Origin of the sequence: Microbacterium sp. UNCCL10, assembly GCF_000746195.1 — a bacterium.
GTDB classification, from domain to species: Bacteria; Actinomycetota; Actinomycetes; order Actinomycetales; family Microbacteriaceae; genus Microbacterium; species Microbacterium saccharophilum.
On the sequence record NZ_JQKT01000007.1, the window covers coordinates 55297 to 506421 of the forward strand.

At 70.6% G+C, this 451125-nt stretch carries 433 protein-coding genes, 11 tRNA genes, 3 rRNA genes, 1 other RNA gene, 2 pseudogenes and 1 other annotated feature (2 of these 451 cut by a window edge); of the genes and pseudogenes, 273 read left to right on the forward strand and 177 right to left on the reverse strand.

Annotated features, from left to right (window positions below):
• Positions 1–238, forward strand: the 3' portion of a protein-coding gene (locus tag BR85_RS00430) for a Dabb family protein (protein WP_028496983.1). It extends 62 nt beyond the left edge of the window; only the last 238 of its 300 coding nucleotides appear in the window; its start codon lies off the left edge, out of view; it ends in the stop codon at positions 236–238.
• Between the two features lie 22 nt (positions 239–260).
• Here BR85_RS00430 and BR85_RS00435 read toward each other — a convergent pair whose 3' ends face one another.
• Both BR85_RS00435 and aspS read right to left on the reverse strand, forming a co-directional pair.
• Positions 261–1706, reverse strand: coding sequence for an HNH endonuclease signature motif containing protein (locus BR85_RS00435; protein WP_051526376.1), 1446 nt, complete (start codon positions 1704–1706; stop codon positions 261–263).
• A 157-nt stretch (positions 1707–1863) separates the two neighbouring features.
• The gene (gene aspS / locus BR85_RS00440; RefSeq protein ID WP_028496982.1) at positions 1864–3204 is read right to left on the reverse strand and encodes an aspartate--tRNA(Asn) ligase; all 1341 of its coding nucleotides are present in this window, start codon (positions 3202–3204) and stop codon (positions 1864–1866) included.
• 102 nt (positions 3205–3306) lie between these two features.
• Here aspS and BR85_RS00445 point away from each other — a divergent pair, with 102 nt between their 5' ends.
• From BR85_RS00445 to ccsB, 5 genes are read left to right on the forward strand one after another with little or no spacing between them, the layout of a single operon-like run.
• Positions 3307–3936 (forward strand): histidine phosphatase family protein, encoded by a 630-nt coding sequence (locus BR85_RS00445; RefSeq protein WP_028496981.1) that lies wholly within the window; start codon positions 3307–3309, stop codon positions 3934–3936.
• Positions 3933–4529, forward strand: coding sequence for a TlpA family protein disulfide reductase (locus tag BR85_RS00450; protein ID WP_028496980.1), 597 nt, complete (start codon positions 3933–3935; stop codon positions 4527–4529). Before BR85_RS00445 ends, BR85_RS00450 begins: the two co-directional genes overlap by 4 nt.
• Positions 4526–5338 carry a cytochrome c biogenesis CcdA family protein gene (locus BR85_RS00455; RefSeq protein WP_028496979.1) on the forward strand — a complete coding sequence of 271 codons (813 nt, stop codon included), beginning with the start codon at positions 4526–4528 and terminating at the stop codon, positions 5336–5338. The genes BR85_RS00450 and BR85_RS00455 overlap by 4 nt, the downstream gene beginning before the upstream one ends.
• Positions 5319–7058: a cytochrome c biogenesis protein ResB gene (resB, locus tag BR85_RS00460; protein WP_028496978.1), complete on the forward strand. Its 1740-nt coding sequence runs from the start codon at positions 5319–5321 to the stop codon at positions 7056–7058. Before BR85_RS00455 ends, resB begins: the two co-directional genes overlap by 20 nt.
• A 10-nt stretch (positions 7059–7068) precedes the next feature.
• Positions 7069–8103: a c-type cytochrome biogenesis protein CcsB gene (gene ccsB / locus BR85_RS00465; protein ID WP_028496977.1), complete on the forward strand. Its 1035-nt coding sequence runs from the start codon at positions 7069–7071 to the stop codon at positions 8101–8103.
• A 473-nt stretch (positions 8104–8576) separates the two neighbouring features.
• Here the strand turns inward: ccsB and BR85_RS00470 are convergent, their stop codons facing one another.
• Positions 8577–10676 carry a YhgE/Pip family protein gene (locus tag BR85_RS00470; protein ID WP_028496976.1) on the reverse strand — a complete coding sequence of 700 codons (2100 nt, stop codon included), beginning with the start codon at positions 10674–10676 and terminating at the stop codon, positions 8577–8579.
• Complete coding sequence (locus BR85_RS00475) at positions 10673–13477, reverse strand: MMPL family transporter (protein ID WP_028496975.1); 2805 nt, start codon at positions 13475–13477, stop codon at positions 10673–10675. Before BR85_RS00475 ends, BR85_RS00470 begins: the two co-directional genes overlap by 4 nt.
• Positions 13478–13613: 136 nt before the next feature.
• On the opposite strand from BR85_RS00475, the gene BR85_RS00480 reads away from it, so the two are divergent.
• On the forward strand, positions 13614–14249 hold the full coding sequence (locus BR85_RS00480; protein WP_028496974.1) for a TetR/AcrR family transcriptional regulator: 636 nt from the start codon (positions 13614–13616) through the stop codon (positions 14247–14249).
• Here BR85_RS00480 and BR85_RS00485 read toward each other — a convergent pair.
• Entirely contained in the window at positions 14246–15241 is a 996-nt protein-coding gene (locus BR85_RS00485; protein WP_028496973.1) for an o-succinylbenzoate synthase, read from the reverse strand. The genes BR85_RS00480 and BR85_RS00485 overlap by 4 nt on opposite strands.
• Positions 15242–15284: 43 nt before the next feature.
• Here BR85_RS00485 and BR85_RS00490 point away from each other — a divergent pair, with 43 nt between their 5' ends.
• The 5 genes from BR85_RS00490 to metH all read left to right on the forward strand — a co-directional run bounded on the left by BR85_RS00490 (position 15285) and on the right by metH (position 21524).
• A complete protein-coding gene (locus tag BR85_RS00490) occupies positions 15285–15614 on the forward strand; it encodes a hypothetical protein (protein ID WP_028496972.1) in 330 nt (109 codons plus the stop codon).
• A complete protein-coding gene (locus BR85_RS00495) occupies positions 15611–16513 on the forward strand; it encodes a hypothetical protein (protein WP_028496971.1) in 903 nt (300 codons plus the stop codon). The genes BR85_RS00490 and BR85_RS00495 overlap by 4 nt, the downstream gene beginning before the upstream one ends.
• An 89-nt stretch (positions 16514–16602) precedes the next feature.
• Complete coding sequence (locus tag BR85_RS00500) at positions 16603–16938, forward strand: PadR family transcriptional regulator (protein ID WP_028496970.1); 336 nt, start codon at positions 16603–16605, stop codon at positions 16936–16938.
• Positions 16938–17885, forward strand: a complete 948-nt coding sequence (locus tag BR85_RS00505) for a permease prefix domain 1-containing protein (RefSeq protein WP_028496969.1) — start codon at positions 16938–16940, stop codon at positions 17883–17885. Before BR85_RS00500 ends, BR85_RS00505 begins: the two co-directional genes overlap by 1 nt.
• A gap of 9 nt (positions 17886–17894) precedes the next feature.
• Positions 17895–21524, forward strand: coding sequence for a methionine synthase (gene metH / locus BR85_RS00510; RefSeq protein ID WP_028496968.1), 3630 nt, complete (start codon positions 17895–17897; stop codon positions 21522–21524).
• A 48-nt stretch (positions 21525–21572) separates the two neighbouring features.
• Here metH and BR85_RS00515 read toward each other — a convergent pair whose 3' ends face one another.
• Genes BR85_RS00515 through BR85_RS00530 form a run of 4 tightly spaced genes read right to left on the reverse strand, consistent with a single transcriptional unit; the run spans position 21573 to position 25960 of the window.
• Entirely contained in the window at positions 21573–22016 is a 444-nt protein-coding gene (locus BR85_RS00515) for a GNAT family N-acetyltransferase (RefSeq protein WP_051526375.1), read from the reverse strand.
• A gap of 48 nt (positions 22017–22064) precedes the next feature.
• A complete protein-coding gene (locus BR85_RS00520) occupies positions 22065–22460 on the reverse strand; it encodes a hypothetical protein (RefSeq protein ID WP_028496967.1) in 396 nt (131 codons plus the stop codon).
• A gap of 42 nt (positions 22461–22502) precedes the next feature.
• Positions 22503–25442: an ATP-binding cassette domain-containing protein gene (locus BR85_RS00525; protein WP_036273032.1), complete on the reverse strand. Its 2940-nt coding sequence runs from the start codon at positions 25440–25442 to the stop codon at positions 22503–22505.
• Entirely contained in the window at positions 25439–25960 is a 522-nt protein-coding gene (locus tag BR85_RS00530; RefSeq protein WP_028496966.1) for a hypothetical protein, read from the reverse strand. Before BR85_RS00530 ends, BR85_RS00525 begins: the two co-directional genes overlap by 4 nt.
• 102 nt (positions 25961–26062) lie before the next feature.
• Between BR85_RS00530 and BR85_RS00535 the strand changes: the two genes are divergently transcribed.
• Complete coding sequence (locus BR85_RS00535; RefSeq protein WP_424960584.1) at positions 26063–26929, forward strand: 1,4-dihydroxy-2-naphthoyl-CoA synthase; 867 nt, start codon at positions 26063–26065, stop codon at positions 26927–26929.
• Positions 26929–28080, forward strand: coding sequence for an AMP-binding protein (locus BR85_RS00540; protein WP_028496964.1), 1152 nt, complete (start codon positions 26929–26931; stop codon positions 28078–28080). Before BR85_RS00535 ends, BR85_RS00540 begins: the two co-directional genes overlap by 1 nt.
• Positions 28081–28089: 9 nt before the next feature.
• On the opposite strand, the gene BR85_RS00545 is transcribed toward BR85_RS00540, so the two are convergent.
• Positions 28090–28476, reverse strand: coding sequence for a VOC family protein (locus BR85_RS00545; protein WP_036273031.1), 387 nt, complete (start codon positions 28474–28476; stop codon positions 28090–28092).
• 56 nt (positions 28477–28532) lie between these two features.
• Between BR85_RS00545 and BR85_RS00550 the strand changes: the two genes are divergently transcribed.
• Entirely contained in the window at positions 28533–29513 is a 981-nt protein-coding gene (locus BR85_RS00550; RefSeq protein WP_028496962.1) for a 1,4-dihydroxy-2-naphthoate polyprenyltransferase, read from the forward strand.
• 34 nt (positions 29514–29547) lie between these two features.
• Here the strand turns inward: BR85_RS00550 and BR85_RS00555 are convergent, their stop codons facing one another.
• Positions 29548–29802 carry a DUF4229 domain-containing protein gene (locus tag BR85_RS00555; RefSeq protein WP_028496961.1) on the reverse strand — a complete coding sequence of 85 codons (255 nt, stop codon included), beginning with the start codon at positions 29800–29802 and terminating at the stop codon, positions 29548–29550.
• Between the two features lie 65 nt (positions 29803–29867).
• On the opposite strand from BR85_RS00555, the gene BR85_RS00560 reads away from it, so the two are divergent.
• Genes BR85_RS00560 through BR85_RS00570 form a run of 3 tightly spaced genes read left to right on the forward strand, consistent with a single transcriptional unit; the run spans position 29868 to position 33000 of the window.
• Positions 29868–30296: a PLD nuclease N-terminal domain-containing protein gene (locus BR85_RS00560; RefSeq protein ID WP_028496960.1), complete on the forward strand. Its 429-nt coding sequence runs from the start codon at positions 29868–29870 to the stop codon at positions 30294–30296.
• A gap of 1 nt (position 30297) precedes the next feature.
• Positions 30298–32112 carry a 2-succinyl-5-enolpyruvyl-6-hydroxy-3-cyclohexene-1-carboxylic-acid synthase gene (menD, locus tag BR85_RS00565; RefSeq protein WP_028496959.1) on the forward strand — a complete coding sequence of 605 codons (1815 nt, stop codon included), beginning with the start codon at positions 30298–30300 and terminating at the stop codon, positions 32110–32112.
• Between the two features lie 24 nt (positions 32113–32136).
• Positions 32137–33000: a polyphosphate kinase 2 family protein gene (locus tag BR85_RS00570; RefSeq protein WP_028496958.1), complete on the forward strand. Its 864-nt coding sequence runs from the start codon at positions 32137–32139 to the stop codon at positions 32998–33000.
• A gap of 16 nt (positions 33001–33016) precedes the next feature.
• Here the strand turns inward: BR85_RS00570 and BR85_RS00575 are convergent, their stop codons facing one another.
• A complete protein-coding gene (locus BR85_RS00575; RefSeq protein WP_028496957.1) occupies positions 33017–33778 on the reverse strand; it encodes a class I SAM-dependent methyltransferase in 762 nt (253 codons plus the stop codon).
• Between the two features lie 19 nt (positions 33779–33797).
• Positions 33798–35066 carry an isochorismate synthase gene (locus BR85_RS00580; protein ID WP_036273028.1) on the reverse strand — a complete coding sequence of 423 codons (1269 nt, stop codon included), beginning with the start codon at positions 35064–35066 and terminating at the stop codon, positions 33798–33800.
• A 61-nt stretch (positions 35067–35127) separates the two neighbouring features.
• On the opposite strand from BR85_RS00580, the gene BR85_RS00585 reads away from it, so the two are divergent.
• The 7 genes from BR85_RS00585 to BR85_RS00615 all read left to right on the forward strand — a co-directional run bounded on the left by BR85_RS00585 (position 35128) and on the right by BR85_RS00615 (position 41379).
• Entirely contained in the window at positions 35128–35670 is a 543-nt protein-coding gene (locus BR85_RS00585; RefSeq protein WP_028496955.1) for a DUF402 domain-containing protein, read from the forward strand.
• Positions 35663–36382, forward strand: coding sequence for a class I SAM-dependent methyltransferase (locus BR85_RS00590; RefSeq protein ID WP_028496954.1), 720 nt, complete (start codon positions 35663–35665; stop codon positions 36380–36382). The genes BR85_RS00585 and BR85_RS00590 overlap by 8 nt, the downstream gene beginning before the upstream one ends.
• 118 nt (positions 36383–36500) lie before the next feature.
• On the forward strand, positions 36501–37511 hold the full coding sequence (locus tag BR85_RS00595; protein ID WP_092896883.1) for a polyprenyl synthetase family protein: 1011 nt from the start codon (positions 36501–36503) through the stop codon (positions 37509–37511).
• Between the two features lie 39 nt (positions 37512–37550).
• Entirely contained in the window at positions 37551–38924 is a 1374-nt protein-coding gene (locus tag BR85_RS00600) for an FAD-dependent oxidoreductase (RefSeq protein WP_028496952.1), read from the forward strand.
• A 181-nt stretch (positions 38925–39105) separates the two neighbouring features.
• The gene (locus BR85_RS00605; protein ID WP_028496951.1) at positions 39106–39933 is read left to right on the forward strand and encodes a DUF559 domain-containing protein; all 828 of its coding nucleotides are present in this window, start codon (positions 39106–39108) and stop codon (positions 39931–39933) included.
• A 140-nt stretch (positions 39934–40073) separates the two neighbouring features.
• Entirely contained in the window at positions 40074–41042 is a 969-nt protein-coding gene (locus BR85_RS00610; RefSeq protein WP_028496950.1) for an alpha/beta hydrolase, read from the forward strand.
• A gap of 46 nt (positions 41043–41088) precedes the next feature.
• Positions 41089–41379 (forward strand): hypothetical protein, encoded by a 291-nt coding sequence (locus BR85_RS00615; protein WP_155947982.1) that lies wholly within the window; start codon positions 41089–41091, stop codon positions 41377–41379.
• 7 nt (positions 41380–41386) lie between these two features.
• Here the strand turns inward: BR85_RS00615 and BR85_RS00620 are convergent, their stop codons facing one another.
• Positions 41387–41875, reverse strand: a complete 489-nt coding sequence (locus BR85_RS00620) for a YajQ family cyclic di-GMP-binding protein (RefSeq protein ID WP_028496948.1) — start codon at positions 41873–41875, stop codon at positions 41387–41389.
• 78 nt (positions 41876–41953) lie between these two features.
• On the opposite strand from BR85_RS00620, the gene BR85_RS00625 reads away from it, so the two are divergent.
• From BR85_RS00625 to BR85_RS00645, 5 genes are all read left to right on the forward strand, one after another.
• Positions 41954–42454, forward strand: coding sequence for an FBP domain-containing protein (locus BR85_RS00625; RefSeq protein ID WP_028496947.1), 501 nt, complete (start codon positions 41954–41956; stop codon positions 42452–42454).
• Positions 42455–42527: 73 nt separating this feature from the next.
• Positions 42528–42612, forward strand: a tRNA-Tyr gene (locus tag BR85_RS00630).
• 123 nt (positions 42613–42735) lie between these two features.
• Positions 42736–43659, forward strand: a complete 924-nt coding sequence (locus BR85_RS00635; protein ID WP_028496946.1) for a VOC family protein — start codon at positions 42736–42738, stop codon at positions 43657–43659.
• On the forward strand, positions 43659–44288 hold the full coding sequence (locus tag BR85_RS00640; protein WP_036273026.1) for an alpha/beta hydrolase: 630 nt from the start codon (positions 43659–43661) through the stop codon (positions 44286–44288). Before BR85_RS00635 ends, BR85_RS00640 begins: the two co-directional genes overlap by 1 nt.
• Entirely contained in the window at positions 44285–45319 is a 1035-nt protein-coding gene (locus BR85_RS00645; protein WP_028496945.1) for an LLM class flavin-dependent oxidoreductase, read from the forward strand. Before BR85_RS00640 ends, BR85_RS00645 begins: the two co-directional genes overlap by 4 nt.
• Position 45320: 1 nt before the next feature.
• Here the strand turns inward: BR85_RS00645 and BR85_RS00650 are convergent, their stop codons facing one another.
• On the reverse strand, positions 45321–45824 hold the full coding sequence (locus BR85_RS00650; protein ID WP_051526381.1) for a MarR family winged helix-turn-helix transcriptional regulator: 504 nt from the start codon (positions 45822–45824) through the stop codon (positions 45321–45323).
• A gap of 96 nt (positions 45825–45920) precedes the next feature.
• On the opposite strand from BR85_RS00650, the gene BR85_RS00655 reads away from it, so the two are divergent.
• The gene (locus BR85_RS00655; RefSeq protein WP_028496944.1) at positions 45921–46544 is read left to right on the forward strand and encodes an NADPH-dependent F420 reductase; all 624 of its coding nucleotides are present in this window, start codon (positions 45921–45923) and stop codon (positions 46542–46544) included.
• Positions 46545–46852: 308 nt separating this feature from the next.
• Entirely contained in the window at positions 46853–47797 is a 945-nt protein-coding gene (locus tag BR85_RS00660) for a hypothetical protein (protein ID WP_051526380.1), read from the forward strand.
• A 3-nt stretch (positions 47798–47800) separates the two neighbouring features.
• Here BR85_RS00660 and BR85_RS00665 read toward each other — a convergent pair whose 3' ends face one another.
• Positions 47801–49360 carry a phytoene desaturase family protein gene (locus tag BR85_RS00665; protein WP_028496942.1) on the reverse strand — a complete coding sequence of 520 codons (1560 nt, stop codon included), beginning with the start codon at positions 49358–49360 and terminating at the stop codon, positions 47801–47803.
• A gap of 32 nt (positions 49361–49392) precedes the next feature.
• Here BR85_RS00665 and BR85_RS00670 point away from each other — a divergent pair, with 32 nt between their 5' ends.
• The 4 genes from BR85_RS00670 (at position 49393) to BR85_RS00685 (ending at position 51845) form a co-directional block, all read left to right on the forward strand.
• Positions 49393–50184 (forward strand): inositol monophosphatase family protein, encoded by a 792-nt coding sequence (locus BR85_RS00670; RefSeq protein ID WP_028496941.1) that lies wholly within the window; start codon positions 49393–49395, stop codon positions 50182–50184.
• Between the two features lie 217 nt (positions 50185–50401).
• Complete coding sequence (locus BR85_RS00675) at positions 50402–51613, forward strand: M23 family metallopeptidase (protein ID WP_081782804.1); 1212 nt, start codon at positions 50402–50404, stop codon at positions 51611–51613.
• Between the two features lie 63 nt (positions 51614–51676).
• Positions 51677–51748, forward strand: a tRNA-Thr gene (locus tag BR85_RS00680).
• A gap of 23 nt (positions 51749–51771) precedes the next feature.
• Positions 51772–51845, forward strand: a tRNA-Met gene (locus BR85_RS00685).
• A gap of 64 nt (positions 51846–51909) precedes the next feature.
• Here the strand turns inward: BR85_RS00685 and BR85_RS00690 are convergent.
• The gene (locus BR85_RS00690) at positions 51910–52401 is read right to left on the reverse strand and encodes a DUF2231 domain-containing protein (RefSeq protein ID WP_028496939.1); all 492 of its coding nucleotides are present in this window, start codon (positions 52399–52401) and stop codon (positions 51910–51912) included.
• Between the two features lie 95 nt (positions 52402–52496).
• On the opposite strand from BR85_RS00690, the gene BR85_RS00695 reads away from it, so the two are divergent.
• From BR85_RS00695 to BR85_RS00705, 3 genes are all read left to right on the forward strand, one after another.
• Positions 52497–53003 (forward strand): sigma-70 family RNA polymerase sigma factor, encoded by a 507-nt coding sequence (locus BR85_RS00695; protein WP_028496938.1) that lies wholly within the window; start codon positions 52497–52499, stop codon positions 53001–53003.
• The gene (locus BR85_RS00700) at positions 53000–53680 is read left to right on the forward strand and encodes an anti-sigma factor family protein (RefSeq protein ID WP_028496937.1); all 681 of its coding nucleotides are present in this window, start codon (positions 53000–53002) and stop codon (positions 53678–53680) included. The genes BR85_RS00695 and BR85_RS00700 overlap by 4 nt, the downstream gene beginning before the upstream one ends.
• Before the next feature lie 66 nt (positions 53681–53746).
• The gene (locus tag BR85_RS00705) at positions 53747–54256 is read left to right on the forward strand and encodes a COG4315 family predicted lipoprotein (protein WP_028496936.1); all 510 of its coding nucleotides are present in this window, start codon (positions 53747–53749) and stop codon (positions 54254–54256) included.
• A 33-nt stretch (positions 54257–54289) separates the two neighbouring features.
• Here the strand turns inward: BR85_RS00705 and BR85_RS00710 are convergent, their stop codons facing one another.
• The 6 genes from BR85_RS00710 to BR85_RS00735 form a co-directional block, all read right to left on the reverse strand.
• Positions 54290–55702: an MBL fold metallo-hydrolase RNA specificity domain-containing protein gene (locus tag BR85_RS00710; RefSeq protein ID WP_051526373.1), complete on the reverse strand. Its 1413-nt coding sequence runs from the start codon at positions 55700–55702 to the stop codon at positions 54290–54292.
• A 75-nt stretch (positions 55703–55777) separates the two neighbouring features.
• Positions 55778–56668 carry an aldo/keto reductase gene (locus BR85_RS00715; RefSeq protein ID WP_028496934.1) on the reverse strand — a complete coding sequence of 297 codons (891 nt, stop codon included), beginning with the start codon at positions 56666–56668 and terminating at the stop codon, positions 55778–55780.
• Between the two features lie 91 nt (positions 56669–56759).
• Complete coding sequence (locus BR85_RS00720; protein WP_028496933.1) at positions 56760–58514, reverse strand: glycoside hydrolase family 35 protein; 1755 nt, start codon at positions 58512–58514, stop codon at positions 56760–56762.
• Between the two features lie 82 nt (positions 58515–58596).
• A complete protein-coding gene (locus BR85_RS00725; protein ID WP_028496932.1) occupies positions 58597–59943 on the reverse strand; it encodes an ABC transporter substrate-binding protein in 1347 nt (448 codons plus the stop codon).
• A gap of 75 nt (positions 59944–60018) precedes the next feature.
• Positions 60019–60942, reverse strand: coding sequence for a carbohydrate ABC transporter permease (locus BR85_RS00730; protein ID WP_081782803.1), 924 nt, complete (start codon positions 60940–60942; stop codon positions 60019–60021).
• A gap of 1 nt (position 60943) precedes the next feature.
• Complete coding sequence (locus BR85_RS00735) at positions 60944–61867, reverse strand: carbohydrate ABC transporter permease (protein WP_028496930.1); 924 nt, start codon at positions 61865–61867, stop codon at positions 60944–60946.
• 115 nt (positions 61868–61982) lie between these two features.
• On the opposite strand from BR85_RS00735, the gene BR85_RS00740 reads away from it, so the two are divergent.
• Positions 61983–63026: a LacI family DNA-binding transcriptional regulator gene (locus BR85_RS00740; RefSeq protein WP_231478720.1), complete on the forward strand. Its 1044-nt coding sequence runs from the start codon at positions 61983–61985 to the stop codon at positions 63024–63026.
• A 9-nt stretch (positions 63027–63035) separates the two neighbouring features.
• On the opposite strand, the gene BR85_RS00745 is transcribed toward BR85_RS00740, so the two are convergent.
• On the reverse strand, positions 63036–63368 hold the full coding sequence (locus BR85_RS00745) for a hypothetical protein (RefSeq protein ID WP_028496928.1): 333 nt from the start codon (positions 63366–63368) through the stop codon (positions 63036–63038).
• 151 nt (positions 63369–63519) lie between these two features.
• Here BR85_RS00745 and BR85_RS00750 point away from each other — a divergent pair, with 151 nt between their 5' ends.
• Both BR85_RS00750 and BR85_RS00755 read left to right on the forward strand, forming a co-directional pair.
• The gene (locus BR85_RS00750; RefSeq protein ID WP_028496927.1) at positions 63520–64074 is read left to right on the forward strand and encodes a MarR family winged helix-turn-helix transcriptional regulator; all 555 of its coding nucleotides are present in this window, start codon (positions 63520–63522) and stop codon (positions 64072–64074) included.
• 43 nt (positions 64075–64117) lie between these two features.
• The gene (locus BR85_RS00755) at positions 64118–64465 is read left to right on the forward strand and encodes a hypothetical protein (RefSeq protein WP_028496926.1); all 348 of its coding nucleotides are present in this window, start codon (positions 64118–64120) and stop codon (positions 64463–64465) included.
• Positions 64466–64468: 3 nt separating this feature from the next.
• Here the strand turns inward: BR85_RS00755 and BR85_RS00760 are convergent, their stop codons facing one another.
• Both BR85_RS00760 and BR85_RS00765 read right to left on the reverse strand, forming a co-directional pair.
• Positions 64469–66130 carry an alpha-amylase family protein gene (locus BR85_RS00760; RefSeq protein ID WP_028496925.1) on the reverse strand — a complete coding sequence of 554 codons (1662 nt, stop codon included), beginning with the start codon at positions 66128–66130 and terminating at the stop codon, positions 64469–64471.
• Entirely contained in the window at positions 66127–67089 is a 963-nt protein-coding gene (locus BR85_RS00765) for a TIGR03885 family FMN-dependent LLM class oxidoreductase (RefSeq protein ID WP_028496924.1), read from the reverse strand. The genes BR85_RS00760 and BR85_RS00765 overlap by 4 nt, the downstream gene beginning before the upstream one ends.
• A 97-nt stretch (positions 67090–67186) precedes the next feature.
• Between BR85_RS00765 and argH the strand changes: the two genes are divergently transcribed.
• From argH to BR85_RS00790, 5 genes are all read left to right on the forward strand, one after another.
• Positions 67187–68617, forward strand: a complete 1431-nt coding sequence (argH, locus tag BR85_RS00770; RefSeq protein ID WP_028496923.1) for an argininosuccinate lyase — start codon at positions 67187–67189, stop codon at positions 68615–68617.
• A 72-nt stretch (positions 68618–68689) separates the two neighbouring features.
• Entirely contained in the window at positions 68690–69337 is a 648-nt protein-coding gene (locus BR85_RS00775) for a SatD family protein (protein ID WP_028496922.1), read from the forward strand.
• Entirely contained in the window at positions 69334–70029 is a 696-nt protein-coding gene (locus tag BR85_RS00780) for a hypothetical protein (protein ID WP_028496921.1), read from the forward strand. The genes BR85_RS00775 and BR85_RS00780 overlap by 4 nt, the downstream gene beginning before the upstream one ends.
• 66 nt (positions 70030–70095) lie before the next feature.
• Positions 70096–71403, forward strand: coding sequence for a tyrosine--tRNA ligase (gene tyrS, locus BR85_RS00785; RefSeq protein ID WP_028496920.1), 1308 nt, complete (start codon positions 70096–70098; stop codon positions 71401–71403).
• Positions 71404–71411: 8 nt separating this feature from the next.
• Positions 71412–72215, forward strand: coding sequence for a DUF4184 family protein (locus tag BR85_RS00790; protein ID WP_028496919.1), 804 nt, complete (start codon positions 71412–71414; stop codon positions 72213–72215).
• Positions 72216–72218: 3 nt separating this feature from the next.
• On the opposite strand, the gene BR85_RS00795 is transcribed toward BR85_RS00790, so the two are convergent.
• The gene (locus BR85_RS00795) at positions 72219–73496 is read right to left on the reverse strand and encodes a CoA transferase (RefSeq protein WP_051526371.1); all 1278 of its coding nucleotides are present in this window, start codon (positions 73494–73496) and stop codon (positions 72219–72221) included.
• A 727-nt stretch (positions 73497–74223) separates the two neighbouring features.
• Here BR85_RS00795 and BR85_RS00800 point away from each other — a divergent pair.
• The 7 genes from BR85_RS00800 (at position 74224) to BR85_RS00825 (ending at position 83176) form a co-directional block, all read left to right on the forward strand.
• A 16S ribosomal RNA gene (locus BR85_RS00800) occupies positions 74224–75745 on the forward strand.
• A 411-nt stretch (positions 75746–76156) separates the two neighbouring features.
• A 23S ribosomal RNA gene (locus BR85_RS00805) occupies positions 76157–79260 on the forward strand.
• A 101-nt stretch (positions 79261–79361) separates the two neighbouring features.
• Positions 79362–79478 (forward strand): 5S ribosomal RNA (rrf, locus tag BR85_RS00810).
• Together the 16S, 23S and 5S rRNA genes form the textbook arrangement of a ribosomal RNA operon.
• A 72-nt stretch (positions 79479–79550) precedes the next feature.
• Entirely contained in the window at positions 79551–81152 is a 1602-nt protein-coding gene (locus BR85_RS15585) for a primosomal protein (RefSeq protein WP_231565521.1), read from the forward strand.
• The gene (locus BR85_RS00820) at positions 81152–82183 is read left to right on the forward strand and encodes an HAD-IIA family hydrolase (protein WP_028496917.1); all 1032 of its coding nucleotides are present in this window, start codon (positions 81152–81154) and stop codon (positions 82181–82183) included. Before BR85_RS15585 ends, BR85_RS00820 begins: the two co-directional genes overlap by 1 nt.
• Positions 82184–82208: 25 nt before the next feature.
• Positions 82209–82373, forward strand: a complete 165-nt coding sequence (locus BR85_RS15340) for a hypothetical protein (RefSeq protein ID WP_155947981.1) — start codon at positions 82209–82211, stop codon at positions 82371–82373.
• Positions 82370–83176, forward strand: a complete 807-nt coding sequence (locus BR85_RS00825; protein WP_028496916.1) for a TlyA family RNA methyltransferase — start codon at positions 82370–82372, stop codon at positions 83174–83176. Before BR85_RS15340 ends, BR85_RS00825 begins: the two co-directional genes overlap by 4 nt.
• A gap of 15 nt (positions 83177–83191) precedes the next feature.
• On the opposite strand, the gene BR85_RS00830 is transcribed toward BR85_RS00825, so the two are convergent.
• Positions 83192–83773, reverse strand: coding sequence for a dihydrofolate reductase family protein (locus tag BR85_RS00830; protein WP_028496915.1), 582 nt, complete (start codon positions 83771–83773; stop codon positions 83192–83194).
• A 109-nt stretch (positions 83774–83882) separates the two neighbouring features.
• Positions 83883–85202 carry an ISL3 family transposase gene (locus BR85_RS00835; RefSeq protein ID WP_424960579.1) on the reverse strand — a complete coding sequence of 440 codons (1320 nt, stop codon included), beginning with the start codon at positions 85200–85202 and terminating at the stop codon, positions 83883–83885.
• Positions 85203–85361: 159 nt separating this feature from the next.
• Between BR85_RS00835 and BR85_RS00840 the strand changes: the two genes are divergently transcribed.
• Together BR85_RS00840 and BR85_RS00845 are read left to right on the forward strand one after the other, a co-directional pair.
• Positions 85362–86129, forward strand: coding sequence for a Mu transposase domain-containing protein (locus tag BR85_RS00840; protein WP_197018629.1), 768 nt, complete (start codon positions 85362–85364; stop codon positions 86127–86129).
• Positions 86126–86872, forward strand: coding sequence for an ATP-binding protein (locus BR85_RS00845; protein WP_028496913.1), 747 nt, complete (start codon positions 86126–86128; stop codon positions 86870–86872). Before BR85_RS00840 ends, BR85_RS00845 begins: the two co-directional genes overlap by 4 nt.
• A gap of 68 nt (positions 86873–86940) precedes the next feature.
• Here the strand turns inward: BR85_RS00845 and BR85_RS00850 are convergent, their stop codons facing one another.
• Together BR85_RS00850 and BR85_RS00855 are read right to left on the reverse strand one after the other, a co-directional pair.
• Entirely contained in the window at positions 86941–87666 is a 726-nt protein-coding gene (locus BR85_RS00850; protein ID WP_051526370.1) for an IS3 family transposase, read from the reverse strand.
• Positions 87574–87702 (reverse strand) — a sequence feature (AL1L pseudoknot). (Overlaps the previous gene by 93 nt.)
• A complete protein-coding gene (locus BR85_RS00855; RefSeq protein ID WP_028496912.1) occupies positions 87660–87986 on the reverse strand; it encodes a transposase in 327 nt (108 codons plus the stop codon). (Overlaps the previous feature by 43 nt.) The genes BR85_RS00850 and BR85_RS00855 overlap by 7 nt, the downstream gene beginning before the upstream one ends.
• Positions 87987–88120: 134 nt before the next feature.
• Between BR85_RS00855 and BR85_RS00860 the strand changes: the two genes are divergently transcribed.
• On the forward strand, positions 88121–88468 hold the full coding sequence (locus BR85_RS00860) for a hypothetical protein (RefSeq protein ID WP_028496911.1): 348 nt from the start codon (positions 88121–88123) through the stop codon (positions 88466–88468).
• Positions 88469–88718: 250 nt separating this feature from the next.
• Here the strand turns inward: BR85_RS00860 and BR85_RS00865 are convergent, their stop codons facing one another.
• Entirely contained in the window at positions 88719–89807 is a 1089-nt protein-coding gene (locus BR85_RS00865; protein WP_028496910.1) for a M20 family metallopeptidase, read from the reverse strand.
• Positions 89808–89962: 155 nt separating this feature from the next.
• Between BR85_RS00865 and BR85_RS00870 the strand changes: the two genes are divergently transcribed.
• The 5 genes from BR85_RS00870 (at position 89963) to BR85_RS00890 (ending at position 94741) form a co-directional block, all read left to right on the forward strand.
• Positions 89963–90661: a GntR family transcriptional regulator gene (locus BR85_RS00870; protein WP_028496909.1), complete on the forward strand. Its 699-nt coding sequence runs from the start codon at positions 89963–89965 to the stop codon at positions 90659–90661.
• 21 nt (positions 90662–90682) lie between these two features.
• On the forward strand, positions 90683–91459 hold the full coding sequence (locus BR85_RS00875) for an ABC transporter ATP-binding protein (RefSeq protein ID WP_028496908.1): 777 nt from the start codon (positions 90683–90685) through the stop codon (positions 91457–91459).
• Positions 91460–91464: 5 nt separating this feature from the next.
• Positions 91465–92301: an ABC transporter permease gene (locus tag BR85_RS00880; protein ID WP_155947978.1), complete on the forward strand. Its 837-nt coding sequence runs from the start codon at positions 91465–91467 to the stop codon at positions 92299–92301.
• A gap of 39 nt (positions 92302–92340) precedes the next feature.
• Positions 92341–93354 carry an ABC transporter substrate-binding protein gene (locus tag BR85_RS00885; RefSeq protein ID WP_028496907.1) on the forward strand — a complete coding sequence of 338 codons (1014 nt, stop codon included), beginning with the start codon at positions 92341–92343 and terminating at the stop codon, positions 93352–93354.
• A 76-nt stretch (positions 93355–93430) separates the two neighbouring features.
• Positions 93431–94741 (forward strand): amidase, encoded by a 1311-nt coding sequence (locus BR85_RS00890; protein WP_028496906.1) that lies wholly within the window; start codon positions 93431–93433, stop codon positions 94739–94741.
• Between the two features lie 337 nt (positions 94742–95078).
• Here the strand turns inward: BR85_RS00890 and BR85_RS15855 are convergent.
• Positions 95079–95549, reverse strand: a pseudogene (locus BR85_RS15855) (SDR family NAD(P)-dependent oxidoreductase); the annotation flags it as partial.
• Between BR85_RS15855 and BR85_RS00895 the strand changes: the two are divergent.
• Positions 95527–95727: pseudogene (locus BR85_RS00895) on the forward strand (transposase); the annotation flags it as partial. The pseudogenes BR85_RS15855 and BR85_RS00895 sit on opposite strands and share 23 nt — an antisense overlap.
• Positions 95728–95796: 69 nt before the next feature.
• Here the strand turns inward: BR85_RS00895 and BR85_RS15085 are convergent.
• Positions 95797–95967, reverse strand: coding sequence for a CsbD family protein (locus tag BR85_RS15085; protein WP_028494814.1), 171 nt, complete (start codon positions 95965–95967; stop codon positions 95797–95799).
• Between the two features lie 232 nt (positions 95968–96199).
• Between BR85_RS15085 and BR85_RS00900 the strand changes: the two genes are divergently transcribed.
• The 11 genes from BR85_RS00900 to BR85_RS00950 all read left to right on the forward strand — a co-directional run bounded on the left by BR85_RS00900 (position 96200) and on the right by BR85_RS00950 (position 104840).
• Entirely contained in the window at positions 96200–96757 is a 558-nt protein-coding gene (locus tag BR85_RS00900) for a PadR family transcriptional regulator (protein ID WP_231478540.1), read from the forward strand.
• Between the two features lie 29 nt (positions 96758–96786).
• Positions 96787–98478 carry an ABC1 kinase family protein gene (locus BR85_RS00905; protein ID WP_028494816.1) on the forward strand — a complete coding sequence of 564 codons (1692 nt, stop codon included), beginning with the start codon at positions 96787–96789 and terminating at the stop codon, positions 98476–98478.
• Between the two features lie 97 nt (positions 98479–98575).
• Complete coding sequence (locus tag BR85_RS00910) at positions 98576–99151, forward strand: NADPH-dependent FMN reductase (protein ID WP_051526096.1); 576 nt, start codon at positions 98576–98578, stop codon at positions 99149–99151.
• Between the two features lie 11 nt (positions 99152–99162).
• The gene (locus tag BR85_RS00915) at positions 99163–99702 is read left to right on the forward strand and encodes a YaeQ family protein (protein WP_028494818.1); all 540 of its coding nucleotides are present in this window, start codon (positions 99163–99165) and stop codon (positions 99700–99702) included.
• Between the two features lie 127 nt (positions 99703–99829).
• The gene (locus BR85_RS00920) at positions 99830–101101 is read left to right on the forward strand and encodes a serine/threonine-protein kinase (protein WP_269319963.1); all 1272 of its coding nucleotides are present in this window, start codon (positions 99830–99832) and stop codon (positions 101099–101101) included.
• Complete coding sequence (locus tag BR85_RS14795) at positions 101098–101589, forward strand: hypothetical protein (protein ID WP_051526097.1); 492 nt, start codon at positions 101098–101100, stop codon at positions 101587–101589. Before BR85_RS00920 ends, BR85_RS14795 begins: the two co-directional genes overlap by 4 nt.
• Before the next feature lie 116 nt (positions 101590–101705).
• Positions 101706–101927 carry a hypothetical protein gene (locus BR85_RS00930; protein ID WP_028494819.1) on the forward strand — a complete coding sequence of 74 codons (222 nt, stop codon included), beginning with the start codon at positions 101706–101708 and terminating at the stop codon, positions 101925–101927.
• Between the two features lie 84 nt (positions 101928–102011).
• A complete protein-coding gene (locus BR85_RS00935) occupies positions 102012–102803 on the forward strand; it encodes a sulfite exporter TauE/SafE family protein (protein ID WP_036272088.1) in 792 nt (263 codons plus the stop codon).
• A 44-nt stretch (positions 102804–102847) separates the two neighbouring features.
• A complete protein-coding gene (locus tag BR85_RS00940) occupies positions 102848–103294 on the forward strand; it encodes a MaoC family dehydratase N-terminal domain-containing protein (RefSeq protein WP_036272094.1) in 447 nt (148 codons plus the stop codon).
• The gene (locus tag BR85_RS00945; protein ID WP_028494822.1) at positions 103291–103698 is read left to right on the forward strand and encodes a MaoC/PaaZ C-terminal domain-containing protein; all 408 of its coding nucleotides are present in this window, start codon (positions 103291–103293) and stop codon (positions 103696–103698) included. The genes BR85_RS00940 and BR85_RS00945 overlap by 4 nt, the downstream gene beginning before the upstream one ends.
• Before the next feature lie 5 nt (positions 103699–103703).
• A complete protein-coding gene (locus BR85_RS00950) occupies positions 103704–104840 on the forward strand; it encodes a UDP-N-acetylmuramate dehydrogenase (protein ID WP_028494823.1) in 1137 nt (378 codons plus the stop codon).
• 15 nt (positions 104841–104855) lie between these two features.
• On the opposite strand, the gene BR85_RS00955 is transcribed toward BR85_RS00950, so the two are convergent.
• Entirely contained in the window at positions 104856–106055 is a 1200-nt protein-coding gene (locus BR85_RS00955; protein ID WP_028494824.1) for a pyridoxal phosphate-dependent aminotransferase, read from the reverse strand.
• A 76-nt stretch (positions 106056–106131) separates the two neighbouring features.
• Complete coding sequence (locus tag BR85_RS00960; RefSeq protein ID WP_051526098.1) at positions 106132–107166, reverse strand: class I SAM-dependent methyltransferase; 1035 nt, start codon at positions 107164–107166, stop codon at positions 106132–106134.
• A gap of 25 nt (positions 107167–107191) precedes the next feature.
• Here BR85_RS00960 and BR85_RS15590 point away from each other — a divergent pair, with 25 nt between their 5' ends.
• Both BR85_RS15590 and BR85_RS15595 read left to right on the forward strand, forming a co-directional pair.
• Positions 107192–108052 (forward strand): AAA family ATPase, encoded by an 861-nt coding sequence (locus BR85_RS15590; protein WP_028494825.1) that lies wholly within the window; start codon positions 107192–107194, stop codon positions 108050–108052.
• 1532 nt (positions 108053–109584) lie between these two features.
• Positions 109585–109917, forward strand: a complete 333-nt coding sequence (locus BR85_RS15595) for a helix-turn-helix domain-containing protein (protein ID WP_231478595.1) — start codon at positions 109585–109587, stop codon at positions 109915–109917.
• A 20-nt stretch (positions 109918–109937) separates the two neighbouring features.
• Here the strand turns inward: BR85_RS15595 and BR85_RS00970 are convergent, their stop codons facing one another.
• The 3 genes from BR85_RS00970 to aceA all read right to left on the reverse strand — a co-directional run bounded on the left by BR85_RS00970 (position 109938) and on the right by aceA (position 113451).
• Entirely contained in the window at positions 109938–110273 is a 336-nt protein-coding gene (locus BR85_RS00970) for a YciI family protein (RefSeq protein WP_028494827.1), read from the reverse strand.
• Between the two features lie 150 nt (positions 110274–110423).
• Complete coding sequence (gene aceB / locus BR85_RS00975) at positions 110424–112073, reverse strand: malate synthase A (RefSeq protein WP_028494828.1); 1650 nt, start codon at positions 112071–112073, stop codon at positions 110424–110426.
• A gap of 61 nt (positions 112074–112134) precedes the next feature.
• Positions 112135–113451, reverse strand: a complete 1317-nt coding sequence (gene aceA, locus BR85_RS00980) for an isocitrate lyase (RefSeq protein WP_028494829.1) — start codon at positions 113449–113451, stop codon at positions 112135–112137.
• Between the two features lie 137 nt (positions 113452–113588).
• Here aceA and BR85_RS00985 point away from each other — a divergent pair, with 137 nt between their 5' ends.
• Entirely contained in the window at positions 113589–115055 is a 1467-nt protein-coding gene (locus BR85_RS00985; protein ID WP_028494830.1) for a helix-turn-helix transcriptional regulator, read from the forward strand.
• Positions 115056–115062: 7 nt separating this feature from the next.
• On the opposite strand, the gene BR85_RS00990 is transcribed toward BR85_RS00985, so the two are convergent.
• Entirely contained in the window at positions 115063–116625 is a 1563-nt protein-coding gene (locus tag BR85_RS00990) for a PucR family transcriptional regulator (RefSeq protein WP_051526099.1), read from the reverse strand.
• Positions 116626–116717: 92 nt separating this feature from the next.
• On the opposite strand from BR85_RS00990, the gene gabT reads away from it, so the two are divergent.
• The 15 genes from gabT (at position 116718) to BR85_RS01065 (ending at position 130556) form a co-directional block, all read left to right on the forward strand.
• A complete protein-coding gene (gabT, locus tag BR85_RS00995; RefSeq protein ID WP_028494831.1) occupies positions 116718–118067 on the forward strand; it encodes a 4-aminobutyrate--2-oxoglutarate transaminase in 1350 nt (449 codons plus the stop codon).
• Positions 118068–118095: 28 nt separating this feature from the next.
• On the forward strand, positions 118096–119454 hold the full coding sequence (locus BR85_RS01000; protein ID WP_028494832.1) for a flavin monoamine oxidase family protein: 1359 nt from the start codon (positions 118096–118098) through the stop codon (positions 119452–119454).
• Positions 119451–120338 carry a universal stress protein gene (locus tag BR85_RS01005; RefSeq protein ID WP_028494833.1) on the forward strand — a complete coding sequence of 296 codons (888 nt, stop codon included), beginning with the start codon at positions 119451–119453 and terminating at the stop codon, positions 120336–120338. The genes BR85_RS01000 and BR85_RS01005 overlap by 4 nt, the downstream gene beginning before the upstream one ends.
• Entirely contained in the window at positions 120335–121885 is a 1551-nt protein-coding gene (locus BR85_RS01010) for an APC family permease (protein WP_028494834.1), read from the forward strand. Before BR85_RS01005 ends, BR85_RS01010 begins: the two co-directional genes overlap by 4 nt.
• A gap of 7 nt (positions 121886–121892) precedes the next feature.
• Entirely contained in the window at positions 121893–123347 is a 1455-nt protein-coding gene (locus BR85_RS01015) for an NAD-dependent succinate-semialdehyde dehydrogenase (protein WP_028494835.1), read from the forward strand.
• Between the two features lie 19 nt (positions 123348–123366).
• Positions 123367–124731: an NAD-dependent succinate-semialdehyde dehydrogenase gene (locus BR85_RS01020; RefSeq protein WP_028494836.1), complete on the forward strand. Its 1365-nt coding sequence runs from the start codon at positions 123367–123369 to the stop codon at positions 124729–124731.
• A gap of 77 nt (positions 124732–124808) precedes the next feature.
• Positions 124809–125246 (forward strand): pyridoxamine 5'-phosphate oxidase family protein, encoded by a 438-nt coding sequence (locus tag BR85_RS01025; protein ID WP_028494837.1) that lies wholly within the window; start codon positions 124809–124811, stop codon positions 125244–125246.
• Positions 125247–125381: 135 nt separating this feature from the next.
• Positions 125382–125454 (forward strand) — tRNA-Trp (locus tag BR85_RS01030).
• A 48-nt stretch (positions 125455–125502) separates the two neighbouring features.
• Positions 125503–125766 (forward strand): preprotein translocase subunit SecE, encoded by a 264-nt coding sequence (secE, locus tag BR85_RS01035; RefSeq protein WP_028494838.1) that lies wholly within the window; start codon positions 125503–125505, stop codon positions 125764–125766.
• Positions 125767–125829: 63 nt separating this feature from the next.
• Complete coding sequence (nusG, locus tag BR85_RS01040) at positions 125830–126885, forward strand: transcription termination/antitermination protein NusG (protein WP_028494839.1); 1056 nt, start codon at positions 125830–125832, stop codon at positions 126883–126885.
• Positions 126886–126966: 81 nt separating this feature from the next.
• Complete coding sequence (gene rplK, locus BR85_RS01045) at positions 126967–127398, forward strand: 50S ribosomal protein L11 (protein WP_028494840.1); 432 nt, start codon at positions 126967–126969, stop codon at positions 127396–127398.
• Between the two features lie 13 nt (positions 127399–127411).
• Positions 127412–128101: a 50S ribosomal protein L1 gene (gene rplA / locus BR85_RS01050; protein WP_028494841.1), complete on the forward strand. Its 690-nt coding sequence runs from the start codon at positions 127412–127414 to the stop codon at positions 128099–128101.
• 159 nt (positions 128102–128260) lie between these two features.
• Positions 128261–129055, forward strand: coding sequence for an amino acid ABC transporter substrate-binding protein (locus BR85_RS01055; protein WP_028494842.1), 795 nt, complete (start codon positions 128261–128263; stop codon positions 129053–129055).
• Between the two features lie 30 nt (positions 129056–129085).
• A complete protein-coding gene (locus tag BR85_RS01060; RefSeq protein WP_051526100.1) occupies positions 129086–129784 on the forward strand; it encodes an amino acid ABC transporter permease in 699 nt (232 codons plus the stop codon).
• On the forward strand, positions 129771–130556 hold the full coding sequence (locus tag BR85_RS01065; protein ID WP_028494844.1) for an amino acid ABC transporter ATP-binding protein: 786 nt from the start codon (positions 129771–129773) through the stop codon (positions 130554–130556). The genes BR85_RS01060 and BR85_RS01065 overlap by 14 nt, the downstream gene beginning before the upstream one ends.
• Before the next feature lie 124 nt (positions 130557–130680).
• On the opposite strand, the gene BR85_RS01070 is transcribed toward BR85_RS01065, so the two are convergent.
• Positions 130681–130956, reverse strand: a complete 276-nt coding sequence (locus BR85_RS01070; RefSeq protein WP_028494845.1) for an acylphosphatase — start codon at positions 130954–130956, stop codon at positions 130681–130683.
• Between the two features lie 45 nt (positions 130957–131001).
• Between BR85_RS01070 and BR85_RS01075 the strand changes: the two genes are divergently transcribed.
• The gene (locus tag BR85_RS01075) at positions 131002–131457 is read left to right on the forward strand and encodes an iron chaperone (RefSeq protein WP_231478541.1); all 456 of its coding nucleotides are present in this window, start codon (positions 131002–131004) and stop codon (positions 131455–131457) included.
• Here BR85_RS01075 and BR85_RS01080 read toward each other — a convergent pair.
• Positions 131355–131996: a LysE/ArgO family amino acid transporter gene (locus BR85_RS01080; protein WP_028494846.1), complete on the reverse strand. Its 642-nt coding sequence runs from the start codon at positions 131994–131996 to the stop codon at positions 131355–131357. The two genes, BR85_RS01075 and BR85_RS01080, sit on opposite strands and share 103 nt — an antisense overlap.
• A 75-nt stretch (positions 131997–132071) precedes the next feature.
• On the opposite strand from BR85_RS01080, the gene BR85_RS01085 reads away from it, so the two are divergent.
• On the forward strand, positions 132072–132956 hold the full coding sequence (locus BR85_RS01085; RefSeq protein WP_028494847.1) for a LysR family transcriptional regulator ArgP: 885 nt from the start codon (positions 132072–132074) through the stop codon (positions 132954–132956).
• A 62-nt stretch (positions 132957–133018) separates the two neighbouring features.
• Here the strand turns inward: BR85_RS01085 and BR85_RS01090 are convergent, their stop codons facing one another.
• The 4 genes from BR85_RS01090 to BR85_RS01105 form a co-directional block, all read right to left on the reverse strand.
• A complete protein-coding gene (locus BR85_RS01090; protein WP_028494848.1) occupies positions 133019–134050 on the reverse strand; it encodes an NADP-dependent oxidoreductase in 1032 nt (343 codons plus the stop codon).
• 125 nt (positions 134051–134175) lie between these two features.
• Positions 134176–134637, reverse strand: coding sequence for a MarR family winged helix-turn-helix transcriptional regulator (locus tag BR85_RS01095; protein WP_028494849.1), 462 nt, complete (start codon positions 134635–134637; stop codon positions 134176–134178).
• A complete protein-coding gene (locus BR85_RS01100) occupies positions 134630–136318 on the reverse strand; it encodes an MDR family MFS transporter (RefSeq protein WP_036272101.1) in 1689 nt (562 codons plus the stop codon). Before BR85_RS01100 ends, BR85_RS01095 begins: the two co-directional genes overlap by 8 nt.
• Before the next feature lie 147 nt (positions 136319–136465).
• Positions 136466–137140, reverse strand: coding sequence for a YqaJ viral recombinase family protein (locus tag BR85_RS01105; RefSeq protein ID WP_028494851.1), 675 nt, complete (start codon positions 137138–137140; stop codon positions 136466–136468).
• A gap of 310 nt (positions 137141–137450) precedes the next feature.
• Here BR85_RS01105 and rplJ point away from each other — a divergent pair, with 310 nt between their 5' ends.
• Together rplJ and rplL are read left to right on the forward strand one after the other, a co-directional pair.
• Complete coding sequence (gene rplJ / locus BR85_RS01110) at positions 137451–137939, forward strand: 50S ribosomal protein L10 (protein WP_028494852.1); 489 nt, start codon at positions 137451–137453, stop codon at positions 137937–137939.
• Between the two features lie 47 nt (positions 137940–137986).
• Positions 137987–138367: a 50S ribosomal protein L7/L12 gene (gene rplL, locus BR85_RS01115; RefSeq protein ID WP_028494853.1), complete on the forward strand. Its 381-nt coding sequence runs from the start codon at positions 137987–137989 to the stop codon at positions 138365–138367.
• 63 nt (positions 138368–138430) lie between these two features.
• Here the strand turns inward: rplL and BR85_RS01120 are convergent, their stop codons facing one another.
• Positions 138431–139468 carry a LacI family DNA-binding transcriptional regulator gene (locus BR85_RS01120; protein WP_028494854.1) on the reverse strand — a complete coding sequence of 346 codons (1038 nt, stop codon included), beginning with the start codon at positions 139466–139468 and terminating at the stop codon, positions 138431–138433.
• Between the two features lie 282 nt (positions 139469–139750).
• Here BR85_RS01120 and BR85_RS01125 point away from each other — a divergent pair, with 282 nt between their 5' ends.
• The 3 genes from BR85_RS01125 to BR85_RS01135 all read left to right on the forward strand — a co-directional run bounded on the left by BR85_RS01125 (position 139751) and on the right by BR85_RS01135 (position 143499).
• The gene (locus BR85_RS01125; RefSeq protein WP_424960585.1) at positions 139751–141058 is read left to right on the forward strand and encodes an ABC transporter substrate-binding protein; all 1308 of its coding nucleotides are present in this window, start codon (positions 139751–139753) and stop codon (positions 141056–141058) included.
• Between the two features lie 117 nt (positions 141059–141175).
• Entirely contained in the window at positions 141176–142531 is a 1356-nt protein-coding gene (locus tag BR85_RS01130; protein ID WP_081782628.1) for a carbohydrate ABC transporter permease, read from the forward strand.
• Positions 142528–143499, forward strand: coding sequence for a carbohydrate ABC transporter permease (locus BR85_RS01135; protein ID WP_028494857.1), 972 nt, complete (start codon positions 142528–142530; stop codon positions 143497–143499). The genes BR85_RS01130 and BR85_RS01135 overlap by 4 nt, the downstream gene beginning before the upstream one ends.
• 97 nt (positions 143500–143596) lie before the next feature.
• On the opposite strand, the gene BR85_RS01140 is transcribed toward BR85_RS01135, so the two are convergent.
• Both BR85_RS01140 and BR85_RS01145 read right to left on the reverse strand, forming a co-directional pair.
• Positions 143597–144289 carry a DUF305 domain-containing protein gene (locus tag BR85_RS01140; protein ID WP_051526102.1) on the reverse strand — a complete coding sequence of 231 codons (693 nt, stop codon included), beginning with the start codon at positions 144287–144289 and terminating at the stop codon, positions 143597–143599.
• Positions 144286–144990, reverse strand: coding sequence for a DUF3105 domain-containing protein (locus tag BR85_RS01145; RefSeq protein ID WP_028494859.1), 705 nt, complete (start codon positions 144988–144990; stop codon positions 144286–144288). Before BR85_RS01145 ends, BR85_RS01140 begins: the two co-directional genes overlap by 4 nt.
• A gap of 213 nt (positions 144991–145203) precedes the next feature.
• Here BR85_RS01145 and BR85_RS01150 point away from each other — a divergent pair, with 213 nt between their 5' ends.
• The 7 genes from BR85_RS01150 (at position 145204) to BR85_RS01180 (ending at position 153983) form a co-directional block, all read left to right on the forward strand.
• Positions 145204–146535 (forward strand): multidrug effflux MFS transporter, encoded by a 1332-nt coding sequence (locus tag BR85_RS01150; protein WP_174799875.1) that lies wholly within the window; start codon positions 145204–145206, stop codon positions 146533–146535.
• Between the two features lie 21 nt (positions 146536–146556).
• Complete coding sequence (locus tag BR85_RS01155; protein ID WP_051526103.1) at positions 146557–147246, forward strand: phosphatase PAP2 family protein; 690 nt, start codon at positions 146557–146559, stop codon at positions 147244–147246.
• A gap of 5 nt (positions 147247–147251) precedes the next feature.
• On the forward strand, positions 147252–149123 hold the full coding sequence (locus BR85_RS01160; protein ID WP_028494861.1) for a helicase HerA-like domain-containing protein: 1872 nt from the start codon (positions 147252–147254) through the stop codon (positions 149121–149123).
• 22 nt (positions 149124–149145) lie between these two features.
• Positions 149146–151452, forward strand: coding sequence for an FdhF/YdeP family oxidoreductase (locus tag BR85_RS01165; RefSeq protein ID WP_028494862.1), 2307 nt, complete (start codon positions 149146–149148; stop codon positions 151450–151452).
• Between the two features lie 68 nt (positions 151453–151520).
• Positions 151521–153074 (forward strand): SDR family oxidoreductase, encoded by a 1554-nt coding sequence (locus tag BR85_RS01170; protein WP_028494863.1) that lies wholly within the window; start codon positions 151521–151523, stop codon positions 153072–153074.
• Between the two features lie 4 nt (positions 153075–153078).
• Positions 153079–153558, forward strand: a complete 480-nt coding sequence (locus BR85_RS01175) for a MogA/MoaB family molybdenum cofactor biosynthesis protein (protein ID WP_028494864.1) — start codon at positions 153079–153081, stop codon at positions 153556–153558.
• Positions 153555–153983: a molybdenum cofactor biosynthesis protein MoaE gene (locus BR85_RS01180; protein WP_028494865.1), complete on the forward strand. Its 429-nt coding sequence runs from the start codon at positions 153555–153557 to the stop codon at positions 153981–153983. Before BR85_RS01175 ends, BR85_RS01180 begins: the two co-directional genes overlap by 4 nt.
• Before the next feature lie 32 nt (positions 153984–154015).
• On the opposite strand, the gene BR85_RS01185 is transcribed toward BR85_RS01180, so the two are convergent.
• The 6 genes from BR85_RS01185 to BR85_RS01210 are packed head-to-tail and all read right to left on the reverse strand — an operon-like array spanning position 154016 to position 157943.
• On the reverse strand, positions 154016–154249 hold the full coding sequence (locus BR85_RS01185; protein WP_028494866.1) for a MoaD/ThiS family protein: 234 nt from the start codon (positions 154247–154249) through the stop codon (positions 154016–154018).
• The gene (locus tag BR85_RS01190; RefSeq protein ID WP_028494867.1) at positions 154246–154512 is read right to left on the reverse strand and encodes a DUF6457 domain-containing protein; all 267 of its coding nucleotides are present in this window, start codon (positions 154510–154512) and stop codon (positions 154246–154248) included. The genes BR85_RS01185 and BR85_RS01190 overlap by 4 nt, the downstream gene beginning before the upstream one ends.
• Positions 154509–155111: a molybdenum cofactor guanylyltransferase gene (mobA, locus tag BR85_RS01195; protein WP_036272102.1), complete on the reverse strand. Its 603-nt coding sequence runs from the start codon at positions 155109–155111 to the stop codon at positions 154509–154511. The genes BR85_RS01190 and mobA overlap by 4 nt, the downstream gene beginning before the upstream one ends.
• Positions 155108–155575 (reverse strand): cyclic pyranopterin monophosphate synthase MoaC, encoded by a 468-nt coding sequence (moaC, locus tag BR85_RS01200; protein ID WP_028494868.1) that lies wholly within the window; start codon positions 155573–155575, stop codon positions 155108–155110. Before moaC ends, mobA begins: the two co-directional genes overlap by 4 nt.
• Before the next feature lie 29 nt (positions 155576–155604).
• Positions 155605–156846: a molybdopterin molybdotransferase MoeA gene (locus tag BR85_RS01205; RefSeq protein WP_028494869.1), complete on the reverse strand. Its 1242-nt coding sequence runs from the start codon at positions 156844–156846 to the stop codon at positions 155605–155607.
• Positions 156843–157943 (reverse strand): ThiF family adenylyltransferase, encoded by a 1101-nt coding sequence (locus BR85_RS01210; protein WP_028494870.1) that lies wholly within the window; start codon positions 157941–157943, stop codon positions 156843–156845. The genes BR85_RS01205 and BR85_RS01210 overlap by 4 nt, the downstream gene beginning before the upstream one ends.
• A gap of 97 nt (positions 157944–158040) precedes the next feature.
• Here BR85_RS01210 and BR85_RS01215 point away from each other — a divergent pair, with 97 nt between their 5' ends.
• The 5 genes from BR85_RS01215 to BR85_RS01235 all read left to right on the forward strand — a co-directional run bounded on the left by BR85_RS01215 (position 158041) and on the right by BR85_RS01235 (position 161829).
• Entirely contained in the window at positions 158041–158433 is a 393-nt protein-coding gene (locus BR85_RS01215; RefSeq protein ID WP_028494871.1) for a TOBE domain-containing protein, read from the forward strand.
• Between the two features lies 1 nt (position 158434).
• Complete coding sequence (modA, locus tag BR85_RS01220) at positions 158435–159190, forward strand: molybdate ABC transporter substrate-binding protein (RefSeq protein ID WP_028494872.1); 756 nt, start codon at positions 158435–158437, stop codon at positions 159188–159190.
• Positions 159187–159990: an ABC transporter permease gene (locus BR85_RS01225; protein ID WP_036272104.1), complete on the forward strand. Its 804-nt coding sequence runs from the start codon at positions 159187–159189 to the stop codon at positions 159988–159990. Before modA ends, BR85_RS01225 begins: the two co-directional genes overlap by 4 nt.
• On the forward strand, positions 159987–161060 hold the full coding sequence (locus tag BR85_RS01230; RefSeq protein ID WP_231478542.1) for a sulfate/molybdate ABC transporter ATP-binding protein: 1074 nt from the start codon (positions 159987–159989) through the stop codon (positions 161058–161060). The genes BR85_RS01225 and BR85_RS01230 overlap by 4 nt, the downstream gene beginning before the upstream one ends.
• A 169-nt stretch (positions 161061–161229) precedes the next feature.
• Positions 161230–161829 carry a GNAT family N-acetyltransferase gene (locus BR85_RS01235; protein ID WP_028494875.1) on the forward strand — a complete coding sequence of 200 codons (600 nt, stop codon included), beginning with the start codon at positions 161230–161232 and terminating at the stop codon, positions 161827–161829.
• Here BR85_RS01235 and cydC read toward each other — a convergent pair.
• The 4 genes from cydC to BR85_RS01255 are packed head-to-tail and all read right to left on the reverse strand — an operon-like array spanning position 161826 to position 167673.
• Entirely contained in the window at positions 161826–163487 is a 1662-nt protein-coding gene (gene cydC, locus BR85_RS01240; RefSeq protein ID WP_028494876.1) for a thiol reductant ABC exporter subunit CydC, read from the reverse strand. The two genes, BR85_RS01235 and cydC, sit on opposite strands and share 4 nt — an antisense overlap.
• Positions 163484–165145 (reverse strand): thiol reductant ABC exporter subunit CydD, encoded by a 1662-nt coding sequence (gene cydD / locus BR85_RS01245; protein ID WP_028494877.1) that lies wholly within the window; start codon positions 165143–165145, stop codon positions 163484–163486. Before cydD ends, cydC begins: the two co-directional genes overlap by 4 nt.
• Positions 165146–165186: 41 nt before the next feature.
• Positions 165187–166218: a cytochrome d ubiquinol oxidase subunit II gene (gene cydB, locus BR85_RS01250; RefSeq protein ID WP_028494878.1), complete on the reverse strand. Its 1032-nt coding sequence runs from the start codon at positions 166216–166218 to the stop codon at positions 165187–165189.
• Positions 166219–166227: 9 nt separating this feature from the next.
• On the reverse strand, positions 166228–167673 hold the full coding sequence (locus BR85_RS01255) for a cytochrome ubiquinol oxidase subunit I (RefSeq protein ID WP_028494879.1): 1446 nt from the start codon (positions 167671–167673) through the stop codon (positions 166228–166230).
• 130 nt (positions 167674–167803) lie between these two features.
• On the opposite strand from BR85_RS01255, the gene moaA reads away from it, so the two are divergent.
• Positions 167804–168871, forward strand: a complete 1068-nt coding sequence (moaA, locus tag BR85_RS01260) for a GTP 3',8-cyclase MoaA (protein WP_028494880.1) — start codon at positions 167804–167806, stop codon at positions 168869–168871.
• Position 168872: 1 nt separating this feature from the next.
• Positions 168873–169709, forward strand: a complete 837-nt coding sequence (gene fdhD / locus BR85_RS01265) for a formate dehydrogenase accessory sulfurtransferase FdhD (RefSeq protein WP_028494881.1) — start codon at positions 168873–168875, stop codon at positions 169707–169709.
• A gap of 9 nt (positions 169710–169718) precedes the next feature.
• Here fdhD and BR85_RS01270 read toward each other — a convergent pair whose 3' ends face one another.
• Complete coding sequence (locus BR85_RS01270; protein WP_028494882.1) at positions 169719–170345, reverse strand: ArsR family transcriptional regulator; 627 nt, start codon at positions 170343–170345, stop codon at positions 169719–169721.
• Positions 170346–170408: 63 nt separating this feature from the next.
• Positions 170409–171437, reverse strand: coding sequence for an LLM class flavin-dependent oxidoreductase (locus tag BR85_RS01275; RefSeq protein ID WP_028494883.1), 1029 nt, complete (start codon positions 171435–171437; stop codon positions 170409–170411).
• Between the two features lie 91 nt (positions 171438–171528).
• On the opposite strand from BR85_RS01275, the gene BR85_RS01280 reads away from it, so the two are divergent.
• Positions 171529–172482 carry an aldo/keto reductase gene (locus BR85_RS01280; protein WP_028494884.1) on the forward strand — a complete coding sequence of 318 codons (954 nt, stop codon included), beginning with the start codon at positions 171529–171531 and terminating at the stop codon, positions 172480–172482.
• Between the two features lie 9 nt (positions 172483–172491).
• Here the strand turns inward: BR85_RS01280 and BR85_RS14800 are convergent, their stop codons facing one another.
• Entirely contained in the window at positions 172492–173160 is a 669-nt protein-coding gene (locus BR85_RS14800; protein WP_051526104.1) for a TetR family transcriptional regulator, read from the reverse strand.
• Between the two features lie 110 nt (positions 173161–173270).
• Here BR85_RS14800 and BR85_RS01290 point away from each other — a divergent pair, with 110 nt between their 5' ends.
• The 9 genes from BR85_RS01290 (at position 173271) to BR85_RS01330 (ending at position 180310) form a co-directional block, all read left to right on the forward strand.
• Positions 173271–174278 carry an SDR family NAD(P)-dependent oxidoreductase gene (locus BR85_RS01290; RefSeq protein WP_028494885.1) on the forward strand — a complete coding sequence of 336 codons (1008 nt, stop codon included), beginning with the start codon at positions 173271–173273 and terminating at the stop codon, positions 174276–174278.
• A gap of 96 nt (positions 174279–174374) precedes the next feature.
• A complete protein-coding gene (locus BR85_RS01295; RefSeq protein ID WP_028494886.1) occupies positions 174375–175019 on the forward strand; it encodes an NAD(P)H-binding protein in 645 nt (214 codons plus the stop codon).
• 50 nt (positions 175020–175069) lie between these two features.
• Positions 175070–175828: a sulfurtransferase gene (locus BR85_RS01300; RefSeq protein WP_028494887.1), complete on the forward strand. Its 759-nt coding sequence runs from the start codon at positions 175070–175072 to the stop codon at positions 175826–175828.
• Entirely contained in the window at positions 175825–176217 is a 393-nt protein-coding gene (locus tag BR85_RS01305) for a DUF3054 domain-containing protein (protein ID WP_028494888.1), read from the forward strand. The genes BR85_RS01300 and BR85_RS01305 overlap by 4 nt, the downstream gene beginning before the upstream one ends.
• Before the next feature lie 9 nt (positions 176218–176226).
• Positions 176227–176727, forward strand: coding sequence for a GNAT family N-acetyltransferase (locus tag BR85_RS01310; RefSeq protein ID WP_028494889.1), 501 nt, complete (start codon positions 176227–176229; stop codon positions 176725–176727).
• Between the two features lie 25 nt (positions 176728–176752).
• A complete protein-coding gene (locus BR85_RS01315; RefSeq protein WP_081782630.1) occupies positions 176753–178624 on the forward strand; it encodes a glycoside hydrolase family 15 protein in 1872 nt (623 codons plus the stop codon).
• Between the two features lie 28 nt (positions 178625–178652).
• Positions 178653–179549, forward strand: coding sequence for an SDR family oxidoreductase (locus tag BR85_RS01320; RefSeq protein WP_028494891.1), 897 nt, complete (start codon positions 178653–178655; stop codon positions 179547–179549).
• 48 nt (positions 179550–179597) lie between these two features.
• Positions 179598–180050, forward strand: coding sequence for an SRPBCC family protein (locus BR85_RS01325; protein WP_028494892.1), 453 nt, complete (start codon positions 179598–179600; stop codon positions 180048–180050).
• 8 nt (positions 180051–180058) lie between these two features.
• Positions 180059–180310 (forward strand): hypothetical protein, encoded by a 252-nt coding sequence (locus BR85_RS01330; protein ID WP_051526105.1) that lies wholly within the window; start codon positions 180059–180061, stop codon positions 180308–180310.
• Positions 180311–180332: 22 nt separating this feature from the next.
• Here the strand turns inward: BR85_RS01330 and BR85_RS01335 are convergent, their stop codons facing one another.
• Positions 180333–180908, reverse strand: coding sequence for a CueP family metal-binding protein (locus BR85_RS01335; RefSeq protein WP_028494893.1), 576 nt, complete (start codon positions 180906–180908; stop codon positions 180333–180335).
• A gap of 126 nt (positions 180909–181034) precedes the next feature.
• On the opposite strand from BR85_RS01335, the gene BR85_RS01340 reads away from it, so the two are divergent.
• On the forward strand, positions 181035–182111 hold the full coding sequence (locus BR85_RS01340) for a DNA glycosylase AlkZ-like family protein (protein ID WP_028494894.1): 1077 nt from the start codon (positions 181035–181037) through the stop codon (positions 182109–182111).
• Here BR85_RS01340 and BR85_RS01345 read toward each other — a convergent pair.
• On the reverse strand, positions 182108–182452 hold the full coding sequence (locus tag BR85_RS01345) for an HNH endonuclease (protein ID WP_028494895.1): 345 nt from the start codon (positions 182450–182452) through the stop codon (positions 182108–182110). The genes BR85_RS01340 and BR85_RS01345 overlap by 4 nt on opposite strands.
• Positions 182453–182549: 97 nt before the next feature.
• Between BR85_RS01345 and BR85_RS01350 the strand changes: the two genes are divergently transcribed.
• Together BR85_RS01350 and BR85_RS01355 are read left to right on the forward strand one after the other, a co-directional pair.
• Entirely contained in the window at positions 182550–183824 is a 1275-nt protein-coding gene (locus tag BR85_RS01350; RefSeq protein ID WP_028494896.1) for a M18 family aminopeptidase, read from the forward strand.
• A 51-nt stretch (positions 183825–183875) separates the two neighbouring features.
• Positions 183876–184457 (forward strand): NYN domain-containing protein, encoded by a 582-nt coding sequence (locus BR85_RS01355; RefSeq protein WP_036272111.1) that lies wholly within the window; start codon positions 183876–183878, stop codon positions 184455–184457.
• Between the two features lie 21 nt (positions 184458–184478).
• Here BR85_RS01355 and BR85_RS01360 read toward each other — a convergent pair whose 3' ends face one another.
• The gene (locus BR85_RS01360; RefSeq protein WP_028494898.1) at positions 184479–184685 is read right to left on the reverse strand and encodes a helix-turn-helix domain-containing protein; all 207 of its coding nucleotides are present in this window, start codon (positions 184683–184685) and stop codon (positions 184479–184481) included.
• On the reverse strand, positions 184685–185167 hold the full coding sequence (locus BR85_RS01365; RefSeq protein ID WP_028494899.1) for a DUF2975 domain-containing protein: 483 nt from the start codon (positions 185165–185167) through the stop codon (positions 184685–184687). Before BR85_RS01365 ends, BR85_RS01360 begins: the two co-directional genes overlap by 1 nt.
• 140 nt (positions 185168–185307) lie before the next feature.
• On the opposite strand from BR85_RS01365, the gene BR85_RS01370 reads away from it, so the two are divergent.
• Genes BR85_RS01370 through BR85_RS01380 form a run of 3 tightly spaced genes read left to right on the forward strand, consistent with a single transcriptional unit; the run spans position 185308 to position 188540 of the window.
• Positions 185308–185832, forward strand: a complete 525-nt coding sequence (locus BR85_RS01370) for a DUF4395 domain-containing protein (protein ID WP_028494900.1) — start codon at positions 185308–185310, stop codon at positions 185830–185832.
• Positions 185833–185892: 60 nt separating this feature from the next.
• Positions 185893–186846 carry a hypothetical protein gene (locus BR85_RS01375; RefSeq protein ID WP_028494901.1) on the forward strand — a complete coding sequence of 318 codons (954 nt, stop codon included), beginning with the start codon at positions 185893–185895 and terminating at the stop codon, positions 186844–186846.
• Positions 186843–188540 carry a glycoside hydrolase family 13 protein gene (locus tag BR85_RS01380; protein ID WP_028494902.1) on the forward strand — a complete coding sequence of 566 codons (1698 nt, stop codon included), beginning with the start codon at positions 186843–186845 and terminating at the stop codon, positions 188538–188540. Before BR85_RS01375 ends, BR85_RS01380 begins: the two co-directional genes overlap by 4 nt.
• A 26-nt stretch (positions 188541–188566) precedes the next feature.
• Here the strand turns inward: BR85_RS01380 and BR85_RS01385 are convergent, their stop codons facing one another.
• A complete protein-coding gene (locus BR85_RS01385; protein ID WP_028494903.1) occupies positions 188567–189694 on the reverse strand; it encodes a helix-turn-helix transcriptional regulator in 1128 nt (375 codons plus the stop codon).
• A gap of 141 nt (positions 189695–189835) precedes the next feature.
• Between BR85_RS01385 and BR85_RS01390 the strand changes: the two genes are divergently transcribed.
• Positions 189836–191209, forward strand: a complete 1374-nt coding sequence (locus tag BR85_RS01390; protein ID WP_028494904.1) for an FAD-binding oxidoreductase — start codon at positions 189836–189838, stop codon at positions 191207–191209.
• Positions 191210–191358: 149 nt separating this feature from the next.
• Entirely contained in the window at positions 191359–191862 is a 504-nt protein-coding gene (locus BR85_RS01395) for a bifunctional nuclease family protein (RefSeq protein WP_028494905.1), read from the forward strand.
• Positions 191863–191874: 12 nt separating this feature from the next.
• On the opposite strand, the gene BR85_RS01400 is transcribed toward BR85_RS01395, so the two are convergent.
• Entirely contained in the window at positions 191875–192669 is a 795-nt protein-coding gene (locus BR85_RS01400) for a hypothetical protein (protein WP_028494906.1), read from the reverse strand.
• Positions 192670–192770: 101 nt separating this feature from the next.
• Here BR85_RS01400 and BR85_RS01405 point away from each other — a divergent pair, with 101 nt between their 5' ends.
• The gene (locus BR85_RS01405; RefSeq protein ID WP_028494907.1) at positions 192771–193265 is read left to right on the forward strand and encodes a metallophosphoesterase family protein; all 495 of its coding nucleotides are present in this window, start codon (positions 192771–192773) and stop codon (positions 193263–193265) included.
• 2 nt (positions 193266–193267) lie between these two features.
• Here BR85_RS01405 and ligD read toward each other — a convergent pair whose 3' ends face one another.
• The 4 genes from ligD to BR85_RS01425 all read right to left on the reverse strand — a co-directional run bounded on the left by ligD (position 193268) and on the right by BR85_RS01425 (position 196841).
• Complete coding sequence (ligD, locus tag BR85_RS01410) at positions 193268–194503, reverse strand: non-homologous end-joining DNA ligase (RefSeq protein ID WP_028494908.1); 1236 nt, start codon at positions 194501–194503, stop codon at positions 193268–193270.
• 150 nt (positions 194504–194653) lie between these two features.
• A complete protein-coding gene (locus BR85_RS01415; RefSeq protein WP_028494909.1) occupies positions 194654–195217 on the reverse strand; it encodes a DUF2238 domain-containing protein in 564 nt (187 codons plus the stop codon).
• A complete protein-coding gene (locus BR85_RS01420) occupies positions 195214–196047 on the reverse strand; it encodes an endonuclease/exonuclease/phosphatase family protein (protein ID WP_028494910.1) in 834 nt (277 codons plus the stop codon). The genes BR85_RS01415 and BR85_RS01420 overlap by 4 nt, the downstream gene beginning before the upstream one ends.
• The gene (locus BR85_RS01425; protein ID WP_028494911.1) at positions 196044–196841 is read right to left on the reverse strand and encodes a glycosyltransferase family 2 protein; all 798 of its coding nucleotides are present in this window, start codon (positions 196839–196841) and stop codon (positions 196044–196046) included. Before BR85_RS01425 ends, BR85_RS01420 begins: the two co-directional genes overlap by 4 nt.
• A gap of 97 nt (positions 196842–196938) precedes the next feature.
• Here BR85_RS01425 and BR85_RS01430 point away from each other — a divergent pair, with 97 nt between their 5' ends.
• On the forward strand, positions 196939–197718 hold the full coding sequence (locus BR85_RS01430; protein WP_028494912.1) for an isocitrate lyase/PEP mutase family protein: 780 nt from the start codon (positions 196939–196941) through the stop codon (positions 197716–197718).
• 30 nt (positions 197719–197748) lie between these two features.
• Here BR85_RS01430 and BR85_RS01435 read toward each other — a convergent pair whose 3' ends face one another.
• Positions 197749–198357, reverse strand: a complete 609-nt coding sequence (locus BR85_RS01435) for an LON peptidase substrate-binding domain-containing protein (RefSeq protein WP_028494913.1) — start codon at positions 198355–198357, stop codon at positions 197749–197751.
• A 63-nt stretch (positions 198358–198420) separates the two neighbouring features.
• Here BR85_RS01435 and BR85_RS01440 point away from each other — a divergent pair, with 63 nt between their 5' ends.
• The 5 genes from BR85_RS01440 to BR85_RS01460 all read left to right on the forward strand — a co-directional run bounded on the left by BR85_RS01440 (position 198421) and on the right by BR85_RS01460 (position 203080).
• Positions 198421–198918, forward strand: coding sequence for a DUF427 domain-containing protein (locus BR85_RS01440; RefSeq protein WP_028494914.1), 498 nt, complete (start codon positions 198421–198423; stop codon positions 198916–198918).
• Positions 198919–199075: 157 nt separating this feature from the next.
• Positions 199076–200359: an MFS transporter gene (locus tag BR85_RS01445; protein ID WP_028494915.1), complete on the forward strand. Its 1284-nt coding sequence runs from the start codon at positions 199076–199078 to the stop codon at positions 200357–200359.
• Positions 200360–200366: 7 nt separating this feature from the next.
• On the forward strand, positions 200367–200765 hold the full coding sequence (locus BR85_RS01450) for a hypothetical protein (RefSeq protein WP_028494916.1): 399 nt from the start codon (positions 200367–200369) through the stop codon (positions 200763–200765).
• Positions 200766–200846: 81 nt separating this feature from the next.
• Positions 200847–202262 carry an MFS transporter gene (locus BR85_RS01455; RefSeq protein ID WP_081782634.1) on the forward strand — a complete coding sequence of 472 codons (1416 nt, stop codon included), beginning with the start codon at positions 200847–200849 and terminating at the stop codon, positions 202260–202262.
• Positions 202263–202372: 110 nt separating this feature from the next.
• On the forward strand, positions 202373–203080 hold the full coding sequence (locus BR85_RS01460) for an NUDIX hydrolase (protein WP_028494917.1): 708 nt from the start codon (positions 202373–202375) through the stop codon (positions 203078–203080).
• Here BR85_RS01460 and BR85_RS01465 read toward each other — a convergent pair.
• Positions 203070–204092: a serine hydrolase domain-containing protein gene (locus BR85_RS01465; RefSeq protein WP_036272112.1), complete on the reverse strand. Its 1023-nt coding sequence runs from the start codon at positions 204090–204092 to the stop codon at positions 203070–203072. The two genes, BR85_RS01460 and BR85_RS01465, sit on opposite strands and share 11 nt — an antisense overlap.
• A gap of 19 nt (positions 204093–204111) precedes the next feature.
• Positions 204112–204456 (reverse strand): DUF2834 domain-containing protein, encoded by a 345-nt coding sequence (locus BR85_RS01470; RefSeq protein ID WP_036272114.1) that lies wholly within the window; start codon positions 204454–204456, stop codon positions 204112–204114.
• A gap of 83 nt (positions 204457–204539) precedes the next feature.
• Between BR85_RS01470 and BR85_RS01475 the strand changes: the two genes are divergently transcribed.
• Positions 204540–206267: a cation:proton antiporter gene (locus BR85_RS01475; RefSeq protein WP_028494920.1), complete on the forward strand. Its 1728-nt coding sequence runs from the start codon at positions 204540–204542 to the stop codon at positions 206265–206267.
• 55 nt (positions 206268–206322) lie between these two features.
• Here the strand turns inward: BR85_RS01475 and BR85_RS01480 are convergent, their stop codons facing one another.
• Positions 206323–207357 (reverse strand): lactonase family protein, encoded by a 1035-nt coding sequence (locus BR85_RS01480; protein WP_028494921.1) that lies wholly within the window; start codon positions 207355–207357, stop codon positions 206323–206325.
• A gap of 144 nt (positions 207358–207501) precedes the next feature.
• Between BR85_RS01480 and BR85_RS01485 the strand changes: the two genes are divergently transcribed.
• The 3 genes from BR85_RS01485 (at position 207502) to BR85_RS01495 (ending at position 210865) form a co-directional block, all read left to right on the forward strand.
• Complete coding sequence (locus BR85_RS01485) at positions 207502–208953, forward strand: HNH endonuclease signature motif containing protein (protein WP_028494922.1); 1452 nt, start codon at positions 207502–207504, stop codon at positions 208951–208953.
• Between the two features lie 113 nt (positions 208954–209066).
• A tRNA-Ser gene (locus BR85_RS01490) sits at positions 209067–209158 on the forward strand.
• 231 nt (positions 209159–209389) lie between these two features.
• Positions 209390–210865, forward strand: coding sequence for a dicarboxylate/amino acid:cation symporter (locus BR85_RS01495; RefSeq protein WP_051526107.1), 1476 nt, complete (start codon positions 209390–209392; stop codon positions 210863–210865).
• 488 nt (positions 210866–211353) lie between these two features.
• Here BR85_RS01495 and BR85_RS01500 read toward each other — a convergent pair whose 3' ends face one another.
• The 3 genes from BR85_RS01500 to BR85_RS01510 are packed head-to-tail and all read right to left on the reverse strand — an operon-like array spanning position 211354 to position 215868.
• Positions 211354–213621, reverse strand: a complete 2268-nt coding sequence (locus tag BR85_RS01500) for a transglutaminase TgpA family protein (RefSeq protein WP_028494923.1) — start codon at positions 213619–213621, stop codon at positions 211354–211356.
• Positions 213608–214852 (reverse strand): DUF58 domain-containing protein, encoded by a 1245-nt coding sequence (locus tag BR85_RS01505; protein WP_231478543.1) that lies wholly within the window; start codon positions 214850–214852, stop codon positions 213608–213610. The genes BR85_RS01500 and BR85_RS01505 overlap by 14 nt, the downstream gene beginning before the upstream one ends.
• 8 nt (positions 214853–214860) lie before the next feature.
• Complete coding sequence (locus BR85_RS01510; RefSeq protein ID WP_051526217.1) at positions 214861–215868, reverse strand: AAA family ATPase; 1008 nt, start codon at positions 215866–215868, stop codon at positions 214861–214863.
• Positions 215869–215995: 127 nt separating this feature from the next.
• On the opposite strand from BR85_RS01510, the gene ffs reads away from it, so the two are divergent.
• The 5 genes from ffs (at position 215996) to BR85_RS01530 (ending at position 222879) form a co-directional block, all read left to right on the forward strand.
• Positions 215996–216092: signal recognition particle sRNA small type (gene ffs, locus BR85_RS15090), an RNA gene on the forward strand.
• Positions 216093–216144: 52 nt separating this feature from the next.
• Positions 216145–218268 carry a phosphate acetyltransferase gene (gene pta / locus BR85_RS01515; RefSeq protein ID WP_028494926.1) on the forward strand — a complete coding sequence of 708 codons (2124 nt, stop codon included), beginning with the start codon at positions 216145–216147 and terminating at the stop codon, positions 218266–218268.
• A complete protein-coding gene (locus BR85_RS01520) occupies positions 218265–219482 on the forward strand; it encodes an acetate/propionate family kinase (RefSeq protein WP_028494927.1) in 1218 nt (405 codons plus the stop codon). Before pta ends, BR85_RS01520 begins: the two co-directional genes overlap by 4 nt.
• Positions 219483–219568: 86 nt before the next feature.
• Positions 219569–220300: an HAD family hydrolase gene (locus BR85_RS01525; RefSeq protein ID WP_028494928.1), complete on the forward strand. Its 732-nt coding sequence runs from the start codon at positions 219569–219571 to the stop codon at positions 220298–220300.
• Between the two features lie 44 nt (positions 220301–220344).
• Positions 220345–222879 carry a glycoside hydrolase family 65 protein gene (locus BR85_RS01530; RefSeq protein ID WP_036272116.1) on the forward strand — a complete coding sequence of 845 codons (2535 nt, stop codon included), beginning with the start codon at positions 220345–220347 and terminating at the stop codon, positions 222877–222879.
• Positions 222880–222898: 19 nt separating this feature from the next.
• Here the strand turns inward: BR85_RS01530 and BR85_RS01535 are convergent, their stop codons facing one another.
• Positions 222899–223978 carry an NAD(P)-binding domain-containing protein gene (locus BR85_RS01535; protein WP_028494929.1) on the reverse strand — a complete coding sequence of 360 codons (1080 nt, stop codon included), beginning with the start codon at positions 223976–223978 and terminating at the stop codon, positions 222899–222901.
• An 89-nt stretch (positions 223979–224067) separates the two neighbouring features.
• Here BR85_RS01535 and BR85_RS01540 point away from each other — a divergent pair, with 89 nt between their 5' ends.
• Genes BR85_RS01540 through BR85_RS01550 form a run of 3 tightly spaced genes read left to right on the forward strand, consistent with a single transcriptional unit; the run spans position 224068 to position 227766 of the window.
• A complete protein-coding gene (locus tag BR85_RS01540; protein WP_028494930.1) occupies positions 224068–226236 on the forward strand; it encodes a DNA polymerase III subunit gamma and tau in 2169 nt (722 codons plus the stop codon).
• Positions 226237–226238: 2 nt separating this feature from the next.
• On the forward strand, positions 226239–226832 hold the full coding sequence (recR, locus tag BR85_RS01545) for a recombination mediator RecR (protein WP_028494931.1): 594 nt from the start codon (positions 226239–226241) through the stop codon (positions 226830–226832).
• A 13-nt stretch (positions 226833–226845) separates the two neighbouring features.
• A complete protein-coding gene (locus BR85_RS01550; RefSeq protein WP_036272118.1) occupies positions 226846–227766 on the forward strand; it encodes a DMT family transporter in 921 nt (306 codons plus the stop codon).
• A gap of 32 nt (positions 227767–227798) precedes the next feature.
• Here BR85_RS01550 and BR85_RS01555 read toward each other — a convergent pair whose 3' ends face one another.
• Positions 227799–228206 carry a hypothetical protein gene (locus tag BR85_RS01555; protein WP_028494932.1) on the reverse strand — a complete coding sequence of 136 codons (408 nt, stop codon included), beginning with the start codon at positions 228204–228206 and terminating at the stop codon, positions 227799–227801.
• Between the two features lie 138 nt (positions 228207–228344).
• Between BR85_RS01555 and BR85_RS01560 the strand changes: the two genes are divergently transcribed.
• From BR85_RS01560 to BR85_RS01595, 8 genes are all read left to right on the forward strand, one after another.
• Positions 228345–229631, forward strand: a complete 1287-nt coding sequence (locus BR85_RS01560) for an aspartate kinase (protein ID WP_028494933.1) — start codon at positions 228345–228347, stop codon at positions 229629–229631.
• Positions 229632–229911: 280 nt separating this feature from the next.
• Positions 229912–230982: an aspartate-semialdehyde dehydrogenase gene (locus tag BR85_RS01565; RefSeq protein ID WP_028494934.1), complete on the forward strand. Its 1071-nt coding sequence runs from the start codon at positions 229912–229914 to the stop codon at positions 230980–230982.
• 122 nt (positions 230983–231104) lie between these two features.
• The gene (locus tag BR85_RS01570; protein ID WP_036272120.1) at positions 231105–232580 is read left to right on the forward strand and encodes a malate:quinone oxidoreductase; all 1476 of its coding nucleotides are present in this window, start codon (positions 231105–231107) and stop codon (positions 232578–232580) included.
• Positions 232581–232603: 23 nt separating this feature from the next.
• Positions 232604–234520, forward strand: coding sequence for a DUF2207 family protein (locus tag BR85_RS01575; RefSeq protein WP_081782636.1), 1917 nt, complete (start codon positions 232604–232606; stop codon positions 234518–234520).
• A 5-nt stretch (positions 234521–234525) separates the two neighbouring features.
• Positions 234526–234951: a pyrimidine dimer DNA glycosylase/endonuclease V gene (locus tag BR85_RS01580; protein ID WP_028494936.1), complete on the forward strand. Its 426-nt coding sequence runs from the start codon at positions 234526–234528 to the stop codon at positions 234949–234951.
• A 19-nt stretch (positions 234952–234970) separates the two neighbouring features.
• Entirely contained in the window at positions 234971–235624 is a 654-nt protein-coding gene (locus BR85_RS01585; RefSeq protein ID WP_028494937.1) for a thymidine kinase, read from the forward strand.
• Between the two features lie 71 nt (positions 235625–235695).
• The gene (locus BR85_RS01590) at positions 235696–236406 is read left to right on the forward strand and encodes a FadR/GntR family transcriptional regulator (RefSeq protein WP_036272121.1); all 711 of its coding nucleotides are present in this window, start codon (positions 235696–235698) and stop codon (positions 236404–236406) included.
• A gap of 20 nt (positions 236407–236426) precedes the next feature.
• On the forward strand, positions 236427–237707 hold the full coding sequence (locus BR85_RS01595) for an alpha-hydroxy acid oxidase (protein WP_028496165.1): 1281 nt from the start codon (positions 236427–236429) through the stop codon (positions 237705–237707).
• A 3-nt stretch (positions 237708–237710) separates the two neighbouring features.
• Here the strand turns inward: BR85_RS01595 and BR85_RS01600 are convergent, their stop codons facing one another.
• From BR85_RS01600 to BR85_RS01615, 4 genes are all read right to left on the reverse strand, one after another.
• Complete coding sequence (locus BR85_RS01600; RefSeq protein WP_028494938.1) at positions 237711–238475, reverse strand: HAD-IIB family hydrolase; 765 nt, start codon at positions 238473–238475, stop codon at positions 237711–237713.
• Between the two features lie 87 nt (positions 238476–238562).
• A tRNA-Pro gene (locus BR85_RS01605) sits at positions 238563–238636 on the reverse strand.
• Between the two features lie 48 nt (positions 238637–238684).
• A complete protein-coding gene (locus BR85_RS01610) occupies positions 238685–239536 on the reverse strand; it encodes a metallophosphoesterase (protein WP_231478598.1) in 852 nt (283 codons plus the stop codon).
• Between the two features lie 104 nt (positions 239537–239640).
• Positions 239641–242220, reverse strand: coding sequence for a transglycosylase domain-containing protein (locus tag BR85_RS01615; protein ID WP_028494939.1), 2580 nt, complete (start codon positions 242218–242220; stop codon positions 239641–239643).
• 76 nt (positions 242221–242296) lie between these two features.
• On the opposite strand from BR85_RS01615, the gene BR85_RS01620 reads away from it, so the two are divergent.
• A complete protein-coding gene (locus BR85_RS01620) occupies positions 242297–242515 on the forward strand; it encodes a Sp36 family protein (RefSeq protein ID WP_028494940.1) in 219 nt (72 codons plus the stop codon).
• Complete coding sequence (locus BR85_RS01625; RefSeq protein ID WP_028494941.1) at positions 242515–242982, forward strand: RidA family protein; 468 nt, start codon at positions 242515–242517, stop codon at positions 242980–242982. Before BR85_RS01620 ends, BR85_RS01625 begins: the two co-directional genes overlap by 1 nt.
• 55 nt (positions 242983–243037) lie before the next feature.
• On the opposite strand, the gene BR85_RS15505 is transcribed toward BR85_RS01625, so the two are convergent.
• Positions 243038–244846 carry a hypothetical protein gene (locus BR85_RS15505; RefSeq protein ID WP_197018574.1) on the reverse strand — a complete coding sequence of 603 codons (1809 nt, stop codon included), beginning with the start codon at positions 244844–244846 and terminating at the stop codon, positions 243038–243040.
• A gap of 200 nt (positions 244847–245046) precedes the next feature.
• On the opposite strand from BR85_RS15505, the gene BR85_RS01635 reads away from it, so the two are divergent.
• The gene (locus BR85_RS01635; protein ID WP_051526110.1) at positions 245047–245664 is read left to right on the forward strand and encodes a TetR/AcrR family transcriptional regulator; all 618 of its coding nucleotides are present in this window, start codon (positions 245047–245049) and stop codon (positions 245662–245664) included.
• A gap of 15 nt (positions 245665–245679) precedes the next feature.
• Here the strand turns inward: BR85_RS01635 and acs are convergent, their stop codons facing one another.
• A complete protein-coding gene (gene acs, locus BR85_RS01640) occupies positions 245680–247650 on the reverse strand; it encodes an acetate--CoA ligase (RefSeq protein ID WP_028494942.1) in 1971 nt (656 codons plus the stop codon).
• 424 nt (positions 247651–248074) lie between these two features.
• Here acs and BR85_RS01645 point away from each other — a divergent pair, with 424 nt between their 5' ends.
• The 9 genes from BR85_RS01645 to BR85_RS01685 all read left to right on the forward strand — a co-directional run bounded on the left by BR85_RS01645 (position 248075) and on the right by BR85_RS01685 (position 257634).
• Positions 248075–249127 (forward strand): TadA family conjugal transfer-associated ATPase, encoded by a 1053-nt coding sequence (locus tag BR85_RS01645; RefSeq protein WP_081782637.1) that lies wholly within the window; start codon positions 248075–248077, stop codon positions 249125–249127.
• A complete protein-coding gene (locus tag BR85_RS01650; protein WP_028494943.1) occupies positions 249124–250026 on the forward strand; it encodes a type II secretion system F family protein in 903 nt (300 codons plus the stop codon). The genes BR85_RS01645 and BR85_RS01650 overlap by 4 nt, the downstream gene beginning before the upstream one ends.
• 178 nt (positions 250027–250204) lie before the next feature.
• A complete protein-coding gene (locus BR85_RS01655; RefSeq protein WP_028494944.1) occupies positions 250205–250402 on the forward strand; it encodes a DUF4244 domain-containing protein in 198 nt (65 codons plus the stop codon).
• Entirely contained in the window at positions 250399–250731 is a 333-nt protein-coding gene (locus BR85_RS01660; RefSeq protein ID WP_028494945.1) for a TadE family type IV pilus minor pilin, read from the forward strand. The genes BR85_RS01655 and BR85_RS01660 overlap by 4 nt, the downstream gene beginning before the upstream one ends.
• Before the next feature lie 24 nt (positions 250732–250755).
• Positions 250756–251073, forward strand: a complete 318-nt coding sequence (locus BR85_RS01665; RefSeq protein WP_028494946.1) for an Rv3654c family TadE-like protein — start codon at positions 250756–250758, stop codon at positions 251071–251073.
• A gap of 121 nt (positions 251074–251194) precedes the next feature.
• On the forward strand, positions 251195–253858 hold the full coding sequence (gene topA, locus BR85_RS01670) for a type I DNA topoisomerase (protein WP_028494947.1): 2664 nt from the start codon (positions 251195–251197) through the stop codon (positions 253856–253858).
• Complete coding sequence (gene tmk, locus BR85_RS01675) at positions 253855–254475, forward strand: dTMP kinase (protein WP_028494948.1); 621 nt, start codon at positions 253855–253857, stop codon at positions 254473–254475. Before topA ends, tmk begins: the two co-directional genes overlap by 4 nt.
• A gap of 451 nt (positions 254476–254926) precedes the next feature.
• The gene (locus BR85_RS01680; RefSeq protein ID WP_028494949.1) at positions 254927–256084 is read left to right on the forward strand and encodes a DNA polymerase III subunit delta'; all 1158 of its coding nucleotides are present in this window, start codon (positions 254927–254929) and stop codon (positions 256082–256084) included.
• Positions 256081–257634, forward strand: coding sequence for an alpha/beta hydrolase (locus tag BR85_RS01685; protein WP_028494950.1), 1554 nt, complete (start codon positions 256081–256083; stop codon positions 257632–257634). The genes BR85_RS01680 and BR85_RS01685 overlap by 4 nt, the downstream gene beginning before the upstream one ends.
• 34 nt (positions 257635–257668) lie before the next feature.
• On the opposite strand, the gene BR85_RS01690 is transcribed toward BR85_RS01685, so the two are convergent.
• The 3 genes from BR85_RS01690 to BR85_RS01700 all read right to left on the reverse strand — a co-directional run bounded on the left by BR85_RS01690 (position 257669) and on the right by BR85_RS01700 (position 260351).
• Positions 257669–258328: an ABC transporter permease subunit gene (locus tag BR85_RS01690; RefSeq protein ID WP_197018575.1), complete on the reverse strand. Its 660-nt coding sequence runs from the start codon at positions 258326–258328 to the stop codon at positions 257669–257671.
• Positions 258321–259361, reverse strand: a complete 1041-nt coding sequence (locus BR85_RS01695) for a methionine ABC transporter ATP-binding protein (protein WP_028494952.1) — start codon at positions 259359–259361, stop codon at positions 258321–258323. Before BR85_RS01695 ends, BR85_RS01690 begins: the two co-directional genes overlap by 8 nt.
• An 87-nt stretch (positions 259362–259448) precedes the next feature.
• A complete protein-coding gene (locus BR85_RS01700; protein WP_028494953.1) occupies positions 259449–260351 on the reverse strand; it encodes a MetQ/NlpA family ABC transporter substrate-binding protein in 903 nt (300 codons plus the stop codon).
• A gap of 225 nt (positions 260352–260576) precedes the next feature.
• Between BR85_RS01700 and BR85_RS01705 the strand changes: the two genes are divergently transcribed.
• Positions 260577–260649 (forward strand) — tRNA-Thr (locus BR85_RS01705).
• Positions 260650–260653: 4 nt separating this feature from the next.
• Complete coding sequence (locus BR85_RS01710) at positions 260654–261049, forward strand: hypothetical protein (protein ID WP_028494954.1); 396 nt, start codon at positions 260654–260656, stop codon at positions 261047–261049.
• A gap of 29 nt (positions 261050–261078) precedes the next feature.
• On the opposite strand, the gene BR85_RS01715 is transcribed toward BR85_RS01710, so the two are convergent.
• Positions 261079–261984 (reverse strand): EamA family transporter, encoded by a 906-nt coding sequence (locus BR85_RS01715; RefSeq protein ID WP_028494955.1) that lies wholly within the window; start codon positions 261982–261984, stop codon positions 261079–261081.
• A 59-nt stretch (positions 261985–262043) separates the two neighbouring features.
• Between BR85_RS01715 and BR85_RS01720 the strand changes: the two genes are divergently transcribed.
• The 5 genes from BR85_RS01720 (at position 262044) to BR85_RS01740 (ending at position 266843) form a co-directional block, all read left to right on the forward strand.
• Positions 262044–264290: an MMPL family transporter gene (locus tag BR85_RS01720; RefSeq protein WP_028494956.1), complete on the forward strand. Its 2247-nt coding sequence runs from the start codon at positions 262044–262046 to the stop codon at positions 264288–264290.
• Positions 264287–264865, forward strand: a complete 579-nt coding sequence (locus BR85_RS01725; protein WP_028494957.1) for an isochorismatase family protein — start codon at positions 264287–264289, stop codon at positions 264863–264865. Before BR85_RS01720 ends, BR85_RS01725 begins: the two co-directional genes overlap by 4 nt.
• On the forward strand, positions 264862–265590 hold the full coding sequence (locus BR85_RS01730; RefSeq protein ID WP_028494958.1) for a DUF2510 domain-containing protein: 729 nt from the start codon (positions 264862–264864) through the stop codon (positions 265588–265590). The genes BR85_RS01725 and BR85_RS01730 overlap by 4 nt, the downstream gene beginning before the upstream one ends.
• A 97-nt stretch (positions 265591–265687) precedes the next feature.
• On the forward strand, positions 265688–266263 hold the full coding sequence (locus BR85_RS01735) for a cation efflux transmembrane domain-containing protein (protein ID WP_197018576.1): 576 nt from the start codon (positions 265688–265690) through the stop codon (positions 266261–266263).
• Between the two features lie 160 nt (positions 266264–266423).
• Positions 266424–266843, forward strand: coding sequence for a CarD family transcriptional regulator (locus BR85_RS01740; protein WP_051526111.1), 420 nt, complete (start codon positions 266424–266426; stop codon positions 266841–266843).
• An 8-nt stretch (positions 266844–266851) separates the two neighbouring features.
• Here the strand turns inward: BR85_RS01740 and BR85_RS01745 are convergent, their stop codons facing one another.
• Positions 266852–267673, reverse strand: coding sequence for a TetR/AcrR family transcriptional regulator (locus BR85_RS01745; protein WP_051526112.1), 822 nt, complete (start codon positions 267671–267673; stop codon positions 266852–266854).
• Positions 267674–267788: 115 nt separating this feature from the next.
• Here BR85_RS01745 and BR85_RS01750 point away from each other — a divergent pair, with 115 nt between their 5' ends.
• Genes BR85_RS01750 through BR85_RS01770 form a run of 5 tightly spaced genes read left to right on the forward strand, consistent with a single transcriptional unit; the run spans position 267789 to position 272618 of the window.
• Positions 267789–269075: an extracellular solute-binding protein gene (locus BR85_RS01750; protein ID WP_028494960.1), complete on the forward strand. Its 1287-nt coding sequence runs from the start codon at positions 267789–267791 to the stop codon at positions 269073–269075.
• 5 nt (positions 269076–269080) lie between these two features.
• Positions 269081–270007, forward strand: a complete 927-nt coding sequence (locus BR85_RS01755) for a carbohydrate ABC transporter permease (RefSeq protein WP_028494961.1) — start codon at positions 269081–269083, stop codon at positions 270005–270007.
• 1 nt (position 270008) lies between these two features.
• Positions 270009–270899: a carbohydrate ABC transporter permease gene (locus BR85_RS01760; RefSeq protein ID WP_028494962.1), complete on the forward strand. Its 891-nt coding sequence runs from the start codon at positions 270009–270011 to the stop codon at positions 270897–270899.
• A 20-nt stretch (positions 270900–270919) separates the two neighbouring features.
• Complete coding sequence (locus BR85_RS01765; protein ID WP_028494963.1) at positions 270920–272092, forward strand: glycoside hydrolase family 1 protein; 1173 nt, start codon at positions 270920–270922, stop codon at positions 272090–272092.
• A gap of 19 nt (positions 272093–272111) precedes the next feature.
• Entirely contained in the window at positions 272112–272618 is a 507-nt protein-coding gene (locus tag BR85_RS01770) for a 2'-5' RNA ligase family protein (RefSeq protein ID WP_036272125.1), read from the forward strand.
• A 74-nt stretch (positions 272619–272692) separates the two neighbouring features.
• On the opposite strand, the gene BR85_RS01775 is transcribed toward BR85_RS01770, so the two are convergent.
• The 9 genes from BR85_RS01775 to BR85_RS01815 form a co-directional block, all read right to left on the reverse strand.
• A complete protein-coding gene (locus BR85_RS01775) occupies positions 272693–272899 on the reverse strand; it encodes a dodecin family protein (RefSeq protein ID WP_036272127.1) in 207 nt (68 codons plus the stop codon).
• 95 nt (positions 272900–272994) lie between these two features.
• Positions 272995–273462, reverse strand: coding sequence for a gluconate 2-dehydrogenase subunit 3 family protein (locus BR85_RS01780; protein WP_028494966.1), 468 nt, complete (start codon positions 273460–273462; stop codon positions 272995–272997).
• A gap of 68 nt (positions 273463–273530) precedes the next feature.
• Positions 273531–274991 (reverse strand): protein adenylyltransferase SelO, encoded by a 1461-nt coding sequence (locus BR85_RS01785; RefSeq protein ID WP_028494967.1) that lies wholly within the window; start codon positions 274989–274991, stop codon positions 273531–273533.
• 63 nt (positions 274992–275054) lie between these two features.
• The gene (locus tag BR85_RS01790; RefSeq protein ID WP_231478544.1) at positions 275055–275555 is read right to left on the reverse strand and encodes a GrpB family protein; all 501 of its coding nucleotides are present in this window, start codon (positions 275553–275555) and stop codon (positions 275055–275057) included.
• Positions 275552–275839, reverse strand: a complete 288-nt coding sequence (locus BR85_RS01795) for a hypothetical protein (protein ID WP_028494969.1) — start codon at positions 275837–275839, stop codon at positions 275552–275554. Before BR85_RS01795 ends, BR85_RS01790 begins: the two co-directional genes overlap by 4 nt.
• 57 nt (positions 275840–275896) lie before the next feature.
• Complete coding sequence (locus tag BR85_RS01800; protein ID WP_028494970.1) at positions 275897–276280, reverse strand: DUF5655 domain-containing protein; 384 nt, start codon at positions 276278–276280, stop codon at positions 275897–275899.
• A 51-nt stretch (positions 276281–276331) separates the two neighbouring features.
• Positions 276332–276853, reverse strand: coding sequence for a DUF1697 domain-containing protein (locus BR85_RS01805; RefSeq protein WP_028494971.1), 522 nt, complete (start codon positions 276851–276853; stop codon positions 276332–276334).
• Between the two features lie 80 nt (positions 276854–276933).
• Positions 276934–277006 (reverse strand) — tRNA-Lys (locus tag BR85_RS01810).
• A gap of 71 nt (positions 277007–277077) precedes the next feature.
• A complete protein-coding gene (locus BR85_RS01815) occupies positions 277078–277740 on the reverse strand; it encodes a fasciclin domain-containing protein (protein WP_028494972.1) in 663 nt (220 codons plus the stop codon).
• A 137-nt stretch (positions 277741–277877) separates the two neighbouring features.
• Between BR85_RS01815 and BR85_RS01820 the strand changes: the two genes are divergently transcribed.
• The 5 genes from BR85_RS01820 to BR85_RS01840 all read left to right on the forward strand — a co-directional run bounded on the left by BR85_RS01820 (position 277878) and on the right by BR85_RS01840 (position 282789).
• Positions 277878–279599, forward strand: a complete 1722-nt coding sequence (locus BR85_RS01820; RefSeq protein WP_028494973.1) for a cytochrome c biogenesis protein DipZ — start codon at positions 277878–277880, stop codon at positions 279597–279599.
• 33 nt (positions 279600–279632) lie between these two features.
• A complete protein-coding gene (gene sigK / locus BR85_RS01825) occupies positions 279633–280232 on the forward strand; it encodes an ECF RNA polymerase sigma factor SigK (RefSeq protein ID WP_028494974.1) in 600 nt (199 codons plus the stop codon).
• A complete protein-coding gene (locus tag BR85_RS01830) occupies positions 280229–281053 on the forward strand; it encodes an anti-sigma factor (RefSeq protein WP_028494975.1) in 825 nt (274 codons plus the stop codon). Before sigK ends, BR85_RS01830 begins: the two co-directional genes overlap by 4 nt.
• Positions 281054–281091: 38 nt before the next feature.
• Positions 281092–281730: a hypothetical protein gene (locus tag BR85_RS01835; RefSeq protein WP_028494976.1), complete on the forward strand. Its 639-nt coding sequence runs from the start codon at positions 281092–281094 to the stop codon at positions 281728–281730.
• A gap of 174 nt (positions 281731–281904) precedes the next feature.
• Positions 281905–282789, forward strand: coding sequence for an aminodeoxychorismate lyase (locus BR85_RS01840; protein WP_028494977.1), 885 nt, complete (start codon positions 281905–281907; stop codon positions 282787–282789).
• 156 nt (positions 282790–282945) lie between these two features.
• On the opposite strand, the gene BR85_RS01845 is transcribed toward BR85_RS01840, so the two are convergent.
• From BR85_RS01845 to BR85_RS01880, 8 genes are all read right to left on the reverse strand, one after another.
• Positions 282946–283773 (reverse strand): type IV toxin-antitoxin system AbiEi family antitoxin domain-containing protein, encoded by an 828-nt coding sequence (locus BR85_RS01845; protein ID WP_028494978.1) that lies wholly within the window; start codon positions 283771–283773, stop codon positions 282946–282948.
• Positions 283774–284009: 236 nt separating this feature from the next.
• Positions 284010–284789, reverse strand: a complete 780-nt coding sequence (pstB, locus tag BR85_RS01850; protein WP_028494979.1) for a phosphate ABC transporter ATP-binding protein PstB — start codon at positions 284787–284789, stop codon at positions 284010–284012.
• Between the two features lie 23 nt (positions 284790–284812).
• Positions 284813–285913 carry a phosphate ABC transporter permease PstA gene (pstA, locus tag BR85_RS01855; RefSeq protein ID WP_028494980.1) on the reverse strand — a complete coding sequence of 367 codons (1101 nt, stop codon included), beginning with the start codon at positions 285911–285913 and terminating at the stop codon, positions 284813–284815.
• A gap of 1 nt (position 285914) precedes the next feature.
• The gene (gene pstC / locus BR85_RS01860; RefSeq protein WP_028494981.1) at positions 285915–286865 is read right to left on the reverse strand and encodes a phosphate ABC transporter permease subunit PstC; all 951 of its coding nucleotides are present in this window, start codon (positions 286863–286865) and stop codon (positions 285915–285917) included.
• A 59-nt stretch (positions 286866–286924) separates the two neighbouring features.
• Positions 286925–288028, reverse strand: a complete 1104-nt coding sequence (locus tag BR85_RS01865) for a phosphate ABC transporter substrate-binding protein PstS (RefSeq protein WP_028494982.1) — start codon at positions 288026–288028, stop codon at positions 286925–286927.
• A gap of 141 nt (positions 288029–288169) precedes the next feature.
• Positions 288170–289108: an NUDIX hydrolase gene (locus tag BR85_RS01870; RefSeq protein WP_028494983.1), complete on the reverse strand. Its 939-nt coding sequence runs from the start codon at positions 289106–289108 to the stop codon at positions 288170–288172.
• Complete coding sequence (locus BR85_RS01875) at positions 289105–291270, reverse strand: RNA degradosome polyphosphate kinase (RefSeq protein WP_028494984.1); 2166 nt, start codon at positions 291268–291270, stop codon at positions 289105–289107. The genes BR85_RS01870 and BR85_RS01875 overlap by 4 nt, the downstream gene beginning before the upstream one ends.
• Positions 291271–291325: 55 nt before the next feature.
• Positions 291326–292024, reverse strand: coding sequence for a winged helix-turn-helix domain-containing protein (locus BR85_RS01880; protein ID WP_028494985.1), 699 nt, complete (start codon positions 292022–292024; stop codon positions 291326–291328).
• A 119-nt stretch (positions 292025–292143) separates the two neighbouring features.
• Between BR85_RS01880 and BR85_RS01885 the strand changes: the two genes are divergently transcribed.
• The 4 genes from BR85_RS01885 to BR85_RS01905 all read left to right on the forward strand — a co-directional run bounded on the left by BR85_RS01885 (position 292144) and on the right by BR85_RS01905 (position 295379).
• Entirely contained in the window at positions 292144–292434 is a 291-nt protein-coding gene (locus tag BR85_RS01885; RefSeq protein ID WP_028494986.1) for a hypothetical protein, read from the forward strand.
• A gap of 154 nt (positions 292435–292588) precedes the next feature.
• Positions 292589–293194: a heme-binding beta-barrel domain-containing protein gene (locus tag BR85_RS01895; protein ID WP_028494988.1), complete on the forward strand. Its 606-nt coding sequence runs from the start codon at positions 292589–292591 to the stop codon at positions 293192–293194.
• Positions 293194–294273 (forward strand): CAF17-like 4Fe-4S cluster assembly/insertion protein YgfZ, encoded by a 1080-nt coding sequence (gene ygfZ / locus BR85_RS01900; protein ID WP_028494989.1) that lies wholly within the window; start codon positions 293194–293196, stop codon positions 294271–294273. Before BR85_RS01895 ends, ygfZ begins: the two co-directional genes overlap by 1 nt.
• Positions 294274–294275: 2 nt before the next feature.
• A complete protein-coding gene (locus BR85_RS01905; RefSeq protein ID WP_231478545.1) occupies positions 294276–295379 on the forward strand; it encodes an FUSC family protein in 1104 nt (367 codons plus the stop codon).
• Positions 295380–295397: 18 nt separating this feature from the next.
• Here the strand turns inward: BR85_RS01905 and BR85_RS01910 are convergent, their stop codons facing one another.
• A complete protein-coding gene (locus tag BR85_RS01910) occupies positions 295398–296249 on the reverse strand; it encodes a class I SAM-dependent methyltransferase (protein WP_028494991.1) in 852 nt (283 codons plus the stop codon).
• Between the two features lie 40 nt (positions 296250–296289).
• Here BR85_RS01910 and BR85_RS01915 point away from each other — a divergent pair, with 40 nt between their 5' ends.
• A complete protein-coding gene (locus tag BR85_RS01915; RefSeq protein ID WP_028494992.1) occupies positions 296290–297039 on the forward strand; it encodes a phosphoglyceromutase in 750 nt (249 codons plus the stop codon).
• 112 nt (positions 297040–297151) lie between these two features.
• Here BR85_RS01915 and phoU read toward each other — a convergent pair whose 3' ends face one another.
• Positions 297152–297844, reverse strand: a complete 693-nt coding sequence (gene phoU / locus BR85_RS01920; RefSeq protein ID WP_028494993.1) for a phosphate signaling complex protein PhoU — start codon at positions 297842–297844, stop codon at positions 297152–297154.
• 191 nt (positions 297845–298035) lie between these two features.
• Between phoU and BR85_RS01925 the strand changes: the two genes are divergently transcribed.
• Positions 298036–299247 (forward strand): sensor histidine kinase, encoded by a 1212-nt coding sequence (locus BR85_RS01925; RefSeq protein WP_036272130.1) that lies wholly within the window; start codon positions 298036–298038, stop codon positions 299245–299247.
• Positions 299244–299927 (forward strand): response regulator transcription factor, encoded by a 684-nt coding sequence (locus BR85_RS01930; protein ID WP_036272132.1) that lies wholly within the window; start codon positions 299244–299246, stop codon positions 299925–299927. Before BR85_RS01925 ends, BR85_RS01930 begins: the two co-directional genes overlap by 4 nt.
• 19 nt (positions 299928–299946) lie before the next feature.
• Here BR85_RS01930 and BR85_RS01935 read toward each other — a convergent pair whose 3' ends face one another.
• A complete protein-coding gene (locus BR85_RS01935; protein ID WP_231478546.1) occupies positions 299947–300441 on the reverse strand; it encodes a DNA modification methylase in 495 nt (164 codons plus the stop codon).
• 117 nt (positions 300442–300558) lie between these two features.
• Between BR85_RS01935 and BR85_RS01940 the strand changes: the two genes are divergently transcribed.
• Together BR85_RS01940 and ispD are read left to right on the forward strand one after the other, a co-directional pair.
• Positions 300559–301041, forward strand: a complete 483-nt coding sequence (locus tag BR85_RS01940) for a CarD family transcriptional regulator (RefSeq protein WP_028494997.1) — start codon at positions 300559–300561, stop codon at positions 301039–301041.
• A gap of 40 nt (positions 301042–301081) precedes the next feature.
• A complete protein-coding gene (gene ispD / locus BR85_RS01945; RefSeq protein ID WP_028494998.1) occupies positions 301082–302290 on the forward strand; it encodes a 2-C-methyl-D-erythritol 4-phosphate cytidylyltransferase in 1209 nt (402 codons plus the stop codon).
• On the opposite strand, the gene BR85_RS01950 is transcribed toward ispD, so the two are convergent.
• Together BR85_RS01950 and BR85_RS01955 are read right to left on the reverse strand one after the other, a co-directional pair.
• Positions 302287–302766 carry a GNAT family N-acetyltransferase gene (locus BR85_RS01950; protein WP_028494999.1) on the reverse strand — a complete coding sequence of 160 codons (480 nt, stop codon included), beginning with the start codon at positions 302764–302766 and terminating at the stop codon, positions 302287–302289. The genes ispD and BR85_RS01950 overlap by 4 nt on opposite strands.
• Before the next feature lie 7 nt (positions 302767–302773).
• Entirely contained in the window at positions 302774–303706 is a 933-nt protein-coding gene (locus tag BR85_RS01955) for a DMT family transporter (protein WP_028495000.1), read from the reverse strand.
• A gap of 39 nt (positions 303707–303745) precedes the next feature.
• Between BR85_RS01955 and cysS the strand changes: the two genes are divergently transcribed.
• The 3 genes from cysS (at position 303746) to BR85_RS01970 (ending at position 306842) form a co-directional block, all read left to right on the forward strand.
• Positions 303746–305149, forward strand: a complete 1404-nt coding sequence (cysS, locus tag BR85_RS01960) for a cysteine--tRNA ligase (RefSeq protein ID WP_028495001.1) — start codon at positions 303746–303748, stop codon at positions 305147–305149.
• Positions 305142–306134: a 23S rRNA (guanosine(2251)-2'-O)-methyltransferase RlmB gene (rlmB, locus tag BR85_RS01965; RefSeq protein ID WP_028495002.1), complete on the forward strand. Its 993-nt coding sequence runs from the start codon at positions 305142–305144 to the stop codon at positions 306132–306134. Before cysS ends, rlmB begins: the two co-directional genes overlap by 8 nt.
• A gap of 69 nt (positions 306135–306203) precedes the next feature.
• Positions 306204–306842, forward strand: a complete 639-nt coding sequence (locus BR85_RS01970) for an NAD(P)-dependent oxidoreductase (RefSeq protein WP_028495003.1) — start codon at positions 306204–306206, stop codon at positions 306840–306842.
• A gap of 21 nt (positions 306843–306863) precedes the next feature.
• On the opposite strand, the gene BR85_RS01975 is transcribed toward BR85_RS01970, so the two are convergent.
• Positions 306864–308177 carry a DUF4032 domain-containing protein gene (locus tag BR85_RS01975; RefSeq protein WP_028495004.1) on the reverse strand — a complete coding sequence of 438 codons (1314 nt, stop codon included), beginning with the start codon at positions 308175–308177 and terminating at the stop codon, positions 306864–306866.
• A 79-nt stretch (positions 308178–308256) separates the two neighbouring features.
• Positions 308257–309360 (reverse strand): ABC transporter ATP-binding protein, encoded by a 1104-nt coding sequence (locus BR85_RS01980; protein WP_028495005.1) that lies wholly within the window; start codon positions 309358–309360, stop codon positions 308257–308259.
• 223 nt (positions 309361–309583) lie between these two features.
• Here BR85_RS01980 and BR85_RS01985 point away from each other — a divergent pair, with 223 nt between their 5' ends.
• The 4 genes from BR85_RS01985 to BR85_RS02000 all read left to right on the forward strand — a co-directional run bounded on the left by BR85_RS01985 (position 309584) and on the right by BR85_RS02000 (position 312578).
• Positions 309584–310525: a DsbA family protein gene (locus BR85_RS01985; RefSeq protein ID WP_028495006.1), complete on the forward strand. Its 942-nt coding sequence runs from the start codon at positions 309584–309586 to the stop codon at positions 310523–310525.
• Positions 310526–310558: 33 nt separating this feature from the next.
• A tRNA-Thr gene (locus BR85_RS01990) sits at positions 310559–310631 on the forward strand.
• Between the two features lie 90 nt (positions 310632–310721).
• Positions 310722–311645 (forward strand): S1C family serine protease, encoded by a 924-nt coding sequence (locus BR85_RS01995; RefSeq protein WP_028495007.1) that lies wholly within the window; start codon positions 310722–310724, stop codon positions 311643–311645.
• A gap of 81 nt (positions 311646–311726) precedes the next feature.
• Entirely contained in the window at positions 311727–312578 is an 852-nt protein-coding gene (locus BR85_RS02000; RefSeq protein WP_028495008.1) for a hypothetical protein, read from the forward strand.
• Positions 312579–312581: 3 nt separating this feature from the next.
• On the opposite strand, the gene BR85_RS02005 is transcribed toward BR85_RS02000, so the two are convergent.
• Positions 312582–313106, reverse strand: a complete 525-nt coding sequence (locus BR85_RS02005; protein ID WP_028495009.1) for a TetR/AcrR family transcriptional regulator — start codon at positions 313104–313106, stop codon at positions 312582–312584.
• 74 nt (positions 313107–313180) lie between these two features.
• Between BR85_RS02005 and BR85_RS02010 the strand changes: the two genes are divergently transcribed.
• Positions 313181–313900: an MBL fold metallo-hydrolase gene (locus tag BR85_RS02010; RefSeq protein ID WP_028495010.1), complete on the forward strand. Its 720-nt coding sequence runs from the start codon at positions 313181–313183 to the stop codon at positions 313898–313900.
• 2 nt (positions 313901–313902) lie between these two features.
• On the opposite strand, the gene BR85_RS02015 is transcribed toward BR85_RS02010, so the two are convergent.
• The gene (locus BR85_RS02015; RefSeq protein ID WP_028495011.1) at positions 313903–314907 is read right to left on the reverse strand and encodes an NAD-dependent epimerase/dehydratase family protein; all 1005 of its coding nucleotides are present in this window, start codon (positions 314905–314907) and stop codon (positions 313903–313905) included.
• A gap of 55 nt (positions 314908–314962) precedes the next feature.
• On the opposite strand from BR85_RS02015, the gene BR85_RS02020 reads away from it, so the two are divergent.
• Positions 314963–315955, forward strand: a complete 993-nt coding sequence (locus BR85_RS02020) for a DMT family transporter (protein ID WP_051526113.1) — start codon at positions 314963–314965, stop codon at positions 315953–315955.
• On the opposite strand, the gene BR85_RS02025 is transcribed toward BR85_RS02020, so the two are convergent.
• Both BR85_RS02025 and msrB read right to left on the reverse strand, forming a co-directional pair.
• Positions 315946–316566: a nitroreductase family protein gene (locus BR85_RS02025; protein ID WP_231478547.1), complete on the reverse strand. Its 621-nt coding sequence runs from the start codon at positions 316564–316566 to the stop codon at positions 315946–315948. The two genes, BR85_RS02020 and BR85_RS02025, sit on opposite strands and share 10 nt — an antisense overlap.
• Positions 316563–316964 carry a peptide-methionine (R)-S-oxide reductase MsrB gene (gene msrB / locus BR85_RS02030; protein ID WP_028495013.1) on the reverse strand — a complete coding sequence of 134 codons (402 nt, stop codon included), beginning with the start codon at positions 316962–316964 and terminating at the stop codon, positions 316563–316565. The genes BR85_RS02025 and msrB overlap by 4 nt, the downstream gene beginning before the upstream one ends.
• Before the next feature lie 66 nt (positions 316965–317030).
• On the opposite strand from msrB, the gene BR85_RS02035 reads away from it, so the two are divergent.
• The 6 genes from BR85_RS02035 to groL all read left to right on the forward strand — a co-directional run bounded on the left by BR85_RS02035 (position 317031) and on the right by groL (position 322265).
• The gene (locus tag BR85_RS02035; protein ID WP_028495014.1) at positions 317031–318005 is read left to right on the forward strand and encodes a DUF2332 domain-containing protein; all 975 of its coding nucleotides are present in this window, start codon (positions 317031–317033) and stop codon (positions 318003–318005) included.
• Between the two features lie 270 nt (positions 318006–318275).
• On the forward strand, positions 318276–318536 hold the full coding sequence (locus BR85_RS02040) for a DUF3263 domain-containing protein (RefSeq protein WP_028495015.1): 261 nt from the start codon (positions 318276–318278) through the stop codon (positions 318534–318536).
• 9 nt (positions 318537–318545) lie between these two features.
• The gene (locus BR85_RS02045) at positions 318546–319121 is read left to right on the forward strand and encodes a LytR C-terminal domain-containing protein (protein WP_028495016.1); all 576 of its coding nucleotides are present in this window, start codon (positions 318546–318548) and stop codon (positions 319119–319121) included.
• 134 nt (positions 319122–319255) lie between these two features.
• Positions 319256–319456, forward strand: coding sequence for a cold-shock protein (locus tag BR85_RS02050; RefSeq protein ID WP_028495017.1), 201 nt, complete (start codon positions 319256–319258; stop codon positions 319454–319456).
• 35 nt (positions 319457–319491) lie between these two features.
• Positions 319492–320535 carry a DUF3048 domain-containing protein gene (locus tag BR85_RS02055; protein WP_051526114.1) on the forward strand — a complete coding sequence of 348 codons (1044 nt, stop codon included), beginning with the start codon at positions 319492–319494 and terminating at the stop codon, positions 320533–320535.
• 110 nt (positions 320536–320645) lie between these two features.
• Positions 320646–322265, forward strand: coding sequence for a chaperonin GroEL (gene groL / locus BR85_RS02060; RefSeq protein ID WP_028495019.1), 1620 nt, complete (start codon positions 320646–320648; stop codon positions 322263–322265).
• A 93-nt stretch (positions 322266–322358) separates the two neighbouring features.
• Here the strand turns inward: groL and BR85_RS02065 are convergent, their stop codons facing one another.
• The 4 genes from BR85_RS02065 to BR85_RS02080 form a co-directional block, all read right to left on the reverse strand.
• Positions 322359–322646 (reverse strand): WXG100 family type VII secretion target, encoded by a 288-nt coding sequence (locus tag BR85_RS02065; RefSeq protein ID WP_028495020.1) that lies wholly within the window; start codon positions 322644–322646, stop codon positions 322359–322361.
• A gap of 122 nt (positions 322647–322768) precedes the next feature.
• Complete coding sequence (locus BR85_RS02070) at positions 322769–324391, reverse strand: sensor histidine kinase (protein WP_051526222.1); 1623 nt, start codon at positions 324389–324391, stop codon at positions 322769–322771.
• Between the two features lie 145 nt (positions 324392–324536).
• Positions 324537–325229, reverse strand: coding sequence for a response regulator transcription factor (locus BR85_RS02075; protein WP_028495022.1), 693 nt, complete (start codon positions 325227–325229; stop codon positions 324537–324539).
• A gap of 57 nt (positions 325230–325286) precedes the next feature.
• Positions 325287–325838, reverse strand: coding sequence for a TetR/AcrR family transcriptional regulator (locus tag BR85_RS02080; protein ID WP_028495023.1), 552 nt, complete (start codon positions 325836–325838; stop codon positions 325287–325289).
• A 73-nt stretch (positions 325839–325911) separates the two neighbouring features.
• On the opposite strand from BR85_RS02080, the gene BR85_RS02085 reads away from it, so the two are divergent.
• Together BR85_RS02085 and BR85_RS02090 are read left to right on the forward strand one after the other, a co-directional pair.
• Positions 325912–326826, forward strand: coding sequence for an alpha/beta fold hydrolase (locus BR85_RS02085; protein ID WP_051526115.1), 915 nt, complete (start codon positions 325912–325914; stop codon positions 326824–326826).
• 43 nt (positions 326827–326869) lie between these two features.
• Positions 326870–327904: a CPBP family intramembrane glutamic endopeptidase gene (locus BR85_RS02090; RefSeq protein ID WP_051526116.1), complete on the forward strand. Its 1035-nt coding sequence runs from the start codon at positions 326870–326872 to the stop codon at positions 327902–327904.
• A 212-nt stretch (positions 327905–328116) separates the two neighbouring features.
• Here the strand turns inward: BR85_RS02090 and BR85_RS02095 are convergent, their stop codons facing one another.
• From BR85_RS02095 to BR85_RS02105, 3 genes are read right to left on the reverse strand one after another with little or no spacing between them, the layout of a single operon-like run.
• Positions 328117–329760, reverse strand: coding sequence for a DNA repair helicase XPB (locus BR85_RS02095; RefSeq protein ID WP_028495025.1), 1644 nt, complete (start codon positions 329758–329760; stop codon positions 328117–328119).
• 50 nt (positions 329761–329810) lie between these two features.
• Positions 329811–331520, reverse strand: coding sequence for a helicase-associated domain-containing protein (locus BR85_RS02100; protein WP_028495026.1), 1710 nt, complete (start codon positions 331518–331520; stop codon positions 329811–329813).
• Between the two features lies 1 nt (position 331521).
• Positions 331522–331788, reverse strand: coding sequence for a hypothetical protein (locus BR85_RS02105; RefSeq protein WP_028495027.1), 267 nt, complete (start codon positions 331786–331788; stop codon positions 331522–331524).
• A gap of 102 nt (positions 331789–331890) precedes the next feature.
• On the opposite strand from BR85_RS02105, the gene BR85_RS02110 reads away from it, so the two are divergent.
• From BR85_RS02110 to BR85_RS02120, 3 genes are all read left to right on the forward strand, one after another.
• The gene (locus BR85_RS02110) at positions 331891–332274 is read left to right on the forward strand and encodes a cold-shock protein (RefSeq protein ID WP_028495028.1); all 384 of its coding nucleotides are present in this window, start codon (positions 331891–331893) and stop codon (positions 332272–332274) included.
• Positions 332258–332824: a DUF3027 domain-containing protein gene (locus BR85_RS02115; RefSeq protein WP_028495029.1), complete on the forward strand. Its 567-nt coding sequence runs from the start codon at positions 332258–332260 to the stop codon at positions 332822–332824. The genes BR85_RS02110 and BR85_RS02115 overlap by 17 nt, the downstream gene beginning before the upstream one ends.
• A gap of 68 nt (positions 332825–332892) precedes the next feature.
• A complete protein-coding gene (locus BR85_RS02120) occupies positions 332893–333480 on the forward strand; it encodes a dihydrofolate reductase family protein (RefSeq protein WP_028495030.1) in 588 nt (195 codons plus the stop codon).
• Between the two features lie 206 nt (positions 333481–333686).
• Here BR85_RS02120 and serC read toward each other — a convergent pair whose 3' ends face one another.
• Complete coding sequence (gene serC, locus BR85_RS02125; RefSeq protein ID WP_028495031.1) at positions 333687–334805, reverse strand: phosphoserine transaminase; 1119 nt, start codon at positions 334803–334805, stop codon at positions 333687–333689.
• Positions 334806–334903: 98 nt separating this feature from the next.
• Here serC and BR85_RS02130 point away from each other — a divergent pair, with 98 nt between their 5' ends.
• The 7 genes from BR85_RS02130 to poxB all read left to right on the forward strand — a co-directional run bounded on the left by BR85_RS02130 (position 334904) and on the right by poxB (position 345169).
• Positions 334904–335626, forward strand: a complete 723-nt coding sequence (locus BR85_RS02130) for an iron-dependent transcriptional repressor DtxR (RefSeq protein WP_028495032.1) — start codon at positions 334904–334906, stop codon at positions 335624–335626.
• 302 nt (positions 335627–335928) lie between these two features.
• The gene (locus BR85_RS02135) at positions 335929–336777 is read left to right on the forward strand and encodes a M23 family metallopeptidase (RefSeq protein ID WP_231478548.1); all 849 of its coding nucleotides are present in this window, start codon (positions 335929–335931) and stop codon (positions 336775–336777) included.
• Positions 336778–337082: 305 nt separating this feature from the next.
• The gene (locus BR85_RS02140) at positions 337083–337580 is read left to right on the forward strand and encodes an HNH endonuclease (RefSeq protein WP_028495034.1); all 498 of its coding nucleotides are present in this window, start codon (positions 337083–337085) and stop codon (positions 337578–337580) included.
• 118 nt (positions 337581–337698) lie between these two features.
• Positions 337699–338415 (forward strand): hypothetical protein, encoded by a 717-nt coding sequence (locus BR85_RS02145; protein ID WP_051526223.1) that lies wholly within the window; start codon positions 337699–337701, stop codon positions 338413–338415.
• Position 338416: 1 nt separating this feature from the next.
• Positions 338417–339946, forward strand: a complete 1530-nt coding sequence (locus BR85_RS02150; RefSeq protein WP_028495036.1) for a DNA polymerase Y family protein — start codon at positions 338417–338419, stop codon at positions 339944–339946.
• Complete coding sequence (locus BR85_RS02155) at positions 339946–343362, forward strand: error-prone DNA polymerase (RefSeq protein ID WP_028495037.1); 3417 nt, start codon at positions 339946–339948, stop codon at positions 343360–343362. Before BR85_RS02150 ends, BR85_RS02155 begins: the two co-directional genes overlap by 1 nt.
• 76 nt (positions 343363–343438) lie before the next feature.
• The gene (poxB, locus tag BR85_RS02160) at positions 343439–345169 is read left to right on the forward strand and encodes a ubiquinone-dependent pyruvate dehydrogenase (RefSeq protein ID WP_028495038.1); all 1731 of its coding nucleotides are present in this window, start codon (positions 343439–343441) and stop codon (positions 345167–345169) included.
• Positions 345170–345245: 76 nt separating this feature from the next.
• Here the strand turns inward: poxB and BR85_RS14810 are convergent, their stop codons facing one another.
• From BR85_RS14810 to BR85_RS02180, 4 genes are all read right to left on the reverse strand, one after another.
• Positions 345246–346619, reverse strand: coding sequence for an HNH endonuclease signature motif containing protein (locus BR85_RS14810; RefSeq protein WP_051526117.1), 1374 nt, complete (start codon positions 346617–346619; stop codon positions 345246–345248).
• A 68-nt stretch (positions 346620–346687) separates the two neighbouring features.
• A complete protein-coding gene (locus tag BR85_RS02170; RefSeq protein WP_036272136.1) occupies positions 346688–347491 on the reverse strand; it encodes an endo alpha-1,4 polygalactosaminidase in 804 nt (267 codons plus the stop codon).
• A gap of 37 nt (positions 347492–347528) precedes the next feature.
• Positions 347529–349052 (reverse strand): ATP-dependent DNA ligase, encoded by a 1524-nt coding sequence (locus BR85_RS02175; protein WP_028495040.1) that lies wholly within the window; start codon positions 349050–349052, stop codon positions 347529–347531.
• A 38-nt stretch (positions 349053–349090) separates the two neighbouring features.
• Positions 349091–350230 (reverse strand): AI-2E family transporter, encoded by a 1140-nt coding sequence (locus BR85_RS02180; protein WP_231478549.1) that lies wholly within the window; start codon positions 350228–350230, stop codon positions 349091–349093.
• Between the two features lie 94 nt (positions 350231–350324).
• On the opposite strand from BR85_RS02180, the gene BR85_RS02185 reads away from it, so the two are divergent.
• Positions 350325–350396, forward strand: a tRNA-Arg gene (locus tag BR85_RS02185).
• Positions 350397–350615: 219 nt separating this feature from the next.
• On the opposite strand, the gene BR85_RS02190 is transcribed toward BR85_RS02185, so the two are convergent.
• Positions 350616–351746, reverse strand: coding sequence for a site-specific integrase (locus BR85_RS02190; protein ID WP_036272139.1), 1131 nt, complete (start codon positions 351744–351746; stop codon positions 350616–350618).
• Positions 351747–352116: 370 nt separating this feature from the next.
• Here BR85_RS02190 and BR85_RS02195 point away from each other — a divergent pair, with 370 nt between their 5' ends.
• The gene (locus BR85_RS02195; protein WP_036272140.1) at positions 352117–353208 is read left to right on the forward strand and encodes an SRA domain-containing endonuclease; all 1092 of its coding nucleotides are present in this window, start codon (positions 352117–352119) and stop codon (positions 353206–353208) included.
• A 3-nt stretch (positions 353209–353211) separates the two neighbouring features.
• Here BR85_RS02195 and BR85_RS02200 read toward each other — a convergent pair whose 3' ends face one another.
• Positions 353212–353604 (reverse strand): (deoxy)nucleoside triphosphate pyrophosphohydrolase, encoded by a 393-nt coding sequence (locus BR85_RS02200; RefSeq protein ID WP_331280836.1) that lies wholly within the window; start codon positions 353602–353604, stop codon positions 353212–353214.
• Between the two features lie 189 nt (positions 353605–353793).
• Entirely contained in the window at positions 353794–355551 is a 1758-nt protein-coding gene (locus BR85_RS02205; RefSeq protein ID WP_331280837.1) for a GmrSD restriction endonuclease domain-containing protein, read from the reverse strand.
• Between the two features lie 87 nt (positions 355552–355638).
• Between BR85_RS02205 and BR85_RS15095 the strand changes: the two genes are divergently transcribed.
• The 10 genes from BR85_RS15095 to BR85_RS02250 all read left to right on the forward strand — a co-directional run bounded on the left by BR85_RS15095 (position 355639) and on the right by BR85_RS02250 (position 373292).
• Complete coding sequence (locus BR85_RS15095) at positions 355639–355827, forward strand: helix-turn-helix domain-containing protein (protein ID WP_028495044.1); 189 nt, start codon at positions 355639–355641, stop codon at positions 355825–355827.
• 3 nt (positions 355828–355830) lie between these two features.
• Positions 355831–359085, forward strand: a complete 3255-nt coding sequence (locus BR85_RS02210) for a helicase-related protein (protein ID WP_028495045.1) — start codon at positions 355831–355833, stop codon at positions 359083–359085.
• Positions 359082–359747: a DUF4391 domain-containing protein gene (locus BR85_RS02215; RefSeq protein WP_028495046.1), complete on the forward strand. Its 666-nt coding sequence runs from the start codon at positions 359082–359084 to the stop codon at positions 359745–359747. The genes BR85_RS02210 and BR85_RS02215 overlap by 4 nt, the downstream gene beginning before the upstream one ends.
• Positions 359748–359764: 17 nt before the next feature.
• Complete coding sequence (locus BR85_RS02220; RefSeq protein ID WP_231478551.1) at positions 359765–361723, forward strand: site-specific DNA-methyltransferase; 1959 nt, start codon at positions 359765–359767, stop codon at positions 361721–361723.
• A 75-nt stretch (positions 361724–361798) separates the two neighbouring features.
• On the forward strand, positions 361799–363721 hold the full coding sequence (locus BR85_RS02225) for a site-specific DNA-methyltransferase (RefSeq protein ID WP_197018578.1): 1923 nt from the start codon (positions 361799–361801) through the stop codon (positions 363719–363721).
• A gap of 105 nt (positions 363722–363826) precedes the next feature.
• Complete coding sequence (locus BR85_RS15355) at positions 363827–364795, forward strand: hypothetical protein (RefSeq protein WP_155947945.1); 969 nt, start codon at positions 363827–363829, stop codon at positions 364793–364795.
• A gap of 16 nt (positions 364796–364811) precedes the next feature.
• The gene (locus BR85_RS02235; RefSeq protein WP_028495050.1) at positions 364812–367883 is read left to right on the forward strand and encodes a type III restriction-modification system endonuclease; all 3072 of its coding nucleotides are present in this window, start codon (positions 364812–364814) and stop codon (positions 367881–367883) included.
• A 242-nt stretch (positions 367884–368125) separates the two neighbouring features.
• Entirely contained in the window at positions 368126–370867 is a 2742-nt protein-coding gene (locus BR85_RS02240) for an AAA family ATPase (RefSeq protein WP_028495051.1), read from the forward strand.
• 1104 nt (positions 370868–371971) lie between these two features.
• Positions 371972–372745: an ImmA/IrrE family metallo-endopeptidase gene (locus tag BR85_RS02245; RefSeq protein WP_156106814.1), complete on the forward strand. Its 774-nt coding sequence runs from the start codon at positions 371972–371974 to the stop codon at positions 372743–372745.
• 256 nt (positions 372746–373001) lie between these two features.
• Complete coding sequence (locus BR85_RS02250; protein WP_155947947.1) at positions 373002–373292, forward strand: hypothetical protein; 291 nt, start codon at positions 373002–373004, stop codon at positions 373290–373292.
• 127 nt (positions 373293–373419) lie between these two features.
• On the opposite strand, the gene BR85_RS15100 is transcribed toward BR85_RS02250, so the two are convergent.
• Positions 373420–374184, reverse strand: a complete 765-nt coding sequence (locus BR85_RS15100; protein ID WP_081782641.1) for a DUF4145 domain-containing protein — start codon at positions 374182–374184, stop codon at positions 373420–373422.
• 399 nt (positions 374185–374583) lie between these two features.
• Here BR85_RS15100 and BR85_RS02255 point away from each other — a divergent pair, with 399 nt between their 5' ends.
• Complete coding sequence (locus BR85_RS02255; RefSeq protein ID WP_166657790.1) at positions 374584–375660, forward strand: SIR2 family protein; 1077 nt, start codon at positions 374584–374586, stop codon at positions 375658–375660.
• Positions 375653–377560: an ATP-binding protein gene (locus tag BR85_RS02260; protein ID WP_028495055.1), complete on the forward strand. Its 1908-nt coding sequence runs from the start codon at positions 375653–375655 to the stop codon at positions 377558–377560. The genes BR85_RS02255 and BR85_RS02260 overlap by 8 nt, the downstream gene beginning before the upstream one ends.
• A gap of 94 nt (positions 377561–377654) precedes the next feature.
• Here BR85_RS02260 and BR85_RS02265 read toward each other — a convergent pair whose 3' ends face one another.
• Positions 377655–377834, reverse strand: coding sequence for a MerR family transcriptional regulator (locus BR85_RS02265; protein ID WP_036272143.1), 180 nt, complete (start codon positions 377832–377834; stop codon positions 377655–377657).
• A gap of 115 nt (positions 377835–377949) precedes the next feature.
• On the opposite strand from BR85_RS02265, the gene BR85_RS02270 reads away from it, so the two are divergent.
• Entirely contained in the window at positions 377950–378561 is a 612-nt protein-coding gene (locus BR85_RS02270) for a helix-turn-helix domain-containing protein (protein ID WP_028495056.1), read from the forward strand.
• Between the two features lie 474 nt (positions 378562–379035).
• Positions 379036–379356 carry a hypothetical protein gene (locus BR85_RS02275; protein WP_028495057.1) on the forward strand — a complete coding sequence of 107 codons (321 nt, stop codon included), beginning with the start codon at positions 379036–379038 and terminating at the stop codon, positions 379354–379356.
• Between the two features lie 89 nt (positions 379357–379445).
• On the opposite strand, the gene BR85_RS02280 is transcribed toward BR85_RS02275, so the two are convergent.
• Complete coding sequence (locus tag BR85_RS02280) at positions 379446–380429, reverse strand: helix-turn-helix transcriptional regulator (RefSeq protein WP_028495058.1); 984 nt, start codon at positions 380427–380429, stop codon at positions 379446–379448.
• 98 nt (positions 380430–380527) lie between these two features.
• Between BR85_RS02280 and BR85_RS02285 the strand changes: the two genes are divergently transcribed.
• The 3 genes from BR85_RS02285 to arr all read left to right on the forward strand — a co-directional run bounded on the left by BR85_RS02285 (position 380528) and on the right by arr (position 381989).
• A complete protein-coding gene (locus tag BR85_RS02285; protein ID WP_028495059.1) occupies positions 380528–380992 on the forward strand; it encodes a VOC family protein in 465 nt (154 codons plus the stop codon).
• 149 nt (positions 380993–381141) lie between these two features.
• Entirely contained in the window at positions 381142–381582 is a 441-nt protein-coding gene (locus tag BR85_RS02290) for a DUF1801 domain-containing protein (protein ID WP_051526118.1), read from the forward strand.
• A complete protein-coding gene (gene arr / locus BR85_RS02295) occupies positions 381579–381989 on the forward strand; it encodes an NAD(+)--rifampin ADP-ribosyltransferase (protein ID WP_028495060.1) in 411 nt (136 codons plus the stop codon). The genes BR85_RS02290 and arr overlap by 4 nt, the downstream gene beginning before the upstream one ends.
• An 85-nt stretch (positions 381990–382074) precedes the next feature.
• On the opposite strand, the gene BR85_RS15750 is transcribed toward arr, so the two are convergent.
• The 7 genes from BR85_RS15750 to BR85_RS02325 all read right to left on the reverse strand — a co-directional run bounded on the left by BR85_RS15750 (position 382075) and on the right by BR85_RS02325 (position 385351).
• On the reverse strand, positions 382075–382200 hold the full coding sequence (locus BR85_RS15750) for a hypothetical protein (protein WP_261798691.1): 126 nt from the start codon (positions 382198–382200) through the stop codon (positions 382075–382077).
• A 95-nt stretch (positions 382201–382295) separates the two neighbouring features.
• Entirely contained in the window at positions 382296–382586 is a 291-nt protein-coding gene (locus BR85_RS02300; protein ID WP_028495061.1) for a hypothetical protein, read from the reverse strand.
• 127 nt (positions 382587–382713) lie between these two features.
• Positions 382714–382980 (reverse strand): hypothetical protein, encoded by a 267-nt coding sequence (locus BR85_RS02305; RefSeq protein ID WP_051526119.1) that lies wholly within the window; start codon positions 382978–382980, stop codon positions 382714–382716.
• Positions 382977–383174 (reverse strand): hypothetical protein, encoded by a 198-nt coding sequence (locus BR85_RS02310; RefSeq protein ID WP_028495062.1) that lies wholly within the window; start codon positions 383172–383174, stop codon positions 382977–382979. The genes BR85_RS02305 and BR85_RS02310 overlap by 4 nt, the downstream gene beginning before the upstream one ends.
• Positions 383175–383284: 110 nt before the next feature.
• Positions 383285–383968 (reverse strand): DsbA family protein, encoded by a 684-nt coding sequence (locus BR85_RS02315; RefSeq protein ID WP_028495063.1) that lies wholly within the window; start codon positions 383966–383968, stop codon positions 383285–383287.
• Positions 383969–384077: 109 nt separating this feature from the next.
• Positions 384078–384446: a histone-like nucleoid-structuring protein Lsr2 gene (locus BR85_RS02320; protein WP_028495064.1), complete on the reverse strand. Its 369-nt coding sequence runs from the start codon at positions 384444–384446 to the stop codon at positions 384078–384080.
• Between the two features lie 44 nt (positions 384447–384490).
• Positions 384491–385351: a response regulator transcription factor gene (locus BR85_RS02325; RefSeq protein WP_028495065.1), complete on the reverse strand. Its 861-nt coding sequence runs from the start codon at positions 385349–385351 to the stop codon at positions 384491–384493.
• Between the two features lie 131 nt (positions 385352–385482).
• On the opposite strand from BR85_RS02325, the gene BR85_RS02330 reads away from it, so the two are divergent.
• Together BR85_RS02330 and BR85_RS02335 are read left to right on the forward strand one after the other, a co-directional pair.
• On the forward strand, positions 385483–385830 hold the full coding sequence (locus tag BR85_RS02330) for a DUF485 domain-containing protein (protein ID WP_028495066.1): 348 nt from the start codon (positions 385483–385485) through the stop codon (positions 385828–385830).
• Positions 385827–387449 (forward strand): solute symporter family protein, encoded by a 1623-nt coding sequence (locus BR85_RS02335; protein WP_028495067.1) that lies wholly within the window; start codon positions 385827–385829, stop codon positions 387447–387449. The genes BR85_RS02330 and BR85_RS02335 overlap by 4 nt, the downstream gene beginning before the upstream one ends.
• Before the next feature lie 69 nt (positions 387450–387518).
• Here BR85_RS02335 and BR85_RS02340 read toward each other — a convergent pair whose 3' ends face one another.
• Positions 387519–388055: a methylated-DNA--[protein]-cysteine S-methyltransferase gene (locus BR85_RS02340; RefSeq protein ID WP_028495068.1), complete on the reverse strand. Its 537-nt coding sequence runs from the start codon at positions 388053–388055 to the stop codon at positions 387519–387521.
• 186 nt (positions 388056–388241) lie between these two features.
• Here BR85_RS02340 and BR85_RS02345 point away from each other — a divergent pair, with 186 nt between their 5' ends.
• Both BR85_RS02345 and BR85_RS02350 read left to right on the forward strand, forming a co-directional pair.
• Positions 388242–391961: an ATP-binding protein gene (locus BR85_RS02345; protein ID WP_036272147.1), complete on the forward strand. Its 3720-nt coding sequence runs from the start codon at positions 388242–388244 to the stop codon at positions 391959–391961.
• A complete protein-coding gene (locus BR85_RS02350; protein WP_028495070.1) occupies positions 391948–392151 on the forward strand; it encodes a hypothetical protein in 204 nt (67 codons plus the stop codon). The genes BR85_RS02345 and BR85_RS02350 overlap by 14 nt, the downstream gene beginning before the upstream one ends.
• A gap of 7 nt (positions 392152–392158) precedes the next feature.
• Here BR85_RS02350 and mscL read toward each other — a convergent pair whose 3' ends face one another.
• The 3 genes from mscL to BR85_RS02365 are packed head-to-tail and all read right to left on the reverse strand — an operon-like array spanning position 392159 to position 393533.
• A complete protein-coding gene (mscL, locus tag BR85_RS02355; protein ID WP_028495071.1) occupies positions 392159–392614 on the reverse strand; it encodes a large conductance mechanosensitive channel protein MscL in 456 nt (151 codons plus the stop codon).
• A 34-nt stretch (positions 392615–392648) separates the two neighbouring features.
• Positions 392649–392930 (reverse strand): FmdB family zinc ribbon protein, encoded by a 282-nt coding sequence (locus tag BR85_RS15105; protein WP_036272149.1) that lies wholly within the window; start codon positions 392928–392930, stop codon positions 392649–392651.
• 15 nt (positions 392931–392945) lie between these two features.
• A complete protein-coding gene (locus tag BR85_RS02365; RefSeq protein WP_028495072.1) occupies positions 392946–393533 on the reverse strand; it encodes a 5-formyltetrahydrofolate cyclo-ligase in 588 nt (195 codons plus the stop codon).
• A gap of 83 nt (positions 393534–393616) precedes the next feature.
• Between BR85_RS02365 and galU the strand changes: the two genes are divergently transcribed.
• The 9 genes from galU to BR85_RS02410 all read left to right on the forward strand — a co-directional run bounded on the left by galU (position 393617) and on the right by BR85_RS02410 (position 402801).
• Complete coding sequence (galU, locus tag BR85_RS02370; protein WP_028495073.1) at positions 393617–394495, forward strand: UTP--glucose-1-phosphate uridylyltransferase GalU; 879 nt, start codon at positions 393617–393619, stop codon at positions 394493–394495.
• A 25-nt stretch (positions 394496–394520) separates the two neighbouring features.
• Complete coding sequence (locus BR85_RS02375; protein ID WP_028495074.1) at positions 394521–395150, forward strand: GNAT family N-acetyltransferase; 630 nt, start codon at positions 394521–394523, stop codon at positions 395148–395150.
• A 110-nt stretch (positions 395151–395260) separates the two neighbouring features.
• Positions 395261–396274 (forward strand): hypothetical protein, encoded by a 1014-nt coding sequence (locus BR85_RS02380; protein ID WP_028495075.1) that lies wholly within the window; start codon positions 395261–395263, stop codon positions 396272–396274.
• Between the two features lie 66 nt (positions 396275–396340).
• A tRNA-Ala gene (locus BR85_RS02385) sits at positions 396341–396413 on the forward strand.
• A gap of 426 nt (positions 396414–396839) precedes the next feature.
• Positions 396840–399392 carry a nitrite reductase large subunit NirB gene (gene nirB / locus BR85_RS02390; RefSeq protein ID WP_028495076.1) on the forward strand — a complete coding sequence of 851 codons (2553 nt, stop codon included), beginning with the start codon at positions 396840–396842 and terminating at the stop codon, positions 399390–399392.
• The gene (nirD, locus tag BR85_RS02395; RefSeq protein ID WP_036272152.1) at positions 399389–399745 is read left to right on the forward strand and encodes a nitrite reductase small subunit NirD; all 357 of its coding nucleotides are present in this window, start codon (positions 399389–399391) and stop codon (positions 399743–399745) included. Before nirB ends, nirD begins: the two co-directional genes overlap by 4 nt.
• Position 399746: 1 nt before the next feature.
• Complete coding sequence (gene cobA / locus BR85_RS02400; protein WP_028495077.1) at positions 399747–400982, forward strand: uroporphyrinogen-III C-methyltransferase; 1236 nt, start codon at positions 399747–399749, stop codon at positions 400980–400982.
• The gene (locus tag BR85_RS02405; RefSeq protein ID WP_028495078.1) at positions 400979–402109 is read left to right on the forward strand and encodes a uroporphyrinogen-III synthase; all 1131 of its coding nucleotides are present in this window, start codon (positions 400979–400981) and stop codon (positions 402107–402109) included. Before cobA ends, BR85_RS02405 begins: the two co-directional genes overlap by 4 nt.
• Positions 402106–402801: a sirohydrochlorin chelatase gene (locus BR85_RS02410; protein ID WP_028495079.1), complete on the forward strand. Its 696-nt coding sequence runs from the start codon at positions 402106–402108 to the stop codon at positions 402799–402801. Before BR85_RS02405 ends, BR85_RS02410 begins: the two co-directional genes overlap by 4 nt.
• 277 nt (positions 402802–403078) lie before the next feature.
• Here BR85_RS02410 and BR85_RS02415 read toward each other — a convergent pair whose 3' ends face one another.
• Together BR85_RS02415 and BR85_RS02420 are read right to left on the reverse strand one after the other, a co-directional pair.
• A complete protein-coding gene (locus BR85_RS02415; protein ID WP_028495080.1) occupies positions 403079–403945 on the reverse strand; it encodes a formate/nitrite transporter family protein in 867 nt (288 codons plus the stop codon).
• Positions 403946–404294: 349 nt separating this feature from the next.
• Positions 404295–405371 (reverse strand): Glu/Leu/Phe/Val dehydrogenase family protein, encoded by a 1077-nt coding sequence (locus tag BR85_RS02420; protein WP_028495081.1) that lies wholly within the window; start codon positions 405369–405371, stop codon positions 404295–404297.
• A 160-nt stretch (positions 405372–405531) separates the two neighbouring features.
• Between BR85_RS02420 and BR85_RS02425 the strand changes: the two genes are divergently transcribed.
• Entirely contained in the window at positions 405532–406011 is a 480-nt protein-coding gene (locus BR85_RS02425; RefSeq protein WP_028495082.1) for a YbaK/EbsC family protein, read from the forward strand.
• 6 nt (positions 406012–406017) lie between these two features.
• On the opposite strand, the gene BR85_RS02430 is transcribed toward BR85_RS02425, so the two are convergent.
• The 7 genes from BR85_RS02430 to BR85_RS02460 all read right to left on the reverse strand — a co-directional run bounded on the left by BR85_RS02430 (position 406018) and on the right by BR85_RS02460 (position 415202).
• Positions 406018–406365: a UBP-type zinc finger domain-containing protein gene (locus tag BR85_RS02430; protein WP_028495083.1), complete on the reverse strand. Its 348-nt coding sequence runs from the start codon at positions 406363–406365 to the stop codon at positions 406018–406020.
• 26 nt (positions 406366–406391) lie between these two features.
• The gene (locus BR85_RS02435; protein ID WP_028495084.1) at positions 406392–408023 is read right to left on the reverse strand and encodes an FAD-dependent oxidoreductase; all 1632 of its coding nucleotides are present in this window, start codon (positions 408021–408023) and stop codon (positions 406392–406394) included.
• Between the two features lie 10 nt (positions 408024–408033).
• Positions 408034–409824: a Na+/H+ antiporter NhaA gene (nhaA, locus tag BR85_RS02440; protein ID WP_424960586.1), complete on the reverse strand. Its 1791-nt coding sequence runs from the start codon at positions 409822–409824 to the stop codon at positions 408034–408036.
• A 188-nt stretch (positions 409825–410012) separates the two neighbouring features.
• Entirely contained in the window at positions 410013–411914 is a 1902-nt protein-coding gene (locus BR85_RS02445; RefSeq protein WP_028495086.1) for a glycogen debranching N-terminal domain-containing protein, read from the reverse strand.
• Positions 411911–412702 carry a carbohydrate ABC transporter permease gene (locus BR85_RS02450; protein WP_231478601.1) on the reverse strand — a complete coding sequence of 264 codons (792 nt, stop codon included), beginning with the start codon at positions 412700–412702 and terminating at the stop codon, positions 411911–411913. Before BR85_RS02450 ends, BR85_RS02445 begins: the two co-directional genes overlap by 4 nt.
• Before the next feature lie 116 nt (positions 412703–412818).
• Positions 412819–413934: a carbohydrate ABC transporter permease gene (locus BR85_RS02455; RefSeq protein ID WP_036272154.1), complete on the reverse strand. Its 1116-nt coding sequence runs from the start codon at positions 413932–413934 to the stop codon at positions 412819–412821.
• Positions 413935–413939: 5 nt separating this feature from the next.
• Positions 413940–415202, reverse strand: a complete 1263-nt coding sequence (locus BR85_RS02460; RefSeq protein WP_028495088.1) for a sugar ABC transporter substrate-binding protein — start codon at positions 415200–415202, stop codon at positions 413940–413942.
• Positions 415203–415370: 168 nt separating this feature from the next.
• On the opposite strand from BR85_RS02460, the gene BR85_RS02465 reads away from it, so the two are divergent.
• Positions 415371–416396 carry a LacI family DNA-binding transcriptional regulator gene (locus BR85_RS02465; RefSeq protein ID WP_028495089.1) on the forward strand — a complete coding sequence of 342 codons (1026 nt, stop codon included), beginning with the start codon at positions 415371–415373 and terminating at the stop codon, positions 416394–416396.
• Between the two features lie 225 nt (positions 416397–416621).
• Here the strand turns inward: BR85_RS02465 and BR85_RS02470 are convergent, their stop codons facing one another.
• On the reverse strand, positions 416622–417365 hold the full coding sequence (locus BR85_RS02470) for an IclR family transcriptional regulator (RefSeq protein WP_028495090.1): 744 nt from the start codon (positions 417363–417365) through the stop codon (positions 416622–416624).
• Positions 417366–417519: 154 nt separating this feature from the next.
• Between BR85_RS02470 and hutH the strand changes: the two genes are divergently transcribed.
• The 3 genes from hutH to hutI are packed head-to-tail and all read left to right on the forward strand — an operon-like array spanning position 417520 to position 421972.
• Complete coding sequence (gene hutH / locus BR85_RS02475) at positions 417520–419106, forward strand: histidine ammonia-lyase (RefSeq protein ID WP_028495091.1); 1587 nt, start codon at positions 417520–417522, stop codon at positions 419104–419106.
• A gap of 17 nt (positions 419107–419123) precedes the next feature.
• Positions 419124–420782, forward strand: coding sequence for a urocanate hydratase (hutU, locus tag BR85_RS02480; RefSeq protein WP_028495092.1), 1659 nt, complete (start codon positions 419124–419126; stop codon positions 420780–420782).
• Positions 420779–421972: an imidazolonepropionase gene (hutI, locus tag BR85_RS02485; protein ID WP_028495093.1), complete on the forward strand. Its 1194-nt coding sequence runs from the start codon at positions 420779–420781 to the stop codon at positions 421970–421972. Before hutU ends, hutI begins: the two co-directional genes overlap by 4 nt.
• 26 nt (positions 421973–421998) lie before the next feature.
• Here the strand turns inward: hutI and BR85_RS02490 are convergent, their stop codons facing one another.
• Genes BR85_RS02490 through BR85_RS02505 form a run of 4 tightly spaced genes read right to left on the reverse strand, consistent with a single transcriptional unit; the run spans position 421999 to position 425031 of the window.
• Complete coding sequence (locus tag BR85_RS02490; protein WP_028495094.1) at positions 421999–422469, reverse strand: SixA phosphatase family protein; 471 nt, start codon at positions 422467–422469, stop codon at positions 421999–422001.
• The gene (locus BR85_RS02495) at positions 422466–423383 is read right to left on the reverse strand and encodes an arginase family protein (RefSeq protein WP_051526120.1); all 918 of its coding nucleotides are present in this window, start codon (positions 423381–423383) and stop codon (positions 422466–422468) included. Before BR85_RS02495 ends, BR85_RS02490 begins: the two co-directional genes overlap by 4 nt.
• Positions 423380–423727: a hypothetical protein gene (locus BR85_RS02500; protein ID WP_028495096.1), complete on the reverse strand. Its 348-nt coding sequence runs from the start codon at positions 423725–423727 to the stop codon at positions 423380–423382. Before BR85_RS02500 ends, BR85_RS02495 begins: the two co-directional genes overlap by 4 nt.
• Before the next feature lie 32 nt (positions 423728–423759).
• On the reverse strand, positions 423760–425031 hold the full coding sequence (locus BR85_RS02505; RefSeq protein ID WP_028495097.1) for a DUF445 domain-containing protein: 1272 nt from the start codon (positions 425029–425031) through the stop codon (positions 423760–423762).
• A 34-nt stretch (positions 425032–425065) separates the two neighbouring features.
• Between BR85_RS02505 and BR85_RS02510 the strand changes: the two genes are divergently transcribed.
• The gene (locus BR85_RS02510; protein WP_028495098.1) at positions 425066–425338 is read left to right on the forward strand and encodes a metal-sensitive transcriptional regulator; all 273 of its coding nucleotides are present in this window, start codon (positions 425066–425068) and stop codon (positions 425336–425338) included.
• Between the two features lies 1 nt (position 425339).
• Here the strand turns inward: BR85_RS02510 and BR85_RS02515 are convergent, their stop codons facing one another.
• Positions 425340–426518, reverse strand: a complete 1179-nt coding sequence (locus tag BR85_RS02515; RefSeq protein ID WP_028495099.1) for an acyl-CoA dehydrogenase family protein — start codon at positions 426516–426518, stop codon at positions 425340–425342.
• A 54-nt stretch (positions 426519–426572) separates the two neighbouring features.
• Between BR85_RS02515 and BR85_RS02520 the strand changes: the two genes are divergently transcribed.
• The gene (locus tag BR85_RS02520; protein WP_028495100.1) at positions 426573–426977 is read left to right on the forward strand and encodes a hypothetical protein; all 405 of its coding nucleotides are present in this window, start codon (positions 426573–426575) and stop codon (positions 426975–426977) included.
• A 21-nt stretch (positions 426978–426998) separates the two neighbouring features.
• On the opposite strand, the gene BR85_RS02525 is transcribed toward BR85_RS02520, so the two are convergent.
• The gene (locus tag BR85_RS02525; RefSeq protein ID WP_028495101.1) at positions 426999–428204 is read right to left on the reverse strand and encodes an MFS transporter; all 1206 of its coding nucleotides are present in this window, start codon (positions 428202–428204) and stop codon (positions 426999–427001) included.
• A gap of 347 nt (positions 428205–428551) precedes the next feature.
• Here BR85_RS02525 and nrdH point away from each other — a divergent pair, with 347 nt between their 5' ends.
• From nrdH to BR85_RS02565, 8 genes are all read left to right on the forward strand, one after another.
• A complete protein-coding gene (gene nrdH / locus BR85_RS02530) occupies positions 428552–428785 on the forward strand; it encodes a glutaredoxin-like protein NrdH (RefSeq protein WP_028495102.1) in 234 nt (77 codons plus the stop codon).
• A 4-nt stretch (positions 428786–428789) separates the two neighbouring features.
• Complete coding sequence (nrdI, locus tag BR85_RS02535) at positions 428790–429227, forward strand: class Ib ribonucleoside-diphosphate reductase assembly flavoprotein NrdI (RefSeq protein ID WP_028495103.1); 438 nt, start codon at positions 428790–428792, stop codon at positions 429225–429227.
• Entirely contained in the window at positions 429209–431365 is a 2157-nt protein-coding gene (nrdE, locus tag BR85_RS02540) for a class 1b ribonucleoside-diphosphate reductase subunit alpha (RefSeq protein WP_036272157.1), read from the forward strand. The genes nrdI and nrdE overlap by 19 nt, the downstream gene beginning before the upstream one ends.
• A gap of 19 nt (positions 431366–431384) precedes the next feature.
• A complete protein-coding gene (gene nrdF, locus BR85_RS02545; protein ID WP_028495105.1) occupies positions 431385–432362 on the forward strand; it encodes a class 1b ribonucleoside-diphosphate reductase subunit beta in 978 nt (325 codons plus the stop codon).
• Positions 432363–432509: 147 nt separating this feature from the next.
• Positions 432510–432920: a MarR family winged helix-turn-helix transcriptional regulator gene (locus tag BR85_RS02550; RefSeq protein ID WP_028495106.1), complete on the forward strand. Its 411-nt coding sequence runs from the start codon at positions 432510–432512 to the stop codon at positions 432918–432920.
• Between the two features lie 21 nt (positions 432921–432941).
• Positions 432942–433409: a DUF3817 domain-containing protein gene (locus BR85_RS02555; protein WP_028495107.1), complete on the forward strand. Its 468-nt coding sequence runs from the start codon at positions 432942–432944 to the stop codon at positions 433407–433409.
• A 69-nt stretch (positions 433410–433478) separates the two neighbouring features.
• The gene (locus BR85_RS02560; protein ID WP_197018579.1) at positions 433479–434492 is read left to right on the forward strand and encodes a patatin-like phospholipase family protein; all 1014 of its coding nucleotides are present in this window, start codon (positions 433479–433481) and stop codon (positions 434490–434492) included.
• Positions 434493–434605: 113 nt separating this feature from the next.
• Complete coding sequence (locus BR85_RS02565; protein WP_051526121.1) at positions 434606–435025, forward strand: DoxX family protein; 420 nt, start codon at positions 434606–434608, stop codon at positions 435023–435025.
• Here the strand turns inward: BR85_RS02565 and BR85_RS02570 are convergent.
• Both BR85_RS02570 and BR85_RS02575 read right to left on the reverse strand, forming a co-directional pair.
• Entirely contained in the window at positions 435003–436121 is a 1119-nt protein-coding gene (locus BR85_RS02570) for a class I SAM-dependent methyltransferase (RefSeq protein ID WP_028495109.1), read from the reverse strand. The genes BR85_RS02565 and BR85_RS02570 overlap by 23 nt on opposite strands.
• Positions 436118–437389, reverse strand: coding sequence for a DUF4921 family protein (locus tag BR85_RS02575; protein WP_424960587.1), 1272 nt, complete (start codon positions 437387–437389; stop codon positions 436118–436120). Before BR85_RS02575 ends, BR85_RS02570 begins: the two co-directional genes overlap by 4 nt.
• A gap of 62 nt (positions 437390–437451) precedes the next feature.
• On the opposite strand from BR85_RS02575, the gene BR85_RS02580 reads away from it, so the two are divergent.
• A complete protein-coding gene (locus BR85_RS02580) occupies positions 437452–438138 on the forward strand; it encodes an NAD-dependent deacylase (RefSeq protein WP_174799831.1) in 687 nt (228 codons plus the stop codon).
• A gap of 36 nt (positions 438139–438174) precedes the next feature.
• Positions 438175–438561 (forward strand): DoxX family protein, encoded by a 387-nt coding sequence (locus BR85_RS02585; protein WP_028495112.1) that lies wholly within the window; start codon positions 438175–438177, stop codon positions 438559–438561.
• Here BR85_RS02585 and BR85_RS02590 read toward each other — a convergent pair.
• The 10 genes from BR85_RS02590 to BR85_RS02635 all read right to left on the reverse strand — a co-directional run bounded on the left by BR85_RS02590 (position 438558) and on the right by BR85_RS02635 (position 449735).
• A complete protein-coding gene (locus BR85_RS02590; RefSeq protein WP_231478552.1) occupies positions 438558–439832 on the reverse strand; it encodes a sugar ABC transporter permease in 1275 nt (424 codons plus the stop codon). The genes BR85_RS02585 and BR85_RS02590 overlap by 4 nt on opposite strands.
• Complete coding sequence (locus BR85_RS02595) at positions 439829–440617, reverse strand: ATP-binding cassette domain-containing protein (RefSeq protein WP_028495114.1); 789 nt, start codon at positions 440615–440617, stop codon at positions 439829–439831. Before BR85_RS02595 ends, BR85_RS02590 begins: the two co-directional genes overlap by 4 nt.
• Before the next feature lie 95 nt (positions 440618–440712).
• Positions 440713–441801 (reverse strand): sugar ABC transporter substrate-binding protein, encoded by a 1089-nt coding sequence (locus tag BR85_RS02600; protein ID WP_028495115.1) that lies wholly within the window; start codon positions 441799–441801, stop codon positions 440713–440715.
• 154 nt (positions 441802–441955) lie between these two features.
• Positions 441956–443164: a sugar ABC transporter permease gene (locus tag BR85_RS02605; protein WP_028495116.1), complete on the reverse strand. Its 1209-nt coding sequence runs from the start codon at positions 443162–443164 to the stop codon at positions 441956–441958.
• Positions 443161–443985, reverse strand: coding sequence for an ATP-binding cassette domain-containing protein (locus BR85_RS02610; RefSeq protein WP_081782698.1), 825 nt, complete (start codon positions 443983–443985; stop codon positions 443161–443163). Before BR85_RS02610 ends, BR85_RS02605 begins: the two co-directional genes overlap by 4 nt.
• 64 nt (positions 443986–444049) lie before the next feature.
• Positions 444050–445096 (reverse strand): sugar ABC transporter substrate-binding protein, encoded by a 1047-nt coding sequence (locus BR85_RS02615; protein ID WP_028495117.1) that lies wholly within the window; start codon positions 445094–445096, stop codon positions 444050–444052.
• Entirely contained in the window at positions 445093–446280 is a 1188-nt protein-coding gene (locus BR85_RS02620) for an ROK family transcriptional regulator (protein WP_028495118.1), read from the reverse strand. The genes BR85_RS02615 and BR85_RS02620 overlap by 4 nt, the downstream gene beginning before the upstream one ends.
• Before the next feature lie 44 nt (positions 446281–446324).
• Complete coding sequence (locus BR85_RS02625; protein ID WP_028495119.1) at positions 446325–447713, reverse strand: MFS transporter; 1389 nt, start codon at positions 447711–447713, stop codon at positions 446325–446327.
• Positions 447714–447844: 131 nt separating this feature from the next.
• On the reverse strand, positions 447845–448723 hold the full coding sequence (locus BR85_RS02630; protein ID WP_028495120.1) for an NYN domain-containing protein: 879 nt from the start codon (positions 448721–448723) through the stop codon (positions 447845–447847).
• Between the two features lie 28 nt (positions 448724–448751).
• Positions 448752–449735: a Gfo/Idh/MocA family protein gene (locus BR85_RS02635; protein ID WP_028495121.1), complete on the reverse strand. Its 984-nt coding sequence runs from the start codon at positions 449733–449735 to the stop codon at positions 448752–448754.
• Positions 449736–449802: 67 nt separating this feature from the next.
• On the opposite strand from BR85_RS02635, the gene BR85_RS02640 reads away from it, so the two are divergent.
• On the forward strand, positions 449803–451125 hold the 5' portion of the coding sequence (locus tag BR85_RS02640) for a M20/M25/M40 family metallo-hydrolase (protein WP_028495122.1). It continues 30 nt past the right edge of the window; the window shows 1323 of its 1353 coding nt (coding positions 1–1323); the start codon lies at positions 449803–449805; the stop codon falls past the right edge of the window.

A 451125-nucleotide genomic window follows, 5' to 3' on the forward strand; every position in this document is an offset into this window, starting at 1 on the left:
GGCCGCCGAGGCCGCCCGGCAGCTGAATGCACTCTTGCGTGTCGTGCCGACGCTGCGAGCGATGAGCGCGGGTGCGAACATGCTCGCGCCGGACGCGAACTGGGATCTTGTGCTGGTCGCCGATTTCGACGACGAAGCGGGCCTGGACGCCTACCAGGTGCACCCGGCACACAAGGACGTCACCGCGTACATCGGCAGCATCCGCGCCGAGCGCGTCGCCGTCGACTTCACCATCTGACGCCGGCGGGCCTCGGCGGGACTCAGAAGGGCGGGGGATCGCCCGGGTCGCGCGGGATGTTCCACGGCTGCCGCAGCGGGACGAAATGCACGACCGGCGGGGCGTCGTTGCGATAGCGGCGACCGGTGGGGGAGATGAACTCCAGTGCGCCGCCGCCGAGCTGTCGGATCTGCCAGGGCGACGCATGTTTGAGGACGTGATGCGCGCGGCAGAACAGGGTCAGGTTGGCGAGGGTGGTCTGGCCGCCGTCCGCGTGAGCGATGGTGTGGTCCGCATCGCAACGGCCTGCCGAGCGACGGCATCCTGGCCATCGGCACTGCTCGTCACGCGCCTCGAGGTAGCGGCGGATCTGGGAACTCGGCCGGTAGCGGTCCACTGCGAGCGGCTCGCCGGTGTGCGGGTGGGTGAGGACTCGGTCCCAGCCCGGAGCCTGGGCGGCGAGCCGTCGCGCGGTCGCCGCGTCGATCGGACCGTGCCCGGCCAGCAGCGCCGGCTCGCCGCCGATGCCCGCCAGGGTCAGCACGGGAATCGTCACCTGGACGGTGCCGCGGATGGCGCCGAGCGCATCGGGGTCGCCGTGTCCCGTCGGCGAGGCGCACAGCAGCAGGTCGCAGAGGACGTCCGCACGACGCTGATCCATCGAGCGGCCATCGCAGAGCTTCGCTTCCGTCGCGTCTGCCGAGGCGGACGTGGCCGCGTCAGCGATCCCGGCGTGCTCGGCCGCTTCCTCGTCGACGTCCTCATCGCCGTCTTCGTCGAGTGCATCTGCCATGTGAGTGAGCCGATCGAACACCGCGTGGGCGATTGTGGTGGGCAGATCCGCCAACATGCGGGACAGTCCGGCCTCCAGGTCGAAGACCCGCACCCGACGCCGTTCGTGCGCCTGGCGCTGGCGCGTCTCGGCCAGCTCGGGCTGCAGCCGGGCGGCGACGACCTCCGCGTGGTGCCGAAGCGCCGGTGCCGTCGCCTGCTCGGCGATCGCCAGCACGATGGTCTCGTAGTGCGCCCGCACATCGTCGTCGGTCAACGCCGAGCCCGCGTCGATGATCGCGGAGGCATGCCGCTCGTCGATGCGACCGCTGCGGAGCGCCGCGAGGGTCGCGGGGAAGGTGGAGACGAGGGCGGCGCCATCGCCCAGCCACCGCTGCACGGTCTGCTCGGAGACGCGCAACGCCGTGCTCAGCTCCGCCGTGACCTCGCGCAGCGGGATCGCGTCACCGATGGGCTCTCCGCGCCCCACGCCGGCTGCGCGGCGCTGGGCGACGCGCTGCTCGACCAGCCGCAGCGCCGCGGCACAGAGCTCGGCGCGCTCGGCGTGCAGGAGCGCCATGGCTGCACGGTTGCGCTCGGCCTGCGCCACGACGTCGCTGAGCTCGGCCCAGTGCGGCTCGATAGGGCAGGGCGGCTCGATGGACTCGTGCGGATGGACGTGCCCGTGCGGGTCGATGGGTTCGGGTGATGCGGCCATGCTGCTCCTGACGTCGATGCGTCAGGAGGCTTCGTCCTGCTCTACCCAGACCGTCGGCATGAAGGCGCCTGCGGCTACGCCCATTATCGCTCGGGGCTCCGACATCCGAAGGGGACCGAGGCTCGCCGGTCGGGACGGTGCGAGACTCCCGAGCGCCTTACGGCGCGAGACGCGTCGGACCGCGGAAGAGGTAGGTGACCTCGCGGATCGACGACTCGCCGAGCAGCAGCATCAGCACGCGCGCGAGGCCCATGCCGAACCCGCCGTGCGGCGGGGCGCCGTACCGGAAGAAGTCGAAGTAGAAGTCGAGGTGCTCGGGCTCGAGACCCTTCTCGCGCGCCTGCTCGATGAGCACGTCCACGCGGTGCTCGCGCTGCGCGCCCGTCGTGATCTCGACGCCCTTGAAGAGCAGGTCGTAGCTCTTCGTGAGCCCGGTCTCCTCATCGCGCATGTGGTAGAACGCGCGGATATCCGGGTGGTAGTCGGTGATGAAGACGAACTGGTGGCCGTAGGTCTCCTCGACATGCGCGGAGATCTGGCGCTCGCCCTCGGGGTCGAGGTCGCCATCGGTGCGCGGGATGTCGTAGCCGCGGGCCTTCACGATCTCGCGGGCCTCGGCCAGCGGGATGCGCGGGAATGGGATCGCGGGGACCTGCACCTCGAGACCGAACAGCTCCTCGATCTCGGCGCCGTGCTTGTCCTTGACCGCCTGGATCGCCGCCTGCAGAAGCTCCTCCTGCATGACCGCGACGTCCTCGTGCGACTCGATCCAGCTGATCTCCGCGTCGATCGAGGTGAACTCGGTCGCGTGCCGGCTCGTGAAGGACGGGTCGGCGCGGAAGGCGGGGGCGATCTCGAAGATCTTGCCGAAGCCGGCGACCTGAGCCATCTGCTTGAAGAACTGCGGCGACTGCGCGAGGTATGCGGTCTGGTCGCCGAAGTACTCCAGGGAGAACAGCTCCGCGTTGGACTCCGAGGCCGTCGCCATGAGCTTGGGGGAGTGCACCTCGATGTAGTCGCGCTCCACCCAGTAGCTGCGCATCGCGTGCTCGAGGGTCGTCTGCACGCGGAAGATGAGGTTGTTGCGGCGCTGACGCAGGTCGAGGAAGCGCCAGTCCATGCGCTTGTCCTGCCCGCTGTCGGCGGCGATGGGCGTCTCCGGCAGGGCGGCGGAGGCGACGTCGAGCGTGGCGATCTTGATCTCCACACCGCCGAGCTTCACGCGCTCGTCGTGCTTGAGCTCACCCGTGACGGTGAGGAACGTCCCGGTGCTGAGCTCGGAGATGAGCGACGTGAGCGCGAGCGCAGCAGCATCCTGATCGGCGATCTCGGGGTTCGCGCGCGTTGCCGGGTTCACCAGCTGCACGGCACCCGTCTCATCGCGGAGGATGACGAATTGCACCTTCTTCTGGTCGCGGACGGTCTCCACCCATCCCGACACCGAGACCGGGCCGTCGGGGAGGCTGTTCAGCTGCTGGACGAGAACGCGTTCACTCACGATCGTCCAGTCTACGTGGGCGGGGCCGGGCGGCAGACGGGCCGCCTCCCGTGCCCCGGGCACTCAGCCCGCCCATAGAGCCCGCCCACGTAGACTTGCCGGGTGCCAGCTGCCCGCCTCCATCTCGTGCGCCACGGGGAGGTCTACAACCCCGACCGCGTGCTCTACGGGCGACTCCCGGAGTTCCGGCTGAGCGTGGCGGGCCACCGCATGGCGCGGGCCGCGGCGGAGCACGTGCACGCCATGAAGCGGCCCCTGGGCGCGCTCGTCGCCTCGCCGCTGGAGCGCACCCGCGAGTCCGCGCAGCCGTTCTCCGAGCTCTTCGGGGCCGAACCCTTCATCGACGAGCGGGTCATCGAGCCGACCAACGTCTTCGAGGGCACCGTCATGCGCCGCGCCCTTCGCAACCCCCTCAACTGGCGCCACCTGCTGCGGCCGTCGCTGCCGAGCTGGGGCGAGCCGTACGCGCAGGTCGTCGGACGGATGGACGCCGCGATGCGCGACGCGTGGAGCCGGACGGCATCCGGCGACGTCGTCGTCGTCTCCCACCAGCTGCCGATCTGGGTCACGCACCTCGCCGTGGCCGGCGAGCCGCTCCGCCACGACCCGCGCCGCCGCCGCTGCGCCCTGTCCAGCGTGACGAGCTTCGAGCTCGACGGTGACCGGTGGCGCGAGGTCGGCTACGCCGAACCGGCCGCCACCGACGACGCCGTGGACGTGGGGGCGGTATGAGACGCCTCGCCGCCGCCGTGGTGGCCCTCGCCCTCACGGCATCCCTCGCCGCCTGCACGAGCCCCAACGACCGACTGACCGACCTGTACGAATCCGGCAGTAACCAGGGATTCATCTCCGGTGACGGGTCGTTCGAGGAGATCCCGCTCGCCGAGCGCGGCGAGCCCGTCGTCTTCGACGGGGAGGCCGTGGACGGTTCGACGGTCTCCAGCGCCGACTACCTCGGCGAGGTCCTCGTCCTCAACTTCTGGTACGCCGGGTGCGGGCCGTGCCGCGCCGAGGCGCCGCTCCTGGAGGAGGTGTACGGCGCCGTCTCCGGCGACGGCGCGGAGTTCCTCGGCATCAACATCTACGACGGGCCCGAGCAGGCGACGAGCTTCGAGAACACGTACGGCATCACCTACCCGTCGCTCCTCGCCCGCGGCGACGCCGATCTGAAGCTCGCGCTGCAGTCGGTCGCCCCGATCCAGGCGGCGCCGACGACGCTCGTGCTCGACAAGCAGGGCCGCGTCGCGGCGCGCTTCATCGGCCAGCTCGCGAGCGCCTCCATCCTGAAGACCCTCGTCGCCGACGCCGTCGCGGAGGAGCTGTGAACCCGGGCGCGATCGTCTTCGACGGAGCGCTGTGGCTCGCGATCCCGATCGCCGCGCTCGCCGGTCTCGTCTCCTTCCTCTCGCCGTGCGTCCTGCCCCTCGTGCCCGGTTACCTCGGGTTCCTCGGCGGCGCCGTCGCCCCGCGCGGCGAGCGTCACGCCGGCGTCTCGACCGCGGAGCCTCCCGCGGGGAATGTGCGCGTGGCGCAGAAGGCGGCGACGGATGCCGGCGGCCGCGGCCGCCTGCTGTTCGGCGTGCTGCTCTTCATCGCCGGCTTCACCGTGGTCTTCGTGGCGATGGGCGTCTTCGCCGGTTCCCTCGGCCGGCTCTTCGTCGAATACCAGGATGCGATCACCCGGGTCCTCGGGGTCGTCGTCATCGGCCTGGGCCTCGTCTTCCTCGGCGTGTTCGGCTTCGCGCAGCGGACCTTCCGGCCGCAGCTCAAGCAGGGACTCGGCCTCGTCGGTGCGCCGCTCCTCGGGGTCGCGATGGGCGTCGGCTGGGCCCCCTGCATCGGTCCCACCTACGCCGCCATCCTCTCCATCGCCTACTCGCAGGCAGACCCCGGCCGCGCCGCGGTGCTGGCCTTCGCGTACTCGCTGGGACTCGGCATCCCGTTCGTGCTCATCGCCGTCGGCTTCGGCTGGGCGGCGCGGTCGCTGGCCTTCCTGCGCCGGCACATCCGTGTCGTCAACATCGCCGGCGGCGTGCTGCTCGTCATCCTGGGCGTGCTCATGGTGACGGGCCTGTGGACCGCGATCATGTCCCGGCTCGCGGGGGTGATCGGCAGTGTCCAGCTCCCGCTCTGACGTCAGCGATCCGCTCCGCCCGGCCGATCACGCCGACACGCCCGCTCCGGACACCTCGATCGCGCAGCCGCGCCTCGGGTTCGTCGGGTGGATCCGCTGGGGCTGGCGACAGCTCACGAGCATGCGCACGGCGCTCGTCCTGCTGCTCCTGCTCGCGATCGCGGCGATCCCGGGCTCGATCGTGCCGCAGCGCAGCGCCGACCCCAACGGCGTCACGCAGTGGCGCACCGACAACCCCGACCTCTTCCCGGTGCTCGACACGCTGCAGCTGTTCGACGTGTACACGTCCGCGTGGTTCTCGGCCATCTACATCCTGCTGTTCATCTCGCTCATCGGCTGCGTCATCCCGCGGACCAAGCACCACTGGGCGGCGCTGAAGGCGCGACCGCCGCGGACGCCGGCGCGGCTGTCGCGCCTCGACGACCACGCCGAGGCGCGCGTCGAGCTGACCGGCGGGGCGGATGCCGGTGCCGCGGCGGCGCAGGCGATCGACGCCGCCGAGGCGCAGCTGAAGAAGGCCGGCTACCGGGTCGAGCGGTACGACGCCGGCGGGGTGGCGTCCGTCTCCGCGGAGCGCGGCTACCTGCGCGAGACCGGGAACCTCGTCTTCCACGGCGCGCTCGTCGGCGTGCTGCTGGCCGTCGGCATCGGCGGCGGCCTCACCTACACGGGGCAGACGGTCATCACCGAGGACGACAGCTTCGTGAACTCGCTGGGGCTCGGGTACACGTCCTTCAACCCGGGCCGGTTCGTCGACACCGATGTCCTGCCGCCGTACACGCTCACCCTTGACCGTTTCGACGTCCGCTACACCCCCCTCGGCGAGGCCGGGCAGGGGCAGGCCGGCGACTTCGCCGCCCACCTGACCGTGCGGGAGCCGGAGGGTGAGGCGCGGGACGGCGTCGTGCGCGTCAACCACCCGCTCGAGGTCGCCGGCGACCGCGTGTACCTGATGGGCAACGGATACGCCCCGACCGTCACGGTGCGCGACCCGGAGGGGGAGGTCGTCTTCAGCGAGGCCGTCCCGTTCCTGCCGCAGGACGCCAACATGACCTCGCAGGGGGTCATCAAGATCGCCGACGGCCTCGACGAGCAGCTGGGCCTCGTCGGCTTCTTCTACCCCACCGCCGCCACGATGCAGAGCGGCGCCGTCACGTCGGCGTTCGGCGACCTGCTCAACCCGCTCATGACGCTGTGGGTGTACGCCGGCGACCTCGGCATCGACGACGGCACCCCGCGCTCCGTCTACACGCTCGACCCGGACGGCATGACGCAGGTCGCCGGCGGCGACAGCGGCGTCGAATCGCTCGAGCTCGCGCCCGGCCAGACCGTCGACCTGCCCGGCGGCCGCGGCACCATCACGTTCGAGGACGAGACAGCCGCCGGCGCCGCCGAGCCCGTCAAGCGCTACGTCTCGCTGTCCGTGCACCGTGATGTCGGAGCCCCCTGGGTGCTCGCCTTCGCCGTCCTCGCCATCCTCGGCCTCCTGGCCGCGCTGTTCGTGCCCCGCCGGCGCCTGTGGGTCAAGGCGACGCCGGAGGGTCCGAGCCTCCGCGTGGAGTACGCCGGTCTCGCGCGCGGCGAGGACCCCGCGATCCGCGGCGCCGTCGCCGACCTCGCACGCGACCACGCGGCGACGCTGGACGGCCTTGCGGGCGCATCCGGCGAGCGGCGCGCTGCCGGCTCGAGGGCCGGGTCGGCGCCGGAAACCCGCCCGTAGACTGGAGATCATGTTGGACACCGGTTTGTCGTTGGATGCCGTCTCGGTCGTGCTGGTGTGGACGGCCGTCGCCGTCTACACGCTGGCGTTCATCGCCTACACGATCGACCTCGCGCGCCGCTCCGACCTCGCGATCAAGGCGAAGGATGCCGCGAGCACGCGCGTCCTCGTCGGCGCCGGGGTCGGTGGTGGGACATCCGGTGGTTTCGCGGAGCGCCGCCCGGACGAGCTCGAGGTCGCGCCGTCGCAGCGTCCGCGCTACCTGTGGGCCCGCATCGGAACCTCGCTGACGGCCCTCGGGCTGGTGTTCCACGTCGCCGCCGATGTGCTGCGTGGCATCGCCGCCGGCCGGGTGCCGTGGTCGAACATGTACGAGTTCGCGCTGACCGGCACGATGCTGGTGGCCGCCGTCTACCTCGTCGTGCTGTTCCGCTACGACCTGCGCTTCCTCGGGTCGTTCGTCACGGGCCTCATGATCGTGCTCCTCGGCGGCGCCGCGCTCGCCTACTACGTCGAGGTGGTGCCCCTGGCCGACCCCCTCAAGAGCGTGTGGCTCGTCATCCACGTCTTCGTCGCGTCCCTCGCGACCGCCGTCTTCTCGCTCGCGTTCGCCCTGTCGGTGCTGCAGCTCATGCAGGCGCGCCGCGAGCGGCTCACCGCGGCGGCCGGCACCCAGCCCGACGGCGCCGGCGACGTCAAGACGGGTCCGCGGTTCCTGCGCACGCTGCCCGGCGCGGACGCCCTCGAGTCGCTCGCGTACCGGTTCGCCATCGTGGGCTTCATCCTCTGGACGTTCACGCTCATCGCCGGTTCGATCTGGGCCAACGACGCGTGGGGCCGGTATTGGGGCTTCGACACGAAGGAGGTCTGGACCTTCGTGATCTGGACCCTCTACGCCGGATACATCCACGCCCGCGCCACCCGTGGCTGGCGCGGCACCCGCTCCGCGTGGCTGTCGATCATCGGCTTCACCGCCGTGATCTTCAACTTCACGATCGTCAACCAGTTCTTCAAGGGCCTGCACGTCTACAGCGGCTTAAGCTGACCCGCCTTCCCATCACGCCTGGCGCCGCGTAACGCGTCAGGCCGGGATGTTGCCGAGCCGTGCGGCGGAGATCGTGCGGGCGGGGCCGCGTTCACGGCATCCGTGGGCCTGAGTCGGCGACGGAATCCGCCGTTGGGATGCGTGCGGGCCTGCTCCTGAGCCGTACGGCGGAGATCGTCCGGGCGGGGCCGCGTTCACGGCATCCGTGGGCCGAAGCCGGCGACGGAATCCGCCGTTGGGATGCGTGCGGGCCTGCTGCTGAGCCGTACGGCGGAGATCGTCCGGGCGGGGCCGTGTTCACGGCATCCGTGGGCCGAGTCGGCGACGGAATCCGCCGTTGGGGTGCGTGCGGGATGCGGCACCCCAAGGTCGAGACGCGCGCCGCGGCCCGGCCCGGAAACGCCGAGCGTCCGAGACCGCGGTGCGCGGGAGGCGCGGCCGCGTGTCTCGGACACTCGGGCGGGAAACCCGGATCAGGCCGGAGCGGTGACCAGGATGGAGCGAGGCGACGTCGTGCGGCGGCGTACCACGGCGATGATCGTGGCGACGAACGCGAGGCCGCCCCACACGAGCATCCCGACGACGCCGGGGATGACGCCCTCGGCTGGCGTGAGCGAGGCCAGCAGCGCCGTGTAGGCGGGGGTGGTCGGCATGAGGCCCGCGACGGAGGACAGCACCCCGGGCACGGTCGACACGACGCCGGTCGCGACCGCGAGGACGCCGACGAGCGCGGAGATCCACCGGCCGGCGCCGCCGAAGACGGCCACGAGCGCCTGGTTGACCGCGGCGAACGCGACACCCGCGACCACGGAGAGCCCGGCGAACAGCATCCAGGTGCCGAGATCGTACGACGCGGCGAGCTGCACGACGCCGGCGACCAGCAGACCCTGCAGGGCGCCGATCCCGGCGGCCGGTGCGAGGCTCCGCGCGGCGAGGAGGACCGACGGTCGACGCGAACTGAGGGCGTGCCGCGGCACGGCCTGCAGGGCCACGAACGACGCGAGCCCGCCGAACCACAGCGCGAGGGTCGCCAGCAGCGGCACCGCGGAGGCCCCGAAGATCGACGATCCGACCCCCTCGGCGGCCACCGGGTCGGCGAGCACCGAGGCGAGGTCCGTCGCCTCATCGTCCGTGTAGGAGGGGATCGCCTCGACCGCGGTGTGGAGACCGTCCGCGAGTTCGCCGGTGCCGTCGGCGAGCTGCGAGACCCCGTCGGCCAGCTGGTCGGCGCCGTCGGCGAGTTCGCCCGCGCCGGAGCTGAGCTGGTAGGCGCCGGAGGCGAGGGCGTTCGCTCCCTCGGCGATGCCTGTGACGCCGCCGGAGAGCTGTGAGGCTCCCGTCGCCAGCGCGCCTGCGCCGCTCGCGGACTGGCCGACGCCGTCGGCGAGCTGACCCAGGCCCCCGGCGAGCGTGCGGACGTTCCCGGCGATCGTGGAGAGCTGCGACGACAGCTGCTGCGGCGCCTGCGCGGCGAACTGGCTCAGGCCGTCGTCGGTGTAGCCGGCGAGCGTGTGGGTGCCGGTGGCAGCCTGGGACGCGCCGTCCGCCCCGTCGGCGAGGGCGGCGAGCTGCGCGCAGAACGCGGTGGCCCCGCCGGCGGCCGCGCACTGCGCGGACAGGCCGCTCAGCCCCTGCGCGACGCCGCCGATCGCGTCGGCGGCGACCTTCGCGGTGTCTTCGGTGCGGGCGGCGACGCCCGTGAGGTCGGCGGGGACGATGCCGTCGGATGCCAGTGTGGCCGCCCCGGCATCCACTCCGTCGGCGAGCGCCGTCGCGCCCGCGGCTGCGTCGCGCGCCTTCGCGGCGATCGTCGACAGGCCGCTCTGGAGCGCGGTGGCTCCGGAGCCCAGGCTGGACGCGCCGCCGGCGAGCTGCGCCGCCCCGCCGCCGATCTCGGCGGCGCCGTCGCCGAGGCTGCCTGCGCCGTCCGCGACCTGGCGTGCGCCGCCGGGCAGGGCCTTCGCCCCGTCGGCGGCCGCAGCCGCCCCATCGGCGAGCTCCGTCGCGCCGTCGGCGGCGTCGCCCAGCTGGTCGCCGAGCGTCGTGAAGCCGAGGAACACGTTCTCGAGGTACACGCTGGACAGCTGCTCGCCCATGAGGGATGCCGCGGCCTGGGTCACCTGAGCGGTGATCGCATCGTCCACGATGAGGCTGTCCGGTGCGGTCTCGACCGAGATGGTCGCCTGGACCGGGTTCTCGCTCTGCGAGGTGGAGGTCGCGGCGGCGGAGAAGTTCTCCGGGATCGTGATGATGGCGTCGTACGTCCCGTCATCGAGGCCCGCGCGGGCGTCGTCGGGGTTCGAGATCGTCCAGTCCAGGTTGCTCGGCTGGTCGTCGGAGCCCTCGACGAGGCCGGCGGTGAGCTGACGCCCGAGCGGGACGGTCTGCCCGTCGATCGTCACAGGCTCGTCGTTGTTCACGATGGCCGTGCTCATGCTCTCGAGGCGCTCGGTCGGGTTGTAGAGGGCCGCGACGAGGATGCCGCCGATGACGGCTGGCAGCAGCAGCACGCCGACGAGCGTCAGCCAGGTGACGGGCTTGCGGGACCGGGCCCGTTCGATGGGGAGAGTCATGCGGAGATCACCTGCGTGTCGGAGGGGGCGGAGTGGGCACTGAGGGCCAGCGTCATGACGCTCGGCCGGTGCGCGTCGGAGAGGATGTCGAGGGCGGGCCCGTCGCGACGGGCCGAGGCGACGACGGTGAGGGCGTGGCCGCGCTCGCGGACCGCGTCGGCCGCGTCGCGCAGGAGCGCGGCGGCCTGGTCGCGCTCCGCGCCGACGAGCGTGTCGATGCCGTCGATGACGACGAGGCGCGTTCCCCCGGCGAGGGCGCGGCGGAGTTCGCGGATCGGGTCGGCGGCGCCGTCCAGCAGCGCGACGCCCACGTGGGCGCGCACCCAGGCGGCGCGGCCGGGCAGCAGGTGACCGGCGACGCGCAGCAGGCCCTCGCCGGCCTGGATGCGACCGGCGACCATGAGGGTGAAGGCGCGGCCGGCGCGCGGGTCGGCGCTCGTCACGACGAGCGTGTCGCCGTCGTTCAGCCGGACGGACACGTCCGAGAACAGCGTCACCTCTCCGACGCCGCGGCCGCCGTCGACGCGGACCGTGAGGCCGTCGCCGGAGAGCGGACGCGCGTCGCCGGGGGCGGGCCAGTCCGCGTGCGCGAGCTCGCGCTCGACGGCCTCGCCTTCGATGTCGAAGTGGGGGAGGACCCGCTCGAGCCAGCGCGGCATCCACCATGCCTTCTCGCCCAGGAGCGCCATGACGGCGGGGACGAGCGTCATCCGCACGAGGAACGCGTCGATCGCGATGCCCGCGGCGAGCCCCAGCGCGATCGGTTTGATCGACGAGTCGCCCTCCGGGACGAACGCCGCGAAGACGGCGAACATGATGACGGCGGCGGCCGTGACGACGCGCGCGGATGCCGTGAAGCCGCTGCGGACGGCGGCGACCGCCGTGGCCCGCTCGGCGCGGCCGTCACGGGAGCGGTTGGTGTGCACGAAGTCCTCGCGCATGCGGGAGACGAGGAAGACCTGGTAGTCCATCGCCAGCCCGAAGAGCACGCCCATGAGGATGATCGGCATGAAGCTGATGACCGGTCCCGTGCGGGTGACGTGCAGGAGGTCGGCGAGCCACCCCCACTCGAACACGGCGGCGACGACGCCGAACGAGGCGGCGACGGAGAGCAGGTAGCCCACGGCGGCCTTGATCGGCACCCAGATCGAGCGGAACACGATCATCAGCAGGATGAGGGAGAGTCCCACGACGAAGACGCCGAACGGCACGAGGGCCGCGCCGAGGCGGTCGGAGATGTCGATGCCGACGGCCGTGAACCCGGTGACCTTGAGGTCGACGCCGTACTCGTCCAGGAGCCGGTCGTGCTGGTCGCGGAGCTCGCGCACGAGGTCGGCGGTCGCGGGGTCGTCCGGGGCCGTCTCGGGCACGATCTGGATGAGGCCGGTGTCCGCGGTCTCGTTGGGGGTCGACAGCGCGACGTTCTTCACCCCGGGGATCTGCTCGACCTCGTCCTTGAGGTCGGCCATGAGGCCGAGCGGGTCGGTCGAGGTGACGATCGTCCCGGTCATGATCAGCGGGCCGTTGGTGCCGGGGCCGAAGTGCTCGGCGGTGAGGTCGTAGGCCTGTCGTGCCTCACTCGTCGGCGGCTGGACGCCGGCGTTCGGGAGGGCCAGCCGGAGGCTCGCGGCCGGGATCGCGACGATCCCGAGGAGTGCGACGACGGAGATCGTCGTGATGACGGGGTGGCGCGTGACGCCGGTGACCCAGCGATCGGCGAACCCCCGCGCGGGGCGCGCGCTCGTGCGGGCGCGGCGTGCGCGCCGCGGGCGGCGGGCCCAGCCCACGACGCGTCCCTTCGCGAAGCCGAGGAGGGCGGGTGTCAGGGTGATGGCGACGAGGACCGCGATCGCGACGGCGACCGCCGCCGCGATGCCCATGGTCGTGAGGAACGGGATGCCGGCGAAGCTCAGGCCGATCAGTGCGATGAGCACGGTGACGCCGGCGAACACGACGGCGGATCCCGCCGTGCCGGTGGCGCGCGCGGCGGATTCCTCGGGCTCGACGCCCGCGCGCACCTGATCTTGATGTCGGGCGACGATGAAGAGGGCGTAGTCGATGCCGACCGCGAGGCCGAGCATGATCGCGAGCAGCGGCGTCGTGGAGGAGATCGACGCGAACGCCGTCGCGAAGTAGATCAGCGCGATCGCGAGACCCACGCCGATGAGGGCGCTCGCGAGGGGGAAGAACGCGACCGCGAGCGAGCGGAACGTGATGATGAGGACGAACAGCGCGAGCAGCACGCCGACGGCCTCGGTGAGCGTGATCCCGGGGACGGATGTCGAGAACAGATCGCCGCCCATCGCGACGGAGGAGCCGTCCGGCATGTCGGCACGGACATCGGCGGCGACCGAGCGGAGCTCGTCCTTCGTCTCCGCCGTGACGTCGGTGGACTGGCCGTCGAACTGCAGGCGCACGATGGCGGCGCGGCCGTCCTCGGACACGAGTCCGTCGACCATCTCGTCGAACGGGTCGGTCACGGCGATGACGCCGTCGATGTCCGCCAGCTCGTCCACCGCCGTGGCGATGAAGCCGGCGTTGTCGCCCGCGTCGACCCGGTCGCCGTCCGGCGCGACGACGATGAGCTGCGCGCTTGTTCCGCTGGCCTGCGGGAAGGTCCGCCCGAGGAGCTCGATGCCCTCCTGCGCCTCCGTGCCCGGGATCGTGAAGGCGTTGTCGGTGCCCTTCATGAAGGCGAGCGCGCCACCCCCGGCGATGCCGAGCAGGAGGACCCATGCGACGAGGACGCGCCAGGGGTGACGGTACGACCAACGGCCGAGGGAGAACAGGAGAGTGGACACGGGCGCTCCGAGCGGGATGTGGTCAACAGGTTTCGATACAGCGCTGTATCCGATACATAGATGTATCCTAAGTGTGCCGGGCCTCGCAAGCCTGGGGAGTCGGTGTGAAGATCGAGGAGCGACGGGAGGTGTCCGCATGATCGAGGTGTCCGTGAAGACCGGCTCCCGTCGTCGGGAGCAGACCCGTGCGCGTCTCCTCGACGCCGCCCACGAGGTGTTCGGCGAGGTCGGCATGGCCGCCGCCTCCGTCGAGGCGATCTGTGAGCGCGCCGGCTTCACGCGCGGCGCGTTCTACTCCAACTTCGAGTCGAAGGAAGAGCTCTTCCTCGCGCTCATCACCCAGCTGTCCGAAGACAAGCTGGAGCAGGTCGCGGGGCGCGTGCGCGAACTCGCATCCGGCTCCCGCTCGCTCGACGCCTCCGCCATCGTGAACCAGGTGGTGGGCGTCTCCCTCGGCGACGGCATGGAGCCGCAGCTGGTCGCTGAGATCCGCGTGCAGGCGCTGCGCGATCCGCGGATGGCGGCCGCCTATCTGGCGTGGCAGGACGGCCTGCGCGTGCGTGTGGAGCGCATCATCGCGCAGGTCGTCGACGCCTACGGAGTGCGTCTGCGCCTTCCCGTCCCCGACGCCGCCCAGCTCATGCTCGACCTCTCCGACGACACGTGCACGCGGGCGGCCATGGAGGGGCGCTCGCGCGATGAGATCGGAGAGCTGCTCAACGCGCGCCTCGAGCGCCTCGTCGTCGTGCTCGTCGAGGCGCCGGCGGGCTAGCGCCGCGCCAGCAGGGCGTGGCAGCGGGTCAGCCGCGCGAGCCACCATTCGCGGCGGTCCTGGGGTGCCGCGAGGGCGGCGAGCCGCTCCGGATCCGGGATCACGCGTCCCACCGGCAGGAACCCGCCCTCCGGGCGCAGCGGCGGGGCGAGGACATCGGCCGTGAACAGTGCGGACGTGCCGAGGCCGCAGTCGAAGTCGAGCTCCGGCAGTGCCGCGGCGAGGGCCACGCCCATCGACAGGCCGATGCTCGTGTCGAGCGCGCTCGAGACGACGGCGGGGAGTCCCGCCTCTGCCACGATGTCGAGGGCCCGGCGGACGCCGCCGAGCGGCTGCGCCTTCACCACGATGAGATCGGCGGCGCCGGCACGGGCCACGGCGAGGGGGTCGTCGGCCTTGCGCACGCTTTCGTCCGCGGCGATCGGGATGCCCATGTACTTCACGCGGCGGCGCAGCTCCACGAGCTCGTCGACACTCGCGCACGGCTGCTCCGCGTACTCCAGATCGAACTCGGCCAGGGCGTGCAGGGCGTGCTCGGCTTCGTCGACGTTCCACCCGCCGTTCGCGTCCACGCGGATGCGTCCCTCCGGACCCATCTCCTCCCGCACGGCGCGCACCCGCGCGACATCGTCGGCGAGGCGCTGGCCGGCCTCCGCGACCTTCACCTTGGCCGTCCGGCATCCGTCGAAACGCGCCAGCACGCCCCCGACGGAGGCCGCGTCGACGGCGGGCACCGTGGCGTTGACCGGGACGCGGGTGCGCACGGGGGACGGCTGGCTCGCCCAGCCGAAGTCGATCGCGGCGGCGAGCCACGTCGAAGCTTCGACGTCGTCGTACTCGGCGAACGGCGAGAACTCCGTCCAGCCCTCGGGGCCCTCGAAGACGACGGCCTCCCGGACATCGACGCCGCGGAAGCGCGTCGCGAGCGGAAGTGCGACGACGTGGGCTCCCGCGAGGAGGTCGGCCAGTGCGGGGAGGGGAGTGGATGCCATGCCCCCATCCTCGCGTGTCCGACCGCCCGCGTAGAGTTCATCCGTGGCAACCGAACTCGTTCCCGTGCCCCGGCGGGGGACGCCGGCGCACCGCACCTGGCGCCTCCGAGCCCTGCTGGTCGGCGCGCTTCCCATGGTCACCGCTCTCGTCGGCGTCGCCACCCTGCGCGTCTTCGACCTCGGGCAGACGGGGGAGCGACCCTGGGTCGATCTGGGGCCGTGGCTGCTCGCAGCCTGCATCCTGCTCTGCGTCGTGGCGCTCGTGTCCGTCTTCGATCGGCGCACGCGGATCTCCGGCATCGTCGCCCTGCTCCTCGCGCTGTTCCTCAATCCGCTCGCGTCGGCACTCATCCTGGGGGTGCTCGGCCTGTGACCCGCACCGTCGACCCGGCGATCGTGGAGCGCGACCCCCGCGGCACGGGGCTGCGCGCCGTCCCGCGCCCCCGCACAGCACTCCTCGTCGCGATCGTCGTCGCGGCCGCCTCGGTGCTCGCGTCCCTCGCCGGCGCGGGATGGGGGATCGGCCTCGTCCTCATGCTCCTCGCCATCGGCGTGACGGTGTGGGCCACCGTCGCCGCCGTGCGCCGCGATTCCGTCCTCGTGGCCCCGCTCGCGATCGTCCTCGTCGCGGTCCTGAATCCGCTCGTCCTGTCCGGGCTCGGCGCGCACATCCGCGAGCGCGCGGGCGTCATCACCTTCGCGTTCGACCGCGGGCTCGTCCTCTGGTCGACCTACCCCGGCATCGCCGGATGGGACGCGCCGGAGGATGCGACGCCGGTGAACACCACCGGGCTCGCCCAGGCCGAGCAGCGCGCGCTCCGCGGCACCGTCGAGGCGACGACGGCCGCGTACGGGTGGGTGTGGTCCATCGGGGAGGGCGCAGCCGGCGTGTTCCGCATCGCCAACGGCTACGGCGGCGAGTCGCTGTTCGAGCGGGTGGACTCGCCGGTCTGGACCTCGGAGGACTTCGACGGCTCCGCGCCGCAGCGCGACCTGCTGCTCTCCTCTGCTCAGTCCGCCGCCGCGGCGCTCGAGCTCACGACGATCACCGAGACTGAGGGCGACGTCGCGGGCGGCGACGGCGTGCGGCAATGGGATGACGGGGCGGGCGGCGTGATGACGCTTCGCGTCGCGGGATCCCGCGTGACGCTCACGTACACCGGCGGCCCCTTCCTCAGTGGAAGCTCGTCGGCCGCGGAGTACCGACTCGCACGGTCCGGCTTCGAGGGCCTCGAACCGCCCGCGCCGATCGAGGAGCCCGACCTGCCCTGACACGGGCGCCTCGCCTCCTCGCGATGGTGTGCGATGCCCCGTGCATGTGCCTCTTGTCATAGTGTGTGAGACACAGTAACGTGTCAGTCATGACCGACAACGAGGCGCTCGAGACGCACCTGCAGGAGCTGAGACGCGGGACCATCGTCCTGGCGTGCCTGCGCCTGCTGCGACACCCTGGGTACGGCTACGGGCTGCTCGAAGAGCTCCAGGGACGCGGGTTCGACACCGACGCCAACACCCTCTACCCCCTGCTCCGGCGCCTGGAGAAGCAGGGGCACCTCAGAAGCGAGTGGAACACCGACGAGGCGCGGCCTCGCAAGTTCTACCGCACGAGCGCGGCGGGTCACCGGCTCGCCGCCGCCCTGACCGACGACTTCCACGCGATCGCGGGCGCGATCGCCGCTCTTCCCCAGGAGGACTGATGAACGCCACCACCTTCACCGAGCGCTACATCCTCGCCGTCACCCGTGCGGTGCCGGAGAAGCAGCGCGACGACGTCGCCGCCGAGCTGCGCGCTTCGATCGCCGACCAGATCGACGCGCGGATGGAGGCCGGCATGCCGGCTGCCGACGCCGAGCGCGAGGTCCTCCTCGACCTCGGCGCCCCCGACGAGCTGGCGGCGGGCTACGCCGACCGTCCGCTGCACCTCGTCGGCCCCCGCTACTACCTCGACTGGCTGCGGCTGCTCAAGCTGCTCCTCGCCGTCGTGCTGCCGTGCGCGGCGTTCGGCATCGCGCTCGGACAGGTGCTCAGCGGCGCGGAGTTCGGCCCGGTCGTCGGCTCCACCGTGAGCGGCGTCCTCAGCGTCGGAGTGCACCTGGCGTTCTGGGTGACCCTGATCTTCGTCCTCCTGGAACGCTACGGCGCCCGGCCTCCCCGTGAGGAGACGGAGTCCTGGAGTCTTGACGGTCTCCCGCAGCCGCGGGAGACGGGCGCCACGTTCGGCGACATGCTCTCGACGCTGATCTTCCTCGCTCTCGGCGCGGCCGCGATCCTCTGGGACCTGAACCTCGGCTTCGTGCCCGGAGAGAACCTGTCCTTCCTCGACCCGGGGCTGTGGCCGGGATGGGTCACCGGCCTGTTCGTCGTCATGGCGCTGGAGGGGGCGCTCGCCGTCATCGTGCATGTGACCGGCCGCTGGACGGTCCCGCTCGCCGTCGTCAACGCGGTGCTCGGCCTCGCCTTCGCGGTGCCCGCCCTGTGGCTGCTGTTCGACGGTGCACTCCTGAACCCCGCGTTCTTCCCCACCGTGGTCACGTCGGGAGATGGCGCCGAGGTGCACCAGATCCTGTCGGTGATCGCAGGCTTCGGGATCGTGGGTGTGACGCTGTGGGACATCATCGACGCCTTCCGGAAAGCACGTCGGTAGACTTCCGCGGTGACCCGCCCCCTTCCTCGTTTCCCGCTCGACATCGAGGCAGTGCCGCGGCCGGAGCGTGCCGCGGCACTGCTCGACGCGCTGACCTCGCGCGTCGTGATCGCCGACGGCGCGATGGGGACGATGCTGCAGCGGCACGAGCCGTCGCTGGCGGACTATCAGCAGCTCGAGGGCTGCAACGAGATCCTCAACGTGTCGCGTCCCGACATGATCGGAGCGATCCACGACGAGTATCTCGCCACCGGCATCGACGCGATCGAGACCAACACGTTCGGCGCGAACTGGTCGAACCTGTCCGACTACGGCATCGACGACCGCATCCACGAGCTCGCTGAGGCCGGCGCCCGCATTGCGCGCGAGCGCGTCGAGGCCGCCGAGGCCGCGGACGGCCGGATCCGCTGGGTGCTGGGGTCGATGGGCCCCGGGACGAAGCTGCCCTCCCTCGGGCACACGACCTACGACCACCTCAAGCAGACCTTCGCGACCCAGGCCGAGGGCCTCATCGTCGGCGGCGCCGACGCACTCCTGGTCGAGACCTCGCAGGACCTGCTGCAGACCAAGGCCGCCGTCAACGGCTGCAAGCAGGCGATCATGGCCACCGGCATCCGGCTGCCGATCTTCGTCGAGGTGACCGTCGAGACGACCGGCACGATGCTGATGGGCTCCGAGATCGGCGCTGCGCTGACGGCGCTCGAGCCGCTGGGTGTCGACGCGATCGGCCTCAACTGCGCGACCGGGCCGGCCGAGATGAGCGAGCACCTGCGGCACCTCTCCAAGCACTCCGGCGTCACGATCGCATGCATGCCGAACGCGGGCCTGCCGGTGCTCACCGCCGACGGCGCGCACTACCCCCTGACCCCTGCAGAGCTGGCCACCGCGCACGAGCAGTTCGTGCGCGAGTTCGGCGTCGGGCTGGTCGGCGGCTGCTGCGGCACGACGCCCGGGCACCTCGCGGCGGTCGTCGAGCGGCTCGCGCCGTACCGCGTGAGTGGCCCGGCGCCCCGCGGGCCGGAGTCCGAGCCCGGCGTCGCAAGCCTCTACCAGCCCGTGCCGTTCCAGCAGGACGCGTCCTACCTCGCGATCGGGGAGCGCACGAACGCGAACGGATCGAAGGCGTTCCGGGAGGCCATGCTCGAGGGTCGCTGGGACGACTGCGTCGAGATCGCGCGCAACCAGATCCGCGTCGGCGCGCACCTGCTCGACGTCTGCGTCGACTACGTCGGACGCGACGGCGTCGCCGACATCCGGGAGATCGTCTCGCGCTTCGCGAGCGCATCCACCCTGCCGCTCGTGATCGACTCCACGGAACCGGCCGTGATCCGTGGCGGGCTCGAGCTCATCGGCGGACGACCCGTCGTCAACTCGGTCAACTACGAGGACGGCGACGGGCCCGCCAGCCGCTTCGGCCGCATCATGCCGCTCGTCAAGGAGCACGGCACCGCCGTCATCGCGCTCACGATCGACGAGCAGGGGCAGGCTCGCACCACCGAGGACAAGCTGCGCATCGCGTCACGGCTGGTCGACGAGCTCGTGGGCGAGTGGGGCATGCGCGTCGAGGACATCATCGTCGACTGCCTGACCTTCCCGATCGCCACCGGGCAGGAGGAGACCCGTCGGGACGGCATCGAGACGATCGAGGCGATCCGGCAGCTCGTGGCCGAATACCCCGGCATCAACACGACGCTCGGCGTCTCGAACGTGTCGTTCGGCCTGAACCCGGCGGCCCGGTCGGTGCTCAACTCGGTCTTCCTGCACGAGGCCACCCAGGCGGGGCTCACCTCCGGCATCATCGACGCCGCGAAGATCGTGCCGCTCGCCTCGATCGCCGACGACCAGCGCAAGGTGGCGCTCGACCTCGTGTGGGACCGCCGCGAGTACGACGCCGACGGGAACATCACCTACGACCCGCTCGCCGTCATGCTCGACCTGTTCGCCGGCGTCGATACCGCAGCGCTCCGCGACCAGCGCGCCGCCGAGCTCGCCGCCCTCCCCGTCGGACAGCGCCTGGAGCGGCGCATCATCGACGGCGAGGCGAAGGGACTGGAGGGCGACCTCGACCTCGCCCGCGCCGGCGGGCTGAGCGCCCTGCAGATCATCAACGACCACCTGCTGGAGGGCATGAAGGTCGTCGGCGAGCGGTTCGGCTCCGGTGAGATGCAGCTGCCGTTCGTGCTGCAGTCCGCCGAGGTCATGAAGACCGCGGTGGCGCTGCTCGAACCGCACATGGAGCGCTCGGACGCCTCCGGCAAGGGCCGGATGGTCCTGGCCACCGTCCGCGGCGACGTGCACGACATCGGCAAGAACCTCGTCGACATCATCCTCACCAACAACGGCTACGAGGTGATCAACCTCGGCATCAAGCAGCCCATCGCCGACATCATCGCGGCGGCCGAGGAGCACAACGCCGACGTCATCGGCATGTCCGGGCTCCTCGTGAAATCGACGGTCGTCATGAAGGAGAACCTCCAGGAGCTGCAGGCGCGCGGCCTCGCCAAGCGGTGGCCGATCATCCTGGGCGGTGCGGCGCTGACCCGCGCGTACGTCGAGGACGACCTGGCGGGACTCTTCGACGGCGAAGTCCGCTATGCGAAGGACGCGTTCGAGGGGCTCGCGCTGATGGAGCCGCTCGTGAAGGTCGCGCGCGGCGCCGCCCCCGCCGAGGTGGGTCTTCCGGCACTCAAGAAGCGCATCCACCCGTCGGGTTCCAAGCTCACCCTCACCGAACCCGAGGCGATGCCGGCACGGTCGGATGTGGCTGCGGACAACCCCGTGCCGGCGCCCCCGTTCTGGGGCACCCGGATCGTGCGCGGCATCGCGCTGGCCGATTACGCAGCCTTCCTCGACGAGCGGGCGACGTTCATGGGGCAGTGGGGGCTCAAGCCCGGTCGCGGCGAGGGTGGGCTCTCGTACGAGCAGCTCGTCGAGGCCGAGGGCCGTCCGCGGCTGCGGTACTGGCTCGACCGCATCCTTGCCGAAGGCATGCTCGACGCGTCCGTCGCGTACGGGTACTTCCCCGTCGTGAGCGAGGGAGACGACGTGGTCGTGCTGCACCACGGGGACGACCCGTCCGGGCTCGTCGGTGCCGCGGGTCTGCTCGCCCCCGACGGCGGCTCCGGCGGGGCACTCGGCGCCGAGCGGCTGCGCTTCCACTTCCCGCGGCAGCGCCGCGACCGGCACCTGTGCCTCGCGGACTTCGTGCGCTCGCGCGAGTCCGGGCAGGTCGACGTCCTGCCCGTGCAGCTCGTGACCGCCGGCGCGAAGATCGACGCCGTCACCGCGAAGCTCTTCGCGGAGAACCGGTACCGCGATTACTACGAGCTCAACGGGCTCGTCATGCAGCTGACCGAGGCGCTCGCCGAGTACTGGCACTCCCGCATCCGCTCCGAACTCGGCTTCGGGGACGAGGACCCCTCCGAGGTCGCGGGGCTCTTCAAGCTCGAGTACCGGGGCGCGCGGTTCTCACTCGGCTACCCGGCGTGCCCCGACATGGAGGACCGCCGCAAGGTCGTCGAGCTGCTGAAGCCGGAGCGGATGGGCGTCGAGCTCAGCGACGAGCTGCAGCTGCACCCCGAGCAGTCCACCGACGCGTTCGTGTTCCACCACCCAGAGGCCAAGTACTTCTCCGTGTGAGCCGTGTTCCAGGGTGGCGGCCGACGCGACGGCGTGCACGACGGGACCTCATGCGAGGGGAGCGTCACCCGCAGGCTCAGCGTCTGGGCGGATGCGGACCATCCACGTCATCTCGCCGGACAGCTCCGCCCAGCCGAACTGCTCGTACAGGCCCCGTGCATCGGCGGTCGCGAGGACGATCCGCTTCGGTCCCCGCGGTGTGACGTCATCGAGGACGCCCGACACGAGCATCTTCCCGATGCCTTTTCCGCGTGCGGCCGCGTCGACGAAGACGTCGCACAGCCAGCCGAAGAAGACGCCGTCCGTCACCAGGCGGGCGTAGCCGACCTGTCGGCCCGTCGGCTCCTCGTACACGCCGTAGTTCCGTGAGGCCGCCATCGCGGCATCCTGATCGGCGCGCGACCGTCCTTTCGCCCAGTACGACTCTTCGCTGAGCCACCGGTGCACGAGGGCGCGATCGATCCGGTCGACGTCGGAGCTGAAGACGAACATGTCGTCACGATAGGGGACGGCGCCGACGCGGAGCGGCAGAGGCGCGGGTCAGGCGACCTGCCGGCCGCACATGCCGCAGACGCCCGTGGCGGGGACCTGGACGAAGCAGTCCGGGCACAGCGTGACGGGACGTTCGACGACGGGCGCGGCGGCGGCGCGGCGCGGAGGCAGCGCGCGGTCGCGCCGGGCCGTCTCGCGGCGGGTCTCCACGACGGCGGCGACCTTCGGCTCCGGCCGATGGGCGACGCAGTAGAAGCGGACGAAGCCCGCGTGATCGTTGGGATGCCGGTGCTTCACGGCCCACAGCTCGGTCCGAGGGTGCGGCGCCGCATCCACGCCGCAGCCGGCGCAGCGCGTCGGCTCGCCGGGCTGGAAATCGGCGACGAGCATCGGCGTCTCGAACGGGAGACCGTTTCGCCAGTCGGATGAGTTGGTGATCTTCATGGCAGGTCCTTCCGGCGGCATCCTGGAAAGGAACCGCCCCCCTCAGTTTCCCACGCCGACGCGGAGTGCGGGGACCACCGGGGTGGGAGGCGCCGTGATCGGCTTCGCGCGCCGCAGCGCCGCGAGGATGGGACGGCCGACCAGGAGCAGGCCGAGGACCGTCGTGACGGCGCGGAGCGTGTCCCATCCGGCCGTCGAGGTCAGGAGCGAGTAGACGAGGAAGCTGCCGAGGTTCTCGGTGAGTGAGCCGCCCGGTACGTAGGAGATGCCGGTCCCCGAACCGACGGCGAACGGCCAGAACCATAGGTTCATCAGCAGCCCGAAGACATAGGAGGCGGCGACGCCGTACCCGCACAGCAGCGCGATCTCGCCGCGACCGCGGATGCCGCGGGGGAGGAGCCCGGCACCAGCCCCGACCCACCCGCACGCGAACATCTGGAACGGCAGCCAGGGCCCGACCCCGCCCCACACGATTGCGGACAGGCCGACGGCTGCAGCGCCGAGCAGCAGCCCGAATCTCGCGCCGTACGCCCGCCCCGCGAGGATCAGCAGCACGAACAGCGCCTCGACGCCGCCGACTCCGGTGCCGGCGATGCGGATCGCGGCGCCGACCGCGGCGAGCACGGCGAGGAGTGCGAGCGTGTGCGCGGAGCGCACCGAGCCGTCGAGGGCCGCGAAGACCACGAGGACGGCGACGGGTGCGAGGGCGAGGGCGATGAACGGCACGGCGGCATGCGCCTGCTCGGGAAGGGCGGATGCCACGAGCGGCCACGTGAACGCGGCGAGGGCCGCGACGTTCGCGGCGACGAGCGCACCGCGACGGAGCCGGGTCGCGGTCGAGGCCCGGAGCCCGCGGCGCGCGAGCGCGCTCCGGTGCGGGCGGGACGGACCGGTGCGGGCGGGCGGTGCCAGGAGGGGAGGGATCGTGGAGGAAACCACGGCGGGCGGGGCGACCTCGGGGCGCCGGCCGATCCGCGTCGGCGCGAGGGCGGCATCCGCCGTCGGCCGGGGCTCAGCCCGAGACAGCGACAACAGGAGGTCCGACGCCGTGGCATCCGGCAACCGCCCCGCGCGGATCGGGATCACGCGCGCGCCCAGTGCGGCGGCGAATACGCCGTCGTGGGTGGCCAGCAGCACGGCGGCACCGGCGTCCGCCTCCGCAGCGAGGGCTCCGGCGACGAGACGCCGGGCCGCCGGATCCAGCCCGCGCGTCGGCTCGTCCACGAGGAGGACGCGCGGGCGGTGGGCCGTCTGGAGCGCGATCGCGAGGCAGCGGCGCTCGCCGACGGACAGGTCGCGGGGATGCTGGCCGAGGCGCCGCACGAAGCCGGGGCCGTCGACGTCGAGACCGAGGAAGGACGCGAAGCGGGCGGCCGTGGCATCCTGCGGCAGTCCTGCCCGCCGGTCGGCGTGCCGGCACTCCGCCGCCACGGTGTCGCGGAGGAAGAGGTCGTCGGACGCATCGGGGACGAGCGCGATCTCCCGTCCGCGGGGCGCGTCGTCGCCGACCCGTACCTCGCCCGCCGCGCGGCGGGCCGAGACGGCGAGCGCGGCGAGCAGGCTCGACTTCCCCGCGCCGTTCGGGCCGGTGAGCGCGGCGATCTCGCCGGGCGCCACGCGCACCGCGGCATCCTGCACGACCGTCGTCGAGCCGTGCCGCACCGTCACCCCGGCCGCCGTGAGCCCCGGCATCCCGGCCGTCCGTCGGAGATCCGCACGGGGTCGGCGGAATCCGTCCGAATGCTCCGACGAAGCGCGGATCTCCGAGGAACCGTCGGCCACGGGGATATCGTGCAGCCCGCCGTCGGAGACCTGCAGGATGCGGTCGGCCGAGGCCGCGAGGTCTGCGGTCCGGTGCTCGGCGACGACGACGCACACCCCCGCCTCGTGCGCGAGAGCAGCCAGCAGCGCGGCCATCCGCGCCCGCGCCCGCACGTCGAGGTCGGCGAGGGGCTCATCGACCAGCAGCAGGATCGGATGCTCGATGACCGCCGCCGCGATCGCGACGAGCGTCGCCTCGCCCGCCGAGAGGCCCGTGATCGGCCGGTCGAGGAGCGCGGTGATCCCGACTCGCTCGGCGACCTCCGCGACCCGTGCGGCGACGATGACGGGCGCGACCCCGCGCAGCTCGAGGGCCAGGCCGACCTCGTCGGCGACCCGCGTCGTCGCGAAGGCGCCGCGCGGGTTCTGCAGCACGACCCCGACGGTGCGGGCGGTGTCGCGCGGCGGGACGGCCGCGCGGTCGAGCCCGACCACGTGCACCGCGCCGGAGAGCGCGCCGCCGTCGACGTGGGAGTGCAGGCCGCTGAGCGCACGCAGCAGCGTCGATTTCCCCGAGCCCGTGTGGCCCGAGACGACGACGAGCGTGCCCGGGTCCAGTGCCAGCTCGTCGACGCGCAGCACGTCCCCGCCGCCGAACCCCGCGGCAGCGCCGCGCAGCACGACCGGTTCGGCGCACGCCCCCTCCAGACCGTTCCCGCCGTACCCGCGCAGTTCGAGGGCCGCGGCGACCGCCGTCGCCCGCTCGAGCGTGCGCTCCAGGACGGGGGAGAGGATGCGGGCGCCTTGACGCTCACCGCGCAGCCGTCGCGCGAACCGCACGGCGCGGACGGCATCCGCGAGCGCCGGAAGCGTCGCCCACGCGACCGACAGCATCCGGGCGATGCCGCGGAACGGCCCGCGTCGCGCGCCGCGTGCGAGCAGGCGAGGCAGATCCAGTGCGGCGTTCAGCGCCCCGAACGCGAGGATCGTCGCCGCGATCGGCGCCGCGCCGAGCGCCGCCGCCCACAGCCCGTCGGTCGTGGCCGGGCCGAGGGCGACGACGTGCGCGAACGGCGGGGGCAGCCGCAGGCTCGGCAGGTCGAGCACGACCGCGCCCGATCCGTCGGCGCCGTGGAACAGCACCCGGTACACGACCCGGACGACGATGAAGCCCGCGGCGAGGGCCGCCGCGGCCTTCAGCGGTCCGGGGCGCAGCGTCACGGAGTCGGCGCCGCCGGCTCGCCGTTGAGGGTGAAGAGCAGTTCGACGCTGTCGCCCGGCTCGAGGGAGAGGGTCGCGGCGCCCTCCGCCGCGTAGCCCCATTCGCCGCCGGCCGGCTTCTCCCACAGCGACCAGTACGCGAACGCGGCCGGCATGCTCTCGCATGTCTCGGTGTACTCCATGCCGTCCTCCGCGACGAGCACCTCGTCCGCGGCGGGCGCGCCGTTGACGCGGCACACGATGTCCTCGGGGTACTGGGTCGTCCCGACCGTCTCCACACCCGCCTCGGCGAACGCGTCGGCCGCGATGACCGCGGCATCCGTCTCGATGCACGTCTCCGACGACACCTCGTCCGCGGCGGCCAGGTCGCCGGCGTCGACGATCACGGTCACGCCCGCGCACTCGCCATCCGCCGTGGCGGCGGGGCTCGAGGGGGAGGACGTCGGGGAGGAGGAGCACGCGCCGAGCGTGAGGGCGAGCGCGGCGGCGGCCGCCAGGGTGAGGAGCTTCGAAGTCACCGATCCAGCGTAGGCCGCGGCATCCCTCGCCGCCGGGCCGGCGGACCCGGCGCGTAATCTGGTCGGGTGACCGTTTCCGATCTGTTCGACCCGACCGAGTGGATGCCGGCACCCGGCGCCGACGGCTATTCCGACATCACGGCGCACGTGTCGAACGACGGGCGGATCGCGCGCATCGCCTTCGACCGGCCCGAGGTGCGCAACGCCTTCCGGCCGCACACCGTCGACGAGCTGTACCGCGCCCTCGACATCGCCCGGCAGGACCCGAAGATCGGTGTCGTGCTGCTCACCGGCAACGGCCCGAGCTCGAAGGACGGCGGCTGGGCGTTCTGCTCCGGCGGCGACCAGCGCATCCGCGGCCGCGACGGCTACAAGTACTCCGACTCCGAGACCGCCGTCGGCGACCCCGCCCGCGCAGGACGCCTGCACATCCTCGAGGTGCAGCGCCTCATCCGGTTCATGCCGAAGGTGGTCATCGCCGTCATCCCCGGGTGGGCGGCAGGTGGCGGGCACTCCCTGCACATCGTGTGCGACCTCTCCATCGCGTCCGCCGAGCACGGCCGGTTCAAGCAGACCGACGCCCACGTGGGATCCTTCGACGCCGGCTACGGGTCGGCGTACATGGCCCGTCAGGTGGGGCAGAAGGTCGCCCGCGAGGTGTTCTTCCTCGCCGAGGAGTACTCGGCCCAGCGCGCGTACGAGATGGGCGCCGTCAATCGTGTCGTGCCGCACGCCGAGCTCGAGCGGGAGGCCATCGCGATGGCCCGGACGATCCTGGGGAAGTCGCCCACCGCGATCCGGATGCTGAAGTTCGCGTTCAACGCCGTCGACGACGGGATGGTCGGCCAGCAGGTGTTCGCGGGGGAGGCCACCCGGCTTGCCTACGGAACGGACGAGGCGGTAGAAGGCCGCGACGCGTTCCTCGAGAAGCGCGACCCGGACTGGTCCGCATACCCGTACCACTACTGATGCGCCTCGAGCCGGTCGACACCGCCGACGCGCGGGCCGTGCTCCGCGCCCTGCGCGGCGCCGTCCTGGGTGCCGGTCCGGCGGTGGCGCTCGGCGGTGCGGTGCCCCGCGAGGTCCCGGCCGGGACCGCCGTGGTCGTCACGACCTCCGGCTCGACGGGCTACCCGAAGGGGGTCGTGCTGAGCCGGTCCGCGCTCACTTCCGGCGCCCTCGCCACGGCCGACCGGCTCGGCTCCGGCTCGTGGCTCCTCGCCCTCCCGCCGTCCTACGTCGCCGGCGTGCAGGTGCTCGTGCGCGCGCTCGTCGCGGGGCGGGAGCCCGCCATGCTCACCGGCTCGTTCCAGCCGGAGGCGTTCGCGGCGGCGGCCGCCGGCATGGCATCCAGCGAGCACGGCCACCGGGTGCCCACGTACACCTCCCTCGTCCCGGCGCAGCTGCAGACGCTGCTGGATGCCGGTGCGGCCGACCCGCGGGTGACCGCGGCCCTCGCGTCGTTCGAGGCGATCCTCGTCGGGGGTCAGGCGCTGCCGGCGGTGCTGGCCGAACGTGCCGCCGCCGCGGGGGCGCGGGTGGTGCGCACGTACGGCTCGAGCGAGACGAGCGGCGGGTGCGTCTACGACGGCGTACCGCTCGACGGGGTCGGCGTCCGCGTCGTGGACGGTGAGGTGCAGCTGTCCGGCCCCACGCTCGCGGACGGGTATCTCGATGATCCCGAGCGGACCGCCGCCGCCTTCCTGCGCGACGCCGACGGCACGCGCTGGTACCGCACGGGGGATGCCGGCACGTTCGACGGCGGGGTGCTGCAGGTGACCGGCCGCATCGACAACGTCATCGTGTCCGGCGGCAGCAACGTGTCGCTCGACCGTGTCGAGCGCGTCGTCCGCGGCATCGCGGGGATGGCATCCGCCGTCGTCGTCCCGGTCGCCGACGAGCGCTGGGGACAGGCCTCCGTCGTCGTGGCGCCCCGCAGCGCCCGCGCCGTCGACGCCGAGGCAGACACGGAGGAGCTCCTCGCGATCGTGCGCGCGGCCGTCGCCGAGGAGCTCGGTGCCCCGGCCCGCCCGCGCGCCGTCCTGCTCGTCGACGACATGCCGCACCTGGCCAGCGGCAAGCCCGACCGTGCCGCGCTGCGCGCCCTGGCGGGCGGCTGAGCGAGATCGCTAGCGGTCGGCGGTGAACGGCCCCGTCTGGACGACGCAGAACCGGTTGCCCTCGGTGTCCTCCAGCACGACCCAGTCCGCGTCCTCGGGGTAGCCCTGCCAGTCGACCTCGCGCGCGCCCAGGGACAGCAGCCGCTCCACCTCCGCGGACTGGTCCTCGGCGTACAGGTCGAGATGGATGCGCGGCGGGTAGTGCTGCGGGTACCCCGTGACGGACAGGGCGATGCTCGCCTCCCGTCCCGACCAGTGGCCCTTCTCCGCCGGGTCGAGGATGACCCAGTCATCCGACGGCTCCCCGCGAGGCCGGTAGCCCAGCGCCGCAGTCCAGAACGCGCTCGCGCGGGGGATGTCCTCGACGGTGAGGACGATCGTGCCGATGATCAGCATGTCGGCCATTGTCGCCGCCGGGGCCGACATCGACCAGGGGCCTACAATGACTGCTCGTGGCAGCCAGCACCCGGAAGAAGCGCCCGCAGGGCGGATCGCAGAAGAAGCAACCCCGCGGGAACCCGCAGAAGGCGCACGTCTCGCGCGATCCGCGGGCGGTGACGCCGGCGACGCTGGGCGACTGGATCGGTGCGGCCCGGCTGCGTACGCTGCCGCTGGCCGTGACGCCCGTGCTCATCGGGACGGGCGCGGCGCTGATCGTGGAGCCGCGGCTGCACTGGGTCATCGCGCTGTGCTGCCTCATTGTCGCCGTCGCGCTCCAGGTCGGGGTCAACTACGCCAACGACTACTCGGACGGCATCCGCGGCACCGACGACCACCGGGTGGGGCCCGCCCGGCTCACGGCCTCGCGCAAGGCGAGGCCGCGCACCGTCCTCATCGTGGCGCTGGCCTTCTTCGCGCTCGCCGCGATCGCGGGCCTGGCGATCGTCATCCGCACCCAGCACTGGTGGATGCTCCTGATCGGCGCGGCGTGCATCGTCGCCGCGTGGTTCTACACCGGCGGCAAGCGCCCATACGGGTACGCGGGTCTCGGCGAGCTCTTCGTCTTCGTGTTCTTCGGGCTCGTCGCCACGATCGGCACGACCTTCGTGCAGGTCGGCATCGTGCCGCAGGAAGCGTGGTTCGGGGCTGTCGCGGCGGGGATGCTGGCGTGCGCCGTGCTGCTCGCGAACAACCTTCGCGACATCGACCAGGACCGGGTCGCCGGCAAGCGCACCCTCACGGTCCGGATCGGCAAGCGCGCGACCCAGGTGCTCTACACGGTGCTCGTGCTCCTGCCGTTCGGGATCGCCGCGGTTCTGGCCCTCGTATACCCGATCGCGTGGCTGACGCTCCTGGCGCTCATCCCGGCGGCCGCGGCGATCCTCATCGTCTGGACCTACTGCCTGCCGCGGGAGCTCGTCGTCGCCCTCGCACTCACGTCACTGACGTCGGTCGCCGTCGGCGGCTTCCTGTTCTGGGCATTCGCCGGCTGACGCGGGTGACCGCGGCGCGTCCGTGCGGAGTGGCTCAGCGCGCGTCTTCGGCTTCCTCGTCGCTCGGCGCGGTCCGCTCCTCCGCTCGGCGCCGGCGAAGCCCCGAGGTCATGTCATCCAGGGGCTTGCGCAGGAGCAGCAGTGAGAGGCTGAGGCCGATGAGGGCCGCGAAGATCGCGGCGAGCCAGTAATACTCGCGGAGGATCGGGAAGAGCATCATGATCCCGAACGGCACGAGGAAGAACAGCAGCCGCAGCACCGTGTAGACGAGGGCGGAACGGGCGCGCATGCCTCCAGTCTACGGGCCGCCGACTCCCGCGCCCCGGTCGCGCTTCCCCCGCCTAGGATGGAACCGTGGCGCGAGTCCTGCTTCCTCTGGCTCTGCTGCTGATCGCGTTCTGGGTCTTCAGCATCGTCGACTGTGCCCTCCAGCCGCCGACCCGCCACCGCGGCGTCAGCAAGCCGGTGTGGCTGCTGATCGTCATCCTGCTGCCCGTCGTCGGCGGCATCCTGTGGCTCGCGGTCGGACGCACGAAGCGGCGCACGCCGCCGGTGTTCCGTGCCCCCGACGACAACCCCGACTTCCTGGGACGCATCGGCACGATCAGCGACCAGGACGAGCGCATCCGGCGTCTCGAGGAGGAGCTCGCCGCCCTCGACGCGGAAGCAGAGGACCCGCCGCGCACCGCGCCGCCGTCCGACGCGCCGACCGAGACCCCGTCGGAGACCTCCGGCGACGGCGACTCCGACGAGCCGACCGGCCCGCGCGGCAGCCGCAGCTGAGATGACCGTCACCGCGCGCGCCGACCGCGCCCCCGCGACCGACGCCGCCGCCGCGCTGCTCGGCCGCCTCGTCGAGCGCGGTGTCCGGCACATCGTCGTGAGCCCCGGATCGCGCTCCCAGGCGCTCGCGCTCGTCGCCGCCGAGCTGGAGGCGCGCGGCGTGGTCCGCGTGCATGTGCGCATCGACGAGCGCGTCGCCGGCTTCACCGCGCTCGGCATCGGCCGCGAGTCCCGGATGCCGGCCGTCGTGCTGTGCACCTCGGGCACCGCCGCCGCGAACCTGCTGCCGGCGGCGCTGGAGGCCCACCACGCGGGCGTCCCGCTGCTGCTCCTCACGGCCGACCGCCCGCCCGAGCTGCGCGGTGTCGGGGCGAATCAGACGACCCGCCAGCCCGGCATGTTCTCCCCGAACACGCGGCTGGAGACCGACCTGCCCGTCCCGGAGGAGATCGACGAGGACGGCGCCGGCGAGCAGTCCGCCATGCTCCGCCACGTGGCCGACGACGCGCTCGCGGCGGCGCTGGGCGCCGGCGCGCGGTCCGCCGGGCCGGTCCACCTCAACCTCCCGTTCCGGGAGCCGCTGGCCGGCGCCCTCCCGCCGTGGCTGGGGGTGCCGGGCGTCGAGCTCGCGGTCTCCGCCGCGGACGACGACTCCGTGCCCGACCTCGCCGTCGATCCCGCGGGCCAGGAGCCGTCCGGGGCGCTCTATCAGGGCGGCGGCGGCATCGGCGAAGCCGACCAGCCGACCGGCGCCGAGGATCACCCGCACGTGCTGCCGCGCGGGCCGCGCACGATCGTCGTCGCCGGCGCCGATGCGGGACCGGCCGCCGAAGCACTCGCCCACGCCGGCGGCTGGCCGCTCGTGGCGGAGATCGTCAGCGGCTCCCGCTTCGGGCGGAACCTCGTGCACGGCTACCGCGCGCTCCTCGCCGACGAGCACCTCGGCGGCCGCATCGAACGTGCCGTCGTGTTCGGGCATCCCACCCTCAGCCGCGAAGCGGTCGCCGTGCTCTCCCGCGACGACGTCGACGTGCTCGCCGTCCGCGGCCCCGGCGAACCGCTCAACCTGAACGGCGCGACGACCGCGGTGGATGCCGTCGTCGCCGCGACCGGCGAGACCGACCGGGACTGGCTCGGCGCGTGGATGCGCGCCTCGCGCGACGTGGCCGTCGACCTCAGCCCCGCCGCACCGGACGCCGATGCGCTCGCCTCCGCCGTCCCGGCGGAGCGCCTCGGCGCGATCGCCGCCGAACTCGACGTCATCCGCGCCCCGCTCGATCGGCCGGCCCTCGTCGACGCGCTGTGGCGCGCGACCTGGCCGCACGACCGGCTCGTCTTCGCGTCCTCCCGGCTCGTGCGCGTCGCCGACCAGCTCCTCGGCGGCAAGAAGGTGCCGGTGCACTCCAACCGCGGCCTCGCCGGCATCGACGGGACCATCGCGACCGCGATGGGCATCGCCGCGGCAGCCCATGCCGCCGGGGTTCCCGGTGTCACGCGGGTGCTCCTCGGCGACCTGGCCTTCCTGCACGATGTCGGCTCGCTGCTGCTCCCGCCGGGGGAGGGTGAGCCCCGCATCCAGGTGATCGTCGGCAACGACGGCGGCGGCACGATCTTCGACGGTCTCGAAGTGGCCTCCGTCGCCCCCCACGACGCGATGGACCGCGTGCTCTACACGCCGCAGGCGGTGCGGCTCGAGCATCTCGCGACGGCGTACGGGTGGGAGTACCAGCGCGTCACGACGCGTGCGGCGCTCGACCAGGCCCTCACCGCCCCCGTGGGCGGACGCCAGATCATCGAGGTTCCCCTGGTCCGCTGACCGGCCCTCGGCCATGATGTGTCCATGACCGCGAAGAGCCAGACGGAGTGGACCGCCGACCCGAGCGAGCTGCTGCGCGTGGGGGAGGGCTTCCGCCTCGCCGACGTCGATGCCGACTCCACCCCCGGATACGACGGCGACAAGAAGGACGGCGCCGCCGACCTGGAGGCCGGCGCTGCGGAGCTCGACGAGCTGCAGGAGCGACTCTTCGCGCAGAGTCGCGTGATCGACGACAGCCCCGCGGTGCTGCTGATCCTGCAGGCCATGGACTCGGCGGGCAAAGGCGGCATCGTCCGGCACGTCATCGGCGCGACCGACCCGCAGGGGGCTCACCTGAAGGCGTTCAAGGCGCCGACCGAGGAGGAGCGCGCGCACGACTTCCTGTGGCGCATCGAGAAGGAGGTGCCGCCGCCGGGCTACATCGGCGTCTTCGACCGGTCGCACTACGAGGACGTGCTCATCGGGCGCGTCCGCGAACTCGCGCCGCCCGACGAGATCGAGCGGCGGTACGACGCCATCAACGACTTCGAGGCGCGGCTGGTGGAGCGCGGGATCCGCATCATCAAGGTCATGCTGCACATCTCGCCGGAGGAGCAGAAGGCGCGCCTCATGGAGCGGCTGGAGCGGCCGGACAAGCACTGGAAGTACAACCCCGGCGACGTCGACGAGCGGCTCCGCTGGCCGCAGTACATGGACGCCTATCAGACGGTGTTCGAGCGCACCTCGACCGACTACGCGCCGTGGCACGTGGTGCCGGCGAACGCGAAATGGTACGCGCGCGTCGCGGTGCAGGCTCTGCTGCTGCAGGCGCTGGAGGACATCGATCCGCAGTGGCCCGCCGCCGATTTCGACGTCGAGGCGGAGAAGAAGCGGCTCGCCGCGAGCTGAGCCGCCCCCGGCGGCGTCAAGGAGCGGTGCCGCGCGCCGCCCACGCCGTCGCGACGGTCGTGATCGGGCCCGAGCCGACGAGCTCCCAGGCGCGCATCCGCACCCGCTCGAGCGCGGCATCGTCGAGGCCGTCCAGCATCCGCGCCGTCGACCCGATGCCCAGCGCATGCACCTCCCACCAGGTGTCGAAGTCGTCGCGGCCCTCGGTCACCGTCAGCTCCGTCTCCGCGACGTCCCGGCATCCCGCCGCCGTCAGCCGGGCTGCCAGATCGCCGCGGGACGTGCCGGGTCGCCGGGGTGTCGGCGCGCGGTCGACGCTCTCCCGCACGGCGCGCAGGAAGGCCGAGTGCGGTGCCCGGTCGTGCTCGAAGTCCCACACGCACGCGGCCACGACGCCTCCGGTGCGCGTCACGCGGACCATCTCCGCGAACGCGGCATCCGGGTCGGAGAGGAAGTGCACGACGAGCTCGCTGAGGGTCGCGTCGAACGCGTCGTCCTCGAACGGGAGGTCCTCCGCCGCCGCGACGCGGACGTCCACGCCCGGTAGGCGGTCTCGCACCGCCGCGACGAAGCCCTCCGCCGGGTCGACGCCCGCGACCGCGTGAGGGCCGAGCCGTCCGGCGAGCACGCGCGTCAGGGCGCCGGTCCCGCAGCCCACGTCGAGGGCGCGGGCCGGTGCGGCGATGCCCGCGAAGTCGGCGAACAGGCCGGCCAGCGGCGCCGAGAAGCGACCCATGAACCGGTCGTAGTCGCCGGCCGCGACGTCTGCGAACGACATGCCCGGGAGTCTAGATCCGTCAGGCCAGCGCGTCGACGATGGGCCGGAACTTCACCCGGGTCTCGAGCATCTCGGCCTCCGGATCGCTGCCGGCGACGATGCCCGCGCCCGCGTGCGCCGTGAACGGGATGCGGCCGTTGCGGCCGGCGTCCAGGTCGAACTGCGCGCAGCGCAGGGCGATCGCCCACTCGCCGTCGCCGTGTGCGTCGATCCAGCCCACCGGCCCGGCGTAGCGCGCCCGGTCGAAGGGTTCGAGGCGGCGGATGAGCTCGATCGCGGTCTGCGTGGGGGTGCCGGCGACCGCGGCCGTGGGGTGCAGGGCGCCGAGCAGGTCGAGCGCCGACGCGCCCGCATCCAGGGCGCCCTCGACGTCCGTCGCGAGATGCCAGACATTGGGGAGCTTCAGCATGAACGGCTGCTCCTCGGAGACCAGGGCGCTCGTGTGCGGGCGGAGCGCGGCCAGCACGCTCTGCACGGCGTACTGGTGCTCGTCGAGGTCCTTCGCGCTCGTCGCGAGGGCGACGGATGCTGCCGTGTCGGCGTCGGCGTCCGCACCGCGGGCGACCGTCCCGGCGAGGACGCGCGCCGTGACGGTGCCGCCCGAGACGGTCACGAGGGTCTCGGGGCTCGCCCCGATGAGGCCATCGACGGCGAACGTCCACGTGTCGGGGTAGGCGGCGGCGAGGGCGCGGACGAGCCGGCGCAGGTCGGAGCCGGCGGGGACGGTGCCGGCGAGGTCGCGCGCGAGGACGACCTTGCTCACGGCGCCGGCCCGGATCTCCTCGAGGCCGGCGCGGACGGCATCCTGATACCCGTCCGGCGTCAGCGTGCCGGGGCCCACCGTCGCGGACCAATGCGGGCCGTAGGGGGTCGGCGTCGGGAGGGCGGCGGGGGTCTCTGCTCCGTCGACCTGCTGGATGCGGGTGACCCAGCTGCGACCGTCGCGGCGGCCGAGGATCACCGCGGGCACCGTGAAGGACGCCATGGCGGCCGACTCGGGGTCGAACGGCAGCGCGCCGAACGCCACGAGCCCGGTGCCGGGCACCCGGAGGGGGTCGTCGATCTCGGCCGCGGCGGTCACCTCGTGCCACCACCGGGTCAGCTCCGTGCCCTCCGGCCGGAGCCGCCCGGTGAAGGCCAGCGCGGAGCCGATGCCGACCAGCATGTCGCCGCGGCGCGACCACACCGTGGGGTCGTGCGGCGATGCGTACTCGAGGAGATCCTCGACGGCATCGATCTGGCGGGTCACCGCCCGCAGCCGTGCGCGGCTGAACGAGGGGTCACTCACCCCTCCAGCCTATCCGGGGCGCTGCCGGACGGGGCTCCTGCCGACCTGCCAGACTCGCACCGTGACCGATCGCCCCGCCCCCGGCAGCCCGCTCGCCTTCCGCTGGACCAAGTGGAACGGCTCCCCGCACTGGGTGCACGAGTGCGTGTACCTCGGTGCCGATGAGTGGGGCGACTGGGTCGGGCAGCGCGCCGGCGCGCGCAGCTGGCGCCCGGGCCGCGACGTCGTGGCGGAGGGGCCGAACGTCACGCTCATCCCGCCGGGCGGCGAGTACGCGGCGACCTTCAACCTCAGCCACCCGCGCGTGTGGATCTACATCGACGTCGCGTGGGGCGTGGGGTGGGAGGCGGGCGAACCGGTGGGCATCGACATGGACCTCGACGTCGTGAAGGCGCTCGACGAACGCGGCATCTTCATCGACGATCGCGACGATTGGGACGAGCACCGCGTGCGGTACGGGTACCCGGCCGAGGTCGTCGCACGCCTCGAGCAGGTGGCGCTCGACTTGGAGGCGCAGGTCACGGCCGGCGTCGCCCCGTTCGACGATGCCGCCGCCGCCCGCTGGCTCGCGGTGCTGGCCGACATAGACTCGAACGGTGACTGAACAGCCGCATCGCGCCGATCTCGGCAAAGACCCCGCACGCGTCAGCGGCATGTTCGATGAGGTCGCCGCCGGATACGACCGCACCAACACGGTCCTGAGCCTCGGCAACGACCGGCTGTGGCGGATCGCCACGACCCGCGCGATCGCCCCCAGGCCCGGTCAGAAGATCCTCGACCTCGCCGCCGGCACCGGCGCCAGTTCGGTCTCCCTCGCCCGCAGCGGCGCGGAGGTCGTCGCCGCAGACTTCTCGCCCGGCATGATCGCGGAGGGGCGGCGCCGGCACGGCGGCATCCCGAACCTGCGTTTCGTCGAGGCGGACGCCACGAACCTGCCGTTCGCGGACGGCGAGTTCGACACCGTGACGATCTCGTTCGGCCTGCGCAACGTCAACGACCCGCAGAAGGCGCTCGCCGAGCTGCTGCGCGTGACGGCGCCGGGCGGGAAGCTCGTGATCTGCGAGTTCTCGCACCCGCCGCGCTCCGGGTTCCGCGCGCTGTACCGCTTCTACAACGACCGCATCCTGCCGCTCGTCGCCCGCGGCGTGAGCTCGAACGCGGACGCGTACGACTACCTCAACGAGTCGATCCGCGACTGGCCCGACCAGGCCACGCTCTCCGGATGGATCCGGGATGCCGGCTGGGTCGACGTCGCCCACCGCGACCTGTCATTCGGGATCGTCGCGCTGCACCGCGCGCACCGCCCGCGGGGCTGAACGGCGCACCCCGCCGCAGACCCGTTCCGGCAGACCGGGCCTGCGCGCACCCCGGTAGGCTGTGAGGGTGACCCCGCGATCCCATGCGTCCAGCTCGCAGCTGGCCAGCAGCCTCGGCATGACCGAGCGCATCTTCGTGGGCCCGCGGATGCGGAAACTCGCGAACATCGTGGAGGCCGGCCTCACGCGCGTCGAGGACACCCTCGCCGTCGAGCTGCGCGTGAGCGACGCGCTCGCCGACGCGACGACCCGCTACCTGTACGAGGCGGGCGGCAAGCGCCTCCGCCCCATGCTGACCCTCCTCACCTCCCAGCTCGGGGGCGGCGTGAACGACGACGTCATCTCCGGTGCGGCGGCCCTCGAGATGACCCATCTCGGATCGCTGTACCACGACGACGTCATGGACGGCGCCGACGTGCGTCGCGGGGTCCCCAGCGCGCACGCCGTGTGGGGCAACAGCGTCGCGATCCTCACCGGCGACCTGCTGTTCTCCCGGGCGAGCCAGCTCATGGCGCAGATCGGCGAGCGGGCCATCCGCATGCAGGCCGATACCTTCGAGCGCCTCGTGCTCGGCCAGATGCACGAGACCGTCGGGGCGCAGGCGGGGGATGACCCCGTCGACTTCTACATCCAGGTGCTCGCCGACAAGACCGGGTCGCTCATCGCCGCCGCCGCCCAGGCCGGCGTCGTCTTCTCCGGAGCGCCGGACGAGTACGAGCACGCGGTGCTGGAGTTCGGCGAGAAGGTCGGCGTCGCCTTCCAGCTCCTCGACGACGTCATCGACCTGTCGGCGGATCCCGAGGAGACCGGGAAGGTTCCCGGCACCGATCTGCGCGCCGGCGTCCCGACGATGCCCTATCTCCTCCTCGGCCGCGCCGCCGACCCGGCATCCCGTGAACTCAAGGCGACGATCGACGACGGCGTCGCCCGCATCGCCGACGGCGCCGACCCCGCGATCCTGGACGACGCTCTCGGTCGCTTGCGCGACCATGCCGCGACCGAGGCGACCCGTCGCCTCGCGGTCGAGTGGTCCGAGCAGGCCATCGCGGCGCTCGCACCACTGCCGGACGGACCCGTGCGCGATGCTCTGACGCGCTTCTCGCGCGTCGTCGTCGACCGCTCCAGCTGACATCGGGCGCTCGCCCGGCACCACCCTCGGAAGGACCCCATGACCAAGCTCAGGCTGGCCATCGTCGGCGCCGGACCCGCCGGCATCTACGCCGCGGACATCCTGCTGAAGGCGGAGCGGAAGTTCGACGTGTCGATCGACCTCTTCGACCAGCTGCCCGCCCCGTACGGGCTCGTCCGCTACGGCGTCGCGCCCGACCACCCGCGCATCAAGGGCATCATCACGGCGCTCCGGGATGTGCTCGACCGCGGTGACATCCGCATCTTCGGCAACGTGCGCTTCGGGGAGGACATCACCCTCGACGACCTCAAGCAGCACTACCACGCCGTCATCTTCGCCACCGGCGCGATCCGCGACGCCGACCTCGACATCGCCGGCATCGACGCGGCGGGGTCGTACGGTGCGGCGGACTTCGTCAGCTGGTACGACGGGCACCCCGACTTCCCGCGCGAGTGGCCGCTGGATGCGGCATCCGTCGCGGTGCTCGGCAACGGCAACGTCGCGCTCGACGTCGCCCGCATGCTCGCCAAGCACCCCGAGGACCTGCTGCCCACCGAGATCCCGGACAACGTCTTCGAGGGCCTCAAGGCATCGCCGGTCACCGACGTGCACGTCTTCGGCCGCCGGGGCCCCGCGCAGGTGAAGTTCACGCCCCTCGAGCTGCGGGAGCTCGGCGAGCTCCGCGACGTCGACATGGTCGTCTACGACGAGGACTTCGACTACGACGAGGCGTCGCGCGCGGCGATCGCATCGAACAAGCAGGTCATGGTCATCGACCGCGTACTGCAGTCGTGGCGCCAGCGCCCGAGCGTCAACAACGCCGGCGGCGAGGCCAGCCGCCGCCTGCACCTGCACTTCTACGCGAAGCCCGTCGAAGTGAAGAAGGATGCCGACGGACGCGTGGCGGCGCTCGTGTACGAGCGCACGCGACCCGACGGGGAGGGCGGCGTCGTCGGAACCGGCGAGTTCCGCGAGGTCCCGGTGCAGTCGCTGTACCGCGCCGTCGGCTACTTCGGCTCGCCGCTGCCCGGCGTCCCGTTCGACAAGCGCCACGGCGTCATCCCGAACCACGAGGGCCAGGTGCTGCGCAAGGACTCCAACGAGCGCGTGCCGGGCGTCTACGCCACCGGCTGGATCAAGCGCGGACCGGTCGGCCTCATCGGCCACACGAAGTCCGACGCGATGGAGACGATCCGCCACCTCATCAACGACCAGGGGTCATGGTGGCAGCCCGTGGACCCGTCGGAGGAGGCGATCCCGGCCCTCCTCGCATCGCGCGGCGTGCGCTGGACCGATCTCGAGGGCTGGCACCGCCTCGACGAGCACGAGGTCGGGCTCGGCGCCCCGCAGGAGCGCGCCCGCGTCAAGGTCGTCGACCGCGACGAGATGGTCCGGGTCTCCCGGGGCGAGTAGTCGGGCGCGGGCCCGGGCGCGGTGCGTCCGAATTGGCCGGATCCGACCTCCGCAGCGCACATCTCCTCCCGAGCGCCCCGTCGCAGCTTCCTCCCCAGGCGGGGGATGCGGCGGTTTCGCCACGGATGCCCGGCTGGCGACGCGCGCAGCCCGCGCCCCAGCCACTCTGGAGGGATGCCGGATGCCGGATGCCGTGGCCCAGGTGCGCAGTCGCGGTGGCGTCGCGCGGACAAGCACGCTGAACCGCAGTGGCGTCGGGCGCCGCGAGGTCGAGCGGCTCGTGCAACGAGGTCACCTCGTACGCGTGAAGCCGACACCGGATGCCGATGCGCTACTGGTCTCCTGCGCGCGAAGCAACGTCGTCCTGACCTGCGTCACGCAGGCCCGCCGCCTCGGGTTGTGGGTGCTCTCCGACGATGCCCGGTGCCATGTCGCGGCGCCGCCGCACGCCGGCCGGGCGCCGACGTCGACGGCCATGGTCCACTGGGCGCGCCCGGTCGTGCCGCGGCATCCGGACGCGCTCGCCGACCCCATCGAGAACGTGCTGGCCGCGGTCGCGGCGTGCCAGCCGTTCGAGTCCGCGCTCGCGGTCTGGGAGTCCGCCCTGCAGAAGGGTCTCGTGCGCCGGGAGCTCCTCGGCCGCCTCGCACTCCTGGCATCCGCTCGGCGACTGCTCGACGAGGCCGAGGTCTGGTCCGACTCCGGCCTCGAGACGCTCGTCGTCCCGAGGCTGCTCTGGCTCGGCCTGCCGCTGCGGCGGCAGATCTGGATCCACGGGCACCGCGTCGACCTGCTCATCGGCGACCGCCTCGTCCTGCAGGTCGACGGCGGGCACCACGTCGGAGCGCAGCGCGCGGCGGACAATGCGCACGACGCCGCCCTCATGCTGCTCGGGTACCACGTCATCCGCATCGGCTATCGGCAGGTCATCGACGGATGGCCGGAGGGCCAGGAGCTGATCATGCGCGCCGTGGCGCAGGGACTTCACCGGGCTTCGGGGAGGAGATGACACCAGGGGAGGACGAAAACGCCGAACTCGACCTCCCTACGCGTCATCTCCTCCCGAGGCGTCCCGGAGCGACGCCGCGAGCCGAGGGCAGGGCTGGGTAGGGAGGGGCTGGATCGGGCACCCCCCGATAGGCTGGCGCCATGGCGTCCGCGTGGGGTCCCGACATCCTCGGTGGCTCGTTCCGGCAGCGCACCCTCCCGCTGGACGACGACGGCAGCGGCGAGCTCGTCGCCACGCTGGTGCGCCGGCTGCCGAACCCCGTGGCATCCGCTCTGCAGCCGCTCGGGGATGTCGACGTGCTCTACGTGCACGGCTGGTCGGACTACTTCTTCCAGACCGACCTCGCACGATTCTGGAATCGGCTCGGCGCGCGCTTCCATGCCCTCGACCTGCGGCGCTACGGGCGGAGCCTCCGCGAGGGACAGCGGCCCGGATACGTCACGTCGCTCGACGAGTACGACGCCGACATCGAGGCCGCGCTCGACGCGATGCCCGGCCGGGGCCGGCGCCGCCTCGTGCTGATGGGCCACTCCACCGGGGGGCTCACGCTCACCCTGTGGGCCGCGCGGCATCCCGGCGTGGCATCCGCTCTCGTGCTGAACAGCCCCTGGCTCGAACTGCAGACCGGCGCGTTCGCGCGCCAGGCGCTCGCCCCGCTCGTGCAGGCTCGGGCGCGCATCGACCCGCTCGGGCCGCATCCCGGCGTCGATCTCGGCTTCTACAGCCGCGCGCAGCGCGAGCTCGGCACCCACCCGAATGGGCCCGAGGCGTGGCGGCCGGAGCGGGGGTTCGCCACGCACCCGGGCTGGCTCGCGGCCGTCATCGCCGGCCATTCCCGCGTCGCGACCGGCGTCGACGTCGGCTGTCCCGCGTTCGTGCTGCTGTCGACGACGTCCACGAACCCGTTCTCCTGGGGCGAGCACATGACGTCGGCGGATGCCGTGCTCATGGTCGATGACATCGCGCGGGCGGCCACCCGGATCGGCCGCGATGTCTCGATCGCCCGCATCGAGGGCGCCATCCACGACGTCTTCCTCTCGGCCCCTGAGCCGCGAGCCGCCGCCTTCGCGCAGCTGCGGCGCTGGCTCACCGCCGGCACCCTCGACTGATCGTCCACCCCGCGGCCGTATGCTGAAGTCGGCACAGGAGGCCCTGATGGACGACACCTCGGAGTGGCTCGAGCGGGTGACCGGCGACCCGCTCGCGGGAGCGGTGCGCGGCGAGGTCGAGGTGCTCACGGCATCCGAGCCGGCGCGGCGCGGCCGCTACCAGGAGTGCCGGCTGGAGGTGCGCGTGACGGCGCCGGACCGCGAACCCGTGACGATGGCCGTGGATGCCGTGTTCCCGCGCAGTCGCTGGCCGCGGCCGGGCATGGTGCTGCCGGCGCGGGTGTCGCGGGCGGACCCGCCCGCCGTCGAGGTCGACTGGGAGCGGATGCCGGTCTGAGCCCGGCTCAGCGGTAGTTCGTGAACTGCAGGTCGACGTCGAGGTCGGCCGCCTTCAGCAGGCGCTGCACTTCCTGCAGGTCGTCACGGCTCTTGGACTGCACGCGCAGCTCGTCGCCCTGGATCTGCGACTTGACCGACTTCGGTCCCTCGTCGCGGATGATCTTCCCGATCTTCTTCGCGATCTCCTGCGAGATCCCCTCCTTGAGCGTGGAGGTGATGCGGTACTCCTTGCCGCCGGCGACCGGGTCGCCCGTCTCGAGGCTCTTCAGGGAGATGCCGCGCTTGATGAGCTTGGACTGGAAGACGTCGAGGACGGCCTTGGCGCGCTCCTCGCTGTTCGCCTTGATGAGGATGGCTTCGCCGCTCCACTCGATGGACGCGTCGGTGCCCTTGAAGTCGTAGCGCTGCTCGACCTCCTTGCGGGCCTGGTTGAGGGCGTTGTCCGCCTCCTGGCGGTCGATCTTGGACACGATGTCGAAGGAGCTGTCAGCCATGGCGCCGATTCTAGCCGGGACCCCCCTGCCGGGGCGCGACCCCGACCCCACCCGTCCGTGGGTTCGTAGACTGTCGGGATGCAGGCCCTGACCGAAGAGCAGGTGCGCGCGGCACTCGTGAACGCATCGCCGGACGAACAGGAGCGGCTCGCCGTTCCGCTGGACTTCCCCCTCGTCGACTGGGATCACCTCGACTTCCTCGCCTGGCGCGACCCGCGCACGCGCGGTCGCGGCTATGTGCTGACGGAGCTCGGCGGCCTGGTGACGGGCATCGTCCTGCGGGCGACCGACGGCTCGGGGCACGGCAGACCCGCGCTGTGCAACATCTGCCACACGATGCAGCCTGGCGATCAGGTCGCGCTGTTCACCGCGCGCCGGGCGGGGGATGCCGGCATCCGCGGCGACAGCGTCGGCACGTACGTCTGCGCGGACCTGTCGTGCCACGAGAACGTGCGGCTCGCGGCGCCGCTGGCACCCAACGAGATCCGCGCCTCCGTCGACCGTCGCATCGACGGCACGCGACGCCGCGTGGAGTCGTTCGTGGAGCGCGTCGCGGCAGGGGCGGAACGCGTGGTTTGAGCGGTCCGCCGCGGCAGGTAATATGGATGATCGCGCCTCCGGTCGACTGCACAAGCCGGGCGGGTGCGCACCCGGCGAGTTACCCAAGCGGCCAAAGGGATCTGACTGTAAATCAGACTGCACTGCATTCGGGGGTTCGAATCCCTCACTCGCCACCACACCCAAGAGCCGCCGGAGAGATCCGGCGGCTCTTCGCATTCCTCCGGCATCCGCGGGAATGAATCGTCGGCCCATACAGTTGTAGATACAACAGAACATCCGCCGCACTCCCGGAGAAAGCCATGACGAACCCGCAGACCGCGACCCCCGACCGCACCCTCGACGCGCAGACGGGGATGGACGCCGTCACCCTGCGCGTCGGCGACCTCGAGCTCATGTCGTCCTACTACGCGAACGCGCTGGCGCTCGAGCCCCTCGAGGAGCGCTCCCGCGGCGCCGAGGTGCACCGCGTGCTCGGGCGAGGGACGACGCCGATGATGCGTCTGGTCGGTACGCCCGGACTCCCCGCCGTCGACCCGCGCCAGGCGGGCCTGTTCCACACCGCGTTCCTGTTCGACGATGCGCCCGCGCTCGCCGCGACAGTGCTCCGCGCCGCGCAGGACCCGCGCAGCCGCTTCACCGGCTCGAGCGATCACCTCGTCAGCGAGGCGTTCTACTTCACCGACCCGGAGGGCAACGGCATCGAACTCTACGTCGACCGCGCCCGCGACGCGTGGCAGTACGTCAACGGCGAGCTGCAGATGTCCACGCTCTACCTCGACCCGAACGAGTACCTGCAGCGGCATCTGACCGAGGATGCCGTCAACGGCGTCGCCGCGGCCGCCGGCAAGGTCGGTCACGTGCACCTCCAGGTCGGCGACATCCCCACGGCACGCGCGTTCTACGTCGACGCGCTCGGATTCGAGACGACCGTCACCGGCTACCCCGGCGCCCTCTTCGCGTCCGCCGGGGGCTACCACCACCACGTCGCCATGAACACGTGGAACAGCGGGGGAGCGGGTCCGCGGGCCGCCAGCCTGGGCCTGGGCGACGTCGCCATCACGGTCCCCACCCGGGACGACCTCGACGCGCTCGCCGCGCGACTGACCCACCACAAGCTCGCCTTCGCCGATCACGGGCGTCGCATCGTGCTGTCCGACCCGTGGGACACCCAGGTCACCGTCGCCCTCCCCGACGACTCCGTCGACGACATCCTCGCCCGCTGATGCTGCACGCCGTCACCTCTCCGGACTGGGAAGACGCCCGCCCCCCGGCGGTCGCCGTGTTCCTGCACGGCTACGGCTCGAACGAGCGGGACCTGGTCGCACTGGCCTCCGCGCTGCCGGCCGGAGTGCCCTGGGCGTCGCTGCGCGCACCGATCGCGCTGGCGCCGGGCGCGCACGCCTGGTTCCGCATCACGGAGCCCGGCAACCCCGACCCGGCAGCCGTGGGCGCCGCGACCGTTGCGATCTGGTCGTGGGTGGATGCGGCGCTTCCCGCCTCGGCTCGGGTCGTGCCGATCGGGTTTTCGCAGGGCGGCCTGATGGCATCCCAACTGCTCCGCACGGCACCGGAGCGCGTCCTCGCGCCCGTCATCCTCGGCGGCTTCGTCCAATCGGCGGTGCAACCCGCCGACGAGGCGCTGCGGCAGTCCCGCCCCGCCGTCTTCTCCGGCCGCGGCGACCAGGACCGGGTCATGACCGCGGCCGCCGTCGAGTGCACCGAGGCCTGGCTGCAGACGCACGCCACCGCGACCGCGCGCACCTACACGGGCCTGGCGCACGGCATCGACGCGCGCGAAGCGGCGGACGTGCGCGCGTTCCTGGCCCAGCAGCTCACGGCTGTCGCACCGTGACCGCCGCCGCGCCGTTCGAGATCGGCATCTTCACCTTCGGTGAGCTCACCCGTGGCGCGGGCGGAGCGGGGGATCCGCGTGCCCGTCTTGAGCAGATCCTGGAATGGGCCCGGGTCGCCGACCAGGCCGGCCTCGACGTGTTCGGCGTCGGCGAGCACCATCGGCCCGACTTCGCGGTCTCCTCGCCGCAGATGGTCCTCGCGGCCGTCGCGCGGGAGACGGACCGCATCCGGCTGACGAGCACCGTCACCGTGCTCTCCAGTGCCGATCCGGTGCGCCTCTTCGAGGAGTTCGCCACTCTCGATCTGCTGAGCGGCGGGCGGGCCGAGCTCACCGCCGGGCGCGGCGCGTACGTGGAGTCGTTCCCGCTGTTCGGGCAGGACCTGCGCCGCTACGACGAGTACTTCGACGATCGCCTCGACCTTCTGCTGTCCGTGCGCGCGGAGAACCCCGTGACCTGGTCGGGCACGACCCGGGAGCCGCTCCAGGATGCCGGCGTCTGGCCGCGCCCCCTCCAGGAGGAGCTGCCGGTGTGGATCGCCGTCGGCGGCACGCCGGAGTCGGCGGTCCGGGCCGGCGCGCTCGGCCTGCCCACGTACCTCGCGATCCTGGGCGCCCCGCGGCGCTTCCGTGACCTCGCCGCCCTGCACCGCGACGCCGCCGCCGCTGCCGGGCATGCGGCCCCGAAGCTCGGCGTCACCTCCCACTTCTTCGCGGCCCGGACGACGCAGGAGGCCCGGGACGCGTTCTTCCCGCACTACGCCGCGTACTTCGCCGAGAACATGCCGCGCGGCGGCGTGCTCGATCGGGCGACGCTGGACACCTGGGCAGGCCCGGACGGGGCGCTGTTCGCGGGGAGCCCGGCCGAGATCGTGGACAAGATCCTGTGGGAGCACGAGATGCTCGGTCACACGCGCTTCCTCGCGCAGGTCGGGCTCGGCGGGCTCAGCCAGCGCGACACGCTCCGCTCGATCGAGCTGCTCGCCACGGAGGTGCTCCCGGAGGTGCGCCGCGCCGTGGCGGCCGGCTGACTCAGGCCGAAGACGCCCGCTGCGCGGCCGCGAACCCGACGCGGTTCTGCGGGTCGAGGCGTTCGACGAGCGGCTCCAGCACTCCGACCAGGGCCGTCAGCTCGGTCGGTGACAGCCGGTCGATGACGAGCTGCTTCACGAGCGCGATGTGGGCGGGGACGGCGCGGACCAGCTCCCGGCGCCCCGCGGTCGTCAGGTGGACGTTGACGACCCGCGCATCACCGTCTCCGCCGAGACGCTCGACGAGTCCGCGCTCGGCCAGCTTCCCGACGACGCGGGACAGGCGCGGCATCGTGGCGTTCACCGCCGCCGCGAGATCCTTCGTCCGCAGCGCGGCGCCGTTCGCCTGCTGCAAGGTGCTCAGCACCATGAACTCGAAGTGCGTGATGCCCGAGTCGGCCTGCAGCTGCGCGTCGAGGGCCGCCGGGAGCAGCTCCGACGTCCAGACGAGCGCGAGCCACGCTCGGGACTCGAGCTCATCCATCCGCGGAACCTGGTACGCCATGACCATCCGAGTCTATCGGCGGGAATAGATGTATCTACAACCATGTTGGATCAGACAGTTGCACCTGCAACTTTCTACTACGTGGAGGACGACATCATGGCAAACATCTCCGTCATCGGAACCGGCAACATGGGCTCGGCGATCGCGGGCATCGCGGCGAAGGGCGGCGCCTCCGTCCAGATCGTCGCCCGCGACGCGGCGAAGGCGCAGCAGCTCGCCGCGCAGGTCGGGGGCACGTCCGCGGCCTTCGGCGACGCGCTCACCGGCGACATCGTCGTCCTCGCGCTGCCCTACCCGGCCCTCGCCGACGTCATCGCGACCTACGGTTCGCAGCTCGAGGGCACGACGGTCGTCGACGTGACGAACCCGGTGGACTTCGCGACGTTCGACGGACTCACCGTCCCCGCCGACTCCTCCGCGGCGGCAGAGCTGCAGGCCGCGCTGCCCGGCGCGAAGGTCGTCAAGGCGTTCAACACCAACTTCGCCGCGACCCTCTTCTCCGGCGAGGTCGGCGGCGTGCCGACGACCGTCGTGATCTCGGGGGACGACGAAGCCGCGAAGGCGCAGCTCACCGAGGTCATCTCGGCCGGCGGCGTCTCGGTCGCCGACGCGGGAAGCCTCAAGCGCGCGCGTGAGCTGGAGGCCGTCGGCTTCCTGCAGATGGTGCTCGCCGTCCGCGAGCAGGTCGCCTGGACCGGCGGGTTCGCCGTCCGCGCCTGATGCGTCCGGGCGGCCCCGGGTTCCCGGGGCCGCCCGCCGCGGCGTTCGTCCGCGCCGAACTGCGGGTAGGCCGCGCCTTCACCCGCACGTCGGCGCGGATGAACCTTCGCCTCAGGATTCATCCGCGTCGACGTGCGGGTGACGTGGTCCCGCACCCGCCATTCGGCGCGGATGAACATCCGGCGCGGATGACCTTTCGCCGCGGGCCAAACGCGTCGGCCCGGGTACCTGGGGACTGCTCCCGCGCCGGGTCGGCCGTCATGCCAGGATGGAGGCCACGCGCACCCGCGACGGTGGAAGGACGCCCGATGACCGAACCGATCACGTCACCGAACTCCAGCAAGCTCCTGCGCTCCTCGATCTGGGTGGCGATCGGGGCGCTCATCGCCGCGGCCATCGTGTGCGTCGTGTGGGTGCTCATCGGCGACGCGAACGGCATGGTGGGCAAGGCCTTCCTGACGATCCTGCTGCTCGCGGGCTTCGCCGGCATCGCGATCCTCGAGGCCCACCTCGCCCCGCGCCGACCGGCCTGGTTCGCCCTGGCGAGCATGGTCAGCTGGGTGCTGATCCTCCTGCTGGGCGCCTTCCTCATCTGGATGCCGGAGCGCGACGAATACTTCGGCGACGGCGCCGAGCGGTTCATGAAGTTCCTGCTGATCGTGCTGATCGTCCAGGCCGCACTGCTGCACGTCCGGCTGTTCTCCAAGGCGCATGCCCGGCACGAGACGACGTTCACGACGATCGTCACCTACGTCACGATCGCGCTCGTCGTCATCCTCGCGGTCATGCTCATCGTCCCGCTCATGGTCGAGGAGTACGTCGACTTCCTGCCGCTGTACTGGCGCGTGGTCGTCGCGCTCGCGATCCTCGCTGCGGTCGGCACGGCGCTCGTGCCGCTCGTGAACGCGCTGTTCGCGCCGAAGAAGGAGCGCCCCGCGCCCGTCGCCGCTTCCTACGCCGGCGCGCCGGCCGCCCTGCAGTGGCCGACGTACGGCGACGGCGCCACGCCGCTGCCCGTCATGCCCGACGGCAGCCCGGACTGGAACGCGTATTACACCGGCCATCCGACCTACCCGCAGGGGTACCCCGCCGCGATCGCCGGTCAGCCCGCACCGTTCGGCGCAGGCTCGCCGTCGACGCCGGACCAGAGCCCTGACCAGGCCCAGCACCAGGCCCAGAACCAGGCCCCGCAGGGCTCGCAGCCCTGGTACCAGGGTTACCCGCCCCCGCCCCCGCCGCCGCCTCCGCAGTAGGGATCAGCGCCCGAGCATCTCCAGTGCGGCCATCGCCGCGTTGTGGCCGCCGATGCCGCTGACCGCGCCGCCGCGGCGTGCCCCCGACCCGCAGACGAGGATCCGCGGGTGCGCCGTCTCGACACCCCAGCGCTGCGCCGGGGTCTCGAGCGCATCATCGTCGCCGGCCCACGGCCAGCTGAGCGGGCCGTGGAAGATGTCGCCCCCGGCCATCGCGAGCGACCGCTCGAGGTCGCCGGTGGTCCGCGCCTCGATGCACGGCGTGCCGTCCGGCGCCTCGTACAGGCAGTCGGCGATCGGCTCCGCCAGCACCGAGTCCAGCGATCGCTGTGCGGCGGCGAGCAGCTGCGTGCGCACCGTGTCGGCATCCGCACCCGCGACGAGGCGGTGCGGCACCTGCAATCCGAACAGGGTGAGCGTCTGCGCGCCGGAGGCGCGGAGCTCGGCGCCGAGGATCGAGGGGTCGGTCAGCGAATGGCAGTAGATCTCGGCGGGGAGCGGATCCGGGATGCGCCCCGCCGACGCGGCGTCGTGCGCGGCATCCAGCTGGGTCATCGTCTCGTTGATGTGGAACGTGCCTGCGAAGGCCGCCTCCGGGCCGACGGACTCGTCGCGGAGCCGGGGGAGGCGGGAAAGGAGCATGTTGACCTTCACCTGCGCGCCCTCGGGCCGACCGCCCGGCGTCGGCGACCCGAGGAGCCCCTCGAGCACCGCCGGGCCGACGCCGCTGAGGATGAGCCGTCCCGCGATGACGGCGCCGTCCTCCAGCGTGACCTCGCCGTCCGGGGACACGGACGAGACCACCGCGCCGGTGCGGAGCTCGGCGCCCGCCGCACGCGCCGCGTGCTCGAGCGCGCCGCTGACCTGCCCCATCCCGCCCACCGGAACGTCCCAGTCGCCCGTCCCGCCGCCGATCACGTGGTACAGGAAGCACCGGTTCTGGCTGAGCCAGGGGTCGTCGGATGCTGCGAACGTGCCGATGAGCCCGTCGGTCAGTGCGATGCCGCGCGCCAGGTCGGTCTCGAAGGAGTCGCGGAGGAGGCCGTCGAGCGGGCGCCGGGTCACGGCATCCCACAGGTCGGTGTCGGGCGCCTCCGCGCGCGCCTCCGACTCGCGACGCAAGGGCTCCGTCACCGTCGGGAAGAGCGCGCCGGCCAGCGGCTGCAGGCGTTCGTAGAACGCGCGGAACCGCTCCGACTCCCGGGCATCTCCGGTCGTGCGGACGAAGCTCGCCGCGGTGGCCGCGGCATCCCCGTTGTCGACCAGGATGCCGCGACGCGGATCGGCGGGATCCGGCGTGTAGGAGGAGTACCGGCGACGGCGCAGATCCAGTCTCAGGCCGAGGTCGTCGATGATGCGGCGGGGGAGCAGGCTCACGAGGTACGAGTAGCGCGACAGGCGCGCGTCGACGCCGGCCCAGGGCCGCTCCGACACGGCGGCACCGCCGAGATGATCGAGCCGCTCCAGCACGATCACGCGCTTCCCCGCGCGGCCCAGATACGCGGCGGCGACGAGGGCGTTGTGCCCTCCGCCGACGATGACGACGTCGTACGGTGCGGTCATGCCACCACGCTAGTGCGCGTACCGTGAGAGCCATGGTGGATGCGCACGAGCTGCTCGAACTGGCCCGCGACATCGCTCGGGAGGCCGGGGCGCTCGCCGTCCGCCGGCGCCTCGAGGGCGTCGAGATCGCCGCGACGAAGTCGGCCGTCGCCGACATCGTGACGGCTGCCGACCGCGAGGTCGAGGCTCTCATCCGCCGCCGGCTCGCCGAGGAGCGGCCGGGCGACGCCTTCCTCGGCGAGGAGTCCGGCGCCGAGCGGGGCAGCACCGAGGTCACGTGGGTCGTCGACCCGATCGACGGGACCGTGAACTACGCGTACGGCATCCCGCACTTCGCCGTCAGCATCGCCGCCGTCGCGGGCGAGCCGGTCCCCGCCGAATGGATGCCGCTGGTCGGCGTCGTGTTCGACCCGTCGCATGACGAGCTCTTCCACGCCGTCCGCGGCGGGGGTGCCTGGCTCGGCGGCCAGCGGCTCGCGGTCTCGGGGCCCTCCGCGGCCGGTGCGCTGCTGGCCACCGGGTTCGGGTACGACCCTGCGACCCACGAGGGCGACCTGGCGCGGGTGCGCCGTGTCATGCCGCTCGCCCGCGATCTCCGCCGCGCCGGCGCGGCTTCGCTGGACCTGGCGTACGTCGCCGCCGGGCGCCTCGACGGCTACTTCGAACGAGGCCTGCACCCGTGGGACCACGCCGCCGGCGGCCTGCTCGTCACGGAGGCCGGCGGAGTCCTCGGCGGAGAGCCGCACGGAGCCCCCGGCCGGGACATGACGATCGCCGCCGGAGCGGAACTTTTCGAGCAGATCACACGCGCGGTATATCGGTAGGTCGCTCATGGCGCTCTCAGGATTGTCGCGGTAGTGTTTACCCGATCGTTACCTTTGCACCCGAAGCGAAGAACGGTCTAGACCCCCCGAAACACCCGCTTACCCGAGCGGCCGACCCGAGAGCCAGCATTTGACCCTCGACGCCCATGTGGCTGACAGCGCGCCCACGCGCCGCAGCCGTCGCCCCTCCGCGCCCGCCCCGGCGTCGCAGGGTGCCATGACGCGTGCCGAATGGCGTCGACTGATGGCCGAGATGGACGGCGCGGCGGGTGTCGAGACCGCTCCGGGCGCCGACCGGGCCGAGGGGTCCTCGATCTCCCTCGCCGAGACGGTCCTGGCGGAGGTCCTCGTCGAGAGCCTGCAGGCCGAGGTGGCCGGGGCCGAGGTCGCCGTCGCCGCCGCGGCACACAGTGCGCTGGCTCCCGCTGCGCCGGCGCGACGCCGGGTCCGCGCCGAGCAGGCGCCGTCGGATGCGCCGGCGGATGCGGACACCGGGAATCCCGCGGGCGCCGCCTTCACCGCCGCTTCCGAGCAGACGGGCGAGCAGGACGACTGCCTCGTCGACGAGTTCGAGCGCGCCGCGCGCCTCTTCTCGTTCACCGCCGAGGTTCCCGTCCAGCGCGCCGCGAGCAGCGCCGCCGAGGCCGACGCGCAGCCCGTGAGCGCGGCATCCGTCGCCCCGGCGGCCGCATCCCGCCGCTCCACGTTCAAGCGTGTCGCCGCCGCATCCTTCTCCCTCGGCGTCATGGGCGTCGTCGGCCTCCTCGCCGTGGGGATCACGACGCCGGCCTCCGCGGTCGCCGCCGTCAGCGACGGCTCGGCAGACCTCACGGTCGCCTCCCACGTCACCGAGGTGGCCCAGGACGAGATCCAGGCGTACGTCGCGGCATCCGACACGCAGTCCGACGCCCTCAACCGGCCCGAAGCATACGACGTCGCCTCGATGGCCGACATCGCCGCGGCCTCCGGCGTCACGGAGTTCGCCGGCACGTGGGTCAGCGACCCGACGGCGCCGATCCAGTGGCCGTTCCCGGTCGGCGTGCCGATCTCCGCCGCCTACGGCTCGGGGTCCTACCTCGCGCAGTTCTCCTCGCCGCACCGCGGGGTCGACCTGACCCCGGGCGCGGGCGCGGAAGTGCACGTGATCGCGAACGGCACCGTGCGGATCGCGACCGAGGGCGGCGGCGACTACGGCGTGACCGTCGTCGTCGACCATGTCGTGGACGGCCAGCCGGTGTCCACCCGTTACGCGCACATGCAGTACAACTCGCTGAAGGTGAAGACCGGCGACCGCGTGTCGACCGGGGACGTGCTCGGCCTGGTGGGTTCGACCGGCAAGGCGACGGGCGCGCACCTGCACTTCGAGGTGCTGCTCGGCACGACGCGCACCGACCCGATCGCGTGGATGTACGAGCACACGAAGGGCTGATCGAGTACTGAGGGATGCCGCGCCTCTGGTATCCTGTTCTGGTTGCCCGCACGCGGGCAGCACGCCCCGATAGCTCAGTGGCAGAGCACTTCCATGGTAAGGAAGGGGTCGTCAGTTCAATCCTGACTCGGGGCTCGTAACACCTCCATGTGTCACGCGGCAGGGTAGCTCAGCTGGTTAGAGCGCACGACTCATAATCGTGAGGTCGCGGGTTCAAGCCCCGCTCCTGCTACAGATCAAGACCCCCGGATTTCCGGGGGTTTTGTCGTGTCGGGGAGTCGCCGAGCCCGCCCGGCTCAGCCCAGCGAACCCCACACCGCGCGCGAGCCGGACTCCCCGGCGAGCACGACGACGACCACGCTGCCCACTGCGGCGACGACGGCGAGGACGATCAGCGCGATGTCGATCGCGCGCGCGGCGGTGCGCGCGGACTCCGCGAACCGCGCGCGGAGTCGGCGGTGCCACACCCATTGCCCCGCCGCGACGACGAACAGGGCGATCGCCCACGGCATCAGCATCCGGCCGAAGCCCTCGTGCCGTTCGACGGCGGGAAGCGGCCCCACCGTCTCCTTCAGGGACTCGCCCGCGAGCACCGTGACCGGCACGAGGACCAGCACCACGAGCGCGGCGATCGGCGTCACGAGGCCGAGGCGTGTGCGCGCGGCAGGCCACAGCGCGCCCAGCACGAGCGCGAGCGCGGTCAGCGGCACGAGGATGACCACCGCGTGCACGACCAGGGGGTGAAGGGGGAGGCCGGACACCTCGAGAGCCGTCTGCGGAAGGTTCATACTCGGACCACGGAGTACGGGTCCATCTGGTTCATCCTCCGTCCGGATGAACCGGCGGGGCGCGTATCTCGTGACCTCTTCGAGGGAGGTGACCGATGCCCGTGGACGATGCGGCGCGCCTCACCGCGCTCTACGACGCGCACGCCGGATCGGTGTGGCGGTACGTCGTGCACCTGACGGGGGACCGCACCGGGGCAGACGACGTCGTGCAGGAGACGCTGCTGCGGGCATGGCGCAGCCCCCGCATCCTGGAGCAGGATCCCGCCACGATGCGGTCCTGGCTGTTCACGGTGGCGCGGCACCTCGTCATCGACGAGGTGCGCAGTGCGCACCACCGGCACGAGCAGGCCGTCTCCGAGCTGCCGGAGCGGGCGCGCAGCGACGACACGGACGCCCTCTTCGAGGCCATCCTCATCGAGGAGGCGCTCGCCACGCTCACCCCCGAGCATCGCGCCGTGATCGTCACCGCCTATTACGGCGGCCGCAGCATCGCGCAGGCCGCCGTCGAGCTCGGTGTCCCCGAAGGCACCGTCAAGTCCCGGCTGCACTACGCGCTGCGCGCGCTGCGGCTGGCGTTCCAGGAGAGGGGGGTCACGCAATGAACGTGGAGCACCCGCAGTACGCGGAGTGGGATGCGGCCTATGTCCTGGGGGCGCTCTCGACCTCCGAGCGGCACCTGTTCGAGGCCCACCTCGCGGACTGCGCCCTGTGCCGTTCCGCCGTCGCCGATCTCGCCCCGACCGTCGGCCTGCTGTCGCGGGTCACCGTGGACGCCGTGACGCGCCTGGACGAGCACGGACCGGATGCCGGCGGCCCCGCGGCGCTGATCTCCCTTGCCCGCGAACGCCGACGTCGCAGACGCCGCAACGGGTGGATCGCCGCGGCTGCCGTCGTCGCGCTCATCGTCCCGGCGGCGGTCGGCGCGTCCCTCGCGTTGGGTTCGGCCACCCGGCCGACCACCTCGTTCGCCCTCGAGGAGGTGCTCGATGTGTCGCTGGAGGCGTCCGTGCGGCTCACGGACGTCGCCTGGGGGACCCGGGTCGAGCTGGATTGCCGCTATCCCGCGGGAGACGTCGAGGCTCCCCCCGGGGGCTGGGTGTACGCGCTCGCTGTGATCGGGCCCGCCGGGGACGAGACCGTGTCGACCTGGCGCGCAGGACCCGGCACGACCTCGACCCTGAGCGGGGCGACGGCGCTGGCCGTCGACGAGATCCGCGCCGTGGAGATCCGGACGGCCACCGGCGAGGTGCTGATGCGCCGGGATCTCCCGGTGGGGTGAACCATTCCCGGTCCGCTGTCGTGTCACCGGAGGGCCGCGTGCGCGGCCGGATCGGAAGGATGTGCCATGCGGATCAGACACGCCGCGGGGGCCGCCGCCCTCGCGCTCCTGCTCGCCCTCGCGGGCTGCAGCGGCTCGACGACAACCGGAGGGGACGGGGCGTCGTCCTCGCCGCCCGACTCCAGTCCGAGTGCCGAACCCACAGACGACGGAATGTCCTCGGATGCCGCTCTCATGCCCGCCGAGTCGTCCCTCGGGACGATCGTCGTGGATGGGGAAGGCATGACGGTGTACATGTTCGACAACGACACGCAGGGGACGGCCACGAGCGCCTGCACCGGCCAGTGCCTCGCGAACTGGCCGATCGTCACGACGGAAAGCGCCACGCCGGCCGTCGACGGTGTCACGGGGGAGGTCGCGACGATCGACTCGCCGGACGGGAAGAAGCAGATCACCCTGAACGGCTGGCCGTTGTACTACTTCGCCGGTGACTCGGCCGCTGGAGACACTGCCGGCCAGGGTGTCAACGGCGTCTGGTGGGTTCTCTCACCCGCGGGGGAGAAGATCGGCGGCTGATCGGGGCACGCATCGGGCGTCGCGGAGACCCCCTCACGGCGAGGACGGCCCGGGCAGGCCCACCGTCGCCAGATGCTCGGGCACGCGGACGTTCCAGCCGAGCTCCCGCTTGATCCGCGCGCGGAGGGCGTCCGCCGCGGCCGGTTCGCCATGCGTGACATAGACGACGCGTGGCGGTGAGGCCGTCGCGCGCATCCAGGTGAGGATCCCCTCGGCATCCGCGTGTGCCGACATCGTGTCGATGGAGACGACTTCGGCGCGGATGGGAACGTCCCGTCCGAAGATCCGCACCTCGGTCGCACCGCCGAGGAGGGCGGACCCGCGGGTGCCGCCGGCCTGGAAACCGGTCAGCACGACGGCGTTCCGCGGGTCGGGGCCGTAGGCCGTGAGGTGGTGGAGTATCCGCCCGCCGGTGAGCATGCCGCTCGCCGAGATGATGATCATCGGCCCTCCGCGCAGGTTGAGCAGCTTCGACTCGTCGACGGTGTGGACGGGCGTGGCCAGCTCGTACAGCCGCCGCACATCGGACGGGGACAGCCGGTGCTGATCGGGATGCCGTGAGTAGACGTCCGCGACGCTGACCGCCATCGGGCTGTTCAAGAAGATCGGCACGTCGGGGATCTCGCCCCGCTCGCGGAGCCGGGACAGGTGCAGCAGCACCGTCTCGGTCCGGCCGACCGCGAACGCGGGGATGAGGACGACGCCGCCCCGGCGCACGACCCGTCGGACCACGTCGCCCAGCACGTGTTCCGGGTCGACCTCGCCGTGGTGCCGGTCGCCGTAGGTGGACTCGGTCACGAGGACGTCGGCCGGCTCGAAGGGATGCGGCGGTCGCATCAGCGGGTCGTCGGAGCGGCCGAGGTCGCCGGTGAAGTGCACGAGACGGTCCGAGACGCGCAGGCGCACGCCCGTGGCGCCCAGGATGTGGCCGGCCGGGACCAACCGGACGGCGACGCCCGGACCGAGCGAGCGCTCCTCGCCTTCGGGGAGGACCTCGAACCGGTCCAGAGCCCGCTGGGCATCCGCCTCCGTGTACAGCGGCCGCGGGTCGGCGTGCGAGGACCACGAGTGCCTCGCGGCGAAGCGGGCCTCCTCCTCGAGCAGATGACCGCTGTCGGGCAGCATGATCCGGCACAGCTCGAGGGTGCCCTCGCTGGCGTAGATCCGCCCGGCGAAGCCGTCGCGCACCAGCGCCGGCAGATAGCCCGAATGATCCAGGTGCGCATGACTGACGACGACGGCGTCGACGGAATTCGGGCGCACCGGGAACGGAGCCCGGTTCCGCTCACGGAGCACCTTGAACCCCTGGAAGAGCCCGCAGTCCACCAGCATGCGGAAAGGCCCGTTCTGCACGAGGTACCGAGAACCGGTCACCGAATCCGCCGCGCCGAAGAACGACAGGGTCGGGGAATCGGTGCCGCGCGGCGCGGCCGTCACGTCCTTCATGACCTCAGCCTGTCGGCCGCCCGCTGGCGGGGGCGGGACCATCGTCACGTCGGCTTCACTCGAAGCCGCAGACCCTCAGACCTCGATGCCGACGCTCGCCGAGCACCGGATGAGCTCGTCCTCGCTCAGGCGCAGATCGGCGGCCTTCGCCGAATCGACGATCGACTCCGGACGGCGGGCACCGGGGATCGGGACGACGATCGGGCTCAGCGAGAGCTCCCACGCGAGCACGACCTGCTGCGGGCTCACGCCGTGCCGCTCGCCGATCTCACGGAAGACGGTGAAGCGGTCGCCGACGGTGCGGCCGCCGCCGCCGGTGCCGCCGAGCGGGCTCCAGGGCAGGAACGCGATGCCGTGGGCGTCGCAGTACCTCAGCTCCCCGTAGCTGCCGGGGTGACGCGGCGAGAACTCGTTCTGCACGCTGGTGAGGTTGCCCTCGCCCAGCACCTGCTGCGCGATCTCGATCTCCTCGACGCTCGCGTTCGAGATGCCGACGGCGCGGATGAGGCCCTCGGCCTGCAGGGTCTTGAGGTTCTCCATGATCTCGCCGTAGACCATCCAGCGGTCCGGGCGGTGGTACTGGTACAGGTCGATGACGTCGACGCCGAGGTTCTCCATCGACCGCTCGACCGCCGAGCGCAGGTAGGCCAGGGAACCGTCGCGCCCGAAATCCTTCTCCGCGGTCCGGGTGATGCCGCCCTTCGTCGCCACGAGGATGCCGGAGGTGTCCCCGTCCCAGGAACGCAGCGCGTCCCGCACGATGCGCTCGTTGTGGCCCATCTCCTCCCACGAGGGGGCGTAGATGTCGGCGGTGTCGATGAACGTGACGCCGGCCTCCAGCGCGGCGTGCACGGTCGCGATGGCCTCCGCGCGCTCCGGGTAGACGCGGTCGTTGTTCATCGACATGGGCATTCCGCCGAGGCCGATCGCGGAGACGGTGAACTCTCCGATGTTGCGCTGGTTCAAGGTGGCCTGCTCCAAGATGACTCCTCTGTGGCTGAAACGTCCGTCTGGGGCGTCGCGTCCATCCACTCTCTCAGACGCCCGGCGCGCGCGGTCAGAAGTCGGTGTGGCCGAGATCCGGCCGCGCCGCGAACCGCACCGCGGCGCGCGCGGCGTGCAGTTCGAAGACGATGAGCTCGTTCGTGCCGGCGCGCAGTACCGGCGCGGGGACGTAGAGCGTGTGCTGCGGTCCGCGGGACCAGTACCGGCCGAGGTGGAATCCGTTGACCCACGCGACGCCCTTGCCCCACGACGACGTGTCGAGGTAGAGGTCGGCCGCCTCGTCCAGTTCGAACCACGCGCGCGCGAAGGAGGGGCCCGCCACCGCGGCGCCGTCCCACGGACGCAGCGCCGTGCGGACTGCATCCGGGGATTCGAGCTGGAGCGCCAGCACCTGCCACTCCTCGACCCCGTGTCCGCCCGCCCGCACGTCGCCGATGAGACCCTTCGGCTCACCGATCCGTGGACCGTAGTTGACCCGGCCCTGGTCTTCGACCAGCAGCTCGAGGGTTCCGCGCGCGTTCACCGGCAGCGCGAGCGCGGTGTCATGGTGATCGCGCGCGAGCGTGCCCACCGGCGCGCCGTTCAGCGAGACGAGGGCGCGGTCCCGCACTTCGCCGACCTCGAGCGCGGCGGCGCCGTCGAGGGCGATCTCGGCGCGGTACAGCGCGAAGCCGCGGTACGCGCCGAGCGCGTCCATGGTCGGCGCCTCGTCGTGGCGGCTCCAGGTGCCGAGCGCGTCGACGATGTCGCCGAGTGCGACCGCCTCCGTGAACGCCGCCGCCGGCGTCGGGGCCGCGGCCGGCTCGCCCGGGACCTCATCCGGCACGTCGGCGTACTTCGCGATCACGTCGCGGAAGGCCCAGTACTTGGGGGTCGGCGCGCCCGCCTCATCGAGCGGGGCGTCGTAGTCGTAGCTCGTGACGAGCGGCTGGTAGACGCCCTTGTCGTTCGCGCCGTTCGTGAGGCCGAAGTTCGTGCCGCCGTGGAACATGTAGAGGTTGACCGAGGCGCCCGCCGCGAGGAGCTCGTCGAGGTCGGCGGCGGACTGTGCGACGGAGGTCGTGTGATGGTGGGCGCCCCAGTGGTCGAACCAGCCGTCCCAGAACTCCGCGCACATGAGGGGCCCGGTGCTCTGGTGCTCGCGCAGCGTCGCAAGACGCTCCGCGGAGCGCGACCCGAAGGACGCCGTCTTGTGCAGGCCGGGGATGCTGCCGGCTTCGAGCATCTCGGGGGTGGGCTGGTCGACCGTCGTGAACGGGACGGTCAGTCCGACGGCGCGGTTCATGTCGACGAGGTTCTCGAGGTAGGCGTCATCCGAGCCGTACGCGCCGTACTCGTTCTCGATCTGCACCAGGATCACGGGGCCGCCGCGGTCGATCTGCCGCGGGACGAGCACCGGCGCGAGCTGCTGCAGGTAGCGCTCGATCGCCGCGAGGTACTGCGGCTCGTTGCGACGCACGCCGACACTGCCGGACCGGAACAGCCAGGCCGGCAGTCCGCCGTTGTCCCACTCGGCGCAGATGTACGGGCCCGGGCGCACGATGGCGTACATGCCCTCCGCCGCGACCTCGTCGAGGAACCGGCCCAGGTCGAGGCCTCCGGTCAGGTCGAACACGTCCTCGTGCGGTGCGTGCGCGTTCCACGCGACGTACGTCTCGATCGTGTTGAGCCCCATCTGCCGGGCCTTGCGGATGCGGTCGCGCCACTGGTCCGGGTGCACGCGGAAGTAGTGCAGCGCGCCGGCGAGGATGCGGAACGGGCGGCCGTCGAGCTCGAAGTGCTCGTCGCCGATGCGGAAGTCGGGCATGCGGCCCTCCAGGGGGGAGAAGAAGACAGGGGGAGGCCAGGGTGCGGCGGCCCGGGAGCCGCCGCACCCTGCAGGGGCGGGCTTACTCGACCGTGAAGCCCTGCTGGTTGCCGTAATCGACCAGCTGGTCCTGCCAGGCCTGCAGACCCTCGTTGAGGTCGCCGGAGTTCAGGTAGGACTGGCCGACGGTGTCGCCGAAGATGCTGTTGGCGTACACCTGGTAGGGGAGGTACTGCCAGCCGCTGGGCACATTCTTGGCGGCATCCACGAGCACCTCGTTGATCTTCTGCCCGCCGAAGTACTCCGGCGCCTTGGCGAGGAACTCGTCCGACTCGAGGTCGGCGGTCGTGGCGGGGAAGCCGCCGGAGGCCAGGAACACCTCGATGGATGCTGGGTCGGCGTTGAGCCACTTGAGGAACGCCGCCGCGAGCGCGGGGTTCTTGCTCTGCTTCAGGACGACCTGGCCGCCGCCGCCGTTCTCCGCGGTCACGGGCGTGCCGTCGTAGGTCGGCATGGGCGCGACGCGCCAGTCGCCGGCGGCGTCGGGCACCGACGACTCCAGCACGCCGGGCATCCAGGCCCCGGTCAGCAGCGTCGCGATCGAACCGTCTCCGAGCGCGCGGTACCACTCGTCGCTCCAGCCCGGGGTGGTGGCGAGCAGGCCCCCGTCGACGAGACGGTTCCAGCTCTCCGCCCACTTCTTCGACCCCTCGTCCTGCAGGTCGATCGTGACGTTCGCGCCGTCCGCCGTGAACGGCCGGCCCCCGGCCTGCCAGATCATGCTCGTCGTGAAGCCGGCGTCACCGGTGTCTGAGGTGATGTACGCGTTCGGGTCGGCGGTGTGCAGCTTCTCCGCCGCGGCGACGTACTCGTCGTAGGTGGTCGGCACCTCGATGCCGTACTTCTCGAAGACGGTCGCGTTGTAGAACATGGCCATGGGGCCGGAGTCCTGCGGCAGCCCGTAGACGGCATCCCCGACGGTGACGGCGCCCCACGGGCCGGGCGTGTACTGCTCTTCCAGGTCGCCGAAGCCGTACGGCGCGAGGTCGACGAGGGAGTCGGAGAGGGCGAACTGCGGGATGGCGTAGTACTCGACCTGCGCGACGTCGGGGGCGCCGGAGCCCGCCGTGATCGCGTTCTGCAGCTTGGTGTATTCCTCGGTGTTCGTGCCCGCATTGACGAGCTTCACGTCGACGTTCGGGTACGCGTCCTCGAACGCGGCGACCTGCGCTTCGGCAGACGGCGTCCAGCTCCAGTAGGTGATCTCGCCGCCCTCCTCGAGGGCCGCCTCGAGCTCGTCGGCGCTGCCGCCCGGCTCGTCGGCGGGGGTGCCGCTGGAGCTGCAGCCGGCCAGCGTGAGGCCGAGTGCGACGACGGATGCTGTGGCCACGGCGATCGTGCGTCGCCGTGAGCGGGTGATGGTCGACATCATTGTTTCCTTTCGGGATTCACTTCGTTGTAAATGAGTGGGCAGGACGCCCGGGAAGGGAGCGAGGGGATGCCGTCACTGCTTCACGCTTCCCGCGCTCAGGCCGGACTGCCAGAAGCGCTGCAGGAAGAGGAAGGCGACGACGATGGGGATGATCGTGAGGAGCGAGCCGGTGATCACGAGGTTGTAGATCGGCTGGGCGGCGACGCCGCTGGCCTGTGCGCTCCACTGGCTGAGGCCGACCGTCAGGGGATACCAGGTGGGCTCGCTGAGCATGATGAGCGGGAGGAAGTAGTTGTTCCATGTGGCCACCACGGCGAACAGCAGGACCGTCACGATGCCGGGGGCGAGGAGGCGCAGCGAGATCGTGAAGAAGGTGCGGAACTCTCCGGAGCCGTCCATGCGCGCCGCTTCCAGCAGTTCCGTGGGGACGGCATCGACGGCGTACGTCCAGATCAGGTAGAGGCCGAAGGGGCTGATGAGCGAGGGCAGGATGACGGCCCACGGCGTGTTCGTCAGGCCCAGCTGGCTGAACATGAGGAAGGTCGGGACGGCGAGAGCCGTGCCGGGGATCGCGATGGCGCCGAGCACGACCGCGAAGACGGCACGCCGGCCGGGGAAGTTGTATTTCGCCATGCCGTACCCCGCGACGGTGGCCAGCAGTGTCGCCCCGCCTGCGCCGACGATGACGTAGAGCAGGGTGTTGCCGAACCACTGCACGAAGATGCCGTCGCGGTAGGTGACGGTGTCGATGATGTTCTGCCAGAGGTTGAACTCCGACCCGAACCAGAGTCCGAACGTGGAGAACAGGTCACCCTGGTCCTTCGTGGCGTTGATGATCAGCCAGGCGAGCGGCACGATCGAGTAGATGACGAAGACGGCCATGACGATCGTCAGGACGATCGACTTGCGCTGCCGGTTCGGCGTGCGCCGTACGTAGTTCGGGCGCTTCGCGCCGGACCGGGACGCGGGAGCGGGGGCGATGGTCTCGGTGCTCATCTCAGCGCACCTCCTGTCGGGAGCCGCGCAATTGCACGATGTAGGCGATCGTCGCCGTGATGACGCCCATGACGATGGCGACGGTGGCGGAGTAGTTGAACTGCTGCCCGGCGAAGGAGAGGTTGTACGCGTACATGTTGGGGGTGAAGTAGCTCGAGATCACGTTGGGGGCGAGGTTCTTCAGGAGGTTCGGCTCGTTGAAGAGCTGGAAGCTGCCGATGATCGAGAAGATCGTGGCGATGACGATCGAGCCGCGCAGCGACGGGATCTTGATGTCGGAGATGATGCGGAACTGGCCGGCCCCGTCGATCTCCGCCGCCTCGTAGAGCTCGGTGGGGATGACCTTCAGCGCGGCGTAGAAGATGAGCATGTTGTAGCCCATGAACTCCCACGTCACGATGTTGCCGATGGATGCCAGGATCCAGTCGGCGCTGAACGGGCGGAGCAGCTCGAACCCGATGAGGTCGTTGATCGACCCGGACAGACCGAACTGGTTGCCGTAGATGAAGCCCCAGATGAGCGCGGCGACGACTCCGGGCACGGCGTACGGAAGGAAGATCGCGATCCGGAAGAAGCCGGTGCCGTGCAGGCGTGCGCTGTCGATCGCGAGGGCCGCGACGAGGGAGAGGGCCAGCATGATCGGCACCTGGATGACGAGGAACAGCGTCACCCGCAGCAGCGACTCCCAGAACTTCGCGTCCTGGAAGAGCGCGGCGTAGTTCTCCAGCCCGACGAACGCCGTGCCGCCGACGAGCTGCTGCCGGAAGAGCGTCAGGATCAGCGCGTAGACGACGGGCGCCACGAGGACGGCGAGGAAGACGATCATGAACGGCCCGACGAACGCCCAGCCCCGCCAGTCGCGCCGGGCGCGGTTCGGCCGGGCGGGGAGTTCCCGCAGGGCGGGGGGTGCTGACACCGTCGTCATGATCTGAGTCCGTTCGTCGACGTGACCGAGGGAATGTTTACGCGAACATTTCGGGGGGAGCCTAACATGTTTACGCAACCATGCAATAGTGGTGGGTAACGGACAGCGACGAGGCATGGACGACATGACCCAGACCGACGGCACTCCCTCCGTGCGGCGCAAGGCGGCGTCCATGGCGGATGTGGCTCGCCACGCCGGAGTGTCGTCCCAGACGGTCTCGCGCGTCGCCAACGGGCTGAGCAACGTCGACACCACCACGCGGGAGCGGGTTCTCGCATCCATGCGGGCCGTCGGCTACCGTCCCAACGGCGCGGCCCGGGCGCTCAAGTACGGACGCTTCCACACGGTGGGCGTCATCATGTTCACGCTCGAGACGCTCGGCAACGTCCGCACCCTGGATGCCATCGCCACCGAGGCGGCGGCCGCCGACTACAGCGTCACATTGATGCCGGTGCCGGACCCGACGATGGGAGCCGTCACAGGCGCGTACCGCCGTCTCAGCGAGCAGGCCGTGGACGGCATCATCATCATCTTCGAGGCATCGCTGCTCGACCGCGTCGAGATCACGCTGCCGCCGGGATTGCCCGTCGTCGTGATCGACTCCAACGCCGGCTCGGGGTTCACGGTCGTCGACACGGATCAGGCGCTCGGGGCGCGGCTCGCGACCCAGCACCTGCTCGATCTCGGCCACCGCCAGGTCTGGCACATCGCAGGTCCCCGGTCATCGTTCTCCGCCGTGCACCGCGCGGAGTCGTGGCGGGCGACGCTGGAGCGTGCCGGCATCCGCGCACCCGAGATGCAGTACGGCGACTGGACGACCGATTCCGGGTACCGCATCGGAATGGAGCTGGGGAAGCGCCCCGAGGTGTCGGCGATCTTCGCCGCGAACGACCAGATGGCGCTCGGCGCCATGCGCGCGCTGCACGAGCTCGGCCGCGACATCCCCGGCGAGGTGAGCGTCGTCGGCTTCGATGACATGGATGAGGCGCGCGCCTTCTGGCCCCCGCTGACCTCGGTGCGGCAGAACTTCCGGGAGGTCGGCCGCGTGGCGATGGAGCGTCTGCTCGCGCAGATCGCCGACCCCGATCAGCCCACGGAAACCACACTCATCCCGACGGAGCTCATCGTCCGCGAGAGCAGCGGACCCGCTCCGGTCTGAAGGCGATCGTCACCAGCCGGGAGCCAGCACGCCCGCCGCGAGCACCATCATGCCCGCGACCGCGCCGGTCACGGTAGCCCCCGCGAAGAGTGCGCGCTCGGCGCGGCGGCGACGCCGCGCGGTGCGCGGGTCGGGGCTGACCGTCCCGGTCGACGCCTTGGCCGATGCGAGCGTCTCGTATCGGCCGATCGGCTGCGCGCGGGAATCGAACGCGACGTAGCTGCCATCCGCCGTGGATTCGACGAAGCCCACGAACTCTCCGCGGCGGCTGCCGACGACGAGGCCGTCCTCGACGGGCGCCCACGTGACGATGGGAAGGGAGTGCAGCAGCGGAGCGCTCATCGGGGCCTCTTTCCGGCGGATGGTCGACCTCGGACTCTGTGGAGACCGATTGGTAACTTGTTTGGTAAGTTACTTGCTAAATGAGTTACTCGCAAGTCCGATATAGTCATCGCACGTCGTCCACCCGGGGCGAAGGGATGTGGGGCCGCGCATGACCGAGACCGTTCCGGCGTCGCGCGCCTACTGGTACCCCGAGGACGAGACGAGGGCGTTGCGCGTCGGCGTGCTGGAGGCGCTGCGGATGTACCGGGCGGCGGAGACCGCCATGCGGCGCCGCACGCAGCAATCGATGGCGATGGGGGAGAACGAGCTCCTCGTCCTCCGTTTCATCACGCGAGCGACCGGGCGTGGCGAGCAGGTTACGCCGATCGACCTGGCGCGGTACCTCGGCCTCAGCACGGCATCCATCACGGCGCTCCTGGACCGGCTGGAGCGGAGCGACCATGTGCGTCGTCAGCCGCACCCCACCGACCGGCGCAAGGTGATCATCACGACGACGTCGCAGACGGAGGATGAGATCCGCGCGACCCTCGGGCAGATGCACACGCGCATGCACGACGCGACCGCCGGGATCACGGCGGAGGAGGCGAAGGTCATCATCGACTTCCTGGAGCGCATGCGTGCCGCGGTCGACGAGGTCGATGCTCATGCCTCCCGTGTGTCAGGGGGCAAACGTGCTCCCACGGCGGGGAATACGCGAAAATAGTTCTCTGTCGAGACCTTGTCGCTGGGTGAAGGAGGCGGGGCGAATGCCATACCGTACGAAGGAAACGCTGGAGATCTGGCTCGAGGAGTTCTACACCCTCGGCCACGCGATGGCGGAGACCCTCAAGGTGATGCCGCAGGACGGCAGCGAGGGCGGCGACACGGGGCTCGTCGGCATCACGCTCATGAGCGCGCAGACGATCACCTACATCCAGCCCGAGCCGCCGGGTTCGACGAACTGGATGATCACCTTCGAGGCCCGCGACACGGCGGTGGTGCTCGACGCCGACGGTGCGATGCGCCTGTCCCAGGAGCTCGCCGTCGTGTCGGAGCTGTGCCGTTTCCTGCAGCAGCGGTCGGAGGAGTACATGGCCGCCGGCGGCGAGGACTGACCCTCAGCTGATCCGCGTGTCGCCGGGTGCCGCCACCCGCAGCCACCGGTAGCCGAAGGCTTCCAGCTCGACCTCGGTGCGTCCGCGTGACCCGAGCGGCAGCCGTTCGGCACCGTGCAGGTCGAGGAGCATCGTGCCCTCCTCGACCGCACCGAGGTCGAGGGCGACGCGCACTGGCACGTCGCTGAAGTTGTGCAGGGCCACCATGCGTCCGACGTCGGAGCGCAGCTCGTGCGCGAGCACGCCCGCCGCGTCATGGTCGAGGACCCGGGGTGTGCCCCACCCGATCTCCGACGATGTGCGATAGCGCTTGATGAGCTGCTGGATGAACCGCAGCAGCGATCCCTCGTCCGCGCGCTGATGCAGCGCGTTGACGTGCTCCGGGGCGTAGCCGTCCGTCGGGATCGGCGCCACGAGCCGGCCCGGCGCCGCCCGCGAGAACCCGCCGTTCTTGCCGTCCGACCACTGCATGGGCGTGCGCACCGACGTGCGTCCCTGAATCTCCGGGTTCTCCCCCATGCCGATCTCCTCGCCGTAGAACAGCACCGGCGTTCCGGGCAGCGAGAACAGGAGGCTGTAGACCATCCGGATGCGCCGCGGGTCGCCGCCGAGCATCGTGGGCAGTCGTCGCGTGATGCCGCGCCCGTAGACACGCTGCGCCTCGTCCGGCGCGAAGACCTCGAACACCTCCTCGCGCTCGGCTTCCGTCAGCTTGTCCAGGGTCAGCTCGTCGTGGTTGCGCACGAAGTTCGCCCAGCCCGCCTCCGGCGGAACGTCGGGGCGGGAGCGCAGCGCCTTGACGAGCGGCGCCGGATCCTGCCGGGCCAGGGACAGGTACAGCGCCTGCATGCCGATGAAGTCGAACTGCAGGTCGAGCTCGCCGCCTCGCTGTCCGCCGAAGAACTTCACCTGGTCCCGGTAGGGCACGTTGACCTCGCCGAGCAGCGCGGCGTCGCCGACCCGGCGCTGCAGGAAGCGCTTCAGGTCGCGGAGGAGTTCGTGCGGGTCGCCGACGTCGACCCCGTCCGGCGGCTCGATGAAGAACGGGACCGCGTCGAGGCGGAATCCCGAGACGCCGAGCGCCAGCCAGAACCCGATCGTCTTGGCGATCTCGTCGCGCACACGCGGGTTCGCGACGTTCAGGTCGGGCTGGTGCCGGTAGAAGACGTGCTGGAAGTACTGGCCGGTGCGCTCGTCGTACTCCCACACGCTCGCCTCCTCGCCCGGGAATACCGTCGGCTCCTCCTGCGCGGGCGGCTCGTCGCGCCAGACGTAGAAGTCGCGGTACGGGGAGGTGCGACTGCGCCGCGCCGACACGAACCACGGGTGCTTGTCGGACGTGTGGTTCACGACGAGGTCGATGATGACCCGCATGCCGCGGTCGCGGGCGGTGCGGATCACCTCGACGAAGTCGCCGTGGTTGCCCAGCCGCGGGTCGATCCCGTAGAAGTCGCTGATGTCGTAGCCGTCGTCACGGTCGGGGGTCGGGTAGAACGGCATGAGCCACAGGCACGTGACGCCGAGGTCCGCCAGGTAGTCGATGCGCCGCGCGAGGCCCGCGAAGTCGCCCACCCCGTCGTCGTTGTCATCCATGTAGGTCTCGACGTCGAGGCAGTAGATCACCGCGGACTTCCACCACAGGTCGCTCGTGTCGGTGATCTTCACAGGCTCCTCCTTAGGGCCGGGAGGAGCTCGCGCTCTGCGCGCTCCAGGAATGCGGCCTGATCCGGTCCGATGCTGTGGATGTAGACGCGGTCGAAGCCGAGCCGGACGAGCGCGGCGATGCGCTCCGCCATCTGCACGCCATCGCTGCCGACGAGGGCGCCGTTGCGCAGCTCCTCGTCCGTGGGGTCTCCGGCGAGCGCATCGAAGTCCTCGGGCTGCTCGATGTCCCAGAGCGACCTGCGGATGACGCTGTGCCGCCACTGATCGCGCGTGACGGCGAGCGCCGCGTCATCGGTGTCCTCCAGTGCGATGTGCACCTGGAGGACGCGAGGGCCTGGGCCGTCGGCATCCCGGTAGGCCTGGATGACGCCGGCCAGTACGTCGGGCGGCTGCGCGACCGTCGCGAGCCCGTCCGCCCAGCCCGCGACCCACGCCGCCGTCTCCGCGGTGACGGCGGCGCCGAGGAGCGGGGGAGGGGCGGAAGGCCGGCTCCACACCCGGGCGCGGTGCACCTCGATCTCGCCGCTGCGGGTCACCTCCTCGCCGGCCAGGAGCGCGCGGATCACCTCGACCGACTGAGCGAGGCGTTCATTGCGCCGCGACTTGGGCGGCCACGCGTCGCCCGTCACGTGCTCGTTCATCGCCTCGCCGCTGCCGAGCGCGGCCCAGAAGCGGCCCGGGAACATCTCCTCGAGCGTCGCGATGGCCTGCGCCGTGATCACGGGGTGGTACCGCTGCCCGGGCGCCGTGACGACGCCGAGCGAGAACGAGGTGGAGGCCAGGGCCGCACCGAGCCAGCTCCACGCGTACCCCGACTCGCCCTGCCGCACGCCCCACGGCGCGAGGTGGTCGGAGCACATCGCGCCGTCGAAGCCCGCCTGCTCGGCCCGGACCACCGCGTCCAGCAGTGCGCCGGGCGGGAGCTGTTCATGGGAGGCATGGAATCCGATGAGCACCATGCGGGCGAGTCTGCGGTGTGCGTGGGGAGTGCTCAAGGCTCTTGCGCCGAGGGGTGCGGTCGGTTTATGGGCTGACCGGCCCCGGTAGGCTGGCGCTGTGACTGAGAGCAAGGCCGAGGGGACGAACGCCGGCGCGCTGTGGGGAGGACGGTTCGCATCCGGACCGTCGCCCGAGCTGGTGGCCCTCAGCAGGTCGACCCACTTCGACTGGGTCCTGGCCCTCTACGACCTCGCCGGGTCGCACGCCCACGCGAAGGCGCTCGCTGCCGCGGGGTACCTGACCGTCGACGAGGAGGAGGGCATGCACGCCGGGCTCGACGCCCTGGCTCGTGCCATCCAGGAGGGGACTCTGGTCGCACAGCCCGGCGACGAGGACGTGCACGGCGCCCTCGAGGCGGCCCTCATCGCGGAGATCGGACCCGAGCTCGGCGGCAAGCTGCGCGCGGGGCGGAGCCGCAATGATCAGATCGCGACGCTTGTCCGCATGTATCTGCTCGACCACGCGCGGGTGATCGCACGGGACATCCTGCGCGTCATCGACGCGGTCGTGGCGCAGGCTGAAGCACACCCGACCGCGGTCATGCCGGGCCGGACGCACCTGCAGCACGCCCAGCCGATCCTCCTCGCCCACCACCTGCAGGCCCATGCGTGGCCGCTCGTGCGCGATCTGGAGCGCCTCCGCGACTGGGCGGCGCGCGCCAGCGTCTCGCCGTACGGCGGGGGAGCGCTCGCCGGTGCCACGCTGGGCCTCGATCCGCAGCTCGTGGCCTCCGAGCTCGGGCTCGCCCGCCCCGCTGAGAACTCCCTCGACGGCACGGCCGCGCGTGACGTCGTGGCGGAGTTCGCCTTCATCGCCGCGATGATCGGCGTCGACCTGTCGCGCTTCGCGGAGGATGTCATCCTCTGGAACACCCGCGAGTTCGGGTTCGTCACGCTCGACGACGGCTACTCGACGGGCTCGAGCATCATGCCGCAGAAGAAGAATCCCGACATCGCCGAGCTCGCGCGCGGCAAGGCGGGCCGTCTGATCGGCAACCTCTCCGGGCTCCTGGCCACGCTGAAGGGCCTCCCGCTCGCGTACAACCGCGATCTGCAGGAGGACAAGGAGCCGGTGTTCGACTCCGTCACCACCTTGGAGGTCGTGCTGCCCGCCTTCGCCGGGATGATCGCCACGCTGCGCTTCGACACGGAGCGGATGGCGGCGCTCGCGCCGGAGGGCTTCTCCCTCGCCACGGACGTCGCCGAGTGGCTCGTCAAGCGCGGCGTGCCGTTCCGGGACGCGCACGAGGTCTCGGGCGCCCTCGTGCAGGCGTGCGAAAGCCGCGGGATCGGGCTGGAGGATGCCGACGACGAGCTTCTGGAGAAGGTGTCCGCGCATCTGACACCGGCCGTCCGCGAGGTGCTGACGGTCGACGGGTCGGTCTCGAGCCGCACCGGCGCCGGCGGTACGGCACCCGTCCGCGTCACGGAGCAGCGCGCGGAGCTCACCGCCCGCGCGCAGGCGGCCGTGCACGCGCTCGGACTCTGAGCTATCTCCTGATATCTCTGAGATATAAGCTCAAGACTGATATTCACCACTGATAAGCGTTATGCTTATCCCATGAGCATCGCCGTGATCGCCGACATCGTCGGCTCGCGCGATCTGCCGGATCGGGATGCCGCGCAGCGCGCGATCGAGGCCGCCATCGCGCGCGTCGAGCGGGAGCATCCCGCGGCAGCCCGCGCCCTCACGGCCACGGTGGGAGACGAGTTCCAGGGCGTCTACGCCTCGCTTCCGGCCGCTCTGCGGTCGCTGCTCCTGCTGCAGCTCGCGCTCCCCGACGGCATCCAGTGCCGATTCGGCATCGGCGTGGGCGAGGTCGCCGCCGTCGCCTCGGCGCAGGGCGCGATCTCAGACGGTCCCGGCTGGTGGGCGGCGCGCGACGCGATCGAGCAGGTGCACCGGCTGGAAGACCGCGCCGTGCCGAGCGCGCGCACGCGCATCGTCGGAGCCCCGGGGGAGGATGCCGACATGGCCGCGGACATCCTCTACGCCAACGCGTACCTGCTCGCGCGCGACGAGATCGTCGGCGCGATGACCGGGCGCGCGCGGCGCCTCGCCTACGGCCGCTGTCTCGGCGTGACGCAGCGCGAACTCGCCCGGGCGGAAGGCATCACGCAGTCCGCCGTGTCGCAGGCACTGGCCGGCTCCGGAGCGGCCCCGGTCGTGGCCGGGTTCCAGGCGCTGCAGGAGGAGACGGCCCGATGATCGGCGCGGGCGTCGTGCTGCTCTGCGTCGGTATCGCAGACCTCATCCGGCTGTACGCCCCCCGGGGCTGGCGGGTCGCGTTCTTCGCCGTCGCCGCGCTCCTCGTGCTGCTCGGCTCCGCCGGCGCGGACGCCGCGGTGTGGAGCTTCGTCGGGTTCGCCGTCGCCGCCGTGTGGGTGCTGTCCACCCCGGAACGGCGCGGGGGCAGGGCCGGACTCTGGCCCGTCGTCCTCGTCGCCGCCGTGTGCGTCGCCGCCGTCGCGCAGACCGGTGCGCGCGCCGCGCAGGGCCCGCTCGGTGCCCTGTGGCCGGAGCGCTCTCCGCTCGGCGCCGTGAGCCTGGACGTGGCCGTGCTCGTCCTCGGGGCGGTCGTGTTCCTGCTCGAATCCGGCAACGTCATCGTCCGCGCCGCCCTTCGCGGCGGCGACGTGCCCGCGGAGGAGGACCGGCAGGCGCTGCAAGGCGGCCGGCTGATCGGCCCGCTCGAGCGCGCACTCGTCTTCGCCCTCACGCTCACCGGGGCCTTCACACTGCTGGCAGCAGTCCTGGCGGCCAAGGGCATCGTGCGCTTCCCGGAGATCTCCCGCGACGGCGACGGCGGCACGCGAGCGGAGTACTTCCTCGTGGGCAGCCTCGTCAGCTGGGTCACCGCCCTGGTCGCGGCGTTCCTCGTCTGGTGGGGCGGCGTCTGAGCGGGGACGGCCGCCCGGCGGTCGCGCCGCGCGGGGCGTCCGCCCGCCGCTGATAGCCTGAATCGCGTGTCATCCGAAGCCTTGACGACTGCCGTCGTCGCCAACGATCCCGCGTTCGAGAACGTGTGGGACGAGGTGGTCTGGCGCGGTCTGGTCCATGTGTCCACCGATCAGGATGCCCTGCGCGCATTGCTCGGCGGAGAGCCGATCACGTACTACTGCGGCTTCGATCCCACAGCCCCGAGCCTGCATCTCGGAAACCTGGTCCAGCTTCTGCTGCTGCGACGCCTGCAACTGGCCGGCCACAAGCCGCTCGGGCTCGTCGGCGGGTCCACGGGACTCATCGGCGACCCGCGGCCCTCGGCCGAGCGCACGCTCAACACGAAGGACACCGTCGCGGAGTGGGTCGGCTACCTCCGCTCCCAGATCGAGCGGTTCCTGAGCTTCGAGGGTGACAACGCCGCGCGCGTGGTCAACAACCTCGACTGGACCGCGCCGCTGTCGGCCATCGACTTCCTGCGCGAGATCGGCAAGCACTACCGCGTCGGCACGATGCTGAAGAAGGATGCCGTCGCGGCACGGCTCAATTCCGACGCGGGCATCAGCTACACCGAGTTCAGCTACCAGATCCTCCAGGGCCTGGACTACCTCGAGCTCTTCCGGTCGTACGACTGCATGCTCCAGACCGGCGGCAGCGATCAATGGGGGAACCTCACGAGCGGAGTGGATCTCATCCATCGCGTCGAGGGCGCCGCCGTGCACGCGATCGGCACGCCGCTGATCACGAACAGCGACGGCACCAAGTTCGGCAAGAGCGAGGGCAACGCGATCTGGCTCGACCCGGCCATGTGCAGCCCGTACCGGATGTACCAGTTCTGGCTCAACACCGACGACGCCGACGTCATCTCCCGGCTCAAGGTCTTCACGTTCCTGACGAGTGCGGAGATCGCCGACTACGAGAAGCTCGTCGCGGAGGAGCCCTTCCGCCGCGCCGCGCAGAAGCGGCTCGCGCTGGAGGTGACGGCGACCGTGCACGGACTCGACGCCACGGCGAAGGTCATCGCGGCATCCGAGGCCCTCTTCGGCCAAGGCGACCTGACGACGCTGGATGCCGAGACGCTGCGCACCGCGCTCGAGGAACTGCCCCATGCCGACGCTCCGATCGGAACGTCCGTCGTGCAAGCCCTCGTCGACACGGGACTCGTGGCGAGCCTCAGCGAGGGCCGGCGCGCGATCGCGCAAGGCGGCGTCGCACTGGACGGCGTCAAGGTCGCCGACGAAGCGGCCGTCGTCACCGGCGCGCTGCCGGGTGGCGTCTCCATCCTGCGCCGTGGCAAGAAGAGCCTCGCGGGCGTGCTCGTCACCCAGGACTGAGCCGCCGGATGCCGTTCACGCCGGCACACGCGGTGATCGCGCTTCCGTTCCTGCGCACTCCGCTCCTGCCTGCCGCGATCGCCGTCGGCGCGATGACCCCCGATCTTCCGCTGTTCGTCCGCGGGACGCCGCTGACCTACCACCTCACCCACACGAACGTCCTCCTGACCGCGCTGATCGCCCTGGTCCTGCTGCTCGTCTGGTGGGCCGTCCTTCGTCCCGCGGTGCGCGAGCTCAGCCCGCGCCGGCTTGCCGCGCGTCTGCCGCGGGAGTGGGATGCCGTCGGCCCGGACATCGTCCACACGCTTCGCCGGCAGCGCTCCGGCCCTCGCCGTCCGGCCTGGCGGGATGCCTCGACCCGGCTCACCCTCGTGGCGGTCTCGCTGCTGCTCGGCGTCGTCTCGCACGTCGTGTGGGACGCGTTCACGCACGAAGGACGCTGGGGAGTGCAGGTGCTTCCGGCGCTCGCTGCGGAATGGGGATCGCTGCCGGGCTACAAATGGATCCAGCACGGGTCGAGCGTGTTCGGGGTCGCGGTGATCGCGACCTGGTCTGCCGTGTGGCTCGTGCGACGACATCGCGACGACGTCGTCGACCGCGTGCTGCCTGCCGGCGTCCGGTGGGCATGGTGGCTGTCGCTCCCCGTCATCCTGGCGGCCGCGTGGCTTGCCGGGCTCGCAGCGCTCGGGCCGTTCACCGACGGTTTCACGCCGCAGCATCTCGGTTACCTCGTCCTGCCGCCTGCCTGCGCGGTGTGGGGTTCTGTCACGCTTGTGCTCTGCGTCGTGGTCCAGGTGCTGCGTCGCCGCTGAGGCTCATCCGCGCCACGCGGGTTCGTCCTCACCCCACGGACGCGGGGCCGCGTAATCCTCCGGACCGCCGACGTAGCGCACTGCCGGTGCGGCGGTGACGACGTCGTGTCCCGCGACGCGGAAGCTCTGCGTGTGCCCCCGGGGATCGGAGGACGCCGGGGAGACGTCGCCGGCCGTGCGCGGCATCCCGAGAAGCTCCGCGGCGACGCGCCGCAGACTCGTCTCGGCCATCCAGCTGCCGCCTTCGGTCGAGCGGCGTTCCAGAAGGCGGATGATGCCGGCGGCCAGGAGGTAGCCCGCCGAGTGATCGAGCGCCTGCGCCGGCAGCACACCCGGCGTCTCGCCGTCGGTGGATTCGATCATCGCTATTCCGCTGGCCGCCTGGACGATGCTGTCGAATCCGCGGGTGTCAGGCTCTCCCCACGCGGAGAGGCGGCCGACGATGACGCTCGGCCGCCGTGCGGCCAGGGCGGCAGGGGCCAGGCCGAGCCGGTCGAGTGCGACGGGACGGTAGCCGAGGACGACGACGTCGGCGGATGCCAGCAGTTCGGCGAACCGGGCGGCGCCGGGTCCTGATGCGAGGTCGAGCAGAGCCGACCGCTTGCCGTGCCCGGTGTCCAGGTGCTGCGCGGGGATCTCCGGCATCCGTGGGGGATCGATCCGCAGCACGTCGGCGCCGAGCAGGGCGAGGGTGCGGGTGGCGACAGGGCCGGCGATCACCCGGGTCAGGTCGAGCACCCGGATTCCCGAGAGCGGGGCCGCGGGCGTGGGGCGGGGGAGCGGTCGCGGTCGGCCGTCACCCAGCCGGCGATCGGCGACGAGCGGCGCAGTCCGCAGGCGCGCGTCGAGGACGGGGTCTTCTGGACGCACCGTGGCGCACATCCCCCCGGTCGACGCGATCCGGCGGGACGCCTCCCCGGCCTCCAGTCCGGCAAGGACGGCGGCCACATCCTCGCGGCCGTCCTCGGCCGACAGCCCCAGGCCTTCCCGTAGCGCGGCGGCGTGGTGCGGGTAGTTGCCGTGTGTGCGCACCCACCCGTCGGCGGTGCGGAAGAACCCGGACAGGGGAGCGAACGCGTCGGGCTGGCTGCCGTCGATGCGCAGGTGCCGCTCGCTCGAGTACGCCGTCGCGATGCGGACAGGGTCGAGACCCGGCTCACCGCCGCATGCGATCCGCGCCGCGGCCGCTGCGGCGTCGAAGACACTCCGCGCGGCGAGGCCACCCACATCCAGACGTGCGGCCAGCGGTACCCGGGCCGCGACGGCGCCGGAATCATCCATGGCCCGAGGGTAGTCATCGCCCGCAGACGACACCAGAGCGCGAAACCGCGGAAACATGCGGGGACGACGGCGACACGCCCGGGATGCGGGCCGGATTTGCCCAACTCGCGAGGCCCGCGTAACTTATTACTTGTTCGCCCCACAGGGAAGCGGAGAGGCCGAGAGCCTTACCCCCCTCAAGCGGAGAACCACCCCCCAGTTTAAAGGCCACTCCTTGAGTGCGCCGGGCCCCCGGGTCTAAACTGGAGGTTCCCACTCCTCGAATGCTTGTCGATGAGTGCTGCCGGAGACGCCGAAAACAGTCACGGACAGCCGATTTGACATGCTGAGCGAGAGGGATACGATAGAGAAGTTGCCCCGCGGGCCGGCTGAAACGCTGAGACGCAGGGCACCCGATCTAGCTTCGTGAGATGTCGTCACTGACAGCTGCTCTCGACTTCGAGTCGCGAAACGCCGATTTGACAAGCGGATCACGAAGTATAAGATAGAGAAGTTGCCCTGCGGGTGAAGCTGAGAAGCCGAACAGCAGGAGCATCCGATCCTTGAGAACTCAACAGCGTGCACTTGTCAAATGCCAAATAACCTCGTTCCAGCTTCGGCTGGAAGAGATTCCTTTGGATCAAAGTCCGACCTTCGGGTCGGCAACGGATAGTCAGCAATGACATTCATTTGGTCAGATCAAACTCGCTCGGTCGAACCTATTCCGGTCCGATCGCAGCAACATTCTTTTACGGAGAGTTTGATCCTGGCTCAGGATGAACGCTGGCGGCGTGCTTAACACATGCAAGTCGAACGGTGAAAGAGAGCTTGCTCTCTGGATCAGTGGCGAACGGGTGAGTAACACGTGAGCAATCTGCCCCTGACTCTGGGATAAGCGCTGGAAACGGCGTCTAATACCGGATACGAGCTGCGAAGGCATCTTCAGCAGCTGGAAAGAATTTCGGTCAGGGATGAGCTCGCGGCCTATCAGCTAGTTGGTGAGGTAATGGCTCACCAAGGCGTCGACGGGTAGCCGGCCTGAGAGGGTGACCGGCCACACTGGGACTGAGACACGGCCCAGACTCCTACGGGAGGCAGCAGTGGGGAATATTGCACAATGGGCGCAAGCCTGATGCAGCAACGCCGCGTGAGGGACGACGGCCTTCGGGTTGTAAACCTCTTTTAGCAGGGAAGAAGCGAAAGTGACGGTACCTGCAGAAAAAGCGCCGGCTAACTACGTGCCAGCAGCCGCGGTAATACGTAGGGCGCAAGCGTTATCCGGAATTATTGGGCGTAAAGAGCTCGTAGGCGGTTTGTCGCGTCTGCTGTGAAAACCCGAGGCTCAACCTCGGGCCTGCAGTGGGTACGGGCAGACTAGAGTGCGGTAGGGGAGATTGGAATTCCTGGTGTAGCGGTGGAATGCGCAGATATCAGGAGGAACACCGATGGCGAAGGCAGATCTCTGGGCCGTAACTGACGCTGAGGAGCGAAAGGGTGGGGAGCAAACAGGCTTAGATACCCTGGTAGTCCACCCCGTAAACGTTGGGAACTAGTTGTGGGGTCCATTCCACGGATTCCGTGACGCAGCTAACGCATTAAGTTCCCCGCCTGGGGAGTACGGCCGCAAGGCTAAAACTCAAAGGAATTGACGGGGACCCGCACAAGCGGCGGAGCATGCGGATTAATTCGATGCAACGCGAAGAACCTTACCAAGGCTTGACATATACGAGAACGCTGCAGAAATGTAGAACTCTTTGGACACTCGTAAACAGGTGGTGCATGGTTGTCGTCAGCTCGTGTCGTGAGATGTTGGGTTAAGTCCCGCAACGAGCGCAACCCTCGTTCTATGTTGCCAGCACGTAATGGTGGGAACTCATGGGATACTGCCGGGGTCAACTCGGAGGAAGGTGGGGATGACGTCAAATCATCATGCCCCTTATGTCTTGGGCTTCACGCATGCTACAATGGCCGGTACAAAGGGCTGCAATACCGCAAGGTGGAGCGAATCCCAAAAAGCCGGTCCCAGTTCGGATTGAGGTCTGCAACTCGACCTCATGAAGTCGGAGTCGCTAGTAATCGCAGATCAGCAACGCTGCGGTGAATACGTTCCCGGGTCTTGTACACACCGCCCGTCAAGTCATGAAAGTCGGTAACACCTGAAGCCGGTGGCCCAACCCTTGTGGAGGGAGCCGTCGAAGGTGGGATCGGTAATTAGGACTAAGTCGTAACAAGGTAGCCGTACCGGAAGGTGCGGCTGGATCACCTCCTTTCTAAGGAGCATCTGGCACCCTCGGGTGTCCAGGCCCCTGATCAGAGCGAATGTCTCTGCAGGGAGCTCATGGGTGGAACATTTGACAAGGTGCCGGAAGACGAACATCGAAATCAGTACGCTGCTTGCAGCTGGAAACGTTCGATGCGAGTCAGCCGACACATGCACGCTGTTGGGTCCTGAGGGACCGGATGCGCTCCGATCTACGGATCGGGAGCAGACGAACCTCAGGACCTTTTCTGATTGCCATCACGGCAAGCGGGGAAGGTACCGCCCGTACTTTGAGAACTACACAGTGGACGCGAGCATCTTTGAACTGACGCAAGTCAGTTCATATAGATGATCTTAAAGATCATTAGTCAATTTCGAGTCGGACTTCGGTCCGAACCGATTCTTGATAAAACTCATGTGATTTCAAGTCTTTAAGAGCAAACGGTGGATGCCTTGGCATCTGGAGCCGAAGAAGGACGTAGCAATCTGCGATAAGCCTCGGGGAGTGGATAAGCACACTTTGATCCGAGGATCTCCGAATGGGGAAACCCCGCTGGGCGGCTTGCCGACCCAGTGACTCCCGCCTGAATATATAGGGCGGGTAGAGGGAACGTGGGGAAGTGAAACATCTCAGTACCCACAGGAAGAGAAAGCAACCGCGATTCCGTTAGTAGTGGCGAGCGAAACCGGAACAGGCTAAACCGAGTACGTGTGATATCCGGCAGGAGTTGCGTATTCGGGGTTGTGGGACTTTTCAGGCTGCTCTGCCGAGCAGCCGGCGTTACAAGAAGGTATAGACGAACTGGATTGAAAGCCAGGTCATAGAGGGTGCCAACCCCGTAGTCGAAATGCCTCTCTTGACGCGAAGAGTATCCCAAGTAGCACGGGGCCCGAGAAATCCCGTGTGAATCTGTCAGGACCACCTGATAAGCCTAAATACTCCCAGATGACCGATAGCGGACAAGTACCGTGAGGGAAAGGTGAAAAGTACCCCGGGAGGGGAGTGAAATAGTACCTGAAACCGTTTGCTTACAAACCGTTGGAGCCTCCTTAGTAGGGGTGACAGCGTGCCTTTTGAAGAATGAGCCTGCGAGTTAGCGATACGTGGCGAGGTTAACCCGTGAGGGGTAGCCGTAGCGAAAGCGAGTCTGAATAGGGCGATTCAGTCGCGTGTCCTAGACCCGAAGCGAAGTGATCTATCCATGGCCAGGTTGAAGCGACGGTAAGACGTCGTGGAGGACCGAACCCACTTAGGTTGAAAACTGAGGGGATGAGCTGTGGATAGGGGTGAAAGGCCAATCAAACTTCGTGATAGCTGGTTCTCTCCGAAATGCATTTAGGTGCAGCGTTGCGTGTTTCTTGCCGGAGGTAGAGCTACTGGATGGCCGATGGGCCCTACAAGGTTACTGACGTCAGCCAAACTCCGAATGCCGGTAAGTGAGAGCGCAGCAGTGAGACTGTGGGGGATAAGCTTCATAGTCGAGAGGGAAACAACCCAGACCACCAACTAAGGTCCCAAAGCGCGTGCTAAGTGGGAAAGGATGTGGAGTTGCCTTGACAACCAGGAGGTTGGCTTAGAAGCAGCCACCCTTGAAAGAGTGCGTAATAGCTCACTGGTCAAGTGATTCCGCGCCGACAATGTAACGGGGCTCAAGCACGCCACCGAAGTTGTGGCATTGACATTATTGGTAGGCCTTCGTGGTCCAGCCGTGTTGATGGGTAGGAGAGCGTCGTGTGGCCAGCGAAGCGGCGGTGTGAACCAGCCGTGGAGGCCACACGAGTGAGAATGCAGGCATGAGTAGCGAAAGACGTGTGAGAAACACGTCCTCCGAAAGACCAAGGGTTCCAGGGTCAAGCTAATCTTCCCTGGGTAAGTCGGGACCTAAGGCGAGGCCGACAGGCGTAGTCGATGGACAACGGGTTGATATTCCCGTACCGGCGAAGAACCGCCCAAACTAATCCAGTAGTGCTAAGTATCTGAATCCCAGTGACTGATCCCTTCGGGGTGACGCTCTGGGCCTAGCGTACGACCCCATTCTGGTGCGGTTAGCGTATTAACAGGTGTGACGCAGGAAGGTAGCCCAACCCGGGCGATGGTTGTCCCGGGGCAAGTGCGTAGGCCGAGAGATAGGCAAATCCGTCTCTCATCAAGGCTGAGACACGATGCGGATAAAAAGTGGGTGATCCTATGCTGCCAAGAAAAGCATCGACGCGAGGTTCTAGCCGCCCGTACCCCAAACCGACTCAGGTGGTCAGGTAGAGAATACCAAGGAGATCGAGAGAATCGTGGTTAAGGAACTCGGCAAAATGCCCCCGTAACTTCGGGAGAAGGGGGGCCTTCGACGTATAAGGACTTGCTCCGAAAGCGTTTGGAGGCCGCAGAGACTAGTGGGTAGCGACTGTTTACTAAAAACACAGGTCCGTGCCAAGTCGCAAGACGATGTATACGGACTGACGCCTGCCCGGTGCTGGAAGGTTAAGAGGACCGGTTAGCCGCAAGGCGAAGCTGAGAATTTAAGCCCCAGTAAACGGCGGTGGTAACTATAACCATCCTAAGGTAGCGAAATTCCTTGTCGGGTAAGTTCCGACCTGCACGAATGGCGTAACGACTTCCCAACTGTCTCAACCGCGAACTCGGCGAAATTGCATTACGAGTAAAGATGCTCGTTACGCGCAGCAGGACGGAAAGACCCCGTGACCTTTACTATAGTTTGGTATTGGTGTTCGGTGTGGCTTGTGTAGGATAGGTGGGAGACTTTGAAGCAGGGACGCCAGTTCTTGTGGAGTCATTGTTGAAATACCACTCTGGTCACTCTGGATATCTAACTTAGAACCGTAATCCGGTTCAGGGACAGTGCCTGATGGGTAGTTTAACTGGGGCGGTTGCCTCCCAAAAAGTAACGGAGGCGCCCAAAGGTTCCCTCAACCTGGTTGGCAATCAGGTGGCGAGTGTAAGTGCACAAGGGAGCTTGACTGTGAGACTGACAGGTCGAGCAGGGACGAAAGTCGGGACTAGTGATCCGGCAGTGGCTTGTGGAAGCGCTGTCGCTCAACGGATAAAAGGTACCTCGGGGATAACAGGCTGATCTTGCCCAAGAGTCCATATCGACGGCATGGTTTGGCACCTCGATGTCGGCTCGTCGCATCCTGGGGCTGGAGTAGGTCCCAAGGGTTGGGCTGTTCGCCCATTAAAGCGGTACGCGAGCTGGGTTTAGAACGTCGTGAGACAGTTCGGTCCCTATCCGCTGCGCGCGCAGGAAGTTTGAGAGGATCTGACCCTAGTACGAGAGGACCGGGTTGGACGAACCTCTGGTGTGTCAGTTGTTCCGCCAGGAGCACCGCTGATTAGCTACGTTCGGGATGGATAACCGCTGAAAGCATCTAAGCGGGAAGCCGGCCTCAAGATGAGACTTCCATGCCTTCGGGCGAGAGGCTCCCAGCCAGACTACTGGGTTGATAGGCCAGATGTGGAAGCGTGGCAACACGTGCAGCTGACTGGTACTAATAAGCCGATGACTTGATAACACACCGTTTTTTGGTGCTTGCGTCCACTGAGTGGTTCTCGATGTACGGTCGAGAACCGCATGACAATGACTTTGTTGTGCAGACTGAAACATCAATAGTGTTTCGGCGGCCATAGCGAGAGGGAAACGCCCGGTTACATTCCGAACCCGGAAGCTAAGCCTCTCAGCGCCGATGGTACTGCAGGGGGGACCCTGTGGGAGAGTAGGACACCGCCGGACTTCTTTCGTGAAATGGCCACCCATTGTTGGGTGGCCATTTCTCGTTAACGCACGTGAGAGGATCCGAGACCGATGACAGATGAAGAGCGCCCCCGTAACGACGGTGGCAAGCCCCGGTACTCGTCCTCCGACGCGCGCTCGCGCCAGAGCCGGCCGCAGCGGGACGCCGGGAAGCCGAGCACTCCCCGGGACGCGGAGCGTAAGCCGTACGCCAAGCGCGATGCCGAGAAGCGGCCCTACGCGCCGCGTGACGGTGAGCGGAAGCCTTACGCTGCGCGTGATGGCGAGCGTCGCTCGTACCCGCCTCGTGATGGTGAGCGGAAGTCGTACCCGCCGCGTGATGGTGAGCGGAAGTCGTACCCGCCGCGTGATGGTGAGCGGAAGTCGTACCCGCCGCGTGATGGTGAGCGGAAGTCGTACCCTCCGCGTGATGGTGAGCGGAAGTCGTACCCGCCGCGTGATGGTGAGCGGAAGTCGTACCCGCCGCGTGATGGTGAGCGGAAGTCGTACCCGCCGCGTGACGGTGAGCGGAAGCCTTACGCAGGCCGTGACGGTCAGCGTCGCTCTTACCCGCCGCGTGATGGCGAGCGGAAGTCGTACCCGCCCCGTGATGGCGAGCGGAAGTCGTACCCGCCCCGCGACGGCGAGCGGAAGTCGTACCCGCCGCGCGACGGTGAGCGGAAGTCGTACCCGCCGCGCGATGGTGAGCGGAAGTCGTACCCGCCCCGCGACGGCGAGCGTCGTTCCTTCGGCGATGACCGTCGATCCTCGCGGCCTCCGCAGGACTCCGATCGTCGCCAGTCGTCGGCCGGCCCGGAGATCCCCGACGACGTCACTGCCTTCGATCTCAACGGCCAGGCGCGCAACGAGCTGAAGACCCTGAGCAAAGAGAACGCCGAGCAGGTCGCACGCCACCTGGCGATGGCGGCGCAGCTCATCGACGAGGACCCCGCACTCGCGCACGAACACGCGCTCGCGGCATCCCGACGGGCGGGCCGCATCGCCGTCGTCCGGGAGACTGTCGCGATCACGGCGTACGCCAACGGGGACTTCGCGCTCGCCCTTCGCGAGCTGCGCACGTACCGCCGGATCTCCGGCAGCGACCACCAGATCGCGCTGATGGTGGACAGCGAGCGGGGCGTCGGCCGTCCGGATCGCGCTCTCGAGGTCGGGCGCGCCGTGGACCGTGCGAGCCTGCCGGTCGACGTACGCGTCGAGCTCGCGATTGCGATGTCCGGCGCGCGCCTCGATCTCGGCCAGGCCGACCGTGCGCTCCAGGAGCTCGACATCCCGGAACTCGACCCGGACCGGGCGTTCTCGTGGAGCCCTGCGCTCTTCGCCGCCCGCGCGGCGGTTCTCGAGGAGCTCGGTCGTGATGCCGAGGCGCAGGAATGGCAGCGCCGCGCCGAGATCGCCGGCGATGCGATCGACGCTCTCGATGCCGACCGTGAGGTCCTGGTCGTCGAGGAGATCGAAGAGCTCCCCGACGAGTCGGAAGCCGAGACGTTCGAGAGCGAGCACCCGGGCGAGGCGGATGACGACCTCGAGTCTGCGGACGATGACGGCGTGGCGATCGCGGACGAGTCGGACGCTGACGCCGCGGCGCCTGCGAGCGACGTGGCCGACCCCGTGGCGCCCGCCGACGAGGAGGACCACCGGGAGCCCGAGGCCTGATGCCGCTGCTCTCCCGGACACGTCCCACCCCGCTCGAGGGCATCGACCTCGTTCTCGCAGACCTCGACGGGGTCGTCTATGCCGGTGACGGCGCGCTGCCGTACGCCGTCGACAGTCTGAACCGTGCTGCCGAGGGTCGTCGACTCGGCTACATCACCAACAACGCGTCCCGTCGGGACACCGTCGTGGCCGCGCATCTGCGTGAGCTCGGTCTTCGCACTGAGCCGGGAGACGTGGTCACGAGCCCGCAGGCTGCCGTCCGGCTCCTGACGGACCGCATTCCGGCCGCCTCGACCGTGCTGGTCGTCGGGGGAGACGGACTCGTCTTCGAACTGGAGCGTGCCGGGTACCGCGTGACCCGCAGCGCCGACGACGCGCCGGCTGCGGTCGTGCAGGGCTTTGCGCCCGAGGTCGGCTGGGCGCAGTTGGCGGAGGCCGCCTACGCCCTCGCGACGCCGGAGGACGAAGGCGGGATCCCCTGGATCGCGACCAACACCGATTGGACGATTCCGCAGTCGCGCGGGATCGCTCCGGGCAACGGGACCCTGGTCTCCGCCGTGCATACCGCCGTCGGTCGGCTGGCCGTCGTCGCCGGCAAGCCCGAACGCCCGATCTTCGACGAGGCGGTCGCGCGTTTCGGCGCACGGCGTCCCTTGTTCATCGGCGACCGCCTCGACACCGACATCGCCGGCGCACACGCCGCCGGCATCCCGTCGGTCCTCGTGCTCACCGGCATCGACCGGCCCAAACACGTCCTTGCGGCGCCGAAGCACTCCCAACCGACGTTCATCGTGGGCGACCTGCGCGAGCTGCACGAGCCGTACCCGGACGTCGTCACCCGCGGCGACGTCACGACGGTCGGCTCCGCCGCCGTGCGGATCGACGGCCCCGATGTGCGCATCGTCGCCGAGGGCGAGCGCCCTATCGATCTGGTGCGCGCCGGCGCGGCGGCGATCTGGGGAACGGGCCGCGCGATCTACGGATTCCGCGTCCCCGAACGGCTCTACGCGGATCCGTTCCATCGCCCCTGACCGGCGGGCGCGTATCGTGGACGGCATGTCGATGGATGCCGGAGACCCCCGCGAGCGCCGCGAAGACCTGCTGTCCACGCTCGAGGTCATCGAGGGGCAGCCCCTGAGCGAGCGGGCCGCCGCGTACGCGGCCGTGCACGACGAGCTCGCGCGCCGGCTGGAGTCCGGCCCCCGCGACACCCACGCATGACGAGCCGTCTCGACGCGGCGGTCGCCGCGCGGGGGCTGGCCCGCTCGCGCACGCACGCCGCCCAGCTCATCGACGCCGGACTGGTGTCGGTCGACGGTGCGACCGTCGTGAAGTCATCGGTGCGCGTCGCCGACGATGCTGTCATCGAGGTCGCGGCATCCGATCACTACGTCAGCCGCGCCGCACACAAGCTCCTCGCCGGCCTCGACGCGTTCGGGATCGACGTCACAGGTCGCGTAGCGCTCGACATGGGCGCCTCGACGGGGGGATTCACTCAGGTTCTGCGCGAACGCGGAGCGACGCCGGTCATCGCGGTCGACGTGGGACACGGTCAGCTCGCGGCGACCGTCGCCGCGGACGATGAGGTCATCGCGATCGAGGGATTCAACGTCCGCTACATGACGCCGGAGATCCTCGCCGAGGCGAGCGGAATCCCGATCCCGCCGCGCATCGTGACGGGGGATCTGTCCTTCATCTCACTCGGCCACGTGCTGCCGGCCGTCGCCGGGGTCGCCGCTCCCGATGCCGACATCGTGCTGCTGATCAAACCCCAGTTCGAGGTCGGCCGCACAGGGGTACGCGAAGGTCTCGTCACCGACCCCGGCCGACGAGCGGACGCGGTCGCCACAGTGCTCTGGTCGGCGTGGGACGCAGGCCTCGGCACACACGGCTTGATCGCGTCGCCGATCATCGGCACGCACGGGAACGCCGAGTACGTGGTCCACCTGCAGCCGGGCGCGACCGCCGATCACGGCAACCCGACCGTCTGGCTCGACGAGGTCGAGAGACTGTCCCGCGGCTGACCTCGGCCTTCCCCGTCAGCGCCGCACCCGGTAGCGAAGGTGGAGTACCCGATCGCCCCGGATCACGACGTCGGGATCTTCCAGCAGGTGCTGTTCCCGCGCCGACCCGAAGAAGCGCCGGCCCTCCCCGAACACGACGGGGACGACGTCCATCCGCACCTCGTCGATCAGACCAGCGGCGAGCGCCTGGCCGCCCACCTCGCCGGCGGCGACCTCGACGACCCTGTCACCCGCGAGTTCCTGGGCCCTGGCGATGGCCGCCTCGATGCCGTCGACGAAATGGAACGGCGCCTGAGGGTCCCACCCAGGCGGCTTCGGCCGATGAGTCACCACGACCACGTGCGCGACGCCGCTCGGCGGCTTTCCCTCCCAGCCGTCCGTCAGATCGAAGACACGGCGGCCGACGACGGTCACACCGATCTCATCCCAGTACGCCCGCGTGTACTCGTAGGACTCGTGCGACACCATCAGGATGCCGCTGTCATCCAGCGGGACGTCACCGCTGGTCAGCCAATCGAACAGCGGCCCGGGCTGGTCGTCCGGGTCCGCGATGAAGCCGTCCACGGATACCGTGGCGTACATCACCACCTTGCCCATCTCGTCCCCCTTCGCATGTGCGCGCACCGCTCACCGTAGGACGGGGACGCTCCGACGGCTAGACCCGGGGGAGACACGGAAAACGGGCTCTTCGGACTTCCGGTGGGGGTCATGGGGTGAGGCCGCCGGCGGCGAGGAGCATGCGGAGGCGGTAGTTGTGCCGGTTTCGGTAGCCGCGGGCGAGGCGGCGGTGGAGCTCGATGATCCCGTTCACCGCCTCGGTGCCGCCGTTCGATGACCGGCTGGTGGTGAAGTAGGCCAGGAACGCGTCGCGCCAGCGGCGGAGGGTGCGGCCGAGGCGGGCGATCTCGGGGATCGGGCAGGTGTGGAACGTGTCGACGACTCTCTCGGCGATCCGTCGCCCTTCGGCGAGGTCCTTCTGGTGATAGGCGGAGCGGAGCTGCTGCGCGCACTGCCACGCGACGAACACCTCATCGTGGGCGGGGGCGGCTTCGATCGCCGCGACCAGCCGTGCCCGCTGCTTCTCGGTGAGGTTCTCGGCGCCGGCGCGGAGGATGGTCTGGATCCGGTAGAGCGGATCGCCCTTCCGGCCGCGGTGACCGAGGGTGTCCTGCTGGACACGTCGGCGGACCTCGTCGACGGCGGCGGTGCCGAGCTTGACGACGTGGAACGCGTCGAGCACCGCGACGGCGTCCTCGAGCTTGTCGTCGATCGCGGTCTTGTATCCGGCGAACGGGTCCAACGCCGCGACCTTCACGTTGTTCCGGAACGCGTCGCCGCGCTCGTCGAGCCAGGCCGCGTAGGCCTTCCCCGATCTGCCCGGCACGAGGTCGAGCAGCCGGGCACGGGTGCGCCCGTGCTCATCCCGGGTCAGGTCGACCATCCCGGTCAGCTCCTTCGGGCCGCGCTTGCGGGGGTCGACGTGATGCCAGATGTGCTCGTCGACGCCGAGGGTGGTGACGTTCTCGAACCGGGACTCGTCGGCAGCCAGCTTGACGAGTTCGGGCTCAACGGCCCGCCACACCGTCTTCCACGACGTGCCCAGCTGTCGGGCCAGGCCCGCGATCGTGGCGTGCTCGCGGCGCAGCTGCCCGATCGCCCACGTCACCGCGCGCATGGTGATCGACCCGCGTGCGGCGACCAGGGTCGGGACCTGCTCCACGAACGTCCTCCTCATGCAGTCGGGATCGTCACAACGCCACACCCGCTGCCGCCAGATCAGTCGCACCCGCGTCGCGCCGGGCACGTCGTGAAGAACGCGGCGGCGGCGACCGCGACCGACAGCGAGCACCCCGCACGACGGGCAACCGGCCGGCGCCGCGGGGCTCGAGACCGTCACCACCAGCAACCCGTCGCGACGCTCGACCGCCTCGACATGGACGCCGTCGAGACCGAGCAGCAGATCGCAGCGGGAACACGGGCAAGCGGCAGAGCGCGCATCGGCGCACCCCGAACTATGGTGAGACACGTCGAGGTCCTCGGTTGGAGCAGCAGTTGGCGCTACTGATCCTCCGGGACCTCGACCCCTACCCGCCCGAACTCACCCGGCGAGCCTCACCCCCACCGGAAATCCGAAGAGCCGGACAAGGCGAGTGTTGAGAACACCGTCGGGAACATCGCGACATGGGTGATCGCCGCGCTCCGCGACCGAACCTTCGCGAGTCTGCCGGAGCTGCGCGCCGCCGTCTACGATCGGGTGAGAGCGTTCAACGCCGAGCCGTTCCAGAAGCGCGCCGGCTCACGGTTGAGCGTGTTCGAGGCAGAGGAGAAGCCGAGGCTTCGGTCCCTGCCGGCCGTCCCGTTCGAGATCTCGCGATGGGTCTACCGGCGTCGGGTCCAGAAGAACGGGCACGTCGTGTTCGAGCGCAACTTCTACTCCGTCCCCTATGCGCACATCGGCCGCGCCGTCGATCTGAGAGTCACCGACACCATGCTGGAGGTGTTCGCCGGGCAGGAACGGCTCACCAGCCACGTCCTCGCGCCGGTCGGGATGGTAAACGAGTACCGCACCCACGACAGCGACCTGCCCGGCGGCCCCCGCTACCGGCAGTGGGACCCCGAGCGGGTCCGGGAAGGGGCGGGCCGGATCGGGGAGAACACCACGACGGTCGTGAACCGGATCTTCGAGTCCGTGCCCGTCGAGGAGCAGGGACTGGACGCAGCACTGGCGGTGCTGCGGCTGACGCGCCGGTACTCCGCCGCCCGCGTCGAAGCCGCCGCCCGCGTCGCTCTGGCCTCCCGGGTCCGGTCGCCGCGCTATGCGCACCTGCGGCCGATCCTGGAATCGAACCAAGACCAGACCGGCAGACGGCTACCGAGGTTCGAGCCGGCCACCTGGGAAGAGCCGGCCGGCTATGTTCGCGGCGCTGACTACTACGCGGGAGGCACCCGATGAGCCACCTCGATACCGAGACGAAGCGGAAGCTGCGAGAGATGGGAGTCGCGTCGCTGGTCGACGCGCTCGACGTTCAGGACGACACCCTGACCCTCGGGATGGTGTTCGAGGAACGCATCAAGATCGCTGTCGATGATGCCCACGCCGCGTTCACTCACTCCAAGGTCGAAGGACTCATTCGACGGGCAGGGCTGCGTTACCCGAACGCCGACCTGCGTCGGGTCGACCTCGTTGAGGAACGCGGGCTGGACCGGGGCGTGATCGCGCAACTCGGCACCTGCCAATTCATCACCCGGCAGCAGAACGTGGTCTTCCAAGGGTTCACCGGATCGGGCAAGTCCTACCTGGGGTCGGCGCTCGCGAAGCAGGCCTGCGTCCACCGCTACCGCGCGCACTACATCCGCATGCCCGACCTCGAGGAATCCTGGGCGGCGGCGCGAGACCGGCCTGCGGGGAAGGAGAAGTGGCTTCGCAAGTATGCCGCGTTCACGCTCCTCGTGATCGACGAGTGGTTGCTCGACCCGCCCACCGATGACGTCCGCAGCATGCTCCTCGAGCTCCTCGAACGCCGCTACGACTCCGCATCGACGGTGTTCTGCACCCAGTATGCGAAGAAGGACTGGCACGGGCGCCTCGGCTCAGGGGTCCACGCCGACGCGATCATGGACCGCACCGTCCACAACACCCTCTGGATCGAAACCGGCAGCACCAACATGCGCGAACATACCGCGATGACCAGCTGACGACGACGCCGGTGAGCATCACGCCGCACGGGGTGGTGCTCACCGGCAATACCCACTGGTGCTGAACCTCAATATCCGGTGGCGCCCAATCGCAGTACTCGGTGGTGCCCACAGGTCCAAATACTCACGACGTCCGCGAGCCGCTCTGCGTAGCGGATCGCAGTGTATTGAGCGCCGGCATCGGAATGTTGGATGACACCGGCGACGTCCTGACCTGCGCGGTCGCGCACCCAGAGGGCCATCTCCAGTGCGTCCAGGGGCAGGTCGGTGGGCATCCGGTTCATCGTCCGCCAGCCCACGATGCGCCGCGAGTAGACATCGGTGACGAACGCGGTGAACGCTATCCCGGACCACATCGGAACGTAGGTGAAGTCGACGACCCAGAGCTCGTTCGGGCGGTCGGCGTGGAAGCATCGCTGCACGTGATCCGGGGCACGGAACAACGCGCCGTCGGGCTTCGTGGTCACGAACTGCTTGCCGCGGCGAATGCCGCGCAGCCCCTGCTGACGCATCAGGCGCTCGACCGTGCAGCGGGCCACGACGACACCTTCTCGCTTGAGGAGGTGCCAGATCTTCCGGGCACCGCTGATCCCGCGGCCAAGGCCGCGGTCCCAGAACACCCGCTCGATCTGCACGACCAGCTCCGCATCTCTCTCTGCGCGTGCTGACGTCGGCCGGGTCTTGAACGCGTAGTAACCGGACGGGGCGATCTTGACGCCGTGCGCGGGGAGCACCCGGCAGATCGGCTCGACCCCGAACCGGTCACGATGATCGTCGATGAACTGAACTACCACGGCAGCCGCGGGTCGAGCTCCCGCGCGAAGAACGAGGACGCCGCCAACAGAATCTCGTTCGCCCGCTTCAACTCTCGCACCTCTGCCTCGAGCGCCTTGATGCGCTGAGCCCCGCTCGTCGTGGTCCCGGGACGTTCGCCCGCGTCGATCGCGGCCTGCTTGCACCAGCCCCGCAGCGTGTCAGCGTTCACCCCGACACGCTGACCGATCCGGACCACCGCCGCGTTCAACGACAGCTCCGGATCCTCCTTCCGGGCCTCGGCAACCAGTCGCATCGCACGCTCACGAAGCTCCGGCGGATACTTCCTCGGTGCTGGCATAGTCATCATCCTCTTGGGGAATCAGACCCTCCACGAGACCCGGGGCGATTCAGCCTGACCACGAACCACCGAAGGATCACACGATCACCGATACACCACATCCCACGACTTGGCAGCCCGTCGACTTCTCCGGCATGTACGCGACTCTCGGCGCCGGGGACACCGGATGGCAGGCTGCCAACCAGGCGTTCAGTCTTGAACAGCCCTCGAGCTGGAAGGGCTTCTGGTTCGGGTGTGAGGGCAACTTCTTCGGCTACTGCAACGAGGAAGCCGAGGCGCTGTACGACCAGGCACTCGTGACCGTCGATGACGAGGAGCGCGCCGCGCTGCTGACCGAGGTCGGCCACGTCGTGACCGAGGACGCCGCCTGGCTGTTCGTGGCCAACGACACGGCGCCGCGCGCGATGTCGGCATCCGTGAAGGGCTTCGTGCAGCCCAAGAGCTGGTGGATCGACTTCACCGGCGTCTACATGGAGGGCTGACCCCCGCACCCTGGAGCCCCGTGGTCCCGACCCTCGTGTCGAGGCCACGGGGATCGGGTGTGGGTCGTGTCCGCATCTCGATGCATCACGTCTGCGCGCGTCATGAAGCACCTGGTTCACCGGTAACCACTGCGGCGAGCGCGGTGTTCTCGCTCGATCCCCGCTGTCAGGGCGAATGGCAGTCGCACAAGAAGACCGGCGCATCGAGCGATGCGGTGATCGAAAGGTGACGTGCCAGCTCGGTGCCAACTTACTGCGAAGCCGCGGGTGCGACCTGCTCGATGATGGCACGATAGATCTCGACGGCTTCGATCAGTCGATCAGTCGATACGGACTCGTCGGTCCTGTGGGGCTGGTCGATGTCGCCGGGCCCGATGATGTAGCTTCGTGCCGCCGTTCCGTCGAGCACGGTGGCGTCGGCGAAATAGCTGACGCCCGACGGCGCCGCGCGGGTACCGGTCACCGTCGCCACCGCCTCGATGATGCGTCCGGTCAACGCGGACGAGGGGTCACTCCATACCGGGCCCAGGTCGAGCAGCGTCTCCACCGTCCCGTACGACTCGAGGGCGACACGAACGGTGTCGGCATCCGCGCCGGGCACTCCACGGACGTCGATCGTCATTGATGCCAGGTCGGGCACCAGGTTGGTCTGCGTGCCTCCCGAGATGGTCCCGATGTTGGTCGAGCGCTTTCCGAGATATGGATGCTCCCCACCGTGTCCGAGATGGCGCAACGCTGTGATCGCGTCGGCAAGCCGTTCGATCGCATTGACACCGAGGTCGGGACGGGAACCGTGGGCGGCTGTTCCTCGTGCCGTCAGTCGCAACCACGTGGCGCCCTTGTGGCCCAGACGCACCTCGTTGCCGGTAGCTTCCCCGATGACGAACACCGAATCGGATCGCAGGAGTCCGGCGGCGCGCACCGCTGACGCACCGCCGCAACCGGTCTCTTCGCCGGCGGTCAATGCCAGGCTGAAGCCGGAAGATCCGCGACCGGCGGCGCCGACCGCGGCGAGTACCATCGCGGCGACCCCTCCCTTCATGTCGCTTGCCCCGCGCCCGAACAGCCTTCCCTTGTCGACGTCGCCGCCCAGCGGGTCGTGCACCCACGCGGTGTCGCCGAAGGGAACCGTGTCGAGATGTCCGGAGAGCACCAGCGGTCCGCCACCCCGCCACGTGGCGACGAGGTTGGAGCGTCCGCGCTGCCACGGAACAGAGGTGAGAGCGAAGCCCGCCCGATCGAGCACTGGAGCGACGATCTCGAGCGCGCCGTCCTCCCCGGCGTCAACGGTGTGTTGGCGGACGAGCGCCTGCGTGAGAGCGATGACATCCAGCGCCATGAGATGAGGTCCCCTTTCTCTGCCAACCGCTGCGCGAGCGGGTCGAGGCGATGCTTCCACGGGTTCGTGAGCGGCACCCCGCGACGCGGGTAAGTTCACCTCGGCGAAACATCGCGTCGCACCGGTGAAACTTGTATCCGGCACTGTATACCGTGATGAATACAGACCAGAACACAGCACCCGGGCACGTCCTGCTGACTGACATCGCCTACCGCGGCGTGCGTGACCTGCTGATGTCCGGCCAGCTGAGCCCGGTCCGACGCCTCGTGGAGAGTCGCCTCGCCGTCGAGCTGGATGTGTCGCGCACTCCGCTCCGTCAAGCGCTGGTGAGGCTGGAGTCCGACGGCCTGATCCGGCGCGAGGAAGACGGTTTCTACCCGACCGTGCCGCACCTTCCCGAGATCCGCGAGCTCTACGAGTTGCGGAGGATCATCGAGCGGCAGGGCATCGATCGCATCATCGCCGCCGGCGACTCGCTGCACCACGATCAATCGATCCTCCGGGACCTCTGCGATCAGTGGGCCGCGCTGGGGGCCGATCGTCCGGAGCCGAGCCCCGACATCGTCCTGATGGACGAGGAGTTCCACGAGCAGCTCCTGACCGCCTCTGGCAGTCGGGTGCTGGTGGAGAGCCTGCGATCGGTGAACGCCAAGATCCGGCTCGTTCGGATGTATGACTACATCACCGCAGACCGCGTGGAGGCCACCATCACGGAGCACCTCGCCATCCTGCGCGCCCTCCTGGCATCCGACCTCGAGACCGGAAAGAAGCTGCTCGAGCACAACATCGACGCCGGCTTCCAGATCGTCCAGCAGCGCGCCGGCAATGCGCTCGGACCGATGTTCCTCCGCTGAACTCAGAAAGGCATACCCCTCATGCTTGCAATCGACGCCGTCGGTGTGGCCAAGGCCTACCTCGACGACGCATTCCGTCCGATACCCGTCATCAAGGACCTGTCGTTCAGCGTCGCCGACGGAGAGTTCGTGAGCATCGTCGGTCCCAGCGGCTGCGGCAAGAGCACGATGTTCAACATGATCGCCGGACTCCTCGAGCCGACGGCAGGCACGATATCGGTGCTCGGTGAGTCCGTCACGGGCCCCAGTCCCCACCTCGGCTACATGATGCAGAAGGACCTGCTGCTGCCGTGGCGGACCGTCGCGGAGAACATCGAACTCGGGCTCGAGGTCAAGGGACAGACCCGCCGTGAGCGTCGCGCCGTGTCACTCGACTACCTTTCCCGCTTCAACATGTCGGAGTTCGCCGACGCGATGCCCGAAACGCTCTCGGGCGGGATGCGTCAGCGGGTGGCGCTCATGCGCACGCTGGCGATGGAGCCGGAGGTGGTGCTGCTCGACGAGCCCTTCTCGGCACTCGACTATCAGACACGCCTCGTGCTCGAGGACGAGATCCTGAGCATTCTCACCGACCTCGGAAAGTCCGCGATCCTGATCACTCACGACATCGGCGAGGCCGTCGCGATGTCAGACCGGGTGCTGGTGGTGGCCAAGCGCCCGACCTACGTGAAGGCCGACATCCCCGTGGGCCTGGTCCGTGAGTACGGCACCACGACCCAGGCGCGCGCCGCCAGCGAGTACCCCGCGGTGTTCTCGCAGATCTGGGACCTGCTCGACGTACAGATGAGCCGAAGGTGAACACGATGACAGCTATCACGGCGACAGCACCGGTGACGGATGCCGCGAGCGGCCCCGCCCCAGAAGCGCTCAAGAAGGCGGCGTGGCGGCGGAGCCAGCTCTACCCGAACATCTGGCGCATCGGCATCCTCGTATTCGTCTTCGGCGTGTGGCAGATCGGGACCTCCCTCGGCGTTGTGAACACGTTCCTGTTCGGGTCACCCGCGCAGGTGCTCGAGTCCGCGACGAGGTCCCTGGCGGACGGTTCCCTGCTGACCGATGTCTGGGCGACGTTGTCGGCGACCCTTGCGGGGTTCGCGATCGGCACCGCATTGGGCGTGCTCTCTGGGTGGGGCCTGTGGTTCTTCCCCCGCGTCCAGGCGGTCTTCGACCCCTACTTCGTGGTCTTCAATGCGCTGCCGAAGATCGCTCTGGGGCCGATGCTGGTGATCTGGCTGGGATCGGGGCTGACCTCGAAGATCGTGTTGGCCGCGTTCGCGACGTTCGTGATCGCCGTGCTCAATGCGTACCAGGGCGCACGCAAGGTCGACAGCCAATCCGTGGGTCTCATCAGATCGATGGGCGCCTCCCACAGGCAGGTCTTCCAGAAGCTCGTCGTGCCCACCTCCATCCCCTGGATCGTCGCCGCCTTCAAGATCAACATCGGTCTGGCTCTCGTGGCCGTCATCGGCGGCGAGTTCGTCTCGGCCAACGCCGGACTGGGCTACAAGTCCGCCGTCTCGGGGAGCCTCTTCGACATCAACGGTGTCTGGGTCGCCATCTTCGCGATCCTGATCCTCGCTGCCGCGCTGTACTTCGTCGTCGCGGCGATCGAGAAGACCCTCATCAAGAAGTACACGTAAGCCAGCACCTCCAAACCCGAACCAAAAAGGAACAGCACTATGAGAAGAGCGCGCACACTCACCGGCGTCGCCGTCACCCTGGCGGCAGCCGCAGTCCTCTCCGGTTGTGCCGGAGACACCTCGACCGACGACGCAGCGGGGGAGGAGGTCTACCAGGTACGAGTGACCCAGGCCTTCCAATCCCTCTATTACCTCAGCCTCTACGTCGCCCAGGAGAAGGGATTCCTGGAAGACGAGGGCATCGAGCTCGTGGGCGGGCTCGGGAACGCGGGCAGCGGGGGTGCAGCTCTTGCCACTGTGCTCCAGGGAGAGTCGCAGATCGCGCTCGGCGGACCCGAGAACGTCGCGTTCATCAATGCCGAAGGCGGCGACACGGTCGCCTTCTCCGCGGCGGCCAACAGTGCACCCAACTGGATGGTGGCCGCGGAAGGCGTCACCTTCGACAGCCCGGCTGACCTCGCGGGACACTCGATCACGGTCGCCACCTGCTGTGTAACCGCCAACACCCTGCTGAAGGAACTGCTGCAGAGCAATGACCTCGAATGGGGCGTCGACGTGACCATCAATGAGGTGCAGCAGGGATCCGAAGTCGGTCCCGCCCTCACCGGAAGCACCGACTTCGCCGTCGCGGGTGAGCCGTTGATCTCACAGGCGGTGCAGCAAGGGCTGGAGATCGTCTACGACTGGACGGAGCAGTATCCGGACTTCGCGTACTCCTCCTTCATGACCACACGCGAGATCCTCGAGAGCGAGCCGGACATGATCCAAGCCTTCACCAACGCGATCAACTCCGCCCTCGAGTACATTCACTCCGACCCCGACGGTGCCATCGAGGTCGCGACCGACGCCTTCCCCGAACTGGACGAAGAGGTGGTCGCAGCCGCGGTCGCCCGCATGATCGAGAGCAATGTGTACCCGCCGAGCGCGCTGATCACCGAGTCCGCGATCACCAGTGCGCTGGAGCGGCAGACCTACGTCGGCAACCTCGCCGAACTCCCCGCCTACGAGACAGTGATCGACCCGTCGTTCGCCGAAACCGCACTGGGCAACTGATTCGAAACGTCCCTCGGGCGAGTGGAGCGCGCTGTGACCGGCGCGTTCCACTCGCTGGTCATCACGAAAGCAGCACATGAACCACATCGCGCACGACGTCCTCTCGGCAACGAACCTGATCGAGGCATACTCGCTGGGAACGCTGACACCTGTGGAGGTCGTCGAGCAACTGCAGCAACGCGCCTCCGACATCGATGGTGAGCTACACGCCTGGGTAGCGACGGACTGGGCGACCGCCGAACTGGCCGCGTCGCGGCTTCGCGGCGCACCGTCTGCGCAGCAGCCGCTGTGGGGAGTGCCGATCGGCGTCAAGGACAACATCGATCTGCAGGGGTTTCCGACGCGCGCCGGATCGCACGCCTTCCGTGACGCCGGACCGGCCCGCGACGCCGAGGTCGTCGTGCGGCTGCGGCGCGCCGGCGCGATCCCGATCGGAAAGCTGGCGACGACCGAGCTCGCCACCCTCAGCAATCCGCCCCAGACCGTCAATCCCTGGAACGGAGACCATACGCCGGGCGGGTCCAGCGCCGGCCCCGCGGCAGCAGTGGCGTCGGGGATGGTCCCCATCGCGCTGGGGACTCAGACGCGCGGATCGGTGATCCGACCGGCATCCTTCACCGGGCTTTTCGGGGTGAGTCCCACGCCGGGGATCGTCAGCACGGAAGGCGTCGTGCCCAACGCGTACAGCATCGACCGCGTCGGCGCGCTCGCTCGGAGTGCGGGGGATCTGGCACTGTTCCTGCAGTCGCAACAGCCTGCCGTTTCGCGCGCGATTCCCGAGGGATCGGTGATCGGCGTCGTCACCGACGACTACTTCTGGAATGAGACCCAGCCGGCTTGCCGCGACGCCGTGGATGTCGCCGCGGAAGCGCTGCAGCATGCCGGCTATCAGACGCGCGAGGTCGAGATCGGTCTCGATTTCGCGGTGACCGGCGCACTGCATGACCTTGTCGAGATGGTCGACTTCGGCGCCGCTCACGAGATCCTCTTGCAGCAGGGTGCCGACTCGCTCGGTCCGTTCTGTGTGGACCTGATTCGAGGCGCGGGCCCAGTGAGCGCCGTCGACTACGTGCGCGCGCAGCAGGAACGACGACGGCTGACAGCCGCGCTCCTCGCGAGCCTCGACGGCTTGGGCGCGGCGGCGTTGCTGACTCCTGGCGCACCCGGTGCAGCGCCCGTGGGCACGCGCGTGACCGGCTCTCCCCGGATGAGCACGCCCTTCACCTTCCTCGGGCTGCCCGCGGTGGCGGCACCCTCCGTCCTCGATGGAGAAGGGATGCCGGTCGGCGTCCAGCTCGTCGCCGCGCCCTTCCAGGATCTCGGGCTCGTCGCCCTCGCGGCCGCGATCGAGGCGCGAGTGGGGCGGATGACGCAGCACCTGTCGTGAAGCCGACCTGCGGCAGTGACGACGCCGATTGCGGTAGGTGTGTCGACGGCACTCTCCTGTCGGCTTGAGGTCCGGCGGTGACATCCACCCATACTCCGTCTCTGCCGGTTCTCTCGACAGGATGCCGACGCCGGAGATCGACGGCCCGACACTTCACGCATCGTCGAGCGTGGCGCGAGCCTTCTGGACTGGACGGTTCGACTCGGCGGCGAGTGGGTTCCTCTCGACGGGTATCGGACCGGGGACGAGCTTCGTGCCCAGAACGGCATTCGATTGGGGTGCTGGCTCCGTGAGGCACGTGGGAGCCGTCGACGGCGCGGGCGCCTTTGCCCTGTGAAGACAGGACGTTGACGATCCGCCCCGAACGAGACTCGGCGATCAGTGTGGAGGCGAGAAGCCTGGCCGACTCCGCTGCCGGGTAAAGCTTCAGTTCAACATTCTGTCGGAGCACCGATGTCGTGACCCCGAGGAACGGCCCCGCAGCCGCCTGCCCCACGTTGTTGACGAGCGCGGTGAGGCCGCCGGACCATTCGTTTGCTCGGGAGAAGAGATGCTGCACCGACGACTCGTCTCGACAGTCGGCCGCGACGCACAACAGCGCGCGCTCGAGGCGCCTTCCCACGGACTGATGCGCACGATCGAGCTTGCCGTCGTCCCGCCCGCAGATCGCGACCTGTGCACCCTTTGCCAGCAGCAGTTGCGCGAGCGCGAGCCCAATGCCTTCGCTTCCGCCGGTGATCAGTGCCTTCAACTCCACGGTGGCCGGTCGGGCGCGAGATCGTCGAGAGATCGCCCGCCTCGGCCGCACCCTCCGCCGCTGGCGCGACGCGTTCCTGGCCTACTTCACCACCAGCCGGTCATCGAACGGCGGCACCGAGGCGGTGAACGGGATCATCGAGCTCCACCGCCGCCTCGCCCGCGGCTACCGCAACCGGCACAACTACCGCCTCCGCATGCTCCTCGCCGCCGGCGGCCTCACCCCATGACCCCCACCGAATGTCCGAAGAGCCGGAAAACGGCCGGGACCTCGCGGTCCCGGCCGTTCTGCCAGTGGCTCAGCGGAAGGCGTCCTTGACGTCCTCGCCGACCTTCTTGGCCTTCGCCTCGGCCTGGTCCATGTGACCTTCGGCTTCGAGGCGCTCGTTGTCCGTGGCGTCGCCGACGGCTGCCTTGCCCTTGCCGACGGCGTCCTGAGCGGCGTTCTTGATCTTGTCATCGAGACCCATGATCGTCTCCTTCCTCTGGCCGCGTTCTTGTGGGGTGCGCGGCGGTCAGAGCAGTCAATCGGCGGCGCGCGATTACAGCGAGGGGGTTGACAACCGGCACCGCACGTGTCGCGGATCCGGACGCGGACCGAACTCCGACCCCCTTCCCAGACGCCTTTTACCGATATATCGTTATGTATCGCTGGGGCCGCACCGGCCCCGCACAAAGGGGGTCATCATGAGCGGATCATTCATGGACGATGCTTTCGGGCGCCGCGGGCGCGGGGGCGGTCAGGGCTGGCCGGCGAGCGGCATCTGGGAGGCGATGGAACAGCTGCGCGGCGCGTTCGAGCAGCGGACCAGCGGACCCCGCATGGGTCGCGGCGACGTCCGCACGGCTGTGCTCAGCCTTCTCGCGGAGAAGCCTATGCACGGCTACCAGATCATCCAGGAGATCGAAGAGCGCAGCGGCGGGAGCTGGAAGCCGAGCCCCGGCTCGGTATACCCGACGCTTCAGCTCCTCGCCGACGAAGGACTCATCCGCGCGGAGGAGTCCGGCGGGCGCAAGACCTATTCGCTCACGGAGGAGGGACGTCAGGCCGCCGATGGAGCGGGCGACCGCTCGGCCCCATGGGAGACGCCGGGGGCACGTGAGAACGCGAAGGTGACGGCGCTGCCGAAGGCCGGGATGGATCTCGCGCACGCCGTCGCGCAGGTCGGAAGCTCGGGCACGCCGGAGCAGGTCAAGGAAGCGGTGGCCGTCCTGGAGGAGGCGCGTCGCCGGCTCTTCAGCATCCTGGCTCAGGACTGATCCGCGCTCGCCGGCGTCAAGGAGGCTCGGTGACCGACGCCCCGAAGCTGCGCGCGCGTCGCCGCAGGATTCTGCGGTTCGCTGCCCGCTACCTGGTGCAGGCCTGGTGGTACGAGCTCCTGCTCCCGCGCGTGGGACTCGGCCGGATCTCCGCGCGCGGGCGCGCCGCGAGGCTGACCCGCATCGCCCGGCGCTTCCACGGGCTGGCCGTCGAACTCGGCGGGCTCATGATCAAGGTGGGGCAGTTCCTGTCCTCGCGACTCGACGTGCTGCCACCCGAGATCACGAAGGAGCTCGAGGGGCTGCAGGACGAGGTGCCCGCGGTGCCGTTCCCCGCCATCCGCGACCTCGCGGTGGCTGAACTCGGCATCCCGCTCGAGCGCGCGTTCGCGTCCCTCGATGCGGCGCCCCTGGCCGCGGCATCCCTCGGACAGGCGCACCGGGCCACGCTCTCGGCACTCGACGCGGAGGACACCGGGCTGAGCGATGTCGTCGTGAAGATCCAGCGGCCGGGGATCGACGAGGTCGTGGACGTCGATCTCGCCGCCCTCCGCAAGGTGGCCGTGTGGCTGAGCCGCGTCCGCCTCGTCTCCGACCGCGTCGACATGCCCGCGCTCGTCGAGGAGTTCGCGCACACGAGCCTGGAGGAGATCGACTACCTGCACGAGGCGGCGAACTCCGAGCGGTTCGCCGAGTCGTTCGCCGGCGACGAGCGCGTCGCCGTTCCCGCCGTGGTCTGGGAGCGCACGACGCGGCGCGTCCTGACCCTCGAGGACGTCACCGCGATCAAGATCAACGACATCGCGGCGCTGCGGGGCGCGGGCATCGACCCGGCCGCCGTGGCAGCCGCGTTCGCGGCCGTCATGTTCGATCAGCTCTTCCGCCACGGGTTCTTCCACGCCGACCCGCACCCGGGGAACATCTTCGTCGTGCCCGGTGCGTCCAGTGGTGCGGATGCGGGAGCCCGGCCCTTCACTTTCGCGTTCGTCGACTTCGGGATGATGGGGGAGGTGCCCGACACCCTGCGCCGTGGGCTGCGCCGCCTGCTCATCGCGGCGGCGGCGCGCGACGGCAAGGGCATGGTCTCCGGCATCCAGGATGTCGGTGTCCTGCTGCCGTCGGCGGACACGGTCGAGCTGGAGCGGGCGCTCACCACCCTGTTCGCCCGGTTCGGCGGGATGGGGTTCGCCGAGCTTCAGGAGGTCGACCCCCGCGAGTTCCGGGCCTTCGCCGTCGAGTTCGGCGACGTCGTGCGGTCGCTGCCGTTCCAGCTCCCGGAGAACTTCCTCCTCATCATCCGGGCGATGTCGCTGACCTCCGGCATGTGCAGTTCGCTCGACCCCGACTTCAACATCTGGGATGCCGTCGAGCCCTACGCCGCACAGCTGCTCCGCGAAGAGGGCGGGAACGTCATCCAGGACGTCGCCGCACGCGTCGTCTCGACGGCCGGCCTGATCGCGCGCCTGCCCGGACGGGTCGATGCCGTCCTCACGCGCCTCGACGAGGGGCGACTCGCCGTCGACACGCCGCGGCTCGACCGGCGCATCGCGCGACTGGAGCGGGCTGCCCGGCGCATCGTCTCCGCGATCCTGTTCGCCGGGCTGCTGATCGGCGGCATCCTGCTGCGCGCCGACGACGCCGTATTCGGGACGGTGCTCATGGCAGCCTCGGCGCTCCCGCTCCTGCACGCCCTGTTCGCCGGCGCCGGCACACGGCGCTGAGGTGGGTATCGGCGGAGCACCTCGCGGCGCACACTGGACCTGACACCCCACCGCCTGTCACGGTAATCGCCTGCCACCGAAGCAACAGGGAGCAGTCATGTCGTACAACGTCGGCTATTTCGTCGGGAGCCTCTCCTCGACGTCGGTCAACCGCATCCTCTCGAAGGCCCTCATCCGCCTTGCGCCGGACGACCTCGAGTTCTCCGAGATCTCGATCCGTGACCTTCCGCTCTACAGTCCCGACTACGACGCCGACTACCCGGCGGAGGCGCGGGCGTTGAAGGACGCGATCGCCGCCGCCGACGCCGTGCTGTTCGTCACCCCCGAGTACAACCGGTCCATCCCGGGCGCGCTCAAGAACGCCATCGACTGGGCCTCGCGCCCGTGGGGGCAGAACTCGTTCGACCACATCCCCGCCGCCGTCATCGGCGCCTCCATCGGGCAGATCGGCACCGCCGTCGCGCAGCAGAGCCTGCGCGGCGTCCTGAGCTTCTGCAACGCCCGGCAGATGACGGCGCCGGAGGCGTACATCCACTTCACGCCCGAGGTGTTCGCCGAGGACGGGAGCGTCTCGAACGAGGGCACGGCGGAATTCCTCCGGACCTTCATGACCGAGTTCCGCGACCACGTGGAGCGGGTGCTGACGGTGCTGCCGCGGTCGGACACCGCGTAGGCTCGATCCCTATGGCAGTCGGCGCAGTGATCCACACGTTCGCGGTGCAGCTGGCCGATGTAGACCGCGGTGTCTACGAGGAGCTGACTCTGCGCGTCGCCCGCCACCCGTCGGAGACGGACGCGTTCCTGATGACGCGGGTCCTCGCGTACTGCCTGGAGTTCGAAGACGGTATCGCGTTCAGCGAGGGGATCAGCGCGACTGACGAGCCCGCCGTGCTCGTGCGCGACCTCACCGGTCGCCTCACCGCGTGGATCGAGGTGGGTGCACCGGATGCCGCACGCCTGCACTACGGCAGCAAGCTCGCCGACCGCACCACCGTCTATACGCATCGCGACCCGGCGAAGGTCGCCGCGGCGTGGGCCGGCAAGCCGATCCACCGGCCGGAGTCGATCGTCCTGCACAGCTTCGACCCCGGGTTCATCGAGGCCGCTGCCGGCGTCGTGGAACGGCGGAACACGATGACCCTCTCGGTCACCGAGCACCAGGTCTACCTCGAGCTCAACGGGACGACGTCCACCTCCGGCATCCACGATCACTCTCTCGTGTGACGCCGTCTTGCGCGGCGACGGCGCTGTGTCAACCCGTTGGGCCGGTAAGGAGCGCATCCGTATGGTTGACCGGGTAGGGCGGCCCGCGGACACGAGGCGGCAGCGCACTCACGTGGGAGGGGAAGCCATGGCGGAGGGGACGGAACGATCGCTTCCGACCGCATCGCCGCCCGCGGCGGGGCCCGCGGGGGAGCGCCTCGGTGGCAGATACCTGCTGCAGTCTCCGATCGGGGAAGGCGGCATGGGGGTCGTCCATCTCGCGCAGGACGAGCTGCTCGGCCGGACCGTGGCGGTCAAGGTCTTCCGCGACGGGACCGCGGATGCCGCGCGCACGACGTCGGAGACGCGGCTGCTCGCGGGCCTCAACCACCCCGCGCTCGTGACCCTGTTCGACGCTCATGTCGACGGCGCCGCCCCCAACTATCTCGTCATGGAGTTCGTCGACGGCCCGACGCTTGCCGACCGCATCCTGCGCGGCCCCATCCCCGAGGACGTCGTCGCGACCATGGCCCGAGACCTCGCGGACGCCCTCCACGTGGTGCACGCGGCGGGCGTCGTGCATCGCGACATCAAGCCGTCCAATGTCCTGCTGCGTACCTCGCCGGTACCGGGGGAGGAGTTCCGCGCGAAGCTCGCGGACTTCGGCATCGCGTACCTCGTCGACTCGACCCGCCTGACCACACCGGGTCTTCTCATCGGCACGGCCGCCTATGTCAGCCCCGAGCAGGTCCGCGGGGTCGCGCCGACGTCGGCAGCGGACATCTACGCCCTGGGCCTCGTGCTGCTCGAGTCCCTCACCGGGGTCCGCGCCTTCGCGCAGGACACCCCGCACGAGGCCGCCCTCGCCCGGCTGTCGCAGGCTCCGTCGATCCCCGCGCACCTCGGACCCGAGTGGGTCGCGCTGCTCACGCGGATGACGGCCACCGACCCCGCGGACCGGCCCTCCGCGCTCGACGTCGTCGTCGCCGTGAACGCCTTCGGCGGTTCCGGCGCAGACGGACCGACCGCAGGCCCCACGGCGACGGCCATCGCGACGGCACTGGACCGCGTCGTGACACCGAGCGAGGCCGCCCAGTATGCAGCGGCGTCCGCGCCCGACGTCACGATCGCCGACGGGCCGGTCGCAAGCGAGTCGGCCGTCTCCTGGCCGGCGGCGGTCGACCAGGACGCCGCGACGAGGACCCTGGTGGGGCCGCAGCCGCAGGAGGCCCGGACCCCGCCGGGGCGCCGCCGCTGGGTCCCGCATGTGGTGGCCGCCGTCGTGGTCATCGCGTTCGTGGTCGCCGGCCTGCTCATCTGGGGGGCGCTCGCCGCTCCGCCCGCCGAGCCGCTGATGCCGAGCATCGACGGACCGCTCGGCACGCACCTCGATCAGCTCTGGGATTCGGTGACACCATGACTTCCGCACTTCGCGCTGCGGCCTCCGCCGCCGTCCTGACCGTCGCCCTGCTCCTGTCGGCCTGCGCGGGCCCGGCCCCCGGCCTCGCCGCAACGGCCGCCCGCGACATGCAGGAGACCGTCGTCACCATCGCGCAGCATGCGGCAGCGGGCGACCCCGCGGCCGCGGTCGCCGAGCTCGACGCGCTGCAGCAGCGTCTTGACGCTGCGCTGGCCGCCGACGACATCACCGCCGACCGGGCGGCGCTCGTGCAGCGGTCGATCGACCTCGTCCGTGCAGACCTGGAGGGTGTCCTCGCCGAGAACGCGACGCCCGCCCCTCCTGCGACCGAGGATGCCGGCACCGGGAGCACGTCGGACGATCCGGCGACCGACGACGGCGACACCACCGACGACAGCGGCAAGGGCAACAGCGGGAACGGGAACAGCGGCAACGACGGCAAAGACGGCAACGGCAACGGCAACGGCAACGGGAAGGGCAACGACTGAAGCCGCATCCGGAGTTGCCCTCGGTGGCCTGGAAGTGGTACTTGTAGGGATGACGGGATCTGGGGTTCCGTCGACGGGGCCGGGGGGTTCCGTCACCACAGGACCAGGGGAGTCCGATGAGTCAGCTGACGCTCGTTCCGGCCGTGTATCGCTGCCCGGATCACGACAACCACGAAGCCCTCACCGAACGCGTGCGCGAGCGCGTGGCGTGGGAGATCCGCTGCCTCGGCGAGCAGCCGTCTGCGGCGTTCCACGTCGCCGTCACGTGCCCCGGGCGCGCCGCCGCGCCGGAGACCGAGCATCGGCGCGTGTACGCCGGCACCTGGGAGCTCGCCTGACCCGGTAGCGGTCGAGCGCGGCGGGACGCTCCGGTCCGCGCCGTCCGATATCGTCGTGTGTGACATGAGAGCGCAGCCGCACCGATGATGAAGCCCGCCGCGGGGCGCCCACCCCGCTTCTCCCTCGCGTGCGTCGGGATCGGTCTGACGGCCGGACTGCTGTCCGGGCTCTTCGGCGTCGGCGGCGGCACGGTCATCGTCCCGCTCCTCGTCCTCCTGCTCGGCTTCGATCAGCGTCGCGCCGCGGGGACCTCGCTTGCGGCCATCGTCCCGACGGCGACCGTGGGTGTCATCTCCTACGCCGTGCACGGCTCGGTCGCCTGGCTCCCCGCGCTCATCCTCGCCGCCGGCGCCGTGGTGGGTGCGCAGATCGGCACCTGGCTGCTGCCGCGGATCGCGCAGAACGCGCTGAGATGGGGTTTCGTCGCCTTCCTGGTCATCGTCATCGTCATGCTGTTCGTCCAGGTGCCGTCGCGGGATGCCGAGCTGCCGCTGACGTGGTTCACGGGGGCGGGCCTGGTCGTCCTGGGTCTCTTCACCGGCGTCATGGCGGGGCTGCTCGGCGTCGGGGGAGGTGTCATCGTCGTGCCGGCGCTCATGCTGCTGTTCGGGACGAGCGACCTCGTCGCCAAGGGCACCTCGCTGCTCATGATGATCCCCACCGCGCTGTCCGGGACCGTCGGCAACATCCGCCGCGCCAACGTCGACCTCGTCGCCGCGGCCATCATCGGCGCGGCCGCGTGCACGACGACGGCGCTCGGCGCGTGGATAGCGACGAACATCGACCCGTTCACTGCCACCATCCTGTTCGCCGCCTTCATGACGTTCATCGCCGCCCAGATGGCCGTGCGGGCGGTGCGCGCGCGCCGCGCCTGACCGCGCGCCCGGCCGCCGGCATCCCCGCTCGGTAGGATCGGAGGGTGTCCGTGAACCCTGAGCTGGTCGGTCGTGTGTTCCCGCCGACCGACCCGTACCTCGTCGGCCGGGAGAAGGTGCGCGAGTTCGCCCGCGCCGTCTTCGCGACCGACCCCCAGCACACCGACCCCGCGGCCGCGCAGGCGCTCGGCTATGCCGACGTCGTCGCTCCGCCGACCTTCGCCATGGTGATCCAGGACCTGACGCTGCAGCAACTGCTCGCGGAGCCCGAATCGGGCATCGTGCTCGAGCGCACCGTCCACGCCGAGCAGCGCTTCCGCTACACGCGTCCCATCGTCGCCGGCGACGAGCTCACCGGGCGCCTGCAGGTCACCGGCGTCCGGCCGTTCGGGAAGGGCGCCATGGTGACGAGCGAAGCCGAGGTCACGGATGCCGACGGCGGCCATGTCGTGACGGCGACCTCCGTCCTGCTGATCGGGGGCGAGGAATGACCGGCCTGGAGGTCGGCGCCGTCGTCGCCGAGCGGACTGTGCACCTGACCCGCCAGTCGCTCGTGCGCTACGCGGGCGCCTCGGGGGATTTCAACCCCATCCACTTCCGCGACGACGTCGCGACGCGGGTGGGCCTGCCCGGCGTCCTCGCGCACGGGATGCTGACGATGGGCCTCGCCGTGGAGACGCTCGTGCCGTGGCTCGGTGACACCGGCCGCATCCTGGAGTACGGCGTCCGGTTCACGCGCCTTGTCGTCGTCCACGCCGAGGACGGGGCCGACGTCTCCGTCGTCGCCAAGGTCGGCGCCGTGGACGCCGACGCGGCGCGCATCGATCTCACCGTCACCCACGCGGACACGACCGTCCTGGGCAAGGCCCAGGTACGCGTCCGCGTCGACGGATGACCCGCATGCCTGAGATCGCACCCCGCCCCCTGGCCGAGCTGACGACGCTGCGCGCCGGCGGCACTCCGGCCCGCATGGTCGAGGCCACGACCGCGGAGGAGCTCGTCGACATCATGCGCGGACTCTGGTCGGCGCACGAGCCGTGGCTCGTCGTCGGCGGAGGATCCAACCTCCTCGTCGGGGACGAGCCGTTCGACGGGACCGTCGTCCTCGTCCGCACCCACGGCATCGAGCGGCTCCCCGACCCCCGCGACGGCTACGCGCGGGTGCGCGTGCAGGCCGGTCACGACTGGGATGCCCTCGTCGCCTACACCGTTGCGGAGGGGCTCGGCGGGATCGCCGCGATGTCCGGCATCCCGGGCACCGCGGGAGCCGCCCCCGTGCAGAACATCGGCGCGTATGGGCAGGAGCTCGTGCAGACGCTGACCGAGGTGGAACTGCTCGACGAGGCCACCGGCGACGTCTCGACCGTGCCCGCGGCCGACCTGGCGCTCGGATTCCGCACGTCCGTGCTGAAGCACCACTACGGCTCGGTGCCGCTGCGGCCTGCCGTGGTCCTCTCCATCACCCTGGACCTGCCGATCCGCGGCCATGGCGAACGGGTCGTCACCGGGCCGCAGCTGCGGGCCGCACTGGGGCTGGAGGCCGATCAGGCGGTGACGCTGGAGTGGATCCGCGAGACCGTGCTCGCCACGCGCGCCCGGAAGGGCATGGTGCTCGACGACGCCGACGCCGACACGTGGAGCGCGGGGTCGTTCTTCCAGAACGCGATCGTCTCCGCGGCGTTCGCCCGGACGCTTCCGGCGGAGTGCCCGCGCTGGCCGCTGGCGCCCGAGCTCGACCCCGTCGTGGTGATCCCGCTCGACCGCTTCGACGGCGTGGTCGCGCCGATCGTCTCGTCCGAGCCCGACGTCAAGGTGAGCGCCGCGTGGCTCATCGAGCACTCCGGGCTGCGGAAGGGCTTCAAGCTGCCCCGCTCCCGCGCGGCCCTGTCGAGCAAGCACGCGCTCGCGGTGACGAACCGGGGGAATGCGACTGCGGAGGAGCTCGCCGAGCTCGCCCGGTTCATCCAGGGCCGGGTGCAGTCCGAGTTCGGTCTGCTCCTGCAGCCCGAACCCGTCCTCGTCGGCGTCGAACTCTAGCCCGCGTTCGCCGGGTCAGGCGAAGAGGGCCTGCAGGCGCTGCACGCCCTCGAGGATCTGGTCGTCTCCGAGCGCGTAGGACAGCCGCAGGTAACCGGACGGGCCGAAGGCCTCTCCGGGGACCACGGCGACCTCGGCCTTCTCGAGGATGAGGTCGGCGAGTTCCAGCGAGGTCGTGGGAGTGACACCCGCCCACTCACGGCCGAGGAGGCCCGTGACGTCGGGGTATACGTAGAACGCCCCGAGCGGATTCGGAACCGTGACACCGGGGATCTTCGACAGTTCGCCGACGATGAGCGTCCGGCGGCGGTCGAAGGCCTGGCGCATCTGCTCCGCTTCCGTCTGCGGGCCGGTCAGCGCGGCCAGCGCCGCGCGCTGGGCGATGTTGTTGACGTTCGAGCTGAGGTGCGACTGCAGGTTCGCGGCCAGCTTGATGGCGTCGGCGGGTCCGACCATCCAGCCCACCCGCCAGCCGGTCATGGCGTACGTCTTCGCCACGCCGTTGACGAGGATCGTCTGCCCGGCGAGTTCCGGCACGGCTTCGACGATCGAGACGGCGCGGACGCCTTCGTAGACGAGGTTCTGGTAGATCTCGTCGGTGATGACCCAGATGCCGTGCTCCAGCGCCCACTCGCCGATCGCGCGGGTCTCCTCGGGCGTGTAGACGGCGCCGGTCGGGTTGGACGGGGAGACGAAGACGAGCACCGTCGTCTTGTCGGTGCGCGCGGCCTCCAGCTGCGCGACGGTGACCTTGTACTCCTGGTCGGCCCCGGCGAACACCTCGACGGGGATGCCGTCGGCCAGCGCGATCGCCTCGGGGTAGGTCGTCCAGTACGGGGCGGGCAGCAGCACCTCGTCGCCGGGGTTCACGACTGCCTGGAACGCCTGGTAGACGGCCTGCTTGCCGCCGTTCGTGACGACGACCTGCGCGGGCGAGACGTCCAGGCCCGAGTCGTGCAGCGTCTTCGCGGCGATCGCCTCGCGCAGCACGGGGAGTCCGGCCGCCGGCGTGTAGCGGTAGTTCGCGGGGTCGTGCAGGGCCTCGGCGGCCGCGTCCACGATGAACGAGGGTGTCGCGAAGTCCGGCTCTCCGGCCGCGTAGGAGATCACGGGGCGGCCCGCCGCCTGGAGTGCCTTGGCCTTGGCGTCCACTTTGAGGGTGGCGGACTCGGCGATGGCGGAGAGTTTGCGGGAGACAGGAGCGCGTTCGGTCACAGGAAGAGCGTAGCCCGGGAGGCGCGCGGACTTCAGGTCGTCGGCGTGACGCCGTGTGCTCCCCGACCTACCGCCGTCAGGGGCGCACCTCGAGGACGCGGTTGAACGGCGTCTCGGCGACGCTCCGGAACCGGGTGAATCCGCCCGCGGCGGTGACGTCGCGGATCCTGGCGGGACCGGCCTGGGTGCCGAGCGCGAGCCCGACATCCTGCGACAGCGACGAGGGGGTGCACAGCAGCGTGGAGAAGCCGTAGTACGCCCGCCCGACGGGGTTGAGGTTGTCCTCGACACGGTCGCCGGCCAACGGCTCGACGACCATCCAGGTGCCGTCCGGTGCGATCGCCTCGCGGACGTGCGCCGCCGCGCCGACCGGGTCGCCCATGTCGTGCAGGCAGTCGAACATCGTGATGAGGTCGTAGCCTGTGCCGGGGAACTCCTGCGCGGATGCCACCTCGAACCGGACGCGATCCTCGACGCCGGCCTCCGCCGCCCGCTCCCGAGCGGTCTCGATGGATGCGGCATGGTAATCCGAGCCGACGAAAGTGGACTTCGGGAAGGCCTGGGCCATGAGGATCGTGGACGCGCCGTGCCCGCAGCCGACATCGGCCACTGTCGCCCCGGCTTCGAGCTTCTCCGTCACGCCGTCCAGTGCAGGCAGCCACGAGCCGACGAGGTTCGCGTGGTAGCTCGGCCGGAAGAAGCGCTCGCAGCCCACGTGCACGTCGGTGTCGTGCTGGTGCCAGCCGTAGCCGGCTCCGCTGCGGGCGGCATCGACGATGTGCTGCGTGTCGTGCACGGTCCCCAGCGCGATCTGGAAGCAGCCGGGCAGGAATGCCAGGCTGTCCGGATCGGTCATGGCGAGTGCGTGCTCGGGCGGGAGCTCGTAGCGTCGCACGGCCGGGTCGTAGGTGACGTAGCCGCCCGCGGCCTGCGCGTTCAGCCACTCCCGCGCGTACGGCTCGGCGGTGCCCGTGCGCTCGGCGAGCTCGCCCGGGGTCGAGGGACCGTGGGCCGCGAGATCCCGGTAGTAGCCGAGTTTGTCGCCCATGACGACGAGCGCGGCATTGAGCGTCGCCCCGACTTCGTCGACCGCGCGGAAGACGAAGCTCATGAGCGGCCGGTCCTAGACTCTGGTCATGCTGGTGGGTCGGCAGGCCGAGCAGCAGGCGATCGACCGCCTGGTGGCCGCCGCTCGCCTCGGGACGAGCGGGGTGCTCGCCGTCACGGGCGAGGCCGGTGCCGGGAAGACGGCGCTGCTCGAGGCCGCTGTTGCCGGGTTGGGCGACATGCGCGTGCTGCGGGCGACGGGGCTCGAGTCCGAGCATGAGCTGCCGTTCGGGGCACTGCTCCAGCTCCTGCGGCCCGCGCTCGCTGCACGGGAGGGCATCCCGCCGGTGCAGGCCGACGCGCTCGCCGCGGCCCTGGGACTGCCGCTCGGTGACGCCGCGCCGAGCTCGCGCGACCGGTTCACGATCGGCGCCGCCGTGCTGAGCGTACTGTGCCGGTATGCCGAGGACGGCCCGCTCGCCGTGGTCGTCGACGATCTGCAGCTCGTCGACACGCCCTCGGTGGATGCGCTCGTCTTCGCCGCCCGCCGCCTCGCCGCAGAGCCGATCGTGGTGCTCTGCGGGGTGCGGATCCCGGAGGGCGACCAGGTGGCCGCCGGTCTTCCCGCGCTGCGGCTGGAGGGATCGATCTCGACGCCGCCCGTGCCCTCGTGGCCGGGGCGCACCCGCATCCGGTGCCGGAAGAGCATGTCGAGGTCCTGCACCGCGCGACGGCCGGAAACCCCCTCGCGCTGCTCGAGCTGGGTGCGGCGGATCGCGAGGTCGTGGAGAGCATGGAGACCGGGCTGCCGGTGCGGGTGTCCCGGGCCGTCACCGGCGCGTTCGCGCGTCGCCTCGCACGCCTGGACGACGAGGCCCGCGCGGCCCTGCTCGTCGCGGCCGTGTGCGGTCCCGATCTGCGGCACGTCACCGACGCCTGCGGGATGCTGAACGTGGATGCCGGCCGGCTCGGAGCGGCAGAGGACGCCGGCCTCATCGCCGTGGCGGCGGGTCGCGTCGCGTTCCGCCATCCGCTGCTGCGCGCTGCCGTCTACTCGGGGGCCCCGGTGGACGATCGCCGGCGCGCGCATCGCGCGGCGGCGGACGCGCTGCCGCGCGGCGACGTCGACCGCCGCGCCTGGCACCTGTCCGAGGCTGTCTGGGAGCCGGACGCCGCGGTCGCCGATCTGCTCGCCGAGGCGGGCGAGCACGCGGTCTCCCGGGCGGCGTTCGCCGTGGCCGCGAGCGCGTTCGAACGGTCGGCGCGGCTCACGCCGGACGTGGGGGTGCGTGCGGAGCGGCTGCTGCGCGCCGCCGATGCCGCCTGGAGGGCCGGTGAGGGGGATCGCGCGCTGACCCTGCTGGACATGCGGGCGCCGGGCGGGTCCCCGGACCTGCGCGACCTCGAGCTGCGGGCCTCGGTAGCCGCCCGCACGGGCACGGTGCGCGACGCGCTCGGCATCCTCCTCACCGCTGCCGGTCGTCCCGCCGAAGCGGCCGAGCAGGCGGTCTTCCTCGCCGACGCCGTCCACGCGACGTACTACCTCGGCGACGCCCGGACGGCGTCCGAACTCGCGGGCCGTCTCGAGGCGCTCCTGCCGCACGTCGCCGACCCGCGGGCGCGGGCGCTCGGTCTCATGGCGACCGGCATCGCGCGGATCCTCGCCGGTCACGGTGGCGTGGACGACATCCGTGCGGCGGTGCCTCTCCTCGAATCGGGCTCGCGGCTGCGGGACGATCCGCGGCGGCTGTCCTTGCTGCTGCTGGCTCCGCTGTTCCTGCGCGACGCCACCGCCGGTGCCCGCCTCCGGACGCTCGTCGACCAGGTGCCCGGCGCGGCGGGAGTCGGCGCGCTGCCGGCCGTGCTCTTCCACGTCGCGCGCGACCAGGCGACCACGGCCGCGTGGTCCCGCGCGGAGGCGAACTACGCGGAGGCGATCCGGCTCGCGGTCGAGACGGGGCAGGACACCGAGCTCGCGATGTCACTTGCCGGCCTCGCGTGGCTGGAATCGCGCAGCGGTAAGGCGGACGCCTGCCGCGCCCATGCGGCGCGCGCGGACGATCTCTGCCGGGCCCGCGGCATCCGGATGGGCCAGGTCTGGATCGCCTTCGCGCTCGGTGACCTCGAGCTGTCCCTGGGGCGGGCCGAGGCGGCGGTCACGCAGTTCGCCGCGCTCGCCGAGACGCTCGCCGAACGCGGGCTCGACGACCCCGACCTCGCGCCGGCCCCCGAGCTCGTCGATGCCCTGCTGCGCCTGGGCAGGCCGGGGGAGGCCCGCGCGGAGGCGGAGGCGTTCGCGCGGCGCGCCGCGCAGAAGGGTCAGCCCTGGGCGCTGGCTCGCGCCGACCGGGCGCAGGCGCTCGTGGCCGATGGCGAGGAGTGCGTGCGGCTCTTCGAACGGGCTCTCGTGTCGCATGCGCGCACGCTCGACCGATTCGAGGACGCACGCACCCACCTCGCGTTCGGTGAGCGGCTGCGGCGGATGGCCCGGCGGGTCGACGCGCGCCGGGAGCTGCGGGCCGCCCTCGAGGTGTTCGCCGATCTCGGCGCCGAGGTGTGGCGCGCGCAGGCCGTCGCGGAGCTCGCGGCCACCGGTGAGCACGTGCACGCCGGAGCCGCGAGCGCCACGGCGAGCCTCACTCCCCAGGAGCTGCAGGTCAGCGTCCTCCTCGCCGAGGGGCGGACGACCCGGGAAGCGGCCGCCGCCCTGTTCCTCAGCCCGAAGACGGTGGAGTACCACCTGCGCAAGGTCTACACGAAGCTCGGGATCGGGTCGCGTGCGGAACTCGCCCGGGCGATCGCCGAAATCGATTGACGCTCAGAGATCCGGTTGCCTCACAGATCGAGGGGCCAGGCCGGGTGCAGCTGGATGACGCCGCCGCTGGCCATCGGATGCCGCGACGCCAGCTCGACGGCTTCTTCGATCGTCTCGCACTCGAGCACGTCGAAGCCGCCGATCAGCTCGTAGGCCTCGGCGAACGGGCCGTCGCTGACGATGACCTCGCCCTTGCGGCGACGGATGGTCTTGGCCTCGCCGCCGGGGCGCAGACGATCGCCCTCCGTCGCGCGGCCGGCCCCGTAGGACTCCTCGACCCACTGCTCGATCGTGACCGGAGCCTCGTCGGCGTCGGTGAGAGTGGGGTCGGCGAGCACCAGCATGAGAAAACGCATCGTTGTTCCTTCCGTTATGGGTGACGTTACGTGAAGGCGTCGAACGGCACCGGACGGAATCGACATCCGCTCACGACGTGAGCGCGAGCAGCATACGCACGGAAGGGGGCGGATGCCGTCCGGCACCCGCCCCCTCCTCGTACTCCGGGACTAGTCGTTCTCGACGAGGAACCGGCTGTATGCCCCCAGGGTCAGGAACGTCGGGAACTCCGCACCCAGCGCGACATCGCGGAACACCTCCGCGGCGTCGTCGAAGCGGTCACCGTCGCGTCGCTCCACCTCGCCGAGCACCTGCGTGATGAGGCCCTCGATGTAGCCGCGCGTGATCGGGGTGCCGTCCTCGATCTCGCGGTCCTGATGGATCCACTGCCACACCTGGGAGCGGCTGATCTCGGCGGTCGCGGCATCCTCCATGAGGTTGTCGATCGCCACCGCACCGAGGCCGCGCAGCCACGCCTCGATGTAGCGGATCGCGACGGAGACGTTGCCGTGCACGCCCGCGGCCGTGATGGGCAGGCCGATGTGGCAGTCCAGCAGCTGCTCGGGGCGCACCGACACCTCCGGGCGCTGCCGGTCGACCTGGTTCGGCCGGTCGCCGAGCACCGCATCGAACTCGGCCTGCGCGACCGGGATGAGGTCGGGGTGGGCCACCCACGTGCCGTCGAAGCCGTCGCCGGCCTCGCGCTTCTTGTCCGCCGCGACCTTCTCGAACGCCTGGCGGGTGACCTCGGGGTCGCGCCGGTTCGGGATGAACGCGCTCATGCCGCCGATCGCGAAGGCGCCGCGCTTGTGGCACGTCTGCACGAGCAGCTCGGTGTAGGCCCGCATGAACGGCACGGTCATCGTCACCTGGCTGCGGTCGGGCAGCACGAAGCGTGCGCCGCGGCCGCGGTAGTTCTTGATCATCGAGAAGATGTAGTCCCACCGCCCGGCGTTCAGGCCCGCGCAGTGGTCGCGGAGCTCGAAGAGGATCTCCTCCATCTCGAACGCGGCGGGGAGGGTCTCGATGAGCACCGTCGCGCGGATCGTCCCGTGCGGGATGCCGACGTACTCCTCGCTGAAGCTGAACACGTCGTCCCACAGCTTGGCCTCTTCGGCGGACTCGATCTTCGGGATGTAGAAGTACGGCCCGCGTCCGTTCGCGATCAGCTGCTGCGCGTTGTGGAAGAAGTACAGCCCGAAGTCGACGAGCGAACCGGATGCCGAGGCGGCGCGGCCGTTGCGGTCGGTGAACCGGATGTGGCTCTCCAGCAGGTGCCAGCCGCGCGGACGCATGACGATGGTCGGGGTCTGCGCCGCCGTGACGGAGTAGACCTTCCCCTCCCGGCTCGTGAAGCTGAGCTCCCCGCGGATCGCGTCGCGCAGCGACAGCTGCCCCTCGATGACGTTCCGCCAGGTGGGGCTCGTGGCGTCCTCCTGGTCGGCGAGCCACACCTTCGCACCGGAGTTCAGCGCGTTGATGGTCATCTTCGGGTCGGTCGGGCCGGTGATCTCGACGCGGCGGTCTTCGAGGCCGGGACCGGCGCCGGCGACCCGCCAGTCGGCATCCTCCCGGATGTGGGCCGTGTCGTCGCGGAAGCGCGGATCGTGTCCGTTGCCGATCTCGAAGCGGCGGCGCATGCGATCGGCGAGCCGGTCGTGCCGGCGGCCGGCGAACCGGTCGTGCAGCGCGGCGAGGAAAGCGAGCGCGTCGGGGGTGAGGATCTCGTCGTAGCGGTCCCGCAGGGGACCGGTGATCGTGATCTCGGGGATGCGGATGGGTGTCGTGGTGGGCGCGATGCCCGTGGCGGTGGGAGTCATTGCCCTGTCTTCCTGTGCGTGGGTGACGGTGCTGTCAGTCGGAGAGATGTGGATGCGCAGTTCAGTGGAACTGCTGCGCCTCGGTCGATCCGACCAGGGCGAGCGTGGCGCTGTCGGGGTTGAGCGCCGTCGAGACGAAGTCGAAGTAGCCGGTTCCGGCCTCGCGCTGGTGCTTCGTGGCGGTGTAGCCGCGGGCCTCGGACGCGAACTCGGCCTCCTGGAGCTCGACGTAGGCGCTCATGGCGCGTTCGGCGTAGCCCTTGGCGAGGTCGAACATCGAGTAGTTCAGGGCGTGGAAGCCGGCCAGTGTGATGAACTGGAACTTGTAGCCCAGGTCCGCGAGCTCCTGCTGGAAGCTCGCGATCTGCTCGTCGTCGAGGTGGCGCTTCCAGTTGAAGCTCGGCGAGCAGTTGTAGGCCAGGAGCTTACCGGGGAACTGCGCGTGGATCGCCTTCGCGAAGTCACGGGCCAGCTCGATGTCGGGCTCGCCGGTCTCGACCCAGATGAGGTCGGCGTACGGGGCGAACGCGAGTCCGCGGCTGATGACCGATTCCAGACCCGGCCGCACGCGGTAGAAGCCCTCGCTCGTGCGCTCACCGGTCGTGAACTCCTGGTCGCGCGGGTCGACGTCGCTCGTGAGCAGGTCGGCGGCCAGCGCGTCGGTGCGGGCGATGATGATGGTCGGGACGTCGGCGACGTCGGCCGCCAGCCGGGCCGCGTTGAGCGTGCGGATGTGCTGCTGGGTCGGGACGAGCACCTTGCCGCCGAGGTGGCCGCACTTCTTCTCGCTCGCGAGCTGGTCCTCCCAGTGGATGCCGGCGGCGCCAGAGGCGATGAGCGACTGCGCGAGCTCGTACGCGTTCAGGGGTCCCCCGAACCCGGCCTCCGCGTCGGCGACGATGGGCGCCAGCCAGTCCTGCGTGAGGGTGCCCTCGGCGTGCTCGATCTGGTCCTGGCGGATGAGGGCGTTGTTGATGCGGCGGACGACGGCCGGCACCGAGTTGGCGGGGTACAGGCTCTGGTCGGGGTAGGTCTGCCCGGCGAGGTTCCCGTCGGCGGCGACCTGCCAGCCGGAGAGGTAGATGGCCTTCAGGCCTGCCCGCACCTGCTGCACGGCCTGGCCGCCCGTGTAGGCGCCCAGGGCCCGGATGTAGTCCTCGGTGTGCAGGAGGTTCCACAGGTTCTCCGCGCCGCGGCGGGCCAGCGTGTTCTCCTCGCGGACCGACCCCCGGAGGCGGATGACGTCCTCCGCCGTGTACGTGCGCTCGACGCCGTCCCAGCGGGGATCGGTGTCCCAGATCTCCTGCAGCTCGGCGGCGGTCTGCGTCTGGTCGCCGGCGCGGAGCGGCGGCTGACCGGGGGTGGCCTGGATCGTCATGTCGGTTCTCCTTCGTCGGGTGCCGGTTCCTCCGGCGGGGTGGTGTGGATCCACTCTGCGTGAACTTTCGGCTGTGACTTGACGGATCGGGCTGTGAAGATTGCAGGATCTTCTGTTCTTGTGACAGACTTCCGGACATGACGATCGTGGAAGACGCCCCCGTCGAGCCGGACACGGCCGACGCGCTCACCATCGGCCGCCGCATCCGCCAGCTGCGGACGGCGCGCGGGATGACGCTCGACGACCTCGCCGCGGCGGTCGATCGTGCGCCCAGTCAGCTGTCCATGATCGAGACCGGGAAGCGCGAGCCGCGCTTGACCCTCCTGCGGACGATCGCGCGCGCTCTCGGCACGACGATCGACGCGCTCCTGGAGGCGGAACCCCTCGACGAACGCGCGACGCTGGAGATCGCGCTCGAGCGCGCCATGAAGGGGCAGACGTTCCGGGCGCTGGGCATCGAGCCCTTCCGCATCGGCAAGTCCGTGCCGAACGAGGCGCTGCAGGCCCTGCTCGCCCTGCAGGGCGAGGTGGAGCGGCTCAACGATGAGCGGTCGGCGACGCCCGAGGAGGCCCGGCGCGCCAACGTCGAGCTGCGTCACCTCATGCGCCGGCAGGACAACCACTTCGCGGAGCTCGAAACCCAGGCCCGCAGCATCCTGGACGCCGTCGACCACCCCGGCGGGCCGCTGACCCAGCGCACCGCATCGGACATCGCGGCGCATCTGGGGTTCTCACTGCACTACGTGCCCGACCTGCCGCCGTCCACCCGCAGCGTCGTCGACCTGAAGAACGGCCGCCTGTACCTCTCCAGCACCGTCCCGGCCAAGGGCGACTCGCGCACCGCCGTGCTGCAGGCGCTCTCCAGCCGCATCCTCGGGCATGCGGAGCCGCGCTCCTACGCGGAGTTCCTCCGTCAACGGGTGGAGACGAACTACCTCACGGGCGCCCTGCTGATCCCGGAGGACCACGCGGTGGCGTTCCTGCAGGATGCCAAGTCCCGCCGGGCGATCTCCATCGAAGACCTCCGCGACGCGTACTCGGTCTCGTACGAGACGGCGGCGCACCGGTTCACGAACCTCGCGACGCAGCACCTGGACATCCCCGTGCACTTCCTCAAGGTGCACGAGTCCGGCACCATCACGAAGGCGTACGAGAACGACGACGTGAACTTCCCCTCCGACCGGCTCGGCTCCATCGAGGGCCAGATGTGCTGCCGGAAGTGGACGAGCCGCGTCGTCTTCGACATCCCGGACAAGTTCAACCCGTATTACCAGTACACCGACACCGGCAACGGGACCTACTGGTGCACGGCGCGGGTGGAGCCCTCCAGCGAGGGCGCGCACTCGGTGTCGGTCGGCGTGCGGTTCGAGGACACGAAGTGGTTCATCGGGCGGGACAGCCCGAACCGGGGGATCTCCCGGCACTCCGTCGAGGTGTGCTGCCGCCGTGCCCCGGCCGAGCTCGAGGGCCAGTGGCGCGACCAGGCGTGGCCGAACGTCCGCACGCCGCGGACGCTGCTCGCGACGCTCCCGAGCGGCGCCTTCCCGGGCGTGGACACGACCGACCTGTACGAGTTCCTCGACGCCCACGCCCCGCGCGGCTGAACCGTCGCTACGGACCCGCGTGGCTCGGGCTCGCGTCCAACGCGAATGCCGTCCACAGCTCGGCGCGGACCGCGAAGGATGACAGGTCGCGGCCGAGCAGGGTCTCGGCCTGCGCGAGGCGCGCGCGGACGGTGTGCCGGTGGACCCCGAGCTCCCGCGCCGCGCGCTCGTGCGAGCACTCCGCATCCAGCCATCCCCGGACGGTGCGCGTGAGGTCGGACCCGGTGCGGGCATCGTGGGCGCGCAGCGGCCCGAGGAGCGCCGCCGCGGCTGCGCGCGGGCCCGGTCCGGCCAGGGCCGGCAGGATGCCCCGGTCGATGAGCTCACCGAAGTGCGTGACGGGCTCCGTACCCCGCTCGCGCGCCACCCGCGCCGCCACGACGGCTTCCGCCATCGCCGCGTACCGCGTCGGCGCGGAGACGCCGACGCGCGTGCCGACGCGCGCCGCGAACTCGTCGAGGAGATCGCGCGCGCCGGCCGGGACGATGAGCAGGATGCCGTCCTCGACGCCGCCCGCGAACAGCGCCCCGCGGGCCTCCGCCGAGCGCGCGTCGACCCATTCCCACGCCGCACGGGCAGGGGCCGGCAGCGCGGCGACGGCGACGAGCACCGGCTCCGCGGGCAGCGCCATGCCCGTCTCGCGGAGCGTCCGTCCCGCGAGTGCGCCCTGCCCCGCGACCAGCAGCTGGGCGATGCCGCGGTGGAGGGCCCGCCGCGCCCGCTCGACGCTCTCCTGCTGCTCGAGGGCCAGCCCGATCGTGGCGACCGCGGCGGTGACGACGCCGCGGGCTTCATGGTCGAGTCCGCCGGCGGCGAGCGCGACCGCGCCCCGGAGATGGCCGCCGCGCCCGAGCGTCTGCACCGTGAAGTCGGTGCCGCCGATGCGGACGGCGGCGCCGGCGCGCGCGCCGCGGCGAAGCATGCCGGCCACCTCCTCGCGGAGGGCGGCCGCGGTCTCGGGCTCCAGGGGGCCGGCGTGCTCCCGCGTGACGGTGCCGGAGGCGTCGAACAGCCCGGCCCACGTGCCGAGCTGACGACCGAGCTCGACCAGGGTCGATTCGACCCCGCCGGCGCGCAGCGCGGCAAGGGAGAGCGCCCGCTGCGCCGACAGGGCCCAGCTGCGGCGCGCGTACGCCTGCGCCGCGATCGCCTCCGCGTTGGCGCGGGCCACGGCGATGAACGGCGTCCGATACGGGACTTCGAACAGCGGCATCCGCACGGCCCGGCACGCGTCCACGAGGGCGGGCGGGATGCCGTCGCGGACGACTTCGGTGCCGAAGCCGAGGCCGCGGACCCCGCGCGCATCGAGGCGTGCCACGTACTCCACGTACGGCGCCGGATCCTCCGCGGCACCGGCACCGCCGGACACGAACTGGGTCCCCGTCGTCAGGAGGATGAGGTCGTCGGCGAGGAACGGCGTCGGATCGGCGAGGTCGGAGCCGTGCACCCAGCGGATCGTGCGATCCAGGGCCTCCGGGTCCAGCTCCGCTTCGGGCAGCGCGAGCCGCAGGCGCAGGTCACGGCGGCGCAGCAATTCGCGAAGAGTGGGCTCCGGCTCGGCCACGGACATGGCACCTCCCTGTACGTGATGTACATCCTGTCGTCTCGAAATGTACCGGACGGCCACTGTGGTGGCCGCCACGGCGGGCATACGCTCCCCGCATGAGCCTCACCGACACCTCTCTCGCCGGCGGCCCCTCTCTTCTGCAGGAGCGCCGCATTCAGACCGCCATCCCGGGACCGCGGTCCCAGGAGCTGCTCGACCGCAAGGCGGCCGCCGTCGCGGCGGGTGTCGGCCACACGGTGCCGATCGAGGCCGTCGCCGCCGGGGGCGGCGTCGTCGTCGACGCCGACGGCAACTCGCTCATCGACCTCGGCGCCGGCATCGCGGTCACGACCGTCGGCAACGCCCACCCCGCGGTCGTCGCCGCCGTGCAGGAGCAGGTGGCCCGCTTCACCCACACGTGCTTCATGATCTCGCCGTACGAGTCCTACGTCGCCGTCGCCGAGGCCCTCAACCGCCTGACGCCCGGCGACCACGCCAAGAAGAGCGCACTGTTCAACTCCGGCGCCGAGGCCGTCGAGAACGCCGTCAAGATCGCCCGCAAGCACACCGGCCGCCAGGCCGTCGTCGCGTTCGACCACGCCTACCACGGGCGCACCAACATGACGATGGCCCTCACCGCCAAGGCCATGCCGTACAAGAGCGGCTTCGGGCCCTTCGCCTCCGAGATCTACCGCGTTCCGGCCTCCTACCCCTACCGCGACGGGCTCACCGGCGCGGAGGCCGCGGCCAAGGCCATCTCGACGATCGAGAAGCAGATCGGCGCCGACAACCTCGCCGCCGTGATCATCGAGCCCATCCAGGGCGAAGGCGGATTCATCGTCCCCGCCGAGGGCTTCCTGCCGGCCGTCGTCGACTGGTGCTGTGACAACGGCGTCGTGTTCATCGCGGACGAGGTGCAGACCGGCTTCGCCCGCACCGGGGCCCTGTTCGCCAGCGAGCTGTTCGGGATCGTGCCCGACCTCATCACGACCGCCAAGGGCATCGCGGGGGGCATGCCTCTCGCCGCCGTCACCGGGCGCTCCGAGATCATGGACGCCTCGCACAGCGGAGGGCTCGGCGGCACGTACGGCGGCAACCCCGTCGCGTGCGCCGCGGCGCTGGCCTCCATCGACGCGTACGAGAACGAAGGGCTGCTGGAGCGGGCGCAGGAGATCGGCACGATCCTCCGCACCCGTCTCGAGTCGCTGCAGGCCGGTGACCCGCGCATCGGCGACGTCCGCGGTCACGGCGCGATGATCGCCGCCGAGTTCGTCGATCCCGCGACGAAGGCGCCGGATGCCGCCCTGACCTCCGCGATCGCGAAGGCGTGCATCGCGGAGGGCGTCATCGTCCTCACCTGCGGCACCTACGGCAACGTCATCCGGTTCCTCCCGCCCCTCGCGATCGGCGACGACCTTCTGCATGAAGGTCTGGATGTCGTCGCCGCCGTCCTCGCCGCGCAGTGACGTCCGAGACGTCGCAGAAGGAGAAGTCATGAATGAGATCACCCGGGACGTCGTCATCGTCGGGGCCGGTGCCGCCGGCCTCACCGCCGCGAACCAGCTGCGCAAGGCAGGCCTCTCCGTCGCGGTCCTCGAAGCGCGTGACCGCGTCGGCGGTCGCCTGTGGACCGACACGATCGAGGGCGCCATGCTCGAGATCGGCGGCCAGTGGGTCTCGCCCGACCAGGACGCGCTCATCGAGACGGTCGCGGACCTGGGCCTGGAGACCTTCAGCCGGTACCGCGAGGGCGACAGCGTCTACATCGGTCCCGACGGAACCGTCTCCCGCTTCACCGGTGACGTCTTCCCGGTGAGCGCGGAGACCGAAGCCGTCATCACCGAGATCACGGAGCGCCTGGACGCCATGGTGGCCGAGATCGACCCCGATCGCCCGTGGGCGCACCCGCGGGCGGAGGAGTGGGACCGGGTCTCCTGGGATGCCTGGCTGCGCGCGCAGACCGACGACGACGAGGCGGTGCGCAACCTCGCGTTCGCGACCGGGTCGGCCATGCTCACGAAGCCCACGCACGCGTTCTCGCTCCTGCAGTCGCTCCTCATGGCGGCCAGCGCCGGCAGCTACTCGAACCTCGTGGACGCGGACTTCATCCTCGACAAACGCGTCGTCGGCGGCCTCCAGCAGGTGCCGCTCCTTCTTGCGGAGCGCCTCGGCGACGACGTCTTCCTGAACGAGCCGGTGCGCACGATGGAGTGGTCGGATGCCGGGGTCACGGCCATCGCCGACGGCATGACGGTGCGCGCCCGCCACGGCATCCTGGCGCTCGCGCCCGTGCTCTACAACCGGATCTCGTTCGTCCCCGCCCTGCCCCGCCTCCAGCACCAGATGCACCAGCACCTCTCGATGGGGTTCGTGATCAAGGTGCACGCGGTCTACGACCGCCCGTTCTGGCGCGAGCAGGGCCTGTCCGGCACGGCGTTCAGCCCCTACGAGCTGTCGCACGAGGCCTACGACAACACCAACCACGGCGACGAACGAGGGACCCTCGTCGGCTTCGTCTCAGACCGGAACGCCGACGACGTGTTCCGGGTCTCCGCCGAGGAGCGCCGTGAGCGCATCCTCGAATCGCTCTCCCACTACTACGGGCCGGAGGCGAAGAACCCCGTCGTGTACTACGAGAGCGACTGGGGTGCGGAGGAGTGGACCCGCGGCGCGTACGCCGCGAGCTTCGATCTGGGCGGGCTCTCCCGCTACGGCGCAGACCTGCGCACCCCCGTCGGACCCGTCCACTTCGCCTGCAGCGATCTGGCCGGCGCGGGATACCAGCACGTCGACGGCGCGATCCGCATGGGTCGACTCGTCGCCGACACCATCCTCGAGGAGGTCCGCGCGTGAGCGCACCTGTCATCGTCGGCTATACCGCCACCAAACCCGGGCGCGACGCCCTCGCCTTCGGCGCACGTCTGGCCGCAGCCAGCGCCGCGCCGCTGCACGTCGCCATCATCCTCCCGTCCGAGGGGCGCAGCGTCATCACACCCCCGGACGCCTCCTACGACCGGCACCTGCGTGCCCAGGCGGGGGAGTGGCTGGACGCCGCCGAGGCGCTCCTGCCGGAGGGGACTCCCGTCACGCGGCAGATCCGCGCCGCGGAGTCGTTCGCGGAGGGGCTGATCGATCTCGCCGATGAGATCGGCGCGTCGCACATCGTCGTCGGAGCCGCCGACGGCGGGGCACGTGGCCGGCACCGCCTGGGGTCGACCACGACCGAACTGCTGCACTCCTCGGACGTGCCCGTCGTGCTCGTGCCGCGCGGCACCCGCAAGCTCGCCGCCGACGCCCCGCTCGGTCGGCTGACCGTCGCCATCGGCACCCGACCCGGGGCCGACGCCCTCATCGAGGAGACCGTCGCGCTCGCCGACGCCACGGGAGCCTCCGTGCGGCTCCTCTCCCTCCTCCCCGTCGACCTGCCCGCGACGGCCGACACGGCCGCGATCCGCACGGCCGGCTCGACCGCCGCCTCCGACGTCCTCGCCGCCGCGCGCGCCGAACTGCCCGACCGGCTGGGCGCGGAGGTCGTCGTCGCCGAGGGTGACAGCATCGAGGACGCCGTGCGCGGCCTCGACTGGCAGCCCGGCGAGGTCCTCCTCGTCGGCTCGAGCCGCCTCGCCCGGCCACGGCGCCTGTTCCTGGGCTCCACGGCGGCCAAGATGCTCCACGAAGTCCCGGTGCCGATGATCGTCGTGCCCCGCACCCGCACCCAGGAAGGAGAACAGCGATGAGCGCACCCGAAGCAGCACCGCTGGCCCCCACCGCCGAGCCGACCGGCGGACTGTCGAACAAGGGCCTGAGCGCCGGCACCGTCGGCCTCCTCGGCGCCGTCGTCATCGGCATCTCGTGCATCGCCCCGGCCTACACCTTCACGGCGGCGGTCGGCCCCACGGCATCCGTCGTCGGCGCGCAGGTGCCCGCGATCATCCTCATCGGCTTCATCCCGATGCTGCTGGTGGCGTTCGGCTACCGCGAGCTGAACAACCGGATGCCGGATGCCGGCACGTCGTTCACGTGGGCCGCGCGCGCCTTCGGGCCGTGGGTCGGGTGGATGGCCGGCTGGGGGCTCGTCGTCGCCACGATCCTCGTGCTCTCCAACCTCGCCGGCGTCGCCGTGGACTTCCTCTTCCTGCTGATCTCGCAGATCACCGGGAACCCCGACATCGCGAACCTCGCGACGAACACCTTCATCAACATCGCGGTGTGCCTGCTCTTCATGCTCGGAGCGACATACATCTCGTACCGTGACATGCAGACCACCCAGAAGCTGCAGTACGTGCTCGTCACGTTCCAGGTCGCGGTGCTGCTGATCTTCGCCGTCGCGGCGATCGTGCAGGCCGTGAGCGGCAACGGATTCGACTACACCCCGTTCGACTTCAACTGGTTCAACCCGTTCGCGGTGCCCTCCTTCAGCGCGTTCGCGGCGGGGCTCTCGCTGTCGATCTTCATCTTCTGGGGCTGGGACGTCACGCTCACGATGAACGAGGAGACGAAGGACCCCGAGCGCACGCCCGGGCGGGCCGCGACCGTCACGGTCCTCACGATCGTGTCGCTGTACCTGCTGCTCGCCGTCGCCATGATCATGTTCGCCGGCGTCGGGACGGGGGAGCTGGGCCTCGGCAACGAGGACATCCAGGCCAACGTGTTCTTCTTCCTCTCCGACCCCGTGCTCGGCCCGCTCGCGTTCCTCGTGTCGCTCGCGGTGCTCACGAGCTCCGCCTCGTCGCTGCAGTCCACGTTCGTCGGGCCGGCCCGGACGCTGCTCGCGATGGGACACTACGGGGCCCTGCCGCCCGCGTACGCGAAGGTCAGCCCGCGGTTCTTCACGCCCGGGTACGCGACGATCGTCTCGGCGATCGTGGCATCCGCCTTCTACGCCGTCATGCGCGTCGTCAGCGAGAACACGCTGTGGGACACGATCCTCACGCTCGGCATGATGATCTGCTTCTACTACGGCATCACGGCGTTCGCGTGCGTCTGGTACTTCCGCAAGCAGTGGTTCGACTCGACGCGGAACGTGTTCTTCACGTTCCTCTTCCCGCTCATCGGCGGCGTCATCCTCCTCGTCCTGTTCGTGACGACGCTCATCGACTCAATGGACCCGGCGTACGGCTCCGGTGCCGAGGTCGGCGGGGTGGGCATCGTGTTCATCCTCGGGATGGCGATCATCGTCATCGGCGTCATCGTGATGATCTGGCAGGCGATCCGGCGACCGGCGTTCTTCCGCGGCGAGACGCTCGCCATGGATGCCCCGCCCAGCCGCCGTCGGAAGGGCTGAGCACGGCATGACCACCGCCCTGCCCGTCGGCGTGCCGACGCAGCTGTTCGTCGACGGCGCATGGACCGACGCCGCGGGGTCGAAGACCTTCCCGGTCTTCGACCCCGCGAGCGGCGCCGTGCTCGCCGAGATCGCCGACGCGAGTGCGGAGGACGCCATCCGCGCCCTCGATGCGGCGGTCGCCGCCCAGGAGTCCTGGGCCGCCACCGCGCCCCGGGCCCGCGGCGAGATCCTCCGGCGGGCGTTCGACCTGCTGCAGGAGCGCGCCGAGGAGTTCGCCCTCGTCATGACCCTCGAAATGGGCAAGCCGCTCCCGGAGGCCCGCGGGGAGGTCGTGTACGGCGGGGAGTTTCTCCGCTGGTTCAGCGAGGAGGCCGTGCGCATCTCCGGGCGCTACGGGCTCAATCCCGAGGGCACCGGGCGCATGATCGTCACGCAGCACCCGGTCGGTCCCTGCTTCTTCATCACCCCGTGGAACTTCCCGCTCGCGATGGCCACCCGCAAGATCGCGCCCGCGCTCGCCGCGGGCTGCACCGTCGTCGTCAAGCCCGCCGAGCTCACCCCCCTCACGACCCTCCTGTTCGCCCGGCTGCTCGAGGACGCGGGGCTCCCGCCCGGCGTCGTCAACGTCGTCACCACGACACGGTCGGCAGACGTCTCGGCTCCCGTCATCGCCGACCGGCGACTGCGGAAGCTGTCGTTCACCGGCTCCACGCCGGTGGGGAAGCGGCTCATCGCGCAGGCGGCGGAGGGCGTGCTCCGCGTCTCGATGGAGCTCGGCGGCAACGCGCCGTTCGTCGTGTTCGACGACGCCGACCTCGACAAGGCCGTGGACGGCGCGATGGCGGCGAAGTTCCGCAACATCGGGCAGGCCTGCACCGCCGCCAACCGGTTCCTCGTCCACGAGACGGTCGCCGACGAGTTCGCCCGCCGGGTCGCCGAGCGCGTCGCCGCTATGCGCGTCGGGGCGGGGACCGACGACGGCGTGCAGATCGGTCCGCTGATCGACGACAAGGCCGTCGTGAAGACGGGGGAACTCGTGCAGGATGCCGTCGGCCGCGGTGCCCGCGTCCTCACCGGCGGCTCGCCGATCGACGGGCCCGGCACGTTCTTCGCGCCGACGGTGCTGGCCGGGGTGGCCTCCGGCAGTGCGCTGCTGCGCGAGGAGATCTTCGGCCCCGTCCTCGCGATCACGACCTTCCGCGACGAGGACGAGGCCGTGCGCCTCGCGAACGACACCGAGTACGGCCTCGTGTCCTACGTCTACACGCGAGACCTCGCCCGCGGCCACCGGATGATCGACCGCCTCGAGACGGGGATGATGGGACTCAACGCCGGCGTCGTCTCCAACGCCGCCGCCCCCTTCGGCGGGGTCAAGCAGTCCGGCATGGGCCGCGAAGGCGGGCTGGAAGGCATCCAGGAGTACCTGTCCACGAAGTACACCCTCATCCCCGCCGACTGAGCGGGAGGAACGGAGCATCATGAGCACCTACGCCGTGGTCAACCCCGCGACCGGGGAGACCCTCGCCACCTACCCCACCGCTACCGACGCCGAGGTCGAGGCGGCCGTCGCCGCGGCCGCCGAGGCCGCCCGCACCTGGGGACGCACCTCGACCCCGGCCGAACGCGCCGCGCTGCTGCGCCGCGTCGCCGAGCTGCACCGCGAGCGACGCGACGAGCTCGCCCCCGTCATCGTCCGCGAGATGGGCAAGCCGCTCGCCGCCGCGGAGGGCGAGGTCGACTTCGCCGCCGACATCACCGAGTACTACGCCGACCACATCGAGGAGATCACCCGGGACACCCCGATCGACATCCTCGGGGAGGGCACCGCCGTCATCCGCCGCGCCCCGCTCGGCGCGCTGCTGGGCATCATGCCGTGGAACTTCCCCTACTACCAGGTCGCCCGCTTCGCGGCGCCGAACCTCGCGGTCGGCAACACGATCCTCCTCAAGCACGCACCGCAGTGCCCGGAGTCGGCCGCCGCGATCGCGCAGATGTACGCCGACGCCGGGTTCCCGGCCGGCGCGTACGCCGACGTGCGGCTGACCAACGAGCAGGCCGCCGAGGTCATCGCCGACCCGCGCGTGCAGGGCGTGTCGGTCACCGGCTCGGAGCGGGCCGGGGCCGCCGTGGCCGAGGTCGCGGGAAGGAACCTCAAGAAGGTCGCCCTCGAGCTCGGCGGATCGGACCCGTTCATCCTGCTGTCCACCGACGATCTCGACGGGGCCGTCCAGATGGCCGTCGACGCGCGCCTGGACAACAACGGGCAGTCCTGCAACGCCGCCAAGCGCTTCATCGTCGTGGACGACCTGTACGAGCAGTTCGTGGAGAAGTTCGCCGCCGGCATCGGCGGCGCGACCGTGGGCGATCCGTTCGCCGAGGACACCGTCATCGGGCCGCTGTCCTCGCTGGCGGCCGCCGAGCGGCTCGCGGAGCAGGTCGACCGCGCCGTCGCACAGGGCGCGACGCTCGTGACGGGGGGCGTGCGTGACGGCGCGTACTACCCGGGCACGGTGCTGACCGGCGTGACCGAGGACATGGACGCGTACCGCGAGGAGTTCTTCGGCCCCGTCGGCGTCGTCTACCGCGTCGCCGATGAGGACGAGGCGATCGCCGTCGCGAACGGCACGCCGTTCGGCCTGGGGTCGTACGTCTTCACGACGGACGCCGAGCAGGCGCAGCGCGTCGCCGACCGGATCGAGGCCGGAATGGTCTACATCAACGTCGTCCTCGCCGATTCGCCGGAGCTGCCGTTCGGCGGCGTCAAGCGCAGCGGCACCGGACGCGAGATGGGTCTCCTGGCGGCGGACGAGTTCGTCAACAAGAAGCTCATCCGCACGGCCTGACGCGACGACGACCGGATGCCGGGATTGCCACGGCCGGTGGCCTGTCGGGACGCGTCCGGAAGGGGCAGGATGGAGCCATGGAGGACATTGCCGACGTCGTCACCCATCTGACCGACGAACAGTGCTGGGAGCGCCTGGAGCAGCAGCAGCTGGGTCGTCTCGTGACGCATGTGGGGGAGGTGTTCGACATCTTCCCGGTCAACTACGTCGTGGACGGGCAGTCGATCGTGTTCCGCACGGCCGAAGGCAGCAAGCTGACCGAGCTGTCCATCAACGACGCGGTGCTCTTCGAAGCCGACCGGTACACGGAGCAGGACGCCTGGAGTGTCGTCGTGCGCGGCCATGCACGACGACTGGACACCTCATCCGAAGTCGCCGCCGCGGACACCCTGCCGCTGAAGCCCTGGATCCCCACGCTCAAGTACAACTACGTGCGCATCGAGGCGGCCTCCCTGTCCGGCCGGGAGTTCCGACGGGGCGAGGAGCCGGATCGCTACGGCGTGCAGGAGTACTGACCCGGTTCGCGCCCTCCCGGGTGGATGACGTACACTTGAGGACGCAGTTGTCTGCATTCTTTCGCCGTGCCCGCGGATCGGGAACCCCTGGAAATGGTTACGGTAGAAGTACGGACACCCGGGTCGGAAGACCTTAGGGCGGTAGCTCAATTGGCAGAGCAGCGGTCTCCAAAACCGCAGGTTGCAGGTTCGATTCCTGTCCGCCCTGCGCGTCAGCATCTTGCTGGCACGGATGAAGTCACAACAGGTGGGTTGAATGGTCCAGGATGAGCCGAACGGCGAGGTCGTCGCCGCGAGCGGCGCCACCCGCGAGAAGAAGCTGAACTTCTTCCAGCGGATCGCCCTGTTCATCCGTCAGGTCTTCGCCGAACTCCGCAAGGTCGTCACCCCGACGCGCCAGGAGCTCCTGAAGTTCACGGCCGTCGTGCTCGGATTCGTCGTCGTCATGATGGCGATCGTGTACGGGCTCGACGTCCTGTTCGTCTGGATCACGACCATCGTCTTCGGCGTACCGAGCTGATCTCCCCCCGGAGACCGCTCGGGTGCCTGATGGCATCCAGACCCCCAATGGAAGAGAACGCAAGTGTCTGAAAAGTATGTCGACGACGCCGACTGGGCGACGGCCGCAGAGCAGTCCAGTGAGGACGACGAAGCCCAGGAGGGCAACGTCCTCGCCGATCAGGAGCGCTCGGTCGAAGCCGCAGAGCACGCCGCCATCCACGTCGTGGACGAGGACGGCGACGACGAGGACGACGTCGACGGCGACCTGGACGACATCGACATCGACGACCCGGAGGCAGACGCCATCGTGAACGACGCACTCGAGATCGACGAGGCGGCCGAGGCTGAGGCCGCTGCAGAGGTGCTGAACGACTCCATCGCGGAGGAGGAGGCCGACCGCGCCGCCGAGGCGGCCGACGAGGTCACCCCGTACGACGGCCCCGAGCTCGGTGACGACAGCGCCGAGGTCGAGGACGCCGACGACGAGGATGCCGACGACGCGGCCGCGGATGCCGAACCCGAGGACCCGTACGAGGCCTTCCGCGCCGAGCTGCGTGAGCTTCCCGGCAAGTGGTTCGTCATCCACTCCTACGCGGGCTTCGAACGCAAGGTGAAGGCCAACATCGAGCAGCGCAAGAACACGCTCGAGGTCGAAGAGGACATCTACCAGGTCGAGGTCCCCATGGAGGACGTCGTCGAGATCAAGAACGGCCAGCGCAAGATGGTCACGCGCGTCCGGATCCCCGGCTACGTGCTCGTGCGCATGGAGCTCAACGAGGACACCTGGTCGGTCGTCCGTCACACCCCCGGTGTCACCGGCTTCGTGGGCAACGCCCACAACCCGACGCCGCTGCGGTTCGAAGAGGCCTTCAACATGCTGAAGTCGCTCGTCGAGGTCAAGGAGGTCGCGACGGCCAAGGGCTCCGCGAAGGGCTCCGCCACGCAGGCGCGCAGCATCGTCACCGAGGTCGACTTCGAGGTCGGCGAGACGATCACGATCAAGGAAGGCTCGTTCGCGGGTCTCCCGGGCTCCATCAGCGAGATCAAGCCGGAGAGCGGCAAGCTCACCGTCCTCGTTTCGCTCTTCGAGCGCGAGACTCCGGTCGAGCTCAGCTTCGACCAGGTCACCAAGCAGTAGCTCACCCAAGGACACCGCCACCCGCCCGGGTGCGCGGGAGAGAGGGATGCCGACGGCATCCGCTCGTTGAAAGGAAAAAGAATGGCACCGAAGAAGAAGGTGACCGGCCTGATCAAGCTTCAGATCAACGCCGGTGCAGCCAACCCGGCGCCGCCGATCGGCCCCGCGCTCGGTCAGCATGGCGTCAACATCATGGAGTTCTGCAAGGCGTACAACGCCGCGACGGAGTCGCAGCGCGGCAACGTCATCCCCGTGGAGATCACCGTCTACGAGGACCGCAGCTTCACGTTCATCCTGAAGACCCCGCCCGCGGCGGAGCTCATCAAGAAGGCCGCCGGCGTCCCCAAGGGATCCGGCACGCCGCACACGGTCAAGGTCGCGAAGCTCACCAAGGAGCAGGTTCGTCAGATCGCCGAGCAGAAGATGCCCGACCTGAACGCGAACGACATCGAGGCCGCCTCGCTGATCATCGCCGGCACCGCCCGCTCCATGGGCATCACGGTCGAAGGCTGAGGGGAAGAGCACAATGGCTAAGTCCAAGGTTTACGAAGCAGCCGCGGCGAAGATCGACCGCGAGAAGTTCTACACGTCGGCTGAGGCCGTCGCCCTGGCGAAGGAGACGGGCTCCAAGAAGTTCGACTCCACCGTCGAGGTGGCCCTGAAGCTCGCCGTCGACCCGCGCAAGGCGGACCAGATGGTCCGCGGCACGGTCATCCTGCCGCATGGCACGGGCAAGACCGCCCGCGTCATCGTGTTCGCGACCGGGCCGGCCGCCGAAGCGGCCATCGCCGCGGGTGCGGACGAGGTCGGCGGCGCCGAGCTCATCGAGAAGGTCGCCGGCGGCTACACCGCGTTCGACTCGGCCGTCTCCACGCCCGAGCTCATGGGCCAGGTCGGTCGACTCGGTAAGGTCCTGGGCCCCCGCGGCCTCATGCCGAACCCCAAGACCGGCACCGTGACCCCCAACCCGGCCAAGGCCGTCGAGGAGATCAAGGGCGGCAAGATCGAGTTCCGCGTCGACAAGCACGCCAACGTGCACTTCGTCGTCGGCAAGGCCTCCTTCACGGCCGAGCAGCTGAACGAGAACTTCCGTGCCGCGCTCGAGGAGATCGTCCGCCTCAAGCCGTCGAGCTCGAAGGGCCGTTACATCCAGAAGGGCGCCGTCTCGACCACGTTCGGTCCCGGCATCCCGCTGGACGTCAACGTCTTCGCCTGACGCTCATCGCACGAAGGGCCTCACCTGCGGGTGGGGCCCTTCGTCGTTTCGGAAACAGTGCGTAATGCGATGCCGCCGGCGTGGCGACGGCGTGTTGTAGTGGAGCGTCGCGCCGCCCATCCCGCGGCGACCTCCCGCAGCCCCACACCAAGGAGACGCATGCACCGTCGACTCGCCGCCACCGCCCTCGCCCTCACCGCCGCGCTGACGCTCAGCGCGTGCGCGTCGGGCGCGGCCGACTCCGCACCGGAGGGCGAGGACTTCGGCCTCGTCACGTCGGGCACGCTCACCGTCGCGACGGAGGGCACCTACCGCCCGTTCTCGTTCCACGACGAGTCCGGCGAGCTCGTCGGCTTCGACGTGGAGATCGCCGAAGCCGTCGCGGACAAGCTCGGCCTCGAGATCGTCTTCCAGGAGACGCAGTGGGATGCGATCTTCGCGGGACTGGATGCTGGCCGCTTCGACGTCATCGCGAACCAGGTGTCCATCAACCCCGAGCGCGAAGCGAAGTACCTGTTCAGCGAGCCGTACACCGTCTCCCCGGGCGTCATCGTGGTGAACGAGGACGACGACTCCATCACGAACTTCGCCGACCTCTCCGGCAAGACGACCGCACAGTCGCTGACGAGCAACTGGTACACGCTCGCCGAGGAGAACGGCGCGGACGTCCAGGCGGTCGAGGGGTGGGCCGAGGCCGTCACCCTCCTGCGTCAGGGCCGCGTCGACGCGACCGTCAACGACAGCCTCACCTTCCTCGACTACGAGACCACGAACGGGCCCACCGGCCTGAAGATCGCGGCCGAGACCGACGACCCCGGCTACAGCGCGTTCGCGCTCACGAAGGACAAGTCCGCACTCGTCGCCGCGATCGACGACGCGCTCGCGGAGCTGCGCGACGAGGGCGTCCTGGCCGAGATCAGTGAGAAGTACTTCGGCGCCGACGTCACGCAGTAGCGGGGAGCGGGGAGGAGCGCCGTGGGCGGGATGCCCGTGCTGACGACGGCCGCCGAAGGTGCGACGCGGGACACCTGGACGCTGCTGGTGGACTCCTTCTGGCCGCTCGTGTCGGCCGGACTGAGTGCGACGATCCCGCTCGCGCTCGCCTCCTTCGCCCTCGGACTCGCGCTGGCACTCGTCGTCGCGCTCTTGCGCATCTCCGCCAATCCCGTCCTGTCCGCGATCGCGCGGTTCTACATCTCCGTCATCCGCGGCACGCCCCTGCTGGTCCAGCTGTTCGTGATCTTCTTCGGCCTCCCCTCCATCGGGGTCGTGATCGATCCGTGGCCGGCGGCCGTCATCGCCTTCTCGCTCAACGTGGGCGGGTACGCGGCGGAGGTCATCCGGGCCGCGATCCTCTCCGTGCCCAAGGGGCAGTGGGAAGCGGGGTTCACGGTCGGGCTGTCGCACACGACGACCCTGCGGCGGATCATCTTGCCGCAGGCCGCGCGGGTCTCGGTGCCGCCGCTGTCGAACACCTTCATCTCCCTCGTCAAGGACACCTCGCTCGCGTCGCTCATCCTCGTGCCCGAGCTGTTCGCCGAGGCCCGCCAGATCGCGGCGTTCACCTACGAGTTCATGGTGATCTACCTCGAGGCCGCCCTCGTCTACTGGCTGTTCTGCCTCGTCCTCTCCAGCGGGCAGAGCGCCCTCGAGAAGAGATTGGACCGCTATGTCGCGCACTGAGCCCACGTCGGACGCGCCCCTGCTCAGGGTCCGCGGCCTCCGCAAGAGCTTCGGCAGCAATGTCGTGCTCGACGGCATCGACTTCGACGTGCGCCGCGGCGAGGTCGTGTGCCTCATCGGGCCGAGCGGGTCGGGCAAGACGACCGTGCTGCGCTCGCTCAACGGGCTCGAGACACCGGAGGCGGGGGAGCTGGCCTTCGACGACGGATCGCGGTTCGACCTGTCGGCGGGTGTCGGCCGGCGCGCCCGATCGGCTCTGCGCGACCGCTCCGCGATGGTGTTCCAGCACCACAACCTGTTCCCGCACCGCACGGTGCTCCAGAACGTCATCGAGGGGCCGGTGCACGCGCGCCGCATCCCCGTCGCCGAGGCGACGCGGCGCGCGACGGAGCTGCTGGATCGGGTCGGTCTCACCGACAAGCGCGACGCGTACCCGCACGAGCTGTCCGGCGGGCAGCAGCAGCGCGTCGGCATCGTGCGCGCCCTCGCCCTGCAGCCCGACCTCCTGCTCTTCGACGAGCCCACGAGCGCGCTGGATCCGGAGCTGGTCGGCGAAGTGCTGCTGGTCCTGAAAGAGCTCGCCGACGAGGGCTGGACGATGGTCATCGTGACACACGAGCTCGATTTCGCCCGCCGCGTCGCCGACCAGGTGCTCTTCTTCGACGCCGGCGTGATCGTCGAGCGCGGCGCGCCGGCGCACCTCCTCTCCACGCCGGAGCACGAGCGCACGCGGCGGTTCATCGCCCGGCTGCTGCATCCGCTCGACGAGTGATCCCGGGGCGTCGGCGGACCTCGCCTGGCCCCGAGAAACCACATCCAGCACGACACATCACGCGAGGCGTGGTTTCTCACGCCGGATGTGGTTTCTCACTGCCCGCGAGGAGGTCAGTGCCCGGTCAGGCGTCGCGACGGACCTCGAAACCGCGATCCCCGGTCGGTGCGCGCTCGGTGACCTCCGCCGCATCGACGCGTGAGCCGGGCGGCCCCTCGACCATCCACGCCAGCACGTCGTCGAGCTGCGTGGGCGTTCCCTCGACCTCGGCTTCGACCGATCCGTCGCGGCGGTTGCGCACCCAGCCGGCGACGCCGGCCTCCTGGGCCACCATCCGCATCGTGTAGCGATAGCCGACGCCCTGCACGTCGCCTCGAACGATCACCCGCACGCGCCTCATGACTTCATCCTGTCGCGCCGCGGCGCGAGATGACAGGATGCCGCCATGGGAACCATCGACGACTACCTCGCGGAGCTCGACCCGGCCGATGCCGCCGTCATCGGTCACGCCTACGACGTGGCGCGGGCGGCGGTCCCCGAGGCGGAGCAGGGCCTCGGCTACGGGATGCCGGCGCTGACCTACCGCGGGAAGTCGCTCCTCTCGCTCATGCGGGCGAAGCGTCACATCGGGGTCTACCCCTTCAGCCCCGCGGCGATCATCGAGATCGCGCCGCTCCTGGACGGCGTCGACACGGCGAAGGGGACGATCCGCCTCGCGCCCGAGACGCCGCTGCCCGACGAGACCTCCGCGCGCTCGTGCTGGCGCGGAAGGCGCAGATCGACGGGTCGTGACCGGGCTCAGCCCAGAACGAGCGAGACGGCGATCGCCAGCATCACGACGGCGATGATCCCGTCGAGCACGCGCCACGCGCGGGGGCTCGACAGCCAGCGGCCGAGGTGACGCGCCCCGAGCGCGAGGCTGAAGAACCACACGACGGATGCCGTCGCCGCGCCCGCGGCGAACCACCAGCGCAGCGCGCCATGCGTGCTCGCCACCGAGCCGAGCAGGAAGACCGTGTCGAGGTACACGTGCGGGTTGAGCCACGTGAGTGCGAGGCACGTGAGGATGACCGGCGCGAGCCGGGTCCGCGTCGCGACGCCGCCCCCCGGTGCGCCGCCGGGCGCCGCAGGGTCCCCTTCGATCCGCAGCGCCGCGCCGGACGGCCGCAGGGCGCGTCGCGCGGCGAGCAGGGCGTACCCGCCGAGGAAGATCGCCCCGCCCCACCTGGCGGCGTCGACGAGCCAGGGCGCCGCCTGGAGGACGGCGCCCAGCCCGGAGACGCCCACGGCGATCAGCGCGGCATCCGACACGGCGCACACTGCGGCGACCGCGAGCGCATGCTGACGGCGGATTCCCTGCCGCAGGACGAAGAGGTTCTGCGCGCCGATCGCGACGATGAGGGAGAGTCCGAGGCCGAACCCGGCGAGGACGGAGGTGATCACCCCTGAACGCTACGGAGCTCCGAACCTGCAGTCCAGTTCACGATTCTTACGCAGGTGAAGTAGAACTGATGCATGCGCATTCCCGCCGACCTGGCCGAGACCCTCGCGGTCGTGCTGGACGAGGGAAGTCTGGATGCCGCCGCCCGCCGCCTGCACGTGACCCCCTCGGCGGTGAGCCAGCGGATCAAATCCCTCGAGGAGCAGGTCGGCCGTGTGCTCCTCGTGCGCACGAAGCCCGTCCGGCCGACGGAGGCCGCGCATGCGGTCGTCCGGTACGCGCGGCAGCTGGCGCTCCTGGAGCATGATGCGCGTGCCGAGCTCGGGGCCGAGGACGGGGCGCGGATCTCGGTGCCGCTGGCCGTCAACGCGGACTCCCTCGCGACGTGGTTCCTTCCCCCGCTCGCGCGGCTCGCGGAGCGGCATCCCGTCGTCTTCGACCTGCACCGCGACGACCAGGACTTCACGGCGGGGCTCCTGGAGTCGGGCACGGTGATGGGCGCGGTCACCTCCCGGGCCGCCCCCGTCGCGGGATGCCGCGTGAGCCCGCTGGGGGTGCTCCGCTACGAGGCCGTCGCGACGCCCGCCTTCGTCGCGAGGTGGCTGCCCGGCGGCGTGGATGCCGCGGCGCTGGCCGAGGCGCCGCTCATCGACTTCGACCGCCGCGACGACCTGCAGCGGCAGTGGCTCGCCGCGTGGGGCGTCGATCCGTCCCGGCCGCCGCGGCACTACATCCCGGCGTCGCACGACTTCGCGACCGCCGCGCGACTCGGCCTCGGCTGGGCGCTGCTGCCCAGGCTGCAGTGGGAGCGGGCGGTGGCTGCCGGCGAACTCGTGCTGCTCGGCGGTCCGGCGGTCGATGTCCCGTTGCACTGGCAGCAGTGGAACCTGCGGTCACCGCTCCTGGATGCGATCGCCGAGGCGATCGTGACGGAGGGGCGGCGGGTCCTCGCGGCCTGAGACGCCCGCGCCCGGCGCCGGTGCGCGGGGCCGGCGCACGCGTCGCCGGCCGCGGCGCGGGTCTACGCGTCGCCGACCGCCAGCACGATCTTGCCGCGCGAGTGCCCGCGCTCGAGCTCCCGGTGCGCCGCGGCCGCGTCGGAGAGGTCGAATACGCGGTCGACGTACACCTGGATGGCACCCGAATCGAGCAGCCGGGCGATCGTCGACAGGACGCCGCCGTCCGGGATGACCTTGTACGACGTCGCCCGCACGCCGGCGGCAGCGGCCTCCGCGGCGTATTCGGGCCAGCCGCCGGAGGGCACCATGACATACAGGCCGCCGGGGCGGAGCACGGTGAGCGAACGGCTGCCGGTGTCGTCGTGCACGTTGCCGACGAGGTCGATCACCACGTCGACGTCGCCGGTCACGTCCTCGAACCGGGTCGTGGCGTAGTCGATGACGACCGACGCCCCCAGTTCGCGGAGCCAGGCGAGGTTGCGCTCCGAGCCGGTCGTCGTCACATGGGCGCCGAAGTACGCGGCCAGCTGCACCGCGAAATGGCCGACGCCGCCGCTGCCGGCGTGGATGAGGATCCGCTGGCCCTCGTGCGCATGCGCCGTCTCGACGACGAGCCCCCACGCCGTGAGGGCAGCCAGGGGAACTCCGGCCGCCGCGACGTGCGAGAGCGAAGCGGGCTTCCGGGCCACGGAGAGCGAGGGCACCACGGCGTACTCCGCGTACGTGCCGCCGGACCGCGGGAACGAGGCCATGCCGAACACCTCGGTGCCGACCGGCAGCGGATGGGCCTCGTACGGAGCCTTGACCACGACACCGCTGAAGTCGAAGCCGAGCGTGCTGGGGAAGGCAGGGATGGCCCCTGCGACACCGCGGCCGGCGCGCGTCTTCGCGTCGATCGGGTTGGCGCCGGCCGCCACGATCCGCACGAGCAGTTCGCTCATGACGGGCGAGGGGACGGGGACCGCCGCCTCGCGGAGGACGTCGGGGCCGCCGGGCGCGTCGAAGACGACGGCACGCATGGTGGCGGGGGGCTCGGCGACGTCGATGCTCGGGGCGTCGGGGGCGGGTGCTGTGCGCAGCGGCCGGAATCTCATCGGTCGCTCCTTCCGCGCGCCGGCCGGCGTCGGCGGCACTGGTCTCTGGGTCTGGACACCAGTCAACAGGGCGATTGTCTCGACCGTGTTACGCGGGTGCTACCGGGCGGCTAAGGTCGAGGCCGTCAGAGCGCCGGACGCTCTCCGCTCGTCAGCGCATGCAGGAGGCGGGTGAGGTTGCTGATGTCCTCGAGGGGCCACTGCTCCAGCGCGTCGACCAGGATGCCCTCGTGCGGCGCGCGCGCTGCGGCGAGCCGCTCCAGGCCGTGCGGCGTGGGGGAGAGCAGGCTCGAACGCCCGTCGGTCGGATCCGGTGCGCGCTGGACGAGCCCGAGCTCCTCGAGCTCGCGCACCGTGCGGCTGATCTGGCCCTTGTCGGCGGTGAGGCACTCCGCGAGGGCCGACGTCGTGACCGGCTGGCGCCGCACGATCGTCGTGAACACCTTGTACGCGCCGGGCAGAAGGCCCGGGCTGACCCGGTGGGCGTTCTCGGTGATGATCCTGCGGAAGCGGCTGACCAGCTCGCCGAACTCGGCCTCGAGGGCCCGCACCGCCTCAGTGCGGGCCTCGCGGGTGTCCTCAGCCATCGTCACGCGCACGGGGTGCGCTCGACGCGGCGGCATCCGCGGTCGATCCGGTGGCGGTGAGGGTCCCCATCCCGGCGGGGACGGAGACGGTCGCGAGGTCGGCTTCGCCGGCCTGCAGACGCTCCGTCGTCGTCATCTTCGTCAGCGGCGCGTTGGGCAGGAAGATGATCGCGATGAGGCTGATCACGGCGAACGGCACCGCGATGAGGAACGAGTGCGAGATGCCCTGCGCGTAGATGTCCTCGAAGAGGACCCGCAGCCCCTCCGGCATCGAGGAGACCTGCGGCAGCGTGCCGGACTGCAGCTGCTCCGCCCAGTACGGCGCCTTGTCGCCGAGGGCGGCGATCGCCGCGGCGATGTCGTCCTTCGTGCTGGTGACGAGGTCGGCCACGCGGGTGGCCAGCGCGGCGCCCATGACGGAGACCCCGATCGTGCCGCCGAGGCTGCGGAAGAAGGTGACGCCGGAGCTCGCGACGCCGATCTCGGTGGGCTTGGCGGTGTTCTGCACGACGAGCACGAGGTTCTGCATCGTCATGCCGACACCGGCGCCGAGCAGGAACATGTAGAGCGAGACCAGCGCGAAGTTCGTGTCGTAGTGGATCGTCGACAGCAGCGTCGCACCGGCGATGAGGGAGACCGATCCGACGAGCAGATACGGCTTCCACTTCCCGTACTTCGTGATGAGGGCGCCCACGCCGACGGAGGACAGCAGGAGACCCGCGATCATCGGGATCGTCATGAGGCCGGCCTCGGTGGGCGTCGCGCCGCGGGCGAGCTGCATGTACTGGCCGAGGAAGACCGACGCGCCGAACATCGCGATGCCGGTCGCGATCGAGGCGATCACGGACAAGGTGAAGGTGCGGTTGCGGAACAGCGACAGCGGGATGAGGGGCTCGGACGAGCGCAGTTCGACGATCACGAAGAGGATGGCGCCGAGCAGGGCGCCGCCGACCATGAGGACGGTCTCGGTGCTCCACCAGTCGAAGCTCGTGCCGGCGCTCGTGACCCAGATGAGCAGGAGGGAGACAGCGGCGGAGAGCAGGACGATGCCGAGGTAGTCGATGCGCGCCTTGACCTTCGCACGCTTCGGCAGGTGCAGCGTCGTCTGGACGAGGATGAGCGCCGCGATGGCGATCGGCAGGGAGACGAAGAAGTTCCAGCGCCACCCGAAGGCGTCGGTGATGACGCCGCCGAGGAGCGGCCCGCCGACGGTGGCCACGGCCATGACCGCGCCGAACAGGCCCATGTATCGGCCGCGCTCACGCGGGCTGATGATGTCGGCCATGATGACCTGGCTGAGCGCCGCGAGGCCGCCCGCCCCGAGCCCCTGTACGGCGCGGAACGCGATGAGCGTGCCGGTGTCCTGCGCGAAACCGGCCGCGGCGGTCGCCAGCACGAACAGCACGATGGCGCCCTGATACAGCACCTTGCGGTTCATGAGGTCGGCGAGCTTGCCCCAGATGGGCGTCGAGATGGCGGTGGTGAGCAGGGTCGCCGTCACAACCCACGTGAACGCGTTCTGGTCTCCACCGAGGTCGTGGACGATGACCGGGAGCGAGGTCGACACGACGGTCGTCGCGATCATCGAGACGAACATGCCGAGGATGAGGCCGGAGAGGGCCTGCAGCACCTGGCGATGCGACATGGCCGGGCGGCCGGCGGTGGGTGTGGGGGAGGTCATGCAGGTCCTTCGTGGGAGTGGAGCGGCGGAGCCGGCGAAAGATGACAAAGTTCAAATGTTGATATGAGTCAACTATACGTCAATGGTTGACAGGCGTCAACAATCCCTGCGGAAGCGTCACCGGAGCGACGGCGAGGCGAGGCGAGCTCAGTCGGCGAGGGCGAGTGCGCGGAACGGCTCTCGCGGCCGTGGGGGACCCGCCGGTGCCGCCACGGAAGGCGGCTGCGTCCCGCTGCGCTGCAGTGTCGTGCGCCGGTAGAGCTCATCGATGAGGTTCGTCGCGAGGCCGACGAGAGTCGCGATCTCCTTCTCGTCGCGGTCGACCCACGCGCAGCGCGGCTCGTCGCCCACGGGGACGAAGTCGTCGTGCTCCTCCCAGACGACGAGGGTGCGCTCGGCGCCGAGGACGTGCTGCTGCCACCACACCTGGCGGAGGTAGGTGCGGGGGATCGATCGCCACGTCTTGTTCGTCGTCTTGATCTCGGCGAGGGTCACGCGGCCCGCGGCGTCGACGGCGACGCCGTCGGGTGTCGCGAGGTGCCGCTTCTCGACCTCGGCGTGGAACAGCGCCGACGACGGCTGGATGCCATGGGTCGCCGCCACCCATGCGGCGATCTCCGGCTCGCGCCGCCGCCCGTGATCGGTATAGGCGTTGCCGCTGAACCCCGAGCCCATCAGCTTGGCGTGGGCGGCGCGGGGGATCGAGCGGGCGCTCGTGAGCTGTGCGACGTCGGTCGCGGTGATGCCGCGCGAGCGGGCGCGGATCCAGGCCACCCGGTCGCGCGAGTCGGCGACGATGCGCGCGGCGAGCTGCGGGGTCATGACCACGAGGCTAACCCCGGGGTGTGCCATCCGGTGGCCTGCCACGCCCGCGGCGGCCCGCCCGCCGTGCCGATTTGGGTGAGGGGGCGAGGGTCGCGTACACTGATCGGTAAGCCAAAGACCGTCGGTCATCGGTGTGCGCGCATGCGCATGACGATCGAAGCTCTGCATCGCAGGGGCCCACGCAGGTGTACAGGAAGATTCTCCGGAATTCAGCTCCGTGCGCTTGCGCCGGAGCTTTTTTGCTGTTCAGAGGTCTGCGGCCGGCGCCCCGCCATCGCGGAGCGTCACGTACACATAAGGAGTGACCATGGCGCAGAAGGATGCATCGGTTGCCGAGCTCACGAAGTCATTCGAGAACTCGAACGCCGTTCTGCTGACCGAGTACCGCGGTCTGACGGTTGCCCAGCTCAAGCAGCTGCGCAACACCATCCGTCAGGACGCGCAGTACGCCGTGGTGAAGAACACGCTGACCAAGATCGCCGCGAACAACGCGGGGATCACGGCGCTGGACGAGGACCTCACGGGTCCGTCGGCCGTCGCGTTCGTGCACGGCGACTTCGTCGCCACCGCGAAGGCTCTGCGTGATTTCGCCAAGGCAAACCCGCTTCTGGTGATCAAGGGCGGCGTGTTCGAGGGCAACCCCCTCACCGCCGACGAGGTCAACAAGTACGCCTCGCTCGAGAGCCGTGAGGTTCTGCTTGCGAAGGCGGCGGGCATGATGAAGGCGACGATGGGCAAGGCTGCGGCCACCATCGACGCGCTTCGCGAAAAGCTGGAGACCGTTCAGGCCGCGTAAGCGACCGGCGGCTGATTTCCCACAAACCACAAACTAGGAGATACATCATGGCGAAGCTCACCACTGACGAGCTGCTCGAGCAGTTCGCCGACCTCACCCTCGTCGAGCTCAGCGAGTTCGTGAAGGCGTTCGAGGAGAAGTTCGACGTCACCGCTGCGGCCCCGGTCGCCGTGGCCGGCGCCGGCGGCGGCGCCGCTGCCGAAGAGGTTGAGGAGAAGGACTCCTTCGACGTCATCCTCGAGGCTGCCGGCGACAAGAAGATCCAGGTCATCAAGACGGTCCGCGAGCTCACCTCGCTGGGCCTCGGCGAGGCCAAGGCCGTCGTCGACGGTGCCCCCAAGGCCGTCCTGGAGGGCGCCAACAAGGAGGCCGCAGAGAAGGCCAAGGCCGCTCTCGAAGAGGCCGGCGCGACGGTTACCCTCAAGTAATCACGCTCCACATCACGAAGGCCCCCGGGTTCACCCGGGGGCCTTCGTCGTCCCCGAGGCGCCTCAGCGTCCGATGGTGACGATCGCCGATGTGGCGTCGTCGAGCGCGGCGGTCGAGTTGCGCATGATCAGCGGCGACGGCTCGTACGTGTGGCTGCCGGGCGTCGCGGGGTCCTCGAGCTGTGCCATCAGGAGCCGGACGGCGGTGCGTCCCTGCTGGTCCGGCTTCTGCTGCAGTGTCGTGAGGGAGAACATATCGGCGTATTCGTGGTCGTCGATCCCCACGACGCTCAGATGCTCCGGTACGCGGATGCCGAGCCGTCGCGCGGCGATGATCGCTCCGACACCGACCTCATCGCACACCGCGACGAGCGCGGTCGGCCGCGTGAGGCGGTCGCCCAGCAGCTCGACGGCCGCGCCGTACCCGCCCGGCATCGTGACCTCGGAGGGGATGTGGCGCCCGCCGCCCCGCGCACCCGCCGCCTCCATCGCCGCCCGGTAGCCCGCGAGCCTCCGCGCGTCTCCGAAGCTCATCTGCCGGCCGTCCGGGTCGCCGCCCAGGAACGTGATCTCGCGGTGGCCGAGACCGAGGAGGTGCTCGGTCGCGATCCGCGCGGCGGCGTGGTCGTCGATCGACACGGCGCTCGTGCCGGCGTCGTAGCCGCCGACACTCACGACGGGCTTCCCGAAATCGACGAGTCGCTCGAGCTCATGGGCCGTGGGTTCGATGCCGACTGCGATGACGCCGTCGAAGCGCTTGCGGGCCAAGAAGTGGGTGAACATCTCGCGCCGCGCGTCGGACTCCGGCGGGGCGCTGTACAGCGCCAGGTCGTACCGGCGTTCCAGGAGAGCCTCCTGCACGCCGCCGAGCACCTGCGCGAAGAACCACCGGTCGAGGTTCGGCACGACGACGCCGATCGTCTGGGTGCGGCCGGTCACAAGGCTCACCGCGCTGGTCGTCGGCACATAGCCGAGCTCCTTCGCGGCGTGCTGCACGCGGGTGCGCGTCGCCTCTGAGACGTACCCGGCACCGGTCAGGGCGCGGCTGGCGGTCGCCTTCGACACGCCCGCAGCGCGTGCGACATCGGCGATTCCCGCCATCGGTCCTCCTCGGCTGTTCCGGGACCCGGTCCGCGGCGACGGGGAGTCGCATTTGTGGAACCGGTTCCAGGGATATTGTGACGCGTAGACGCCGTCTTCGCCACCCTCGTGGCGGCATTTACCGAGTTGTGATGATCCGAGAATTGTGCCGCGTCCGCCGATCCCCTAGCGTGAGCATGGAAACGGTTCCCTACGTTTTGACGCGGAGGATGGGCGTCCGCCCCTTCCGCAGCACTGAGGAGGAAACAAATGACTTCAATCCGATCGCCTCGGCGGCGGCACATGCTGGCGGCGCTGAGCGTCGCAGCCGTGACGACCATCGCTCTCGCCGGCTGCGCCGAAGGCGGTGACGAACCCGCAGACGGCGCCTCGCTCGAAGGCGAGACCGTCCGCATCTCCGGCGGCATCACCGGCATCGAAGCCGAGAACATGCAGAAGTCCTTCGACGCGTTCACCGAGGACACCGGCATCATCGTCGAGTACACCGGTGACAAGGCGTTCGAGGGCAACATCGTCACGAAGGTGCAGGGTGGCGACGCCCCCGACATCGCCATCGTCCCGCAGCCGGGTCTGCTGAAGACCCTCGTGGACACCGGCGAGGTCAAGCCGGCCCCGGAGGGCGTCGAGAAGAACGTCGACGAGAACTGGTCCCCCGACTGGAAGGCGTACGGCACGTTCGACGACGTCTTCTACACGGCGCCGATGCTCGCCAACATCAAGGGCTACGTCTGGTACTCGCCGGCGTCGTTCGAGGAATGGGGCGTCGAGGTTCCCACGACGTGGGACGAGATGCTCGCCCTCACCACGACCATCCAGGAAAAGACCGGCAAGGCGCCCTGGTGCGCCGGCTTCGAGTCCGAGGCGGCGTCCGGCTGGCCGGGGACCGACTGGATCGAGGACCTCGTCCTGCGTCAGTCCGGCCCTGAGGTCTACGACCAGTGGGTCGCCGGTGACGTGAAGTTCACCGACCCCGAGATCGCCGACGCATTCGACGCCGTGGGCGAGATCCTCCTGAACCCGGAGTGGGTCAACGCCGGATTCGGCGACGTCGCGAGCATCAACTCCACCGCCTTCGGCGGCGTCGCGGCCAAGGTCGCGGACGGCAGCTGCCCGCTCACCCACCAGGCGTCGTTCCTGTCGGCGAACTTCCTCGACGTGCAGACGGCAGCCGGTGAGACGCCGGTCGTCGCTCCGGACGGCGACGTCTACGCCTTCGTGCTCCCGGGCTTCGAGGCGGACGCGGCGACCATCGAGGTCGGCGGCGAGTTCGTCACGGCGTTCTCCGACGACGCGGCCACCGTCAAGGTGCTCGAGTACATGTCGACGGCTGAGTGGGCGGACACCCGCGTGGGTCTCGGTGGCAACATCTCCGCGAACCTGAACGCCGACCCGAGCCTCGCGAGCAGCGAGTTCCTCCAGGAGGCCATGAAGCTCCTGCAGGACCCGAACACGACCGTCCGCTTCGACGCGTCCGACCTGATGCCGGCCACCGTCGGCTCCGGTTCGTTCTGGCGCGGCATGGTCGACTGGATCGACGGCAAGGACACCGCCACGGTGCTCAGCGACATCCAGGCCGGCTACGAGAACTGAGGTCGGCAGGCACATGCACGGGGCCGCTCGCGACAGCGAGCGGCCCCGTCGCACCCCCGGGCAGCGCTCTCACGGCGCGGCCCTCCCGGAGTCCAGTGAAGAACTCGGAAGGCACTCATGACTGGAACAATTCAGGCGCCCGGCCCGGCGGAGGCCGCCGTCACCGCTGACGCCGACGCGGCCGGCGCGCACGCCCGTCTGGCGCGCAGGCAACGCCGGACGACACTCGTCGTCGCGATCGCCCTCATCCTCGTGGTGGCGCTCTTCCTCTTCATGGTCACGCGCGAACCCGTCGAGGGCGCGCGGCCGACCTCGCTCGGCTTCTCGCTGAACTCCTTCTTCCAATGGCTCGGCGGGATGGGACCCCTCGTCCAGATCCCCCTCGTCCTCCTCGTCTTCGGCGCCGTGGTCGGACTGCTCCTGCTGCTGATCGAGTACGCGCCCAGGCCCGGCCGGTTCTACTTCTGGCTCCGGCTCGCGGCGTGCTTCCTCCTCCCGGTGATCGCGTTCATGCTCCTGCGCCCGTACCAGAACGCGGTGATCTACGTCCTCGCGATCGCGATCATCCTCGGCGGCGCACTGTTCTACGCCGACTACCGTTCCCGCCAGGGGGCCGGCTATCTGTTCCAGCTCATCCTCTTCGGTGCGCCGGCCGCCATCCTGCTGCTCATCGGGCTCATCTACCCCGCGATCGCGACCGTCGTCCAGTCGTTCTTCGACAAGACCGGCAAGGAGTTCGTCGGGCTCGAGAACTACGTCTGGGCGTTCACGAACCCGCAGGGGTTCTGGTCGGTCATCAACTCGATCATCTGGGTGATCGTGGCGCCGCTCGTGGCGACCGTCATCGGACTCGCCTACGCGGTCTTCATCGACCGGGCACGCGGCGAGAAGATCCTCAAGGTGCTCATCTTCATGCCGTTCGCGATCTCGTTCGTCGGTGCCGGCATCATCTGGAAGTTCATCTACGACTACCGGCAGGAGCAGCAGGTCGGTCTCCTGAACGCCATCGTGACGGCGTTCGGGGGTGAGCCGGTGTCGTGGCTCGCCGCGCAGCCCCTCGTCAACACGTTCCTGCTGCTCGTGGTGTTCATCTGGAGCCAGACCGGTCTCGCGATGGTCATCCTCTCCGCTGCCGTCAAGGCGGTGCCGACGGAGCAGAACGAGGCGGCCTCGCTGGACGGCGCGAACGCCTGGGAGCGTTTCCGCAACGTCACGGTCCCGGGCATCCGCTCCTCGATCGTCGTCGTGGTCACCACCGTCGCCATCGGCGCGCTGAAGGTCTACGACATCGTCGCCGTCATGACGGGCGGCCGCTCGGACACCACGGTGCTGGCGTTCGAGATGGTCAACCAGCAGCAGCGCTTCCAGAGCTACGGCCACTCCGCCGCGCTCGCTGTCGTGCTGTTCATCTTCGTGATCCCGCTGATCGTCTTCAACGTGATCCAGATCCGTAAGCAGAGGGAGATCCGATGAGCGTCGGGGTCATCGAACCGGTCGCCGATGCGCGCACGGCTCGGCAGGTCGCGCGCGAGACGCGCAAGCACGAGAAGATGGCGCAGAAGCGCCTGACGTCCAAGGGCGCCACGATCGCGGCCATCGCGATCGCCTTCCTCTGGACGATCCCGACGCTGGGGCTGCTCGTCACCTCGTTCCGGCCCGGCGCCGACACGCAGTCCACCGGCTGGTGGACGGTGTTCGTCGACCCGGATTTCACCTTCGAGAACTACCGGCTCGCCCTCACCTCCGGCGGGACGACGCTGACCCTCGGGCAGTCCTTCCTCAACTCGCTGGCGATCACGATTCCGGTCGTGTTCTTCGCGCTGGCCGTTGCATCCCTCCTGGCCTATGCGTTCGCCTGGATCGATTTCAAGGGCAAGAACCTCCTGTTCGTCGGAGTGTTCGCGCTGCAGATCGTCCCGCTGCAGATGGCGCTCGTGCCGCTGCTGAGTCTCTTCTCCCGCGGCCTGACGATCAACGGGGTGTCGATCTTCCCGGGCCTCGAACTGCGTGATGTGGACCAGAGCTTCGCCACGATCTGGATCGCGCACACGATCTTCTCGATCCCGCTCGCGGTGTTCCTGCTGCACAACTTCATCGCGGAGATCCCGTCCGAGGTGATCGAGGCGGCACGCGTGGACGGCGCCGGACACGGACAGATCTTCTTCCGGATGATCCTGCCGCTCGCTGCCCCCGCGCTCGCGTCGTTCGCGGTGCTGCAGTTCATCTGGGTGTGGAACGACCTGCTCGTGGCGACGATCTTCGCACCATCCTCGTCGCTGCCCATGACCCAATCCCTGGCATCTCTGTCGGGGACGTGGGGCAACCAGTGGTTCCTGCAGTCCGCGGGCACGTTCCTGTCGATCCTCGTGCCGCTCATCGTGTTCTTCGCGCTGCAGCGGTTCTTCGTGCGAGGCCTCCTCGCCGGCGCGACGAAGGGCTGATCTCAGAAGTTCCGCTCGGGTCAGCGGCGGTGCGGCGCGCGATGGGGAGTGCGCTGCGCCGCCGCTTCCGTGCGTGCAGCGGCGTCCAGAGGCGTGGTCAGGCGCTGCAGGACAGGCGCTGCTGCATCGACGTCATCGCGTCGATCTCGAACTGCTGCGCGTTCTTCATCGCCTCCGCCACCGCGAGCGTGCGCGGCTCGGAACCGAGCTCCAGCACGGCGTCGGCCATCGGGATGGCGCCCTCGTGGTGCCGGATCATCAGGCCCAGGAAGAGACAGTCCGCTTCGGTGCCGCCCGCCTGCGCGAGCTCGGTGAGCTCGGCCTCCGTCGCCATGCCCATCGCCTCACGCGCCCCGTCTTCGTCGAGCTCGTCGCCGGCATCAGCGCCGGCGCCGTGGCCGTGCCCGCCGTCGGATGCCGACATCCACGCCATCGTCGGGCCGCCCGCCTGGGGGAGCCCCCACTGCACGAGCCAGTCGAACATCTCGCCCCGCTGCGCCGACTGGCCGGTCGCGATGTCGTAGGAGAGGGCGCGGATGTCTTCATCCGCGGTCTTGCGGTAGATCGTCATGGCCATGTCGATGGCCTGGGCGTGATGGACCTGCATGTCGCGGGCGAACCCCGCCTCCGCCGAGTCGGTGCCCGGCGTGACGGGGGCGGCGTCGAACGTCGAGAACCGGCCGATCGCGAAGGCGACGCCGGCGATGCCGAGGGCGACCAGGAGCACCGCCCACCATGGCGGCAGAACGCGGACAGGCCGCTGGTCGTCGGTCGCGAGTGCGTCGGTCACGACTGCTTTCCGGGCGCGTCCAGCGCGCCGGTGCAGGCCGCGCCGGGCTCCGGGCCGTTGACGTTGCGCCAGTAGGCGGCGAGGAACTCGCCGATGCGCTCGTCGGAGGGATCCGTCACCGTGAGCTGCGCATTCCAGGCGCTCAGGGCGATGGGGGAGTCCATCCCCTCGTATGGCGAGAGGATCGTGTAGGTCGAGGGAAGCTGAGCCTTGAGCGCCTCGACCTCCGCCTCGCCCACGACGGCCGGGTCGTACGTGACCCACACGGCGCCGTGTTCGAGCGAATGCACCGCGTTGATGTCCGGCACCGGCTGCGTGTAGACGCCGCAGTTCAACCACATCGCGTTGTGGTCGCCGCCGGCGGGCGGGGTCTGCTCGTAGTCGACGTCGCCGTCGACGTGGTTCGCGGTGTGCGAGTACGTCTCCACACCGGTGATCGACGAGCCGTCGCCGTCTCCGCGATCGAGCGAGACCGGACGCGGGGTGAGGACATAGGAGGCCACGACGAGCGCGATGACGACGACGGCGGCGGCGGTGCCGACGACCCACCAGGTCAGCTTGCTGCGGCGGCGCTTGGCGAGCTGGCGCTGATACTCCGCGAGCTTCTGCTGCTTCTGCTGCTCGCGCTGCTGCTTGACGGTCGTGCTGATCTGCGCCTGCGTCGCGGGGTTTCCGCTGGTGCGCTTCGAAGTCGGGGTCATCTGCTGCGATCTCGGCTAGGGGCGCCCGACCGGCAGGTGCGGGCACCACGAGTCTATGCAACAGCATGTGTGTGAGGGCTGGGAACGTGGAATCGGCGCGCGCTGGCGCCCGGGGGCCCCGATGGCTCCGGTAACATAGGTCGGTCGAATCGTTTCGACCCCTCCTCTTCAGCTCGTCGGGTGTCCGGCGGCCCCACCGGAAATGGCCACGCCGTGCGCGACACCGATACGATCCGCCTCCCGACGCCGGGACAGAAGCCCTCGCCCACCGGCGCCATCCGCACGCTCGGGAGCGACCCCGCGACCGCGCCCGTCGTCCTGCACCCCGGCGACGCGCTGTCGACCCGGCGACGGGTGCTGTACATCATCCTGCTCGGCGCTCTGACGGCCCTCGGTCCGTTCACGGTCGACCTCTACCTGCCCGCGTTCCCCGTCTTGCAGGAGGACTTCCGGACCTCGGCCGCGGCGATCCAGCTGACCCTCACCGGCACGATGATCGGGTTCGCCCTGGGCCAGCTCATCGTCGGCCCGCTCAGCGACAAGGTCGGCCGCCGCATCCCGCTCCTCGCCGTGACGGCGCTGCACGTCCTCGCGAGCGCGGGTGCCGCGCTCGCCCCCAGCCTGGAGCTGCTGAGCGTCGCGCGCGTCGCGATGGGCATGGGAGCCGCCGCCGGCGGCGTCGTCGCCATGGCGATCGTCCGTGACCTGTTCGGCGGTCGCCGCCTCGTGGTCATGCTGAGCCGGCTCGCCCTCGTGTCCGGCGTCGCCCCGGTGGTCGCCCCGCTCATCGGTTCGGCGCTGCTGGCCGTGATGCCGTGGCGCGGCATCTTCGTGGTGCTCGCGCTGTACGGCGCCGTCATGCTGATCTCCGCCGTCCTGTTCGTGCCGGAGACGCTGCCGAAGGCGCGCCGGCATGAGGCGGGATCGACGACCGTCCTCGAGCGGTACCGCAGCGTCTTCCGGGACCGCGTCTTCATCGGCGTCCTCATCATCGGCGGGATGAGTTTCTCCGGTCTCTTCTCCTACCTCTCCGCGTCGTCGTTCCTCTTCCAGGAGAGCTACGGCTTCGACGCGCAGCAGTACGGCCTGCTGTTCGCCGCGAACTCCGTCGGCGTCGTGATCGGCGTGCAGAGCGCGTCACGTCTTGCGGCCCGGTTCGGGCCGCAGTGGGTGCTGTCGGTCTCGACCGCCGTGCTCGTCCTCGCGGCATCCGCCATCATCGTCACGGATCAGCTGGACCTCGGGGTCTGGGGGACCATGATCCCGCTCTTCGTCTTCATGACCGCGTGCGGCTTCACGTTCCCGTGCGTGCAGGTGCTCGCCCTGGACAGGCACGGCAAGGCCGCCGGCACCGCGGCATCCATCATCGGCGCGACGAACTTCGGTGTGGCGGGCCTCATCACCCCGCTCGTCGGCTGGATCGCGAAGGACTCCGCCATCACCGCGACGACGATGGCATCCGTCATGGTCGGCTGCGCGGTCATCGGCGTGCTGTCGCTGTGGCTCATCGTGCGTCCCCGGACAGTCGAGCGCCTCGCTCCGTAGTGCGTCGTGCATGATGGGTCGATGACGACGCGGACGACCGATCTCGAGATCACCCATGGCCTGCGCTGGCTCGTCGGAGGTCTCGCGCTTCTCGTCGTGGGATTCCTCTTCGGCATCCTCATCGCGCTCGGCACCGACATCCTCGACATCGACGGATGGTGGAACACCCTGGTGGGCACGTTCTACCAGGGCATCCGGCCGTTCTCGCTGCTCATGAACTTCCTCGGCGGCGGGTGGTTCGCCACCTACGCCGTGCCGCTCGGGGTCGCCGTCGCGCTCGTCCTCGCGCGCCGGCCGTGGAGCGCGCTGATGTTCCTCGTCGCGACCGCCCTGAGCGCCGGCCTGGTGCAGGTGCTCAAGAGCGCCTTCGGCCGGGCGCGACCGGAGGACATGCTCGTGATCTCCGATCACGGCTCGTTCCCGTCCGGCCACACGGCGAACGCGGCGACGATGGCGGTCCTGCTCGTGATCATCTTCCCGCGCGTGTGGGTCTTCGTCGCCGGTCTCGTCTGGACGCTGCTGATGGGCTTCAGCCGGACGCAGGTGCACGCCCACTGGTTCAGCGACACCGTCGGCGGCGCGATCCTCGGCGCCGGCGCCGCACTCGTGGTCGCCGCCGCCTTCACGATCCCGATCCTCCAGGAGCGCGAGCGCGCCGCGGCGCGGACGTCGATGTTCCTGCAGCGCGAACGGGGCGCGTCGCTAGGCTGAGCGGCATGACCGACTCCGCAGCCTCCGCCGCGTCCGATCCGGCTGTCGCCGCCGCCGAGCTCGCGCGCCTGCGCGCCGAGGCGGAAGCCGCCGAGGCCCAGCTGAAGGCCGCCCAGGCACGCGCCGCGCTGGCGGCGGCGGAGGCCGAGGCGGCGCGAGCAGCTGCCGGTGCCCTGGCGGAGCCGGCCGCGGCCGAGCCTGCGGCGGCGCACGTCCCGGCCGCGGGCGTGACCGGGGAGACCGGCCCGCTCGATCCGGAGCAGGTCGCGGCGATCGTGAAGGGCTACACGTTCGAGGCCGAGACGCTCGACCTCGGCGCGCTGGTCAACGGTGATCCCGACCCGACGGCGCAGATCCGCATCCCGCTGGCCATGATGAACCGGCACGGCCTCGTCGCGGGCGCCACCGGCACCGGCAAGACCCGCACGCTGCAGGGCCTCGCCGAGCAGCTCGCGGCGAAGGGCGTCCCCGTGTTCGCCGCCGACATCAAGGGCGACCTGTCGGGCGTCGCGACCCCGGGAACCGCCAACGACAAGCTGCTGGCGCGCACCGCGGCCCTCGGGCAGGACTGGAAGCCGGAGGCCTCGGCGACGGAGTACTTCGCCCTCGGCGGCATCGGCAAGGGCGTGCCCGTCCGCGCCACCGTCTCCGGGTTCGGCCCGCTGCTGCTGAGCAAGGTGCTGGGCCTCAACGAGACGCAGGAGTCGAGCCTCGGCCTCGTCTTCCACTACGCCGACGAGAGCGGCCTCGCCCTCGTCGACCTCTCCGATCTCCGCGCCGTCCTCACCTATCTCACGAGCGACGAGGGCAAGCCCGAGCTGAAGGGGCTCGGCGGCCTGTCATCGGCGACGGCCGGCGTCATCCTGCGCGAGCTCATCACGTTCGCCGACGACGGGGCCGATGTCTTCTTCGGCGAGCCGGAGTTCGACGTGCGCGACTTCCTGCGCACTGCGGCGGACGGGCGGGGCATCATCTCGCTGCTGGAGGTCCCGGGCGTCGTCGACAAGCCCGCGCTCTTCTCGACCTTCCTCATGTACCTGCTGGCCGAGTTGTTCGAGATCCTCCCCGAGGTGGGGGATGCCGACAAGCCCAAGCTCGTGTTCTTCTTCGACGAGGCGCACCTCCTCTTCAAGGACGCGTCGAAGGACTTCCTCTCCGCGATCGTGCAGACCGTCCGCCTCATCCGCTCCAAGGGCGTCGGCGTCTTCTTCGTCACGCAGACCCCGAAGGACGTCCCCTCCGACGTCCTCGGACAGCTCGGGTCGCGCGTGCAGCACGCGCTCCGCGCCTTCACTCCCGACGACGCGAAGGCGCTGCGCGCGACCGTCGGCACCTACCCGAAGTCCGGCTACGACCTCGAGCGCACGTTGCAGGAGCTCGGCACCGGCGAGGCCATCGTCACCGTCATGAGCGAGAAGGGCGCCCCGACACCCGTCGCCTGGACGAGGCTGCGCGCGCCGCAGGGACTCATGTCGCCGACCCCCGACCCCGACATCGAGCGCGCCGTGAAGGCCTCGCCGCTGCTCGCGAAATACGGGACCGCGATCGATCGGGAGTCCGCCCGCGAGATCCTCGCGGCGAAGATGCACGCGGCGGAGCAGGCGGCCGCCGCCGAGCAGGCGGCACTGGAGAAGGCGAAGGCGGATGCCGAGTTCGCCACGCAGCAGGCGGCTATCCAGAAGCAGCTCGACCGCGAGGCGAAAGAGCGGCAGAAGGAGTACGACCGGCTCCTCAAGGCCGCTGGCGGCACGTCGCGAACCACCCGGACGACGCGTCGCACGGAGAAGTCGCCCATCGACCAGATCCTCGGCTCCAAGGCGACGCAGACGATCCTCACGAGCGTCATCCGCGGCGTCTTCGGCACCGGCCGGCGCTGACCGCCCAGCGTACGATCAAGCCATGGCGAGGAAGGCTCCGACCACCGACATCGACGAGCGGAAGCTGCGGGTCACATCCCCCGCAGACCACGCGGTCGGCGTCCCCGCCGTGCTGCACGCCCTGCAGATCTCGCAGGAGCAGATGGGCATCACGCGCAGTGTGGAGACGCTGCTGCGCGTCAACCAGAAGGACGGCTTCGACTGCCCCGGGTGCGCGTGGCCCGAGGAGAACAAGCGTCACCTCGCCGAGTTCTGCGAGAACGGCGCGAAGGCCGTCGCCGAGGAGGCGACGCTGCGGCGCGTTCCCCCGGAGTTCTTCGCGGCGCACTCGGTCGACGAGCTCCGTGCTCATGACGACTGGTGGCTCGGCCAGCAGGGGCGGCTCACGCATCCCGTCATCCTGGAAGAGGGCGCCACCCACTACCGGCCGATCTCCTGGAACGACGCGCTGACGACGATCGCCGACGCTCTGAAGGATCTCGACAGCCCGGACGACGCGGTGTTCTACACGTCGGGGCGCACCTCGAACGAAGCGGCGTTCCTGTACCAGCTGCTCGTGCGGGGCCTCGGCACGAACAACCTGCCGGACTGCTCCAACATGTGCCACGAGTCGTCGGGGTCTGCGCTGACGGAGACCATCGGCATCGGCAAGGGCACCGTCTCCATCGAGGACATCCACGACGCCGACCTGCTGATCGTCGCCGGGCAGAACCCGGGCACGAACCATCCGCGCATGCTGGGCGCGCTGGAGAAGGCCAAGCAGCGCGGGGCGAGGATCATCGCCGTGAACCCGCTGCCGGAAGCAGGCCTCATCCGCTTCGACAACCCGCAGACCGTCCGCGGCGTGATGCTCGGCGGCACGACCCTCGCCGACGAGTTCGTGCAGATCCGCCTCGGCGGCGACCAGGCGCTGTTCCAGGCGATCGGCAAGCACCTGCTCGAGGTGGAGGAGCGGGACGGCGGGATCCTCGACCACGACTTCATCGCGCAGTACACGAGCGGCATCGACGCGTACCGGCAGGCGATGGCGGATGCCGTCTGGCCCGAGCTGGAGGCCGCCACCGGCATCGACGAGGCCGAGCTCCGCCGCATCGCGGAGATCGTCCGCGGCTCCGGCTCGACGATCGTCTGCTGGGCCATGGGGCTCACGCAGCACAAGCACTCCGTCCCGACCCTCCGCGAGGTCGTCAACGTGCTGCTGCTGCAGGGCAACATCGGGCGGCCCGGCGCCGGCGTCTGCCCGGTGCGTGGCCACTCCAACGTCCAGGGCGACCGGACGGTCGGCATCTACGAGAAGCCGTCCGAGGAGTTCCTGGCCGCCCTCGACCGCGAGTTCTCCTTCGCCGCGCCCCGCGCACACGGCTACGACACCGTCGCGGCGATCCGCGCGATGCGCGAGGGCCGCGTGCGCTTCTTCCTGGGCATGGGCGGCAACTTCGTCTCCGCGACCCCCGACACCGCCGTCGTGGAGGAGGGGATGGGGCGCATCGACCTCACGGTCCAGGTGTCCACGAAGCTCAACCGCTCGCACGTCGTCACGGGCCGGCGCGCCATCATCCTGCCGACGCTCGGCCGCACCGACCGCGACCGCCGCGGCGGCACCGACCAGCGCGTGACGGTGGAGGACTCGATGGGCGCCGTGCACGCCTCCCGCGGTCGCCTTGCGCCGCCGGCCGAGGGCCTGCTGAGCGAGGTCGCCATCATCGCGCGTCTCTGCGCCCTCGTCTTCGCCGAGAACCCCGCCGCCCCGCACGCGGACTGGGCGGCGCTCGAGGGCGACTATGCCGGCATCCGCGGTCACATCCAGAACGTGATCCCCGGGTTCGAGGACTACGACCGGCGCATCCAGAAGGGTCGCACCTTCTTCCTCCCCAACGGCCCCCGCGACGAACGCCGCTTCGCGACCGTCGACGGGAAGGCCCGGTTCACGGCGAACCCGCTCGAGTACCCGCGGATCCCGGAGGGGCGCCTGCTGCTGCAGACCCTGCGCTCGCACGACCAGTACAACACCACGATCTACGGCAAGGACGACCGCTACCGCGGCATCCGCGGCGGGCGACGCGTCGTCCTCATCCACCCGGACGACATCATGGGCCTGGGATTCGCGGACGGGGACGTCGTCGACCTCGTCTCCGAGTGGCACGGGGCGGGCGGGCTGGAGGAGCGGCGGGCCGAGGCGTTCCGGCTCGTGCCGTACGCGACCCCGCGGGGCAATGCGGCGGCGTACTACCCGGAGACCAACGTGCTCGTGCCGCTCGAGTCGGTCGCCGACGTCTCGGGGACGCCGACGTCGAAGGCCGTCATCGTCCGACTGGAGCGGCGGGCGTAGGCATACCCGCCGCGCGCCGGCGACGCAACACCCTGCGCGATCCCAGCCACCCCGCGTAGCGTGCCGGGATGAGCGAACCCTCGATCCCGACCGGCCGCGAAACGGCCCTCCGCGCGATCCCGCGCCCGGACGGCGAGGCGCCGCGCGCGCTCGTCCTCGGCGCCACCGGGTACATCGGCGGTCGCCTCGTGCCGCGCCTGCGCAACGCCGGCTACCGCGTGCGGGTGCTCGCACGCGACGCCGCGCGCATCTCCGCCTTCGAGTGGGGCGACGACGTGGAGGTCGTCGAGGGTTCCGCCGACGACCGGGATGCCGTGACCGCCGCCGTCGCGGACGTCGACGTGCTGTACTACCTCATCCACTCGATGGCGGCCGGCGCCGACTTCGAGGCCGCCGACCTCCGTGCCGCCAGGACCGTCGCGGGCGCGGCCGCGGAGGCCGGCGTCGCGCGGATCGTGTACCTCGGCGGTCTGCATCCGAGTGCCGGCGAGCTCTCCCCGCACCTGCGCTCCCGCGTGCACGTGGGCGAGGTGTTCCTGCAGAGCGGCGTCCCGAGCCTCGTCCTCCAGGCCGGCGTCGTGATCGGTTCCGGCTCGGCATCGTTCGAGATGATCCGCCATCTCACCGAGGTGCTGCCGTACATGCCGGCGCCGAAGTGGGTGCGCAACCACATCCAGCCGATCGCCGTCCGCGACGTGCTGCACTACCTCCTGGGCGCCGCGCGCGTCGACCCCGACGTCAACCGGGCCGTCGACATCGGCGGCCCGGATGTGCTGCGCTACGGCCAGATGATGAACGGGTACGCCGTCGAGGCGGGACTCCCGCAGCGCGCCATCGCGGCGCTCCCCGTCCTCACGCCGGGTCTGGCCTCGCACTGGGTGAACCTCGTCACCCCCGTGCCCCGCGCGATCGCCCGCCCGCTCATCGCCTCGCTGCAGAACGAATGCGTCATGGACGACCACGACGTCGACGCGATCATCCCGCAGCCCGAGGGCGGGCTCACCCCGTACCGCCGTGCGGTGGCGCTCGCGCTCGGGCGGGTGGACGGCGACGCGATCGAGACCAGCTGGCAGGACACCGAGTTCGCGCAGCTGCCGAGCGATCCGCTGCCGAGCGACCCGGAGTGGGCGGGCCGGACGGTCTTCACCGACGTGCGCACCGCCGGCACGTCCGCGTCGCCGGAGCGGCTGTGGGCCGTCATCGCCGGCATAGGCGGTGAGAACGGCTGGTACTCCTCGCCGATCCTGTGGGCCATCCGGGGGTGGATGGACCGGCTCGTCGGCGGCGTCGGCCTCCGGCGCGGCCGTCGCAGCCGCACCCGCGTCGCCGTCGGCGATGCCATCGACTTCTGGCGCGTGGAGGCCGTGGAGCCCGGGCGCCTCTTGCGCCTGCGGGCGGAGATGAAGGTGCCGGGTCTCGCGTGGCTCGACCTGCAGGTCGAACCCGACGGCACCGGCTCCCGCTACGACCAGCGCGCCGTGTTCTTCCCGCGCGGTCTCGCCGGGCGCCTGTACTGGCTGGCGGTGCTGCCGTTCCACGGGTTCGTGTTCCGCGGCATGGCGAACCGCATCACGGCGGCCGCCGAAGCGGACCTGCGCAGGTCCCCCGCGGAACTACCCTGAAGGGATGAGCCGCACCGCCGTCGTGATCACCGTGTCCGACCGCTCCGCGTCGGGGCAGCGGGAGGATGCCGCCGGCCCCGTCGCCGTGGCGGCGCTCCGCGACGCCGGCTATGCGTGCGGTGACGCCGTCACCGTCCCGGACGGGGCGGATGCCGTCGAGCAGGCGCTGCGCGACGCCCTCGGCCGCGGCGCCCACCTCATCGTCACGACGGGCGGCACGGGGGTGGGGCCGCGCGACCGGACGCCGGAAGGCACCGCCCGGGTGCTCGAGCGAGACGTGCCGGGGATCGCGGAGGAGCTCCGGCGTCGCGGCGCGACGGAGAAGGCGACCGCCCTGCTGTCCCGGGGCCTTGCGGGCGTGGCATCCGGCGCGCTCATCGTGAACCTGCCGGGCTCGCCCCGCGCCGTGGCATCCGGCATGCCCCTTATCGTCGAGGTCGCCGCGCACACGATCGGTCAGCTCGCGGGGGAGGACCACGCATGAACCCCGTCCGCCTCGCCCGGATCGGCGACGAGCCCCTCGATCTCGCCGCGCACCTCGCGGCGGTCGACGATGACCGTGCCGGCGCCGTCACGACCTTCCTCGGCCGGGTCCGCGACCACGACCCCGACGCGCAGGGCACCGTGGTGGCGCTGGAGTACTCCGCCCATCCCGACGCCGAGGCCACGCTGCACGGCATCGCGATGCGCGCGATCGGGGAGACCGGGGCGATCGTCGCCGTCAGTCACCGCGTCGGGCGGCTGAGCGTCGGCGACGCCGCCGTCGTCATCGCCGTCGCCGCCCCGCACCGCGCGGAGGCCTTCGCCGTGTGCCGCGAGGTCATCGAGGCCGTCAAGCGCGAGCTGCCGGTGTGGAAGCGGCAGATCGAGGCCGACGGCACGACGGCGTGGAAGGGCATCGGCGGCTGACGTCGCTGTGCGCCCCCCGGCGCGCGACGGGATCAGCCGCCCGCGAACGGCGGCAGCACGTCGACGGTGGTGCCGGCGGCGAGCGGATGCGCATCGTCGACCCGTGCCCCGTCCACGAGCACGGCGCAGCGGGGGAGGATCGCCGCGAGCCCCGGCCGCTCGGCGGCCAGCGCGACGCGCAGCGCGCCGAGCGTCGCCTCGGCGCGGGTCTCCTCCGCCACCCCGGCGCGTTCCTCCGCGGCGGCGAAGTAGCGGACGAGGATCACCGGTCGGCCCAGCCCTGCGCGCGCGTCGTGACGGCGGCGACGGCCGCCTCCGTGTCGGCGCGGGAGCCGCCCGCGCGGCCGGCGGCGAGACCGGCGGCGAAGGCGCTCAGCGGCGCCGCCGGGCGCGCGACGCCGTTGGCGACATCGCGGGCGAGATCCAGGATGAGCGCCACCGGAAGGTCGTCGGGGCCGAGTCCGAGCAGGTCGCACAGCGCGGCCGCCCACTCGTCCAGCGCCTCGGGGGGCAGTGTCCGCTCGCTCACGATCGCTCCGCTTCCGGCCCGCCCAGCCGGGTGCGGGCCCGCTTCAGATCCTCCCACGTGTCCACGTCGTCGGTCTCCGCCGCGGGCGCCGCGAGGACGGTGATCGCGAGGTCGTCGAGGAGCGCGCGCACGGACGCGCCGTCGCCGCGATCGGGGAGGGATGCCGTCGCGCGGCGGAGCGGCGCCGTGCGGTACAGGCCGGTGAGCCACTGCGGACGGGAGCCGGCATCGCCGAGGCAGACGCCGTCCGTGTCGGCCGGGAGCAGCGGCAGGTCGCGGCGCAGGCGTGCGGCGGCGGCGACGACGCCCGGCAGGTCGCATGCCAGGACGAAGGTCCACTCCGGGTCGTCGTCCCAGGTGTCCAGCGCCGCCACGATGGCGGCCGCCGGTCCCCCGAACGGCGGGTCCTCGCGGACCCACTGGGCGCCGTCCACGCCGGCGACCGGGTCGCCGACGATCGTCACGGGTGCGCAGCCCCGCGTCGCGTCGATCGCGCGCTGCAGGAGCGTCCGGCCGCCGACGTCGAGGAGCGGCTTCGCGGCCCCGCCCATCCGCGTCGCCCGGCCTCCCGCCAGCAGGATGGCGCCGTGCGGCGTCACGGGCGCTCCCAGTCCCCGCTCTTCCCGCCGGTCTTGCGGGTCAGGCGCACGCTCTCGATCGCCGTGGCCTTGTCCATGCCCTTGACCATGTCGACGACCGCGAGGGCGGCCACCGACACCGCCGTGAGCGCCTCCATCTCCACGCCCGTGCGGTCGGCCGTGCGGACCGTCGCCTCGATCTCGACGCCGTCGTCGGTCACCAGGAGATCGACGGTCGCGCCGTGCACGCCGATGACGTGGGCGAGGGGCAGGAGGGCAGGGGTCTGCTTGGCCCCCTGGATGCCGGCGATCCGTGCCACCGCGAGCACATCGCCCTTCGGGACCGCCCCGTCACGCAGCGCGGCAACGATCTCCGGCGCGCAGCGGACGAACCCGCGCGCCGTCGCGGAGCGCACCGTCGGCTGCTTCGCGGTGACGTCGACCATGCGGGCGTGGCCCGCGGCATCCAGATGCGTGAAACCCATGCCCCCAGCATGACACCGGCGGCGGAGGGTCAGCCGAGCAGCAGCACGTTGACGAAGTCGCCCGCGGCGACGGCATCCGTCTCGGCGGGCACCACCGCGAGCGCCTCGGCGGCGCCGAGGCCTCCGGCCAGGTGCGAGCCCGACCCGCCGGCGCTCGCCGGCCGCACGGTCCAGCGGGACGGGTCGGTCCGGTCGATGACGGCGGGGAGGTACTGGCGGCGGGCGGGGGGCGTGCGCCAGGCCGCGGCCGCCGGCAGCTGCAGCACCGGCCGGGCGATGTCGGTGCGTCCCTGCAGGGCCAGGAGCGCGGGACGGACGAACACCTCGAACGACACCGCGGCGCTCACGGGATTGCCGGGCAGGCCGAACAGCAGGGTGCCGCCGGGCAGCACGCCGAACCCCTGCGGCTTGCCGGGCTGCATCGCGACCTTGCTGAACGCCATCGTGCCGGCCAGCTCGTTCTTGACCACCTCGTACGCGCCCGCGCTCACACCGCCGGAGAACACGACGACGTCGGCGGGCGACGGTCCGCCGGTCACGGCCGCGAGAACGGTGCGGAGGCCCTCGCCGTCGTCGTCGACGCTCTCCCTGGCCACGACGTCGCCGCCCGCGGCTCTGGCGAGCGCGGCGAGCAGGATGCTGTTGGACTCGGGGATCTGCCCGCGCCGGAGCGGGCGGCCGGGTTCGACGAGCTCGCTGCCGGTCGAGACGATGGCGACCCGCGGGGCGCGCGCGACCTCGACCTCCGCGACGCCGGCGGCGGCGGCCGCCGAGAGCTGCCAGGCGCCGAGCGCGACGCCCGCGGGAAGGATGACGTCGCCGGTGCGCGCGTCCTCGCCGCGGCGTCGGATGTGGGCGGCGGCGCGCGGTGCCGCGAGGACGGTGACGGTGTCGAGGGAGTCCGCGAGCCCTCCGACGGTGTCCTCGAAGGGGACGACGGCATCCGCGTCGGTCGGCACGGGCGAGCCGGTCATGATGCGGGCGGCCTCGCCGGGGGACAGCGCCGGGTCGTCGGGGGTGCCGGCCGGCAGATCGGCGACGACGCGAAGCGGGACCGGCTGCTCCGCGCGGGCGTGTGCGACATCGGCCGCGCGCACGGCGAACCCGTCCATCGCGGAGTTGTCGAACGCGGGGATGTCCACGGCCGCACGGACCGGCGCCGCGAGGGTGCGACCGGCGGCGGCGCCGAGCGGCAGGGTCTCGGCGGGGAGGGGGTGCACGGCGGCCAGCACCGTCGCCTGCTGCTCCTCGACCGTGCGGAGGCCCGTCATGCCGGTGTCCAGGCCGCGAGCCCGCCGGCGAGGACGGACGCCGCGACACCGCGGCCCCGCAGGACCTCGGCGGCCCGCAGCGCGCGGATGCCGTGCGCGCAGAGGACGACGACGGGGCCCTCGTCGATCTGCCCGGGATCGGCGAGGAAGTCCGCGAGGGGGATGAGGACCGATCCGCCGACGATGCCGGTCGCCGTCTCGAAGGGTTCCCGCACGTCGAGGAGGGTCGCGCCCGCCTCCTGCGCGGCGAGCATCTCGGCGGCCGTCACGTGCGGGATCTCCTCCCGCGCGGGCGCGGGGTCCGCCGGCGGCGGATCGGCGGCCGCGCCCGTCGCGGCGCGCAGCGGCACGTCGCGCTGCGTGCCGGCGAGGGCGTCGATCACGGCGACCCGGCCGAGGAGGGGTTCGCCGATGCCGGTGACGAGCTTGACGGCCTCCGCCGCGAGCAGGCCGCCGACCTGAAGGCACAGCGCGCCCAGGACGCCGACGGCGGAGCAGGTCGGCAGCTCGCCGACCTCGTCGGGCCGGTGCAGGTCGCGGAGGCGCACGGCGGCGGTGCCGGCGGGCGGGGCGGACCAGAACACGGTGACCTGCGCATGGAACTCCTGCACGACCCCCCAGACGAGCGGGATGCCGAGCTCCTCGCACGCCCCGGCGACGGCCGCGCGGGTCTCGAACGTGTCGCTGCCGTCGATCACGAGGTGGGCGCCCCGCAGCAGCGTCGCGGCGTTGCCGGCCGTGAGACGCTCGCGGACCGGGTGCACCACGGTCTCGGGGGAGAGATCCTCCGCCACGCGGACGGCGGAGTCGACCTTCGCGGCGCCGATGTCAGTGAGGCGGTGCAGCACCTGTCGCTGCAGGTTGGTGTGCTCGACGATGTCGTCGTCGATGACCGTGACGCTGCCGACCCCTGCGGCCACGAGCGCGAGGATCGCGGGCGACCCGAGCCCGCCGGCGCCGATGACGGCGATATGGGCCGCGGCGAGCCGCCGCTGGCCGATGTCGCCGAGACCGGCGAGGGCGCGGTGCCGTGCCGTGCGCGCGCTCTCGCCCGCGGACAGCGCCGGGACGGGATCGACGAGCGGGGGCAGCGGCATCCCTTCAGCGTAATCCCGGCGCGCAGTGTCGGCGCGGGACCGCAGATGCGGCGAAATATCCTGTCAAGCGCCGCACATGCGGTGATAGCGTCGCCGTATGGACGCGTTCCGCATCTCCGAGGCCGCACGCCTGCTCGGCGTCAGCGACGACACCGTGCGCCGCTGGGTCGACCAGGGGACGCTCCCGGCGACGGGGGAGTCGCCGGCCCGCATCCCCGGCGACGCGCTCGCCGCGCACGCGGTCGAGCTCGCGCGGACGGCATCGGACCCCACCGACGCGCTCTCCAGCGCCCGGAACCGGTTCGTCGGGCTCGTGACGCGCGTGCAGGTGGACGGCGTCATGGCGCAGGTGGACATCCAGGCCGGACCGCACAGGGTCGTCTCCCTGCTGTCGGCCGAGGCGGTCGCCGAGCTCGGGCTCGAGCCCGGATCGCTCGCGGTCGCCGTCGTCAAGGCCACGAACGTCATCGTCGAGACCCCGCGGGGCTGAGGTGCCCCGGCGACTGGTTCTCCTGGCGGCGTGCGCGCTCGCGCTCGCCGGCTGCGCGGCCACGCCCCGCGCCACGGTCGGCGAGGACACCCGGTTGACGATCTTCGCGGCCGCCTCGCTGCAGGGCGCGTTCGAGGAGATCGCCGACCTGTTCGAGGAGGAGCATCCGGGCGTCGCGGTGGACGCGATCCGTTACGACGGCTCGTCGACGCTCGCGACGCAGCTCATCGAAGGAGCCGCCGCCGACGTGTTCGCGTCGGCGGACGAGCCGAACATGCAGAAGGTCGTGGATGCCGGGCTCGCGGCGCCCGCGACCGTCTTCGCGACGAACACCCTCACCGTCGTCGTGCCCGCGGGAAATCCCGCCGGTGTGACCGGGCTGCCGGATTTCGCGCGCGCGGATCCGGTGATCGTGCAGTGCGCGCACGAGGTGCCGTGCGGCGCCGCCGCCGACCGGCTGCTGGCCGGCGCGGGCATCACCGCGGCGGTGGACAGCTACGAGCAGAACGTCACGGCCGTGCTGACGAAGGTCGCGGCGGGCGAGGCGGACGCGGGCCTGGTCTACGTGACGGATGCCGCCGGCCGCGGCGACATCGACACCGTCGCGACGGCCGGGGTCGACGCGGTCGTCAACCGCTACCCGATCGCCGCGCTCTCCGGGGCGTCGGAGCCGGACGACGCCGCCGCCTTCGTGGCATTCGTCCGCGGTCCGGCCGGCCAGCGGGTGCTCGCCGCGCGCGGATTCGGGGCGCCGTGACACGCGCCGACCGCGGCTTCGTGCCGCAGGTGCTGCTCGCCCCCGCCGTCCTCGGGCTCGCGCTGCTCGTCGTCCCGCTCGCCGCGCTCGTCGGCCGCGTGCGCTGGGACACCCTGTGGCAGGACGTGACCTCGCCGGCGGCGCTGGAGGCGCTCGCCCTCTCGATGCGCACGGGCCTCGTCGCCACCGCACTGTGCATCCTCCTCGGCGTGCCGCTCGCGCTCCTGATCGCCCGCGCGGGCAACCGCACGGCCGCCGTGCTGCGCGCGCTCGTGACCGTCCCCCTCGTCCTCCCCCCGATGGTCGGCGGTGTCGCCCTGCTGTTCCTGTTCGGCAGGTCGGGCTGGCTCGGCCCGGCGCTCACGGAGGTCGGCATCCGCATCCCGTTCACGACGACGGCGGTCGTCCTCGCGCAGACGTTCGTCGCGCTGCCGTTCCTCGTGCTCGCCCTCGAGGCGTCGCTGCGCTCCACCGGGGTCGGCTACGAGCAGGCGGCGGCTTCGCTCGGGGCCGGGCGGTGGCGCATCCTCACCCGTGTCACTCTGCCGCTCGCCGCGCCCGGCCTCGTCGCCGGCGTCGTGCTGTGCTTCGCGCGCGCCGTCGGTGAATTCGGTGCCACGGCGCTCTTCGCCGGGAACGCGCCGGGCGTCACGCAGACGATGCCCCTCGCGATCTACACCGCCTTCAACGGTGCCGGCGTCTCGCAGGGCACCGCGGTCGCGCTGTCGTTGCTGCTGCTCGTCACCGCCGTGGCGGTGCTGCTGCTCGTGCGAGCGTGGCGGCCGGGGGCAGCACGGTGAGCGGCGCGGCCCTCGACGTGCACGCCGTCCTCGAGCGGCGCGGTTTCACGCTGGATGCCTCGCTCGCCGCGCGGCCCGGCGAGACGCTCGCCGTGATGGGCCCGAGCGGCGCCGGGAAGTCCACGATGCTGGCGGCGATCGCCGGTGTCCTCCGCCTTCCGCGCGGGCACGTCCGCGTCGGGGAGCGGATCGTGTCGGACCGGCGGAGCCACATCGCCCCGCAGCGCCGAGGCGTCGTGCTGCTCGGGCAGGACCCGCACCTCTTCCCGCACCTCAGCGCCCGCGACAACATCGCGTTCGGCCTGCGGGCGCGGGGCCTGGACCGCGCGCATGCCGGTGCGGAGGCCGACGAATGGCTGTGGCGGGTCGGGCTTCCGGGGTCCGGGCCGCACCGGCCCGGGGAGCTGTCCGGGGGGCAGCAGCAGCGCGTGGGGCTGGCGCGCGCGCTCGCGACGCGCCCCGCCGTCCTGCTGCTCGACGAGCCGCTCACGGCGCTGGACCCGGAGACCGCCGGCGGCGTGCGGGCGATGCTCGCCGAGCAGCTGCCGGCCGCGCACACGACCACCGTGCTCGTGACGCACGACGCCGTCGACGCGGCCGCGCTCGCCGAGACCCTCGTGCTCCTCGAGGACGGGCGCGTCACGCAGCGCGGCACGGTGCGGGACGTGCTCACGGCCCCCGCGACGGCGTTCGGCGCCGTGGTCGCAGGGCTCAACCGGGTCGTGGGGGCGGTCGTGGACGGATGGTGGCGGGCCGGCGGCCTCGCCCTGCCCGCCCGGGGCGCGGCCGCCGGCGATGCCGTGGCGCTCTTCCGCCCCGGCGCGGTGCGGCTCGACACGCTCCCGGACGGCACGGGGACCGGTGCCCTCCGCCTCGCCGCCGCGCCGGGGGAGTGGGTGGGCCGCGTGTCCCGGCTCGAGCAGACGGTCGCCGGCATCCGCGTGCACACGGCGGAGCCGGCCGTCGCCGTCGACCTGCCGGCGGACCTCGTCGCCGAGCTGGGCCTCGCCGCCGGCCGGCCCGTCCGGCTGCGGCTGGACGTCGACGCCGTCCGCCTCTTGCCCGCCTGACCCCGCACCGCGGTGCCTAACGGCGGAGATCGTGCGGACGGCGCCGCGTTCCGGCATCCATTCCGCGGCGGTGCGTGAGGATCTCCGCCGTTGGGTCACGCGGGGGAGCAGGTGCGGTGCCGACGCTGCCCGCTGGGCGAACGTCCCGGCTTCGTGCCAGGATGCGGGGGTGCCCCGCATCCGCCCGTTCCGTCCCGGCGACGAAGCCGCGCTCGCGGAGATCTGCCTGAAGACCGGGGATGCCGGAGCCGACGCGACGGGGATCTTCGCGGACGACGACATCTGGGCCGAGGTCTTCGTGCTCCCCTATGTCGCCCGGCATCCCGATCTCGCGTTCGTGCTCGAGACGGACGACGGACGTGTGGTCGGCTACGTCGTCGGGACGCCGGACACCCGGGCGTTCGAGGATTGGTTCGCGCAGGAGTGGTGGCCGCGGTTCGCCGGCCGCTGGCCACGCCCGGAGAGCGAGGCCACCCGGCAGGACGGCACGCTCATCTACGCGTACGGCCGCCGCGCCGGCGCCGAGCCGTACGCCGACACGCACCCTGCGCACCTGCACATCGATCTGCTCCCCGAGGTGCAGGGGCAGGGCTGGGGGCGTCGCCTCATCGAGACGCTCCTCACCGCCCTCCGGGAGCGGGGCGTGACGGGCCTGCACCTCGTCGCGTCGTCGGAGAACGCCGGCGCGCTGGCGTTCTACCGCCGGCTCGGGTTCCGTCCGGTCCCGTCCCACGAGGGCGTGCAGGCCTTCGCCATCGACCTGGCCTAGACGATCCGGCCGTCCGCGAGCCGGACCGTGCGGTCGACGAGGCCTTCCGGCACGCGGACGTGAGAGATGAGCACGACGGCCCGGTCGCCGCCCACGGCCGTCATCAGATCGGTGAGCAGCGCGTCGGATGCCGCCGGGTCGACGCCCGCCGTCGGCTCGTCGAGCACGAGGACGGGGAAGCCGCGCAGGAGGCCCCGCGCGAGGGCGAGCCGCTGCGCCTGGCCGCCGGAGACGAGTGCCCCCCGCTCGCCGACGCGGGCGTCCAGGCCCCCGCGGTCGCGGAGCCACGGGCCCAGGCCGACGCGCTCCAGCACCGCCTCCAGCTCGGCGTCGGTGGCGGTGTCCCGCGCGAAGAGCAGGTTCTGCCGGATGTCCTCGTCGAAGAGCATCGGATGCTGCTCGCACAGCCCGACCGTGCGCCGCACGTCGTCCGGCGCGAGGCCGCGCACCGACCGCCCGCCGATCGTGTAGTCCCCGTCCACCTCGAGGAACCGCACGAGGACGTGCGCGAGCGTCGTCTTGCCGGCGCCGCTGGACCCGACGACGAGGATGCGCTCGCCCGGTCGCACGTCGAGGTCGACGCCGCGGAGCGCGGGCTCGGCGGCGCCGGGCCATCGGGCGGTGACGCCGCGCAGCGTCAGCCCGTCTCCGAGGTCGGGCGCGGCCCCGGTGCCGGCATCCGTCTCGGCGACGAGCTCAGGCGGGATCGTGTCGGGCACGGCATCCGCGATCCGCGCGGCGGCCGCCCGCACCTGGCGCCACGCGGAAGCCGCGAGCGGCACCGCCGCGAACACCTCGAACACGGCCATCGGCACCAGCACCGCGACGGCGAACCACGGCCCGCCGAGGTCACCGGCCGCGACAGCCGGCGCCGCCGTCAGGACGGCCAGCAGCGAGGCGGCGCCGGCCAGCAGGGAGACCGCCGCCGCGGTGCCCGCCTGCGCGCCGGCGCGGCGGATGACCGCGCGGCGCAGGTCGGCGTCGGCGCGGCCGATGCGGGCGCGGCTCTCGGGCTCGGCGCCGCACGCGATCAGCACGTCGAGGCTGCCGAGGTGGTCGAGCACGGCGTCGGCGAGGCGGCCTCGCAGCGGCGCGATCGCGCGTTCCGCCCGTGCGCCGGACGCCCAGCCCCACGCGGTCGCGAGGAGTCCCGCGACGACGAGGCAGCCGAGGAGCGTCAGGGCGGCCGGCCACCACACGAACGCCACGAGGACGACCGCCCCGAGGGCGACGGCGGCGGAGGAGACGAGGGGCTGCACGACCCGGAGCGGGAGGTCCTGCAGCTCGTCGACGTCGTCCACGAGCGCGCCGAGCATCGAGCCGCGGCGGCTCCGGTCCAGGCCCGCAGGGGCCAGCGGGATGAGCCGTCGCACGAGGTCGGTGCGCGTCACGGCGAGCTGGTGCAGCGCCGCGTCGTGGCTCGCGAGGCGCTCCGTGTAGCGGAAGGCGGCGCGGGCGAGCGCGAACGCGCGCACCCCGACCACGGCCGCGGAGATGTACATGACGAGCGGCTGCTCGCTCGCCCGCACGATGAGCCACGCGCTCACGGCGAGGAGCGCGACGGCGGAGGCCTCGGACGCGAACGCCGACGCGGCGCCCGGCCAGAACCGGCGGACGGGCGGCATGGCGCGGCGGAGGACGTCGGCGGCGGTCGTCATGCGGTCACCGCCGCGGCATCCAGCCGGACCACCTGGTCGGCGATCGTCCGGGCCGACTCGCGGTGCGAGACCAGCAGGACCGTCGCGCCGCCGTCTGCCAGCGTGCGCAGCGACGTCCAGAGGTCGGCCTCCGTCGCGGCATCGAGCGCTGCGCTCGGCTCGTCGAGCGCGATGACCGGTCCGAACCCGCGCAGGTGCCGGTAGAAGGCGCGGGCCACCGCGACCCGCTGCGCCTGCCCGCCGGAGAGCCCCGCGCCCTGCACGCCCAGTTCCCGCTCCGCCGCCAGGTGCTCGGCGCCGGCCAGCCCCAGTGCGCGCCAGACGAGATCGACGTCGGGGTCGGGGTCGGAGTCGCCGAGCGTCACGTTCGCCGCCACGGTGCCCGCGATGAGCCCGGGCGCCTGACCGGCCCACGCGAGCCACGTCGAGGGCGCCAGGTCGGCGACATCGGCACCGCCGTAGGTCGCCCCGCCCTCGCAGGGTGCCGCGCCGCGCAGGGCGGCGAGGATGCTGGTCTTGCCGGCGCCGCTCGGTCCCTCCAGCAGCGTCACCGTGCCGGGTGTCGCGGTCACCGAGACCGGCGGCAGCAGGCGGTCGCCGCGGCGCACACGCAGGCCGTCGAGCACGAGCACGCCGTCGCCCGGCACCGCGGCCGCCCGGGCCGGCGCGGCCGCGTGCCGCGCGGCATCCAGCACCGCGAAGACGTCGTCGGTCGCGGCGACGCCCTCCGCGGCCGCGTGGAACTGCACCCCGACCTGCCGCAGCGGCAGGTACGCCTCGGGCGCGAGCAGCAGGACGAACAGGCCCACCAGGAGGGTGAGCGACCCGTCGATGAGGCGGAAGCCGATCGTGACGGCGATGATCGCGACCGAGATGGATGCCAGGAACTCCAAGGCGAACCCGGACAGGAACGACACCCGCAGGACCCGCATCGTCTCGCGGCGGTAGATCGCCGTGAGACGCCGGATCGAATCCGCCGCGCGGTGCTGCCGGCCGAACACCTTGAGGGTGGACAGGCCTCGCACCGTGTCGGCGAACCGCGCGGCGAGACGCCCGAGCGTCTCCCACTGGCGCTGCTGCACGGCGCGCGTCGCGAGCCCGATGAGCACCATGAAGAGCGGGATGAGCGGGATGGTCAGGACGACGGTGAGGCCCGAGATCCAGTCGGCCCACCACATGACGAGGATGAGGACCGGGGTCGCGACGACGGTCTGGACGAGCTGCGGCAGGTAGCGGCCGAAGTACGCGTCCAGCGCCTCGAGCCCGCGGCCGGCGGTCACGGCCAGCTGCGCGGAGTTGCGACCTGCGAGCCAGCCGGGCCCGAGCAGGCCCACGGCGGCGACGAGGCGGGAGCGGAGCTCGGCCTCCACCCGCGCGGCCGCCCGCGCGGCGACGATCTCACGCGCCCACAGCAGCGCCGCGCGCAGCGCCACGACGCCGGCCAGGGCGAGGAGCGTGCCGGTGAGCTCGCGTCCGCCGATCGCGTCGACGATCGCCCGCGTCACGAGCCAGGCGAACGCGATGATCGTGACGGTCTGGGCGGCGGCGATGACGCCGATCGCCAGGAAGAACCCGCGCGAGGCGTGTGCGTAGCGGAGGAGCCGGGGGTCGACGGGGCGGCTGCGTGTGCGCGCAACCGCCCCACCCGATGAAGCCATGATTCGATCCTGCCATCCGCGGGCGGCATGCCCGCGCCGGTTCAGTGGACGAGCGCGGCGGCCTTCTCGATCCGCGACCGCGTGACGCGCTTGCGGAAGATCCAGTACGTCCAGCCCTGGTACAGCAGCACGAGCGGCAGGAAGATCACCGCCGCCCACGTCATGATCGTGAGGGTGTAGTCGGTGCTCGAGGCGTTCTCGATCGTCAGGCTGTAGGCGATGTCGGTCGAGGACGGCATGACGAACGGGAACAGCGCGAGCCACAGCGTGAGCACCGCGAACACGATCGTCCCCGCGCCGGCCGTGAACGCCCAGCCGTCCCGCTTGACCGCGTTGGCGACGACGGATGCCAGGAGGGCGAGCGCCGCGATCACGCCGCACGCGATGACGGCCCAGAGGAGGGGTGCTTCCCGGCCCGCGGCGATGACGTAGGTCCAGACGACCGTGCCGGCGGCGAAGACGACCGCGGGGATCGCGAGGCGCCGCGCGAGCACGTGCGCATCCTGCTGCACCTGCCCATCGGTCTTCAGGGCGATGAAGTACACGCCGTGCAGCCAGAACAGCAGCAGCGTCGTGACGCCGACCCAGAGGCCGTACGGGTTCAGCAGCGTCAGCAGCGACCCGGTGAACTCGTGGTCCGCATCGATCGGTACGCCCTGCACGATGTTGGCGACGGCGACGCCCCAGAGGAGCGCAGGCAGAGCCGACCCCACCACGATCATGCGGTCGAAGCCCCGCTTCCAGCGCAGGGAGTCACGCTGGTGGCGGTACTCGAAGGAGACGCCGCGCGCGATGAGGGCGAGCAGGATGACGAGGAGCGCGAGGTAGAAGCCGCTGAACAGCGTCGCGTACCACTCCGGGAACGCCGCGAACAGGCAGGCGCCGGCGACGATGACCCACGTCTCGTTGAGGTCCCAGACGGGCCCGATCGTGTTGATGATCTGGCGGCGGGAGACGTCGTCCTTGCCGAGGAAGGGCAGCGACATCCCGACCCCGAAGTCGAACCCGTCGAGGACGAAGTAGCCGACGAACAGCACGCCGACGATGAAGAACCAGACGTATGCGAGATCCATGACGTGCTCCTAGTAGACCGTCGTCGGGGTGTCGGCGACCGGGATGTCGGAGGGATCCGGGTCGTCAGGCCCGGGCAGCGGCTCGGGGCCGGCCTTGGCCGTCTTGATGATGAGGCCGGCTTCCACGACCGCGAGCGAGGCGTAGATCCCGGTGAACGCGAGCAGCGAGATCAGCACGGTCCAGCCGGGCACGGAGGGGGAGACGCCGTCCTCGGTGAGCATGAGCCCGAACACGATCCACGGCTGACGGCCCATCTCGGTGAAGATCCAGCCGATGAGGATGGCGCCCAGCGACGCCGGCCACGCCCACACGGCGAGCTTCCACGCCCACTGCGGCACGTCGCGCTTCGCCTTGCTCCGGGTGAGCCACAGACCCACGACGGCGGTCAGCGCGGCGATGCCGCCGAGGCCCATCATCCAGCGGAACGACCAGTAGGTGATCCACAGGATGGGGGCGAAGTTGCCCTCCACCTGGTCGGCGAACTGCGGGAACAGCTCGGTCGTGTACTGCACGTTGAGGTCGTTGATGCCTTCGACGCAGCCATCGAGGGTGTGGGTCGACAGGAACGACAGCAGGTACGGCACACGCAGCGACCAGATCTCGCCGGTGCCGTCCGGGGTGCCGATGGAGAAGATCGAGAAGGAGGCGTCGGCCCCGCACGCGGAGTCGAACATGGCCTCCGCGGCGGCCATCTTCATCGGCTGCGTCTGCACCATGACGAGGCCCAGCTGGTCGCCGGAGAGCGCGACGGCGGCGAACGAGACGATCATCCCCCACAGGCCGTACTTCAGCGCGGGGCGCATCATCTCCAGGTTCTGACCGCGCATGAGGTGCCACGCGGCGATCGAGATGATCACGCCGGCGGTCATCATGAAAGCCGCGGAGAGGGTGTGCGGGAGCGCGGCGAGCGCGACGGGGTTGGTGAGGACGGCGAGGAAGTCGGTCATCTCGGCCCGGCCCCCGTCCTGCGCCATCTGGTAGCCGACCGGGTTCTGCATGAAGGCGTTCGCGGCGAGGATGAAGTACGCCGAGAACCAGGCGCCGATCGTCGCGATCCAGATGCTGGCGAGGTGCAGGGCCTTGGGGAGCTTGTCCCAGCCGAAGATCCACAGGCCGATGAAGGTCGCCTCGAAGAAGAAGGCCATGAGGCCCTCGAACGCGAGCGGGGCGCCGAAGACGTCGCCGACGAAGCGGGAGTACGACGACCAGTTCATGCCGAACTGGAACTCCTGGACGATGCCGGTCACGACGCCCATCGCGAAGTTGATGAGGAAGATCTTCCCGAAGAAGCGCGTGAGGTGCAGCCACTTCACGTTCCCCGTGCGGAACCACGTCGTCTGGAAGATCGCCACCGTGAGCGCCATGCCGAGCGTCAGCGGCACGAACAGGAAGTGGTACAGCGTCGTCAGTCCGAATTGCCAGCGCGCAAGCAGCAGCGGGTCGAGCAGATCCATCCCCGGTCCTTCCCCGTATCTGAAGGTCACGGTACCGAGGACGCCCCGTACGCGTCAGGGGTCCGGCCGTGCAAAATACGCCGAACCATCCGCCCGCCCCGCGCACCGCGCACGCGGGTAGCCTCGGAGCATGGTCGCCGTCCCCGTCACGCTCGCCCACCGGGCGCCGCTGGCGGCGCCGGTCGATGCCGGCGGCCCGCTCGTGGACACGTTCCGGCGCGTGCACCGCGACCTCCGGATCTCCCTGACCGACCGCTGCTCGCTGCGCTGCACGTACTGCATGCCGGAGCAGGGCAACGAGTGGCTCGCGCGCGCCGGCATCCTCACGACCGACGAGATCGTGCGGGTCGCCCGGGTCGCGGCCGCCGCGGGCATCACGACGTTCCGGCTGACCGGCGGGGAGCCGCTGCTGCGGCCCGACATCGTCGACGTCGTCCGCCGGCTCGCCGGCATCGAGGCCGCCGGCGCCCCCGTCCAGATCGCCATGACGACCAACGGCATCCGGCTGCCGGAGATGCTCCCCGCCCTCGCGGCCGCGGGACTGCACCGCCTCAACATCTCCATCGACACGCTCGACCGTGAGCGGTTCCACGCCCTCACCCGGCGCGATCGCCTCGACGACGTCCTCGCCGGCATCGCCGCCGCCGCGCAGTCCGGTCTCCGTCCCCTCAAGCTGAACGCCGTCGCGATGCGCGGGGTCAACGAGGACGAGCTCGCCGACCTCGTCCGCTTCGCCGTCGCGCACGGCGCGCAGATGCGGTTCATCGAGCAGATGCCGCTGGACGCCGGCCACACGTGGGACCGCACCGCCATGGTGACCCGGACGGAGATCCTCGCCGCGCTCGGACGGCACTGGCAGCTCACGCCGGTGCCCGGCCGCGGTGGCGCGCCCGCGGAGCGGTTCCTCCTGGACGGGGGTCCGGAATCGGTCGGCGTGATCGCGAGCGTCACGGCGCCGTTCTGCGGCGACTGCGACCGACTGCGGCTCACCGCCGACGGCCAGTTGCGCAACTGCCTGTTCTCCGCGACCGAATACGACCTTCTTCCCGTGCTGCGCGGCGGCGCTGTCACCGGCGGCGACGACGCCGACGTCGAGCGGATGCTGCGTGCGTGCGTGCACGGGAAGCTTCCGGGCCATGCCATCGACGACCCGTCGTTCCTGCAGCCGACGCGCGGCATGAACGCGATCGGCGGCTGACGTGGGACGCATCACCACCCGGAGCCCCGTCGTGAAGATCACCGTCGGGGGCGAGGCCGTGCGCCGGCCCGACACGCTCGCCGTCGAGGAGCCGCTGGAGATCCGGGTGGCGGGTGTCCCGCTCGCCGTCACGATGCGCACGCCCGGCCACGACGTCGAGCTCGCGGCGGGGTTCCTCGTCTCCGAGGGTGTGCTCTCCCGCGGCGACCAGTTCGCCTCCGCCATCCACTGCGGCGGACCGGGCACGGGCGGCACCGACGGCAACACCTACAACGTCCTCGACCTCACGCTCGCGCCGGGCGTGCACCCTCCGTCCGCCGACCTCGCCCGCAACTTCTACACGACGAGCTCGTGCGGGACGTGCGGGAAGGCGTCGATCGAGGCCATCGAGACGATCTCGACGTACGACGTGGCCGCGGATGCCGCGTCGGTGTCCGCTGCGACGCTCGCCGCGCTCCCCGATGCGCTGCGCGCACAGCAGGCGGCGTTCGACAAGACCGGCGGGCTGCACGCGGCCGGGCTCTTCGACGCCGAGACGGGGGAGCTCCTCGTGCTGCGGGAGGACGTGGGGCGGCACAACGCGGTGGACAAGATCGTCGGGTGGGCCGTGCTTCACGACCGCCTGCCGCTGCGCGGCACCGTGCTGCTGGTGTCCGGCCGGGCGAGCTTCGAGCTGGCGCAGAAGGCGGTCATGGCGGGGGTCCCGATCCTCGCCGCCGTGTCGGCGCCGTCGTCCCTCGCCGTCGAACTCGCGACGGCGTCCGGACTCACCCTCGTCGGGTTCCTTCGCGGCCCGTCGATGAACGCCTACGCGCGGGCCGACCGCATCCGCGACTGAGCCGTCCGCCTACTGGCGGTGGCCGGCGTGCAGCAGCTGCACGACGCACTCGGTGGGGTCGCAGGAGGACCGCATGCCGTCCACCGACAGCGGGCCGCCGGCCTCGGTCAGCACGCTCTGCATGAGGCTGAGGTGCACGCTGCACAGCACCTCGCGGTGCGCGGCCTGAGCCTCCGCGTGCGCGCAGGGCGTGAGGTCGATCGTGAGCGCCTCCTCATCGATGAGCGGGTCGAAGCCGGCATCCATGAGGTCTTCCACGACGGCGTCCACCTGGTGCAGTGCCGCGGTGTCCAGCTCGATGCTCTGCTGGCCGGGCATGACCCGGCGGAGCAGGTCGCCGCGCTCCGCCGCCGCCTTCACCTTGCGCTGCTGCACGGCGCTGGAGGCTCCCGCCCCGTCGGCCGCGCTGTAGAGCACGCGCGGGCGGCCCCGCGTCGTGCGGTGCTCGCTCTCCGCGACGACGTAGCCATCGTCGATGAGCCGCTGCAGGTGCTCGCGCACGGTGTTCGCGTGCAGGCCCGTGGAGGTCACGAGATCGGCGATCGTACGCTCCCGCTGGAGCTGGATCAGGTGCAGGAGCTCCACCCGGGAGTAGCTCGAGATGGCGCTGTAGCCGGCGGGGCGTCCTGTGGTCATACCTCTATTATTCACGGTGTCGGCGCGGCTGTCGACCACACCGTCCGGAGGATGTCGCGCCGGCTACGCGCGGGTCGACTTCCACCCCAGATGGGGCGCGACGTGCGTCGCGAAGGACTCCACGATGCGGAGGTTGAACTCGACGCCGAGCTGGCTGGGGATCGTGAGCATGAGCGTGTCGGCGGAGCGGATCGCGGCATCCTGCAGCAGCTGCTCGACGAGCACGTCGGGCGCTGCGGCGTACGTCTTCCCGAAGGTCGAGCGGAACCCGTCGATGTAGCCGATGCCGTCGCCGTTCTGGCTGTGCCCGAAGTACAGCTCGTCCTCCGCCGTCGTGATCGGGAAGATCGAGCGGCTCACCGACACGCGGGGCGTTCCGGGGTGGCCCGCCTCGCGCCACGCGGCGCGGAACGCGTCGATCTGGTCGGCCTGGAGCAGGTCGAAGGGCCGCCCGTCGGCCTCCGTGAGCAGCGTCGACGACATGAGGTTCACCCCGATGCGGCCGGCCCACTCTGCGGTGTCCCGCGAGCCGGCACCCCACCACACGCGGGAGCGCAGGCCGGGGGAGTGCGGCTCGATGCGCTGGAGGCCGGTGCCGCCGCCGAAGGGGCTGTCCGGGTCGCGCTCGGCGATCCCCTCCCCGTCGATGGCGCGCAGGAACAGGTCGAAGTGCGCCCGCGCGAGGTCGGCCCCGCGCGGGTCCTCGGCGCCGGTGTAGCCGAAGGCCTCGTAGCCGCGGACGACGGTCTCCGGTGACCCGCGGCTCACGCCGAGCGCGAGCCGCCCGTCGGAGAGCAGATCGACGGCGGCCGCCTCCTCCGCGAGGTACAAGGGGTTCTCGTACCGCATGTCGATGACGCCGGTGCCCATCTCGATGCGCTCGGTCGTCGCGGCGATCGCGGCGAGCAGCGGCATGGGGGAGGACTGCTGGCGGGCGAAGTGGTGCACGCGGAACGCGATGCCGTTCACGCCCAGGGCGTCCATCCCCTGGGCGAGATCGACGGCCTGACGCAGCGAATCGCCGGCGGTGAGCGAGCGCCCTCCGCCGAGAGGTCCGTAGTGGCCGAAGGAGAGGGTTCCGAAGCGTTCCATGACGCGTGCAACCGTACGCCGGCGGCGTGCATTCCGGTGAATGGATGCCGCCGGCGGAATAGAGCGCACCCGCGGCGCCTTGGTCTTCGGTATGACCCGCATCGGACACAGCGACCTCGACATCTTCCCGCTCGCCCTCGGGGGCAACGTCTTCGGCTGGACCGCCGACCGCGACACGTCGTTCGCGGTGCTGGACGCGTTCCGAGAAGGCGGCGGGGACTTCATCGACACCGCCGACTCGTACAGCTCCTGGAAACCCGGCAACTCCGGTGGCGAGAGCGAGACGATCATCGGCGAGTGGCTGGCCTCCCGGAAGCCCGCCGGCATCGTCGTGGCGACCAAGGTCAGCCAGCATCCCGACTTCAGGGGTCTCGCGGCCGCGAACGTGCGCGCCGCCGCGGAGGCGTCGCTGCGCCGGCTGGGCGTCGAGGCGATCGACCTGTACTACGCGCACTTCGACGACGAGTCCGTGCCCCTGGAGGAGACCGTCGCGGCGTTCGGCGCGCTCGTGGCCGACGGGCTCGTGCGGCACACCGCCGTCTCGAACTACTCCGCCGAGCGCATCCAGGAGTGGATCCGCATCGCCCGCGACCTCGGTGTGGCCGAGCCCATCGCCGTCCAGCCGCACTACAACCTCGTGCACCGCGGCGACGTCGAAGAGCACATCGTCCCCGTCGCGCAGGAGCACGGGCTGAGCCTCGTGCCGTACTTCGCGCTCGCGAAGGGGTTCCTGACCGGCAAGTACCGCTCGACGGATGTCACGGGCCAGGGTTCGCCGCGCGCGACCGCCGCGGCGCAGTACGCCACCCCGGCCGGCCTGCGGATCATCGACGCCCTGGAGCGCATCGGCGACGCGCACGGCGTCTCGATCGCGGCCACGGCGCTCGCCTGGCTGCGCGCCCAGCCCTCCGTCGCGGCGCCCATCGCGTCGGCGTCGCAGGTGGCGCAGGTCGCCGACCTCCTCGACGGCGCCCGCACCGACCTCGATGCCGACGAGGTGTTCGAGCTCAACCGCGTCTCGGAGTGGACGCCCGCAACGGCCTGACCGGCAGGCTCAGGGGGCGTCGCGGCGCGGGAGGCGCAGTTCCATCGCGGCGATGAACGCGTCGACGTCGAAGCGGAACTGCTCGTCGCCGAAGTTGTCCACCCGCGCGTCGACGAGGTCGCGGAGGGCGGTGTACCCGCCGTCGTCGGATGCCAGCGCGGAGCGGAGCGCCTCGATGTGCGGGTGCCCGCCTTCCCGCCGGCCGATGACGGCATCCCGCGCGAAGCCGCTGCAGATGGTCATGAGCAGATGCATGGCGCGGCTGACCGTCACGTCGTCGAACCCGGCGGCGAGCATCCGCTCCGCGACCGTCTCGGCGGGGCCCACGATCGCGAGGTCGTGCGGATTCGTGAAGCGGAAGAACGCCAGCCATTCACCCGTGTCCCCGAGACTCTGGCGCATCGCGTCCGCGTAGGCGCGGCAGGCGTCCTGCCAGGTCGCTCCGAGGTCGACGTCCTCCGCGGCGAACCGGCGCCGGAACGCGTCGATCGCGAGCAGCTCGAGAAGCCCTTCGCGGTCGGTGACATGGTGGTTGAGGGCCTTCCGGTCCACACCCAGCTCGTCGGCCAGCGCCTGCATCGTCAGCCGCTCCGGGTCCATGCCGCGCGCGGCGTCGATGATGCGGTCGAGGTCGAGCCCCGCGCGCGATCCTCGTCCTCGGCGTTGCGGGTTGACCATGGCGCCTCCTCTTGATCCGCGGCATGCGCGAGTTTAGTATTTCCCGGACGGGAATTATCGCCCGCCGGGCCCGATCAGCTTCGATCGGGTCGGAAGCGAAGGGGAATCACATGTCAGAGAAGGTGCTCACCGCCGACAGCACGATCGGCGCATGGCTCGACAGCGAGGTCGGCGGGCAGCTCGTCCGTGGGCTTCTCGCCGCGTCGGGGGCATCGGAGGAATCGCTCGCACCCGTCCGCGGACTCCCGCTGCAGCAGCTCGTGCCGCTCAGCCAGGGCCAGATGCCGCAGTCGGTCATCGACGACCTCGTTCTGAAGGCCAACGGTGGGGTCATGCCCGAGACCGAAGCCACCGGCTGGACCGAACGGATCACGCCCGGTCGTTTCACCGGCAAGACCGTCGTCGTCACCGGGGCCGCGTCCGGCATCGGCCGCGCCACCGCGTCGCGCATCGCCCGCGAGGGCGGGCGCGTGATCGCCGTGGACATGTCCGCCGAGCGCCTGCAGGAGTTCCGCGGCTCCCTCGCCGACGCCGACATCACCACGGTCGTCGGCGACATCACGAAGACCGAGTCCGTGGATGCCATCGTCGCCGCCGCCGGCGAGAAGATCGACGCGCTCGCCAACGTCGCCGGCATCAACGACGACTTCTCGCCGCTCGGCGAGACCACCGACGAGATGTGGGACCGCGTCATGGCGGTCAACGTCACGGGCGCCTTCAAGCTCACCCGCGCCGTGCTGCCGGCGATGCTCGCCGCCGGCAAGGGCTCGATCGTCAACGTCGGCTCCGAGGCGGGCCTGCGCGGCAACGCGTCCGGCAACGCGTACACGACGAGCAAGCACGCCGTCGCGGGCATGACCCGCAGCGCCGCCTTCATGTACGGCCCGCAGGGCATCCGCGTGAACCTCGTCGCCCCCGGCGGCGTCGCCACCGGCATCCCGTTCCCGCCGCACGTGTCGGAGGCCGGCCAGGCCCGCCTGCAGCCGTTCCAGTCCGCGATCCCGACGCTCGCGACGGCGGAGCAGCTGGCCGCGTCCATCACGTTCCTGCTGTCCGACGACGGTGTGAACATCAACGGCGCGATCCTGCCGAGCGACGGCGGGTGGTCGGTGCAGTAGGCACCGCTGCCCACCCCGGAGGGCGTCCGGCATCCGCCGGGCGCCCTTCGTCGTGCGCGGCGTAGTCTCGAAGGCCCAACCGGAAGGAGCCTTCTCATGGCCCGCATCCTGCTCATCGGCGGACACGGCAAGGTCGCCCTGCTCCTCGAGCCCCTCCTCGTCGCCCGCGGCGACCACGTGACGGCCGTCATCCGCAACGCCGACCACGAGGCGGAGGTCGCCGCGACCGGCGCCACGCCCGTCGTCGCCGACATCGAGCGGCTCGACACCGAGCAGCTCGCGAATCTCCTGAGCGCCAATGACGCCGTCGTCTGGTCGGCGGGCGCCGGCGGCGGCAGCCCCGAGCGCACCTACGCCGTCGATCGGGATGCCGCGATCCGCACGATCGACGCGGCAGCGGCCGCGGATGTGCGCCGGTACGTGATGGTGTCGTACTTCGGGGCACGCCCGGACCACGGCGTGCCGCCGGAGAACGGGTTCTTCGCGTACGCCGAGGCCAAGGCCGCCGCCGACGCGCACCTCCGCGCGAGCGGGCTGGACTGGACGATCGTCGCCCCGAGCTCTCTCACCCTCGACCAGCCCATGGGCCGGATCGACGTGGATGCCGCGGAATCCGGCACCGTCGCGCGCGGCGACGTGGCCGCCGTCATCGCCGCCGTGCTCGCCGACGACTCCACGGTGCGCCGCACGCTCCGCTTCAACACCGGCGACGTGCCGATCGCGGACGCCATCCGCGGCTGACCCGGTCCGCCGCGGCGCCGGCGGGGCGCCGGCCTTCGTAGGCTGGAGGGGTGGCATCCGTCCTGAACGTCTCGGCGTACCTCTTCACGCAGATCGACGATCCGGCGACTCTCCGCCCCGCGCTGCGGGAACACGCGGTCGCGGCGCGGCTCAAGGGCACGATCATCCTCGCCGAGGAGGGGATCAACCTCTTCCTCGCCGGGGCGGCCGCCGACGTGCGCGGGTTCCTCGATGACCTGCGCGCCGACGAGCGCTTCGCCGCTCTGACGGCGAAGGAGAGCTGGTCCGCGGAGCAGCCGTTCGCCCGGATGCTGGTCAAGCACAAGCGTGAGATCATCCGGATGGACCGCCCGACCGTCCGTCCCGGCGCCGGTCGCGCGCCGGCCGTCGCCCCGGAGACCCTCCGGCGCTGGCTCGATCAGGGACACGACGACGCGGGGCGGGAGGTCGTCGTGCTCGACACCCGCAATGCGTTCGAGGTCGACTACGGGACCTTCGAGGGCGCGCTCGACTGGCGCATCGACCGCTTCACGCAGTTCCCCGCCGCGGCGGAGGAGCACGGGGCGCAGCTCGCCGGCAAGACCGTCGTGAGCTTCTGCACCGGCGGCATCCGCTGCGAGAAGGCCGCGATCCACCTGCGCGAGAGCGGCATCGACGCGTATCAGCTCGACGGCGGCATCCTCGGGTACTTCGCGCACGCCGGCGCCGCCCACTTCCGCGGCGACTGCTTCGTCTTCGACGGCCGCGAGTCCCTGACTCCCGCCCTGACCCCCGCGCCGGCAGCGCACGGCGAGCGGTGCGAGCAGTGAACCGCCTGACCGGCGCGCACATCGCCGGGGCGCTCGTCGCCGATGCGGTCCTCGTGACGGGGTTCGCGCTCACGGGGCGCACGACTCACGCCGAAGACCCGGTGCTCGGCCTCTGGAGCACGGCCTGGCCGTTCCTCCTCGCGCTCGCCGTCGGCTGGGGCGTGACCCTCGCGTGGCGCGCGCCCACGGCGCCGGCGCGGACCGGCATCCCGCTCGCCCTCGTGACCGTCGCCGGCGGGATGGTGCTGCGCGCGCTCTCCGGGCAGGGCACCGCCTTGCCGTTCATCGTCGTCGCGACGCCCGTCCTCCTCGCCGCCCTCGTCGGGTGGCGCCTGATCGCCCGCCTCGTGCTGCGGCGTCGCACGGATCGGCCCGGACCCTCCGCCTAGGCTCGGAGGGTGACCTCCCGCGACCTGCCCGACGGCGCCGTGCTGCGCGCCGCCCGCCCCGGCGACGAGCCCGGCATCCTCGCCCTCATCCACGCGCTCGCCGTCTACGAGCGCGAACCGGATGCCGTGGAGAACTCCGCCGAGATGCTCGAGGCGACCCTGTTCGGCGCCCAGCCCCGCGCGTTCGCGCACGTCGTCGCGCGCGACGACGTCATCGTCGGCATCGCGGTGTGGTTCGTGACGTACTCGACCTGGACGGGTACCCACGGCATCTGGCTCGAGGATCTGTACGTCGACGACGCGCACCGCGGCCGCGGCTACGGACGCGCGCTCATGTCGGCCCTCGCCGCCGAGTGCGTCGAGCGGGGCTACCGCCGCTTCGAATGGACGGTGCTGGACTGGAATGCGCCCGCGATCGGCTTCTACCGCGCGATCGGCGCGGAGCCGCTCGCGGAGTGGACGACGCAGCGCCTCACCGGCACGTCCTTGGCGGAGCTCGCCCGCGCCTGAACCGGCGCGACCGCGCGCTCTTCCCATGCGCGCCGGAGCTTGTCAACCCTCGGGCATCATCTCCGGCGATGGGCGACACTGGCACTCCAGAGACGCAGGAGGCCGTGTGACGTTCGCACCGATCGAGTCCTACGCGCCGATCGGCGACGGCCGCACGGTCGCGCTGATCGGGCGGGATGGACGCGTCGGCTGGCTTCCGCTGCCCGCTGTCTCCGCCGCGCCGCTGTTCGCCGAGATCCTCGACGACGAGACCGGCGGCGAGCTGACGCTCTCCCCCGAAGCGGAGTTCACGACCGTCCGCCGGTACGTCCCCGGCACCAACGTCCTCGAGACCACCTTCACGACGACGGACGGGACGGTGCAGGTCACCGATGCCCTCGTCTCCGGTGTCGCGGGCCGACTCCCGTGGGCGGAACTCGCCCGGCGGGTCGACGGGGTGACCGGTCGGGTGCGGATGCGCTGGTCCGTCCAGGCCGGGACGTCGCTGCGCACCGGCTCTCCGTGGCTCGAGACGACACCCCAGGGGGCCGTCGTCCGGTGCGGGGCGACGGCGTTCGTCGTCACGGGCCTCGACCACGGCCCGCAGGAGCCGGAAGCGACGCCGACGGGTCCCCGGCAGACCGGTGCGTTCACGACCGACCCCGGCTCCCGTCACCTGCTGGTGCTGGCGGCCACCCACGACGAGCCGCTGCACGTTCCGCGCCCGCGCAACGTCGACGCGGGCATCGACCGCACGATCGCGAGCTGGCGGTACTGGTCGGAGGTGTTCTCCTACGACGGACCCTGGGCCCACCAGGTGCAGCGCAGCGCGCTCGCCCTGAAGCTCCTCGTGTACAGCCCCACGGGCGCGATCGCGGCGGCCGCGACCACCTCGCTGCCGGAGAGCGAGAACGGAGGCAAGAACTGGGACTACCGCTACGCGTGGGTGCGCGACCTCGCCTACACCGTGCACGCGCTGGAGCGCTTCGGCCTGCGCGAGGAGACCCACGCGGCGCTCTCCTGGCTCCTGCGGACGATCCGCCGGCACGGTCCCGATCTGCACGTCATGTACACACTGGACGGCGACCTCGTCGAAGAGCCCAGCGCGTACGCGGTGCGCGGATGGCAGGGGATCGGTCCGGTCGTGACGGGCAATCGCGCCACCCACCAGCTGCAGCTCGGGGTCTACGGCGATCTCATCGCCGTGTGCCGCACCTATGCCGACGCGGGCAACGTCTTGGACGACGAGACGGGCCGCGTGCTCGCGGAGACGGCGAACCGCGCGTGCGATCTCTGGCGCAACCCCGACGCAGGCATGTGGGAGCTCCCGCAGCGCCAGCACTACACCTCCTCGAAGATGGGGTGCTGGAAGGCCCTCGACGACGCCGTGTACCTCGCCGAACAGGGCGCGATCCCGGGCAGCGCCGAACGGTGGCGGGCCGAACGCGACCGCATCCGGGAGTGGATCGACGAGAACTGCTGGTCCGAGGAGCGAGGCGCCTACCTCGCCCACCCGGGGACCGACGATCTCGACGCGTCCGTCCTGCTCCACGCGTTCAGCGGGTTCGACCGGTCCGAGCGGATGTCGCGCACGATCGACGCCCTCACCGCGGAGCTCGGCGCCGGCCCGCTGATGTACCGGTACAGCGGCGTGCACCGCGAGGAGAAGACCTTCGTGGCCTGCGCGTTCTGGCGCGCGCACGCGCTGGCCTGCGTCGGCCGCCACGACGAGGCGCTCGACCTCATGGACGACCTCGTCACGCGCGCGAACGACGTCGGGATCTACGCCGAGATGATCGACGCCGACGACGGCTCGGCGTGGGGCAACACCCCCCAGGCGCTCAGTCACCTGGCGTTCCTCAGCGCGGCCCTCACCATCCGCGAGCTCGTCCCGGAGGAGAAGCTCCATGACCGCTGACCGAATCACCGACACCCGAGGAGGACGCATGACGCGTGATCAATACACGTTCACGGACCCCGCGACGCTGTACGCGGACATCGAGCCGGAGAAGCAGGAGATGGCCGAGCCCGGCCTCGACGCCGACCTCACTCCGCGTGCGGATCTCGGCGAAGAGAGCTACCGGGGGACGGGTCGCCTCACCGGACGCAAGGCGCTCATCACCGGCGGCGACTCCGGTATCGGGGCGGCGACCGCCATCGCGTTCGCCCGTGAAGGCGCCGACGTCGCGCTGTCGTACCTGCCGAGCGAGGAGGAGGACGCGCAGCGGATCGCCGGCATCCTGCGCGATGCCGGCGCGACCGTCGCGACGCTGCCGGGCGATCTGCGGGATGCCGCATACTGCCGGTCGCTCGTGGAGGACGCCGTCGCGGCCCTGGGCGGCCTCGACATCCTCGTCAACAACGGCGGCAAGCAGATCTACCAGGAGTCCCTGGAGGACATCACCGACGAGCAGTTCGACGACACCTTCAAGACGAACGTGTACGCGATGTTCTGGATCACGAAGGCGGCGCTGAAGCACTTGCCCGCAGGCGCGACCATCATCAACACGACCTCGATCCAGGCGTACTCGCCGTCGGACATCCTCGTCGACTACGCCTCGACGAAGGCGACCATCAACGCGTTCACGAAGGGTCTCGCACAGCAGCTCGCGCCCAAGGGCATCCGGGTGAACGCGGTCGCCCCGGGACCGATCTGGACGCCCTTGCAGCCGACGGACGGCCAGCCGCCGGAGAAGCTCGAGAAGTTCGGTGAGGACACCCCGCTCGGACGCATGGGGCAGCCGGCGGAGCTCGCCCCGGCGTACGTCTTCCTGGCGTCGGCCGAATCGAGCTATGTGCTCGGCGAGACCCTGAACGTCAACGGCGGAATGCCCACACCCTGACGCGTCGCACAACCCAGCCCCAGACCCACGAAGAGAAGGAGAACACCCATGGCAAGCATCACGAAGAGCATCGACGTCGACGTCCCCGTGTCGACGGCGTACAACCAGTGGACGCAGTTCGAGTCGTTCCCGCAGTTCCTGAGCTTCGTCGACTCGATCACGCAGATCGACGACACCACCAACCGGTGGAAGGTGACGATCGGCGGCGTGCAGCGCGAATTCACCGCCAAGATCACCGAGCAGCACCCCGATGAGCGTGTCGCCTGGAACAGCATCGACGGCGACGCCGACCACGCCGGCGTCGTCACCTTCCACAAGCTCGACGAGAACACCACCCGCGTGACGGTGCAGCTCGAGTGGGAGCCGAAGGGGCTCGTGGAGACGGTCGGCGCCCTCGTCGGCGTGGACGACCACGCGGTGAAGAAGGACCTGGACAATTTCAAGGAGTTCATCGAGGGTCGCGGCACCGAGACCGGCGCCTGGCGCGGCGACGTCTCGTAGGGGCCGAGATGAGTGACACGGACGGCATGACCGACGAGGAGAAGCGGCGCGACCAGCTGCTGCGCGCCGAAGGTTCCACCGAGCGCGATGCCGCGCCGCGCATCGAGGTGAGCGAGCACGACGGCAACACCCGCATCGACATCGCCGAGGATGCCGTCGTCCGCCCAGGCCCCGGTCCCGGGGTCGCCGGCGCCGACGATGACGAAGCCGCGGAAACCGTCGAGAGCGGAGCGGCCGGGGAGCCGCCGGACGCCCACTGACGGCATCCGATCGCGACGCCGATCAGCTCAGGTGCAGGCCCGTGAGACAGGTGGGGTCTTCTGCGCCCGTGCTGATCGGCGTCGTCGCGCGTGCGCCGTCGTACGCGACCTCGAGCGTCGCGTCGATGCCCCGGGGCAGCCAGAGTCCCACGAAGCCGTTGTCGGCGGCGGTCACCGTCTCGTCGACGAGCGTGACGCCGGACGAGTCGGTGACGGTCACGTCGAGGGCCGCGCCGCCGAGCTCGCCCAGACAGGTCGTGAGGCTGTGGAAGAAGCAGTCGTGCGTCTGGTCGACGTACGGCGCCAGGGAGAGGTAGAAGAGGTCCTCCGGCAGCGGACGTTCGGTCTCCGCACCGTCCGCCGTGATTACGAGGCGGTCGGGACGCACGGACACGGTGACATCGCTCGGCCGCTCGTCCACCGGGAGAGCCTCGAGCGTGTCGACCACCTCCACGGGTGCCATCGCAGCGATGTCGGACGCCGTGATACGGGCAGGAGCCGAGGCGGCGGGGGCGGAAGCGGCGCAAGCCGTCAATCCGGTGAGAGCCGTGACGAGCGCGAGGACGACGGAGACACGGGCACGAGCGGAGGGGGCCATGCTCCCAGACAACCCTCCTCCGGCCGTCCCCGTGGGCTCGCGGGCCGTGAAATTGGCCGGGCCCCGGGCAACCCGTGCGCGGAGACGGCGCATGCCCATGTCGGGCGGCCCCGCTACGCTCGTGCCATGCACCGGCTGACGCGGGACGAGGCGCGCCGCATCGCGGTGCGGGCGCAGCTGCTGGATGCCGATCGGCCGGGCGACGTCGTGGAGGTCGCCGAGCAGATCGGCACCATCAAGATCGACCCGACCGCCACGATCGCGCCGGCCGAGCAGAGCATCCTGTGGTCGCGCATCGGCTGGTCGTTCGAACAGCCCCAGCTGACGAAGGCCGTCGAGACCGACCGCCTCCTGTTCGAGTTCGACGGCGGATTCCATCCGTCCTCGCTGCTGCCGGTCCTCGTTCCCCGGATGCGGCAGCGGAAGCTGCGGGACGCCACCGTGCAGTGGATGCAGGCCAACGACGCGTTCCGCCGCGATGTGCTCGCGCGCCTGCGGGCCGAGGGGCCGCTGCTCGCCGCCGACATCCCGGACACGAGCGCCGTCGCCGCCAAGTCGGAGGGCGGCTGGTACGGCACGAACGCCGTGCCGCGGATGCTGGAGATCCTCATGCTGATCGGCGAGGTCGCGATCGTCGGGCGGGTCGGGAGGTCGCGCCGGTGGGACATCGCCGAGCGGGTCTATCCGTCCGACCTCCCCGACATCTCCTATGAGGACGCGGGCCGCCGGCTCGAGGAGCGCCGCCTCCAGGCCGTGGGCATCGCCCGGCGACGCTCGCCCTGGACGCCCGTGGGCGAGGCCGGGGAGGCCGCCGAAGTGGAGGGGAGCGCCTGGAAGTGGCGCGTCGACCCGGAGGCCCTCGCCGCCATGGACACCGACCCGGGCGGGCGGGTCGCCATCCTCAACCCGTACGACGGGATGCTGTACGACCGCCCCCGCCTGCAGGAGCTCTTCGATTTCACGTACGTCCTCGAGCAGTTCAAACCCAAGGCGCAACGCCGCTACGGCTATTTCGCGCACCCGGTCCTCGTCGGCGACCGGTTCATCGGTCTTCTCGACGCCGAGTTCGACAAGAAGCGCGAGACGCTCGTCGTCAACGGGCTCCACGAACTCGTGCCCTTCGACGAGGAGGAGACCGAGATGGTGCACGCGGAGATCCGCGAGCTCGGGGAGTGGCTCGGCGTGCCGGTGACCGGTCTCTAGGCCGACCGCAGCGCCGCGACGACCTCGTACCAGCGCAGCAGGAACGCGGGCTCGTCGAGGCGCCGCCGCCGCATCCACGACGTCACCTCGTCGTTGCGCTTGCTGGCGTTGCAGGAGCGGCAGGCGGGCACGACGTTGTCCACCGTGTACCGTCCGCCACGCGAGATGGGCAGCACGCAGTCGCGCTGCAGCGCCACGCCGTCGGCGCCGCAGTACGCGCACCGCGCCCACGCGTCGAGGATCGCGGACCACTGCGCGGCGGTGAGGTCGCTGCCGCTCGCCGCAACGCGCTTCGCGCGCCGACGCGCGGCACGGGCGCGTCGGGTCTGCGGAGCGGGCATGACTCGACGGTACCCGTGGGGGAGCCGCGACCGCGGAGGGCGGCCCGCCCGTCGCGGCATACGATCGAAGCACCGCCCGCCCACCAGGAGGTCTCCCGTGCCCGCCGACGCGCTCGCCCACGCCGACGATCTCGCGGCATTCATCGCCGCGTCCCCGTCCAGCCACCATGCCGCAGCCCACGTGGCGCAGCGGCTCGTCGACGCCGGGTTCACCCGGCTGGAGGAGAACGAGCCGTGGGGTTCGCCGTCCGGCGGCCGGTTCGTCGTGGTCCGTGACGGCGCCGTCATCGCCTGGGTCGTCCCGGACGGCGCGACGGCGGCGACGGCGGTGCGCGTCTTCGGTGCGCACAGCGATTCCCCCGGCTTCAAGCTCAAGCCCAGGCCCACGACGGGCAAGCTCGGCTGGCTGCAGGCGGGCGTCGAGATCTACGGCGGCCCGCTGCTGAACTCGTGGCTCGACCGGGAGCTGCGCCTCGCGGGCCGTCTCGTCCTCGATGACGGCACGTCGGTGCTCGCGGCGACGGGGCCCCTCCTGCGGCTCCCGCAGCTCGCCATCCACCTCGACCGCGAGGTCAACGACCGCCTCGCGCTGGACAAGCAGTCCCAGACCCAGCCGGTGTGGGGGCTCGGCGAAGCCGACTCCGCGGACCTTCTGGGCGAGGTCGCGCGGGCGGCGGGGGTGGATGCCGCGCGCATCCGCGGGTACGACCTCGTCACCGCCGACGCGGCCCCGGGCCGCACGTTCGGGCACGAGGACGTCTTCTTCGCCGCCGGACGCCTCGACGACCTGGCATCCGTCCACGCCGGGGTCGTCGCGCTCGCGAAGACCGGGACCGACGGCGACCACATCGCGATGCTCGCCGTGTTCGACCACGAGGAGGTCGGGTCGGGCACGCGCTCCGGCGCGGCCGGGCCGTTCCTCTCCGACGTGCTCGAGCGGGTGTGGCTCTCGCTCGGCGCGGATCGGGAGCAGCAGCTGCGCTCCCTTGCGGGCAGCTGGTGCGTCTCGAGCGACGTCGGTCACGCCGTGCACCCGAACTACGCGGAGCGTCACGACCCGGTCGTGCAGCCCCGGCTCGGCAGCGGCCCGATCCTCAAGATCAACGCGAACCAGCGCTATGCGACGGATGCCGTGGGCGCGGCGGCCTGGGCCGGCTGGTGCGCCGGCGCGGGGGTCGCCGGCCAGGAGTTCGTGTCGAACAACGCCGTCCCGTGCGGTTCGACGATCGGCCCCATCACCGCGACGCGGCTCGGCATGCGCACCGTGGACGTCGGCATCCCGATCCTGTCGATGCACTCGGCGCGGGAGCTCGCCGGCGTCAGCGACCTCTGGGACCTCACGCGCGTCGCCGAGGTGTTCTTCCGGGGCTGAGGCTCCTTCGGAGCTCGTCCCTCCCCGCCCTAGGATGAGACGAGCGCGCGGATGCGCTCGGGAGAGGACACCGTGCACGAGACGGATCGCACGACCTGGGTGCTGATCGACGGCGAGAACATCGACGCGACGCTGGGCAATTCCATCCTGGGCAGACGCCCGCAGCCGGAGGAGCGCCCGCGGTGGGACCGCATCCTGTCGTTCGTCGCCGGCCGCTGGAACCAGCAGGCCCGCGGCCTGTTCTTCCTCAACGCCTCGACGAGCCTGCCGATGTCGTTCGTGCAGGCGCTCCTGGCGATGAACTACCAGCCGGTGCCGCTGTCCGGCAACGCCGACGAGAAGGTCGTCGACATCGCCATCCAGCGGACGCTCCGCGCGTTGCGCGAGCGGGAGGACGACGTCGTCCTCGTCAGCCACGACCGCGACTTCGTGGAGGACGTCTCCGCCCTGATCGACGGATCGCGCCGTGTCGGCCTGCTGGCGTTCGAGGAGTTCCGCAGCTCGGAGTTCGCCGCCCTGCCCGGACTGCAGTTCTTCGACCTGGAGTTCGACGTGCAGGCGTTCGACGCGCAGCTGCCGCGCGTCCGCGTCATCCCGATCGCGGAGTTCGACCCCGCCCAGTTCCTGCGCTGAGTCTCATCTCCGCGCCGGGCATCACTCTGCGCGGTAGCGCAGGATGTCGCCCGGCTGGCAGTCCAGCACACGGCAGATCGCGTCGAGCGTCGTGAACCGCACGGCCTTCGCGCGTCCGTTCTTGAGCACGGCGACGTTGGCCGGACTGATGCCGATGGCGTCGGCGAACTCCGCGACCGACATCTTCCGCTGCGCCAGCAGCACGTCGATCTCCACCGTGATCGCCATCAGACCACCTCCGCCAGTTCGCTGCGGAGACCCGTCGCGCTGCGGAGCAGACCCCGCATGACGATCATCAGCAGGACGAACGCCGCCGCGCAGATCACGCCGCCGAGCGCGAAGGCCGTCAGGCCGGGGGCGTCCAGCGGGGGCTCCACGACGAGCGCGACATGGAGGGCGAGGGCGAGGAGGGTCGCGGTCGCGGTGATGCCCGCCGCGAGGATGACATCCACCCAGCGGTAGGCGCTCTCGCTGAAGATCGCGTCGCGGCGCACCTTCGACAGCAGCGCCCAGATCGCCACGAGGACCAGCTGGCCGCACGCGATCGCCAGGATGCCGCACAACGCGTACGGCACGACGATCTCCGGGCGCTCCGCATCCGAGGCGAGCCCTCGCGCGATGAACGGGACGATGCGGACCTGCGCGAACAGTCCCGCGAGCACGATGACGACGATGAGCGCGCGGAGCGCGGCGATCACGAGACGAGTCATCTCTCGATTATCGATAGATACTGATCGAATATCAATAGGCATTGCGGATGGGTGCTACGTCGTGTGACGGACGCGTGCCGGCCGATGGCCGCCGCGTCTACGCTCGCGGAAGACCTCATCGACAGGGAAGGCAGACGACGTTGGCACAGCAGAGCAGCGCACCCCGCCCCGCGGGCATCGATCCGCGCGGTCCGCGCTTCGCCGCCGCGATCACGGCGGTGCTCATCCTCCTCGGCACCTTCCTGGCGCTCCTCGGCCCCGCCGTCCGCACGGGCACGACACTCGCCGAGCGGATCGCCGATCCGGGGTTCCTCGTCCTCCTCGCCGTCGACCTGCTCTTCGTCTGGGGCTTCGCGTCGCCGCACACCGCACCCTGGGGCGTGCTCTTCCGCACCGCAGTCCGCCCGCGCCTGGCGCCGCCGAGCGAGCTGGAAGACCCGCGCCCGCCGCGTTTCGCCCAGATCGTCGGATTCGTCGTCGTCACGATCGGGATCGTCCTGCACGTCGTCGGGGTGCCGTGGGCGCTGCCGGTCGCGGGCGCCGCCGCGTTCATCGCGGCGTTCCTCAACGCCGTGTTCGCGTTCTGCCTGGGCTGCCAGATCTACCTGGTGCTCCTCCGCGCCGGGCTCATCCGCACGCGCGGCGGCGCTCTCGTCGGCGCCTGACGCCGCACCGCGAGCCCTCAGCCCCTGACGCGTGTCGGACCGGCGGCCTATCCTGCCGACATGACCGACACCGCCGTCCAGGACTGGCTGCTCGACTCCGACCCCACGCTGCGCTGGCAGGTGCAGCGCGACCTCGCCGGCGAGCCCGACGAGGTCTGGCAGCGCACGCGGGAGCGCATCGCGACCGAGGGTGACGGTGCTGCGCTCCTGGCCCGTCAGGATCCGGACGGGCAGTGGGCCGGCGGTGCGTACTTCCCCGCCGACGCCTCCCGTGACGAGGAGGGCCAGCCGTGGACCGCCACGACCTGGACCCTCACGACCCTGCGCGAATGGGGCCTCGACCCGGCGGTCCTGGCCGGGACGGCGGAGAAGCTCGCCGAGAGTTCCCGGTGGGAGTATGACGACCTCCCGTACTGGGGTGGCGAGGTCGACGTGTGCATCAACGCGATGACCCTCGCCAACGGCGCGTGGCTCGGCGCCGACGTGTCGGCCATCGCCGCGTGGCTGCCGGAGCATCGGCTCCCCGACGGCGGCTGGGACTGCGAGTGGGTGGAGGGGTCGACGCGGTCCTCGTTCCACTCCACGATCAACGCCCTGCGCGGCATCCTCGCGTACGAGAAGCTCACCGGGGGAACGCCGGAGCTGCGCGCCGCACGCCACGGCGGCGAGGAGTACCTGCTCGAGCGCCGGCTGCGCTACCGGCTCTCCACCGGCGAGCAGGTGGGGCCGTGGACGGACCGGATCGTCTACCCGTATCGCTGGCCGTTCACGGCGCTGAAAGCGATCGACTACTTCACGGAGGCGGCGGAGCACGACGGCATCCGCCCCGACCCGCGCATCGGCGAGACGGTCGAGCGCGTCCGCTCGGCCCGCCAGGACGACGGACGCTGGCTCCAGGGGCATGTGTACCCGGGGCGGGTCTGGTTCCCGCTGGACGTCGATCCCGGCGAGCCCTCGAAATGGGTCACGTTCCTCGCGCAACGCGCGCTGAACCGCTGGGATGGTGCCGTATGACCGTACCGGCGGATGCGGGGGCCGCGCGTGCGGCCGACGCGGACTGGTGGCGCCAGGCCGCCGTGTACCAGATCTACCCCCGCAGCTTCGCGGACAGCGACGCAGACGGCATCGGCGACCTCCGAGGGGTGACGTCGCGGGCCGACTACCTCGCCGAGCTCGGGATCGACGCCGTCTGGCTGAGCCCGTTCTACCCGTCCGAGCTCGCCGACGGCGGGTACGACGTCGCCGACTACCGTGACGTCGATCCCCGGCTCGGGACGCTCGCCGACTTCGACGAGCTCGTCACGGCACTGCACGCCCGTGACATCCGGGTCGTCGTCGACATCGTCCCCAACCACACCTCGAACCGGCACGCCTGGTTCCAGGAGGCCCTCGCGGCGCCGCGCGGCTCCGCCGCACGCGACCGGTACATCTTCCGCGACGGGACCGGGCCCGATCTCGCGGCACCGCCGACCGACTGGGACTCGGCGTTCGGCGGATCGGCCTGGGAGCCGGCGGGCGACGGGCAGTGGTACCTGCACACCTTCGCCGTCGAGCAGCCCGACCTGAACTGGCGGAGCCGCGAGGTGCGGGACGACTTCGTCCGCACGCTGCGGTTCTGGTCCGACCGCGGCGTCGACGGGTTCCGCATCGACGTCGCGCACATGCTGACGAAGGATCTGGCCGAACCGCTGCCCTCGAAGCTCGAACTGGCCGCGCTGCCGTTCGACGGCAACCATCCCCTCATCGACCGGGACGACGTGCACGAGATCTACGCGGAATGGCGCGCCGTGTTCAACTCCTACGACCCGCCGCGCACGGCGGTCGCGGAAGCGTGGGTGGACTCGTCGCGGGTGCCGCGGTACGCGAGCCCGGAGGGCCTCGGGCAGGCGTTCAACTTCGACCTGCTGCAGGCGGACTATGACGCGTCGGAGTTCCGCCGCGTCATCACCGACAACCTGCGCCTCGCGGCCGAGTCCGGTTCGTCGAGCACGTGGGTGCTCTCCAACCACGACGTCGTGCGTCACGCCACCCGGTACGGCCTGCCGCCTCTGGGAGCGGAGGCGCGCGGCCCCGGGGCCGTCAAGCAGGGCACCGACTGGGTGCGCAGCGGCGGCATCGAGCCTCGTCTCGACCGCGCGCAGGGCCTCCGCAGGGCCCGCGCCGCGACCTTGCTGATGCTCGCGCTGCCCGGATCGAGCTACCTCTACCAGGGGGAGGAGCTGGGCCTGCATGAGGTCGCGGAGATCCCCGACGCCGAGCGCCAGGACCCGACCTTCTTCCGCGGCGACGGTGCCGACTACGGGCGGGACGGATGCCGCGTGCCGCTGCCGTGGACGCGCGCGGGGTCGTCGTTCGGGTTCGGCGCCGGCGGGTCGCACCTGCCGCAGCCGGACTGGTTCGGCGACGCGGCCGTCGACGTGCAGGAGCGTGATGGGGAGTCCACTCTCGCGCTCTACCGGCGCGCGCTCGCGCTGCGCCACCGGCTGCAGGCGGCGGAACGCCTCACCTGGATCGAGACGGAGCGCGACGACGTGCTGCACTTCACGCGGCCGAACGGCTGGGAGGTCATCGCCAACTTCGGCGCCGATCCGTTCCCCGTCGACGGCGGCGGCGACGTGCTCCTCTCCAGCGCGGTCGGCCGGCCGCCGGACGGTGTCGTGCCGGGGCTCGTGCTGGCCGAGACGACGGTGTGGCGCGCGCCGCGCTGAGCATCGGCTCCGTCAGGTCCGCTCCGTCAGACGAGCGGTGCCCCGTTCGTCCCCAGGGGTGCGCCGATCCGCGTCACGTACTGGTCGAAGTAGACCCGCGCGACGAGCTCTCGGCGGCTCGCGACACCGGCCTTGTCGAAGATGGATTTGAGATGGTCCTGCACGGTGTACGGCGACACGTGCAGCGCGGAAGCGATCTCGCGGGTGTCCGCGCCGGTCAGCAGCACCTCGACGACATCGCGCTCCCGCGCCGTCAGCCCGAACGCGGCGGCGACGAGGTCGATGACCTCCTGCGGGCGGGCCTCCTCGATCGTCACGACGACGTCGCCGGCGCGGTCGCCCGCCCCGCCGAGCGGCGCGGCGTGCAGCACGAGCCAGACGCCGTCGGTCGTGCGCGCCCGCACGCGCGGCATCCGGTCGGCCTCGCCCCGCGCGAACCGCCGGGCGCCGGCGACGAGGGCCTGGACGATGAGGAGCGGGTCGGCGGCGTGCGGCACCTCCGTCATGCGCCGCAGATGCGTCTGCGCTCCCGGACTCGATTGGACGATGCGGTCGTGCGCATCGACGACGATGACCGCCGGACCGGTGTCCGCCACCATCGTTGCCGAACCCAGCTGGGTGAGCAGCCCCGCACGGATGCCGCGGGTGAGCGCCGGCGCGACCGTCTCGAGGAAGGCGAGCTCGTCGGCCGCGAATGTCGGATCGTCGCCGCCGCGGAACACGCTGAGGCTGCCCCAGGCGCCGCTGCGGTCGCTGAGCAGTACCCGCGCCTCGTCGTGGTAGCCGAAGCGGGGGATCAGCAGGTCCGACATGCGCACCGACCGCTCGACGTCGCCCGACGTCTCGTGCGCCACTCCGACGGCCACGCGGCCGGCCGCGAGCATGGCGCTGAACGCGGTCGGATCGTCGCCGCCGTATTCGATCTGCGCCCAGTGCACATCGGATTCGTTCCGTCCCCGGATGTCGCCCAGCTTGAGCGTGCTGGAGATCATGGCGGTGGCGGGGTCGACCGTCGAGAAGCACCCGGCGACGAACGGCACGACCGCGGCCATCGCCGCCGCGGCCTCATCCATGAAGCGCACGAGCGGCAGCCCGGCGCGCGAGATGACGTCCAGGTCGCTGCGCGCACGACCGACCGCCACCCCCGAGGTCATGGGAAGAGTGTGCTCCTCCGCGCGCCCGCACACCATCCCAGGAATCTGGGAGGGCGCAGGACCCCCGTGATCTGGGATGGTGGCCTCGCCGAACCTGCGGGCAGACTGCTGCCGCACCATCCCTCGACGATTCGGACCCGCATGACCACTCCCGACCTCACCATCGACTCCCGCGCCCGGCGACTCCGCGATGCGCTGGGCGACCGCGTGCTCTTCCCCGGCGACGCGGGCTTCGACGCCGCGCGGCTCCCGTGGAACGTCGTGGTCGACCAGCGGCCGATCGCGGTGGTGCGTCCGGAGACGGCCGAAGACGTCGTCGACGCCGTCCGGGCAGCGGTGGCGGCCGGTCTCCGGGTGGCGCCGCAGTCGACGGGTCACGCCGCCGCGGCCCTCGCCGACACCGACCTGTCGGACGTCGTCCTCCTCAGCCTCGCCGGCCTCCGTGGCGTGACCGTCGACCCCCTCGCCCGGACGGCGCGGGTGCTCGGCGGGTCGCAGTGGAACGACGTGATCGCCGCGGCCGCGCCGCACGGGCTCACCGCCCTGCACGGCAGTGCCGGCGATGTGTCCGTCGTCGGCTATGCGCTCAGCGGCGGGATCTCCTTCTACGGGCGTGCGCACGGCCTGGCCGTGCACAGCGTGCGCGAGGTGCAGCTGGTCACGGCAGGCGGCGATCTGCTGCGCGCGAGCGCCGACGAGCACCCTGAGCTCTTCTGGGCCGTGCGCGGCGGCAGCGGCGCGTTCGGCGTGGTCGTCTCGCTCGAGATCGACCTGCTGCCGTACGCCGACGTGCACGCCGGGATGATGCTGTGGGATGCCGCGCACGCGCCCGCGGTGGCGCACGCGTGGGCGTCCTGGACCGCTGCGGCGCCGGAGAGCGCCACCACGACGCTGCGGGTGCTGCACATCCCGCCCCTCCCCGATTTCCCGCCGTTCCTGTCCGGACGATCCCTCGTCGTGATCGACGGGGCGATCCTGGAGACGGATGCCGTGGCGGCCGAGCTCCTCGCGCCGCTGCGCGCCCTGCAGCCCGAGATGGATACGTTCGGACGGATCCCGGCCGCGGATCTCGTGGGCGTGCACATGGACCCGCCCGACCCGACGCCGTCGATCACGGCGCACGCCGTGCTGGACGCGCTTCCCCGCGACGCCGTCGATCACTTCCTCGCCGCGGCCGGCTCCCCGGCCCTCTTCGTCGCCGAGCTGCGACACCTGGGCGGCGCGTTCGCGCGGCCGCGCCCGGACGGCGGTGCCGTCTCGGCGATCGAGGGCGAGTACCTCGTGGACGGGATCGCCGTCGCGCCCGTGCCGGAGGCGGTCGGCCCCGCCACCGCGGCCGTGCAGGCGATGGTCGCCGCGCTCGGGCCATGGCACGGCGACGCGCTCGCGCTGACGTTCATCGACGGGGGAGGCGTGCCGCGGGCGGCCGGATTCGGCGCCGCGGGGGAGCGACTCCGTGAGTTCAAGCACCGGTACGACCCGGCGGGTGTGTTCGCCGCAGCGCATCCGGTCTGAGCGAGGCTTCGCCGGGTGGGGCCCGGCGACAGCGGAACGGGGCGGGAGGAGGGGGGTCCTCCCGCCCCGGGTACGCATCCAGGTCCGCATCCCGGGGCACGTGCCTACGATGGAAGCAGCGCCGACGGCATCCATCGAGGGGAGGGGCCATGGTCCAGGTGAGAGTGGCCGGGGTGGCTCTGGATGCGGCCGGGCAGCACGTCATCCTGCTGAAGCCGCTGGATTCCCTTCCGGGAGAGGGGCGCATCCTGCCGATCTGGATCGGCACGCAGGAGGCGACCTCCATCCTCATCGCCGTCGAGGGGGCCATCCCGCCACGCCCGCTCGCGCACGACCTCATGCGGTCCCTCCTGGACGAGCTGGGCGCCAGCGTGGACCGCGTCGAGGTGACGCGGATCGAGGAGGGCACCTTCTACGCGGAGGTGACGATCACCTCGGCCGCCGGCATCCATCTCGTGGACGCGCGACCGTCGGATGCCATCGCGCTCGCCTCGCGCACGGCGGCGCCGATCTGGGTCGCCGACGATGTGCTCGCCGAGGCCGGCGTGATCGACGTCGTGACGGAGGATGAGGCCGGGGGTGACCCTGAGGAGAACCTCGAGGAGTTCAAGGAGTTCCTCGAGCACGTCGACCCGGAGGACTTCCGGGAGTGACCGACCTCCCGCTCAGCCGGCGGGCGTGATCTCGACGGGCTCGCCGAGGTCGTAGTAGTGCTGGGTGATGGTGCTCGAGGCGCCGAAGAACGATGCGGTGCCCTCCGAACCGACCGGGGTCCAGTCGTCGGCGAACCAGACGACGTAGTTCTGCACGGGCAGGTCGTACCAGCTGAACGGGGCGTCACTCGTGATGCGGGTCGCCGACACGGTGTCGCCGTTCGCCAGCGTGATCGAGTCCGGCGCGGAGGCGACCGTCCAGCTGAGGCTCGCCGCGATGAGGTCGCCCGCGAAGGAGGGGTCGGAGAAGACGCGGTACAGCTCGCCGGTGATCCCGGCCATCTGCTCGTCGGGGTCGGTGGACTCGGGATCGCCCTTGACCGGGCCGTCGCCGCTGTCGATCCACATGATGCCGTCGAGGAACGTGATCTCGATGGGCCCGTCACCGGTCTCCAGTGAGCCCTGGAACTCGAATTCGGGCGTGTACTGGAAGCGGATCTCGCCGCCGAGCTCCGCGCCGCTGATCGTCTCCTTGCCCGTGCCGAATGAGGAGAGCGCCGTCTGGATGCACGCACCCAGCTCGTCGCCGGTCACGGTGGCGCCGGGGCTCACGTCGATCGCCGTGCACTCCTCCGGTGCCGACCAGGCGGCCGGCTCCGGCGTCGGCGTGGCGGATGCCGTCGGGGAGGCGCTCGCGGTCGGCGCCGCAGCGGGTGTGTCCGACTCCGAGGGGGCGGGGGTCGCGGAGCACCCGGCGAGGAGGAGCGCGGCGAGGGCGGTCAGCGCGAAACCGGCGGTCTTGGTCACTGTTCGACGCTATCAAAGGCGACCGGGCGTCCTTTACCAGGCGCCGGGCGGCCCCCGCGCACCCGTTCGACAGGGATGCCCCCGCCCTGCAGACTCGTCGGATGACGACGCGGCTCCTCCTCATCTCCGACACGCATATCCCCGGGCGGGCGCGTGTGCTGCCGGCCGCCGTGCTGCGGGCGGCGGATGACGCGGACCTCATCGTCCACGCCGGGGACTGGGTGACGGCATCCGTTCTCGACGAGCTCGCCGCCCACGGCGACGTGCTGGGCGTCTTCGGCAACAACGACGGCCCGGATCTGCGCGCGCGGCTGCCCGAGGTCGCGCGCCGGCAGATCGAGGGCGTGCGCTTCGGGGTCGTCCACGAGACCGGTCCGGCGCGCAACCGCGAGGAGCGGATGGACGCCGCGTACTCCGACGTCGATGTGCTGGTCTTCGGGCACAGCCACATCCCGTGGGACACGATGACGCCCCGCGGCAGGCGCCTGCTCAACCCGGGATCGCCCACCGACCGGCGGCGCCAGCCCCACCACACGATGATGACCGCCGTCGTGGACGACGGTGTGCTGCGGGACGTCGAGCTGCAGACCCTCTGAGGTCAGGAGCGGGGGTCCGTCCTGCCTGCCCAGGGGTCGTAGTCGACCTCGAGGGGCTCCTGGCCGGGGCGATCGGGCTCGGCCACGTGCTGCAGGTTGACGCGGATGCGGTACCAGAGCGAGCTCGACCCGCGCATCCCGTCGACGAGGATATCGGCGGGGGAGAGCTGGGCGACGACGCCCGGATGACGCGCTTTCCAGGTCTCGAGCGCGGCGAGGGCTTCGTCCTTCGTCCTGGCACGCGCGATCTCGATGAGCGGCATCGTCGACTGGCGCCGGCCCGACCCGTCGGCGGCGCGCGGTGCGCGCTCGGCGGGTCCGAGGTCCTTCGCGAGGGCGAGGAGCGCCTCGAGCGACCCGGGGGCATCGTCGATGCCCGCGTGCGGGTCCCCGATCTCCGCGAAGCGGGCGGGCACCGTGCGGACGGTGAACTCCTCGGGGCGCCGCACGCGCAGCTCGTCCCAGCTGAGCGGTGTGGAGACCCGGGCGTCGGGGCGGGGCCGCACGGAGTAGGCGGAGGCGACGGTGCGGTCTTTCGCGTTCTGGTTGAAGTCGACGAAGACGCTTTCCCCGCGCTCCTCCTTCCACCAGTGCGCCGTGGCGAGTCCCGGCGCGCGGTTCTCGACCTCGCGTGCGAAGGTCTGCGCCGCGAGTCTCACGTCCTTGTAGTCCCAGTGCGGGTGGATGCGGATGAGGATGTGGATGCCCCGGGAGCCCGAGGTCTTCGGCCAGCCGACGAGGCCCAGGTCGTCGAGGACATCGCGGGCGACGAAGGCGACGTCGACGATCTGCGACCAGTCGACGCCGGGCATCGGGTCGAGGTCGATGCGGAGCTCGTCCGGGTGGTCGAGGTCGCCGGCACGCACGGGGTGCGGGTTCAGGTCGAGGCAGCCGAGGTTGACGACCCATGCGAGGCCCGCGGCATCCTGGATGACGGTCTCTTCGGCGCTCGTGCCCGAGGCGTACTGCAGCGTCGCGGTCCGGATCCAGTCGGGGTGGTTCTCGAGGACGCGTTTCTGGAAGAAGGCCTCCTTGTCGATGCCCTTCACGAAGCGCTTGAGCACCATCGGGCGGTCGGCGGCGCCGCGGAGGGCCCCGTCGGCGACGGTGAGGTAGTACTCGACGATGTCGAGCTTCGTGAGCCCCGCATCCGGGAAGACGATCTTCCCCGGACTGCTCACACGGACCTCGCGCCCGCCGATCTCGAGCGTGACGGCATCGCCTTTGCCAGGAGACATGGCGCCACTCTACGGACGCCGCGGGCCGATGGCGACGGTCGCCGTGTGCTCGCCGGATGCCGTCAGAACGGTGCCAGGTCGAACTCGCGGTGCAGGAACCTCCGCGTCGCCTCCGCAGAAGCGCCCGCGTCGCGCCCGCCGCAAACGCCGTCAGTCCCGCAGCAGGCGCACCCTCGCCACGAGGAAGCCGGCGGCGATCGACCCCAGGGCGCCGACGGCCATGTCGCCGATCGTGTCGGTGTAGGTGACGAAGATCTCATCCGTGACGAACGTCTTGCCGATCCACTCGATGATCTCCCAGACGGCGCTCGCCGCGAGGCCGAGCGCCGCGGTGAAGATCACGGCCGCCCGGCGAGCCTCTCGAGGCGGCGGCGCGATGCCCCAGCGAACGAGCGCCAGATACGCGATCGCGGCGATGAGGCCCGTGCAGACGGTGTGCACGACGAGGTCCCATCCGGTGATGGTGCGGTACAGGTCGAGCACGTTGCTCCACGATGCGACGAGCACCGTGACCCCGTACGCGATGTCGAACCCCGGCCGCACGCCGACGAACCGCGGGGCGAGCAGTGCCGGCAGTGCGAGCGAGAGGATGCCGGCATCCGTCCCGGTCCACCAGATCGCCGCGACCAGGATGCTCAGCACCCCTGCGACGCGCACGGCGTCGGCGAGGATCTCGGCAACGCCGCGCGGGCGGCGGAGGAAGTTCTCGATCATGCGCCGCGGCCCCCCATCCGCACGACGGCATGCACCGGCAGGTGATCCGACGGCCAGCCGCCGCCGACCCGCCGGGGGTCGATGGCCGCGCGCAGCACGCGCACGTCCGGCGACACCCCGATCCAGTCGATCCGGCCTCGGCGCACGTGCGGGCGACGGTAACCGGCGTACGTGTCCCACTCCGGTGTCTCGCGTTCCGCGGCGGCATCCCACGCATCGACGAGGTCATCGCCGCCGAACAGCTCGAGGAGCGGCGCCGACCCCGGGCGCGCGTTGAAGTCTCCCGTGACGATCGCCGGAAGCTCCTGGTCCTCGACGAGTTCGCGGATGTGCCGCGCGCCGGCGGCGCGGGCCCGCGGCGAGAAGACGTCCAGGTGGGTGTTGAGCGCGATGAAGCGCACGTCGGTCGCGCGGTCGCGGAACGAGGCGGTCACCAGCACGCGGGGGAGCATCGCGCCCCACGACCGGGAGCCGGGGACGTCCGGCTGGGTGGAGAGCGCCGTCTGCCGCCAGTCGAGCAGTTCGAGGCGCTCCCCGTCGAAGAACAGCGGGCACCCCTCGCCCCGCCCGTTCGCGTCCCGGCCGTGCCCGACGAACCGGTACCGCGGACCGAGTGCATCCCGTACCGCTGCGGCCTGGTCGGGCATGGCCTCCTGCGCGCCCAGGAGAGTGGGGCGCTCGGCTTGGAGCAGCGCAGTCAGGCGCGGGCGGCGCAGTCGCCACCGGTCGGCCGGGCGCACGAGCGGTCCGGTGAACCGGCGCCGGATGTTGTAGCTCACGACATGGAGATCAGGCGCCTCGACCGGCCCGATGAGCGGCGTGACGCTCATCGGGGAGCCCGGCGTCGCGGGACCGGCACGCCGAGCCGGTGCAGCCCCCGCCGAAGCAGCAGCCGCACCCATCGCACCGGGGGGAAATCCGCCGGCCAGTGCACGAGGACCGTGCGGACGCCGCGCAGGAGTCGCTGCCCGAACCCCGCACCGGCGGCGAACGGCCGCATGGAGATGCCCATCGCCGCGCCGTGCAGGTAGCGGATGCGGTGCCGCTCGCCCAGGTGGAACGCGAGGTCCAGGTCGTCGTGCAGTTCGGCATCCTGCCGATGCACGTGGCCGCGGATGCGCTGCCACGCCGACCGGCGGAACGCGAGGTTCGAGCCGAAGACCGGCAGATGGCCGAGCGCCGGCGCGGTGACCACGACGTACGCGCCGAGGTAGCAGGCGGCGAGCCACGTGCGCAGCGCCCGCGGCCCGTCGATGAAGCGCGCCCCGCCCGTGAACACCGACACGTCCGGCCGGCGCGCGAACGCCCTCTCGACGGTCTCGATCCAGGTCTGCGCCGGAAGGCAGTCGGCGTCCAGTCGCACGATCACGTCCTGGGTCGCGGCGTCGTACCCGGCGGAGCTCGCTGCGGGGATGCCGGGGCGATCGCATCGGATGACCCGCACGCCGGCCTCGCGCGCGACCTCCGCGGAGGCATCCGCGGACCCGTTGTCGACGACGACGATCTCGTCGGGCTCCCGGGTCTGCAGCTGCAGGGCGCGCAGGCACCGGCGCAGCTCGCGGGCGTCATCCTTCACGGGGATCACGACGGAGATCGTCGGCGATCCCTCGGGGCGTGCAGTCACGTCGACTCCTCAGGCGGCTGTCCGGCCACGCTAGCCCATCGGACGAAGAGGCCCGGGGGCGTTGACACCGGCGACGGGGACCGATAGCCAGGAGGACATGACTTCTCAGGCAGAACGCGCCCAGACCCTGTCCGCCCTCCACGCCGCGCCGGAGATCCTCCGCGTCGTCAACGTGTGGGATGTCGTATCCGCCAAGGCGATCCTCGATCTGCCCGAGACGAAGGCGCTCGCCACCGCCGGTCACTCGATCGCCGCGACCTTCGGCTACCCCGACGGCGAGAACATCCCGCTCGAGCTGGTGCTCGACATGGTCGGCCGCATCGTGTCCGTTGCCGGTGACGTGCCCGTCTCGGCCGATCTGGATGCCGGCTTCGGCAACGCGGGCGAGACCGCCCGCCGTGCGATCGGCGTGGGCATCGTCGGCGCCAACGTCGAGGATCGCCTGAAGCCGCTCGCGGAGTCGGTGGCCGCCGTCGAGGCGATCGTGCGTGCCGGCGTGGCCGAGGGCGTGCCCTTCGCGCTCAACGCCCGCACCGACGCCATCGTCCGCGGCGGCGACCGTCCGCTCGACGAGTCGATCGCGGATGCCATCGAGCGCGGCCGCGCCTACCTCGACGCAGGCGCCGACATCGTGTTCGTCCCCGGCGTGCTGAACGCCGACGTCACGCGGCGGCTCGTCGAGGGGATCGGGGAGCGGAAGGTCAGTGTCATCGGCCTGCCCGGCGCGCTCACGGCCGCGGAGTACGAGGCGCTCGGCGTCGCCCGCATCTCGTACGGGCCGACGACGCAACGCGTCGCCCTCACGGCGTTGCAGGACGTCGCGAAGAGCCTGTACGCCGACGGCGTCATCCCGCCGTCCACCCGCGCGCTCAACTGAGCGGCGTTCAATCCGGCAGCTGAGCGGCGTTCAGTCCGGCAGCCCGAGGAGCGGCTCGATCTCCAGCGTCAGGTCGATGATCTGGCGCAGCAGGCCGCCCGTCGTCGTCGACTGCAGCAGCGTGAACCGGTCGTACTCGCCGAGCGGCGCGATCGCGGCGAGCTGCCACGCCGAGGCGACGGGATCGTCGGACAGCTCGACGTTCGGATCCCACTGCGCCTCACCGACGACGGCGCTGCGCGCCAGCATCCGGCGCACCAGCGCCTCCGCCTCGTTCCGCAGCGGTGTCAGCGCCTCGTTCCACTCCAGCGGCGGGACCGGCGACACCTCGGCCTGCGGGTGCGGGTCGTCGTCGAGCCACCGGTCCACGGTGATCCGCTCGGTGCCGACGGCCAGGGCGTACATGTCGTCGTCGCCGGTGGAGACCTCGAGCAGGCGCGCCAGGGTCCCGATGCTGCTGCGCTGATCCCCGCCGCCGGCCTCGTGTCCCCGCTCGATGAGGACCACGCCGAACATCGGCTCCTCGGCGTCCAGGAGCCGCCCCAGCATCGTGAGGTACCGCGGCTCGAAGACGCGCAGCGGGAGCGGGGTGTACGGGAACAGCACGGACCCGAGGGGGAACATCGGCACGGCGCTCATGGCACCAGTCAAACATCGCCTGCGGCGGCCCGGGTCGACCTTCAGCGGACGTACAGTGAGGGGATGCCGCGCCCGCACGCCGATCCCGTCGCTCCCGGCCAGGAGTCGGTCTGGGACTACCCCCGTCCGCCCCGCGTCGAGCCGGTCGCCTCCCGTGTGTCGATCGTGCTCGGGTGCCAGGTGATCGTCGACACCGATGACGTCGTACGCGTGCTCGAGACGAGCCATCCGCCGGTCTACTACCTGCCGATCGGGGCGTTCGCCGACGGGTCCCTCGCGCCGACGACGGGATCGTCGGTCTGCGAGTTCAAGGGGGCGGCGCGCTACTTCGACGTCGCCGGGGGCGGCCTCGTGCGCCCGCGCGCAGGGTGGGGCTACCCGCATCCGCTGCCCGGTTACGAGGTGCTCGCCGACCGCGTCGCCGTGTACGCGCGTGAGATGGACCGGTGCACGGTGGACGGTGAGACCGTCACGCCGCAGCCCGGCGGCTTCTACGGCGGCTGGGTCACCTCCGCGATCGTCGGCCCGTTCAAGGGCGTCCCGGGCTCGATGGGCTGGTAGCCGCTCGGCATCCTTCGATCCACCCAGCGCGTTCCCACCGGCACGCGCTACCCTGGACCCGAGGCGTCCGCATTCCGCGGCGCCCGTACGGTGCATCTACCTGCTGGGAAGGCAAGGCGGCACACTCCGACCGCCAGCCGAACCGAGGTGCTCCACCATGACCGCGACCGCCGTCGATGATCGTTCCCTGATCTCGCACACCGGGTTCTGGTACTTCCCGATCGCGTTCCTCGCGCGCCTCCCGTTCGCCATGATGGTCGTCGGCGTGCTCACCCTCGTCGTCTCGGTCCGCGGCTCCGTCGCCCTCGGCGGACTGACCTCGGCCGCTGTCGGCATCGGCACCGTCATCGCCGGCCCCGTCGTCGGCGATGCCGTCGACCGGCTCGGCCAGCGCCGGGTGCTCGTCCCGCTCGGCCTCGTCAACGGGGCGCTGCTCATCGCGTTCCCGTTCGTCGCATCGTCGGACCTGTTCGACGGGATGCTGCTGGCCTCGGCGTTCCTGATCGGCCTGTCCGCCCCGCAGGCGGCGGCCATGTCGCGGAGCCGGATGATCACGATCATCCGCGACCGGCTCTCGCCGCACCGCCGCATCCGCACGTTCTCCCGCTCGATGGCGTACGAGTCGGCGGCGGATGAGACCGCGTTCGTCATCGGCCCCGTGGTCGTCGGCGTGCTCGCCTCGTTCATCGCCCCGTGGATGCCGATCGCCGCCGCGGCCGTCCTGAGCCTCGTCTTCGTGACGGCGTTCGCGCTGCACCCCACCGCGCGTGTGTCGCCGGCGCACGGGGACGCGGACGTCGAGCTGGCGCCGGCCCGGGAGCTGCTGCGCGCCCCCGTGCTCGTGCTCGTGGCCGCCACCTTCGCCGTCGGGATGTTCTTCGGCGCGACACTCACCTCCCTGACGGCGTTCATGGCCGAGCGGAACGACGTCGACACGGCCTCGCTGCTGTACGGGGTCATGGGGATCGGGTCTGCCGTCCTCGCCCTCGCCGTGGCGCTGCTGCCCACCCGGTTCGCGCTGCGCTGGCGATGGATGCTGTTCGCGAGCGTGCTCGCGGCATCCACCCTCGGTTTCACGCTGAGCGACTCGGTGTCGGCTGTGACGCTGATGCTCGCGCTCATGGGCCTCGGCATCGGGCCGACGCTCGTGACCCTCTACAGCCTCGGCGGCCAGCGCAGTCCGGTCGGCCGGTCGGCGACGCTCATGACGGTGCTGGGGTCGGCGATGGCTCTGTCGCAGTCGCTCGCGGCCGCCGGGACGGGCGCCCTGGCGGAGGCGTTCGGGGCCCGGAGCGCCATGGTCATCCCGTTGCTGGCGTCGGCGATCGTCGTGGTGCTCGGGGTGCTGAACCTCGCGATCGAGCGGCGCACACGCGTGGTGGCGGCGGCGCGGAGCCTCGACGCCGTGCGCGCTGTGGAGTGTCCCCGCCCGGTGGGATGATCGCGGCATGACCCGGTACGCGATCGACTCCGGAACGGCCCTGCGGCTCGTGGAAGAGGGGCGTGCGGTGAGCCCGGCCCACGCGCTGGTCGGCCCGGCCGCGCTGCGATCCCATGCGCTTTCCGCCCTGTACCGGGCCGTACGCGGGGGCACCCTCCCGGAGAAGGAGGGCCGCGCACGGCTGGAGGGCATCGCGGCCTTGAAGATCCGGCTCCTCGGCGACCGGGTGTCGCGGGCGACGGCGTGGAGGATCGCGTCTCGGCTCGGGTGGGAGGACACGGCACAGGCCGAGTACCTCGCTGTCGCGACGCTGCAGGCCGATGCGCTCATCGCGGCGGATGCCGCCCTCGCCGCCGCCGCAGACGGCATCGTCCCGGTCGCGGAGTACGACGACCTCTTCCGCTGATCCTCATCCGCGCCGGATGTGCTGATTCAGGCTGGAAGGAGTAATCTCGCTAACTGTATTACTAGATAAGCGAGGTAAATTGTGGAAGCTGCCGCTCGGAAGCGCTGGATAGGGCTGGTCTTCATCAGCATCGCCGTGTCGCTCATCATCGTCGACTCGACGATCGTGAACGTGGCGGTGCCGTCGATCGTCGACGAGCTCGGCATCACCTCGACCGAGGTCCAGTGGGTCCAGGAGGCCTACACGCTCGTCTTCGCCGCGCTCCTCCTGCTCTTCGGCAGCCTTGCCGACCGCTTCGGTCGCCGCCGCGTCATGCTGCTCGGCGTCGTGCTCTTCGCGGCCTCGTCGGTGTTCGCGGCGCTCGCACCCGACGGCGGCATCCTGATCCTCTCCCGCCTCGTCCAGGGCGTCGGCGGCGCGATGATCCTGCCGACGACCCTCTCGCTCATCAACGCGACCTTCCGCGGCAAGGAGCGGGGCATCGCGTTCGCGGTGTGGGGCTCGACCATCGGCGGCATGGCCGCGGTCGGCCCGCTCCTCGGCGGCTGGCTGACGACGGCGTTCTCGTGGCGCTGGGCGTTCGGCATCAACGTCCCGCTCGGCATCATCATCATCATCGGCGTGCTGCTGACGGTCGCCGAGTCGAAGGAGCCCCGCCGCGGCCGCCTCGACATCGTCGGCTCCGTGCTGTCCGTCCTCCTGTTCGGCTCGCTCGTCTTCGGGCTCATCGAGGGCCGCACCTATGGCTGGTGGACGCTCGAGCAGGACTTCACGATCGGCTCGTTCACCTGGCCGTTCGAGCTGTCGCCCATCCCCGTCGCGTTCGCGTTCGCGATCGCCGTCGTCGCGCTCGTCGGCTTCATCTGGTGGGGACTGGCGCGCGCGAAGCAGGGCAAGGGCACGCTCCTGGAGTTCTCTCTCTTCCGCATCCCGTCCTTCCGCAACGGCAACGTCGCCGCTCTCGTGGTCTCGCTCGGCGAGTTCGGCATCATCCTCTCGCTGCCCCTGTGGCTGCAGTTCGTGCTCGGATTCGACGCCGCCGAGGCGGCCTTCTCGGACGGCACGCGCGCTTCGGCGTTCACCGCCGCGGGGTTCCTTCTCGTCGGCCTCGCCGCGACGTTCTCGCTCGGTGCGGGCCGGCGGCAGGAGGGACGCGCAGGTCTCGGAGGACCCGGCGCGCCCGTCCACCTGACGTCGGGTCAGAAGCGGTTCGGCCCGTCCGGGTCGGTGAGCGGCTCCTCCGGGTTCGGCGCGAACGGCTCCGTGGGGTTCGGCGCGAGCGGCTCAGACGGATACGGTGCCAGCGGCTCCTCCGGGGCGCCGGGCAGTCCCGGATCCGGTGGGCCGGCGGGGCCGGGCGTCTCGCCGGGGGCGTCGGGGAAGGCGGTGCTCATGGCGTGCTCCTCTCATGCGCAGATGCGCGTTCCCCCGCACCCTCACCCCGAACACCGCGCGCAGCCCAGCCCCTTGACATCGAGCGCGTATTCAACGGGTTGACTGCGTATTCGACGTGGATGCGCACTCAACCCCCTGAATACGCGCTCGACGCAGCGAATACGCGCTCAACAGCACGGATACGCGCTCGACAACCGGCGTAGCCTGAACGGGTGCCTGCCGAACGTGCTCCGCTCAGCGCCCGAGCGCAGCTGGAGGCGCTGACCGCCGCCGTCGCCGCGGGCTCCGCCGGGCGCGGCTTCTCGGCGCTGCGCGGAGCTCCGGTCCCCACCGCCCCCCGCGCCGCCGCCGTGCTCATCCTGTTCGGCGTCCTCGACGGCGTGCGGAGCGTCCACGCGGCGGACGCCGTCTCGCGCGATCTCGACGTGCTGCTCCTCGCCCGGGCGGCGACGCTGCGCTCGCACCCCGGCCAGGTCGCCTTCCCGGGCGGCCGTCTCGACGGCGGCGAAGAGCCCATCGCCGCCGCGCTGCGCGAGGCCGAGGAGGAGACCGGCCTCGACCCGGCCGGGGTCGACGTGCTCGGCACCCTCGAGACGCTCCCGCTCGCCTTCTCGCAGCACCTCGTCACCCCGGTGCTCGCCTGGTGGCGGCATCCGACGCCCGTCCGCGTCGTCGACGAGGCGGAGTCGGCTGCCGTCTTCCGCGCCCCGGTCGCCGACCTCCTCGACCCGGCGAACCGCGGTGTCACCGTGATCCGGCGGGAAGGTCAGGAGTTCCGCGGACCGGCCTTCCATGTGCCGCACGCCACGGGCATCCACCTCGTCTGGGGGTTCACCGCGATCGTGCTGGACGGCCTGTTCGACCGCCTCGGCTGGACGGAACCGTGGGACGGGACGCGCGAACTGCCCGTCACCGTCTGACCAGCCACGCGTCGACGGCCTCTGCTGCGACGCCGATGACAGGCCATGCGCCCTCCGAACTGTTGCCGAGGATGCTCACCGTCGTGTCGGATGCCGGGATGTGCGTCGACCGGAACGACACCCCGGCGTCGTATCCCTCCAGCACGGCGGCGGGAGCGGTGCGGTGCAGCCAGAACCCCATGCCGTACCGCATCCCCTCGTCCGGCACATCGTGCCGCGGGGTCGTCATGGCCGCCACGGTCGCCGGCGACACGATGCGGCCGCGGTAGAGGGCGCGCCAGAAGCGGTGCAGGTCGGCCGCGGTCGTGTATGCGCCGCCGTCGCCGTTGCCGAGCACCGGGAGGTGCAGCGTGTTGACGCGGTCCCCGTCTTCGAAGAGGTAGCCGAGCGCCGCGGTCCCCGGCAGCTCGTCGGAGCGGAGGAAGTCGGTCTGCGTGAGGACGGCCGGAGTGAACACGCTTCGCCGCACGACGTCGTGATACGTCTCGCCGGTCAGGCGCTCGAGGATGATCGCGAGCACGATGTACCCGCCGTTGCAGTAGGCGAAGCGGTCGCCCGGCGGGAAGGACTGCGGGAACCCGTCGACAAGCGGCAGGAACGCCTCGGCTGTCGTCAGTGTGTGGACCGGGGCGGTCAGCACGTAGTCGGACGCCTCCCAGTCAGCATCCTCGTCGAGGTAGTCGCCGATCCCGGACGTGTGGGTGAGGAGATGCTCGACCGTCACGGCGTCGTCGATGAGCGGCAGGTCGGCGCCGAGGATCTCGCGGACGCGCTGTTCCAGCCGCAGCGCTCCCTCTTCGACGAGCCGCATGACGGCCAGCGCCGTGAACGTCTTGCTGCCGCTCGCGATCGCGAACCGCGTGTCGGGCGTGTTCGGAACGGCGAAGGCGCGGTGCGCGAATCCGAAGGCCCGTGCCAGCGTGCGTTCGTCTCCGGCATCCACCGTGACGATCCCGGTGAACGCCCGCTTCGCCGCAGCCTGCTCGAGCGCGGCGGGATCGATCGTCAGCATGGCGTACCTCCTGAGGCGATCATCCTGCAGACCGGGCCGGGGCGGAATGGAGGCGGCGTTCCCGCATCGCGAGGAACAGCGGGAACGTGAACGCGAACGCGGTCACGCCGGAAAGGACGATGTACAGCCAGGCGCGGCGCATCCCGAGCCGGCGCGCCTCCACGACGATGAGGATGCATCCTGCGATCGCGACGACGAGCAGGTCGACGCCGATCGACCCAACCGCGGGGCCTGACGTGAACAGGTCGCCGAGATAGTTCCGCATCAGCACGACCGACCACACATTCAAGAGGAACGTGCCGATCAGCCCGATGAGCGCGAGCACGAGGTAGGCGATCGACAGCGGCGTCCACGGGGGCTTCATGAGGGGCATTGTCCCCGATCGGATGCCGTCGCGGCGAGGCCTGCCCGCGGGGCCTGACACCGCCGCCCGATAGTCTTGCATCGATGGAACTCGGGGTGTATGCGGTGGTGGCAGTCGCCATCATCGTCGGCGTGGCCGCGTTCTCCAAGAAGCTCGGTGTCGCCGCCCCCATCGTCCTCGTCGTCGCCGGCGTCGCCCTGTCGTATCTGCCGGGTGTGCCCGAGATCGAGGTGCCGCACGAGATCATCCTCGACGGCCTCCTGCCGCCCATCCTCTACGCGGCCGCCATCAGCGTCCCGATCATCGACTTCCGCCGGAACCTCGCGCCGATCGCGAGCCTCTCCGTCGTGCTCGTCATCGTCACCGCTTTCGCCACGGGCGGGCTCCTGTACCTTCTGCTCCCCGACCTCAACTTCGCCGCCGCCGTCGCGCTGGGTGCCATCATCAGCCCGCCGGATGCCGTCGCCGCGACCTCCATCGGGCGGCGCCTCGGCCTGCCGCCCCGCCTGCTCACCGTGCTCGAAGGCGAGGGGCTCGTCAACGACGCGACCGCCCTGGTCCTCCTCCGCTCCGCGGTCGCGGCCGCGGCGGGCGGACTCGCCTCGCCCTGGGCGGGCGTGGCGGACTTCTTCTACGCCGTCGCGGTCGCGATCGTCGTCGGGCTGGTCACGGGCTGGGTGACCGTCTGGGTCCGGTCGAAGCTGTCCGACCCCGTGCTCGACACCGCCCTGTCGATCGCCGTGCCCTTCATCGCCTTCGTGCCCGCCGAGCAGCTGCACGCCTCCGGCGTCCTCGCCGTCGTCGTCGCCGGACTCTACACGGGGCACGCGGCACCGGCGAAGTTCTCGCCGCAGTCGCGGATCAGCGATCGCATCAACTGGCGCACCATCCAGTTCCTGCTGGAGAACGGCGTCTTCCTGCTCATCGGGCTGGAGATCCGCACCCTCATCGGCGACGTCGACCCGACCGTGCTCGGGGTGTGGGACTCCATCGGGATCGGACTGCTCGCGACCGTGGCGCTCGTCGTCATCCGGTATCTGTGGATCGGGCCGCTCGTCTACGCGCTCGGCCGCCGCGCGCGGCACGCCGAGAAGCAGACCTACCGCTCGCTGCTGGCGCTCTACTACTTCCGGAGCCATCCGATGAAGTCGCGGCGTCAGGCGCTCGCGCGCAACCGGCTGGAGCGGGACTACACGCGTCGACGCGCGGACCTCGAGACGCAGCGGCAGGAGCACATCGACTGGCGCGGGGGCGTCGTGCTGGGCTGGTCGGGGATGCGGGGCGTGGTGACGCTCGCCGCCGCCCAGTCCCTCCCGGAGGAGACGCCGTACCGACCGCAGCTCATCCTCATCGCGTTCACCGTCGCGGTCGTCAGCATCCTGCTGCAGGGCGGCACCCTGCCGTGGCTCATCAAGCTGCTGGGCGTGCAGGGCATCGACGCGAGGGAGGACCGCAAGGACTTCGCCCAGCTGCTCGAGACGCTCAGCGGTGCGGGGCTGGATGCGCTCGACGAGGAGATCTCCGCGCGTGGTGACTCCCTCGACCCCGAGGTCGTGGAGCGTGCACGGCAGGCCTCGTTCCTCAACACGGAAGCGGCGTGGGAACGCGCCGGCCGTGGTGGGGCCGACAGCGAGACCCCGCACCGCATCTACCGCGAACTGCGCCTCGCCATCGTCGCCGCGGAGCGCGAGAAGATGCTCGAGCTTCGCGCCGCGGGCGTCTACCCCTCGCGCATCCTCGCGGAGGCCCAGGTCATGCTCGACCAGGAGGAGACCCGGTTGCAGCGGCGTCCCGGCGGCGCAGGGCACTGACGCGGGCCGGCCCTGACGGGCGACGCACGGTGGGCGACGCACCTCGGGCGAGGCCTCAGTCGACGAAGCGGACCCAGTTCGCGCCCGTGCCGGTCTCGGCCTGCTGCAGGAGCTCGAGCCGGTCGGCATCCGCGCGGTAGAGGGAGACGGTCGTCGACTTCTCGCCCGCGGCGACCAGGTACGCGCCGTCGCGGCTCACCGCGAAGCCGCGGGGCTGCGTCTCGGTGACGGTGAAACGGTCGGCGGCGAGAACCGACCCGCTCGCGGCGACCCCGACCGCCCCGAGCGTGCTCTCGGTGCGCTCGGACGCCCAGAGCCGGCGCCCGCCCTCACCGATGTGGAGGTCCGCGCCCCAGATGTAGTGGTGCGCGAGCGGGTCCTCATCGATGACGCTGCGCCGGAGACCCTTCGTCGTGTCGTAGGCGGTGGCTTTGTCGAGCGGGGTCAGCGTGCCGTCCTCCGTGTTCCGCGCGAAGTGCAGGACCTCGGCGGTGAACTCGGTGAGGACGTAGACGGCATCCTGCGCGTCGTTCAGGACGAGGTGGCGCGGGCCGCTGCCGGCGGGGCATGCGACGGTCGGAGGGTCGAGCGGGGTGAGGGTGAGGTCGTCGCTGATCGCGTACTGCGCGACCAGGTCGGCCCCGAGCGAGACGAAGTACGCGAAGCGTCCGTCGGCGCTGGGGAGCACGGAGTGCAGGCGCGGGTAGGCGATCGTGCTGACCGGTTCGCCGACGACGCCGTCGACGATGGGGGCGAGGATGCCGTACCCGCCGCCGTACGACGCGCCGAGCAGGGCGGTCCCGTCACGGGTGAGCGCGAGGTAGTTCATGCCGCCGCGGGGGAGGTCGGTCGTGCTGCGCGGAGTGAGGCGGCCCGACTCTCGGTCGAGGGCCAGGGTCCGGATGCCGGGGACGTCGCCCTTGACGGCGGCGTAGACGAGGTCGCGCGTGGCGTCGACGACGAACGTCGAGGTGCCCGGGAGCCCGTCGGTCACGGCGAGACGGTCGAGCGCGCCGTCGGCGAGGCGGAACGTGCTGATGGAGCCGTCACCGGCGTTGGCCACGAGGACCAGGGGCGTTTCGGAGGTCACGGGTCGAGCCTAGTTCGGCTGGGTCGGCGGCGTGGCGCCTGCTCGCGAACGCCCCCTCCTCCACGAGCAGGATCGGCGGAATGTCGTCCACAGGATGGTCCGCGCGTTCGAACAAATGTCCGAGGGTGGGAGCAGAATGCAGATATGACATTCCTCGCCGAGGTCGCCTCGAGAGCACGGGCCGTGGCCGCCCATGATGCTCTCGATGTCGAGCCGGCGTCGCTGCCGGCGGTGCTGCGGAGGATGCCGGATGACGCGGTCGTCGCGCTCCTCGAGGAGGCGTCTGCGCTCATCGGCTGCGCAGAGCGGCTGAAAGTCGCGGCCGCGGGGGTGGTCGCGGAGCGATCGGCCGCCCCGCATGGGGGACTGGCGGGCACGCTCGGGCATCGCTCGCCGGTGACGCTCGTGCAGGAGATCACGGGCGGATCCCGGGGCGAGGCGAGCCGCACGGTCCGAGTGGGTGCCGCGCTTCTGGAGGGTCCGCCATCTGCGCCCGCCCATCCGTGCGGGGAGCCGCCTGTGCCGGCGTTCGTGTGGCACGCCGGACTCCGCGACGCGATGCTGGGCGGGGCGGTGACGGCGGCGCAGCATGACGCGATCCGGCGCGGCCTCGGCGATCCCGCAGAGTGCGACGGCGCCGCGGAGGTCTGGGCGATCGCCGCGCAGCAGCTCGTGGGCGAGGCGCCCGGCATGCCCGTCGAGGAGCTGGCGAAGCGCGCCCGCGCCGTGCGCGACGCCCTCGACCCGGTGGGTGCCGGGGAGCGCTTCGCGCAGAGGTTCGCGGGCCGCGCCTTCCGGACGTGGACGGATGCCGACGGCGTCCACCACGCCCGCATCGACTTCGACGACGAGACCTTCGCGTGGGTGCAGTCCATCACGGATGCCGCCCTGCGGCCGCGCCGCGGCGGCCCGCGCTTCATGACCGACCTCGAGCGGGCCCAGGCGGACGAGCTCGTGCGCGACCCGCGCACGAACGAGCAGCTCGCGTACGACCTGATGATGGACGTCCTGCGCGCGGGCGCCCTTGCTTCCGCGGAGGATGTGTTCGGTGCGCGGCAGCCAGGCGTCCGGCTCGTCGTCGTCAAGGATGCCGTGGGCCCACGCGATCCGTTCGGGCGCTTGCTCGCCGTCGGAAACCTCGAAGACGGCGGCGAGGCCCTTCCCGGCGCCGTGCTCGACCGCGCCCTGTGCGACACCGGGTCGGTGACCGTGACGGTCGACCGCTGCGGCAACCCGCTCGACGTCGGACGCGAGCAGCGACTCTTCTCCGGGAAGCAGCGCGTGGCGCTCGCCGTCCGCGACGGCGGATGCCGCTGGCCGGGGTGCGACCGTCCGCCGTCGTACTGCGAAGCGCACCACGCGGATCACTGGGAGGAAGACCACGGCTGCACCGACATCGACCGCGGCGTTCTTCTCTGCCGCTTCCATCACCTGCTGCTGCACAACCAGGGCTGGAAGATCAGCCGCGACGGCACCGGGCCGTTTGTTCTCCATCCGCCCGGCGGGTCGGGGGAGAGCGTCGCCCTCCGCTCGAAGTCGCCGGTGCGCTGGGCGTGGGATCCGCCGCCGGACCGCGGTGGCTGGCGCGCGGCATGAGGCGCGCGGCGTGAGGCGCGCGGCGGGAGGCGCGAGGCATGAGGCATGAGGCGTGCAGCATGAAGGGGACGGGCGAGAAGCGCGCCGGTGCCGCTCTGGTAGGATCGTCCGTTGGAAGTGTGTCCGAGCGGCCTAAGGAGCATGGCTGGAATCCATGTAGGCGGGGTAACTCGCCTCGCAGGTTCAAATCCTGTCACTTCCGCCACCAGATGAGCGTCGTCCCCACCGAGGGGCGGCGCTCATCGGCGTTTCCGCCCGGGTTCCCCACCGGCTCGCGGAAGGAATCTCGAGGCGGTGGGAACAAATCCCGCCCCGCGGGCCGTTGTCACACGAGGTCACATCGACCCGCGGCATCCATCCCCGCGTCTACCGTCGACACACGCGCTGCGGCGCACACGAACCATCCGGCGATCGCCATCCCCCAGGAGACCCTCCCGTGACTTCCACACGCCCCACCGCGCCCGTCGGCGCGCGCACCGTCAAGCCGAAGAAGCCGTTCTACCGGTCGTTCGGGTTCCAGATCACGATCGCGCTCATCGCGGGCATCGCTCTGGGCCTGCTCGCCCGCCAACTCGGGCCGGACGCCGAAGGCAACCCCAACGGCCTCGCGGCGACGCTCTCCACCATCGGCAGCGCGTACGTCACGCTGCTGAAGGTCGCGGTCGTCCCGCTCATCTTCACCGCGATCGTTGCGAGCATCACCCAGCTCCGCAAGGTCACCAACGCCGCCCGCCTCGCCGGCCAGACTCTCCTCTGGTTCGGCATCACGGCGCTCATCGCGGTGACGATCGGCATCGTCCTCGGCGTCACCGTGCAGCCGGGCAACCGCGTCGACCAGTCGCAGCTCGCGACCGGCGACCCGTACACCGTCGGCACGTGGTGGAACTTCCTCAAGGGACTCATCCCGCAGAACTTCCTCGGCCTCACCGTCTCCAGCTCGACCGACCCGGCCGGCGCCATCACCTCGACGGTCGGCTTCAACGTGCTGCAGGTCATCGTCATCGCGGTCGCCGTCGGCATCGCCGCGCTCAAGCTCGGCACGCGCGCCGAGCCGTTCGTCGCGTTCACCGAATCGTTCCTCAAGGTCATCCAGCGGGTGCTGTGGTGGATCATCCGCATCGCGCCGATCGGCACGCTCGGCCTCATCGGCTCCGCCGTCGTCACCTACGGCTGGGAGAAGCTCACGACCCTGCTGTGGTTCGCCGTCGCGATCTACCTCGGGCTCGCACTCGTCCTCTTCGTCGTGTACCCCGTGCTCCTGAAGGCCAACGGCCTCTCCATCCGCCAGTACTTCTCCGGCGTGTGGCCGGCCGTGCAGCTCGCGTTCGTCTCACGGTCCTCGATCGGCACCCTGCCGCTCACGCAGCGCGTCACCGAGCGGAACCTCGGCGTGCCCCGCGAGTACGCCTCGTTCGCGGTGCCCCTCGGCTCGACGACCAAGATGGACGGCTGCGCCGCGATCTACCCCGCCATCGCCGCGATCTTCGTCGCGCAGTTCTTCGGCATCGAGCTCTCGCTGGTGCAGTACCTGCTCATCGCGCTCGTCTCCGTCGTCGGGTCGGCGGCGACCGCCGGCACCACGGGTGCGACGGTCATGCTGACGCTGACCCTGTCCACCCTGGGCCTGCCGCTGGAGGGCGTCGGCCTGCTGCTCGCGATCGACCCGATCCTCGACATGGGCCGCACCGCGGTCAACGTCGCCGGGCAGGCGCTCGTCCCGGCGATCGTGGCCAAGCGCGAAGGCATCCTGAACCAGGACCTGTACAACGCCCCGCGCGACGGTGAGCCGTTCGCGGACGACTCCGGCGACGACGACGAGACGACGGATGCCGTCGCAGCGGCGCCGGTCGCCGCGACGGCGCCCGCGCCCGCCACGGACGCCAACCCGCAGGGCGAACCCGCCCGCATCTGACGTACGTCACGAAGCCCCGCCCGGTCACGATCGGGCGGGGCTTCGTCATCCCTGCCGTTTGTCGCGGTGGCGCGGTGGCGCGGTGGCGCGGCGGCGGCGTGGCGGTGGCGTGGGCGCGAGCCGGGGCGCCGCCGTTCGCCCGCGCCGAAGTGCGGGTCGGGCGGCCCCGCACCCGTCATGTGGCGCGGGCGAAGCGTCCCGCGGTTGTTCGCCCGCGCCGAAGTGCGGGTCGCCGGGCCTTGCACCCGCCATCTGGCGCGGGCGAAGCGTCCCGCGGTTCTTCACTCGCGTCGAAGTGTGGGTCGCCGGGCCTTGCACCCGCCATATGGCGCGGGCGAAGCGTCCCGCGGTTGTTCGCCCGCGTCGAAGTGCGGGTCGCCGGGCCTTGCACTCGCCATGTGGCGCGGGCGAAGCGTCCCGCGGTTCTTCACTCGCGTCGAAGTGCGGGTCGGGCGGCCCCGCACCCGCTCGCGGACGCAGCCGCCGTGCTACGCCGAGGCGATGCGGTCGGCGAACGCCGAACCCGGGCGGATGATGAGCGACCGCGGCAGCAGGAGCGCCCGGGCTTTCGCGCGCGACTCCGCCGGCGCGGCATCCAGCATCCCGATGCGCACCTTCTCGGCATCCTCCGCGGCCCGCGCGCCCGCCTCGGCCGCGCCGGCCCGCGCGTAGCTGGCGTGCTCGACGGCGTTCACGAGCCGCCGCATCTCGTCGGAGGGCGCACCGTGCGCCTCGATCAGCCGCATCCCGAACGCGCGCGGCGACTCGGAGGCCGGCACGGGGGCGCCGAGGTCGATCGCGACGTCCTGCACGATCCGCCACGCCGCCGTGATGTCGCCGGACCGCGCGCGGCGCGTCAGCATCCGCAGTCGCAGGGCGCGAAGCGTCGTCGGCGTCACGCCGAGCACCAGGATGATCCCGATCGTCACGAGGTAGGGGCGCAGGTCCACCAGCTGCACGCTCCCGGGCGCCGCCGTCGCGTCGTCGTCGAAGTCCGGGTTCACCGGTGTCGCCGACGGGGTCGCCGTCGGCGTCGCGGTCGGACGCGGACCCGCGACATCCTCGCCGTCGTCGTCGACGCCCGCGATCGCCGCGGGCAGGAAGCGCGGCACATCGCCCAGGCTCTTCGTCGGCTCGAACGGCACCCAGCCGATCCCCTCGAAGAACACCTCCGGCCAGGCGTGCAGCTGGCTCATCTTCACCTCGGCGACCCGCTGGTTCTCCTCACGGTCGTTCGTGAGGGTGCCGGGCAGGAACCCGACGACGATGCGCGAGGGCATGTCGAGGGTCCGCGCCATGAGGGCGAACGCCGCGGCGAAGTGGCTGCAGTAGCCCGCCCGCACCTCCAGGAAGCGTGCGATCGCGTCGGCGCCCTCGCCGTCGAAGCCGTCCTGCACGGGGGCGAGCAGCGAGTACGTGAAGTCCGGGCCGCGGAACCACGACTGCAGGGCCGACAGCCGGTCGAAGTCGTTCGTCGCGCCCGCCGTCACTTCGAGCGCGAGCGCCTCGATGATGGGCGGCAGCCCCTCCGGCACGACGTCGACGTCGACGTTGCCTCCGTCCAGTCGCGCCTCCGCACCGCGGATCTGCTCCAGCGTCGGGCGCGGCAGGTGCGTGACCACCTCGTACGACTGGCCGAGCGTGTTGCTCTGCGGCGTCTGCACCGTCCGGTTGTAGGGCACGAACCGCCACAGCCCCTCGGTGCCGTCGACCCCGACGGCGGGATACGCGACCGGAAGGTACGCCGAGGACAACTGCTCGATCGTCACGTTGGTGCGGTACTCGGTGACCCGGATGTCCTCGTCGGCGACCACGTCGTCGAACGCGAACTCGGTCAGCGGCACCGACCGCAGACGGTCCGGCTCCCACCGCGCGCCCGTGAAGGTGGACAGGGTCGTCGCCCGCAGGTACGGGATGGACGACGCGTTCGTCCGCACCCGGAGCGCCGTCACGTCGCCGCGCTGGCGCAGGTCGTCGCCGAGATTCAGCGTCGGGTCGATGGTCGCCGCGAGCCCGTTGCCGCCCGCGCGGACGACGGGCGGCGGCAGCGACGGCGCCGCGACGATCGCGCCGACGATGGCGACCGTGCCGATCGCCGCCGCGACGGCCGTGACGCCGGCGCCGTCGGCCCGGCCGCGCGGCGGGACCGTCTCCCGCGTCCGGGTCTCGGCGCGGATGAGAGCGAGGACCGCGACCGCCAGCACCGCGAACGCGAGGACATTGACCCCGGACGGCACGGCGATCGCCGGAATGAGCCATACCGTGACGAGCGCGATGGTCGCCAGCAGCGGCATCCGCGCCGTCAGCACGACATGGTCGAGGGCGATCGTGAGGATCCCCATCGCCGCGACGATGATGAAGCTCACGGCCCGCGTCGGCTCCAGCGGGGCGACGCCGAGGAGGATCTCGTTGGATGCCGACTGGATCAGCACCGGGATCTGGCCGAACGACTCGGGCGTCGGGAGGAGGGCGAACAGCGCCGTGTCGGCGAAGAACATCACCGTCACCGCGCCCGCCCCCACCGCCGCCTCCAGCAGCGTCACCGCGACGGCGGGCACGCGCAGGCGCCGGGCCACGAAGCCGATCGCGAGGAGCGCCGCCGTCAGGGTCGCGACGGCGAAGGTCCAGGCGCCGGGGTCCACGACGCTCAGCAGCGGCGCCAGGGCGGCGAGGAGCGCGATGTAGAGGGCGAGGGTGAGACGCCGCTCGCCGCGGGGGCGGGTGGCCGGCGCGGGCGTGCGTTCAAACGCCGACACGGCGCGATCCCCGGTCGAGGGCCGCCAGCCACGCGACGGCCAGGTCGGCGTCGGGCGGGATCGCGGCGGCGTGCCAGCCGGCATCCACCGACAGGGCGAGGGAGTCCTCGTGCGGTGCGACGGTCAGCAGGATCGGCAGTGTGCTGTGGTGGGCGAGCGGGGCGAGGATCGCCGTGTCGGCGTCGTCGATGCGCCCCGTGACGAGCACGAGCGGCCCGGTCTGCGTCCCGGTGAAGAGGCGCACGAGCTCCTCCAGCGCGACGTCGCGCCGGGCGGTGACGGTCGCGAAGGCGACGGTCAGCTCGTCCACGCCGGTCGCGTCGCCGGCATCGACGGGCGGCACGAGATCCGTGCCGTCGACGTCCATGACCGTGACGATGTAGCCCTCGCGGGCGAGGCGCGCGACCACCGAGACGCACGCCGTCACGCCCATCTCGAAGCCCGGATCGGTGCCGGGGGCGCGGAAGGCCTCGGGCGTCCAGCGGTGCACGCTGCGGTCGAACACGACGACGGCGGACGGCGTCGACTCCTGCTCCTCCTGCCGCACCATGAGCGCGTCGCGGTGCGCCGTCGCGCGCCAGTGGATGCGGCGCATCGAGTCGCCCGGCGTGTAGTGCCGGGGGATGAGGTTGTCGGTGCCCTGCCCGAGCTGATCGGTCGTGGAGTGCATGCTGCCGCCGGCTTCGCCGGGCAGGTCGGTGAGCGCGCCCAGCTCGATGACGGCGGGAGCGATCGTCAGCGGCACCGTGTCGCCGATCGTGTGCCGGCGGCGGGCGAAGCCGAACGGATCGGTCGACGTGACCGACAGCGGCCCGATGGCGCGCACGCCGCGCCGCTCCGTCACGACGGCGTACTCGAGGTCGATGGCGTGCGTCCCGGCGCCCATCGCCGACGCCATCGCCGGGAAAGCCCCGGCCGCGGTGCCCGTGATCCCGTCCGGCAGCCTGTCGACCCATCTGCCCTGCGCCGCCGGCAGGGGGGAGCGGATCTCCACACGCGCGCGCACGATGTTCTCCCGGCCCGCCGTCGCGATGTCGGGGATGAAGACGCGCGTGACGCGCTCGGTGCGCCGGACGAGATAGAGGGTCGCGACGCTCGCGGCGACGACGGCCAGCAGCAGCGCGCTGACGTACAGCAGCTCGGTGATCGTGAACTCGTACGCCAGGATGAAGCACAGGATGCCGAGCAGCACCGCCCCCGTTCCCCGGAGCGTCAGCGGCCACACCCTCACGATCGGCCTCAGCGCGTCGCGACCGGGACCCGGACGGAGCCGGCGATGCTCTGCAGGATCGACGCCACCGCGTCGGTCATCGACCGCCCGCGTGCGGCGCCCGATCCGCGTGCCGCGATCATCCGATGCGCGAAGACGGGTTCCAGGAGCGCCGCGACGTCGTCCGGGATGACGAACTCCCGCTGGTCGAGGGCCGCCCAGACCTTCGCGGCCCGCACGAGCTGCAGCGTCGCCCGCGGGCTCGCGCCCAGGCGAAGATCGGGATGCTGGCGCGTCGCGCGGGCGAGGCCCACCGCGTACTCCTCGATGGCGGGGGAGACGTGCACGTTCCGCGCCCATGCGACGAGCTCCCGGACACGGTCGGCGGCGATGACCGGGGTCACGGCATCCAGTGGGTTCACGGTGTCCCGCTGGCGCAGCATGAGGGCCTCGTTCGCGGCATCCGGATAGCCCATCGAGATCCGCATCATGAACCGGTCGCGCTGCGCTTCGGGGAGGGCGTACGTGCCCTCCATCTCGAGCGGATTCTGCGTCGCGACGACGAGGAACGGCTCCGGCAGCGGGTGGGAGGTGCCGTCGACCGTGACCTGGCCCTCCTCCATCGCCTCCAGGAGGGCGGACTGCGTCTTCGGAGACGAGCGGTTGATCTCGTCGGCGATGACGATGTGGGCGAAGATCGCACCCGGCTTGAACTCGAACTCCCGGTCGACGGGGTTGTAGACGCTCACGCCGGTCACATCTCCGGGAAGCAGGTCGGGCGTGAACTGGATGCGGCGCACGGTCGCCTCGACGGATGCCGCGAGCGCGCGGGCGAGCATCGTCTTGCCGACACCGGGCACGTCCTCGATGAGCAGGTGCCCCTCGGCCAGCATGCACACGAGCGCCGCGCGGACGGCGTCCGGCTTGCCGTCGATCACCCGCGTGACCGAGGCGAGGATCGCATCCGTCGTCTCGGCGAACTCCTCCGCCGTCATCGTGCGCGTGCGCGGCGCGACGTCCGGGACACCGGTGATCATCGGCGTGCTGTCATCCGGCATGCGGCCCCCCTGGTCCGTCACGTGCGATCGGCGGCGCGTCCTCGCGCTCGCCCTTCGATGCTAGCCCCGTCGGGGCGGCCCAGGTCTGTGAGTCGGCTAGACTTGTGTCAGCTCTCCGCGAGGCGGCATCTCGGCCAACTCCCCCAGGACGGAAACGTAGCAAGGGTAACCGGGCTCTGTCGGGTTCGCGGAGAGTCTTACTTTTCCCCGGTGCCTTCCGGTCCGCCCTCGGCGGCCCGCGCCTAGGCTGGGCGGGTGGCTCAGAGCATCTACATCACGTCGTCCGAAGGTCATTCCGGGAAGTCCACCATCGCCCTCGGGGTCCTCGACTCGCTCAGCCACGCGACGCCGCGTGTCGGCGTCTTCCGCGCCATCGCCCGGTCCACCGACCAGCGCGACTACGTGCTGGAGATGCTGCTGGACCACGACGGCGTCGACCTCGGGTACGACGAGTGCATCGGCGCCACGTACGACGAGGTCCGCGCCGACCCGGATGCCGCCCTCGGGAAGATCGTCGAACGGTACAAGGCGGTCGAGGCGCAGTGCGACGCCGTCGTGATCGTCGGCAGCGACTACACGGATGTCGGCAGCCCCGCCGAACTCGGCTACAACGCCCGCATCGCGGCGAACCTCGGGGCCCCCGTCCTGCTCGTCCTCTCCGGTCAGCCGGCGGAGGGCGACCACATCGGCGACACGGGCGGACGCACCCCCGAGCAGATCGGACAGCTCGCGACGCTCGCCCTCACCGAGATGTCGCACGAGCGCGCCCGCCTGTTCGCCGTCATCGTCAACCGCAGCCTCCCCGCGCGCCGCGCCGAGATCGTGGAGCACGTCGCGGCCGTCGTGGCCCCGCCCGCCGGCGGCGACATCGGCGTCTGGGCGGTCCCGGAGGACGAATACCTCGTCGCGCCGTCGGTCCGCGACATCATGCGGTCACTGGATGCCACCCTCCTCAAGGGCGACGAGGAGCTGCTGACCCGCGAGGTGCTGCACGTCGTGGTGGCCGGCATGTCCCTGAACAACGTGCTGCCGCGCCTGGAGGAGAGCTCGATCGTGACGATCGCCGCCGACCGCACCGACGTGCTGCTGGCGACCCTGCTCGCCAACTCGTCGGGCACCTTCCCGTCGATCTCCGCCATCGCCCTGAACGGCCCGTTCCCGCTGCCCGAACCAGTGGACCGGCTCATCGACGGTCTCGAATCGCCGCTCCCGATCCTCTCCACCGACCTGGACACCTACGAGACGGCGCGGCGCATCATGACGACCCGCGGGCGTCTCGCCGCCGACTCGCAGCGCCGGTACGACACCGCGCTGGCCCTCTTCGAGCAGAACGTCGACACGACCGATCTGCTCCGGCGGATCGGCATCGCGCGCGCCGACGTCGTCACGCCGCTGATGTTCCAGTTCCAGCTCATCGAACGCGCCCGCGCGCACCGCAAGCGGATCGTCCTGCCCGAGGGCACCGACGACCGGGTGCTCCGCGCCGCCGCCACGGTCCTCGCCCGCGGCGTCGCCGACATCACGATCCTCGGCGAGGAGGCCGACGTCCGCGCCCGCGCCGGGGAGCTGGGCATCGACCTGCAGGCCGCGCAGGTGCTGAGCCCGTTCGACCCCGAATACGTCGAGCGGTTCGCGGCGGAGTACGCGGGCCTCCGCTCCCACAAGGGCGTCACGCTCGCGCAGGCCGCCGACACCGTGACCGACGTGTCGTACTTCGGCACCCTCATGGTGCACCTGGGCCTCGCCGACGGGATGGTCTCCGGCGCCGCGCACACGACGGCGCACACCATCCGGCCCGCGTTCGAGATCATCAAGACCAAGCCGGGCGTCTCCGTCGTCTCCAGCGTCTTCCTCATGGCGCTCGCCGACCGGGTGCTGGTCTACGGCGACTGCGCCGTCATCCCCGATCCGACGAGCGAGCAGCTCGCCGACATCGCGATCTCCTCCGCCGCCACGGCCAGCCAGTTCGGGATCGACCCGCGCGTGGCGATGCTGTCGTACTCGACGGGGGAGTCCGGGTCCGGCGCCGAGGTCGAGAAGGTCCGCGCCGCGACCGTGCTCGTCCGCGAACGCGCGCCCGAGCTGCTCGTCGAGGGGCCCATCCAGTATGACGCCGCAGCCGACGCCGCCGTCGCGAAGGCGAAGATGCCCGACTCGGCCGTCGCGGGACGGGCGACCGTGTTCGTCTTCCCCGACCTGAACACCGGCAACAACACGTACAAGGCGGTGCAGCGCTCCGCGGGCGCCGTCGCGATGGGTCCCGTCCTGCAGGGCCTCAACAAGCCGATCAACGACCTGTCCCGCGGCGCACTCGTCGAGGACATCGTCAACACGATCGCGATCACGGCCATCCAGGCCCAGGAAGAGGCATCCGCATGAGAGTCGTGCTCGTCATCAACAGCGGGTCGTCCTCGTTCAAGTACCAGCTGATCGACGTCGAGACCGAGACGGCGCTCGCGAGCGGGCTCGTCGAGCGCATCGGCGAGCAGGTGGGCGCCGCCAAGCACACGGTGCTCTTCCACGGCGCAGGCGTCACCGCGACGGATGCCACGTACAAGAGCGAGCTCCCCATCCCCGACCACGCCGTCGGGTTCCAGGTGATGCTCGATGCGTTCGCCGCGCACGGGCCCTCGCTCACCGAGACCCCGCCGGTCGCGATCGGCCACCGGGTCGTGCAGGGCGGCGCACGGTTCTTCCAGCCGACGCTCATCACCGACCTCGTCGAGATCAACATCGACGACCTGTCGGTGCTCGCCCCGCTGCACAATCCCGGGGCCGTGCAGGGCATCCGCGCCGCCCGTGCCGCGTTCGCCGACCTGCCGCACGTCGCCGTGTTCGACACCGCGTTCCACCAGACCCTGCCGCCGGCGGCCTACACGTACGCCATCGACCGGACGATCGCGCGGAAGCACCGCATCCGCCGCTACGGCTTCCACGGCACGAGCCACAAGTTCGTCAGCGAAGCCGCCGCCGCCCACGTGGGGCGCCCGCTGCGGGAGCTCCGGCAGATCGTGCTGCACCTCGGCAACGGGGCGTCCGTCACCGCGATCGACCGCGGGCGGTCCGTCGAGACGTCGATGGGCCTCACCCCGCTCGAGGGCCTCGTTATGGGCACCCGGTCCGGCGACCTCGACCCGTCGGTGCTGCTCGTCCTCTCCCGGCGCGAGGACATGTCCCCGGGCGAGCTCGACACGTTCCTGAACAAGCGCAGCGGCATGCTGGGTCTCGCCGGCGCGTCCGACATGCGCGACATCGAAGACCGCCGCGCCGCCGGGGACGGCCCCGCTTCGCTCGCATTCGACGTGTACATCCACCGCATCCGGGCGTACCTCGGCGCCTACATCGCGCAGCTCGGCGGCGTGGACGTCATCTCCTTCACGGCGGGCGTCGGCGAGAACTCCGCCGTCGTCCGCGCCGCCGCGCTGGAGACCCTCGGCTTCGCCGGCGTCCATCTCGACGCCGAGCGCAACGATGCCCGGGGGCGCGGCATCCGCACGATCTCGACGGATGACTCGCCCGTCACGGTGCTCGTCGTCCCCACGAACGAAGAGCTCGAGATCGCCCGGCAGACCCTCTCCGTCGCGGGAGCGTGACGCCCTCCTCCGACGCCTCTCGGCACGCGCCCGGCATCGGGTCGGCGGCTTCGTCCGTACTCCCGGCACGCGACTACGCTGGGACCGTGACAGCCGACGAACTCCCCGATCTGACCACGTACGACGGCGTCCTCTTCGACCTGGACGGCGTGCTCACCCCCACCGCCGAAGTGCACATGCACGCGTGGCAGGCGATGTTCACCGAGCTCTTCACCGACTGGGGGATCACCCCCGCCTACACCGAGCGCGACTACTTCGACTACCTCGACGGGAAGAAGCGCTACGACGGCGTCGCGAGCCTGCTGCGCTCCCGCGACGTCGAGGTGCCGTGGGGCGAGCCGTCCGATCCGACGACCGCCGACACCGTCTGCGGCATCGGCAACCGCAAGAACGTCGTCTTCGAGCGGGTGCTCCGCGACGAGGGGATCGCGCCCTACCCGGGCTCGCTCGCGCTCGTCGAGAAGCTGCAGGCCGCCGGCGTCCCGATCGCCGTCGTGTCGAGCTCGAAGAACGCCGAAGAGGTGCTGCGCGCCGCCGGCATCCGCGACCGCTTCCCGGTCGTCATGGATGGCGTGATCGCGGAGAACGAGAACCTCCCGTCCAAGCCCGCGCCGGACGTCTTCCGGGAGGCCGCCCGGATGCTGGGGGTCGACCCTGCCCGCAGCGTCGCCGTCGAGGACGCGCACTCCGGCGTCCAGTCCGCCGCGGCCGCCGGCTACGGCCTCGTCGTGGGCGTCGACCGCGGCGTCGGCGCCGCGACCCTGATCGCCAGCGGTGCGCACGTCGTCGTGGACGATCTGGCCGCGTTCGTCTCCTGATCTTCCCGAGCTTGACCGTTCCCGAGCCACCCGAGAGGCCGCACATGATCGATCGCGATCGCTTCCCCGTCGATCCGTGGCGTCTCATCGAGACGCGCCCGTCGCTGGAGGACGTCGGCCTGACGGAGACCCTCTTCGCGATCGGCAACGGCTACCTGGGCCTGCGCGGCAACCAGCCGGAGGGTCGCCACGCGCACGAGCACGGCACCTTCATCAACGGCTTCCACGAGACGTTCCCCATCCGCCACGCCGAGCAGGCGTACGGGTTCGCCGAGGAGGGGCAGACGATCATCAACGCCCCCGACGCCCAGGTGATGCGGGTGTACATCGAGGACGAGCCGTTCGCGTTCGACACCTCGGACATCCGCGAGTACGAGCGCGTCCTCGACATGCGGGAGGGCGTGCTCACCCGGCACATGCGCTGGACGACCCCGAGCGGCAAGGACGTCTCCATGGAGATGCGCCGCATGGTCTCGTTCGAGGAGAAGCACCTCGTCGTCATGAGCGTGACGGTGACCGTGCTCAACGCGGACGCCCCGGTCACCGTCAACTGCCAGATCATCAACCGGCAGGACGGCGCCGACGTGTACGGCGGGACCGCCCCCCACCTGTCGAAGGCGGGATTCGACCCGCGGAAGGCGGAGCGCATCCAGGACCGCGTCCTGCTGCCGCAGGAGTTCTGGCAGGACGGCCCGCGCACCGCGCTGTCCTACCGCGTGGCGGCATCCGGGATGTCGATCGCCGTCGTCGCCGACCACCAGATCGAGACCGAGAACGAGTACGACCACCGCACGCTGATCGAGGCCGACATCGCCAAGAACGTCTTCCGTGCGCAGGCCAAGGCGGGCGTCCCCATCACCGTCACGAAGACCGTGAGCTACCACACCTCCCGCGGCGTGCCGGCCCGCGAACTCGTCGACCGGGGCCGGCGGGCCCTGGACCGCGTCCGCGACCAGGGTGTGCAGGCGCAGTTCGACCGGCAGGCCGCGTGGTGCGCGGACTTCTGGAACCGCTCCGACGTGCAGATCGGCGGTCACGACGACCTGCAGCAGGCGACGCGCTGGTGCCTCTTCCAGCTCGCGCAGGCCGCGGCGCGCGCCGACGGACTGGGCGTCCCGGCCAAGGGCCTGTCCGGGTCGGGGTACAGCGGCCATTACTTCTGGGACACCGAGATCTACGTGCTCCCGTTCCTCATGTACACGACGCCGCTGTGGGCGCGCAACGCGCTGCGCATGCGCCACCTGATGCTGCCGGCGGCCCGCAAGCGGGCCGGTCAGCTCAACGAGGCGGGGGCCCTCTTCCCCTGGCGCACGATCAACGGCGAGGAGGCCTCGGCGTACTACGCCGCCGGCACCGCGCAGTACCACATCAACGCCGACGTCACCTTCGCGCTCGCGAAGTACGTGCGTTCGACGGGGGACGAGGAGTTCCTCCACCGCGAGGGCGTCGACATCGCCGTGGAGACCGCGCGCCTGTGGGCGACGCTCGGGTTCTGGCGCTACTCCGAGACCGGACCCGACAGCTTCCACATCCATGGCGTCACCGGCCCCGACGAGTACACGACCGTCGTCAACGACAACCTGTTCACGAACGTCATGGCGCGGTTCAACCTGCGCTTCGCAGCGCACGTCATCCGGGACATGCAGCGCGACGCGCCCGAGGCGTACCGGCATGCCGTCCAGCGACTGGATCTCGACCCGTCCGAAGCCGAGGCGTGGGACGCCGCCGCCGACGCCATGCACATCCCGTATAGCGAAGCCCTCGGCATCCACCCGCAGGATGCCGTCTTCCTCGAGCGCGAGATGTGGGACCTGGAGAGCACCCCGCCGGAACAGCATCCCCTGCTGCTGCACTTCCACCCGCTCGTGATCTACCGCTACCAGGTCCTCAAGCAGGCCGACGTCGTGCTGGCCCTGTTCCTGCAGGGCAACCACTTCACGCCCGAGGAGAAGCTCGCCGACTTCGAGTACTACGACCCGCTCACGACGGGCGACTCGACGCTGTCGGCCGTCGTGCAGTCGATCCTCGCGGCGGAGGTCGGGTACCAGGATCTGGCGCTGGAGTACTTCCACGAGTCGCTCTTCGTCGACCTCGGCGACCTGCACCACAATTCCTCCGACGGCGTGCACGTCGCGTCCGCCGGCGGTGTGTGGACGGCGTTGGTCTCCGGCTTCGGCGGCATGCGCGACTACTTCGGCGCCCTGACGTTCGACCCGCGTCTGCCCGCGGACTGGCCGTCGCTGTCGTACACGCTGCACTGGCACGGCACGCCGCTGCGGGTCGGCGTCACGCGCGACGCGCTGACGATCATCGCGGGGGAGGAGGGTGAGCCCGTCTCCTTCTCGGTGCGCGGCGAGGACCACGTCATCGCCCCCGGCGAGACGGTGGTCGTGAGGCTCGATGGCCAGGGGCCCGTGCTGCCCGGCCGTCCGACGCTCGGCGATATCGGCGAGTCGCTGCGGGAGGACGGCACGCTGCTGTCGGCCTCCGTGCCGACCACGACGACGAGCATCCCGATCGTGACGGCGGCGATCCCCATCGTCGGCGGCGACGTGAGCCACCTCGGCGTGGACGCCTGATCGCGCCGGCGGTCCGCCGTCAGGCGGGCACGGACTCGGCGACGACCGCGCGGGCCGCGTCGCGCCCGGCGCGGTTCGCTCCGACCGTGGACTGCGACGGGCCGTAGCCGATCAGGAACAGGCGCGGCTCGTCGATCGCGCGCCCGTTCGCGACCCGGATGCCGCCTGCTGCGGTGCGCAGCCCGAGCGGGGCGAGGTGGGCGATGTCCGGCCGGAACCCGGTGGCCCAGAGGATGACGTCGGCCGGTTCGACGGTGCCGTCGGGCATGCGCACGCCGTGCTCTTCGATCGCGGCGAACATCGGATGCCGCACCAGCACGCCCCGGTCCTGAGCGGCCTGCGCCCACGGCGTCCAGTGCTGTCCGGTCACCGAGATGACGCTCCCCGGCGGCAGCCCGCGGCGCACCCGCTCCTCGACGCCGGCGATGGCGGCGACGCGGGCCGCGGTGTCGAACTCCGTCGCGTCCCACACGACCTCGTGGCGGGTGACCCAGAACGTGTCGGCCACGCGCGAGATCTCCTCGAGCAGCTGCACGGCGGAGATGCCGGCGCCCACGATGACGACGCGGAGCCCCGCGAACTCGTCGGCCGACACATAGTCGTGCACGTGCAGCTGCCGGCCGGCGAACCGCTCCTGACCGGGATAGTGCGGCCAGAAGGGCCGCCGCCAGGTGCCCGTGGCGTTGATCACGTAGCGCGCGGCCCACGCGCCCTGGTCGGACTGGACGAGGAGGCGCCCGGACGGCGAGTCGTCGAGGCGCCGCACCGCCGAGACGGTGACCGGCCGGAGCACCCGCAGATCGTGGCGCTCCTCGTAGTCGGCGAAGTAGGCGGGCAGGACGTCGCGGCTGGACGCGTGCGGATCGGCGGGAGGGACGGGTGCGCCGGGCAGCTCGTGGATGCCGTTGACCGTCCCCATCCGCAGGGACGCCCAGCGGTGCTGCCACGCCCCGCCGGGGGCGGCGTCGGCGTCGAGGACGATGAACGACGGGTCTGTCGGGGACGCCGGGACGAAACCGCGCCGGCGTAGATGGTACGCGGCGGAGAGCCCCGCTTGACCGGCGCCGATCACGGCGACGTCGACGGGGGCGGGCTGCACACGGGGTGCAACGCCGCGGCGGCGGGACGTGTTCCCGGGGCCTGCTCCGCGGCGGGCGCGATGTCGGCGGCACGCCGTAGTCTGGTGTCGTGACCACCGCCCTGTACCGCCGCTATCGTCCCGAGACGTTCGGCGAGATGATCGGGCAGTCGCAGGTGACCGAGCCGCTCATGACCGCGCTGCGCGGCGACCGGGTGGGGCACGCCTACCTCTTCTCCGGCCCGCGCGGCTGCGGCAAGACGACTTCGGCGCGCATCCTCGCGCGGTGCCTGAACTGCGCCGCCGGGCCGACCGATACCCCGTGCGGCACCTGCGACAGCTGCGTGGAGCTCAGCCGCGGCGGCGGGGGATCGTTGGATGTCGTGGAGATCGACGCCGCGTCGCACAACGGCGTCGACGACGCACGTGATCTCCGCGAGCGCGCGATCTTCGCCCCCGCCCGCGACCGGTTCAAGATCTTCATCCTCGACGAGGCGCACATGGTCACGGCTCAGGGCTTCAACGCGCTGCTGAAGCTCGTCGAGGAGCCGCCGGACCACGTCAAATTCATCTTCGCGACGACCGAGCCCGAGAAGGTCATCGGGACCATCCGCTCCCGCACCCACCACTACCCGTTCCGCCTCGTCGCGCCGGGCCCCATGCTCGAGTACGTCGAGCAGCTCTGCCGCACCGAGAACGTGCAGGTCGAGCCCGGCGTCCTGCCGCTCGTCGTGCGCGCGGGCGGCGGGTCGCCCCGCGACACGCTGTCGCTCCTGGACCAGCTGATCGCCGGATCGGAGGACGGCGCCGTCAAGTACGAGCGCGCCGTCGCCCTCCTCGGCTACACGCATGCCGAGCTCCTCGACGAGGTCGTCGATGCGTTCGGCGCCCACGACGCGGCCGCCGCGTTCTCCGCCGTGGACCGCGTCGTGCAGACCGGGCAGGATCCGCGCCGCTTCGTCGACGACCTGCTGGAGCGGCTCCGCGACCTCATCATCGTCTCGGCGACCGGCGCCGGCGCCGCCGCCGTGTTCCGCGGCATCACGGCGGACGAGCTCGACCGCATGGGCCGTCAGGCGGCCGCGTTCGGCACCGACCGGCTGTCCCGCATCGCCGACCTCGTCGTCGCGACGCTCGACGACATGACCGGGGCCACGTCGCCGCGGCTGCAGCTCGAGCTGCTCGTGGCGCGCGTGCTCGCCGGAGGTGAGGGCGCGGCGCCGGTCGCTGCGCCGGCGCCTGCCGCGGCCGTGTCCGCCCCGACATCGCCGCCACGCGCCCCCGCTGCGCACACACCGGAGACTCCGGCGCCCGTCGCTGCCGGTTCCGGCTCACCGGGGATCGGGGCCTCGGGTGCGGCGACCGCCATCCCGGCCGCGGAGGCACCCGCCGAGCCCGCACCCGCCCCGGTCCCGACCGGACCCATCACGTTCGAGCAGATCCGCGACGCGTGGCCGGAGATCCTGAACCGCCTGGAGCCTGTCAGCCGCTCCTCGTGGATGATCGCGACCGCTGCGCGCCCCGTCGCCTACTCCGACGCCGGGGTGCTGACGCTGTCGTTCCAGAGCCAGGCCGACGTCACGGCGTTCAAGAAGCTCAATGCCGGTCAAGGGCCGAGCGAAGACCTGCGCGGCGCGATCCACTCCGTCCTCGGCGTCCGCGTCAAGTACGTCGCCAAGCACGACTCCGACCCGACCCCGCCGCCGTCCGGCGGCCCGGGCGGCGGCTCCGGCGGCGGCTCCGGTCCCGCCGCGCCCGCCGGAGGCACCGGACCGCGCCCGGGCGCAGCGTCCCGTCCGTCCGCCGCACCCGCGGCCTCGCGCCGCTCCGCCGCTCCGGCGCCGTCCGCGGCCGCCGCGGCACCGGTCACCGAGTGGGCCGTCGCGCCGATCCCGACCTCCGACGACGCGCCCGCGGCATCCTTCACGGCCGACGCAGCGCGGGCGGCGGCCGCCCCGCTCGCCGTCGACGACGAGCCGGAGGAGGCCGAGTCCGCCCCCGTCCGCACGCTCACCCTGCCGCGCGAGGGCGACATCATCCCGCTCCCCGACGAGGCGCCGGACGACGAGGAGGACGTCCCGCCGCCCCCGGACGACGACGCGCCCATCCCCGCGCGCGCCCCGGTCGCCGTCGAACGCCCCGCCGTCGAGCGCCCGCCCGCCCGCGCGCCCCGCCGCGGCGGCATCGAACGCGTCGGCGAGGCCGTGGTCCGGCAGGTGCTCGGCGCGACCTTCGTCCGCGAGGAGCCCTACACCGCGCCGACGACGAGGTTCAGCTAGCCATGTACGACGGCATCGTCCAAGACCTGATCGACGAGTTCGGGCGCCTCCCCGGCGTCGGCCCGAAGTCGGCGCAGCGCATCACCTTCCACATCCTGCAGACGCCGACGTTCGACGTCTCCCGGCTCGCGACGCTGCTCGGCGAGCTGCGCGAACGCGTGCGGTTCTGCGAGATCTGCGGGAACGTCTCCGAGCAGGACCGCTGCGGCATCTGCCGCGACCCGCGCCGCGACGACACGCTCATCTGCGTCGTCGAAGACGCCAAGGATGTCTCGGCGATCGAGCGGACCCGCGAGTTCCGCGGTCTCTACCACGTGCTCGGCGGCGCGATCAGCCCGATCGCCGGCATCGGTCCCGACGACCTGCGCATCACCCAGCTGATGCAGCGCCTCGCCGACGGCCGCGTGCAGGAGGTCATCATCGCCACCAACCCCAACCTCGAAGGGGAGGCGACGGCGACCTATCTCAGCCGCCTGCTGCACACCCTTGAGATCAAGGTCACCCGCCTCGCGTCGGGGCTGCCGGTCGGCGGCGACCTGGAGTACGCCGACGAGGTCACCCTCGGCCGCGCGTTCGAGGGACGCCGCAGCGTCTGATGCGCGCCGTCTGATGCCCGGTACGACCGTCTCCGGACGGGGCTGGCTGCTCTACGGCGCCATGGCCCTGCTCTGGGGCGTGCCGTACCTGCTGATCAAGGAGTCCGTCGAGACGTTCTCGCCCGCCGCCGTCGTCGCGGGGCGGACGCTCCTGGGTGGACTCATCCTGCTGCCCATCGCGCTGCACCGCCGCGCGCTCCGGCCCGCGCTCTGGCTCTGGCCGTGGGTGCTGGCCTTCGGCGCCATCGAGATGGCCGGCCCGTTCGTCCTCCTCGGCCACGCCGAGCAGACCCTCCCGTCCGGGACGACGGGGCTGCTCGTGGCGACCGTCCCGCTCTTCGCCGCCATCATCGCGCTCCTCCGCGGCGACCGCACCGCGCTCTCGCCCCTTCGCGCGATCGGCCTCCTCACCGGATTCGCCGGCGTCGCCGTCATCGTCTCCGGGCCGGGGCTCGCCGTGGGCGGCGACCCGGCGGCGCTTCTCGCCGTCGGGGAGGTGCTGCTCGTCGCGCTCCTCTACGCCATCGCGCCGTTCATCATCGCGACGAAGCTGGCCGGCGTTCCCTCCCTGGGCAGCATCACGGTCTCGCTCCTCGCCGTCGGGATCGCCTACCTCCCCATCGCGCTGCTCACGCCGCAGGAGCCGCCGACGCTGCGCAGCGGTCTGTCGCTCGTCGCCCTCGGCGTGCTCTGCACCGCCGTCGCCTTCGTCGCCTTCTTCGCCCTCATCGGCGAGGTCGGTCCGGTGCGCGCGCCGCTGTTCACCTACGTGAACCCGATCGTCGCAATCCTGCTGGGCGTGCTCCTCCTCGGCGAGCACCTCACGACCGGCCTGCTCCTCGGCCTCCCGCTCGTGATCGCCGGATGCTGGCTCGCCGCGACCGGCGGCCGACTCCGGCCGCGCCGACCCCCGGAACTGCCGCCCGCGGTCTGACCGGTCGGCGCCCACCCGGCCGGCCGCTCCGTTCAGCCGAGCGGCGCGAACGCGTCCGGGTCGTTCGTGAGGACGACGCGGAGCGCGTCCTCCACGTCGGTGTCGTCGAGCGTGTACGTCGCGTCGATGCGCTCCTCGGCGGCGTCCTCGTCGTCCTCGCCGTCCTCGTCGCTCGCCCGCTCGCGCAGCTCGAGCACGGCGTTGTCGATGGCGCCGCCGGCGTCCTCCAGCCCGAAGAAGCGGTAGGCGTCCACGACGGCATCCACGGGGTAGACGTCGTCGTTCATGTGCAGCTCCACCGCGTTCAGCAGCCCGCCGTCCATCACGAGGCCGTGGAAGGTGAGGACCGTCAGCAGCGCGGCATCGCCCGGGTGCGTCGCCGCGGCGGGGGAGTCGAGGTCGAGCGCTCGGTTCCAGATCTCGTCGACGTGGGTGCTCATACCTCCACGGTACGCCGAGTGCCGGATCCTGACACATGGCATCGCCGGAATCCGCGGCTCCGTAGAATGGTCCTTCGGGTGCGGCATCCGCCCGCCCGCCGGCCTCAGCGTGCCGGCCATCATCCGGGAGTCGCACACGTGGCGCTGATCGTCCAGAAATACGGCGGGTCGTCGGTCGCCGACGCCGAGAGCATCAAACGCGTCGCGAAGCGCATCGTCGACACGCGTCGCGCAGGGCACGACGTCGTCGTGGCCGTCAGCGCGATGGGCGACACCACCGACGAGCTGCTCGACCTCGCCGCCCGGGTCGCCCCCATCCCCGCGCCGCGCGAGCTCGACATGCTGCTCTCCAGCGGCGAGCGGATCTCGATGGCGCTCCTGGCCATGGCCATCCACTCGATGGGCTTCGAGGCGCGCTCCTTCACCGGCAGCCAGGCCGGCATGATCACGGATGCCACGCACGGCGCGGCGCGCATCGTCGACGTCACCCCCGTCCGCCTCCGCGAGGCGCTCGATGAGGGCGCCATCGTCATCGTCGCCGGGTTCCAGGGCTTCAACCGCGACACCCGCGACATCACCACCCTCGGCCGCGGCGGGTCGGACACGACCGCCGTCGCCCTCGCCGCCGCACTCGAGGCGGACGTGTGCGAGATCTACAGCGACGTCGACGGCATCTACACCGCCGACCCCCGCGTCGTGCCGAGGGCCCGCAAGCTCGACGTCATCTCCGCCGAGGAGATGCTCGAACTCGCCGCCAACGGCGCCAAAGTCCTGTACATCCGTGCGGTCGAATACGCCCGCCGGCACGGTGTCATGATCAACGCCCGGTCGACCTTCAGCTCGGGGCAGGGCACGTACGTGCTCGGACCCGGGATGACGGCGCCGGACCTCGGAGAGGAATCGACCATGGAAGAGCCGATCGTCGCCGGTGTCGCCACCGACCTCAGCCAGGCCAAGATCACGATCATCGGCGTCCCGGACGTGCCCGGCAAGGCGGCCGAGATCTTCACGGTCGTCGCCAAGTCCGGCGCGAACGTGGACATGATCGTGCAGAACGTCTCCGCCGCCGCCACCGGCCGCACCGACATCTCCTTCACGCTGCCCAAGGCCGACGCCGCCACGGCGCTCCGGGCCCTCGCCGGCGAGCAGGCCGACGTCGGGTTCGAGAGCCTCGTGCACGACGACCAGATCGGCAAGCTCTCCGTCGTGGGGGCCGGGATGCGCACGCACTCCGGCGTCTCGGCGACCCTCTTCGAGGCGCTGTCCACGGCGGGCGTCAACATCGAGATGATCTCGACCTCGGAGATCCGCATCTCCGTCGTCGTCCGCGGCGACGACCTCGCCGAGGCCGCGCGGGTCGTGCACACGGCGTACGGCCTGGACGGCGACACCGAGGCCGTCGTCTACGCCGGCACCGGCCGCTGACCACGTCCGGGGCCGGCGCGCCCGGCTCGCTGCGCCGCGCTCGGGGCCGGCGCGCCCGGCTCGCCGAAGTCCGGCGATCAGCCCGGATCAGGCGGATTCCGCGCGGATCGGCCTGAGCCCGGCAGATCGCCTGAGCCGCGGCGCTGCCCGGACCGGCAGGAAAGCGCCGGGATGCGGCAGTCGCGGCCTGCAACAGAGGGGATGCCGGCATCCGGCGGCCGGTAGAATCGCGGGAACGCCCGATCGGGCACCCTCCCCGCTCCACCGCAAGGACACCGCCATGACCCGTATCTCCGATTCCGGACTCTCCGTCGCCGTCGTCGGCGCCACCGGCCAGGTCGGGACGGTCATGCGGGAGATCCTCATCGAGCGCGCGTTCCCGATCGGCGAGCTGCGCCTGTTCGCCACGGCCCGCTCCGCGGGCACGGCCGTCGAGTTCGCCGGGCACACCGTCATCATCGAGGATGTCGCGACCGCCGACCCCGCAGGCATCGACATCGCGCTGTTCTCCGCCGGGGCGACGGGCTCCCGTGCGCACGCGCCCCGTTTCGCCGAGGCCCGCGCCGTCGTCATCGACAACTCCAGCGCGTGGCGGATGGACCCCGAGGTTCCCCTGGTCGTGAGCGAGGTCAACCCGCACGCGATCCTGGACCTGCCCAAGGGCATCATCGCGAACCCGAACTGCACGACCATGGCCGCCATGCCGGTCCTGAAGCCCCTCCACGCCGAGGCGGGCCTCGAGCGCCTCATCGTGAGCACCTACCAGGCCGTCTCCGGCTCGGGCATCGCCGGCGCGCAGGAGCTCCTCGGCCAGGTCGAGGGCGTGCTCGCGCAGGGCGACACCCTCCGCCTCGTGCACGACGGCTCCGCCGTCGAGTTCCCGCAGCCCGAGAAGTACGTCGCGCCGATCGCGTTCGACGTCATCCCGTTCGCCGGCAACCTCGTCGAGGACGGCCTCAACGAGACCGACGAGGAGAAGAAGCTCCGCAACGAGAGCCGCAAGATCCTCGAGCTCCCCGACCTCCGCGTCGCCGGCACGTGTGTGCGGGTCCCCGTCTTCACCGGCCACTCGCTGTCGATCCACGCCGAGTTCGCGCGTGAGATCAGCCCCGAGCGCGCCCGCGAGCTGCTCGCCGGCGCTCCCGGCGTCACCCTCGAGGAGGTGCCGACGCCGCTGCAGGCCGCCGGCAAGGACCCGAGCTTCGTCGGCCGCATCCGCGCCGACCAGTCCGCCCCCGAGGGCAAGGGCCTCGTGCTGTTCCTCAGCAACGACAACCTGCGCAAGGGCGCGGCCCTGAACGCCGTGCAGATCGCCGAGCTCGTCGCCGCCCGTCTCGGCGCGGGCGTCTGACCCGACGTTCGGCGGGACGACCGACGCGGACCTTGCCCCCTGGCAAGAAGCGCGTTCCTTGACGCTCCGCCGACCCGCTCTCCGGTCGGCCGCCCCTGAATCGGCGCCTAGACTGGAACATTGTGAGTGAGACAGTCGACGTCGCCCTGATCGGCGGTGGCATCATGAGCGCCACCCTCGGAACCCTGCTCAAGCAACTGCAGCCGGACTGGAAGATCGTCGTCTGCGAACGCCTCTCCGAGGTGGCGCAGGAATCCTCCAACGCCTGGAACAACGCCGGCACCGGCCACGCGGCCCTCTGCGAGCTGAACTACATGCCCGAGGGCAAGGACGGCTCCGTCGACCCCGCCAAGGCCGTCGCGATCAACGAGCAGTTCCAGCAGAGCCGTCAGCTGTGGGCCTCGCTCATCGAGCGCGGCATCCTCGATGAGCCGTCCACCTTCATCAGCGCCACCCCGCACATGACGTTCGTGCAGGGCGAGAAGGACGTCGCGTACCTCAAGAAGCGCTACGAGGCGCTGAAGACCCAGCCGCTGTTCCAGGGCATCGAGTACTCCGAGGACTCCCGGGTCATCAACCAGTGGGCGCCGCTGCTCATGCAGAAGCGCCGCAAGACCGACGAGCCCTTCGCCGCGACGCGCGTGCCGGCCGGCACAGACGTGGACTTCGGTGCGCTGACCCGTCAGCTCTTCGACCACCTGCAGGAGCAGGGCGTCGACGTCGTCACCAACTGCGAGGTGCGCAACCTCACGAAGCAGAAGGACGGCACCTGGAAGGTCGCCTACCGCAACGCCCTCGGCAAGACCCCGGGGAGCTTCAACGCGCGCTTCGTCTTCGTCGGCGCGGGCGGCTGGGCCATCAAGCTACTGCAGCGCTCCGGCATCCCGGAGATCAAGGGCTACGGCGTCTTCCCGATCGGCGGCCAGTTCCTGAAGACCGCGAACCCGGCCGTCGTGGCGCAGCACAAGGCCAAGGTGTACTCGCAGGCCTCCGTCGGCGCGCCGCCCATGTCGGTGCCGCACCTGGACACCCGCGTCGTCGACGGGGAGTCCTCGCTCCTGTTCGGTCCCTTCGCGACCTTCAGCCCCAAGTTCCTCAAGCACGGCCGGCTCACCGACATCGTCGCGCAGGTGCGCCCCGGCAACCTCTGGCCCATGATCAAGGTCGCCCTCGACAACCCGAGCCTCATCAGCTACCTCGTCAGCGAGCTGCTGAAGAACCACAAGAAGAAGGTCGACGCGCTCCGCACCTTCATGCCGACCGCGAAGGACGAGGACTGGGAGCTCATCCAGGCCGGTCAGCGCGCGCAGGTCATGAAGAAGGACCCCGAGAAGGGCGGCGTGCTCCAATTCGGCACCGAGGTCGTCACCTCCGCCGACGGCACCATGTCCGGTCTCCTCGGCGCCTCGCCGGGTGCCTCGACGGCCGTCTCCATCATGCTCGGCCTCCTGAAGACCTGCTTCCCGGACCGCGTCGCCGAGTGGGGGCCGGCTCTCGCCGAGCTCATCCCGAGCTACGGCGAGACGCTCAACGGTGACGCGGAGAAGGCCCGGCAGTCGGTCGCCGCGACGGCGGAGGCACTGGCGATCAACGCCTGAGCCCACCGTCTAGCCTGGGAGTCATGCGCTCTCGACGGATGCCGGCACTCCTCGCGGCGGTCGTCGCGCTCCTGTTCGTCCTCGTGCCCGCGGGCGTCGCGCACGCCGACGTCGACGACTTCGAGTTCGAGTCGTTCACGGGCGACTACTACCTGAGCCGCGCGACCACCGGGAAAGCCCAGCTGTACGTCGAGGAGACGATGGTCGCACTCTTCCCGGATGCCGACCAGAACAAGGGCCTCGTCCGCGCGCTGCCGAAGACGCAGTCCGGCATCGACCTGGACACCCAGGTGCTCGAGGTCTCCGGTCCAGAGGGCGCCGCCGTCCCGTGGTGGACCGAGGAGGACGAGGACTGGGTGTACGTCCTCACCGGCGACGACGACTACGTGCAGGGCCGCCACAGCTACACCTTCCGCTACACGATGAGCGACGTCGTCATCCGGTATCCCGACACGCAGGCCGACGAGTTCTACTGGGACACCGTCGGCACCGATCACGCGCAGGACGTGGCGGATGCGGACATCACGGTGCACCTGACGGGCACGGTCGCGCGCGACTACCTCGAGGGCAGCGCCTCCTGCTACGAGGGTCCGGAAGGCTCGACGGACGTCTGCGAGCTCGCGGGTCCCGAGCCGGACGGCGACTGGTCCTACGACGCCGCCTCCTGGGCGGCCTGGCACGGCGCGTCCGCGGCCGGCGCCGTCGCGTTCACGGTGCAGGCGGGCCCGCTCGCCGCAGACGAGAACGTCTCGGTCGCGCTCGGCTTCACCGTCGGCGCCTTCGCGGCGGCGAGCCCCCCTCCGCCTCCGCCGTACCCGTGGTGGCAGTGGATCGTCCCCGTGCTCGGGATCGCGGTCGGCGTGCTGGGGCTGCCGCTCATCCTCCTCGTCCGCGCACGCCTGCGCCGGAACCCCGACGACAACCCTGTCCTCGTGCAGTACTGGCCCGCAGAGGACGAGTCGCTCACCCTGTCGGCCGGCGTCCTGGACGTGCCCGCCCGGGCGCTCGCCGCCCACACCGTCGACCTCGCCGTGCGGGACAAGCTCGAGATCCACGGCACGGGCGACCGCGACGCCCCGGAGGACTTCGACCTCGTCCTCACGGACGTCAGCGGTCTCGACCACGACGACAAGCGGGTCGTGCAGACGCTGTTCGGGCGGAAGTCGAAGCCCGGCTCCCGCATCGCCCTGAAGACCTTCGCGAGCGCCGCGCCCAAGCGGGCGGTCACGTATGTGCGGCGCATCGACGAGTTCACGATCCAGCGCGGGTACCGCGCGGCCCGGCCCGGGTGGGTGGAGGGCCTGCGGTGGGGGATCGGCGTCGGCGCCGTGGTCCTCGGCGCGCTGCTGCTGTTCGGCGCTGCCGACGTCGACGTCATCCCGTTCCCCTTCCTCGCCGCGGCGTTCCTGGCCTGCGTCCTCGCCGTCATCGCCTCGTTCGCGGTGCCGATGCCGGCGACGGTGCTGACGGTCGCCGGGGGCATGCATGCGCACGAGCTCGACGGCATCCGCGAGTACCTGCGCCTCGCCGAGGAGGAACGCCTGCGCGCCGCGCAGACGCCGCGCACCGCCGACCTCGTCTCCTCCGGCCGGCGCTCTTTCGGCGACGAGGCACCGGGCACGGTGGTCAACGTCTACGAGCGCCTGCTGCCCTATGCCGTCCTGTTCGGGATGGAGGAGGAGTGGGCAGCCGTCATCCGTGCGCAGCTGCCCACTGACCGGCTCGAGGCGCGAACAGGTCTCTTCGATGCGCTGTCGTCGCGCTCGCTCGCCGACGCGTCGTCCTCGGTGGGACGCCTCGCCGCGACGCCGGTGTCGACCTCGAGCGGATCCGGGTCGTCGTGGAGTTCGTCGAGCAGCGGATGGTCCTCGTCCGGCGGGTCCTTCGGGGGCGGGTTCTCCGGCGGCGGGGGAGGCGGCGGCGGCATCGGCGGCCGCTGACGCGAATGAGACTCTGGTCGCTGCACCCGTCGATTCTCGACCGCGCCGCGCTTGTGGCGTGCTGGCGGGAGGGGCTGCTCGCGCAGAAGGTGCTCGCCGGCGGGACGAAGGGGTATACCCGCCATCCGCAGCTCCACCGCTTCCAGCAGGTGGAGGATCCGCCGGCCGCCATCGGGCATTTCCTGCAGGCGCTGCAGGCGGAGGCGACCGCGCGGGGGTACCGCTTCGACACCACGCGCATCGCGCGCCCGGATGCCGCGAACCCCGCCGTCCCGGTGACCTCCGGGCAGCTGGAGTACGAGCTGGCGCACCTGCGCCGCAAGGTGGCCGAGCGCGCGCCGCTCTGGCTGCCCCGGCTGCCGGAGGTCGCCGCGCCCGCGCCGTCCTTCGTCGAGGTGCCCGGCGGGATCGAGGGGTGGGAGCGGCCCTGAGGGGCCCTAGAATCGATCGGTGGCCAAACTGTACTTCCGCTACGGCGCGATGAACTCCGGGAAGTCCACGGCCCTGCTGCAGGCGGCCTACAACTACGAGGAACGCGGGCAGCGGGTGCTGCTGGCCAAGCCCGAGATCGACACCAAGGGCGCCGACAAGATCGCGAGCCGCCTGGGCGTCGAACGCACCGTCGACTTCCTCGTGGCCCCGGATGCCGACCTCCGCGCGCTGTTCACGACGCATCGTGCCCGTGTCCGCCGGGAGTCCGACAGTGCGCTCATCCCCGATCCGGTGCCCAGCGGCTCACGTCCCGACGTCGCATGCCTCCTCATCGACGAGGCGCAGTTCCTGATGCCTGCGCAGGTCGACGATCTGCTGCGCATCGCCGTGAACGACGGCATCCCGGTCATCGCCTACGGCATCCGCACCGATTTCCAGACCAGCGCCTTCCCCGGTTCCGCGCGACTGCTCGAGATCGCGCACAGTCTGGAGGAGCTCAAGACCATCTGCCGCTGCGGCAGCAAGGCGCTCTTCAACGCCCGGCTCGTCGGGGGCCGGTTCGTCTTCGACGGCGACCAGGTCGCGATCGACGAGCTGAGCCCCGACCGCGTCACCTACGAGTCGATGTGCGCGGACTGCTACCTGAGCGAATCGGGCGGACGCCTCCGGTAGCCATCCTTCAGCCGTTTGCAAGGTCAGACCATGGCGACTAGTGTGGTCCGACAGCAGACGAAGGGAAGCGCATGTCACCGCAGACCACCGCACGGGCCTGGCGTGTCGTGCTCGAGAAGATCGAGAACGACCTCCTCGAGGGGAAGCTCGGGCCGGGCGACCGGCTGCAGCCCGAACGCGAACTCGCCACGACGCTCGGCGTCGGGCGCTCGAGCGTCCGCGAGGCGCTGCGCGTCCTGGAGGTCATGGGCCTCATCCGCACCGGGACGGGATCGGGGCCTACGTCGGGCGCCATCATCGTGGCGACACCGCTCGGCGGGCTCTCGCAGTTCCTGCGACTCCAGGTCGCCGCGCAGGGCTTCCCCATCGGCGATGTCGTGGAGACCCGTCTCCTGCTCGAGGACTGGACCGTCGGGCGTCTCGCCGAGACCGACGAGCCCGAGCTCGCCGAGGCGCTCGCCACCCTGCAGGCCATGAGCGAGGACGGCGTCACGACGGAGGAGTTCCTCGCCCTCGATTCCCAGTTCCATGTGCGCCTGGCCGATGCCACCGGCAACCAGATCGTCGCGGCGACGATGGGCGGTCTCCGCACCGCGATCGAGGGGTACGTGCTCACCGGGTCGCAGCGCCTGACCGACTGGGACGCCACCGCGGCGCGCCTCGTCCACGAGCACCACGGCATCATCGAGGCGATCACGGCGGGGGAGCCCGACACCGCCCGCGAGCGCGTCCGCGCGCACATCACCGGCTATTACGCGGCCACCGGTCTCTCGGCCGAGTGACCCCTCACGGAAGGATCACCATGGTTCAGCGCCAGCTGCCCAAGGTCGGCGAGCTCCTCGAGCTCATGCAGTTCAAGAAGCCCGAGCTCGACGGCACGAAGCGCCGCCTGGAGGGCGCGCTCACGATCGCCGATCTCCGCACGATCGCGAAGCGCCGCACCCCGAAGGCCGCGTTCGATTACACCGACGGCGCCGCCGAGGGCGAGCTGTCGCTCGCGCGGGCCCGGCAGGCCTTCGAGGACATCGAGTTCCACCCCGACATCCTGCGACCCGCCGCGAGCGTCGACATGTCCACGGAGATCCTGGGCGGCCGCTCGGCGCTGCCGTTCGGCATCGCTCCGACCGGCTTCACGCGTCTCATGCAGACCGAGGGCGAGATCGCCGGAGCGGGCGCCGCCGCGGCCGCCGGCATCCCGTTCACGCTCTCCACGCTCGGGACCACGTCGATCGAGAATGTCCGCGCCGCCAACCCGCACGGCCGCAACTGGTTCCAGCTGTACGTCATGCGCGACCGGGAGATCTCCTACGGGCTCGTCAAGCGCGCCGCCGAGGCCGGTTTCGACACGCTCATGTTCACCGTGGACACCCCCGTCGCGGGGGCCCGGCTGCGCGACAAGCGCAACGGGTTCTCCATTCCGCCGCAGCTGACGGTCGGCACGATCGTCAACGCCATCCCGCGCCCGTGGTGGTGGATCGACTTCCTCACGACGCCGAAGCTGGAGTTCGCCTCCCTCACCACGACCGGCGGCACGGTCGGCGAGCTGCTGGATGCCGCGATGGACCCGACCATCGGCTACGACGACCTCGAGGTCATCCGCAGCCTCTGGCCCGGGAAGATCGTCGTCAAGGGTGTGCAGAACATCGCGGACAGCAAGCGCCTCGTGGACCTGGGTGTGGACGGCATCATCCTGTCCAACCACGGCGGCCGGCAGCTGGACCGCGCGCCGATCCCGTTCCACCTCCTCCCGCACGTCGTGCGTGAGGTCGGCAAGGACGCCACCGTGATGATCGACACCGGCATCATGAACGGCGCCGACATCGTGGCATCCGTCGCGCTCGGCGCGAAGTTCACGCTCATCGGGCGCGCCTACCTCTATGGCCTGATGGCCGGCGGGCGCCGCGGCGTCGACCGCACGATCGCCATCCTGCGCAGCGAGATCGAGCGCACCATGAAGCTGCTCGGCGTCTCGAGCCTCGAGGAGCTCGAACCGCGCCATGTGACGCAGCTGCAGCGGCTCAGCCCTGTGGCGGTCCCGGCCGCGCACGCCGCCCGGCCGCGCCAGGTCGCCGCGAAGGGCTGACGCTCAGCGCACCGGGAGGGTGGGCACGAGCTCCTCGAGATAGGAGATCGTGTCCTCCCACCCGGTGACCGCGTGGCAGGTGACGCCCATCGCGAGGACGGGGTAGTCGTTGCCGTTCTCGTCGAGGCGGTCGCCGACGAAGAGCATGTCGTCCAGGGCGATGCCGGTCTGGTCGGCGAGCTGCCGCATGCCGTACGCCTTGTCGATGCCGCGCTGGGTGATGTCCACCGAGGTGGATCCGCCCGAGCGCACCTCCAGGTCGGGGATGCGGGCCTGCACGGCCTCGCGCAGGGTGTTCTTCTTCTCGCCCGTCGGGTCCCACGCCATCTTCGCGTCGACGGGTGCGCTCTGGCCGAGCGCGGAGAACGTGATCTGCGAGCCGCGGTCCTCGAGGATGTCGCCCCACGTCTCCGACTCCCAGAGTCCGAGGCGGCGCGCCTCCTCCTCGACGGCGGTCAGGGCGCGGGTCTTCTCGTCGTCGGTGAGCGCGTGCGCGTAGACGGTCTCCACGCCGTCGCCGGTGATCCGGTAGTACTGCGTTCCGCAGGTCGGCAGCAGGTGGATGTGGTGGAGGACGGCGGTGCCCGCCGCCGGCAGGCGATCCACGACCTGCTTCTGGAACTGTGCGAGCTGGCCGCCGGAGATGATCGCGACCTCGACCCGCTCGGCCAGCGCGACCAGCAGTTCGCCCATGCGCGGCGCGATGGCGCTCTTGGAGGGGGCGAGCGTGTCGTCCAGGTCGAAGGCGACGAGGCGGGGAGTGGTCATTGCTGCTCCTGATCGGGTTCCGGTCTGCGACGATGCGAAAGGCCCCGTCCCCGGCCTTCGCAGACCGGGGACGGAGCCTCTCCGTTGTCGGGGTGACAGGATTTGAACCTGCGGCCTCGTCGTCCCGAACGACGCGCGCTACCAAGCTGCGCCACACCCCGTGGCAACCCCCCGAGTCTACCCTGTTCGGGCGCTCGGGACGAATCGGCTCACCCGGTGGGCCGGAGGGTGAGGACGGACACCTCGGGCCGGCACCCGAAACGCACGGGGGCGTAGATCGAGTGTCCGAGGCCCGCGCTGACGTTCAGCGGGATCGTCCGCTGCGCGTGGGTCCAGGAGCTCAGTCCGCGGGCCTGATCGAGGGGGATGTCGCAGTTCGCGACGAGCGCCTCCGGCGAGAACGGGATGCGGACCTGGCCCCCGTGCGTGTGCCCGGCGAAGAGGATGTCCGCGCCCGCGTCGGTGAAGCGGTCCAGGACGCGGCGGTAGGGGGCGTGCGTCACGCCGATCGTCAGGTCCGCCGCGGCGCGATCCTGGAGCCGCTCCAGCGCGGCGAGGGATGCCGGGATGTCGTCCCAGTCGCGATGCGCGTCGTCGATCCCGAACGCGTCGACGCGCAGTCCGCCGACCTCGCGTGTGGCCGCGGTGTTGTCGAGGTCGGTCCAGCCCAGCTCATGGGTGAAGAAGTCGTCCATCGTCGCGGTGTCGATGCCGGGCGCGGCCCGTCCGTGCCGCGAGGGCCCCGAGAAGTACTTCAGCGGGTTGCGGGCGGAGGGGCCGACGCGGTCGTTGGATCCGTGCACGTAGAGGCCCGGGATGCCGCGCAGCGGCGCGAACGCGCGCCGGATGCCCTCGAGTCCCCGCTCATGGCCGAGGTTGTCGCCGGTGTTGATCACGAGGTCGGGCTGCACCGCGTCGGCGATCCGCGCGATCCAGCTCTGCTTGTACCGCTGCCAGGGCGCCATGTGCGCGTCGGAGAGGTGCAGGATGGTCAGCGGCGCCGCGCCGCGGGGGAGCAGCGCCAGCTCGTGCCGGCGGACGGCGAACAGGTACCGCTCGATCCCGACGCCCCAGACGGCAGCGCCGGCGCCGAGCGCCGCGACGGCGCCGGCCCCGACGAGCCAGGGGCTCGCGGGGCCGGCGCCGCGACGCCTGGGCGCGCCCGTCACGGGCGCCCGGTGCACTTGTCGGCCTCGTACGCGACGGTGACCTTCGTGCCCCGGCTGATCATCGTGCCGGCGGCCGGGGAGGTGCCGGTGACCTGGCCGTCCTTCGGCGCGCCCGCCTTCTCGGTGCACACGGCCTCGACGTCGGTGATCCCGACGGCGCGCAGCTGCTGGGCGGCGTCCTGCGGGGTCCCGTTCACGGCCGGAACCGCGACGCCCTGCCCGTTGCTCGGACGGATCGTGACGTTCGCGCCCGCCGCGGAGCGCCCGGCGCCCGGATCCTGCTGCACGATGGTCCCGGCCGACTCGGCGCCGTCGACGGGGTCGCCGACGGTGACCGAGAAGCCCGCGCCCTCGAGCGTCCGCCGGGCGTCGTCGACCGACATCCCGATGACGCTCGGGAGGGTGACGAAGCTGCGCTTCGTGAGCCCGGCATCCGGTTCGGGGAAGGCGTCGCCGCCGTACCTGGCGTTCGCGGCGCGCTGCATCACCGGCCAGATGGCGTTGCGGATGCGGGAGAGGACCCAGCCGCTCTCGTAGTAGTTGTTGAGCTTCTTCTTGCCCATGACGTTCCCGACCCACACGACCGTGGCGACCTTCGTGGACGCGCCGTCCATCCAGGTGTGCTCGTACTCGTGGATACCGGTCTTGCCGAAGATGGGGGTGCGGTCGTAGGTCTTCGCGCCCACACCGGTGCCGTCCATGACGCCCTGGAGCGTGTAGGCCGCGGTGGCCGCGACGGCCTCGCTCATGACCCGCTCGCACTTGGTGTCGGGGATGGGCTGATCGACGCCGTCCGCGTCGAGCACCCGGTCGATCGCCTTCGGGGCGCAGAGGATGCCCTTGCCGGCGATGGCGGCGTACGCGGCAGCCATGTCGATCGGCGCGACGGCCTGGTCGCCCAGGACGTTGTAGGCGAAGTTCGTCTGGTCCAGCGGCCCGCCGTCACCGAGCATGACGCCCATCTTCATGGCGATCCGGTTCGTGCTGCACACCGTGATCTTCTCCGCCATGGACAGGAAGCCGGAGTTGAGGGAGTCCTTCGTGAAGTTGTAGACCGTGCCGTTGTAGCCGTTGCTCTTCTCGAAGTTCCCGACGTGACCCGCCTGCTCGGAGTTGTCCGCCTGGACGGTCTGCGTCTGCCCGTCGCAGGTCTGCACCTTCTTGGTGCCGACGCGACCGTTCACCATCTCGTTGACCGAGTGGCCCTGCTCGAGCCAGTTGATGAGGCTGAACACCTTGTACGTCGAGCCGGCGGAGTGGCCGCCGCCGCCGTTCTTCTCCCGCACGTTGTAGTTGACGGCGGTCGTGGTGACGCCGTCGCCGCCGGAGGCGTCGTAGGGGCGGTTCTGCACCATCGACAGGACGCGGCCCGTGCCGACTTCGAGCTGGATGCCGGAGGCGCCGAGGTCCATGTACCCGACGCTGCCGGGGACGACGCCGATGGCCTCGCGGGCCGTCGCCTGCAGTTCGTAGTCGAGGGTGGTGTAGATCCTGAGCCCGCCGCGGCGGAGGGCGGCCGCGCGGTCCTCCGGGGTGGGGCCGAAGGCCTCATCGTTCTTGATGACAGAGGTCACGTAGTCGCAGAAGAACTCGGCGCCGGTGGCGGTCGTGCAGCCTTGCGTGCGCTGGGTGATGTTCGGTTCGATGGGCAGCGCCTTGGCCGCGTCGTGCTCCTCCTGCGTGATCTTGCCGTCTTCGAGCATGCGGGAGAGCACGTAGTTGCGGCGGTCGAGGGTCAGCTTGTAGCCGTCCTCCGCGCTGTTGATCGGGTTGCCGGCGCTGTCGTTGGTCGACCCGGCGGGCCGGTCGATGCGATAGGTGTTCGGCTCCTGCACCATGCCGGCGATCGTCGCCGCCTGCGCGATGGTCAGCTGGTCGGGGGTCGTGCCGAAATAGTGCTGCGCCGCGGCGCCGATGCCGTACACGACGCCGCCGAAGTGCGCGATGTTGAGATACCCGATGAGGATCTCGTCCTTCGAGTACTCCTTCTCGAGCTGGATGGCGTAGCGCATCTCCTGCAGCTTGCGCTGGTAGCCCTCAGCGCCTTCGGCGACCGTGGTCTGGAGGTAGCAGTTCTTCACTTCCTCCTGGTTCTTCGCGCTCAGCTCGCAGTTCTGCTGCAGCACGTTCTTGACGTACTGCTGCGTGATCGAGGATCCACCGCGCTGGTTGCCGCCGACGGCGTTGTTGACGACCGCGCTCAGCGTGCCGACCAGGTCGACGCCGCCGTGGGCGTAGAAGTTCTTGTCCTCACTGGAGAGCATCGCGTCGTACATGACCGGCGCGACCTTGTCGAAGGTCGCGGGGATGCGGTTCTGGTCGTAGAACTCCGCGATGCGGACGTCGCTGCCGTCCTGGCCCTTGGCGTAGATCTGGGTCGGCAGCATGAGCTTGTCGATCTCGAGGTAGCTCGGCATGTTGTCGAACACCGTGATCGCGCTGGATGCCGCATAGCCGGAGACGGCGATCGCGGGGGTGACCGTTGCGGTGACGAGGACGCCGGCCACGGCGCTCAGGCCGACGAGACCGAGCAGTCCGCCGAGCACACCGCTGGCCGTCCGTTTCTTCTGGGGCATAGGGTTGATCGTAAGGGAGATACCTGGGGGAAGCCTCGGGGGCTCTCCCGCGTCGCGCCGATTTCCGGGAGTCCGAATGACCACGTGGGAATACATGACCACGCCCCTGCTCATCCACAACACCGCCGCCATCCTCAACAACTGGGGCAAACAGGGCTGGGAGCTGGTGCAGGTGGTCCCGGGTCCCGAGGGCGGGCTCGTCGGGTACTTCAAGCGGCCGTCCGGCGGCCAGGGCGTCGCGAACGCCGGTCTCGGCGCCGCCGCGCAGGCCGCTCAGCAGTTCGGGGACGCGTGATGAGCATCTCCACGCGCCTCGCCGACCTCGGGATCGACCTTCCGCCGGTCGTCCCCCCGGTCGCGGCCTACGTCCCGGCACGGGTGCACGGCGATCTCGTGTACACGTCGGGGCAACTGCCCATGGTCGCCGGGGCCCTCCCCGCCACCGGCAAGGTCGGCGACGGCCATGGTCTCGTCCCCGCCTCCGACGCGAAGTCCTATGCGCGCCAGAGCGCACTGAACGCCGTCGCGGCCGCAGCTGCCGTGGTCGGCGGCGTCGACCGCCTGACCGGTGTCGTGAAGGTGACCGGGTTCGTGGCATCCGTTCCCGAGTTCACCGGCCAGCCGGGCGTCATCAACGGCGCCAGCGAGGTGCTCGGCGAGATCTTCGGCGAGGCCGGCCGTCACGCCCGGTCGGCCGTCGGCGTCCCCGTGCTGCCCTTGGACAGCCCCGTCGAGGTCGAGGTCGTCTTCTCGTACGCCTGACCGGCGAACATGACAGGGCGCCCCGGAGCATCGGCTCCGGGGCGCCCTGTCGTCGTTACGGCGTGGTGTGTCGGCGCCGGTACACGCCGGCGCCCACCAGCGAAGCCGTACCGACAGCGAGCAGACCGATCCCGGCGCCGAGTACGGGGGCAGGGCGGCCGCCGGTCGCCGCCAGCCCGTCTCGCTGCACCGTCACGTCGGCGACGAGGGTGACACCGGCATCGGCGAAGTTCAGGATGAGGTGGTGGCGGCCGTTCGTCACTCCGGTCAGGTTGAAGGCGCCGGACATCGTGCCCTTGTTCCACGCCACCGTGCCGATCGCGACCGGGGTCGAGCGCATGTTGCCGATGATGCTGGTCCGGGAGTCCTGCATCTTCTTGACGAAGTTCGTCATGACGTCGAAGGCTTCGTTGCGCTTGTTGGAGAGCGACTGCAGACGCAGCATGTCCATCTGCTGGGCATTGGAGAGCGTGTAGATCTGCTGCTTCAGCAGCTCGGCGAGGGCCGTCGCCTCACGCGGCTGTGTCTCGGCCGCAGCGGTCAGGAAGGCGTGCGAGACGCCGGCCGTCTTCGTCGCGGAGATCGCCGTCGCGAGCGTGGTGGCCGAGGGCGATGCGAGATACGCACGGACCGCGGTCAGCGCCGTGTTGAGCGGCGCGATCTGCCCATTGCGCTGCTGCACCGACTGGAGCTGCGCGGACAGCTGGTCCTCCAGCAGCGAGGAGCGGGAGGTCTGCACCGCGAGGAGTGCCTGCTCGAGGTCGAGGGCGGCGACGTTGATGGAGTTCAGCGACACGCCGGGAAGGAGGGCGACGACGGGCGCGAGGAGGCTCCTGGCTTGCTGTGCCTGCGCCGGCGTGGGCTGCACGACGAGTCCGAGGACCTGGCTGGCCTGGTTCGCGACGAAGGAGGGCTGTGTCCCTCCCGCGGCCGCCGCGCCGAGGAGTGAGCCGAGGTGCTGCTCGGAGATGCCGCCGAGCGTGTCCCCGATGTTCGAGGCGCCGCCGAAGAGGCGGGCGTAGACGGCGGTGAGCTGCGCCCGCGTCCCGGTTCCGGCCGGGTCCTGGGTCGGGGTCGGCGTCGGCGTCGGCGTCGCGGTCGCGGTCGGCGTCGGGGTCGGCGTCGGCGCGGGCGTCGCGGTCGGCGCGGGCGTGGGCGTCGGCGTCGGTGTCGGCGCGGCAGTCGGTGTCGGCGCCGGTGCGCCGCCCGTCGACTGCAGCGTGAACGTGCGCTGGACGAGGACGGGACCGCTCGCGCCGCTCGGCAGCGCGAACGGCGGGTTGGGCTCGGTCTGGCTGCCTGCCAGCACGAGGCCGGACGGCGGCGTGAGCGATACGGCGTAGTCGGCGGACGCGCTCGTGGGCAGCGCACCGCTGGTGAACGAGCCGTCGGCGCTCAGCGGGATGTGCTGCACCGGGGTTCCGCCGCTGGTGATGACGAGCGCGGCACCGCGGAGATCCGCGAGCGCCTGTCCGTCGGCGGTCGCGGTGATCCGGCCCGAGAGCGTGCCGTGCGTCCCCTGGAAAGTGACGTCGACTGTTCGGCCGCTTCCGAGGAGGAACTCCGTCCGCACGTCCGGGACGCCGAGGTCGCCGGCGGCTCCGGGCCAGGTGGCGTCGACGACGTGGGACGTCTCCTCCCCTGCCACGACCACCGAGACGGTGCCGTCGGCGGCGGTGACGCCGCTTGCGAGGATCGGGGCGTCGCTGTAGGGGGCGCGGACGCTGATCTGCACGCCGGCGAGCGCGGCGGCATCCGTCCCGTCGTCGATGCGAACGGACACGGTGACGGGGTGACTGGTCGGGACGATCGCCTGGGCGGGCAGCGGGACGGCCAGGACGGTGAGTCCGGTGACGGTCGCCATGGCGCCGAGGATGCGGATCCGGGCGGCGAGAGCGGGCAGACGGACGTGCGCGCTGCGCGCACGAGGGCTTCGGGTGAGGCGGGGCATCGGTGCCTTTCGGGGGAAACGGGTCCCTCAAATTATGGATGCAGTGCAAACTTGTACACAAGCCAGGGATTGACTGGGTAGGGTGAAGCTCGGATCCGTCGCAGGGGGTAGGCATGGTCGAGGGCCTTCGGGAACGCAAGAGACGCGCCGCGCGCCGTGCCATGGAGCAGGCGGCGGTCGACATCGCCTACGACGAGGGCGTCGGCGCCGTCACGGTCGATCGGGTGTGCGCGGCGGCGCTGGTCTCGCGCAGCACGTTCTTCAACTACTTCTCCTCGCTCGAGCAGGCCATCTTCGGCGCGGCGCTCGAGTACGACCCGCAGCTGACCGACGACATCCTCGGCCGGCATTCCGATGACCTCGTCGTGGCGGCCTCCCGCATCGTGATGGAGTCCGTGCGGGGCGCGGTCGACGACGACCTCACGCGGCGCCGGTTCGCGCTGTTCGCGCGGGAGCCGGGCACCACGAGCGCCGTGTCGTGGGCGAGTCACGAGAGCCGCGAGCGCCTCATCGCGGTCATCGCCGCCTGGCTCGACGCGCATCCCGAGCACGCCCGCCTGGCCGACCCCGATCACACAGCGGAGGCGCGCCTGACCGTCGCGTTCGCGATCGCGCTCGGCGACGAGGTGCAGCGGGACGCCCGTGAGGTCGACGGCGAAGTGCGCATCGACCTCGAGACGTTCCGCACCGCCAGGCGCCGGATGGCGGCGATCAGCGCCGCGGCGGAGTGATCGCCGCCATCCGGGTCACTTCACCTGCGCGCTGATGACGCTCATGACCGCCGTATCGGCGAGGGTCGTCGTGTCGCCGACCTCACGGCCCTCCGCGACGTCGCGCAGCAGCCGGCGCATGATCTTCCCGGAGCGGGTCTTCGGCAGCTCGCCGACGATGTAGACATCCCGCGGGCGGGCGATCGGGCCGATCATCTCGCCGACCCACGCGCGGAGGGTTCCCGCGAGGCCCTCGGGGGAGTGCTCGTGGAGGTAGCTCTCCTTGATGATGACGAAGGCGACGACGGCCTGCCCGGTCGTCTCGTCCGATGCGCCGACGACGGCGGCCTCCGCCACGGCGTCGTTGCCGACGAGGGCCGACTCGATCTCCGTCGTGGAGAGGCGGTGGCCGGAGACGTTCATGACGTCGTCGACGCGGCCGAGGAACCAGACGTCGCCGTCGTCGTCGAGGCGGGCTCCGTCGCCGGCGAAGTAGAAGCCCTGCTTCTCGAACTTCTCCCAGTACGTCTCCTTGAACCGCTCCGGGTCACCCCAGATGCCGCGCAGCATGCTGGGCCACGGCTCCTTGATCACGAGCAGGCCGCCGTTGCCGTTGCCGACGTGGACGCCGTCGTCATCCACCACGTCGACGGAGATGCCGGGGAGCGGAACCTGCGCGCTGCCGGGCTTCGTCTCGGTCACGCCCGGAAGGGCGGAGACCATCATGGCCCCGGTCTCGGTCTGCCACCAGGTGTCGATGATGGGCGCGGTCTTTCCGCCGATGATCTTGCGGTACCACATCCACGCTTCCGGGTTGATGGGCTCGCCCACCGAGCCGAGGAGCCGCAGCGACGACAGGTCGAACTGCTTCGGGATGGAGCGGCCGAGCTTCATGAAGGAGCGGATGGCGGTGGGCGCCGTGTAGAGGATCGTGACGCCGTACTTCTCGATGATCTCCCACCAGCGGCCCGGATGCGGGGTGTCCGGCGTCCCCTCGTAGAGCACCTGCGTCGCGCCGTTGGCGAGCGGACCGTACGTCACGTAGGTGTGGCCGGTGACCCACCCGATGTCCGCCGTGCACCAGAAGACGTCCGTCTCGGGGTGGATGTCGTGCGCGACGCGGTTCGTGAAGGCCGCCTGCGTGAGGTAGCCGCCCGAGGTGTGCAGGATGCCCTTCGGCTTCCCGGTGGTCCCGGACGTGTAGAGGATGAACAGCGGGTTCTCCGCGGGGAACGGCTGCGCCTCGTGGTCGGGGGAGGCCTGCGGCACGACGTCGTGCCACCACAGGTCGCGCTCCTCGCGCCACGGCACCTCGTTCCCGGTGCGCTTGACGACGATCACGTGCTCCACGCTCTCCTGCGGGCCTGAGCCGTTGCGGTCCGCGAGCGCCATGTCCACGGCGGGCTTCAGCGGCGACACCCGCCCCTTGCGGTAGCCGCCGTCGGCGGTGATGACGATCTTCGCGCCGGCGTCGTCGATGCGGGAGCGCAGGCTGTCGGCGGAGAACCCGCCGAAGATGACCGAGTGGATCGCGCCGATCCGCGCGGAGGCGAGCATCGCGGCGATGGCTTCGGGGATCATCGGCATGTAGATGGCGATCCGGTCGCCCGGTTCGACGCCCAGGCCGAGGAGGACGTTCGCGAGGCGCTTGACCTCGTCGGTGAGCTCGGCGTACGTGACGGCGCGGGAGTCGCCCTCCGGCTCGCCCTCCCAGAGGAGTGCGACGCGGTCGCCGTTGCCGGCCTCGACGTGCCGGTCGAGGCAGTTGTACGCGACGTTCAGCTCGCCGTCGGCGAACCACTGCGCGAACGGCGGGTTGGACCAGTCGAGGACCTGCGTGAACGGCGTGTGCCAGTGCAATGCGCGGGCCTGCTCCGCCCAGAAACCCTCCCGGTCGGCGCGGGCCTGGTCGTACAGCTCCGCGGTGGCGTTCGCCTGCGCGGCGAACTCCTCGGGCGGGGAGAACCGGCGGGTCTCATTCAGCAGGTGATCGATCTGGCTGCTCATCTGGCGCGCTCCTTTGCGACGGGCCCGCGGCGGTGCGGGAGGCGGCACGGGTGCCGCGACGATTCCGGACAATCTAAACGGCGGTGCAGATCGCTCACTACCGCCGATAGTGGGTGGCGCGACGGCCGCGGAATTCCCGGGCGGGAGAGATATATCGGTTCCCGGCGGCGGTGCGGATTTGTCCTCCCAGGTTCGTTCCGTAAGATCGGGTCGGCCGAACATTGATTCTGGCGATGCAGCGTCCCGATACCCCCATAACGGGCGCTTGCATGTGGCGGCATCCCATTCCCCCCAATGGGATGCCGCCCTCTCTCTTTCTGCGGCTGTGCTCCGCGCTTCCTCCCCAGGCGCCCTCGACGGGGGACCTGTCCCCGATGAGCCTGCGGAGCACACGCGGCGGATGCCGTCGACCTAGCGTCGGGGCATGCCCGAGTCATTCGTCGTCCGCCCGCGCATGAGTGCGCCCACGCCCGCGCACGAGGAGGGCGCGGCCGCGCGCGCGGGCCGGAGCGCGGGGGTGGTGACGGTCGACGAGCGGCGGCGCGTGCCGGATCATCCCGTGCTGGAGCCGCTGCTGCCGTACCTGACCGATCCGGCCGTGACGGACGTCTTCATCAACGGCTCCCACGGTCTCTTCGTCGACCGCGGTGCGGGCGCCGAGCGGGTCGCGGGATGGCGTGCCGCGGACGCCGAGGTCCGCGCGCTCGCCGTCTCGCTCATCGGGATCGGCGGCCGGCATCTCGACGACGCGTCACCCTGCGTCGACGTGCGCTGGGAGCACGGCGCCCGCGTGCACGCCGTCCTGCCGCCCGTGTCGTGCGTCGGCACGGCGATCTCGATCCGGCTCCCCGCGACCGGCACCCCGCGCTTGGACGATCTCGGACGTGCCGGCATGTTCGACGCCACGGTCGGCGCGCGCCTCGAAGGACTCGTCGCCGGCCGTGCCAACATCCTCGTCACCGGCGCCACGGGAGCGGGGAAGACGACCCTGCTCGCCTGCCTCCTCGGGCTCGTGCCGCACCGCGAACGGATCGTGACGATCGAGGACGTCGCGGAACTCCGGATCGCGCATCCGCATCACGTGCGCCTGGAGGCGCGGCAGGCGAACCTGGAAGGGGCGGGTGGCGTGCCGCTCAGCCGCCTCGTGCGCGAGGCGCTGCGGATGCGGCCCGATCGCCTCGTCGTGGGCGAATGCCGCGGGGAAGAGGTGCGTGAACTGCTGACCGCCCTCAATACGGGGCATGACGGCGGTGCGGGGACGGTCCATGCCGGTGCGCTCCACGACGTGCCGGCGCGCCTGGAGGCGCTGGGCTCCCTCGCCGGGATGGACGACCACGCCGTCGCCCGCCAGGTGGTCAGCGCGATCGGCGCCATCGTCCACGTCGAACGCGGAGCGGACGGCATCCGCCGTGTGACCGGTATCGCCCGCCCCGTCGCCCCCGGCGGGCGCCTGGAGATCGTGGTGGCCGATCCATGAGGGCGGCGCCGGGACGTCGCGGGCGGGCCGATGCCGGGGGTGAGGGCGCCGCGGCCGTCGCCGAGACGCTGCACCGCCTGGCCGTGCTGCTGCAGGCCGGCGTGGCACCGGGGCGGGCCTGGCGGCACCTCGCCGACACGGGCGACGTCGACGCGCGACGCGTCTGCGACGCTGCCGATCGTGGGGCGGCTCCCGCGGATGCCGTCGCCGCACTGGGCGGTGCGTGGCGGCAGGCCGCCATCGCATGGCGCGTGGCGCTGACCGTCGGGGCGCCCCTCGCGCAGAGCCTCCGCGGCCTGGCCGACGCGCTCCGCGAGGCGCAGGAATCCCGCGACGACGTCGCCGTCGCGCTCGCCGAGCCGGCCGCGACCGCGCGGCTGATCGCGTGGCTTCCGCTGGTCGCCGTCGCGCTCGCGCTGCTGCTGGGATTCGATGTCGTCGCCACGGTCACCAACCCGATCGGCATCGCGTGCCTCGTCGCCGGGGTGGCGCTCATGGTCGGCGCGCACCGCTGGTCGGCGCGTCTGGTCGCCCGTGCGCAGCCGGACCCGTCGATCGCGGGACTGGACGCGGAAGTCGTCGCCATCGCGCTGTCCGGCGGGGTCTCCATCGAACGCGCACTCCAGGTCGTCGAGGAGGCCGGCGGCGGCGCGCCGACCCCCGGCACGGCCGACGTCCTGGTGCTCTCGCAGAGCGCCGGCGCGCCCGCCGTCGAGCTGCTCCGCGCGGCCGCGGCGTCCGAGCGTCATCGCATCCGCACGGACGGCCGCCTGCGCGCCGCCCGGCTGGGGAGCAGGCTCCTGCTGCCCCTCGGCGTCTGCACCCTTCCGGCATTCCTCCTGCTCGGTGTCGCGCCGATGCTCCTCTCCGTCCTGACCACGACGCCGCTGACCCTCTAGACCGTGCCCACCCCATCCCAACGCACCGCGAGAACGCACTGCGAGAACGCACTGCGAGAACGCACAGAGAAGGAGTCCCACCATGACCCGCAAGACCCGCACCCACGAGACCCCGCCCCGCAACGCCTTCGGCCGCCGAGCGCTCCGGCGGGGAGCCGCGGAGCGCTCGGCGCCCTCCGTGCCGTCCCTGCCGCACCTCACGTCGCGCCGCGCCGCGGAGCTGTTCGGCGACGAGACCGGCGCCGCGACGGCGGAGTACGCCATCGCCACGATGGCCGCCGTCGCGTTCGCCGGCCTCCTTGTGATCATCATGCGCAGCGATGAGGTGCGCGGCATCCTGACCGACCTCGTCCGCCGCGCGCTCACGGTCGCATGATCACGCGCCGCGACGAGCGCGGGTCGGTGACGGCGGAGTTCGCCGTCGTCGTCCCCGCCGTCGTGCTGGTGATGCTGCTCTGCGCCGCGACTCTCACGGGGGCGGCCCGGCAGGTGCGTCTCGAGCAGGTCGTCGCGCAGGCGGCCCGGCTGGCGGCGCGCGGCGAGGACGGCGCCCGCGTCCATGCCGACGCGGCCGCGCTCGGCGGGACGGTCAGCGTCCGAGACGACGGTGACCTCGTCTGCGCGACAGCCACCGCGCCGCCCGCGGTCGCCCTCCCGCTGCCTCCGCTGCGCGCCTCCTCCTGCGCCCTGAGCGGCGGACGATGAGCGGCGGACGATGAGCGGCGGACCATGAGCGGACTGAGCCTCGCCGTCGGCGTGCTCGCCGTCACCGCGACCCTCGCCGTCGGCTACACGGGCGTCGGTGTGGCCGCGAGCCGCAGCATCCGCGCGGCCGCTGCAGCGGACGCCGCCGCCCTCGCCGCCGCCGACGCGGCATCCGGCGCCGCACTCGGCGTGCCGTGCGACCGGGCGGCCGAGATCGCGGCGCGGCACGGGGCCGCGGTCGCGGTCTGCGCGGTGGACGGGCTCATCGCGACGGTGGAGGTGACGGTGCCCGTCGGGGTGTTCACGGCGCGCGGCCGGGCCCGCGCGGGGCCGCCGCCGTGACGCCTGCGCGGCCCCCGCCGCGCCTGCCGCGCGGCACCCGCCGTAAGTGCACAGCCGCGATGCTCCCAGGATTCTCCTGCTCGTGCGGTGTGTATGGTGTGCTTCGGAGAAAGGACGGCCCGTGGCAGACGGCAAGAAGCTCGTCATCGTCGAGTCCCCGACGAAGATGAAGTCGATCCAGGGATACCTGGGCGACGGGTACGAGGTGCTCAGCTCGGTCGGTCACATCCGTGACCTGGCCAATAAGAAGGACATCCCGGCCGAGTTGAAGAAGACGTCGGTGGGCAAGTACTCCATCGACATCGAGAACGACTTCACCCCTCTCTATGTGGAGAGCGATCGCGGCAAGAAGACGGTCGCCGAGCTCAAGCGCGCGCTCAAGACCGCCGACGAACTCCTGCTCGCCACCGATGAGGACCGCGAGGGCGAAGCCATCGCGTGGCACCTGCTCGAGGCGCTCAAGCCCAAGGTCCCCGTCAAGCGCATGGTGTTCCACGAGATCACCAAGGACGCGATCCGTGCCGCCGTCGACAACACCCGCGAGCTCGACCTCGCCCTCGTCGACGCGCAGGAGACCCGCCGCATCCTCGACCGTCTCTACGGCTGGGACGTCTCCGACGTCACCCGGCGCAAGGTCGGCCAGGGCACATCCGCCGGCCGCGTGCAGTCCGCCGCGACGCGCCTCGTCGTCGACCGCGAGCGCGAGCGCATGGCGTTCGTGTCCGCCTCGTACTGGGACGTCGAAGCCGTCGCCGCGAAGGACGCCGAGGCCTTCTCGACCCGCCTCGCCCGCCTCGACGGCGCGCCGCTCGCACGCGGCACCGACTTCGACGACGCCGGTCAGCTGAAGAAGGCCGTCGTCGTCGTCACCGAGGAGCAGGCCCGCGCCCTCGCCGCAGCCCTCGAAGCCGCCGGCACCGCGACGGTCGTCTCGGTCGAGGCGAAGCCCGGATCCCGCAGCCCCAAGCCCCCGTTCACCACGTCGACCCTCCAGCAGGAGGCCGGTCGCAAGCTCTCGATGAGCGCCAAGCACGCCATGGGCGTCGCGCAGCGGCTCTACGAGAAGGGCTACATCACGTATATGCGCACCGACTCGACGGCGCTGTCGGCGCAGGCCGTCACGGCGGCGCGCGAGCAGGCCGTCGCGCTGTACGGCGACAAGGCCGTCCCCGCGAACCCGCGCAGCTACCGCAACAACAGCAAGAACGCGCAGGAGGCGCACGAGGCGATCCGCCCCTCGGGCGAGAGCTTCCGGACGCCCGCGTCCGTGGCATCCGGTCTCGACCGCGACGAGCTGCGACTGTACGACCTCATCTGGAAGCGCACCGTCGCGAGCCAGATGTCCGACGCCAAGTACGAGACCACGACCGTCACGCTCGACGCGCAGGCCGGCACGCAGGTCGCGACCTTCACGGCATCCGGCACCGTCTACACCTTCAAGGGCTTCCTCGAGGCGTACGAGGAGGGCCGCGACGAGAAGCGCGGCGACGCCGACAAGGCGGAGGACCAGTCCCTCCCCATCGTCGCGGTCGGCGATGAGCTGCGTCTGCGCGACATCGAGCCCAAGGGCCACGCGACGAGCCCGAAGCCCCGCTACACGGAGGCGTCGCTCGTCAAGGCGCTCGAGGAGAAGGGCATCGGCCGTCCCTCGACCTTCGCGAGCATCATCGACGTGATCCTCGACCGCGGCTACGTCAGCAAGCGCGGCCAGGCGCTCGTGCCGAGCTGGCTGGCGTTCAGCGTCATCCGCCTCCTCGAGGAGCACTTCAGCGAACTCGTCGACTACGACTTCACCGCCGCGCTCGAAGACGACCTGGATGCCATCGCCCGCGGCGAGCAGGATCGTGCGGCGTGGCTGCGCGAGTTCTACTTCGGCTCGGACGACCACCGGGGGCTCCGCAACATCGTCGACAACCTCGGCGACATCGACGCCCGCGAGATCAACTCGACGCCCATCGGCGACGTCGCGACGCTGCGGTTCGGCAAGTACGGCCCCTACCTCGAGGTGCCCGGCGACGAGGAGACCCCGCGCCGCGTCAACGTGCCGGAGGACCTCGCTCCGGACGAGCTCACGCCGGAGAAGGCGCGCGAGCTCATCGACGCGCCGGTCGCCGGCGACCGCGTGCTGGGACAGAACCCGGACACCGGACGCGACATCGTCGTGAAGGACGGCCGCTACGGCCCGTACCTCGAGGAGGTGCTCCCGGAGACGGAGGCGCCTGCCGAGGATGCGCCGAAGAAGCGCGGTGCGAAGAAGGATGCCGCTCCCAAGCCCCGCCGCGCCTCGCTGTTCAAGAGCATGTCGCCCGACACCATCGACCTCGAGACCGCGCTGAAGCTGTTCGCGCTGCCCCGCACCGTCGGCACCGACCCGGAGACCGGCGACGTCATCACGGCGCAGAACGGCCCATACGGCCCGTACCTGAAGAAGGGGACGGACTCCCGGAACATCGGCAGCGAGGACCTCATCTTCGAGATCTCGCTGGAGCAGGCGCTCGAGATCTACAAGCAACCGAAGTACGGCAACCGCGCCGCGTCCAGCGCCCTCAAGGAGTTCGAGGCCGACCCGGTCAGCGGCAAGCCGATCAAGATCAAAGACGGCCGGTTCGGCGCGTACGTCACCGACGGGACGACGAACGTCACGATCCCCCGGGGTCAGATGCCCGACGACATCACGTTCGAGATCGCCGTGCAGATGCTCGCCGACAAGCGCGCCAAGGGTCCCGCCCCCAAGCGCACGACGACCCGCAAGGCGCCGGCCCGCAAACCCGCCGCGAAGAAGTGACCGGCCTCTGGATCACGTTCGAGGGCGGTGACGGGTCGGGCAAGACGACCCAGGCCGCGCTCCTCGAGCAGTGGCTCAGCGACCAGGGCCGCACCGTCGTGCGCACCCGTGAGCCCGGCGGCACCGACGTCGGCGTGCTGATCCGCGACATCGTCCTGCACCACCGCGGCGACATCGCGCCCCGCGCCGAGGCGCTGCTGTACGCCGCCGACCGCGCACACCACGTCGCGACGCTCGTGCGGCCGGCGCTGGAGCGGGGCGACGTCGTGATCCAGGACCGCTACCTCGACTCCTCGGTCGCCTATCAGGGCGCGGGGCGGGTGCTGGATGCCGGCGAGGTCCGGGACCTGTCGCTGTGGGCGACCGGCGGCGCGCTGCCGGACGTCACCGTGCTGCTCGACCTGGATCCCGCCGCCGCGCGGGCGCGATTGGATGCCGCCGACAAGCCCTTCGACCGGCTCGAGGCCGAGAAGGCCGAGTTCCACGAGCGCGTGCGTACGGCGTTCCTCGAGCTGGCGGCATCCGAACCGGAGCGGTTCCTCGTGCTCGACGCATCGCTCCCCGTCGAAGAGATCGCCGCCGCCGTCCGCGACCGCGTCGCCGGCGCCCTGCGCTGAGCCGGCGCCGGGCGGGGCGCCACGTTCATCCGCGGCGAATCGCGGGTCCGCGGGGCCCGCACCCGCACTTCGGCGCGGGCGAAGCGCAGGGCCGATCGTCATCCGCGCCGAATCGCGGGTCCGCGGGTCCCGCACCCGCACTTCGGCGCGGGCGAAGGGTGGGGATGCGGGAGGCCGCTGCAGGGCCGATCTTCATCCGCGGAGAATCGCGGGTCCGCGGGGCCCGCACCCGCACTTCGGCGCGGGCGAAGGGTGGGGATGCGGGAGGCCGCTGCCCGGCCGATGTTCATCCGCGCCGAATCGCGGGTCCGCGTCGGATACACCCGCACTTCGGCGCGGATGAAGAGACCACCGAACCATCCTGAGCCCGGGCCCGGAACCTCCCCCGAACCCTCCTGCACATGCGAGCGCAGGCGCGGTGGGGTCGGTGCCAGCGCCTAGGCTGGTCGGCATGGAGTCCGCCCCCCTCGTCCACGACCTGTCGTGGACCGACGTGTGGGGTCAGGACGCCGCGGTCGCCCAGCTCCAAGCCGCCGCCGACGACCCCACCCAGCTCGCGCACGCGTGGCTCATCACCGGCCCGCCGGGCTCCGGCCGGTCGACCCTCGCCTACGCGTTCGCGGCCGCGCTCATCGCCGAGCCCGGCGATGACAACGCCATGCGGCAGGTCCTCGCGGGCACGCACCCCGACCTCACGGCGCTGCGCACCGAGGGAGTCATCATCTCCATCAAGGACGCCCGCGCCCTCGTCGAGCGCTCCTACTTCTCGCCGTCGCTGGGTCGCCACCGGGTGATCGTCATGGAGGATGCCGACCGCATGGTCGAGCGCACCAGCAATGTCCTGCTGAAGGCTCTCGAAGAGCCGCCGGAGGGCACCGTCTGGATCCTCTGCGCGCCGAGCGACGCCGACCTTCTCCCGACGATCCGCTCCCGCGTCCGCATCCTCCGCCTCCGCGAGCCCGACGTCGACGACGTCGCCCGGCTCATCGTGGCCCGCACGGGCGTCGACGAGGTCACGGCTGAGCAGTCCGCCCGGCTCGCGCAGCGCCACATCGGGATGGCGCAGCGCCTCGCGACCGACGCCGATGCCCGCGCCCGCCGCGACGAGACGCTGCGCGCCGTCCTCCGCGTCCGGGGGGTCGGCGACGCGGTCGAGGTCGCCGCGCGCATCGTCGCCCTCGCCACCGACGACGCCAAGGCCCTCACCGCCGAACGCGACGAGGCCGAGCGCGAGTCGCTGCTCCGCACCCTCGGCATCGCGCCCGGCGCGGCCGTCCCGCCCGCCGTCCGCGGCCAGCTGAACGCCCTCGAGGACGACCAGAAGCGTCGCGCCACGCGGAGTCTCCGCGACGGCATCGACCGCGTGCTCACCGACCTCGAGTCGATGTACCGCGACACGCTCATGCTGCAGCTGCGCCCCGACGCCGACCTCATCAACCGGGAGATCGCCGACGACCTCGCCGCCCTCGCGAAGGCGTGGACGTCGCAGCGGACGCTCACCGTGCTGGACCAGATCTCCACCACCCGGACGAACCTCGAAGGCAACGCCGCACCCGCGCTGGCCCTCGAGAGCATGCTCGTGACCGTCGCGAGCGGAAGGACCCCGTGAACCGCCGAGCCCGCGCCCGCGCCGCCTTCGTCGCCCTCGTCGTGGCGGGCACGACCCTCACCGCGTGCGTGATCCGCGGCGACACCGACGACACCCCCGCCCCGGCACCTTCCCGCACCCCGAGCACGGACGGCATCGCGGCAGACCTCCTCCCGTTCTACGGGCAGGAACTGGACTGGACCACCTGCGAGGGCGCCGACGAGGGAAGCTACCACTGCACGACCGTCACGGCGCCGCTGGACTGGTCGGCCCCGGATGCCGGTGAGCTCGAGCTCGCCGTCATCGTCCGAAGCGCCGGCAGCGGCGAAGCGGCGGCATCCCTGCTGACCAACCCGGGCGGGCCCGGCGCGAGCGGATACGACCTCGTCGCCGACTCCGCCGTCTTCGCCGTGGGCGACACGCTCGCCGACGCCTTCGACGTCGTCGGCTTCGACCCGCGCGGTGTCGGGCGCTCCACCGCGGTCACCTGCTTCGACGCCGCCGCCATGGACGCCTACCTCTTCGACATCCCCGCCGACCCGCGGGGCAGCGCCGCTTGGGAGGCGGAGCTCACGCAGCGCAACAAGGAGTTCGCCGCGGCCTGCGAGGCCGGCAGCGACGGCATCCTGCCGTTCATCACGACCGTCAACGCCGCCCGCGACATGGACCTGCTGCGCGCCGTCCTCGGCGACGACAAGCTGACATACCTCGGCTACTCGTACGGCACATTCCTCGGCGCCACGTACGCGCAGCTGTACCCCGACCGCGTCGGCCGTCTCGTGCTCGACGGGGCGATCGACCCGTCGGTATCCGGCCTCGACGTCGGCACGACCCAAGCCATCGGCTTCGAGTCCGCGCTGCGCGCCTACATGGCCGACTGCCTCAGCCAGCGAGAGTGCCCGTTCCGCGGCACGGTCGACGACGCGATGGCCGACCTCGGCACGCTGCTCGCCGGTGTCGACAAGACACCGCTGCGCAACGGCGACGGGCGGATGCTGGGCGCGGACTCGCTCATGACGGGCATCATCGCGGCGCTGTACTCCCAGGACAGCTGGAGCTATCTCAGCCAGGCCCTCGGCCAGGCGCTGAGCGGCGACCCCGAGCTCGCCTTCTTCCTCGCCGACTTCTACTACAACCGCAGCGAGTCCGGGTACGAGGACAACTCCACCGAGGCGTTCCGCGCATACAACTGCATGGACTACCCGATCGAGACCGACGCGGGCGCCGAGGCGGCGGCCGAGGCGCTCATCGCCGAGAAGGCGCCGACGATCGCGCCCTACTGGACCGGTGTCGACGCGTGCGAGGTGTGGCCGTACCCGCCGACCGGGACCCGCGGGCCCATCGCCGCCGAGGGCGCCGCGCCCATCGTCGTCGTCGGCACGACGAACGACCCCGCGACGCCGTACGCATGGTCGGTGTCCCTGGCCGAGCAGCTCGCCTCCGGCGTGCTCGTCACCCGTGAGGGGGAGGGTCACACCGGCTTCAACAAGGGCAACGACTGTGTCGACGACGCCGTCGAGACGTACCTGCTCGAGGGCACGGTGCCGACGGACGGCCTCGTCTGCCGCTGACGGCCTGCGTGCCAGCGGGCAGCGAGGGCCTGGGCTACCGCCGCAGGACCCGCCGGGCCAGCGCGTTGCCGAAGAACTGCACGCCCTGCACGATCACGATGATGATGAGCACGGCCGCCCACGTGACCCACGGGTTGAACTGCTTGAACCCGTAGACGATCGCGAACTCGCCGAGGCCGCCGGCCGCGACGGCACCGGCCATCGCGGTCATGTCCACGAGCGCCACGACGACGAACGTGTACCCGAGCACGAGCGGGCCGAGGGCCTCCCGGGGGACGAGGCGGAAGAGGATCCGGGAGCGGCTTGCCCCGGCGGCGCGTGCCGCCTCGATGACGCCCGGACGGACGGTGAGGAGGTTCTGCTCGACGATACGGCTGATCGCGAAGAGGGATGCGATCGTGATGGCGAAGATCCCGAAGGTCACGCCGATGCCGGGGATGCCGACGCCCCGCGCCAGCGGCTGCACCGCGGCGAGCAGGATGATGAACGGGATCGGACGGATCGTGTTCACGACGACGTTCAGGATGCCGAAGACGACCTTGTTCGGGAACAGGCTCCCGGCCCGCGTGGCGTACAGCGCCATCCCGAGCACGAGGCCGCCGAGACCGCCCAGCACGAGGGCGAGCGAGGCGACATAGAGCGTCTCGGCGGTGGCCGCCCACAGTTCGGGCAGCAGATCGATGAGCCTATCCAAGGACGGCCTCCTCTTCGTGCAGGGGGGCGAAGGCGGATGCCGCGTCGATCGCGCGCTGCACGGCATCCGGTGCACCGGCGAGGGCGAGCGTCAGATGCCCGAACACGCGTCCGCGGATGTCGTTGATGCCGCCGTGCACGACCTCGAAGCGCACGCCCTCCGCGGCGAGCGCCGCGAACACGTCGCCCTGCGCGCCCTCGCGGTCGCGCACCCGGAAGGTGACGATCCGGCCGGGGTGGCGCTCCCGCAGCGTCTGCAGCTGCGCCCCGACCGGCACCTCCTCGATGATGCTCGCGACGAAGCGGCGGGTCGCGGGATGCTGCGGCGACGCGAGGATGTCGAACACGGCCCCTTCTTCGATCACGCGCCCGTGCTCCATCACGACGACGCGGTCCGCGATGCTGCGGATCACCTCCATCTCGTGGGTGATGACGAGGATCGTGATGCCGAACTCCACGTTGACCCGCTTCAGGAGAGCGAGTACCTCCTGCGTCGTGTCCGGGTCGAGGGCGCTCGTGGCTTCGTCGGCGAGCAGGATGCGCGGGCTCGTCGCGAGGGCGCGGGCGATGCCGACGCGCTGCTTCTGGCCGCCGGAGAGCTGCTCGGGGTGGCTCCGGGCCTTGTCGGCGAGGCCCACGAAGCGCAGCAGCTCCTCGACGCGGGCGTGGATCTCGGCGCGCGGGCGCCCCGCCACCTCGAGCGGATAGGCGACGTTGCCGGCGACGGTGCGCGAGTCGAAGAGGTTGAACTGCTGGAAGATCATGCCGATGTCGCCGCGGAGCCGGCGCAGGTCGCGCTCGCGCAACCGGGTGATGTCGGTCCCGTCGATCTCGAGGGCGCCCGCGGTCGGCGTCTCCAGTGCGTTGACGAGCCGCAGCACGGTGCTCTTGCCCGCACCGGAATAGCCGATGATGCCGCAGATCTCGCCCGCCTCGACGGCGAGCGACACGTCGTCGACGGCGGTGACGGGCGCGGCATCCTTGCCGGCTGGCGGGAAGGTCTTCGTCACGCCGGTCAGGCGGATGAGCGTCATGGCTGCTCCTCGACAGTGCTGCGAGCGGGGTACGGCGGGAACGCGTGTGCGGCCCGGTCACAGGACCGGGCCGCACACGAAGGGGTCTTACTGCTTCGCGCGGATGTCGTCCTGCACGTCGTTCAGCGAGGCGACGAGGTCGGCGACCGGGGTCTTCACGAGCACCGCGGTGCCGCCGGAGACCTCGAGCACGCCGTCCTGGACGGACTGGGTCTCCTGGAAGATCTCGACGAGCTTGAGGTACGTCGGGTTCTCGGCGTCCTCCGCCTTCGCGGCGAAGATGTTGATGTACGGGAACGCGGCCGGGTCGGACGGGTCGTCCTGCGCCAGCAGCTCGTCCTCGGTGAGGCCCGACTTCGTCACGAAGTCGTTGTTGACGATGGCGCCGGCGAAGTCCGGCAGCGACGACGCGGTGAAGTCCGCGTCCACGGCCTCGACCTTGACGGTCGACGCGTCGGCGTCGATGTCGGCGACGGTCGAGAAGATCGACCCGCCGTCCTCGAGCTCGATGAGTCCGGCGGACTGCAGCACCAGCAGCGCGCGCGCCTGGTTGGACTCGTCGTTCGGGACCGCGATGGTCTCGCCCTCGGGGATGTCGGCGACGTCGTCGTACTTCGTCGAGTACAGGCCCAGCGGGTAGATCGCCGTGGCGCCGATCGGCTGCAGGTCGTCGTCGGCGGCGACGTTGTAGGTGGCGAGGTAGATGATGTGCTGGAACTGGTTCAGGTCCAGTTCGCCCGCCGAGACGGCCGGGTTCGGCTGGTCGTAGGAGGTGAAGTCGACGATCTCGACCTCGATGCCCTCTTCCGCGGCAGCCTCGGTGTACAGCTCCCAGTACGGGTCGCCCGCGCCGACGACGCCGATGCGGACGGGGCCCGTGGTCTCGGCGTCATCCGCGCCGTCGGCGGCGGAGGACGTGCCGGCGCAGGCGCCGAGCGCGAGTGCGAGGGGGAGGAGGAGGGCTGCTGCGGACAGCGACTTCTTGGACATGTGGTGCTCCTTGGAGGTTCAGGGCACCACGTCGGCGCGGGAGCCGACACCGGGGTCGGCGTCACCGCGCTCGCCTCGTCGCGGTGCCTCATCGACCGTATGTCGCGATCGGCGCCGACTCGATTCGGCCGTAACAGTACGACACCCGGGCCTGTCGTCGCGTGGTTCGCGGCAGCCCGATCGACCCTGTAAGATCGTTGATCGTGCATAGCGCAAGCTAGGCGCGCCACCTTAGCTCAGACGGCAGAGCGATTCACTCGTAATGAATAGGTCAAGGGTTCGATTCCCTTAGGTGGCTCCGAATGGACACAGCCCTCGACATCGTGCTCGAGGTCTTCTCATGGCTCGGCTTCGGCGCAGGCCTTCTCCTGGCCGTCGTCGCCGTCATCCTGTGGGCGGCGGACGGGACCTGGCTGCCCGCCGACGCCCTCGTCGATCACGAGGATGACGGCACGGTCGTGCGCTGGTTCGACGCCGACGGGGATGCCAACGCCGCGCACGCCTCACCCGCGGAAGCGCAGCACCTCGTCGGCGCAGATCGCGCGCCGATCTGGTATCGCCACGGCTGGCGGGGACGGATGCGGCTCACGCGGCGCGCACCGGGGTTCCGCGCCGTCGCGTGGGCGGCGGCGAGCATGCTGGCACTCGGGGTGGTGTCGCTCGCGGCATCCTGGATCCTGCTCTTCGCGCGCGGCTGACCCGCGACGGCGGATCGGTGCGTCGCAGGTCAGCCGATCGCGAGCAGCGCGCCGGCCGCGAGCGCCAGGGCGAGCCCGACCCACTGGATGCGCGCGATGCGCTCCCCGAGCACGATCGCGGCGAGCAGCACCGTCCCCGCCGGGTACAGCGCCGTGAGGGCGGCGACGACGGCGAGATCGCCGTCGGAGCGGAGAGCGAGGAGCAGCAGCACGTTCGCGGTGGCGTCGACGAGTCCGCACGCCAGGGCGATCGTCCACGCCCGGCCCGCCATCATCCCTCGCCCGGCGCCGCCGTGCGTCGTCCCCAGCGCGGCGCCGGCCCGCACGCCGCCCCGCCGCGCGGCGACCACCGCGATCACGACGATGGTGCCGGTGATGAGGACGTTGACGCCACGGTTCAGCAGCAGAGGCACGACGCCGCTCGCCTGGCTCGTCTGGTCGATCAGGATGAGGAACGCGCCGATCGACAACCCGGAGCCGACCGCCATGACGAGTCCCCGTGCGCTCGGACGGGCGATGGCCTCACCCGGCAGGAACGCGACGAGCACGACGGCGATGAGGGCCAGAGCGAGCCCGGCGTAGCCGATGCCCGTGAGTCGCTCCCCGCCGATGAGGATGCCCCAGACCATCGGCGCGATCGCCGAGACCACGGCCGTGACGGGGGAGAGAATGCTCATCGGCCCGATCGCGAGGCAAGCGTAGAGGAGGCCGATCGCCGCGGCTCCGGTCACGCCGGACAGTGCACCCCACAGGGCGTCCTCCGGCGCCCACGCCCCGCCGAGCACCGGATATGCCAGCGCGAGCAGCAGGAGGCCGGAGAGGGCGGAGACCGCCGTCACTGCGACGGGCAGGACACGCCGCGCCGCGAACCCGCCGAGGAAGTCCGCCGCGCCGTACACGAGGGCGCCGAGGAGGGCGAGGGCGGCGGCGATCATCGTGTCGCCAGCCTAGAACCCGATTGGCAAGAATCGAGATTGCTAGATAAGCTAGCAATATGGCGAACTACCTGAAACCCTCCCGCTGGCTGCGGATCGGCATTCCTCTGCTGCTGGTCCTCATCTGGACGGCGGGCGGCGCGATCGGCGGCCCGTACTTCGGGAAGGTCAGTGAGGTCGCCACCAACGACCAGTCGACGTTCCTGCCGTCCAGCGCCGAGGCGACGCAGGTGCAGGAGCGCCTCTCCGACTTCACCGGTGGCGACACCATCCCCGCCCTCGTCGTGATCTCCGGTGACGGCGAGCTCGACGAAGGTCAGCTCGCCGAGCTGGCCGCCCTCGCGGAGGAGATCGGCGGCATCGACGGCGTCGGCGAGGTGTCGCCGCCGATCCCGTCCGAAGACGGGGAAGCGGTGCAGATCTTCGTGCCGCTGGACTCCTCCGGCGAGATCGGCGACCTCGTCACCGAGGTGCGCGACCTCGTGCAGGAGAACGTTCCCGCTGGTCTCGAAGGCTGGGTCACCGGGCCCGCCGGCTTCACCGCCGACCTCGTCGAGGGCTTCACGGGTATCGACGGGCTGCTCCTGATCGTGGCGCTCGGTGCCGTCTTCGTCATCCTCGTCATCGTCTACCGGTCGCCCCTGCTGCCCGTCCTCGTCCTCATGACGTCGCTGTTCGCGCTCTGCGTCGCGCTGCTGACGGTGTGGTGGCTCGCGAAGGCCGACATCGTCGTGCTCAACGGCCAGGTCCAGGGCATCCTGTTCATCCTCGTCATCGGCGCCGCCACCGACTATGCGCTGCTGTACGTCGCCCGGTTCCGAGAAGCGATCGGGGGAGGGCTCCGTCGCTGGGATGCCACCATCGCGGCGTGGAAGGGCGCGGTCGAGCCGATCCTGGCCTCGGGCGGCACCGTCATCGCCGGTCTCCTCTGCCTCCTGCTGAGCGACCTGGCCAGCAACCGCGCGCTCGGTCCCATCGCCTCGATCGGCATCGCGTTCTCGATGCTGTCGGCGCTGACATTCCTCCCGGCGCTGATGGCGCTGTGCGGTCGTGCCGCGTTCTGGCCCTTCATCCCGAAGACGGCGGGTGTGGCGCTGCCGAAGGACTTCACCCAGCCGGTCAGGGGCTTCTGGGCCCGCCAGGCCCGCCTCACCGCCCGGCACTCCCGCCCCGTCTGGATCATCTCCACGCTCGTGCTGCTCGTGATGGCGGCCGGCGCCTTCCAGCTCAAGGCCGACGGCGTGCCGGCCAGCGAACTCGTCCTCGGCGCCTCCGAGGCCCGCGACGGACAGAAGGTGCTCGCCGAGCACTTCCCGGCCGGTTCCGGCAGCCCGGCCTACGTCATCGTCGCGGAGGATCGCCTCACGGATGCCGTCACCGTGCTGGACGACGCGGACGGCGTCGACTCCGTCGCCGCCATCTCCGAGGACTCCCCGACCGGCCAGGCGCCCATCGAGCTGCAGGACGGCGTGGCCGTGCTCACGCCCTTCGGCCCTCCCGGAACCCCCGCGCCCGAGGCCACCGTCTCCGACGGGGACGTTCTTCTGGCCGTCACCCTCGCCGACGAGGCGGACTCCCTCGAGGCCGAACAGACCATCCGCGATCTCCGCGAGGCGTTCGCGAGCGAACTCGGCGACGGCGTCGCGCTGACCGGCGGAACGACCGCGGTCGATCTCGACACCAACGACACGTCGATCCGCGACCGGACGGTGATCATCCCGGTGATCCTGGTCGTGGTGCTGATCATCCTCATGCTGCTGCTCCGCGCGATCCTGGCACCGGTGCTGTTGATCCTCAGCGTCATCGTCTCGTTCGGCGCGGCGCTGGGGGTGAGCGCCCTGGTCTTCAACAACGTGTTCCAGTTCCCGGGCGGTGACCCCGCCGTGCCGCTGTACGGATTCGTGTTCCTCGTCGCCCTCGGCATCGACTACAACATCTTCCTCATGTCACGGGTGCGCGAGGAGTCGCTCAAGCACGGAACACGGTCCGGCATCCTGCGCGGACTCGTCGCGACCGGCGGCGTCATCACCTCCGCCGGGCTCGTCCTGGCGGCGACGTTCGCGGCCCTCGGGGTCATCCCGATCCTGTTCCTCGCGCAGCTGGCGTTCATCGTCGCGTTCGGCGTGCTGCTCGACACGTTCGTCGTGCGCTCGCTGCTCGTGCCGGCCCTGTCGTACGACATCGGCCGGAAGATCTGGTGGCCCTCGAAGCTGTCGCGCTTCGCCGGCGACGAAGACACCGTCGCAGCGAGCGACGAGCCGGAGGAGATGACCCGCGCGGAGTACCGGCGTACGCTCGAAGAATGACCAGAGCGCTGTTCATCGTCGATGTGCAGAACGACTTCACGGAGGGCGGTGCCCTCGGCGTCGACAGCGGTGACGCCGTGGCCGAGGGCATCACGTCCTACCTGAAGGATCATGCGGGGGAGTACGCCCTCATCGTGGCCTCGCGGGACTGGCACGACGCGGACTCGGACAACGGCGGGCACTTCTCCGCAGAGCCCGACTTCGCCGGGACCTGGCCCGTGCACTGCGTCGCCGACACCGACGGCGCCGCGTACGACCCGGGCCTGGACACCTCCGCCGTCACCCACCACGTGAGGAAGGGGCAGGGCAAGCCCGCCTACTCCCTCTTCGAAGGGGTGACGGATGCCGGTGAGGCCGTCGGCGACCTGCTCGCCGCGCACGGCGTCGTCGACGTGGACGTCGTGGGGATCGCGACGGACTACTGCGTGAAGGCCACCGCGATGGATGCCATCGAGCACGGCCGGCACGTCCGCATCCTCACCGACCTGATCGCCGGCGTCGCCCCGGAGACCAGCGATGCCGCCCTCGCCGAACTCGCCCACGCGGGTGCCGAACTGCAGGAGAGTGCCCGATGAGTCCTCAGGTCGCCCCCGGGTGGTACCCCGACCCGACCGACCCGTCGCGCGTGCGCTGGTGGGATGGGTCGTATTGGGGTCAGCAGAGCGCTCCGGCGGGTGCGTCTGCGGCGAGCCCGGCGCCCGCCGAACCCGCGCCCCCCGCGCCCGCCGAACCCGCGCCCGCCTATACCGCGCAGGCCGCGCCGTCCGTGACGCCGTGGCCCAGCGCCGCACCCGCGGTGGCGCGCACCGGCCCGTCCGCGCCGGGTGCCGCGACCGACACCATCTGGATCTACCTCGCGATCATCGCCGGCACGCTGCCGATGTTCACGATCTTCCTCATGGACTGGGATGGCTACCTCGACGTCATGGTGGAGATGTCCGGGCGCCCGTCGGCCGCTGCCGGCAGCGCCATGGTGAGCTGGGTCGGCGGCATCCTGCTGATCACGCTGCTGTCGTACGTCTTCCTGGGGTTGTCCGTCCTGTTCGCGTGGCTCGATTGGCGCGAACTGCGCCGGAGGGGCATCGACAAGCCGTTCCACTGGGCGTTCGCGTTCTTCGCTCTGATCGTGACGATCGGCGTCTACGTGATCGGCCGCACGGTGGTCGTCAAACGCGAGACGGGCAAGGGCCTCACGGCACTGTGGGTGTGGATCGGCGTGACCGTGCTCGGCTTCGTCGTCATCACCGTGTGGAGCATCACCTTCACGCAGCAGCTGATCGAGCGCATCCCGGTCAGCTGACCGGCACCCGCGGGTCGCCGGGATGGCCGGCGATCCGGCGGATTCGCCGCACGTCTCGCCTCCGAGCCCGTCCGGTGGCCTGTGCGAGGATGGGCAGGTGCAGACACTTCGCCGCGTCGTGCTGACCGTGGCCCTCCTCAACCTCGCGTACTTCTCCGTGGAGTTCGCTGTCGCCATCGCGATCGGCTCCGTGTCGCTCTTCGCCGACAGCGTCGACTTCCTCGAGGACGCCCTCATCAACCTGCTGATCTTCGCGGCGCTGCCATGGAGCGCCGCACGCCGCCGCACCGTCGGATCCGTGCTCGCGTTCGTGATCCTCATCCCCGCCGTCGCCACCGTCTGGGCGGCGGTCGCGAAGGCCTTCGACCCGTATCCGCCCGCGCCGCTCCCGCTCACTCTCACGGCTGCGGGAGCGCTCATCGTGAACCTCACCGCCGCCCTGCTGCTGGTGCGCCACCGCCACCACAGCGGAAGTCTCACCAAAGCCGCGTGGCTGTCCGCCCGCAACGACGCGTTCGCGAACGTCGCGATCATCGCCGTCGGCATCCTCACGATCTGGTTCGCCACCGGATGGCTCGACATCATCGCCGGGGTCGCGATCGGCATCCTCAATGCCGATGCGGCCCGCGCGGTCTGGAACGCCGCACGACGCGAGGTCGATCCCGCACCCTGACCCCGCGCGTCTCGGCCGCGATCCGCGCCGCCCGGGTGACGCTCGGGGACCTCTCAGCGAGCGCATCGGAGGATCCCGTATCGTTGCCGGCATTCCAGGGGGAGTACTCCGGCACGGTCGGCCCGTCACTACGGATGCACATCGCATCGTCCACCGGACCGTGCGCAACACATCGGTCGCCTACCTCGAACTCGCTGTCCTCGACTCGAAGCTCATCGTGAGCGTGCCCGTCGACCGGGCCGATGCCGTCGGGTTGCGGGCGGTGATGTCGCCCGAGGAGATCGAGGCGCTGCTCGCCGTCGTGCGGGCGCCGTCCGGCCCCGAGGTCGCTCAGTGGTCCCGGCGCTTCAAGGAGAACCGTGAGCGGCTGCGCACCGGCGACATCTTCACGCACGCCGCGATCGCCCGCGACCTCACGCGACGACTCGAATCCAAGGGGCTCTCGCAAGCCGAGCGCGACATGCTGCGCGAAGCTCGCAGGCCCATCGCCGTCGAGGTGTCGCTGTCGCTCGGCATCCCGATCGACGAGGCAGAAGGCATGCTGCACGCGGTCCAGGTGGAGGGCGCAGCAGTGGCCTGAGGGCGCGGTCAGGGCGCGGACCCGCTGTGGTCCGCGACATCGGGCTCGGCCCGGAGGATGTCCGCGATCTCCTCTTCGGGCCGAGGAGCGACGCTCTCGTCCTCCTCGAGCTCCGGAACCGTCGGCTCGCCGGGCGCAGGGACGTGGTGCTCGTGGTGCGATTCGGACGTCATGGCGCGATCCCTTCGTTCGTGGACTCCGTGCCCCGGGGCGGGGATCTCGAGCAGGTGCAGGAAGTCCTCGAACAACCCCACCATGTCGACGGCGTCGGGGTCCAGGAGCCACTGCAGCTGCAGGCCGTCCATCATGGCCGTGACGAGCTGACCGACGCGGCGCGGGTCGAGGTCGCGACGCATCTCGCCGCTGTCCTGCAGACGGGAGAAGGACGCGTCATCCTGGTGGCGGATCTGCCGGTATCGCTCGCGGAACGACTCATGAGCCGGATGCTGCGGATCCGTCGCCTCCGCCGACAGCACGACGTGCAGCGCGACGAGGCCGGGGGACTGGGCGTTGCGGGCGACCTGGTCGCGCATCGTGTCGACGAATCCGACCCCCGCGGCCGCTGATGCCTCGCGGCGCACGCGATCCATCTCGTCTCGCTCGGCGATGGTGGCCGCCAGCAGCCCCACCTTCGAGCCGAAGTGGTGCAGGAGCCCCGCGTCGGAGATGCCGACGCGGCGCGCGATCTCGCGCAGCGAGGTACCGCGGTACCCCTGTTCGCCGAAGACCTCGACCGCCGTCGACAGGATCCTCGTCCGCCGTTTGTCGCCTCGCACCTTCCGGAGGTCGGTGCGCGCGGCCATCGCGGCCGGTGGATGTTCGTCGGTCATACGCCACTCCCTTGCGAGCGTTTCGATCTGAGTCTATGGTGAACAAACTAAGCGAGCAGTCGCTAGGTTACTTTGACCGGGTGGCGCAGCCGCCACACTCAATGAGGAGGACCCCATGAAGATGGGACGCAAAGCGGTCGCGATCGGAGCGATCGGCATCGTGAGCATGCTGGCCCTGTCCGGATGCGGCCGCGCCGATGACGCGGACACGGGTGACGACGCCGAGGTGGGCACGATCGACGATTCGCCCGCCACGGGCGAGATCACGATCTGGGCGATGGGGGAGGAGGGCGAGAACCTCGGCGACTTCGCGGATGCCTTCATCGAGGACAACCCCGACGCGACCGTCACGGTCACCAACATCCCCTGGGCCGATGTCATGACCAAGTACCAGACCGCGGTCGCCGCGGGCACGGTGCCGGATGCCATCATGATCGGGTCGTCGCTGCTGCCCTCGATGGTCGCCGCCGGTGGTCTCGCACCGGTCCCCGATGGCGTGGTCGATGAGGACACCCTCAACGAGACCGCCGCCGAGTCGGTCATCGTCGAAGACACCGCGTACGCCGTGCCGTGGTACGTGGAGACCCGTGTCATGTACTACCGCACGGATCTCGCCGAGAAGGCCGGTGTCGAGCCGCCCGCCACGTGGGACGACCTCACCGCGTTCGGCGAGGCGATGAAGGCCAACGGCGCGCAGTACGGCATCCAGCTGCCGATGGGCGACGCGGAGGACTCCACCCAGGTCATCCTGCCGTTCTACGCGCAGGCCGGTGGCGAGGTCCTGAACGACGACGGCGACGCCTACGCCTGGGATGAGGCCGCACTGACGGACGCGCTGGAGTTCTACGCCTCGTTCTTCACCGAGGGCCTCGCACCCATGTCCGGCTACGGCGACGCGCAGACCGCTGCCTTCGCCGACGGCTCGAACCCGTCGTTCATCTCCGGTCCGTGGATGATCGGCGTGCTCGGCGACCAGGAGTCGCCGGAGTGGGTCGAGGCGAACGTCGGCACGGCCCCCGTGCCCGCCGGCGCCGACAACAACGACTCCTACCTCGGTGGTGGACACCTCGGCGTGTTCGAGGATGCCGAGAACGCGGACGGCGCGTGGAAGCTCATCCGCTGGCTGTCCGACGCCGACACGCAGCAGGCCTGGTTCGAGCAGGTGAACGCCCTTCCCGCTGTCAGCTCTGCGCTGGACGCGGAGCCGTTCACGTCGGACCCGCGCCTCACGGTGCTCGACGACCAGCTCGAGAACACCGTCGCGCCGCCGTCGGTGCCGAGCTGGAACGAGATGTCGGCCTTCATCGAGACCGAGGCCGAGAAGGTCGCCAACGGCAGCAGTGCCGCGGACGCGGCTGCGGCGATCATCGCCAAGGCCGAGTCCCTCGGCACGGGCTGGTAAACACGATGGCGCTCGCGTCGACGAGCGCGGCTGGGCGGCGAGGAGGATTCGCCGCCCAGCGGCGCCGCACCGCGGTGGCGGCCTGGCTGTTCGCCCTCCCGTTCGTCGCGATCTTCGCGGTGTTCATGCTCGGGCCGCTGATCGGCTCGTTCGCGATGTCGTTCACCGATCTCGGTGTGAAGGATCTGCGGACACCCTTCGCCGTGAACCCCGTCGGGTTCGACAACTTCGTCGCCCTTTTCCAGGACGAGCTGTTCGTCAAGTCGATCTTCAACACGTTCTATTTCGTCATCGTCGGCATCCCGCTGACGATGGCGGCGGGGCTGCTCCTCGCCGTCGCCCTCAACTCGGGCATCGAGAAGTTCCGGAGCGTCTACCGGGTCGGCTATTACACGCCGGTCGTGACCTCGATCGTCGCGGTCGCCGTCGTGTGGCGCTTCATCCTGCAGGACTCCGGCCTCGCGAACACCGTCCTCTCCTGGGTGGGCATCGACGGCCCGGACTGGCTCAACGATCCGTTCTGGGCCATGCCCTCGATCATCGCGATGGGTGTCTGGCGGAACATGGGCACGCTCATGATCATCTTCCTGGCCGGCCTCCAGGCCGTGCCGAGGGAGCTCTACGAAGCCGCCGAGGTCGATGGGGCGGGATCGTGGCGGAGGTTCACCGGCATCACCCTGCCGCTCATGCGCCCGACGCTCCTCCTCGGGGCCGTCCTGCTGTCGGTCGGGTTCCTGCAGGTGTTCGAGGAGCCGTTCGTCATGACCCAGGGCGGGCCGCTGAACTCGACCCTCTCCATCAGCTACTACGTCTACAACCAGTTCGGCTACGGCGACTACTCGCTGGCATCCGCTGCCGCCTACGTCCTGTTCGCCTTCATCGCGGCGCTCTCGGCCGTGCAGTTCCGCCTGCTGCGCTCGAAGGACAACTGACATGGCCACCATCACGAACGCACCCGTCACGCTGCCCGCGGCGGCGGACACCCGCCGACCGGGTCGCAGCCGCCGCCCCGCCTGGTCGCGCGCCGCGACGTACATCGCGCTGACCATCGGGCTCATCGTGACCCTGATGCCCTTCATCTGGATGCTGCTCGGCAGCTTCAAGACGCAGGGCGAGCTCCTGCAGCGCCCCATCACGTGGTGGCCCGAGCAGGCGACGCTCGACAACTACTCGCGTTGGCTGACGCAGCTGGACTACGGGCAGTTCTTCTTCAACTCGGTGTTCGTCGCTCTCGTGGTCGTGCTCGGCAACATCGCGTTCTGCTCGATGGTCGCGTACGCCCTCGCGAAGATGCAGTTCCCCGGCAAGAAGGTGCTGTTCCTCCTCGTGCTGCTGACGCTCATGGTGCCGGGCGTCGTGACTCTCGTGCCGATGTTCGTCCTCGTGGCCAACATGGGGCTCGTCGACACCTATCCGGCCCTGATCCTGCCGTTCCTGGCCGGTCCACTGGGCGTCTTCCTCATGCGGCAGTTCATCATGGGCGTCCCGGACGCACTGCTCGAGGCGGCGCGGATCGACGGGGCGGGGGAGTTCCGCATCTTCCTCCGCATCGTCATGCCGCAGTGCGGGCCGGCGATCGCGACGCTCGCGATCCTCACCTTCCTGGGCTCGTGGAACAACTTCCTGTGGCCCCTCGTGGTTGCCCAGACCGAGAAGATGTACACCCTGCCGGTCGCGCTGTCGCTGTACTCGGTCGGATCGAACGGCACCTTCTACGGCCTGCTGATGGCCGGGTCGGTGCTCGTCGTCACGCCGATCCTCATCCTGTTCCTCTTCCTCCAGCGCTACTTCGTGCAGGGAATCGCCATGACCGGGCTCAAGTGAGCTCAGACAAGGACCCATCCATGACCACGCTCACCTTCCCGGACGGATTCCTGTGGGGCGCCGCGACCGCGGGCCACCAGATCGAGGGGGGCAACGTGAACAGCGACTGGTGGCCGCGCGAGGTCGCCCCGGGCACCGACATCCCGGAGCCCTCCGGCGATGCCGCCGACAGCTACCACCGCTACCGGGAAGACATCACCCTGCTCGCCGAGGCGGGCCTGGACACCTACCGCTTCTCGCTGGAGTGGTCGCGCATCGAGCCGGAGGAGGGGATGGTCTCCCGTGCGGCGCTCGACCACTATCGCCGCGTCATCGACTGCTGCCACGAACTCGGCGTGAACGCGGCCGTCACGATCTACCACTTCACGACCCCGCGCTGGTTCGCGGATGACGGCGGCTGGCGCAACCCGGCATCCGTCGATCGCTTCGCGCGCTTCGTCGAGATGGTGCTGCCGCTGCTGCACAGTGCCTCACACGTGTTCACGATCAACGAGCCCAACATCCTCGCGATGATCTTCGCCGGCAAGGAGGGCAACCAGCAGATCCAGGCCGGAGCCCTTCCCGAACCGGATGCCGTTGTCACGGAGCACATCATCGCCGCCCACCACCGGGCCGTGGAACTCGTGCGCACGACGGGCCGCCCCGTCGGCTGGCCCGTCGCGCCGCAGCAGTTCTTCGCCGATCCCGGCGCCGAAGAAGTCTTGCGGGCGTACGCGTATCCGCGCGAGACGATCTTCCTCGAGGCGTCACGCGGCGACGACTTCATCGGCGTGCAGGCGTACACGCGCACGCGCATCACGCTCGACGGGCCGCTTCCTGCGCCGGATGACGTGGAGCAGACCCTCACCGGCTGGGAGTACTACCCGCCGGCCATCGCCGAGGCTGCGCGGCTCGCGCATGACGTCACCGGCCTGCCGGTGTTCGTCTCCGAGAACGGCATCGCGACCGCCGATGACGCCCGGCGCATCGACTACACCCGTGGCGCCCTGCGGGCCCTGCATGCCGAGATCGCCGCCGGGCTGCCCATGATCGGCTACCTGCACTGGTCACTGCTCGACAACTACGAGTGGGGGTCGTACGCTCCCACGTTCGGCCTCATCGCGTGGGACCGCGAGACGTTCGCGCGGCGTCCCAAGCCGAGCCTGGCGTGGCTCGGGGGCGTCGCGAAGGCGAATGCGGTCGAGGTCGACTGAGCGGCCGCGGTCTTGGGTGATGAGCGGCATCGTCAGCATCGAGTTGCTGCTGGACCCCGAATCCGAGGAGCTCGTGCGCGTGGAGTGGGAGCGCCTGGCGGCTGCCGGCCTCTCCAGTGCGGGGCGGCATACCTGCCCGAGCAACAGGCCGCACGTGACGCTGCTGGTGCGCCCTGCGCTGTCGCCGACGCGGTTCGAGGCTGCGCTCGCCGCCTTGCCGATCGCGCTGATGCTCGCCGAGCCCATCGTCTTCCGGCACGGCGACCGCGGCGTGCTGGCTCGGCGGATCGTGCCGACGGAGGAGCTGCTGAGCTTCCACCGCGCCGTGCACGCTGCCGCCTTGCCAGGAGACGATGCCGCACACACGAAGCCCGGCGAGTGGACGCCGCATGTCACCCTGGCCAGACGCCTGCGGCTCGATGCGCTCGATCAGGCGCTCTGGCTCGTCGGTCCGCCGCACGCGGGTACGGGCATCGCCCTGCGCCGGTGGGACTCGGCGACGCGTGAGGTCACGCCGATCGGGTGAACCGGTGGATGGTGACCCCGTCATCGTGCCAGCGGCACACCCAGCCGGCAGGGTTCTTGCACCGGTGAGACCGTTCAGTCCGGAACGTACTTGAACGAGAGCTGGATCCGCGCCCGGAACAGCAGCGCCCCGTCCTCGCCCACCACGACGTCCTGCTTCGTGACCTCGGCCACGCGCAGGTCGTGCAGCGATCCGGCGGCCGTCGTGATGGCTTCGCGGGCCGCCTCCTCCCACGACGAGGCACTCGTGCCGATGACCTCGATCACTCGATAAACGCTCATCTCGACCCCTCCTTGCTCGATGCCGACACGCCCATACTGACCGCGGTCACGCACGGATGGAAGGGGCGCACCTGCGGTGCTGGGTATGCGAGGTCTCAGCCCATCCAGACGCCGCCGGAGTCCGGTCCGCGACGGTGATGCATCCTTCCGCCATCGAGGGGCGCAGTCTCGTGCCCGGCAAGCGCGTGGATCCACGGTGGCTGCTGGTCCAGCGTCACCGACCCCGCACCGGTGGTGAAATACGCGACGACCGGAGGGCTCGCGACGAATTCCGCCGCGAGGTGAGGGGCAAGGGGAATGCCCACCAGCGCGGCGCGTGCGTGCAGGTTGCGCATGAGTCGCGCGAAGGCGTTCGGGTCGTCGGATGCCGGTTCCTGCGGCGGCACGGGGAGCCGGGCGCGCAGCTGGCCGACGATCTCGTCCTGCTGCGCGGGGGAGAGCCGCGTGAACGCGGCGGCGTACGCCCGGTCGGCGACACCGGTCGGGACGTTCCCTAGAACATAGGCGTACCGGGCGATCTGCTCGTCGTCGCTGATCTCACGCTGCGCCTGGCGCTTCTTCACTGCCCCTCCCGGCCGGTGTGGGTCAGCGTACGCCGGCCCGGGCGCGTGATCCACCGGCCCATCCCTGATCAGGTTCCGCAGAATGTGCGGTAGGCGCCGAAGGACTCCGGTGCCGGCGCCGCGTAGCGCTCGAGCCCCGGACGTTCGACGTACGGGGCGGTGACGGCTCCGAGGAGTCGCTCGAAGGGCCCCATGTCACCCGCGGTGGCGGCGCCGAGCGCCTCCTCCACGAGGTGGTTGCGGGGGATGTAGGCCGGGTTCACGGCGTCTATGGCGTCGGGGTCCGGACCCAGCGCGCGCCAGCGCTCTGCCCACGCGTCGAAACCTGCCAGGTCGAGGAACATCCCCCGGACGGCTCGGTCATCGCCGGTGGCGGCTGTGCGGAGAGCTCGGAAGAACGACGTGTAGTCGACGCGGCTGGTCCCCATCAGGGCGATCAGCTCTTCGATCAGCGGCGTGGTCTCCGGGTCTGCCCGGTCGCGCAGTCCGAGCTTCGCCCGCATCCCGGCGAGCCAGGCGGCGTTGTAGTGCTGACGGAACGCGGCGAGTGACTCCTGCGCGAGCGCGATCGCCGCCTCGGGTTCCTCGTGCACGGCGGGGAGCAGGGCTTCCGCGAATCGCGCCAGGTTCCATTCGGCCGCGAGCGGCTGATTGCCGAAGGCGTAGCGTCCGCCGGTGTCGATGGAGCTGTAGACGGCGGCGGGATCGAACGCGTCCATGAACGCACACGGCCCGTAGTCGATCGTCCCGCCCGAGATCGTCATGTTGTCGGTGTTCATGACGCCGTGGACGAAGCCGATCAGCATCCACTGCGCGATCAGGGACGCCTGGGCGGCGATGACCGCATCGAGAAGGGCCAGCGCCGGATTGTCCGCGTCGGACAGGAGCGGGTAGTGACGGTCGATCGCGTGCGCCGTCAGCCGGCGCAGCAGCTCCACATCGCCGGTCGAGGCCGCGTACTGGAAGCTGCCCACGCGGAGGTGACTGGATGCCACCCGGGTCAGCACGGCTCCCGGCAGCAGCGTCTCCCGCGCGACCTCGCGTCCCGTTGCGGTCACGGCCAGAGAACGCGTCGTCGGCACACCCAGAGCGTGCATCGCCTCGCTGACCAGATATTCGCGCAGCATCGGGCCGAGCACCGCCCGACCGTCGCCCGCGCGGGCGAAGGGGGTACGCCCGGAGCCTTTGAGGTGGATGTCGCGGAGTCGGCCGTGCGCGTCGACGACCTCGCCGAGGAGGAGCGCCCGCCCATCGCCGAGCACCGGGGAGTAGCCGCCGAACTGATGCCCGGCATACGCCTGCGCCACCGGTGCCGCCCCCTCCGGAACCAGGGTGCCGGTCAGGACCCGCACACCGTCGGCGCTGCGCAGAAAGACCGAATCCCAACCCAGCTCGGCGGCCAGCGGCTCATTCAGGACGAGCAGCCGCGCCGCGAGGGGATCCTCCGCGCGCCACGCCACCGCCAGCTCCGGAAGCTCCCGAGCGAACCGGCTCTCCAGAGTCACGCTTGCCTCCGCTACGCCGCTCATCCCCACAACATAACTCCGCATCCGACCCGGAAGGGCCGCCGAGCCAGACCCCGCCGGGCGGGCTCACGGTGCAGGCTCGGCGGCGTCCCACCCCGGGCGGCTGATCCTGTCGAAGAACTGCGACTTCGCGTCCTCGTACTCCTCGGCCCGCTTCAGGGCGTTGTACTCGTCGCGGGCGTCGGGGTCCTCGGCGAGGCGCGCCCAGCCGCGGGTGAAGCGGAGGTCATGCTCGCACCCGAGCACCGTCACGGCGATGCCCACCGCCGGTTCGTCGGTGCGCTCGAACGTCGCGAACGTTCTCGTCCAGATCTCCGGGTGAACGGCACCAGCGACGGCCCGGAGCCGTTCGACCGCCGACTCGAACTGGCCGGCGCGCACCCGCAAGTGCAGATCGATGTCCCCCTTCGTCAGGAGCCCCGGGAGGCTGCTCCCGCCCGTCAGGGTCAGCTCGCCGGGCACCGCGTGCGCTGCCAGCCGCTCGCGGACCGTGGCTGCGATCGCGTGAGCTCGTGAGACGGATGCCGCGTCGGTGACGAACATCGGGACCTGTCCGGCGCTCGTCACGGGACCTCGAGTCGGCGCCGCGCCTCGGTCAGTGCCGCCTCGAACACGTCTCTCTTCTCCTGGTCATCGGGTCGGTCGCGGCCCAGGATGAAGTTCTCTCCGGGGCGCGCGAGAGCCTCGACGGCATCCAGCGTCGAGCCGACGGCTCCTCTGGTCTGCGCGTCGGCGGCCAACGCCTTGGTCGACTTCCGGTAGCTCAACACCGCGACGATCAGCGCTCCGACGCCTGTCAGTGCGCCTATCAGTGAGCCGATACTCGAGATCCAGTCCGTCACCGTTGGCATGGCGCAACAATAGCCACCCGTACTCAGATGGCTACCGCCAGCTCGCCCATTCCCATCTCAGGGACGGTCGAGGTGCGCGCCGGCGCCGACGGCATATGCTTCGCGGAGCCACTGGACGAACTGATCGTCCAGATCGGCGGGGGACGTGAGCCGGAACTGGTGGACGAAGAGCCGCTTCGTGTACGGCGCGACCGACAGGATCCTCGGGTCACGCACTTCTCGCTGGAGATCCATGTACCCGCGAACCCCGCCACGGTCGGGGCGAGCACCCGCGAACCCGCGCCGCGAGCCCTTCAGCGTGATCGTCGTCTTGCTGACGGCGTACGTGAACGGCCCGATCGTTTCCACCGCGTGAATGAACCGCTGGTACAGAGCGATCGCGGACTCCGGGGCTCCCTCCAGGTGCCGCGCGACAGTCCACTCCCGGTCGTCGTCAGCCATGTCCCCAGTGTGCGGCAGACTCCCGCGGGTCGCGACGTGCGCGGGATCTCTTCAGGAGCCGAAGCGGTCGACGAGACGCTCGAGGGTGGGAAATCCGCGCGAGGTGGCAGGCACGGCGAGCGCCGCCTCGATCGTCGGGGTGCCGTTGCTCTGACGCTCGCCGTCGTTGCTCACCACCGCCCAGCCGGGGCCGTGGTCGACGATCTCGCAGCGCCGACGCCGTGCCTCCTTCGCCATCCTCGCTTCGTCGACGATGACTTCCCGGTCCGGGAACAGGGTGAGTTCGTACCGGCCGATGTCCACGTTCTCGCGGTAGCGGGCGACGATATCACCGAGGAACTGAACGGGTCGTGCGTAGATCTCGCCGATGAAGAAGCCCCGCGCCATCAGGCTCGATCGGACGTCCGTGATCGTCGCTGCCGAGTCGGGCGTGGTGAACACGACGGTTCCGTTGCTCTGGAACGCCGCCGCATCCGGAACGCCCGCGTCGCGGAACGCGTCCAGAAGGTCGTCCGTTCGAGGCATGCCGGGCTGACCCTGGTTCACGTTGCGGAAGAAGGCGACCTGCGGCACAAGCGGTCCTCCTTCGCATCGCGGTGGAGCCGCCCAGTAGCGACGCCGCCACGGACACACACCACACGCGACGAACAGAGTGGGCCCCGTGGGGCTCGAACCCACGACCCGCGGATTAAAAGTCCGATGCTCTACCGACTGAGCTAGAGGCCCTCGGAACCCAGCCTAGCGCGGGGTTCCGAGGGCCTCTTCCCGGAGCACTCGTCCGGGAGACACATCGCCGATTACTCGGCCGGGGGCATCAGCACCGTGTCGACCAGGTACACGACGGCGTTCGCGGTCTGCACGCCGCCGCAGATGACGTTGGCGTCGTTGACCATCCACTCGTCGCCCGAACCGGTGACCTCGACGTCCGCGCCGTTCAGGGTGGTGTGCATGCCGGCGATGTCGGACGGCTCGATCTGGCCCTCGACCACGTGGTAGGTGAGGATCGACGTCAGCAGGTCGCTGTCGGTCTTCAGGGTCTCGATCGTCGCGGCGTCGATCTTCGCGAACGCGTCGTCGACGGGGGCGAAGACGGTGAACTCGCCGCCGTTGAGCGTGTCGACGAGGTTCACGTCGGGGTTCAGCTGGCCGCTCACGGCCGAGACGAGGGTCGTCAGCAGCGGGTTGTTCGACGCGGCGACGGCCACAGGGTCCTGCGACATGCCCTGCACCGAGCCGGCGCCGTCCGGCACGGCCGCGGCGTAGTCGGCGCAGCCGGGTCCCACGAGGTTGGCGGCCGGGTCCATCGTCGTCTCCTCGGGCGCCATGGTCTCGCTCGACTGCGGCGCGGGATCCATCGACTCCTCCGCGGTCGATCCGCCCATCGAGCAGGCCGAGAGCGCGAACGCGCCGGCGAGCGTCAAGGTCAGAGCGGCGGTGATCTTCTTCTTGGTGCTGAGCATGATGTCCTCCATGAGTGGGTGCCGCGGATGCGGTCTCACACATCGTTCGGAACCGTCGGCGCATCGGATGGGAATCTGCGCGATCCCATCCGATGCGCGCTCGTCGCCGAAGTACCCCCGACGGAAACGGGGACGACATGGATCTGGTCATCATCGGCCTGCTCGGCGGGCTCATCACGGGGATCTCCCCGTGCATCCTGCCGGTGCTGCCGGTCATCTTCCTGACCGGCGGCGCGCAGTCCGCCCGGTACGAGGGCGGCCCGAAGACGGTGCCGGCGCGCCGCAGCCGCCCGTACCTCGTCATCCTCGGCCTGGTCGTGAGCTTCACGCTCGTGACGCTCGTCGGCTCCCTCATCCTCGGTGCGCTGAACCTGCCGCAGGACATCATCCGCTGGGTCGGCATCGGCGTCCTCGCGATCCTCGGCATCGGCCTGCTCATCCCGCGGTTCGAGCAGCTCCTCGAGCGCCCGTTCCAGTGGATCCCGCGCCGAGAGGTCGCCAACAACGGCAGCGGGTTCGGGGCCGGTCTCGCCCTCGGCGCGGTGTTCGTCCCGTGCGCCGGTCCGGTGCTCGCGGCGATCATCGTGGCCGGCGCGACGGGCCGGATCGGCGCCGACACCGTGCTGCTGACGGCCTCGTTCGCGATCGGGGTGGCCCTGCCGCTCCTCGTCTTCGCGCTCGCCGGCCGCGGCGTCGTGGAGCGCATCCGCGCCTTCCGCCGTCGCGAGCGGGGCCTCCGCATCGCGGCGGGCATCGCGATGCTCGCGCTCGCCGTCGGCCTCGTCTTCAACGTGCCGCAGGCGCTGCAACGGCTGCTGCCGGACTACACCGCGCAGCTGCAGCGCGACCTCACGCAGAGCGACGAAGCCGTCGAAGCGCTGGGTCTCGGCGGCCTCGTCACCGACGAGAACCGCGCGCTCGATCAGTGCGAGAGCGGAGCGGCGGAGCTCGCATCGTGCGGGACGGCGCCGCAGATCCGCGGCATCCAGGAATGGCTCAACACTCCGGACGGCGCGGCGCTCGACCTCTCCGAGCTCCGCGGCCAGGTCGTCCTGCTCGACTTCTGGGCGTACTCCTGCATCAACTGCCAGCGTTCCATCCCGCACGTCGTCGCCTGGGACGACGCCTACCGCGATGCGGGCCTGCAGGTGATCGGCATCCACTCGCCCGAATACGCGTTCGAGAAGGACGCCGGCAACGTCGCCGCCGGTGCGCGCGACTTCGGCATCGAGTATCCGGTCGCGCTCGACAACAACCTGTCGACGTGGACGAACTACCGCAACCGCTACTGGCCAGCGCACTACCTCATCGACGCCGAGGGCACGGTGCGGCACATCTCCTTCGGGGAGGGCGGCTACGCCCGCACCGAGGCGCTCATCCGTGCGCTGCTGCAGGATGCCGACCCCGGCGTCGCACTGCCGCCGGCGACGGACGTGGACGATGACACCCCCGAGCTCGGCTCCACGACGCGGGAGACGTTCCTCGGCTCGTCGAAGGATGTGAACTTCGCCGGCCCCGGCGCCTATCGCGCCGGGGAGGCGGCCTACGGCTACCCCGCGGACCAGCCCGCCGACAGCTTCGCCCTCGACGGGGAGTGGGACGTGCAGACGCAGTTCGCCACCCCATCCGGTACCGCGGCCGCCGGCATCCGACTCTCCTATCGTGCCGACGAGGTGCGGATGGTGCTCGCCGGACAGGGCGCGCTGACGGTGACGCACGTGGACGGGTCCATCGACACGATCACGGTCGACGGCACGCCGCGCTCCTACGCGGTGGTGGACGGCGAGGACATCCGCGCGGGCGTCCTCGAGGTGCGGGTCGCCCCGGGAGTGCAGGTCTACTCCTTCACATTCGGGTGATCCGCCTGCGGCCACGACGGGAAGGGATGAGGCATGCTGGAGGAGATGGTCATCGACGGAGTTGACGTGCCCGAGGACGGACCGGCGCCTGATCACGCCGCCGACCTCCTCGTTCGCGTGGCCGCGGGCGACCAGGACGCCTTCGCGCGGCTCTACGACATGCTCGCTCCGCGCGCCTTCGGCCTCATCCTGCGCGTGCTCGTGAACCGTGCGCAGAGCGAGGAGGTGCTGCAGGAAGTCTTCCTCGACGTGTGGCAATCCGCCGATTCGTTCGCTCCGAACAAGGGGCAGGGAAGGTCATGGGTGCTGACCATCGCGCATCGGCGGGCCGTCGACCGGGTTCGGTCGTCGCAAGCCAGTGCGGACCGGGATGTGAAAGCCGGTCTCCGGGATCTCAGCACACCGCAGCAGAACGTGGACGAGCAGGTCGAATTGAGGATCGAGAGCAGACGGGTGGCGCGCGCGCTGGCCGCGCTCCCTGATCCGCAGCGTGAGGCGCTGACCCTCGCCTACTTCGGTGGTTACAGTCAGAGCGAAGTGGCGGCACTGGTGGGCGCGCCGCTCGGAACGATCAAGACGAGAATGCGCGACGGACTGTCGCGCCTGCGCACGGAGATGGGGGTGGCGCTGTGAACGAAGAGGAGTTCGCCGAACTGTCGGCCGGTCACGCCCTCGGCGCGCTGTCGCCGGAGGACGAGCGCGCGTACGCCGAGGCGCTCGCATCTCACCCCGAGTGGGCATCGATCGCGGATGTGGATGCCGAGACCGCCGCGGTACTGGCCGAAGGCGTCGCCGATGTCGCCCCGCCGGTGGACATGCGCTCGCGCCTGCTGAGTCGCATCGCGCGGGAGAGCGCTGCACCCGCGGATGAAGCGGCGGATGTCGCGGCCCCCACCGTGCCGCCGCTCCCGCCTGTTCCCGCCTCAGTCGCCGCCGATGCGCCGCCGGCACCGAGTGCCGGGCCGCCGACGGAGGTCGTGCAGGCCATCGAGCGGCGGACGTGGACGCGCGCCCTGTTCGGCCTCGTGGCATCCATCGTGCTGCTCGTCGGGCTCGGCTGGGGCGCGGGCGCTCTCGCGAATCTGTGGGCCGACCCGCCCGCCGTGCAGGCGCTCGAGGAGATCGAGCAGGCGCCGGATGCCGCGTCGGCCACGGCCGAGCTGGCAGACGGTGGCGAGGCCACCGTGCACTGGTCGGAGTCGCTCGGCAAGGTCGTCCTGGTCGCCGAGGGACTGCCGGAGATCCCCTCCGATCGCACCTTCGAGCTGTGGTTCGTGCGCGGCGAGGAGGCCATCTCGGCCGGCACCTTCGAGCGCGACGGCGCCGAGAGCACGGCCCTGCTGAGTGGCCCGATGCAGCCCGGTGACACGATCGCGGTCACGGTGGAACAGGCCGGGGGAGCTCCGGAGGGCGACCCGACGACCGACCCGATCGTCGCGATCCCCACGGCCTGACCGAGCCGGCCTTTTCCCGCGCCGGTAGCCTGGAAGGCATGAGCGACGAGCCGAGGGAGTTCCACAAGCCGTTGCGCCGCCCTGCCTCGACGTTCGACCGTGCGTTCGCCGCGGAGGATCCGGCGGAGGTGTCGCGCGTCGCGCACGTGACGGCATCCGCTCTGCTGTCCCGCGTGCGCAGCGACCCGGAGGGCGAGGTCGTCGACCGGCTCGTGGCCTTCACGGACCACCACGGCATCGACACGATCGCCGAACTGTGGTCGCGCTCGCCCGCGCGCTCGCTGCCCGGTGCTTTGTGGCGGCTGTATCTGCTGCAGCTGATGATCCACGACGACGCGCAGACCGCGGCACTGCTGTACGAGCGGGGGCGGGCGCGGCTCGCGTCACCGGACGACGTCGTCGCGGGCGCCCCGACCCCGGCAGGCCCGGACGAGCTGACGTCGCTGATCGACGAGATCCTGCGGGGCGTCTTCACCGGGGACTTCGCCGTCGCGCTGGATCGCGCCGCGTCGTTCTCGCGCGTCGAGGCGGCGGGAGCGACCGATCTCGCCGACGACTACGACGCCGCCGAGCCGGACCGGGCCACGGGGTTCACGACGCGGGCCCTGCGCCTGTCGACGTACGGCGAGGATCTCACCGCCTGCGCGGCACTGTGGCGCCGGGATGCGCTGACCTGAGGCGCGCTGTTCTTCCGGCGCGGCGCGCGGGCATGAAAGTGCCGGGCCGCAGAACGCCTCTCGGCGCGAGGCCGCTCGCAGCGGCAGAAGATGGAGCCCGGGGTTACTGCGGCCCGGCCGATCCAGTGTAACCGAGACCGCGGAGCGGGTATTCCCGGCGGCTAGGCTCGGGGCATGGCCTGGCGCTTCGCCCTCATGATCGATCCCGCGGCATCCGATGACGACCGCACCGACTTCTCGACGACGTTCACGGAGGTGGATCCCTCGGCCCCCGCGCTCACCGTCGGCGAGCTGAGCACACAGCGCGGCGACGGCATCTTCGAGTCGATCGGCGTCGTAGACGGGCACGCGCAGGAGGTGGAGGCGCACCTGGAGCGCCTCGCGCACTCCGCGCACTTGTGCGACCTGCCCGAGCCGCACATCGCCCAGTGGCGGGAGGCGATCGCGCGGGCCGCGGCGCGCTGCGGCGACGGCGAGGCCGTCATCAAGCTCATCCTCAGCCGCGGGGTCGAGCACGGGCCCGCCCCGACGGCCTGGGTCACCGCCGCGACGGCGGGGGATTTCACCGCGGCGCGCACCACCGGCATCCGTGTGGTGACCCTCGACCGCGGGTACGACATCGGCGTGCCGGCCCGCGCACCGTGGCTGCTGCTCGGCGCGAAGACGCTCTCGTACGCGGTGAACATGGCCGCGATCCGCGAGGCGAAGCGGCGCGGAGCGGACGACGCCGTGTTCGTCTCCAGCGACGGGTTCGTGCTGGAGGCGCCGACCGCGTCGCTGATCCTCCGTCGCGGCGACACGTTCGTCACGCCGGCGCCGAACGGCGGCATCCTGCACGGCACGACGCAGCTCAGCCTGTTCGAGCACCTCGCGCTGCAGGGATTCGCGACCGCCTACGAGACGATCCCCGCCGCCGACCTGGTGACCGCGGATGCCGCCTGGCTCGTCTCGAGCGTCCGTCTCGCGGCGCCGATCGTCGCCGTCGACGGGCAGGAGCTGCCGCACGACGCCGCGTTCACGGCATCCATGAACGCGTATCTGCGGAGTCCGCGGGACTGACGCTTGACGCGCCGCCGTCCCAACGGCGGATTCCGTATCGGTCGCGGGCGGATGGATGCCGACGCACGGCGTTGCACGCATGATCTCCGCCGTTGGGTTCCGGCCCACGCACCGACCGACCGGCATGCCGACGCGGTGCGGCATCCGGCACGGGGTTCAGGCCGCCAGGTGGTGGCCGGCGACGATCGCCCCGACGATCGCCGCCTCGACCCGCGCCCAGTCGTGCACGACGAGGGCATAGTCGAACCGCAGCGTCCGGTACCCGAGGGCGGCGGCGTCGGCATCCCGGACGAGGTCTCGGTGGCGTTCGGTCGGTCGGTCATGGTTGGCAGCGCCGTCGGTCTCGACGATGAGCCGCTCGCCGATGAGCACATCCACCCGCCCGACGCCGACGATCGTCACCTGCGTGCGAATTCGCAGGCGGTGGACGCGGAGCCGCCAGCGCAGCAGGGATTCCAGGCCGCTGTCGGCGTCGGCTCGCGAGACCGCGATCGCCTTCCGCCCGACGGCATTCGTGTTCGCCCGGAGCCACTCAAGCCCATCTCGGGTGATGCGTCGCTGCCGCCGCGCCGATTCCAGCGCCACGAAGAAGGCCTCGACGCCGAGGCATCCGAGCATCTGGCGAAGGATGCGGGGGATCGACGGCGCCCCGAACGCGTCGCGCGGCGGGCCGTCATCCCAGTGCTCGACACATCCGCATCCGTCGTCATGCCTGCGGTGGCCAGCCGGACCCATCCACACGTGCGCCCGCGCGTCGTCTTCGAGGACCCACAGGCCGAGGTGCCGTGCGGCCGTGACGCAGGCCAGCGCGCCGCCGTGCGCCGCCGCGATCACCGGGAGCGGACAGGCGTCGAGCATCGCGTAGACGCCGCGCCGCACCCGGACGAGCTGGCCCGCGCGGAGAGCCCGCGTGATCCCGGACCGCGTGACCCCGCGCTCGCGCAGTTCCCGGGTCGCGACGATCGGCCGCTCGCTCGTGCACATGCCCGACACCCTGCCGCCGTGGGGCCGCCGGCCACCGCGCTCACCGGCATCCGGTGGACACATTCATGTCACGCTCGTCGGGGGAGGAGCCGGCGCCCCGAACGACCCCCGGCGGATTCGCTGCCCGGCCACGACGCAGCGGCGGGTTTCGTGCTCGCCAGGGCCGAACGGATGCCATATCCCCGGCACCCCGGCACGATCTCCGCCGGTAGGCGCGAACCCCGATACCCCAGTGCTTACCCGAAGCGCCCCGACACGTAGTCCTCGGTGGCCTGCACGGACGGCGTCGTGAACATCGTCGCGGTGTCGTCGTACTCGATGAGCTTGCCGGGCTTGCCGGTCCCGGCGATGTTGAAGAACGCCGTCCGGTCGCTCACCCGCGAGGCCTGCTGCATGTTGTGGGTGACGATGACGATCGTGTAGTCCTTCTTCAGCTCCCCGATGAGCTCCTCGATCGCGTACGTCGAGATCGGGTCGAGAGCCGAGCAGGGCTCGTCCATGAGCAGGACGTCGGGGGAGACGGCGATCGCGCGGGCGATGCAGAGGCGCTGCTGCTGGCCGCCGGAGAGGCCCGAGCCGGGCTTGTCGAGGCGGTCCTTGACCTCGTTCCACAGGTTGGCGCCGACGAGCGAGCGCTCCACGAGTGCGTCGGCATCCGACTTGGAGATGCGGCGGTTGTTGAGCTTGACGCCCGCCAGCACGTTCTCGCGGATCGACATCGTCGGGAACGGGTTCGGACGCTGGAAGACCATGCCGATCTGGCGGCGCACGAGCACGGGGTCGACCCCGGGGCCGTACAGGTCGTCGCCGTCGAGCAGCACCTCGCCCTCGACGCGTGCGCCGGGGATGACTTCGTGCATGCGGTTGAGGGTGCGCAGGAACGTGGACTTGCCGCAGCCGGAGGGGCCGATGAACGCGGTGACGCTCCGCGGCTGGATCTCCAGGCCGACGCCTTCGACGGCGAGGAAGTCGCCGTAGTAGACGTTGAGGTCGTTGACTTCGATGCTCTTGGACACGAGTTGCTTCCGATCAGGCCGGGTCAGCGGCCGGTCTTGGGCGCGAACACCTTCGCGACGACGCGCGCGACGAGGTTCAGGGCCATGACGATGAGGATGAGGGTGAGGGCGGCCGCCCAGGCGCGGTCGACGTACGCCTCCGGCGGGATGCCCTGGTAGGCGTACTGGGAGTAGATGTAGACGGGGAGGGTCTGCATGCGCCCGTCGCCGAGGTCGTAGTTCATCGAGTCGGTGAAGCCGGCCGTGATGAGCAGTGGCGCGGTCTCCCCGATGACGCGGGCGATGGCGAGCATGATGCCGGTCGTGATGCCGGCGATCGAGGTGGGGAGCACGACCTTGACGATCGTGAGCCACTTCGGCACCCCGAGCGCGTAGGCGGCTTCACGCAGCTCGTTCGGCACGAGCCGCAGCATCTCCTCGCTGGAGCGCACGACGACGGGGATCATCAGCACCGCGAGGGCGATGGCGCCGGCGATGCCCATGCGGACGCCGGGGCCGAAGATGAGGGCGAACACGGCGTACGCGAACAGGCCCGCGACGATCGAGGGGATGCCGGTCATGACGTCGACGAGGAAGGTGATGGCCCGGCCGAGGCGCGAGTTCTGGCCGTACTCGATGAGGTAGATCGCCGTCATCAGGCCGATCGGGATCGAGATGAGCGCGGCGGCGCCGGTGATGAGGAGCGTGCCCGTGATGGCGTGCAGGGCGCCGCCGCCCTCTCCCAGGATGCCGCGCATCGAGGAGGAGAAGAAGGTGCCGTCGAAGCGAGCGAGGCCGCGGCCGATCACCGTGACGGCGACGGAGACGAGCGGGACCATGGCGATCGCGAACGCGCACGAGACGATGCCCGTCACGAAGCGGTCGAACGCGCGCCGGGCCCCCTCGACGATGCGCGACAGCACGTAGATGAGCGCGAGGTAGAGAACGGCGCCGACCACGAGCCAGCCGGCGATCGGGAACTCGGTGCCCGCCGCGGCGCTGACGAGGAGGAACACGGCGGCCGAGACGGCGAGGGCGAGCACGAGCAGCGCCCACGGAGCCCACCGCGGCAGGCGGCCGCTCGTGAGGCTCGTGTGCGCGGAACCGGTGCGCACCGGGGTCGGGGTGGGGGCGATCGTGGTCATGTCAGTTGGCCCCCGAGAATTCCTTGCGCCGGCCCACGATCCAGCGGGCCACGGCGTTGACCGCGAAGGTGACGATGAAGAGGATGAGGCCCGTCGCGATGAGGACGTTGATGTTGAGCTTGTACGCCTCGGGGAACGTCAGCGCGATGTTGGCGGCGATCGTGGACGGGTTCTGCGAGGTGAGCAGCTGCAGGCTGACGACGTTCGTGGCCGAGAGCACCATGGCGACGGCCATCGTCTCGCCGAGCGCGCGGCCGAGGCCGAGCATGGAGGCCGAGACGATGCCGGAGCGGCCGAACGGCAGCACCGCCATCCGGATCATCTCCCAGCGGGTCGCGCCGAGCGCGAGCGCCGCCTCCTCGTGCAGCCGCGGCGTCTGCAGGAAGATCTCGCGGCAGATGGCGGTGATGATCGGGACGACCATGACGGCGAGGACGAGTGCGGCGGTGAGGATCGTCCGGCCGCTGTTGAGCACCTGGCCGGAGAAGAACGGGATCCAGCCGAGGTACTCGTTCAGCCACGAGTAGGTGGGGACGAGGGCCGGCGCGAAGACGAGGATGCCCCAGAGGCCGAACACCACCGACGGCACCGCCGCCAGCAGGTCGACGATGTACCCGAGGGTCTGTGCGAGCCGCCGCGGGGCGTAGTGCGTGATGAACAGGGCGATGCCGATCGACAGCGGCACGGCGACGAGGAGGGCGAGGAAGGCCGCCCAGATCGTGCCGAACAGCAGCGGCAGGACGTAGGACCAGAAGTCCGCCTTGAGCAGCGAGGCGGTCTCGCTCGTCGCGCTGAAGGCGGGCAGCGACTGGACGATGAGGAAGATGGCGACGGCGGCGAGCGTCACCACGATCATCGACCCGGCGAACAGCGCCGTGCCGGAGAACCAGATGTCTCCGGCGCGCTTCTTCGCCACGGCCCGCGCGGGTGCTTCGGCGGTGGGGGCTGTCATCGCTGCTCTCTTGTCGACGGGGTGCGGCCCCTCGGCGTGCGCCGAGGGGCCGCAGGGGATTACTTGATCAGCTCGATCGCGGCGAGCGACTGCGTGCGCAGGTCGTCGGAGATCGGGGCGCTGCCGGCGTTCTCGGCGGCGGACTGCTGGCCCTCCTCGCTGACGGCGGTCGTGAAGAACGCCTTCGTCAGCGCCGCGACATCGGCGTCCTCGTACTGCTCGCAGCCGATGAGGTAGCTGACGAGGAGGAGGGGGTACGCGCCGGCCTCGGTCGTCGTGCGGTCGATCTCGAAGGCGAGGTCGCCCTCGGAGCGGCCCTCCTCGATGGCGGAGGCGTCGAGGGTCGCCGCAGCGCCCTCGGCGGAGTGGCCGACGAACTCGTCGCCGACCTTGATGTTGACGGACGAGATGCCGCCGGCCTGCGACGAGTCGGCGTAGCCGACCGAGCCCTCGCCGGCCTTGACGGCGTTGACGACGCCCGAGGTCTTCTCGGCGGCTTCGCCGACGACACCGGCGGGCCACTCCTCGACGCTGTCCCACGTCCAGACGTCGGGCGCGTTCGCGGCGAGGTAGTCGGTGAAGTTGCCGGTCGTGCCGGACTTGTCCGAGCGGTGCACGGGGTTGATCGCGAGGTCGGGCAGCTCCACGCCGTCGTTGGTGGCGGCGATGGCCGGGTCGTTCCAGTTGGTGATGGTGCCGGCGAAGATCCCGGCGACCGTGGCGGCGTCCAGGTCGAGCGCGTCGACGCCCGGGACGTTGAAGATGACGGCGATGGGGGAGATGTAGGCGGGGATCTCGACGATGCCGGAGCCGTCGGCGCACGCACCGAAGCCCCCGGCCGAGATCTCGTCGATCTTGAACGCGCGGTCGGAGCCGGCGAAGTTCACGGCGCCCTGCTGGAACGACTCGCGGCCCGTGCCGGAGCCGGCCGGGTCGTAGTCGACCTGGGCGTCGGGGTTGGCGTCGAGGAACATGGCGGTCCAGGACTGCACGGCGACCTGCTGCGACGACGCGCCCTGTCCGACGAGCTGACCGGTCAGCGCGGACGTGGTCTCCTCCGGGGCGGTGGCGCCGGGGGTCTGCTCGTTGGAAGCGCAGGCGGTGAGCGTGAGGGCCGCGATGGCGGCGACAGCGCCCAGCTGGGCGATGCGGGAAAGCTTCACTGTGTGATCCTTCGGGTTGTCAGGTTGTGCCCTGGTGCAGGGCCCGTCCCGACGGTATTCACCGTCTCTGACCAGAGTGCGCTCTCCGGGTGAACGACAGGTGAACGGATCGGGACACCCTGGCGCGCGGCACGCCCCGGCTCACACCTTCGGGACGTGCGTCTCAATCGAGACGATCCCCGACCCCGGGTTGGTGGCCGACAGGTGAACGACGGAGAACGAGCCGGGGTCCAGCGCCGACGCGCTGCCCAGGTACGACCCGCGCAGGGTCCCGGTCGCGAGGGCCAGCTCCGCGAGGATCTCCGGCAGCACGGGACCGTGCGAGCAGAGCACGGCCGGCTTGCGGCTGCGCACCCGCTTGCCGACGACTGCGCGCGCGTCCGAGGCGCCCTCCTCCCACGCGTCCTGGCTCAGCAGCGGCGTGCGGTCGATCGTGCGGCCGAGCGCGGCGGCGAGCGGGGTGACGGTCGTGACGCACCGCACGGCGTCGCTGGAGATGAGCTTGCGGACCCCGAACGCGCGGAGCGGCCCGACGATCGCCTGCGCCTGCTTGGTGCCGCGTGCCGTGAGGGGGCGCGCGGCATCCGCGCCGTCCCAGGCCTCCCGCGGTGTCGCCTTCGCGTGCCGGAGCACGACGATGGGGAAGGTCGACAGGATGCCGTCGCCGACGAACGTCAGGAACTGCTCCAGGATCTCCACGTCGACGGGGTAGCTGAGGTGGCTGAGCGCCTTCTTCGGCGTGACCCATTCGAGGGCCGCGATCTCCTTGTTCGGCACGAACGCCGAGGCGCGGATGGCGTCGTCGGTGGCCTCCGCGGCCCAGTAGTGCACGATCTTCTGCCGCTTGTTCGGCATCCGGTACCGGGAGACGCCCACGGGGATGCCGAGGGAGACGGCGATGCCGGTCTCTTCGAAAATCTCGCGCGCGGCGGTCTCGGCGAGCGTCTCACCGGGGTCGACCTTGCCCTTGGGGAGGGTCACGTCGGCATAGGCGGTGCGGTGGATGACGAGCACCATCAGCTTGCCCTCGACGAGACGCCAGACGACCCCGCCCGCGGCGTAGACGGCCATATCGGTCATCGGGCCGAGCGCGCCCGGCGGCGGCGCTGGATCTGGGACATCGTCAGCTCCTGCAGGTCGACGAGCGGCTTGCCGTCCTCGCCCACGCTGTGCCGCGTCCAGACGCCGTCCGCGCCCAGGTGCCAGGAGCTCGTCGTGTCGGCCATCGCCGTGTCGAACAGCTCGATGAGCTCCTTGACGTGGGCGGGGGCCACGACCCGCACGAGCGCCTCGACGCGGCGGTCGAGGTTCCGGTGCATCATGTCGGCGCTGCCGATGAACACCTGCGGGTCGCCGTTGTTGTGGAAGGCGAAGATGCGGGAGTGCTCGAGGTAGCGGCCGAGGATCGAGCGGACCGTGATGGAGTCGCTCACGCCGGGGAGGTCGGTGCGCAGGGAGCAGATGCCCCGAACCCACACGTCCACGCGCACGCCGGCCTGGCTCGCGCGGTAGAGCGAATCGATGATCTGCTCATCGACCATCGAGTTGACCTTGATGCGGATGTGCGCGGGCTTGCCGGCCAAGGCGTTGCGGCGCTCGCGGTCGATCTGCCGGAGGAGCCCCTTCCGCAGGTGCAGCGGCGCGACGAGGAGCCGCTTGAACTTCTTCTCGATCGCGTAGCCGGACAGCTCGTTGAACAGGCGGGTGAGGTCGCGACCCACCTGCTCATCGGCGGTGAACAGCCCGAAGTCCTCGTACATCCGGCTCGTCTTGGGGTTGTAGTTGCCCGTGCCGATGTGACTGTAGCTGCGCAGCATCCCGTCTTCCTCGCGGATGACGTGCAGCAGCTTGCAGTGCGTCTTCAGGCCGACCAGCCCGTACACGACGTGCACGCCCGCCTTCTCGAGCTTGCGCGCCCACACGATGTTGGCGGCTTCGTCGAATCGCGCCTTCACCTCGACGAGCGCGAGCACCTGCTTGCCGTTCTCCGCGGCGTCGATGAGCGCCTCGACGATCGGGCTGTCGCCGGAGGTGCGGTACAGCGTCTGCTTGATGGCGAGCACGTGCGGATCGCGCGCCGCCTGCTCCAGGAACGCCACGACGCTCGTGGTGAAGGACTCGTAGGGGTGGTGCACGAGCACGTCGCCCGCACGGATGGCGGCGAACACGTCGGGTCGCCCGTTCTGCTCGGCCGGCTGGAACGCCGTCGCGGTCGTCGGGACGTGCGCCGGGTAGCGCAGCTCGGGCCGGTCGATGCGGCCGAGGTCGAACAGGCCCCGCAGGTCGAGGGGGGAGGGCAGGCGGTAGACCTCCTGCGCCGTGATGTCGAGCTCGCTCAGCAGCAGGTCGAGCGTGACGTCATCCATGTCCTCGGTGATCTCGAGGCGGATCGGCGGGCCGAAGCGTCGGCGCAGGAGCTCGGCCTCGAGCGCCTGGATGAGGTTCTCCGTCTCGTCCTCTTCGATGACGACGTCCTCGTTGCGGGTGAGGCGGAACGTGTGGTGCTCCAGGATCTCCATCCCCGGGAAGAGGTCCCGCAGGTTCTCCGAGATGAGCGCCTCCAGCGCCAGGTAGCGCGAGCGGCCGGGGCCGCCGGGCACGGCGACGAACCGCGGCAGCATGGGTGGCACCTTCAGGCGGGCGAACTCCTGCCGGCCCGTCTTGGCGTTGCGGATGCGGATCGCGAGGTTCAGCGACAGCCCCGAGATGTAGGGGAACGGGTGCGCCGGGTCGACGGCGAGCGGCATGAGGACGGGGAAGACCTGCGACTGGAAGTACTCGTACAGCGCCGCGCGCTCGTTCTCGTCGAGGTCGAGCCACGACACCAGTTCGATGCCCGCGTCCGCGAGCTCGGGTCGCACGAGCTCGGCCCACGCGCGCGCGTGCCGCAGCTGCAGCGCGTGCGCGTCGGCGGAGATGTCGGCGAGCACATCCTGCGGGGAGCGCCCGACGTTGGTCGGCACGGCCAGGCCCGTCACGATGCGGCGCTTCAGTCCGGCGACCCGGACCATGAAGAACTCGTCGAGGTTGCTGGCGAAGATGGCCAGGAAGTTCGCGCGTTCGAGCACGGGGAGGGACGGATCCTCCGCCAACTCCAGGACGCGCTGGTTGAACGCGAGCCAACTCACCTCGCGGTCGGTGTACCGGCCGTCCGGCAGCAGCGAGTCGTACGCCTCCGCCGTGTCGAAGTCGTCGTCGTCGGCGTCGCCCAGACCGGAGTCGAGAACCTCGGTGTCGATCATCCCCTCATCCTTGCAGGCCGGGGTGACCGCCGTGTGAACGGATCGCGCGCGCGGCTCAGGCCGGGGAGGACTCGCGGGGGGTGGGGAGCTGGTCGTCCTCGTAGACGTTGAAGCGGTATCCGACGTTGCGGACGGTGCCGATGAGCTGCTCGAGGTCGCCGAGCTTCGCGCGCAGGCGACGCACGTGCACATCGACGGTGCGGGTACCGCCGAAGTAGTCGTAGCCCCACACCTCGCTCAGCAGCTGCTCGCGGGTGAAGACGCGCGAGGGGTGCGTCGCGAAGAAGTGCAGGAGCTGGAACTCCTTGTAGGTGAGGTCGAGCGGCTTGCCGTGCACCTTCGCGGAGTAGGACGACTCGTCGATCGAGATGCCGGAGGTCTGGATACGGGTGGAGACCTGCTCCTTGCTGACCCGCCCCACCGCGAGACGGATGCGGGCGTCGACCTCGGCAGGGCCGGCGGAGAAGAGGATGACGTCGTCGATGCCCCAATCGGTGGACACGGCCGTGAGGCCGCCCTCCGTGACGACGAGGATGAGCGGGGCGTCCAGGCCCGTGGTGTTGAGGATCTTGCACAGCGATTTCGCGCCGACGAGGTCCATCCGCGCATCGACGAAGATGACATCGGCGCTGGGCGCGTTCACGAGCTGCGCCGGCTCGGCGGGGATCTGGCGCGCGCGGTGGCTCAGCAGCTCCAGCGCGGGCAGAACGGGGCCGCCGCCGTGCGCGGAACTCAGGACGAGAAGCTGAGCCAAGAGGTGAGGTCCTTCCCGGTGCGGATGACCGACCGTGCCATCATCCTAGAGCGTCCGGCGTAGGTCGATCGTCCCGTGACGACGGGGCGAACCCCGGCCGGGTGCGTCACAATGGAGGCATGACCGTCACCGATCTCGCACCGCGCCGCACGTTCGTCGGCGTCGTCGTCGCGTGGGTGTTCGCCGCGGTCGTCGCGCTCGCGGTCGGTCTGATCGCGCCGCCGGAGTGGCGGGCCGCCTGGATGGCGGTGGGGCTCGGCGCGTGCGTCATCGTGTCCTTCGTCGTGCACCTGTGGTTCGGGCGGTCTCAGGGCTTCATCGAGCGGGTCGCCGCCAGCATCCTCGGGTCGCTGCTCGTGATGGGACTCATCGGGGTCGGGTTCGGCCTCGCCACGCTGTTCTCCGGCTGATCCGGCGGCGGCTCCCGTCGGCGTAGAGTAGGGGCCATGGACCTCGTCGCACTCGAACTCTTCTTCGTCGGGCTGCTCGGACTCGCGTCGCTCGCGATCGTGTTCGTCTCCGGCGTCGTGATCAAGAACCTCTACCGCGGCCAGCGCTGACGTCGTGATCGACCTGCCCACCGATCTCCCGGCGGACATCGTTCCGCTGTCCTGGCTCCTCGGAGTCTGGGAGGGCACGGGCGTCATCGACTACCAGGCGGGCGGGCAGGCCTTCGCCGGCGAGTTCGCGCAGCGTGTGAGCTTCAGCCACGACGGCCAGGGTCACCTGAACTACACCGCGAACGCGTGGCTGCGCGGCGAGGACGGCGCCCGTATCCCGCTCGTGGCGGAGAGCGGCTACTGGCGTCTCGCGCGGCCCGCGACCGACGCCGACCCCGGGCCGGCGCTGCTGCCGCCCGTGGCCCCCGCGACCCCGGCCCGCACGGCGGACGACGTCGAGGCGCTGCGCACGGCCGACGGCGCCTTCGAGATCGAGGTCGCCCTCGTGCACTCCGACGGGATCAGCGAGCTGTACCTCGGCCGCGTCGCCGGGCCCCGCATCGACATGGCGACCGACGCCGTCGTCCGGCCTGCCGGGGCGAAGGCGTACACCGCCGCGACCCGCCTCTACGGCTACGTCGACGGTCACCTCCTGTGGGCGTGGGACGTCGCCGCGCTCGGCGGCGAACTCTCCTCGCACGCCTCCGCACGTCTCGCGCGGGCCGACTGATGAGCGACGCGTTCGCGCAGGTCCCGGGCGCCGTCGTCGACGACGACGGGCTCGTGCACGCCGGCGACCCGATGCGCGAGCAGCGCGACCTCGCCCGCGGCATCGCCGTCGCCCCCCTGGGCGACCGCACCGTGCTGACGGTCGCCGGCGAAGACCGGCTCACCTGGCTCGACTCGCTGACGTCGCAGTCGCTCGCGCGCCTCGCGCCGGGGGAGAGCACCGAACTTCTCGTCCTCGACCCGCACGGGCACGTCGAGCACGCCGCATCCGTCGTGGATGACGGCGAACGCACCTGGCTCATCGTCGACAAGGCGGATGCCGAGGGGCTGCGGACATGGCTCGTCCGGATGCGGTTCCGTCTCCGCGTCGACCCGCAGGACGCCTCCACCGGGTTCCGCGTCGTCGGCGGCACGGCGGCGGCGGTCGCGGACCTTCCGGCGGTCGCCGTCTGGCACGACCCGTGGCCCGTCGTCTCGGCCGGGGGGTGGGCGTACGCGCCCGCCGAGCCGCACCCCGGCGCGGAGCGCGACTGGAGTGAGGCCGTCGTGCCCGTTGAGGCCTACGCCGACCTCGCGGCGGCCGCCGCGCACGGCGAGCGCGCCGTCGCCGGCCGCCTCGCGGTCGACGCCCTCCGCATCGCCGCCTGGCGTCCACGGGTCTCCCGCGAGGCCGACGGTCGGACGCTCCCGCACGAGGTGGACTGGCTCCGCACCGCCGTGCACCTGGAGAAGGGCTGCTATCGCGGCCAGGAGACGGTCGCGAAGGTGCACAACCTCGGCCACCCCCCGCGCCGGCTCATCGCGTTGCAGCTCGACGGCAGCGATGCGCAGCTGCCCGGGCCGGGCGCGACCGTGCACGCCGGCGACGAGGTCGTGGGGGTCGTCACCTCCGCCGCGCGGCACTACGAGGAGGGCCCGATCGCGCTCGCCCTCGTCAAGCGCACGACGCCCGTCGACGCGCCGCTGACCGTGCAGACCGCGGACGGCGTCGTCGCCGCCGCGCAGGAGCTCATCGTCCCGCCGGACGCCGGGCGGACGGCCTCCATCCCGCGCCTGCCGCGACTGTCCCGCCGGCGCTGACGGTGGCGGACCCGGCCCCGGCGACGGCCCCGATCCGGACCGGCCTCGCCGCGCGCGTCGACCTGCGGCGCAGCGCCTCGCGCGTGCGGGAGTCCCTGCCGGCGATCCTGCAGATCGTCGTCGCGGCGACCGCCGCGTTCGCGTTCGCGCACTACGTCCTCGGGCACCCCGCCCCCCTGCTGGCCGGCGTCGTGACGGTGTCGAGCCTCGGGCTCGTGCGCGATGCCCGCCCCGCGCGGGTGCTGGAGACCGTGATCGGCATGATCGTCGGCATCCTCGTCGCCGAGCTCATCGTGCTGTTCGCCGGTGTCGGGTGGTGGCAGCTGGCCATCACGCTCAGCGCGACGCTCGTCGTCGCGCGATTCCTCTCCCCGCAGGCGAGCTTCGCGATCGCGGCGGCGATCCAGAGCCTCATCGTGATCGTGATCCCCGCGAATGTGCCCTTCCTGCGCCTCCTCGACGGGCTCGTCGGCGGTGTCACGGCCCTGCTCGTGACGGCGCTCGTGCCGCGGAGCCCCCTGCGCGCCGTGACCCGGGACGGCCGGGCGCTGTTCGCCGCCTTCGACGGCGCGGCCGCAACCCTCGTCGACGCGCTCCGCCAGGGCGACCGGCGGCGCGCGGAGCGCGGGCTGGCGAAGGCGCGCGCCCTGCAGGGCACCGTCGACGACTGGCGGACGGCCCTGGAATCCGGCGCGGCGATCGCGCGCATCTCCCCGTTCCTGCGCCGGCAGCGCTTCGAGATGCAGCGGCAGGCGCGCATCCGGGATGCCATGGACCTCGCCACCCGCAACCTCCGCGTCATCGGCCGGCGGGTCGTCTACCTCTGCGACGACGGCGCCGCACGCGCGGTCGCGGCCGAGCTCGTGGGTGAGCTGCGACGGGGCGCCGATCTCATCGCGCAGTCCCTCGACGACATCTCGTTCGAGCCCGTCGCGCGCGAGGCGCTGCGCGCCGTCGCGACACGCCTCGACCCGGCCGTGCTCGCGGGGCCCGGCGCCGTGCTCGACCAGAACTTCATCGGCGCCCTGCGCCCGCTCGCGGTCGACCTGCTCACGGCGACGGGACTGCCGCCGGAGGAGGCGCGCGCCGCGCTCCCGCGGATGTAGCCGCGGCGTGATCTCGGGTCAGGCCCGGGGCGCGACCGACGCCCACGGCACGGTGACCTCACCGAGCCGCCAGCGTGACCGGCCGCCGCTGGGCCGCCCGCCCACCGGCCAGCCGTTCGCGGCCAGGCCGCTCAGCGCCGCCGCCCAGCGCTGCCGGGGGCCGAACGCGGACGCCGGCGCGGCCCGCACCCACTCCGTATCGAGGGCCGCGAGGAACGCGTGCACCCGCTCGCCCGGGACGTTCCGGTGGATGAGCGCCTTCGGCAGCCGCTCGGCAGCGATCAGCGGCGACGCCAGATCGGTGAGGCGCAGCGAGATCGTCAGGGTGCGGGGGACGGCGTCGGCGCCGACCTCGACCCACGTGCTGATACGGCCGAGCTCGTCGCACGTGCCCTCCACGAGGACGCCGTCCGGCGCCAGCCGGCCGGCCATCCGCTGCCACGCGTCCGCGACCTCGCGCTCGTCGTACTGGCGCAGCACGTTGAAGGCGCGGATGACGGCCGGCCGGCGCCCGTCCGGAAGCGGGACCTCGAACCCGCCCCGCGCGAACGACACACGTGCGTCCGCCGCGAACGGGGTGCGGCCGGCGCGCACCTCGGCCAGCTGGGCGTCCGCCCGCGCCACCCGGGCGGGGTCGATCTCCAGGCCCCGCACCTCGACGTCCGGGCGGACCGGGCGCAGGCGCGCCTCGAGCTCGAACGCGGTTACTCCGCTCGCGCCGTAGCCGAGGTCGACGACGAGGGGGTCCGTCGTGCGGCGCAGCGCGGGATGACGCGCGATCCATCGGTCCACGCGCCGCAGGCGGTTCGTGTTCGTCGTCCCGCGGGTGATCTGACCGACCACGCCCGCAGGGACTTTCCCCGGCGCCATCCCCCCATGATGCCAGCGTCCCCGCCGATAGGATGGCGGCATGACCGCGCCGTACACGCTGATCCTCCTCCGCCACGGGCAGAGCGAGTGGAACAAGTCCAACCAGTTCACCGGATGGGTGGATGTCCGCCTCACCGACCAGGGCAAGGCCGAGGCCCAGCGCGGCGGCGAGCTGCTCGCCGAAGCCGGCATCCTGCCCGACATCCTGCATACCTCGCTGCTGAGCCGCGCGATCCAGACCGCGGACATCGCGCTGGACGCGGCCGACCGGCTGTGGATCCCCGTGAAGCGGTCGTGGCGCCTCAACGAGCGCCACTACGGCGCGCTGCAGGGCAAGGACAAGGCGCAGACCCTCGAGGAGTACGGCAACGAGCAGTTCATGCTGTGGCGCCGCTCGTTCGACGTGCCGCCGCCGGACCTCGCCGACGACGACCAGTACAGCCAGGTGAACGACCCGCGCTACGCGGACATCGACGGCGACGTGCCCCGCACCGAGTCGCTCAAGCTCGTCATCGACCGTCTGCTGCCGTACTGGGAGGGTGAGATCATCCCCGACCTCAAGGCCGGCAAGACCGTGCTCGTCACGGCGCACGGCAACTCGCTGCGCGGACTCGTGAAGCACCTGGACGGCATCAGCGACGCCGACATCGCGGAGCTCAACATCCCCACCGGCATCCCGCTGGTGTACCGCCTGGGCGAGGACTTCATGCCCCTCGAGCCCGCCGAGTACCTCGACCCCGAGGCCGCCGCCGCCGGCGCTGCCGCCGTGGCCGCGCAGGGCAAGAAGTAGCACGCGGCGACTCGCTCGCTGCCGCGGTCGAAAACGGCACGCGCTGCTGGATGTTCCGCAGCGCGTGCCGTTTTCGGCAGCGCGAGACGGGTGCGGATGCCGCGGGGCGGCGTCAGGCGTCGCGGGACGGCTGGCCCACGATGACCGAGATGGTGTCGGTGTCCGGCGTCCAGTCGCCGGTCGCGAGGTAGGCGACCTTCTTGGCGACCGAGACCGCATGGTCGCCGAAGCGCTCCAGGTAGCGGCTCGCCAGGGTCGCGTCGACCGTGGCCGCCGCCTCGCCCTGCCAGTTGTCGCTCAGCACCTTCTCGAAGACCGACAGGTGCAGGTCGTCGAGGCGGTCCTCGCTGGTGCGCAGCACGTCGACGAGGGCCAGGTTCTCGGTGCGGAGCAGCTCGGCGAGCGTGCGGGCGACCTCGACGTCGAGGAGGCCCATCTTCGTGAAGGTGTTCTTCAGGCCCTTCGGGATCGCGCGCTCGGGGAAGCGCATGCGCGTGAGCTGCGCGATGTGCTCGGCGATGTCGCCCATCCGCTCGAGCGACGCGCTCACCCGGAGGGCGGCCACCACGATGCGGAGGTCCCGCGCGACGGGCTGCTGGCGCGCCAGGATCTCGATCGCGAGCTCGTCGAGCGCGATCGCCTTCTCGTCGATGACGCGGTCCTGTTCGATGACGTCCTCGGCGAGCGAGACGTCGCTCGTCGCGAACGCGCGCGTCGCCTTCTCGATGGCGACCGTCACGAGGTCGGCGATCTCGACGAGCCGTCCCTGGACGTCCTCGAGGGACTGGTGGAACACTCCGCGCATCACAGCATCCTTCTCTCTCTCCGCCTGCGGCGGGCATCGCAAGCACGGCAGGAGGCCGCGCCCGCGACTCCGCGATCCTCTCCCGCGAAGGTTAACGAACGGTGCCGCATCCGTGAACAGTCGGCGGTGAATCCCGCCCCGGCGCCGAATCGGTCGTCGAGCCGGCGTCCGACCACCCTACGCTGAGAGCTATGGACCCCCTGCCGCTGGCGCTGCTCGCCCTGGGCATGGGTGTGCTCATCGGCGTCGTCGTCACCGCGGTCGTGCTGCTCGCCCTCCGCGCACGGGAGCGCGCGCGGGTGGAGACGTCGCTGGAGATCCCGAACGGCGCCCGCGACGTGCTGCAGGGGATGGATGAGACCGCGATCGTCGTCGACACGTCGCTGCTCATCGTCGCGGCATCCGCCCCCGCGGAGATGTTCGGGATGGCGGAGGGCTCGAACCTCTCCGGCGACGAGCTGCGCGCACTGCTGCGCCGCGCGCGCTCGACGGGACACGCGCAGGTCGAGACCCTGCGGCTCCGCCGCGGCGCAGAACCCCGCTCCGTCGTCGCGCGGGCGACGCCCATCACGCCGCGACTGACCCTTCTGGTCCTCCGCGACATCACCGAGCGCGAGCGCCTCGAGGAGATGCGGCGCGACTTCGTCGCCAACACGAGCCATGAGCTGAAGACCCCCGTGGGGGCGGTGACGCTCCTCGCGGAGGCCATCGAGTCGGCCTCGGACGACCCCGAGCAGGTCCGCTACTTCGCCGGCCGGCTCACCGCCGAGGCCACGCGGCTCGGCCAGCTGACCTCCCGCATCATGAACCTCTCCCGGCTGCAGTCCGCGGAAGACCTCACCGAGCTCCGCGATGTCTCCATCGACGAGGTCGTGACGGCGGCGCTCGAGTCGCAGGCCGTCGCCGCCGATTCCGCCGGCATCACCGTGGTCCGCGGCGGCGACCGGGGACTCTACGTCCGCGGCGACGTGCAGATCCTCATCGAAGCCGTCGGCAACCTCATCGCGAACGCCATCGCCTACTCGCCGGCGGGCGGGCAGGTCGGCGTCGGGGTCAAGCGCGCCGACGACCATGTGGAGATCGCGGTCACCGACCGCGGGATCGGCATCCCGGAGGCCGAGCAGGAACGCGTGTTCGAGCGGTTCTACCGTGCCGACCAGGCGCGCTCGCGCCGCACCGGCGGCACCGGCCTCGGCCTGTCCATCGTCAAGCACGCCGTGCAGCGCCATGGCGGGGAGGTGCTGCTCTGGTCGCGGCCCGGCCGCGGCTCCACGTTCACCATCCGCCTCACGGCCGTCGAACCGGCCGGCGCGGTGACGGCGCACAAGAAGTCGAAGAAGCCCAGGAAGAGCAAGAAGCGAGCCGGCACGTCCGCCGAGCTCGTGAAGGGAGACCAGCCATGACCCGCGTCCTGATCGTCGAGGACGAGCCCGACCTCGCCGAGCCGCTCGCCTACCTGCTGCGGCGTGAGGGGTTCGAGGTCGACATCGCGGAGGATGGGCCGTCGGCCCTCGACGCGTTCGCCACCCGCGGCGCCGACATCGTCCTGCTCGACCTCATGCTGCCCGGGATGCCGGGGACGGAGGTGTGCCGCGTCATCCGCTCGACCTCCACCACGCCCATCATCATGCTGACGGCCAAGGACTCCGAGGTCGACATCGTCGTGGGTCTGGAGCTCGGCGCCGACGACTACGTCACGAAGCCCTACTCGTCCCGCGAGCTGCTCGCCCGGATGCGGGCGGTGCTGCGCCGCGCGGACACCGCCGACACCGACGTCTCCGAGCGGGTGCTGGAGGGAGGCCGGGTCACGATCGACATCGACCGCCACACGGTCGCCGTCGACGGGCGGGAGATCGCCATGCCGCTGAAGGAATTCGAGCTGCTCGAGGTGCTCGTGCGCAACGCCGGTCGTGTCCTGACCCGCGGTCAGCTCATCGACCGGGTGTGGGGCACCGACTACTTCGGCGACACCAAGACGCTCGACGTGCACATCAAGCGCATCCGCTCGCGGATCGAGGAGAACCCCAGCGAGCCGGTCATGCTGCTGACGGTGCGCGGGCTCGGCTACCGCTTCGAGGCGTGACGCCGCGCGGGACGCGCGCTCAGGACTCGGGGACGAAGTCCTCGAGGTAGGCGAGTTCCCCGTCGAGGACCGGGACCTCCGCCTCGACACCGGTGCCGGTGCCGGACTGGAACGTGACGGCGAGCGTCTCGCCGGCCGACGTGTTCAGGCCCTCCAGCAGGAGGGGGTCCTCGTCGTCGCCGCCGAGGCTCACGACGCTGCGGGCCGGCACGCGGACCGTCTGCGTCTCGCCGTCGATGCCGAGGCTCAGCGTCTCGGCACTGTCGGTGTCGTTGACGATCGCGGCGATGAGGTTCCCCGTCGTGCCGGACTCGTCGGTGACGATGAGCGCGTTGCGCACCTTCAGGGGGCCCGAGTCGGGCACGTTCACGCCGTCCGAGGGCGAGTAGGGGATGGTCGTCGCCTGCGGGGAGACCATGGCGCAGCCGGTCGCACCCAGGGCGACGGCGATTCCCAGGACGAGGGACGCGGCAAGACGCGAGTTCACGGTTCCTCCAGATGAAGCGAGCGGCATCCCTCACATTGTATGGGTACGCCATGCCGCATCGCGGCGCGGGTGTTGGAGGCGGGGGAGAACCTTAGCGCATCCCGGGCTGTGGTAAACTAGAGGTTGCCGAAAGGACATAACTACATGCTTTTTGAGGTTGGCGAGACGGTCGTCTATCCGCACCATGGCGCTGCGACCATCATCGAGGTCAAGGACCGCATCATCAAGGGTGAGACGAAGAAGTATCTGAAGCTCAACGTCACCCAGGGCGATCTGATCATCGAGGTCCCGGCGGACAACGTCGATCTCGTGGGTGTCCGCGATGTCATCGGCAAGGACGGCCTCGAGCGCGTCTTCGACGTGCTCCGCGCTCCCTTCACGGAGGAGCCCACGAACTGGTCCCGCCGCTACAAGGCGAACCTGGAGAAGCTGGCGTCCGGCGATGTCATCAAGGTGAGCGAGGTCGTCCGCGACCTGTGGCGCCGCGATCAGGACCGCGGCCTCTCGGCCGGTGAGAAGCGCATGCTCGCGAAGGCGCGGCAGATCCTCGTCTCCGAGATCGCCCTCGCCCTCAAGGCCGACGAAGACCACGCCGGCGGCGTGCTCGACGAGGTCCTCGCCTCCTGACCCCGTCGGTCTCCCCGGACGGGTCGGTACGCTCGGATCCATGAGCATCGTTCCCGTTCCCCGGGTGGCCGTCATCGTCGTCGCGGCAGGCTCCGGGCAGCGGCTCGACGCCGGCGCACCCAAGGCGTTCGTCGGGCTCGACGCGCACAGCATCCTGCGGCACGCGCTGCGCGGTGTCTTCGCGGGTCCGCCCGCCCAGGTGATCGTGGTGGCACCGGCCGACCGGCTGGGCGATGCCCTGACGGACGCGCATGAAGCCGCCGGAGACCTGCGCGACCTCGCCGTCGTCGTCCCCGGCGGGCAGACGCGGCAGGCGTCGGTGGCCGCCGGGCTGAAGGCCGTCTGGCCGGACGTCGAGATCGTGCTCGTGCACGACGCCGCCCGCGCGCTCACGCCGCCGGCCGTCTTCGAGCGCGTCGTCGCGGCGGTGGCGGCGGGGCGGGATGCCGTCATCCCGGCGCTTCCGGTCGTCGACACGCTCAAGCGCGTGGACGGCCCCGCCGTGACGGCGGCCGTGGATCGGGCGGCCCTCGCGGCCGCGCAGACGCCGCAGGGATTCCGGCGCGACATCCTCGAGACCGCGTACCGGGTCGCATCGGCCGAGCACACCGACGACGCGGCGCTCGTGCAGGCCGCGGGTTTCCCCGTCTTCACCGTCCCGGGCGACGAGCTGTCGTTCAAGATCACGACGCCCGCCGACCTCGACCGCGCGCGCGGCCTCGTCGGCTCGGCAGTCCCGGCCGTCGCGCCGGCCGAAGTCGGGATCGACCCCCGGCCCGGCCTGCCCCGCGTCGGCGTCGGCACCGACGTGCACGCGTTCGGCGGGGACGGGACCCTGTGGCTCGCCGGCCTGGAATGGCCGGGGGAGACGGCCCTGCACGGGCATTCCGACGGGGACGCCGTCGCCCACGCGATCGTGGACGCCCTGCTCGCGGCGGCGGGGCTCGGCGACATCGGCACCCATTTCGGCACGGCACATCCCGAGTACGCCGGCGCGCACGCCGGCACGTTCCTCGTCCGGATGCGGGCGCTGCTGGGCGAGGCGGGCTGGGCCATCGGCAACGTGTCGGTGCAGGTGCAGGCCAACCGGCCGCGGTTCGCCGCCCGCCGCGCCGAGGCCGAGGCGGCACTGTCGGCGGCGCTCGGCGCGCCTGTGTCGGTGTCGGCGACGACCACCGACGGCCTGGGGTTCACCGGCGCAGGGGAGGGCGTCGCGGCATTCGCCGTCGCCCTCCTGGTGCCCGCCTAGCCTTCGTCCGGCGCCGCCAGATCGAGGGTGAGGAACACCGAGTACGGGTCGAGGCGGTAGTCGCCGAACGGCGGACACTCCACGAAACCCGCGCTCTCGTAGAGACGCCGTGCGGGCGTGAACGACGGCATCGTCCCGGTCTCCAGCCACAGGCTCGTCATGCCGCGCTCCCGCGCCACCCCGATCAGCGCCCGCAGCAGCGCGCGCCCGACGCCCGTGCCGCGGAATCGGTCGTCGACCCGCATCGCCTTGAGCTCCCCGCGGCCCCCGCCGAGGTCCTTGAGCGCCCCGATGCCGGCGAGGTCGTCGCCCTCCCACGCCGACAGGAATGTGATGGACGGGTCGCGCAGGGCGTCGAGGCCGAGGGCGTGGCAGCTGTCCTCCGGGGAGTCCGCGTGCACGCCCGCGAGATGCACGGCGACGAGCGCCTGCGTCGCGGCGCCGGTGAGGTCGTCCTCGCGGACCTGCAGCGTCATGGGTCTCCTATCCTTCGACGGCGAACGGGGCGAGGTCGCGCGGGGCGCGGGACCCCGCGGCCAGCAGCACGAGTCCCGCGGCCAGCACGATGAGACCCGCGATCGCGAGCGGCGCGAGCCGCTCGCCGAGCGCGACGAGGCCGAGCACGCTCGCGGTGAGCGGCTCGCCGAGGGTGAGGGTCGCGGCGGTCGCGGCGGTCAGCCCGCCGAGACCCCACGTGAAGAGGCCGTACGCGACGACGATCGTCGCGATCCCGAGCCACGCCGCCATGAGGGCGCCGCGCGGCTCGGCGACCCACGAGACGTCGACGAACGGGAGCGCGGCCAGGGCGATCACAGCGGAGCCTGCCCCCATCGCGCCGACGACGGTGAACGGATCCCATCCGCCATCCAGCAGGCGCCGCTGCGACACCGCGATGACGGCGAACGAGGCCCCCGCGCCGATCGAGCCGAGGAGCCCGAGTGCGTCGGTGCCCGCGGAGCCGGCGGAGTGCTCCTGCCCGCCGAAGCCCAGCAGCACGACGCCGATCGTCGCGAGGGCGGTCGCGCCGAGCCAGATCCCGCTCGGGCGCCGGCGCGTGAGCAGCCACTCGAGGACCCCGGCGAGGACGGGGGCAGACCCCAGGGCAACGACGGTGCCGACGGCGACCCCGTTGCGCGCCGTCCCCAGGAAGAAGAGCGGCTGGTAGACGGCCAGGCACACGGCGGTCGCCGACATGAGCAGCACCGCCCGCGTCCCGGCGCGCGGAGCCGGCGTGATCCGGGTGCGGGCGTGTCGGCGGGCGAGGAGCGCCGAGACGCCGGCGAGCACCGTGCCGCCGATGACGAGTCGCATGACGCCGACCGCCAGCGGGGTGGTGTCCTCCGGGCCGAGCGCCTGCGCCGTTCCCGTCGTGCCGAACAGCAGAGCCGCGACGAGGACGGCGAGGACGGAGATCACCCTACAGTTCTATCGTGACCCCGCCGGTAGGCTGGTGCGGTGACGGTCCGGCTCTATGACACCAAGGCGCAGGCGCTGCGCGACTTCGCGCCCGCCGACCCCGGCAACGTCACGATGTACGTGTGCGGCCCGACGGTCCAGTCCGGCCCGCACATCGGGCACGTGCGGGCGGCCCTCAGCTTCGACATGCTGCGCCGCTGGCTCGAGCATCGCTTCGGCCGCGTCACCTTCGTCCGCAACGTCACCGACATCGATGACAAGGTGCTCGCCGGTGCGAGCGAGACCGAGCCGTGGTGGGCGCTCGCCTACCGCATGGAGCTCGAGTTCACCCGTGCGTATGCGGCCGTCGGCATCCGCCCGCCCACCTACGAGCCGCGCGCCACCGCGTCGATCCCGCAGATGCTCGAGCTCATCGCCGTCCTCATCGAGCGCGGGCACGCCTATGCCGCCGCCGGGGACGTCTACTTCGACGTGCGGTCGTGGCCCGCCTACGGGGAGCTCACCCGGCAGGGTGTGGATGCCATGGAGGCCGCCGCAGACGCCGACCCGCGCGGCAAGCGCGACCCGCACGACTTCGCCCTCTGGAAGGGCGCCAAGCCCGCCGAACCGGCCGATGCGGCGTGGGAGTCCCCTTGGGGGCGCGGGCGACCGGGCTGGCACATCGAGTGCTCGGCGATGAGCAGGCGTTACCTCGGCGCGGAGTTCGACATCCACGGCGGGGGCCTGGACCTGCGCTTCCCGCACCACGAGAACGAGCTCGCGCAGTCCACCGCGGCTGGCGACGCGTTCGCCCGGTACTGGGTGCACAACGGCCTCGTCACCGTCGGTGACCAGAAGATGTCGAAGTCGCTCGGCAACTTCCTGCTCGCCGATGACGTGCTGCGCGGGCGCGACCCGCTCGTCGTCCGCTACGCCCTGGCCGCCGCGCACTACCGGTCGAGCCTCGACATCGGACCCGGCACCTTCGATGAGGCGGAGGCGGCGCTCGACCGCATCCGCACCTTCCAGCAGCGCGCCGCCCGCACGCTCGGCGCGGACAGCTGGCTCACCGTCGCCGACCTGCCGGACGAGTTCACCGCCGTCATGGACGACGACCTCGGCGTGCCGCAGGCCCTCGCACTCGTCCACGAGCGCGTCCGCGCGGGCAACGCCGCCCTGGATGCCGGCGACCGTGCCGCGGCCGCCGCAGCCGCCGTGCAGGTCGGGCGGATGACCGGACTTCTCGGGCTCAACCCCGAAGACCCGTTCTGGCGCGGGGGGAGCGACAGCGGCGAGGCCGCGGCGCTGGACACCCTCGTGCAGACGATGATCACCCAGCGCGCCGACGCGCGCGCGAACAGAGACTGGGCGGCCGCCGACCGCATCCGCGACGCGATCGCGGCGGCCGGCATCGCCCTCGAAGACGGTCCCGACGGGACCCATTGGAGTTTGAGCAATGGCTAAGCCAGGTAACCCCTCCGCCGGCAAGGGCAAGAAGAAGGGCCCGCCCAAGGGCACCGGCGGCAAGAACAAGCGCTCGCTGGAAGGACGCGGGCCGACCCCCAAGGCCGAAGACCGCGCGTGGCACCCCGCCGGCAAGCGCAAGGCCGCCGCCGAGCGCTTCGCCGCCGCGGGCGGCAAGGGCAAGCCCGGGCAGAAGCCCGGCGGCTCGCGCGCCCCCAAGGCCAAAGCCGGCGACGACACCGAGAACGTCACCGGGCGCAACTCCGTGCTCGAGGCGCTGCGCGCCAAGATCCCCGCGACGGCGCTCTACATCGCGCAGCGCGTGGAGATGGATGACCGCGTCAAGGAGATGCTCTCGATCGCGACGCACCGCGGCATCCCCGTCATGGAGGTCACCCGTCCCGAGCTCGACCGCATGGCCGGGTTCGACGGCGTGCACCAGGGCGTCGCCCTCAAGGTGCCGCCCTACGAGTACGCGCACCCGCAGGACCTCCTGGAGAAGATCATCGACCGGGGCGAGCTGCCCCTCCTCGTCGCCCTCGACGGCGTGACCGACCCGCGGAACCTGGGCGCGATCATCCGCTCCACCGCCGCGTTCGGCGGGCAGGGCCTCATCATCCCGCAGCGTCGCTCGGCGGGCGTGAACTCGGCGGCGTGGAAGACGAGCGCGGGCGCCGCGGCCCGCATCCCGGTCGCGATCGCGCCGAACCTCACCACGACGCTCAAGGAGTTCAAGAAGCAGGGCGTCTTCGTCCTGGGCTTGGACGGCGGGGGAGACGTGGCGCTTCCGCAGCTCGAGCTCGCCGACCGCCCGGTGCTGATCGTCGTGGGCTCGGAGGGCAAGGGTCTCTCGCGCCTCGTGACCGAGACGTGCGACCAGATCGTGTCGATCCCGATCTCGGCGGCGACGGAGTCGCTCAACGCCGGCATCGCGGCATCCGTCGCGCTCTACCAGGTCGCCACGCTCCGCGCCGGGACCGAGTGATCGATTCGCGGGAATAGCGCCGCCGTCGGGCGGCTTGTTCTCTACGACACGTCCGACGGAAGGAACATCATGGCCCGCATCGCCGTTCTCGGAGGCACCGGCTACGCCGGTCGTCACATCGTCGCGGAGGCGGTGCAGCGCGGCCACACCGTGGTCTCCGTTGCCCGCACCCTCCCCACGGAGCGCGTCGAGGGTGCGACGTACCTCGAGGGCACGCTCCTCGACGTCCCGTCGCTCGTCGCGGAACTCGAGGGCGTCGACGTCGTCATCTCGGCCATCGCGCCGCGCGGCGACATGCAGGGCCTGTACCGTCCGAACCTCGCCGCGCTCAACGCGGTCCTCCCCGAATCGGTGCGCCTCGGCGTCGTCGGCGGCGCCGGGGGCAGTCTCGTGGCACCCGGCGGACCGCGGGTCGTCGACAGCGGGTTCCCGGAGGAGTACAAGGCGGAGGCGCTCGAGGCCATCGGCGTGCTGGAAGACCTGCAGGCCGACCGCTCGGGCCGCGACTGGTTCTTCGTGCACCCGGCCGGCGGGTTCGGGGCGTTCAACCCGGGGGAGCGGACCGGTCACTACCGCGTCGGCGGCGACGTGATCGTGACGGATGCCGAGGGGGAGAGCTTCATCTCCGGTCCCGACTTCGCCATCGCGATCCTCGACGAGATCGAGAACCCGCGGCACGTGCGGCAGCGCTTCACCGTCGGCTACTGACGCGCGCGCGTCCGGGCGGTCTCAGACGAGGTCGCGCCAGTCGACGGTTCCCGAGTCGGTCGGCACCTCGTCGTCGGGCGTGTCCGGGTCGATCGTCGACAGGGTCATGGTCTCCGTCGGCGGGCCCATGACGGTCGCCTCGTCGCGACGGTGCCGCAGGACGTTGTCCACGTAGGAGGACAGCACCTCCGCGAGCGGCACCGAGCGTCCGCGCGCCTGCGACATATACCAGCGGTGCTCGAGCACCTGGTGGAACACCTCGGCGGGCTCGAGCTTGGCGCGGAGGTCCCATGGGATCGCCTTGACGACCGGCTCGAACACCCGGGTGAGCCACTCGTGCGCGACCATCTCCTCATCCGACCCGAGACGCGACACGCGGGCGCGGAACTCGTCCATGTCGTTGAGGAGACGCCGCGCCTGGTTCTCCTGCACGTCCAGTCCCGTCAGCCGCAGCAGGCGGCGCTGGTGGTGGCCGGCATCCACGACCTTCGGCTGGATGGACACGCGCGTGCCGTCCTGCGTCGTGTCGATCGACATCTCGCCGATGTCGAAGCCCAGATCGTTCAGGCGCTGGACCCGTTCGGTGATGTGCCACGCCTCGTCGACGGAGAACGTCTCGCTGTCGGTGAGGGCGGCCCACAGCGAGTGGTACGACGAGACGATCCCGTCGGCGATCGCGACGGCGTCGACCCCGCCCTCCAGCCGGCCGCCGGCTTCGAGGTCCATGATCTCGCCGGCGATGTTGGTGCGGGCGACGTCGAGGTCGTGCTCGCGCTGGCCGCGGGTGAGGCCGGCTTCGTGCAGCTCGCCCGTCTCGGCGTCGACCAGGTACGCCGCGAAAGCCCCGGCATCCCGGCGGAAGAGGGTGTTCGACAGCGACACGTCGCCCCAGAAGAAGCCCACGGTGTGCAGTCTCACGAGGAGCACGGCGAGGGCGTCGACGAGGCGGTTCGCGGTGTCGGGGCGCAGGACCTGCGTGAACAGGGCGCGGTAGGGGAGGGAGAACCGGAGGTGCGACGTGACGAGCGCGGCGGGGAGCTCTTCGCCCTTCGCATCGCGGCGGCCGCCGATGACGGCGACGCGGTCGACGCACGGCACGTCGAGGCGGGCGAGCGAGCCGAGCATCTCGTACTCGCGGCGGGCCATCTCGGCCGTCGTCTCCTTGACGGCGACGACCCGGCCGGACAGGTTCGCGAACCGCACGAGGTGGCGTGAGATGCCCTTCGGCAGCGACACGATCGTCTCGCTCGGCCACTCGCCGAGCGGCGTGGCCCAGGGGAGGGCCAGCAGCCCCGCGTCGATGCTGCTGGCGGTGATGGTCAGGGACGCCGGCACGGTGTCGCCCACCTCTCGGGTCGAACGACGCGGCGCGGAGAGTCCGGAGACCCCCCGCGCCGCGATGCGTGGTTTTCGATCAGAGCGACGCTTCGACCTTGTCGTTGAGGCGGTCGCCCGTCTCGAGGTCGAACGCGTGCACGTGGCCAGCCTTGGCGGCCAGCGTCACGGTCTCGCCCGCGTTCGGGTGGCTGCGCCCGTCGACGCGCGCGACGATGTCGGTGCGCTTGCCGGCGATCTCGGTGTGGCCGTACAGGTAGCCGTCGGCGCCGAGCTCCTCGACCAGGTCGACCTGGACCGAGAGGCCCTTGCCGTCGGCCGGACCGACCTCGATGTCCTCGGGGCGGACGCCGACCGTGACCTGGCTGCCGTTCGCGCGGCCGACCGTGTCGCGGTCCAGCGGGACGACCTCGGTGCCGAAGCGGATGCCGCCCTCGGCGAGGTCCGCCGGGAACAGGTTCATCGCGGGCGAGCCGATGAAGCCGGCGACGAACACGTTGTTCGGCTTCTCGTACAGGTCGCGCGGCGTGCCGACCTGCTGGAGCAGACCGTCCTTGAGCACGGCGATGCGGTCGCCCATCGTGAGCGCCTCGGTCTGGTCGTGCGTGACGTAGACCGTCGTGACGCCGAGGCGACGCTGCAGCGACGCGATCTGCGTACGCGTCTGGACGCGCAGCTTCGCGTCGAGGTTCGACAGGGGCTCGTCCATGAGGAACACCTGCGGCTGGCGGACGATCGCGCGGCCCATCGCGACGCGCTGACGCTGACCACCGGAGAGCGCCTTCGGCTTGCGGGTGAGGTACTCCTCGAGGTCGAGGAGCTTCGCGGCCTCGAGGACACGCTGAGCGCGCTCCTCCTTGCCGACGCCGGCGATCTTCAGGGCGAAGCCCATGTTCTCGGCGACGGTCATGTGCGGGTACAGCGCGTAGTTCTGGAACACCATCGCGATGTCGCGGTCCTTCGGCGGCACGTCGGTCACGTCGCGGTCGCCGATGAGGATGCGGCCGGAGTTGACCTCTTCGAGGCCGGCCAGCATGCGCAGGGACGTGGACTTGCCGCAGCCGGACGGGCCGACGAGGACGAGGAATTCGCCGTCGGCGACCTCGAGGTTGAGCTTGTCCACGGCGGGACGGGTGCCCCCGGGGTACAGGCGGGTTGCGTTGTCGAATGTGACGGACGCCATCGTTTCTTCTCCTTCACCGGCAGGTACGTGCCGGACGATCCGTAGTGAAGATGAGCGGGTCTCCCCGCGCGCCCGCCATCGGGCGCGTGTTCAGTATGGCACGGGGGCAGGGGTTCGGGAGGGGGGCGTCTGGGCTTTTCCCAGCCTGTCTTACTAGCATCGGATCCATCGCCACGCCCGGGCGACTCCGCCGGAAACGGCCGCACGATCTCGAGAAGGTTCCATGTCCAGCGACACCCCGAACGCGCCGTCACCGCGTGACCGCCGCGAGGCTGTCCGCGAGAAGGCTCAGCAGGTGCGCGCCCAGCAGTCGCGTGCGCGCCTCGTGCGCCGCTCCGCGCTGGCGCTCGGAGCCGTGGCCGCCGTCGCCGCACTCGCGGTCGTCGTGACCTGGGCCGTGTCCTCCGCGATGGGCCGTCCGCAGCTGTCCCCGCAGAACCTGGATGACGACGGCTTCGCCGTCACGTCCATCACGGGGTCCCTGTCCGCGCCGGCCGCGGGCGCCGTCGCCGAGGCGACGCCGACTCCCACCCCGACGCCGACGCCGGCCGCCGAGGAGACCGAGGCCGCCGGCGTCCCGGCCGTGGAGATCGACGTCTACGTCGACTACCTCTCGCCGGGCGCGCGGGAGTGGCAGATCGCGAACGCGCAGCAGATGTCCTCCTGGGTGAACGACGGCGCCGTGACCCTCGCCTACCACCCGGTGTCGATGCTGACGGCGAAGTCCAACGGGACGAAGTACTCGCTGCGCGCCGCCGGTGCCGCCGCCTGCGTCGCCACGCACTCCCCGGCCACGTTCTTCACCTTCAACAGCGAGCTGCTGACGCGTCAGCCGGCGGTCGACTCCGACGGGTTCTCCGACGAGGAGCTCGCCGACCTCGCTCAGGCCGCCGGTGTGGAGGACCCCAAGACGGTGCGCTCCTGCATCCGCGACAGTGCGTACATCTCCTGGGTGAAGGATGCCACCGAGCGCGCCGTCTCCGGCATCCCGGGCACCGACGGTCTCGGCCTCACCGGCACCCCGATGATCCTCGTCAACGGTCAGCAGTACGTCGGCGTGCTCGGCGACCCCGCCGAGTTCTCGCAGTTCGTGCTGACGAGCGCCAGCGACGCGTTCTACAAGACGCAAGCGACGCCCACACCGACCGTCTCCCCGACGCCGTAACCCCCGCCGTCGCCCGGATAGACTGGGCGCTCTGCCGGCTTGGCGCAATTGGTAGCGCACCGTACTTGTAATACGGGGGTTGCAGGTTCAAGTCCTGTAGCCGGCACCGTTCCCCTCGTCGCCGTCCTGTCCACGGGCTCCGTCCGCCGTGCGCGAACTCGCGCCCGCTCGTCCGGGAGAGGTCGACACTGGTCACGTGGACGACCAGGAAGCGCTCGACGCCTACTCCTCGACGGTCATGCGCGTCGCCAAGACGGTGCTGCCGTCGGTCGCGGCGGTGAGCGTGCGCACGCGCCAGGGAGCGGGCGTCGGGAGCGCGTCGGTCATCACGGAGGAGGGGCACCTGCTGACGAGCGCGCACGTCGTGGAAGGCGCCGTCGCCGTGGAGCTCGCGTTCCACGACGGCTCCGCGTCCGCGGCCGCCGTCGTCGGGGCCGACCCCCTCTCCGACCTCGCGGTGCTGCGCGCCGACGGCGCGACCCCACCGCCCGTGCGGCTCGGCGATGCGTCCGCCCTCGGCGTGGGGCAGCTCGTCGTCGCGCTCGGGAACCCGCGCGGTCTCTCCGGCAGTGTCACCGCCGGCATCGTGTCGGCGATGGGCCGCTCGCTGCCGACGCGCGCGGGACGGGTCATCGACGAGGTCATCCAGACCGACGCGGCGCTCAACCCCGGCAACAGCGGAGGGGTGCTCGCCGACAGTGCGGGGCGCATGGTGGGCGTGAACACCGCCGTCGCGGGTATCGGGCTCGGCCTCGCGGTGCCCATCAACGCCACGACGCGCGAGATCATCGACGCCCTGCGGATCATCGGCCGGGTGCGGCGGGCGTGGCTGGGAATCGCCGGGTCGACCGTGCCGCTCGGTCCCGACGTCGCGGGGAAAGCGGGCTCGCGCGTGGGGATGCAGGTGGTCTCGGTCGCGCCGAACAGTCCCGCCGCGGTGGCCGGCGCGCGCACCGGCGACATCGTGCTCTCCCTCGACGGCGAGGCGATCGCCGACCCGACCGCCGTGCAGCGCCGCATGGTGGAGGGCGCCATCGGGCGGCGCATGGAGATGACGGTCTGGCGCAACGGCGCGCTCGTCGACGTCGTCGTGCTGCCGGAGGAGCTCCGGGTGACCTGACCGGTCGGGCGCCGTCGCGCCGGGCGCAGTCGCACCGGGCACAGTGGCACCGGGCGCAGTGCCACCGGGCACAATGGGCTCATGCCTGCGCCGCAGACGATCGTCGAGATCGCGGCCGAGCTCTGCGCGTTGCCGCCGGAGGACTTCGTGGCCGTCCGGAACGCCCGGGCGCGGGAGGCCGACGATGCGGCGCTCGCCGCGGAGGTACGGGCTCTGCGCAAGCCGCTTCTCGCCGCCTGGGTCGTCAACATGCTCGCGAGGGAGGATGCCGACGCGCTCGGCGAGGCGCTCCAGCTGGCCGACGAGCTGCGCGCGGCGCAGGACGACCTCGACGCGGTCGCGCTGTCGAAGCTGGGTCGCGAGCGGCGGACGCTGACGCGCGCGCTCGCGCGCCGCGCGGCGGCTCTGGCCGAGCAGCACGGCGCGACGGTGAGCGCCGCCGCGGTGGAGAGCATCGAACAGACCCTGAATGCGGCGATGCGGGATGCCGGTGCGGCGGCGGCCGTGGCATCCGGCCGACTCGTCCGCCCGTTGGAGGCCTCCGGGATGGATGCCGTCCACCTGGCGGACGCCGTCGCCGGGCCACTCGAGGTGCCACACCCCACGCAGAGCGCGGCGCCGACGGATGAGCTGAAGACGCGGCGGGAGCGGCGGGATGCCGAGCGCGCCGCGCGCGACGCCGAACGCGACGCCACGCACGCCGAACGCGAGCAGAGCCGGCTCGACGAGCGGTGGCGGGCGGCCCGGGAACGCGCCGTGCTGCTCGAGGACCGGATCGAGGCGCTCGAGGCGGACCTGGCCCGGGTGCGCGCCGAGTCGTCGTCGCTGCACGAGGAGATCGACGCGCTCGCCGCGGAACGCGCGCGCGCGGGGGAGCAGGCCAAGGCGGCACGGCGTGCCGCCGACCAGGCCCAGGCGCGGCTCGACGACTGAGCGTCAGCCGGCGAGCACCTCTTCGAGGCGTGCCAGGCCGTACGCGAACGCCTCATCGACGCTCCCGCCGAGGCGGAACGCGCCGGCGAGCTCCATGCTGAGAAACCCGGTCGCCCACGCGGTGAGCAGCCGCGCAGCGTCGAGCGCATGCTCCTCGCCGACGGCCGCCCGCGCCGCGCGCAGCACCGGTTCGCTCGCCCGCTGCAGGGCCTCGGCGCTGCCCGAGACGGCGTACATGAGCCGGAACCCCTCCGGGCGGGCGTGCGCGAAGTCCCGGAAGGCGCGGGCGAGGCCGCCGAGGCTGCCGTCCGAGCCCGCGAGCCGCTCCCCGAGGTCGTCGACGGTCGCCTCCGCGACGAGCTGCAGCAACGCGTCCCGGTCGCGGACGCGCTTGTACAGCGACGGCGCCTTCACGCCGACGCGCTCGGCCACGGCCCGCATGCTGACGGCGGCGGGGCCGCCCTGCTCCAGGAGGTCGCGGCCCGCGGTCACGATCGCGGCGAGCGAGGTGCGCTCCGGTGTCGGCATCTTGCCCTCCTCGTGGCTATGGATCTAAGCTATCATGGCTACACAGATTAGCCATCGAGGAATCGGGGAATCTTATGGAACTCGCACCGCACCTGCACCGCATCGGCAACGACATCGTGGCCGCCTATCTCGTCGTGCTGCCGGAGGGCATCACCGTCATCGACGCGGGCCTCCCGGGGCATCTCACAGATCTCCGCGCGGAGCTGGCGGGTCTCGGCCGCCCGCTCAGCGACATCAAGGGCGTCGTCCTGACCCACGGCGACAGCGATCACATCGGCTTCGCCGAGCGGCTCCGCCGCGAGTACGGCATCCCGGTCTTCGTGCACACCGCGGATGCCGATCGTGCGCGGGGCGGCGACAAGCCCCAGACGCCCATGGGCGCGGCGCGGATCGGGCCGATGCTGGGCTTCTTCGCCTACGCCCTCCGCAAGCGCGGCTGGCCGACGCACTACCTGCGGGATGTCGTCGAGGTCGCCGACGGGGACGTGCTCGACCTGCCCGGATCGCCGCGGGTCATCGGCATGCCCGGCCACTCTCCCGGCAGCGTCGCGGTGCGCGTGCCCGCCGTGAAGGCCGTCTTCGTCGGCGACGCGCTGACCACCCGGCACGTGCTCACCGGCCGCGCCGGCGCGCAGCCCGCGCCGTTCACGGACGAGCCGGAGCAGGCTCTCGTCTCGCTCGACCGGCTCGCCGAGATCGACGCGGAGTGGGTCCTGCCCGGGCACGGCACGCCGTGGCACGGGTCGCCCGCCGACGCGGCGCGCGGGGTGCGTGCCGCCGCAGTGACCGCGTAGCTTCAGCCGGCGGCCCCGGTCCGCCCGGCATAGTCCGCCATGGCGTCGAACGCGGCGTCCAGCTCGTGGTCCACGACCTGGCGCTCCGGGTGCGCGTCGTGGAACGCCAGGATCCGCCGCGCGCCCTCATCGAAGGTCACCGTCGTGTGGAAGTCCGGCGCCAGCCGGGTCACCTTCGCCGCGTCGAAGAGCATCGAGTGCGCCTTGTCGCCGAGGAGGGTCGGCCCGAGGTCGGGTGCGATCCGTGCGATCGCGTCGCTTGTCACGTGCACGAACTCCGGTGCGGCGACGCCTGCGGCATCCGCCAGCCAGCCGTAGATCTGATTCCAGGTCGGCGCGTGCGTGCCGGTGATCGTGAACGCGTCGCCGATCGCGGCGGGGTTGCCGAGCAGGGCGGTGAACGCGACGGCGAAGTCGTCGGCGTGCGTGATCGTCCAGAGGCTCGTCCCGTCGCCGTGGATGACGACCGGCCGCCCGGCCCGCATCCGGGCGATGTCGGTCCAGCCGCCGAGCGTCGGCAATAGCGTCTCGTCGTACGTGTGCGACGGACGCACGATCGTCACCGGGAGTGCGCGCGTGCGGTGTGCGGCCACGAGCAGGTCCTCGCAGTCGATCTTGTCGCGGGAGTACCGCCAGAACGGATTGCGCAGCGGCGTGGATTCTGTGACCGGCAGCGTGCGCGGCGGCTTCTCATACGCGGAGGCCGAGCTGATGAAGACGTACTGCCCGGCGCGGCCCTCGACGGCATTCAGCACCGTCTGCACGTGCGGCGGGACGAAGGAGAGGAAGTCCGCGACGACGTCGTAGCGGTCGCCGCCCATCGCCGCCCGGATGTCGTCGGCGTTGCGCACGTCACCGATGACCCGCCGGACCGACGGCGGCAGCTCGCGATCGCGGTTGCCGCGATTGAGGACGGTGACGTCGTGTCCGGCGGCGACGGCCGCCCGCACGCACGCGGTGCTGATCGTGCCGGTGCCGCCGAGGAAGAGGATGCGGAGGGAGCCCATGCCCAGACGATACCCACGGTGCGGCCGCCTGTCGCGGCCTCACTACGCTGGACGGGTGACGTCCTCCGCTCCGGCGCGCCTGCCCGCGTGGCTTGCGCTGTCGGGGGCGGTGCTCGTCGGCGTCCTGACCGCCGCGCAGGCGCGGGTCAACGGCCAGCTGGGCGCGCGCATCGGCGACGGGCTGACCGCCGCCGTGATCTCCTTCGGCTCCGGACTGGTCGTGCTGATCGTGCTGACCGGACTGCTGCCGGACGGCCGTCGCGGCCTCGCGCGCCTGATCGAGGGGACGCGGGGGCGCACCATCCCGTGGTGGATGCTGGCCGGCGGCCTCGCCGGGGCGTTCACGGTCGCGACGCAGGGCATCGCGGTCGCCGTCATCGGCGTCTCGCTCTTCACCGTCGGGGTCGTCGCCGGCCAGACCCTCTGCGGACTCGTGCTCGATCGCACCGGCTACGGCCCCGCCGGGGTCGTCGCCGTCACGATGCCCCGCGTCGCCGGCGGCGCGCTGGCTCTCCTCGCCGTCGTCGTGTCGCTGCAGGGCGGCGTGCTCGATCAGGTGCCGTGGTGGATGCTGCTGATGCCTTTCCTCGCCGGCATCGGCATCGCGTGGCAGCAGGCGACGAACGGCCGGCTGCGTCAGCGCGTCGGCACGCCCCTGACGGCGACACTCGTCAACTTCGCCGGCGGGACCCTGGTCCTGGTGATCGCCGCGCTCATCCACGGGGCGATCGTGCGGCCGGTGCTCACCGTTCCGGGGGAGCCGTGGCTCTACCTCGGCGGGGTGACGGGCGTGGTCTACATCTTCCTGTCGGCGGCGCTCGTCGCACACACTGGGGTGCTGCTGTTCGGGCTCGGCGCCGTCGCGGGTCAGCTGATCGCGGCGTTCCTGCTCGATCTGCTCTGGCCGGCCGCGGCCGGCGCGGGCCTGCTCCTCGAGCTCCTCACGGTCGGGATCGCGCTGTGCTCCGTCGTGGTCGCGACGGCGCCCCGTGCGTGGCGCCGGCCGCGGCGCCCGCGCCCGCGCGAGCAGGGCGCGGCTCAGGGCTGAGTGTCGGGCTCGATCGCCGTCTCCTGGGCCGCGGCGCGCTCGGCGGCGGCCGCCGCGGCATCCTTCTTGCCCTTCGGCATCCGCGTCAGGAGCTTCCGGGCGTCCACCGCCTTCCGGCGCCCCGCGCGCGCCCCCGCCGGCTTCCCGCCGACGTACAGCCAGCCGAGGAGCTCCTCGTTCTTGGCCAGGCCGTGCGCCTTCGCGACGGCTTTCGCCCGCGTGTAATGGCCGGTGCGCCAGATGACACCCCAGCCGGCCTCGTCCAGCAGCAGGCTGAGCATGTGCGCGACGCCGGAGGCGACGGCCTCCTGCTCCCACCGCGGCACCTTCCCGCTCTTGTGGTAGCTGGCGACCACCGCGATGAGCAGGGGTGCGCGCAGCGGCTTGCTCGACGGCTTCGTGTCGCCGTCGGCCTTCGCGATCGCCCGCCCGAGGCGCTCCCGGTCCTCGCCCCGCAGCTCGATGAGCCGCCACGGCCGAAGGTTCGAGTGATCCGCGACGCGCGCCGCTGCGGCGACGAGGGTGAGCAGCTCGGCGCGCGTCGGCGCCTCGGCCGTCACTTTCGACCACGAGCGGCGGGCCCGGACCGCCTCGAGCGCGGCGCCGGTCACGATTCCGGGGCGAAGTTCAGCGACAGCGAGTTCATGCAGTAGCGATCGCCGGTGGGCGTGCCGAATCCGTCCGGGAACACGTGCCCCAGGTGCGAGCCGCATGCGGCGCAGCGCACCTCGGTGCGGACCATCCCGTGCGAGCGGTCCTCGATGAGCTCCACGGCCTCCGGGCGCACGGATTCATAGAAGCTCGGCCAGCCGCAGTGCGAATCGAACTTCGTTCCGCTCTGGAACAGCTCGGCGTTGCACGCGGCGCACGTGTACAGGCCGGCGCGGCTCTCGTCCAGGAGCTCGCCCGTCCAGGCGCGCTCCGTCCCGGCTTCGCGGAGCACGGCGTACTGCTCGGGCGTCAGCTCGCGACGCCACTCGTCTTCGGTCTTGTCCACGCGGTATGTCATGTGTCGACTCCTTCTCACCTCCATTCAACCCGAGTGCGGACGGGAGTGTTCCCCCAGAATGGTCAGGTGGCGAATCAGGGCGAGACGGATGCGGTCGCCGCGCGCTACGCCCGCTTCGCCGCCGCGGAGGCTCCCGGCCGATCCGCGGTGTACGAGGAGTGGGCCGCGGGTGTTGCTGCCCATGCCGACGTGCAGGCCGTGCTCGCCCGCATCCCGGCGAACCGGCGCCAGCCGCCGCTCGTCTTCGCCGTCACCCGGCTACTGGGCGCGGGGGAGCCGTCCTTCGCCGGGTGGCGCGCGTGGCTGCTCGCGCACGCCGAGGATGTCGTCGCCGAATGCGGACGACGGTCGCTGCAGTCCAACGAGCCGCTGCGGTGCGCCGCGCTGCTGCCGGCGCTCAGCCGCATCCCCGGACCCATCGCGCTGCTCGAGATCGGCGCGAGCGCGGGCCTGTGCCTGTACCCCGACCGGTACTCGTACCGCTACGTGTCGCCGGACGGCGACCTGATCGAGCGCCTCGATCCGGTCGACGGGCCGTCGAGCGTGGAACTGGAGTGCGAAGTCCGCGGCGCTCTGCCGCCCCTGGCGCTGCCGGAGGTCGTGTGGCGCGCGGGCATCGACCTGAATCCGCTCGACCCGACCTCGCCGGACACCGCCGCGTGGCTCACCCGCCTCGTGTGGCCGGGAGAGACCGGACGCGCGGAGCGCATCGCCGCGGCCGTCGCGGTCGCCGCCGCCGACCCGCCGCTGCTCGTCGCCGGCGACGCCGTGGATCTCCTCGCGTCGGTCGCCGCCGAGGCGCCGGCCGACGCGACGCTCGTCGTCACGACGCCCGGCGTGCTCGCGCACATCCCGTGGGCCGGCCGCCGCCGCGTCATCGAGGCCGCGCGGCGGGCGGGCCGCTGGGTCACGATCGACGACCCGGCGCTCCACGACGGCTGGAACGCCCCGATCGAGGACTGGCCCGGCGGCTTCGCCGTGGCCCTGGACGGCGAGGTGCTGGCCGCCGCCGACCCGCTCGGGGCCTGGCTGCGGTTCTGAGCCGTCCCGCCGTGCGGGGTGCTGGGTGAGCCGCGGCGTCATGTCCCGCCGTGCGGGCGCCCGATTCGCGGCGAACTGCAGGATCGGGTGTGACAGGTGGTGCCGGTGAGTCACTCGCGCCCCACGAGTCACACTCGGCCCTGCGGTCTGCCGTGCCGCGCCGCCCCGCGTGCCGCGCGGCCCCGCGCTCCGGGCCGCCCCGCGCCGCGCATCGGGCCGAGCCGGGTGTGGCGCCGCGGCGGCGGGCCGCCTCCGGGTTAGCGTGAGGATGTGCCCCTCTCCGACCGCGACCGCGACCTGCTGGCGTTCGAGGCGCGGTGGCAGCGGCACGGCGCCGCGAAGGAGGAGGCCGTCCGCGTCGAGCTCGGGCTGACCCCGGCGCGGTACTACCAGCTCCTCGGCCGCCTCATCGACGACGCTGACGCGCTGGCCCACGACCCCATGCTCGTGCACCGGCTGCGCCGCCTCCGCGACGCCCGTGAGCGGGCTCGCCTCTCCCGGGCGTCCGTGCTCACAGCCTCCCCCCGGTAGCATTCTCTGGTGCCGAAAACGCCCGACCCGAAGGACCGTTTCGATGACCTCCCGGTCGATCGCGGCCGCGTCGGCGCGCACCGCGCGGAGAACCCCCGGCTGCGCGGCGGGCTCGTCCTCCTCTGGTCCGCGGTCGCCACGGTCGCGCTGATCGCCGTCGGGATCTTCGGGACCCTCGTCGCCACCGGCCGCGTCGTGCCCTTCCCGGCGCCGTCCGGATCGCCTGCTCCCGTCGCGACGGCCGAGCCCACGATCGACACCGGCTACACCGTGCTCGTGCTCAACGCGACGGGGGAGCGCGGCCTCGCCAATCTCGTCCGCGACGAGATCCTCGATGCGGGCTGGGCCGGCGACGCCGTGCTGGCCAGCGAGGCGGGCGCGGACGACTTCGAGCTGACGACGGTGTACTACCCGACGGCCGAGGACGAGGGCGCCGCGCGCGGCGTCGCGCAGCTCGTCGGCGCGACGCGGCTCGTGCTCGACGACGCGTACCAGCCCGCCGACGACCCGGACGCGCGCCAGCTCGCCGTCGTGATCGGCCTCGATCGCGCCGGCGCCGCCGGCGACTCCACGCCGACCCCCTGATCGGCGCCGCGCGCGGCGTGTGTTTCACGCGTGTGAACAGTTCTATGCGGCGCGGTCAACAGTTCCCGGATGCCGGGATCCGGCCGCGGCCGCGTGGCTAGCATGGCGAGGTCCCACAGCTTCAGGAGATTCGCATGACCCAGGGCACTGTCAAATGGTTCAACGCCGAGAAGGGCTACGGCTTCATCACCGTCGTCGACGGCCAGGATGTGTTCGTGCACTACTCGAACATCGAGATGAACGGCTTCCGCGTCCTCGAAGAGGGCCAGAAGGTCGAGTTCACGGTCGGCACCGGTCAGAAGGGTCCGCAGGCCGAATCCGTGCGGCCCGTCTGAGCGCCGGTGCGGCCGCCGCGCAGTAGCCTGTGGGCGTGAACCTCCGTCGTGCTCGCCTCGCGGGCGCTGCGGCGTTCGCGACGGCGGGTCTGCTCCTCTCCGCGTGCGCGCCCACCCCGGCCGCCGCGCCCTCGCCGACGCCGCGCGTCACGCATTCCGCGGAGCCGACGCCGTCATCCACTCCCACACCGGTCCCCGTCGTCCAGACCGGGCCGCTGCGGGGCACCGTCGTCGAGGATGCCGCGGCCCTGGGGCCGGCGCTGTCCGCCAAGATCGACAACCACCCGGATGCCCGGCCGCAGTGGGGCCTGGAGCACACCGACATCGTGTTCGAAGAGCTCGTCGAGGGCGGCATCACGCGCTACGTCGCCGTCTGGCACTCCGACGTGCCCGACGAGATCGGGCCGGTCCGCAGCATCCGGCCCATGGACCCCGACATCATCGCGCCGTTCGGCGGGATCGCCGCCTACTCCGGCGGGCAGGAGCGCTTCGTTGCGATGATGCAGGACACCGACGTGCACAACGCCATCCACGGCGGTGCGGACGACCGGTTCATGTACCGTGCGACGTCGCACACGGCGCCGCACAACGTGGTCGTCGAGGCGCGGGAGCTGCGTGCGGAGTACGCCACGATCGCGCCCCCGCCCGTGCAGTTCCTCTTCGCCCCGCGCGGGCACGCGCCGATCTTCGGCGCCGCCGCCGGCGGCATCGACGTGCGATTCTCGACCGTGTCGGCACGCTCGTGGCGATGGGATGCCGGCTCGGCCGCCTACCTCCGTTCGCAGGACGGACGCGCCGACCTCGACGCGGCGGGCGCACAGCTGCGGGCGACCAACGTCGTGGTGCTGCAGGTGGCGATCGACTGGTCCTACGGCATCGTGCCGCGCACCGTCATGGTCGACAGCGGCGACGCCTGGGTCTCCACCGGCGGAAGCGTCATCCGCGGTCGCTGGTCGAAGCAGAGCCAGACCTCCCCGATCGCGCTGACGAACGCCGCCGGCGGCGAGATCAGGCTGGCGCCCGGCAACACGTGGGTGGAGCTGGTCCCCACCTCCGGAAGCGTCTCGGTCACCGGCTGACGCGTCCCGCGCAGCTTGCACTCCCCATGGCCGAGTGCCAGAATGGGTTAGCACTCACGGATAGCGAGTGCTAATGACTCATCCTCACGTCCGGGAGGGACGACACACTTATGGCAAAGATCATCGCTTTCGACGAAGAGGCCCGACGCGGCCTCGAGCGCGGCCTCAACATCCTGGCTGACGCCGTCAAGGTGACGCTCGGCCCCCGCGGTCGCAACGTCGTGCTCGAGAAGAAGTGGGGCGCCCCCACCATCACGAACGACGGCGTCTCGATCGCCAAGGAGATCGAACTCGACGACCCGTACGAGAAGATCGGCGCGGAGCTCGTCAAGGAGGTCGCCAAGAAGACCGACGACGTCGCCGGTGACGGCACGACGACCGCCACGGTCCTCGCTCAGGCGCTCGTCCGCGAAGGCCTGCGCAACGTCGCAGCCGGCGCCGACCCCATCTCCCTGAAGAAGGGCATCGAGAAGGCCGTCAAGGCTCTCTCCGACGAGCTGCTGTCCTCGGCCAAGGAGGTCGAGACCCGCGAGGAGATCGCCGCCACGGCATCCATCTCGGCTGCTGACCCGGAGATCGGCGAGCTCATCGCCGAGGCCATCGACAAGGTCGGCAAGGAGGGTGTCGTCACCGTCGAGGAGTCGAACACCTTCGGCACCGAGCTCGAGCTCACCGAGGGCATGCGCTTCGACAAGGGTTACATCAACCCCTACTTCGTCACGGACCCGGAGCGCCAGGAAGCGGTCTTCGAGGACCCCTACATCCTCATCGCGAACCAGAAGATCTCGAACATCAAGGACCTTCTGCCGATCGTCGACAAGGTGATCCAGGAGGGCAAGGAGCTCCTCATCATCGCCGAGGACGTCGAGGGCGAGGCTCTCGCGACGCTCGTGCTCAACAAGATCCGCGGCATCTTCAAGTCGGTCGCCGTCAAGGCTCCCGGCTTCGGCGACCGTCGCAAGGCTCAGCTGCAGGACATCGCGATCCTCACCGGCGGCCAGGTCATCACCGAAGAGGTGGGCCTCAAGCTCGAGAACGCCACGACCGACCTGCTCGGCCGCGCGCGCAAGGTGATCATCACCAAGGACGAGACGACGATCATCGAGGGTGCCGGCGACGCCGGCCAGATCGAGGGCCGCGTCACGCAGATCCGCCGCGAGATCGAGAACACGGACAGCGACTACGACCGCGAGAAGCTCCAGGAGCGTCTCGCGAAGCTCGCCGGCGGCGTCGCCGTCATCAAGGCGGGTGCCGCGACCGAGGTCGAGCTCAAGGAGCGCAAGCACCGCATCGAGGACGCCGTCCGCAACGCGAAGGCGGCCGTCGAGGAGGGCATCGTCCCCGGTGGTGGCGTCGCGCTCATCCAGGCCGGTCAGCGTGTCTTCGGCAACCTCCAGCTCGAGGGCGACGAGGCGACCGGTGCGAACATCGTCAAGGTGGCCATCGAGGCTCCGCTCAAGCAGATCGCGCTGAACGCCGGTCTCGAGCCGGGTGTCGTCGCCAACAAGGTCGCCGAGCTCGAGGCCGGTCACGGCCTGAACGCGGCCACCGGCGAGTACGTCGACATGTTCGCCGCGGGCATCATCGACCCGGCGAAGGTCACCCGCTCGGCGCTGCAGAACGCCGCGTCGATCGCCGGTCTGTTCCTCACGACCGAGGTCGTCGTCGCCGACAAGCCGGAGAAGGCGTCGGCTCCGGCCGGCGACCCGACCGGTGGCATGGACTTCTGAGTCCCAGCGACTGATCCAGCGAAGGGCCCCGACTCCGGTCGGGGCCCTTCGTCGTTGCGTGACGGGGTCACCGGTCACCGGTCACCGGTCAGCTCACCGGAAGAGGCCCGCTGCCGCGGACTCGGTCTGCGCGTACTGCGTGCCCGCCGAGGTCAGGGCGGCGTTGATGTCGGTGAGGGCGGCGTCGAGGTCGCGCTGTGCGGCGCGCCAGCGTTCCACGACCCCCTGGAAGGCGACGGAGGCGGCACCCGTCCACGATCCCTGCAGCTGAGTGAGCTGGGCGAGCATGGCCGCCGTCTCGCCCTGCAGGCGGTCGCTCGTGGCACGGACGGCGGAGGTGGCGGTGAGGACGGCGTCGCTGTCGACGGAGAAGACGGCCATGGTGAGCTCCTTCACGGGGTGATGCCCGCCACGGTACGCACGCGCATCGACCCATGGGCACGCGCGCGGATGCCGGGGGACGGGGCCGTGGGGACGCCCGGCTGGGGAGGAGGCCCCGGCCGCTACTGCTCGGCGGGACGCACCCGGGGCAGCGGCTGCGTCTCGATGAGCAGGTGCTCCTGCGGGTTCCGCTCCTGGGCCAGGGGAAGGGACACGCGGAAGGTCGCCCCGCCGCCGGGCGTCTCGGTGACGGCGATCGAGCCGTGCAGCGCGTCGACGATCGAGGCGACGATCGACAGGCCCAGCCCGGAGCCGCCGGTCTCGCGCGTGCGGGACGTGTCGGCGCGCCAGAAGCGCTGGAAGATCTTGTCGCGGATCTGCTCCGGGATTCCTTCGCCGTGGTCGCACACGGCGATCCATCCCATGCCGTCACGGGCATCGAGGCCGACCGCGATCTCGATCGGCGACCCGGGCGGGGTGTAGCGGCGGGCGTTGCCCAGCAGGTTCGCGACGACCTGGCGGATGCGGTTCTCATCGCCCAGCACGACGGGCGCGACGTCGTCGCGGGCGTCCGGCAGGGGGGTGGGCTCACTGAGCGCCGCGCCGGATCCCGCCGGCTCGGCCGCGCTGCCTGGCCGGGGTCGCCGGCGGAGCAGGGAGAACGGCGCGCCCGTCCGGGCGGCGTTCGGCCGCCGCGCCGCACCCGCCGGCCCGCCGGCTGGCGGGCGCGCCGGCACGGCATCCTTGGTCTCACGCTCCGGCAGGGCCGTCGTATCGACGAAGGTGACCTCCCGCTCCGGGGCGGTCACGCGGGCGTCCAGCACGGCATCCTGCGCGATGGGGCGGAGATCCACGGCGGTCACGACGAGGTCGCGACGCTCGTCCAGTCGCGCGAGTGCGAGGAGGTCCTCGACGAGCACGCCCATCCGGATCGCCTCCTTCTCGATGCGCTCCATCGACTGGGCGGTCTGCTCCGGCCCCGAGATCGCCCCCATCCGGTACAGCTCGGCGTAGCCGCGGACCGTGACGAGCGGCGTCCGCAGCTCATGGCTGGCGTCGCCGATGAAGCGGCGCATCTGCTGCACGGAGGCGTCCCGCTGCCCGAGGGCCTGATCGACCCGGTCGAGCATCGCATTGATCGCGGTCTTCAGCCGACCGACCTCCGTGCGGGGCGTGATGTCCGTCATCCGCTGCGTGAAGTCGCCCGCCGCGATCGACATGGCCGTCGCCTCCACCTGCCCGAGACCGCGGAAGGTCAAGGTCACGAGGAGGCGCGTCGTGAGGGCCCCGAGCAGGATCGTGAGGATCGCGAGCGCCGTATAGATGCCGATGAAGTTCGCGACCGTCTGATTGACCGGGGCCAGCGGCAGGGCGAGCAGCTGCACGTTGAGCTCGCGGGCGCCGGCGATCTGCAGCGTGTCGACGCTCGCGTGGAAGGTCGCGGTGCCCGCCTCGGAGGTCAGCTCGAAGGGCGCCGTGCCGCGCATGAGGGGCTCGTCGAGCGCGACGGTCTCCGGGAAGTCCGGCCAGACGGCACTAGACGGCCCGTCGGTGGCGAGCAGGGTGCCGTCGGCGCCGTACACGGCGATGAAGAAGGGGCTGAGCGTCGACGCGTCGCGCCGCTCGAACCGCGCGACGCCGTCGACCACCTCGACGTCGAGCAGGCTGCTGGCGAGGTCCGTCGTGACGGTCTGGCTCAGCGACTGGTCGCGCTCGGCGACCTGGGCGTTTCGGAGGAAGATCATCGTCCCGATGCCGGACGCGAACAGCCCGATCGTCAGGACGGCGACGGTGACGCCGGTGACCTTGGCGCGCAGGCTGATGCCGCGCCACCACGCGGTGACCCGGTCGGTCCTCTTCTCCTGCGCGGCCACCCGGGCCTCCCGGGTCCTACGAGGTCTTGCCGGCCTTCAGCATGTAGCCGAATCCGCGCTTGGTCTGAATGAGCGGCTCGGACGAGTACGGGTCGATCTTGCGGCGCAGGTAGGAGATGTAGCTCTCCACGATCCCGGCGTCCCCGTTGAAGTCGTACTCCCAGACATGGTCGAGGATCTGCGCCTTGCTGAGCACCCGGTTCGGGTTCAGCATCAGGTAGCGCAGCAGCTTGAACTCGGTGGGGGACAGGTCGATCGACACGTCGCCGACGAGGACGTCGTGGGTGTCCTGGTCCATCGTCAGCTCGCCGGCGCGGATGGTGGACTCCTCGTCGGCCTGCATCGTCCGGCGGAGGATCGCCTCGATGCGGGCGACGATCTCGTCGAGGCTGAACGGCTTCGTGACGTAGTCGTCGCCGCCGGCGTTGAGACCCTCGATCTTGTCCTCGGTCTCGTCCTTCGCGGTGAGGAAGAGGATGGGCGCGGTGTATCCGGCGCCGCGGAGCCGCTTGGTCACGCTGAACCCGTTCATGTCCGGGAGCATGACGTCGAGGATGATGAGGTCGGGTTCCTCCTCCAGGACGGCGGAGATCGTCTGCGCCCCATTGGCGACGGCGCGGACCTGATAGCCGGCGAAGCGGAGGCTCGTCACCAGCAGGTCCCGGATGTTCGGCTCGTCGTCCACGACGAGGATGCGCGCTGCGGTCATAGCCCCATCCTGGCACCGGATCTCATGTGTGTGCTGGATATCGGCGGTTCGCCAGGCTCAGCGGACCCCGGCGCCCCGCACGATACGGGTGACGACGGGGCGGATCTCGGCGTGCGGATCCACCGTCAGGCGGTGCAGGACGAGGCCCTCCAGCCCCGCCATGGTCGCCCGTGTGGCGTCGTGGTCCGGTGTGATCCCGATGCCGGCCAGGAGCGCCCGCATCCACACTTCGAACGCCGCACGCTGCGCCAGCAGCGGGGCGAGCAGCTCCGGGTCGGCCGCCCCCTCGAGGAACATCGCGTACCGCGCCCGGCTGCGGGATGCGAACGGCCCGGTCTCCGCCGCGACCATCGCGCAGAACGCGTCGATCAGCTCGTCCGCGTCGCGCGGCGCGTCGCCGGAAGCGGCGGCGAAGTCGGCGCGCTCCCTCTCCGCGATCCAGGCGGTGACACCGGCGACGAGCGCATGCCGCGTGCGGAACCAGTTCGAGGTCGATCCCTTGGGGAGCCCGGCGCGCTCGTCGACGCGCGCGTGCGTGAGGGCGCGGATGCCCTGCTCGCCGACCAGGGCGACGGCTGCGTCGAGGGCGCGGCTGCGGGTGTCGGTCACGATCCGACCCTACGGCCGGTCCGGGTACTACGAAAGTAGTGACACGGCACTACGAACGTAGTATCGTCGTCGGATGGACACGCCACACACCGGCGAGCCGGCCGCCGACACCAGGATCTGGAGCCCGCCGCTGCCCGCTGCGCCGGGCTTCGCCCACACGATCGTCGAGACGCCGGGGCTCCGCACCCACGTCGCCACGGTCGGGGAGGGACCGCCCGTCGTCCTCCTGCACGGCTTCCCTGAGCACTGGTGGCAATGGCGCGACGTGGCCCCGGCGATCGCGGCGCAGGGGTACCGGGTGATCTGCCCGGATCTTCGGGGGGCCGGCTGGACGGAGGCCGACGATCCGCAGATCCGCCACGAGACGCGGATGCACGACCTCCTCGCCCTGTTCGAGGTGCTCGGGGTGGATCGCCCCCATGTGGTCTCGCACGACCTGGGCGCCCTGACCGGCATGCACCTCGCCTACGCGCACCCGGAGCGGGTGCGCACCCTCGTGCAGCTCTCGGTCCCGCCCGGGTTCATGCGGTTCACGCCGCGGATGATGCCGGCCTTCCGGCACTACCCGCGGATGCTGTGGGGTGGGCATCGGCGGTCGTTGTCGTGGCTGTTCGTGTCGCCGTACCTCGTCCGGCCGATGACCGCCGAGACGCTGGACGCCTACCTGCGCGTGGCAGCGCGTCCGGAGGTGGCGCGCGCGACCCGCAAGGTCCTGCTCGGGATGATCACTCCCGAGATCGCCTGGCTCATGGGGCCGCACTACAAGCGGATGCGGCTGCAGCCGCCGACCCTCGTCGCGTTCGGCGATCACGACTGGCCGTTCACCGAGTCGGTTGTGCGCGGCATGTGCCGCGACCACGACCGCTGTGCGGACCGCTTCGAACTGGCCTTCATCCCGCACGCGGCTCACTTCGTGACGGACGACGCCCCGGATGCCGTCGCGGATCTCGCCCTGGACTGGTTCCGGCGCGAGGGCGGGGAGCGCTGACGAGGTTCGCCGCTCGCCGGCGCGGATCGGCGAAGATGGAGCCATGACGACGCCCACCCCCGCGCCGCCGGCTCTCCGCCCGCTCCCCGCGCCCGCCCCCCTTCCCGCCGATGCACTCACCGGCGGGCTCGCGTTCCACCGGCTCGTGTTCGCGCGGCGACGGAGCGCCTGGTGGACGCCGCTCGTCGTCGGCATCCTCGGCATCGCGTTCTACGCGGCGCTCCTGGGCATCGTGCTCGTCGCCCTCATCGCGGTGTCCCTCGCCGACCCGGCGTTCGCCGAGCGCATCCTGACCCTCGGCCAGGGCATCGCCTTCGATCTGACCGACCCGTTCCTCATCGCCCTCACCCTCGGCACCATCGTGCTCATGCTGCCGGCGTACGTGCTGGCATCCCTCATCGTCAACGGCCGGCGGGTGGGACTCGTCTCCTCCGCCGCGGGTCGGCTGCGCTGGCGGTGGATGCTGCTGTGCGGCGCCGTCGCGCTGGCCGTCTCGCTGGCACTCACCGCCGTGTCGGCGCTCCTGCCCGCCGAGGCCGTGGATTCCTCCGGCGTCGTGCCGCCGGATCGGAACCCGCAGCTGTGGATCACGCTCGCCGTGCTGCTGCTGTTCATCCCGCTGCAGGCCGCGGCGGAGGAGTACGTCTTCCGCGGCTACCTGCAGCAGGCCATCGGCCGGTGGCTGCGGCATCCGGCGTTCGCGATCCTGCTGCCGGTGCCGCTCTTCGTCCTCGGTCACCTCTACGACCCGCTGGGACAGGCGAGCGTGGCGATCTTCGCGATCGCCGCGGGCTGGCTCACGTGGCGGACCGGGGGGCTCGAGGCCGCCATCGCGCTGCACGTCGTGAACAACCTGCTCGCGTTCCTGCTCGCCCTCGCCGGGCTCGGCGACGTCAATGACTCGTCGCCCGGCCTCGCGAGCTTCTTCTGGTCGCTGGTCGTGATCGCCGCGTATACCGGCGCGGTGGAGTGGATGTTCCGCCGTGCGACGCTCGGCCGCACGCTCGTGCTGACTCCGCCTGCGGCGCCCGCGTCCGCGGCCGCGCCGGCGCAGGGCCAGGGTCTCGCGCAGGGCTGATCAGCGCACCCGCGGCCCCGCCCGACCCACTGCGCTTGGCGTGTCACAGAACCTGCGGGGTTCGCCGCGCGCACCCGCATCCGCTGTGACATCCGTGCACCGCGTGTCACAGAAGCCGCGGGTGCATTGCGTAGGCACCCGCGCGAGGTGTGACATCGGGACGCCGGGACGCCGGGCCGACCGGACCGCGTCGCGGTTCCCGGCCGCCCGCCCTAGGCGGCGGCGAGCTGGTCGGCGTCGAGGATCGTGTAGCTGTAGCCCTGCTCGGCGAGGAAGCGCTGGCGATTCTGCGCGTAGTCCTGGTCGACGGTGTCGCGCGCGATGAGCGTGTAGAAGCTCGCGGTGTGCCCCGACGTCTTCGGGCGCAGCAGCCGGCCGAGGCGCTGGGCCTCCTCCTGGCGTGAGCCGAACGATCCGGAGACCTGGATCGCGACGGATGCCTCGGGCAGGTCGATCGAGAAGTTCGCGACCTTGGAGACGACCAGGAGCGGGATGCGGCCCTCACGGAACGCGGCGTACAGCACCTCGCGCTCGTCGACGGGCGTGGCGCCGGTGATCGACGGGGCGTCCAAGGCTTCGGCGAGGATGTCGATCTGGTCGAGGTACTGCCCGATGACGAGGATCTGTTCGCCGGCGTGCCGCGTGACGAGGTCGCGGACGACGCCGATCTTCGCGTGCGCCGTCGCGGCGAGACGGTAGCGGTCCTCGTCGGCGGCGGCGGCGTACTCCAGGCGATCGGATGCCGGGAGATCGATGCGCACTTCGTAGCAGACGGCGGGGGAAATGAAGCCCTGCGACTCGATCTCCTTCCACGGGGCGTCGAACCGCTTCGGGCCGATGAGGCTGAACACGTCGCCCTCCCGGCCGTCCTCGCGCACGAGCGTCGCGGTCAGGCCCAGCCGGCGCCGCGCCTGCAGGTCGGCCGTGAGCTTGAACACGGGCGCCGGCAGCAGGTGCACCTCGTCGTAGACGATGAGGCCCCAGTCCAGGGCGTCCAGCAGCGCCAGGTGGGCGTACTCGCCCTTCCGCTTCGCGGTGAGGATCTGGTAGGTCGCGATCGTGACCGGCTTGACCTCCTTGGACTGACCGGAGTACTCGCCGATCTCCTCGGGGGTCAGCGACGTGCGCTTGAGCAGCTCGTCGCGCCACTGCCGCGCGCTCACCGTGTTGGTCACGAGGATGAGGGTCGTCGTCTTCGTGTCGGCCATCGCCGCCGCGCCGACGAGCGTCTTGCCGGCGCCGCAGGGGAGCACGACGACGCCCGACCCGTCGGCGCTGAACGTGTCGACGGCCTTGCGCTGGTAGGGGCGCAGCGTCCAGCCGTCCTCGTGCAGGTCGATCTCGTGCGGCGTGCCGGGCGTGTACCCGGCGTGGTCCTCGGCCGGCCACCCGATCTTCAGCAGCTCCTGCTTGATGTGCCCGCGAGCCCACGCGTCGATGACGTAGACGCCGGCGGCCGGCTGCCCGATCAGCAGCGGCTGGATGCGCTTGTTGCGGGCCACCTCGGAGAGCACCGCGGCATCCGTCGACTTGAGTATGAGGGTGCCCTCGTCGTCGCGCTCGATCGTGAGCCGGCCGTACCGACCGACGGTCTCGCGGATGTCGATGGACACCGACGGCGGCACCGGGAAGCGCGACCAGCGGTCGAGGGTCGCGAGCATGTCCTCGGCGTCGTGACCGGCGGCGCGGGCGTTCCACAGCCCGAGCCGCGTGATCCGGTAGGTGTGGATGTGCTCGGGGGCGCGCTCCAGCTCCGCGAAGACCGCGAGCTCGTGGCGCGCGTCTTCGGCGTGGGGGTGCGCCACTTCGAGCAGCACCGTCCGGTCGCTCTGCACGATGAGGGGGCCGTCAGCCATAACGGACGATTCTACCGGAGCGGCCGGGGCGCGGGCCGGTGCGGGCGCCGTCAGGCACCGGGGCGGACGCTGACGATGCTCGAGACGGGCAGGGTCCGCTCGACGTCGGCGGCGCGGTCGCGACCGCGGAGGCGGCCGCCGCCGAGCCCGGTGGCCTCCATCGTGATCTCCCGGTCCGAGCCGTCCGGCAGGCGCACGACGATCGTGACGATGGAATGGGAGCGGACGGCCTGCTCCAGTTCGCGGCCGAGCCAGGCGGCATCCGAGTCGTCGCTGTTCGCCCCGCGCAGGCGGGCCAGGAGACCCGCGTAGGGGTCGGCGGGCAGGCCGTCCGGCTCCGCCGCCAGGCGGTGCCGGTCGAGGGCGCGGGGGTTTCCGTCGACGTCGACGGAAACGACGGGGTAGCGGGCGTCGGCCAGCATCCAGAACGCCGTCTCGGGGAGGCTCCGGCTGATCAGCACCTCGCCGTCGAGGTAGAGCCCGAGGGGGCGGAGCGCCTGGTCGACGGCCACGGCGCGCAGGAGCGCGCGGTCGTGGCTCGTGACGCGGGTGCGGCCGGTGGCATCCGGACCGACCTGGATGGTGCCGTGCCGGGCGGCGCTGCGCTCGATCTCGTACGCGAGCGGCTGCGGCAGCCCCGTGAGCGAGAGCTCCTCGAGGAAGGCGCGCAGCGACTCGGCGCTCTCGCCGGCGGTCAGCGCGGAGCTCAGCGACTCCGCCGTGAAGCGGTAGGTCGACGCCTGTGCGCGGGATTCGCGGCGGGCCATCGTGCGCAGCCGCATGTCGAGGTGCGGCGCGAGCGGGCCGGGGGAGATGGCGGTGAGGTCGTTCTGCAGGTAGACGCGGTCGACCTCGGGCGGGAGGAGCGCCTGCAGCGCGGCGTGATCGGCGTCGCCGCCGCGGGCGAGGCCCGCGGCCCACGGGGGCGTCGTGCCGGAGCCGTCGACCATCGCCCAGCGCTCGAGCATCCGCCGGCTGCGGGCGGCGCGCAGCGGCCAGGTCGTGTCGAACGGGTAGGCGCCGGGCCAGTGCGCGAGCGGGATCCAGCCGCCGTCTTCGTCGCGCAGCGCGGCGGGGAGTGTGTCGCGCAGCGCCCGGGCGATGCTCGCCCAGCGCGGGACGGTGCCGGTCGCGAGCCACTCGACGCCCGCGGCGGTGACGAGCCACTGCCGGTCGCTCGGGGCGATGAGCCCGGCATGCTCCGCGATCGCGATGAGCTCGTCGGCCTCCTCCCCGTCGTTCGCGGCGCCGGAATCGACGAGCCGCCGGCGGTCTCCGGCACCCAGCGCCCCGGAGCCGATCCGGTTCAGGGGCGCCGCGAGACTCAGCTGCAGGATGTCGGCGAGGGACGTGGATGCCGCGAACGCGCGCTCCGCGGCCTGCTCGGCCGAGTCCCCGGCGGCCGGAGCGGTGTCGAGGGAGACAGCGGGCTCGAGGCCCGGCCAGCCGTCGCGGAGGCCGCGGAACGGCATCCCGTCGTCGTCGAGGAAGCCCCGCGCGGTCAGGTCGTCGCGGTGCGGGCCGGGCGGCACCGGCGTGCCGTCATCCAGCGCCCGCTGCAGGGTGGCCGCGTCGGTGCGGGACAGCGCGGCGATCCCGCGGCCGAGCAGGACCGGGTCGAGGAGCGCCTCGGCCATGTCGTAGTAATCGGCCCAGGCGGTGGCCGGCGGCACGCGCCGTTCGGCCAGGATCCGCCGCAAGGGCTCGTCCGCGAGTGCCGCGAGCGTGCTCGCGAGGACTCGGGCATCCGTGGCGGCCACGTCAGGAGCCCTTGTTGGCCCGCGCCCTTCTGACGAAGGTCATCACGAGCACCGCCACGAGCAGCACGAAGGCCAGGATCGGCGCGATGTAGACGATCGTGCCGAGGGCCGGCCAGAGACCGGCGCCGAAGTCGGCGCCGGCTGTCGTGCCTATGATGATCGCGAGGAAGCACAGGATGGACAGCACGAGCAGCCCCAGGGACATGAACGCGAGGATGCGATCGATCCGGCGAACCGGCAGATCCTCGCCGGAGTGTGGTGTGCTCATCCGTTCCAGCCTACTGGGTCGCGGCCGGTGTCGTAGGCTGGAGGGCGGGGCTGAACGGTCCCGGTTGGACTGCGCCCGCATGCGGGCGAGAGCGAGGTTGAGATGCCCACCGGCAAGGTCAGGTTCTACGACGAGGAGAAGGGGTTCGGCTTCATCACGACCGATGACGGCCAGGACGTCTTCCTGCACGCCACGGCGCTGCCCGCCGGGGTCACGACTCTGAAGCAGGGCACCCGACTCGACTTCGGTGTGGCCGACGGCAAGCGCGGGCTGCAGGCTCTCGCGGTGCGGGTGCTCGAGGCGCCGGTCAGCCTCGCCAAGCGCAACCGGAAGCCCGCCGACGACATGGCGATCATCGTCGAAGACCTCGTCAAGCTGCTCGACGGGATCGGCGGCGACCTCCGCCACGGCCGTTACCCGACCCCGTCGCACGGACGCAAGATCGCAGCCGTGCTGCGGAAGGTCGCCGATGACCTCGACGCCTGAGCCCGCCGACGAGCGGCTCCTGAGCGCGCACGATCTCGCTCGCGCGGCGCTGTACGAGATCACGGCACCGGCCACCGTCGGCGATGCCGCCGGTTACACGCTGGAGGAGGGCGGGGTCGTCTCGCTGCGGTTCCACAACCGCCTCGGGGGGTACCCGGGCTGGTTCTGGACCGTGAGCCTCGCCGTCGTCGATGGCGCGGAGCCCACGGTGCTCGAGGTCGAACTGCTTCCCGGCGACGGCGCGCTGCTGGCGCCCGAGTGGACCCCGTGGGCGGAGCGTCTCGCCGACTACCAGGCCGCGCAGGCGGCGCTCGCCGAGGCTGCGGGCGAGTCCGCTGACGGCGACGCCGATGAGGATGCGGACGACGACGACGACGCGCTCGGCGACCTCGACGACATGGATGCCGCGGACTTCGACGAGGACGGGTCGCCCATCCTGCACGCCGGCGACGTCGACGGCGTCGACATCGACGTGCTCGACGAGGATGCGGACGACGAGGACGACGCCGACGAGGACGACGCCGACGAGGACGACGAAGACGAGGACTGACCTCCCGCTCCGCTCCCCGCGCGGCTAGGGTTGTCCGATCCTGGCCCGCATCAAGGGGGATCGGCGAGATGAGACCGCTTCGCTACTCGATCAACGTCACGCTCGACGGCTGCTGCCACCATGAGGCGGGCCTGCCTCCCGACGAGGAGTCGATGGGGCACTGGACGGCCCTGATGGAGCGCGCCGACGCCCTTCTCTACGGCCGGGTGACCTACGAGATGATGCAGTCCGCCTGGCGGAAGCCGGCCGGCGGGGTGTGGCCGGACTGGATGGAGGAGTGGGAGATCCCGTTCGCGGAGGCGATCCACCGGGCGAAGAAGTACGTCGTGTCGAGCACGCTGAGCACTGTCGACTGGAACGCCGAGCTCGTCCGCGGCGACCTGGGGCCCGCCGTGGAGCGCCTCAAGCAGGGATCCGGCGAGGGACTATGGGTGGGCGGCGTCACGCTGCCCCTCGCGCTGGCCGACCTGGGCCTGATCGACGAGTACGAGTTCGTCGTCCAGCCGGTCATCGCCGGGCACGGCCCGAGGTTGCTCGCGGGCCTGCGCGAGCGCATCCGGCTCGAGCCGGTGGAGCGCCGTGAGTTCCGCTCCGGCGCGGTCCTCCAGCGCTACCGGCCCGCCCGCGTTGCGGCCGAGGAACCGCATCCCGCGTGAGAAACCACGCCAGGGCGTGTGCGACCGGTGCCCGTGGTCGGGCACCTGCGTGAGAAACCACATCCAGCGTGAGAAACCACGCCAGGGCGTGTGTGTCATGCCGGATGTGGTTTCTCGGCGCCGCGAGACGCGCTCTGGGCGCCGTGAGTACGCAGTCGGGTCGCGCCGGGCGCGACGCGCGACGCGCGCCGGCGCCGGGCCGCGGCTCAGTCGGCCAGGTGCTCCACGGTGTAGTCGATGCACTGGATGAGCCGGCGCACGTCGTCGGGCTCGATCGAGACGAACGTCGCGATGCGCAGCTGGTTGCGGCCGAGCTTGCGATACGGCTCCGTGTCGAGGATGCCGTTGGCGCGCAGGCTCTTGGCGACCGCGGCCGCATCGACCGAGTCGTCGAAGTCGATCGTCACGACGACGGGGGAGCGGTCGGCCGGGTTCGCGACGAACGGCGTCGCGAAGCTCGAGGCCTCGGCCCAGTCGTAGAGGGCGCCGGAGGATTCCGCGGTGCGCTCGCTCGCCCAGCCGAGGCCGCCGTTGCCGTTGATCCACTCGAGCTGCTTGTCCAGCAGGTGCAGCGTCGCGACGGCGGGCGTGTTGAGCGTCTGGTTGAGGCGCGAGTTGTCGACCGCGTTCTTCAGGCTCAGGAACTCGGGGATGTAGCGACCGGATGCCGCGATGCGCTCGATGCGCTCGATCGCGGCCGGGGAGACCGCGGCGAACCAGAGGCCGCCGTCGGACCCGAGGTTCTTCTGCGGCGCGAAGTAGTAGACGTCGCTCTCCGACACGCGCAGGTTGATGCCCCCGGCGGCGCTCGTCGCGTCGATGACGGTCAGCGCGCCCTCGTCGCCGTGCACGCGGGTGACCTCGGTGGCGACACCCGTCGAGGTCTCGTTGTGCGGCCACGCGTAGACGTCGACGCCCTCCACGGCCTCCGCCGTCGTGCTCGTGCCGGGCTCCGCCTTGCGGACGTCGGGCGTCTCGAGCCACGGGGCGCCGGCGGCGGCGGCGAACTTGCCGCCGAACTCGCCGAACACGAGGTTCTGCGCGCGCTTGTCGATGAGACCGAACGCGGCGGCATCCCAGAACGCGGTGGAGCCACCGTTGCCGAGGATGATCTCGTAGCCCTCCGGCAGGCGGAGCAGGTCGGAGAGACCGGCGCGGACCTGGCCGACGAGGCTCTTCACGGCGCTCTGGCGGTGCGAGGTGCCCATCAACACGGCGCCGGGGCCGGCGAGCGAGGCCATCTGCTCCTCGCGGATCTTGGACGGGCCGCAGCCGAATCGTCCGTCGGCGGGCAGAATCTCGCGAGGCAGCGTCACGTGGGCCATGCCTTGAGTCTAGATCCGGCGCAGGCCCCTCTCCGTCCCCGTTACGCCCCGAGCCGATAGGCTGGCGGGGACTGTCCCGACGCGCACGAAGGCACCGAATGACCGACTTGATCGACACCACCGAGATGTACCTGCGCACCATCCTCGAGCTCGAGGAGGAGGGGATCATCCCCCTCCGCGCCCGCATCTCCGAGCGGCTCGGCCACTCCGGACCCACCGTGTCGCAGACGATCGGGCGCATGGAGCGCGATGGGCTCGTCGTCGTGTCGGAGGACCGCCGGCTCGAGCTCACCGGCGCCGGTCGGCAGAAGGCCGTCGACGTCATGCGCAAGCACCGCCTCGCGGAGCGCCTCCTCAGCGATGTCATCGGCCTGGACTGGGCGTACGTGCACGAGGAGGCGTGCCGCTGGGAGCACGTCATGAGCGAGCTCGTCGAGCGGCGCCTCATCGAACTGCTCGACCACCCCACCGAATCGCCGTACGGCAACCCGATCCCGGGCCTCGACCAGCTCGGCGACATGCCGGCGCGCACGTTCGACGAGGGCGTCGTCGGACTCGTGCGGCTGCTGGAGCAGGTCGGCGGACCCATCGTCGGCACGGTGCGGCGGCTCGCCGAGCCCGTGCAGGTCGACCCGGAGCTGCTCATCCAGCTGCGCGCCGCGGGCGTCGTCCCGGGCGCGTCGGGGGAGTACCGGTTCAGCGAGGGCTACGTCCTCGTCCAGATGGACGGCAACGAGGAAGGCCTCGAGCTGCCCGTCGAAGTGGCATCCCACATCTTCCTGGTGGACGCACGGGAGCGCCTCGCCGTCGAGTCGGTCTGACCGCCCGAATCTGGCAGTCACCGGGGAACCTGATCTGCACCACCCCTCCTGCGTGACATATTCGTTACCTTCCGGTAGCCTCGAAAAGTCCAACGGCGAGAAGCCCGCCACAGGACCGCCGCACGAATTGCCTCTCCGGCTCGTCGTTCGCGTGGTGACACCCGTACATCTGTGCCTGACACTGATCACCGACGAGCCAGCGTGCGAACGCGGAGGCGCCGGAGGAACTTTTGGCTGAACAGATCGATTCGTCGTCGGAATCACCCGAAACCGACGAGACGAGTCCCCTGAAGCGGGACCGCGTGCGCCGTCTGCTGGCGCGTCGCTCCGCTTCTCAGACTCCGCTCGCGCCGGAAGCGCGCAGCACCGCCGTCGCCACGGCATCCGCACGTTCTCGTCCCCGCACGCGCACCGTGCACCCCGTTCGCAGCCTGCTGACGGTCACCGCCGTCGCCGGTCTCGTCGCCACCGTCGCGATCCCCGCCTTCGCCGCATCCCGCGGCGCGACCGCCGAAGCCGTGACGCTGCAGCAGGTCGCCGCGGAGAACGCGCAGAACCTGGTCGTCGCCTCCGAGGCGACCCCGGAGGCCCTCGCACGCGGCGGATACTCCGCCACGACGCCCGAGGAGATCAACAAGACGAAGGCCGAGGAAGCCGCCAAGAAGGCGCTCGCCGCCCGTCTGGCCGCCGCCTCCGTCGCCAGCAGCAGGAGTTCGAGCAGCTCCTCCATGAGCATGGACGTCCCGGCGTCGATCGCCGCCGCGGGATCGGTCGTGCGTCCCCTGCCGCACTTCGACAACTTCGGCACCCCGTACGCCGGCCACAAGGGCACCGACTACATGGTCGCCCGCGGCACCCCGATCTACGCGATCGCCGACGGCGTCGTCGTCGCCTCCAGCGAGAGCGGCCCGGGCTGGGGTGTGTACGTCAAGATCGCGCACAACATCGGCGGCCGCACCGTCACGTCGCTGTACGCCCACATGGGCTACGGCACGCGGCGCGTCACGGTCGGCGAGACCGTGTCGGCCGGGCAGCTGATCGGTCAGGTCAGCGACACCGGACGTGCCTTCGGCACCCACCTGCACCTCGAGATCTACGTCGGCGGCTCCTGGGTCAACGCCGAGGGCTTCCTCGCCGCCAACGCCGGCTGATCTCGCGACACGAGGATTCCCTCGGGCGTTTCGGGCCCGGTGTCCCCAGGCTGTATTACCCTGATCCCGACGCTCGCGTGAGCCGAGGGGGAGCCGATGGACGCAGTACCCCGCATTCGAACCGTGAATGCGCTAGGTCGCTATGTCCTTCGTCATCGTGTGCACGAATGCCGCGACATCCGTCGTGGGAGCAAGGCGCTGTCTTCGTGACAGCGCCTTTTTTCGTGCCTGCACTCTCCTCGGGGAACGTGATCGCCGCAACGAACAACCGCTGAAGCCGTCACGGCCGTTCGAGAGGACACCGCATGCGCACCCTGGTGCTGAACGCAGGATATGAACCGCTGGCCGTCGTGTCGTTCAAACGAGCCCTCGTGCTCGTGATGAACGACAAGGCGACCGTGATCGAACGGGTGGACGGTGATCCCGTCTGGGGGACCCGCTCCTCCTACGACCGACCGGCGGTGATCCTGCTGACCAGATACGTGCGCGTGCCCGGCGCCCGGCGCGTCCCCGTGACGCGGCGCGGCGTGCTGCGCCGTGACGGGCACCGCTGCGGGTACTGCGCGAAGAGCGCCACGACCATCGACCACGTGCTGCCGCGCTCGCGTGGCGGGGCGGACTCCTGGGAGAACCTCGTCGCCTGCTGCCTCCGGTGCAACAACGCCAAGGGCAACCGCACGCCGCAGGAGATGGGCTGGCAGCTGCGCATCATCCCGCAGCCGCCGCGCGGCGCGCAGTGGACGGTCCGCGGCACCGAACGCGGCGACCCGGTCTGGGAGCCGTACCTGGCGCTCGCCGCCTGACCGCCCGATTCGGCCGGCATTCTCCGCACGGATGCCGATGTCGGAGGTCGTCCGTATCTTCGAAGACAGCATTGAGGAGCTAGAACATAGGTTCTAAGCTGTTGAAGTGAGGACGATCGTGCGGAATGCGGCTGCGGTGCAGGAGGTGCAGCGACTGCGCGCCCAGCTGGAGAAGGTGCAGGGGCGCCGCATGGACGCGCCCGTGCTGCCGACGCATCCGGCGCTGGCGGGGCTGCTGCCGGGGCGCGGGCTGCGGCCCGGGTCATCGTATTCGCTGGGCTCGTCGATGTCGCTGCTGTTCGCGCTGCTCGCCCAGCCCTCGCAGGCCGGGTCGTGGTGCGGGGTCGTGGGCGTGCCCGGGTTCGGGGCCGAGGCGGCCGAGAAGGTCGGCGTCGACCTGTCGCGTCTCGTGCTGATCCCCGATCCGGGGCAGCGCTGGATGGTCGTGACGGCGACGATCGCCGAAGTGCTCCCGCTCGTCGTGGTGCGCCCGCCCGCGCGGGCGAAGGATGCTGACATCTCCCGCCTCGCCGCCCGCATGCGGGAGCGCGGGTCGGTACTGCTCGTGCAGGGGCCGTGGCCGCAGACCGAGGCGATGATCGACGTCGCCGAGCCGCGCTGGTCGGGTCTCGGCGACGGGTACGGGATGCTGTCGGCGCGCGAGCTGACCGTGACCGTCTCCAGCCGCCGGTTCCCGACGCCCCGTTCCGAGCGGATGCTGCTCCCCGCGCCGGACGGCACGGTCGCGCCGATGCGGGACGACCGGAGACGCCCGGAGTCGGCGCCGACCTGGACGCCGGCGCCGATGCCGATGCCGATGCGGGCGGTGGGCTGAGATGGAGCCCCTCCGCAGCCTCATCGTGTGGGTGCCGGACTGGCCCGTCGTCGCCCTCACCCGCGACGGCGACGATCCACCCGACCCCGACCTGCCGATCGCGGTGTTCGCGAAGGGCGCCGTCGCGGCGTGCTCGGCGGCGGCCCGCGCCGAGGGCGTCCGGCGCGGGCAGCGCCGGCGTGACGCGCAGGCGCGCTGCCCGCACCTCCTCGTGGTCGAGGCCGACGAGACGCGCGACCACCGCGCGTTCGCACCGCTCATCGCCCGGCTCGAGGAGCTCGCGCCGGGCGTGCAGCTGCTGCAGCCGGGGCTCTGCGCCCTCCGCGCCCGGGGTCCTGCCCGCTTCTACGGCGGGGAGGCGGCGGCCGCGACGGTGCTCGTCGGCGCACTCGCCGACGCGGGGCTGGCCGATGTGCGCGCCGGCATCGCCGACGGGCCGTTCACCGCCGAGCAGGCCGCGCGTGCCGGGACGCGCCCGGAGGATCCGCTGCGGATCGTGCCGCCGGGGGAGTCCGCCGCGTTCCTCGCTCCGCTGCCGGTGACGGCGCTGGAGGACGACGTCGTCGACCTCTTCGCGCGGCTCGGGGTGCGGACCCTCGGGCAGGTGGCGGAGATGGCGCCGGAGCGTCTCGTCGAGCGGTTCGGGCCGCGCGGGGCGCGGCTGCACGCGCTGGCCGCCGGATCGGATTCCCGCCCCGTGACGCCGCGCACCCCGCCGCCGGAGCTGCACCGCGAGGTCTCCTTCGAGCCGCCGCTGGAGCTCGCCGAGCAGGTCGCGTTCGGCATGCGCATCGCGGCGGAGGAGTTCATCGCGGGGCTCGGGGCCGTCGATCTCGTCTGCACGGAGCTGCGGGTCGTGCTCACCGGCGACCGGGGCGACCGCAGCGACCGGGTGTGGCTGCATCCCGGAGCCTTCGACGCGGCCGCCGTCGTGGACCGGGTGCGCTGGCAGCTCGCCGAACAGGGGCTGCGCAGTCCCGTCGCGCGGGTGCGGATCGACCCGGAGGGGGTCGACGCCGCCGCGCACCACACCGCGACCCTGTTCGGCTCCGGCCCGGAGGAGCGCGTGCACCACGCCCTGTCCCGCGTGCAGGCGATGCTCGGGCATCGGGGCGTGCTCATGCCGGCCGTGGGCGGCGGGCGGTGGCTGGCGGAGCGGCAGATGCTCGTGCCGTGGGGCGACCGGCCCGTCGGCACGCAGACCCGCGACCGGCCGTGGCCGGGGAGCCTGCCCGATCCGCTGCCGGCGACGGTGTTCGCCGAGCAGGTGCCCGTCGCCGTGGTCGACGCCGACGGCGACATGGTGGCCGTCGACGGGCGGGGCGAGCTCACGGCATCCCCTGCCGCCCTCGTCGCGGGCGGCAGGTCCCGCGCGATCGGGACGTGGGCGGGCCCCTGGCCGGTCATCGAACGGGGGTGGGATGCGCGGGCGCGGCGCGCGCACCGCTTCCAGGTCGTCGACATGACGCAGACCGCGTGGCTGTTGGTATGCGAGGAGGGCGTCTGGCACGCCGAAGGGCTGTACGACTGATGGGCTTCCACAACCCCGCCGTGCCGTGGTCGGAGATGGAGCGGGTCCTCAGCGACCGGCGCCGCCCCGAGGGCACTCCCACGAACGCGGACGGCGGCGACAGCCCCGCCTGGTCGCGCAAGCGCGGGAAGTACGCGCCGCCACCCATCGAGCGCCCCGACGCCGCGTTCCCGTACGCCGAGCTGCACGCGCACTCCTCGTTTTCGTTCCTCGACGGCGCGTCCTCGCCGGAGGAGCTCGCCGAGGAGGCCGAGCGGCTCGGCCTGCACGCGCTCGCTGTGACCGACCACGACGGGTTCTACGGCATCGTCCGCTTCGCCGAGGCCGCCGAGCACCTCGCGGTGAAGACGGTGTTCGGGGCGGAGCTCTCGCTCGACCTCCCGAAGCCGCAGAACGGCGAGCCCGACCCGGCCGGGTCTCACCTGCTCGTCCTCGCCCGCGGGGAGGAGGGCTATCACCGGCTCGCCGCCGCGATCACCCACGCCCAGCTCGCCGGGCAGGAGAAGGGCCGGCCCGTCTACGACCTCAACGAGCTGGCCGCGCAGGGCGGGGAGCACTGGGCGATCCTCACCGGATGCCGGAAGGGCACGGTCCGGCAGGCGCTCGCCGCCGGCGGACCCGCCGCGGCCGCCGAGGAACTCGACCGGCTCGTCGCGCTGTTCGGGCCGGATGCCGTCAACGTCGAGCTCATCGACCACGGGAACCCCACCGACTCCCGCGACAACGACCTGCTGGCCGCGCTCGCCCGGGAGCGGGGGTTGCCGATCCTCGCGAGCAACAACGTGCACTACGCCGTGCCGGAGAAGGTGCAGCTGGCCGCGGCCGTCGCCGCCGTCCGCGCGAACCGGGGGCTCGACGAGCTCGACGGGTGGCTGCCCTCGCACGCCGGCGCGCACCTGCGCTCCGGGGCGGAGATGGCGCGGCGGTTCCGCCGCTACCCGGGCGCCGTCGCCCGCACCGTCGAGCTCGCCGACGAGCTGGCCTTTCCGCTGCGGCGTGCGAAGCCCGCCCTGCCGAAGCTGCCGGTCCCCGACGGGCACACGCCCATGACGTGGCTGCGGAAGCTCGTGTGGGACGCGGTGCCGCGCAAGTACCCCGACCTGCCGGAGAAGGACCGGGCGCGCATCGAGCGGGAGCTCGCCGTCATCGAGCAGAAGGACTTCCCGGGGTACTTCCTCATCGTCTACGGGATCGTGCAGGAGGCGCGGCGCCGCGGCATCCTGTGCCAGGGTCGCGGCTCGGCGGCCAACAGCGCCGTCTGCTACCTGCTGGACATCACGGCGATCGACTCGATCTTCTACCAGCTGCCGTTCGAGCGGTTCCTCTCGGCGCTGCGCGACGAGGAGCCCGACATCGACGTGGACTTCGACTCCGACCGCCGGGAGGAGATCATCCAGTGGGTGTACGCCACATACGGGCGGGAGCGGGCCGCGCAGGTAGCGAACGTCATCCAGTACCGGCCGAAGAACGCCGTCCGCGACATGGCGAAGGCGCTCGGGCACTCCCCGGGGCAGCAGGATGCGTGGTCGAAGCAGGTCGAGCGGTGGGGGGCGATGCTCGAGTCCGGGCCCGACCACGACATCCCCGACCGCGTCATCGCCTACGCGTCCGAGCTGCTGAAGGCGCCGCGGCACCTCGGCATCCACTCCGGCGGGATGGTGCTCACCGACCGGCCCGTCGGCGAGGTCGTCCCGATCGAGCACGCGCGCATGGCGGACCGCACCGTCATCCAGTGGGACAAGGACGACGCCGCGTGGATGGGCCTGGTGAAGTTCGACCTGCTGGGGCTCGGGATGCTCGCGGCGCTGCAGTACTGCTTCGACATGATCGAGGACGCCACGGGGGAGCGGTGGGAGCTCGCGACGATGCCGAAGGAGGAGCAGGCCGTCTACGACATGCTGTGCCGGGCGGACTCGATCGGGGTGTTCCAGGTGGAGTCGCGCGCGCAGATGGGGCTGCTGCCGCGCCTGCAGCCGCGCCGGTTCTACGACCTCGTGATCGAGATCGCGCTCGTCCGCCCCGGGCCCATCCAGGGCGGCGCCGTGCACCCGTACGTGCGGCGGAAGCTCGGGCGCGAGGAGGTCACGTACGCGCACGAGAAGCTCCGGCCGGCGCTGGAGCGCACCCTCGGCATCCCCGTCTTCCAGGAGCAGCTCATGCAGATGGGCATGGCGGTCGGCGGGCTGACAGGGGAGGATGCCGATCTGCTGCGCCGCGCGATGGGCTCCAAGCGCGGCATCGAGCGCATCGACTCGCTCAAGCGGAAGCTGTACGCCGGGATGGCGGAGAACGGGCTCGTCGGCGAGATCGCCGACGACATCTATACGAAGATCCAGGCGTTCGCGAACTTCGGGTTCGCGGAGAGCCACTCGCTGTCGTTCGGGCTGCTCGTGTACGCGTCGTCGTGGCTCAAGCTGCATTACCCGGGCGTCTTCCTCGCCGGGCTCCTGCGCGCCCAGCCGATGGGGTTCTACTCGCCCGCGACCCTCGTCGCCGACGCGCGCCGGCACGGCGTGGAGGTGCGCCGCCCCGACCTGCTGCGCTCCGGTGTGGATGCGGGGCTCGAGCCGGTCGAGGACGCTCCGGCCGGCGCGGAGCTGCGGCGATCCCCGACGGGCCGCGACGCGTGCGCGGAGCGGCTGCAGCCGCCCGTCGGCGACTTCGACATCCACGCGCCGGACGAGTCCGCCGCGCACCGCCGCGACGGGGCGTTCGCCGTGCGGCTGGGCCTTGCCGCCGTCACGGGCATCGGCGCGCGCCTAGCGGAGCGGATCGTGACGGAGCGGGACGCGCGCGGCCCCTACCGCGACCTCCGCGACCTTGTGCGCCGGACGGGCGCGAACACGGCGCAGCTGGAGGCGCTCGCGACGGCGGGGGCGTTCGAGTGCCTCGGCATCACGCGGCGGGAAGGCATCTGGCTGGCGGGGGATGCCGCGCAGGACCGCATCGAGTTCCTGCCGGGCTCGCTCGTGTCGGTGCAGCCGCCGCTGTTCGCCGATCCGACGAGCTACGAGACCCTCGCCGCGGACCTGTGGGCGACCGGCATCTCCACCGACGACCACCCGATGACGCACTACCGCTCCCAGCTCGACGCGCGCGGGGTGCTCACCTCCGGGGAGCTGCGCTCGCACGAGAGCGGCCGGCGCATCGAGGTCGCCGGGCTCGTGACGCACCGGCAGCGGCCGGCGACGGCATCCGGGGTCACGTTCCTCAACCTCGAGGACGAGCACGGGCTCGTCAACGTCATCTGCTCGACCGGGGTGTGGAACCGCTACCGGCGGGTGCTGCGCGACAGCCCCGCGCTCATCGCCCGCGGCATCCTGGAACGCTCGACGGAGGGGGTGACGAACCTGCTGGCCGACCGCTTCGAAGACCTCCGCGTCGGGGTGCAGCACCGCTCGCGGGACTTCCGCTAGGAGACGCTCCTGTCACGTCCCGGCCGCTCCCGCAAGGGGCTGGGGGTGCCGCCGCCCGCGGCGTACCGTGGCGCCCATGGCCAACGTCGCGGAGTTCTTCATCGACACCCTCGTCCGGGCAGGAGTGACGCGCATCTGGGGGCTCGCGGGCGACTCGCTCAATGCCTTCACGGATGCGCTGCGCAAGGACGGACGCATCGAATGGCTGCACATGCGGCACGAGGAGGCCGCCGCGTTCGCCGCGGGTGCGGACGCGGAGCTGACCGGCGAGCTCGCCGTCGTCGCCGGCTCCAGCGGCCCCGGCAACCTGCACTTCATCAATGGGCTGTTCGACGCGAACCGCAACCGGGTGCCCGTGCTGGCGATCGCGTCGCACATCCCGTCGGCGGAGATCGGCGGCTCGTACTTCCAGGAGACGCACCCGCAGGAGCTGTTCCGGGAGTGCAGCGTGTACTCCGAGCTCGTCGGCGACCCCGCGCAGCTGCCGTGGGTGCTGGAGATCGCGATGCGCTCCGCCGTGGAGAAGCGCGGCGTCGCGGTCGTCACGGTGCCCGGTGACCTGTTCTTCCAGGACGCCCCCGACCGCCGTCCGACCGCGCCGATCCGCCGCGCGCTCAGCGAGGTCGTCCCGGTGGAGTCCGAGCTGCGCGCCGCCGCCGACGTGCTCAACGGGGCGAAGAAGGTGACGATCCTCGCCGGGGCGGGCGTCGCCGACGCGCACGATGAGGTGATCGCGCTCGCCGAGGCGCTGCAGGCGCCGATCGTGCATGCCCTGCGCGGCAAGGAGCACATCGAGTGGGAGAACCCGTACGACGTCGGGATGACGGGACTCCTCGGCTTCGCGTCGGGCTACCGGGCGATGGAGAAGTGCGACGCGCTGCTCATGCTCGGCACCGACTTCCCGTACCGGCAGTTCTTCCCGGAGAAGGCGCAGATCGTGCAGGTCGACATCCGCGGCGAGCAGCTCGGCAAGCGCACGCCCATCGACGTCGGCATCGTCGGCGGCGTCCGCGAGACCGCGCTGGCGCTGCTGCCGCTCGTCGCGTCGGGGCGCAGTGGCAAGCATCTGAAGGACAGCGTCGACCACTACGCGAAGACGCGGCGTCAGCTCGACGACCTCGCGGTCGACGACCGCAAGACGCCGCTGCACCCGCAGTACGTGACGCGCATGATCGATGAGATGGCCGCCGAGGATGCCGTGTTCACGGCGGATGTCGGCAGCCCGGTGATCTGGGCGGCCAGGTACCTCACGATGACGCGGGGGAGACGGCTGCTCGGATCGTTCGTGCACGGATCGATGGCGAACGCGATGCCGCAGGCGCTCGGCGCGAAGGCGGCCGACCGCGACCGGCAGGTCATCGCGCTCGCCGGTGACGGCGGGCTGACGATGCTGCTCGGAGACCTGCTCTCGGCCCGGCAGAACGACCTGCCTGTGGTCGTCGTCGTGTTCAACAACTCGTCGCTGAACTTCATCGAGCTGGAGATGAAGGCCGCCGGGATCGTCACGTTCGGCACCGAGCTGAAGAACCCGAACTTCGCGGACGTCGCGCAGGCCATGGGGATCACCGGCATCCGCGTGGAGAAGGGGACGGAGCTGCGGCCCGCGCTCGAGGCCGCGTTCGCGAGCGGTGGCCCCGTGCTGATCGACGTCGTCACGGCGCGCGAGGAGCTGTCGATCCCGCCGGCCATCACGCTCGCGCAGGCGAAGGGCTTCACGATGTGGGCGCTCAAGACGGTGCTGTCCGGGCGGGGTGACGAGCTGCTCGACCTCGCGGACACGAACGTGTGGCGGCGGATCTTCAAGTAGGGGCGGGGGGCGGCGTGCCGGGGATCCTACGAGGAGTGCTGCGGGGCCGCTCGGTGGGTGACGTGAGTCGGCCCGCTCAGAACGGCGGCGGGTCCGTGTCGGTGACGACGCCCGTCGGGCTCGTCCATGTGAGGGTGCCGGTGCGGTTCAGCACCACCGACCAGCGCGTCTCATCCTTGAGGGGATGATGATGCGGGCAGAGCGGCCCGAGATTGTCCGCGGAGGTGGCGCCACCGTCGGTCCAGCGGGTGCGATGGTCGATGTCGCAGCGATGCGCGGGGCGGAGGCACCCCGGGAAGGTGCACGTCGGGTAGAGGACGCCGAGGAGGCGCTGCAGGTCGCGCGGGACGCGGCGGGTCGTGCGGTCGACGGACAGCACGGTGCCCGAGATCGGGTCGGTGAGCACGCGGATCCAGCTCGTCGCACCCCCGGCGAGGCGGCGGGCGGTGTCGCGATCGATGGGACCGACACCGTCGAGGGTCGCAGGCTCATCGGAGTGGCCGAGCAGCGTCATGACCGGCACGGTGACCCGGACCGTCGAGGTGACGCCGAGGCCGAGGTCGCCGGTCAGCAGCAGGTCGCAGGCGACGTCGGCGCGCAGCTGCGGGAGCGTGCGGTGCTCGTCCGGCTGCGCGGCGAGGTGTCGTGCATTGTCCTCGACGCGCTCCTCGATCGCCTTGACCTTCGCGGCCGGCGCCGAGACGAGGATCGTCCCCATGCCGTCGACGTCGTAGTCGAACCAGGCCGCGCGATCCTCGGCGGCGCGCGCGTGGCGCTCATCGATCGACTCGGGGTGGACGCGCTCGCGCAGCGCCCGCGCGCGTCGGCGGAGGCGACCGGGGCTGAGTTCCTGCGCAGGCCCGGCGACGCCCTCGTCGAACGCCTGCCACGTTTCCGGGTCGTCCGGAAGGCTCGCGGCGAGCTCGCCGATCGTCGCCGCGTTCTGCTCCGGGACGGAACCGGCGCGGTACGCGGCCCAGACGGCCGGGCACCGCCGCTGCAGCACCTCGGCGCGATGCGCGCGGGTGCGCACGTGATTCTCGGACACGTGGAGCCGGAGGCTGAGGTCGGCGGCCGCCGACCGTACGGCGAGGCTGCGCCGCCGGGCGCGGACCGCGGCGATGCTCGCACCGCGCGGAGGAATCCATGCAGGGTCGAGCGTGGGGTCGGGGCCTAGCCAGGGGACCGTGTCGGCAGCCGCGCGCAGGAGCACGCCGTGGAACATCTCGTCCTGAGCCGCCGCGAGGAGGCGGCTCGCGCGGACAGCGTTCTCTGCTTCGCGGAGTTCGTCTTCCGGGGATGCCGGCGGAAGGGGCGGCGGTTCGACGTCAGCCTCACCCCAGGTCAGCCGATCGTCGTACTCACGGAAGCGCATTTCGAGATAGGCATCGACGAGCGCGGGGTCGGACCAGAGGTCCTGCGTCCCGTCGCCGTTCGTCGAAAGCTCCATAAGTAGATGCTAGGGAGGGCCTCCGACATTGGGACATCGTGACGACATCCCAGCCCCTGAGAACCCGCTCAGCGACAGCGCTCGTACACGTACGCCGGATCGTCCGGGGTGACGAGCTGTCGGTCGCGGAGGATCATCGCGCGGGGCCGCTCGCGGAACGTGCACACGACGCGGAACGGCACGTCGAGCCCATCGGCGTACTCCACGTCGAGCACGTCATCCCCGTACACGTCGGTGTACGCCTCGCACTCGCGGAAGGCCGCGCACTGCTCGGCGATCGCGAAGTCGAAGTGCGACGACGAGTGCAGAACCGCCGCGTCCTCGGCGGCGTTCTTCTGTGCCGCCGCGAGCCCCGCGGCGTGCGCGACGTCGACGAGGCGTCGCGCGAGCACGATGGCATCCACGCGTGTCAACAGTCCACCCGAACGCGCGTAGCTGTCGAGGTTGTCGAATTCGACGGCGTCGAATCCGTCGTCCGCGCAGCCGCGGATCCACGGGCTCACGACCGCGAGGACGGCCTCGGCGTCGGAGGTGTCGACGAGGGCCTCGTCCGGCCAGTCCGGATCGATCACGACCTCTCGCGAGGCATCCCGCAGGAGGAGCTCGTCCGGCCAGTCGCCGCGCTCGCCCGGCTGCGTCTGGAACGCGTTGATGTAGCAGATCGAGTAGGCCGCGACCGGCGGGGCGGTGCGATCGCGCACGACGACGTCGACCCCCGAATCGAGGTCGTAGGCGCCCCCCAGCTGATAGTCGAAGGCGGCGCCCACGGGCGGCGGCGCCGGCGTCGAAGGTGTGCAGCCGGTCAGGAGCACCACGGCCAGGACAGCCGCGACCGCGCCGGTGAGGGCGACACGGATGCCACGAGGAGCCATGCGCTGACGCTATCGCACGCGTGCCATCGCGGCGGACCTACCGCAGCAGCTCCCGGAGCGTCTGGATCGTGTCCGCCTCGTCCGGATTCTTGTCCGGCCGATACCCCTTCACCCGCGCGAAGCGCAGCGCCACCCCGCCGGGGTAGCGGGTCGAGCGCTGCACGCCGTCGATCGCGATCTCGACGACCGTCACCGGGCGCACATGCACGGCGTGGGCGCTGCGGTGCGTCTCGATCGTCGGGAAGTGCGCGGTCTGCCAGCGCAGCAGCTCGTCCGTCAGACCCTTGAAGGTCTTGCCGACCATGACGTACCCGCCCGGCGGCCCGAACTCACCCGACGGGTCGAGCGCGCCCAGGTGCAGGTTGGAGAGCTGACCGGTGCGCCGGCCCGACCCCCACTCCACCGCGAGCACGACGAGGTCGTAGGTCAGCACGGGCTTGACCTTGATCCAGTTCTTCCCGCGTCTGCCCGCCGCGTACGGCGCGTCGAGCGCCTTCACGACGACACCCTCGTGCCCCGCCGCGAGCGCGTCGCGCGACAGCTGCGCGGCGACCTCCGCGTCCGCCGTGATGACGCCCGGCATCCGCCACTCGCCGGCGATGCGCTCGAGTTCGCGCTGCCGCTCCGCGAGCTGCGCTTCCAGCAGGTCGCGCCCGTCGACGTGCAGCACGTCGAAGAACCATGGCCGCAGCAGGGTCTCGCTGATCGTCTCCGAGCCGAAGCGCGACATCGTGTCCTGGAAGGGGCGCGGAGCGCCGTCGGCATCCAGCGACAGCGTCTCGCCGTCGAGGATGACGGCATCCACCGGCAGCGCCCGCACGATCTCGACGAGCTCGGGCACCCGGTTCGTGATGTCGGCGAGGTTGCGCGTGAACACCTGCACCCGCTCGCCCGCCCGGTGCACCTGGATGCGGGCGCCGTCGAGCTTGTACTCCACCGACGCCTCACCCGCGATCGTCGTAATCGCCTCGTCCACCGAGCCCGCCGTCGAGGCGAGCATCGGCAGCACCGGGCGGCCGACGACCAGGCCGACCTCCGCGAGCTCGCCGGGCTCACCCGCCAGCGCGATGCGCGCCGTCTCGCCGAGGTCGCCGGAGAGCATCGCGGCGCGGCGCACCACAGCCGCATCCTGCCCGGACGCCCGCGTGACGGCGTCGAGCAGGACACCCTCGAGCGCGCCGGTGCGCAGCTCGCCCAGGAGGACGCGGGCCAGGAAGTCCCGCTCGGCCGCCGTCGCCGTCCCGGCCAGCGTGTGGAGCTCGGTGCGGCGCGTGCCGCCCGAGCCTGTGCCGGATGCCGCGGCCAGGCGTTCGAGCGCGGCATCGACCTCGAGCACCGTCAGCGTCGGCTCCGCCGCATGTTCGACCTCGAGCGAGGTCAGCCCGCGCCATCCGACGCCGATCCGGCCCTGCCGCGGCTTGGCGGTGAGGAACCCGATGGCCGGCGCGATCTCGTCGGGCTCGAGCAGGCGCAGCAGCGCCGCCAGCGCGTCGACTTTCGCGAGCCGTGACGTGGTGGACGCCACGACGTCGGTGGTGATCACGAGCTCGTGCAGCAGCATCCGCTCAGTCTCCTCCTGGGTACCGACAGCCGGACGGGTTACGTCTTGGCATCCTGCTGCGGCACGAACACGTGCTTGATGATCAGCAGGATGGCGGCGGTCACCGGGATCGCGACCAGGGCGCCGAGCAGGCCGAGCAGGGTGCCGCCGACGAGGGCGCCGATCACGACGAGCGAACCCGGGATCGCGATCGCCCGGTTCATCACGCGCGGCGTCAGCAGGTATGCCTCGAGCTGCATGTAGACGAAGTACAGGATGCCGAAGACGAGCGCCGCGACCGGGTCGGCGAGGAGCGCGACCACCGTGCCGATGACCCAGAACAGCACCGGTCCGATGAGCGGGATCAGGGTGATGAGGAACGCCGCCAGGCCCATGAGGGCGGGGAAGGGGAGGCCCAGCACGAGGTAGAGGATCGTCGCGAAGGCCGCGTTGCAGGCCGCGAGGATCACCATGCCGATGAGGTATCCGCCGATCGAATCGGTGATCTGCTCGGTGAGGTTTGCGACCGAGGCGCGGTTGCGGGCCGGCGTCAGGCGGTAGAACGCGGCCTTCATGGCGTCGAGCGACGCCAGGAAGTACAGCGTCAGCACGACGACGATGACGGCGCCGGTGAGAGCGTTGCCGACGCCGAAGCCGACCGAGAGGACGCCGCCCGCGATCGCGAGCAGGTTCGACGGGTCGGCGAGGAAGGTCTTCAGCTGATCGAGTCCGGAGCCGATCACGTCGCCGAGCTGGTCCTCCATCCCGAGATACCAGTCCGATGTCTGGAGCGCGGTGATCTGCGCGGGGATCGCGCGCACGAACTGGCCGATCTGCGCGAGCGCGGGCGGCAGCACCCAGACGACGACGGCGGCGGCGACGAGCAGGAACCCCGCGAAGACGACGGCGATGCCCCACGGTCGGGGGAGTCCGCGGCGTTCCAGCCGGCCGACGACCGGGTCGAGCCCGAGGGCCGCGAAGAGCGCGAGGGCGATGTAGATGAGGATCGTCGACAAGGATGCCAGCGCCATGCCGACCAGGATCGCCGCGAGGCCGCCGAGCGTGACGGTGAATCCGAGCAGGAACGGGTGGTCGAGCGCCGCGCGGACGGCCGGATGCCGCGTGTCCGATGCGGGGGCTGTTGCCCGTTCGCGCACCGGTCGGGCGACGGATGCGGATGCTGCGGGCTCGTCGGTCACGTTCACACTGTCGCGGCTTGGTGGGTGGGCGTCAACATGCGGGTGGCTCGCGAGGGCGGTCTGGAGCCGCGGCTGGCCTAGAATCGGGAGGCCAGCCTCTGTAGCTCAATGGAAGAGCAGTTCCGTCCTAAGGAAACGGTTGGGGGTTCGAGTCCCTCCAGGGGCACCGTCTCTTTTTGCGTCTGACCAGGTATTTCTTCCGTGGCCAGACCACTCAGAACGGCTTTTTGGCCGCTTTTTGGCCGCATTTGAGAAAGCTATGAGCCGAAACCGAGGCAGCTTCGACGTCCTCCACGGAGCGTCGTTCGACTCCTCAGAACGACGAAATCGAGCATTTCTGGCGTCCCGAGCCTCGTCGAAAAGTTGAGCAGTCTGCTCTCCGGCGTTACGTCGGTCGGGCGTAGCGGGTCTGCGGACCTGACGGCAGCGCCAAGAGCGGCATCGCGTCGTTGAGGCGCGATGCGACGGCATCCAGATCATCGTCGAAGAGGTCGGCGTAGGTGTCGAGCGTCATGGCCGCCGACGCGTGGCCGAGCATCCGCTGCACAGCCTTCACGTTCGCGCCCGAGCTGATCGCGAGCGATGCGGCGGTGTGGCGGAGGTCGTGAGGCGTCAGCCTCGGGATCGATGGGTCCACAGCCTGCGCACGGCGGACCGCGTTCGCAAACCATCCCTGTGCGCCTGAGTTGCGCATGTGGTTGATGCCGTCGCCGAACAGCAGCCCTTCCGGTCCCTTGCCGGCGCACGCCTGCTCGATCATCGGAGCGAGTCGCGCGGGATACGGGACAGAGCGCCTCTCGTGCGTCTTGGGCGTGCCGACGTGGATCTCGTAGGCGATCATCACCGCGTTCTCCTCGATCACGAAGCGTCGACGCAGTCGATTCACACTCCGCACGCGCAGCCCCGTCGCCTCACCCCAGCGCAGGCCGGTGTAGGCCAAGGTCAGGACCATCGTCGGATACGCCGAGCATGCCGCCAACGTCGCCACCTGGTCGTGCGAGAGATAGACGCGGCGCTTGCCTGGTCCGCTCCGAGGGAGATTGCGAATGTGTCGCGCAGGATTGTTCGCAAGGCGACGATCATCGATGGCGACATCGAGGATGCCTGCGAGGACTCCCAGCGCGCGAAGCACGACCGTGCGCGACTTCTGCGTCGCGAGCTCTGACACCCAGTCCTGAACTTCAGACCGCCGGATCGACCAGATCTCCCTATCTGCCCAGACTGGAGCGACGTGGTTCTTCCACGCCCGCTCGAGCGTCATGTAATACGAAGGCTTCGACATCGGCGGCTGCTTCGACCGCAGCCAGCTATCGGCGAACATCCGGACCGGCACCCGCGACGCCACGGGATCGATGTACTCGCCCTTCGACTTGGACACGGTGACCATTGACAGGTAGAGCTTCGCCTCGCGCATCGTCGTGAAGCCGCGCTTCTGCCCTTCGGTGCGATCAGGCTTGCGGTAGCGCACGCGGTAGCGGCGGCCATTCGCCGTTTCGTACGGGGTGATGGTGCCCATCGCGACTCCGCTCGTGCCTGGCTCGACGGTCAGTATCGGGCCAGTGTCGGACACTGCGCGCGCCGCGTCAACGCGGCCGATCACAGATGTGGGCGCATGTCGGAAGATGTGCTGAATTGGCGTTCAGTTGAGGGACGCCTCCCTCCGAGGCCGAGAGTCTAGCGCTCGGTCACGACTCCGTTCTCGCGCTCACTCCTTGCAGACTCCGCGCTGGCGCGCGTCGCTTAGCAGCCGTTCGACGACGAGCACTGCGCGGCGCCCGACCGCTAGGGGGCCGGATGTCGGATCGGACGGGACTGAGCGTTCTTGTGATCGCGCGACTTGATTGGTGTTCAGGAGCTGACGTGCCAGGACCGATACGCTGCCGGCTATGGACCCGACGACTCCCGCGCTGCTCGCGCTGGAAGCCGGCGTTAGCCAGAAGCGGGTCCGCGAGATTCTCCGCGACCTCTACGGGACTCTGCCTGAAGACACAACTCGATGGCTGCTCGACGATCTTCAGGCGGAGGAGGTGCGGTCGAGACTTCCTGCCGGAGACGGCGCGCCGCGCGATTGGGCCCTCGAAGTCGGAGATACCGTTCGGCGGCGGCAGCTCCACCGGCAGTATGGCGGAGGGCAGCAAGGCGGGATCTCTTCCTCCAGCCGCACTTCCGACATCTTCATCTTCACCAATCCCGCGCGCGGGTCACGGTATGGGTACGACGTCCACGAAGGCTTGCAGCCCGACGGAAGCTTTGCGTATACCGGCGAGGGCCAGTCAGGGGATCAGGAGTTCACGCGCGGGAACAAGGCGCTCCTTAATGCGGCGGACGAAGCACGCACGATTCGTGTGTTCAACGCTCAGCCGCCCTATGCAACCTATGTGGGGGCGTTCACAACAGGTGAGCCCCTGTGCTCCTTCCATGAGATTCCGGGCGCGGACGGCAATCTACGGCGCGCGATCGTTTTCAACCTCGTACCGCTGGACGCCAACCCCGCGCTGCTCGCTCCGAATCCGGGCCAGCTTCGGCTGCTCAAGCCGCAGGTGGGTCGCTGGGACCCGCCCGACGCCTCAGACATCAACGTCATAGTCGACGCCACTCGACTCCCGCCAGGGGATCGCGTCGTCTCGCGCCAGGAGTTTCAACTTCAGGCAGACTTCGGACAGTGGCTCACCGATCGGGGCACACCTCCCAGCCGACTGCGGCTCCCCGTTGCCGGGGCGATCATCGAGCCAGACATGTACGTGGAGGCTGAGGGATGGGTGGTTGAGGCGAAGAAATCGACCGGTCGCGAGTATGTCCGAATGGCGATCGGGCAGGTGCTTGACTACACCCGCAACGCCCGCGCGCTCGATACCCAGGTGACCCCGATGATCTTGCTGCCTGGTCGTGCAGAGTCAGACCTGCAGGAGCTGACGGCCGACCTCGGAATCACGCTTGCCTCCCGCGACGGAGACTCATTCGAGCTGGTGCGCCCGTAGCGATTAAGCGCTGGCGCCGGCGACGACCAATCGCACCGCGGGGACATCAGCAGGTGCCCAGTCGAGGTGTTCCAGCTCACGTGGTGTGCACCATCGAACCTCGGCGTGCTCCATCAACTGAGGCGTGCCCTCGATCAGCTCACACCAGAACGTTGTGAGCGTGACGACGCCGAAGTCATACTCGTGCGTCGTCGTTGTCAGCTCGGCACCGACATGCACGCTGCAGGCGAGTTCTTCAGCTATCTCGCGCTCGAGAGCAGCCCGTGCGGTCTCGCCTGGCTCAATCTTGCCGCCCGGAAACTCCCAGTGCCCGCCAAGACTGCCCGACGGACCGCGCTTCGCACAAAAAACCTCGCCGTCACGCACGATCACGGCACCGACCACGTAGATCTGCATACGCACCATCCGCCTTTCGGAGCCGCCGGCAGCCGGACCACAGCACGTCACGCACCGAGATCGCCGTTGCTCGACCCTAAAGCGCAAGGTAGTAGTTCTTGATGACCTGAGCCATCAAGAACCGCCGCTCCTTGAGGAACGCATGGTACGACTCGGCAGTCGTCGTGCGCACGCTCGCCGGGATAGCGTTCATGCGAAGGTTTGTCTTGAGTCAAGATCGGTCGTGATCTCGCCCAGTCGGAGGACACCATCAGCGATCTGCGCGTCGATCAGGGACATGTAGTCGCCGGGCGCCTTGTCCTTGATCGCGATGTTGATCGGGGTCTCGGTGAGCGCGAAGTTTGCGATCTGGTTGTAGTCGCTGCGGTCATTCAAGCCCTGCTTGATCAGGTAGTTCTTCGGCACGACATGGTGGATGTCGCCCACCTCTTCGATCATGCTGCCGACGGTCACGTTCTTTGAGAGGAATCCGCGAGATCCCCCATGAATCTGCGCGACCAGGAAGGCGAGGAAGTACGGGCTGCGGACGCTAGAGCTCTCCATCTCCATCGGCAGAGCGACGTTCCAGAATGTGTCCGCGAGCTGCGAGGATTCGATGTCACGTAGCACTTGAAGCGCGCCGACTTCGTTGATTCGTCGGATGTCGGCTTCGAACGCGGTCTCGAAGCTCCCCGTATACCGGCCGGTCAGCAGGGACATCACGAACCATCGGCGTACGACGTATTTGATCTCGCCTTCATTGAGGTTCTTCTCGGTTCGGAGCTTGAGGTATAGGGCGTAGGCGAAGTTCAACGCGTTCTTCGAGCTAATGAGGCGTGGGGCGACGAACCCAGCGGACTTGATCGTCAGCGTGAACTGCTGGAAGTTGTACTGGTTCACGATCTCGAGAAGCACGCTCTCGAGGCGGTCAAATGACTCGACGGCGAGCTCCTCGCTGAAGGTGCGGGTCTCGAAGTCACGACCGGAGAGAACGCTGACCAGCGCGGCCACCTTGCCGCGCGAGAACTCCTTGATCCCCGCGACGCGAATGACGTCGGTGTAGGTCGGGTCGTAGAGGTCGGAGTTGTCATGCTTCAGCCATGAGATGGCGGGGAGGTACCCGGACGCCGCGAAGCTCGCGTCATTCTCAGCGATGTCCGAGAAGACGTGGGGAGCGACCGCGAGTTGACAGAAGTAGTCGATCAGCTTCCGAAGGTTGCTCCCGAGGTGACCATGGCTGGAGATCTTGCTCATCGCGAAGTCGGCGCTGCTGAGAGGGACGCCCTTGGAGTTGATTCGGATGAAGATCTCGGTCACCGTCTCGATGTCGAGATCCTCGGCAAGGGTGATGATGCCAACCTGAGCCTGCTTGATCGCTGACAACCGCTGAAGAGCCTGCTCAACATGCGGGGCATCCACGTCCGGATTGGCATCCATGTACGCCTTAGTCGCGGAGAAGGTCGAGGTCGCGTTGACGAAGTCAGCCACGTCCGAGATCCACGCGCTGTCCTTGTCAATGACGGGAGTGAGCGTCGCGAACTGCTCGGTCGCGGGGTTGAACGCGATCTTGATGCGCTTCCGCTTGTAGCTCTTGTCGACGACGAACTGGCCGACGAGGGCTGCAGTCATCGCGGTGATCCGCTGCTGACCATCGATGAGGATCTGCCGGAAGGAGGACTTCGACCCGTCCTTCAGCCCCACGTCAGCGCTCTGCCACGTGATGAGATACCCGATCGGGAAGCCGTTGTACAGAGAGTCGAGCAGGTCGCGCACCTTGGTCGAGTCCCACACGAATGGGCGCTGCATTTCCGGGATCGCGACCTGCCCGGTCCTCACCCAAGTGAGGAGCGTTTCGACAGAGTGCTGCTGAACTGTGCACTTCGACAAGATGTCCCTCCGGTGATCCCCAGGCGGCCTCCGCGAGTGTGCTCCAATGCCGGTCTCGCGTGTTGAGACGCCGAGGCCCATCCTGCCTTAGATGCTCAGCGGTAAACCAAATCGGCTATAGGCTCGGGCATACCCGGAAACATCCGGTTCAATCCGCTTGGGGGCGTGATGGGCGAACCGTGGCTCTCGGCCGACGATGTCGCCATGCATCTCGGTGTGACGAAAGACACCGTGTATGCATGGATCGCAGACAAGGGCATGCCAGCGCACAAGGTCGGGCGTCTGTGGAAGTTCCAGGCAAGCGAGGTTGATGCCTGGGTGCGAAGCGGTGGCAGCAGCGCCGGGGGTGCTGCGTAGAACATGCGGATCATCGACAACGTCTCCGACCTCCTCGGCGACGACCTCAAATCTGAGATCAGCCGCGGATCGAAAGTGCGCATCGCCGCGTCGACCTTCTCGATCTTCGCGTTCGAAGCACTGCGCAAGGAACTCGAGCATGTCGAGGAACTCGAGTTCATCTTCACGTCACCATCGTTCAGCAACGGTCAGGCCACCGACAGGCTGCGAAAGGACCGTCGCGAGTTCTTCATTCCGCACGCCGAGTCATCGCTCTACGGCTCGGAGTTCGAGATTCGTCTCCGCAACAAGCTGACTCAGCGCGCGATCGCCCGCGAGTGCGCTGCCTGGGTGCGTGAGAAAGTCACCTTCCGCTCGAACGCCAGCGGCCACCAGATGCAACAGTTCGCCGTTGTCGACGAGGGTGCCGCATACATGCCGCTCCAGGGGTTCACCACTGCCGACCTTGGATACGAGCGCGGCAACGCAGTTTCCAACATGGTCACGAAGTTCGAAGGTGCTCCCGAGACGAGCAGCTTTCTGAACCTGTTCGACCAGATCTGGGCAAGCCCCGGCCAGCTGAATGATGTCACCCAAGCCGTGCACGACTACATCGCGAGCGTGTACGCCGAAAACTCTCCTGCGCGCATCTACTTCCTCATCCTCTACAACCTCTTCGCCGAGTTCCTCGACGACATCAGTGAGGACGTCCTGCCGAACGATCGCACGGGTTATCAGGACACCAAGGTCTGGCAGAGCCTGTACAACTTCCAGCGGGATGCCGTGACTGGCATCATCAACAAGCTCGAGACCTACAACGGATGCATCCTCGCCGACAGCGTCGGTCTTGGAAAGACATTCACCGCGCTGGCCGTCATCAAGTACTACGAACTCCGCAACAAGTCCGTCCTTGTCCTGGCTCCGAAGAAGCTCGCCGAGAACTGGACGAACTACAACGCCAATCTCACGACGAACATCTTCGCGAGCGACCGGTTCAACTACGACGTCCTCGCGCACACTGACCTCTCCCGCACCCGGGGTGAGTCGCTTGGCCTCCGGCTGGATCGCATCAACTGGGGCAACTACGACCTCGTCGTCATCGACGAATCGCACAACTTCCGCAACGCCGACTACGCCGAAGAGAAGGAGTCGCGTTACCAGCGCCTCATGCGGCAGGTCATCCGCGAGGGCGTGAAGACCAAGGTGCTGATGCTCTCTGCGACGCCGGTGAACAACCGGTTCAACGACCTCAAGAATCAGCTGCAGCTGGCCTACGAGGGTGAGAGCGACACCCTCGCCGCAAAGCTCACGCTCTCGACATCGGTGGAGCGGGTGTTCCGCGACGCCCAGACGGTGTTCAACGAGTGGTCGAAGCTCCCCGCAGACGAGCGCACCGCCGACCGCATTCTGCAGATGCTCGACTTCGACTTCTTCGAGCTGCTCGACGCCGTCACCATCGCACGGTCTCGCAAGCACATCCAGGCGTTCTACGACACGAGCGAGATCGGCGCCTTCCCGCGACGCCTGCCGCCGGCATCCATCCGCGAGCCACTCACCGACCTCGCGGTCGTCCCCTCGTTCAACGAGATCTTCGAACAACTGCAGGTGCTGACGCTTGGCGTTTATACGCCTCTCGCGTACGTGTTCCCGAGCCGCATCAGCAAGTACGAGGACCTCTACAACGTCACGACTGGCAGTGCTCGCTCGAATCTCGGCCAGCAGGGACGCGAAGAGGGCCTGAAGAAGCTCATGACCGTCAACCTGCTCAAGCGTCTCGAGAGTTCGGTCGAAGCCTTCCGCTTGACGCTGGCGAAGATCGAATCTGCCGTCGATAACACGCTCACTCGACTCAGCACCCACTCCGGCTCCCTCCCGGAAATCCGCGACATGGACGATCTCGAGTTCGACCTTGACGATGAGGATGATGCCAACGTCGAGGCACTGTCGTTCGGCGAGAAGATCCGCATCGACATCGACGACATCGACGTCGAATCGTGGCAGCGAGACCTCTGGCATGACCGCGAGACACTGCGCGAGCTCCTTGACGAGATGCGCAAGGTGACCCCGGCGCACGACCTCAAGCTGCGCAGGCTGCGGCACCTGGTCCAGCAGAAGGCAGAGCACCCCCTCAACCCGGAGAACCGCAAGGTGCTGATCTTCTCTGCCTTTGCCGACACCGCGAACTACCTCTACGGTGAGCTCGCACCGGCGCTCCAGCAGGCGGGGCTGGAAGGCGCCGTAATCACCGGCGGCAGCCACGGCGCGAAGTCGACGATCGGCACGGGCTTCGACTTCCAGCAGATCATGTCGATGTTCTCGCCGCGGTCCAAGCAGCGACATCTCACGATGCCTACAGAGACCCGCGACATCGATGTGCTAATCGGCACCGACGTCATCAGCGAGGGTCAGAACCTGCAGGACTGCGACTACCTCATCAACTACGACATCCACTGGAACCCGGTGCGGATCATTCAGCGGTTCGGACGTATCGACCGCATCGGGTCGACGAACGAGGTCATCCAGCTCGTCAACTTCTGGCCCGACATCTCGCTGGACGAGTACATCAACCTCAAGGAGCGGGTCGAGAACCGGATGGTGATCGCCGACCTCGCCGGCTCGGCCGACGACAACGTGCTCAATCCTGAGGATTCGGATGCCGCGTTCCGCAAGGAGCAGCTGCGCAAACTGCAGAACGAGAACATCGAACTCGAGGACGTTCGAGCCGGGGTCTCGATAACAGATCTCGGTCTCAACGACTTCCGCATGGACCTGCTCACGTATATGAACGAGTACGGCGACATTGCTAGTGCCCCGCGTGGGTTGCACGCCGTCATCCCCGCAGACCCTGCCGTAGGCCTCCTGCCGGGTGTGATCTTCGCCCTCAAGAACGTGAACGCTGACCCTTCCGCAAATCGCGGCAACCGGCTCCACCCGCATTACCTCGTCTACGTCGACGACGCGGGGAACGTCATCGCTGACCACACCGAAGCGAAGCGCCTCCTCGATCTCGTCCGTGCTGGCTCGCGCCCTCACGACGAACCCGTAGCCGACGTCACTCGCGTCTTCAACGAAGCTACCCACGAGGGCGCCGACATGAGCAAGTACTCCGCCCTTCTGACGGATGCCATCCACTCGATGATCGACCTCACCGAAGAGCGCGACATCGACAGCCTTTTCAGCGGTGGACACACCACCGCGCTCACACAGCAGATCGCGGGGCTCGACGACTTCGAGCTGATCGCTTTCATCGCCGTCGTCGACCCGGAGGATGCGGTGTGACCGACATCTTGTACCAGTGGCCGGCCGGTGCGCGCTTCGGAGCCCGCCTGCCGAAGGAGAAGTTCTACGAGCATGGTTCCGTCACGTCTGCTGCGCGCGAGAAGTTCGTCTCGGACGTGCAGCGCATCACCTGGACGCACAAGCTCGCCGAGGAAACGATCAATCTCCCAAGCACGACGGCGGTGCCAGAGATTGAGGTCTTTGAGCTCCTCGGCAAGGGCGACGATGTCGCCGACGTAGTGCTGATCTCCATCGATAAGGCTGTGCCTAACCCAATCATCTTCGAGATCGCTCGGGAGAGTTCTGGCCGCCGTGAAGTCCGCATGGTCGCCGCTCACAAGCCGCGCGGCACCGGAACACCCAAGGTGCCGGGATACTACTCGACACGGTGGATGCCAGCGGGTGCCGAGCGCTCCGCCTTGCCGACCGCGATCTCGTTGTCGACTCTCTACGCGGCGCTCCTCGCCCCGCTCACACCTATCGAGTTGCGCCCCGGCGAGGACGTATCTGAGATTGCCGAGAGGCTCGAAGTGGTGCGCCGGCTCCAGCGAGAAGTCGCTGGACTTGAACGCAAGATCCGCTCGGAGCCACAGCTCAATCGAAAGATGGAGCTGCGCCGAGTATTGAACGCGAAACAGGCAGAACTGGAAGAGCAGAGGTGACGATGGAGAAGCTGCGAATGACCTCCCCTGACCTCACCCAGGCGAACATCGACAAGCTCGCCGACCTCTTCCCGAGCGCCGTAACTGAGTCCGTTGATGAGAGTGGCGCACCTCGGCGCGCCATCGACTTCGACCTGCTCCGCCAGGAACTCTCCGACCACATCGTCGACGGACCGCAGGAGCGCTATCAGCTCGACTGGCCCGGCAAGCGCGCGGCGGCATTCGCCGCGAACGCGCCGATCGCGAAGACGTTACGGCCTGTGCGCGAGGAGTCTGTCGAGTTCGACAAGACGAAAAACCTCTTCATCGAAGGTGACAACCTCGAGGCCCTGAAGCTGCTGCAGGAGTCATACCTAGGCAAGGTCAAGCTGATCTATATCGACCCGCCGTACAACACCGGAAACGACTTCGTCTACGAAGACGACTTCGCCGAATCGACCGCCGAATACCTCGAGCGCTCTGGCCAGAAGTCGGAGAGCGGTGACCGCCTCGTCGCGAACACGGAAGCCAACGGCCGCTTCCACTCCGACTGGTTGAGCATGATGTACCCCCGACTGAAGCTGGCGCGGAGCCTGCTGACTGACGACGGGGTAATCATGGTCGCGATCGGCGATCACGAGCATGCGAATCTGCGATCGCTCCTCGACACGGTTTTTGGCTCCGACAACTTCCTTGCCGACGTCGTATGGCAGGGCTCGGGAAAGAACGACGCGAGGTTCACCGCGGGTGGGCTCGATTACATGCTCATCTACGCGCGTAGCAGGACGACGCTTGTTGGGCTCGATGTTCGATTCAAAGGCCCGAAGCGCGGATACCACGACGTCATGGAGGCGGGAAGCCGGGCCTGGGAAGAGTCGGGGCGCGACGCAGCTCGCGCAACAGCGCTCTATCGCGACTGGTGGAAGTCGAAACCTGATGTCGAGCCCGGTCTCAGGGCTTACAGCGAGATCGACGAGCTCGGACAAATCTTCACTCGCGACAATCTCGCAAGCCCAAACCCACGGGAAAATCTCAAGTACGAGGTGCTTCACCCTGTCACCCGTCAGCCCGTTCCTATGCATGAGTACGGATGGCGATTGTCACGCGAGGCTATGAAGGAGAGGGTCGCCCAGGGTCGAATCATTTTCGGCGCGGATCACACCACAACACCGCGGTTCAAGCGCCTCTTGAGCGATATGGACACGCAAGCCATACGGCCCGTGATTCAGCAGGAGCGCGCTCCGGCGAGCGATACGTTGACGAGGCTTCTCGGCGGCAAACTCTTCGATTACCCGAAGGACGTCGATGTCCTTCGCGTGTGGTTCGACGCCGTGACGTGCGCCGACAAGCGCGCGATTATCCTGGACTTCTTTGCTGGCTCGGGATCTACTGCGCACGCGGTCATGCGTCAAAATGCTGCCGACGGTGGAACGCGGCGATTCATCCTGGTTCAACTCGACGAGGCGGTGGCGCCTGGATCGCTGGCAGGCGAGCGCGGGTACGCAAATATCGCCGATGTCGCGCGTGAACGCCTGCGCCGCGCCGGTGCCGAAGAGAAGCACGGCGCTGGGCTCTCAGGCACCGGGGTAGATTTCGGCTTCCGGTCGCTTCACGTCGCAACAACCAACATCGCTGACACATTCGCAACCGCGCATGACCTTGTGCAGACCGCGCTCACGGAGTCTGTCGACAGTGTGAAGCCGAACCGTACCGATGAGGACCTGCTTTTCCAGGTGATACTCGACTGGGGGCTCGACCTCGCCGAATCGGTTGGGGTCGAGGTGGTTGCGGGTCATCGAGTCCTAACAGTTGCTGACGACGCGCTGATCGCGTGCTTCGCGAGCGAGGTGTCGGTCGACGTCGTCCGCGCAATAGCCGAGCGTAACCCGCTTCGCGCGGTCTTCAAGGACTCCGGCTTCACCTCTGACGCCGCGCGCATCAACGCCGAGCAGATCTTCCGCGAGATTTCACCCGAGACGGAACTGCGTACGATCTAGAGGAAGCACCCGTGTCACCCCACCCAACTGCGTCCTCCATCGTCTCATCCGAGGTTGGGAGGAGGCCTCAAGATCATGACAGCTGGCAATCAACTCAAAAGACGAGGCAAGCAGAACTGGAAGACCATGGAGAAGCTCCGAATGACATCCCCTGACCTCACCCAGGCGAACATCGACAAACTTGCTGAGCTCTTCCCGACCGTGATTACCGAATCGGTTGATGAGAGCGGCGCGCCCCGTCGGACCATCGACTTCGACTTGCTCCGTCAGGAACTCTCCGACCACATTGTCGAAGGGCCGCACGAGCGCTATCAACTCGACTGGCCCGGCAAGCGTGCCGCCGCCCTCGCCGCTAACGCGCCGATCGCGAAGACGCTGCGGCCCCTCCGCGAGGAGTCGGTCGACTTCGACACGACCAAGAACCTTTTCATCGAAGGTGACAACCTCGATGCACTCAAGCTCCTGCAAGAGTCGTACCTCGGCAAAGTCAAGCTGATCTATATCGACCCGCCCTACAACACGGGCAAGGACTTCGTTTACGAAGATGATTTCGCCGAGTCGAGCACGGACTACTTGCGGCGTTCCCGACAACGGTCAGAATCCGGTAACCGGCTAGTGGCAAACACGGAGTCGAACGGACGGTTTCATTCAGACTGGCTGAGCATGATGTATCCACGACTGAGGCTCGCCCGCAATCTACTCGCAGACGACGGTGTGATCTTCATATCGATCGACGACAACGAACTAGCGAATCTCGTCAAGCTTTGCTCGGACGTTTTTGGGCCCGATAATCATCTGGCGACGTTCATTTGGAAGAGCAAGTCCGGTGGTGCAAACGACAGCGGTGAAGTCGCAGTTGATCACGAGTATGTGGTCTGTTTCTCTCGAAGCAGGACGGGGGCTGCCCTCGGATTGGACCCAGACGCGGTCGCAACTACCTCGTACAACAACGAGGACGAGTTGGGAAAGTACTCACTGGAGCGCCTCGACAAGCAAAACCTTCAATACTCCCCGTCGCTGGATTACGACCTCATTGGGCCAGACGGAACTGTGCACCGGTTGGCACATAAGGATCCCGCGCGTCCCAACGCAATATGGCGATGGGCTAAGGAGAGGGCAGCCCGCGAGATCGATCAACTCGTGTTCAAGGACGGCAACGTTTACACCAAGAATTATCAGAAGCCTGGAGGAAAACCACGATCGATGCTCGTTGACGAGCGCTTCGGGCGAACCAGGACCGGTAGTACCGAAGTGCGAGAGCTCCTCGGGGGGAATTACTTTGACAACCCCAAGCCGACAAAATTGCTTTCGGCCATCACGGCGATCGCGACGACGAAAGACGCGATCGTACTGGACTTCTTCGCTGGGTCGGGCAGTCTCGGACATGCCGTCATGGCACTCAATGCAAGAGATGGCGGAACTCGTCGTTTCGTGCTCGTGCAGCTCCCAGAGCGCACGCCCGATGGTTCTGATGCGCGGAGCGCCGGCTTCGACACGATCGCAGAGGTGTCTCGCCGACGGCTCGCCCGGGCAGGGGAAGTGCTCACCAAAGAGCGCGTCGATCGACTCCGACCCGAGACTAGCCATCTAGACGTGGGGTTCCGCACACTCCGGGTGGACTCAACGAACATGGTTGACCTGCTTGACAGCCCCGATGATCTAGTTCAGGCCTCTCTCAATTCAGCGATCGCCAGCGTCAAGCCTGGGCGCACGGACGAAGATCTGCTCTTCCAGGTGCTTCTTGAATGGGGGCTCGATCTGTCGCTCTCGGTCACGCGTGAGTCCATGGACGGGGTCGAAGTGCTGGCGGTGGATAGCGACGCACTTGTCGCGTGTTTCTCCGACCAAGTCACACTCGAAGTTGTTGCCTCAATCGCCAGTCGGCATCCTCTGCGCGCAGTATTCAGAGATTCAGGCTTCGTAGACGATGCGGCGCGAATCAACGCCGAGCAACTGTTCCGGGAGATGTCCCCGATCTCTGAAGTGAGGTCGATCTAGTTGTCGTTGCAGTTTAACGCGGTGGCACAACCCGTCCTGGGCAACGTTTCTGATGTACTACAAGCCGCGCTGAGCGACCCTCGGTACAACACTCTTCGGGTGGCCGTGGCATACGTGACCTCATCCGGTGTGCGGGAAATTCAGGATGCTCTCGCCGGGTCGGACATGACGATCAGGTGGCTTTCTGCCTTCGACTGGTGCCGGTCGGAGCCAGCCGCTCTCGATGCGCTAGCTCAGAGATCAGCCTCGGAAGTCAGGATTCACGACGGCGTTCGCGTCGCTGGTCGACCAAGTTGCGTGCCGACCGTTTCGTTTCATCCCAAGACCTTTCTGTTCACTGGTCCAGCGGATGGTCTGCTTGTGGTGGGCTCGGCGAATCTGTCCCGCAACGGTCTGCGACACGGGGTTGAGTTTGACGCGTCCGTCTCAGTATCGGGAGCGGGAGCGCGAACCTCCGAGTGGCGGGCCATCGACCAGTCTCGGGAATGGTTCGACAACACTTGGGCGTCGGCCGACGCATATCAGGCACTAGCGAGTCGCTACAAAGTGAAGTACTCGGACCGGTCGCGTGAGACCGCAGTGCTGGAGTTTGGCGTCGCGGGGCTTCCGACCAGCCGCGGCTTTACGCCGCAGCAACTCGCGCTCATGGCAGGTGCTCAAAGCATGTGGATTGAGGCGGGCAACCTTACCGCAGCCGGCGCGCGTTCCCCGGGGCATCAGCTGATGATGCGACCCATGAGCCGCGTCTTCTTTGGATTCGGATCAGATCCAGTACCTCAAAAGACCCGCATCGGCGAGGTCGCGATTGACTTCGACGGTGCGCTAACGTCCGGTCTGTCTATCGAATTCGCACACAACTCGATGGACAGACTCAATCTTCCGGCCACGTCACCAAGAGGAGTCACCGCCTTCGACGGCAAGACTCTGAAATTCGAGAAAGCAGCCGTAGCCGGCGGCGTGGTGTTCAAGCTGAGCGTCGTGGGGGTCCCCGAGGAGAAACGGCTTAGGCGCGCTAGTTCGCGGCTGGGGATGACCTTCACAATGACCAGTGGCCGTTCGTTTGGATTCGTCTAGGGGAGACCCGGGAGCTATGAAGCTGAAGTTCAAGGTCCAGCAGTATCAGACCGAGGCTGTCGACGCCGTCGTCGACGTCTTCGCCGGACAGCCATTCGCTGACGGCGTGAAGTATCGCATCGACCCGGGGACAGACTTTGCGCCGACCCTTCTCGAGGATTCGGGCCTGCGAAACACCCCGATCACCATAAGCGGCCCGCAACTTCTGGAGAACGTACACGCCGTTCAGAAGGCGCGCGGCCTACCGCTTTCGAAGAGCTTAGTGACGTCGCCCGCTGCGCGACTCAATCTCGACATCGAGATGGAGACCGGCACCGGTAAGACGTATGTGTACATCAAGACGATAATGGAGCTGTACAAGCGGTACGGCTGGTCGAAGTACATCGTCGTCGTGCCGAGCATCGCCATCCGTGAAGGCGTAAAGAAGTCGTTTGACGTCACGGCGGAGCACTTCCAACAGCTCTACGGTACAAAGCCCCGCACCTTCGTGTATAACTCTTCGAGGTTGCACGAGCTCGAGCGGTTCTCGTCGGACGCCGGTGTGCAGGTGATGATCATCAACACCCAAGCCTTCAATGCGACCGGCAAAGACGCACGCCGCATCTATGAGGTGCTGGACGACTTCCAGTCACGCAAGCCCATCGATGTCATCGCCGCGAACCGGCCGATCCTGATCATCGACGAGCCACAGAAGATCGAGGGCGACGCCGGAAAGGCATCGAAATCGTTGACCGCGCTTGGGTTATTCAACGCTCTGTTCGCACTGCGCTACTCGGCCACCCACAAGATCGAACGCACTAAAGTTCACCGCCTCGACGCGCTGGATGCCTACAACAAGAAGCTCGTGAAGAAGATCGCGGTGCGCGGCATCACGGTGAAGAGCCTTCCCGGAAGCACGGCGTACCTCTATGTGGATGGCCTCGAGGTCGGCAAGGGGGCAGACTTCCCCAGGGCTCGCGTTGAGCTCTACGTGCAGCCCGCGGGAAGCGCGAGCCCCAAGCCGAAGACTTTTCGTCTTTCGAAGGGTTCCCGCCTCCATGACATCTCGAATGGCATCGAGGCCTACAAAGACCTCGTGGTCGTCGACGTCGACGCTAACCAGGACTTCATCGAGCTGTCGAACGGTGAGCGAGTCTTCGCCGGGCAAGCAACCAACGATCTCACCGATGAGGCCAAGCGCCGCATCCAGATCCGCGAAGTCATCCGTGCCCATCTCGACAAGGAGCGGGAGCTTTACGCGCAGGGGATCAAGGTGCTGTCGTTGTTCTTCATCGACGAAGTCGCCAAGTACCGTGACTACACACGCGACGATACCCTCGGCGCCTACGCGCGCGTCTTCGAGGAGGAGTACGAGAGTGTGGTCGCGGACCTCCTCGCCCAGATCGATGTTGATGAGGCTTCCGAGCGATTCCGTGCGCACCTGGAATCGATCCCAGTTGGCAAGACTCATCAGGGCTACTTCTCCATCGACAAGAAGACTGGGCACCAGGTCGATGGGTCGGTGAAGAAGACCGGCGAGAGCGCCGGCCAGTCCGACGACGTAACGGCGTATGACCTGATCTTGAAGAACAAGGAGCGACTGCTCTCGTTCGAAGAGCCCACGCGGTTCATCTGGTCGCACTCCGCGCTCCGCGAGGGATGGGACAACCCGAACGTCTTCGTCATGGGCATGCTCAAGAAGAGTGACAACACCACGACGCGCCGCCAAGAGATCGGCCGTGGTCTCCGGCTCTCGGTGGACCAGCACGGTGAGCGGATGGACAACGAGGCCACCGTGCACGACATCAACGAACTCACGGTCGTGACAGATGAGTCGTACACGGAGTTCGTCACTGCGCTACAGAAGGAGATCGTCGAGTCGCTCAGCGCCAGGCCTCGCAAGGCAAACCCGGAGTTCTTCGCGGGCAAGATCCTTGAGAGCCCGACAACAGGTGAGAAGGTCGCCATCACGGAGGACCAAGCGAAACAGTTGCAGTTCTGGCTCACGACGAATGGCTTCATCGACTACGAGCAGCACCTCACCGACAAGTGGATCAGCCGCGCTAATATCGAGATGCCGCCGATGCCTGCCGGGCTCGATGAGTACCACTATCAGGTCGCGGCGCTCATCGACTCGCTGCACCTCGACATTCCGGCGCCGACCGACGGGCGCAAGCCGAAGAAGGTTCCCCTCAACGAGACGAACTTCCACAAGCGGGAGTTCCAGGAGCTATGGGGGCGAATCAACCATAAGGCCGTGTACCAGGTGGAGTTCGACTCGACCGAGTTGATCGCGAAATGTATTCAGACGCTCGACAAGGCGCTGAAGGTGACAGTCATGCAGTACGTCGTGCAGAAGGGTGTGCAGCTCGCGGCGCTCGAAGCCGAACATCTCGAGGCCGGTGAAGGGTTTAAGGTCACGACAACCAAGGTCGAGGAGTCTGCTTTCTCATCAGGATCGACGGTGAAGTACGACCTACTCGGCGAGATCGCAGAGAAAACCCAGCTCACGCGGCGAACATGCGCCGCAATTCTCACCGGGATCAATCCCGCGACGTTCGCGAAGTTCAAGCAGAACCCCGAGCAGTTCATTACCGAGGCGGCGCGGCTTATCAACGAGCAGAAAGCCACCGTCATTGTCGAGCACCTCACCTACGACGCGCTGGATGACCGCTATGACTCATCGATCTTCACGGAGAACCAGACGGCGCAGGACCTCTCGAAGGCGGGCGACAAGCTACGCAAGAGCGTCTACGAATATGTGGTCACCGACTCAAAGGTGGAGCGGTCGTTCGTTACCGAGCTCGACGCCAGCGAAGAAGTCGTCGTCTACTCGAAACTGCCCCGCGGGTTTGTCATACCCACTCCTGTCGGCGACTACAACCCGGACTGGGCGATCGCGTTCCGCGAAGGCAGCGTCAAGCATGTGTACTTCGTCGCGGAGACCAAGGGCTCGATGTCAACGCTTCAGCTCAAGGGTGTCGAGGACGCCAAGATCGAGTGTGCGCGCAAGTTCTTCGCATCGCTGAACGACGGAGCGGAGGCATCCGGCGTGATTTACGACGTCGCCGATAGCTACGACTCGCTGCTTCAGCTCGTCCGGGCGTAGGTGCTGCCGAGTAGAGCGGGCAAGTGACGCGCCCAGACCCAACCCGCCTGCAACAGCAACAACGCCATCGCGACATCAGTAACGACGTGATCCCGGCCTCCAGACCGCCTACGCTCCGGCCAACCCGACAATGCACGCAGGCACCCACGGTGGGCGACGCCCTTTGAAACCGCTTGGCTACAGTTACCTGCAACGCACAAAAATCCCTGGATAACGGCGAAAACCTGGCCTACCCTGGCGGCATGCGCGGAGGTCTGGAGCGATGGAAGAGGGGTGTCGAATCCCATGGGGTTCGGCAGGCGATCTCGTACGCTCTCGAGGGCACGTGCGACGCCCACATGCCCGACCCGACGGGCGCCGATGCGCTCGAGGCGTACGGCGTGGCATCCGACTCAACCGTCTCTCGGTTCATCGTCGACAACGGCGTCATCACGACTGATCAACTCACGGCCGGGTGTCTTCGTGTCTGGCTTACCGGGCACGACCCGGTCACGGGGGAGGAGCGAGGCCACCAACGGCTGAGCCCGGATGCCGACCTGCTGCTCGACGGGACGCTCAATCATCCGAAGTCGTACAGCATTGCGGCGCTGCTGCACCCCGAGCTCGCGGACGAGTTCGAGGCGCTGCAAGACCGGCTGCGTGAGCGCATCCTGCTCACGTGGCAGACCGAGCTCAACGCACGGCGCGGGCATGGTGGTCTCCTCCGTGAGGAGATCACGCGCATCGAGGTCGTCGAGTTGCAGCATCGCCGATCCCGGGCGCTCGATCCGCATATCCACCGCCACCTGTGGCTGAACATCAAGGTGCTCGGCGCGGACGGCAAGTGGTCGAACCTCGACTCGCGCGTCGCGATGAAGCTGCACACGGTCATAAACGCCGAGGGTGAACTCGCCGCCCGCACAGATCCCGCGTGGGTCGCCGCGCTCGCGCGCCACGGGTACACACTCGACAACGCGGGCGAGATCGCTGAACTCGCCGGTGCCGTTCGCCCGCTCTCGCGCCGATCGGCGCAGATCGAGGCGAACCGTGCGCGTCTGATCGCGGAGTGGTCGGCGAGCCACGCCGGCTCGGCACCGAGCGCAGACGTGCTCCATCAGATCGACCGGCGCGCGTGGGCGGTAGCACGACCGAACAAGCCGGCCGACCTCGACCAAGCTTTGTGGGAGTCGCACGTCGGTGACGAAATCGCGGCGATCGATCCGAGCCTGCTCACCGCGCGTGGTCCGATTGCGGTCGCTGCAACCGACCTGCACGCCCTCGATCTGGAGCTGCTCGCTGCTGCGGCGCTCGTGGACGCGGACGAACGGTCCACATCTTGTGGCGGACGGTTCAGCACCTTCGACATCCGCGCCGGCGCAACGCGCACGCTCTCACGCACCGGCATCGTTGCGCCGCGCGATCAGCTCGATGGCGTGATCGCCGAGATCACGACGCGCGCCGCGAAGGCCGTCTTTCGGCTCGTTGCGGAGGTTCCGCCCGCGCACGTGAAGGCCTTCATGGCCACCGAGACGGTGCGAGCGAAGATTCGCCTCGCCGGACGCCTCGACGCGCTAGCCCAGCCGGGGCGATCGCTCCTGCCGAAGGAGTTGCATCGCTTTGCATCGAACGAGGACGCCTCGACGCTGGATGCTTCGCAAGGCGTTGCGGCGTGCGCGATCGCCGGGACCGACGGGCTCGTCACGGTCACCGGCCCCGCCGGCACAGGCAAGACGACAATGCTGCGTGTAGCGTTCGCAGCGCTCCGGGCGCAACGGCGGCGGATGCTCGTCGTCGCCCCGACCCGGAAAGCGGCGTCGGTGGCGTCTCGCGAGGTCGGGGCTGCGGCATCCAGCATTCATGCACTGCTCGCCGACCACGGCTACCGGTGGGGTGTCGATCGTGCCGGTACGAAGGTGTGGACTCGACTGCGCGTGGGGGAGGTCGATCCCAGCTCGGGTGTCGTATATGGCGGGCCTGCGCAGTACGTGTTGCGTTCTCGCGATCGAATCGTGGTCGATGAAGCGGGCATGGTCGATCTGCAGACTGCGAACGTCCTCGTCGACCTCGCGATCGAACAGGGGGTTGGGCTCGCGTTCGTCGGGGACCCGTACCAGGCGCTCCCGGTCGGGCATGCGGGTGCGATGGGTTCGGCGATTCGGCACGCAAATGCCGCGGTTGAACTCGATATGGTGCATCGGTTCCGTGATCCCGAGTACGCGGCGCTCACGCTGCGGCTGCGCAACCCGAGCGACCGCGAGCATGCGCTGGCGGTTGCCGCGGAGCTGGCGGAACGCGGTCACGTCGAGCGGGTCGATCATCACGATGCCGCGCGTGAGCGGATGATCGACGCGTACTTCGAGTGGCACGCGCGGGGCAAGCGGATGACGCTGGTTTCTGGTACCAACGCTGAGGCGGATGCCATCAACGACGCAATCCAGCAGCGTCGAGTCGATCACGGTGAGCTGGATCCCGGCATGGTCGCGTGGGGGATAGGGGAGCAACGCATCCTCGTCGGCGACGCCGTCCAGACCCGCCGCAACGACCGGGTTACGGGCGTCGAGAATCGGGCACAGTGGATCGTGCGCGGCATCCGCGAGGAGTTCGTCGATCTTGTCTCGATTGGCGACAGCGGCGAGCTACGGCGAGTGACTGCCGAGTATGCGCGGGAGCACCTGCAGCTCGCCTACGCGTCGACGGTGCATGGCGTGCAGGGCGACACCGCCGATGCCTCCGTGGTCGGACCGGACGTGGATGCGGCGGGCCTGTACGTCGGTCTGACTCGCGGGCGGGTGCACAACCTCGCGATCGTGGTCGCGCGGACCGATGCCGCCGCCCGTGACTGTCTCGCCGAGTCGATGCAGCGCGGCACACCGGAGCTGACGATGCAGGATGCCGTGCGCGCGGCTCAGGCGGAGATGCGGCGCGCGGCGCGGAACCGTGAGACGGCGATGTGGACGGGGCCGGTGGACAGGGCGCCAAATTTGGGGCGCGCGTTGGGGATGTAAAGGCGCTCGATTGGCGGGCGGGGCGACCACGGAGTCGGAACGATCAGCGACCGAGTTGCGGACACCGGGAGACTGTGAGTCGTGGGCCTCGACCGTGGAGCAGACGGTGCGCGGATCATTGGTTGTGCCGGGCCACGAACGCCGATACTCCGGGCTCGACATCGACACAGCCCGTCACTCTGCCGCTGAAGACGCGCGTCGCCGATGCCGAATCTCCAGTCATGGAACCGCGCGATAGTATTTGTCGGTGCGCAGTCCTGGTCGCAAGCGACCCAACCCTCATGCCCTCGACGTAGGCGTCGACTCGGGTGAGCTTGAGAAGTGGGCAGACTTTGCGCGCTACGTCGGCTCTCCGGAACACAAATCTTATCCATCGTTCGCCGGGCCACCTCGGCTAAGGTCCGACGCGACGCAGTGCCCGAAGCAGCTCACAGATCCGAACCAGATCACCGACTGGCTTCGACAGGGTCTACTTGAAGGGAATGTCAGCGCCTATAGAGACGCGGGCAACTATCCCCGTTACGTTTGGGGCAAGCACCTGAACCGATGGTTCGAAGCGCGACTCGTGAACTCGGAGCAGGGCACCTACAAGGCGTATCCGGTTCTCGACGAAGAAGTTCCTCCCGCTTTATTGCGAGGACAGCAATGAGCCTCTCTATACAGGTCGAGTGGGCTGCTGCAGACAATGTTCGTGCGCCTGAACTCCGTGCGACCTGGTGTCGGTTGAAGATGTCAATTAACGACACGCCGGTTACATTGATCCAGGAAAATAACGCACCCCATTCGATCAGGGAGTCGCTTGACGTATCGGCGTATCCGCTCGCTGAGTGGCTCGCCCTAAATTGGTGGAGTTTGGTAACGCCATCCCACGTTCCGGCGTATGAGGGGCTCGCGATGGCTGGTGCGGGCGACGGAATGCCCTGGCCACCGCTCAGACTGCGGTCTGACCGAGCGCAAATGTGGGCGTCCTTGCGGCCATTGCGTGGAGACGTCGCACAAGTAGATTTCCTAGGCAGGGTCGAAACCGTACTCGAGGCCGACGAGACGCTTGAGGAATTAGCGCGATTCATTGAGGCAACGGTGCGGCGTCTCGAGGAAGTCGCCGTGTCTGGAACTCTTCTTCAGGACGAGTGGGCATCGATCCTGGAGTCGACGCAGGAGGAGCGCGAGTTCGCTTCGGTCGCAGCAGCCTGGGGGTTCGACCCTTACTCGATGCTCGACGATGATGTGAACGCGCTGCTGAGCGCCGACTCCGCGTTGAATGATCCTGCATTGCTGGCAGACCTTGCGAGGACCAGCGAACTCGATTCCCTCTCAATGGTGGAGGGATGGCTTCGAACAGCGCTGGCGACGGATCTCTCCGGTTCCGTTCCGACGCCGGGGCGTGATGCACTTCGGCCTATTAGATCGGCGCAGGACGGAATCCCCTGGCGCGAGGGTTACAGGCGGGCCTACGCCCTTCGTGAGGCTCTCGGGCTTTCGGCGGCAGAGCTAGCGCCCGTCGAGGATCTCGTGACCATCGTTGCGCTCGACGATCGACCTCCGATGAACATCGACGGACTCGTCCGTATCAGCGAGAGTGGTACTGGAGCGGTGATTGGCCCCGCCCATCTCTCGTCGCGGCGCTTCCTCGCCGCAAGAACACTGGCGCGTCGGATCACGGAGCCGCGGAAGGGCCTTTCGTTGTTGACCCGCGAATCGGGCTACTCTGACAAGTTCGAAAGAGCCTTCGCCGCGGAGTTCCTAGCCCCTGCGAGCGGGATAAGCGAACTCCTGGCCGGCGATTTCGGCGAAGCGTCGCAGCGGCGAGTTGCCAAGCGATTGGGCGTAAGCCCGCTTGTCGTGGCTCATCAGATTGAAAATCAACTCGCGGCTTGACGAAGTTGTGGCGCTTCGGAACCGACCCTTAGCGGCGAGCGTTGTGAACGCCATGCTTGCATCGCTATTCGTGACGCAGTTCGTTCGTCTCAGATCCTCGCGGGCACGAGGACGGCGGCCGTGAGGTGTAGCTCGCGCTCCTTTGGGTGCCCGCAGTGCGTGGATCGATGCCACGCGGATCGTCGAGAATACAGTTCGGCTCATGCGCTGAGTGTGCTTGGAAATCGGTGGCTACTACACCACCACATACACGGCAATGCTGAAGGCGGAGAGCGCGGAACAGGACGAGGTCGCTGAACTCGTCCTGGGACCCGATGAGGTGAACCGACGCGCCGCCGAAATCAGCGCGAGGTACGCCACTCACGTGCGCGAGCTGGGGCTCGAGCCGACAACCTGGGGCATTATCGACACCGTCGGCGAGCGCGCTGTCGAGAAGGCAATCCGACTCGCGAGTTCCGGGAACCTTGGGAACGCCGTGATTGTGGCGCTCGGCTTAATCGCGGGCATCGTTGCGTCGATTTGGGCCTTCTACCTTCCACCGGCCTAGGGCCTGCTGAATGGGGAAACGGTCATAGTTCGGCTTCCTAGCGGTACCTCCACCGCTCAGTAATCGACCGGCCGACATGCCCGGTGAGCCACCGTTAGGGGAAACCGTTGCGCCAGGCGGGATCGACTCATCGGGCTCTCGGTAGTCCTTTTCGGCGGTTGATGTCTTTAGCCGTTGCGTGGAGCTCTGCTTCGGAGGTGTCATACTGATCGCGCAGCGCGAGCTCGAGCAGCTTCGCTCCTTTCTCGACATCTCTCACTTCCAACCCGCTGCTGTGGGTGCCCTCGTTCCCGATCCACTTGACGGCTTCCAGGGTGTGAACCAGGTTCGGGTGCGTTGCCTCAAGGAGATCGAGCCGCTCTTGGGTTGTCAGACGACGCCGCTTCCGTGCGCGAGTTAGCGTGAATCGCTTGACGTGAAGTGAGGTGAGCAACTCTTCGACTGCTAGCCGCAGGTGGGTTGCTGCAGCGTCGGGGCTGGACCAGAGAACCTTCGAGGCAGTTTCAATAGCATCGACAACCTTCGAAGGTGTGCGCTTCGGCGTTAGGAGCAACCGAGCCGGAGGTTCCATATATCCGACGTGGAAATGCTCTACGAGGAGGGTGCGGCCATCGTCGTCGACGTCCCACCAGTCGCCCCAAGTGCCAGCAACTACAACTCCGCGCTTGCATACGTGGTTGTCGCAGCGCAGGACGCCTGTGAATGTCCCCGAGGCTTCATCGCGGCCCTCGAGATTGCGAGCATACCGTTCGAGCTGGGCGACCGACTTGGGATCCAGGATGTGACTAACCGACTCGAGCGCAAGCGAACCCTCCAAACAATCTGGGCAGAGCACTCGCGGCCACTCGGCCTTAGTGGCCCACCCGCTCAGGTCACTTAGTCGCTTGGCCATGAACCGAACGTACTGGTCCGCAGGCTGTGCCGCGTTCCCAGGCGAGAATCTGTCGCTCTTAATCGACCGTCGTGCCGGTGCTAGCAATCCGCGATTGATGGACCAACCACAATTCGACAACGGATCACGACCGTCGGGTTCGCTGCGGCGAAGTCGATTCTGCGCGCCTTCTCCGGGACCGTGGAGGAACGCGTTATCTTCATCAGAGGCAGCAGATGTATTTCGGGGGTATCGAGCGTGACCGTAAGTGAGTTGCGGGTCCGGGCAGCGTCAGACTCGCCTCCTGCCCCGGCCGTAGGCATGTCCCTCGAGCGACTCAGGACAATAGTCCAGGACTCTCACCTCAATTTCCTCATCGGAGCCGGTTCATCGGCTCAGTTCCTTGCCCCCCTTGGGAACGTGGAAAATGTGCTGACCGAGTTGGCGGGTGCCGAGGCGGAGTCGGTAGTCGCGCGCGCATCGTTGCAGGCCCACTTCTTCCGGGAGGTGATCGAGCCGAACATGCGACTGCTCGAACCAACAGACGACGATGCGAAGGCGTTGGTGCGGTCGTACGTCGAGTTCGTCGGTGTTGTGAGTCGCATCCTCTTGAAGCGGCGGAGCACCCTCCTGAGCAAGCAGGCAAGCTTCTTCACAACGAATGTCGACATGGCGTTTGAGGTGGCGATGGAATTGCTCGAGGTTGACTATAACGACGGCTTTGCCGGGAAGTTGCGCCCGCGGCTTGACCTCGGCTCGTTTGGGACCCTGCGCTATAGGCAGGGACTGCGATACGAATATCGATCCGAGATTCCAGTCCTGAACCTGATGAAATTGCATGGGTCAGCCGGTTGGCGTCTTCGAGGTGGCGAACTCTATTTCGATCACCGGCTCCGGTCTGTGCGCTCCGTCAAGAAGATTTTGGACAGCGCACACGAGGATCTTGTTCTGATCGAGTCTCCCGCCGAGGTCGACTCCGAGCTACTGAGGTCGAGGGCTGCTCACCTTGCGCCGAGCGTGGCACTTCGGAAGTTCGCCACGGCGTACGGTCGCCTCCAGATTGTGAATCCTGAGAAGACGAAGTTTGCTTCGACGGTGTTGAACAAGACGTACTACGAACTCCTTCGAAGATTCGCCAACGAACTCGAGAAGGAGAATACGGCGCTTCTTGTGCACGGTTTCTCGTTCCGCGATGAGCACATCCTGGACCTCGTGCTGCGGGCTGCCGCCGCTAATCCGACGCTACAGGTAGTCGTCTTCTGCTACAGCCGGCAGTCCCACGACGATATCGAATCATTGTTTCCGCCAGAGCGAGTCAAGAATGGAAACATTTGCCTGGTGCAGCCAGCCCCTGTTAGCGACGCGGGCGGCGAACGTCGCCTCTCGCTGGACGTCCTAGTTGACGATTTCCTTCGTCCGATGTTGACGGACCGCGATCCAATCGCCGATCACATCATTGAATTGCGAATCGCCGACGATCCGAGCGCTGATGCGTGACGATACAACGCTGCAGAGGGACGGCGTTTTCAATATCGGGCGCGTGACCGCGGTGCACGGAAGGAAGGTGCGCATTTCGGTGAGCAAGGCAAAGAACGGGACGCATCTTCTCTACCAGGGTGGGGTTGTGCGGAATGTTGCCGCGGGCAGCCTCGTAAAGATCGCCAAGGGGTTCATCGAGCTAATCGGATCGGTCGACGGAGAGTCGGTCAATGAGGACACCAGCGCTACGTCGGCCTACCGCCGCAGCAGTGACAACATCTCCAGAGAACTCGAAGTGAGCTTGATTGGGTACCTCGAAGGGGGCCGGTTCCACCGAGGCGTCCGCGAGATGCCCCTGCTAGACAACGAGTGCTTCATACTTTCCGAGCTCGAGTTCGCCGCAGTGCACACGCTGGTCGCGCCCGAGCACGCATCACTGCCGCTCGGAGTCCTGGCGATGGAGCCGACACAAACCGTCCACCTTGGTGTCGATGCGATCTTTGCTAGTCACCTCGGGATTTTCGGCAACACGGGTAGTGGAAAGTCCTACACGCTCGCGAAGCTCTACTACGAACTCTTCAAGCGCTTCGGAGACAGTCCTGGGTTCATCGCTCGCTCACATTTTGTGGTCATCGACTTCAACGGCGAGTACATCAACAAGATTGAGGCCGGAGATGGTCGCCAGTCAACGACCGTCCTCACTGACCCGAAGTTCAAGCGGGAGTACGCGCTCACCACGAGAACGGATGAAGGCCCGAAGCTGCCCCTCCCTCGTTCCGCCGTGGAAGATCCAGCCTTCTGGACCGTCCTCCTCGATGCCACGGAGAAAACTCAGGCTCCGTTCCTAACGCGTGTACTCACGAGCGACTATTGGGACCGGCGACTGGAAGATCCGCAGGACCTCCTTGGAGTCATCGGAGACATGGTCTTGCGCGCGACGAAGAGCAGCGATGCCTCTGTGGACCGCCAGACAGTCATCCACCTCCTCGATGAAGTGCGCACTTGCCTTGGGCGGGGCTCGCCGCCCGAACTCACGCACCTCATCGACGAGTTTCAGACTCACCTCCACTACAACGCGACCACGCGTCAGTTCTTTTGGGGAACATGGGGTCCCCCGTACATCACATCCGACAGCGACTCGTGGGAATCGTTGACTCGAGACAAGGTTGCTGCCTTGACGATCGACTTCACGTCGATTCAGCCCGGGATAGATCTTGTGCGATTCAAGATCGTGCTTCAGTACTACAGCGACATCATCAGTGGATTCTCGAATCGAGAGCACCTATCGCCCTTGATCAAGCGCATGGAGACGCGCGTTCGTGACATCAAACGAGTCGTGGTGGCAACCGACATCGTCGATCCGCGGCGGCCGCTAACTGTCGTTTCACTTCGCGACGTAAACCTCGCGATGCGCAAAGTGATCCCGATGCTGCTCTGCAAGCATCTCTACGATCGCAAGAAGGAACTGGACACCGACAACGCGACCCACCTCAATCTGATCATCGATGAGGCGCACAACATCCTATCGACGGAGTCGACTCGAGAGAGTGAAGCATGGCGGGATTATCGCCTGGAGACCTTCGAGGAAATCATCAAGGAGGGTCGAAAGTTTGGAGTCTTCCTTACGATCGCCAGCCAGCGACCCCATGACATCTCGCCGACAATCATCTCCCAGCTCCACAACTATTTCCTTCACCGACTTGTGAACGATCTGGACATCCGTGCCGTGGAGAAAGCTGTCGCCTACCTCGATCGCGTCTCATTTGAGTCCCTCCCAATCCTCCCAACCGGAGTATGCGTCGTGGCGGGCGTCTCCGCACAAGTCCCGGTCATGGTGGAGGTGACAAGCATCCCTGAGGAATTCGCTCCGAACAGCCGGACGATGTCGATCGCAAGCGCGTGGGCGCAGCCGGTCTGATCTTCTGCCGCCCATCCGCCATCTCAGCGTCTGTAGGCGACGACGTGCAGCGCTTGTCGGCCCGCCAATCCGTTGCGAACGCCAGTGGCTGCGCTTAGGCGTTGATCCCGAACGCGCGGAGCAGTGGGACGCGGGGGATCATCCGGCGCGGGCCGAGCTGGATCGTGGGGATGGTTCCGCTCTCGATGCCGAGCTTGATCGTGCGGTAGTCGACACCGACGAGCTTGGCGGCATCCTTCATCGTCAGGGCGAGTGAGTTGTCGGTCTTGTTCATGTCCTTCTCCTTTCGGTGAGCAATGCATGTCATCACTTGCCCACACCGTACTCCTACCGTGAGCAATCCGCGACACATATTGCTCAGCTCGCCAGAATCGTGAAAGGCTCACGGCATGAGTGACGTTGTCGTCGAGGTGACCAACAGCGAGCGGATCGATGTCGGCGACGGCGTGAGTATCCCGAAGGCGTGGGACGCTGTCGCCACCGGCGAGCCGAACGTCGCGGGAGCCATCCGCCTTCACGTGGTGTTCGACGAACAGCTGCGCCGCACCGCGGCCGCATCCGTCCGCCTCGATCGCGCGGGGGAGGGCGACGAGGTGACGGCCGCCGCGCTCCGCGATGTGCGCGTGCAGTACCTCGTCGCGGTTTCATCGACGCGCGTGGTCGCAGTGACGCGCGAGGAGGGCAAGCCCGAGTCTTTCAGCCAGTACCTCGCGGAGGTGAGGTCGCGCACCGATCGCACCTACGAGGAGACCGTGCGCGAGGCGGTGACGCTCTATCGGATAGGGGCGACCGTGAATTTGGCTCCGCTCAAACTCGTCTCGGAGCAGCTGGGTGTGAGCGTCAGTACAGCGACTCGCATGATGGCTCGTGCCCGCGAGGCAGGCCTCGCCGAAGACTTGATCACTCGCGAGACGTACAAGCGGATGCGAGCCGATGACGAGGAACGGATGCGCCCGCACCAACTCCCGGGCTCTCCGTCGGGCCCCTCGATGGGGCGATGACGGCAACCCGGCGCATCAAACGGTATTTTGCCACTCTGCTCAGCAAGAAAGCACTTCCGCTTGCACACTGCTCAAAACCGGCACTCCTGTCGACAGGCGAATTCAAACTTGCCCGCATTCGTTCTCGGCATGAGCTGTGCAGCCGCTCCATGGCAGGTATCTTTTGCCCGCTTTTTGCCCGCATTCTATTTCCAACTGGCTGTTTTCGGACGTCACCTGATGCTGGCGCTGCCTCGAAAACCCGCGCAATTACGCGGAATCTGTCGTTTCGCGTCGCTATGCAAAATGCTCAAAACGTGTTCGAGTCCCTCCAGGGGCACTGTCTATTTTTGCTCCTGACCTGGTGTTTCTCGTCGCGAGCCTAACTAGTTTTCGATTGTTGCCCGCTTTTGCCCGCATTTCGAACTGCAACGCGGTTCAGCGGCCCGCATCGGGCGTCGCCGCTGCGCGAACATGTGTTGAGGAGGTTGCGCCGTGGAACGCATCAGGAGTGTGCAGGAGAGCGAGACCGTGCTCGATGACGCGGCCGTGCAAGCCGAGATCGAGCGCTACCTCACCCGTTGTCTCGATCTGCTGGAAGCCGGGGGATCCGGCGATCTCCCTCCGCTGACGCCGGAGATCTCAGACCCCGACGGTCGACCCCTGCGCCTCGCCGCGGAGTTCGCGATCACGGACGCGGGCGATGCCGCACCGTCGCGGGTGATCTGCCCGGATGGCACCAACGGGGACTGCTGGCGCGAACAGCGAACGAAGGGCGGCCGCACCTACTGGGTGTGGGTCTGCAACTGCTACTGAATCGCTTCGCGCAGAGCTGCGCGGAGACGCACCATCGGCGTGGCGTGCCCTTCGACGCACCGTAGGGCAGGTTGTCGGTCGTGCCCGAGTCACCCCGCGCCGGTCGCGGCGGCAGCCGCCGTGCGTGCGGCGAGCTGCCCGAATGCCTCCGTGAGCTCCCGCGGGCTGACGACCTCGATCTCGGCATCGAATCGGCACAGCGACGCGGCGAGCGCCACCCACGACCATGATCCCGACGTGTAGCGGCAGTGGTCGGCGTCCATCGCTTCGACCGTGCCGTCGCCGGCGAACGGGCGAATGGCATCCGCCGGCAGATGCAGGATGACGGTGCCCGTGCACGGCCAGGTATCTGCCCCGGCTGAGCCCTTGAATCGCGCCGCCACGTACGCGCGGGCATCCCCGCCCGGCACCTCGCGCGGAGGGAAGCGGCGACCGGTCGGCGTCCGCGGTGACATGCGGTCCGCGCGGAAGATGCGCCAGTCGTCGACATCGAGATCCCACGCGACGAGATACCAGCGCCCGTCGGACGCGATGAGATCGTGCGGCTCGACCCGTCTCGGCGGCCGCGCGTCGTCGGCATCCTGGCGTTCGCTCGCGTAGTCGAACCGCAGCACCTCGCGGGCGCGGACGGCGGCGGACACGGCGATGAGCACGTCGGGGGAGACGGCGTCGATGTCGGCCCGCCCGGGACGCGGGAGGGTCGCGAACTCGACAGCGTTCATCCGGTGCCGGAGCCGCGACGGCATCACCTGCCGGATCGTCGTCAGCGCGCGCAGGGCCGCTTCCTCGATCCCGGCTCCGGTCGCGGTCGCAGCCTGCAGGGCGACGGTCAGGGCGATGACCTGGTCGTCATCGAACAGCAGGGGCGGCAGCGCACTGCCGGCATCCAATCGGTACCCGCCATCCGGTCCCATCGTCGCCTCGATGCGATAGCCCAGCTCGCGCAGCCGGTCGACATCGCGGCGTACCGTGCGGTGACTGACCTCCAGCCGCTCGGCGAGCGCGGCGCCCGGCCAGTCGCGGCGGGTCTGCAGCAGAGACAGCAGCTGCAGCAATCGGGAGGTGGTCGCCATGCCTCGAGAGTAGATGCGGTGTAGGACAAGAACCGTCCTACACGGTTGCGACAGTGGGTATCGCCGGGACGCGCCCGGCCATTCACCGAGGAGCAGACATGAGCATCACGACCACCACCCACCTCAACTCCCGTGGCGAGGCCCGCGCGGCCCTGGAGTTCTACCGGTCCGTGTTCGGCGGCGACATCACCATCGCGACCTACGGTGACTTCGGCATGCCCGCCGACGTGCCCGGCGCGGCGAACGTCGTGTTCGGTCAGGTGTCGACGGCGGACGGGTTCCGGATCATGGCCTACGACATCCCCGGGCCGGCCGGCGGGTCGCCGACGGCGGGCGAGACGCGCCGCGAGAACGGCACGACCATCACCGACCAGCCGTTCTTCGTCTCGGTGCGCGGCGACGCGCTCGGCGAGGTGCAGCGCTACTGGGACGGACTGTCCGTCGGCGCGACGATCATCGAGCCGCTCGCCGCGTCGGCGTGGAGCCCGGGCTTCGGCATGCTCACCGACCGGTTCGGCGTGACCTGGATCCTCGACGTGGCCGCGGAGTACGCGGCCGAGTAGCACGCGGCGGGCTGCGGCGCGGAACTCACCCGCGCCGCAGCATCTGCCGGCCGCGCGTGCGGACGGCGCCTGGCCGGTGTCCGCGGCGCGGAGTATCGTCCAGGGATCGAATCCTCCACGGCAGGCTCCTCGACCACAACGGAGACGCGATGACGGATGACGACGGCCGCTCGGTCGACGATTACCTCGCGACGCTCGACGAGCAGACGCGCGCCGACAGCGAGACGCTCATCGCCATGATGCGACGCATCAGCGGGCAGGAGCCCACCCTGTGGAACGTCGGCACGATCGGGTTCGGCACGTACCACTACCGATACGACAGCGGCCGCGAAGGCGACGCCCACGCGATCGGCTTCTACCCGCGGAAGGGCAAGCTGACCGTCTACCTCATGGACGGCACGGCTCGCCACGAAGGGATGCTGGCGCACCTGGGCAAGCACTCCACGACAGGCTACTGCGTCTACATCACGCGGCTCGGTGACGTCGATCTGTCCGTGCTCGAGCAGATCGCCCGGGACTCGTACGCGTTCATCGAAGCGAAGGCCGCGGACGGTCCCATCCGCGAGATCCTCTGGAAGGGGCAGGCATGACCCGGCCCCAGGATGACGGACCCTTCTTCCACGGCACGAAGGCCGACCTGCGGGTCGGTGACCTGCTGACCGCCGGGTTCCCGTCGAACTACCGGCCCGAGATCGTGATGAACCACATCTACTTCACCGCGACCCGCGACGGCGCGGGCCTCGCGGCCGAGCTCGCGCCCGGTGACGCCGAGCCTCGCGTCTACGAGGTCGAGCCCACGGGGGAGTTCGAGGACGACCCGAACGTGACCGACAAGAAGTTCCCCGGCAACCCCACCCGCTCGTACCGCAGCAGCGCTCCGCTGCGCGTCGTCGGCGAGGTCACCGACTGGACGCGGCTGACCCCCGAAGTCCTGCAGGAGTGGCGCGACCGGCTGGCCGCCATCCGTGCCGACGAGCGCGCCGAGATCATCAACTGACGCGGCGTCGGACCCGGAAGGTGCGGCAGAGGCGGCGCAGCCCGCCCCTGCCGCGAGAGCGACGCGACTTCGTCGGCGCGAGCGCTCAGCCCTTACGGGGCTTGATGAACGAGCCGTCGTTCTCGGCGGTGCGCTTCTGCGCCCGCTTCTCCTTCAGCGTCATCTGCGGCGCCTTCTTCGCGCTCTTCTTCGCTCCGGTGTCCTTTGCCATGGTGATACTCGCTTCCCTTCGTCAGCTGGCGGGTATCCGAGCGACCATAGCCCACCGGCACAGGAAAGCAAGTCGGCGTCGGGAGGAGCCGATCGTCAGTCGATCGTGTCGAGCCACCACTGCAGGTCTTCGCCCATGAGGCGCCCCTCCGCGTCGTCGGCGTCGCGCGCCCGGGCATCGATGTCGTCGCGGACGATGTGATCGATGTGGACGGGCGTCGCCGCCGTCACAAGCACCTCGACGACCCGACGCGGGTCGTGGCGCAGCGTGACGAAGTCGCCGCCCGCACGCACGGCCGCGACGATGCGCTCTCGCACCTCCTCTTCCTCGCCCTCGGCCAGCGGGAAGTGCTCGTTGTCGATGACGATGAAGTGCGAAGTGATCATGGTCGGCGTCCAAGGTCGCGGCGTGCTCTCGACGGTAGGCGGTCCGACCCCCGGAACGCTCCCCGTTGACAGAACGCGCCGGGGATGCCATGGGGCTCGGTCAGGCGTCCCGGCGGTGCACCCGGCGCTATCCGCGACCCGGCATGTTGAGGTCGTCGGGATCGACGTCGATGTCGCCGGCATCATCCGGCCCGCCGGTGCCGGGCGCGACCTGCACCTGCGATGCATCGATGTCGTCGGGGAGGTCGCCTCGATCGTCGCCCTGCTTCTGCGCGGTCTCACGTTCGCTCGACGGGCTGTAGGAGATGTCCTTGCGGACCGCATCCGATTCGGGGATGCCGGCGAGCCCCTCGCCCTCACCCTGCGGCTCGTTGTTGGCCTTCGCCGCGTTCATGCGCCGGCCAGCCCCTCGAACTCCGCCGTGGTCGCGTCGGGCGCGGCCGTGCTGACCTCTTCGCCCTCCGCCGGGTGGGCCGGATCCTCGCCCTCCGCCTGGGACGGGTGACCCGACGTGCCCTCCGCGGGGCCCGTGGGGCGGTCGGGGTCTTCGCCTTCGGCCTGGCTGGGTTTGGGGTCGTTGACGCTCATCGCGTGATCCTCTCGTCGACGGCTGCGACGAGGTCATCCCCGCCGCGTGCGCGACGGTAGTCCCGAACGGATGCCGAGGCGACGGCCTTGACAACGCCGGCCGGGACGCCTCACCCGGCGGCGGTCACCGCATCCCGCAGGCGGGACGCGTTCGTGCCGTCCTCCGTGATCTCGAAGACGACGCCGTCCACGACGAGGATCGGCACGCCGTCGACGACGCGTGCGGTGCCGTCGATCGCGCGACCGAGCCAGTGCTCGTTGGATGCCGTGACCCACGCCCCGAAACGCTGCGAGGCGACGGCATCGGAGATGTCGGCGGTCACGCCCGCCTCCGCCGCGAAGGCGAGGATGTCCTCGTCGGTCGGGGCGCCCGCTTCGCTCACCTGGTTCTGCTGCAGGATCGCGTAGAACGCGGCGAGGCGATCGCCCTGCCCGGCGTCGGCCGTCGCCGCGAGCGCGTTGGCGGCACGCGTCGACCAGTCGGTGTCGTCACCGCGCTTGGCGCTGACGAAGTTGAGCGGATGGATCGTGAGGGTGACGGCGTCGTCCTCGACCCACTGGGTCAGCAGCTCGCCGGTCTCTGTCTCCAGCATCATGCAGTACGGGCAGGACAGGTCCGTCCACAGCTGAACCTCGACGGGTCCGCTGCCGGAGACGAGACCGTAGCCGTCGGCGGCGGCGGGGGCAGCCGCAGCGGAGGGCGTCGGGGCCGTCGTCGCCGCCGCCTGGCAGCCGGTGAGGAGAACGAGGAGCGCGGCGGCGGCGACCAGCGCGCGCGGGGAACGGGACGTCATGCTCCCGTCCTACTCGTGCCGTCGCGCCCCGCGGAAATGGTTCGTTCGTCGGGAACAGCCGGGGAACCCCATATGGTCGGACCACATGGAGGATGGATCCAATGGGCCGTCAGTGGGCGGCGTCGTAGGCGTCGAGCACGGCGGCAGGGACGCGGCCGCGCTCGGAGAGCGTGTAGCCCTTCTCCGCCGCCCAGGCGCGGATGGGGGTGTAGTCCCGCTGGCCGGAGCGCTTCTGGCGCCGCGGGCCCGACGACGTCCCGCGGGCGGCGGAGGACGAGGCCCCGCCGCGGGCCGACACGGACCGTGCCGCCGCGATGTACGGTGCCAGCGCCGCGCGCAGGGCGTCGGCGTTGTCGTCGGTGAGGTCGATCTCGTAGGCGGTGCCGTCGAGCGAGAACAGGACGGTCTCGCCGGAGCCGACCTCGAGGACGGTTCCATCGAGATCATCGACGAGCTGGTGGACGATTCTGCGGGCCATGGACAGAGCCTAGTGAGCCGGGGCCCGCGAACGACAGATCGCGGTCAGGGCAGGAGCCCGGCGCGCCGCGCCTTGGCGACCGCGGCGTGGCGGGTGGAGGCATCCAGTTTGGACATCGCCGACTGCAGGTACGACTTGACCGTCCCCTCGCGCAGCGACAGCTGGGCGCCGATCTCGGCGTTCGTCGCACCGAGCGCGCAGCAGGCCAGCACGTCCAGTTCGCGCGGCGAGAGGCGCACGTCAAGTCCCTCCCCGCCGTCGCCCTCCTCGCGGGAGATCGATGCCAGGCGCGCCTCGACGGCGGCGAGGCGTTGCCGCAGCGCCGCGTCGGACATGGAGGCGGCGATGCTGCGCAGCTCCGCGAAGCTCTCCCGCAGATCCTCCTGCGCGGAGGGGGAGAGGGCGGGCGGCGCGGCCTCGGACGGTGTCATGCTGCGCAGACGCCGCTCGACCTCGTCCCGGACGCGGAGTTCCGTCGCGATGCTGTCGGCGGCGCGGAACGCGGGGCGGGCGACGAGGTCGCCGACCGGCGCCTGCGACCACGAGCCGCAGTACACGATGCCGCGGGAGCGGCCGGCGACCACGATCGGCACGGCGAAGAGCGTCGCGATGCCCTCCCCGAGGATGACCCGGTCGTAGTCGTGCGTGATGGAGCGGGCGGTGCGGTAGTCCAGCGCGAGGCGCGGGCGCTTCTCGATCATCGCGGCGCCGCCGAGGCCGCGGCCCTGGTGCACGACGAGCCCGTCGAGGTTGTGCGTGCGCGCACCCGCGACGGCGGTGATCGGCACGGCGCCGGCGGTCTCGAGTCCGGCGAAGACGATGGGGAAGCGGGTCTGGCGGGCGAGGTCGGTCACGGCTCGACTGACGAGCTGCGCATCACTGTCGGTGTCGACCGGTGATCCCACGCGGTTACCTACTTCCGGGGGTGACGGCTATGTCACCGCTTTTCGTAGCGTCGACCCTACCACGCGGCCTGTCCTCACAGACGGGGCGCGTGCGAGCACCGTCGCTCACATTCATGAGGCAAGGAGGCCACATGTCCCACCCCGTAAACGATGCCCCGCCTGGCGGCATCGACTACGTCGCGGTCGAGGAATCACCGCGTTTCGTCGAGCTGAAGCGGAAGCACCGCAGCTTCGTCTTCCCGCTCGCCGTGTTCTTCCTCGTCTGGTACTTCGTCTACGTGCTGCTCTCGTCGTTCGCGCCAGACTTCATGGCGCAGTCGGTGTGGGGCAACATCAACGTCGGCCTGCTGCTGGGCCTCGGACAGTTCGTCACGACCTTCGCGATCACGATGTGGTACGTCTCGTTCGCCAACCGCTCGCTCGACCCGATCTCCACCGAGATCCGTGAGCAGCTCGAGAAGCAGGAGCCCAGCGCATGAACGACGTCTTCGCAGCGGTGAAGGCGGCCGTCGACACCGCCGAGAACAATCCCGTCCTGAACATCTCGATCTTCGGCGCGTTCGTCGCCGTGACGCTGTTCATCGTCATCCGCGCGAGCCGCAACAACAAGACGGCCGCCGACTACTACGCCGCCGGTCGCTCCTTCACCGGCCCGCAGAACGGCTTCGCGATCGCCGGTGACTACCTCTCCGCGGCCTCCTTCCTCGGCATCTGCGGGGCCATCGCGATCAACGGCTACGACGGGTTCCTCTACTCGATCGGCTTCCTCGTGGCCTGGCTCGTCGCGCTGCTGCTCGTGGCCGAGCTCATGCGCAACACCGGCAAGTTCACGATGGCCGACGTGCTGTCGTTCCGCCTCAAGCAGGGTCCGGTCCGGATGGCGGCGGCGATCACGACGCTCGCCGTCTGCTTCTTCTACCTGCTCGCCCAGATGGCCGGCGCCGGCGGTCTCGTATCGCTGCTGCTCGGCATCAACGACCGCATCGGGCAGTCGATCGTCGTCGCCGTCGTCGGCATCCTGATGATCGTCTACGTGCTCGTCGGCGGGATGAAGGGGACCACCTGGGTGCAGATCGTCAAGGCGTTCCTCCTCATCGGCGGCGCCATCGTCATGACGATCTGGGTGCTCGCGATCAACGGGTTCAACATCGACACCCTCCTGGGCGCCGCGGTGGACGCGTCGACGACCGATCCCGCGGATGCCATCCTCGGCCCGGGCCTGCAGTACGGCGCGAACCCGTGGGACTTCATCTCCCTCGCGATCGCCCTCGTCCTCGGCACCGCGGGCCTCCCGCACGTGCTGATGCGCTTCTACACGGTCCCGACCGCGAAGGAGGCCCGTCGCTCGGTCGTCTGGGCGATCTGGCTCATCGGCCTGTTCTACCTGCTGACGCTCGTGCTCGGCTACGGCGCCGGCGCGCTCGTCGGACCGGATGTCATCAAGGCGGCGCCCGGCGGCGTGAACTCGGCGGCACCGCTCCTCGCACAGGCGCTCGGCGGACCGCTGCTGCTCGGCTTCATCTCCGCGGTCGCCTTCGCGACGATCCTCGCGGTCGTCGCCGGCCTCACGATCACGGCGGCCGCGTCGTTCGCGCACGACATCTACGCGAACGTCGTGAAGAAGGGCCAGGTTCCGCCGGACGGCGAGGTCAAGGTCGCCCGCCGCACCGTCATCGTGATCGGCATCCTCGCGATCCTCGGCGGCATCGGCGTGCAGGGGCAGAACATCGCCTTCCTCGTCGCGCTGGCCTTCGCGGTCGCCGCCTCGGCGAACCTGCCGACGATCCTGTACTCGCTGTTCTGGCGCAAGTTCTCCACGCGCGGCGCCGTCTGGAGCATGTACGGGGGGCTCGCCGCGGCGATCATCCTCATCCTGCTCTCGCCGGTGTTCTGGGGCACGGAGACGAGCGTCTTCAAGAACGTGGGCACGGCGATCTGGCCGCTGAACAACCCGGGCATCGTGTCCATCCCGCTCGGGTTCTTCCTCGGCTGGCTCGGCACGGTCACCAGCCGCCGGGTCGAAGACCCGAAGAAGGCCGCCGAGATGGAGGTGCGCTCGCTCACCGGCTACGGCGCGGAGAAGGCGACGCATCACTGAGCGGATGCCGTCCTGACAGGCGCGGCCCCGGGGGAGACCCCGGGGCCGCGTTCTCGTGCGCCGGGGTGCCTACTCGCCCGGCGCCGCCTTCCGGCCGGGAGCCGCACCGGCCCCCTCCAGGTCGAGGAGGAAGCGCTTGCGCTCCGGGTGACCGCCGTACTCGCCGATGGAGCCGTCGCTGCGGACGACGCGATGGGCCGGCACCACGATCGACATGGGCGTGCGCGCGCACGCGGTGCCGACGGCGCGGTTCGCGCCGGGGGAGCCGGCCATGATCGCGACCTCGGCGTAGGACGCCGTCTCGCCGTACGGGATGTCGCACACCGCCTGCAGCGCGGCGCGGACGAACCCCGACGCCAGCTGCCAGTCCAGCTCCAGGTCGAAGTCACGGCGCGCGCCGGCGAAGTACTCGTCGAGCTGGCCGGCGACGCCCGCCGTCGCCGCCGCGTCCTCGGCGGGGACGGCGTGCAGGCGGGCGGACAGGCCGCTCAGGACCGCATCGACGGGCGCGTCGAGGATGTCGAGGGTGACGAGGCCCTCATCGGTGACGACGATGAGGGCCTCGCCGATCGGTGTCGGGTGCACCGAGTACGCGGGGGAGGTCATGCCTCCATGATGGCGTCGCGGGGATGCCGTGGACCGCCCGGCGAGGCGGGTCTGTGGATCGCGGGCCTCGGACGGGCGCGGGGGAGGAACCGCTGATCGGACCGGCGCGTCGCGCAGGGGCGGCAATCCCGCGAAACTCGGGGGTGCTGCACGCAACGCGCAGGTACGCCGCCTAAGGTTTCTCGTGTGTGGCGACCAGAGGGCAATGCCGCGGCCGGCGTCAGCGACGCCGAGCGCGAGGTGCCGGTGACCCCATCCGACCTCGAGCTGTCAGAACCGGGAGTCGTCGTGGGACATGTCGCCGAGCCGGAGCGGCGCCGACTCCGGGAGGAGGCCGCCCAGCTGGGCGGGACATCCACCCTCCTGCACTACACGGACGCCGGTGACGCGGGCATCGAGATCACCAACGCCCACCCCGGGAGCCTGCCGCAGTTCATCACCGGCCGCTCCACCCTCCTGTCGAACCTCTTCCGCGACGAGGTCGCCCTCCGCACCGCGCGCCTGGCCGCCGAGCGCATCGCCGCGAAGGACGTCGAGCTGCGCACGGCGCGGGGCCTGGACACCGTCCACCTCGCCGTCGGGATGGCATCCTGGCGGATCGGCGGCGTCAACTACACCGCCCCCGTGCTCCTGCGCCCCCTCGCGATCCGCCGGCACCACTCCGACTTCGACCTGAAGCTGCACGGCGCGTTCACGGTGAACCCCGAACTCGTCCACGCCGCCCGCACGCATTTCGGCCTCGACCTCGACGGCCGCGCGCTCGCCGGGCTCGCTCACGATGCCGGCGTCTTCAAGCCGCAGCCGGTCATCGATCACCTCCGCGCCCTCACGGCGCACGTCGACACGTTCACGGTGCAGCCGCGCCTCATCGTCTCCACCTTCGCCGACGTCGCCTCGCACATGGAGCGCGACAGCGGGTACCTCGACCACCCCGTGCTCAACGCGCTCGCCGGCCACGAGGCCGACCGCGAGGACCTCGCGCTCGTCCGCGGCGTGCCGGAGTACGTCAGCGCCGACGACCGGCCACCGGCATCCGATCGTCTTCTCCTCGACGCCGACGCCGAGCAGGAGGCCCTCCTCGCCCGCATCGTCGCCGGGCAGCCGCTCGCCGTGCACACCCTGCCGGGGACCGGCGGCACGCAGACCGTCATCAACGCCGTCGGCGAGCTCGTCCGCGCTGGCAAGCGCGTGCTCGTCGTGAGCGCCCGCCGGTCCACGCTCGAGGGCGTGCGGCACCGGCTCGGCAAGATCGGGCTCCCCGGCCTCGCCGTCTCCCCGAGCCGGCTGCACCGCGACCTCATCCGCGCCATCGCCCGCAACGAGAAGGCCGAGCAGCCCAAGGTCGCCGAGGTCGACGACGCGCTCGTCCGCCTGCGCACCGTGCTCCGCGACTACCGCGGCTCGCTGACCGGACGGCATCCGCAGGTCGGCGTCTCGCCGCTGGAGGCGCTGCGCACCCTCGCGACGATCGCGAAGACCACGCCGCAGCCAAGCGCGCAGACGCGGTTCGACCTCTCGACCCTGCAGACGCTCTCCACCCGCCGCGGGGAGGCCGCGACGGCGCTCGCGACCGCCGCCCGCCTCGGCGAGTTCCGCTTCGGCCCCGACGACTCGCCCTGGTACGGCGTCGCGTTCGCGACCACGGAGCAGGCCCGCTCCGCGCACGCCCTCGCCGGGCGTCTGCACCGTCACGAGGTGCCCGCGATCCTCGAGCGCGGCTACGAGCTCATCGGCCAGACCCGCATGCGTCCGTTCTCGACGGTCGCCGAGATGGGCCAGTACATCCGGCTGCTGCAGGGCATCCGCGCCTCGCTGGACCGGTTCAGCCTCACGGTCTTCGAGCGGCCCCTGGACGAGCTCATCCAGGCGCACGGCCCCCGCCGCGACACGGCGACGATGTCCGCGAGCAACCGCCGCCGCCTCAAGCGCCTCTCCCGGGAGTACGTCCGCCCGGGGATGCACATCACCGACATGCACGAGTCGCTCCTGCGCGTGCAGCAGCAGCGTGCGCAGTGGCAGCGGCACGTCGAGGCCGGTGTCACGCCGGAGATCCCGCTGGGCCTCGACGACGTCGCGACCGCCTGGCAGCGCGTGGATGCCGACCTCGCCGACCTCGACCGCGCGCTCGGGCGCACGGAGGCCCTCGCGGGCCTTCCGGTCCCGCAGCTCGTGCGGACGCTCGCGGGCCTGGCCGCCGACTCCGACGTCTTCGACAACCTCGTCGAGCGCGCGACGCTCCGCGGAGAGCTCGCCGAGCTCGGCCTCGAGCCGCTGCTCACCGAACTGTCCGTGCGGCACGTGCCGGAGAGCCGGGTGGCGACGGAGTTCGAGTTCGCCTGGTGGCAGTCGGCCCTGGAGGCCATGCTCCGCACCGACCGCGCCCTGCTCGGCGCGAACACGTCCGTCGTCGACCGCCTCGAGCGCGACTTCCGCCTCGTCGACGAGGCGCACGCCGCCTCGGCCGGTCCGCTCCTGGCCGCAGAGCTCGCCACGCGCTGGAAGATCGCGATCGTCGACGAGGCCGCCGAGGCCGCGGCGCTGAAGACCGCCCTCCGCGGCGGGACCGCGACGGCGGCCGAGCTGATCGCGACGGCGCCGACGCTGCTGCGCACCCTCGCCCCGGTCTGGCTCGCCTCGCCCTACGAGGTGCCCGCGATCCCCGACTACCCCGACTTCGACGTCGTGATCATCGCGGATGCCGCGGCGATCTGCCTCGCCGAGGCCGCCCCCGCCGTGCGGCGGGCGCGCCAGGTCGTCGTGTTCGGCGACCCCGTGACCCAGAAGCCGACGCCGTTCCGCGTCGGCGCGGGCCTCGTGGCGCAGGAGGACGAGCCCGAGGTGCCGTTCGACGACACGAGTCTGTTCGAGCGGCTCGCCGACCTCATCCCCACCGCGAAGCTCACCCGCAGCTACCGGGCCGGCGGCGAGGACCTCGCCGAGCTCGTCAACGACGCCTTCTACGACGGCGAGCTGGTCTCCCTGCCGTGGGCCGGGTCGTACCTGGGACGCGGCAGCCTCAGCGTCGACTACATCGAGGGCGGCTCGGGCACCCCCGACCCCGTCACCGGCGCGGTCGAGAGCCCCGACGCGGAGGTCGCGCGCGTCGTGACGCTCGTCGTCGAGCATGCCGTGAACCGTCCCACCGAGTCGCTCATGGTCGTCACGGCCTCGACGCGCCACGTCGAGCGCGTCCGCGCCGCCGTCGCCGCGGCGTTCGCGGGCCGCTCCGACGTCGCCGATTTCGTCGGCCGCGACACCGCCGAGCCGTTCGCCGTCCTGGGCCTCGAGGAGTCGGTGGCGGAGAGCCGCGACCGCGTCATCTTCTCGCTCGGCTTCGGCCTCACCAAGCACGGCCGCGTCCTCAGCGACTTCGGCGACCTGTCCGGCCCGGACGGGGAGCGCCTCCTCACCGTCGGGATGACCCGCGCCCGCCGTTCGATGGTCGTCGTGTCCTCCATCCGTCCCTCCTCGTTCGACGACGGCCGGCTCGAGTACGGCGCCGCGACCCTGATGTCGATCCTCGGCGGCGTCGCCGCCCGTGCCCGCGAGTCGCGCCTGGAAGACCTGGCCGACCCGCTGACCCTCGCCCTCGCGCAGCAGCTGCGCGCCCTCGGGGTGTCGGTGGACGTCGACTACCGCGGCCGGCTGCCGCTCGTCGCGCAGTACAAGGGCAAGGCGGTCGTCGCGGAGAGCGACCCGGAGACCACGGGGGAGTCGCTCCGCGAAGCGCTGCGCCTCCGCCCGCAGGTGCTCCGGCGCCTCGGGTGGCACTACATCCGCGTGCACGCGTTCGACCTCTACAGCGATCCCGCCGGCGTCGCCTCCCGTGTCGCCGCGATCCTCGGGGTGCAGCCGCAGACGCCCACCGCCGACGCCGAGACGCAGCCGATCGATGTCCCGCGATGAGCGGCAGCGGATCGAGCGCGTCCCCGGTGGCCGGCGCGTCCGCCTGACCGCCGCGCCGGGCACGATCGCCGAGCCGCTCGCGGTCGACGAGGCCGAGACGACGGATGCCCCGGCCGGCGCAGCACGCGCGGACGGGGCATCCGGACCCAATGACGAGCGCCTGCGGAACGACGTCCCGCCGCACTACTGAGTGGTGGTCAGGGCAGGCGCGGTGCGCCGGGGACGGTGCCCGGTGCCGTGCCGCCGGCAGCGGCGTTCTGCTCGAGCAGGTCGCGGATCTGGACGAGCAGCTCGGCCTCGGTCGGCAGCGGCTCCGCGTCCTCGACGACGCCGGCCTTCGCGGCCTGACGCTCCTTGAACCTGTTCATCGGCACGACGAACACGAAGTACACGACGAGCGCGACAGCCAGGAAGCTGATGATCGCGGTGATCAGGTCGCCGAGCGGGAACGTCACGGGCTGACCGTAGATGCCGTTGATCGTGGGGCCGATGTTGCCGCTCGCGTCGGGCTGGTAGAACAGCGCGACGATGGGCGTGATGATGCTCGCGACGATCGCGTTGACGACGGCTGTGAACGCACCGCCGATGACGACGGCGACGGCAAGATCGATGACGTTGCCGCGCATGATGAAGTCTTTGAAGCCCTGAAGCATGTGAGCTCCCTTTCGTCAGCCGGCTTCCGCCGGGCTAGGATCCCGTCGCTGCGGGCGAGGCCTTTGCCTCGGACTTCGATGATGGCGCAGATGAGGGGGAGCCGCTACCGCTTGACCCGCCCGTGGTCGACCCGCTACCAGCCCGCGAGTCGGTGCGGTAGAAGCCCGACCCGTTGAAGGTGACGCCGATCGAGCCGTACTCCTTGCGCAGGGTCCCGGTGCACACCGGGCACTCGGTCAGGGTGGGCTCGGAGAAGGACTGGACCGCGTCGAAGCGGTGTCCGCACTCCTTGCAGGCATAGGCGTAGGTGGGCATGGGTCCTCGGGGTGATCAGTGGGCGAGCGAGACGGTGCGGGTCGGGGTGACGACACCGCTGACGGGCTGGTCGTGCAGGTCCCGGGGGACCTCGTCGACGAGCTCGGAGTCGAAGATGACGGCGTAGACGGGCGGGCAGCGCTCCATCGAGCCGATCGTCTTGTCGAAGTAGCCCCGGCCCCAGCCGAGGCGCATGCCGGTGCGGTCGACGGCGGCGGCGGGGATGACGAGGAGGTCGACGTCGTTGACGGCGAGCGGGCTCAGCACGTCGGCGACGGGCTCCGGCATCCCGAAGATGCCCTCAGTGACGTCGGCATCCGCTTCGGCGACCGCCCAGTCCAGCAGGCCGTCCGCCCGGGTGATCGGCAGAAGCACCCGGATGCCGCGCTGCACGGCATCCCGGATGAACTCGCGCGTGCCGGGCTCGGTCGTCGTCGACAGGAAGCACGACATCGAACGGACGCCGAGGTCGTCGACGAGCCGGTCGAGCTGGGCCTTCACACCGTCCGCGGCGGACTCCAGGGCAGCGGCGGAGCGCTGCTGCCGACGTTCGCGGAGGTCGGCGCGCATCGCCCGCTTCGCGTTGTCGATGCCGTCGGTCATGGGTCTGATTGTAGGCGGCGCATGACGCGCGAAGGCATCCGGGGTCGCGAGGGGCGCGGCGGGACGTCGATAGAGTGTGGACCATGCCTCACACGCGCATCAAAGCCGTCATCCCCGCTGCGGGCCTCGGGACCAGGTTCCTGCCGGCCACGAAGGCCATGCCGAAGGAGATGCTGCCGGTCGTGGACAAGCCGGCCATCCAGTACGTCGTGGAAGAGGCGGTGCAGGCCGGGATCGATGACATCCTGATCATCCTGGGCCGCAACAAGAACAACATCTCGAACCATTTCGACGCGGTGCCGGAGCTCGAGTCGCGGCTCACCGACAAGGGCGACCTCGACCGGTTGCGGAAGGTGCAGGAGTCCAGCGACCTCGCCGACATCCACTTCGTGCGCCAGGGCGAGCCCAAGGGGCTCGGTCACGCGGTGCTGCGCGCCCGCGCACACGTCGGCGAATCGACGTTCGCCGTGCTGCTGGGCGATGACCTCATGGACGAGCGCGACCCGCTGCTGACGACGATGCTCGCGGAGAACGAGCGCACCGGCCTCACCATCGTCGCGCTCATGGAGGTCGACCCCGACCAGATCCACATGTATGGCGCGGCGGCCGTCGAGGCCACCGACGACCCGGATGTCGTGAAGGTCACGGGGCTCCTCGAGAAGCCGAGCAAGGAGGACGCGCCGTCGAACTACGCCGTCATCGGCCGCTACGTGCTGACCCCCGACGTCTTCGACATTCTGGAGCGCACCGAGCCCGGCAAGGGCGGGGAGATCCAGCTCACCGACGCCCTGCAGGAACTCGCCGTCACGACCGGCGTGTACGGCGTGATCTTCCGGGGGCGTCGCTACGACACCGGCGATAGAGTGGACTACATCAAGGCCATCGTGCAGCTGGCAGCGGACCGCGACGATCTCGGACCCGAGCTGCGACCCTGGCTGAAGGAGTTCGCGTCGCGGCTGTGACGGCACTTCGCCGAGGGGAGCGCGCATGGATCTGACGGTCCCCCGCCGGCATGGGCCGATCTCCATCCGGCTCGTCAAGCAGCGCGACGCGCGCGCCCTGCAGGACGAGCTCCTCGGCAACCGCTCCTGGCTGCGCCCGTGGGAGGCCACGAGCCCCGACGGGCCGGTCTCGTTCGACATGAAGGTCGGCATCCGCCGGCTGCTGCAGCAGTACCGCGACGGCGGCGGCGTGCCACTCGTCATGGAGTACGACGGTGAGATCGCCGGGCAGCTCAATGTCTGGGGGATCGCGCGCGGTTCGCTCGCGTCGGCGACCATCGGATACTGGGTGAGCGAGCGGTTCGCGGGCCGCGGGATCACCCCGACCGCCGTGGCGCTCGCGACCGATCTGTGCTTCAGCGAGCTGCGCATCCACCGCATGGAGATCTGCATCCGCCCGGAGAACCAGGCGAGCCTGCGGGTCGTGGAGAAGCTCGGCTTCCGCTACGAAGGGCTCCGGCGGAGATACATCCACATCGACGGGGACTGGCGCGACCACTACGCGTTCGCGCTCGTGCGCGAAGAGGTGCCCGAGGGCGTGCTCGAGCGCTGGGTGTCCGGACGCGCTCCCGTCGACGCCGCGGCGATTCCGCCGGCGGACCGCAGGTCGGTCTAGCCGCCCGGCCGGGCTTCTGCGCGCGGAGGAAACCTTCGAGTTCGACTCGAACTTCAGACACGCGGGCGGGTGCGGGGTTCGCGGGGCCTCGTGGACATACCGTGGACCGCATGGGTGGGCAGGTTCTGGGTGGCGGCGTGGTGGTGCTCGTCGCCGTCGTGCTGTGGATGGTCTATCTGCTGCCGTCCTGGCACTCCCGGCACCAGTACAACGCCGCCGAGCGCAACGCCGTCCGCCTGAACCAGGCGCTGCGCGTGCTCGCCGAGACGAGCCAGACGCCCGACGAGGTCCGGCTGGAACTCAACGCCCGCACCGCCCTCGCCCAGCAGAAGCTCGCGCGTCGCGCGCAGGCCGAGCGGGAGAGCGCCGAGCTCGAGGGCGCCCGCGCCGAGCTGGAGACCGCTCGCGCCGAAGCCGAGGTCGTGCGCGCCGAGGCCGAGATCGCCCGCGCGCAGGCGCGCGCCGAGGCCGAGATCGCGCGCGCCCGCGCGGCCGCCGGGGCCGCCGCGGCGCGCGAGCGCGCCGCCGCCGAGGCCGCGGCCGCCGCATCCGCACCGGCCGTGCGCCGCGCCCGCGCCCGGCGCCGGGCCCGCCTGATCTGCACGCTCGTGGGCATCGCCGCCGTCGGCTTCGCCGGATGGGGCGCCGTCATCGTCGTCACCACCGGGTCGCAGCTGCTGCTGTGGGCCGGCGCCGCGGTCGCCGTCGCCTGCGGGGGGATGCTGCAGCGGATGTCGACCGTGCAGCGCCGCGCCGCCGGACGCGTCGTAGCCGTCGCCGACGGCGCGCTGCGGTCCGCCGCCGCCCTGCAGGACGTCGCGCTCGGGTCGGAGCGCGAAGCCTGGACGCCCCGCGAACTGCCCCGGCCCCTCACCGCCTCCGCCGGCTCCCGCGCCGCCGCCGTGCTCGATGCCGCCGCCGCCCGCGAAGACCTCCGCCGCGCCGCCCTCGACGAGGCCATGCGCGAGCGCGCCGAGGCGGCCGCCCCGCCGTCGCTCGACGAGGCCCGCCGCACCCGTGCGGCCGCCGCCGAGCCCGACTTCGCGGCCATGGGCCGCGTCGACGACGCCGAGATCGAGGCGCACGTGCGCCGCCTGCTCGAGCGCCGCGCCTCCGGCCAGTAAGCCGCGGCAGACGGCATCCGGCGTGAAGTCGAGGGCTGCAATCGTGATAGTGTTTTCGAGGTTCACGGGCCTGTGGCGCAGTTGGTAGCGCGCTTCGTTCGCAATGAAGAGGTCAGGGGTTCGAATCCCCTCAGGTCCACCGGAGAAAGCCCCCGCTCGTCGGGGGCTTTCGCGTTTCCCGGGGCTGGTGCCCGTGGCCGCGGCGGCCGGTGCCGTGCAAACCGCAGGATCGAGTGTGACTGGTGGGGCCGCTGAGCCTCGGTGGCACCAGGCGTCACACCGGGTCCTGCAGTTCGCGCCGTGCGACCCCGTCAGACGGCGGTGTGAGGCATTGTGCGACCCGGTCAGACGGCATTGTGCGACCCGGGCGGGCCCGTCGTGTGACCCGGAACTCACATTCGGTCACAGGAGACTGTGAGGAAGACGTTCGATCGGGGTAACCCAACGCGCGCCCCCGCCGAAACACCCGACTCGTAGCGTCGCCTGCACGACTTCATCGCTCGATTTCGGTCGACGATCGGCAGGAGGCCCCGTGTCCCACAATCCTTCCCCGACTCAGCAACGCATCGTGGTCGTCGGCGCCGGCATGGTGGCGCACCGATTCCTGGAGAGCTTGCTCACCCGCACCGACGCCGACCTCTCCGTCACCCTCATCGGCGAAGAAGGGCGGCATCCGTACGACCGCGTCGGGCTCACCGGCTACTTCGCCGGACGCGGCGAGGATGAGTTGACCCTCGATCCCGTCCACATCGACGCCGACCCACGCGTGCGGTTCCTTGCGGACGACCCGGTGCGGCGGATCGACCGCGCCGAGCGTCAGGTCGTCACCCGCTCCGGAGAGGTCATCGGGTATGACCGGCTCGTGCTCGCGACCGGGTCCTACGCCGCCCGCCTCGCGGTCGACGGCTTCTCGCTGCCCGGCTGCTTCGTCTATCGCACCCTCGCCGACGTCGCCGGCCTGCGGGCGTTCGTCGAAGCCCGCTCACGCGAGCTCGGCCGGCCGCTGACCGGTCACGTCATCGGCGGAGGCCTCCTCGGGCTCGAAGCCGCCGGCGCCCTGCAGCAGCTCGAGGTCGAAGCGACCGTCGTTCAGTCCAGCGACCGGCTCATGTCCGCGCAGCTCGACCTGCCCGCCGGGAAGGCGCTTGCACGCCTCATCGAGGCCCGCGGCATCCGCGTGCGCACCAGTGCTCTGACGACCCTCCTCACGCCCGACCGCAGCGGCAACGTCGCAGCGCTGGAGTTCCGCGACGGAAGCCACGCCGCCGCCGACGTCGTCGTGTTCACCGTCGGCGTGCGGCCGCGCGACGAGCTGGCCCGGGCGGCGGGCCTCACCTGTGATCCTCGCGGCGGCGTCGTCATCGACGAGCGTTGCGACACCGACGATCCCACCGTCATGGCGATCGGCGAGGTCGCGAACTTCGGCGGCACGGCAGTCGGTCTCGTCGCACCCGGCTACGCGATGGCCGAGGTCGCGGCCACCCGCATCCTGGGCGGTGAGGCGACCTTCGACGGCTACGACCTCTCCACGAAGCTCAAGCTCACAGGCGTCGACGTCGCGAGCTTCGGCGACGCGTTCGCCGAGACCCCAGGCGCCCTCGACGTCGTCTACGCCGACCCGTCCGCCGGCGTCTACAAGAAGCTCGTCCTCTCCGACGACGCGAAGACGCTGCTCGGCGGCATCCTCGTCGGCGACGCCTCGGCGTATGGGTCGCTCCGCCCCCTCCTCGGCACGGCCCTGGGCGCAGACCCTGCGGCGTTCCTCCTGCCCGAGGGCGGTGTCGAGCTGCCGGGTGGCGACCTGCCCGACGAGGCGATCGTCTGCTCCTGCTCCGCCGTGACAGCAGGACGCATCCGGCACGCCGTGCATGAAGAGGGTTGTACGGATGCCGCGGCCGTCAAGGCATGCACGAAGGCCGGCGCCACGTGCGGCTCGTGCGTCGTGGCCGTCGGAAAGATCGTCGGTCGTGAACTCGGGAAGATGGGCCGCACCGTCTCGCACGCCCTCTGCGAGCACTTCGACCTCTCGCGGCGGCAGCTCTTCGACGCCGTCCGCGTGTCGGGCCTCGACACCTTCAGCGCCGTCATCGAGCGGTTCGGCCGTGGCCGCGGATGCGATGTCTGCAAGCCTGCACTCGCCAGCATCCTCGCCGTCCTCACCGGCAGCCACGTGCTCGACGGGGAGAACGCGACCCTGCAGGACACGAACGACCACGTCATGGCCAACATGCAGAAGGACGGCACCTACTCGGTCGTGCCGCGGATGCCGGGCGGCGAGGTCACGCCCGAGGGTCTCATCACGGTCGGCGAGATCGCCCGCGACTTCGCGCTGTACACGAAGATCACCGGCGGTCAGCGGGTGGACATGTTCGGCGCGCGGCTCGAGCAGCTGCCCGACATCTGGCGGCGGCTCGTGGATGCCGGCTTCGAATCCGGCCACGCGTACGGCAAGTCGCTGCGCACCGTGAAGTCCTGCGTCGGGTCGACGTGGTGCCGCTACGGCGTGCTCGACTCGGTCGGGATGGCCGTGCGGCTCGAGCTGCGGTACCGCGGGCTGCGTGCGCCGCACAAGCTGAAGCTCGGGGTGTCCGGGTGCGCGCGCGAATGCGCGGAGGCGCGGTCGAAGGACGTCGGCGTCATCGCGACGGAGAAGGGCTGGAACATGTACGTCGGCGGCAACGGCGGCTACTCGCCGCGGCACGCTGAGCTCCTCGCCGAAGGGCTCGACGACGACGCGCTCATCACCGCGATCGATCGCTACTTCATGTACTACATCCGCACCGCCGACCGCCTGCAGCGCACCGCACCGTGGATCCAGGAGCTGGAGGGCGGGCTTGACGAGCTGCGCGCCGTCATCTTCGACGACAGTCTCGGCATCTGCGCCGACCTGGATGCCGCGATGGCCGGCCACGTCGAGGGCTACGAGGACGAGTGGGCCGCGACCCTCGCGGATCCGGAGAAGCTCCGAAGGTTCGAGTCCTTTGTCAACGCGCCCACAACTCCTGACCCGTCCCTCGCGTATGTCGCCGAGCGCGGCCAGGTGCGCCCTGCGACGGACGCGGAACGGCGATCCGAGGCCGTCCTCATCGCCAGCACGACCCTGGCAGTGCGGCGATGAGCCTCCTCGTCGCGACGCCGACGTGGGTCTGGATCTGCGCGATCGGCGACCTGGAGGCCGAGCGCGGGCGCGCGGCGCTGTACGGCGAGGTGCAGGTGGCGCTCTTCCTCCTCCGCGACGGGACGGTGCACGCTGTGTCGAATCGTGACCCCTACAGCGGGGCCCAGGTGATCTCGCGCGGTATCGTCGGCACGAAAGGCGACGCGCCCACGGTGGCGTCGCCCATGTACAAGCAGGTCTTCGACCTGCGAACCGGTGTCTGTCTGGAGACGCACGGCAAAGACCCTCGGGCCCTGACGGTGTGGCCGGTCGGTCGACGAGGCGATGACCTGTACCTGCGCTGGGAGGAGTGAGATGACCACGATGCTCGGAGTCTCCCTCGCCGGCCGCGACGTGCTCATGGTCGGCGGCGGCTCCGTCACCGCCCGCCGTCTGCCCCGCTTCGTCGACGACGGGGCACGCGTCCGCATCGTCGCGCCCGAGCTTGCGCCGGAGACGCGCGCCCTGGTCGAGGCGCACGGGGTCGCGTGGTCGGCACGCCGGTTCCGGCGCGCCGACCTCGCCGGCGCGTGGCTCGTCCACACTGCGACCGGCGACGCCCGCGTCGACCTGGCGGTCGCCGCGGCGGCCGAGCGTCGGCGCGTCCTGTGCGTCAACGCGTCCGACGGCGCGCACGGCAGCGCTCGCCTGACGGCGCAGACCGGATCCGGCGACGTCATCGTCGGCGTCGTCTCCGACGCCGGCGTCGACCCGCGGCGCTCCGCCTCGGTCCGCGACGCGATCGCGCTGCTCTTCGCCCGAGGTGCGCTGCCGCTGCGGCGTCGCCGCAGCGGCGCGCCCGGCCGCGTCGACCTCGTCGGCGGCGGGCCCGGACCCGTCGATCTCATGACGGTCCGCGCCCGCCGCCTCATCGCCGAGGCCGACGTCGTCGTCGCCGATCGGCTCGGCCCCGCCGCCGAGCTCCTCGCCGAGCTGCCGGCGGACGTGCTCCGCATCGACGTCGGCAAGGAGCCCGGCTCGCACCCCGTGCCGCAGGAGGAGATCAACGAGCTCCTCGTGGCGCACGCCCGCGCCGGCAAGCGCGTCGTCCGGCTCAAGGGCGGCGACCCGTTCGTCTTCGGTCGCGGCGGCGAGGAGGTCCTCGCGTGCGTGGCTGCCGGCATCCCCGTCGACGTCGTCCCCGGAACGAGCAGCGCCATCTCGGTGCCGCAGGCCGCCGGCATCCCGGTCACCCATCGCGGCACCGCCATGGCGTTCCACGTCGTCAACGGCCAGGCCGAAGTGACGCCCGCGACGCTCGCCGCCCTCGCCGACGACGCCGTGACCACCGTCATCCTGATGGGCGTCCGCGCGCTGCCGCGGATCGCCGAGGCCGCCCGGCGCGCCGGCGTCGCGGACGACCGGCCCGTCGCGATCATCGAGAACGGGCACACGCCGAGCCAGCGGACCACGCACACGACTCTGGGCCACGCGGCCGACGAGGCGCGCGCGGTGGGAGTGCGCAACCCCGCCGTCATCGTCGTCGGCGACGTCGCCCGCGCGGGGTTCCTTCTCCCCGCGCCCGCGTGGGTCGGAGAAGCGACGCGGTGACCGAACGCGAGCCGCTGTCGGCGGCGCTGCAGGGCTGCGCGATCGTCATCGCCGTGGATCGGCGATCGGGCGAACTCGCCGCCGCGCTGGAGCGTCACGGCGCGCAGGTCCGCGCGGCGCCGGCGCTGACGATCGTGCCGCACATCGATGACGCTGCGCTTCTCGAGCGCACTCGCGAGCTCATCGCCGACCCGCCCGACATCGTCGTGGTCACGACCGGCATCGGGTTCCGCGGCTGGATCGAGGCCGCCATCGAAGCTGATCTCGTCACCGGGCTCACCGAGGCGCTGAGCGGCGCGCAGATCGTCGCGCGTGGGCCGAAGGCGCGGGGCGCCATCCAGCAGGCCGGGCTCACGGCGGACTGGGTCGCCGAGTCGGAGACCTCCGCCGAGCTCGGCGAGTACCTCGTCGCGCAGGGCGTCGCGGGCAGGCGGGTCGCCGTGCAGCACCACGGGTCGGGCGCGGACGGCCTCGACGAGCTGTTCAGCGGCCACGGCGCCGAGGTCGTGAGCATGACCGTGTACCGCTGGGGGCCGCCCGCCGACCCGGATGCCGTACGCCGGTCCGTCGCGCAGACCGCGGCGGGCGAGATCGACGCCGTCCTGTTCACCTCTGCGCCCGGCGCGTCGCAGTGGCTCGCCGAGGCGGAGCGCGACGGCGCGCTGGACGCCATCGTCCGGCGCTCGCAGAGCGGGCGGCTGCTGATCGCTGCCGTCGGCCCGATCACGGCCGGTCCGCTGCAGGATGTCGGCATGCGCACGACCATCGCCGAGCGGGGCCGCCTGGGCTCGCTCGTCCGGTGCGTCGTCGGACACTTCGGCGGTGGCGGGGCTCCCGTGCGGGAGACCGTCGGCGGCCGCCTCGAGCTGCGCAGTGGGGGAGCGGTCCTCGATGAGCGGTTCGTCCCGCTGTCGCGCTCCGGTGTCGAACTGCTCGGGATGCTGTTCGACGCGGCCGGAAGCGTCGTGCCCCGCGAGAAGCTGCAGAGTTCGCTGTCTCGCTCGGCCCCGAGCACGCACGCCGTCGAGATGGCGGTCGCCCGGGTGCGCGAGGCGCTCGGGGCGCCGGACGTCATCAAGACCGTCGTGAAACGCGGCTACCGCCTCAACGTCAGGAGCGAGGAATGACGACGCTCGTCGCGTGTTCGCACGGCACACGCTCGCCGGTGGGACGTCGCGTCGTGGCCGAGATCGTGGAGGCCGTGCGCGTGGAGTTGCCGGACGTTGCGGTGCTCCCCACCTTCGTAGACGTCCAGGAGCCGGAGGTGGGTGGCGTCGTCGCCGGCGTCACCGGTCCGCTGGTCGTCGTGCCGCTGCTGCTGTCCCGCGGATATCACACGAAGGTCGACATCGCGCGGGCCGTGGGCTCGCGCGCGGATGCCGTGCAGACGGCGCCGCTCGGACCGCATCCGCTCATGTCGGAAGTGCTCCTCGCGCGCCTTGCCGAGACCGTCGGCCCAGCGGGGGTGCGTCCCGGCGACCACCTCGTGCTCGCCGCTGCGGGATCATCGGAGGCCGTCGCGGTCGTCGACGTCGAGGCGACGGCGGCGGATCTGCGCGGGCGCGTGTCGGTGCCCGTCTCCGTCGGCTTCGCGGCCGGGGCGACGCCGCGCATCGCGGATGCCGTGGCTCAGGCGCGGGCGGACGGCGCTGAACGCGTCGTGTGCCTGAGCTACGTTCTGGCGCCCGGGCACTTCGCGGACGTCGTGCGCGGCGCCGGTGCCGACCTCACGACGGCGCCGCTCGGCGCCGATCCGCGCATCGCGCGCATCGTCGCGGATCGGTTCACGGCCGCGGTGGCGGCGTCCGCCGCGGGGTGACCTGCGGGGGAGTGGGCGGCGCGGAGGCTGAGGGGCAAGGACGGCTGGATTCGCGCGGGGCTTGCCGGATTCGCGCGGGCCGGCCGGAGTCAGGCAATCCGCCCGGGTCAGGCAGATGCCCGCGAAACCAGCCTGATCCGGGCTGATCGCCTGAGCCGGGCAGGGAGGACCGCCGGCGCGCTTGCGCGGGCCAGGCGGGTGAGCCCGCCAGCCCCGACGACGCGAACGCGCGGGAACGCCCCCGCCGACAGGTCGGCGAGGGCGCGTCCGCAGAGCCTTAGGCCTGCGGGACCAGTTCCTTCTGCGCGTCGGGCTTGGGGCGGCGCACCCGGACCGTCGGAATCCGGGCCGGTGCCGTGCGGCCGTGCGTCGCGTACAGCGTCGCCGCCACGAACGTGACGCCGCCCACGAGGTTGCCGATGACGGTCGGGATCTCGTTCCACAGGAGGTAGTCCCAGAGCGTGAAGTCGGCGCCCAGGAGCAGCCCCGACGGGAACAGGAACATGTTGACGATCGAGTGCTCGAAGCCCATGTAGAAGAAGAGCATGATCGGCAGCCACATGCCGATGACCTTGCCCGCGACGCTGTCGGACATCATCGCGGCCACGACGCCGGTGGACACCATCCAGTTGCAGAGGACACCGCGGATGAAGAGGGTCAGCATGCCGGCGGCGCCGTGGTCGGCGTAGCCGATCGTGCGGCCGTGGCCGATCTCGCCGATCGCCTGGCCGACGGGGCTGGGCTCGGTGGAGAAGCCGTAGGTGAAGTAGATCGCCATCAGGATGGCGACGAGGAACGCGCCGCCGAAGTTGCCGAGGAACACGAGCCCCCAGTTGCGGAGCACTCCGCCGATCGTGACGCCGGGGCGCTTGTCGACCCAGGCGAGCGGCGCGAGCGTGAAGACGCCGGTGAGCAGATCGAAGCCGAGCAGGTAGAGGAGGACGAAACCGACCGGGAAGAGGACGGCCCCGAGCAGCGGCTGACCGGTCTGCACCGAGACCGTGACCGCGAACGCGGCGGCCAGCGCGAGGATCGCGCCGCCCATGACAGAGCGGATGAGCGTGTCGCGGGTGGACATGAAGACTTTGGACTCGCCGGCATCCACCATGCGGGTCACAAGTTGAGCGGGCTTGACGTAGGACATCTGGGCCTCCAGATCGGTGACGCATCCGAGTGAGTGGGCTTCAGCATCCCTCGCGTGCGTTTCCGGCGGCGGTTCGCGGTGTTGCATCGTGCGAACACTCCGCTCACACCCGCCCCGCCTCATTCGTGAGAAGCGGCCGGCGCGCACGTGAGTCTGACGGGACCGGCGCGACGAAATGCAGGACGGAGTGTGACGGATGGGGCCGATGAGCCTCACGGGTCACAGGCGTCACACTCGGTCCTGCAGATTGCTCCGGGGTGCGGCGTGTACGGCGCCTAACCGAACGACAGGGGGAGGCGCGCAGGGCGGCGGCCCCCCGACCACCGCCCTGCGCTGTTCCCCCAATGTCTCAGTTCGCGGGCACCGGCTCCCGGGTGTCCGCGCCGAGGCGCTGTGCGGCGAGGGCCTCCGCTGCGGCGAGCGGCGTGACGCCGCGGGCGTCCGCGTCGTCGAAGATGCGCCGCACGGTGTCGCCGATGCCCGCGACGCGGGCCATGATCTCATCCCGCGACGCGAGCTGCTTCGCGACGAGGTCGAGGTACAGCACGCCGCCCGCATTGACGACGAAGTCGGGTGCGTACAGGATGCCGCGAGCGGCCAGGCGATCGGCACCGGCGTGATCGGCCAGCGGGTTGTTCGCCGGCCCGCACACAGCCTTCGCGTCGAGGGCGTCGATGACCTCGTCGGTGAGGAGCCCGCCGATGCCCGCGGGCACGAAGACGTCGGCCGGGACGAGGTGCTCGGTGCCGGGATCGGCCCAGCGTGCCCCGAGTTCGACGGCGAGGTCGCGCTTGAGCGGGTTCACGTCGGTGACGGTGAGCACGGCGCCCTCCGTCGACAGGCGGACGGCGAGGCGGCTGCCCACCTGGCCGAGGCCGGAGATCGTGATGCGGCGGCCGGATGGGTCGGGCGATCCCGTGACGCGCTCGAGCGTCGCCCGCAGCGCCTCGTACACACCGAGGCTCGTGGGTCCGGCGGGCTCGCCGGAGCCGCCCACGGCGTCGGGGAGTCCGACGACGTGCTCGGTGCGCTCGCTGACGACGAGCATGTCGTCCGTCGTCGATCCGACGTCCTCCGCGGTGCGGTACAGGCCCCCGAACGCCTCGACGGCGTCGCCGAGGTCAAGGAACGCGGCGCGTCGGCGCGCGGCGTCGAGCTCGGTGCTCGGCGGCAGGCAGATGACGGCCTTGCCGCCCCCGGCATCCAGTCCTGCGGCGGCGTTCTTCAAGGTCATGGCGGCGGACAGTCGCAGGGCGTCGCCGATCGCGTCGCTGTAGTGCGGGTAGGTCCAGAGGCGTGCCCCGCCGAGCGCGGAGCCGAGGACGGAGGAGTGCAGCGCGACGATGATCACCAGGCCACTGCGTCGGCCCGTGATCACCTCCACGCGCTCGTGGGTGAAATCGGGCAAGGGCAGGCTGTGCGTCATCGCGTTCCTTCTTCGGCGGCCTTGTGGGCGCTGCGCTTCGGACGTCGCGGCGTTGCGGCATCCGCATCCATTGTGCCCCAGGAAGAGCGGAAGGTCACGGGCAATAGGCTGAGCTCATGCGCCCTCTCGCCTCTTGTTCTGCACTCCCGGTTACCGCCGCATGAGCGCCGCACACCTGCCGACGCGCAGCCGGATCGTCCACGATGCTCTGCGCGCCGCAGGCATCGCAGGCGAGATCGTCGTGCTGCCGGATGCCGCGTCCACGGCGCCGCTCGCGGCCGCGGCGCTGGGCGTCGAGGTCGGTGCGATCGCCAACAGCCTCGTCTTCTGGTCGGACGGGGAGCCGCTCCTGGTCATGACGAGCGGCGCGCACCGCGTCGACACCCCTGCGCTCGCGGAGCGGCTCGGTCGCGGCACGATCGCCCGCGCGAGCGTCGAGCAGGTGCGCGAGGCGACCGGGCAGGCGATCGGCGGCGTCGCGCCGACCGGTCACCCTGCGCCGCTCACGACGATCGTGGATGAGGACCTCGCCGCCTACCCGGAGATCTGGGCCGCCGGCGGCACGCCGCACACCGTGTTCCCGCTCACGTTCGACGAACTCGTGCGCCTGACCGGCGGGACCGTCGGCAAGGTGGACTGAGCGGGCTCAGCCGCGCTCGAGGATCGCCCGCCAGTCGTGCGGGACGCGCCCGCGCGGCCCGGGCGACGGCTGCGAGTCCGGACGGCTGAGCGGCGGCGCGAGCTCGGGGCCGTCGACGGTCTCGCCGTCCACGTAGTCCCAGAACCAGTCCTCGCCGGGCTCGAAGCTCTGCATGTACCGGTGCCCGGTGGCGGCGAAGTGCGCGGTCGCGTGACGGCCCAGCGACATGTCGCAGCATCCGATGTGCCCGCACTGCGCACAGCGTCGCAGATGCACCCACCAGCCGTCGAGGTCGTCGCACTCGGCGCAGCCCGTGCCCGACGGCGGGACGGTCGTGTTGAAGCCCTCAGTCATGGTTTCCTTCCGAGCCGGCGGCGGGTTCACACGGCGGCGAGGGCGCGGTGCACGGAGGCCACAGCGCTCGACCCTTCACCGACGGCGGCGGCCACGCGCTTCATCGAGCCGCGACGCACGTCGCCGGCGGCGAAGACCCGCGGCGTGGAGGTCTCGAACGGGAACGGCTCGCGGCCGAGGCCCTGCCAGCGCTGCAGCGACTGGACGGCGATGTCGGTGCCGGTGCGGATGAAGCCCTCCGCGTCGCGGTCGAGGGTCGGCAGCCAGGATGTCGCCGGGTCGGCGCCGATGAAGCAGAACAGGCCCCGCGCGGAGACATCGCCGACGCAGTCGATGCGCACCGTCTCGAGCGACTCGGCGCCGTCGAGTCCCACGACGTTCGCCCCGGTGTGGATGCGGACGCGCGGCTCCTCGCCGAGACGGTCGGCGAGGTAGGACGACATGCGGGTGCGGAGGTCGGTGCCGCGCACGACGAGGTCGACGGCGCAGCCGTTCGCGGCGAGGTACAGGGCGGCCTGGCCGGCGGAGTTCGCCCCGCCCACGACGACGACCCGCGACCCGGCGACCTGCCGCAGCTCGAGGGGCGTCGCGGCGTAGTAGATGCCGGCGCGCTCGAAGTCCTCCCATCGCTCCAGGTCGAGGCTGCGGTACGCGGCGCCGGAGGTGATGATGGCGCTCCGGGCGCGGATGAGGCGGCCGTCCGACAGGGTCACATCCAGCTCGCGGCCGACCGGCTCGAGCCCGACGGCCTCGCACGGGGCGTACACGCGGACGCCGAACTTCAGCGCCTGCAGGGTCGCCTGCCCGATGAGGTCGGCGCCGCTCACGCCGAACGGGAACCCGAGGAAGTTCTCGATGCGCGACGTCGACGCCGCCTGCCCGCCCGGGGCCACGGCATCCAGCAGGACGGTGCTGAGCCCCTCGGACGCGCCGTAGATCGCGGCGGCGAGACCCGCGGGACCGCCGCCGACGACGACGAGGTCGACGACCTCGTCGGCCTGCGCCTGGTAGCTGAGGCCGAGCTGCTCGGCGACGATCCCCGGCGTCGCGTGCGGGATCGGCTCACCCTGGATGAACGCGATCGGCAGGTCGGCGGCCGTGAAGTCGTGGCCGGCGAGCGTGCCGAGCTCGCCCGGCGGGAGGGCGACGGCCGCGTGCACGAGGTCGAGGCGCTCCGCGAAGCGGCGGAGCGCGAGGAACTCGTTCGAGGTCGTCGAGCCCACGAACTTGAGCGTCATCGCCGCGGGCCCGCTGCGCAGCGACTCGCGCCGCGCCCAGAGGGCGTGCAGGATCAGGTCGCACAGCTCGTCGTCCTCGTTCATGACGTCGCGGAGCTCCGTCCGGGACACGCGGATGACGCGGCCCGGCTGCGTCACGCGGGCGGTGAGGAAGGCGCTCTGACCGTTGAGGAGGCCCAGTTCGCCGGCGAACGTCCGCGGCCCCATCGTCGTGATGACGGCCTCGCCCACCCAGCGCAGCGCGTCGCGGACGATCTCCACCTCACCGGACTCGATGAGGATGAGGTCGTAGTCGGACTGGCCGGCCTGGAACACGAGGTCTCCGGGCTGGACGTCCTGCGGGGTGCCGGCGGCGGCCAGCCGCTCCCACTGGGCGTCGGTGAGGGTCGGTGAGATCACCGGGTTCTTCTCAGCTTCCATGGCAGACAGGCTAGTGACCTGGGGACGCGTCGGGGCCGCCCGCGGTGGACTGCAGGGCGCGGATGAGCGACTGCGCGTCGTACGGGCCGGTGTGCCGCCGGCCGTTGACGAGGAAGGTGGGGACGGAGGTGATGCCCATGGCCTCCGCGTCGAACATGTCGTCGCGGACGCGGGAGGCCACCTCGGGGGAGACGAGGTCGCGCTCGAACCGCGCGACGTCCAGGCCGAGGTTCTGCGCGAGCCGGATGATGTCGGTGGGGCGCTGGTTGTCCTGGTCGGCGAACAGGCCCCGTTCGAACTCGAAAAACCGGCCCTGCATGGCGGCGGCCTCCGACGCCTCCGCGCCGGCGAGGGCGTTCGGATGCTGCTGGACGAGCGGGGCGTGCCGCCATACGTACCGCAGCTGATCGCCGAGCTCGTCGTGGACCTCCTGGATCGAACCGGATGCCTTGAGGCAGAAGCCGCACTGGAAGTCGCCGTACTCGACGATCGTGTACGGCGCGTCGGCGGGGCCGTACATGTGGTCGCGGGCCGGGTCGACGGGACGCACGAGCGTCTGCCCCGTGTTGAGGTCGGGCCGCAGGGCGTCGGAGATGCGGAAGACGATCGTCGCGAGGACGAAGGCGATGACGGACGCGGCGAGGACGCCGACCCGCGCCTCGTTCTGGGCGGCCGGGTCGTCGACCGCGAGGTCGATGATGAACAGCGAGATCGTGAAGCCGATGCCGCAGAGCGCGCCGCCGCCGGCGATCCGGTCGAGCGTCAGCCCCGGCCCGAACTCGCCGACGCGCAGCAGCTTCAGGATGCTCGTGGACCCCAGGACGCCGACGAGCTTGCCGACGACGAGCCCCGCGATGATGCCCCACGTGAGCGCCGACTGCGCGGCGGCGGCGAGGATCTCCGGGCTCAGGACCACGCCGGCGTTCGCGAGCGCGAACAGGGGCAGGATGACGTACGCGACGTACGGCGCGTAGGCGGACTGCAGTCGCTCGTTGATGGAGATCGATTCGCGGAGGCTGTTCGCCGCCGCCCGCGCGTACTCCGAGCTCGGTGACTGGCGGAACGTGCGCGCGAGTTCGAGGGCGTGCTCGACGTCGCGCCGGTCGGGACGGTACACGGGCACCAGCAGGGCGATCGCGACGCCGGCGAGCGTCGGGTGCACGCCGGAGGCCAGGAACGCGAACCACACGATGATCGCGAGGGTCGCGTACACCGGGCCCCGCCCGCCCCGCAGGTAACGCGTCGCGTAGACGCCCGCGAGCCCGATGGCGGCGACGATGAGCGGGTAGGGAGTGAAGTCCCCCGTGTAGACGAGCGCGATGATGCTGAGCGCCCCGATGTCGTCGACGACGGCGAGGGCGAGGAGGAAGACGCGGAGGCGTCCCGGCACCCGTGGGCCGATGAGCGCGAGGGCGCCGACGAGGAACGCCGTGTCGGTCGAGATCACGACGCCCCACGCGCCGACGTGCCCGGACGGGGCGGCGATGAGGACGAACAGCAGGGCGGGGAGGGCCAGCCCCGCGATCGCGGCGATCACGGGGACCATGGCGCGCGACCAGCTCGTGAGCTCGCCGATCGCGAACTCCCGCCGCACCTCGAGTCCGACGGTGAAGAAGAAGATCGCCATCAGTGCGTCGTTGACGAGGGCGTGCAGCGTGAAGTCGAGCTGGATGTCGCCGACTCCGACGGTCAGGTGCGTCTCCCAGAACGCCGCGTACGACCCGGTCGCCAGGTTTGCCCAGACGATCGCGGCGGCCGTCGCGATGAGGAGGAGGAGCGCGCCGATCCGGTTCTGGCCCATTGCGGAGATGCGGGCGGCGATGGAGGGGCCACGGCTCTCGTGGGTGTGGGTGCCGGACGTCGGCTGTTCGAGGATCGACAGTTCCGTCATACGAGTGGGAACCCTTCGGGAGGCGTCGGGATTCCGCCCAGTTTCCACCCGGGGCGCCCGCGCCCGCAACGGCGCGGCGGTGACGCCGGTGACGCCGGTCAGCCGCGTGCGATCGCGAGGCACGCGACGGCCGCGGCGGCCGACCACGCCTGCGGGCGGCACGCGGCCGGGTAGGGCGCCGGGGCGGGGGTCAGTTCGGCGGAATCCCCGGCGTGCAGCTCCGGCATCCGGTACCCGAACGCGTCGGCGGCGGCGAGGAGACCCTCCACCAGCACGCGGGCGTCGTCGCGGAGCCCGGCCCGCGCCATCCCGTGCGCGACGATCGCGGTGTCGTGCGCCCACACGCTGCCGCCGTGATAGCTCAGCGGCCAGTAGCCGGCGGCCTGCGTCGACATCGTGCGGAGCCCGAAGCCGGAGCTCATCGTCGGGCCCGTGAGCAGAGCGGCGACCTCGGCCTCCTGCGCCGGGTCGAGGATGCCGGTGCCCAGCAGATGCCCGATGTTCGAGGTGAGCGTGTCGACGCCCTTGCCGTCCCGGTCCAGCGCGATCGCCGGGTAGGTGCCCTCCTCGGTCGTGACCCAGAAGCGCTCCTGGAAGCGCGTGCGCAGCGCATCCGCCCACTCCCGCACGTCGTCGGCGCCGTCGCGCCCGAACCGCTCGAGCAGGTCGGCGCCCGCGTGCGCGGCCTCGTAGGCGTAGCCCTGCACTTCGCAGAGGGCGATGGGTCCTGCCGCCAGCGCGCCGGTGCGCCACTGGATCGAGTCGCCGGAGTCCTTCCAGCCCTGGTTCGACAGGCCCCGGCCGGTCTCGTCGACGTACTCCAGGAAGCCGTCGTCGCCCGCGCCGGCGCGCATCCACCCGAGCGCCGCTTCGAGCGCGGGCAGCAGCGCGCGGACCTCCTCCTCCGCCATCCCGGCGCCGACGGCCTCGCCCAGAAGGCAGACCCAGAGCGGCGTCGCATCGACGGTGCCGTAGTAGCGCGGCGGCAGCACGATCCCCTCGCCCGGCATGCGCAGCTCGCCGGCGCGGAGCTCGTGCAGGATCTTGCCGGGCTCCTCCGCCGTGGCCGGGTCCGTCGCCCGGCCCTGGAGGCGGGCGAGGACCCGCAGGGTGGATGCCGCGATCGCGGCGTCGACGGGAAGGAGGAGGCGGGCGGCCCACAGCGCATCGCGGCCGAAGAGCGTGAGGAACCAGGGCGTGCCGGCGGCGAGGAACTCGTCGTCGGGGTGGTCAGGGAGCGTGAGGCGGAGGGCGTCGAGGTCGGACAGGGCGCGGCGCACCCACCGGGCCAGGCGCGGGTCGGTCCCGGTGTCGGGCGGCCGCGCCGCCCAGGGCGCGGGGGCGGCGGCGGCGCGGACGACGAGGGACGGGTCGGCCACGTCCGCGGACCAGGCGACCTCGACCTCGCCGCGCGGCGGGCAGGTCAGCATCCAGTCGATCGTGACCTCGGCGTCGGCGGCGACACGGGCGCCGGACGCTGCGATGCGCATGCGGGCGCCGCCCGCGTCGATGTCCACCGCGTCCGGCGCGTCCCCGCCGCGCGTCGCCGTCCACGTCGCGGTCGGCGTCGCGCCGGCCTTCACCTCCTGCAGCGGCGCGAAGTCCGGGGTGAGGCGCAGCCGGAGGCGCAGCGCGAGCGGCTCGGCCAGGTGCGAGCGCACGGTGAGGCGTTCGTCGAGGCGCCCGTCGGCGACCGTCCGCACGCGCTGCAGGCGCACCTTGGGGTCGGGCCAGTCGTCGTCGACGGCGCGGAGGACGGCGTCGAAGGCGACCTCGGATGCCGTCCGCTCCGCGAGCGCGATCCACTCCGGCGCCGTCTCGGTCTCGTCCTCCGCGCCCCCGTAGGTCAGCGCGGTCGCCCGGAGGAATCGGGTGTCGCCGTGGTAGAGGCCGTCGATGGCGTGCCTGCCGAGCTCGCCGTCCCGCCCCGACCACACCTGCGTCGGGGCGCGGAGGGCGACGATGCCGTCGGAGAGGAACGGCTGGAGCCCCCCGGTCATCCCTTGACCGCCCCCTCCGACGTGTTCATGATGCGCTTCTGGAAGATGAAGAACATCACCGCCACGGGGATCGTCATGAGCGCGGCCGCCGCGAGTTTCAGCGGATACTGCGTCCCCGAGCTGAGCTGGCCGGAGGCGAGGCTCGCGACACCCTTCGTGAGGGTCGTGAGCTCCGGCGACTGCGTCGAGACGATGAAGTGGTTCAGCTCGTTCCACGAGCCCTGGAACGACAGGATGATGATCGTGATGAGCGCGGGCCGCGCCATCGGGAGCACGACCGACCAGAAGACGCGAAAGGCGCCGGCGCCGTCGATGCGCGCCTGCTCCTCGACGGACACGGGGATGGACTCGAAGAAGTTCTTCATGATGAACACCCCCGCCGCGTCCACGAGCAGCGGGAGGATCATGCCGGCGTACGAGTCGTAGAGCCCGATCTGCTTGAGGACGAGGAAGCGCGGGATGAGCAGCACCACCGCCGGGACAGCCATGACGCTCACCACCATCGCGAACACGGCGGCGCGGCCGCGGAACGTGAGGCGCGCCAGCGCGTACCCCGCGAGGGAGACGAAGAACACCCGGCCGAGGGTCACCAGCACGGTCACGATCGCCGAATTGAGGAACCAGAGCGGGAAGTCGCTGTTGACGAAGAGGCGCTCGTACGCCGCCACCGTGAAGGTCTGCGGGAGGAGCGAGATCGGGTTGGACGCGGCCTCCTGCTCGCTCTTGAACGACGTCGCCACCTGCACGAGGAACGGGTAGATGTAGACGAGCGCGAGAGCCGCGAGCATGACGTACAGCAGCACCTGCGCGACCACGGTGTTCCGGGTGAAGCGCCGTCTGCGGGCCCGAGGGGCACGCGCGGCCGGCGCGGGCGGCGCCGCGGCGGGCGCCTGTGCGGTGTCGGTCACGAGCGGACCCCCTTGGCCTGATAGACGGCCGCACGGCGCCGGGAGACCGGCCGCTCGCGCAGCGCCCAGCGCTGGAACAGCGTGAACACGATGATGATGAGGAACAGGATGAAGGCGATGGCCGCGCCGATTCCCCAGTCCTGGTTCTGGAACGCCGACGTGAAGGACAGGTACGCCGGGGTCACCGTCGTCTTGGCCGGGCCGCCGGAGGTGCCGGTGTAGATCTGGTCGAAGACCTGCCAGCATCCGATGAGCCCCAGCGTCACGACGGTGAACAGCGTCGGCCGCAGCTGGGGGAGGGTGATCCGCCAGAACCGCTGCCAGCCGCTCGCGCCGTCCATCATCCCGGCCTCGGTGAGCTCGTAGCCGACGTTCTGCAGCGCCGCGATGAACAGCAGCATGAACGTGCCGCTGGTCGTGAAGACGGCCATGAAGATGAGCGCCGTCATGGCGACCGACGGGCCGGCGAACCAGTCCCACCAGGACAGGCCGAGGAAATCGTTCTGCGTCAGCACGTCCGGTCCGCTCGTCACGCCCAGGCCGCTGAGCCCGGCGTGCACGATGCCTTTCGGCTCGTTGAACCAGTTCGGCCCGTCGCCCCCAAGGCGCGCGATGACGGCGTTGATGGGGCCGGTGGTGCTGAACAGGAACAGCCACAGGACCGTGATCGCGACGGAGCTCGTGACGGAGGGGAAGTAGAACGCGGTGCGGAAGAACCCCCGGCTGCGGAGGATCCGGCGGCTCACGAGCACGGCGAGGAAGAGCGAGAGGGCGGTCTGCAGCGGCACGACGAGCACGACGTACCACGCGTTGTTGCGCAGGGCGATGCCGAAGTCGCGGGTGCGCAGACCGCCGTCGGTCGTGATGGCGGCGTAGTTGTCGAGGCCGACGAAGCTGACCTCCGGCGACAGCGGGCTGCCGCGACCGGACCAGTCCGAGACGGAGACCCACAGCGCCATGATCACGGGGAAGAACAGGAACACCCCGAGGATGACGACGACCGGGGCCACGAAGAGCCACCCGGCCGCGCCCTCCCCGCGGCGGATGCCGCCGAAGCGGGACTTGCCGCGGCGAGGTGCCGGCACGGCGGCCGGCGTCATGGTGGTGGTCATCGTCGTCAGCCGACGATGGCCTCGAGGTTGGACTGCACCGAGCCGAGGATCTCCGCCGGGTCGCCGTCCTTCAACGTGCCCAGCTGGGCGTTGAAATCGGCGATGACGTCGGAGATGCCGTCGTTGGTCGGCACGCCCTGCGCGTAGTCCGCGCCGTTCAGGAACGCGACGAGTTCGGGGTTGTCGCTGCGCCACTGATCGGCCGCCGACTGCACGGACGGCATCGGGCCGAACGCCTCCGAGAACGCGAGCTGCTGCTCCGCCGTCGTCAGATACTCGATGAGGTCGAGCGCCGCCTCCTGGTTCGGGCTGTCCGCGGCCATGCCCCAGCAGTTCGTGAACTGCAGAGTGCCCTGGCCGGCCGGGCCCGCGGGGAGCTCGACGACGAGGGCGTCGACGTCGGGGTAGTCACCCAGCGCGCCGGTGATCCAGTTGCCCTCGATCGTCATGGCCCCGAGCTGCTTGCCGAACGCCTCGCCGCCCCATCCGGCGCCGACATCCGCGGCGTACGCGAAGGTGCCGTCGGTGAGGTGCTCCTTGACGTAGGCGAGGGCCTCCTCGTTCTCCGCGCTGGCGGCGGTCGCCTCGGTGCCGTCCTCGGAGATGAGCCGCCCCCCGGCCTGCGCCATGAAGACGCCGACGCGGGCGTACTCACCGGAGAAGACGAGGCCGGTCGTGCCGTCCGTCGTCAGGGCCTTCGCCGCGGCGGCCAGGGAGTCCCAGTCCGTCGGCACGTCGGCATCCGTGAGTCCCGCCTTCTCCCACAGCCCCTTGTTGATGATGAGCTGGAGGGTCGAGAAGTCCTTCGGTGCGCACGCGAACTCGCCGTCGTAGGTGAAGTTCTCCACGAGGGACGCGTAGAAGTCGTCCTTGTTCTCCAGCATGTCGCCGTAGGGGAGGACCGAGCCGTTGCCGGCGTAGCCCGCGAGGAACTCCGTGCCGAGGTAGAAGACATCCGGCGGGGAGCCGCCGGCGAAGCCCTGCGAGAGCTCCTGGGTGAGGTCCGACGCGGCCGTGACGGTCGCGTCGACGCCGGAGTCCGCCGACCATGCCGCGACGGCATCCTTCACGGCCGTCGTCTCGGCGTCGCCGCTGGACCCGATGAGGATCGAGAGGGGATCGTCGGAGGACGTGAGCCCTCCGCCGTCGCCGCTCGGTCCGGCATCCGGTTCGTCGAAGCCGGATCCGCCGCAGCCGGTGAGGGTGAGTGCCGCGACGAGGGTGATCCCCCCGGCGGCGAGCAGCGTCCGTGCTGTGTGTCGCTTCATCGCATCTCCTTTGATCGCTGACCGCTCCTGAGCGTCGGCGCCCGGTGCTCGCCGATCGTCTCTTCGATCGTTCCAACGCCACCGCGTCATCGCGGATTTGAACGATCAAACTATGGAATGATGCCCAAAGTAAGTCGGCCTCTCGGCGCTGTCAAGGGTGGTGCGCACATGGCGAACGAACGCTCGGTCACGATCGAGGACGTCGCGCGCGCCGCGAGCGTGTCGCGGCAGACGGTGAGCAATGTGCTGAACAGCCCGGCGATCGTGCGCCCCGATACGCGGGACCGCGTCCGCGCCGCCATCGCGCGGCTCGGCTACGCGCCGCACGCGTCGGCGCGGCGGCTGCGGACGCGGCGCAGCTCGACCATCGGCATCCATCTGGACCCGTACGCCGGCGGCATCTCCGGCGCCGTGCTGGACCGCTTCGTGCACGCGCTGACCGAGCGGGCGGGGGAGCGCGGTCTCCGGGTGCTCGTGTACGCCGCCGCTTCGCCGGAGGAGGAGATCCAGCGGATGACGGACCTCGCCGACGGCGGGGAGGTCGACGGCATCGTCATCACGGGCACGACGTACGGCGACCCGCGCATCGCGTGGCTCACCGCCCGCGGCCTGCCGTTCGTGTCGTTCGGACGCCCGTGGGGCGACGACGACATCGACGACCCGCTGCACCTCTGGGTCGACGTGGACGGCGCCGCCGGCACGCGCGAGGCGACCGAGCATGCCCGGGCCGCCGCCGGACCGCGGGTCGCGTTCCTCGGCTGGCCGGCGGGGTCGGGCACCGGGGATGACCGGGAGCGGGGGTGGCGCGAGGCGATGCGCGCGGCCGGGGTCTCCGAGGCCGACCTCGGGGAGCTGCGACTGACGGTTGCGGAGAGCGTCGCGGACGCGCGGGCCGCGACGACGGCGCTGCTGCAGCGGGATGCCGTGGACGCGATCGTCTGCGTCAGCGACTCGCTGGCCGTCGGGGCGCACGTCGCCGCGGTCGGCGCCCAGCGGCCCGACCTGCTCGTCGTCGGCTTCGACAACACCCCGGCGGCCGAGGCGCTGGGACTGTCGAGCATCGAGCAGCTGCCGGAGCAGGTGGCCGCGGGCACCCTCGACCTCCTGACGGTCGGGGGCTCGCTCATCGGCAACCGGGCCCTCGAGGCCGGGCAGGCGCACGTCCTGGTGCGGCCGCGACTCGTCGTGCGCTGAGGGGTGCTGAGGGGTTCGTACCAACGGCGGAGATCGTGCTGTGGATGCCGGGATTCGGGTGCCGTTCGGTGGGATGGGGCAGGGAATCCGCCGTTGGGGCGCGGGGCGGTGCGCGTGTTACCGAACGGCGGACCTCGTGCTGGGGATGCCGGGACTCGGCATCGATTTGGTGAGCAACGGCGAGGAATCCGCCGTAGGGTCGCGCGGCGAGGCGCCGAGAACGGATCAGCGGCCGCTGATGCGGCGCTCCAGCGCGCGGGCGGCATCGCCCGCGAGGCCCGCGAGCTCCGCCGCATCGCGGTCGGCGTCGCCGGGCCACGTGACGGCGATCGCGGCCGCGGGCCAGCCGGTGTGGTCGCGCACCGCGACGCCGACGGAGCGGAGGCCCAGCGTCACCTCGCCGTCCTCCTCCGCGACGCCGCGGGCCCGCACGGCGCGCAGGAGCTCCCGCAGCTCCCGCGGGCGCCGCGGACCCCGGCCCGTGCGGTCGGCGAAGGCCGCGGCATCCGGATACAGCGCCCGCACCTGCCCGGCCGGCAGCAGCGCGAGCATCGCCCGGCCCGTCGCCGTCAGATGCGCGGGGAGCCGCACGCCCACATCCGTCACGAGCGCCGGGCGGCGCGGCGCCCGCTCCTCCACGATGTAGAGCACGTCGCGCCCCGTCATGACGGCGAGGTGCGCGCTCTCGCCGGCGCGGTCGGCGAGGCCCGCGACGAGCGGGCGCCCGAGACGGGCGAGCGGATCCTGCCGCGCGTACCCGCCGGCCAGCTCGAACGCCGCCGTGCCGAGACCCCAGCGCCGCTCCGCCTCGAGGTGCACGACGTAGCCGTGCCCGGCCATCGCGTGCAGCAGGTGGTAGACGCTCGAGCGGGGGATGCCGAGCGCGGTCGCAACGGTCTGCGCCGCGACCGGGCCGCGCTGACGGGCCAGGAACGTGAGCACCCGCAGCGTCTGGTCGGCCGCGGGCACTTGCGGCTTCGCCGCCGGCGATGTGCCTGGGGTCGATGTGTCTGGGATCGACGTGTCTGGGATCGACGTCTCCGGGATCGACGTGTCTGGGATCACAGACACAGGATGCCACGGCGCCCTGGCGCGGCGGGTGCCGCGGGGGTGGAATCGGACCATGACCGCCGCATCCGCCTCGGAGACCGCGACCCGGCGCGTCGTGCGCGTCGGGTCGGGCACGCCGCTCACGCCGGCCGACGTCGTCGCGGTCGCCCGCGACGACGCCCGGGTCACGGTGGACGACGCCGCGCTCGCGCGGGTCGCCGCCACGCGCGCCCTCGTCGAGCGCCTCGCCGACGACCCCGAGCCGCACTACGGCATCTCGACGGGCTTCGGCGCGCTCGCGACGACCTTCATCGCGCCGGAGCGGCGCCGGCAGCTGCAGGCGAGCCTCATCCGCTCGCACGCGGCCGGCACGGGCGCGGAGGTCGAGCGGGAGGTCGTCCGGGCGCTGCAGCTCCTGCGCCTGCAGACCCTCGCGTCCGGCCGCACGGGCGTCCGCCCGATCGTCGTCCGGACGTACGCGGCGATGCTCGACGCCGGCATCACCCCGATCGTCCGGGAGTACGGGTCGCTCGGCTGCTCCGGCGACCTCGCGCCCCTCGCGCACGTCGCCCTGGCCGCGATGGGGGAGGGTGAGGTCCGTGACGCCTCCGGCACGGCGAGGACCGCCGGCGACGCGCTCGCCGCCGCCGGCATCGCGCCGCTCGTGCTGGAGGAGAAGGAGGGCCTCGCGCTCATCAACGGTACCGACGGGATGCTGGGGATGCTCCTCCTCGGCGTGCACGACCTCGACATGCTGCTCGTCACCGCCGATCTCGCCGCGGCCCTGTCGATCGAGAGCCAGCTGGGCACCGATGCCGTCTTCGCCGCCGACCTCATGGCGCTGCGCCCGCAGGCCGGGCAGGCCGCGTCCGCGGCGAACCTGCGCGCCTTCCTCGCCGGGTCGCCGATCGTCGCGAGCCACCGCGACCCCGCCGTCTGCACCCGCGTGCAGGACGCGTACTCCCTTCGCTGCACGCCGCAGGTGCACGGCGCCGCGCGGGACACGGTCGAGCACGCGCGGACGATCGCCGCGCGGGAGCTGGCGTCCACCGTCGACAATCCGGTCCTCACCGACGATGGCCGCGTGGAGTCCAACGGCAACTTCCACGGCGCCCCCGTGGGCTACGTGCTCGACTTCCTCGCGATCGCGGTCGCCGACGTCGCGTCGATCTCGGAGCGGCGCACCGACCGGGCGCTGGACCGCACCCGCAGCCACGGCCTGCCGCCGTTCCTCGCCGACGAGGCGGGCGTCGACTCGGGGCTCATGATCGCGCAGTATGCCGCCGCGGGCATCGTCTCGGAGCTCAAGCGGCTCGCCGTCCCGGCATCCGTCGATTCGATCCCATCCTCCGCGATGCAGGAGGACCACGTCTCGATGGGATGGGCCGCGGCGCGGAAGCTCCGCCGCGCCGTCGACGGGCTCGCGCGCGTCCTCGCGATCGAGATCGTGACGGGATGCCGCGCCCTCGACCTGCGTGCACCGCTCCGGCCGGGCGCCGTGACCGGCGCCGTGCGCGACCTCGTCCGCACCGTCGTGGACGGTCCCGGCCCGGACCGGTTCGTCTCGCCGGAGATCGAGGCCGTGACCGAGCTCGTGCTGTCCGGCCGGATCGCACGCACGGCCGCGGACGCGGCTCAGGCGGAGCCCACCGCACGATGACGACACAGGGGGATGCCATGACCGCAGGCCACGAGCGGGGGCCGGTGCGCGCCGCGCGCGGCGCCGAGCGCACCGCGAAGAGCTGGGGTGCCGAAGCCGCCAAGCGCATGCTCATGAACAACCTCGACCCCGAGGTCGCCGAGCATCCGGAGGACCTCGTCGTCTACGGCGGCACAGGCAAGGCGGCGCGGTCGTGGGAGGCGTACGACGCGATCGTCCGCACCCTGGACGAGCTCGAGCCGGACGAGACCCTGCTGGTCCAGTCCGGCAAGCCCGTCGGCGTCTTCCGCACGCACGAGTGGGCGCCCCGCGTGCTCATCGCCAACGCGAACCTCGTCGGCGACTGGGCCACGTGGCCGGAGTTCCGTCGCCTCGAGGCGCTCGGCCTCACCATGTACGGGCAGATGACGGCGGGCTCGTGGATCTACATCGGCACGCAGGGCATCCTGCAGGGCACGTACGAGACGTTCGCGGCCGTCGCCCGCTCGCTCGGCCGGGAGTCGCTCGCCGGCACCCTGACCCTGACCGGCGGCGCCGGCGGGATGGGCGGTGCGCAGCCCCTGGCCGTCACGATGAACGAGGGCGCCGTGCTCATCGTCGACGTCGACGCGTCCCGCCTGCAGCGCCGCGTCGCGCACGGCTACCTCGACGAGGTCGCCCCCGACCTCGACACCGCGGTCGCCCGCGCCGTCGCGGCGAAGGAATCCGGCGCGGCCCGCTCGATCGGCGTCGTCGGCAACGCGGCGCTCGTCTTCCCGGAGCTGCTGCTGCGCGGCACGCCCGTCGACATCGTCACCGACCAGACGAGCGCGCACGACCCGCTCGCCTACCTCCCGGTGGGCATTCCGTTCGAGGAATGGAAGGCCGAGGCGGCGCGTGACTCGGAGGGTTTCACCGCGCGCGCCCGCGGATCGATGGCGAAGCACGTCGCCGCGATGGTCGGCTTCCAGGACGCCGGCGCCGCCGTCTTCGACTACGGCAACTCCATCCGCGCGGAGGCCCAGCTCGGCGGGTTCGACCGCGCGTTCGACTTCCCCGGTTTCGTCCCGGCGTACATCCGTCCGCAGTTCGCGGAAGGCCGGGGGCCCTTCCGCTGGGTCGCGCTCTCCGGCGACCCCGAGGACATCCGCAAGACCGACGAGGCCATCAAGGCGCTCTTCCCGGACGACGCCGGGCTCGTGCGCTGGCTCGACAAGGCCGCCGAGAAGGTGCACTTCGAGGGGCTCCCGGCGCGCATCTGCTGGCTCGGCTACCAGGAGCGCCACCTCGCGGGCCTGAAGTTCAACGAGATGGTCGCCGCCGGCGAGCTGGCGGGCCCCATCGTGATCGGCCGTGACCACCTGGACGCCGGGTCGGTGGCGAGCCCCTACCGGGAGACCGAGGCGATGGCCGACGGGTCGGACGCCATCGCCGACTGGCCGCTGCTGAACGCGCTCCTGAACACGGCATCCGGCGCGTCGTGGGTCTCGATCCACCACGGCGGCGGCGTCGGGATCGGCCGCTCGATCCACGCGGGGCAGGTCACCGTCGCCGACGGCACGCCGCTCGCGGCCGAGAAGCTCGCGAGAGTGCTGACCAACGACCCCGGCACGGGTGTCATGCGGCACGTGGATGCCGGCTACGAGCGCGCCCGGGAGGTCGCCCGGGAGCGCGGTCTGATCGTGCCGATGCCATGACCGCCGCGCTGCTGCTGACAGGCATCGCCGAGCTGACGACGAACACGCCTGCACCCGGCGACCCGACCGGGACGATCACCGACGCGGCGCTGCTCCTCGTCGACGGCGTCGTCGCCTGGGCGGGACCGGAGGGGGACGCGGATGCCGCCGTCGCGGAGCATGCGGCGTTCGCCGACACCACCGTCCACGACGTCGGCGGCCGGGCGGTGATCCCCGGATTCGTCGACGCGCACACGCACCTCGTGTTCGGCGGCGATCGGGCCGACGAATTCGAGGCCCGGATGAGCGGGACGCCGTATACGGCCGGCGGCATCCGGCGCACCGTCGCGGCGACCCGCGCCGCGACGGAGGACGAGCTGCGCGCGCGCCTGGCCGGGTTCGTCGCCGAACTGCACCGGCAGGGCACGACGACGTTCGAGGTGAAGACCGGCTACGACCTCACGGTGGACGGCGAGGCGCGGCTCGCGCGGCTCGCCGCCGAGGTCACCGGCGAGGTCACCTTCCTCGGCGCGCACGTCGTGCCGGCCGAGTTCACGGGCGACCGGGAGGCGTACCTCGCCCTCGTGTGCGGGCCGATGCTCGACACCGTCCGGCCGCATGCGCGGTGGATCGACGTGTTCTGCGAAGAGGGCGCCTTCACCCCCGAGGAGACCCGCCGCATCCTCGCCGCGGGCGCCGCAGCGGGTCTGCCCGCGCGGCTGCACGGCAACCAGCTCGGCTACGGCGCGGGCGTCCGGCTCGCCGTCGAAGCCGGCGCGGCGTCCGTGGATCACTGCACCTACCTCTCCGACGACGACGTCGCGGCCCTCGCGCGGTCGGAGGTCGTCGCGACCCTGCTGCCCGGCGTCGAATTCTCCACGCGGCACCCGTACCCCGATGCGCGCCGGCTCCTCGACGCCGGGGTGACGGTCGCGCTCGCGAGCGACTGCAACCCCGGCACGAGCTTCACGAGCTCGATGCCGCTCATGATCGCCCTCGCGGTGCGCGAGATGGGGATGACGCCGGCCGAGGCCGTGCACGCGGCGACCGCCGGCGGTGCCCGGGCGCTGCGCCGCAGCGACGTCGGGCACCTGGGCGCCGGCGCGCGCGCCGACCTCGTCGTCCTCGACGCGCCGACGCGCGTGCACCTGGCGTATCGGCCGGGCGTCCCGCTCGTGCGGGAGGTCTATGTCGCCGGCGCACGGGTCTGACCCCCGGGACCCCCTGGACGGCGGTCTCAGCGCGGGCTGTCGAACTCCCACGCGTCCGGATCGGTCGCCGTCACGACATCCCAGTCGTCCGTCTCCCACGTGAACACCGCGACGGCGCACGTCGGCATGTGACCGATGCCGCCGCCGGAGAGCCGCTCGGCGAGCACTGTCATCCCGGGATCGTGCGCGACGACCATGACGGCGTCCGCCTGCGCGGCGGCCGCGGTCTGCAGCAGCACCGACGCAGGGGCGCCGTACAGCTCCGGATCGGTGCGCAGCGGCGCGCCGAACTGCGCCGCGAAGACCTGCGCCGTCGTGTGGGCGCGGAGCGCGGTGGATGCGAGGATCGTGTCGAGACGGATGCCGGTGGCCGCGAGGCGTCGAGCCATGCGCGGCGCGTCCGCCCGGCCGCGGTCGTTGAGCGGCCGGTCGTGGTCGTCGAGGTCGGGGCGGCCCCAATCGCTCTTGGCATGCCGCACGAGCACGAGTGTCGTCACAGTCGTGTCCTCCCTTCACGTGGGGCCGCGCCCTCGCGCAGCGCGAGGCCGGCCAGCAGTTCCAGCACGCAGAGCGCCGCGAGGCGCACCGTGCGGCCGTCCGGAGCGTCGGCGGTGGCGTCCACCTCGACGATGTCGGCGCTGCCGACGCGCGGGTCGCGCGCCGCAGCCCGGACGAGCGCGCGCAGCTCGGCGGCCTGCAGCCCGCCGGGCACCGATGCGGGGCAGCCGGGGGCGACGGCGCGGTCGCACACGTCGACGTCGACGTCGAGGTGCACCGCACCGTCGGCGCCGGCGATCTCCAGCGCCTCGGCCATGACCTCCGCCGCCTGCCGCCGACGCACGTCCTCGAGGGGGATGACGGTGATCCCCAGTTCGGCGGCGCGGCGGGCGTAGGCGGCGGAGTTCGCGAAGTCGGCGATGCCGATCTGCACGATGCGGCGCGGGTCGAGCCCGTCCGCGACGAGCCGCCGCACGGGGGAGCCGTTGGAGACGCCGTCGCGCAGGTCGAAGTGCGCGTCGAGGGTGATGAGCCCCGTCGCGGCGGCGCCCTGCGCGGCCGCGTAGGTGACGGAGTTGTCGCCCCCGAGCGCGATGACGAGGTCCGCCGCCGCGCGCAGCCCGCGCACGCGGGATCGCACCGCCGCCTCGCCGTCCGGGCCGTCCGGCTCGGCGACGTCGCCGGCATCCGCGATGCGCAGCGCCTCCCCGAGGTCGATCGGGGGCGGCCCGAGCAGCGTGGGGCTGTATCGCCGCAGCGCGCCGCGCACCGCCGCGGGCGTCGCGTGCGCGCCGGTGGGGCTCAACGACGTGCGGAAGGCCGGCAGCCCGAGCAGGACGGCGTCCACGCGCCCGTCGGGCGCGGGCCAGTCGCCGGCCCGCGGCCAGAGCGGATCCACGGAGAGGGTGCTCATGCGATCAGGTACACCCAGGCCTCGCGGCCGCTCCCGAGCGTCACCCGCGAACGGCGGAACATCGCCATCTGGAACTCGTCGGCGGCCTCGAGCTCGGTGACGGTGAGCCGCAGCACCGCTCCGACGATCTTGTCCCGCGGATTGCCGGTGCGACGCAGCTGCGGGTGCACGATGCGACCGGTCCGGTCGCTGAACCGGATGTCGTCGATCTCGACGTAGTCGGCGGCGTATCCGGGAAGGGTGTCGGGCTCGGCGGGCAGCACGCGGCCGAACATGTCCAGCTGCAGCTGCGGATCGCGCATGTCCGCGTAGCTGAACAGCAGCTCTTCCGGTTCGGCGGCCATGCCCTCAGGCTAGTCCGCGGGGCCGCGCATCCCTACCCGAACAGGGCGTGCGCGAGCGCGAAGATCGCGAGCCCGGCGAGCGCGCCGACGAAGGTGCCGTTGAGGCGGATGTACTGCAGGTCGCGGCCGACCATGAGTTCGATCTTCTCGGTGGTCTCCGCGGGATCCCACTTCTCGACGGTGTCCGTGATGATCGAGGCGATGTCGTGGCGGTAGCGGTCGACGAGGAACACCGCGGCATCCGTGACCCGGTCATCGACCCGTCGCTGCAGAGCCGGATCGGTCGCCAGGCGCGCCCCGATCTCGGCGAGCGCGGCGGCCACGCGGCGCCGCAGGGGGCTGGCGGGATCGTCGAGTGACCGGAGCAGCCCCGTCTTCGCGGTGTGCCAGGCCTCCGCCGCGAGCGCGCGGACCCGGGGGCTGTCGAAGACGGCGCTCTTGGCATCCTCGAGACGACCGATCGTCTCCGGGTCGTGCTGCAGGTTGTCGGCGAGGCGGGTGAGGTAGCCGTCGACGGCCTTGCGGGCCGGATGCTGCGGGTCGCGGCCGATGGCCGCCGCGAACTTCACGGCCTCGTGGTAGACGGTGTCGTCGACGAGCCGCATCGCCACCGAGGGCACCCAGGAGGGGAGCCGGCGGGAGACGAGCCCGCTGAAGGAGTCGCGGTTGTGCTCGAGCCACGTGGAGATGCTGTCGATGCCGAGGTCCACGGCCCCGCGGTGCGCATCCGCCTCGACGACGCGGGCGAGCCAGCCGCCGACCGTCGGGCCCCACTCCGGGCTCAGCAGGTGCTCCCGCGCGAGGTCGCTGATGAGGTCCTGCACCTCGTCGTCGCTCAGGGCCTGCAGGATGCCGGCGGCCATCGTCGACGCCTCCGCCGCGACGGTCTCGGCGTGCTCGGGCTCGCTCAGCCACTCGCCGGCCTTCGCCGCGATGTTGGTCGACTCCAGCTTGGAGCGGACGACGCCGCCCTCGAGGAAGTTGGTCTCGACGAATTCTCCGAGGGTGCGGCCGATCTCGTCCTTGCGGCGCGGGATGATCGCGGTGTGCGGGATGGGGATCCCGAGCGGATGCCGGAACAGCGCCGTCACGGCGAACCAGTCCGCCAGCGCGCCGACCATTCCGCCCTCCGCGGCGGCGCGGACGTAGGCCAGCCACGGGTACTGCTCCTCGAGCGCGAACGCCGCGACGAAGATGACCGCCATGAGGACGAGTGCGCCGAGGGCCACGCCCTTCATGAAGCGCAGACCCCGGAGACGCTCCTGGTCCGCGGGGCTCAGGAGGTCGATCGTGGTGCGCGCCATGCCGTCATCCTCGCACGCGGCGTATCCTGGCCGCGTGATCGACGACATCAAGAAGCGCGCCATGCACCGCACCAGCATCCTGGAGGGGCAGCTGCGGGGGCTCGCGAAGATGATCGAGAACGAGGACTACTGCATGGACATCATCGCCCAGTCGCGGGCCGCGCAGCGGGCGCTCGCGTCGCTGGACAAGATGCTCCTGGAGAACCACCTGCGCACGCACGTGACGCACATGTTCGAGGAGGGCGGCCCGCAGCGCGACCAGGCCGTCGCGGAGCTGCTGAAGGCCTACGACCTCGAGGGTCGCTGACTCAGGATTCGACCGGCCCCAGCCACGCGGCCGCGACGGTGCTGTGCGCGGACTCCGGGTCGGAGGGGTGGAACAGGCCCGCCAGGACGTCGCGGTAGAGGCGCCCCAGCTCGCTCCCGCTGAAGTAGGACGAGCCGCCGGCGACCAGCACCGCCTCGTCGACGACCCGCTTGGCGGTCGTCACGGCGCGGTGCTTGACGCCGCTCAGGAGCGCGAACCACTGCGCGCCGTGGTCGGCGAGGGTGTCGACGTCGCGGCTCAGCGATGCCAGCTGCGGGGGCAGGGCGTCGTACGCGAGCGCCATCTCGGCGATCCGCCAGCGGATGTCGGGGTCCTGGCTGTACGTCGCCCCCGTCTTCTTCGACGTGCGCTTCTTCGCCGTCGCCACGGCGACCTCGATCGCGCGCCGCGCGATGCCGGTGTAGACCGAGGCCAGCAGCAGCTCGAAGACGCTGAAGATGCCGAACACGATCGGGTCGGGGTTCGGACCCGGTGCCACACGGCGGACGACACGGTCGGCGGGCGCGACGACCCCGTGCAGCTCGGTGGTCCGGGACTGCGTCCCGCGCATGCCGACGGTGTCCCAGTCGTCGCGAGTGCGGACGGCGTCGCTGCGCGGCACGAACGCGTAGACCATCTGCGGGCCGTCGGGGGACGTCGTGTCCAGGCCGTGCAGGCCCAGCTGCGTCCACACCGGGGCGAGCGAGGTGAAGATCTTGGTGCCCGTGAAGACGTAGGAGCCGTCCGGCTGCGGGGCGGCATCCGTGTCGCTGCCGAAGAGTACGAGGTCGTTGCCGGCCTCGCTGATCCCGAAGGCGAAGACCTCCCCGGCCGCGGCGCCCTCCTGCACGAACCGCAGCGTCTCGATGCCGCGGTCGGCGAGCACCTTCGCGACGCCCGTCCACACGAGGTGCATGTTGATGGCGAGGGCGGTCGCCGGCGCCGCGCCGGCGAGCCGCTGCTGCAGCATCGACGCCTCCGCGAGACCCAGGCCCGCGCCGCCGAGGGCCTGCGGGACGAGGATCGCGAGGTAGCCGGCATCCTTCAGCTCGGCGAGGTCCTCGTCGGGGAACACGTTGTCGCGGTCCACGCGGGCCGCGCGTTCGCGGAAGCGCTCGAGCAGCTCGTCGGGGAGGAAGGTCGCGGCGTCGAAGGCGGGAGCGGATGCGGATGCGGTCACCCGAACATTGTCCTCCCGCGCCGGGGTGCCGGCGCCGTGGGGGAGGATGGTCGCATGATCTCGACGGACCTGGCCGTGTCGCTGCGCGAGGCGGGCCTCGTCTGGCGTCCGGCCTCGGGCGACCGGTTCCAGCTCGACGAGCCGGAGTTCGAGGCGGACGTCTTCACCGTCAGCGAGATGACGATCGAGCCGCGGAACTACTCCACCGGCATGATCCTCGCCTTCAACGGCACGACCGAGTGGGCGCTGGATTCCGTCGCCCTCGAGGACGCCCTGTGGCTGCCGCGCGAGGACCAGCTGCGAGAGCTCCTCGGCGGGGCGTTCCGGGCGCTGCGGCGTCTCGCCGACACGCACCGCGTCGAGGTGCAGATCGCGGGGGAGCGGCACGAGTTCGACCACCCGCAGCCCGAGGACGCGTACGCGCTCGCGCTGCTGGCCGTCCTGCGCCGCATCTCCTGAACCGGGGCGGCGGCCGGCCGGTCAGGTGATGACGGGGACGGGCTCGGTGTCGGGGATGGGGCTCGCGTCGCGGTTCCGCAGGTCGGGGAAGCCGCGGACGCACGTGACCGCGACGACCACGCCGACGACCGCCAGGGCGGCGCCGGCCCAGTACGCCCCGACGGGGCCGACCCCGTCGATGAGGAACCCGGCGGCCGCCGAGCCCAGGGCGGCGCCGATGAGCTGGCCCGTGCCGATCCAGCCGTAGGCCTCGGCGGTCTCGCTGAACTTGACGCTCGCCGAGGTCATCGCGAACATGACGGCGAGGGCCGGGGCGATGCCGATCCCGGCGACGAACAGCGACGCACCGAGCCACCACGCCGAGAGGGAGAAGAACGTGAGCGTCAGGCCCACCGTCACGACGATGAGCCGCCGCGCCATCGCCCAGCGGTCGATCGGGATGTGCCCGAAGCTCAGGCCGCCGACGAGGCTGCCGACCGAGAACACGGCCAGGACGAGGCCGGCCTCCAGGCCCCCGTGGCCGAAGGTCGCGACGACGCCCGCCTCGACCGCCGAGCACGCCCCGATGAGGAGGAAGCCGATCACCGTGGCCAGCAGCACGGTGGGCTTGCCGAGCACCTTGCCGAAGGCGCGACGGCTGCGCGGGATGCGGACGCGGCCCACCTCGGGGGAGAGGATGAACCACGCGCCGCCGAGGACGAGGATCGCGACGATGAGGAGGAGTCCCGGGACGGTGCCCGCCTGCGTCGCCACGAGCGTGATGACGACGGGCGCGAGGATCCAGATGATCTCCTGCAGGCTCGCATCCAGGGAGAACAGCGGCGTCAGCTGGCGCGACGTGACGAGCTTCGGGTAGATGGTGCGGACGGCGGACTGCACGGGCGGGGTCGACAGCCCCGCGAGGAAGCCGAACAGCATGAAGCCGATCAGCTCCAGCGGGACGAGGGCCATCACGAGCACGGCGGCCGCGCACACGGCGGTCGTGAGGGTCAGGACGCGGCGGATCCCCCAGATTCCCATCCACCGGCTCGTGACCGGTCCCGCGATCGCCTGTCCGATCGATGTGGCGGCAAGGACGAGGCCGGCGGCGCCGTACGACCCGGTGATCTGCTCCACATGCAGCAGGATCGCGAGACTCGTCATCCCGTTCGGGAAGCGGGCGGTCAGCTGGGCGGCGATGATGCGCGCGACCCCGGGGGTGCGCAGAAGATCCCGGTAGCCGGCCACCCCTCCACGCTACCGCCGCCGCGACACGCCGACGACACGCCGGAACCCGATTTCCACAGGCTGGGGATGTCGGAGGCGCGGTCTACCGTGCGATCTGTGGATGGATCCTGGCGGACGCCGCGAAAGGGCCGGATTCCAGGGCTTTTCCAGGTTCGAAAACAACCGGCATCCTGTGGATGAATCGGTGGACAACATGTGTTGTACCTGTAGAGAGCGGTGGAAAATCACACGGATGTAACTACTAGCCCTTGTGGTGCTATCGAATGTCGGCACCCATATGTAGTATTGGACTCCCGGCGGCGCACTGCCGGGCATACACAGATCTTGAGGGGAGAAGACAGGTCACCATGGCGATCACGGTCTACACCAAGCCGTCCTGCGTTCAGTGCAACGCGACCTACCGCGCGCTGGACTCGAAGGGCATCGATTACGAGGTGCTCGACCTGTCCGAGGACCCCGCGGCTCTCGAGCACGTCAAGTCGCTCGGATACCTCCAGGCGCCCGTCGTCGTCACCGACGAGGGTCACTGGTCGGGCTTCCGTCCCGACAAGATCGACGAGCTCGCCTCCCGTCTGGCGTGACACCGTGAGCGCGGCCGTCGCGACCGAGGCGCCGCTGCTCGTCTACTTCTCGAGCGTCTCCGGCAACACGGCGCGATTCATCGAGAAGCTCGGGATGCCGGCCGTCCGGATCCCGCTGCACCCCACCGACCCGCCTCTCGTGGTGGACGAGCCGTTCGTGCTCGTCACCCCCACGTACGGGGGCGGGCAGGGGCGCGGCGAGGAGAAGGGCGCCGTTCCCAAGCAGGTCATCCGGTTCCTCAACGACGAGCGAAACCGAAACCTCATCCGCGGAGTCATCTCCGCGGGCAACACCAACTTCGGGGCGGCGTACTGCCTCGCCGGTGAAGTGATCAGCCGCAAGTGCACCGTGCCGCACCTGTACCGGCTCGAATTGTTCGGCACGCCTGAAGACGTCGACCGCGTGAGCGACGGATTGGAACGATGGTGGAAGCTGCATTGACCGAGAAGACCTTCAAGACCGACACCCGGTTCGAAGGCCTGGACTATCACGCCCTCAACGCGATGCTCAACCTGTACGGCGAGGACGGGAAGATCCAGTTCGACGCCGACAAGCGCGCCGCCCGGGAGTACTTCCTGCAGCACGTCAACCAGAACACGGTGTTCTTCCACTCGCTCCAGGAGCGCCTGGACTACCTCGTCGAGAAGGAGTACTACGAGGGCGCCGTGCTCGAGAAGTACCCGTTCGAGTTCATCCAGAAGCTCAACGACCGCGCGTACGCCGCGAAGTTCCGCTTCGAGACGTTCCTCGGCGCGTTCAAGTACTACACGAGCTACACGCTGAAGACCTTCGACGGCAAGCGCTACCTCGAGCGCTTCGAGGACCGCGTCGTCATGACCGCCCTCGGCCTCGCCGACGGCGACCAGCAGCTCGCCGAGAAGCTCGTCGACGAGATCATCTCCGGCCGCTTCCAGCCGGCCACGCCGACGTTCCTCAACACCGGCAAGGCCCAGCGCGGCGAGCTCGTATCCTGCTTCCTGCTGCGCATCGAGGACAACATGGAGTCGATCGCCCGCGGCATCAACTCCGCCCTGCAGCTGTCCAAGCGCGGCGGCGGCGTCGCGCTCCTGCTCTCCAACATCCGCGAGTCGGGCGCCCCGATCAAGCAGATCGAGAACCAGTCCAGCGGCATCATCCCCGTCATGAAGCTGCTCGAAGACAGCTTCAGCTACGCCAACCAGCTCGGCGCGCGTCAGGGCGCCGGTGCGGTGTACCTCTCCGCGCACCACCCCGACATCATGCGGTTCCTCGACACGAAGCGGGAGAACGCGGACGAGAAGATCCGCATCAAGACGCTCTCGCTCGGTGTCGTCATCCCCGACATCACCTTCGAGCTCGCGCGCAACGACGAGGACATGTACCTCTTCTCGCCGTACGACGTCGAGAAGGTCTACGGCGTCCCGTTCGGCGACATCTCGGTGACCGAGAAGTACCGCGAGATGGTCGATGACGCGCGGATCAAGAAGACCAAGATCAACGCGCGCGAGTTCTTCCAGACCCTCGCGGAGATCCAGTTCGAGTCGGGCTACCCGTACATCATGTTCGAGGACACGGTGAACAAGGCCAACCCGATCAAGGGCCGGATCAACATGTCCAACCTGTGCTCGGAGATCCTCCAGGTCAACACCCCCACGACCTACAACGAGGACCTCTCCTACGCCGAGATCGGCAAGGACATCTCCTGCAACCTCGGGTCGATGAACATCGCCCTGGCGATGGACGGCAAGGACCTCGCCGGCACCGTGGAGACCAGCATCCGCGCCCTCACCGCCGTCAGCGACCAGAGTCACATCCGCTCCGTCCGTTCGATCGAGGACGGCAACGACCGCTCGCACGCGATCGGCCTGGGGCAGATGAACCTGCACGGCTACCTCGCCCGCGAGCACGTGCACTACGGCTCGGAAGAGGGCATCGACTTCACGAACATCTACTTCTACACGGTGGTGTTCCACGCCCTGCGCGCCTCCAACCAGCTCGCGATCGAGCGCGGCACCGCGTTCGACGGGTTCGCCGACTCCACGTACGCGTCGGGGGAGTTCTTCGACAAGTACACCGAGCAGGCCTGGGTCCCGCAGACCGAGAAGGTCAAGGAGCTCTTCGCCGGCATCCACATCCCCACGCAGGAGGACTGGCGCGAGCTGAAGGCCTCCGTCCAGGCGCACGGCATCTACAACCAGAACCTGCAGGCCGTTCCCCCGACCGGCTCGATCTCGTACATCAACAACTCGACGAGCTCGATCCACCCGATCGCGTCGAAGATCGAGATCCGCAAGGAAGGCAAGATCGGCCGCGTCTACTACCCGGCGCCGTTCATGACGAACGAGAACCTGGAGTACTACCAGGACGCGTACGAGGTCGGCTACGAGAAGGTCATCGACACGTACGCCGCCGCGACGCAGCACGTCGACCAGGGCCTGTCGCTGACGCTGTTCTTCAAGGACACCGCCACCACGCGCGACATCAACAAGGCCCAGATCTACGCCTGGCGCAAGGGCATCAAGACGATCTACTACATCCGCCTGCGGCAGATGGCGCTGGAGGGCACGCAGCTCGACCAGTGCGTCTCCTGCATGCTCTGACCCCGAGAAAGCCACGGACATGACTCCCGAACCGCTGAAGCTCCTGACCTCGGTCCAGGCGATCAACTGGAACCGCATCGAGGACGACAAGGACCTCGAGGTCTGGAACCGCCTCGTGAACAACTTCTGGCTGCCCGAGAAGGTGCCGCTCTCCAACGACGTCCAGTCGTGGGCGACGCTGACCCCCGAGGAGCAGACCACGACGATGCGCGTGTTCACCGGCCTGACGCTGCTGGACACGATCCAGGGCACCGTCGGCGCCGTCTCGCTCATCCCGGATGCGATCACCCCGCACGAGGAGGCCGTCTACACGAACATCGCGTTCATGGAGTCGGTGCACGCCAAGAGCTACTCGTCGATCTTCTCGACGCTCTGCTCGACGCCGGAGATCGACGACGCGTTCCGCTGGTCGGTGGAGAACCCGAACCTGCAGAAGAAGGCTCGGATCGTCATGGACTACTACCGGGGCGACGAGCCGCTCAAGCGCAAGGTCGCCTCGACCCTGCTGGAGTCGTTCCTCTTCTACTCCGGTTTCTACCTGCCGCTGCACTGGTCGTCCAAGGCCAAGCTGACGAACACGGCCGACATCATCCGCCTCATCATCCGTGACGAGGCCGTGCACGGCTACTACATCGGCTACAAGTTCCAGAAGGGTCTCGAGAAGCTCACCGCCGCGGAGCGCGACGAGCTCAAGGACTACACGTTCTCGCTGCTGTACGAGCTCTACGACAACGAGGTGCAGTACACGCAGGACCTGTACGACGGCATCGGCCTGACTGAGGATGTCAAGAAGTTCCTGCACTACAACGCCAACAAGGCGCTTATGAACCTCGGCTACGAGGCCATGTTCCCCTCGACGGTGACGAACGTGAACCCGGCGATCCTGTCGGCGCTCTCGCCCAACGCGGACGAGAACCACGACTTCTTCAGCGGGTCGGGCTCCTCGTACGTCATCGGCAAGGCCGTCGCGACCGAGGACGACGACTGGGCGTTCTGACCTCTCTGTCAGACACCGTACGAAGGGTCCGGATGCTGCGGCGTCCGGGCCCTTCAGCGTTCCAGGCCGTCCCTCCCGCCCTCATCCGGCGTTTGTCACGCCGCAACGCATCCGCCACGAGCGCGGGCGCATCGTTACCATAAGGTCATGACCGACGAGAGTCCCCGCTTCAGCCCCGTGATCGCCCTGATCGCGGTGTCGGCGATGTGGGAGGGGCAGCTCGCCTCCGCCCTGCGCGACCTCGGCATCTCGACACGCAAGTTCGGGCTGCTCGGGCACATCGGCGCGGAGCCCGGGATCTCCTTCTCCGAACTCGCCCGCCGCTCGCACATCACGGTGCAGTCCGCCCATACCGCCGTCCGCACGCTCGTGGACGAGGGGCTCGTCGCCGACGCCATGGCGCACGCCGGCGCGGCATCCGATCTCACCGTCACAGAGAAGGGCGCGCGCGTCCTGCAGGAGGCGCGCGACCGCCTCGCGGCGCTCGACGGCGCCCTCACCCAGAACCTTCCCGGCGTGGCGACCTCGCTCGACGGCATCCGTGCGGGGATCATCTAGCCCTTCACCTAGGCTGAAGGGGTGTTCCATACCCCCGCTCGACTGTTCCGTGTCCTCGCGATCGCCGAGATGGTGTCCTGGACCATCCTCATCGCCGCGCTGATCCTGCGCGCCACCCTCAACTGGGCGCTCGCCGTCACGGTCGGCGGCAGCATCCACGGATTCGTCTTCCTCTCATACGGCGCCACCGCGATCCTGGTTGCGCTGAACAACCGGTGGCGGATCGGCGTCGCCGTCCTCGCCGTCGGCTCCGCCGTCATCCCGTACGCGACGGTGCCCGTCGAGCGGTGGCTGCATCGGCGCGGGATGCTGGAGGGGGCCTGGCGGATCGAGGAGTCGAGCGACCCCGCGGACCGGCGCTGGTACGACGCCCCGATGCGCTGGTTCCTGCGCCGGCCCTGGGTGCTGGCGCTGCTCCTCGTCGCGGCCATCGTGGTGCTCTACGTCGCGCTCGTCCTGATCGGACCGCCGGTTCCGCACAGCGACTGACGGGCGCGCGGGCGTGCTCGCACGGCAGCCCCGGGTGAGCGCCGCGCCGTGTTCCCTACGATGAGGATCGTGAGCACGCAACGCAGGAAGGTGGCGATCGCCCTCGGCGGCGGCGGAGCGCGCGGCTACGCGCACATCGGCGTCCTGGAGGAGCTGACGGCCCGGGACTATGACGTCGTCCAGATCTCCGGCACGTCCATGGGCGCCGTCATCGGTGCCCTGTTCGCGTCCGGCCACCTGCCGGAGTACAGCGAATGGGTGCGAGGCCTGCGCCGGCGCAGCGACGTGGTCAAGCTGCTCGACCCCAACTTCTCCGGGTCGAGCGCGGTCAAGCTGGGACGGGTCCTCGCGCGGGTCAACGAGATCATCGGGGTGCAGCGGATCGAGGAGCTGCCGGTCGACTTCACCGCCGTGGCGACCGACCTGTGGGCCCGCCGCGAGGTGTGGTTCGACTCCGGCCCGATCGACACGGCGCTGCGCGCGTCGATCGCCATCCCCGGCGTGTTCCCCCCGATCGCGCTCAACGGCCGCCTGCTCGTGGACGGCGGCGTCGCCAACCAGGTGCCGGTGAGCGTGCTCGCCTCCTCCGGCGCGGACCTGACCGTCGCCGTCACCCTGGACGGGCACGGCACCGTCACCCAGCCCGGCAAGGGCCTGCCGGTCCACACCTCCTCCGACGAGGAGGAGGACGCCGCGGTCTGGTCGGACCGGCTCCGGACGCGGATGGGCAAGCTGATGGAGGCGGAGCCCATGCGTTCCATCGCCGCACGCATGGCCGCACGGCCCCAGCAGCAGCGCACCGAGGGTTCGGGCACCTCGGTGGCCGACCTGTTCGAGGAACTGCCGACCGGGTTGCGCGCGTCCGACGTGGCCACCCAGTCGCTGGATGTACTGCGGTCGATCGTGCAGCGCTACCAGTTGGCCTCCTTCCCGACGGATGCGCTCGTCGTCGTGCCGAACGACTCCGTCGGCACGATGGACTTCCACCTCGCGGAGGAGCAGATCGAACTCGGCCGCCGGCTGGCTGCCGAGACCTTCGACCGCGCCGGCATGCTCACCGGGCTCGGCGACGTCGAAGCCTGACGGCGGATTCCGTGGGCCGGCGGCGGCTCCGGATGCCGTGATCCACGGCATCCCGTCACGATCTCCGCCGTTGCGCCGGCCCACCGGTCCCGCGCGCCGACTACCGTGTGAGGATGATCCGCACCGTCGCCCGCTGGCTGCTCGCCGCCCTGCTCGTCGCGGCGGGCGTCGGACACCTCACGACTCTGCGTCGCGGGTTCCGCATCGCCGTCCCCGATTGGGCGACGGAGCTCTTCCGCACGGACAAGGACACGATCGTCGTCGTCTCCGGTGCCGTGGAGATCATGCTGGGGCTCGCGTTCGTGCTGCTGCCTCGCGAGCGCACGCGGGTCGGGCTCGCGATCGCCGCCTTCTTCGTCGCGGTGTTCCCCGGCAACGTGCACCAGTGGCGGACGGGGGCGTCCGCCCCCGGTCTCGACACCGACCGCCGACGCCTCGCGCGCCTCTTCCTGCAGCCGGTCCTCGTCGCGTGGGCGGTGTGGGCAGGGCGGCCGGGGACGGCGGGGACGCTCAGCGGCGCGTCGACACGGTGACCGTGAACTTCGGGTCGCGCGCGACCTGCCGCGTCGGCCCGACGATGCGCTCCAGCACAGGGCGGTACCGCAGCGGCGAGTTCCAGACGCACCACAGCTGACCGCCGGGGCGGAGCACGCGGGCCGCGTCGGCGAAGAGCCGCGGCGCGAGCCGGTCGGTGACGGCGGACCCGCTGTGGAACGGCGGGTTCAGCGCGATGAACGACGCGCTGCCGTCGGGCCGGCGCGCGAGCGCATCGTCGCGCACGACCGTGACGCGGTCGGCGACGTCGCTCGCGAGCGCCGTCTCGCGGGCGGAGCGGACGGCCGCGGCCGACTGGTCCGTGGCGTAGACGAACGCGGACGGATGCCGCAGGGCGAGGTGCGCCGCGACCGCGCCGCTGCCGCACGCGAGGTCGATGAGCGGGTCGTCGGCCGAACCGCCGGAGAGGTCGGCCGGAAGATGCGCGAGCAGGAGACGGGTGCCGATGTCGAGCCCGGCGCCGGCGAACACGCCGCCGTAGGCGCGGAGGACGATGTCGCCGTCCTGGGCGGCGGCGGCGACGGGGTCGGCACCCGCGGTCGGCGCGGTGGCGATGAGGACGCGGGACTTCTGCCGTGCATGGGTGACGTCGACCCGCGCGAAATGCGCGCCGAGCACGTCGTTCATCGCGAGCGTCATGTGCTTGATACGGCCGCCGGCGAAGACCCGCACGGCGGGGTCGGCGTACGCGGCGAGGAGGCCTGCGATGTCGCGGAGCGCGTCGAGGGACCGGGGCAGGCGCAGCAGCACGACGCGGGCGCCGGTCACGAGGTCCGCTGCCAGGGGGAGCGAGGTCGTCCGGCCGGCGAGACCGAGGCGCTCCGCGTTGGCGGCGAGCGCGCGCTCGCCCAGCAGCGCATCCTGGTGCACGCGGACGTGCACCGACCCGTCCGCGACGGCGCCCAGCGCGAGCGCGCCGTACGCGTCGCCGATGACGACGACCTCGTCCGGACCCGCTCCGGCGCGCGCCGCCGCCGACTCGTCGAGGATCAGCCGGTCCGCGGCATCCGCTGCCGCCAGATCCGGCGCCTCGACGTCCGGCCAGCGGCGCAGCTGCTCGAAGGGGATGCTCATTCGTCGTCGTCCGCGTCATCCGCGTAGCGCAGCCGCGCGTCGCCCGCGTCGCACTCGTCGCCGATCCGGATGCCGTCCGCCAGGCGACCCTCGCTGCGCAGCTGCTCGAGGGAGGCGACGGCGCGCCGCCGCAGCTCCCACGGGTCGATCGTGTTGACGTACACCTTCGTGCCGCCCTCGAAACCGGCGGGCGTGGAGATCCGCCATTTCAGGACGACGCGCCAGGGCATCGGCCACGGTGCACCGGGCGGTCGGTAGTGCCACTCCTCGTTCGTCGGGACGTGGACGCCGGTCGCAGCGTGCAGCGCGTGGACGAGGTCGGAGACGGCGCGGATGCCGGCATCCGAATGCTCCTGCGGCAGGTTCGCGGCGCTCGTGGAGAACACCTCGAACGCGGGATAGCGGTGTCCGATGCCCGCGAACGCGACGGCGCCGTCGTTCGCGGCCACGACGAGCCGCTCCGCGACGGCGAGGTCGGCGATCTCGTGCTGGTAGAGGCGCCGATCGGATGCCAGCATCCGCAGTTCGCGGTCGACCTGCGGGCCGGACTCGTCGATCGCGACGAGCTGCTTGTGCAGATGCTCGAAGGAAGCCCCGGCGGGGCGGAGCCAGTTCTGGAAGACGGCGACGTACGCGGCGTGCGGCTGCGCGGCCTGGATCTCCGCGAGCGAGCGGACGGTGAAGGCCATGTAGGCGGCGTGCTCCCTGGGGGTCAGCGCGCCGGAGGAGACGAGCTGATCATCGGTCTCGGCGCCGTCGACGACGTGGCCGCGGGCGACCACGACGTCGTGCGAGCCGCCGAGGAGGTCGAGCGCGGCCTCCTCGATCGAGGTCGCCTCGCCGGAGGCCTGCGCCCGGATGGCGGCGAGCCGCTCGACGTGGGCGCGGCCCACCGGGTCGGAGAGGTATGCGCGGGCCCACTCGAACACCGAGGCGGGCTGGCGGAAGCCGTGGTTCTCCCGCCAGTACTCCGCCGAGACGATCTCGAACAGGTTGCCGAAGCGGCGAAACTCGGCGACCGTGTCGCCGAGCTCCGCGGCGGGGACGCGGCGAAGCTCGGTGAAGTCGGGGCCGACGAGCCGGGCCTTCTCCGGCGTGGTCTCCAGCTGCCGGTCGGCGCAGAACGCGCACAGCCGGTGCTCCTCACCAGGCGCCAGGCGGCGGGGTGCGGCGGGTGGCACGTCGATGGGCCGTCCGGCGCGGCCGGGGACCGTCCAGACGCGGGTCCCCGTCAGGGGACCGACCTGTTTCACGGTGCCGTCCGGCATCCGCACGATCGCCCGTGCTTCGCTCACCTCGCCAGCCTACTCAGCCCGGCACAATGGACGGCATGCGCATCGTCGTGCTCACGGGGGCGGGCATCTCCGCGGAGAGCGGGGTGCCGACCTTCCGCGACGCGGACGGTCTCTGGGAGGGGCACCGCGTCGAGGACGTCGCGACGCCCGAGGGGTTCGCGCGGGATCCGGACCGGGTGCAGCGCTTCTACGACGAGCGGCGCCGCGCCCTGGCGGCCGTCGAGCCGAACGCCGCCCACCGGGCGCTCGCACGGCTGGAGGGCGCGCTCGGCGACGATGTCCTGGTCGTGACCCAGAACGTCGACGACCTGCACGAGCGCGCCGGGTCGGTGAACCTCGTGCACATGCACGGCGAGCTGCGCCGTGCCCGGTGCGCGGCGTGCGGGGCGCGGCCCGCGTGGGAGGGCGATCTCGTCGGACGGCCGGCGTGCCCGGCGTGCGGGCGCCGGGAGCTCCGGCCGGATGTCGTGTGGTTCGGCGAGCTGCCGTACGAGCTCGACCGCATCGAGAGCGCCGTTCTGGCGTGCGATGCGTTCGCCGCGATCGGGACCTCCGGCGCCGTCTATCCGGCCGCCGGCTATGCCGCGCTGGCGGCGGCGTTCGGCGCGCGGACGATGGAGCTCAATCTCCTGCCGACGGCCGCGGACGTGCCGTTCGACGAGGTGCGCGCCGGCCCCGCGAGCGTGATCGTCCCGCGCTGGGTCGACGACCTCCTGTCCTGACCGCCGCGGGGGCGCGGCGTGACCCATACTCGGATGATGAAGACCACCGCCCGCTGGATCCTCGCCGCCGCCATGATGTTCGCCGGAACCAGTCACCTGTTCTGGGCTCGCGAGGAGTTCCAGGCGCAAGTCCCGGATCTCGTCACGGAGGTCCTCCCGATCGACAAGGACGCCGTGGTCGTGGCGTCCGGCGCCGTGGAGATCATGCTGGGCGCCGCGCTCATCGCGCTGCCGAAGGAGCGCCGCCGCGTCGGCGCGATCCTCGCCGCGTTCTTCGTCGCGATCTTCCCCGGCAACATCGCGCAGGCCCTCGGCAAGCGGAAGGGCTTCGGGCTCGACGACGACAAGGCGCGGTTCGTCCGCCTCGCGTTCCAGCCGGTGCTCGTGGCCTGGGCGCTGTGGAGCACGTCGCCCCGCCGCTAAGTCCGGACGTTCCCGCCGCGCAGGCGCGAGACGGCATCCACCGTGGCCGCCAGGATCAGCACACCACCCGTGACGATCAGGTACACGCCGGCGTCCAGGCGCAGCAGCGCCAGGCCGTTGATGATCGTCGCGATCATGAGCGCGCCGATCGCGGCGTGGACAAGCCGGCCGCGTCCGCCGAAGAGGCTGACGCCGCCCACGACGGCTGCCGCGACGCCGGAGAGGACGATGTCGCGTCCCGCCGCGCCGTCCACCGAGCCCAGGCGCGTCTGCGCGAACAGGCCGGCGACGACGGCGAGGCCGGAGCAGATCACGAAGCAGCCCCACTTCACCCAGCGCACCTTGATGCCCGCGCGACGGGCGGCCTCGGCGTTGCCGCCGATCGCGTACACGTAGCGGCCGAAGGTGGTCCGGTCGAGCACGAACGTGCCGATCCAGAGGATCGCCAGGACGATCGGGACGATGATCGGCACGCCCTCGATCGGGATGACCGACTGCGAGCGGTTGAGGTTGAGGATGGCGACGGCGATGCCGCCGAGGATCGCGATCGCGGCGAGCTTGATAAAGACGAGGGAGATCGCCCGGTTCGGAACGCCCGCGCGCGTGCGGCGCCGACGGTCCCAGAACGCCATGCCGCCGGAGATCGCGAGGATGACGGCGAGCATGACCCACCCGCCCCAGACCGGCAGTCGCCCGTTCTGCAGGGCGATGAGCTCCGGTGCGTTGATCGGGTACAGGCCGCCGGCGCCGATGATGAGGAGCGCGAGGCCCTGATAGCCGAGGAACAACCCCAACGTGACGACGAACGAGGGGATGCCGACGCGGGCGACGAGGAAGCCGATGAGGGCGCCGGTCGCCAGGCCCACGGCGAACCCGATCAGCAGCGCGAGCGGCCAGGGGAGTCCCTGCTTGACGTTCAGCACGACGAACGTCGCCATCGCGACGCCGCCGGTGACGCCCGCGGAGAGGTCGATCTCGCCGAGCAGCAGGACGAACACGAGCGCCATGCCGAGGACGACGAGGGGTGCGGCCTGGTTCATGAGGTTCGCGAAGTTGATCGGCGTGAGGAAGAACCGGTTCAGCATGCCGAACAGGATGACGAGCACGATGAGGCCGGCGATCGCGGGGAGCGCCCCCATCTCGCCGCCGCGCACGCGCTGCAGCCACGCGCCGATCTGATCGCCGAGCCCGCCTTCGACGCCGGAGCCGATCGCGTCGCCGGCGAGCGGGTCGGGCCCCGCCGCCGTCCGGGTGCTGGTGTCCACGCTCACAGGTCGCCTCCGGTCGGGATGGTGCTGGTGCCGACGAGTTCGACGCCGGGCGGGGTCTTGGTTCCGGTGATGTAGCCGACGATCTCGTCGCGGTCGGTCTCCGCGGTCGGGACCTGCGCGACCATCTGGCCGAGATAGAGGACGGCGATGTCGTCCGCGACGGCGAAGACGTCCGCGAGGTTGTGGCTGATCAGCACGACCGCGACGCCCTGCTCGGACAGCCGGCTGACGAGGTTCAGCACCTGCTCGGTCTGCGCGACGCCCAGGGCGGCGGTCGGCTCGTCGAGGATCACGACGCGCGCCTTCTTCAGCACGGCGCGCGCGATCGCGACGGTCTGCCGCTGCCCTCCGGAGAGGCTGGAGACCTTCTGCCGGACGGACTTGACGGTGCGCACGGAGAGCGAGCGCAGCGTGTCGGACGCGTCGCGCTCCATACGGCCCTCGTCGAAGGTGCCCCCGGAGGTCTCCTCCCGGCCGAGGAACATGTTCTGGACGATGTCGAGGTTGTCGCACAGCGCGAGGTCCTGGTAGACGACCTCGATGCCGAGGTGGGACGCGTCGCGCGGCGTGTGCAGGACGGCGGGCTCCCCGTCGAAGAGGACCTCGCCCTCGTCGTAGGGCTGGACGCCCGCAAGGCCCTTGATGAGGGTGGACTTGCCGGCGCCGTTGTCGCCGACGAGCGCGGTGACCCTGCCGGGGTGGACCTTGAGGCCCACGCCGCGGAGGACGCTGACCGGACCGAAGGACTTCTTCACGTCCCGCAGTTCGATGATCGGTTGTGTCATGTTCGCTTCCTTGCGCTGGATGGTGTGCCCTCTGCACCGGTGCGCGCGTGGGGCGCCGCGTCGGTGAGGACGCGACGCCCCGGCGCCGGGACGGGTTACTCGACCCCGAACTCCGCGCACTTGTCGGCCATGCTGACCCCGGCGATGTCGCCGGAGCAGATCTCCGACGCGGACGCGTCACCGGCGGCGACGACATCCTTCACCTGCTCCGGACCGACCAGCTGAGGCGTGACGGCGATGTAGGGCGTGCCGTCCTCGAGCTCCTGGTCAGCGGTCGGCGTCTCGCCCTTCAGCAGGGCGACGGCGATCTCGACGGCCTTGTCGGCCTCGAGCTTGACCGGCTTGTAGACCGTCGCGGTCTGCCAGCCGGCGAGGATGTTGCGGAGCCCCTCGAGGTTCGCATCCTGACCGGAGACGGCCACTCCTGTGATGCTCTTGTCCTGCAGGACCTTGATGACGCCGTCGGCGTTGGTGTCGTTGGCCGCCCACACGCCGTCGACCTTTCCGTCGTTGGCCGTGAGAGCCTGCTCGAAGTTGGTCTGGGTGACGCCACCGTCCCAGACGCCCTTGGGCTCGGCGACCGCCTTGACGCCCGCCGCCTCCATGACCTCGACGGCGCCGTCGTGGAACATCTTCGCGTTGCCGTCGGTCGGGTCGCCGCCCATGTAGAACACCTGCGCCGTCTTCGGGTCCTTCCCGGCGGCCTCGAGGCCGTCGAGCACGGTCTGGCCCTGCAGGCGACCCACCTCGACGTTGTCGAAGGACACGTAGTAGTCGGCGCCCTCGAACGGGCGGTCGTACGCGATGACCGGGATGCCCTGGCCCTTGGCCTTGGCGGCGACGCCCTTGGCCGCGCCGTTGTAGTCGACGAGCAGCATGACGCCGCAGCCCTGCGTGAGCTGCTGGTCGGCGATCGTGGCGTACTTCGAGGCGTCACCCTGGGCGTTCTGGATGTCGACGTCGAAGCCGGCGCCCTCCAGGCCCTCCTGCAGGTACTTGCGGTCGAAGTTCTCCCAGCGCGGCGAGGACGCGGCGTCGGGCAGGATCACGCAGGCGCGCTGCGCGTCAGCGGGCTCTTCGGGATCGCCGCTGCCGGTGGGGGGCGTGCTGCCGGAACAGCCGGCCAGGAGGAGGGCCGCGGCGCTGCTGAGGGCAGCCACCGCGAGCAGGGAGCTCTTCTTCATGATTCGCCTTTCGTCATCGAATTGCGTTCGGGTAGTGCACCATCGCGCTGTGGATGATCATTCATCCGTTCACGTCTTGTCGTCAAGACTTGAACATAACGGATTGGCATCCGTGCCGAGAAGTCCGCGACGTGGATACCGGGTCGGTGCCGCCTCAGGCTCGTCCGGCGGCCACCCGCGTGCGGCGGGAGAGCGAATCGACCGTGACGGCGAGGACCAGCACCACGCCCGTGACCATGAACTGCACCGAGGAGTTGAGGTTCAGCAGGGTCAGTCCCGACGAGATCGACTGGATGACGATGACGCCGAGGAGCGCCGCGAAGGCCGTGCCACGGCCGCCGAAGAGCGACGCTCCGCCGATGACGGCGGCCGCGATGGCGTTGAGGTTCGTGTCGCCCGCGCCGGAGCTCTGATTGGCTGCGGCGAGCCGGGCGGCGGCGAGCACGCCGCCCACGGCGGCCAGGCTCGAGCACAGGGCGAACACCGAGAGGTAGATCCGCTCGACGCGGATGCCGGCGCGCCGGGCCGCCTCGACGGAGCCGCCGACCGCATAGACGGCGCGCCCCCAGCGGGTGCGCGTCAGGGCGAGGTGCAGCAGCACGACGAGGGCGAGGAAGAGCAGGAACATGACCCCGACGCCGCGGGACTGGTTGAGGTACCACGCGGCGGGGAGCAGGACGGCGAGGAGCAGTGCCCCGCGCAGCGCGATGGCCCGGTAGCTCTGGCTGTCGAGGTTCGCCGCCGCCCGCCGCCGCGAGCGCCCGGCGAGCGTCCAGGCGAACGCGGCGGTCGCCGCGACGACGAGCGCGTACGAGGCCCAGTCCGGCAGGAAGGCGTGCTGGGCGAACTGGACGATCCACGAATCGAACGGCAGGTTGATCGATCCGGCATCCCCGAGCACCCACAGCTGCAGGCCCAGGAAGCCCAGGAGCCCCGCGAGGGTGATGACGAAGCTCGGCAGCCCGAACCGCGTGTACAGCAGCCCGTACAGGATGCCGACGACGCACCCCGCGGCGACGGCGATGAGCACGGCGACCAGGAGCGGCCAGCGCAGCTGCACGAACGCGACGGCGAGGATCGCGGCGGCGAGCCCGGACACCGACCCGACCGACAGGTCGATCTCGCCGAGGAGCAGCACGACGACGATGCCGAGCGCGATCGTGCCGATCGCGGCGCACTGCATCGTCAGGTCGACGAGATTGCGGCTGGAGAGGAACACCGGGTTCAGGATCTGGAAGACGGTCCAGATGAGGGCGAGGCCCACGATGACGGGGAGCGCGCCGAGGTCACCGCCGCGGACGCGGCCCCACACCCGGACCGCCGCGGCGCGGACGCCTTCGCGCTCCGGCTCGTCGAGGCTCACGGGGCGCCGCCGTCCGGGCGGCGACGGCCCCGCGGGGTCAGCGGGGTCACGGTGGCGTCCGTCGTCGTCGCCGGCTCCTCGCGCCGCAGCGCCTGCCTCCGGCTGACGGAGTTGTCCACCGCGCCCGTGATCGCCGCGATGAGCAGCTCGCTCGTCACGTCCGCCGCGTGGTACTCGCCGTTGTTGCGCCCGAGCCGCAGCACGACGACGCGGTCCGCCACCGCCATGACGTCGGCCATGTTGTGGCTGATGAGCACGACCCCGTGCCCGCGTTCGCGGAGCCGCTCGATGAGGTTCAGGACCTCGGCGGTCTGCGCGACGCCGAGCGCGGCGGTCGGCTCGTCCAGGATCACGACGCGCGGCTCCCCGACGAGGGACCGCGCGATCGCGACGGTCTGCCGCTGTCCGCCGCTGAGCGAGGCGACCGGGGTCCGGACGGAGGGGATCTTCGCGGCGAGTTCGCGCAGCAGCGCCCACGTGCGCTGCTCCATGCCGACCTCGTCGAGCCGGCCCTCGGTCGTGAGCTCGCGCCCGAGCCAGAGGTTCGCAACGACGTCGAGGTTGTCGCACAGGGCGAGGTCCTGGAACACCGTCGCGATGCCGAGTTCCTGCGCGTCGGCGGGGCTCGTGATGTGGACGGGGTCGCCGTCGAAGAGGATCTCGCCGGCATCCGGGGGGTGCACCCCCGCGAGGACCTTCACGAGCGTCGACTTGCCGGCGCCGTTGTCGCCGACGAGCGCGACGACCTCGCCCTCGCTGACCCAGAAGTCGACGTCGGTGAGGGCCTTCACGGCGCCGAAGTGCTTGTCGATGCCGCGCATGGTCAGGACGCGGTCGCGGGGTCGGCCGCTGCGCGGCGGGGTCACGGTGCTCAGCGTCGGATCCTCACTGGAGGCCGGCGGCGGCGCACGCGGCCGCGTAGTCCGGCGTACAGATATCCTCGACGCTCCAGAACCCGTCCGCAACGACGGTGTCGAGGATATCGGCGACGGTGACCGCGACGGGGGTCAGCAGCGTCGCGGGCGTCCCGTCGACCTCGATCTCCCCGGTCACCGTGCGCCCGTGCAGGAGGTCGACGGCGACCTCGGCGGCGCGCTCCGCCTGCGGCTTCAAAGCCTTGTAGACCGTCATGTACTGGTCTCCGGCCACGATCCGCTGCAGCGCCGACAGCTCGGCATCCTGTCCCGTCACGACGGGGAACGGGGAGACGTCGGCCGCGCGCAGCGCCGCTACGGCGCCGCTGGCGGTGCCGTCGTTGGCGGCGTAGACGCCGGCGATGTCGGCGCCGTACTGCGAGATCTGGCCCGCGACCCAGGACTGGGCCTTGTCGGGGCTCCAGTCCGGGGTGTCGTACGCGGCGAGGACGCGCAGCCCGCTCTCGTCGAGGATGCGTCGCGCGCCGGCGCGGAAGAGGGCCGCGTTGCTGTCGGTGGGGGAGCCGTTGACCATGAGGATGCCGGCATCCGCCTGCCCCCGGTCGGCGAGCGCCGTGACGAGGGCGGTGGCCTGCAGCTCGCCGACCCGCTCGTTGTCGAAGGAGATGTAGTACGCCAGGCCCCCGCCGGAGATGAGGCGGTCGTACGCGATGACCGGGACGTCCTGGGCCCGGGCAGCGGCGACGATCGTCGCCGCGGCGCGCGCGTCGACCGGGTCCAGGACGAGCACCTCGGCGCCGGCCGCGAGGGCGGACTCCGCCTGCTGCTGCTGGCGCGCGGCATCCTGGTCGGCGTTGGCGTAGAGCACGTCGTAGTCGCCGAGCTCGGCGACCCGCGCCTCGAAAAGGGGGCGGTCGAACGTCTCGTAGCGGGCGGTCTTCTTGTCCGGCAGGAGCATCGCGATGGGGCCGTGTGCGCTCGTGGACCCCGGGACGCAGGCGGTGAGCGCGCCCGCGAGGACGCACAGCCCGAGCAGCAGGATCGGCAGGCGCCTCATGCCGTGATGGACAGGACGTCGGCGTCGACGCGGACGTGGTCCAGGGCCGTCGCGATGGCGCCGCGGCACTCGGCCCATTCGCCGAAGGACGCGCCGACGATCTCGGGCAGGCCGCCGGTCGCGGCGAGGGCGGAGCGCTCCAGCGCATGCCGCATCGGCGCCATGAGGATCTCGCCGGCCTGCGCGAGCTCGCCGCCCACGACGATGAGCTCCGGGTCGAAGAGGTTGCAGAGGCTCGCCGCCGCGATGCCGATGTGCCGGCCGGCATCGGCGATCACCCGCTGCGCACCGCCCACGCCGTCCTCGGCCGCGGCGATGAGGTCGCCCAGTCGCTGCATCCCCTCGCTCTCCGGGAAGAGGGCGAGCAGCGCGGGACCCGCGGCGTACGTCTCGAGGCAGCCGCGGTTGCTGCACCGGCAGAGCGGGCCGTTCTCGTCGATCGTGACGTGGCCGATCTGCCCCGTCTTGCCGCTCGCCCCGCGGAAGAGGTCGCCGCCGACGATGAGGCCCGCGCTGATCGTGTGCCCGACGCGGATGTAGACGGAGGACGACGCGCTGCGACCGCTGCCCTCGCGCGCCTCGGCGAGGCCGCCCAGGTTTGCCTCGCTGTCGACGTAGACGGGCCGGTCGATGCGGGCGCTGAGGCTTTCGGCGATGTCGATGCCCTCCCAGCCGGGCAGGAGTCCCGGCGTGGAGACCATCCCGGTGCGCGGGTCGATCGGCGCGGGGACGGCGAGCCCGACGGCGAGGAGGTCGGCGAGCGTGCCGCCGAGGGTGTCCATCATGTCGCCGAGGATGATGCTCAGGCGGTCGAGTTCGGCGTCATGGCGGTGACCCGGCGCGAGCGGCACGGTGTTCTCGGCGACGATCGTGCGCGTCGCATCGGCGATCGCGATGCGCAGCTGACGGCTGGAGAAGTGCACGCCCGCGACGAGGCCGACCTGCCGGGCGAAGGAGACGAGGGTCGCGCGGCGGCCGCTGCGCGACGTGAAGGACGTGTGCAGGATGCCGGATGCCGTGAGCTCCTTGACGATGTTCGACACCGTCGCGGGCGAGAGCCCGGTGTTCCCGGCCAGCTCGATCTGGGTCAGCCGCCCATGGCGCTTGAGCGAATCGAGCAGGCGGGCTCGGTTCGCCTCTCGCAGCGAGGACTGCGATCCGGGTGGGGTGCTCCGGCGTACCACGATCGCCACTGTACCCGTTCGCACCCCACCCGGCCCCCTGTTCGTCAGCGCGTGCGGGCGACGGTGACCGTGCCGGTCTCCTCGTCCAGGCGCGCGCGGTCGACCTCGTCGACGTCGTGCAGCGAGATGCCCCGCGTCTCGCGCAGCGAGATGACGGCCACGAACGTGATGGCGGCGGCGATCGCGAGGTAGATCGCGATCGGCACCCAGCTCCCGAAGCCCTGCAGCAGCGCGGTGGCGATGACGGGCGCCAGCGAGCCGGCGACGATCGACGTGACCTGGTAGCCCAGCGAGACGCCGGAGTACCGCATCCGGGTCGGGAACATCTCCGACATGATCGACGGCTGCGGCGCGTACATGAACCCGTGGATGACGAGACCGAGGCAGATCGCCAGGATGATGATCAGCGGCTCCTTCGTGTTGAACATCGGGAACGCGATGAAACCCCACCCGGCGGCGAGGATCGTGCCGATCATGTACACGGGGCGCCGGCCGATCCGGTCGGTGAGCCCGCCGAGGAGCGGCACGACGATCATGTGCACGATGTGCGCGATGACGAGCCAGCTGAGGATGGCGGTGGTGTCCATCTCGAGCGCGAGCTTGAGGTAGGTGATCGAGAACGTCACGACGAGGTAGTACATGATGTTCTCCGCGAACCGCAGGCCCATGGCCGTGATGACCAGGCGGGGGTAGCGGCGGAGCACCTCGAAGACGCCCACGCGCACCTCGGGGCGCTGCGCGACCTCCTGCTTGGACTGCTCGAAGATCGGGGCATCCGTGATGCGGGTGCGGACGTAGTACCCGATGGCGACGATGACGACCGACAGCCAGAAGCCGATGCGCCAGCCCCACGCGAGGAAGTCCTCGGCGGAGAGCACGCTGTTGAGCACGAGGAGCACGATCGTGGCGAGCAGGTTGCCGATCGGGACGGCGGCCTGCGGCCAGGACGCCCAGAAGCCGCGGCTGTGGTCGGGGGAGTGCTCCGCGACGAGCAGGACGCCGCCGCCCCATTCGCCGCCGACCGCGAAGCCCTGCGCGAAGCGGAGCACGACGAGGAGCACGGTGGCCCAGATGCCGATCTGGTCGTAGGTGGGCAGGCATCCCATGAGGAAGGTGGCGACGCCGACCAGGATGATGGCCAGCTGCAGCAGCTTCTTCCGGCCGTACTTGTCGCCGAAGTGGCCGAAGACGATGCCGCCGAGCGGACGCGCGACGAAGCCGACCGCGTAGGTGAGGAAGGCCTGGATGACGGGCGTGTACGGGTTGTCCGCCGGCGGGAACATGATCAGGTTGAACACGAGCGTCGCCGCGGTGGCGAAGAGGAAGAACTCGTACCATTCGACGACGGTGCCGGCCATCGATGCGGTGACGACGCGGCGCAGACCCGAGTCCTTGGACCGGGGATTCTGTGCGGTGGGGGTGGCAGATGCCATGGCGCTGTTACCTCCTTGTAGAGCGCGGAATACGGCAGGGGGCTGCCGCGCGCCAGGAACGCTACCTGAGAGTTGATTCAGGTACAAGGAGGGTCTGTGCACAGAGAGTGTGCGTTCACGCACACCGCGTTTCAGGCGGGGTCGGCGGGATCCGTCCGCAGCCGGACGCGCACGATGTTCGTGGACTCGTCGAGTTCGGCGACCGTCGGGTGCGCCTTGACGAAGTCGGAGAAGGAGCGGTGCCCGAGGGCCTTCTCGCTGAACGACGGGTCCATGCGCTTGAGGAGGTTCTTGACGGCTGAGAGGTGCACCCAGTCCTCGTCGGTGCGCTCCTGCTCGAGGCGCAGCGCGCGGCCCAGCAGCTCGGGGGTCGGATCGTCGGCCTTCTTCGCGCGTCGCCGACCCGTCGTGGTCGCCGTCTCCGTCTTCTTCTCCGTCACGGGCGCGGAGACGCCGGGAAGGCCGTCGTAGGAGTCGAACTGGTCGCACGCCGCCGCGAGCGACTTCGCGGTCGAGCCGGCCACGCCCACGCCGACGACGAAGCGGCCGAGCCGCTTGCAGCGCTGCGCGAGCGGCACGTAGTCACTGTCGCCGCCGACGATCACGACGTGCGTGAGGTCGGGCAGGCGGAACATGTCCTCGACGGTGTCCACGGCGAGGCGGATGTCTGCGCCGTTCTTCGCGTACGCGGCGGCCGGGAACAGCTGCACGAGGTCGACGGCGCGTGCGACGACCTGCGGCCGGTACACGGCGTTGACGGGGGAGGACCAGTCGGCGTACGCGCGGGTGAGCACGAGCGTGCCGAACGAGGCGGCGTAGTCGATGATCGCGCCGACGTCGATCATGGCCGCGGAGAGGCGTTCCGCGATCTCCGGCTCCGCGGGGTTCTCCGCGATGCGCTGGCGATCGCGGGAATAGGAGTTTCGACCGTGCACGCGGTCGTACCAGGACATGACGATGTTGTCGAAGTCGAGGTAGACGGCGACGCGGGGGTTCTGCAGGTCGGGCATCTCCCCAGTGTGTCAGTCCCGGGGGCGCTCAGCGCTCCTTCGGGTAGGTCACGCCGACCTGTGCGCGCACCTCGTCGAGGGTGCCCATGATCAGCACGCTCTGCTCGAAGGTCAGCAGGTCGCTGTCGGTGCGGCCGTCGGCGATGATCTGCTCCGCGGCGAGGGCCTGGTACTGCATGCCGCGCCCGTCGACCTCGGAGCGGTACTCCTCCCGCACGGTGCCGTCCGGGGCGATGAGCCGGAACGATGTCGGCGTGTACCAGACGCTGTCGATCTCGATCCGGGCCTCCGTGCCGATCAGGTGCGCGGTGTTCGGCCCGGCGGCGCGGGAGGAGGTGAGGAGCGAGGAGACCGCTCCCGACGCGTGCGTCAGGGCGATCGAGACCTCCGTGTCGGCGCCCGTCTCGCCGAGGCGTCCGAGCGCGCGCACCTCGACGGGTGCGCCGAGGATGTCCCACGCGAACGACACCGGGTAGATCCCGAGGTCCAGGAGCGCTCCGCCGCCCAGCTCGAGCGCGTTCAGGCGGTGGGCGGGGTCGGCGGAGATCTGCTGCGTGTGGTCGGCGGCGAGCGCCCGCACCTCGCCGAGCGCGCCGGAGCGCACGAGCTCTCGGATGCGGATCATGTGCGGCAGGTAGCGGGTCCACATCGCCTCCATGGCGAGCAGTCCCCGACCGGCGGCGACGTCGCGGATGGCGGCGGCCTCATCGGCGTCCAGGGTGACGGGCTTCTCGATCAGCACGTGCTTGCCGGCCTCGAGCGCGGCGACGGCGGGCTCGAGGTGATGGCTGTGCGGCGTGGCGATGTAGAGGATGTCGACCTCGGGGTCGGCGATGAGGTCCGCATACGAGCCGTGGGCGCGCGGGATGCCGAACTCGTCGGCGAAGGCCTGCGCCGACGCGGTGCTGCGCGAGCCGACCGCGGCGACGTCGAGGCCCGCGGTGCGCAGGTCGGAGGTGAAGGCGTGGGCGATGCCGCCTGTGGCGAGGATGCCCCAGCGAAGTCCGGTCATGGCCCGAGCCTAGCCGGGCCCGGGATGCGTCTCGGCGACGTGCGCGGCCGGGTCGTAGGCTCGGGGCGTGGCACCCGAGAACACGACCGACCCCACGGCCTCCGTCGCGCGCTTCCGCGAGCTCCTGCGCATCCCGACCGTCTCGGATGCCGACGACAGTCGCACCGATCCCGCGCCGTTCGACGAGTTCCACGCGGCCCTCGCGCGCCTCTACCCGGGCCTGCACGGGGTGCTCGAGCGGGAGGTCGTCGCGCGGCACTCGCTCCTCTACCTCTGGCGCGGGACGACGGACGGCGACCCCCTCGTCCTCATGGCCCACATCGACGTCGTGCCCGTCGTCGAAGCCGAGTGGGATCACCCGCCCTTCGCCGCCGAGCTCATCGGCGCCGGCGCCGACGCCGCGATCCACGCCCGCGGAGCGATCGACGACAAGGGGTCGCTCGTCGCGATCCTCGAAGCGGTCGAACAGCTCGTCGCCGAGGGCTTCACCCCGGTCCGCGACGTCTACCTCGCGTTCGGGCACAACGAGGAGACGGCCGGCGACGGTGCGCAGCAGATCGTGGCCGTGCTCGAACGCCGCGGCGTCCGCCCCGCACTCGTGCTCGACGAGGGCGGCGCCGTCGTCGACGGCGTCGTCCCCGGGGTCGCCGTGCCGACCGCGATGGTCGGGGTCGCCGAGCGCGGCGTCATGACCCTGCTGCTGACGGCCCGCGAGGCCGGCGGGCACGCCTCGACGCCCCCGGCGACCCCCGCGACGGCGCGCCTCGCCCGCGCGATCGACCGGCTGCACCGGCATCCGTTCCCCACCCGGATCGCCCCGCCCGTCCGCGCCCTGTTCGCCACGATCGCCCCGTACGCGCAGCCGCCGCTGCGCTGGGTGTTCGGCAACCTGGCCCTCACCGGCCCGCTGCTGGCGAAGGTGTTCCCGCACCTGGGGCCGGAGATGAACGCGATGGTCCGCACGACCGCGGTCGCCACGTCGCTCGCCGGGGCCCCCGGGGAGAACGTCCTCGCGACGACGGCGCAGGCGGCCGTCAACATCCGCCTCCTCACCGGCGACACCGTCGCGTCCGTCACGGCCCGCGTCCGCCGGGTCGTCGCCGATCCGGAGGTGGAGATCGAGGTGCGGCACGCATCCGACCCGTCGCCGGTGTCGCCGTGGAAGGGAGAGGCGTGGCGGCGCATCGCGTCGGCCGTCGCCGAGGGCCTCTCCGGAGACATCGTCACGACCCCGTACATCCAGCTGGGCGCGAGCGACAGCCGGTGGTTCACGCGGATCAGCGGGCACGTCTACCGCTTCACCCCGTTCCATCTCACCCGGTCGGAGCGCGATGCGCTGCACGCGCACAACGAGCGCATCCGCGTCGAGGTGTGGCTGCGCGGCATCGGG

Bases quoted from the DNA above. Each gene is read 5' to 3' on its own strand.
- BR85_RS00435 (WP_051526376.1), bottom strand. From the start codon at position 1,706: ATGGCCGCATCACCCGAACCCATCGACCCGCACGGGCACGTCCATCCG.
- BR85_RS00450 (WP_028496980.1), top strand. From the start codon at position 3,933: ATGAGACGCCTCGCCGCCGCCGTGGTGGCCCTCGCCCTCACGGCATCC.
- ccsB (WP_028496977.1), top strand. From the start codon at position 7,069: ATGTTGGACACCGGTTTGTCGTTGGATGCCGTCTCGGTCGTGCTGGTG.
- BR85_RS00470 (WP_028496976.1), bottom strand. From the start codon at position 10,676: ATGACTCTCCCCATCGAACGGGCCCGGTCCCGCAAGCCCGTCACCTGG.
- BR85_RS00480 (WP_028496974.1), top strand. From the start codon at position 13,614: ATGATCGAGGTGTCCGTGAAGACCGGCTCCCGTCGTCGGGAGCAGACC.
- BR85_RS00485 (WP_028496973.1), bottom strand. From the start codon at position 15,241: ATGGCATCCACTCCCCTCCCCGCACTGGCCGACCTCCTCGCGGGAGCC.
- BR85_RS00500 (WP_028496970.1), top strand. From the start codon at position 16,603: ATGACCGACAACGAGGCGCTCGAGACGCACCTGCAGGAGCTGAGACGC.
- BR85_RS00505 (WP_028496969.1), top strand. From the start codon at position 16,938: ATGAACGCCACCACCTTCACCGAGCGCTACATCCTCGCCGTCACCCGT.
- BR85_RS00515 (WP_051526375.1), bottom strand. From the start codon at position 22,016: ATGTTCGTCTTCAGCTCCGACGTCGACCGGATCGATCGCGCCCTCGTG.
- BR85_RS00520 (WP_028496967.1), bottom strand. From the start codon at position 22,460: ATGAAGATCACCAACTCATCCGACTGGCGAAACGGTCTCCCGTTCGAG.
- BR85_RS00535 (WP_424960584.1), top strand. From the start codon at position 26,063: ATGCCGGCACCCGGCGCCGACGGCTATTCCGACATCACGGCGCACGTG.
- BR85_RS00540 (WP_028496964.1), top strand. From the start codon at position 26,929: ATGCGCCTCGAGCCGGTCGACACCGCCGACGCGCGGGCCGTGCTCCGC.
- BR85_RS00545 (WP_036273031.1), bottom strand. From the start codon at position 28,476: ATGCTGATCATCGGCACGATCGTCCTCACCGTCGAGGACATCCCCCGC.
- BR85_RS00555 (WP_028496961.1), bottom strand. From the start codon at position 29,802: ATGCGCGCCCGTTCCGCCCTCGTCTACACGGTGCTGCGGCTGCTGTTC.
- menD (WP_028496959.1), top strand. From the start codon at position 30,298: ATGACCGTCACCGCGCGCGCCGACCGCGCCCCCGCGACCGACGCCGCC.
- BR85_RS00570 (WP_028496958.1), top strand. From the start codon at position 32,137: ATGACCGCGAAGAGCCAGACGGAGTGGACCGCCGACCCGAGCGAGCTG.
- BR85_RS00575 (WP_028496957.1), bottom strand. From the start codon at position 33,778: ATGTCGTTCGCAGACGTCGCGGCCGGCGACTACGACCGGTTCATGGGT.
- BR85_RS00595 (WP_092896883.1), top strand. From the start codon at position 36,501: ATGACCGAGCGCATCTTCGTGGGCCCGCGGATGCGGAAACTCGCGAAC.
- BR85_RS00600 (WP_028496952.1), top strand. From the start codon at position 37,551: ATGACCAAGCTCAGGCTGGCCATCGTCGGCGCCGGACCCGCCGGCATC.
- BR85_RS00605 (WP_028496951.1), top strand. From the start codon at position 39,106: ATGCCGGATGCCGTGGCCCAGGTGCGCAGTCGCGGTGGCGTCGCGCGG.
- BR85_RS00610 (WP_028496950.1), top strand. From the start codon at position 40,074: ATGGCGTCCGCGTGGGGTCCCGACATCCTCGGTGGCTCGTTCCGGCAG.
- BR85_RS00615 (WP_155947982.1), top strand. From the start codon at position 41,089: ATGGACGACACCTCGGAGTGGCTCGAGCGGGTGACCGGCGACCCGCTC.
- BR85_RS00620 (WP_028496948.1), bottom strand. From the start codon at position 41,875: ATGGCTGACAGCTCCTTCGACATCGTGTCCAAGATCGACCGCCAGGAG.
- BR85_RS00625 (WP_028496947.1), top strand. From the start codon at position 41,954: ATGCAGGCCCTGACCGAAGAGCAGGTGCGCGCGGCACTCGTGAACGCA.
- BR85_RS00635 (WP_028496946.1), top strand. From the start codon at position 42,736: ATGACGAACCCGCAGACCGCGACCCCCGACCGCACCCTCGACGCGCAG.
- BR85_RS00640 (WP_036273026.1), top strand. From the start codon at position 43,659: ATGCTGCACGCCGTCACCTCTCCGGACTGGGAAGACGCCCGCCCCCCG.
- BR85_RS00650 (WP_051526381.1), bottom strand. From the start codon at position 45,824: ATGGCGTACCAGGTTCCGCGGATGGATGAGCTCGAGTCCCGAGCGTGG.
- BR85_RS00655 (WP_028496944.1), top strand. From the start codon at position 45,921: ATGGCAAACATCTCCGTCATCGGAACCGGCAACATGGGCTCGGCGATC.
- BR85_RS00660 (WP_051526380.1), top strand. From the start codon at position 46,853: ATGACCGAACCGATCACGTCACCGAACTCCAGCAAGCTCCTGCGCTCC.
- BR85_RS00665 (WP_028496942.1), bottom strand. From the start codon at position 49,360: ATGACCGCACCGTACGACGTCGTCATCGTCGGCGGAGGGCACAACGCC.
- BR85_RS00670 (WP_028496941.1), top strand. From the start codon at position 49,393: ATGGTGGATGCGCACGAGCTGCTCGAACTGGCCCGCGACATCGCTCGG.
- BR85_RS00675 (WP_081782804.1), top strand. From the start codon at position 50,402: ATGACGCGTGCCGAATGGCGTCGACTGATGGCCGAGATGGACGGCGCG.
- BR85_RS00690 (WP_028496939.1), bottom strand. From the start codon at position 52,401: ATGAACCTTCCGCAGACGGCTCTCGAGGTGTCCGGCCTCCCCCTTCAC.
- BR85_RS00695 (WP_028496938.1), top strand. From the start codon at position 52,497: ATGCCCGTGGACGATGCGGCGCGCCTCACCGCGCTCTACGACGCGCAC.
- BR85_RS00700 (WP_028496937.1), top strand. From the start codon at position 53,000: ATGAACGTGGAGCACCCGCAGTACGCGGAGTGGGATGCGGCCTATGTC.
- BR85_RS00705 (WP_028496936.1), top strand. From the start codon at position 53,747: ATGCGGATCAGACACGCCGCGGGGGCCGCCGCCCTCGCGCTCCTGCTC.
- BR85_RS00710 (WP_051526373.1), bottom strand. From the start codon at position 55,702: ATGAAGGACGTGACGGCCGCGCCGCGCGGCACCGATTCCCCGACCCTG.
- BR85_RS00720 (WP_028496933.1), bottom strand. From the start codon at position 58,514: ATGCCCGACTTCCGCATCGGCGACGAGCACTTCGAGCTCGACGGCCGC.
- BR85_RS00725 (WP_028496932.1), bottom strand. From the start codon at position 59,943: ATGTCGACCATCACCCGCTCACGGCGACGCACGATCGCCGTGGCCACA.
- BR85_RS00730 (WP_081782803.1), bottom strand. From the start codon at position 60,942: ATGAGCACCGAGACCATCGCCCCCGCTCCCGCGTCCCGGTCCGGCGCG.
- BR85_RS00735 (WP_028496930.1), bottom strand. From the start codon at position 61,867: ATGACGACGGTGTCAGCACCCCCCGCCCTGCGGGAACTCCCCGCCCGG.
- BR85_RS00740 (WP_231478720.1), top strand. From the start codon at position 61,983: ATGGACGACATGACCCAGACCGACGGCACTCCCTCCGTGCGGCGCAAG.
- BR85_RS00745 (WP_028496928.1), bottom strand. From the start codon at position 63,368: ATGAGCGCTCCGCTGCTGCACTCCCTTCCCATCGTCACGTGGGCGCCC.
- BR85_RS00750 (WP_028496927.1), top strand. From the start codon at position 63,520: ATGACCGAGACCGTTCCGGCGTCGCGCGCCTACTGGTACCCCGAGGAC.
- BR85_RS00755 (WP_028496926.1), top strand. From the start codon at position 64,118: ATGCCATACCGTACGAAGGAAACGCTGGAGATCTGGCTCGAGGAGTTC.
- BR85_RS00765 (WP_028496924.1), bottom strand. From the start codon at position 67,089: ATGGTGCTCATCGGATTCCATGCCTCCCATGAACAGCTCCCGCCCGGC.
- BR85_RS00775 (WP_028496922.1), top strand. From the start codon at position 68,690: ATGAGCATCGCCGTGATCGCCGACATCGTCGGCTCGCGCGATCTGCCG.
- BR85_RS00780 (WP_028496921.1), top strand. From the start codon at position 69,334: ATGATCGGCGCGGGCGTCGTGCTGCTCTGCGTCGGTATCGCAGACCTC.
- BR85_RS00790 (WP_028496919.1), top strand. From the start codon at position 71,412: ATGCCGTTCACGCCGGCACACGCGGTGATCGCGCTTCCGTTCCTGCGC.
- BR85_RS00795 (WP_051526371.1), bottom strand. From the start codon at position 73,496: ATGGATGATTCCGGCGCCGTCGCGGCCCGGGTACCGCTGGCCGCACGT.
- BR85_RS15585 (WP_231565521.1), top strand. From the start codon at position 79,551: ATGACAGATGAAGAGCGCCCCCGTAACGACGGTGGCAAGCCCCGGTAC.
- BR85_RS00820 (WP_028496917.1), top strand. From the start codon at position 81,152: ATGCCGCTGCTCTCCCGGACACGTCCCACCCCGCTCGAGGGCATCGAC.
- BR85_RS15340 (WP_155947981.1), top strand. From the start codon at position 82,209: ATGTCGATGGATGCCGGAGACCCCCGCGAGCGCCGCGAAGACCTGCTG.
- BR85_RS00825 (WP_028496916.1), top strand. From the start codon at position 82,370: ATGACGAGCCGTCTCGACGCGGCGGTCGCCGCGCGGGGGCTGGCCCGC.
- BR85_RS00830 (WP_028496915.1), bottom strand. From the start codon at position 83,773: ATGGGCAAGGTGGTGATGTACGCCACGGTATCCGTGGACGGCTTCATC.
- BR85_RS00845 (WP_028496913.1), top strand. From the start codon at position 86,126: ATGAGCCACCTCGATACCGAGACGAAGCGGAAGCTGCGAGAGATGGGA.
- BR85_RS00855 (WP_028496912.1), bottom strand. From the start codon at position 87,986: ATGCCAGCACCGAGGAAGTATCCGCCGGAGCTTCGTGAGCGTGCGATG.
- BR85_RS00860 (WP_028496911.1), top strand. From the start codon at position 88,121: ATGTACGCGACTCTCGGCGCCGGGGACACCGGATGGCAGGCTGCCAAC.
- BR85_RS00865 (WP_028496910.1), bottom strand. From the start codon at position 89,807: ATGGCGCTGGATGTCATCGCTCTCACGCAGGCGCTCGTCCGCCAACAC.
- BR85_RS00870 (WP_028496909.1), top strand. From the start codon at position 89,963: ATGAATACAGACCAGAACACAGCACCCGGGCACGTCCTGCTGACTGAC.
- BR85_RS00875 (WP_028496908.1), top strand. From the start codon at position 90,683: ATGCTTGCAATCGACGCCGTCGGTGTGGCCAAGGCCTACCTCGACGAC.
- BR85_RS00880 (WP_155947978.1), top strand. From the start codon at position 91,465: ATGACAGCTATCACGGCGACAGCACCGGTGACGGATGCCGCGAGCGGC.
- BR85_RS00885 (WP_028496907.1), top strand. From the start codon at position 92,341: ATGAGAAGAGCGCGCACACTCACCGGCGTCGCCGTCACCCTGGCGGCA.
- BR85_RS00890 (WP_028496906.1), top strand. From the start codon at position 93,431: ATGAACCACATCGCGCACGACGTCCTCTCGGCAACGAACCTGATCGAG.
- BR85_RS15085 (WP_028494814.1), bottom strand. From the start codon at position 95,967: ATGGGTCTCGATGACAAGATCAAGAACGCCGCTCAGGACGCCGTCGGC.
- BR85_RS00900 (WP_231478540.1), top strand. From the start codon at position 96,200: ATGGACGATGCTTTCGGGCGCCGCGGGCGCGGGGGCGGTCAGGGCTGG.
- BR85_RS00910 (WP_051526096.1), top strand. From the start codon at position 98,576: ATGTCGTACAACGTCGGCTATTTCGTCGGGAGCCTCTCCTCGACGTCG.
- BR85_RS00915 (WP_028494818.1), top strand. From the start codon at position 99,163: ATGGCAGTCGGCGCAGTGATCCACACGTTCGCGGTGCAGCTGGCCGAT.
- BR85_RS00920 (WP_269319963.1), top strand. From the start codon at position 99,830: ATGGCGGAGGGGACGGAACGATCGCTTCCGACCGCATCGCCGCCCGCG.
- BR85_RS14795 (WP_051526097.1), top strand. From the start codon at position 101,098: ATGACTTCCGCACTTCGCGCTGCGGCCTCCGCCGCCGTCCTGACCGTC.
- BR85_RS00930 (WP_028494819.1), top strand. From the start codon at position 101,706: ATGAGTCAGCTGACGCTCGTTCCGGCCGTGTATCGCTGCCCGGATCAC.
- BR85_RS00935 (WP_036272088.1), top strand. From the start codon at position 102,012: ATGATGAAGCCCGCCGCGGGGCGCCCACCCCGCTTCTCCCTCGCGTGC.
- BR85_RS00945 (WP_028494822.1), top strand. From the start codon at position 103,291: ATGACCGGCCTGGAGGTCGGCGCCGTCGTCGCCGAGCGGACTGTGCAC.
- BR85_RS00950 (WP_028494823.1), top strand. From the start codon at position 103,704: ATGCCTGAGATCGCACCCCGCCCCCTGGCCGAGCTGACGACGCTGCGC.
- BR85_RS00960 (WP_051526098.1), bottom strand. From the start codon at position 107,166: ATGAGCTTCGTCTTCCGCGCGGTCGACGAAGTCGGGGCGACGCTCAAT.
- BR85_RS15590 (WP_028494825.1), top strand. From the start codon at position 107,192: ATGCTGGTGGGTCGGCAGGCCGAGCAGCAGGCGATCGACCGCCTGGTG.
- BR85_RS15595 (WP_231478595.1), top strand. From the start codon at position 109,585: ATGGCCCGGCGGGTCGACGCGCGCCGGGAGCTGCGGGCCGCCCTCGAG.
- BR85_RS00970 (WP_028494827.1), bottom strand. From the start codon at position 110,273: ATGCGTTTTCTCATGCTGGTGCTCGCCGACCCCACTCTCACCGACGCC.
- aceB (WP_028494828.1), bottom strand. From the start codon at position 112,073: ATGACTCCCACCGCCACGGGCATCGCGCCCACCACGACACCCATCCGC.
- aceA (WP_028494829.1), bottom strand. From the start codon at position 113,451: ATGACGATCCAGGCCACCCCCGGTCAGCCGCCGCTCCGCGCCGGCGAC.
- BR85_RS00985 (WP_028494830.1), top strand. From the start codon at position 113,589: ATGACGATCGTGGAAGACGCCCCCGTCGAGCCGGACACGGCCGACGCG.
- BR85_RS00990 (WP_051526099.1), bottom strand. From the start codon at position 116,625: ATGTCCGTGGCCGAGCCGGAGCCCACTCTTCGCGAATTGCTGCGCCGC.
- gabT (WP_028494831.1), top strand. From the start codon at position 116,718: ATGAGCCTCACCGACACCTCTCTCGCCGGCGGCCCCTCTCTTCTGCAG.
- BR85_RS01000 (WP_028494832.1), top strand. From the start codon at position 118,096: ATGAATGAGATCACCCGGGACGTCGTCATCGTCGGGGCCGGTGCCGCC.
- BR85_RS01010 (WP_028494834.1), top strand. From the start codon at position 120,335: ATGAGCGCACCCGAAGCAGCACCGCTGGCCCCCACCGCCGAGCCGACC.
- BR85_RS01015 (WP_028494835.1), top strand. From the start codon at position 121,893: ATGACCACCGCCCTGCCCGTCGGCGTGCCGACGCAGCTGTTCGTCGAC.
- BR85_RS01020 (WP_028494836.1), top strand. From the start codon at position 123,367: ATGAGCACCTACGCCGTGGTCAACCCCGCGACCGGGGAGACCCTCGCC.
- BR85_RS01025 (WP_028494837.1), top strand. From the start codon at position 124,809: ATGGAGGACATTGCCGACGTCGTCACCCATCTGACCGACGAACAGTGC.
- secE (WP_028494838.1), top strand. From the start codon at position 125,503: ATGGTCCAGGATGAGCCGAACGGCGAGGTCGTCGCCGCGAGCGGCGCC.
- rplK (WP_028494840.1), top strand. From the start codon at position 126,967: ATGGCACCGAAGAAGAAGGTGACCGGCCTGATCAAGCTTCAGATCAAC.
- rplA (WP_028494841.1), top strand. From the start codon at position 127,412: ATGGCTAAGTCCAAGGTTTACGAAGCAGCCGCGGCGAAGATCGACCGC.
- BR85_RS01055 (WP_028494842.1), top strand. From the start codon at position 128,261: ATGCACCGTCGACTCGCCGCCACCGCCCTCGCCCTCACCGCCGCGCTG.
- BR85_RS01060 (WP_051526100.1), top strand. From the start codon at position 129,086: ATGCCCGTGCTGACGACGGCCGCCGAAGGTGCGACGCGGGACACCTGG.
- BR85_RS01065 (WP_028494844.1), top strand. From the start codon at position 129,771: ATGTCGCGCACTGAGCCCACGTCGGACGCGCCCCTGCTCAGGGTCCGC.
- BR85_RS01070 (WP_028494845.1), bottom strand. From the start codon at position 130,956: ATGAGGCGCGTGCGGGTGATCGTTCGAGGCGACGTGCAGGGCGTCGGC.
- BR85_RS01075 (WP_231478541.1), top strand. From the start codon at position 131,002: ATGGGAACCATCGACGACTACCTCGCGGAGCTCGACCCGGCCGATGCC.
- BR85_RS01085 (WP_028494847.1), top strand. From the start codon at position 132,072: ATGCGCATTCCCGCCGACCTGGCCGAGACCCTCGCGGTCGTGCTGGAC.
- BR85_RS01090 (WP_028494848.1), bottom strand. From the start codon at position 134,050: ATGAGATTCCGGCCGCTGCGCACAGCACCCGCCCCCGACGCCCCGAGC.
- BR85_RS01095 (WP_028494849.1), bottom strand. From the start codon at position 134,637: ATGGCTGAGGACACCCGCGAGGCCCGCACTGAGGCGGTGCGGGCCCTC.
- BR85_RS01100 (WP_036272101.1), bottom strand. From the start codon at position 136,318: ATGACCTCCCCCACACCCACCGCCGGCCGCCCGGCCATGTCGCATCGC.
- BR85_RS01105 (WP_028494851.1), bottom strand. From the start codon at position 137,140: ATGACCCCGCAGCTCGCCGCGCGCATCGTCGCCGACTCGCGCGACCGG.
- rplJ (WP_028494852.1), top strand. From the start codon at position 137,451: ATGGCGCAGAAGGATGCATCGGTTGCCGAGCTCACGAAGTCATTCGAG.
- rplL (WP_028494853.1), top strand. From the start codon at position 137,987: ATGGCGAAGCTCACCACTGACGAGCTGCTCGAGCAGTTCGCCGACCTC.
- BR85_RS01120 (WP_028494854.1), bottom strand. From the start codon at position 139,468: ATGGCGGGAATCGCCGATGTCGCACGCGCTGCGGGCGTGTCGAAGGCG.
- BR85_RS01125 (WP_424960585.1), top strand. From the start codon at position 139,751: ATGCTGGCGGCGCTGAGCGTCGCAGCCGTGACGACCATCGCTCTCGCC.
- BR85_RS01130 (WP_081782628.1), top strand. From the start codon at position 141,176: ATGACTGGAACAATTCAGGCGCCCGGCCCGGCGGAGGCCGCCGTCACC.
- BR85_RS01135 (WP_028494857.1), top strand. From the start codon at position 142,528: ATGAGCGTCGGGGTCATCGAACCGGTCGCCGATGCGCGCACGGCTCGG.
- BR85_RS01145 (WP_028494859.1), bottom strand. From the start codon at position 144,990: ATGACCCCGACTTCGAAGCGCACCAGCGGAAACCCCGCGACGCAGGCG.
- BR85_RS01155 (WP_051526103.1), top strand. From the start codon at position 146,557: ATGACGACGCGGACGACCGATCTCGAGATCACCCATGGCCTGCGCTGG.
- BR85_RS01160 (WP_028494861.1), top strand. From the start codon at position 147,252: ATGACCGACTCCGCAGCCTCCGCCGCGTCCGATCCGGCTGTCGCCGCC.
- BR85_RS01165 (WP_028494862.1), top strand. From the start codon at position 149,146: ATGGCGAGGAAGGCTCCGACCACCGACATCGACGAGCGGAAGCTGCGG.
- BR85_RS01170 (WP_028494863.1), top strand. From the start codon at position 151,521: ATGAGCGAACCCTCGATCCCGACCGGCCGCGAAACGGCCCTCCGCGCG.
- BR85_RS01175 (WP_028494864.1), top strand. From the start codon at position 153,079: ATGAGCCGCACCGCCGTCGTGATCACCGTGTCCGACCGCTCCGCGTCG.
- BR85_RS01180 (WP_028494865.1), top strand. From the start codon at position 153,555: ATGAACCCCGTCCGCCTCGCCCGGATCGGCGACGAGCCCCTCGATCTC.
- moaC (WP_028494868.1), bottom strand. From the start codon at position 155,575: ATGGGTTTCACGCATCTGGATGCCGCGGGCCACGCCCGCATGGTCGAC.
- BR85_RS01205 (WP_028494869.1), bottom strand. From the start codon at position 156,846: ATGACGGGCCTCCGCACGGTCGAGGAGCAGCAGGCGACGGTGCTGGCC.
- BR85_RS01210 (WP_028494870.1), bottom strand. From the start codon at position 157,943: ATGCCGCTGCCCCCGCTCGTCGATCCCGTCCCGGCGCTGTCCGCGGGC.
- BR85_RS01215 (WP_028494871.1), top strand. From the start codon at position 158,041: ATGGACGCGTTCCGCATCTCCGAGGCCGCACGCCTGCTCGGCGTCAGC.
- cydC (WP_028494876.1), bottom strand. From the start codon at position 163,487: ATGACGACCGCCGCCGACGTCCTCCGCCGCGCCATGCCGCCCGTCCGC.
- cydD (WP_028494877.1), bottom strand. From the start codon at position 165,145: ATGGCTTCATCGGGTGGGGCGGTTGCGCGCACACGCAGCCGCCCCGTC.
- cydB (WP_028494878.1), bottom strand. From the start codon at position 166,218: ATGGATCTCGCATACGTCTGGTTCTTCATCGTCGGCGTGCTGTTCGTC.
- BR85_RS01255 (WP_028494879.1), bottom strand. From the start codon at position 167,673: ATGGATCTGCTCGACCCGCTGCTGCTTGCGCGCTGGCAATTCGGACTG.
- moaA (WP_028494880.1), top strand. From the start codon at position 167,804: ATGGTCGCCGTCCCCGTCACGCTCGCCCACCGGGCGCCGCTGGCGGCG.
- BR85_RS01270 (WP_028494882.1), bottom strand. From the start codon at position 170,345: ATGACCACAGGACGCCCCGCCGGCTACAGCGCCATCTCGAGCTACTCC.
- BR85_RS01275 (WP_028494883.1), bottom strand. From the start codon at position 171,437: ATGGAACGCTTCGGAACCCTCTCCTTCGGCCACTACGGACCTCTCGGC.
- BR85_RS01280 (WP_028494884.1), top strand. From the start codon at position 171,529: ATGACCCGCATCGGACACAGCGACCTCGACATCTTCCCGCTCGCCCTC.
- BR85_RS14800 (WP_051526104.1), bottom strand. From the start codon at position 173,160: ATGGTCAACCCGCAACGCCGAGGACGAGGATCGCGCGCGGGGCTCGAC.
- BR85_RS01290 (WP_028494885.1), top strand. From the start codon at position 173,271: ATGTCAGAGAAGGTGCTCACCGCCGACAGCACGATCGGCGCATGGCTC.
- BR85_RS01295 (WP_028494886.1), top strand. From the start codon at position 174,375: ATGGCCCGCATCCTGCTCATCGGCGGACACGGCAAGGTCGCCCTGCTC.
- BR85_RS01315 (WP_081782630.1), top strand. From the start codon at position 176,753: ATGCGCGCCGGAGCTTGTCAACCCTCGGGCATCATCTCCGGCGATGGG.
- BR85_RS01320 (WP_028494891.1), top strand. From the start codon at position 178,653: ATGACGCGTGATCAATACACGTTCACGGACCCCGCGACGCTGTACGCG.
- BR85_RS01325 (WP_028494892.1), top strand. From the start codon at position 179,598: ATGGCAAGCATCACGAAGAGCATCGACGTCGACGTCCCCGTGTCGACG.
- BR85_RS01330 (WP_051526105.1), top strand. From the start codon at position 180,059: ATGAGTGACACGGACGGCATGACCGACGAGGAGAAGCGGCGCGACCAG.
- BR85_RS01335 (WP_028494893.1), bottom strand. From the start codon at position 180,908: ATGGCCCCCTCCGCTCGTGCCCGTGTCTCCGTCGTCCTCGCGCTCGTC.
- BR85_RS01340 (WP_028494894.1), top strand. From the start codon at position 181,035: ATGCACCGGCTGACGCGGGACGAGGCGCGCCGCATCGCGGTGCGGGCG.
- BR85_RS01345 (WP_028494895.1), bottom strand. From the start codon at position 182,452: ATGCCCGCTCCGCAGACCCGACGCGCCCGTGCCGCGCGTCGGCGCGCG.
- BR85_RS01355 (WP_036272111.1), top strand. From the start codon at position 183,876: ATGCGCTCGGGAGAGGACACCGTGCACGAGACGGATCGCACGACCTGG.
- BR85_RS01360 (WP_028494898.1), bottom strand. From the start codon at position 184,685: ATGGCGATCACGGTGGAGATCGACGTGCTGCTGGCGCAGCGGAAGATG.
- BR85_RS01365 (WP_028494899.1), bottom strand. From the start codon at position 185,167: ATGACTCGTCTCGTGATCGCCGCGCTCCGCGCGCTCATCGTCGTCATC.
- BR85_RS01375 (WP_028494901.1), top strand. From the start codon at position 185,893: ATGACCGACACCGCCGTCCAGGACTGGCTGCTCGACTCCGACCCCACG.
- BR85_RS01380 (WP_028494902.1), top strand. From the start codon at position 186,843: ATGACCGTACCGGCGGATGCGGGGGCCGCGCGTGCGGCCGACGCGGAC.
- BR85_RS01385 (WP_028494903.1), bottom strand. From the start codon at position 189,694: ATGACCTCGGGGGTGGCGGTCGGTCGTGCGCGCAGCGACCTGGACGTC.
- BR85_RS01390 (WP_028494904.1), top strand. From the start codon at position 189,836: ATGACCACTCCCGACCTCACCATCGACTCCCGCGCCCGGCGACTCCGC.
- BR85_RS01395 (WP_028494905.1), top strand. From the start codon at position 191,359: ATGGTCCAGGTGAGAGTGGCCGGGGTGGCTCTGGATGCGGCCGGGCAG.
- BR85_RS01405 (WP_028494907.1), top strand. From the start codon at position 192,771: ATGACGACGCGGCTCCTCCTCATCTCCGACACGCATATCCCCGGGCGG.
- ligD (WP_028494908.1), bottom strand. From the start codon at position 194,503: ATGTCTCCTGGCAAAGGCGATGCCGTCACGCTCGAGATCGGCGGGCGC.
- BR85_RS01415 (WP_028494909.1), bottom strand. From the start codon at position 195,217: ATGATCGAGAACTTCCTCCGCCGCCCGCGCGGCGTTGCCGAGATCCTC.
- BR85_RS01420 (WP_028494910.1), bottom strand. From the start codon at position 196,047: ATGAGCGTCACGCCGCTCATCGGGCCGGTCGAGGCGCCTGATCTCCAT.
- BR85_RS01430 (WP_028494912.1), top strand. From the start codon at position 196,939: ATGACTTCTCAGGCAGAACGCGCCCAGACCCTGTCCGCCCTCCACGCC.
- BR85_RS01435 (WP_028494913.1), bottom strand. From the start codon at position 198,357: ATGAGCGCCGTGCCGATGTTCCCCCTCGGGTCCGTGCTGTTCCCGTAC.
- BR85_RS01440 (WP_028494914.1), top strand. From the start codon at position 198,421: ATGCCGCGCCCGCACGCCGATCCCGTCGCTCCCGGCCAGGAGTCGGTC.
- BR85_RS01445 (WP_028494915.1), top strand. From the start codon at position 199,076: ATGACCGCGACCGCCGTCGATGATCGTTCCCTGATCTCGCACACCGGG.
- BR85_RS01450 (WP_028494916.1), top strand. From the start codon at position 200,367: ATGACCCGGTACGCGATCGACTCCGGAACGGCCCTGCGGCTCGTGGAA.
- BR85_RS01465 (WP_036272112.1), bottom strand. From the start codon at position 204,092: ATGCTGACGATCGATCCCGCCGCGCTCGAGCAGGCTGCGGCGAAGCGG.
- BR85_RS01470 (WP_036272114.1), bottom strand. From the start codon at position 204,456: ATGAAGCCCCCGTGGACGCCGCTGTCGATCGCCTACCTCGTGCTCGCG.
- BR85_RS01475 (WP_028494920.1), top strand. From the start codon at position 204,540: ATGGAACTCGGGGTGTATGCGGTGGTGGCAGTCGCCATCATCGTCGGC.
- BR85_RS01485 (WP_028494922.1), top strand. From the start codon at position 207,502: ATGACATTCCTCGCCGAGGTCGCCTCGAGAGCACGGGCCGTGGCCGCC.
- BR85_RS01510 (WP_051526217.1), bottom strand. From the start codon at position 215,868: ATGATCACCGGTGTCCCGGACGTCGCGCCGCGCACGCGCACGATGACG.
- BR85_RS01520 (WP_028494927.1), top strand. From the start codon at position 218,265: ATGAGAGTCGTGCTCGTCATCAACAGCGGGTCGTCCTCGTTCAAGTAC.
- BR85_RS01530 (WP_036272116.1), top strand. From the start codon at position 220,345: ATGATCGATCGCGATCGCTTCCCCGTCGATCCGTGGCGTCTCATCGAG.
- recR (WP_028494931.1), top strand. From the start codon at position 226,239: ATGTACGACGGCATCGTCCAAGACCTGATCGACGAGTTCGGGCGCCTC.
- BR85_RS01550 (WP_036272118.1), top strand. From the start codon at position 226,846: ATGCCCGGTACGACCGTCTCCGGACGGGGCTGGCTGCTCTACGGCGCC.
- BR85_RS01555 (WP_028494932.1), bottom strand. From the start codon at position 228,206: ATGAGCACCCACGTCGACGAGATCTGGAACCGAGCGCTCGACCTCGAC.
- BR85_RS01565 (WP_028494934.1), top strand. From the start codon at position 229,912: ATGACCCGTATCTCCGATTCCGGACTCTCCGTCGCCGTCGTCGGCGCC.
- BR85_RS01575 (WP_081782636.1), top strand. From the start codon at position 232,604: ATGCGCTCTCGACGGATGCCGGCACTCCTCGCGGCGGTCGTCGCGCTC.
- BR85_RS01580 (WP_028494936.1), top strand. From the start codon at position 234,526: ATGAGACTCTGGTCGCTGCACCCGTCGATTCTCGACCGCGCCGCGCTT.
- BR85_RS01590 (WP_036272121.1), top strand. From the start codon at position 235,696: ATGTCACCGCAGACCACCGCACGGGCCTGGCGTGTCGTGCTCGAGAAG.
- BR85_RS01595 (WP_028496165.1), top strand. From the start codon at position 236,427: ATGGTTCAGCGCCAGCTGCCCAAGGTCGGCGAGCTCCTCGAGCTCATG.
- BR85_RS01600 (WP_028494938.1), bottom strand. From the start codon at position 238,475: ATGACCACTCCCCGCCTCGTCGCCTTCGACCTGGACGACACGCTCGCC.
- BR85_RS01615 (WP_028494939.1), bottom strand. From the start codon at position 242,220: ATGCCCCAGAAGAAACGGACGGCCAGCGGTGTGCTCGGCGGACTGCTC.
- BR85_RS01620 (WP_028494940.1), top strand. From the start codon at position 242,297: ATGACCACGTGGGAATACATGACCACGCCCCTGCTCATCCACAACACC.
- BR85_RS01625 (WP_028494941.1), top strand. From the start codon at position 242,515: ATGAGCATCTCCACGCGCCTCGCCGACCTCGGGATCGACCTTCCGCCG.
- BR85_RS15505 (WP_197018574.1), bottom strand. From the start codon at position 244,846: ATGGCGACCGTCACCGGACTCACCGTCCTGGCCGTCCCGCTGCCCGCC.
- BR85_RS01635 (WP_051526110.1), top strand. From the start codon at position 245,047: ATGGTCGAGGGCCTTCGGGAACGCAAGAGACGCGCCGCGCGCCGTGCC.
- acs (WP_028494942.1), bottom strand. From the start codon at position 247,650: ATGAGCAGCCAGATCGATCACCTGCTGAATGAGACCCGCCGGTTCTCC.
- BR85_RS01645 (WP_081782637.1), top strand. From the start codon at position 248,075: ATGCCCGAGTCATTCGTCGTCCGCCCGCGCATGAGTGCGCCCACGCCC.
- BR85_RS01650 (WP_028494943.1), top strand. From the start codon at position 249,124: ATGAGGGCGGCGCCGGGACGTCGCGGGCGGGCCGATGCCGGGGGTGAG.
- BR85_RS01660 (WP_028494945.1), top strand. From the start codon at position 250,399: ATGATCACGCGCCGCGACGAGCGCGGGTCGGTGACGGCGGAGTTCGCC.
- BR85_RS01665 (WP_028494946.1), top strand. From the start codon at position 250,756: ATGAGCGGACTGAGCCTCGCCGTCGGCGTGCTCGCCGTCACCGCGACC.
- BR85_RS01680 (WP_028494949.1), top strand. From the start codon at position 254,927: ATGGAGTCCGCCCCCCTCGTCCACGACCTGTCGTGGACCGACGTGTGG.
- BR85_RS01695 (WP_028494952.1), bottom strand. From the start codon at position 259,361: ATGACGCTCATCCGCCTGACCGGCGTGACGAAGACCTTCCCGCCAGCC.
- BR85_RS01700 (WP_028494953.1), bottom strand. From the start codon at position 260,351: ATGTCCAAGAAGTCGCTGTCCGCAGCAGCCCTCCTCCTCCCCCTCGCA.
- BR85_RS01710 (WP_028494954.1), top strand. From the start codon at position 260,654: ATGGACACAGCCCTCGACATCGTGCTCGAGGTCTTCTCATGGCTCGGC.
- BR85_RS01715 (WP_028494955.1), bottom strand. From the start codon at position 261,984: ATGATCGCCGCCGCCCTCGCCCTCCTCGGCGCCCTCGTGTACGGCGCG.
- BR85_RS01720 (WP_028494956.1), top strand. From the start codon at position 262,044: ATGGCGAACTACCTGAAACCCTCCCGCTGGCTGCGGATCGGCATTCCT.
- BR85_RS01725 (WP_028494957.1), top strand. From the start codon at position 264,287: ATGACCAGAGCGCTGTTCATCGTCGATGTGCAGAACGACTTCACGGAG.
- BR85_RS01730 (WP_028494958.1), top strand. From the start codon at position 264,862: ATGAGTCCTCAGGTCGCCCCCGGGTGGTACCCCGACCCGACCGACCCG.
- BR85_RS01745 (WP_051526112.1), bottom strand. From the start codon at position 267,673: ATGACCGACGAACATCCACCGGCCGCGATGGCCGCGCGCACCGACCTC.
- BR85_RS01750 (WP_028494960.1), top strand. From the start codon at position 267,789: ATGAAGATGGGACGCAAAGCGGTCGCGATCGGAGCGATCGGCATCGTG.
- BR85_RS01755 (WP_028494961.1), top strand. From the start codon at position 269,081: ATGGCGCTCGCGTCGACGAGCGCGGCTGGGCGGCGAGGAGGATTCGCC.
- BR85_RS01760 (WP_028494962.1), top strand. From the start codon at position 270,009: ATGGCCACCATCACGAACGCACCCGTCACGCTGCCCGCGGCGGCGGAC.
- BR85_RS01765 (WP_028494963.1), top strand. From the start codon at position 270,920: ATGACCACGCTCACCTTCCCGGACGGATTCCTGTGGGGCGCCGCGACC.
- BR85_RS01770 (WP_036272125.1), top strand. From the start codon at position 272,112: ATGAGCGGCATCGTCAGCATCGAGTTGCTGCTGGACCCCGAATCCGAG.
- BR85_RS01775 (WP_036272127.1), bottom strand. From the start codon at position 272,899: ATGAGCGTTTATCGAGTGATCGAGGTCATCGGCACGAGTGCCTCGTCG.
- BR85_RS01785 (WP_028494967.1), bottom strand. From the start codon at position 274,991: ATGAGCGGCGTAGCGGAGGCAAGCGTGACTCTGGAGAGCCGGTTCGCT.
- BR85_RS01795 (WP_028494969.1), bottom strand. From the start codon at position 275,839: ATGCCAACGGTGACGGACTGGATCTCGAGTATCGGCTCACTGATAGGC.
- BR85_RS01800 (WP_028494970.1), bottom strand. From the start codon at position 276,280: ATGGCTGACGACGACCGGGAGTGGACTGTCGCGCGGCACCTGGAGGGA.
- BR85_RS01815 (WP_028494972.1), bottom strand. From the start codon at position 277,740: ATGCTCAGCACCAAGAAGAAGATCACCGCCGCTCTGACCTTGACGCTC.
- BR85_RS01820 (WP_028494973.1), top strand. From the start codon at position 277,878: ATGGATCTGGTCATCATCGGCCTGCTCGGCGGGCTCATCACGGGGATC.
- sigK (WP_028494974.1), top strand. From the start codon at position 279,633: ATGCTGGAGGAGATGGTCATCGACGGAGTTGACGTGCCCGAGGACGGA.
- BR85_RS01835 (WP_028494976.1), top strand. From the start codon at position 281,092: ATGAGCGACGAGCCGAGGGAGTTCCACAAGCCGTTGCGCCGCCCTGCC.
- BR85_RS01840 (WP_028494977.1), top strand. From the start codon at position 281,905: ATGGCCTGGCGCTTCGCCCTCATGATCGATCCCGCGGCATCCGATGAC.
- BR85_RS01845 (WP_028494978.1), bottom strand. From the start codon at position 283,773: ATGTGCACGAGCGAGCGGCCGATCGTCGCGACCCGGGAACTGCGCGAG.
- pstA (WP_028494980.1), bottom strand. From the start codon at position 285,913: ATGACCACGATCGCCCCCACCCCGACCCCGGTGCGCACCGGTTCCGCG.
- pstC (WP_028494981.1), bottom strand. From the start codon at position 286,865: ATGACAGCCCCCACCGCCGAAGCACCCGCGCGGGCCGTGGCGAAGAAG.
- BR85_RS01870 (WP_028494983.1), bottom strand. From the start codon at position 289,108: ATGACCGATATGGCCGTCTACGCCGCGGGCGGGGTCGTCTGGCGTCTC.
- BR85_RS01875 (WP_028494984.1), bottom strand. From the start codon at position 291,270: ATGATCGACACCGAGGTTCTCGACTCCGGTCTGGGCGACGCCGACGAC.
- BR85_RS01885 (WP_028494986.1), top strand. From the start codon at position 292,144: ATGACCGTCACCGATCTCGCACCGCGCCGCACGTTCGTCGGCGTCGTC.
- ygfZ (WP_028494989.1), top strand. From the start codon at position 293,194: ATGAGCGACGCGTTCGCGCAGGTCCCGGGCGCCGTCGTCGACGACGAC.
- BR85_RS01910 (WP_028494991.1), bottom strand. From the start codon at position 296,249: ATGGCGCCGGGGAAAGTCCCTGCGGGCGTGGTCGGTCAGATCACCCGC.
- BR85_RS01915 (WP_028494992.1), top strand. From the start codon at position 296,290: ATGACCGCGCCGTACACGCTGATCCTCCTCCGCCACGGGCAGAGCGAG.
- phoU (WP_028494993.1), bottom strand. From the start codon at position 297,844: ATGCGCGGAGTGTTCCACCAGTCCCTCGAGGACGTCCAGGGACGGCTC.
- BR85_RS01925 (WP_036272130.1), top strand. From the start codon at position 298,036: ATGGACCCCCTGCCGCTGGCGCTGCTCGCCCTGGGCATGGGTGTGCTC.
- BR85_RS01930 (WP_036272132.1), top strand. From the start codon at position 299,244: ATGACCCGCGTCCTGATCGTCGAGGACGAGCCCGACCTCGCCGAGCCG.
- BR85_RS01935 (WP_231478546.1), bottom strand. From the start codon at position 300,441: ATGCCGCTCGCTTCATCTGGAGGAACCGTGAACTCGCGTCTTGCCGCG.
- BR85_RS01940 (WP_028494997.1), top strand. From the start codon at position 300,559: ATGCTTTTTGAGGTTGGCGAGACGGTCGTCTATCCGCACCATGGCGCT.
- ispD (WP_028494998.1), top strand. From the start codon at position 301,082: ATGAGCATCGTTCCCGTTCCCCGGGTGGCCGTCATCGTCGTCGCGGCA.
- BR85_RS01950 (WP_028494999.1), bottom strand. From the start codon at position 302,766: ATGACGCTGCAGGTCCGCGAGGACGACCTCACCGGCGCCGCGACGCAG.
- rlmB (WP_028495002.1), top strand. From the start codon at position 305,142: ATGGCTAAGCCAGGTAACCCCTCCGCCGGCAAGGGCAAGAAGAAGGGC.
- BR85_RS01970 (WP_028495003.1), top strand. From the start codon at position 306,204: ATGGCCCGCATCGCCGTTCTCGGAGGCACCGGCTACGCCGGTCGTCAC.
- BR85_RS01980 (WP_028495005.1), bottom strand. From the start codon at position 309,360: ATGGCGTCCGTCACATTCGACAACGCAACCCGCCTGTACCCCGGGGGC.
- BR85_RS01985 (WP_028495006.1), top strand. From the start codon at position 309,584: ATGTCCAGCGACACCCCGAACGCGCCGTCACCGCGTGACCGCCGCGAG.
- BR85_RS02000 (WP_028495008.1), top strand. From the start codon at position 311,727: ATGCCTGCGCCGCAGACGATCGTCGAGATCGCGGCCGAGCTCTGCGCG.
- BR85_RS02005 (WP_028495009.1), bottom strand. From the start codon at position 313,106: ATGCCGACACCGGAGCGCACCTCGCTCGCCGCGATCGTGACCGCGGGC.
- BR85_RS02010 (WP_028495010.1), top strand. From the start codon at position 313,181: ATGGAACTCGCACCGCACCTGCACCGCATCGGCAACGACATCGTGGCC.
- BR85_RS02015 (WP_028495011.1), bottom strand. From the start codon at position 314,907: ATGGGCTCCCTCCGCATCCTCTTCCTCGGCGGCACCGGCACGATCAGC.
- msrB (WP_028495013.1), bottom strand. From the start codon at position 316,964: ATGACATACCGCGTGGACAAGACCGAAGACGAGTGGCGTCGCGAGCTG.
- BR85_RS02050 (WP_028495017.1), top strand. From the start codon at position 319,256: ATGACCCAGGGCACTGTCAAATGGTTCAACGCCGAGAAGGGCTACGGC.
- groL (WP_028495019.1), top strand. From the start codon at position 320,646: ATGGCAAAGATCATCGCTTTCGACGAAGAGGCCCGACGCGGCCTCGAG.
- BR85_RS02065 (WP_028495020.1), bottom strand. From the start codon at position 322,646: ATGGCCGTCTTCTCCGTCGACAGCGACGCCGTCCTCACCGCCACCTCC.
- BR85_RS02070 (WP_051526222.1), bottom strand. From the start codon at position 324,391: ATGATCTTCCTCCGAAACGCCCAGGTCGCCGAGCGCGACCAGTCGCTG.
- BR85_RS02075 (WP_028495022.1), bottom strand. From the start codon at position 325,229: ATGACCGCAGCGCGCATCCTCGTCGTGGACGACGAGCCGAACATCCGG.
- BR85_RS02085 (WP_051526115.1), top strand. From the start codon at position 325,912: ATGGACACGCCACACACCGGCGAGCCGGCCGCCGACACCAGGATCTGG.
- BR85_RS02090 (WP_051526116.1), top strand. From the start codon at position 326,870: ATGACGACGCCCACCCCCGCGCCGCCGGCTCTCCGCCCGCTCCCCGCG.
- BR85_RS02095 (WP_028495025.1), bottom strand. From the start codon at position 329,760: ATGGCTGACGGCCCCCTCATCGTGCAGAGCGACCGGACGGTGCTGCTC.
- BR85_RS02105 (WP_028495027.1), bottom strand. From the start codon at position 331,788: ATGAGCACACCACACTCCGGCGAGGATCTGCCGGTTCGCCGGATCGAT.
- BR85_RS02110 (WP_028495028.1), top strand. From the start codon at position 331,891: ATGCCCACCGGCAAGGTCAGGTTCTACGACGAGGAGAAGGGGTTCGGC.
- BR85_RS02115 (WP_028495029.1), top strand. From the start codon at position 332,258: ATGACCTCGACGCCTGAGCCCGCCGACGAGCGGCTCCTGAGCGCGCAC.
- BR85_RS02120 (WP_028495030.1), top strand. From the start codon at position 332,893: ATGAGACCGCTTCGCTACTCGATCAACGTCACGCTCGACGGCTGCTGC.
- serC (WP_028495031.1), bottom strand. From the start codon at position 334,805: ATGGCCCACGTGACGCTGCCTCGCGAGATTCTGCCCGCCGACGGACGA.
- BR85_RS02130 (WP_028495032.1), top strand. From the start codon at position 334,904: ATGACCGACTTGATCGACACCACCGAGATGTACCTGCGCACCATCCTC.
- BR85_RS02140 (WP_028495034.1), top strand. From the start codon at position 337,083: ATGCGCACCCTGGTGCTGAACGCAGGATATGAACCGCTGGCCGTCGTG.
- BR85_RS02150 (WP_028495036.1), top strand. From the start codon at position 338,417: ATGGAGCCCCTCCGCAGCCTCATCGTGTGGGTGCCGGACTGGCCCGTC.
- BR85_RS02155 (WP_028495037.1), top strand. From the start codon at position 339,946: ATGGGCTTCCACAACCCCGCCGTGCCGTGGTCGGAGATGGAGCGGGTC.
- poxB (WP_028495038.1), top strand. From the start codon at position 343,439: ATGGCCAACGTCGCGGAGTTCTTCATCGACACCCTCGTCCGGGCAGGA.
- BR85_RS14810 (WP_051526117.1), bottom strand. From the start codon at position 346,619: ATGGAGCTTTCGACGAACGGCGACGGGACGCAGGACCTCTGGTCCGAC.
- BR85_RS02170 (WP_036272136.1), bottom strand. From the start codon at position 347,491: ATGGCTCCTCGTGGCATCCGTGTCGCCCTCACCGGCGCGGTCGCGGCT.
- BR85_RS02175 (WP_028495040.1), bottom strand. From the start codon at position 349,052: ATGCTGCTGCACGAGCTCGTGATCACCACCGACGTCGTGGCGTCCACC.
- BR85_RS02190 (WP_036272139.1), bottom strand. From the start codon at position 351,746: ATGGGCACCATCACCCCGTACGAAACGGCGAATGGCCGCCGCTACCGC.
- BR85_RS02195 (WP_036272140.1), top strand. From the start codon at position 352,117: ATGGACCCGACGACTCCCGCGCTGCTCGCGCTGGAAGCCGGCGTTAGC.
- BR85_RS02200 (WP_331280836.1), bottom strand. From the start codon at position 353,604: ATGCAGATCTACGTGGTCGGTGCCGTGATCGTGCGTGACGGCGAGGTT.
- BR85_RS02205 (WP_331280837.1), bottom strand. From the start codon at position 355,551: ATGGGCCTCGGCGTCTCAACACGCGAGACCGGCATTGGAGCACACTCG.
- BR85_RS15095 (WP_028495044.1), top strand. From the start codon at position 355,639: ATGGGCGAACCGTGGCTCTCGGCCGACGATGTCGCCATGCATCTCGGT.
- BR85_RS02210 (WP_028495045.1), top strand. From the start codon at position 355,831: ATGCGGATCATCGACAACGTCTCCGACCTCCTCGGCGACGACCTCAAA.
- BR85_RS02220 (WP_231478551.1), top strand. From the start codon at position 359,765: ATGACCTCCCCTGACCTCACCCAGGCGAACATCGACAAGCTCGCCGAC.
- BR85_RS02225 (WP_197018578.1), top strand. From the start codon at position 361,799: ATGACAGCTGGCAATCAACTCAAAAGACGAGGCAAGCAGAACTGGAAG.
- BR85_RS02235 (WP_028495050.1), top strand. From the start codon at position 364,812: ATGAAGCTGAAGTTCAAGGTCCAGCAGTATCAGACCGAGGCTGTCGAC.
- BR85_RS02240 (WP_028495051.1), top strand. From the start codon at position 368,126: ATGCGCGGAGGTCTGGAGCGATGGAAGAGGGGTGTCGAATCCCATGGG.
- BR85_RS02250 (WP_155947947.1), top strand. From the start codon at position 373,002: ATGCTGAAGGCGGAGAGCGCGGAACAGGACGAGGTCGCTGAACTCGTC.
- BR85_RS15100 (WP_081782641.1), bottom strand. From the start codon at position 374,184: ATGGCCAAGCGACTAAGTGACCTGAGCGGGTGGGCCACTAAGGCCGAG.
- BR85_RS02260 (WP_028495055.1), top strand. From the start codon at position 375,653: ATGCGTGACGATACAACGCTGCAGAGGGACGGCGTTTTCAATATCGGG.
- BR85_RS02265 (WP_036272143.1), bottom strand. From the start codon at position 377,834: ATGAACAAGACCGACAACTCACTCGCCCTGACGATGAAGGATGCCGCC.
- BR85_RS02270 (WP_028495056.1), top strand. From the start codon at position 377,950: ATGAGTGACGTTGTCGTCGAGGTGACCAACAGCGAGCGGATCGATGTC.
- BR85_RS02280 (WP_028495058.1), bottom strand. From the start codon at position 380,429: ATGGCGACCACCTCCCGATTGCTGCAGCTGCTGTCTCTGCTGCAGACC.
- BR85_RS02285 (WP_028495059.1), top strand. From the start codon at position 380,528: ATGAGCATCACGACCACCACCCACCTCAACTCCCGTGGCGAGGCCCGC.
- BR85_RS02290 (WP_051526118.1), top strand. From the start codon at position 381,142: ATGACGGATGACGACGGCCGCTCGGTCGACGATTACCTCGCGACGCTC.
- arr (WP_028495060.1), top strand. From the start codon at position 381,579: ATGACCCGGCCCCAGGATGACGGACCCTTCTTCCACGGCACGAAGGCC.
- BR85_RS15750 (WP_261798691.1), bottom strand. From the start codon at position 382,200: ATGGCAAAGGACACCGGAGCGAAGAAGAGCGCGAAGAAGGCGCCGCAG.
- BR85_RS02300 (WP_028495061.1), bottom strand. From the start codon at position 382,586: ATGATCACTTCGCACTTCATCGTCATCGACAACGAGCACTTCCCGCTG.
- BR85_RS02305 (WP_051526119.1), bottom strand. From the start codon at position 382,980: ATGAACGCGGCGAAGGCCAACAACGAGCCGCAGGGTGAGGGCGAGGGG.
- BR85_RS02310 (WP_028495062.1), bottom strand. From the start codon at position 383,174: ATGAGCGTCAACGACCCCAAACCCAGCCAGGCCGAAGGCGAAGACCCC.
- BR85_RS02315 (WP_028495063.1), bottom strand. From the start codon at position 383,968: ATGACGTCCCGTTCCCCGCGCGCGCTGGTCGCCGCCGCCGCGCTCCTC.
- BR85_RS02320 (WP_028495064.1), bottom strand. From the start codon at position 384,446: ATGGCCCGCAGAATCGTCCACCAGCTCGTCGATGATCTCGATGGAACC.
- BR85_RS02330 (WP_028495066.1), top strand. From the start codon at position 385,483: ATGTCCCACCCCGTAAACGATGCCCCGCCTGGCGGCATCGACTACGTC.
- BR85_RS02335 (WP_028495067.1), top strand. From the start codon at position 385,827: ATGAACGACGTCTTCGCAGCGGTGAAGGCGGCCGTCGACACCGCCGAG.
- BR85_RS02340 (WP_028495068.1), bottom strand. From the start codon at position 388,055: ATGACCTCCCCCGCGTACTCGGTGCACCCGACACCGATCGGCGAGGCC.
- BR85_RS02350 (WP_028495070.1), top strand. From the start codon at position 391,948: ATGTCCCGCGATGAGCGGCAGCGGATCGAGCGCGTCCCCGGTGGCCGG.
- mscL (WP_028495071.1), bottom strand. From the start codon at position 392,614: ATGCTTCAGGGCTTCAAAGACTTCATCATGCGCGGCAACGTCATCGAT.
- BR85_RS15105 (WP_036272149.1), bottom strand. From the start codon at position 392,930: ATGCCCACCTACGCCTATGCCTGCAAGGAGTGCGGACACCGCTTCGAC.
- BR85_RS02365 (WP_028495072.1), bottom strand. From the start codon at position 393,533: ATGACCGACGGCATCGACAACGCGAAGCGGGCGATGCGCGCCGACCTC.
- galU (WP_028495073.1), top strand. From the start codon at position 393,617: ATGCCTCACACGCGCATCAAAGCCGTCATCCCCGCTGCGGGCCTCGGG.
- BR85_RS02375 (WP_028495074.1), top strand. From the start codon at position 394,521: ATGGATCTGACGGTCCCCCGCCGGCATGGGCCGATCTCCATCCGGCTC.
- BR85_RS02380 (WP_028495075.1), top strand. From the start codon at position 395,261: ATGGGTGGGCAGGTTCTGGGTGGCGGCGTGGTGGTGCTCGTCGCCGTC.
- nirD (WP_036272152.1), top strand. From the start codon at position 399,389: ATGAGCCTCCTCGTCGCGACGCCGACGTGGGTCTGGATCTGCGCGATC.
- cobA (WP_028495077.1), top strand. From the start codon at position 399,747: ATGACCACGATGCTCGGAGTCTCCCTCGCCGGCCGCGACGTGCTCATG.
- BR85_RS02410 (WP_028495079.1), top strand. From the start codon at position 402,106: ATGACGACGCTCGTCGCGTGTTCGCACGGCACACGCTCGCCGGTGGGA.
- BR85_RS02415 (WP_028495080.1), bottom strand. From the start codon at position 403,945: ATGTCCTACGTCAAGCCCGCTCAACTTGTGACCCGCATGGTGGATGCC.
- BR85_RS02420 (WP_028495081.1), bottom strand. From the start codon at position 405,371: ATGACGCACAGCCTGCCCTTGCCCGATTTCACCCACGAGCGCGTGGAG.
- BR85_RS02425 (WP_028495082.1), top strand. From the start codon at position 405,532: ATGAGCGCCGCACACCTGCCGACGCGCAGCCGGATCGTCCACGATGCT.
- BR85_RS02430 (WP_028495083.1), bottom strand. From the start codon at position 406,365: ATGACTGAGGGCTTCAACACGACCGTCCCGCCGTCGGGCACGGGCTGC.
- BR85_RS02435 (WP_028495084.1), bottom strand. From the start codon at position 408,023: ATGGAAGCTGAGAAGAACCCGGTGATCTCACCGACCCTCACCGACGCC.
- nhaA (WP_424960586.1), bottom strand. From the start codon at position 409,824: ATGGGCCAGAACCGGATCGGCGCGCTCCTCCTCCTCATCGCGACGGCC.
- BR85_RS02445 (WP_028495086.1), bottom strand. From the start codon at position 411,914: ATGACCGGGGGGCTCCAGCCGTTCCTCTCCGACGGCATCGTCGCCCTC.
- BR85_RS02450 (WP_231478601.1), bottom strand. From the start codon at position 412,702: ATGCTCGCGGCTCTCGCGCTCGTCTACATCTACCCGTTCCTCGTGCAG.
- BR85_RS02455 (WP_036272154.1), bottom strand. From the start codon at position 413,934: ATGACCACCACCATGACGCCGGCCGCCGTGCCGGCACCTCGCCGCGGC.
- BR85_RS02460 (WP_028495088.1), bottom strand. From the start codon at position 415,202: ATGAAGCGACACACAGCACGGACGCTGCTCGCCGCCGGGGGGATCACC.
- BR85_RS02465 (WP_028495089.1), top strand. From the start codon at position 415,371: ATGGCGAACGAACGCTCGGTCACGATCGAGGACGTCGCGCGCGCCGCG.
- hutH (WP_028495091.1), top strand. From the start codon at position 417,520: ATGACCGCCGCATCCGCCTCGGAGACCGCGACCCGGCGCGTCGTGCGC.
- hutU (WP_028495092.1), top strand. From the start codon at position 419,124: ATGACCGCAGGCCACGAGCGGGGGCCGGTGCGCGCCGCGCGCGGCGCC.
- hutI (WP_028495093.1), top strand. From the start codon at position 420,779: ATGACCGCCGCGCTGCTGCTGACAGGCATCGCCGAGCTGACGACGAAC.
- BR85_RS02495 (WP_051526120.1), bottom strand. From the start codon at position 423,383: ATGAGCACCCTCTCCGTGGATCCGCTCTGGCCGCGGGCCGGCGACTGG.
- BR85_RS02500 (WP_028495096.1), bottom strand. From the start codon at position 423,727: ATGGCCGCCGAACCGGAAGAGCTGCTGTTCAGCTACGCGGACATGCGC.
- BR85_RS02505 (WP_028495097.1), bottom strand. From the start codon at position 425,031: ATGGCGCGCACCACGATCGACCTCCTGAGCCCCGCGGACCAGGAGCGT.
- BR85_RS02520 (WP_028495100.1), top strand. From the start codon at position 426,573: ATGATCTCGACGGACCTGGCCGTGTCGCTGCGCGAGGCGGGCCTCGTC.
- nrdH (WP_028495102.1), top strand. From the start codon at position 428,552: ATGGCGATCACGGTCTACACCAAGCCGTCCTGCGTTCAGTGCAACGCG.
- nrdE (WP_036272157.1), top strand. From the start codon at position 429,209: ATGGTGGAAGCTGCATTGACCGAGAAGACCTTCAAGACCGACACCCGG.
- nrdF (WP_028495105.1), top strand. From the start codon at position 431,385: ATGACTCCCGAACCGCTGAAGCTCCTGACCTCGGTCCAGGCGATCAAC.
- BR85_RS02550 (WP_028495106.1), top strand. From the start codon at position 432,510: ATGACCGACGAGAGTCCCCGCTTCAGCCCCGTGATCGCCCTGATCGCG.
- BR85_RS02565 (WP_051526121.1), top strand. From the start codon at position 434,606: ATGATCCGCACCGTCGCCCGCTGGCTGCTCGCCGCCCTGCTCGTCGCG.
- BR85_RS02570 (WP_028495109.1), bottom strand. From the start codon at position 436,121: ATGAGCATCCCCTTCGAGCAGCTGCGCCGCTGGCCGGACGTCGAGGCG.
- BR85_RS02575 (WP_424960587.1), bottom strand. From the start codon at position 437,389: ATGCCGGACGGCACCGTGAAACAGGTCGGTCCCCTGACGGGGACCCGC.
- BR85_RS02580 (WP_174799831.1), top strand. From the start codon at position 437,452: ATGCGCATCGTCGTGCTCACGGGGGCGGGCATCTCCGCGGAGAGCGGG.
- BR85_RS02585 (WP_028495112.1), top strand. From the start codon at position 438,175: ATGAAGACCACCGCCCGCTGGATCCTCGCCGCCGCCATGATGTTCGCC.
- BR85_RS02595 (WP_028495114.1), bottom strand. From the start codon at position 440,617: ATGACACAACCGATCATCGAACTGCGGGACGTGAAGAAGTCCTTCGGT.
- BR85_RS02600 (WP_028495115.1), bottom strand. From the start codon at position 441,801: ATGAAGAAGAGCTCCCTGCTCGCGGTGGCTGCCCTCAGCAGCGCCGCG.
- BR85_RS02610 (WP_081782698.1), bottom strand. From the start codon at position 443,985: ATGCGCGGCATCGACAAGCACTTCGGCGCCGTGAAGGCCCTCACCGAC.
- BR85_RS02615 (WP_028495117.1), bottom strand. From the start codon at position 445,096: ATGAGGCGCCTGCCGATCCTGCTGCTCGGGCTGTGCGTCCTCGCGGGC.
- BR85_RS02625 (WP_028495119.1), bottom strand. From the start codon at position 447,713: ATGGCATCTGCCACCCCCACCGCACAGAATCCCCGGTCCAAGGACTCG.
- BR85_RS02630 (WP_028495120.1), bottom strand. From the start codon at position 448,723: ATGCCCGACCTGCAGAACCCCCGCGTCGCCGTCTACCTCGACTTCGAC.
- BR85_RS02635 (WP_028495121.1), bottom strand. From the start codon at position 449,735: ATGACCGGACTTCGCTGGGGCATCCTCGCCACAGGCGGCATCGCCCAC.